We start from the raw sequence: 337,827 nt of genomic DNA on the forward strand, positions 1-337,827 counted from the left end.
TCAAGCCAGGGTTTGGCTGGCGGTGTCAAGCGATGCGGTATAGGTAGTCAAAAGGGCTTCTCCCATGCACTGATTTGAGCGCTAATTATATGATATTTATGGATAATTTCCAAAGTTGATGACATTGGCTCTTCCCTACCGCCAAGAAGTTGTTGGGCAAAAAAGCTCTTGAGGAACTGGGCCGAGTCATGGAGGCGCAGAAGAAGCTGCTCAAGGGTGAGCAACGAGCTGCCTGACACAGCATGGCCTGCTGGCCCGCACCGGGCCGGCAGGCGCTTCTTGTTAAAACCGAAACAGCGATTAAGTAGGGCATGACTTATTGGATTGGGTTTCTTGAATGGCCAGCCATGGTGATGACGGTGCTGGCAGCGTGGTGCATAGGCTCACGTCGCCCAGGAAGGAGGAAGGTCGGCTTCTGCTGTTTTGTTGTCAGCAACGTGCTTTGGAGTGTTTGGGGATGGCAGGCAGAAGCCTGGGCTCTGATCATATTGCAGCTCTGTCTGTGCGCTATGAATCTGCGAGGATGGAGACAAAGCATCCAGTTGCAGAGCTGCGAATGACCTTTTAATGTAAAATCAACGACAGCAACCACAACTCTTCTAGGTTGGCCTCACTATGAGGCGGGGAAGTGTCTACGAAACACAAGGCGATTCACAGAGGCGTTTGAGCGTCGTTCCCAATGCTAGGGAGGAGAAACTTTATAGGTATCCCGGATATCTCGTTAGGTATGGAGATCCAGAAAACCATATCTTGAAATTTTGGGTTGAGGTAAAGCCAACCTGATTTAAGATTATATGTGTAATTTATCTTTTGATGTTGTTAGGGAAGACACTGTATGTTAAGTATAGAGCGGCACTTTCATCCTATAGGTCAGGGTGGTTTTTTTTCTGAGCACCATAAGTTCAGTTCCGGAAAAGAATTCATAATCGTCTATGACTGTGGAGTTGCAAATAATCGAGGTAGTGCAGACGATGTGGTTAGAACTGACCTGCTGGATGGGATTGAAGTTGATGTATTGTTTATATCTCACTTTGATTATGACCATGTTTGTAAGCTGAAGGTTTTAGCTGCGCATGTGGGCAAAATAAAAAATGTATTTATGCCGTTGCTAAGAAAGGATGAAAAAATCCGTCTGACTAACCTGTTCAGAGCATCAGGCTTCAACGTGCTTAATTTGATTAACTCACCTAAAAAATTCTTTGGCAGCGCTACCAAGATTTTCAATGTGGCCCCAAGTGGTCCACGGGAAGGAGAGGGTGATGGCCCTCTAAATGAGGAAGCAGTACCACTCGACTCTCTTTCTCCAATCGAAAGTATACCTAGCGGTTTAAAGATCAGTCTCCCGATTGGTGCAGCTCCACTCGATCATGATTGGGTGTTTATTCCGTACAATTATGAGTCTGCTAATAATTTGGCAGTGCTTGAGGCTGAGCTTACAATGGCCGGTATCAGCACTCACCTGATAAAAACCGAACCTAGATATACTCTGGATAAGGCTATAGTTAATCGTAAGCAAATTAAGGATTTATATAGCAGGCTTCCTGGTGGCATAAATCTTAACTCTATGATTGTGTACTCAGGCCCGGAGAAATGCGAGTCAAGATTAAGGCTGAGGATTAATATGCAAGGTGGTATTGAATTACATAGGCTACCTTATCTGAACTCTCACGCCGGACTGGTTACTCAGATGTTTCCTGTTTGGGGGGCGTACCGTCCGAACAAGAGTGATCTTGTAAGTCTTGATTTCTTCTTCGATTACGAGTTTGAAGATTTGTTCAAGCTGCCGGGTTGCATTTACACTGGAGATGTTGATTTTAACCAGGTTGACATTCCACATGTGTTTAAAGAGGTTTGGGGTCAGGTTGGTACACTGCAAATCCCTCATCACGGTGCAGCGCCGTGCTTCGATGCATCTATACTAAAGGGACGTAGGTTAATTTGCCCTATAGCTGTTGGCACAAAATATATTCAGAACTATGTCCACCCTGCCAAGTCAGTAATCGATGACATCATATTGAACGGGTGTGTGCCGGTTTTTGTTACAGAGCTAAACCCAGAGTTCTTGCAAGTTATTTCGGTATAAGTGTTGTTGGGGCTCCTCTCGCAAAAATTATATTGAAGTGGAATTAAGGTCTTCTGAGCAGTTGGATGCCCCATTCGTGAGAGATGGTGTTTATATCTTGGGGTTGGAGTTTTTGGTTAAATCCTATATGGTTGATAAATAGTTGTGAGAATTGCTTTGCGCTGATTTCGAAGTGCTTGGTTAGAGTGATTATATCTATTATGGTATTATAAGCATAGGATCTATATTTGATTCTGAAATTATTTTTATTAGTGACGCTAGGACGATTGCTCCAGTAGAATCCCAATATTTATTTAGCAAGACCAAAGTCGCGCTAACGGCCGGTAGCAAGGACAGGGTTTTCAGGAGCCAGAAAGTTCTTCTCAGTGAACATCCCTGTTTCTCCACTTGGGTGATAGTTATTCTAAGGAGCTTCTGTAACTTTGGTGGGTATGTTTTTATTTTGTCTTTGAAGTCATCAAATACAACATTGAAGCTGTGTAGCAAGCGATTGGTCTGTAGATTCTGATTGTGCAAAATCGCGAGAAGTACTATCGAGACCACTATCAATCCCATTGTGACGACACCTGCCTCAAATGGTGAGTCACTTTTGTTCAAGGCAATCAAGCCAGCAAATGAGATTGGTAACGCCAACATTTTCCCTGCGATATCTCCAAGCACTCCACTTAGCTTAGTACCGTAGTCAATCTCTGCTTGGGCAAGCTCTCGGCGCACTTTCTCGAAAGAGAAGCTATATACATAGGTTTGTAGGTTGGCTCGGTAATTAGATAGAACCTCACTCCACTCTCTGACCAGTACTAGAAAAAGATACGGATCTGTTTCGTGTTTTTCGATGACACTAGCTATGGCCATTCGAATCATCAATTTTCTTTCAGAAAGATGCGCTCTATTCTCATTTTTCCTATTTAGAATTTCCTCGAGCAAGCTCATGTGGCGAAGCTCGTGACCGAGCAAATTTTCATTCACTTGTGTAGGGAGCAAAAAGGTCTTAGGAGGCTTTGCACCATCCGGTGGGAGAGCAAAAAACAGGTTGTATGAATCTGGGCTACTGTCCCGATCTACTCCAATTGCCAGCATTGAAAGCAGCTCTATCAGACGGCAAATTCGTTTCAGCTCTTTAATTTTTTCCGGTTCTACCGCATCAAAGTCTGCCCAGCTTAATTCGCAGACATAAATGTTCTTTGGGAACAATCCTTTTCCAAGTGAGCTAGTGCGCGATAGCTCTCGTATGTCCGAGTAGAATCTTCCAAGCTCATTCGAGGGGACTCGAAACTCAATTTCAGTTACGCCATCGTTCTCCTCTAGGTGTTGAATTTTTCCATACTCTGCCTGTAAATCCCTACAGGCATGGAGCGCCGCTGTGATTGCGGGCGTCGGGGCCCCCTCAAAGTAAGCTACGCCATCTTTTATAGCTGGCGCACCCATCGCACGGTATAGAGCCACGACATTCGCAAACATTTATCATCCAACCCTAGCCTTCAACTCTTTGTCGATGACATCAATCAGCTCTTGGCTGATGTTCGACAGAATTAGCTTCTTTCTTGCCTCATCGTAATAAACGTCAGCTGCTGGCTCTTTCCCAAGCGCCCCCCGTTCAAACTGGACCGACCAACTGGATGCATCACCCTTGATGCGGGTTTTTTCTTTAAGAGACCTGGGATTGACAGTGAAGTCTTCAGGGACACGATGCTTCTCATCGTTCAGGTAATCCTTCAGTCCCGCGATCTCATCAACGAGCTCGGCAGGTACCTGCTGAGCAGCCGCATGGCAGATTGCGTCGAGTCTGGCGGACTTGCCGTCAGCAAGGCGGTCTTGAAGGTACTTAACTACGGCTTCCTTCGCCTTGTAGGCGTATGGCTTCAGCTCTTTCTTGTCACGGAAGAAGCGACCGACATAGTCGATAGCGTTTTTGGTAGCTCTGCCGGATGCAACGCCCTTGGCACAACCCAGTGCGGAGATGAAATAGTCCGATGCTTGGCTATCCCTTCCTCGGCTGATGAAGCACAGGTAGGTTGAGTCAACCTCTTCTGCTTCTCCATTATTAGCGGCTTGATCCACAGCTGCAGCTTGTGCCGCCAACTCTGTCACATTTAGGAAGCTGCCCAGGTTGATCCTCGCCGCCTGTTGGACAGTTTTCAAATCGACTTCTTGGATTTCTTTCGGAACATAGTTCTCGTCGAGCTGAATGCCTCCTCGCTCTTTGATGCTCGCCACGAGAAAGAAATCATCATTCCCCGATGTGTATTGGGCGCAGAGCACATGGCCTCCAGTTGCCAGCGTACGTGTGCCTGCTTGTTCGACCAATTGGTCCATGGCCAAATGAGTGAGCGCTACAAACTGGTGCTCATCATCACGGGCGTCGATGAACGCACCGAATCGTTCTGGGAACGGCCCTTGACGCCCATCGTTAGCGAACTGCCCGTAGACCACGCTGTTGCCCTCTTTGCCAATGAGGCCATTGATACCGTCGACCAAGAGCTTAAGAGCTGGGTTTTCCGTGCTCAATACGACGTCTTTCTTGACCACGTCGGATACGAACTCGGTATAAGCCAATTTTTTGAAGCTATGGATGATGGCGGTTTTTAGCGTAATCACGGGTCGACTTCCATTTCAGTAGTGTCAAAGTGAGATTACGAAAATCACTCCTCGCTCTGCAAACGCCTTGTTCGTTTCCCTGACCGAAGGAGAAAGCGAGCGTCACTCTTGGGGTACTGTATGTGCATACAGTTAACCTGTCTAGCGGGCTTTTCGCGAAAGCTGGGTCTTCGGTACAGTGCTTTGATTCACAGGTTTGGAGTGGCCCGGGCGCGTTCAAGGGTATAGATATTCAAAGCCAATGCCCCATCGGAGGATGACACCCATGCTGGAAACTGCAGGAACGGCCGCAATTCAGGCGATAGTTAAAGCACTGATTGATCGAATGCTCACCGGTAAGCCCTCCGCACCAGCGGCGCCGGAATCGCAAAGTTACGCTGTGGATGTTGGCCGCCGCATCCGTATTTTGCGGCAGGATCTGCTGGGGCTGAGTATGCGCCAGATGTGTGAGGTGGTTGGTTTGTCTGAGGTATCGCAGCTGGAAGCCTTTGAGGCCGGCGCGCAGGAGTTTCCTTTACAGCTCACGCGCGAGCTGGAAGCGAGGTTCTTCCTTAACCCTGATTTTCTCGACGGCGGCACCGCGTCAGTTTTCAGGTCATTTAGCGTGGACACACCCACCTGTGCCCAGTATTTGGCACAGGGGTTTTCGCCTGTAGTGATCTGCAATCCATCCGAGCGGGGAGATTTGTATAGCTACATTACCTTTGAGCGCGAGGCTGGAGACTATCGACAAATTCACGTAGGCAATCTGTTGTGCTCGTTCAGTTCTAACGGCGGTGGCAGGCTGAACCTTCAGTACCTTATTCATGCCTTGGAAGGCGTGGGGCTTCCAGGCTCAGCGGTCAAGATCTACCGGGTGTCGTCGCGCGCCTGGGAGGCCGCACGATTTGACTGTTACCAATTGAAGACGGCAGATGTTCACCTCCGCAGCTCGGATTGGGAATGCATGGAGATCTGGGGACAGTGGTGCGAGGAGTCCGGAGTCCGTGCTCACAGTTGGCTGATGTGAGTGCTGAAGGCGACCATCTTTACGCTGGTGAGCGTCTAAATTCACCCCCAAAGCTGGTCGCTTCGATAGGCAAAATTCCTATATTTATCAATAGGATAATCGTATAAAACAGTCTTTATTGTTTGTTGCCTCGCTGCAAGAGTGGAATTTTGCTGGCTGTGACAACTTTACCGAATTGTCCGAGGACCCCAGAGCCCTCGGAATACAGGGTCCTGAGATGACAGACTTTATTGTCGGAGATCATCGATCTAGGTTGTCACAAGCCGCTGCGATGACAGGATGTCAGGGCAGCGGCTTTCTTGTTTATAAGGTACATAACTCTCTTACTGATCGTTGTGACAGCTCTCCAGGACTACGAGGTCACCATGACACACACCGGCAAGGACGCAGCGTTGGCTGTCGAACACCAACTGCTCGCGGTCAACGACATCACCCTCAGCATCTACAGCGCTGGTCCTGCTGACGGCCGCCCGCTCTGGCTGCTGCATGGATTTCCCGAATGCTGGTATTCATGGCGACACCAGATTGAGCCGTTGGCGCGCTGTGGCTACCGTGTGCTCGTACCTGAGATGCGCGGTTACGGCCAGAGCAGCGCCCCGAGCGAACCTGAAGCCTATGACCTGATTACCTTGTGCGGTGATATCCAGGCGGCCATGGATGCTTTTGGTCACACCGAGGTCGGGGTGATCAGTCATGACTGGGGAGCGGGGCTGGCCTGGTACCTGGCACTGCTGGAGCCGCAACGGATCAAGGCGCTGGTGACCATGTCGGTGCCTTTCGGAGGGCGCCCCAAGCGCTCCGCTATCGAGATCATGCGCGAGGCGTATGCGGACCGCTTCAACTACATCGTCTATTTCCAGGAAGTCGGTGTTGCCGAATCGGAGCTGGACGCAGACATCTCCCGCAGTCTTCAGCTATTGCTCGGCGGGAAAGGGGAAATGTTCCTGCAGGACAAACCGGCCGACGCCCGCCTGTTCGACGGAATGCCAGAGCCGCACGGCTTGCCCGACTGGTGCACAAAAGAAGAGCTCAGTGTCTACCAGAACACGCTGTCCCGAGGTTTTCGCGGCCCGCTGAACTGGTATCGGAACTTCACTCGCACTTGGCAGCGCACGGAAGCACTGGCCGGCCAGTCAATCGTCCCGCCGACACTTTTCCTGCTGGGCGATCAAGATCCGGTTGGCAAGCTGGAAAGCCACACGCTCAAGCGAATGAACCAAGTGGTTCCCAGGTTGGAACAGCATGTGTTGGAGAACTGTGGTCACTGGATTCAAAACGAGCGACCAGAGGAAGTGAATGCGCTGCTTGAGGACTTCCTTGGTCGTTACTACAAGGCCTGAGCAAAATCAGAATCTGCGCCATCCTGATTGTCACTTTTGGGGATACAGTAAGTCAGTTTAAGGCATATTTTTGCCTTTCAAAATTGACAGTAAAGTTGATTCATCACATCGAGGCAGCAACACCTCAAGGAGAAGAATCATGATCACTGTCCGTAACGCTGAAGAACGTGGCCGCGCCAATCATGGCTGGTTGAAGTCCGCTCATACCTTTTCGTTCGCCGATTACTACGACCCTCAAGAACGCGGTTTTTCCGACCTTCTGGTCATCAACGATGACCGGGTGATCGCCGGCAAAGGCTTCGGCCAGCATCCTCATCGTGACATGGAGATTTTCTCCTATGTCCTCGAAGGCGCCCTCGAGCACAAGGACACCCTGGGCACCGGTTCGGTCATCAAGCCAGGCGATGTGCAGTTGATGAGCGCAGGTAGCGGGGTGGCTCACAGTGAGTTCAACCACAGCAAGGCGCAGCCGGTCCACTTCCTGCAGATCTGGATCGTGCCCAATGTCCGTGGCGCCACTCCCCGTTATCAGCAACAGCATTTCAGCAACGATGAAAAGCGCGGCAAGCTGCGGCTGATCATTTCTCCCGATGGCAAGCAGGGCTCGCTGAAGGTTCGTCAGGACGCACGGGTTTATGCAGGCCTTTTCGACGGCGAAGAGCAAGCGACCCTGACGCTGCCAGGCAACCGCCATGCCTACGTACACGTAGCGCGTGGAAGCATCGAGCTGAACGGCCAACTGCTGCGTGAAGGCGACGGTGTGCGGATGAGAAAGGAGCAGGTGATCGAGCTCTCCAACGGCCGTGATGCCGAGGTGCTGGTGTTCGACCTGCGACCTAACGAACTGCCGCGCATGCCTTGATGGCTGCAACTCGCCCACTGTCCTGCCCCTCTTCGAAGAGGGGCAAGGCTATCGACCTGAACCTCAAGGCCGCAATCATATGAGCACACCAACATCCGGCGCCTGGAGCCCCTTGCGCAACACCACCTTCCGCATGTTGTGGATCGCCACTATCGCTTCCAACATCGGCACCTGGATGCACGAGGTCGGCGCCGGCTGGTTGATGACCACGCTTTCCGCCAATCCCCTGCACGTTGCCCTGATTCAGGTAGCGGGTTCGCTTCCCATGTTTTTCCTGGCGCTACCGGCCGGTGCCGCGGCTGACATCGTGGACAAGCGGCGCTACCTGCTGCTCGTGCAACTGTGGATGTCCGCCGTTGCGGTGACGTTGGCAGGCCTCACACTGCTGGGATTGATGAACGTCCCTCTGCTGCTGGTGCTGACCCTGGCGTTGGGCATCGGTACAGCCCTGATGATGCCGGCCTGGAGTGCCCTTACGCCTGAGCTTGTTGGCAAGCAGGACCTGTCGAATGCGGTTGCCATCTCGAGCGTCGGGATCAACGTCTCCCGTGCAATCGGCCCTGCCTTGGCCGGTGTCGTGGTGAGCCTGGTCGGCCCGTGGCTGACATTCGCACTCAACGCGGTTTCGTTTGCCGGTGTGATCGTGGTGCTGTTCATGTGGAAGCGAGAGGTGAAGGAACCACTGCTCCCTGCCGAGCGCTTCATCGGTGCCATGCGCACCGGGTTGCGCTTCGCCCGGAGTTCCAAGCCGCTCCAGGCTGTACTGGTTCGTGCACTGGCCTTCTTTCTGTTTGCCAGCGCGGGTACCTCATTGCTGCCACTGATCGTGAAGGGCGAGATGCAGGGGACCGCAGCCGACTTCGGGTTGCTGCTCGCCGCAATCGGTATCGGCGCCGTCGGTGGCGCAACGCTGTTGCCGAAACTGCGTGAGCGGGTCAGTCGCGATCGTCTGGTGATGATCGCCAGCCTGGTTTACGCCGTGTTCCTGCTGGTGCTGGCCTCGGTTCGCAATTTCCATGTGCTGATGCCGGCGATGCTGATCAGCGGCGCCGCCTGGATCGCGGTGCTCTCCAATATGCAGGTGGCCGCCCAGACCTCCGTGCCGGCGTGGGTCCGCGCTCGGGCGCTGTCGGTGTACATCCTGGTCTTCTTCGGCTCCATGGCGGGTGGTGGCCTGCTGTGGGGTACCGTCGCCAGCCATGCCTCGATCACCCTGAGCCTGTTGTTGGCGGCGGGCGGTCTTGCCCTGGCGACGCTGGTGACCTGCAAGGTGACGCTGCCTGAAACCGAAGCCGAAGAGCTTGCCCCTTCGCTGCACTGGCCAACACCGATGATCAGCGATGAGCTGGATCAGGAGCGCGGCCCTGTGATGGTCACCGTCGAGTATCACGTCGACCCTGCTCGAGCAGAGGCGTTCACCCAGGCTGCTCGCGACCTGGAAGCCATGCGCAAGCGCAACGGTGCCTTGTCCTGGGGCTTGATGCAGGACAGCTCGGAGCCGACGTTGTGGCAGGAGTTTTTCTTCGAAGAGTCCTGGCTGGAACACCTGCGTCATCACCATCGGGTTACCCGTGGCGAGTTGAAAATCGAAGCGCGGGTGCGCAAATTCCAGACCGAAGGTGTACCGGTGAAAATCCGTCATCTGTTGGCTGAAGCACACAAGCATCAGCGGCCTGGCAGTCATTGAACTGCGGCAGTCCGCGATACAGTCGAACACCAGAAGGGGCCATTGCGGCCCCTTCTTTTTTTGCTGGACGACCCTGTCGCTGACGGTTTGAAGCGGCACTTTCCACTGTCACCAAAATAGGGACAATCTTTCCACTTTCAGCCTAATTGTCTCGATCAATCATCAGCTTCAGAATGGCCCCCATACCGCAGACAACGCCAACGGCCAAGCGCGGGACACCTTTGAAACCCAACGCTTTCAACCCTTCTGAAGAGATCAAGACCATGTCCAAACGTGAACTGCTGAACCCGACCAACTCCGCCCTGATCCTGATCGACCACCAGCCGCAGATGGCTTTCGGCGTCCAGTCGATCGACCGCCAGACCCTGAAGAACAACACCGTTGGCCTGGCCAAGGCGGCGAAAATCTTCGACGTACCGACCATTTACACCTCGGTCGAAACCGAGAGTTTCAGCGGCTACATCTGGCCGGAGCTGTTGGCCGTCAACCCGGGCGCCCAGCCGATCGAGCGCACCTCGATGAACAGCTGGGAAGACGCCAGGTTGGTGGAAGCGGTGAACGCCACCGGTCGCAAGAAACTGATCATGGCGGCCCTGTGGACCGAGGTCTGCCTGACCTTCCCGGCGCTGGAAGCGATGGAAGCCGGCTACGAGGTGTACATCGTCACCGACGCCTCGGGCGGTACCACCCAGGAAGCCCATGACATGTCGGTGCAGCGCATGATCCAGGCCGGCGCAATCCCGGTGACCTGGCAGCAGGTCCTGCTCGAGTACCAGCGCGACTGGGCTCACAAGGACACCTACCAGGCCGTGATGGACCTGGTCCTGGAACACAGCGGTGCCTACGGCATGGGCGTCGATTACGCCTACACCATGGTGCACAAGGCCCCTCAACGTAAGGTGTCCTGACCGCCGGACGTGAACCGCCAGCCTGAGCCGAGTCAGTGCTCAGGCTGATTAGCGATCGAGCCCACAGGAGGTGCCGCCATGAGTCCGGTCGAGAACTTCGCAGTCGATCACCCGCTGGTACTGCTCGGCCTGAACGTGTTCGGCGATCAGATCGGCCTGCCAATTCCGTCCTACCCTTCGCTTGTTCTTGCGGGCGCATTCGCCAGCAAGCATGGATCACCTGATCCCGGCCTCGTGGTCTTGCTGGCGCTGGTGGTTTGCCTCTTTGCTGACAGCGTTTGGTACCTCATGGGCGCCCGCTTCGGTGAGGCCCTGACACGCTGGATTTGCCGAGTCTCTCCGAGGACGGGCACGGCCTTTGTGCAGGGCCGCAAGGCCTATCTGCGGTATGGGCCGGTGGTGCTGGTGTTCGCCAAATTCATCCCCGGAGCGGGAGCGGTCTCCACGCTGCTGGCCGGACAAATGGCCATGCCCAAAGCGCACTTCGTGGCCTACAGCCTTCTGGGCTCGCTGCTCTGGTCCAGTAGTGCGCTCGTGCTCGGGGCCGGCTTCGGCGGACCGATCCTGCACGCCTTCGACACCCTGCAGGATTACCTGGTACTCGGACTGGGATTCATCGGTATCGCCGTGTTGACGCTTGTGGCGTTCAGAGCCGCGCTCTCGGCGTTGAAGCAGGCGATGCGGCGTCCGATCACCAAGTAACGGTTTTTTACCCTCTGCAAACAAGGATTCGTGACATGACTACTTCTGAGGTTCAAGGCAGGCCAAAGACCCTGGCTGATATTTCACTGTCATTGGGCTTGCTGTTTTTAAGGGTGTCGGCCGCTGTGCTGCTGCTCCAGATCCACGGCCTTCCTAAGCTGCTCAACTGGAGTACGGAGCTTCAGCGGATCGAAGATCCATTTGGCCTGGGGGCGAACTTGACGCTGGCAATGGCGGTTTTCGCTGAAGTTATTTGTCCGGTGTTGCTGATCCTGGGGGTGTTCGCCCGACTGGCTTGCCTGCCGGTGCTCGCAGTGCTCGGGGTTGCCCTGGTGGTGGTCCATCCGGAATGGTCCTTGGAACAGGCCCAGTTCGCCTGGCTGTTCACTGTGCTTTATGCGGGACTTGCGATGACCGGTCCAGGCGCCTGGGCTATCAAGGTGCCTGCGTTTTTCCAACGTTTCTGAGAAACAAAAAAGTTCTGGTGTCAAGTCCTTTGTGCAAATCACGCAGGACTTGAAACCGTATATGGGACAGTAGGTTAGCTCTTTTCTCGGCCACTTTGGCGCGGTGTGGCTTCGTGGGCTAGGAGCCACATAGGAGCGTTGGGAGAGAAAGCCACATCGCACTGTGTCGTGCTGGATTGCCGAGGGACGGCGGGCTTGTCTTGTCATCATAGCCCAGGCGGCTCTTGGCGGCATCCAGAATGAAGAACGCGCAGCCTTGGGCTGCGCGTTCGATGGATGTTGCTGGGCAGGCTTCGAGGGCCATCACGTCGGCTTGGACGGCACGCTCCGCGTCGTGGTGCCCTTCCTGAATCCCCGATCCCCCGCCATGAACGCCTCCAGCATGTGCGGGATCAACTTCTCGGCATCGACGGCCTCGCCATACGCCTGCGCGTGCAGCGCGGCGTAGCGGTCGAGGTCGGCTTTCAAGCTGGCCGGGCAGGCAAAGGTCAGCTTGACGCTCTCGGTCTTGGGCAGCGGCCCTAGCCGCAGTTTCTTCGTGTTCATTGGGAAGCTCCCCGGTTGAAGAACAGCGGCTGGCACGGCCGCAGCACCAGATCCCGGTTCACGATGACGCGAACCGGCAGGCCCGGCCTAATGGTCAGCGTCGGCTGGATGTCCATGTTGCGCCGGGTGATCTCCTGACCCACCTGATTGATGCTGTCCTGGGCGCTGTCGCGCCCCGCGATGACGATGCGGTTGCCGTCCTGGCGGTTCTCTGGCGCGGCCAACTCGGCGCCTACGCCCAGCAGCGTCGTCAGCACGGCGCCCGCGACGATGCGATTCCAATGCCAGTCCACGTCGTCTTCCAGGCCGGCGTAGCCGGCTGGATCGGTGCCGACAAGGTTGTCGAGCGTCAGCGAGGACGTATCGGGCAGGATGACCCGGTTCCACACCACCTGCACGCGGCTCTGCCCGTAGCTGACCTGGCTGTTGTATTTACCCAGGATGCGCGACCCCTGCGGGATCAACAGGAACTTGCCCGTGGCCGAGTCATAGACCGGCTCCGTCACCGTGGCGATCACGTCGCCTGGCAAGTCCGACTTGATGCCCGTCACCAGCGCGCCCGCAATCACCGTTCCGGCCATGACCTGATACGGCGAGGCCGGCATTTTCAGGTTTCCGGAATTGCGGGTTTCCATAGAGCCGCCTTTCAGGAACGCCTCTTTCTGGTCTTGCCGGTTTTGCACAGCTGTCGGATCGGCAGGCTGGGGCGCCGCCGAGGCCGGCCCAGCCGCGAGCGGGTCGAAGGCCGCGAGCGTGTTGGCAGCACCAGGCACACCCGGCGGCGCCACCGTGGCCGTGGCGGCGGCCTGGCCCTGGCCGCCCGAGCGGAAAAACACCGACGAAGCCGCTGCGGCTTCCGCCTCCTTGCGCAAGGCGTCGTTGGGATCGTGGCCGGGGGCCGCGTAAGCGGCCACGGCGGACTGCTGCGAGTTCACGATGGCCGGGCCAAGATCGCCCGGCAGTGGCGGCCCCAGCTCGGGCACCTTCGGCGGCAGCTTCGAGTAGTCGGACGGCAGGCCGTCCAGCCCTTCGGACTTCGAGACGCGATCGACGTTGTAAAGCTCGGTCTGCTCGCCCGCGCCGCGCCGGTGCGGTTGCAATGACCAGATCGTGGCCCCGAGCACGGCGACCGACAGGCCGCCGACGAGGACGGCCAGCGTGCGCCGGTTCAACCGGGTCACGGCACGCGGCTGGGCGCGAAGCGCCACCGCCTCGGGCGCGACCTTGCCTGCCTGCCGCGTGGCGAGGTCGGGGGTATCGTCCTGGCTCATGGTCAGTTCCTCCGTGCCACGCCATCCGTGCGCTCGATCCGCACCACGTCGCCCTTGTCACCGCCCAGGCGCAACTCTGCCGCGCCAAACAGGCGATCCACGATGTAGTACGGCGAACGGAAGCGGTAGTTCACCAGTTGCCCGTCGCCTTCCGGCCCGATCACGAACAGCGGCGGCAGTTCGCCTTGCGCGATGCCGGCGGGGAACTGGATATAGACCTTCTGCCCGTCGTCGAAAGCGCGCAGCGGCTTCCACGACGGATTGCTGCCGCCGATCGCGTAGCGAAAGCGCAGGTTCTCCAGCGACAGGCCGCTATCCACCGGCGCGGCGGCGCTGGCCGCTTGCGCCTGGCGCTGCAAGGCCAGCATCCGGTCGCGCGGGTACTCCCAGGACACCGACGCCATCCACGTCTTTTCCGTGGAAGTCAGTTCCAGCAGGTACGTCCTCCGGCTGGTGATGATGACCAGATTGGTCTTGAGGCCCGAGCGGATCGGCTTGACCAGCACGTTGACGCGCAAGTCGGCACCGCTGCCGCTGGACGTGTCGCCCACGATCCAGCGCACGGTATCGCCGGCGGCCACCGTCACCAGCTCCTCGCCCGGCTGCAAGGCAACCATCGTCACCCGGCCCACGGCCGCATAGACCTGATACAGCGCGCCATCGGTGAAGGGCCACACCTGAATCGCGTTGACGTAGCCCTCGCGCGTGGGCGCGACACGCGCCTCGGCATTGGCGCGTGAAACGCGCACCTTCTCGTCGGCCGGCTCGGGCGTGGGCTTGGCGTCCTCGGCCTCGGGTGCCGGCATCAACTGCGCCGGCATCGGCAGCACCTCGGGCACGGCCACAACCTCCACGGGCGCGGGCGGCTCCGGCATCGGCTGGGCCTGCACCGGCACCGGCTCATCGAGCGAGATGGTCGGCGGCGGCTTGCCTTGCGTGGCGCAGCCCGCCAGGGCAACAAGCATCAACGGCAAAGCGTAAAAGCGGAAAGACAGGTTCATGGTTTTGCTCCTTCGGAAGAATCCAGCTCGCGGCTCCAGGAAAGGCCGTTGACGTAGATGCCCAGCGGGTTCTTGCGCAGGCGTTCTTCGGTGCGCGGCGGCTGGAGCACGATGGACACCACGGCCGTCCACCGTTCCAGGCCCGCAGCAGCGCCGTTGACGTAGCGGCGTTCCGTCCAGCGCACGTTGAAAGACGTGTCGCTGGCACGCACGACGCTGGTGATCTGCACCGTCACCGACTCCTTTCCGATGCGCGCGAACGGGTCGTTGACCCGCGCGTAGTCGTTGAGCACGGCCGCGCCTTTGTCGGTCGTGTAGTCGTAGGCGTCCAGCCAGTTCTGGCGGACGACGATGGGGTCGATGGACAGCGAGCGCACCAGCGTCACGAAGCGCGCGATGTGGTGCGCCGTCTGCGCATCGTTGGGCCGGTACGGCGTGGCGGCTTCGCCCACGGCGCGCACCTGGCCCGCGTTGTCCACCTCCACGACGTAGGGCGTGACGATGGATTGCGCCGAGCGCCACACCAGTCCGCCGGCCATCAGCAGCGCGAGCGTGAGGCAGCCGAAGGCCATGAATCGCCAGTTCTTGGCCTGGACGCGGGCCGAGCCGATACGGTCGTCCCACACCTGGCCGGCGGTTTGGTACGGCGTGGCAGGCTGCGGCGTGTCGGCGTAGCGCACCTGCGGTTTCTTGAATCGCATGGTCAGTTCTCCTTGTGAATCGCGTCAGTCGTCGGAGCCGCGCAGGCTCGGGCCTTGCCCGGAGCCGCCGCCGTCGCCACCGCGCAGCGCGTGGGCAGCGGTGGTCGCGGCGTGGGTGAGCTGCTGGCGGCGATGCAGCCGCTTGGCCCAAGCGGGCTGCTCGGGCGCCTGTGCAGCGGCAGCGCCTGCCGGCGCTTCGCTGGTGGCGGCCTGGCCGGCTGACGCGCCAGCGTCGCCGTTCCAGCCCGCGCGGAACGGTGCGGCCATGCGCTGCCCGGCAGCGGAAGCGCGGGATGCGGCAGCGCGTCCGGCAGACTGCGCGCCGGTCTTGGCGACGTTGCCCAAGCCCGCCATCGCGCCTTTGGCACCGCCGCCGGCGGCAGCGGAACCCGCCTGGAACGCCGACTTCGCGCTGCCAGCCGCCGACGTGGCGGCACGCGCGCCGCTGCCGGCCAGCTTGGCGGCAGCCGGGGCCATGCGCGCGCCAGCGGCCACCGCGCCGCCCACGCCCGTCGCGGCAGCACCGACAGCCACTGCCGTTCCGGCCGCGCCGACGGCGGCACCGGCCATCGCGCCCGCGCCGAGCTGGGGCGCGCCGGACACAAGGCCCGTGGCGATGCCGGGGCCGAAGATCCCGAGCGCGAGCAAGGTGAGCGAGGCCAGCATGATGACCAGCGCGTGGTCGATGTTCGGCTCGGCGGGGTGGACTTGGAACTGCGCGAACAGGCCCGAGCCGATGCCGACGATCACAGCCAGCACCAGCACTTTGATGCCAGCGGCCACGACGTTGCCCAGCACCTTCTCGGCGAGAAAGCTGGTCTTGTTCCACAGCGCGAACGGCACCAGCACGAACCCGGCGAGCGTGGTCAGCTTGAACTCGATCAGCGTGATGAAAAGCTGGATCGCCAGCACGAAGAAGCACAGCACCACGACCAGCCACGCGAGGAACATCACCACGATGGGATCGAGATTGGCGAACACCTCGGGGAAGCCCGCCATCTCGCCGATCTGCTCCAGAATCGGCGCCCCGGCGTCGATGCCGGTCTTGGCGAGCCGGCCCGGCTGCAAGAAGTTCTCCATCGTGATGGCCGAGCCGGTGGCGGTGATGCCCAGCCCCGCGAACGAGCGGAACACGATGCTGGCCAGCCAGTTGAAGTTGTTGAGGATGTAGGCGAAGGCACCGACGTAGAGCACCTTGCGCAGCAGCTTGGCGATCACGTCATCGCCTTGGCCGGTGGCGTGGCTCATGGCCCAATACAGCCCGGCGATCGTCATGTCGATGACGATCAGCGTGGCCGTGAGGAACGCCACTTCGCCGCGCAGCAGCCCGAAACCCGAGTCGATGTAGGTGGCGAAGGTGTTGAGGAACTGGTCGATGATGGTCACGTCATTCATGGCGTGCCCTCCGGTTCCTCGAAGCTGGGCGGGATCGGCGGCAGGTCGGCCAGCGTCTGGTATTCATCCGGCCCGGCCTCGCCGGAAAAGAAGCGCCGCCGGAAGGCTTCGGCGGCGGCGCGGCAAGCGTCCTCGCCCGTGGCCTGCCGGTCGGCCGCGCATTGCGCGCGCAATGCCTTGAGCCGCACGCGATCGGCGGCCAGGGCATCGGCGAGGTTGTCGGCCGGCTGCTCGCCGCAAGCGGCCAGCAGCACGGCACCAAGGACGAGGACGCATCGCATGGCGGCCTCCTGTCAGTCGCGGTAGAAGTTGACGGACTGCGGCGTGTACGGCGTGCCTTCCCCGAGGAAGCGCCGCCGCACTTCGCGGGCGCGCTCGGTGGCCGCCGCCTGCCGCGCCAGTTCCAGCGAGGCGGCCCGGTCTTGCGTGATCTGGAGCCGCTGCGACTGGATCGACTGCTTGGCCTGCAAGGCGAGCAACTGGTTCATGGCCTGCATCGCCTGCAACGCGCCTTGCGCCGACTGGCTCTTGCCGACCAGATCGGCCAGCACGCTTTCGTCTTCGCCCAGGTTCTGCGACACCTGCGCCTGCATCTGCATGGTGGTCTGCAAGCCGCCCAGCGTGTTCTTCCACCGCTCCTGGGCGTCGCGGTACATCTGGTCGCCGCTGACGGTGGCGGCGTACTGCTCCGGGTACAGGCGGGCAAACTCCCGATCCAGATTCGTCACGTCGTAGGCCAAGCCTCGGGCCTGGGCGATCAGCCGCTCGGTCGTCGCCAGGTTGGCGCGCAACTGGCCGACCACGCTGGATGGAAGGCTGGCGAGGTTGCGCGCCTGGTTCATCAGCATTTGCGCTTCGTTCTGGAGCTGGCGAATCTGGTTGTTGATCTGCTCCAGCGTGCGGATCGCGGTCATCGTGTTCTGCACGAGGTTGGTGGGGTCGATCACGACCCATTGCGCATGGGCAGTGGCGGTGCAAAGCATGGCCGCGATGGCAGCGGCGACAAGGCGCTTCTTCATGGCAGGATCTCCTGTGGTTGGTCAGCGAGGGAATCCGGCGCGAGGCCGGGGAACGAGGGCAGCAGGTCAGCCGCCCAATCGAGGCCGCGATGGCGCAGCCAGGCACCCGCGAAGCCGGGCGTGCCGGCGTCCAGCAGCACGCGGTCTATGTCGCGCTGGTCTTGCGGCGTGGAAGCGCCCGCGAAGGCCAGCGTCGCCGCCCCCAGGTCGAGGTCGAACAGGCGGTTGCCGAGGCGGGATTGGTAGTAGTAGTCGCGCTTGGGTTGCGCGGTGGCGACGATCTCGATCTGGCGCGAGTTCAACCCGAAGCCCTCGTAGATCGTGCGAATCTGCGGCTCGGTCGCCTGCGGGTTCGGCAGGAAGATGCGGCTTGCGCAGCTCTCGATGATTGCGGGCGCGATGCTCGAATCCTTAATGTCCGCGAGCGACTGCGTGGCGAAGATCACCGACACGTTTTTCTTGCGCAGCGTCTTGAGCCACTGGCGGATGCGCGCGGCAAACACCGGGTCATCCAGGAACAGCCACGCTTCATCGAGGATCAGCATCGTGGGCGCACCGTCAAAGCGTTCGTCAAAGCGCGCAAAGAGGTAATGCAGCACGGCCATGACGGCGGCCTTGCTGTGCATCAGCTCCTCCATCTCGAAACCCTGCACGTCCGCCATGCCCAGCCGGTCGTGGTCGGCATCCAGCAGCTTGCCGTGCGCGCCGCCCAGCACATAGGGCGCGAGCGCCTGGCGCAGCGCGTTCGATTGCAGCAGCACCGACAGGCCGGTCATCGTGCGCTGCTCGACGGGCGCACCGGCCAAGCTGCCCAGCGCCGACCAGATGGCGGCTTTCTCGTCCGGGCCGACTGCTACGCCTTCATGCAGCAAACGGCCTTCGATCCATTCGGCGGCCCAGGTGCGGTAGCCTTCGCGGTCAATGCGGGCGAGCGGCTGGAAGGCGATTTCGCCGTCCGTGCCCAAGTCGTAGTGCTCGCCGCCAAGCCCGAGGATCGTGGCGCGCATCGAACGCCCCATATCGAACGCGAAGATGCGCGAGCCGAGGTAGCGGCGGAACTGCATCGCCAGCGTGGCGAGCAGCACTGACTTGCCCATGCCCGTCGGGCCGGCCACCAGCATGTGGCCCACGTCGCCATCGTGCGTGACCAAGCGAAACGGTGTGGCGCCATCGGTGCGCGTCACGATGAGAGGCGGGCCGTCCAGATGCGCGTTGCGCTCGGGGCCGGCCCACACGGCCGACACCGGCATCATGTGCGCCAGGTTCAGCGTCGAGACGATCGGCTGGCGCACGTTGGCATAGGCGTTGCCGGGGAGCGAGGACAGCCACGCATCCACGGCATTGAGCGTTTCGGAGATGGTCACGAAGCCCCGGCCCTGGATGACGCGCTCCACCATGCGCAGCTTCTCGTCGGCTGCGGCCGGGTCGGCATCGAGCACCGTCACCGTGGCGGTGAGGTAGCCGAAGGCGACTTGATCACTGCCCAGCTCCTGCAACGCGGCATCGGCATCGGTCGCCTTGTTCGAGGCATCCGTGTCCACCAGCGGCGACTCCTGTTGGAAGATCGTTTCGCGCAGCAGCGCGATGACGTTCTTGCGCTTGGCGAACCACTGGCGGCGCAGGCGGGCGAGGTCTTTTTCCGCCTCGGATTTGTCCATGCAGAGGAAGCGCGTACTCCAGCGATACGCAAATCCGAGGCGGTTGAGGTCGTCCAGAATCCCCGGCCAGGTCGAGGTCGGAAAGCCCCGCACCGACACCACGCGCAGGTGCCGGTCGCCCAGCATGGGGGCCAGGCCGCCAACCAGCGGCGAGTCGGCCAGCAGCGCGTCGATGTGGAAAGGCACCTCGGGCACACCGACGCGATAGCGTCGCGTCGAGATGGTCGCGTGCAGGTAGGTCAGGGTCTGCGCGTCATCGAGCCAGGCAATTTCCGGCATGACGCCATCGAGCTGGTCAAAGACCCGATCCGTTTCCGCGACGAAGGCTTGCAGCCGCTCGCGCCAGTCCACGCCATTCGTCGGCGTGTTCTCGTAGAGCATCTTGGCGGCACGAGCGCGCGATTCTTCAGGCGGCAGGTACACCAGCGTCAAGTGATAGCCGCTCTCGAAGTGATGGCCGGTGTCCTCGAAGGCCGAGCGGCGTTCTTCGTCCACCAGCCACGACAGCGCCTCCGGAAACTCTGAGTGCGGGTAGTCCGCGGCGGCGCTGCGTTCGGCCTCGATGAACAGCGCCCAGCCCGATCCCAGCCGGCGCAGCGCATTGTTCAAGCGGGCCGACGTGGCGATCAGCTCGCCTTGCGTGGCACTGTCGAGGTCAGGCCCGCGAAACCGGGCCGTGCGCTGGAAACTGCCGTCCTTGTTCAAGACGACACCCGGCGCGACGAGCCCGGCCCACGGCAGCCAATCGGCGAGCAAGGCCGGGCGCTGGCGGTATTCGGCGAGGTTCAGCATGGCGGCGTCCCCTCACACGTCCAGCAGCGGGCGGTGCTTGATGTGCCGGGCGAACACGGCCATGAACTGCGGATCGACGCGCGCACCCCATACCGCCAGCGAATGGCCGACGATCCAGAGCACCACGCCAGGAATCCACAGTTGCAGGCCCAGCCCGACGGCGGCGGCCAGCGTGCCGTTGGCAATCGCCACGGTGCGCGGTGCGCCGCCCAGCAAGATCGGCTCGGTGAGCGAGCGATGCAAAGGCACCTCGAACCCGGCCGCCAAGCTATCCGGGCCGCTCATACGACAGCCCCGCCCGAGAACGAAAAGAACGACAGGAAGAAGCTCGAAGCCGCGAACGCGATGGACAGGCCGAACACGATCTGGATCAGCTTGCGAAAGCCGCCCGACGTGTCGCCGAAGGCGAGCGCGAGGCCCGTGGCAATGATGATGATGACCGCGACGATGCGCGCCACCGGCCCCTGAATCGACTCCAAGATCGACTGCAACGGGCCTTCCCAGGGCATCGAGGAACCAGCGGCCTGCGCGGTGCCGGCCAGGAACAGCAACAGCGCGGCCAGCAGCAGCCCTCGCCCCGCAGGGCGGGCCAGGCAGCGCAGCCGTGCAAGGCGCAAAGCCGGATTTACGGAAACACGGAAAGCAGGAATGGTCATCTGCGTCATAGCAGTTCTCCAGGTTGGTCAGGGGACGAGGAAGTCGCCGCAGCGGGTGCGGCATCAGGGATCGGCGGCAGCTCGGGAAACGGCGTTTCCAGCGCGTCCACCAGTTGGTAGCCCACGCCGTCGAAGCCGACGATGCGGGCGATGTTCTCGATGCGGCGCTTGCGTCCGCGCCCGGCGATCTGGATCACCACGTTGACCGCCTCGGCGATCAGCGCACGCGGCGGATTCACCGCCACTTCGAGAATCAGTTGCTCCAGGCGCAGCAACGCGCCCAGCGCGGAGCCGGCGTGGATCGTGGCGACGCCGCCGGGGTGGCCGGTGCCCCACACCTTGATGAGATCCAGCGCCTCGGCACCGCGTACCTCGCCGACGACGACGCGATCAGGTCGCAGGCGCATGGACGAGCGCACCAGCTCGGTCATGGACACCACGCCGGAGCGCGTGCGCAGCGGAACGTGGTCGCGGGCCGCGCATTGCAGCTCCACCGTGTCTTCGAGCACCAGCACGCGGTCGCCCGTGGCAGCTATCTCGGCCAGCAGCGCGTTCGCCAAGGTCGTCTTGCCGCTGCTGGTGGCCCCCGCGATCAGGACGTTCTGGCGCTCGCGCACGGCGCGCACCAAAAAGCCCGCCTGGGCGGCGGTCATCATTCCGTCCACGACGTACCGCTCCAGCGGGATCACGCCGATGGCGCGCTTGCGCAGCGCGAAGGCCGGCCCCGGCGCGGCTGGCGGCAGGATGCCCTCGAAGCGTTCACCGGTTTCGGGCAGTTCGGCGGACAGCAGCGGCTGGCCGCGATGCACCTCCGCGCCGACGTGGGCCGCGACCAGGCGGATGATTCGCTCGCCATCGGCTTCGGGCAGCTCCACGCCCATAGGCGCGCGGCCCGACGACAGGCGATCCACCCAAAGGGTGCGGTCAGGGTTGAGCATGATTTCCACCACGTCGGGGTCTTCGAGCGCGGTGGCGATCAGCGGCCCCATTGCCGTGCGCAGCATCTGGATGCGCCGGTCGAGCGACGTGGCACTCATGGATTGGGAAACGGCGCTCATGACGCACGCTCCTGCGCATCGGCGGCTGCCGCCGCGTCCTCCATCCGCACCGAATCGGGATGCAATTCCTCCACCACGTCGCGCACCAGGCTGCGCCCACGCATCAGGTGGCGGCCAAGCTGCTCGGTGAACTGCTCGAAACGCGCCTTGCCCAAGGCGCGGGCCGCCTCTTGGTGCGCCTCGGGAACCGGCGTGCTGACGGTCAGGTAGTAGCGGATGAACAGCGCCAGCGTCTCGATGGCGATGCTCTGGTCGCGCTCCATTCGCTCGGCCTGGCGCGAGAGGCGATCAAGGCGCTTGGCGATGGCCGCCTCGCGCTGGTCGGCCGCGTCCGGCGACAGCCAGGACGCCAAGGCAGCGGCGACGATGCTGGACTTGGACACGCCTTTCTTGGCGGCCAGTTCATCGAGCCGCTGGGCGTGCTCGGGCTGGATAAAGAGGTTCAGGCGATAGTGGCTCATAGCTCGATTCCGTCGTTGGGGTCGAGGGACGCCAGCCGGGCCGTGCGCTGCATGGCCGGATCAAGCTGGCGAGGAAGGGGAAGCGGCAGGTCGTCGTCGTCATCGAGCAGGCCGAGGTCGGCCGCGGGCGCGGCCAGCTCGGGGTCGTAGGCGACGGCCTCAGTTAGCTCGGGCTGACGGCGCGGGCCGCCGTCGTCGGCCGACGCCCGGAAGCCTTCGGCGGCATCGGCCGCAGGCGCGGCAGGCACGGCAGGAATCGCCAGGCCACTCCAGTCGTCGGGGCGCAGTGGCGGCGCGTCGGCGTACCGGCCGTCCGCCAGCTCGGGCGGCGGCAGCACGCGCTGCTTGAAATTGGCGTCGGCGTAGTAGCGCAGCTTCCGGGCCTTGATCGGCGCCATGCTGGACACCATCACTACGGCATCGTCCGGCGGAAGCTGCATCACCTCGCCCGGCGTCAGCAGCGGGCGGGCCGTCTCCTGGCGCGACACCATGAGGTGGCCCAGCCACGGCGCGAGCCGGTGGCCCGCGTAGTTGCGTTGCGCGCGCAGCTCGGTCGCAGTGCCCAGCGTCTCGGAAATGCGCTTGGCGGTGCGTTCGTCGTTGGTGGCGAACGTCACCCTGACGTGGCAGTTGTCGAGAATGGAATGGTTCTGTCCATACGCCTTGTCGATCTGGTTGAGTGACTGCGCGATGAGGAAGCTGCGGATGCCGTAGCCCGCCATGAAGGCCAAGGCTGTCTCGAAGAAGTCGAGCCGCCCCAGGGCCGGGAACTCGTCGAGCATCAGCAGCAGCTTGTGGCGGCGTTCGATGCCGTCGCTGCCGTCCAGCGATTCGGTGAGGCGTCGCCCGATCTGGTTGAGGATCAGGCGGATGAGCGGTTTGGTGCGCGATATGTCCGAAGGCGGCACCACCAGGTACAGCGACACCGGATGCTCGGCCGCGATCAGGTCGGCGATGCGCCAGTCACAGCGCGAGGTGACTTCGGCCACCGTGGGATCGCGGTACAGGCCGAGGAACGACATGGCGGTGCTTAACACGCCGGAACGCTCGTTGTCCGACTTGTTGAGCACTTCACGCGCCGCCGACGCGACTACCGGATGCGGCCCCTCGCCCAAGTGGGGCGTGGTCATCATTCGATGCAAGGTCAGCTCGAACGGGCTGGCCGGGTCGCTGAGGAAGTTGGCGACGCCGCGCAGCGTCTTGTCTTCGCCCGCGTAGAGCACATGCAGGATCGCGCCGACCAGCAGCGCGTGGCTGGTCTTTTCCCAATGGTTGCGCTTCTCCAGCGCGCCTTCGGGATCGACCAGAATGTCCGCGATGTTCTGCACGTCGCGCACTTCATGCGCGCCGCGCCGCACCTCCAGCAGCGGGTTGTAGGCCGCCGACTTCGCATCCGTGGGGTTGAACAGCAGGCAATGCGAGAAGCGCGAGCGCCAGCCTGCGGTGATCTGCCAGTTCTCGCCCTTGATGTCGTGGATGACGGCGGACGCGGGCCAAGAAAGCAGCGTCGGCACCACCAGGCCGACGCCCTTGCCCGAGCGCGTGGGTGCGAACGTCAGGACATGCTCTGGCCCCTCATGGCGCAGGTACTGGCGGTCGTGCTGGCCGAGGAACACGCCCTCTGGCTGCGTGAGGCCCGCCTTGCGAATGTCATGCGCGTTCGCCCAGCGGGCCGATCCGTAGGTCGTGACAAGGCGTGCCTGCCGCGAGCGCCAGACCGACATGGCAATGGCGACGGCCACGGCGACCATGCCACTGCTGCCAGCGATGGCTCCGCCGGTGTCGAAGATTTCCGGGGTATAGGCGCCGTAAGAAAACCACCACTCAAACAGCTTCCACGGGTGATAGATCGGCGTGCCAAGAAGATCGAACCAGGGCGAGCCAAGGCGTACTTGATAGCCAAGGGCTGCTGCTGTCCATTGTGTGGCACCCCACACTCCGGCGATCACGATGCCGAATACCACGGCGATCTGACCGAACAGCACGTTCGTCCCTTGCATGACCTGGCCTCCGATTTCTCCTGCGCCGATTCCTCATGGAAAAAGCGGCACAAGGACGTGCCGGAGGCGTCAGGATCGGTGCCGCGTCAGTGCCGGTCAAAGACCGTTTTAAGCAGAAAGATCGAGCAAAAAGAAAGAATTAGCGCGGTGGCGAGCCAACGAAAAACGTCGCAAGCGCAGGCGCGTTGCGGCGTGTCGGTCAGGAAATCCAATATTCGTGGCGAAGCGGCCACGATCAAAACTTAGGCGGCTCCTTCGGCGGTGTGTAGGGCGTTTCCCCGTCGCCATAGAACCGCTTGCGCGTGGCCTCGGCCACCCGGTTGCACAACACGTCGCCCAGCTTGGGGCGGTCGGTCTTGCACTGCTGGCGCAGTTCCTTGAGCCGTTCGGGGTTGGCCGCCAGCTCTTCCACTGTCGGGATGTTGGCTGCGGAACCGGCGGACTTCTGTGGCCCATCGGACTGGCCGCAGGCAGTCAACACGGCAACCAGCAAGAATGGGATGATCTTCTTCATGGCGTCAGTTCCTCCGGGTGATCGGGATTACGGCCTCGTATGGGCCTGGGGGTTTCCGGCTGTTCGATGGCCTGTGCGCGCTCAATAAACCGCGCCAACTCGTCGGACGGATCTCCGTCCAGCCGCAACAGATAGGTCGTGAGGGGCGACACGCGCGAAGCTAGCGGCCGGGCCACTACACCCGGCTCACGGCTGGCGGCAATGTGTGCACTGCCTGCTAGGCCGAGCGCAAAACCGGCCGAGACTAGGGCCATCATCAGGTCGGTGGACGAAACCCTCTCTGCAATCAGTGGCTCCACATCCGCACGGCGCAACACCCGTTCAACTTGCTTGGCATGGCCCTCACATGCCTGTGGATCGCACAGAACCAGTGGATAGCGAAGCAACTCATCCAAGGGGATGCGCTTGTGGGCCAGAAGCGGATGCCGAGCTGGCACGGCCACCATCAGCGCATCGCTCCATGCGGGCGTGGCGACGATACCGTCGCCCACTTCGTCGGATTGAGCAAACCCTACGTCATACAGATCGCTATGCAGCCCCTTGATCTGTTGCGATAGGGGCACCTCGAAGAACCGGATTTCGACCTCGGGTTCTTCCTGGCGGCAAAGTACGAGCAACGCAGAAAGGCGCGACGGCGTGATGCCGTCGGACAATGCCACGCGCAACTGGCCATGAAAACCGTTTGCTGCCGCTTTCACGCTATCGCGTGCCTGCTCCAAGGCGGAGAGCACGCGGCGCACGTGCTCCAGAAACAGCTCGCCCGCACGGGTCAGCCGAGTGCTGCGCGTGGTGCGGGCAAACAGCATCACGCCCAGTTCTTCTTCCAGTTCCTTGATGGCCCGTGACAGTGGAGACTGCTCGATGTGCAGCCGCTCGGCAGCGCGGGCGAAATGGAGTTCCTCAGCAACCGCAATGAAGCAGCGCAAGTGACGAAGTTCCATAGTCTTGTCCTTCCATGATCCATGTTGATTCGGGGGACGAGATGCACGCCTGCTGTAGCACCAGTCGAGCTGAGGCCAAATATTGAATAAACAATTATACATGTGTTCATATATTAGTCAAAGAAGCCTGCACCGTGCCGTGGTGATGTTCGATTGTGAGGAGATGAATGGTGCAAGCTGCACGAGGGCCAATGGGCATCGTGGAGGCCGCTTGCCAAAATAGTGCGAGCCCCACCGGGGCTCGCGAGATGCGGAAGGTGCTATGCCTTCAGGGGGAAAGCCCGAATCAGGCTGGGTTGATTTCCAGCGCGCCGCGGTTGATCTGGTCGCGCTCCATCGACTCGAACAAGGCACCGAAGTTACCTTCGCCGAAGCCCTCGCGGTAGTTGCCCTTGCGCTCGATGAACTCGAAGAACACCGGGCCGAGCAGCGGCTCGGAGAAGATCGGCCTCACGCTCACGGCCTACCTGAACGTGCGTCTCGAAAAGCACTCCGACTCGCACAAGCGCAATCCCATGGACGTGTTCCGCGCGTCGGTCCAGAAATGGCCGGAGGTCGTGGAATGCCATGCGCTGACCGGCGACATGGACTATCTGCTGCGGGTGGTCGTCAGGAACATGGCTCACTACTCTCGCTTCGTGCTCGACACGCTGCTCAAGCACCCCAGCGTGCAGGACTGCAAGACAAGCTTCGTGCTGGATCGGGTAAAGAGCACCACGGCCTTGCCCTATGAGCATTCGGCCGATTGGTGTAGCGGGGATGCAAATAGCGCTTGACCTTCCAACCGTGGCAAGGACCAGACTTCAAACACCCCAACCCGAAAGGAGTTTTCCATGCAATTCCATCTCGAAGACATGACCTGCGGCGGCTGCGCCCGCACCGTTACGAAAACGATCCAAACGATCGACCCCAACGCCAAGATCGTCACGGACCCGCCGACCCGCCGTGTCGAGGTCCAGACCTCGGCCTCGCAAGAGCAGATCGCCGCGGCCCTGAGCGAAGCTGGCTTCCCGCCGCGCGCGCAGTAACACCGCGTCGTGGCCGGCCTGCACACAGGACGGCCGATGCGAGCACGTGCGCTGCGCCGTACCTGGCGCGGCGCTCAGTGCATCCCAAGGTAGGCGACCTTGGCCCACATCCACAGGGCCATCGCCACCATCATCAGGTTCTCGGTCAGGGACACGAAGCCCAGCGGCACGTTGCTGTCCCCGCCCACACAGGCGCACTTGAGTTCCCGGCGATCGACATAGACCGCCTTGAAAACCGACACGGCCCCGACGGTCCCGATGAACAGCGCCAACGGAATCGACACCCACATCCCCACGCCCGCGACCATCAGGACGCCTGCGATGGCCTCCGCGAACGGGTAGAAATAGGCATACCGAACCCAGCGCTTGGCCAGCAGGTCGTAGTTGAGGAACATCGTCGCGAAGCCGTCCACGTCCTTGAGCTTCTGCAGCGCCAGGAGACACATGGCAAAGGCCACGAACCACTCTGCCGCCTGAATGCTCCAGAGCTGGCCGAAGGCCGCCCAGCTCGCCGCCAGCGCCATCGCGGCCGCCATGGCGAACAGCGCGATCACAGGGGTGTAGGTCACGGCGTTCTTGTCCTTCACGGACATGCCGAAGAATTTGCGCAGGTCGTCGTAGCCGCCCACGCGCCGCCCGTTTATGAAGACCTGGGGCGTGGTCTCGACGCCATGCTCCTTCTTGAACGCATCCGTCTGCTCGCGGCTCGCCAAGTGTTTGTCCTCGACCTCGTAGCCCTTGCGGTTGAGCAGATCGAGCGACTTCAGCCCGTAGGGGCAGGTATGGCCGGGCATGACCATCCGGTAGAGCGTGGCTTGTTTGGGCGCAGACATGCTGGACTTCTCCTGTGGGACTTTTCATGGGCCGGCCGCAGCGCCGACTATCACGGATTGAAGGACTTTGACGACATTTCCAGCCTAACCGGCGGTGGTGCAAGGGGGTGTAGGCATCTGGCTCCCGGGGCGGTCGTCAGGCTGCAACGCCGTCAGTCCTCCGTCTGCCAGAGCAACCCCGCCGCAGGCCGGCGCGCCCGCGGCGGCACGCTGGGTCCTAGTGGTTCTCCTTGGCATGGTTGATCGTGTACTTCGGGATCTCGACGGTCAGGTCCTCGTTCGCCACGATGGCCTGGCAGCTCAGGCGCGATTGCGCCTCTAGCCCCCAGGCCCGGTCAAGCAGGTCGTCCTCGCACTCCTCGACCTCGTTGAGGGAATCGAATCCCTTGCGCACGATGCAGTGGCAGGTCGTGCAGGCACAGCTCATGTCGCAGGCATGTTCGATCTCGATGCCGTTGTCTAGCAGCGCCTCGCAGATCGAGGTGCCGACCGGCACGTTCAGCTCGGCGCCCTCGGGCGCCAGTTCAGGATGGGGCAAGACGGTGATCTTGGGCATGGTCTCTCCCGGCTGCTCAGTGCGCACGCGGCTTCTTTGCCGCTGCGTTGCCACTTGCACGCCGTGGCACGGCGCCGGTGCGCGCTTCGGGCTCGTCGTCGCTGGTATCGAGTTGCTCCAGCGTGTGCAGGATCGGGCAGTCGGGCCGTTCGTCGCCGGCGCAGCACCGGATCAGCGCCTTGAGCGTCTCGGCCATCTCCAACATGCTCGCGATGCGCCGGTCCAGCTCGGAGATGTGCTGCTGCGCCAGGCGCTTGACGTCGGCACTCCGGCGCGACTTGTCGTTCCACAGTCCCAGCAGGTCCGTGATCTCGGCCACCGAGAAGCCGAGGTCGCGCGCACGCCGGATGAAGTGCAGCCGGTGTACGTCGTCCTGGCTATAGGCGCGGTAGCCCGAATCGTTCCGGTCGGCCGGGGGAATCAAGCCGATCTGCTCGTAGTAGCGGATCATCTTGGCCGAGACCTTCGAGGCCTTGGATGCTTCACCGATGTTCATGGTGTTCCTCCTTTCTCAATGAGCGGTATCCGCCGCCAGCGGCGGCTGGAAGCGGCGCAGGCGCAGCGCGTTGCCGAGCACGAACACGCTGGACAGCGCCATCGCTCCGGCCGCGAAGATCGGCGACAGCAGCACACCGTATGCGGGGTATAGGACGCCAGCGGCCACCGGGATCAGGGCCGTGTTGTAGCCAAACGCCCAGAACAGGTTCTGGCGGATGTTGCCGATGGTGGCCTTGGACAGCGCGATGGCGTTGGGCACACCCTGCAGGTTGCCGGACATCAGCACCACGTCGGCCGACTCCACCGCCACGTCGGTGCCGGTGCCGATCGCCAGGCCCACGTCGGCCTCGGCCAGCGCCGGCGCATCGTTGATGCCGTCACCCACGTAGGCGATCTGGCCGTGGGTGGCCTTTAAGCGGCGCACGGCTTCGACCTTGCCCTCGGGCAGCACTTCGGCCACCACCTCGTCGATGCCCAGTTGCTTGGCGATGGCCTGCGCGGTACGCGCGTTGTCGCCAGTGATCATCGCCACCTTCAGGCCGAGCTGGTGCAGCGCGGCAATGGCCGCGGGCGTGCTGGACTTGATCGGATCGGCCACCGCGATGATGGCGGCCAGTCGGCCGTCGATCGCGGCGTACAGCGGCGACTTGCCCTCATTGCCCAGGCGCTCGGCCGTGCGAGCGAAGCCGCTCACGTCCAACCCCAGCTCACGCATGAAGCGATCGGCACCGACCTCGACACGCGCGCCGTCCACGGTGGCGCGCACGCCCATGCCCGTGACCGAATCGAAGTCTGTCATCGTCGGCAGCGCGATGCCACCTTCCACGGCCGACTCGACGATGGCGCGTGCGATCGGATGCTCCGAGCGCGATTCGACAGAGGCGACCTTCGCCAGCACCTGGTTGCGGTCAAAGCCGTCGGCAATCTCCAGGTCGGTCAGGACCGGGCGGCCCTCGGTCAGCGTGCCGGTCTTGTCCACGGCCACCACCTTGGCGTCCTTGAGCAGTTGCAGGGCTTCACCCTTGCGGAACAGTACGCCCATCTCGGCGCCCCGGCCCGTGCCGACCATGATGGAGGTCGGCGTCGCCAGACCCATGGCGCACGGGCAGGCAATGATCAGCACCGCCACGGCATTGACCAGCGCGAAGGACAGCGCGGGCGACGGGCCGAACACCAGCCAGACCAGGAAGGTCAGCACGGCGGCCAGCATGACGGCGGGCACGAACCACAGTGTCACCTTGTCCACCACGGCCTGGATCGGCAGCTTGGAACCTTGCGCCTGCTCGACCATGCGGATGATCTGCGCCAGCATGGTCTGACCGCCCACGGCGGTGGCACGCAGCGTCAGCGCACCCTTCTGGTTGACGGTGCCGCCGACCACGGTGCTGCCTTCCGCCTTTTCGACGGGAATCGGCTCGCCGGTGATCATCGACTCGTCCACGAAGCTGCGGCCCTCGGTCACTTCACCATCGACCGGCACGCGCTCGCCGGGGCGCACTTCCACGATGTCGCCCTGCGCCACGTCGTTGATCGGGATGTCCACGATGCGGCCGTCGCGCAGCACGTGCGCCTCCTTGGCCTGCAGGCCGACCAGGCGCTTGATGGCCTCGGAGGTGCGGCCCTTGGCCCGTGCCTCAAGAAAGCGGCCCAGCAGGATCAGCGCCACGATGACGGCGGCCGCCTCGTAGTACACGTTCACCGTGCCGGCCGGCAGCAGACTGGGCGCGAATGTGGCGACCATCGAATAGCCGAAGGCTGCGGCCGTGCCGACCGCGACCAGCGAGTTCATGTCGGGACCCAGGCGGAACAGCGCCGGGAAGCCCTTCTCGTAGAAGCGCCAGCCCGGAATGGCGAGCACCAGCAGGGTCAGCACGAACTGCAGATACCAACTCTGCTGGATGCCGATGGTGGAAGCCACCCACTCATGCATGCCGGGAATCATGTGCGAGCCCATTTCGAGCACGAACACAGGCAGCGCCAGCACGGCGGCCAGGGTCAGGTCGCGCTTGAGTTCGGCGCGCTCGGCGTCCTTCTTCTCGGCGGCTTCCTCGTCGGCCTGCGCGCCGGTATCCACCGGGTTGGCCTCGTAGCCGACCTTCTCGATGGCCGCGATCAGGTCCGCCACGGCGGCCACGCCGCGCACGGTGGCACGCTCGGTCGCGAGGTTGACCGTGGCCTCGGTGACGCCGGGCACGGCCTTGAGTGCCTTCTCGACGCGGCCCACGCAGGAGGCGCAGGTCATGCCCTCGACCGCCAGTTCGACGGTGCCAGCCGGCACGTCGTAGCCGACCTTCTCGACCGCCTGGATCAACGCGATGCGATCGACAGGACTGGCCAGGCGGATGTCCGCCCGCTCGGTGGCGAGATTGACGGACACGCTGTCCACGCCCGGCACCTTGGCCAGGGCGGCCTCGACTCGGCCGACGCAGCTCGCGCAGGTCATGCCCTCGATGGGTAGGCTGATCGCTGCTGCGGTGGCACGAGCATCACTCGTTATTGGCATGCTCATGGTTGTTTCCCATAGTTGATATTCGACATGGGGGAGCTTAGGGTTTACCATCGTGGGAAGGTCAAGCGCTTTTTTCGGGTACTGTCAGGTTTCAGAAATGGCCCGGCGCACGGGGGAAACGAGGGGCCTTGGTCGCCAGGCTCGCCCTGGTCCCGGGCTGTGCGCGCGCTCAAGCGGTCGCAGCCTCGTTGATCCTGAAGGGCACGAACAGCCGTTCGAGGGTAGGAATTTTTGAGAGATGACTCCACGCAAACCAGCCAGTGCCCCACCGAAGGGCCCAAGCACCGATCTGGCCTCCCTGTCACAGAATGACGTGACCATCCTGGCCGAGACTTTCCGGCTCCTGGGCGATCCGTCGCGGCTCAAGGTCATGCTGTGCTGCATGAAGGGGTCCACGTCGGTAAGCGACATCGCGGAAGCCGTCGAACTCTCGCAGTCGTTGGTCAGCCATCACCTTCGACTGTTGCGTGGAGCCCGTCTGGTCAAGGGCGCGCGCCAGTCCAAGCAGATCTTCTATGAGGTAGCGGACAAGCACGTGAGCCAGGTGCTGCTGGACATGGCCATCCACATCGTTGAGGACAACAGCGACGACTAGCCTTGGTGCGAAACAGCCCTTACCGCGTCCCGTGAGGCCTATCCTTTCGGCCAGATCCGGTGCAAGTCATCCACGACCAGCACGTGATGGTGCCCGCCTTGGTTCGCGTGCTGACGCAAGTGGGGGTGATCCGCCGACAGGTTCGGATGGTCATGGGCCAAGTCCGACGGGTCGCTGGCCGGCCACAGCCGAAGCGCCAGCGCCACGCCAGCTAGGCCGATCAAGGACATGACGACGAACGTCGATTGCAGCCCCATGGCCGCGCCGAAGCGTCCGGCCAGCGGGTAGCAGATGAGCCAGCAGGCGTGCGACAGCGCGAAGTGGGCCGCGAAGATCGCTGGACGGTCCTCGGCGTGGGCCGAGCGGCGCAGAAGACGGCCGGATGGCGTCTGCGCCACGCTGTAGCCAAAGCCGATCACCAGCCACAGCGGCAGCAACAGCGCATAGCTCGGCAGCAGTGCGCCGATCGCCGTGCCCACGACGAGGACAGCGGCGCCGGTGAGCATCGCGGGTCGGTCGGCTACTTTCTCCAGTAGGGACGGCAAGACGAAGGCGGCCACCATCGAGCCGCCTCCGAACGCCGCCAGTGCCCACGCCACCTCGACTTCGCCCAGGCCGAAACGCGCCTTCACGAGCACCACCGTGTTCACGATCACCATCGCGCCGGCCGCCGAGACGGCCAGGCTGATCGCCAGCAGGCCCCGCAGGCGAGGCGTGGCGAGGTAGATGCGCGTGCCGCGCGTCGTTCGCTCCCAGATGCCGCGGCGCGGGCCGGGGACGGACGTGGGCAACCGCACGCTGACCACGAGAGCGGCTGAAACGAGGAAACCGAGCACCGTTCCCGCGAACAGGTTGTGAAAGCTGATGACGGTCAGCAGCGCGGCGGCCAGCATCGGGGAAATCAGGCTTTCCAGGTCGTAGGCCAGCCGGGACAGCGACAGCGCCTTCGTGTAGTCCTCTTCGTCGGGAAGGATGTCCGGGATGGTGGCCTGGAAGGTCGGCGTGAAGCCGGCGGATGCCGCCTGCAGAACGAAGATCAGCAGGTAGATCTGCCAGACCTCGGTGACGAAGGGCAGGCACAGCGCGACGGCCGCTCGCACGAGGTCCAGCGCCACGAGCAGCGAGCGCCGCGGGAGCCGGTCGGCGAAGGCCTGCGCGACCGGCGCGACCCCCGCGTAGGCCAGCATCTTGATGGCCAGCGCCGTCCCGAGCACCGCGCCTGCATCCGCGCCGGCCAGCTCGTAGGCCAGCAGGCCGAGCGCCACCGTCATCAGGCCGGTGCCGACGAGCGCGATCACCTGGGCGGTGAACAGGTGGCGGTAGGTGCGGTTATTCAGGACGGAGAGCATCGGACGGCCTCAGAGCAGTTTGGTCAGCGCCTTCATTTCGGTCAGAACGGAGTCCTCGTCATGGGACAGGCAGTGGTCGATGTGGTCGTGGATCAGGACGCGCTTGGCCGCCGTCACCGCGCTTTCCACCGCCGCGAGCTGGCGGGCGATGTCGAGGCAGGTTTCTCCCCCTTCGATCATCCCGATGACGTGCCGCAGATGCCCCTCGGCGCGCTTGAGCCGCTTCACCAGGTCGGGATGGGTGGTGTGCTTATGCATGTCTTCCATGCTGAAATCATATCCCCCCAGGGGGGATACTGCCACTGGATGTTAGATCAACGGCTGCTTGCCAGGCGGGGGGAATGGTCGCCGAGCCAGGCTAAGGCAATTGCCCGGAGCGGCATCCCGGCCGTGGTGAGACGCGAACACAAATGTGTACAACAATTCACATGAAAACATGTTCATGTGTTATATTTTGAGCCACAGTCAAAGACCCAGTTTCCCGAGGCCCCATGTCCCAATCCCACGCACATGACCATGGTCACGATCACGACCATGATCATGACCACACCCCGACCGTGACCAGCGCCAACGAGCGCAAGGTCCTGCTGTCCTTTTTCCTGATCTTCGGCTTCATGGTCGTGGAGGCCGTCGGAGGCGTGCTGTCGGGCTCGCTGGCCTTGCTGGCCGACGCGGGCCACATGCTGACCGACGCCGCGGCGCTCGCACTGGCCTACGCAGCATTCCGGTTCGGCCGCCGCGCGGCCGACAGCAAGCGCACCTTCGGCTACCTGCGCTTCGAGGTCATCGCCGGTTTCCTGAACGCCGTGACCCTGTTCGCGATCGTCGCTTGGATCGCCTACGAGGCGTGGGAGCGGCTGCAGGCGCCGCCCGTGATCCTGGCCGGCCCGATGATGATCGTCGCCGTGCTCGGCCTGCTGGTGAACGTGCTCGTGCTGTGGATCATGACCCGCGGAGAGACCGATCACGTCAACGTGAAGGGGGCCATCCTGCACGTGATGGGCGACCTGCTCGGCTCGGTCGGCGCCATCGTCGCTGCGATCGTCATCTACCTCACGGGCTGGACGCCGATCGATCCCATCCTGTCGGTCCTGGTCGCGGCGCTGATCCTGCGCAGCGCATGGAAGCTGCTCGCCAAGTCGATCCACATCCTGCTGGAAGGCGCGCCGGAGGATGCTTCGCCGGAGAAGGTGGAGCAAGGCCTGATGGGCGCCGTGCCGGGCCTGGCGGCCGTCAGCCACGTTCACGTGTGGCAGCTCACCTCCGGGCGCACGATGGCCACGCTGCACGTTCGCCCCAACGTGGACGAGGAAGCACGCGCCGTGGTCAAGCGCGTCGAAGCGGTGCTTCGAGAGCAATTCAGCATCGAACACGCCACGGTCGGGATCGACTGGAACTCGGGCACCGACGAGAACGTCTGCAGCTTGCAGCCCACGTCGGAGCGTCAGGACCACAGCGGCCACGATCACAGCGGTCATGACCACAGCGGGCACGACCACAGCGGCCATGATCATGGCAATCACAAGCATGGCGGCGGGCACAGCCACGGCCATGACCACGACCATTCCGCTCCTGGTCACAGGCATTGAGGCCGCGCGAGCCGGCTCGCACTCCACTTGAGGATTTGCATCCATGACGTCCCGCAAAACCACCAGCGCCGACACCGCGCAATGCTCGACCACCAGCCACGACGCGGCGACCGATGCCCTCGCAATGTCGCAAAGTGACGTCGCTGTTCTGGCCGAGACCTTCCGCCTGCTGGGCGACCAATCGCGATTGAAGATCCTGCTGCAGTGCATGCATGGCTCGGTCGCCGTGGGGGACATCGCCGAAGCGCTCGACCTGTCGCAGTCTCTGGTCAGCCATCACCTGCGGCTGCTGCGCGGTGCGCGCCTCGTGCGCGGCGAACGCCAAGCCAAGCACATCTTCTACAGCATCGCGGACCAGCACGTCAGCCAGGTGCTGCAGGACATGGCGGTCCACATTTCCGAGGACAAAGCCGACGACTGACCAGGCCCAAGCACCCAGGCGAATGGCAGGTTGCGAGGCGCCGGTACCCACGCCGCCGGTTAGCCTCAAGGACGTCCTCGATGCGGCCTGGGCGCAACACCCTGAATCGCGGGCCCTGCCTGGGCGCCGGGATGCCGCGCAGGCACAGCAATGGGCGGCGGCAGCTTGGACGCCTGAGCCTCCCGCGCTCGCAATCACCCACAAGACCGACCGGTTCAACCGCACAACGGCACTCGTGAGCTGGATGTCGGAGTGGCCACAGCGACGACGCGGGGTTTTCCCACCACCTTGTCCATGCAGCCTGCCCGCTAGGGCAACCCAAAGGGCTTGACCTTGCCTTCGTTGTAACGCCTAGCCTCCACACAAATTTCTGCAGAGCGCTTCGGAAGGGCCGGAGTCCTGCATCCAAGAAAGGGGCACTTCCATGCGTAAAAAAATCAGAATCGTTGTGGTGGCAGGCGTCATCGCAGCCGTCGGGGGCATAGCGATTGCCGCCCGCGACGCCAAGGACGAGGGCAAGGCCGCGGCGCCCCCGGCGGGCGCGCCGATGGCGCCGCAGGTGCCCGTGGCCGAGGTCATCACCCGCACGGTCGCGCCATCGGCCGAGTACACCGGCTTCCTGGCCGCGCCCAAGACCGTCGAGCTGCGCTCGCGGGTCGGCGGCGCCGTCGATGCTGTGAGCGTCCCCGAGGGCAGCCTGGTGCGCAAGGGACAACTGCTGTTCCAGATCGACCCCCGACCGTTCCAGGTCACGCTCGACACGGCTGCGGCGCAACTGCAACAGGCCGAGGTGCTGGCCAGTCAGGCCCAGGCCGACTTCGACCGCGCCGAGCGCCTGGTGGCGACCGGCGCTGTCGCGCGCAAGACCTACGACGATGCCGTCTCCGCGCGCAGTGCGCGCCAGGCCCAGGTGCAAGCGGCCAAGGCCGCCGTCGCTGCGGCGCGGCTGGATCTGTCCTACGCCCGCGTCACGGCGCCCATCGCCGGGCGCGTTGACCGCGTGCTCGTGACCGAGGGCAACCTGGTCAGCGGCGGTGTCGCCGGCGCGGCCACGCTGCTGACCACGATCGTGTCCATCGACCCGCTGCACGTGTACTTCGACATCGACGAAGCCACGTACCTCAACGTCGTGAGCCGCTCGCGGCCCGCTGCGGGCGCCGGCGGCAAGGCCTCGCTGCCCGTGCAGGTCGGGCTGACCACGGACAAGGGTTTCCCGCACAGGGGCGCGCTCGACTTCGTGGGCAACACCATTGACCGAAGCACCGGCACGATCCGCGCGCGCGCCGTTGTGCCCAACCCGGATGGGCGCATGGCACCCGGCATGTTCGCCCGGGTCAAGCTGTCCACCGGCGCGGCGCGCGAGGCCGTCCTGATCGACGATCAGGCCGTGGGCACCGACCAAGGGCGCAACTACGTGCTGGTCGTGGGCGAGAACAACCAGGCCCAGTACCGGCCCATCGAACTGGGGCCGGTGGTGGACGGGCTGCGCGTCATCAACGGCAGCCTGCAGGCCGGTGAGAAGATCATCATCAAGGGCCTCGTGCGCCCCGGCATGGCGGTCACGCCGCGCATGGTGCCCATGCAGCCGCCCGCGGCACCGGCCGCCGGCGCGGACCCCGCCAAGGCTGACGGCGCGGCCGGCTCGGCGGAGGCCCGCAAATGAATTTCCCCCGCTTCTTCATCAACCGGCCCATCTTCGCCATCGTCCTGTCGGTGCTGATGCTGATCGCGGGCGCGATCAGCTACTTCCAGCTGCCGCTGAGCGAATACCCGCAGGTCACGCCTCCCACGGTGCAGGTCACCGCTAGCTATCCCGGTGCCAACCCGCAAGTGATCGCCGATACCGTGGCATCACCGCTGGAGCAGGCGATCAACGGCGTAGAAGGCATGATGTACATGCAGTCTCAGATGTCCACCGACGGGAAAATGGTGCTCACCGTCTCCTTCGAGCAGCATATCAACGCCGACATTGCGCAGATCCAGGTGCAAAACCGGGTCTCGCGGGCGTTGCCGCGCCTACCGCCTGAAGTTCAGCGCATCGGTGTTGTCACCGAGAAAACGTCGCCGGACGTTCTCATGGTGGTGCATTTGCTTTCGCCTGGAGGTCGATATGATCCGCTGTACGTCTCCAACTACGCCACACTTCATGTGAAGGATGAGCTGGCTCGTACGCCAGGCGTCGGCGATGTCCTAGTCTGGGGCGCCGGGGAGTATTCGATGCGGGTCTGGCTCGAACCCGCCAAGGTCGCTGCTCGTGGGCTGATCGCGAGCGACGTGGTTGCCGCCATCCGCGAGCAGAACATACAGGTTGCCGCTGGTTCGGTTGGTCAGCAGCCGGATGCCTCGGCGGCGTTCCAGGTCACGGTCAACACTCTGGGCCGACTGTCGAGCGAGGAGCAATTCGGCGAGATCGTCGTGAAGACGGGCGCCGACGGCCAGGTAACTCGCCTGCGGGATGTCGCCCGCATCTCGATGGGGGCCGATTCCTACTCTTTGCGCAGCCTGCTCAATGGCGAGCCGGCGGTGGGGATACAGATCATCCAGAGCCCGGGCGCGAACGCGCTGGATGTGTCTAGCGCGGTGCGCGCGGCAATGGACCGACTTCAAGCTAAGTTCCCCGACGGCATTGAGTATAGGATCGCCTACGACCCCACGGTCTTCGTGCGCGCCTCGCTCCAGTCCGTCGCCGTCACGCTGCTGGAGGCCATCTTCCTGGTGGTGATCGTGGTGGTGCTGTTCCTGCAATCCTGGCGCGCGTCGATCATCCCGCTGATCGCCGTGCCGGTCTCGCTGGTCGGCACGTTCGCGGTGATGCACATGTTCGGTTTCTCGCTGAACACACTGTCGCTGTTCGGACTGGTGCTGTCCATCGGCATCGTGGTGGATGACGCCATCGTGGTGGTGGAGAACGTGGAGCGCCACATAGCGCTGGGCGAATCACCCAAGGACGCGGCGCGCAAGGCGATGGATGAAGTGACTGGCCCGATCCTGGCCATCACCTCGGTGCTGGCAGCGGTCTTCATCCCCTCGGCGTTCCTGTCGGGGCTGCAGGGCGAGTTCTATCGCCAGTTCGCGCTAACCATCGCGTTCTCGACCATCCTGTCGGCGATCAACTCGCTTACGCTGTCGCCAGCGCTGGCCGCCATCCTGCTCAAGCCGCACCACGGCGCGGCCAAGCCCGATCGCGTCACGCGCATCATCGACGGCGTGTTCGGCGGCTTCTTCCGCCGCTTCAACCGCTTCTTCGACCGCGCCTCGAATTCCTACGTCGGGGGCGTGCGCCGCGCGGTGCGCGGCAGCGCCATCGTGCTGCTGCTCTACGTCGGCTTCCTGGGCCTGACCTGGCTGGGCTTCCACAAGGTGCCTGCGGGCTTCGTGCCCGCCCAGGACAAGTACTACCTCGTGGGCATCGCCCAGCTTCCGACCGGCGCCTCGCTGGATCGCACCGAGGCGGTCGTCAAGGAGATGACCAAGATCGCACTGGCTGAGCCGGGCGTCGAGAGCGTGGTGGCCTTCCCGGGCCTGTCGGTCAATGGACCGGTGAACCAGCCGAACACCGCGCTGATGTTCGCCATGCTCAAGCCCTTCGATGAGCGCAAGGACCCGTCGCTGTCGGCCTTCGCCATCCAGGGCAAGCTCATGGGCAAGTTCAGCCAGATCCCGGACGGCTTCGTCGGCATCTTCCCGCCGCCGCCGGTGCCGGGCCTGGGTTCTATGGGCGGCTTTAAGCTGCAGATCGAGGACCGGGCGGGCCTGGGTCCCGAGGCGCTTGCACAAGCACAGGGCCAGATCATGGGCAAGGCCATGCAGGCGCCCGAGCTGGCGAACATGCTCGCCAGCTTCCAGACCAATGCGCCGCAGTTGCAGGTGGACATCGACCGGGTGAAGGCCAAGTCGCAGGGCGTGTCGCTGACCGAGGTGTTCGACACCCTGCAGGTCAACCTTGGCTCGCTCTACGTCAACGACTTCAACCGCTTCGGTCGCACCTACCGGGTAATGGCCCAAGCCGATGCGCAGTTCCGCATGCAGGCTGAGGACATAGGCATGCTCAAGGTGCGCAATGCAGCGGGCGACATGATCCCGCTGAGCGCGTTCGCGACCATCGAGCGCAGTTCCGGCCCCGACCGGGTGATGCATTACAACGGCTTCCCCTCGGCGGACATCAGCGGCGGGCCAGCGCCGGGCTACTCATCCGGCCAGGCCACCGCCGCGATTGAGAAGATCGTGAGCGAATCGCTGCCTGACGGTATGACCTACGAATGGACGGACCTGACTTTCCAGGAAAACCGAGTTGGCAATACTGCTATCTATATCTTCGCGCTGGCGGTGCTGCTCGCCTTCCTGTTCCTGGCGGCCCAGTACAACAGTTGGTCGCTGCCGTTCGCTGTGCTGCTGATTGCACCCATGGCGCTGCTCTCGGCGATCGCCGGCGTCTGGCTCTCTGGGGGGGACAACAACATCTTCACGCAGATCGGTTTCGTGGTGCTGATCGGCCTGGCCGCCAAGAACGCGATCCTGATCGTGGAGTTCGCCCGCGCGAAGGAAAGCGAAGGGGCCGATCCGCTGGCAGCCGTGCTCGAAGCCGCGCGCTTGCGGCTGCGCCCGATCCTGATGACGTCGTTCGCCTTCATCGCTGGCGTGGTGCCGCTGGTGCTGGCCAGCGGTGCGGGCGCCGAGATGCGCCACGCCATGGGCATCGCGGTGTTCGCCGGCATGCTGGGCGTGACGGTATTCGGCCTGGTGCTGACGCCGGTGTTCTACGTCGTGGTGCGCAAGCTGGCGCTGCGCCGCGAAGCGCGCCATGCCCGTGTCGGCATGACCGACCAGCACGCATGACGGCCAGGAGGACATACGACATGAAAACATCTTTCGCATTCACACGACCCGCCAGGACGCTGGCGCCGCTCGCCCTCGCGGCGGCGTTGACTGGCTGCTCCATGGCACCGAAGTATGACCGGCCCGCAGCGCCGATCGACACGGCTTATCCCTTGGGCGCGGCCTATGTGGAACCGGCGGCCGCGACGCCCGACGACGCGATCACGGCCGAGATCGGCTGGCGGGACTTCTTCCGCGACCCGCTGCTGCAGCAGTTGATCGGCATTTCACTGGAGAACAACCGCGACATGCGCAAGGCCGCGCTCAACGTGGAGGCGGCTCAGGCGCTGTACCGTATCCAGCGTGCCGAGATGCTGCCGAACCTGGGCGTTTCCGCCCGCGGCGCGTCAGAGCGCGTACCGGCCGACCTCAGCACCACGGGGCAAAGCGACGTGCTCCGGCGCTACGACGTGGCCGGGGTGACGGCCGCCTGGGAACTGGACCTGTGGGGCCGCATCCGCAGCCTCAGCGACCGGGCGCTGGCGTCCTACCTGGCCCTCGACGAGACCCGCATCGCCACGCAGATGAGCCTGGTGTCCGAGGTGGCCAGCGCCTACCTCACGCTGCGTGCCGACCAGGAACTGCTGCGCCTGACGAGCGACACCCTCGCCACGCAGAAGCGCTCCTACGGGCTGACCACCCAACTGGTGGAAGCGGGCAACTCCACGCAGCTCGACCTGCGCCGCGCAGAGATCGCGTTGCGCACCGCCGAGGCCAACCATGCCGCCTACACACGGCAGGCGGCCAAGGACCGCAACGCGCTGGTGCTGCTGTTGGGCCAGCCGCTGACGCCGGAGCTGTCCCGGCAGCTTGACGAGGCCATGGCGCTGCCGGACGACATCGTGCCGACCGGCCTGCCGAGCGGCCTGCCGTCCGAACTGCTCGCGCGCCGGCCGGACATCCGCGCCGCCGAGCAGATGCTGATCGGCGCCAACGCCAACATCGGCGCGGCGCGGGCCGCGTTCTTCCCGACGATCAGCCTTACGGGCTCGGCGGGCACGGCCAGCGCTTCGCTGGACGGCCTGTTCGATTCGGGCTCGCGGGCCTGGAGCTTCCTGCCGCAGATCACGCTGCCCATCTTCCGCGGCGGCGCGCTGCGCGCCAACCTGGACGTGGCGCACGTACAGAAGCGCATCGAGATCGCCAACTACGAGAAGTCCATCCAGGCGGCCTTCGCCGAGGTGGCCGACGGCCTGGCGGGCAAGCGCACGCTCGATGAGCAGATCCGCGCGGAGCAGCTCCTGGTGGCGGCCAGCCAGAAGGCCTACGAGCTGGCCGAGCAGCGCTTCCAGGAGGGCGTGGACGACAACCTCACTGTACTCGACGCGCAGCGCACGCATTACGGCACGCAGCAGACCCTGGTGCGCACGCGCCTGACGCGGCTGAACAACCTCATCCATCTGTACAAGGCGCTGGGCGGCGGCTGGACTGAGCACACGGTGCAATCGGGCGCCACGGCGCAGCAGTCCGCCCGGTCGCCGGGATGAGGGCCGGCGCGCAGCGGTGGCGTCCCCCATCGCTGCGCGCGGAGAGCTGGATGAGGATTGGTGAACTCGCGCGCTTGACCGGCACGCCCCCTGAGAACATCAGGTTCTACGAACGGGAGGGCCTGCTGCCCGCTCCCGAGCGGTCCCGCAACAACTACCGGCGCTATGGCCCGGCCCATGTCGAGCGGCTTTACCTGATTCGCAACTACCGCGCGTCGGGCATCGGCCTGGATGACATGCGCAACTTGCTGGGCTGGACGCATCGCGAGTCCCCGGAACCCGAGCTGCTGACGCAGGCTGTCCGGGACCATCTCGCCTATGTCGAGGAACGCATGGCGCAACTGACCCGGGTGAAAGAGCACCTGCTCGCATTGGAACGGCAGGCTGTTCCTTCTGCCGCTCGGGAGATTTGCGAGGAGCGACCAGGTTGCGGCGGTTCATGAGCATCGCATGGCCGAATCATGGTCGGATAACTGAACATATATTCATGCGTGTAATATTTCCGGCCAGACAAACGAACAAGAAAGACCGCCCATGACCGACCAGAGCATCACGCGCCGAAACATCGGCGTTCTCACCGCCGCGCAGGCGCTCGGTGGCGCCAGCGCGCCCATCGTGATGTCGCTGGGCGGGCTGGTCGGCCAGCAGCTTGCCAAGGACTCGGCCTGGATCACCTTGCCCGTGAGCCTGTTCGGCCTGGGTCTTGCCATCGGCACCTTGCCTGCGGCGTTCATCATGCGGCGCCATGGCCGCCGCAACGGATACGTGGTCGGGGTCGGCTTCGGCGTGGCCTCGGGCCTGATCGCCGCGCTGGGCATCATGCTGGCCTCGTTCTGGATCTTCTGCGCCGGCACCTTCCTGGCGGGCTTCTACGGCGCGTATGTGCAGAGCTACCGCTTCGCAGCCGCCGACACCGCCGAGGACGCGCTCAAGGCCAAGGCGATTTCCTGGGTGATGGTGGGGGGTCTCGCGGGTGCCATCATCGGGCCGCAGTTGGTGATCTTCACGCGCGACGCGGTAGCGGGCACGCCCTACGTCGGCAGCTTCCTCAGCCAGGCGCTGCTGCCGCTGATCGCCCTGCCGATCTTGCTGATGCTGCGCACGCCGCGCCAGACCCCGGCCGAAGCCGCCGCCGACAGCGGCCGCACGGTGCTGCAGCTCCTGGCGATGCCGCGCTACGCGCTGGCCGTGGCCGCGGGCGTGGTGTCCTATGGGGTGATGGCGTTCGTGATGACCGCCGCGCCGGTGGCGATGGTCAACCACGGGCATTCGGTGGACAACGCCGCCCTGGGCATCCAGTGGCACCTGCTGGCGATGTTCGGGCCGAGCTTCTTCACTGGGCGGCTGATGGTGCGCTACGGCAAGGAGCGCGTGACCGCCGTGGGCATGGTGCTGCTCGCCGCCTCCGGGGTGGTGGCCCTGGGCGGGCTCGGCCTGTCCCACTTCTGGGGCTCGCTGGCGCTGCTGGGCATCGGCTGGAACTTCAGCTTCATCGGCGCGACGGCGGTGGTCACCGATTGCCACACCCCGGCCGAGCGCAGCAAGGCGCAGGGCATGAACGATTTCTTCGTCTTCGCCGCCACGGCGGCCGTGTCGTTCCTCGCGGGATCGATCCTGCACAGCTCGGGCTGGCAGGCGGTCAACTGGATGATCTTCCCGGCCCTGGCGCTGATCTTGGTGCCGCTGCTGTGGCAGACCGCGCGAAAGCCGGTGCGGCTAGGTCCGGGCTGATCGGGCCGATGCGGGAGGTGTTCCATCTAGCGGTCGCCTCAGGCGCTACATCACCTGCTTCCACCGCTGCAGCTTCGACAGCGCGTTGTCGTAGGCGGCGGAAGTGAAGGACTGGATCTTGCGCCGAGGGTCTTCATCGGCATCAACGGCGAAATGAGGGGCTTGACCTTCCAACAATGGGAAGCCCTACAGTGACTCCATCAATCTCATTCAAGGAGTTTTTCATGAGAGTCAACAAGTTCAGCCTGTTGTTCATTGCGGGCGCCGTCGTGGTCGCCATCGGCCTGATGGCCGTTCAGAAGAAGGTGGTCCCGTCGGGTGAAGTGATGCAGGCCAATGCGAGCGGAGATCACCAAGGGCACGCGATGCCCTCCAGCGCCTCGGCCAATGACAGCCCTTCCACGACCGCGTATCGCGCCGTGAACGACCAGATGCACGCGGGGATGGGAGCGCAGTTCACTGGCAACGCCGACGTCGATTTCATGCGCGGCATGATCCCGCACCACCAGGGCGCGATCGACATGGCCAAGGTGGCGTTGCAGTACGGCAAGGACCCGGAGGTCCGCAAGTTGGCTGAGGAGGTTATCTCTGCGCAGGAAGGCGAGATCGCCATGATGAATAAGTGGCTTGGAGAACGCGGCCAACAGGCGGCGACCGGCAGCTCGGGCGACGCCTCGACGACCGCCTACCGTGCCGGCAATGACCGCATGCACGCCGACATGATGATTGACTTCAGCGGCGATGCCGATGTGGACTTTATGCGCGGCATGATCCCGCATCACCAGGGCGCGATCGACATGGCCAAGGTGGCGTTGCAGTACGGCAAGGACCCGGAGGTCCGCGAGTTGGCTCAGGAGGTTATCTCTGCGTAGGAAGGAGAGATCGCCATGATGAAGAGCTGGCTTGCCGCTCGGGGAAAGTGAAGGCACGACCATGAACCAAGCCAGCACCCCGCGCATCATCATCTATAGCACTCCAGCCTGCCCGGACTGTCGGGTGCTGAAGGAGTGGCTGTCCCAGCAGAGCATCGTGTTTGAAGAACGCGACCTGACCGACCCGAAGATTTCTGCGGAAGCCAAGTCACGAACCGGCGTGCGCGTGGCTCCGATCACGCTCATCGGTAATGAGGTCTTCTATGGCACCTTTGCGAGCCAGAAGCCGGGGCTGATGAAGGCGCTCGGCCGTTCGACAAGTAGATGAAGGGTCTCAAGAAATACTTGGCCCGCGCTGCCGTCCAAGCTCCCAAGATACGCCGCCACCGCGCACCACGGCGGCGATATGCTGCCCCAGCCGCTGCTCGATCACCGGCCGCCACGGCACCAAGCTGAATCCCATGCCGTCGTCCAGCATCGCGTAGCGCCCGCTGGCGAGCATGACGCTGCGCCGGTAGATGCCAGCCACGCGCTGCCCGTCGGCCACCGGGCGATGCTCCAGGCCGGTTTCAGCGGCAATGCCCTTCGCGGCCTGTGCCAGTTCCCGGTTGCGCAGTGTGCCCAGCAGGTTGCGCGCCAGGATCACGCGCTGCCCGCGCCGCTCGGCCAGCCCCTGTTCGGCCAGGAAGTCGGCGCGCTGTTGCATGGCCTGTTTGGCCTCGCCACCAAAGCCCAGGTCGCCCAGGCCCGAGCCGCCGCCGATCAACTGCTGGTCGAGCCACGTGGCCCCGATCACGCGGGCCTGCCGCTCGATGGGCAAGTGCGATTTCAGCTCCACGGCCACGCCGCCCAGGCGCTGCGCGTCGTACTGGCGGCCACGCTCGGCCAGGTCGTCCGGCACCTTCCATAGCCCTTCGGCAACGCGCTCCACAATGCCGGCCCGACGCAGGGCCTCCAGCCGGCGGATGTGGGCGGCGACGACTTCTTGCGGGTCGCGTCCGGCCTTGGCCCGGCCCTGCCCGATCGCCAGGTGATGGTCAGTGCGGTACAGGCCATCGCTCGCCAGCGCGGCGATGTTCTTGTCGGCTGCGCGCACGTCGGCCGAGCCTTTCACCTCCACCACGGCGCCGCTCGGGTAGTTCGCCAGCTCGTCGCGGGCGTTGAGCGCGACGTAATGGGCCTTGCCGTCCACCCCGTCGATGACCAGATAGCCCCGGTCGCGCAGCTCGTCGGCCAGCCCCTTCGCGGCCACACGGCCGAGGATGGTTCGGCCATCGTCCCCCGGCTCGAACACGGCCAGCTCGCGCGGCTCGCCGCGCATGGCCCGCTGCACGGTGCGGATGATGTCGCCGCGCTCGCCCAGCGCGCGCAATGTCTTTTCCGCATCGGCATGGATGGCCCAGGTGCCGGGCTGCGTCTCGTCGGCCAGGCCCAGGCGCTGCAAGTGTTGCAGGCGGCCGATTAGCATCAGGCGTTGGCGCTGCAAGCGGGGGGCGTTGAACCTTTCGACGCGCACCAGGCCATCGCCGCCGGCCTCGCCTATCTCACGCTTGAGGGTGCGATCCAGGCTCGTCCACCGCTCTTGCTCCACCTCACGCTGCAAGGTCTGCTGGATCTCCAGTTCGGTGCGCGGCCCCAGCCATTCGGTCGCCAGCTCGGCGGCGCGATAGCGGAAGCCATCGGCGATGTAGTCGCCCGCGATGATGAGGTCTTTGCCGGTGTCGTCGCGCCCGCGCACGACGATGTGCGTGTGCGGGTTGTCGGTGTTCCAGTGGTTCACGGCCACCCAATCGAGGCCCGTACCCAGGTCGGCCTCCATGCGGCCCATGAGGTGCCGCGTGTAGGTGCGCAGGTCTTCCAGCTCCGCGCCATCCTCGGGCGAGAGGATGAAGCGGAAATGGTGCCGGTCGTCGGCGCAGCGTTCCTTGAAGGCGTCGAGATCGGCCACGTCTGTCTGCGGCCCGTAGGCTTGGCCCGGCTCGCCGTCGCGGCCCACGCCGTCGCGCTCGATGTAGCGCAGGTGCTTGGCGAGCGACTGCGGGCTGGCCCGCTGGTGGTTCACCAGCAGCGTCTTGATGGTCGCGCGCCGCGACATAGGCGTCAGCTTCGCCCCGGCGAAGCGTGCTGCCGTGTGGCCGCGCCCCAGGCGCGAGCCGGGCCGCTGGCCGGTGCCACTCGCCGATGCCGGACGGCGCACCGTGGACTTGCCGCTGCTGGCTTTGCCCGCCTGTTTGAGCACCTTGGAAACGAAGCTCTGCCCCTGGCCCTTGCCCCGGTTCTTCGGGGCGCTGGGGCGCACGCGGAAATCGTCGTCGCGGCGGTCGGTCATGGCTGCGCTCCCTGCAAGCTCTGGCGTGTCCTGTCGTGCGAAGCACGCGGACATGCCTGCATTGGCGCGACCTTCGCGCCGAACGCGGCACGGCGGCAAAGCCGCTCCGTGCCGCGCCACCCCCATGTGCAGACTGGCTTTCGACGCGGCCCGGTGCCGCGTCCTTTTGTCTTGCCTTCCGCCTTTGCCCCTCGCTGTCGCTCCGGGCGTCGGCGGCCCGGCGGCGCTGTGCTGCTTGCAGCCAGCCCGCCGGCGAACGCGCCGATGGCCGCAGGCCAGGCACGTTCGAGGCAAGACGCCTGCACACTGGACGGCTGCGCCGGAGACAGCGCGAAGTGCGGTGCGAATGCCCCCGCACTGCACGCGCGACGACACGACGACGAACAGTAGAACGAGACGCCCGATGGCACGACAAGATGCACGGCAACGTGCAGCGAGTCGGCCATCATGGGCGCGACTCCAGCCAGACCGGATGCGCGAAGCCGATCACGGCGGATGCGCTGACCGGGCCGAAATACCGGCTGTCGAACGATGCCGGATTGGTCATGCTCAACAGGAACAGCTCGCCCGCTTGGAGACGGCGGCAAAGCTGCAAGGATGGCAGTTGCCGGCCCAGCCGGTCGGCGGGCAGCGCGGCGGCCGCAGGCTCGCCGTCGATGCGTACCTGACCAGCAACGATGCAAACGTGTTGTGGCGCGACCGCACCCACACGTTTGAGCAGCGGCACGCGCGTCGGCAGGTAGCCGCGCTGCGCGGCCAGCATGGCGGACTTGGCGGGCAGCGGCACCAGCACAATGCTGTCCACGGACAACGGACGTGGCAGCGAGGCGGTGCGCGGGTCGAACGGTTCGATGCGATACCAGCCGACCGCCACGCTGTCGGACGGGTTGTAGGTCAGGCGCGGCAGCGGCGACACGAAAGCCGCCCAGGCCAGCGCAGCGAGGCCGACGGCGGCGAAGCCCGCCAGGACGATGCGAGCGCGCAAACGTGCACGGGGCGAGCGAGGACGCGACACGGGGCCGGTCGTGGAAATAGTGGTCATGGGAATGTCCTCCCGGCCAGCCAGGCGGCGTGCCGTTCGATGCTGTATTCGGGCAGCGGCGAGCGCGCCGCAAGCCGGTTGGCGAGCGCGCGCCAGTACGCGGGCGACACGGCGGTGGGCGCGATGCCCAGAGCCTCAATGCCGTCGATGCGTTCGAGCACGGCGCGCACGCTGGCATCGCCTTCGGCGTGCAGCAGCAGGTGTGCGCCCGGCTGCACGGCAGGAATGCGCTGCACCGCATCGAGCGGCGTGGCGGTCTGCATCACCATGAGCTGCCAGCGGATCGTGCCGTAGTCGTTCGCCTGCCAGCGGATGCGGCAGAGCACCGCACCCGGCAGGAACACGGCGCAGCGCCGCCAGCGGTCGAGCTGGAGCGTGCGTGCCGGTTCGCCGAAGCGCAGGTAGAGCTTGAAACGGGCATCGATGTAGGCCAGCGCCACGCGCGTCAGCGGCACGTTGCCGGCCTGGCCGGTGAGTGTCGCAAGCGCGGGCCGCGATGCAGCCGTGGGCGCGTGCGCCGCAGGTAAGGCGGATGTGTTCATGGCGTGTTCTCCCTGCGGTGTTCCGGAAACTCGCGCTCCAGCAGTTCGCGCAGTAGTTCGGCCACGGTCACGCCTCGCGTGAAGGCCGATACCTTGATGCGCGCCCGCATGGCGGGCGTAATGTCGAGCGTCAGGCGAGCCGTGTAGAGGTCGCCTTTGTTGAGTGCATCGGCGTCGCCCTGGCGAATCCACGCCTCGGCGTGAGGATTCGCGGGCGGGCGTGCGCCGATGCCAACGCGCTTACCGCGTGGTGGCTGCTTCGCTGTCATGTCGGCCACCGCAGCAGTTCGTCCACCAGTGCGGTGATTTCGCGTGCGGCGGCACTGTCGGGTGCCGTCTCACGGGCGAGCCGGCCAGCGGCCACGCTGTCGGCGAACACGATGCGCTGATGCACCTCCGAGCGCAGCGCGGGAAGCGGCTGTTCGGCCAGCGATTGCCGTGCCTCGCGGCCGATGATGGTGGTGCTGACGCGCCGGTTGATGACGAAGGCCGCGCGCAGTGCAGGCCGGAACACCTGCGCCTCGCGGATCAGCGCCACCATCTCGGCGCTGGCCCACACGTCATAGGGGCTGGGCTGCACCGGGATCAGCACGCGCTCGGCCGCCAGCAGCGCGGAGCGCGCCAAGGCGGCAATCCTGGGTGGGCCGTCGATGATGACGTGATCGGCCCGCCTGGCCAACTCTGGCGCTTCCTGATGCAGCGTTTCGCGGGCCAAGCCCACGGCGCTGAACAGCCGTGGCAAGCCCTGCTGGCTTCTGCGCTGCGTCCAATCCAGTGATGAGCCCTGCGGATCGGCATCGAGCAGGACGACATGCTGGCCGTGCATCGCCAGTTCGCCCGCGATGTGCGTGGCGAGCGTGGTCTTGCCGACACCGCCTTTCTGGTTGAGCAGAGCGAGGATCATGGCGCGGCCCTCCAGTTTGAAGAACCGGGCTGTTCTTGCCCTGCTGAACGGCGTTTGGTTTTGGGCTGATTTCGCCTTTCAAGCCGCCGTGCTTTTTTCGTTTCGGGAGTTGTCCACCGAAACGGTGCTTCTCTACTAAAAGTTAGAGAATTTAAGTTAGGAATGTTAGAGGCCGGCGAAACCCAATGCTGGCGCGGGTTTTCGGCCAATTTTGTTGCCTGATAGCACGAGGATTTGTTGCCTGATAGCACGAGCCTTCTGTTGCCTGATAGCACGAGTGAATTAACAGGTTTTCCCGCACTTATCCCCGTGCCGTGGGCGGCACGGGCCGGAAGGTCAGCAGCTCGGTTTTCTCGCCGGGCATCCGCTCGATGCCCAGGACGTAGCCGGGCAGCGACTGCCGCGCCACCAGCGTGCGCAGATCGGCGGCGAAGTCGTAGAAACGCGCCACGCTGCCCGACTTGCGGTACAAGTGCTGGAAATCGAATTGCCAGCCGTGCTCCTGCCGGCCTCCATGCTTGCGCACCAGCCGGTACAGCCAGCGTTCGATGCCGCCAGTGAGCCGGAAGTACGTCGGGTCGATGGTCAGTACCAAGGCGGCGTCCACCACGCCCGCGTAGAACCAGTCTGGCAGGATCAACTCTATGCCCAGTGGCGTGCCGCTGGCATCGGCCAGTTCCTTCCACTCGTTGATCCACGAGAATCGGTGCAGCCGCCTTCCCGTGGTTTCGCGGATGGACGTGGCCACTGTGGTCGATTGCAGCCGGTCGAGCGCGGCCTTGAGGCGCTGGTAGTCGCGCAGCGACGTACCGCGCCCGATGAAGCGCAGGATCTCGTAAGGGCGCACCTGCATCAGCCGCGAGGTCGGGATGCCCGCATCGCGGGCTTCCACGATTTGGCTGGCGGCCCAGATCAGGATGTCGGCATCCCAGATTGTTGCGATGCCGTGTTCCCGCGTCCCTTCCACGCAGATGGTGATGCCGCCCGCCCGGAAGTCGATCGGCGCGGTGCGCCGCGACTTCGCCAGCGAGAAGAACGGAAAGGCCATCAAGTCCTGGCTGTCGCGCGGCGCCATGTCGCCCGGCAGCGCGCGGAACAGGTCGAGCTGTTCCCGCTGCTTTGCTGGTCGCTGCCGCAGGGGCAGCGATGGGCTGGACATGGCGATTGCCACCGGCGAGCCAGAGATCAGCGGCCGTCACGGTAGTCGCCCGCATGCCGCTCGGCATATTCCGGGTCGGAAGTCGCCGCGTAGCTGTGCGCATCGGCCCAGGCATCCAGGTCGGACACCGCGTACATGACACGGCGGCCGAACTTGCGAAACTTCGGCCCGCCGCCGATCACGCGCTGTTTCTCCAGCGTGCGCGGCGACAGGCGCAGGTAGTCGGCGGCTTCGTCGTTGGTCAGGTAGCGTTGGGGCTGCGCGGGTGCAGCGACAGCAGCGGCGGCAGGCCGCAAGGGAGCAGGTCGCATGGGAAGTACCTCCATCAAGCCCGGCCACACCACGCGGCCGGATAGAGGCACTTTCAAGAAAGCGAGGCTTCTTGCTAAGGGACGAAATGAAGAGGCTGCAAAACGTCCCCCCTTACTGCGATGCAACTGGCGGAAGCTGCGCCAGGCTGCGATAGCCGCCGCGCATCAACGCCTCGCCACGCCGCACCAGCCGCCGCACGCGGGCACGCAAGGCGCTGTCCTTGTGCCAGTCGGCCGCGACGGCATCAGTGCCGAACAAGCCTTCGGCCACTTCGCGCAAGGACGCGCCCGCCAGGGTGGCGTCGAGCGCCTGCAAGGTGTGCAGTTCCAGCATTGCCGATAGCGACGGACGTGGCCGAACGGTCGCCGCAGGTGCGGCACCGGCGGCTACGGCGATCGTATTCAATTCGCTCGCGATGGCCGCATAGCGTTCGCAAGGCGCGGCGCAGGCCCGGATGGCATAGGCGTAAGCCATGCCGTCGGCCAAGCCTGGCGCGAGCACGAAGCGCAGGCAGCAGCCGGGCCAGCGCGCCATCAGCACCAGGCGCTTGCCGTCATGGATCAGGTGTTTGCGGCCCGGCAGCTTCCAGAACTCAAAACCCAGCGCATCGGGCGGCGGATCTGCATCCGGGTAGAGCTGCACCACGGCATCGTGATCGGGGAACCAGGCCGGATGCGCATCCCGCGAATCCAGGGTGGGATCTTCCAGCAGACGCAGCCCCCAGCGCTCGGCAGCATCCGGTTGGCGACGATGGCGCAGCCAGTCGCGCCGGTAGTCGGGATCGCGGCGCAGATACTCCCAGGCCAGCGCCGGGCCATCCAGGTGCAGAACGTAGAGATAGGCCGCCGTGGCATACCACGGCTCGGCACTGCGATCAGCCATGAGGCAACCTCCCTGTGCTGGGGATGCGTCGCCAAAGCGAAACGGCGTGCTACGAGGCCATCGTCAAAACGTTATGGGTGAAGCGTAAATTGGCAGTGTCAAGACCGATGGACTCCGATGCGTTGCTGAAATCGTCCGAATGCGACGGCGGCAACGCACTCCAATGGCATGCCGCGTCGGCCAGCTTGCCGCAGCCCGCGCCAGGCATCATGACCGTTTCGATCAGGCACGCACCGCTACGGTGCAAGACTGCCGATTCAGACCGAACGGGTCATAGACCAGACCGAAATAGACATAGTGCGCCCCGCTTCGCGGTGGCGCTCAATCGGTGATCGAGCCGTTGTCTTCGGCCAGTCGCAGGTATTCCGACAGCCGCCGCACCGGCTTGAAGTAGCGATCCCGCATCACGGGCTGCTGGCGCGGCCCGACGATGGCGGCCAGGTCGGACAGCTTCACCGTTCCCAGTGCAGGCATGCCAATCCCCAGGTCGATCAAACCGTGGGCGGTATCGCCATCGGCTGGATCGAGTGAGGCCAGCAGCCAGGTGACATGCGCATCCGGGGTGAACAGGCGCACCACGGGCAGTGGATCGGTGTCCTGCCCGGCAGCACGGGCTTGGCCGTTGGCCAGCAGGCGCAAGCGTTCGTCGGCGGTGATGAGCGGGGTCATGGTTTTACTCCCACGGATGCACAAAGCATCAGAGACGCTTTACCGCGTTCCCTCGTAAGCGGGGATGCGCAAGCCCACGCATCCGCAGAAGCGTGGAAGCACGAAGGCACATGCACGGAAGTCAAGAAAGACACGGATCAGGCTCTCCGCTTTTGAAGAAAGCCGCCAATGCGGATTTCAGTAAAGGCACAAAAACAGGTGAGATTGGATGAATGAGTTAAATATAACGTGGTTTTAATTGTGCTGCGAATCGACGCTTCTGTCTATGCAGAAGCGAACCGTCCAGCGCGGCCGACCGGCCGGCTCCACCACCTTCGACGCCGAGCTGGCCCAGGCTTTCGGTGTGGCGGTGCGTGCGCTGCGCACGGAACGCGGCATCGCCCAGGAAACGCTGGCCAACCTGGCCGGCATTGAGCGCTCGCACATGGGCAAGATCGAGCGCGGCGAGCACGCGCCGACCCTGGCGATCATCTTCAAGATCGCCGGTGCTCTGGAGTGCAGCACAGCAGCGCTAATGGCCGAGGCGGAAAACCGACTTTCGGCTTCCGAGACGTAGCGCCTCGTCGCGATGGACGGGGCGCTGCGGCGGTTACGCCGCTTTGGGCTTGCTACGCGACCAGATCAGGTCGTGCGTGCCGTCCCCGTTGTCGATCAGACGGGCATAGACCGTTGCAGGGAAAGAAGGATCGTCCAGGGTCACGGACACGTAGGAGCGTCCTGCCTCGCTGGTCTTTTTCCACGCTGCGCCGATGTCATGGCCAGCCGCTTGCAGGCGGTAGTCGGGTGCGCTTTCGTTGTTACCTTTGTCGTTGGGAACCAGCTTGACCTTGACGTTGAGGGTCAGGGTGCGAAGCGTGCCGGTGAAGCCGTCTTTCTCTGCGGTGAAGGTGCCGATGTTTGCCATGATGAATTTCCTTTCGGTTGAACAGGGTTCGCGCCCATCGCGTCCTGTTGTGATCCGAACGGCGGGGGGACGGGCTGGCTGCACCGCTTGCGGGCGCAACGCAGTGGAGCGCCTGGAAGCGAAAGGAATTTGTCCCGCGAGGAATGCGCGCAGCGCAGGGGAAATTGTTTTCGCTGGAAGGTTGCAGCCATAGAAGCTCGGCCACCGCCAGTATTCATAAACAGACAGAACGCCTTGGGCCGACCCGCTCCGGAAGGAAACATGGCCGGCTCGGCTCCCCGCGTGACGGCGTCACCGGCTTGCGCCCTGACACGGGCAAGGACAACGCCCAGCGACAAGGTGAACGCGTCCCTGACGTAGCAGGCGGCCTCTTGCTTGAGGCGTGGCGTGGAAGCTCCATTGCAAGGCCGGGCGGCGTGTCGGTGAACCGTCCTTCGTGACGTACAAGCGACGAACCGCCAGCGTCGAGGACGGCACGCTTTCATGCAACCTGTGGCAGCAAGCCGGGGCGTAGGCCCACAAGCCCCGATCATTGGTGCGGGGCGCATTCGGAATGTCGTCGGCGCTGTGCGCCGACGCACTGATGGGTTTTGATCGGCTTCGAGGGTTTCCCGCGCACAAGGCTACTTGTGCGCCACCCCTGCGCGGCCTGCCCGAAGGCGGCGCAGGGGCGCTCTGGCTTTGGGCCTTGAACACCGGGCGCGGCTACCGCCGCGCCCGGATTTTTGGCATTCCCCGCGCCCAAGACGGAACGGCTTGGGCGCGGGACTGCTCCCTATTCTTTGGTTTCGATGATCCACCACACGGCACGCGGCAAGGCGCGGTCCGTAATGGGGTGCAGGTCGGTCAGGTCGGCGCGGGCTATCCAGCCGCGAGTCGGGCGGTAACCGCGCACGTCGCTAGCGCCATGCCAGCGGCGGGCGCGTAGCGTGCCGGGGGCATAGGTCGCGGCCATGCGGGGGCGGTTTGCGGGGTGGTGGTTCATGGTGGGTATCCTCGGCATGAAGCGCCCCGGCCGGAACCGGGGCGCTTATCTGCTGTGCAGGGTCACGCGGCCAGTGCCTCGGCCTGCGGCTGCTCATCCGCCACGGCGGCGGCTTCCTCCGGCGCTTCGGCTTCCGTGTCGGTCGCTGCTTCCTGCGCGGCCTGCTGCGGGTCTTCGGTGCGGAAGATGGCGGGCATCCAGCCGGTGCCATCGGCCAGCCGTTCGGCTTCGCTGGCAATGTCGCCTTTCTTCAACTTCGCCAGCCGGGTGACGTGCGCCGGGGCGTACTGCTCCACGGCTTCCAGAATCGCGGCCTTCGGCACATGCTGGAAATAGCCGTCAGCGGTGGGCTTCCACCATGCGGCCATGTCCAAGCCGACAGCCTGCGCCAGTTCCGCGCCGGGTTGGTGCTGTGCAGCGCGGGACGTCACCACGTCCACCGTGACGGCCACGCATACGGCCAGCAGCCGCACCAGTTCATCCTGCGACTTCGCCAGCAGCACGGCGAACAGTTCGGCGCTGTCCTCCGGCAAGCCTTCGCCTGCTACCTGCTGCAACTCGCGCAGCGCCACGGCGGCGGGCGAATCCGGTATGTCCGGGGCGATGCCTTCCAGCCGGTCTTGCGCTTTGAGGCTCACGCCCAGCGGCAACGCATCATGACGGTGGCCGTAGTGGCTTCCCTGCAAGACGGTCTGCACCATGCCATGCACCAACGCGGCCAGCGCCACTTGCGGATGACGGGCGACTTCGATTTGCAGCGCGGCGGTGCGGTGGGCGCTCAACCGCTGCGCCAACTTGTCGGACATGGCGGCGGTCTTGGGCTGCCCCTCGCTGTCTCCGTCCTCGCCTTCGTGGTCGTTCCCGGCATCCTCGCCGCTGAAACCTTGGCGCAGGCGTTCCAGCGTGCGCAGCGCCTTGGCTTCGGCTTCGCGCATCAACCCGCGATGAATCACGGCTTCGCCGCTGCGGTCGATGGTGACGATGGCACCGGCTGCGGCCTTCACGGTCGCACCGTAGTCCTGCAAACCATCTTCCAGCGCCTGCAACTGCTCGCCCAGGGCTTCTCCTTCTTCCTGCAAGGCATCGGCCTTTTCCTCGTCGTCGGCGTCCAGCGCGGTATCCACGGCCTCGGCCAGTTCGTGCAGCTTGGCTTGCAGCTTCTCGATGCGGGCAGCTTCGCGCTTGTTGGGTTCACGGCACTCCCTCGGCGCACGCTGGAAGGCGTGCAGGTCGGCATGGGTCACGCTCGGCGTGGCATCCACCCATGCCCAGCCTTCGGCCTTCACCTCGGCGGCAATGCCTGCCAGCTTGTCTTGCGCCAGCCGTTCCAGCAGCGCGGCATCGGTCAGATACACGCCTGCATCCCCTTCCGCGAACAGGTCGCGGCGAATGCCGCCGCCTGCGGCATCGTAGGTGTCCAGCCCGACGAAACGCACCAGCGGATGGCGGTAGGCGTCAATCTCCCTTTCGGTGAGGCGGTCGCGCAGCGCGGACGGCTGGCGCTGCCACGCCGGCGCGTCATAGAAGGCGCTTTCCTGCGCGGCGTGGTCGTCGGTGATGGCAAGGGCCATCAACTGATCGAGCGTCACGGCTTCGGCACGGTAGTCGGCCAGCAGGCGCGGCGAGACGTTCGCCAGCTTCAAGCGGCGCTGCACCACCAGCGGGGACACGCTGAAATCGGCGGCTATGTCCTCAATGGGGCGGCCTTCGGCCACCAGAGCGGCGAAGGCTTCAAACTGGTCTGCCGGGTGCATGGCTTCACGCTGCACGTTCTCGGTGAGGCTGGCCGTGCGGGCGGTTCCATCGGCCACCAGCAGGCAAGGCACGTCCCATTCCTTGCTGATGCGGCGCTTCTTCGCCAGCAGCTTCAACGCGGCCAGCCTGCGGCCACCGGCCACCACTTCGTAATGCTCGCCATCGGCGGATGCGATCACGATCAGATTTTGCAGCAGGCCGACCCGCTGGATGCTGGCGGCGAGTTCGGGAATGGACATGCGCGGGGTCTTACGCACGTTGCGGCCAGCGGGACGCGATACCAGCCGCGACAGCGGGACAAGAATCAGGTTCTTGGCCGGGTCGGCGGCTTCCAGCGGGATAGCGGCGGCGGTGTTGAGGGCGCGGGCTTCGGTTTGGGTAATGGCGTTCATGGTGATAACTCCTAACGGTTCAGGGATGCAGCAGCGAGGGATGCGGCAAGGGCTGCTGCCTGCCCCTGCCGCGTGGGGAATCAGGCTTTCAACTGGCGCAGGCCATCGGCCAGCATCCAGAGGGCGCGATTGAGGCGCACATCGGAATCAATGCCCTGCACCGGCCGGGTCTGCTGGCGGCGTCCGTTGGCGCTGCGCCCATGCAGTCCGCCTTTGGTCAGGTTTTCTTGGGTGCGGTTGAACACGCTCCACAAGTCCGGGCGGCGGTCGTCGAACCGGCGCGGCATCAGGATTTGCGATTCGGTGATGGGCGCGGGCTTGTTGTCGGTGGGGTCGTACTTGAGAGCCAGCGCGGAACGGGCGAACACCTCGGCTTCGCCTTCGTCCAGCGTGATGGCCTGCATGGATTCGCGGGATTCCAGCGCACGGTCAAAACCGTGCAGCACCTGATAGGCACCTTCGATCACTTGCCCGGCCACGTCGCCCTTATGCGGCACGCGCACATCGGCCACGGTATCGCCGCAAACAAGGCCATTGCTGCACACGAAACGGAACATGCCGGCCAGCATCTGGTAACTGCTGGTGCCGTCATGCGAGTTCAGCAGGATGATTTCGTTGGCTTCGCCTCGGGCGTTGATCTGGCTGGCGTGGCGCAGCCGGATCATGTGCTTGGTGTAGTCGCGCCGGTCTTCGTGGCGGGTGCGGGTCTGCGTCACCATGAAGGGCTGAAACCCTTCCTTGCGCAGTTCGGTCAGCACCGTGGCGGTGGGGATATAGGCGTAACGCTGGGAACGGCTTTCGTGGGGTGCTTCCGCGAAGATGGACGGAGCCACGCGGTGAATCTGGTCATCGGACAGCGGGGAATCGCTGCGCAGTACCGGGGAAAGGGAAGCGAAACGGGATGCAAGCATGGTCTTTCTCCTGACGAAAAGGGTTTGCTGTTCAAACCGCATACCGGATTCCTAGATTCGGAGCCCAGCCTTTCGGCTGTTCTGTGCGGTTGGCACGAGGAACCCGGTTGGCCCTGTTGCCACCGTCTTTCCTGAGTTCATCGCCCGCGACGGTCAGGAGCCCACGGACGTGGGCCGTCAAGGAGAAAAGCGGCAGGTAGGTGCGGCCCGCAGGCGCAGCCGAGGACACGGCCTGGCGCGCCTTGATGGCACGCGGCCACGGGCTACAGTCGCGAGCAAGGTGATGGAGTCAGGAGAGACGGCTGGACATGGCAACGGCCGCCGCGATGTGCAAACCGCACGCAAGCGAAGCGCGCAGGCCCGAAGCTGGAAGCCGGGCCGTAGGCGTCAGGGATGTGGAAGGCTGGCGAATGCCAGTCCCGTCAGGGATGAGCGGACAACGAACCTGGCGCAGCCTGGGCCGCGAAGCGGAGACGCACGCAAAAGCAATGCGCAACACGCAGAACTTGCCAATTTCGCCGATTCTTGCCAAATTGGACTAAAATTCGCCAATCCATGAACTGTTTTGTTGGGCTATAGCGCCATGCCGACTGATAGCGACGAAATTTTTACCATTGAAGAAATGGCCGTCTATTTAAAGGCGGGCAAGCGCACGGTTTACCGCTTGGCGGCAGAAGGAAAAATTCCCGCGTTCAAAGTTGGTGGGACTTGGAGATTCCTGCGTGCGGACATCGAGCACTGGATCAAGCAGCAGTCAACCGGCCAGTCCAAGGACGGTCTCCAAGAAAAATCGCGTAAAGAGGAAGAAAACTAATGCTTGGATTGACTTTACGTGATGAGTTTCGGGGCAAGCGCCTCAAGGGGACGGCCATTGAGCTTTCCAACGACTCGAACACTGGCGCCACTCAGATTGCCGCACAGGCATTCTTGGAGATTACATATCCGACCCACGATCTGCTGAAGGGGATCGAAGCCGTTGGTCCTAACCAAGGGCGGCCGGTGGTCGTGATCGGCGAGCGCGGCCTGGGTAAGTCGCACTTGATGGCAGCGCTCTATCACGCAGTCAATGATCCCGCATCGACGGGCGCTTGGCTTAACTCTTGGTCAAGCACGCTGGGTGATCCCAGCATCGGAAAGATTGCACTACGCGATGGCATGTTGGTCATTGGCGAGAGCTTGCACCGTCAACGCTATAAATTCTTGTGGGACTTGCTGTTCGAGCGCCATCCGCGTGGCGAATTCATAAAGGGCAAGTGGGAAGGCATGGGGTCGGCCAAAACTGACATACCCTCAGACAAGCTCATCATCGAGCTGCTTGAGCATCGGCCCGCGATGCTCCTCCTCGACGAATTCCAGACTTGGTACGACGGCCTGACCAACACCAAGCAGTACCCCTGGAAGCAATGGGCATTCAACTTCATCCAGATCCTGTCGGAGATCGCCAAAGAGCGCCCCGACCTACTGGTGTTGGTTATCTCCGTGCGCAATGGTAGCAGCGATGCTTACCAGCAGGTACACCGCGTCAATCCGGTGGCCATCGACTTCAAGGCGGGAGGCAATGCCGAGCGCATCCAGCAGGATCGGCGGCGGATGCTGTTGCATCGCCTATTCGACAACCGTCTTCAGATTGCAGACGGCACCATCGAATCGCTGGTTGCACAACACGTCTACGAATACTTCCGCCTGCTGGATGTGCCGCCCGCTGAGCAGGATCGCAAGCGCCGTGAATTCACGGAGTCTTGGCCTTACGCACCCCACTTGCTGCGCCTGCTTGAGGAACAGGTGCTGATCGCCACAGATGCGCAAGAAACACGCGACATGATTCGCATCCTGGCCAACCTCTACAAGAGCCGAGGCGAAGCGGTGCCTGTGCTCACTGCTGCTGATTTCCGGCTGGATGACGATGCTTCGGGCATTGGCGCACTGCTGGATTCAGTTTCCAACGAACACCACCGCACGCTGCGCGAAAAAGCGCAACACAACATCATTTCGGTGACCGAGGCGGTGTACGCCCACGCCAACCTTGCCCCTCACCTGCAAGAAATCTTGAGCGCGCTGTGGCTGCGTTCCATCGCCGTCGGCAATCTGGCCGGGGCCGATCCTGCCACGTTGCAGGTGGACATTACCCGCAACAAGCCGGTGGATGGCAATGCCTTTCAGGTCGAACTGGCAACTATTGTCGAAAACAGCTTCAACATCCACCAGGAAGGCCCACGGTTAGTCTTCCGCGAAGAAGAAAACCCTCGCGCCAAGCTGATGGCCTGCGCGCGCAATGACAAGCTATTCACCGATGGTTCCGACCAAGCACAGCTTGCTAGACAGGTTCGCTATGTCATCGGCGGCAGCGAAGATGCTGCTGGTAAGTTCCGCGTGATTGCGCTGCCGAAATCATGGCAGAACGATCCCTGGGCGTCGCTCGACGAAGCCGAGCAGCCGGAGCGCTGGGACGACCGGCTTCCCATTCTAGTGCTGCCCGAAGAACCGGAGAAAATTGACCAGACGCTGGGACGCTGGCTCAAGGATCACCTGCAAAAGCGCCGCAACACCATTCGTTTCTTGTTGCCTCGCGCCGGTTCCACCAATGCCTTTCAGGATCGCGATCTGCTCATCCTTGCCCGTGCCGAAATGAAGGCGCAGGAATGGAGTGGTCAGAACCCCGAATACAAGAAACTCCACAAAGAATTTGAAGGCACGCTGCGCGAGAACCTGAAGAAGCGCTTCGATCGGTTTGCCATCCTGCACCGCTACGACCACCAGAACCCGCAACAATCGCTGCTCAGTGCGGAACATTTGAAAAAGCAAGGTGCACAAATCCCCGAGGGCATCGAGGAAACGCTGACCAACGACCTCTTTGTTCCCGAAGACTTCGAAGACCTCGTGCTTGAAGCCGCCTCTGAGAACGCACCCCTCGGAAAGCTGCTGCGTGAACTGCAAGAGCCTCGTCCTGCGGGCCAGGATTGCATCCCCTGGCTGGGTGAAACCGCGATGAAGGAGCGCATCCTGCGGTTGTGCGCGCGCGGCAAGATCGCCATCAACCTGCGTAATCTGGAGCACCTGCAAACGCAAGCAGGCGAAGATGAGGATACCGCTTGGCGGCGCTTGCGGCCCAAGCTCTCATACACCGGGCGTCAGCTCGATGAAGTGTTCCTGATGGAACCCTCGGCAGTGTCCGCCACCGGCGGCACTACGCCACCCGCGCCGCAGCCGTCCGCTGGCGGCAATGGTGGAATGGGTGGCGATATCTTTGGCAGTGGCACAGCTTCCGCCATCGGTTTACAAGAGCCGCAGCCTGGTACCACATCCACACCAGCTGGCATTTTCGGTGACACGAGCAGCGGCGCCAAACCGCGTATCCCGCTCTCTAATCCACCCACATCGCCGCTCAACCTGATCGGCAAGCTCGAAGGCTGGGGCATCGGCCCAGCTTCTCCTGTCCACGAGGTCCGACTTGCCTCCATTGGCAGTGCAAACGGTCGTCTTGTGGACGCGTTGAAAATTGTTGGCGAAGCCAGCAGTGAAGTCACGATCAAGGTGTCTTCCGCCACCGGTGCGCAAATCAAAGAACTGCTCAAGAAGCTGCCCGATGGCATGACTTTCGAGCTGAGCCTTGAGAAGGAGGACAACTGATGGCGTTGGATGCTCAAATCTTGCGGTGCTTAACCCAGGAAAGCCCGAAAGACGCGTGGCGTATCATTACCGAACGGGCGTTAGAGATCGCCTCCAAACCGCTGGCCGAAGGCAATGCCCCCGGCGAAGTGGTCAAGCGTGACCGCGAAATTGGCGAGCTCGATTTATTCCTTGCCTCTAGCGGCTGGGATCTGTGGCAGACCTTCGGTCAACCCGAAATCAGTGGTGTGGAACGTACCTCAGACCGGCTTGCGCGCTGGTGGAACGAGCCCGGTTATGGCCATAGCGCCGCTCGCGCCGTACTGATTCTTGACGCCCTCTCGTTGCGTGAACTGCCCTGGCTGCTGCAAGGAGCCAAAGAGCGTGGATTCACCCTGCACACAGTGGCCGCTACTGCATCCGAGCTGCCTAGTGAGACCAACCCGTTTGCCCGCGCATTAGGGCTGGCCAGCCGCAGCCAGCTGCAAGCCAACGGCGGCGGCTTGGCGCATAAGCTGCAACCGGCACAGACCGAAACCATCGATCTGCCGTGGAAGGACTGCGCAGGCTTGGTGGGCAACGCCTCGGGCGCGAAAAACTGGGTGTTCTGGCACCATTGGCCAGATGCCAAGCTGCACGATTACGGCGCAGGCCAGGGGCTGGAGCTTCTAACCAAAGATGCCGCGCAGCAACTTACCAGTGACGAATTTTGGGGCCTTGTTGAGCGCCTCGCCACTGGGCGGCGCTTGGTCATCACATCGGATCACGGCTACGCCGCCACTGGCTATTTCCCTGATGCCGATGGCGAGGTTGCAGCTCACCTTAAGCAAACTTTTTCAAGCGGACGCAGCAAGGCGGGGAATGGCGATGTTGGCCCCTTCGTTCCTCCGGTTGCATTGCAAATCGACAGCCCGCACGGCACACACCTGTTGGCGCTGGGCCGCAGAAAGTGGCGAAGTCAAGGCGGCTACCCGACGTTGACGCACGGTGGCCTCACTCTGCTGGAGGTGCTGTCGCCGTTTGTCGAATTGACCAAGTAGGCGGCGCGATATGTCAGCGGCAGAATTACCCGACGATCTCTTCACAGAAATACAGGGCGCTTTCCGCAAAGCGCCTGTGCTCCTTGTGGGGTCTGGATTCTCTTGCGGCTATGGCCTTCCTGGCATGGGGGCTCTGGCAGAGCATCTGGCGAATACCGTTAATGGCGTGCTGACCACAGATGAAGCAAAAAGAGCTTGGGCACAGGCAATTGAGGCGATCAAGGAGAACCTCGAGACAGGGCTGAACAATATTCCGTTGGGCGCTTTGGGCTGGGGTGAAATCGTATCAGCCATACGCAGTGAAACTGCTCGGCTGATTCTTGATAGAACGGCCACCGCTGAATCGAAGGTACTTCAAGAAAAAGCGGATGGTGGACACGCGCCATCACGCCTTCTGAATCGTCTGTTCGATGGCTCGCCGCAGAACGCAGAAGGCATTCACGTCATCACGACCAACTACGACACGTTGTTGGAGCTATTCTGCGATCTGGCAGGACTTCCCATTGATACAGGTTTCACCGGATTTCGCAGACGAAAACCTCGCCCCCGACCAATTTTCGAGAATCAGTACACGCGAATCTGGGTTGCTGAGAAGCGTCAGCAGCAATTCGACCACAGGCTTTGCAAAACCGTTCGCATCTACAAACCTCATGGTTCCATTAGTTGGTTGACCACCGATGAAGGGCCGATGGAGGTTCTTAACGATGCCGCAACAGCAGGTCGGGCGATCGTAGTACCCGGCCCGTCAAAGTACCAAGACGCGCTGGTCAATACCTTGTTCGACGAAATGCGAACCGCGATGAATGCAGCACTCGCCGATGCTCAAGCGTTGTTGTGCATTGGGTTTGGCTTCAATGACGACCATCTGCAAGGCGTCATCAAACGCCGTCTGGCGGCAGGCATGCCCGCAATCATTGTCACGCGCGACTCCACCCCGAACATTGAACAACTGCTTGGCGAACACCCTCACGTGATCGCTGTGTTCAGGAACGGTGACGGGGCGGTTTGCCGCTGGAATGGGAATGCATTGCAGTCTTCAGAGCCAATCTGGCAACTTGATGATTTTCTGAAAAAATTTGTGGAGTGAGGCAAGGATGAGCATTTTCAACTTCACCGACGAGCAGTCACTGGGCGAAGTCCGCAGTGTGGAAACCTCGCGGATCACCGTGCGGGTGACGGACGGTCAACGTCTGCAAAAAGCGCGCGTCGGTCGACTGGTTGCCATCCAGTCGATAGGGGATGAATGGCTGATCGGCATCATCGAAAGAGTGTGGCGACATCCGGTGGAGCTGCCGACGCTACCAGAAGCTGACCCACCAGCGGATATTGCCGGTGTTCCCCAGGAGGAAAACGGCGTGTCGATCAGCTTGGTCGGCACCTATCGCGCTCGGGATGGGCAGCGCAAGGACACCTTCACGCGCGCAGTTTTCATGCTGCCGGAGATCAACCGCCCTGTGTTCCCCATCGAAGAAAAGTCTCTCGAAGAATTCATGGGCATCTTGAGTGCATCGTCCAAGGCGGATGCCGCTGCCCCGCTCAAGGTCGGCACCTACACCCTGGATGGCAAGGCCAGCGCCTATATCGATGGCGACAAGCTTTTTCAGCGCCATGCCGCGTTGCTGGGCAGCACCGGCTCAGGGAAATCCTTCACTGTCGCATCCATCCTAGAGCAGTCCGCGCAACTGCCTCACGCCAATATCGTTGTGCTCGATTTGCATGGCAAGTATTCGAGCATGAAATTCGCGTCGCATTACCGCATCGCTGGTATTGGCGACATTAAAGCCAAGAAAGACGGGGCGATCTTCCTGCCGTTCTGGCTGCTGACCTATGACGAAATGCAATCGGTATTTGTGGATCGCTCAGGGGACAACGCACCCAATCAGGCACTTGCGCTCATGGATTCCGTCATGGTGATGAAGCGCGCAGCTATAGCCGCGCTTGGCAAGCCAGACCTTTTGGAAGGCTTCACCGTTGATACACCAGTACCTTACCGGCTTGCTGATCTTGTCCAATCGCTGGATGACAAAAACGACGAAGCTATTGATACCGGGGAAACCTACGCAAGCGGCCCGCGCAAAGGTCTAGCCAAAACCGAAAAAGGTCCATTGAATGGCAAGCTCTCGCGCTTCCTCATTCGCTTGAAAACCAAGATGAACGATCGCCGTTATGCGTTCATGTACCAGGCGCCGGAGGAATACGAGACTTACGAGGCGCTGCACGATCTCGCAAAAAAACTGCTCGGCACAGGTAACGTCAACGATGGCGTCAATCCTGGCATCAAGATCATCGATTTCTCGGAAGTGCCCTCGGATATCCTGCCGGTAGTGGTGGGCTTGGTCGGGCGGCTGATCTACCAAGTTCAGTTTTGGAGCAGCCCGGGCGAAGACGGTGATGCGCGCCACCCTATTGTCATCGTCTGCGATGAGGCGCATCTCTATCTGCCAAGCAGTGCCGCTTCCACCGGGCCGCTGGAAAAGCGCGCCCTGGAAAATTACGAGCGCATCGCCAAGGAAGGCCGTAAATATGGCGTTGGTCTAATGGTGGTCAGTCAGCGTCCCTCGGATGTCAGCACGACCATTCTTAGCCAATGCAGCAACATCATCAGCCTGCGCCTGGCGAATAAGACTGACCAGGCAGTGGTCAGGCAGCTCCTGCCTGAAAGCCTGGAAGGGTTGATGGAGGTACTGCCGACGCTGGATGTGGGCGAGGCTGTTGTGGTGGGCGACGCCACCTTGCTGCCGACCCGCATCAAGATGTCCAAGCCCAAACACGAACCACGCAGTGCAACGATCCCCTTTTGGTCGCGCTGGGCCACGCCCAAAGCGGAAGTTGATTTGGTTGCCGCGGTAGAAAACATGCGCAGGCAGTCGCGCGCACAAGAAGATTAAGGACGCTTGAATGGCCACCAAAAAAGAACTACTTGCACAGCAAGTCGCCAAAGCCGTCGGGGCGGGCAAGCCCGTCGCGCTGGAAACGGTCGATTTCAACGACCCCAACCGCGCCAAAACCTGCCTGGAGGTGGATTTCCCGATCCTGCCCGTCAATCAAGTGGCGATCATCGAAGGCAACGCGGGCAAGCCGATTTACCAGATGTCAAAGTGGTGGGCGCGGCGGCGCTCCAGCGTGTTTCGTTCGATGTTGATCGCTGCGGCGACCAAGGCCCCCGAAGACAAATCGCACGCGGCCAAACTGGTGTGGGACAACTACTACGCCAACCACCAGAAGAAGGGCGCGTTCAAACACCTGAAGGTGGCGGACATCTTCATGGGCGGCGGCACCACATTGGTGGAAGGCTCGCGCCTAGGCATGCAGATGGTCGGCAACGACCTCAACCCGGTCGCGTGGTTCGTGGTCAAACAAGAACTGGCCAACGTCGATCTGGAGGAAGTGAAGAAGCTTCTCGCCGACATCGAGGCCGAGGTCAAGCCGCAGATCATGCCGTACTACTACTGTGACGGCCCTGAAGGTGAGAAAGGCACGTGGACGCACCTGCCGTCGAACAAGGCAATGCCTGCCGATTTCGACCCGCTCGCCATCCCGCAGGGCGAGCGCAAGGATTACCGTTACGAAGGCCCGGAGGCGATCTATACCTTCTGGGCCAAGCATGGCCCTTGTCAGGTGACGGGTTGCGGCCACCGCACACCGATCATGACCAGCCCGGTGATGGCGGTGAAAACCATTAGCGTGAAGCACTGGGAACATACGTGCAGCAAATGCAGCGGCGAATTTCACGTTGAAGAGGAAGCCGCACGGATGGCGCCGGATGCGCCGCTGTATGTCGCGCCGGATGAACACCCGTTCTCCGTGCTCGACCGTAGAAAGGGTGTGATCTGCCCGCATTGCGGCCATGCGGCAATGGTCAACCTGGGCAAGCCGAAAAAGCCGAACAAAAAGGTCGAGCTAAGCTTGCTGGTACATCCGCAATGGCTGGCAGGCGAAGCCAAGCAGGACGCGAGTGGGCAGCCCTACGGCGGCTCGGCGCAAGACGACGTGGCCGCGACCACGCGGTGGGACAGTGAGCGGGCATCGAAGATTCGACTGCTGGAGGTGCGTGGTGCGCTGCCAGATGAGGTGGCGTGCCCGGAAACGAAGATCACCTTTGCGCCGGAAAGCGGCACGGTGCCGAAAAAATCCCACTACACCTGCGCAGCCTGTGGCACGGTGCAGGATGTGCTGACCACAATCAAGGCGACGGGCAAGACCGGGCCGATGGCTGCCTACGCGGTGCAGGGCTACGCGCCCAAGCGCGATGCGGCTGGCAAACCTTACAGCGGCCGCTTCTTCGCAGCCTACGGCACGGCGCACGCACTGCAATACGACGCAGCGTTCGCTGAATGGGAAGCGCGCAAGGATAAGGACCTCAAGGACTACTGGCCGCGCTCTGAGCTTCCCTATGGCTTCATGACCCATCACCTGCAAGGCGGCGTGCCGAACCACGGCTTCACGCACTGGTGGACGATGTTCAATCCGCGCCAGTTGCTGGTGCATGCTCAACTGCTCAAGGCGATTGTTGAAATCGGAAACTACGACTGGAATGTACGCGAGTTTGTAGTCGGGGCTTTTCAGCAGTATTTGCGGAATCAGAATCTGTTCTGTTTTTGGGACAGCGGCTATGACAAGCTCGTACCGCACATGAGTAACAACAACTATCACCCCAAGAATAATATCGTTGAAAACAGCGTATTCCCGGTGCTGGGTCGTGGCAATTGGGCTTCTTGTATCGATGGGATAAATGAAGGCCGCAAATGGGCGGCTCAACCATGGGATTCGGTGAGCATCGAAGCGCTGAAGCGTGGCGATCCCGTGTTGGCGGACCAGTTGGTCGGAAAAAGCGAAAAGGTCTACCCCGGCGATCCAGTGCTAGATGTGGCCGTGCACCAGGGATCATCTACAGATTTGGCACAGCTTGACAACGGCACTCTTGATCTGGTCATCACCGATCCGCCCTTCGGCGGTTTGCTGCATTACTCGGAATTGTCCGATTTCTTCTACGTATGGCTGCGCCTGGCGCTCAAGGACAAGTACCCGGCGATTTTCGCCGCGGAATACACGCCCAAATCGCTGGAAGCTGTGGCCAACCGTGCTCGCGAACCGGAAGATCCGGATGGCTTCTACCAGCGCCTGCTCACCCAGTGCTGGCGCGAGGCGCATCGCCTCTTGAAGCCCAGCGGCATCCTGGCCTTCACCTTCCACCACAGTGAGGATGAGCCGTGGGTGGCGGTTCTGGAATCGCTGTTCGACGCGGGCTACTACCTCGAAGCAACCTACCCCATTCGCTCCGACGAAACCAAGGGCGAAGGCGAATTCGGCTCCAAGACCATCGAATACGACATCATCCACGTCTGCCGCAAGCGCACCGAAGAACCAAAGCCGGTGAGCTGGGGCCGGATGCGCCGCGAAGTGATGGCCGATGTGCGCCAGTTGCAGGCCATGCTGGAAAACCACGCCAAAGAGGGTCTGCCCGCTGCCGACATCCAGGTCATCCGGCGCGGCAAGGCGCTGGAATATTTTTCTCGCCACTACGGCAAGGTCTATGTAGACGAAGGCCGCACCATCTCCGTCCGCGACGCGCTGGTCGGTATCAACCAGCTCATCGACGAAGACGCCGACAAGGGCAAGGAGCCGCCGCCGGTCAACGCCGAACCGATGACGCGCCAGTTTCTGCGCACCTTTGGCGCGGCCACCGAGATGAAGCGCGACCAGTTGCAGAAGTTTCTGCGCGGCACCATCACCACACCGGATGACTTTGAGCAGCGTGGCTGGTGTAGTGAGGTGAAAAAAGTCTTCACCCGCACTGCGCCGCTGGATTTCGCTCGCGATTGGCAAGGCAAGCACAAGCGCAAGCTCACCTCCGACCTCGATCAGGCGCTGGTGCTGATCGGCGCCTGCGTGGACGGCAGCGGCATCAATGCCTCGGACACACTGACAAACGAAAACTTCAAGCCGCATGTGGCACTGAAGCCGCTGCTGGAATGGCTGCAAAAGAACGGCTCCGATCAGACCACCCGCAACGCGGCGTCGCGCGCGGTGGCGATCTTCTCCACCTGGCAAGCCAGCCAGGCACCCAAGCCGCAGCAGGTTTCGCTGTTCGATGACGATGAGGAGTACACGCAATGAGGCAGGTGCTCGATACGGTATGGCAACGGCGCGGCACCAGCTGGCTGTGGGATGAGGAGGCACGCAACACCGTGTGCGCGGCGGGCGAGGTTTGGAGCCTGCGGCAGTTTTTGCAGGCGGCAGCCCCCAGTGCACAGGGCTGGCCGGATGACCTGCCCAGCAACGGCGGGCAGACGTTGGTGGTGGCCGGGCTGGAGGGCAGCTTAGACTTGCTGGCACCCGATCAAGGCGAAATCTGGCTGGGCGACACGATTAAACGCGCCATCCTGTCATTTCAGGATGAATACGGAGGAGAAGCAGCCTTGATTTTCTGGCTGCCGCAGGGCCAAGGCCGTTTGCGCGTGCAGGCTTCCACCGACGCTGTGAACTGGCTGTGCGAAGCGCCGCATCGGGGTCAACAGCTCGATTTTGGCCGCCTTCTGTGGGGTGAGGCCAACGAGTACCCGCAGGAAATTTTGCTACGCGAGGGCGCGAAAGCCGCCGGCCTATTTCACCTTCGGATTACTTGAGGCCAACGCGTGCAAGCAGACGACTTAGAGGATTTGTTCCAGCCCGGCGAGCGCATCACCCATACTGAATTCGGCCCAGGTGTGGTGCTCGAACCCACGCACGATGGCTATCTGCGCGCGTTCTTCGGCGTGGTTGGCGAGCGCCGCGTGCCGGTTAGTTCGTTACGCCGCGAGCGCACCCGTACCGAGCGCATTCTGCAATCGGTGGCAGGCGGCTCAGACCGGGCACGCAAAGCATGGCTTTCTTACGAGGCGCACGCATTGCCGGTGATGGAAAGCGCCTCGGCGCTGACCTCGGCACGCATTGATCTGCTGCCGCATCAAGTGGTGCTGACGCACCGCATTGCGACTGCTTCACCACGGCGTTACCTGATCGCCGACGAGGTGGGCTTGGGAAAAACCATTGAAGCCGCGCTGATTCTGCGTGAACTGGCCAGCCGGGGCGAGTTGACGCGGGCGCTGATGGTCGTGCCCGCAGGCTTGGTGAACAACTGGCACCGCGAGCTGAACGAGGTGTTCAATCTCGACTTCGAGGTGTTTGGCTCCGAGGGCGACATTACCGATCGCAAGACCAATGCCTTCGCCAAACACGATCGGCTGATTGCCAGCATCGACACATTGAAGCGCCCGGCGCGCATCAAGCGTCTGCTGGACGCGCCTCGGTGGGATCTGGTGGTGTTCGACGAGGCGCATCACCTGACCGCCCACCGCACGGGCGGCAAGGTGCGCAAGACGGAAAACTACAAGCTGGCCGAGGCATTGAAGGATCACGCGCGTGATCTCTTGCTCCTGTCTGCCACGCCGCACCAAGGCAATCACTTCCAGTTCTGGATGCTCGCGCAGCTTTTGAACCCCACGCTGTTTGGCAGTTCCGAGGACATGCTGGAAAACCGTCATCGCCTGAACACGGTGATGTTTCGTCGCACCAAGGCCGATGCCTGCCAACCGGATGGCTCACCGCTGTTTGCACGGCGCTGGGTGCATACCGAATCTTTCCTGATGAATCAGGAAGAGCGGCTGTTTTACGAGAGGCTGCGCGAATACTTGGAAGACGGTTTCGATCTGGCCCGCCGCCAGGGCAACCAGGGACGCGCACTGGGCTTCTTGATGGCGATCTTCCAGAAGATCGCGGCATCGAGCTTTGCCGCCGTGCGTCGCACGCTCAAGCGCCGCCTGTTGATGCTGACGCTGCACGAGGCGCTGCTGCGTGACAAGGAGCTGGACATTGAAGGCCGCGAGCGGCTGACGGAAGAAGCCCGCGAACTGATCCATGCAGAATTTAGGCTGGCGAAGGACAGCGTCGGCCGCAGCGAGGTGGATCGCGTGCTGGCTGACCTCAAGTACCGGCTGGTGAAGAAACTGGATGAAGACGCGCTGGAAATGGCCTCCGATCCTTATGGCAGCGAGTATTCGGCTACGCACGCCGAGGAGGCGGCTTCCGCTGTGGTCGATTTGCATCTGCCCGAGGAGCGGCTGCGCATTGGTGACTTGCTGCGCATCTTCCCGCAGCAGCGCGAGACCAAGGCGCAGAAGCTGCTTGATGGCTTGGGGCATCTATGGCGACAGGACGCTAACGAAAAGATCGTGATCTTCGCCACCTACCTCGGTACGGTCGATCTGATTGCCCGCGAGATTGAACAGGCGTATCCCGGCCAGGGCGTGGTGGTGCTACGTGGCGGCGACCACGGTGCCAAGCTGGCAGCAGAGAAGAAGTTCCGCCTGAAAGACGGGCCGCGTGTGCTGGTGTGTACCGCGGCAGGCCGCGAAGGCTTGAATCTCCAGTTCGCGCGCATTCTGTTCAATTTCGACCTGCCGTGGAACCCGATGGACATGGAACAGCGCATCGGGCGCATCCATCGCTACGGCCAGCGCGACACTGCACAGGTTTACAACCTGGTGCTGTCGGACACCATCGAGGGTCGCATCTTCCTGCTGCTGGATGAGAAGTTGACTGAAATTGCACGCACGGTCGGCAAGGTCGATGATCAGGGCAACGTGGCCGAAGACATGAGGGCGCAGATTCTGGGGCAGCTTTCCGAGCGGTTGAACTACGACCGCCTGTACCAGGAGGCGCTGTCCGATCCCGAACTGAAACGCACCCAGGTGGAGCTGGAAGCGGCGCTGTCCAATTCCCGCGAGGCACGGCAGGTGGTGTTCGACCTGTTTCAAGACCTCGACGGTTTCAGTCTAGATGATTACCAGCCTTTCTCGGATGTGTCATCCAGCCTGGATCGGCTAGTGCATTTCCTGTCAGCGGCAGTGGCAGATCGCCAGCAGAAACTGCTGAAGGTCGATGAGGAGACCTACGACCTTGTAACAGTGGATGGCACGCGCCGTGCGCGTTTCACATTGAGCCGCGACACCGCCACCAGCAGGGACGATCTGGAGCTGATGGGGCTGGATCACCCGGTGGTACAGGAAGAGCTGGGCCGCTGGCGCAGCGTGACGCCCGAAGACATCGGCATTGCGGTGGTCGGGGATGTTGACGAGCCGGTGGTGCTGTCCTTGTGGATGGTGGAGGCGTCTGCGGGCAACGGCGAACGTCGTGTGGTGGTGCAGCCCATCGCAGTCAAGCAGGACGGGGCACGGGTACCGGCGATTGAGCGGCAGTGCGAAAGGTATCTGCAAGCACCGACGATCTCGCCGAGCTTTACACCGGAGCAGCGGCTGGCGCTGTTCGCCCACACCGTGGAGCCGACTCTGCAACGTGAACTGAAGCACAAGGGCGCTGCAAATGGGGACGGTAGCTATTCGGCGGAGCTGATTGGATATGTTGAGATCATTGCTCAGGCGACTTGATGCTGGAAACCGAAGGCGTCACGGATCAGCGCCGAATGGCTGTGATTCGCTACTAAGCAGGAGGGAGCCCGCGAGCCCGACAGCAACAAGCCGGACACACGACTACAGCTTGCCTTCCTTGAGGAAAAGCGTTCCGCGAGATTCAAGCAGACGCCGCGTGTGCTCCAGTTCCTTTTGCAGCAGTTCGGCATCCGGCAATACCGTCCGGTAGTTCGCCGCCATCACCTTGGTCGGCAAGCCATCCAGCGCATACCGCGCCAGGGCATGACCCTTGTCTGCGCACAGGATCAGGCCCACCGGTGGGTTCTCGTCCGGGTAAGCCCAATGCTCCTTGGCATAGTTGCAGTACATGTGCATCTGCCCCACATCGGCATGGGTCAGGCTGCCCAGCTTCAGATCAATGATGACCAGGCAGCGCAGCTTGCGATGGAAGAACAGCAGATCGACCCGATACCAGGTCTGGTCGATGCGCAGCCGACGTTGCCGCCCGACGAAGGTGAAGCCTTCGCCTAGTTCCAGCAGGAAGTCTTCCAGGCGCTGGATCAAGGCCGCTTCCAGGTCGGATTCCGAATACTCGTCCTTGAGGTCGAGGAACTCCAGCACATACGGGTCTTTGATCGCATCATTGGGTGTGACCGCATCCTCGGGTTTGGCCACGGAGCCCTTGACCAGCATCGCCGCCTTGTCCTTGGACAAGGCCGTGCGTTCGTAGAACTGGCTTCCAATCTGTCGATCGAGCTGGCGCACACTCCAGCCACCGCGCAGCGCCTCGGCCTCGTAGAACTGGCGGGCATGGTCATCCTTGACCGACAGCAGCCGGACATAGGCCGACCACGGCAGGGTGAAGACCTGGGCCAGTTCGGAGAGGTCGAATTTCCGAGACACCGTCTCGGAATTTTCGATAGGCAGTCCGTCTCCAGATTTCCGAGACAGTGTCTCGGAAATTGCCTCAAGGGGGTAAGCGGCGAAGAAGCGCCGCATGTTCTCCAGGTTGTCCGGGCTGAAACCACGCCCGAATCGCGCTGTCAGGTCGGCGGACAACCGCGCCATCAACTGCTCGCCGTAACCGGCCCGTCGTCTGCCTTTCTGCTCGGCTTCGACGATCCTGCGGCCAATCTCCCAATAGCTGGCCGTCATCAGCGCATTGACACTGCGCGCCGCTGCCTGGCGCGCCGCATCCAGAAGTTCCACGATGCCGCCGTGGATACCGGCATAGCCGGCAGGTAAGGCAGAAGGTTTCCGCGTCGCCACGGGCATCTTCCTTGTCATTCTGCCACCTCCATAGAGCGGGATGCCCCGGTGATCGCCAGCCGCCGATTCGCCACCAGTTCGGCCGCATCCCGCACCGGCTTGTCCTCGGTATGAACATAGTGCATAAACATCGCCACGGTCTTGTGGCCTGTGAGCTTCATGCCCACCTTGGTCGGCACGCCCGAGTTCGCAATATCGGTCGTCGCCCGGTGGCGGATGCCATGTGTGCCAACGTGCGGCACACCAGCGGCCTTGAGCACGCGCTTCCAGCCGCCGTAGTGTTCGCCGTGTGTCATGTGCCGGGTCGGGTCGTTGGGCGACGGCAGGACGTAGGGGCAGCCGTCCCGGCGCGGTGCGGTAGACAGCAGCCGATAGGCTTCCTCGCTCATGGGCTTGGAGATACCGCCGGTCTTGCTGTCGGGCCAGACGACGCGGCGGTTTTCCAGATCAACCCAGCCCCATTCCAGTGGGCAGATTTCGGAGCGGCGGGCGGCGAATTCGAATTGCAGGCGGATCGCCAGCGGGATGACGTAGTTTTCCAGTCCTTTCGCCTCCAGGTGTTCCAGGTGACGGAAGATCCGCACCAGCTCATCGTCCACGATGAGCCGGGTTTCCCTGCCGGGCGGGTACATCGGGACGTGGCGGCACGGATTCGTGCCGTCAGGGCGTAGCCCCCACACTTCGGCCAGGTTGAACATCTTGCGCAGCACGCCGAAGGTGCGGTTTGCCTCTGCTTGCTTGTAGGCCAGCTTCTTCATCAGCGCGGCCACGTCCGGGCGCTTCACGTCCTGCACCTTCATCCGGCCCATGATCGGGATGATGCAACGGTCGATGACGCCCTGATAGCCGCGCTGCGTGCTGGGCTTGTTGCGCTGCTTGGAGTAGTCCTCCATGAAGGTGTCGCAGAACTCCTTCATGGTCGGCGCCTTGCGGGCGGCGTTCTTGGCAGCGCTGGGATCGCCACCTTTGCGCACCTCGGCCAGCCATTCCTGCGCCATCGTGCGCGCCTGATCGACGGTCAGTTCCCCGTACTGGCCCAAGGCGGGCTTGCGGCGCTCGCCGGCGTTCGTGCGGTACTGGAGCATGAACACTTTGCGGCCTGCTGGGGTGATCTTGCACAGGAAACCCGGCACCACGGTATCCCGCAGTTCGACGGCCTTGTCTTGGGATTGTGCCGCATCGACTGCGGACTTGGTGAGCTTGATTTTCGCCATGATGACTCCTCGGAAAGCCCGGTTTCCAAGAGCCGCATGGGAGCCACGCGAGGGGAAGCCGGGTCAAGTTTCAGAAAGCATCGGCATATGTTGAACTCGCCTAAGTAATTGATAAACCTGCTGTATCGAGCCTCGGCGTAGTCCAGCGAATTGCGATGCTGGAGTCATCGTGAAACAAAAAAGGGCCTCTCAGGTGAGTAGCCCTTTGGAACGCTGTTGTTCCATTTATCTCCTACCGCGAAGTCGACACCTTCAACACCTCGGTATAAATCGCATTCACCGTCTGCCCCACCTTCAGGTTCTTCATCCGCGCCTGAAGACCCGGGTTTTCCACCTTCACCACCGTGCTTTTGCCTTCTGGCGGCAGCAGCGTCACTTCGTGCTTGTCCAGGTCGATCTTGACGATCTTCGAGGTCACCTTCACCTGCCGCACCGCCTCGCCACCCGGGTTGGGATTGTCCTTGGTCGCGCGGATGCTCATGGCTTCGTCGGTGACCTTGGGAGCCCCACCGACCTCGGTATCGAGGACGTAGGCGACCGAACGCGCGACCTCGATATCCACGGTGTCGCCAATCTTCAGGTTGGGCAGGGCCTTGGCCTTGTCCGTCAGTTGCAGGGTAACGGGCTGGTTGTCCGCGTCAGCGATGGTCACCTGGTAGTTGGCAGCATCGACCGCCAGGACCTTGGTCGTGATGTGGCCTTCAATGGCCTTGGCCCCCAGAGGAATATCGGCCGCCTGAACGCTGACCGCCGCAGTGCAAAGAATCGAGCCCAACGCTACCGCACTTGCAAGAGACCGAATGGTTTTCATCGCCTGCCTTCCTTGTGATGGCTGATGGAAATATTTTGTGCGATTTGCACACCGGGCATGAGCATAGTCATTGCGTGGCGAACTGCCTGCCAGGGACGCGATCTGCCGCACAAATGGCGTCGAAACAGACAAGAATGTGTCCTGTCCATACGATCAACTTCCCGCGAAACCCAGTAAATTCGGGGCCCGGACGCCTTTCCGGTGTCTTGCACCGGCAACCCCAAGTTGCCATTCTGCGACTTGCTGAAACGCTCAGCAGAGCGGTTGCAAGCAGATCCCAAAGCCCCGTGAGCCGGTGAGCTCATGGCACGTCGTATCGGAAGCCATCGAATGAATATAAAAAAGAAGCTGACGTGTGCATTCGGCGTCATCGCCGTGATTCCCGTGGCGTTGATTGCCTGTCTGGTCGTGTACAACCTCAATGAACAGGCCCGTGAAGGCTTTGTGGATACTTCGAGCCGGGAAATCCGGCAGATCGACAACACGGTCAATGTGTTCCTCGACGCCATTGCCCAGAACGTGACGCAATGGGCCGACGATCCGCTGATCATCAATGCCAGGGACCTGAAGGTCTACAGCAGCGAGAACGCCCCGAACACGCCGTTGCCCGAGGGTAGCCGCCTGGTACTGGAACACTTTACCCGCTACGCCAAGGCGCATCCGAATACCGCGTTCGTGTCATTTGCACGCAATGACGACGGCAGCTATGTGGCCTGGCCCGATGAGCCAGGGCTGAAGAACTACGAACCGCGCAAGCGTCCCTGGTACCAGTTGGGGATGGCCAACCCTGGCAAGACCATGCGCACCAGCGCCTACCTCTGGGGCAATGAACCGCTGATCTGTACCGTACGCACGGTGCACGGCGCCAACGGCGAAGTGATCGGGGTGATGGGCACCGACGTGTCCCTGGAACAACTGGCCGGCTTCATCGGCAAGACCAAGCTGGGCGACAGCGGCTACCTGATGCTGGTCGAGGACACCGGCGCGGTGCTGGTCGACCCGAGCAATCCAGCCAATGCCTTCAAGCAGCTCAAGGACCTGGGCGGGGATTACGCTCAACTGGCCAGCACCAGCAAGGGCCTGATCGAGGTGGAACTGGGCGGCAAGCGCTACATGGCCAACGTCTGGACCTCGCCGACCCTGGGCTGGCGCTTTATCGGCCTGATCGAGAAGAGCGAAGTGATGGCCGGTGTCACCAGCCTGACCTGGACCATCGTCGCCATCGCCCTGGTCCTGGCGCTGCTGTTCGCGGTGGCCGGTGCGGCCTTTTCCAATCTGATCGTCAACCCGATCAAGGGCGTTGCCGGCAGCCTGGAAGATATCGCCCAGGGCGAAGGTGACCTGACCCGCTCGCTGCAAGTGAAGGGCAACGACGAAACCGCCGCGCTGGCCGGCTGGTTCAACCAGTTCGTCGAGCGCATTCGCTCGCTGGTGCAGCGTATCGGCAATGCGTCCGCCGATTTGCAGAGTGCGTCGGAAACCAACAGCCAGGTCGCCTCGAACATGGGCGATGCCACCGGGCGCCAGCGCCAGGCGGTCGAGCTGGTGTCCACGGCATTCAACGAGATGGTCGCTACCGCCAACGAAGTGGCCAAGTCCTGCAGCCATGCGGCGACGTCCGCGGATGCCGGGCAGCGTCATGTCAGCGCCGGCCAGCAGCAGATCGAGCAAGCCACCACCAGCGTCGCGCGCCTGAGCGAGAACCTGCTGCAAGCCACCGAGGCGATGCAGGAACTGGAGAAGGAAAGCCAGGACATCAACACCATCCTCGGCACCATTCGCTCCATCGCCGAACAGACCAATCTGCTGGCGCTGAACGCTGCCATCGAAGCGGCTCGCGCCGGGGAGCAGGGGCGTGGGTTCGCGGTGGTGGCGGACGAAGTACGGGCGCTGGCCAAGCGCACGGCTGACTCCACCGGTGAGATCGACGGCTTGCTCGGCGGGCTGGCGCGACGCGCGCAGGATGTCACCCAGCAGATGCACAGCAGCCTGGAAATGTCGCAGCAGAGTGTCAGCTCGATCCGCGAGGCGCGGGACAGCTTTGACGATATCCGCAGCTCGGTGGATGCGATCCGTGATCAGAGCAATCAGATCGCCACGGCCGCGGAAGAGCAGCACCAGGTGGCCGAGGACATCAACCAGCACATCATCCAGATCCAGGCGGATGCGCAGTTGATCGAGGAACTGGCCGGGTCGGCGCAGGCGGATTCGCGGCAGTTGAAGGCGTTGTCGCAGGAGTTCAAGAGCCTGGTGTCCCGGTTCAGGACCTGACTTTTCGGTTGTCAGTACCGGCCTCATCGCTGGCAAGCCAGCTCCCACAGGTTCAGCGTCGCCGCGGACACTGTGGGAGCTGGCTTGCCAGCGATGAGACCGGTACAGGCAATACAACTATCAGATCTGCATCGCCATCCCATCCACATTCATCGCCGCCTGGCGCAACGCCTCGGAGCGGGTCGGGTGCGGGTGACAGATCAGCGCGATATCTTCCGCCGACGCAGCGAACTCCATCGCCACGCAGTATTCACCGATCATCTCGCTGACGCTCGGCCCGACAAGATGCACGCCCAGCACTTCATCGGTGTTGGCATCGGCGATGACCTTGGCGAAGCCTTCGGTCTCGTGGTTGATCTTCGCCCGGCTGTTGGCCAGGAACGGGAACTTGCCGACCTTGTAGGCGCGGCCTTCGGCCTTCAACTGCTCTTCGGTCTTGCCCACGGTGGCCAGCTCCGGCTTGGTGTAGATCACCCCGGGAATCAGGCCGTAGTTCACTTCGTGCGGCTTGCCGTGAATCAGCTCGATGCAGGCGATGCCTTCGTCCTCGGCCTTGTGCGCCAGCATTGGCCCGGAGGTCACGTCGCCGATCACCCAGATACCCGGCACGCTGGTGCGATGCCCCTTGTTTTCCAGCATGCCGCGCTTGTCGGTGGCCAGGCCGACGCTTTCCAGGCCCAGGCCCTGGGTATAAGGACGACGACCGATGGCGACCAGCACGTAGTCCGCTTGCAGGGTCTGCGCTTCACCGCCGGCGGCAGGTTCGAGGGTCAGGCTGACACCGTCGGCCGATGGCGTGGCCTGGGTCACCTTGCTGCCCAGCTTGAACGCCATGCCCTGCTTGGCCAGGGAGCGCTGCAGGGTCTTGGCGGTTTCTTCGTCGATACCCGGGCAGATACGGTCGAGGTACTCGATCACCGTCACTTCGGCGCCCAGGCGACGCCACACCGAACCCAGTTCCAGGCCGATCACGCCGGCACCGATCACCACCAGGTGCTTGGGCACTGCCGGCAGCGACAGGGCGCCAGTGGAGTCGATGATGCGCTGGTTGTCGATGGTCACGCCGGGCAGGGGAGTGGGCTCGGAGCCGGTGGCGATGACGATGTCCTTGGCCTGGTACTCGCTGACATTGCCCTGCTCGTCGCTGACCTTGACCTTGCCGACGCCGTCCAGCTTGCCCCAGCCCTTGATCCAGTCGACCTTGTTCTTGCGGAAGAGGAACTCGATGCCCTTGGTCAGGCCGCTGACGCTCTCGTCCTTCTGCTTCATCATCTGCTGCAGGTTCAGGCTTGGCTTGACCTCGATGCCGAGGTGGCCCAGCTCGCCGCTGGCGGCGGCCTCGTACAGCTCCGACGCATGCAGCAGCGCCTTGGAGGGCATGCAGCCGACGTTCAGGCAGGTGCCGCCGAGGGTCGAACGGCCTTCGATGCAGGCCACGCTCAGGCCCAGCTGGCCGGCGCGAATGGCAGCGTTATAGCCGCCTGGGCCGCCGCCGATGATGATGACGTCGTAGCTTTTCATTGTTGTGCTCCCGGATGGTGAATCGAGTGGCGCCAAGATTAATGGCTCGGGTCTTAAGTTGTATACAATTCAAAAGCCTTTCTGTTTCAAGTTCTCCTTGATAGCCCCCGACTATGGTCGCCATAGCCGGAAAGATCCTACGTATGAACTACCCTCATCCGATGACGTCCATCTTATAAATGGGGAGGCTTACTTCATGCTTGCGCAACTCTCGGTTCTGCAAAGCCTGCATCTTCCACTCCGTCTACGCCTGTGGGACGGTCATGAGTTCGATCTGGGCCCGCAACCCCAGGTGACCATCATGCTCAAGGATCCGAGTCTCATTTCCCAGCTGACACACCCGGGGCTGGATGAGTTGGGCGCGGCCTTTGTCGAAGGCAAGCTGGAACTGGAAGGCACCATGCTTGAGGTCATCCGCCTGTGCGATGAGCTCAGCGAGGCGCTGCTCAAGGATGAAGAGGAAGTGCTGCCGGTACGCAGCAAGCATGACAAGGCCACCGACGCGGCGGCGATTTCCTACCACTACGACCTGTCCAACGCGTTCTACCAGCTGTGGCTGGACCGCGACATGGCGTACTCCTGCGCCTACTTCAAGACCCCCGACGACAGCCTCGATCAGGCCCAGCAGAACAAGTTCGACCACCTGTGCCGCAAGCTGCGCCTGCAGCCGGGTGACTACCTGCTGGATGTCGGCTGTGGCTGGGGAGGGCTGGCGCGCTTTGCCGCGCGCGAGTATGGCGCCCGTGTATTCGGCATCACCCTGAGCAAGGAACAGTTGGCGCTGGGGCGTGAACGGGTGGCGGCGGAAGGCTTGGAGAAACAGGTCGACCTGCAGATTCTCGACTACCGCGACCTGCCTCAGGACGGCCGCTTCGACAAGGTGGTCAGCGTCGGCATGTTCGAGCATGTCGGCCACGCCAACCTCGAACTCTACAGCCAGCGCCTGTTCGGCGCGGTGCGCGAGGGTGGCCTGGTGATGAACCATGGGATCACCGCCAAGCATACCGATGGTCGCCCTGTTGGCCGTGGTGCCGGCAACTTCATCGAGCAATATGTCTTCCCCCACGGCGAGCTGCCGCACCTGTCGATGATCAGCGGCTTCCTCAGCGAGGCGGGGCTGGAAGTGGTGGATGTGGAAAGCCTGCGCCTGCACTACGCCAGGACCCTGAAATTCTGGAGCGACAACCTCGAGGGCAATCTCGACAAGGCCGCCACCATGGTCCCGGAAAAGGCCCTGCGCATCTGGCGCCTGTACCTTGCCGGTTGTTCCTATGCCTTCTCCCGTGGCTGGATCAACCTGCACCAGGTCCTCGCCGTCAAACCCAAGGCCGATGGCAGCCATGACCTGCCGCTGACCCGCGAAGACCTTTATCGCTGATCAGAGGATCGGCGAAATCAGGCGCGCGATACGCATCCCCAGCTGTTGCAGGCGATGCGTATCGCGGCTGTCTTCCGCGGTAATCTCCCGGGACTGCTCGAAGTCGCTGAGCAGCATGCTTTCCACCGTGCTGGCGAAGCCCGGGTCGATGGTCACCAGGGTGATCTCGAAGTTGAGGCGGAATGAGCGGTTGTCCAGGTTGGCGCTGCCGATGGCGGCGACATCCTCGTCCACCAGCATGACCTTCTGGTGCAGGAACCCGGGCTGGTAGCGGAACATGCGCACCCCGGCGCGTACGGCCTCGAAGGCAAACAAGCTGGAGGCGGCATAGACGATGCGGTGGTCCGGGCGCGAAGGGATCAGGATCCGCACGTCCACCCCGCGCATCACCGCCAGGCGCAGCGAGGCGAACACCGCCTCGTCGGGGATGAAGTAGGGGCTGGTGATCCACACCCGGCGTTGTGCCGCCTGGATGGCATCGACGAAAAACAGCGAACAGGTTTCCTGCGGGTCGGCCGGACCGCTGGCCAGCACCTGGCAGAGCACTCCGTTATCCGGGTAGGTTTCCGGGAGGATCAGTGGCGGCAGTTTGCGTGCGGCCCAGTACCAGTCTTCGGCGAAGGACTCCTGCAGGCAGGCTAGCACCGGGCCGGTCACCTGCACATGGGTATCCCGCCAGGGCGACAGCAGTGGCTTGGCGCCCAGGTATTCGTCGCCGACGTTATGCCCACCGAGAAAGCCCTGCACCCCATCCACCACGACGATCTTGCGATGGTTGCGGAAGTTGACCTGGAAGCGGTTGAACCAGCCGCGCTTGGTGGCGAAGGCACGGATCTCCACGCCGCCGTCGCGCAGGCTTTGGCTGTAGCGGGCGGGCAGGGCGTGGCTGCCGACGCTATCGTAAAGCACATAGACCTTCACGCCTTCGGCGGCCTTCTTCAGCAGCAGCGCATGCAGCCGGCGACCGAGGTCGTCGTCATGGATGATGAAGAACTGCACCAGCACCGTATCGCGGGCCTGCTCGATGGCCTGGAAGATCGCGTCGAAGGTGGCCTTGCCATTGATGAGCAGGCTGACCCTGTTGTTCGCCAGGCAAGGCATGCGCCCGAGCTTGGGCAGGGCGCGCAGGCCGGCATAGGCGGGCGAGTTGCTGGCGGCCAAGGCCTCCTCGACCCAGGGCCGCCAGTTGAGGTCGGCCATGGCTACGTGCATTTCCTGGTTGGCCTGGCGCCGGGCCTGGATGTAGGCGTCGAAGGTGCGGCTGCCGAAGACCAGGTAGGGGATCAGGGTCAGGTAGGGGATGAACAGCAGCGACAGCGCCCAGGCGATCGAGCCCTGGGCGGTGCGCACGGTGAACACCGCATGCAGCGCGGCGATGGCGCCGATGAAGTGGGTCGCGCCAATCAGGTAGGCGAAGAACTGGGGGCTGTGGTAATCCATACACGTCCTGTGACGTCCGCCAATCAGTCGTCTAACAGAGCATGTTCCGGCCTGGTCTTGCAACCCAACCGGCTTTTCGACGTCTAACCCACAGTCCGGCATCGGGCCGGAGATTTTCAGGAGTTATTGGATGAACATTCGTGTGTCGGCGCTGGCGCTGCTGATTGGCCTGTCGAGTCCCCTGGTTCAGGCGCAGATGCTGCAACCGGGCCTGTGGGAACTGACCACCAGCAATATGCAGGTCGATGGCAAACCGCTGCCGGACATGGAGTTCATGCTCGGCCAGTTGAAGAACCTGCCACCGGAACAGCGGGCGATGATGGAAGGCGTGCTGGCCAAGCAGGGGATCACCGTGGCCGGCAAGGGCGTGCGCTCGTGCCTGACCCCGGAACAGGTGAAGACCGATGACATCCCGCTGCAGGACCCCCAGTCCGGCTGCACCCAGCGCATCACCGACCGCAACGGCAAGACCTGGAACTTCGAGTTCAGTTGTCCCAAGGCCCAGGGCACAGGCCAGGCGCAGTTCCTCAGTGACCGTGAGTTCGTCACCAAGGTGCAGGGCACCTTCAACGCCTCGGGAGTTCAGCAGCAGGGCAGCATGAACACCCGGGCGGTGTGGTTGGGCGCGAACTGCGGCACGGTCAAGCCGCGCACCTAAAACTCGTTCTGCAGCGCCTTGTAGCCCTTCACCAGATCGATGTTGGTATGGGCTACGTCCTCGGAGAACTCCGAGGCGCTGATGCTCACCGGAGGGAACTGGCTCAGGTCGGTGAGCGGGCCGATACGGGTGGTGGAGGGCACGTAGAAGTTTTCCGGCAGGTCGCGGCCATCCACCACCGAGTTGTGCCGGACCACGCTGCCATTGCCGACTACGCAGTTGAACAGCACGCTGTTGAAGCCGATGAACACCCGGTCACCCACCACGCACGGACCATGCACGATGGAGCGGTGGGCGATGGAGCTGAATTCGCCGATGGTCACCGCGGCACCGGACTTGGAATGGATCACCACGCCGTCCTGGATATTCGAGTTGCAGCCGATGGTGATCGGCTGCATCGAGCCGGTGTCATCCACCTCGTCGGCGCGGATCACCGCATAGGGGCCGACGAACACATTCTCGCCAATCACCACCTTGCCACAGATGATCGCGGTGTGATCGATGTAGGCGGACTCGGCAATTACCGGCAGATCGCCGGTCGGGTTCTTGCGGATCATCGAAGGTCTCTCCGTTCGGTTACCAGTTCCACTGGCTTTGGGCGACAGCGTCGTGGGCATGCAGGCTCTCGGCGTGTTCCACACGCAGGCGGAAGCCAGCCACCGCAGGCAGTTGTCGCAATGCCAGGTTCAGGCGCCGCGCGGCGTCCTCGCAGAACATCAGGTTCTGCCCGTTAGCCAGGGCGAACGCCTGTTCATCGGCGCGCTTCACTGCCGTTTGCACGGCGGTGCCCAAGGCGGCTTCGGCCTGATCGATCAATTCCCGAACGGGTAGCTCGTTGCAGTCCTTCTTCAAGCGTATCCGCAGTTTTGCCGTGCTGCGCTGGCTGTGCGGGGTGGCGACGATTCCTTGCGGGCTGCCAAGCCAGCTCAGCACATCTTCATGGCTCAGGCTGCGGTTGCCGAAGTCAGTGAGGAACTGCTGCTGAATCAATTGCCTGGCGAGTGCGGCGGAGCAGGGACAGGTCGAGGAATAGACCACGTCGGCGGATAGTTCCACGTGGAACATTTCGTCGGAGAGCTTCGCTTCGATGACCAGCGGATAGCGTTTGTGGCCGGATTCGGAACTGACCAGGGCTGGCCGCTCAAGCTGCACATCGAAGCGCAGGGTCAGGTAGGCGCAGGTGGACAGCCCTTCATGGCTGTCGAGGAACTGCCGCAACACCCGGCGGATCAATGGCACCGACAGCCCTTCGTCCTTGAAGGCTGCCAGCGCCAGGTACAGTCGCGACATATGGATGCCACGTGAACTGCCGTCGGCCAGATCGACACCGGCATCCGCCATGGCCTGGAGATTGAGTTGATCGAGACGGATCGGCAGGGCGATCCCGCACATGCCGACCCAGTCCAGCGGCAAGGATTGCCCGCTGGCCTGGGCGGCGATATCGGGGAGGGTCAGGGCGGTCATGTTGCGAACCATCGGTAAGAAAGTCGCAATACGTTACATTATAACAATTCGAATGCCAGCACTTTTTCCCATCACCTCACTGGCAGCCGTTCAAGCGGTTGCAGCGCAGGCTGAAGCGCTGACCGCTGGAACTGGAGACGCGGTTGAGGGTGGTCCAGCCCACCTTGCGGCTGTAACCCACCCAGATTTCGCCGTCGCTGGCGATGCCGGTATAGAAATTCAGCAGGCCGTAGCGGCTGTTGGTCTGGGCCCAGCGTCGGTCGCTCGGTGCGTCGTAGCCGCGCAGGTAAATGGTGCTGCCCTGGGTCTGTACGCTGTAGTGGCTGCCCTGGCGATCGGCGCAGGCCAGCAGGTTGGCGCTGCGCGTGCAGTTGGCCAGTTCGACGCGGGGCATGGCCTGGACGCTGCCAGCGGCGCACAGCAGGGTTATCCACAGCCCGCGTTTGAATGACTTCATGAACATCTCTTCACCCTTGAACCCATGGATGGCGGACAGGCGGTTGGCTAAAGCGCATTGTTATAATATAACATTCAATCAAAGCATCGTTCGAATGCACTTTGCCGCCCTGATGAGGAACCGCGCCATGTCCGATCGTCTTCCCGTAACCGTGCTGTCCGGCTTCCTTGGTGCCGGCAAGAGCACGGTGCTCAATCATGTGCTGCGCAACCGCGACAACCTGCGGGTGGCGGTCATCGTCAACGATATGAGCGTGATCAATATCGACGCCACCGAGGTGCAGCGCAATGTCAGCCTCAACCGCACCGAAGAAAAACTGGTGGAGATGAGCAACGGCTGCATTTGCTGCACCCTGCGCGAAGACCTGCTGGAAGAGGTCGGGCGCCTGGCCGCCGAAGGTCGCTTCGATTACCTGCTGATCGAATCCACCGGTATCGCCGAACCGTTGCCGGTGGCCGAGACCTTCACCTTCCAGGATGACCAGGGCCGTAGCCTCGCCGAGATGGCCCGCCTCGACACCATGGTCACGGTGGTCGATGGCCTGAACTTCCTGCGCGACTATCAAGCCGCGGAAAGTCTCGCCTCCCGTGGTGAAACCCTCGGCGAAGATGACGAGCGCTCGATCAGCGACCTGCTGATCGACCAGGTGGAGTTCGCCGACGTCATTCTCCTGAGCAAGATCGACCTGATCAGCAGCCATGAGCGCGAAGAGCTCTCGGCTATCCTCCGCCGCCTCAATGCCCACGCGCGCATCGTGCCGATGGTGATGGGCCAGGTGGACCTCAAGGAGATCCTCGATACTGGCCTGTTCGATTTCGACCGCGCCGCCAGTGCGCCTGGCTGGCTGCAGGAGCTGCGTGGCGAGCATGTACCCGAGACCGAGGAATACGGCATCGCCGCCAGCACCTGGCAGGCCCGCCGGCCGCTGCACCCGCAGCGCTTCTTCGACTTTATCCACAGGCCCTGGGAAAACGGGCGGCTGCTGCGCTCCAAAGGCTTCTTCTGGCTGGCCAGCAAATACCAGGAAGCCGGCAGTTGGTCCCAGGCCGGCGGCATGATGCGCCATGGCTTCGCCGGACGCTGGTGGCGCTTCGTGCCCAAGGCGCACTGGCCGCAGGACCCCGAGAGCACCGCGGCGATCCTCAAGCAGTGGGACCCGGAATGCGGTGACTGCCGCCAGGAGCTGGTGTTTATCGGCCAGCATATCGATGTACCCCGCCTGCACGCGGCGTTGGATGCCTGCCTGCTGAACGATGACGAAATGGCCCTGGGCGCCGCCAACTGGCGGCGCCTGCCGGATCCGTTCGGTGCCTGGCATGACGAAGAGGAGGTGGCCTGATGCAACTGGCCGAGTTGCTGGTACCGGTACGCCAGGCTTTTGGCGAAACACCGGAGGTGCTGACCGAAGCCTTGCAGGATGGGGTCAACCTGGCGGTCTGGCAGCGCCGGTTGCCGGCGCACATCGAGGATTTTGCCCGTTTGCTGCTGTCGCTCAACGAACCGCTGGCCGATGCCCGCACCCTGGAGATCGGCAAGGATGGCGAAGTACCCGCACTGGACGGGATCGCCAGTGCCTATGCCGACCTGCTCGGCTACGAAGGCTTTATCGCCGACCTGAGCTGGCTGATAGGCGCCTACGCCTGCCTGCTCGATGCGCGTCGCGTGGGCTTGCGCCTGCGGGTGCTGGAAGGCGCCATGTGCCCGCGTTTTCATGTGGACCATGTGCCGCTGCGCTTGATCACCACCTACGCCGGCCCGGCCAGCGAATGGCTGGAGGAAGGCGTAATCAATCGCCGCCGGCTGGCGCAGGAGGAGGTCGATCCTGTGCATGTCCAGCGTCTGGCCTGCGGTGATGTGGCCTTGCTCAAGGGCGAGAAATGGCTGGGCAACGAGGGCTCGGGCCTGGTGCATCGCTCGCCCTCGCCGGTCAATGGCGAGCGTCGCCTGATCCTGACCCTTGACTGGCTGGCCTGAGTCCGGAGCATAGTGGCAACGATTCCCCGGCCAGACGATGCCCTATGCTGCAGAACATTCCGACCCATCTGATTGCCGGCCCGCTCGGGGCCGGCAAGACCAGCCTGATCCGCCATCTGCTTACCCAGCGTCCAGCCAACGAGCGCTGGGCCGTGCTGATCAATGAATTCGGCCAGATCGGCCTCGACGCGGCCTTGCTCAGTACCGATGACGACGGGGTGAGCATGGGCGAGGTGGCGGGCGGCTGCCTGTGCTGTGTGAATGGCGCGCCGTTTCAGGTTGGCCTGGGCCGCTTGCTGCGCAAGGCGCGGCCGGATCGGCTGTTTATCGAACCTTCCGGTCTCGGGCATCCGGCCCGGTTGCTGGCGCAATTGCAGTCGGCACCGTGGATTGGCGTGTTGGCGGTGCAGCCGGCGGTGCTGGTGCTGGATGCTCAAGCCATGGCGGCGGGCGTCGAGCTACCGGAGGCCCAGCGCCAGGCACTACCCGACGCGGGTTTGCTGGTTATGAACAAGGCTTCCACTGTGGATGATGAGAAGCGCCTGTGGATAACCTCGCAACTGCCGAACGTGCCGCTGTGCTGGGTCGATCAGGGCCGGATTTCCCTGTCTGAATTGCCAACGGGCGACCCCATGGTCATCGGAAAACCACCTGTGGATAACCTGATTCCCGACGGAAAAGCCCCCCTTTCGGCCCTGTGGACAGATCCGCAACTGCCCTTGTGCAGTTATCAACAGGCGGTGGAAGGCTGGAGCATTGGCTGGCGCTTTCATCCACAGCAACGCCTCGACGGCGCGCTGTTGCAGGCATTCCTTGAAGGATTGGACTGGCGCCGGGCCAAGATGGTTATCCACAGCGCACAAGGCTGGCGCTCGGCCAATGCCGTGACGGGGCAGGCGCTGGCCTGGGAGGACAGTGCCTGGCGGCGGGATTCGCGCATCGAGCTGATTTTCGACAACGCCCAGGATCATGCGGCCCTGGAGCAGGGGATTCTGGCCTGCCGCATGCCTGTGGATCACTGACGCCAGCGGTTGTGCTCCTGGCGCCATTGCTTCATCTCGATCACGTTGTCGCCGTGCACCGGCGTCTTGATCTCGAACGGGTAGGGCGCCAGCTCGATCTGCACGCTGTGGGCGCCGAACTGGGTGACCGTGCCCGGGTGGCGTTGCTCGCCGGTCACGGTGAATTCGAAGTTGTAGATCCGCGCCAGGCGCTTGCGGCCGTTGGCGTCGCGCACGAAGGCGATCTTCTTCAGCGCCACGGCCCCGTCGAGCAATTCGAGGTCGAGCTTGGCGCAATGCTGCTTGACCCGGTCCAGGGCCTTTTCCCGCAATCCGTGGTTGTGCCACAGCCAGGCGCCCGCCGTGGCCAGGACCATCAACACCAGGATGTTTTCGAGGGTAACCATCTACACGTGCTCCAACGAGGTGTGCCAGCTTAACTGCCACCCCGGTCTGTCGTACAGGTGGCATTTGGCGCCATACTGCGCGCCTTGTTTGTCATTCATTGGTTTGGACGTCCCGCATGAAACGCACACCGCACCTGCTTGCGATCCAGTCTCACGTCGTGTTTGGCCACGCCGGCAACAGCGCCGCAGTGTTCCCGATGCAGCGGGTCGGGGTGAATGTCTGGCCACTCAATACCGTGCAGTTCTCCAACCACACTCAGTATGGCCAGTGGAGTGGCGAAGTGCTTGCTCCGGCGCAAATTCCCGCGTTGGTGGAAGGGATTAGCAATATCGGTGAGTTGGGCAATTGCGACGCAGTTCTGTCTGGCTACCTCGGCAGTGCCGAGCAGGGTCGGGCGATCCTCAGCGTGGTGCAGCGGATCAAGCAGGCCAACCCACGGGCGCTGTACCTGTGTGACCCGGTGATGGGGCATCCGGAGAAGGGCTGCATCGTGCCGGCGGAGGTCAGCGAGTTCCTGCTGGAAGAGGCGGTGGCGGCGGCGGATTTGCTGTGTCCGAACCAGCTGGAGCTGGACAGCTTTGCCGGGCGGCGCGCGCAGTCACTGGAAGAGTGCGTGGGCATGGCCCGGGAGTTGCTGGTACGCGGGCCGAAGATGGTGCTGGTGAAGCACCTGGCCTATGCCGGGAAGAATCCCGAGGACTTCGAGATGCTGCTGGTGACTGCCGAAGGGAGTTGGCACCTGCAGCGGCCACTGCTGGCGTTTCCGCGTCAGCCGGTTGGCGTAGGTGACCTGACTGCCGGGCTGTTCCTGGCGCGCTTGCTGCTCGGGGATGAGCCGGTGGCGGCCTTTGAATTCACCGCGGCGGCGGTGCATGAAGTGCTGCTGGAAACCCAGGCCTGCGGTAGCTATGAGCTGGAAGTGGTGCGGTCGCAGGACCGCATCGTGCATCCGCGGTTGCGCTTCGAAGCACACAAACTCTAAGACGACGCGGCCCTCTGTGGGAGCGGGTTCACCCGCGATTACGTCGGTGAATTCACTACCGTAATCGCGGGTGAACCCGCTCCCACAGGGGGCCGCGTCGTGCCGTTAGATCGTGTCGGTCTCGGTCTTCAGTTCCTGGTAGCGCTTCTCCAGCTCCTGGCGGATCAACCGGCGCTGCTTGCCCTGCAGGAAGCGGCGCTTCTCTTCGCTGGTCAGCGGCTGGCGCGGCGGTACCGGCACCGGTTTGCGATCGTCATCCACCGCCACCATGGTGAAGAAGCAGCTGTTGCTGTGGCGCACCGAGCGCTCGCGGATGTTTTCGGTCACCACCTTGATGCCCACCTCCATCGAGGTATTGCCGGTGTAGTTGACCGACGCCAGGAAGGTCACCAGCTCGCCGACATGCACCGGCTCGCGGAACACCACCTGGTCCACCGACAGGGTCACCACATAGCGACCGGCATAGCGGCTGGCGCAGGCATAAGCCACTTCATCGAGGTACTTGAGCAAGGTGCCGCCGTGGACATTGCCGGAGAAGTTGGCCATGTCCGGGGTCATCAGGACGGTCATCGACAGCTGGGCGTTTCCGGGTTCCATAGTGTGCTCACGGTGAGATTGCGCTGAGGCGGGGCGGCGCGGTGCTCGCGCTTCTTCCCCATGGGAATTGCCATCTTGAAACGGGACGCTGACAGCGTGTCGGTGGTCACGTCATTCATGCCATTCGCGGCAAGGAAAGTGCCGATCTGTTTCTGCATATTGCACGGCCATTTTGCGCCGGGTGTCGATGTTAACCTGCGGAAGCGGCCCTGCAATGAGGCCGTTTCCTACATTTAACTCAGAAATTTCCGCAGCCTCATCAGACCTGACGGTCGGGCTGCGCCTTGGTCTTCGTCGTGGAGTAAGGAGCGTCCCGCCGTGCATGCCATCAGCTTTATCCAGGATCTGGCGGTGATCATGCTGGTTGCCGGTGTGGTCACCATTCTTTTCCACCGCCTCAAGCAGCCCGTGGTGCTCGGCTATATCGTCGCCGGCTTCATCATCGGCCCGCACACCCCGCCGTTCGGCCTCATCCACGACGAAGACACGATCAAGACCCTCGCCGAACTCGGGGTGATCTTCCTGATGTTCTGCCTGGGCCTGGAATTCAGCCTTGGCAAATTGTTCAAGGTGGGGGCGACGGCGTTTATCGCGGCGTTCCTGGAAATCGTCCTGATGATCTGGATCGGTTTCGAGATCGGCCGCTGGTTCGGCTGGAGCACCATGGACTCGCTGTTCCTCGGGGCGATCCTGGCGATTTCCTCGACCACCATCATCGTCAAGGCGCTCAATGACCTGAAGATGAAGAACGAGCGCTTCGCCCAACTGATCTTCGGCGTGCTGATCGTCGAGGACATCCTCGGCATCGGCATCATCGCCTTGCTCTCGGGTATCGCCGTCAGCGGCACGGTCAGCTCCGGCGAGGTGTTCTCAACGGTCGGCAAGCTGTCGCTATTCATGATCGTTGCGCTGGTGGTGGGCATCCTCCTGGTACCGCGCTTGCTGGCCTATGTCGCCAAATTCGAAAGCAACGAGATGCTGCTGATCACCGTGCTGGGCCTGTGCTTCGGCTTCTGCCTGCTGGTGGTCAAGCTGGAATACAGCATGGTGCTGGGCGCCTTCCTGATCGGCGCGATCATGGCCGAGTCGCGCCAGTTGATGAAGATCGAGCGGTTGATCGAGCCGGTGCGGGACATGTTCAGCGCGATCTTCTTCGTCGCCATCGGCCTGATGATCGACCCGAACGTGCTGGTGGAGTACATCTGGCCGATCGTGGTGATCACCATCGCCGTGGTGCTGGGCAAGATGCTCTCCTGCGGCATGGGTGCCTTTATCGCCGGCAACGACGGACGCACCTCGCTGCGGGTCGGGATGGGCCTTTCGCAGATCGGCGAATTCTCCTTCATCATCGCCGCCCTGGGCATGACCCTGCAGGTCACCAGCGACTTCCTCTATCCGGTGGCCGTGGCCGTTTCCGCCATTACCACCTTGCTCACCCCGTACCTGATCCGCGCCGCCGATCCGCTGTCGCTGAAGCTGGCGAAGGTGGTGCCGAGCCGTCTGTCGCGGGTGTTGTCGCTGTACGGTGAGTGGCTGCGCAGCATCCAGCCGCAAGGCGAGGGGGCGATGCTGGCGTCGATGATCCGGCGGATCCTTTTGCAGGTCGGGGTCAACCTGGCGCTGGTGGTGGCGATCTTCTTCAGCGGCGGTTACTTCGCCACGCAGATCGGTGCCTACCTGAGTGACTGGATCGCCGATGTCGGCCAGCAGAAGGCGCTGATCTGGGGCCTGGCGCTGTTGCTCTCGCTGCCTTTCCTGATCGCCGCGTACCGCAAGCTCAAGGCGCTGTCGATGCTGCTGGCGGAGATGGGGGTCAAGCCGGAGATGGCCGGACGGCATACCCAGCGGGTCCGCCGGGTGATCGCCGAGGTGATTCCGCTGATCTCGTTGCTGGTGATCTTCCTGCTGCTCTCGGCGCTGTCGGCGAGCATCCTGCCTACCAGCGAGCTGCTGTTGCTGATCGCGGTGGTGGCGGCGGGCGTGGTGGCGCTGCTATGGCGCTGGTTTATCCGGGTACATACCAAGATGCAGATCGCCTTGCTGGAAACCCTGGAGAACCAGAAGGAACATCACCACTGAGGCGTGCAGTTCAGGGGCTTGTGGCGCCACTGCGCCCAGGCCTCGATCCAGCCATCGGCGTGGTCGACGCCCGGTAGCCGGACCACCTCCACGCAATCCGCCGGGCCGAGGCTGCGGCGGTAGTGCTGGTAGAGGATGGGCGGCACGGTGCGGTCTTCGTAACCGATGAAATGCCGCTGGGCCACATGGCGCAGGCGCTCGGCGCGGTCCAGGGGTTCCAGCGAGCCGTTCAGTGGCGTGAGTTTCAGCGACTGCGTCCATTGCCGGGGGCTGAGGTTGCCGGCCAGGGTCTGGACCACGGCGACATCGTTGCGCTGCGCGGCCAACAGCAGGGCCAGGGCGGCGCCACCGGAATAGCCGATCAATTCGAAATCCCGATTGCCGTATTGCTTGCGGATCTGGTTCAGCGCCTGGTCGAGGCTATCGAGTGCGGCCTGGCCGAAGCGCTGGTCGGTCCATACCTGCGGGTTGCAGGCCGGGGCACTGACGAACTGGCAGGGGCGGGCCAGATAGACGCTGGGCTGCGGATCGGTCACGGCCAGGCGGGCCATCAGCAGGGTACGCGGGCTGGGGTCCAGGCTCGGTTGCGACGCGGTGGCCCAGGCGTGGCCGTCGCCTTCCAGGTAGACGCGCAGGCGGGCGCTGGTGGGTTTGACCGACGGAGCGCTTATCGCCAGGGGGAAAGGTCGGGTGGGCTGGATGCTGACCTGATGGGCGTTCTGGCTGCTGAGTTGCTCGAGCTGGGTCATGGGGGACTGGCAGCCGGAAATCAACAACAGGATGATGAGAGCGGAATAGCGCCGCAAACCCTGTGGGAGCTGGCTTGCCAGCGATGAGGCCATCAGTAGCTGCATCAATGTCATTGCCTGGCACACAGGGTGGATAGGCTTCATGTGCGTGCAGGACGAATGTCCGAGGGGATGGAGCGGTTACGACCCGCCACGCACAGGAAGGCGTGGCGATTCTACGAACATTGATGGCTCTAGGCCATTATTTTCAAACAGAAATGATTCAGCTTTCCAGCCAGACATCCCGCGCCCAGTGCCAGACCGACTCCCAGCTTTCCTCGGTGACGATCTCTTCTTCGCCGGACCACAGCACCACGGTGCCATCTTCCTCGACGCAGTAATAGTCATCGCCGTCCTGGCACAGCGGGATCAGGTCGCGCGGTACACCGGCGTCCCAGGCATTGGCCGCCACTTCCGGCAGGTAGGTGTGGGATTGCGGGTCGGTGACGGTGACCGGCTCGAGGCTGCCGTAGACCACGTCGCTGACGGTGAGGAGGAATTCCTTGAAGACGAACGGGATGTTGATGAACAACTGCTCTTCGATCTCTACCAGGGTGTCCTCGTCCGGCAGTTCGAGCGGTACCGGTACCGGCTCGTTGGCTTCACGCAGCTGTTCAATGACTTCTTCCACGGTACGCGTCCTCTCTGTCCTGGCCTTGTGCAAACGTTGCGCGTTATACCCTAGTTGGACGCTGCGCTAAAAGCAAAACCCCGGGCAAGCCCGGGGTTTTTTCTGCAAACGCCTCAAGATCAGCCGTTCTGGCGGATCCCCGCGACCAGCCAAGGCTGGTTCTCGCCCTGGGCGCGTTCCATGTTCCAGCTTTCGCTGAACACTTCGCCCTGGTCGAAACGGGAGGTCTTCGACACACCGCTGAAGGTCAGGGTGGCGATGGTCTTGTCGTGGCGATCGTCGACACCTTCCAGTTGCACATCGAGGTTGTCGATGTAGGTGGACTGGAAGCCATCACCCAGATCGGCGCGCTCACGCTTGAGGAACTCGAGCAGTTGCGGGGTCACGAACTCGGCGATCTTGTCCATTTCGTTGGCATCCCAGTGCTGCTGCAGCGTCTGGAAGTGGTTGCGTGCGGCAGACAGGAAGCTCTGCTCGTTGAACCAGGCCGGCGCATTGATCACCGGGCGGGCAGCAGCGGCAGGCGCGGCGGAACCACCGAAGATCGACGGCTGGGCAGGCTGCTCGTGCGTTTCACGCTGGTAGGCCGGATGGCCAGCGGCGGCCATTTGCGGCTGCTGCTGCTTGCGACGGCGGGCGGCGATGAAGCGGAAGGCCAGGAAGGCGATCAGCGCCATGATCAGGATGTCGAAGATCTGCATGCCTTCGAAGCCATCACCCATCAGCATCGAGGCCAGCAGGCCACCGGCAGCGATGCCGGCCAGTGGGCCGAGCCACTTCGAGGCGCCGCTGGCTGCAGCTGGGGCACGGCCCGGCGCAGTCGGGGTGGCGGCAGGGTTGGCAGGCGTAGCCTGACGGGTCTGGTGCGTCGGAGCGGCGCCCGAACTCTTGCCGCCGCCGAAGCGCTTGGCGTTGGCGTCGAGGCTCATGGTGAGACCGATGCACAGCGCCAGGGCGATGCTGAGAAAACGTTGCATAGAAGGGTATTCCCATTTGTGGATTACACGCGCGCCATGTTGCACAAGTTCTGGAACCCATGACAGCGACAAGATGTTTCTAGCTTTTGCCTGAAGTTTCTGACGGCCTATGTATCGGGCTGTAGGCCTTTCCTTCAGGGGATGAAGGAAAGGCCTGCACCGATGGTCGGAATCGACCTTTTAGAGGGCTTCGAGCTTGGCGTACCCGAGCATCAGCCACTTGCTGCCCTCGGAGAAATTCACCTGGACCCGGGCCTGGGCGCCGGAGCCTTCGAAGTTGAGGATCACGCCCTCGCCGAACACCGCATGCTGGACCCGCTGCCCCAGGTTGAAGGCGGTCTGCGGGATGTTGGCATCGGCGAACAGGCTGTTGACGCTCTGCTTGGCCCCGGCGAAGGGCCGGCTGACGCTGTTGGACAGGCGCACTTCATGCACCAGCCCGGCCGGAATTTCGCGAACGAAGCGCGACACCTTGTTGTAGGTCTCGCTGCCGTACAGGCGGCGGGTTTCCGCGTAGGTCATGACCAACTGCTGCATGGCCCGGGTCACGCCGACGTAGGCCAGGCGGCGTTCCTCTTCGAGACGGCCGGGTTCTTCCAGGCTCATCTTGTGCGGGAACAGGCCCTCTTCCATGCCTACGAGGAACACGTAGGGGAATTCCAGGCCCTTGGCGCTGTGCAGGGTCATCAGCTGGATGCTGTCCTCATGCTCGTCAGCCTGGGCATCGCCGGCTTCCAGCGAGGCATGGCCGAGGAAGGCCGACAGCGCGGACAGCTCGCCGTCTTCCTCGCTCGGCTCGAAGTTGCGTGCGGCGCTGACCAGTTCCTCAAGGTTTTCTACCCGTGCCTGGCCCTTTTCGCCTTTCTCTTCCTGGTGATAGGCGATCAGCCCGGACTGCTCGATGACGGTCTGGGTCATCAGGTGCAGCGGCATGTCGAGGACCTTGGCCGACAGGTTGTCGAGCAGCTCGATGAACGCACCCAGCGCGCTGGCGGCGCGGCCCTTGAGGGCCTTGTTGGCCAGCAACTGGAGCAGGGCTTCCCACATCGACAGCTGGGAATGCCGCGCATGCTCGCGGATGGTCTCGACGGTCTTCTCGCCGATGCCACGCGGCGGTACGTTGATCACCCGCTCCAGCGCCGCGTCGTTGCCGCGGCCTTCGAGCAGGCGCAGGTAGGCCATGGCGTTCTTGATCTCGGCGCGTTCGAAGAAGCGCTGGCCGCCATAGATGCGGTACGGAATGCGCTCGCGCAGCAGGGCTTCTTCAAGCACCCGCGACTGGGCGTTGGAGCGATACAGGATGGCGATATCGCTGCGCGCCAGGCCGGTCTTCAGCGCGCTTTCGATGGTTTCCACCACGTAGCGGGCTTCGTCGTGTTCGTTGAAGGCGGCGTAGAGGTTCAGCGGCTCGCCGTCGCCGCCTTCGGTCCACAGTTCCTTGCCCAGGCGCCCGCTGTTGTTGGCGATCAGGGCGTTGGCGGCCTTGAGGATGCCGGCGGTGGAGCGGTAGTTCTGTTCCAGGCGGATCACTTCGGCGTCGGGGAAGTCGCTGGAGAACTGCTGGATGTTCTCGATTCGCGCACCGCGCCAGCCGTAGATCGACTGGTCGTCGTCGCCCACCACCATCAGGCTGTCGCCACCCTGCGCCAGCAGGCGCAGCCAGGCGTACTGCACGGCGTTGGTGTCCTGGAACTCGTCCACCAGCAGGTGGCGGAAACGCCGCGAATAATGCTGCAGCAGGCCCGGATGGTCGCGCCACAGGTCCAGGGCGCGCAGCAGCAGTTCGGAGAAGTCGATGACGCCGGCACGCTGGCAGGCGGCTTCATAGGCTTCATAAATGCTGCGCATGGTGCCGAGGAACAGGTCGCCGTTGACCTGGATGTGCTGCGGGCGCAGGCCCTCGTCCTTCTGCCCGTTGATGAACCACTGCGCCTGGCGCACCGGCCAGCGCTGCTCGTCGAGCCCGAGGTCGCGGATCACCCGCTTGACCAGGCGGGCCTGGTCGTCGCCGTCGAGGATCTGGAAGTTCTGGTTCAGCCCGGCTTCCTGCCAATGCGCACGCAGCAGGCGGTGCGCCAGGCCGTGGAAGGTGCCCACCCACATGCCCGCCGGGCTGATGCCCAGCAGTTGCTCGATGCGGTGGCGCATCTCGGCGGCGGCCTTGTTGGTGAAGGTCACCGACAGGATCGAGTGCGGCGACGCCTGCTCGACCTGGATCAACCAGGCGATGCGGTGCACCAGCACGCGGGTCTTGCCGGAGCCGGCACCGGCCAGGACCAACTGACGCCCGACCGGCGCGGCTACCGCCTGGCGCTGGGCATCGTTGAGGGAATTCAAAAGGAGAGAGAGGTCATCATGCATCCGCCCATTCTATGGGGGCAACGGATGCCTGGGCAAACCCGCTCGGAAAAAAGACCGGCCGGCGCGACCGCCCGGTCATCGGCTGCAGCCCTTGGCCCGCGTGCTTGAGCGGTCGCCTTGTACCAAGGGAGGAGAATTCGGGGGTGCGAATTTATGACACAGAGCAGTTTGGCACCGGGCGTTGCTTGTGTATGCTCCGTGCACGTTTGTGGCTAACCATTACAAGAACACTGCCCATGACACTCGCATCCGGCCCCGTCGGAGTGCCAATCGAGGCACGCCGCGGCATTCGCAAGCAATTTGCCACACAGCTGGCGGTTGAGCGTACCCGCCTGTTGTACCAAGGCTCGCTGCTGCCTACCTTGTTCATGCTGTTGAACGGCCTGGTCTGTGCCTGGCTGCTGTGGAGCCCGCAGCGCTATCTGCTGGTCAGCGTCTGGGTGGTGTGGCTGATGGCGTTGGTCTCGCTGCGGGTGATCCAGGTCGCGGCCTTCGACGCGGCGATGCCCGATCGACAGGCCAGGCCGCACTGGCGGCGCATGTTCCTGCTGGGCTCGGCGTTCAGCGGGCTGACTCTGGCCAGTGCGGCGATTGCCCTGGTCCCTGTGGATAACTTCGTGCAGCAGGCCTGGGTCTTTGGCCTGCTCGGTGCCGCCGCGCTCTCTGCCAGCGTGGCCTATGCCGTGAGTCTTCCGGCCTTCCTCAGCTTTGTCCTGCCGTGCCTGCTGCCGCCGATCGGCTTTCTGTTCTGGAGCGGTGATGAACAGCAACAGGGCTGGGGCCTGCTTGGCCTCCTATTGCTGGGCGCCTTGCTGGTGGTGGCCTGGCAGGTCAACCGGCTGATCGAGAACAGCCTGCTGCGGCGCTTCCAGAACCAGGCGCTGATCGAGCACCTGCAGGCTGCCCATGCCCGCAGCGAACAGTTGAACAAGGCGCTGGGCGCAGAGGTCGAGCAGCGTCGTGGCGCCGAGGAACAGCTGCGCGAAGCCCAGGCCGGGCTGGAAACCCGGGTTGCCCAGCGCAGCGTCGAGCTGGATGTCGCCAACCAGGCCCTGAGCAAGAGCGAGCAGCGCCTGGCCCTGGCCCTGGAGGCCAGCGAGCTGGGCCTGTGGGACTGGAACCTGCAAACCGACGAAGTCCACCATACCCAGTTGCGCGAGCTGTTCGGCCTCAACCCGGATGCGGTCAAGGCCATGCTCGTGCACCTCAAGCCGCGCCTGCACCCGGACGATGTCCCGGCGCTCAAGCGCACCCTGGTCGAGCACCTCAAGGGCCGGACCGAGGACTACCGCATCGAATACCGTTTCCGCCACAACAACGGCCACTGGTGCTGGATCGAGGACCGCGGCCGCGCCGTGGAACGCGACGAGCAGGGCCGGGTGGTGCGGATGATCGGGACCCGCCGCGATATCAGCGCGCGCCGTGCCCAGGAGGAACAGCAGCGCCTGGCGGCGACGGTGTTCGAGGCGGCCAGCGAAGGCATCGCCATTCTCGGTCCCGGCTATGAACTGCTCGCCTTGAACCAGGCCTTCTGCCGCATGACCGGCTACGGCCGCGACGAGTTGCTTGGCCGTAATGCCCTTGAATTGCCGTGCAGCCTGGATGCGCGGCGGCATTACGGGGCCATCGACCAGGCGTTGGAGCAGAACGGTCGCTGGCAGGGTGAGCTGGTCGAGGCGCGCAAGGACGGGACACTTTATCCACAGTGGTTGCAGCTCAACGGCGTGTTCGACGCCCGCGGCAAGATCAGCAATGTGGTGGGTTTCTTCAGCGATCTGTCGGAGCGTCGCGAATCCGAGGAGCGCCTGCGCTACCTTGCCCATTACGACGAACTGACCGGCCTGGCCAACCGCGCCCTGTTCCGCCTGCGCCTGCTCGAGGCCGGCCAGCGCCTGCGCACCAGCGGGCGCAGCCTGGCGCTGATGCACATCGACCTCGACCGCTTCAAGCTGCTCAACGACAGCCTCGGCCATGAAGTCGCCGACCAGTTGCTCAGGCAGATCGCCATGCGCGTCGGCAATGCCATGCCCGAGGCGGACACCGTGGCGCGGCTGTCCGGCGACGAGTTCGTGGTGCTCTTCGATGGCTACAGCAACCTGTCCAGCCTGGTCCGGGTGGCGACGCGCCTGCTGGAGAAGCTGCGGGTGCCGGTGCGCTTCGACAACCACGAACTGGTGATCAGCGCTTCGGTGGGCATCGCCTTGCTCTCGGACCTGAGTGTCGACCTCAATGTGCTGGTCAACCAGGCCAACATGGCCATGCAGCACGCCAAGCACCTGGGCGGCGACAACTTCCAGTTCTATACCGAGAGCCTGCAGGCCAGCACCCTTGATCGCCTGCAACTGGAAAACCAGCTACGCAAGGCCATCGACGAGGGGCAACTGGAGGTCTACTACCAACCCAAGGTGTGCCTGGCCACAGGGCGCATGGATGCTGCCGAGGCGCTGGTGCGCTGGAACCATCCGACCATGGGCATGGTGCCGCCGGGGGACTTTATCGGGCTGGCGGAAGAGACCGGGCTGATCGCACCCATGGGCGAATTCGTCCTGCGCCAGGCCTGCTGGCAAGCGTGCGAATGGCAGCGCCAGGGGCTGGAGCCGATCCGCGTGTCGGTGAACCTGTCGGTCTACCAGCTACGCCAGGGCAAGCTGGTCAGCCTGGTGCGCCAGGTCCTGGAGGAAAGCGGGCTGGCGCCGCACCTGCTGGAGCTGGAACTGACCGAAAGCCAGTTGCTGGACAGCGTCGAGCGCATCATCGCGACCTTCAAGCAACTGCATGAGCTGGGGGTGAAGCTGGCGATCGACGACTTCGGCACCGGTTATTCCTCGCTCAGTTATCTGAAACGCCTGCCAGTGGACTACGTGAAGATCGACCAGGCCTTTATCCGCGGTCTGAAGGAAGGCAGCGAGGATGCCGCGATTACCCGCGCGATCATCATCATGGCCCACAGCCTGGATTTGATGGTGGTCGCCGAAGGGGTGGAGACCGAGGATCAGTTGCGCTTCCTGCGCGAGCAGGACTGCGATGAGGTCCAGGGCTACCTGATCAGCCGGCCGGTGCAGGCGGATGCACTGGCGCGGCTGTTGAGCGAGCAGACGGTCTGGTAAGGCTCAGCCGTGCCACTCGCGCCCATGCCGGGCCAGCAGGCTATGGGCCTGGTCCGGCCCGTTGGTGCCGGCATGGTAGGGCCGCGGGGTCTGGAAGTGTTCCAGCCAGCCCGTGAGGATCGGGTCGATCCAGGCCCAGGCCGCTTCCACCTCGTCGCGGCGCATGAACAGCGTCGAGTCGCCATCCAGTACATCCAGCAGCAGGCGCTCGTAGGCGTCCCAGCGGCGGGTCTGGCCGAAGACCTGGGCGAGGTTCAGGTTGAGCTCCACCGGCTCCAGGCGCATGCCCTTGCCCGGGGTCTTGGTCATCATCTGCAGGCTGATGCGTTCGTCGGGCTGTAGCTGGATCAGCAACTGGTTGGCCCGGTCGCCCTCGAACAGGCGGTGCGGCACCGGCTTGAACTGGATGACGATCTGCGACGAACGCTTGGCCAGGCGCTTGCCGGTGCGCAGGTAGAACGGCACGCCGGCCCAGCGCCAGTTGTTGATATGGGCTTCGACGGCGACGAAGGTCTCGGTGTCGCTGTCGTTGTCCACATCCTTCTCGAAGTAGTAGGCCGGCACTTCCTGGCCGCCGATCTTGCCGGCGCTGTACTGGCCGCGCACGGTCTTGTCCTGCACGTCCTGGTCGGTGATCGGCTTGAGGGCGCGGAGGATCTTCACCTTCTCGTCGCGCACCGCCTCGGCGTCGAACTGCGCCGGCGGCTCCATGGCCACCAGGCAGAGCAGTTGCAGCAGGTGGTTCTGCAGCATGTCGCGGGTGGCGCCGGCGCGGTCGTAGTAGGCACCGCGGTTCTCGACACCGAGGGTCTCGCACACGCTGATCTGCACATGATCGATCTGGCTGGCGCGCCACACCGGTTCCAGCAGGGCATTGGCGAAGCGCAGGGCCATGAGGTTCTGCACGGTTTCCTTGCCCAGGTAGTGGTCGATGCGGAACACCTGGGATTCCTCGAACACCGCGCCAATGGCGCTGTTGATCGCAGTCGCCGATTCCAGGGAGTGGCCGATGGGCTTTTCCAGGACAATGCGCGATTCGCCGTCCACCAGCCCGGCGATGTTCAGGTGGGTGACGATGGGCACGAACAGGTTGGGCGCCGTCGCCAGGTAGTAGATCCGCGCCAGCCCTCCAGGCTCGCCGAGAAAGTGCGACAGGCGGCCGAAATCGGCGCTCTGCGAGGCGTCCATGGAGAAGTAGTCGAGGCGGGTGGAGAAGCGGTCCCAGGTGTCGTCGTCGAAATCGTTGCGGGCGATCTGGGCGCGGCAGCGGCGCTCTGCAAGCTTTTGAAAACTATTGCGCGGCATCGGGCTGCGGGCCAGGGCGACAATGCGCACCGCCGGGTGCAGGCGACCCTCGCGAAACAGGTGGTAGAGCGCCGGAAGCAGTTTATGCAGGGCCAGATCACCGGTGCCGCCGAAGACCAGAATGTCACAAGGAATAGTCAAACCCACCACACTCCTGTCTCGTTTAGCTGGGCGGTTCGCCGGTCATGTAGTATAACTACAAGATTGCTACAACCGGCCAGCCGATCATAACCGAGTCCAGCCATTGAATCTGTTGCAACACATCGCCCAGTCGCGCCACCTGCTGCGCAAGTCGGAACTCAAGGTTGCCGATCACGTCCTGCTTGACCCTGCGGCGGTCATGCATAGCTCCATGGCTGACCTGGCTCACAGCGTCGGCATCAGCGAACCGACCATCGTGCGTTTCTGCCGGGCCATTGGCTGCTCGGGCTTCCAGGACCTGAAACTCAAGCTGGCGCAAAGCCTGGCCGCTGGTGCCAGTTTTGGCCAGTTCGCGATCCATGAAGACGACTCGGTCGCCGACTACAGCCTGAAGATCTTCGACACCACCCTGCATACCCTGATGGAAGTGCGCGAGCACCTCGATCCGGAGGCCCTGCAGCGCGCCGTGACCGCCATGGCCCAGGCCCAGCGGGTCGAGTTCTATGGGTTCGGTGCGTCGGGTGCGGTGGCGGCGGATGCCCAGCACAAGTTCTTCCGCCTGCTGCTCAGCGCGGCGGCCTATTCCGACCCGCACATGCAGGCGATGTCGGCGGTGACGTTGAAGCCGGGTGATGTGGCGGTGTGCATCTCGCAGTCCGGTCGCTCCAAGGACCTGCTGATCACCGCGAACATCGTGCGTGAAAGCGGCGCCAACCTGATCACCCTGTGCCCGAGCCAGACCCCGCTGGCCGAGCTGTCGACGGTCAACCTGGCCATCGACGTGCATGAAGACACCGAGATCTACACCCCGCTGACCTCGCGGATCGCCCACCTGGTGGTGATCGACGTGCTGGCGATGGGCGTGGCCATGGCCCGTGGGCCGAGCTTGGTCAATCACTTGAAGAGTGTGAAGCGCAGTTTGCGTAGCCTGCGGCTTTCGCCGAAGTCCTTGAAGAACATGGAAGACTGATCGTCATTCTGTGTCGTTCTTGAGGGCCTCATCGCTGGCAAGCCAGCTCCCACAGGTTACGCGATCCCTGTGGGAGCTGGCTTGCCAGCGATGAGGCCCTCGAACATTTCATCACCCTTAACACCCCTGTCACCCTCCCGCCGTCAAACCGTCAACTTCGCGATTCAGTCTGAAACTCCCGTAAGCGTAAGCACTCGATCAGGGAGATATGAAATGGCTCGTGACTTCGATGGCTCGTATCAACCCAGCGCCAAATCCCGCAAGCAGCAGGAAAAAGACCAGCGTCGCATGGAATACCGCCGCGCGATCGAAAGCTATTCCGAACAGCGCCGGCTGCTTCAGGACATCACCGATTTCGGCGATCTGCAAAGCTTCAACGTATGGCAGGTGTCGGCGGCAGAACCCCGGAGAAGCGCTCAACAAGCCCGCTGATCTGTGCACGTTCGCTACGAATGAACGCAAGAAAGGCCAAGGCCACCGGCGATTGCCGCTTGGCCTTGGATTGCACCACGCACCAGCTGCGATACAGCGGCAGTTCCTCCACCGGTAGCTCGCGCAACACCCCGGTGGCCAGTTCCAGGTTCAGCGCATGACGGGTCAGCAGGGCAATGCCCAAACCCGCAATGACGCATTCGCGCTGGGCATCGGCCGAGGCCACTTCCAGCGTCTGGGTGAAGTGCACGCGCTTCTCCTTGAAGTACTCCTCGCAGGCCTTGCGCGTGCCCGAGCCCTGCTCGCGGACCAGCAGGGTATGCGGCTCCAGGTCCTGCAGGCGCAGGCTGTCCAGCCTGCACAGCGGATGATCCGGCGGGGCGACGGCGACAATGGGGTTGTTGAGGAACGGCAGGAACTCCAGGCCCATGTCCTGCGGGACCATGGACATGATGATCAGGTCGTCGCGGTTGTCGGAAAGACGGCGGATCGCCTGGGCCCGGTTGACCACGGTCAGGGTCAGGTTGACCTCCGGATGCAGCTTCTTGAACGCCGCGAACAGGTGCGGCACGAAGTACTTGGCGCTGGACTCCACCGCCAGCTTCAACTGGCCCTGCAGCGAGCCCTGCATGTCGGACAGCTGCATGTCGAGGCTTTCCAGGCGGCCAAAGATGTCGCGGCTGGCGCGCTGCAGGGCTTCGGCGGCCTCGGTCAGGTAAAGCTTTTTGCCGACATATTCGAAAAGCGGCTGGCCGACCAGTTCTTCCAACTGGCGGATCTGTAGACTTACGGCGGGTTGCGTCAGCGCCATCTCCTCTGCCGCCCGGCTGTACGAACGCAAATCACACACTTCATTGAAGATCTGCAATTGACGCAATGTCATACGCATCAATGACTTACGCACGTTATCCCCAGCCCTGTGAAAAACCTTGTTACCGCACTATAAGCAATTGCTAATGGAGCCCCTAATAATTATTGATTTTTGTTTATTCACACACGGCGCTAGGGTGATTGCACGACTGGCCAGGTGATTCTGGTCACGCGCCGACCCGCCAATTCGGGTCGATTGTCCAGCGGCTTTGGGAAGACTCCAGTGATAAAAAAAATCCTGATCGCCAACAGGGGTGAAATCGCAGTCCGGATCGTCCGGGCCTGCGCCGAGATGGGTATCCGCTCGGTGGCGATCTATTCCGACGCCGACCGTCACGCCCTGCACGTCAAGCGCGCCGACGAGGCCCACAGCATCGGTGCCGAGCCCCTGGCCGGCTACCTGAACCCGCGCAAGCTGGTGAACCTCGCTGTGGAAACCGGTTGCGACGCCCTGCACCCCGGCTACGGTTTCCTCTCGGAAAACGCCGAACTGGCGGATATCTGCGCTGAACGTGGGATCAAGTTCATCGGCCCGGCTGCCGAAGTCATTCGCCGCATGGGCGACAAGACCGAAGCTCGCCGCAGCATGATCAAGGCCGGCGTCCCGGTCACCCCGGGCACCGAAGGCAACGTCGCCGATATCCACGAAGCCCTGCAGGAAGGCGATCGCATCGGTTATCCGGTGATGCTCAAGGCCACCTCCGGTGGTGGCGGCCGCGGTATCCGCCGCTGCAACAGCCGCGAGGAGCTGGAACAGGCCTTCCCGCGGGTGATTTCCGAAGCCACCAAGGCCTTTGGTTCGGCGGAAGTCTTCCTGGAAAAATGCATCGTCAACCCCAAGCACATCGAAGCCCAGATCATTGGTGACAGCTTCGGCAACGTGGTGCACCTGTTCGAGCGCGACTGCTCGATCCAGCGCCGCAACCAGAAGCTCATCGAGATCGCCCCGAGCCCGCAGCTCACCCCGGAACAGCGCGCCTACATCGGCGACCTGGCGGTGCGTGCGGCCAAGGCGGTCGGCTATGAAAACGCCGGTACCGTGGAGTTCCTGCTCGCCGAGGGCGAGGTGTACTTCATGGAAATGAACACCCGGGTGCAGGTGGAACACACCATCACCGAGGAAATCACCGGCATCGACATCGTTCGCGAGCAGATCCGCATCGCCTCCGGCCTGCCCCTGTCGGTCAAGCAGGAAGATATCCAGCACCGCGGCTTCGCCCTGCAGTTCCGCATCAACGCCGAAGACCCGAAGAACAACTTCCTCCCGAGCTTCGGCAAGATCACCCGTTACTACGCCCCCGGCGGCCCCGGCGTGCGCACCGACACGGCGATCTACACCGGCTACACCATTCCGCCGTTCTATGACTCCATGTGCCTGAAACTGGTGGTCTGGGCGCTGACCTGGGAAGAAGCCATGGACCGCGGCCTGCGCGCCCTGGACGACATGCGCGTGCAAGGGGTGAAGACCACCGCCGCCTATTACCAGGAAATCCTGCGCAATCCGGAATTCCGCAGTGGCCAGTTCAACACCAGCTTCGTGGAAAGCCATCCGGAACTGACCAACTACTCGATCAAGCGCAAACCCGAAGAGCTGGCGCTCGCCATCGCCGCCGCCATCGCCGCGCATGCAGGCCTTTGAATACAGCTGCAAGCTGCAAGCCACAAGCGATAAGACGAAGCAGATCGGCTTTGTCTTGCAACTTGCAGCTTAAAGCTTGTCGCTAAGAGGAGATAAAAATGTCCAAGAAGATCTTTGTTACTGACACTATCCTGCGCGACGCTCACCAGTCCCTGCTGGCCACCCGCATGCGCACCGAAGACATGCTTCCGATCTGCGACAAGCTCGACAAGGTCGGCTACTGGTCGCTGGAAGTCTGGGGCGGCGCGACCTTTGACGCCTGCGTGCGCTTCCTCAAGGAAGACCCGTGGGAGCGCCTGCGCAAGCTGCGCGCTGCGCTGCCCAACACCCGCCTGCAGATGCTCCTGCGCGGCCAGAACCTGCTGGGCTACCGCCACTACAGCGACGACGTGGTCAAGGCCTTCGTCGCCAAGGCGGCGGTCAACGGCATCGACGTGTTCCGCATTTTCGACGCCATGAACGACGTGCGTAACCTGCGCGTCGCCATCGAAGCGGTCAAGGCCGCCGGCAAGCACGCCCAGGGCACCATCGCCTACACCACCAGCCCGGTGCATACCATCGACGCCTTCGTTGCCCAGGCCAAGCAGATGGAAGCCATGGGTTGCGACTCGGTGGCGATCAAGGACATGGCCGGCCTGCTGACCCCGTTCGCCACCGGCGAGCTGGTCAAGGCGCTGAAGGCCGAGCAATCGCTGCCGGTGTTCATCCACTCCCACGACACCGCCGGCCTGGCCGCGATGTGCCAGCTGAAAGCGGTCGAGAACGGCGCCGACCATATCGACACCGCCATCTCCAGCTTCGCCTGGGGCACCAGCCACCCGGGTACCGAATCGATGGTCGCCGCGCTCAAGGGCAGCGAGTTCGACACCGGCCTGGACCTGGAACTGCTGCAGGAAATCGGCCTGTACTTTTACGCCGTGCGCAAGAAGTACCACCAGTTCGAAAGCGAATTCACCTCGGTGGACACCCGCGTCCAGGTCAACCAGGTGCCAGGCGGCATGATTTCCAACCTGGCCAACCAGCTCAAGGAGCAGGGTGCCCTCAACCGCATGAACGAAGTGCTGGCGGAAATCCCGCGGGTGCGTGAAGACCTCGGCTTCCCGCCGCTGGTCACCCCGACCTCGCAGATCGTCGGCACCCAGGCTTTCTTCAACGTGCTGGCCGGCGAGCGCTACAAGACCATCACCAACGAAGTGAAGCTGTACCTGCAAGGCGGTTACGGCAAGGCCCCGGGCGTGGTCAACGAACAACTGCGGCGCCAGGCCATCGGCAGCGAAGAGGTCATCGACGTGCGTCCGGCCGACCTGCTCAAGCCGGAAATGACCAAGCTGCGTGCCGACATCGGCAGCCTGGCCAAGTCGGAAGAAGACGTGCTGACCTTCGCCATGTTCCCGGACATCGGGCGCAAGTTCCTCGAAGAACGCGAAGCCGGCACCCTGACCCCTGAAGTGCTGCTGCCGATTCCGGAAGCCGGCGCAGTGGCCTCGGCCGGTGGCGAAGGCGTACCGACCGAGTTCGTCATCGACGTCCACGGCGAGACCTACCGCGTCGACATCACCGGTGTTGGCGTCAAGGCCGAAGGCAAGCGTCACTTCTACCTGTCCATCGACGGCATGCCGGAAGAAGTGGTGTTCGAACCGCTCAACGAATTCGTCGGCGGTGGCGGCAGCAAGCGCAAGCAGGCCAGCGAGCCGGGCCATATCAGCACTTCCATGCCGGGCAACATCGTCGATGTGCTGGTCAAGGAAGGTGATGTGGTCAAGGCCGGTCAGGCTGTGCTGATCACCGAAGCGATGAAGATGGAAACCGAAGTGCAATCGCCGATCGCCGGCAAGGTTGCCGCCATCCACATCGCCAAGGGCGACCGCGTGAATCCGGGCGAAATCCTCATCGAGATCGAAGGCTGAGACAGCCTTCGGCGGTAAACGGTTAACCTCATTGGGGAGCGAATTGCTCCCCTTTTTTTATTATCATGATCTGCATTTAAATGCAGTTATGTAGTCTGATTTTTCATTTTTCTGCATTTTAATACAGATATTGGCCGTCTTCGCCTCGCTGAATTGCACTATATTGCAGATCAGCCAGTTCAAGCTGATAGAGGCCGCCATGTACACCTTGACCCTCCAGCTCCACGCCCAAGGCAAATGGCAGGACGCCATGACCTTGAACTTCGCCGAGCCCGGGAAAGGCTTTCTCAGTCCCTGCCAGTACGGTTACATCTCGGCTTATGTGGGTGCCAATCTGGATGCCTACGAAAGCACGTTCGGCAAGGCGGTCAGCGTCAGGTTGCCTGTGGACTTCGAGCTACAGAACGGGAAAAAGGCCCCGGCCTTCCTGCATGACATCGCGCCGTCCGGCGCCGCCAAGCGCTTTCTCCTCAAGCATATGGGCCGGGAAAAGCCGGAGGGCCTGGCTGACGACCTCTTGCTGCTGGCGCGCAGCACCCCGGCACCGATCGGCAACCTGCGCATCAAGGAGTCGATGGAAGGGCTGGATACCACGGCGCCCATGGGTTTCAGCTTCGATGATGTGGTCAGCCGCGATCAGCGCTTTCTTGAGTACGCCTACGAGCAAGGCGCGGCCATTGGCGGCGCGGCGGGCGCGGGTGGCGAGGCGCCAAAGCTGTTGCTGACCGAGGCGGGGGACGGGCAGCTCTATCCGGACGCGGTGCTGAAGGATGACCGGGCTGCCTGCCACTGGTTCGTGAAGTTCGCCCGCAACCAGGCGCTGGACAATGACCAGACCATCCTGCGTGCCGAGTACCTGTACTACAAGGCGCTGCAAACCTTGGGTATCGACACGGTGGCGACGCCCGAGCTGGCGCTGAAGGAGGGCCATAGGCCCAGCCTGTGGATGAAGCGCTTCGACCGCCGGATCGGTGCCGAAGGCGTCGAGCGACTGGCGGTGGAGTCGGTGTATTCGCTGGCTGGAGTCACCGAGCCGGGTAGCCGGATGGACCATCTGGAGGTTATCCAGGCCCTCGCCGGCCTGTGGATAAAAGCCGGGCAGAAGGACCAGGTGCCTGACCTGGTGGCGGAGTACCTGCGCCGCGACCTGATCAACAAGATCCTCGGCAATTCCGACAACCATGGCCGCAACACCGCGATCATCCGCAGCGATGCCCAACTGCGGCTGGCGCCGATCTACGACCTGGCGCCCATGGTGATGGATGCGGAAGGCATCACCCGCACGACCAAATGGGCTTCGCCCGTGGAGCGAGGCGGCGAGGTCGATTGGCGCGCGGCCTGCCAGTTGCTGGCGCCGCTTGTGGACCCGCAACAGGCATTCGAACGTCTGCGCCAGGATGCCCGGGGGTTGATGGCCTTGCCGGATTTGCTGGTGGGCTTGCCGGAGGTGGTCATGAACCACCCGGCCATCGCTTTGAAGAACCTTGAACAACGTATGAAAGGCTGGGGATTGCTATGACGGTTTCGATCGAGATTCGCGCTTTGCTGATCGAAGGCGTATTGCAGGGCATTGCCGATGGCTCGCTGGAACTGGGCCCGGCGGTGCGCAAGTTGCGGGTGGAAGTAGCGAAGCTGCAGCAGACCCAGTTTGCAAGGATGTGCAGGATTTCCGTGCGGACCCTGATCCAGATCGAGCAGGGGGAGGGAAATCCGACGCTCAATTCTTTGAATTCAGTGTTCCGGCCGTTCGGGTTGCAGATGGGGGTTCTGCGGCGGCCTGACAGATTGAGGTGATCTTTAGATCATCGCTGGCAAGCCAGCTCCCACAGGTACGGTGCATGCAGGACCTTGTGGGAGCTGGCTTGCCAGCGATGCAGACGCCGCGGTTATCGCTCGAAGCCTTTGCCGAAATGCCCCTCCAGCCGCGCCTGCACCAACTCCAGCGCCACCGACAGCAACCAGTAGATCAACGCCGCCGTGGTCAGCATCTCCAGGTACCGATAGCTCGAGCGCCCATACGACTGGGCCAGGAACATCACTTCCCACACCCCCATCACCGAGATCAGCGACGAGTCCTTGAGCATCGAGATGAACTGGTTGGCCCCCGGCGGGATGATGGTGCGCATGGCCTGGGGCAGGGTGATGTGCCAGAAGATGGTCGCTGGCTTCATCCCCAGTGCCAGCGCCGCCTGGCGCTGCCCGGGAGCGACGCCGAGGATGCCGGCGCGGAAGATTTCACTGAGGTAGGCGCCATAGTTCAGCGACAGGGCGATGATCCCGGCACTGATCGCCCCAGGTACCAGGCCGATCTGCGGCAGGCCGAGGTAGATCAGCAGGATCTGGATCAGCAGCGGCGTACCGCGGAAGAACGAGGTGTAGAAGCTCGCCACCCCCAGCAGCACCGCGCTGCTGGACAACCGCGCCAGCGCTGCGGCGAAGCCCAGCGCCACCGAGCAGACCATCGAGCACAGGCAGAGGAACAGGGTCAGCGCCGCACCCTGGAGGAAGCCGTTCGGGCCGAGCTTAAAGCCGGCCAGATTAGGAAACTTCTCGAGGATGATCGAAAACTTCAGATCGAAACTCAGGAAGAAACCGACGAAAACCAGCAGCAGGACCAGCCAGGTCAGGTATAGCCGCGTCCGGAAGCCCGGTAGCGGCAGGCCCGCGCGCGAGGCGACGGGCTTGGGCGAGGGTTCGTGGGCACTCATTTGCTGATATCGGCGCCGATCCACTTGTTCGACAGCTTCGTCAGGGTGCCGTCAGCCTTGAGCTGGGCGAAGACCTCGCGGACCTTGGCGTCCCACTCGGCGTCGCCTTTCTCGATGGCCACCGAGTTCGGCTCTTCATACAGCGGCGCACCGGCCAGCTTGAAGCGCTTGTCTTCATTCAGGCGCGGCTGGGCGGTGACCAGGTTGGTGAGGATGGCATCCAGGCGCACGCCGGCACCGAGGCCCAGGTCCTGGAAGGCGACGTTGTCGGTGTCGTACGGGGCGATCTGCACGGCCTCGAACGGGTAGTCGATCTTCTGGTCCTCGGCACCTTCGATCACCAGGTTCTTGTTCAGGTAGCTCTCGTAGCTGGAGGCGCTGGTCAGGCCGACCTTGAGGCCGTTCAGGTCCTTGGCCGCGTGGATGCGCTCGTCCTTGGCGTTGACCACGATCACCGCCGGCGAGGCGTAGTACTCCACCGGGAAGTCGAAGACCTCGGCGCGCGCCTTGCTCGGGGTCATGGAGCAGATGCAGATGTCGTAGCGCCCGCTCCAGCGGCCGGCGGCGATCACGTCCCAGGACGGGGTTTCCAGGCGCAGCTTGACGCCCAGCTTCTCGGCCACGGCCTTGGCCACATCCACATCGAAGCCATCCAGCTGGTTCTGCTCATTGAGGAAGGAGAACGGTGGATAACTTTCCATCAGCACGTTGACCAGTTCCTTGCGGGATTCCACACGGTCCAGGGTGGCGCCGGCGAAGGCTTGGGTGGCAGCGGTCAAGGCCAGCAGGCCCGCGCCCAACAGGGAGGAAAGTTGCATGGGAATCACCGGAAAAAGTTGTAAGACAAAACGTGACAGGTATTAAATAGTTATAAGTAAACGAGAACTAATAAGTTTTATTTCTATTCTTAGAAGCAGGTGTTATATGGGCGAAAAGTCGTTGGTCATTCTCGATGGCGGCATGGGCCGGGAACTGGCGCGCCGTGGGGCGCCGTTCCGCCAGCCGGAGTGGTCGGCGCTCGCATTGAGCGAGGCGCCGGAGGCGGTGGTGGCGGTGCATCGGGCGTATATCGATGCCGGTGCGCAGGTGATCACCAGCAACAGCTACGCCGTGGTGCCATTCCATATTGGTGAGGAGCGCTTCAAGAGCGAAGGTCGCGCCCTGGCCAGTACCGCCGGGCAATTGGCGCGGGCGGCGGCGGATGCCGGGCCGCAGAAAGTTCGGGTCGCAGGTTCGCTGCCGCCGCTGTTCGGTTCCTACCGCCCGGACCTGTACCAGCCCGAGCGGGTTGCCGAAGTGCTGACCCCGTTGGTCGAGGGCCTGTCCGAGCATGTCGACCTGTGGTTGGCGGAAACCCAGAGCGCCATCGCCGAGGTCCGGGCGATCCGCGCTGGTCTGCCGCAGGACGGCAAGCCGTTCTGGGTCTCCTTCACTTTGCAGGACGAGGATGTGGATAACGTGCCGCGCCTGCGTTCCGGCGAGCCGGTCAGCGAAGCGGCCGAAGCCGTGGCGGCGCTGGGCGTGCAGACCCTGCTGTTCAACTGCAGCCAGCCGGAAGTGATCGGCGATGCCATCGATGCGGCCCTGGCGACCTTCCAGCGCCTGGCTGTGGATATCTCCGTCGGCGCCTACGCCAACGCCTTCCCGCCACAGCCGAAGGACGCCACTGCCAACGACGGTCTCGATGAACTGCGCGAAGACCTCGACCCGCCGGGCTACCTGCACTGGACGCAGAACTGGCGCCAACGCGGCGCCAGTCTGCTGGGTGGTTGCTGCGGTATCGGCCCGGAGCATATCGAGCTCCTGGCCAGGCAGCTGAAGTAAGCCCTTACGCTTCGGCGCGGCAGGCTTCCAGCGTCCTAAGCTGACCCTCGGGGCGCTGGTTGTCGGCACTCAACCAGCGCTCGTACGCAGCGGCGATCGCCGGCCATTCATCGTCGGTGATCGAATACCAGGCCGTGTCGCGGTTCTGGTCCTTGACCACCATATGCTTGCGGAACACCCCTTCGTAGGTGAAGCCGAAACGCTCCGCCGCGCGCTTGGAGCGGGCGTTGGCGTTGTTGCACTTCCACTCCAGCCGGCGATTGCCCAGCTCGAACGACAGCTTGCTCAGCAGGTACACCGCCTCGGTGCCCTTGGGCGTGCGCTGCATGGCCGCGCCGAAAGCGATATGCCCGACCTCGATACGGCCCTGGGCCGGCACGATGGACATCAGGCTGAGGATGCCCTGGACCTGCCCGCTGGCCAGGTCGACCACGCTGTAGAACAGCGGATCACGCCCGGCGGCATTGCCTTCCAGCCATTGATCGAACGGCGCGCGCTCGGTGAACGGCCCGTAAGGCAGGTAGTCCCACAGCTTGCCGTCGGATTCGCGGCCCTGCAGCACTTCCCAGAGATCGTCGCCATGCCGGCGCGGATCGAGCTTTTCCAGGCGGATAAAGCGGCCGGTCAACGGCTCGGCGTGCGGCTCCCTGGCCGGATGCCAGTTCAGATTGTTGCTCATCGGTGCACCTCGGCTTACGGAATCTGTTTGCGGAACTGGATGAAACCAGGGCGCTCGGCGACCTGTTCGTACAGGGAAATTGCCGTGGCGTTGGTCTCGTGGGTCAGCCAGTGGACCTTGACGCAACCGGCTTCGGCGGCCTTGGCATAGACATGCTCGATCAGCTGGCGGCCGATGCCCAGGCCGCGCTGGTTGCCGTCGACGTAGAGATCCTGAAGGTAGCAGGAGTTTTCCACAGACCAATTGGAACGATGGTAGATCCAGTGGACCATGCCCACCGCCTCGCCATCGACCCAGGCCAGGGCGGCGTTGGTCGGTTCGGCCGGATCGAGGAAGCGCTGCCAGGTCACGGCGCTGACCGTGTCGGCCAGGGACGTCTGGTAGAAGCGCAGGTACGCCTGCCATAGCGGGTACCAGGCGTCGTGGCTGGCGGCGGTAACCGGGAGAATCTGGACGTTGGGCATGTGACGCATTCCTTCAGGGTTGCTGCATCAGGGCAGCGAGGTTGTTGTCCAGCGGGTCGGCGCTGGCGGCCAGGCCGCTGCGTACGCCCTCGTGATCGATGGCCGAGCGGTTCTGGCTCAGCTTGCGGTTGCATTGCAGGCGCTCGATGGGGATGGCGAAGCCGACGATGGCCTTGAGCATGCCGTCGAGGTAATCGGCGGGCGCGTCGTCCACCGACCAGGGACGCTCGCGGCCCTGCTCGTGGCGGTCGCTGAGGCGACGGACGATCTCCAGCAGCGGCTCGGCTTCGTGGAACACCTCCGGGATGCCCCAGGCATGCACGGCGACGTAGTTCCAGGTCGGCACGGTGCGTGGGTCCTCGGCCTTGCTCGGGTAGAAGCCGGGGCTGACATAGGCATCGGCGCCGGGGAACACCACCAGCACCTCGGCACCGCTTTCCAGCTCGCGCCATTGCGGGTTGCCCCGGGCCAGATGGCCGTAAAGCGTGCCCTTGGCGCCTACCTGCGGATCCAGCAGCAGCGGCACGTGGGTGGCTTGCAGGCTCTGTTCCCCCTGGGTGACCAGTACGGCCAGACGGGTGTTGCCGATGTGTTCGTGCAGGCTGTGCAGGTCGTCGTCTCTGAAGGCGCGGGGTGTATACATGGAGAATTTTCCTTGGCGAATGGCCTCATCCTAGGCAGGCTATTGGTTCAGTGTAAGAGCCATTACAGGCCAATTTTCTGGGTCCAATCGCCATGATCGAGCCGTCCGTTTCCTTGCCTTTCGATCCCACCGGCATCGTCCTCGACCGCCGCCAGGGCCTGACCCGCCAGCTTTACCAGGCCCTGCGCGCCCGGGTCCTGGACGGGCGCCTCGGCAGTGGTACGCGCCTGCCGGCGAGCCGCGACATGGCGGCGATCCTCGGCCTGTCGCGCAACAGCGTGGTGCGTGCCTACGACCAGTTGTACGCCGAAGGCTTTATCGAAAGCCGGGTCGGCGACGGGACTTACGTCAGCCAGCTGCCGAAACTATCCACAAAAGTATCCACAGGGTTATCCCGGGGTTTATCAACAGGGTTATCCACATTTTCGGCGGAAAATACTGGCAATTCATCCAGTAAAGTTATCCACACTGCTCCGATTTTTCGTCTTGAAAACCATCATTTGCCTACACCGCGCAGTGGTCCGCCCCGGGCATTTCGCGTCGGTGTACCGGCGTTCGACCTGTTCCCGTTCGAGGTCTGGGCCAAGCTGCAGGCGGGTTTCTGGCGAAATCCGCCTGCGCAGGTGCTGGGCTATGGCGATCCGGCGGGGGAACCGCTGCTGCGGGAACTCATCGCCGCCTATCTGCGTCGTTCGCGGGGGCTGTCCTGTACGCCTGAGCAAATTGTGATCACCACCGGAGCGCAGCAGGCGATTAGCCTTTGTGCACAGTTGCTGTTGGAGCCGGGGGTGGGGGTGGCTGTGGAAAACCCGGGGTACCGCGCGGCGGGTTGTGCCTTCGGGGTGACGGGGGCCAAGGTGCATGGGGTGGCGGTGGACAGCGAGGGCCTGGACTGCACAGCGCTGGATGCGTTGAAGGGCTGCCGGATGGCCTATGTCACACCGTCGCACCAGTATCCAACCGGGGTGGTGATGAGCTTGGCGCGGCGCCTGGAACTGCTGGCCTGGGCCGAGCGCAATGATGGCTGGATCGTCGAGGACGACTACGACGGCGAGTACCGCTACAGCGGCGCGCCCCTGGCGCCTTTGGCGGCGCTGGACCGCAGCGGGCGGGTGTTGTACGTCGGGACCTTCAGCAAGGTGGCGTTCCCGGCCTTGCGTTTGGGGTACCTGGTGTTGCCCAGGCAGCTGGTGCAGCCGTTTTCCCGGGCGAGGGCGGTGATGGTGCGGCATTCGGAGGCGGGCACGCAGACGGTGATGGCGCAGTTCATGGCCCAGGGGCATTTCCAGCGGCATATCCGGCGCATGCGGCGGGCGGCGTTGAGTCGCAGGAATGCGCTGATGGCGGGCTGGCCTGTGGATATTCCCGGGGTCGGTGGCTTGCCGGAGATGGTGGCGGGGCTGCATGTGAAGGTGGATGTGGATAACCCGGAGCGAGAGCGCTGGTTGGTGGAGAAGGCGCTGGACGTGGGGGTGGAGCTGAATGGGTTGGGGGATTACTGGTTGCCGGAGACTGTGGATAAGACTGCGGGGCTGGTGCTGGGGTTTGCGGCGGTGGGGGAGGCCGGGATTGCCGAGGCTTTGGGCAAGTTGAGGAAGGTGTGGAAGGGGTAAGAATGTGTGGTGTTCTTCAGGGCCCCATCGCTGGCAAGCCAGCTCCCACAGAGTCCGTGTGGGAGCTGGCTTGCCAGCGATGGGGCCATCAGCCGCAATGATGATCTAGGTCCCGGCCTTGATCTTGGTCCAGGCCCGGGTCCGTGCCCTTTCCGCATCCCGACCCAAAGGCTGCAAGGTATACAGCTTGGTCATCGCCTCCGCCGTCGGATACAGGTTCGGGTTGTTGCGGATCGCCGGTGCCACCAATTCCGTCGCATCCTTGTTCGGGTTCGGATACCCGACGAAATCACTGATCGGCGCAATCACCTTGGGCTGCAGCAGGTAGTTGATGAACGCATGGGCATCCTCGGGGTTCGCCGCGCCCTTCGGAATCGCCAGCATGTCGAACCAGATCGGCGCGCCTTCCTTCGGCAAACGCATATCCACCACCACGCCGTTCTTCGCTTCGATCGCCCGGTTGGCCGCCTGCGAGAAGCTGCCCGAATAGCCCACCGCCACGCAGATATCGCCATTGGCGATGTCGGCCATGTACTTCGAGGAGTGGAAGTAGGTGATGTACGGACGGATCTTCAGCATCAGCGCTTCGGCTTTCTTGTAGTCCTCGGGCTTGCTGCTGTTCGGCGACAGGCCCAGGTACTGCAAGGCCAGCGGCATGATTTCCGACGGTGAATCGAGCAGCGCCACGCCGCATTGCTTGAGCTTGGCGATGTTCTCTTCCTTGAAGATCAGGTCCCAGCTGTCCACCGGGGCGTTGTCGCCCAGGGCGGCCTTGATCTTGGCCGGGTTGAAGCCGATCAGCACGGTGCCATACATGTACGGCACGGCGAACTTGTTGCCCGGGTCGTTGGCCTCGATCAGCTTCATCAGGGCCGGGTCCAGGTGCTGCCAGTTCGGCAGCTTGCTGCGGTCCAGCGGCTGGAACACCCCGGCCTCGATCTGCTTGGCCAGGAACACGTTGGACGGCACCACCACGTCATAGCCGGAGTTGCCGGTCAGCAGCTTGGCTTCCAGGGCCTCGTTGGTGTCGAAGATGTCGTAGACCAGCTTGACCTGGCCATCCTTCTGGAAGTCCACCAGGGTCTGCGGGGTGATGTAGTCGAACCAGTTGTAGACCCGCAGGGTACGCTGCTCGGCGACGGCCTGGAGGCTGCCGGCGAGCAGGGTGGTACACAGCAGGGGGGCGAGCAGGCGCTTGAGTCGGGTCATGCTTGGGCTTCCTGTTGGCTGCGTTCGAAACCTTCGAGAACGTTCACGGCATTGATGCCGATTTCTTCCACCGCGTAGCCGCCTTCCATGACGAACAGGGTCGGCTTGCCCAGGCGCGCGATGCGCTCGCCCATGGCCAGGTAATCGGGGCTGTCGAGCTTGAACTGGGAGATCGGGTCGTCCTTGAAGGTGTCGACGCCGAGGGACACGATCACCACGTCCGGGGCGTAGGCGTCGATCCGCGCGCAGGCCTGGTCGAGGGCGGCGCTCCAGGTGGCCCAGTCGCTGCCGGCGGGCAGCGGGTAGTTGACGTTGTAGCCCTCGCCGTCGCCTTCGCCGTGCTCGTCGGCATAGCCGAGGAAGAACGGGAATTCCGCCTGCGGATCACCGTGGATCGAGGCGAAGAACACGTCGCTGCGGGCGTAGAAGATTTCCTGGGTGCCGTTGCCGTGGTGGTAGTCGACATCGAGGATGGCCACGCGCTTATGGCCTTGGTCGAGGAAGGCCTGGGCGGCGATGGCGGCGTTGTTCAGGTAGCAGTAGCCGCCCATCACGTCGCTGGCGGCATGGTGTCCTGGTGGACGGCACAGGGCGAAGGCGCTGTGGGCGCCGGCCTGGATCGCGGCCTGGCCGGTGAGGGCGACTTGCGCGGCACTGTAGGCGGCCTGCCAGGTGCCGGCGGTGATCGGCGCGCCGGCGTCGAAGCTGTAGTAGCCCAGTTCGCCCAGCAGGCTGGTGGGTTTGATCGAGCGCAGGGTGCGGGCCGGCCAGGTGAACGGCAGCAGGTCGCCGTCGCGCTCCAGCTCCGCCCAGCGCGCCCAGGCGCCTTCGAAGAACTTCAGGTAATCGGCACTGTGCACCCGTTGCAGCGGGGCGCGGCCGAAATCGGTGGGGCCGCTGATGGGGCCGATATTGCGCGCCTTGACCCGGTCAAGGACGTGGTCGGCGCGGGACGGCATCTCGAAGCAGGGCTTGAGTTGCCCGTCGATCAGCTCGCAGCGGCCGTGGTGCAGGCGGTGGTCATCGGAATAGATCGTCAGCATTTGTTGTTCTCCGGAGCACTGGCGTTTTTTTCCCGGATGGTGCGGTGCAAAGCGGTGCGGCTGAACGGTGGAAGTGGCCAAAAGGGGATCGATATGGCCAAGGCTGGTGGCCAGGCTTGATTCGGTGGTGCTCCCAATCGCTGGCAAGCCAGCTCCCACAAGGACCGCGCTGCCCTCAAGAACACCACTGAACCTGTGGGAGCTGGCTTGCCAGCGATGAGGCCAGTTCAGGCCCTGAAGTGACTGGGGGCTACCCCACTCCAACGCATGAACGCATGCCTGAAACTCGCCGTCTCACTGAACCCCAGCACTTCCGCAATCCGGTAGATCGGCATCTGCCCTTCACCGAGCAACTGCTTGGCCCGCTCGAAGCGTAGCTCGTCCAGCAATTGCTGGTAGCTGCTGCCCATTTCGCCCAGGTGCCGGCGCAAGGTCCGCGACGAGCAGTTCATCTGCCGCGCCAGCCCTTCCAGCCCCGGCGGCGCGACCAGCTGATCGGCGAGCAACTGGCGAATCCGCCCCAGCCAGGCCTGGCGCCCGGTGAACTCCAGGTTCAACTGCCGGCAACGCTCGCTCATGGTCCCGTGGGTCACCCGGTCCGCCAGTGGCAACGGCTGCTCCAGCCAGGCGCGGTCGAAGGCGAAGGCGTTGTCCTCGGCCTCGAAATGCAAGGGGCAGGTGAAGGTTTCCCCGTACTGCTCGCGGTAATCCGGCTCGCTGTGGATAAAACGCGCCGCGAGCAGCGGCAGCGGCCGGCCCAGCAGGTCGTCGCAGATCACCTTCAACGACACCAGGCAGAACTCCGCATTGAACGCCGCCAGCTCCGGCTCTTCCCGGTAATCGCTGGCGCTGAACCAGATCCGCTCGCCGTCCTCGATCAGGCGCAGGCGGAAAAGTGTTCCCAGCAGCGCGGGGTAGTGCAACGCCAGGCGCAAAGCGTCACCCAAAGTGGCACTGGAGAGCAGGGCATAGCCGAGCATCCCGTAGGACGACACATGCATGCGCCGCCCCAGCTCCAGGCCGATATCCCGGCGCCGGGCCACGGCGTTGGCACACACCAGCATTTCCTGGCGGGTGGTGATGCGCGAGTCGGCGCGGCCCAGGTCGGCGGCGCTGATGCCGCTGCCCTGGAGCAGGGCTTCGTCGCGGAAGGTCTGCAAGACCAGGGAGACCGCGTGCAGGGTCGTCAGGTGGGAGTGCAGCATGCTCGGTTACCGGGCTGATGGACTGTGCGGGAAACGAGCAATTTGCATGCCTTCACGCCAGCTCCAGTTCCACCAGGCGGCGCACGTCCTCGACCGGCAGGCCGCTGCCCAGCAGCCACTGCAATTTGCCGAACGCCGCTTCACGGGTCATGCCGCCACCGGACAGCACGCCCGCTTGGCGCAAGCGGCTCCCCGCCTCGTAGATATCGAACTCGACGCCGCCTTCATGGCACTGGGTGATCGCCACTACCACCAGGTCGCGGGAGTGGGCCTGTTCGAGGGCGTGGATAAAGTCCGGATCGTCGCTCGGCCCGGTGCCGCTGCCGAAGCATTCGAGGATCAGGCCCTGGGCGCCGCTGTGGATAACTGCCCGCAGCAGATCTGCGGAAATCCCCGGTACCAGGGGCAGTACGGCGATATCCGCAGGCTGACGCGGTTGGCGATAGTCCAACGCGGCGGGCAAGGAAGCGGTTCTACTCAACAGGGCATTGCGCTTGAGCGCCACGAAGGGATTGCGCCCGTAGCTGCGCACCTTGGCAGTGCGCAACGGTGGCAACAACTCACCATGGAAGAACAGCTGTACGCCGGCCGGCTGGCCATTGGTCAGTGCTTGCAGGGACCCCGTGAGGTTTTCCCAGGCATCGCTGTCGTCCACCCCGGCGGGCAGCATCGAGCCGGTGAACAGCACGGGCGCGTCCAGCCCGAGCAACTGGAAGCTCATGGCCGCCGCGCTGTAGGCCAGGGTGTCGGTGCCATGCAGCACCAATACCGCATCACAGCCGGCATCCATCGCCTCGATGATCGCCGTGCGCAGGCGCAGCCAATACTGCGGCGTCATGTTGGCGCTGTCGATCAGCGGCGCCATTTCCCGGAAACGCCAGGGCGCCAGGTCCGTCCTTGTGGATAACTCCGCGCGCATGCGCTGCTCGAAGCCGGAAGCGGGGGTCAGGCCGTTGGCACCGGCCTGCATGCCGATGGTGCCGCCGGTGTACAGCACCATGATGCTGCGGGCGGGGCGGGGGGACGCCGGGTTCATGCGCCATTCTCCATGGTCGGTCTTGTTCGTAGCCGGCCACGTTACGCCATCCGGGACAGATCTGTCAGGCATAAAAAAAGGGCCCGGGGTGTAAGCCCTGGGCCCTCAAAGGTGAGAGGTGTCTAGTCCCTCGACCTGGTGAGACGGTTGTTGCGTGGGGTTACGCCTTCAGCGGAACCAGACGCGGAGCGATCATGTTTTCCGGACGCAGGATGTCGTTGAGCATCGCTTCGTCCAGCAGCTGTTCTTCACGCACCAGTTCCAGCACGCCGCGGCCGGTTTCCAGGGCGACGCGGGCGATACGGGTGGCGTTTTCGTAGCCGATGTACGGGTTCAGGGCGGTGACCAGGCCGATCGAGTGCTCGACCAGTTCACGGCAGCGCTGTTCGTTGGCGGTGATGCCGACGATGCAGTGCTCGCGCAGCATGTCCATGGCGCGTTGCAGCAGACGGATGGAGTCGAAGATCTTGTAGGCGATCAGCGGTTCCATGACGTTCAGTTGCAGCTGGCCGCCTTCGGCAGCGATGGTCAGGGCCAGGTCGTTGCCCATGATGGCGAAGGCCACCTGGTTCACGGCTTCCGGGATAACCGGGTTGACCTTGCCTGGCATGATCGAGCTGCCTGGCTGACGCGCTGGCAGGTTGATCTCGTTGATGCCGGTACGCGGGCCGCTGGACAGCAGGCGCAGGTCGTTGCAGATCTTCGACAGCTTGACCGCGGTACGCTTGAGCATGCCGGAGAACAGGACGAAGGCGCCCATGTCCGAGGTGGCTTCGATCAGGTCGGCAGCCGGCACCAGCGGCTGGCCGCTGATGGTGGCCAGGCGCTGTACCGCCAGGGCCTGGTAGCCCGGGTCGGCGTTGATGCCGGTACCGATGGCGGTACCGCCCAGGTTCACTTCGGTCAGCACTTCCGGTGCCAGGGTGCGCAGGCGGTTCAGGTCTTCGGTCAGGGTGGTGGCGAAGGCGCGGAATTCCTGGCCCAGGGTCATCGGGACCGCGTCCTGCAGCTGGGTACGGCCCATCTTCAATACGTGGCTGAATTCTTCACCCTTGGCCGCGAAGGCCTGGATCAGGCTGTCGAGGCTGGCCAGCAGGGCGTCGTGACCGAGCAGCAGACCCAGGCGGATCGCGGTCGGGTAGGCGTCGTTGGTCGACTGCGCCATGTTCACGTCGTTGTTCGGGTGCAGGTACTTGTACTCGCCTTTCTCATGGCCCATGGCTTCCAGGGCGATGTTGGCGATGACTTCGTTGGCGTTCATGTTGGTAGAAGTACCAGCACCGCCTTGAATCATGTCCACGACGAACTGCTCGTGGTAGTCGCCACGGATCAGGCGGGCACAGGCCTCGCTGATGGCGGCATGCTTGGCATCGCTCAGGTGACCCAGCTCACGGTTGGCGTCGGCAGCGGCCTGCTTGACCATGGCCAGGGCCACGACCAGCTTCGGGTAGTGCGACAGCGGAACACCGGACAGATGGAAGTTGTTGGCAGCACGCAGGGTCTGGATGCCGTAGTAGGCGTCAGCAGGGACTTCCAGGGTGCCAAGCAGGTCTTTTTCAATGCGGAACGATGCAGCAGCGGACATGATGAGTATCATCTCGAATTAACCCGGCACATGCCGGAATGGCGCCAATCCTAGGGGCGGAACCCATTTGGCGGCCAATGCTGTTGCACGCTAACCTATGCACAAACGGCATAACGTCTCATGTGACGTTTTGTCGACAGCGAGCGTGTTCCATTTTGGTGCATGCTTTTGGAGAGTTTCCGATGAACCTTGAGAGCAAATGGCTGGAAGACTTCAGTGCGCTGGCCGCCACTCGCAGCTTTTCCCAGGCTGCCGAGCGTCGTTTTGTGACCCAGCCGGCTTTCAGCCGGCGCATTCGCAGCCTGGAGGCGGCACTCGGCCTGACCCTGGTCAACCGCTCGCGCACACCCATCGAGCTGACGGCTGCGGGGCAACTGTTCCTGGTCACTGCCCGCACGGTTGTCGACCAGTTGAGCGAAGTTCTCCGCCATTTGCATCATCTTGAAGGCGGGCAAGGCGAGGTTATCCAGGTTGCGGCGGCGCACTCCCTGGCGCTTGGTTTCTTCCCGCGCTGGATCGCTCAGTTGCGTAACGACGGCCTGAATATCGCCACGCGCCTGGTGGCGACCAACGTCGGCGATGCCGTGCATGCCCTGCGCGAAGGTGGCTGCGACCTGATGCTGGCGTTCTATGACCCGGATGCTGCCTTGCAGATGGATGCGGAGATCTTCCCGTCCCTGCACATGGGGCATACCGAGATGCTGCCAGTATGTGCCGCCGGACCCGACGGCCAGCCCCTGTTCGATCTGGAAGGCGAGGGCAGCGTGCCGTTGCTGGCCTACAGTGCCGGTGCGTTCCTCGGGCGTTCGGTGAACCTGTTGCTGCGCCAGCGCAACCTGCGCTTCACCACGGTCTACGAGACCGCCATGGCCGACAGCCTGAAAAGCATGGCCCTGGAAGGCCTGGGGATCGCCTGGGTGCCGCGGCTGTCGGCGCGGGCCGAGCTGGAGCGGGGCGAACTGGTGATTTGCGGCGGTCCCCAATGGCATGTGCCACTGGAGATCCGCCTTTATCGATGCGCCTTGGTACGCAAGGCCAATGTGCGCTTGCTCTGGCGCAAGCTGGAGTCGGGGCTGCAGGAGTCGGCACCGGTCAGTTCCCCGAGCGCCTGAGGTAGCGGGCGATATTGGCGCGGTTTTCCTCGGAATAGCGGTAGCAGTGCGAACGCAGGTCGAAACGGTCGGGGAACATGTAGGTTTCGCAGAACCAGCCATTGAAGCCGACGCGCGCCGCCTCGTGGGTGGCGCTCAGGGTGTGGCCCAGCTCGTGGCCGGCGGTGGCGTAGGACTGGATCGAGGCGATCGCTGCGTGTCCGGTCTGGTGGGCCATGCCCAGGGTGTCCTCGCTGTGATCCAGGTGCCGGCTGGTCAGCAGCAGGTACTTGTTGTCGATGATGCCGCCGGGTGCGTTCTGTTGCCGACGCCAGGCCCAGACCGCATCGGACCAGGTGGCGAGGGTGGCGGAAGGCAGGGCGCTGCGGTAATCGAGGTCGGTCAGGCCAGGGATATTGCGCTGGAAGCGCAGGTGCACGGGCATGTCGATCACCTCGCGCATTTCCTGCAACCAGGGGTCTAGATAATCCGCCTGCAGTTGCCGGTCGGGCACGTCGGCCAGGTCGTCGTGGGGAAAGACCCACACGGTCAGGCTGCTCTCGGCCGTGACGAAGGCGGCGTGGTACAGCGCGGCGAAAGCCAGGGGCAGGGTGGTGCGAAGTCGTTTGCGCATAAGGTCGTCCTTGATGTTGGGCTGGAATGCGCCTCGACAGTAGTCCCCAAGCCCCGGGCCAAAGCATCTGGAAGCCTCTCAGTGGGCCATCTTCCGACCTTACCAACGGGGCTGGGCGCCTTTGCCCCGACTGCGCTATAATCCCGCGCCTTCGGCCGACCCGGTCGATTCAGAATCCGTATGACGAGCCACGCCGGTCTTCCCGCGTGGCTCGTTGCTTTTGGCGCGTCACAAGACGCTTGCAGGAGAGGCTCGACGATGAGTGCACTGGTTGGCGTGATCATGGGCTCCAAGTCCGATTGGTCCACCCTTAGCCACACCGCCGATATGCTGGAAAAACTCGGCATTCCCTATGAAGTGAAGGTGGTATCCGCCCACCGCACCCCGGACTTGCTGTTCCAGTACGCCGAAGAGGCGGAAGGCCGCGGTATCGAGGTGATCATCGCCGGAGCCGGTGGCGCTGCCCACCTGCCGGGCATGTGCGCCGCCAAGACCCACCTGCCGGTGCTGGGCGTGCCGGTGCAGTCGTCGATGCTCTCGGGTGTCGACTCGCTGCTGTCCATCGTGCAGATGCCGGCGGGTATTCCCGTCGCCACCCTGGCGATCGGCAAGGCCGGTGCGATCAACGCCGCGCTGCTCTCGGCGAGCATCCTCGGCGCCAAGCACCCGCAGTTCCACACTGTGCTGAAGCAGTTCCGCGCAGAGCAGACAGACAGCGTTCTGGACAATCCAGACCCGCGCCAGGCCTGAGGTCGCTGCCATGAAGATCGGTGTAATCGGTGGCGGCCAGCTCGGCCGCATGCTGGCCCTGGCGGGCACTCCGCTGGGCATGAACTTCGCCTTCCTCGACCCGGCGCCGGATGCGTGCGCCGCGCCGCTGGGCGAACACCTGCGTGCCGACTACGGCGACCAGGACCACCTGCGCCAACTGGCCGACGAAGTCGACCTGGTGACCTTCGAGTTCGAAAGCGTGCCGGCCGAGACCGTCGCCTTCCTGTCGCAGTTCGTCCCGGTCTACCCGAGTGCCGAAGCCCTGCGCATTGCTCGCGACCGCTGGTTCGAGAAGAGCATGTTCAAGGACCTGGGCATCCCGACCCCGGCCTTCGCCGATATCCAGTCGCAAGCCGACCTGGACGCCGCCGTGGCCAGCATCGGCCTGCCGGCCGTGCTGAAAACCCGCACCCTGGGTTACGACGGCAAGGGCCAGAAGGTCCTGCGCAGCGCTGCCGACGTGGTCGACACCTTCGCCGAGCTGGGCAGCGTGCCTTGCCTGCTGGAAGGCTTCGTGCCGTTCACCGGTGAAGTGTCGCTGGTCGCCGTGCGTGCCCGTGATGGCGAAACCCGCTTCTACCCGCTGGTGCACAACACCCACGAGAGCGGCATCCTGCGCCTGTCCATCGCCAGCAGCGAGCATCCGCTGCAGGCCCTGGCCGAGGACTATGCCGGTCGCGTGCTGGAGAAGCTGGACTACGTCGGCGTGCTGGCCTTCGAGTTCTTCGAAGTCGATGGCGGCCTGAAGGCCAACGAGATCGCCCCGCGGGTGCACAACTCCGGGCACTGGACCATCGAAGGTGCCGAGTGCAGCCAGTTCGAGAACCACCTGCGCGCCGTGGCCGGCCTGCCGCTGGGTTCGACCGCCAAGGTCGGCGAAAGCGCCATGCTCAACTTCATCGGCGAAGTGCCGGCTGTGGATAAGGTCGTTGCCATCGACGACTGCCATCTGCACCACTACGGCAAGGCCTTCAAGGTCGGGCGCAAGGTTGGCCACGCCACCCTGCGCTGCGCCGACATGGCCACGCTGGAGCGCAAGATCCAGCAGGTCGAAGCCCTGATCGCGGGTTGAACCTCTGCTGATGGCAACCCTCTGATGGCAGGACACCGAAGCGCTGGCTAGGCTTTTGGTGGTGCACTCACTCAGAGGGATTGCCATGGGAATCATCGGAACCATCTTCATCGGCCTGATCGTCGGACTCGTCGCGCGCTTCCTCAAGCCCGGCGACGACAGCATGGGCTGGATCATGACCATTCTGCTCGGCATCGGCGGCTCGCTCGCGGCGACCTACGGTGGCCAGGCCCTGGGCATCTACCAGGCGGGTCAGGCAGCCGGCTTCATCGGCGCGGTGGTGGGCGCGATCGTCCTGCTGGTGATCTACGGCTTGATCAAAAAAAGCTGACGGCACTATAGAATGCTCGGCAACTTCCTACGGTTGCCGAGCATTTTTCATGCGTGCGTTATTCCTTATTCCCCTGCTGCTGTGCAGCACCCTCGCCCGGGCCGAGCTGCCTGAAACCGACTGGCTGGAACTGATGCCCAAGTCGGACCAGAAGGCCCTGGAAGAAATGCCCGAGATCGACCACAACTCCCCGGAAGCCCAGGGCACCTTCACTGCCAAGGGCGGCCTGAAGCAGAGCAAGGGCTTGCCGGCGGTGATGTATTCGACCAAGACCGTGGCGGCGATGAACGGCAAGTCGATCCGCCTGGGTGGCTATCCGGTGCCGCTGGAGGCCGACGCCAAGGGCAACAGCACCTTGTTCTTCCTCGTCCCGTACCCGGGCGCCTGCATCCACGTGCCGCCACCGCCGCCGAACCAGCTGGTGCTGGTGCGCTATCCGAAAGGCGTGAAGCTGGCGGACATCTACACGCCGCTGTGGGTCAGCGGCAAGCTGGAGGTGGAGAAGGTCAGCAATGACCTGGCGGATGCGGCCTATGCCATGGATGCGGCGAAGGTGCGGGTCGTGGAGGATGCAGACCTGTAGTGTTTTCGGGAGCACATTGGCCCCTGTGGGAGCTGGCTTGCCAGCGATTGCTGCAGTGAATTCACCATAGCTATCGCTGGCAAGCCAGCTCCCACAGGTTCAGAGGTGTTCGCTCGATAGGGTCAGGCTCAAAGTGTGACTCGCCCCCGGCGCCAGCTCGATGATGTCATCCCACACATTCGCCGTCTCGATGCACAGCATGCGCTGCCAGCCATCGTCGGCCATGTCCGGCAACTGCGCGGCGCGTTCGATCCAGGGATTCCAGATCACCGCCGAGCGCGAGCCGCTGCTGCTGATGCGGATACGCCGCTCCCACGCTGGATCGACGATGCTCAATTCGGCAGGCGTATCCAGGTAAATCCGGTCGGTCTCGCCGCTGAACGCCAGGTCCGCCTGCTGGGTACGCTGCTCCCAGTCCGCCAGGGTCTCGATATAGTCCCGGCCCTTCACCCCTTCAACCTGCACCGAACGCACATCGCTGACCGCGAAGTAGCTGTGCAGCGCCTGGCTCAGGGTAACCGAAGCGTCGCCCAGGTTGCGGCTGGTGAGGTTCAGGCTCAGGTGTTCACCCATGCGGATCTCGAGGAGCAGCTCGACCTTGTGCGGCCAGCCCGGCAGTTCGCCCTGGGTTTCAGGCAACCCGAACGACAACTGCAGCTCATCGCCACTGCTGTCGATACCCAGCAATTGCCAGTCACGCCCGCGCACCAGCCCGTGGGCCGGAGCTTCACTGCCCTGGAACTGCTGCTGAACGGAAGGGGGATTGCGCTGCAGGTTGCCGAACCACGGCCAGCACACCGGAACACCGGCGCGCACCGACTTGCCGTGCCTGAACAGCGCCTGGTCACTCAGCCAGAGAAGCGGCGGTTCGCCCAGGCGCTGGTAACTCAGCACCTGCGCACCCTGCTGGGCCACCAGCAGCTCGGCGCGGTCGCTGGTGATGCGCCAGCAGTTGAGTTCGCCGTGTTGTTCCGATTCGACCTTGGGTGTGGACATGCGCTGCTCTCGTTGGATGTGCCGTAAGGTCTTCGACCTTGCCAGAACCCGCGAGTTTAGCGCGAGCCCTGGTCAGCGACGAGGCGGGACGGAGCGGGTGCGGCCACTGCCGTCGATGGCGACGAAGACGAACACCGCTTCGGTGACCTTGCGCCATTCGCTGGACAGCGGATCGTCGCTCCACACCTCGACCATCATCTGGATCGAGCTGCGGCCGATTTCCAGGGTCTGGGTATAGAAGGACAGTTGCGCACCGACTGCGACCGGGACCAGGAAGGCCATGCGGTCGATCGCCACGGTGGCGACACGGCCTCCGGCAACGCGGCTGGCCATGGCGGTGCCCGCGAGGTCCATCTGGGCGACCAGCCAGCCGCCGAAGATATCGCCGAAACCGTTGGTTTCGCGGGGAAGTGCGGTGATCTGCAAGGCCAGGTCGCCTTGCGGAATCGGATCTTCTTGTTCGAGTTCAATCATGCCGGGGGTGCCTCTGACCCGTAACGCTTCATTGGTTGACGCAATAACGCCGCAAAAAACGATCCAGCCCACTCACTGCACTGTTTTCGCTTCGAAGGCGGCGGAGGGAAACTCTGCGAAACCGACCAAGTGTACTTGGCAGCGTTTTCGCACAATATCCCACCTTGGACGCAACCGGTTTCGACGAGGGGCCAGTATATAGAGCCTCGCAGACAGCGACGACCATGCAGTCACGATTATCTGCTGGGATTATGTAGATCTGTGTCGCTTTCGGACAATTTGTTATCGTTCGAGGGTCTATCCGGCCTTCGACCAGCCTTGCTGCCCGCTTCTACCTTCCAATAAGAGAAGTCTCAATGACATCGGTTCCCTCCAGCCTCGATCAGCCGGCCCGGCCGCTGACCCGCAACGACTACAAAACCCTGTCGCTGTCCGCCCTCGGCGGTGCGCTGGAGTTCTATGACTTCATCATCTTCGTGTTCTTCGCCACGGTGGTCGGCAAGCTGTTCTTCCCGGCCGACATGCCGGAATGGCTGCGCCTGATGCAGACCTTCGGCATCTTCGCCGCCGGCTACCTGGCGCGGCCGCTGGGCGGCATCGTCATGGCCCACTTCGGCGACCTGCTGGGGCGCAAGAAGATGTTCACCCTGAGCATCTTCATGATGGCCGTGCCGACCCTGATCATGGGCCTGCTGCCGACCTACGCGCAGATCGGCATGGCCGCGCCGATCCTGCTCCTGCTGATGCGGGTTATCCAGGGCGCGGCGATCGGTGGCGAAGTGCCGGGGGCCTGGGTCTTCGTCTCCGAGCACGTGCCGGCGCGCAATACCGGCTTCGCTTGCGGCACCCTGACCGCCGGGCTGACGGCGGGCATCCTTCTCGGCTCGCTGGTCGCTACCCTGATCAACAGCGTTTACACCCCGGAAGAAGTTGCTGATTACGCCTGGCGGATCCCCTTTCTGCTGGGCGGCGTTTTCGGCCTGTTCTCGGTGTACCTGCGCCGCTGGCTGCACGAGACCCCGGTATTCGCCGAACTGCAACAGCGCAAGGCCCTGGCCGAGGAAGTGCCGCTGCGCGCGGTGCTGCGTGACCACCGTGGCGCCATCGTCCTGTCGATGCTGCTGACCTGGCTGCTCTCGGCCGGCATCATCGTGGTCATCCTGATGACCCCCACCGTGCTGCAGACCGTCTACGGTTTCAGCGCCAGCGTGGCCCTGCAGGCCAACAGCCTGGCCATCGTCCTGCTGACCCTGGGCTGCATCGGTGCCGGCAAGCTGGTCGACCGCTTCGGCGCCGGCCGGGTGTTCGTGGCGGGCAGCCTGGCGCTGCTGGTCAGCTCCTGGACCTTCTATCACACCCTCGCCGAGCATAAGGATCTACTGTTCCCGATGTACGCACTGACCGGCCTGTGCGTCGGCATTGTCGGTGCGGTGCCCTTCGTCATGGTCCGCGCGTTCCCGCCGGTGGTGCGCTTCAGCGGCCTGTCGTTCTCCTACAACGTGGCCTACGCCATCTTCGGCGGCCTGACCCCGATGGCGGTCACCGCGCTGCTCAAGTTCAGCCCGATGGCCCCTGCGCTGTATGTGGCCGGGATCTGCGGCATCGGCTTCCTGGTGGGGCTGTATCTGCTGGCGACCAAGCGCTGACGCTTCTTTAATATCCGGCGCCTGAAAAATACAAAGGCCATCCCCGTTTCCGGTGATGGCCTTTAATCTAATTGTCACAATCCAGTCATAGATTAGACACGCGCCCTACAGATACTGGGCCCCGATCCATCTCACCCCCGAATTCCTGCTAGGAGCAAGGCATGAAACTGAAGCGTTTGATGGCGGCCCTGACCTTTGTCGCCGCTGGCGTTGCCACCGCCAATGCGGTCGCCGCTGTTGACCCAGCCATTCCGACCTACACCAAGACCACCGGTGTGTCGGGCAACCTGTCCAGCGTTGGCTCCGATACCCTGGCCAACCTGATGACGCTGTGGGCTGAGGCGTACAAGAAAGAGTACCCGAACGTAAACATTCAGATTCAGGCCGCCGGCTCCTCCACCGCGCCACCCGCGCTGACCGAAGGCACCGCCAACCTGGGCCCGATGAGCCGCAAGATGAAGGACGTCGAGCTGCAGGCCTTCGAGCAGAAGTACGGCTACAAGCCTACCGCCATCCCGGTGGCCGTCGACGCCCTGGCCGTCTTCGTGCACAAGGACAACCCGATCAAAGGCCTGACCATGGCCCAGGTTGACGCGATCTTCTCGTCGACCCGTCTGTGCGGCGGCAAAGCCGACGTGAAAACCTGGGGCGACCTGGGCGTGACCGGCGACCTGGCCAACAAGCCAGTCCAGCTGTTCGGCCGCAACTCGGTATCCGGCACCTACGGCTACTTCAAGGAAGAAGCCCTGTGCAAAGGCGACTTCAAGCCTAACGTCAACGAGCAGCCAGGTTCGGCTTCCGTTGTTCAGTCGATCAGCTCCTCGCTGAACGGCATCGGCTACTCCGGCATCGGCTACAAGACCGCTAGCGTCAAGACCGTAGCCCTGGCCAAGAAAGAAGGCGGCGAGTTCGTTGAAGACAACGAAGCCAACGCCCTGAACGGCACCTACCCGCTGTCGCGCTTCCTGTACGTCTACGTCAACAAGGCCCCGAACAAGCCTCTGGCCCCGCTGGAAGCCGAGTTCGTGAAGCTGGTCCTGTCGCAGGCCGGTCAGCAGGTCGTAGTGAAAGACGGTTATATTCCGCTGCCAGCCAAAGTGGCCGAAAAAGCCCTGGCTGACCTGGGTCTGAGCCACACCGCCGGTGTAGCCAAGAACTAAGCGTGACCTCGTGGGGCCCGGAGGACGCCAGGCCCCACCTGCAAATTTCCAGTCCGCTGCCAGGGATGCCTGTGCGGCGGGCTTTTTTGCGTCACCGCATTGTCATGTTTCTGTCATACGGGACCGCTAGGGTGTGTGCGCATGAATGATCTGGCCAATTCCACAATGACCCCAAATTCCTCCCCGGTGCGGATTGACTTCAATACGCCCGAGCTGCAACGCAAACGCCGCATCCGCGCGCTGAAGGACCGCCTGACCCGCTGGTATGTACTGGTCGGCGGGCTTGCCGTGCTGGCGGCGATTACCCTGATCTTCTTCTACCTGGCCTATGTGGTGGTGCCGCTGTTCCAGGGCGCGAGCCTGACCAGCAAGCCGGCCCTGCAGCCCGCCTGGTTGCAACAGGACGCCGGCAAGCCGCTGATGATCGCCCTGGAAGAGCAGAACCTGGTCGGCATGCGCGTTTCCGACAAGGGCCAGGCCCTGTTCTTCGATACCAAGACCGGCGCCGAGCTCAAGCGCGTCGATCTGCCCCTGCCGCCGGGTGTCCAGGTGACCTCGATCGGTGCCGACCAGCCGGGTAGCCCGCTGATCGTGCTGGGCCTGTCCAATGGTCAGGTGGTGGTGTTCCACCACACCTACAAGATCACCTACCCGGACAACAAGAAGACCATCACCCCCGCCATCGACTTCCCTTATGGCCAGGAGCCCATCGCCCTGGACGAGCAGGGCCGCGCGCTGGAACACGTGAGCCTGAACGCCAACGGCGACACCCTGCTGCTGACCGGTTCCGCCGGCGCACACCTGCAGGTGCTGCAACTGAGCCGTTCGGAAAACATGATGACCGGCGAAGTCACCAACGAGCAGAACCGCATCGAACTGCCGCAGATGACCGAGCCGGTGAAGCAGATCTTCGTCGATCCGCGCCAGCAGTGGCTGTACGTGATCAACGGTCGCGCCCAGGCCGACGTGTTCAACCTGCGCGAGAAGAGCCTCAACGGTCGCTACAAGCTGGCCGAGGACGGCAATGTCGAGATCACCGCGGTGGCCCAGCTGGTCGGCGGCATTTCGCTGATCGTCGGTGACTCCAAGGGCGTCCTGACCCAGTGGTTCATGGCCCGCGACCCGGATGGCGAGCAGCACCTCAAACGCATCCGCGACTTCAAGATGAGCGATTCGCCGATCGTGCAGATCGACGCCGAAGAGCGCCGCAAGGGCTTCATCGCCCTGGACGCCAGCGGCAAGCTCGGTGTGTTCCACAGCACCGCGCACCGTACCCTGCTGATCGAACAGGCCGTTGACGGCCCGGGCATCCTCGCCCTGTCGCCGCGCGCCAACCGCGTGCTGATCGAAGACGGCAACAAACTGCAGCCGCTGAGCCTGAAGAACCCGCACCCGGAAGTCTCCTTCAGTGCCCTGTGGAGCAAGGTCTGGTACGAGAACTACGACGAGCCTAAATATGTCTGGCAGTCGACCGCCTCGAACACCGACTTCGAACCCAAGCTGAGCCTGTCGCCGCTGACCTTCGGTACCCTCAAGGCGGCCTTCTACGCGATGATCCTGGCCGCACCGCTGGCCATCGCCGCCGCCATCTACACCGCCTACTTCATGGCCCCGGGCATGCGCCGCAAGGTCAAGCCGGTGATCGAACTGATGGAAGCGATGCCGACGGTGATCCTCGGCTTCTTCGCCGGCCTGTTCCTTGCGCCGTACCTCGAAGGCCACCTGCCGGGCGTGTTCAGCCTGCTGTTGCTGTTGGCGCTGGGCATCCTGGTCGCCGGCTTCAGCTGGAGCCGCCTGCCGGAGTCGATCCGCCTGCGCGTCCCGGATGGCTGGGAAGCGGCGATCCTGATCCCGGTGATCCTCTTCACCGGCTGGTTCGCCCTGTACATGAGCCCGTTCCTGGAAACCTGGTTCTTCGGCGGCGACATGCGCCTGTGGATCACCAACGACCTGGGCATCACCTACGACCAGCGCAACGCCCTGGTCGTCGGTATCGCCATGGGCTTCGCGGTCATCCCGAACATCTACTCGATCGCCGAGGACGCCGTGTTCAGCGTGCCGCGCAGCCTGACCCTGGGCTCGCTGGCGCTGGGTGCCACGCCGTGGCAGACCTTGACCCGCGTGGTCATCCTGACCGCCAGCCCGGGCATTTTCTCGGCACTGATGATCGGCATGGGCCGCGCCGTGGGCGAGACCATGATCGTGCTGATGGCCACCGGCAACACGCCGGTGATGGAGCTGAACCTGTTCGAGGGCATGCGCACCCTGGCGGCCAACGTCGCGGTGGAGATGCCGGAGTCGGAAGTCGGCGGCAGCCATTACCGCGTGCTGTTCCTGGCGGCGCTGGTGCTGCTGATGTTCACCTTCGTCATGAACACCTTGGCCGAGCTGATTCGCCAGCGTCTGCGCAAGAAATACTCGTCGCTTTGATAGAGAAGGTAGAGATCCGTGAAAAAGGATTCCCTCAACAGCTGGTTCAAGAGCGGCGCACCCGGTGTCTGGATCAGCGGTGGCTCGGTCGCCATCGCGGTCATCATGACCATCGGCCTGCTGGCCGTGATCGCCGTCCGCGGCCTGGGCCACTTCTGGCCCGCTGACCTGGTCCAGGCCAGCTACAACGTGCCGGGCCAGCCCGCGCATGTAGTGGTCGGCGAGGTGGTACAGAAGGAAGAAGTACCCCGTGCCCGTCTGAAAGGTGCCGGCCTGCCGGTGCCGGATGACGGCCCGGAGTTCATGACCCGCGAACTGATCAAGGTGGGTAACCGCGACCTCAACGGCAGCGACTTCACCTGGGTGGTCGGTGAGTGGCTGGTGGACGAGCAGCGCCCGGCTGACCTGATCGCCCTGGAACGCCGCGAGTGGGGCAACTTCTACGGCTACCTGGTCAGCGTCAAGGAAAACGGCAAGGTGGTCGCCGAAGGTCCGGCGGCCTGGGCCGAACTGCAAAGCCGCCTGGCCCGCGCCGACAAGCTGTCCGGCGACCTGCAGACCCTGGAAAAGAAAGATATCGGCGCCATCAACCACGGTCTCGAACGCCTGCGCCTGCACAGCCGCAAGCTGGAGCTGGAAGGCAAGCTGGACGCCGCCGCCCAGGCCGACATCGAATCCGAGCGTGCCGAGCTGAACAACCGCTACAAGGCCATCGAGGACCGCCTGGGCAGCCTGCACCAGGACTTCGCCCGTGATTCCATGGTCGCCCGTGACGGCAACGGTCGCGAAGTCGAGATCAACCTGAGCAAGATCGTCCACGCCTACCAGCCCAACGGCATGGGCCTGTTCACCAAGCTTGGCGTGTACTTCGCCAAGGTCTGGGAATTCCTCAGCGACGATCCGCGTGAAGCCAACACCGAGGGCGGTATCTTCCCGGCCATCTTCGGCACCGTGATGATGACCCTGATCATGGCCGTGATCGTCACCCCGTTCGGCGTGCTGGCGGCGGTCTACCTGCGTGAATACGCCCGTCAGGGCCCGGTCACCCGGCTGATCCGCATCGCCGTGAACAACCTGGCCGGTGTCCCGGCGATCGTCTACGGCGTGTTCGGCCTGGGCTTCTTCGTCTATGTGCTGGGTGGCTCGCTGGACCGGCTGTTCTTCCCCGAAGCGTTGCCGGCACCGACCCTGGGTACCCCGGGCCTGCTCTGGGCTTCGCTGACCCTGGCGCTGCTGGCCGTGCCGGTGGTGATCGTGGCCACCGAGGAAGGCCTGGCGCGGATTCCGCGGACCGTGCGCGAAGGCTCCCTGGCCTTGGGCGCGACCAAGGCCGAGACCCTGTGGAAGATCGTCCTGCCCATGGCCAGCCCGGCGATGATGACCGGCATGATCCTCGCCGTGGCGCGTGCCGCCGGCGAAGTGGCGCCGCTGATGCTGGTGGGTGTGGTGAAGCTGGCGCCGTCGCTGCCGGTGGACGGCAACTACCCGTACCTGCACCTTGACCAGAAGATCATGCACCTGGGCTTCCACATCTACGACGTCGGCTTCCAGAGCCCGAACGTCGAGGCGGCCCGTCCGCTGGTGTACGCCACCGCGCTGCTGCTGGTCCTGGTGATCGCCACCCTGAACCTGTCGGCCGTGTGGATCCGCAACCACCTGCGCGAGAAGTACAAGGCGCTGGACAGCTAAATCAGCCACAAGCGGCAAGCTGCAAGCCTCAAGCTTGGAGCAGTGCCGCTTCTGCCCTTTTCTTGCAGCTTGCAGCTTGAATCTTGCAGCTTCAAATGGAGTAAGCACCATGCAGCATGAATCCCACTCCCACGGCATCGACATGTCCGCCCTGGGTCGCGACAAGCAGAGCCTGCGCCTGGCCGAAGAAACCGTGGCCATCGAAGTGCCGGGCCTGAGCCTGTTCTACGGCGACAAGCAAGCCCTGTTCGACGTCAGCATGAACATCCCGAAACAGCGCGTGACCGCCTTCATCGGCCCGTCCGGCTGCGGCAAGTCGACCCTGCTGCGGACCTTCAACCGCATGAACGACCTGGTCGACGGCTGCCGTGTGGAAGGCGCCATCAACCTGTACGGCAACAACATCTACCGCAAGGGCGAAGACGTCGCCGAGCTGCGTCGCCGGGTCGGCATGGTGTTCCAGAAGCCCAACCCGTTCCCCAAGACCATCTATGAAAACGTGGTCTACGGCCTGCGCATCCAGGGCATCAACAAGAAGCGCGTGCTCGACGAAGCCGTCGAGTGGGCCCTCAAGGGCGCCGCCCTGTGGGACGAAGTGAAGGACCGCCTGCACGACTCGGCCCTGGGCCTGTCCGGTGGTCAGCAGCAGCGTCTGGTCATCGCTCGCACCATCGCCGTCGAGCCGGAAGTGCTGCTCCTCGACGAACCCTGCTCGGCCCTCGACCCGATCTCGACCCTGAAGGTCGAAGAGCTGATCTACGAGTTGAAGTCCAAGTACACCATCGTCATCGTGACCCACAACATGCAGCAGGCGGCACGGGTCTCCGACTACACCGCGTTCATGTACATGGGCAAGCTGGTGGAATTCGGCGACACCGATACCCTGTTCACCAACCCGGCCAAGAAGCAGACCGAAGACTACATCACCGGTCGCTACGGCTAGGTCCGGACGCACGCGCAGGCGGTGCCCGGGACAGACACGAATGACTTGAAGCTTGCGGCCTGGGGCCGGCAGCTTTGCGGAGCGAAAGCATGATCGATAAAGACAGCCTCACCCATCACATCTCCCAGCAGTTCAACGCCGAACTCGAAGAGGTGCGCAGCCATCTCCTGGCCATGGGCGGCCTGGTCGAGAAGCAGGTCAACGACGCCGTCACCGCGCTGATCGAGGCCGACTCCGGCCTGGCCCAGCAGGTGCGTGAGGTCGACGAGCAGATCAACCAGATGGAGCGCAACATCGACGAGGAATGCGTGCGCATCCTCGCCCGCCGCCAGCCGGCCGCTTCCGACCTGCGCCTGATCATCAGCATCTCCAAGTCGGTGATCGACCTGGAGCGCATCGGCGACGAATCGACCAAGATCGCCCGCCGCGCCATCCAGCTGTGCGAGGAAGGCGAGTCGCCGCGGGGCTACGTCGAGGTCCGCCACATCGGCGACCAGGTGCGCAACATGGTGCGTGATGCCCTGGATGCCTTCGCCCGCTTCGACGCCGACCTGGCGCTCTCCGTGGCCCAGTACGACAAGACCATCGACCGCGAATACAAGACCGCCCTGCGCGAACTGGTCACCTACATGATGGAAGATCCGCGCTCGATCTCCCGGGTGCTCAGCGTGATCTGGGCCCTGCGCTCGCTGGAGCGGATCGGCGACCATGCACGCAATATCTCCGAGCTGGTGATCTACCTGGTACGCGGCACCGACGTGCGGCACATGGGCCTCAAGCGCATGAAAGAAGAAGTCCAGGGCGTCGAAAAGGCTAATGTTCCGGCTGAATCTGACGATAAATAAGACTGCCCCGAGAACTGACGCCCGGCTTTTGGCCGGGCGTTTTCGTTTGCGGCAGCGCAAGAGAAGGCACCCGCGAACGAGTGTGTTGTTGTCCCGGCGTGACCGAAGTTTTGGCAAATGGCCATCAGTCAACGTTATGCTAGCCGGGATCTGGAAGGAGTGGCGATGAGTAAAGTCAAAGTTCTTGTTGTGGATGATGCGCCGTTCATCCGTGACCTGGTAAAGAAATGCCTGCGCAACTATTTTCCGGGGATGATCACGGAAGATGCGGTCAACGGGCGCAAGGCCCAGGCCCTGATGGCCAAGGAAGTCTTCGACATGGTCCTGTGCGACTGGGAGATGCCGGAGATGTCCGGTCTCGAGTTGCTCACCTGGTGCCGCCAGCAGGATGCCCTCAAGGCGTTGCCGTTCATCATGGTCACCAGCCGGGGCGACAAGGAGAACGTGGTCCAGGCGATCCATGCCGGCGTTTCGGACTATGTCGGCAAGCCGTTCACCAACGAGCAGTTGCTGACCAAGGTGAAGAAGTCCCTGGCCAAGGTTGGCAAGCTGGACGCCGCCATGGCGGGTGGTCCGGCCCGCTCCTCCACCGGTTTTGCCAACGATTCGCTGTCGGCCCTGACCGGCAATGCACCCAAGGCCGCCACTCCGACGGCTGCCGCACCTGCGGCCAAGCCGCTGATCAATGCGCCGACGCCTCCCGCCCAGCCGGCATCGCCGACCGGTCGGGGCCAGGGCCAGTTGCGTCTGTCCAGCGGCAACCAGCCGTGCATCATCAAGGCCCTGACCCTCAAGGAAGCCTCGCTGGTGGTACGCCGCAGCGAGGCGCTGCCGCAGGTCCTGGAAGGCGCCGTGCTCGACCTGGAGCAGGGCGAGACCTCGGAGGTCGCCCGCCTCAACGGCTACCTGCACTCGGTCGCGGCCATGGAGCCGAAGCCGGACAGTGACTGGCTGCAGCTGATCTTCCGCTTTGTCGACCAGGATGCGCAGAAGCTGGATTACCTGTCGCGGCTGATCGCCCGCGGGACGGCGCAGAAGCAGTACATTCCAAGCGCCTGACTGCTTGGTTACTACTGATGGCCTCATCGCTGGCAAGCCAGCTCCCACAGGGTTTGCGGAGCACTCGGTCCTTGTGGGAGCCAGCGATGAGGCCGGTGAATATGGCCGTCTAGCGGCAAATTGCCACCGCTGATCGCCTGCAACCCTCTCAAGCCGTTTCCACGGCTTCCCGGCCGATTTCCCGCTGCTAGGCTTCGACGACAACCCCAAGAAAGCCCCGTCGTCGGAGGGCCTCCCGTCATGCCCGCTCGCCTGCTGCTGTTCTGTGCATTGCTGCTATCCGCCGGGCCGGCGCTGGCCATGACCATCTACCAACACCGCGATGCCTTTGGCGTGGTGACCTATTCCGATCGCCCGATGCCCGGCGCAAAGCCGTTCCTCTTCCGCGACCGCATGGAAGAGAAGCTCGAGCGCCAGGTCCATCTGCAAGCCACGCCCCATCCCGGCGGCGTGCATTTCTCCGTGTACAACGAGCTGTACGCCCCGGTGGAGGTCGAACTGCGCCTGGAACGCCTGGGCAACGCCCGGGAAGCGGGACCGCGTCTGGTGCGCCGGGTGATCCCTGCACGGGCCACGGTGGCCGTGGCCGCGCTGACGGCGATCCGGCCGGGACAGAAGGTCAGCTACAAGGAAACCCTGCGCACCGCCCTTGGCGACCCCGCCCAGCGTCCCCAGGCCTATCGTTACCCGCTGCCCTGGCGTGGCGGACCGTTCCGCCTGACCCAGGGCCCCAACGGCCGCTTCAGCCACTTCGGCCCGAAAGGCCGCTATGCCATGGATATCGCCATGCCCGAAGGCACGCCGATCATCGCCGCGCGGGCCGGCGTGGTGGTGAAGATCGAGAACCGGCAGAGCGGGCGGGGCACCCAGCCGTCCGGCAACTTCGTAAGGATCCTGCACAACGACGGCACCATGGGCGTGTACCTGCATTTGCAGCGCGGTTCGGTGCTGGTGCGCGAAGGCCAGCAGGTGGCCTATGGCACGCCGCTGGCGCGTTCGGGGAATACCGGGAGGAGCACCGCGCCGCACCTGCATTTCGTGGTGCAGCGCAATGTCGGGCTGGCGGTGGAGTCGATTCCCTACCAGTTCAACCAGGCCATCGGCGGGTTGCCGAACTTTACCGCCGGCAACCCCTGAGGCCGCTCAATCGAGCTTGAGCACCTTGGCCAGGACAATCTTCGGCCCTTTCATCTTCTTGATGATGATGCGCAGGCCTTCGACTTCCAGCACTTCTTCCTCTTCCGGGACCCGCTTGAGGGTCTCGTACACCAGGCCGGCGAGGGTTTCCGCCTCGATATGGTCAAGGTCGATGCCGAGCAGGCGCTCGACCTTGAACAGCGGCGTGTCGCCCCGCACCAGCAGCTTGCCCGGCTGGTAGGCGAGGATGCCGCGCTCGGTCTTGCGGTGTTCGTCCTGGATATCGCCGACCAGCACTTCCAGCACGTCTTCCATGGTCAGGTAGCCGATCACCTTGCCGTCGGCCTCCTCGACCAGGGCGAAGTGCGCGCCACCCTTGCGGAACTGCTCCAGCAACTGCGACAGCGGCATGTGCCGGGACACCCGCTCCAGCGGACGCACCAGCTCGACCAGGTTGAAGGACTCCGGGACATGGTCCAGGGCCGCCAGTTCCAGCAGCAGGTCCTTGATGTGCAGCAGGCCGACGAACTCGCCGCGTTCGGCGTCGTACACCGGATAACGGCTGAACTTGTGGCGGCGGAACATCGCCAGGATCTCTTTCAGCGGCGCGTTGGCGTCGAGGCTGATCATGTCTTCCCGGGAGTTGGCCCAGTCGACCACTTCCAGTTCGCCCATCTCCACTGCCGAGGCCAGCACGCGCATGCCCTGGTCGCTCGGGTCCTGGCCACGGCTGGAGTGCAGGATCAGCTTCAGCTCTTCACGGCTGTAGTGATGCTCGTGATGCGGGCCCGGCTCGCCCTGGCCGGCGATGCGCAGGATGGCGTTGGCGCTGGCGTTGAGCAGGTAGATGGCCGGGTACATCAGCCAGTAGAACAGGTACAGCGGCACGGCGGTCCACAGCGAGAGCAGTTCCGGCTTGCGGATCGCCCAGGATTTCGGCGCCAGCTCGCCGACCACGATGTGCAGGTAGGAAATCACGAAGAAGGCGCTGAAGAACGAAACCGCCTTGATGATCTCCGGCGACTCCACGCCGACCGCAGCCAGCAGCGGCTCCAGCAGGTGGGCGAAGGCCGGCTCGCCGACCCAGCCCAGGCCCAGCGAGGCCAGGGTGATGCCCAGCTGGCAGGCGGACAGGTAGGCGTCTAGCTGGCTGTGCACGGTGCGCAGGATGCTGCCGCGCCAGCCGTGCTGCTCGGCGATCGACTCGACCCGGGTCGAGCGCAGCTTGACCATGGCGAACTCCGCCGCAACGAAGAAGCCGTTGAGCAGGACCAGGAGCAAAGCGAAAAGAATCATGCCGAAATCGGCGAAAAGAGAGGCGAGGCTGATACTGGAAGAAGGTTCCATGATGGAGTTTTACGGGGTTCCGTGTTCTAGAAATAGAAAGAAATAAGTGCCAGCTTGTGCTGGCACGGTCCGCCAATGTAGCGGCTGGGGGCGCAAATGCAAAGTCCGCTGGATCAGTGAGCCTTTTGCGCGATCAACTGGGCGGGAGCGAAGTGGCAGGTGAAGGTGCTGCCATGGCCGGGCACGCTGCTGATCTCCAGGCGTCCGCGGTGGCGCAACAGCACGTGCTTGACGATCGCCAGGCCCAGGCCGGTGCCGCCGGTGTTGGAGGCGCGGCTGGAGTCGACCCGGTAGAAGCGTTCGGTCAGGCGTGGCAGGTGCTTGGCGTCGATGCCGATGCCGGAATCCTGCACGCTCAGGTGCGCGCCCTGTTCGTCGGCCCACCAGCGGATGCGGATATTGCCTTCGTCCTGGGTGTATTTCACCGCGTTGAACACCAGGTTGGAGAAGGCGCTGCGCAATTCCGCCTCGCTGCCCTTGAGACGCAGGCCGGGTTCGGCTTCCAGGCTGATGCGCTGGTTGCGCTGACCGGACAGGGCCTGGGCATCGCTCTTGATCGAGGTCAGCAGGCCGTCGATGGCGACCGGGTGGTTGTCCGAGGGGTAATCGGTGGCTTCCAGCTTGGCTAGCAACAGCAGGTCGTTGAGCAGGGTCTGCATGCGTCCACCCTGTTGGTGCATCTGCTGCAGGGCGCGGACCCAGCGCGGGTTCACCTCCTCGACGTTGTCCAGCAGGGTCTCCAGGTAGCCGGCGATCACGGTCAGTGGCGTGCGCAGCTCGTGGGACACGTTGGCGACGAAGTCCTTGCGCATCTGTTCCAGCTGGTGGATGCGGGTCACGTCGCGCACCAGCATCAGGTGCTCGTTGTTGCCGTAGCGGGTGATGTGGAACTGGATGCGCATGCGGTCGCTGGTCGGCGAGGGGATTTCCAGGGGCTCGACGTAGTTTTCCGCCTCGAAGTATTCCTTGAAGCGCGGATGGCGCACCAGGTTGGTCACCTGCTGGCCGCTGTCCTGTGGGGTCTTGAGGCCCAGCAAGGTCTCGGCGGCGCGGTTCCACCACTCCAGGTTGCCTTCGCTGTCGAGCATGATCACCGCGTCCTTCAGGGCGGCGGTGGATTCCTGGACGCGGTCGATCACCGCCTGCAGGCGCCCCCGCACGCGCTGGTCGCGGCGCTGCAGGTGATAGATGCTGTCGAACACTTCGCCCCACAGGCCATAGCCATCCGGTGGCGGCTCGTCGGGTTTGTGCGCCTGCAGCCAATGGTGCAGGCGCAGCATCTGCTTGAGGGTCCAGCCCAGGTAGACCGCCAGGCCCAAGGCCATGGCCCAGCCGTAGTAACCGCTGACAAGCCCGGCGATCAGGCAGACGCTGATCAGCAAAAGCATGTGGCGAATCAGGGTGCCGTGCCAGTTCTGGTTCAATTGGGATCCTTTCGGATCAGCCTCAAGCTGCAAGCCATAAGCTGCAAGGTTGAAGCTGATCTAGTTTTGCTTTTGCTCTTACTTGAGGCTTATAGCTTGAGGCTTGTGGCTGTTTTCAGCTCTTGGTCGAGAAGCGGTAGCCGGTACCACGGACGGTTTGTACCAGATTCTCGTAGGCATCACCCAGCGCCTTGCGCAGGCGACGGATATGCACGTCGACGGTACGCTCCTCGACATAGACGTTGCCGCCCCAGACCTGGTCCAGCAACTGGCCACGGGTGTAGGCGCGTTCCTGGTGGGTCATGAAGAATTGCAGCAGGCGGTATTCGGTCGGGCCCATCTCGGCGGGTTTGCCGTCGATGGTCACGCGGTGGCTGATCGGGTCGAGCAGCAGGCCGCCGACTTCGATCGGCGCTTCGCCGTCGGTCGGGCCGGCACGGCGCAGCACGGCCTTGAGGCGGGCAACCAGTTCGCGGGGCGAGAACGGCTTGGTGATGTAGTCGTCGGCGCCGACTTCCAGGCCCTGGATCTTGTTGTCTTCCTCACCCTTGGCGGTGAGCATGATGATCGGCACGTCGCTGGTCAGCTCGTCGCGCTTCAGACGGCGGGCCAGCTCGATGCCGGAGGTGCCCGGGAGCATCCAGTCGAGCAGGATCAGGTCCGGCTTGCGGTCGACGATGATGGCGTGCGCCTGCTGGGAGTTCTCGGCCTCCAGGCAGTCATAGCCGGCCATTTCCAAGGCAACGGCGATCATTTCGCGAATGGGCGCTTCGTCGTCGACGATGAGAATATTCCTGCCAACCATGCTTAAACCTCTTCCCAGCTTCAGGTGTCTTGGCCCGCATTAGATAACGGAATTATTGCAGCTGTGTGACAAGTCCGGGGACCTTGCAGCAACATTCTGTTACTGGGCTAGGCTTTAAATCCCGCATTTCAAGAAGAGAACGGTGAATCCAATGACACGACATACGCTGAACTGGATGGCTCTTTGCACTGCCCTGGCACTCCCGGGGGTGGCACTGGCCGCGCCGGCGATGGAGAAGGACGGCATGCTGGTGGACCACGCCGGAATGACGCTTTACACCTTCGACAAGGACAGTGGTGGCAAGTCGATGTGCGCCGGTGAATGTGCCAAGAACTGGCCGCCGCTGATGGCCAAGGCCGGCGACAAGGCCGAGGGCAAGTGGACGCAGATCAAGCGCGACGACGGCAGCATGCAGTGGGCTTACGACGGCAAGCCGCTGTATACCTTCGTCAAGGACAAGGCGGCCGGGGACAAGACCGGTGACGGCATGAAGGATGTGTGGCACGCGGCCAAGCCGTAAGCCTCGAGGGCCTCATCGCCGGCAACGCCGGCTCCCACAGGGACCGCATGCACCGCCGGACCTGTGGGAGCCGGCGTTGCCGGCGATGAGGGCCTCGACAACAATGCAGATCAGCGAGTGGCGTAATCGACCACGATGCTGACAAAGATGATCAATCCCGCCCAATGGTTATGCAGGAACGCCTTGAAGCAGGCCTCCCGCTCCAGCCCGCGGGTCGACCAGTATTCCCAGGCGAAGCACAGCGCCGCGCCCAGCAGCCCCAGATGGAACCAGCCACCCAGGCCGAACTGGTTGCCCGCCAGCAGCAGGCACAGCAGCGACGCACCCTGCAGCGCCAGGATGATGATGCGGTCGGCCTCGCCAAACAGGATCGCGGTGGATTTCACGCCGATCTTCAGGTCATCGTCGCGGTCGACCATCGCGTAGTAGGTGTCATAGCCCACCGTCCACAACAGGTTGGCGATGTACAGCAGCCAGGCGATCGCCGGCAACTCGCCGTTGGCCGCGGTGAACGCCATGGGAATACCCCACGAATACGCCGCCCCCAGCACCACCTGCGGGTAATAGGTGTAGCGCTTCATGAACGGGTAGCAGGCCGCCAGCGCCACCGCGCCGAACGACAGCAGCACGGTCTTCTGGTTGGTGCACAGCACCAGCAGGAAGCTGATGCCCACCAGCAAGGCGAACAGCGCCAGGGCTTCGCGAGCGCTGATCCGACCGGCGGCCAGCGGCCGCTCGGCAGTGCGTTTCACATGACCGTCGACCTTGCGGTCGGCGAAATCGTTGATCGCGCAACCGGCCGCGCGCATCAGCACCACGCCGAACAGGAAGATCAGCACATTGGCCACGCTCGGCGAGCCATTGCCGGCGATCCACACCGCCGACAAGGTCGGCCAGAGCAGCAGGTAGATGCCGATCGGCTTGTCCATGCGGCTCAGCTGGATGAAGTCCCAGGCCCGGGGGTGCAGGCGGTTGAGCGACTTGAGCAGGTTCAGGTACATCAGCGGGCCTCCTTGAACGCTTCGGTGGCGTGCCACAGGCCGGGCAGGAACACTTCGGCCACCAGCAGGCCCAGGGCGCCGCGGTCGAAACGCGAACGGCGGCCCCAGAGACCTTCGTCCGTCTGCCCCTCGGGCAGCCAGGCGGACGGGTAGTGGCAGACCTCTATGGCCTGGCGCACGAAGCCCTGGTCGCAGAACAGCAGTTCGCCCAGCGAGCGGCTGCCCAGCGCTTCCAGGTCCAGCCCGTCATCGAGCAGGGCCTGGCGCCCGGCGACGCTGCGGGCGAACACCCACGGCTCGCCGTGGCCGCGTAAGTACACCTCGCGCACCCAGCCTTGGCTGCCGGGCGCCAGGCCCAGGGCCAGGCACTCGTCGTCACGCAGGGTCTGCCAGCCTTCGGCCAGCGGGGTCACGGAAAAATGGTCGGTGGACAGGCGGATCAGGCGGCGGGTCAGGGAACCCTGGTCGAACAGCCAGTCGAGGATCAGCGCCGGGGTCTGGGCTGCCAGCCGCGCATCATGCGGCGCCCAGTGCACGGCGGAATATTGCGAGGATTCGTTTGGCACGGTAGTCAAGGGGTTACAGGCCAGTGAAGCGGCGAAGCTTAACATGTTTGCCCAACGCGGCTTGCATCCCCAGGCCGGGCTCAGTACAAAGCCCGCTGACGGCCCGATCGCCATTTCCATAAAAGCAGGATCGGGCCAGGCCTGAACCCGAGGAGAAACAGTGATGAAAAAGTGGCAATGCATCGTGTGCGGCCTGATCTATGACGAAGCCGAAGGCTGGCCGGATGACGGCATCGCGCCGGGCACCCGCTGGGAAGATGTCCCGGAAGACTGGCTGTGCCCGGACTGCGGCGTGGGCAAGACCGACTTCGAAATGATCGCCATCGGCTGATCCCGTTTTCAACCCAGACAAGGACTTTCAAGGCATGACCGATCCCGTCGTGATAATCGGCACCGGGCTGGCGGGCTACAACCTCGCCCGCGAATTTCGCAAGCTCGATGGCGAGACGCCGTTGCTGCTGATCACTGCGGATGACGGGCGCTCCTATTCCAAGCCGATGCTGTCCACCGGCTTCGCCAAGAACAAGGACGCCGACGGCCTGAGCATGGCCGAGCCGGGGGCTATGGCCGAGCAGCTCAAGGCCGAGATCCGCACCCACACGCGTATCAGCGGCATCGATCCGGGACACAAGCGCCTGTGGATCGGCGAGGAGCAGGTGCGCTACCGCGACCTGGTGCTGGCCTGGGGCGCGGAAACCGTGCGTGTGCCGATGGAAGGCGATGGTGTCGATGCGGTGTACCCGATCAACGATCTGGAAGACTACGCGCGCTTCCGTGCCGCTGCTGCCGGCAAACGTCGGGTATTGATCCTCGGTGCCGGCCTGATCGGCTGCGAATTCGCCAACGACATGAGCCTGGGCGGCTTCGAGGTGGACGTGGTGGCGCCGTGCGAGCAGGTCATGCCGACCTTGCTTCACCCGGCGGCCGCAGCGGCCGTCCAGGGCGGCCTCGAAGGCCTGGGTGTGCGTTTCCATCTCGGGCCGGTGCTGACCCGCCTGCTGCGGGCGAGCGAAGGGCTTGAGGCGCACCTGTCGGACGGTTCGGTGATTGCCTGCGATCTGGTGGTTTCGGCGGTCGGCCTGCGGCCACGTACTGACCTGGCTGGCGCTGCCGGCCTGCGGATCAACCGTGGAGTGGTGGTGGACCGGCAACTGCGCACGTCCCACGCCAATATCTTCGCCCTGGGCGACTGTGCCGAGGTCGATGGCCTCAATCTGCTTTACGTCATGCCGCTGATGACCAGTGCGCGTGCGTTGGCACAGACCCTGGCGGGCAACCCTTCCGCAGTCGCCTATGGCCCGATGCCGATCACGGTGAAGACCCCGGTCTGTCCACTGGTGGTGTCGCCGCCGCCCCTTGGCAACGAAGGCACCTGGAGCGTGGAAGGCCAGGGCAGCGACCTGAAAGTGCTCTGCCACGATGCTCAGGGCCAGTTGCTCGGCTATGCCCTGACCGGGAGTGCGGTCATGGAGAAACTGGCGCTCAATCGCCAGCTTCCGGCCCTGCTGGCGTAAATACCGGTCGTTCTGTCGGATTTACCCTTCCATTGCCCGCCCAATGGCCGCGTCGAGACTGGCGCGGCCCTTGGCGGCGTGCCATCCTCACTTCCGTCTGCCGCAGACTAGAGCCTGCGGTGCCTTGGGCGCTGCCTTGAAGGGCAGCACGGCATAACAACAAAAATTCCGTCAAAGAGGCTTCACCATGCGTAAATCCGAAATCGCCGCAACCATTTCCGAGAAGGCCGATCTCACCAAGGATCAGGCCGGTCGCGTACTGAATGTCGTCCTGGATGAAATCAGCCATGCGCTGAGCAAAGGCGACAGCGTGACGCTCGTGGGTTTTGGTACCTTCGAAAAACGCCACCGCGGCGCTCGCACCGGCAAGAACCCGCAAACCGGCGAACCGGTGAAAATCAAGGCCAGCAATACCGTGGCGTTCAAGCCAGGCAAGGCCCTCAAGGAAAGCGTCAACTGATGGCGTGATCCATCGAATGCGGTCAAGACGGGCATCCTGGGGATGCCCGTTTTGTTTTGCGGGATCAGTAGCTTTCGTTCACTAAAAGGATAAACTGCGCGCCGGCAGTCACTTTTTCACCGAGGCGCATTCATGAAGTTCCGCTTTCTCCTTTGGGCCATGGGGCTGTTGATGGCCCGGGCCAGTCGCAAGAACCCGGCGTTCCAGCAGCAACTCAAGGACAAGGACCTGGTGTTCCAGTTGCAGACCCTGGACGGCAAGGTCGCCCGTCACTTCGTGGTCAAGGACAGCCGTATCCGCAGCAGCGGCGGTACGCACCCGGCACCGGCCTTTGCCATTGCGTTCAAGGACGCGGCGTTTGGTTTCGAGACGCTGCAGGCGAAGAACAAGCAGCTGGCGTTCATGCAGGGGATTCAGGACAAGACCATCCAGATCAAGGGCAATCCGGCGCTGGTGATCTGGTTCCAGGGGTTGATGAAGTACCTGAAACCGAAGAAGAAGTAAGACTTCTGGTATGGGGTGTGGCTGATGGCCTCATCGCTGGCAAGCCAGCTCCCACAGGGACTGCGTGCACCGCTGAACCTGTGGGAGCTGGCTTGCCAGCGATGAGGCCATCAGCGGCACAGCCAATCAGTGCTGGCTGAACTGCGAAGCCAGCTCGCGCAGCATCACTTCCGCTTCCAGCACCTTGTTCACTACGTCCTCGGCCTTTTCACGGCTGATGCTCAGGCGCTCGAGCAATTCATCCGGAATCGCCTCATCCGGCCCCGAGCCGATGCCCCGGGCGCGCAGCAGGCGCACCGACAGGCATACCAGGTTGGCGAACGGCGAGTGGTCGCCGGCGTAGTGCGGGTCGTTCTGGAAGCGCAGCGCAGTGGCCAGCTCATCCGGCATGTCCCAGAAACGCATCAGCCAGGCGCCGATCTGCTCGCGGCTGATACCCAGCAGGTGCTGCTCGACATAGCTGTGGCAGACATGCGGGTTGACCTCCAGGTGCCGGCAGATCAGCGAGAAGTGCGGCGGGAAGACGTGGGCCAGCAGCAGGTAGCCGAAGTTGTGCAGCAGGCCCGCCAGGTAGGTCAGGCCGGCTTCGGGACGTTCGGCCCGCGGCATGGCCCGGGTCAGCCCCTCGATCACCGCAGCGGTGTAGATCGATTGCTGCCAGTACGGCGTGGTGTGTTGCGGGTGGTCCTTGGGCAGGCTGAGGGTCTTGCCCAGGGCCAGGCCCAGCGCCAGGTTGATCACCAGGTCGAAACCGAGCACGCGGACGATCGCGTCTTCCACCGAGCGGATCTTGCCGGGCGAGGCGTAGTAGGGCGAAGCCGCCCAGCTGACCACCTGGGCCGCCAGCGCCGGGTCGGTCTCGACCACGCCGGTGATGTCGTCGATGGTGGCGTTGGGGTCGACCCGCAGCTTGATGATCTTCTGCGCCGTCTCGGCCAGCGGCGGAATCTCGATGGTCGATTCCAGGCGCTGCTGGATGCGCCGCGCGGTGAACGCCTGGACCGCCTGGGTGATCTCGTCGCGGTCATCCAGCGGACGGTCCAGGTTCGGATGGATCTTGCTCAGCAGCTCGCCGAACTGGCCGGCGCTGGCCTTGCTGAGCATCTTGCGGAAGTCGTCGCGCTCGATTTCCAGGAGCAGCCCGGCTTCACCCGACTGCACCAGCAGGGCGTCCGGCTTGAGCAGGCTGTCTTCGTACAGGCACGGCGAGCTGGTCAGCGCCGGGATGCCGGGCAGGATCTTCAGGCCATGCTTGTCGAGCATGCTCTGCAGGCGCTCCAGCGGCACGGCGGCCAGCTTGCGCCCGGTCAGCTCGGTCAGGCGGCTGAGGTCGAGCAGCTGGCTCTGCGGGAACAGCACCATCAGCGCGCCGACCGTGTCGTCGAGCAGGACGGTCTGAACGCGGGTTTCGGGCGGCAGCTGCGGGTGATCGGCGACTTCGCGGTAGGCGATACCCAGCTTTTCGAGCAGCAGCCGGATAACAGACGGAACCTGTGGGGTTGCAGTATCGAGGGCAACTTCAATCATGGTCTGTATCCAAATTCTTCACAGTGGCGAGATTATAACCAGCTTGACCGGCGGCCTGGATCCAATTCCGCCGAATTCGTCACACCTGGCCGTATTGTTGGCCGTGACGCAGCCAGCGCTCCAGGAGCGGGCTGACGTGGTCGGGCCAGCGTGCCAGCAGGGCCTGGGCTGCGTCGCGCACGGCGGGCAGCAGGTCGGCGTCGCGCATCAGGTCGGCGACCTTGAATTGCAGCAGGCCGGTCTGGCGGGTGCCGAGCATTTCCCCGGGGCCGCGCAGCTCCAGGTCCTTCTCGGCGATGACGAAACCATCATTGGTTTCGCGCATGATCCCCAGGCGTTCGCGGCCGATCTGCGACAGCGGCGGGTGGTAGAGCAGCACGCAGTGGCTCACTGCGCTGCCGCGTCCGACCCGGCCGCGCAACTGGTGCAGCTGGGCCAGGCCCAGGCGCTCGGGGTTTTCGATGATCATCAGGCTGGAATTGGGCACGTCCACGCCCACCTCGATCACCGTCGTGGCCACCAGCAATTGCAGGCGGCCTTCCTTGAATTCAGCCATGACCGCGGCTTTTTCCGCGGCTTTCATGCGGCCGTGGATCAGCCCCACGCGCAGTTCGCCCAAGGCGCTGGAAAGCTCTTCGAAGGTGGTCTCGGCGGCCTGGCAGGTCAGTTCCTCGGACTCTTCGATCAGGGTACACACCCAATAGGCCTGGCGCCCTTCGGCACAGGCGGCGCGGACCCGCTCGACCACTTCGAAGCGCCGGCTGTCGGCGACCAGCACGGTATTCACCGGGGTCCGGCCGGGGGGCAGTTCGTCGAGGATCGAGGTGTCGAGGTCGGCGTAGGCGCTCATCGCCAGGGTCCGCGGGATCGGCGTAGCGGTCATGATCAACTGGTGCGGACAGAAGCGCCCGCCCACGCCTTTCTGGCGCAGGGCCAGGCGTTGCTGCACGCCGAAGCGGTGCTGTTCGTCGATGATCGCCAGGGCGAGATTGTGGAATTTCACCTCTTCCTGGAACAGCGCGTGGGTGCCGACCACCATCGGCGTGCCGGTGGCGATCTGTTCCAGCGCGGCGACGCGGGCCTTGCCCTTGAGCTTGCCGGCCAGCCAGGCGACTTCAATGCCCAGCGGCTCCAGCCAGCGCTTGAAGGTGATGAAGTGCTGCTCGGCGAGAATCTCGGTGGGCGCCATCAGCGCCACCTGGTAACCGGCTTCCAGCGCCTGCAGGGCGGCGAGGGCGGCGACCACGGTCTTGCCGGCGCCGACATCGCCCTGCACCAGGCGCAGCATGGGTTCCTGCTGGCTCAGGTCGTAGGCGATCTCGTTGCCGACGCGCTGCTGCGCGCCAGTGGGCGGGAAGCCCAGGTTGGCGAGGAATTGCCGGGGCAGGTGCCTGGCTTTCGGCAGTACCGGGGCGCGCAGCGAACGCATGCTTTCGCGCAGGCGCTGCTGCGACAGTTGATGGGTCAGCAGTTCTTCGAAGGCCAGGCGGTGCTGGGCCCAGTGCTGGCCTTCGGCGAGCTCGTCGACATCGGCGTCCGCCGGTGGCTGGTGCAGGTAGCGGATGGCTTCGTCCAGCGGGCCGAGCTGATAGTCCCGGGCCAGCTCTTCCGGTAGCCAGTCCGGCAGGCTGCGCGGGCCGAGCATGGTCAGGGTCTGCAGGCTCAGCTGGCGCAGGCGCTGCTGGGTCAGGCCCTCGGTGGTCGGGTAGATCGGCGTCAGGGTCTGGTCCACCGGGGGCGGTGGTTCGTTGCCGTTGAGCACACGGTATTCCGGGTGGTAGATCTCCAGGCCCGAGGCACCGGGCCGCGCTTCGCCGTAGCAGCGCACGTGGGTGCCGCGCTTGAGCGCGTCCTTCTGCGCCATGCTGAAGTGGTAAAAGCGCAGGCTGAGCACGCCGCTGCCGTCACCCATGCGCACCACCAGGCTGCGGCGCTTGCCCATGACCACGTCGGCGCCGCTGACCACACCCTCGATCACCGCGTCCTGGCCCGGGCGCAAGGCGCCGATGGGCACTACGCGGGTGCGGTCCTGATAGCGCAGGGGCAGGTGGAAGAGCACGTCCTGGAGGTTTTCCAGGCCGACCTTGGCCAGTTTCTCGGCAAGGGCTTCGCCTACGCCTTTCAGTGCCGTGACCGACACATGGGACAACTCGGTCATGACAACGACCTACTCGCTCGCGGGCGGCTTGGCCACGGAGCAGAGGCGGATCGAGTCGGCAAGGATCTCGATGGCCTTGGGCCGCGGGAAGCTGGCGCGCCAGGCGATGGCCACGGTGCGGAACGGCGCGGGCGCGCTCAGCGGACGCACGTCGATCACCCCCGGGGCGTAATGATGGCTGTGTACCGCCGACAGCGGCAGGATCGACACGCCCAGGCCCGAGGCGACCATATGGCGGATGGTTTCCAGCGAGCTGGACTCCACCGTGGTGTGCTTGGCGCCGTCGTTGCCCTTGCCCAGGGTCGGGCAGGCTTCCAGGACCTGGTCGCGGAAGCAGTGGCCTTCACCGAGCAGCAGCAGGCTCTTGTCGTTGAGCAGGCCGGCATCGATGGTTTTCTGCTGGGTCCACGGGTGCCCGGCGGGCATCAGCACGTAGAACGGCTCGTCGTAGAGCGGCAGGGTCAGCACGTCGGCTTCGTTGAACGGCAGGGCGATGATCACTGCGTCCAGCTCGCCGTTGCGCAGCTTGTCGCGCAGCACGTGGGTGAAGTTTTCCTCGATGTACAACGGCATCTGCGGGGCGACCCGGTGCAGTTGCGGAATCAGGTGCGGGAACAGGTAGGGACCGACGGTATAGATCGCCCCGACCTTGAGCGGCGCGGTCAGCTGGTTCTTGCCGGCCTGGGCCAGTTCGCGGATACCCTGGGCCTGTTCGAGGACCTTCTGCGCCTGGGCGACGATGCTCTCGCCGACCGGGGTCAGGCGCACCGCGCTCTTGCTGCGCTCGAAGATCAGTACGCCCAGCTCGTCCTCCAGCTTTTTCACGCCCACCGACAGCGTCGGCTGGCTGACATGGCAGCGCTCGGCGGCATGGCCGAAGTGCTGTTCCTGGGCAAGGGTGACGATGTAGCGCAATTCTGTGAGGGTCATAACTGGCGTCCGTGAAGTAGCGGCCCCAGCATAGCGGCTGCAACCGATAGACGCACGTTATCAGACTTGTGCGTGTGCGACAGAAACGATGATTGGCCAAAAACTTTGGGGCCGCGTTGCGGCCCCAGTTTGGCTTAGCGCCGGTTCTTCTCGAGAGAGAAGACGAACGGTGCCTTCAGGTCGATGACGCCGTTGGTCAGGATGTCCTTCGGCGGCGCGGGCAGCGGTTGCGCTCTGCGGATCATTTCCAGGGTCGCGCGGTCCAGCGAGGCACTGCCGGACTTGCCGACCAGCTCGTAAGACACCACGCGGCCTTCGGAGTCGACCACGAAGCGCAGCTGGGTGATACCGGTCTGGCCGCGGCGACGCGCATCTTCCGGATAGCGCTTGAACTTGGCCAGGTGGTTCAGCAGCTCGCTCTGCCAGGTTGCCTTGGCCTGGCTGTTGCTCGGCACGCTCGGCGCCGGAGCAGCCGATTTGGTGGCTGGCGCCGGGCTTGGCGGGGCGTCGGCAACTTCCTGCTCGACCGGTTTCTCCTTCGGCTCTTCCTTCTGCTCAGGCTTGGGCGGTTGTGGCTTGGCCTTCGGCTTGGCAGGCTTGGGAATCGCGATCTTCGGCTTCGGCGCCTCGACCAGCTTCGGCAGCGGCGGTTCTTCCACCGGTGCCGGTGGCTGTGGCGGCGTCACCACCTGGGGCGGTGGTGGCGGTGCCGGCTCCGGCATCGGTGGCATTGCGATCATCATGGCCGCAGGCGGCAATTCGATAGCCTCTGGCCGGGACCAGTTCAGGGTCAGCGCAATGGCGATGGCATGCACCGCCAGCACGAGAAACAGGCTACCGCCATAACGCCCCAGCTTGTACCGGGTCTCGATCATTTCTTCGCTGCCGTCTCAAGCCCGACCAGGCCGACCTTGAGGTAGCCGGCGGCGCGCAGAATGTTCATGACGTCCATCAGATCGCCGTAGTCCACGCCCTTGTCGGCCTGGAAGAAGATCGTGGTTTCCTTGTCGCCCTTGGTCTTGGCATCCAGCATCGGACCCAGTTGGTCGTGCTGCTGGACCAGTTCTTCACCGAGGTAAAGCTTCTGGTCGGCCTTGACGCTGAGGAACACCGGTTTTTCCGGCCTGGGCGCGGGCTTCGCCGTCGAGGCCGGCAGGTCGACCTTGATGTCGACCGTCGCCAGGGGTGCCGCGACCATGAAGATGATCAGCAGCACCAGCATCACGTCGATGAACGGCGTTACGTTGATTTCGTGGTTCTCGGCGAGATCGTCGCCACCTTCATTAAGATGCAGGCCCATGGCTTACCCCACTTTCACCATGTGCGGCTGAGCGGAACGCTCGCCTGGCTGGTGGTCCAGATCGCGGCTGACCAGCAGCAGGACCTGCGCCGAGGCGTCGGAAACCTGGGCCTTGTAGCCGGCGATGGAACGGGCGAAGACGTTGTAGATCACCACGGCCGGGATGGCTGCGACCAGGCCCAGGGCGGTGGCCAGCAGGGCTTCGGCGATACCCGGGGCGACCACGGCGAGGTTGGTGGTCTGGGTCTTGGCGATGCCGATGAAGCTGTTCATGATGCCCCACACGGTGCCGAACAGACCGACGAACGGTGCAGTGGAACCGATGGTGGCGAGGACGCCGGTGCCGCTGGACATGTTGCGGCCGCTGGCGGCTACCAGGCGTTCCAGGCGGAAGCTGACGCGCTCCTTGATACCCTCTTTCTCGCGGGCGTTGGCCGAGAGGTGCATTTCCTCGAGGGCATCGTGGATCAGCACATGGGCCAGGGTGCCCGGCTTGTCGGCCTTGTCGGCGGCGTCCTTGAGCGAAACGGACTTCTTCAGTGCGGCGATCTCACCACGCAGGCGGCGTTTGGCACCCAGCAGCTCGAAGCCTTTGGCGATCCAGATGGTCCAGGTGATGATCGAGGCGATGGCCAGGCCGATCATCACCGCTTTGACCACCACGTCGGCGTTCTGGTACATGCCCCATGGCGACAGGTCGTGGCCCATGCCCAGGGTGGTGTCTTCAGCCAGAGGCTCGCCGTCCGCATTCAGGGGCTCGGCTGCGCCTTCCACTGGCGCTGCGGCCGGATCGACCGGAGCGGCGGCGGCTTGTTCTGCACCTGGAGCGGCAGCTTCTGCGCTCGGGTTCGCTGGAGCGGCGGCTGCGGCAGGTGCTGCCGAAGCTGCCGTTGGCTCTTCAGCCATCGCGGCGGGTGCCAGCAGCAGGCTGAACATCAGCGCTGCGATGGCGCGCAGGGCGCGCGACGTGGTTGGCGAAGCGGAAGGTTGGATGCGTGTCATGCTGGCCGGACCTGATGAAGAAGAATGAGTGGATGCTCTTCAGGGCCTCGAAACAGGCCGAGAACAGAAAAATGGGCGGCCATTATTGCAAGTAATTCTTGTTAGCAGAAGTAATAAAGTAGCTTTTTTTACTTCGATCGCTAGCCGCCTATCGATTTTGCCGGGATAGTTCAGCCTTTGATTACGGGAGTTTCAGCATGTCAGCATCTTCGGTTCTGGTAGTCGGCTGCGGCGATGTCGGGGGCCGACTGGCCACGCAATTGCTGGCGGGCGGCTGGGCAGTGAGTGGTTTGCGGCGCAACGCCAGCGCGGTGCCGGCGGGCGTCACGGCCATTGCTGCTGACCTTGAACAGCGCGAAATTCCGGCAGATTGGCCGACGATCGCCCCCGATTACCTGGTCTATTGCGTTGCGGCGAGCCAGCACGACGAGCCGGGTTATCGCTCGGCCTATGTCGAGGGGCTGCGCAATGTGCTGGTTTGGCTCGCCGAGCGTGGACAGAAGCCGCGGCGCCTGCTGTTCGTCTCCAGCAGCAGCGTGTTCGCGCAGAAGGACGGGGAGTGGATCGACGAAACCGCCGAGACCGTCCCGCAGGAGTACTCCGGGCGGGTGATGCTGGAAGCCGAGCGTCTGGCGCTGGACAGCGGGATTCCGGCCAGTGTCGTGCGGTTGACCGGAATCTACGGACCGGGTCGTGAGTGGCTGCTGAGCCAGGTTCGGCAGGGCTATCGGGTGACGGAAGAGCCGCCGCTGTACGGCAACCGCATCCATGCCGAGGATGCCGCCGGGTTGTTGGCGTTTCTGCTGCGTGCCGATCACGATGGGCGGGCGCTGGATGCCTGCTATATCGGCGTGGATGATGCGCCGGCGCCGTTGGCCGAGGTGGTGGCCTGGCTGCGTGAGTACATGGGGGTTACCGAGTGGTCGGAGCAGCAGCGGGTGCGGCGCACTGGTAGCAAGCGCTGCAGCAATGCCCGCGCCCGGGCGTTGGGCTGGGCCCCGACCTATCCGAGCTACCGCGAGGGCTACGCCGCGATCCTCGAGAGCCAAAAGCCCTAAAGCACGACGCGGACCCCTGTGGGAGCTGGCTTGCCAGCGATAGCTATGGTGAATTCACTACAGCAATCGCTGGCAAGCCAGCTCCCACAGGGTCCGCGTCGCGGGTGTTATTTGCGCTCGAGCAACCAGCGCCGGGCCCCCGGCCGCAGCTCCGGCATTTCATCCGGCCGCGCTTCGTTGACGGCCTGGAAAATCTCCAGCTGCTTGCCGTCACGCTTGAAGATCCACGGGTTGCCTTGCTGATTGCGCTCCAGCCACATGCTGTCGTACTTGCCGGTCATGGTCGCGCAATCGCCGGCCAGGCACAGGGCATAGCGGTCGAGGTTGGGCAGGCCGTCGAGGCTGCCGTTATCCCGGAAACGCACGGTGCCGCCCAGGCCCGGGCCGTCGAGGACGCGCCAGTCGCCTTTCATGTAGGCGCCGTACAGCGCCTTCTCGAAAATCGCGCCCGGCGGAACATCAGGATCGATTTCGTTGGTATTGCGCTGGAAACGCTGCTCCGGCGCCCATTCGCTGCTCGCCTGGACCAGTTCCTTGCCGTCCAGCTCGAGGTTCTCCACCTGGTCGCCTTCCAGCTGCACTTGCCAGTGGTCCTCGTCGATGGCCTTCAGACGGCCCTCGACCAGTTCGAAACCGTTGCTGTAACTGGCCTGGCCCGCGGCAATATTGACCTTCCACTCGAAGTTCGGACCGTTGCGCTCCAGCGCGTAGCGCAGGCCGGTGCCCTTGGAGGCAGCATCGATCGCGGCCTGGTTGATCCAGATGCCGTTGTAGTCTTCGGGTTTGTGGCTGGCGCAGCCGCCCAGCAGTGCGGCAACCAGGGAAAGGGCAAGCGCGTGGCGCATGACGGGGTCCTTCAGGATAAAGATGCGGCGAACCGGACGGCTCGCCGCAGGGGGTATTACTCGAGTACCAGGATAGCGTCCATCTCGACCTGCGAACCGCGTGGCAGGGCGGCAACGCCGATGGCCGCACGGGCAGGGTATGGCTGCTCGAAGTAGCGGCCCATGACCTCGTTGACCTTGGCGAAGTGGCTCAGGTCGGTCAGGAAGATGTTCAGCTTGACGATGTCCTTGAAGGAGCCGCCAGCCGCTTCGGCCACCGCCTTGAGGTTCTCGAACACCTGGACGGTCTGGGCTTCGAAGCCCTCTACCAGCTCCATGGTCTTCGGATCGAGGGGGATCTGGCCCGACATGTAGACGGTGTTGCCAGCCTTGATCGCCTGGGAGTAGGTGCCGATGGCGGCAGGTGCCTTGTCGCTGTTGATGACGGTCTTGGTCATGGTGACTCCTTGCAAGGGAAGGGCTACGCGCGCATGCGGGTGATTCGGATGACCCCCGTCAGCGCACGCAGTTTCTTGATCACGCGGGCCAGGTGCACGCGGTCGTGCACGCTGACCACCAACTGGACGACGCTGATGCGGCCATCACGCTCATCCATGCTGATTTTCTCGATGTTGCCATCGGCGGCGTTGACGCTGCTGGCCAGCAGGGCGATCAGGCCGCGCTGGTGTTCCAGCTCGACGCGCAGTTCGACGTTGAACTCGCCGGTGACGTCCTTGGCCCAGGACAACTGGATGCACTTTTCCGGGTTGTGGCGGATTTCGCTGATGTTCCGGCAGTTCTCCAGGTGCACCACCATGCCCTTGCCCGCCGACAGGTGACCGACGATCGGGTCCCCCGGGATCGGCGTGCAGCACTTGGCGTAGCTCAGCACCAGACCTTCGGTCCCGCGGATCGCCAGCGGGCCTTCCGGGTTCGGCAACTGCTCGCCCTCGGTGGACAGCAGGCGGCGGGCGACCACGTAGGCCATGCGGTTGCCCAGGCCGATGTCTTCCAGCAGGTCTTCGATCAGTTCCAGACGGTACTCGGCGAGCATCGCCTGGATGCGCTCCTGCGGAATCTTGTCGAGGGCGCTGTCGAAACCGTTGAGCACCTTGTTCAGCAGGCGTTCGCCGAGGTTGATCGACTCGGAACGGCGCTGCAGCTTGAGCGCGTGGCGAATGTGCGTGCGTGCCTTGCCGGTGACCACGAAGTTGAGCCAGGCCGGGTTCGGCCGGGCGCCCGGGGCGCTGACGATCTCGACGGTGGAGCCGCTTTGCAGCGGTTCCGACAGCGGCGCCAGGCGGCGGTTGATGCGGCAGGCGATGCAGCTGTTGCCGACGTCGGTGTGCACCGCGTAGGCGAAGTCGACCGCGGTGGAGCCTTTGGGCAGCTCCATGATGCGGCCCTTGGGCGTGAACACGTAGACCTCGTCCGGGAACAGGTCGATCTTCACGCTCTCGATGAACTCGAGGGAGTTGCCCGCACGTTGCTGCAGTTCCAGCACGCCCTTGACCCACTGCCGTGCGCGGGCGTGGGTGCCGCCTTTCGGCTTCTCGTCATCGCTGGACTTGTACAGCCAGTGCGCGGCGATGCCGTTGTTGGCCATCTCTTCCATCTCGCGGGTGCGAATCTGGATCTCGATGGGCACGCCATGCATGCCGAACAGGGTGGTATGCAGCGACTGGTAGCCGTTGGCCTTGGGGATCGCGATGTAGTCCTTGAAGCGCCCGGGCAGCGGCTTGTACAGGTTGTGCACGGCGCCGAGCACGCGGTAGCAGGTGTCGACCTTGTCGACGATGATGCGGAACGCGTAGACATCCATGATCTCGTTGAAGGCGCGGCGCTTTCCGCGCATCTTCTTGTAGATGCCATAGATGTGCTTCTGCCGGCCGCTGACCTCGCCTTCGATACCGTCGACGGCCAGGCAGTGGCTCAGCGACTCCTCGATCTTGTTGACGATTTCCTTGCGGTTGCCACGGGCGCGCTTGACCGCCTGGTAGATGCGCGCCGAGCGCATCGGGTACATCGCCTTGAAGCCCAGGTCCTCGAACTCGATGCGCACGCTGTGCATGCCGAGGCGGTTGGCGATCGGGGCGTAGATCTCGAGGGTTTCCTTGGCGATGCGCCGGCGCTTTTCGCCGGACAGCACTTCCAGGGTGCGCATGTTGTGCAGGCGGTCGGCCAGCTTGACCAGGATCACGCGGATATCCCGGGCCATGGCCATGGCCATCTTCTGGAAGTTTTCCGCCTGGGCCTCGGCCTTGGTCTCGAAGTTCATCTGGGTCAGCTTGCTGACGCCATCGACCAGCTCGGCGACGGTCTCGCCAAACTGCGAACTGAGGGCTTCCTTGGCGATGCCGGTGTCTTCGATCACGTCGTGCAGCATGGCCGCCATCAGGCTCTGATGGTCCATGTGCATGTCGGCGAGGATGCTGGCGACCGCCAGCGGATGCGTGACGTACGCCTCGCCGCTGCGGCGGCGCTGGCCGTCGTGGGCCTGCTCGGCGTAGAAATAGGCCCGGCGGACCAGGTTGACCTGGTCTGGACCCAGATAGGTCGATAGGCGATCGGCGAGGGCGTCTATGCTCGGCAAGATTCGACCTCCTGCCGAGGATAGGGGACCCGCGCCGTACAACGTCGACCAGGCATGGACTTAGACGGCCTCGTTGGCCTCGTCCTCGAAGGTCGGGAAGACCGGGTCTTCGGTGACGATATCTTCGGCGGCGATGAACTCGGGGGTGACGATACCTTCGGCGATTTCACGCAGCGCTACGACGGTAGGCTTGTCGTTTTCCCACGCCACACGTGGCTCTTTGCCGCCGGTCGCCAGTTGACGGGCACGCTTGGTGGACAGCATGACCAGCTCAAAACGGTTATCAACGTGTTCCAGGCAGTCTTCAACGGTTACGCGGGCCATGGTGTTCCTCGAATAGCGAATGCGGTGTTCTGCCCAAAGGTGGGCGAGTGGACTCGGCAGTTTAAAAAATAACCAGCCTTTAGGGAAGCGCTGTTTTCGGCCGCGAGCCCGGAATAGGCTGACGATACCTACTTGTAAGCGTCTATTTCAATAGTCTTCATCTATTGCTCAGATCAATGCATTGCGCAAGCGCGGCGTGAGCTCGTCGAACAGGGTCTGCACCGAGCGCAGGGCCCGGCAATCCGGACGGGTCAGCAGCCACAACTGGGTGTCGCAGCCGGGCAGGGCATCGCTCAGTTGCGAGACGCCGGGCAGGGTATGGGCCATGTAGTCCGGGAGTGCCGCCACGCCCAGCCCGGCGCCGACCATCTGGGCGATCGAGGAGATCCCGCTGCAACGGTAGCGCGGCAGTACGCCGGGAAATTTCTCGCTGCGCCAGACCACGGTGGGGTGGTCCTGCATGGAGTCGTCGGGGGCGATCCACGGCACGCTGGCCGGGTTTTCCTCCAGGCGCGGGCGAAACTCCTCACGGCCACAGATGACGTATGACGCCGATCCCAGGCAACGTCCTACGAGATGCTCCGGCGGGGCGTTGGTCAGGCGCAGGGCCAGGTCGGCATCCCGCCGGCTGAGGTTGGCGAAGGTGTTGGAGGTGGCCAGTTCCAGGGTCAGCGCCGGATAGGCCGGCATGAATTCGGCCAGGGCCGGCAGCAGCAGGCTGTGCAGCACGGCGTCGGTGCAGGTCAGACGCACCGTGCCGCTGACCACCTGCTCGCCATGGGCCAGGGCCACCCGCGCCGCGTCCAGCGCCTGTTCGGCACGCTCGGCCTGCTCGGCCAGGGCCTGGGCGGTGCCGGTGGGGATATAGCCCTTGCGGCTCTTCACGAACAACGCCGTACCCAGCGCCGCCTCCATCCGCCGGATCGAACGGAATACCGTGGAAACGTCGACCTTGAGCAGTTCCGCCGCCTTCGCCAGGGAGCGACCGCGGACCAAGGCGAGAACCAGGGAGAGGTCGGCGTGGCTGATCTGATATTGCATCGGTGCACTCTTCGCTTGCCAAAACGCCAATGTCTGTTTGCGTGGAGGCCATTCTATAGTGCGAACGTGGCCGTCAAGCAAGGTTTGTCGCGCCCGCCGTTTCTTCCGATGGACTACCCGAGAACAAGACCAGCCATCGCCCCCGAATACCCGCGTTACTTCCCTACATTGCTGCCCCTATAAAAATTCCAAAGGATGCCTAGCCATGACGTCGGTCTCCCCGTGCGCCATCCCCGTTGATGAAATGGGCGAATTCCTCAAGGCCCACCCCGAGGTGCAATTCGTCGATCTGCTGATCGCCGACATGAACGGGGTCGTGCGTGGCAAGCGCATCGAGCGGGCGAGCCTGGTCAAGGTCTATGAAAAGGGCATCAACCTGCCTGCCTCGCTGTTCGCCCTGGATATCAACGGCTCCACCGTGGAAAGCACCGGCCTGGGCCTGGATATCGGCGACTCCGACCGCATCTGCTACCCGATTCCCGGCACCCTGAGCTTCGAGCCCTGGCAGAAGCGCCCCACCGCGCAATTGCTGATGACCATGCACGAGCTGGATGGCACGCCGTTTTTCGCCGACCCGCGGGAAGTGCTGCGCGGCGTGGTGGAGAAGTTCGACGCCCTGGGCCTGACCATCTGCGCCGCGTTCGAGCTGGAGTTCTACCTGATCGACCAGGACAACCTCAACGGACGCCCGCAGCCGCCGCGTTCGCCGATTTCCGGCAAGCGCCCGCAATCGACCCAGGTGTACCTGATCGACGACCTCGACGAATACGTCGATTGCCTTCAGGACATGCTCGAAGCCGCCAAGGAGCAGGGCATCCCGGCTGACGCCATCGTCAAGGAAAGCGCCCCGGCACAGTTCGAGGTGAACCTGCACCACGTCGCTGATCCGATGAAGGCCTGCGACTACGCGCTGCTGCTCAAGCGGGTGATCAAGAACATCGCCTACGACCATGAAATGGACTCCACCTTCATGGCCAAGCCCTATCCGGGCCAGGCCGGCAACGGCCTGCACGTGCACATCTCGCTGCTGGACAAGGCCACCGGCAAGAACATCTTCACCAGCGAAGACCCCGAGCAGAGCGAAACCCTGCGCCACGCCATCGGCGGCGTGCTGGAAACCATGCCGGCGTCCATGGCCTTCCTTTGCCCGAACATCAACTCCTACCGCCGCTTCGGCGCCCAGTTCTATGTGCCGAATGCGCCGAGCTGGGGCCTGGACAACCGCACCGTGGCGGTCCGCGTGCCGACCGGCAGCAGCGACGCGGTACGCATCGAGCATCGGGTGGCCGGCGCCGACGCCAACCCTTACCTGATGATGGCCGCGATCCTCGCCGGCATTCACCACGGTCTGACCAACAAGATCGAGCCGGGCGCGCCGATCGAAGGCAATTCCTACGAGCAACTGGAACAGAGCCTGCCGAACAACCTGCGTGATGCCTTGCGCGAGCTGGACGACAGCGAAGTCCTGAACCAGTACATCAGCCCCGACTACATCGATATTTTCGTCGCCTGCAAGGAAAGCGAACTGGCGGAGTTCGAGGTGTCGATTTCCGACCTCGAATACAACTGGTACCTGCACACGGTCTGATGCCCGGAGAACAACAATGACAATCCCGTCTCGCGAACAGTGGGAATCCCTTTATCAGAGCCTGCGCGTCGAGGGCCGTGCCTTCGTCGACGGCGCCTACCGCGATAGCGTCTCCGGTGACCGCTTCGAGTGTGTCAGCCCGGTGGATGGCCGTGTCCTGGCCGCCGTTGCCAGCTGCGATGCCGCCGACGCCGAACTGGCCGTGGCGGCGGCCCGTCGCAGCTTCGACAGCGGCGTCTGGGCCCATCAGGCCCCGGCCCAGCGCAAGCGCGTGCTGATCGCCTTCGCCGATCTGCTGCTGGCCAATGCCCAGGAACTGGCGCTGCTGGAAACCCTGGACATGGGCAAGCCGATTGCCGATTCCCTCAGCATCGATATCCCGGCGGCGGCGAACTCGATTCGCTGGTCGGCCGAGGCCATCGACAAGGTCTACGACGAAGTCGCGCCGACCCCGCACGACCAGCTTGGCTTGGTCACCCGCGAGCCGATTGGCGTGGTCGCGGCCATCGTGCCGTGGAACTTCCCGCTGATGATGGCCTGCTGGAAGCTCGGCCCGGCCCTGGCGACCGGCAACTCGATCATCCTCAAACCGTCGGAAAAATCACCGCTGACCGCCCTCCGTGTCGCCCAGCTGGCGCTGCAAGCCGGTATTCCGGCGGGGGTGTTCAACGTGCTGCCTGGCTACGGCCACACCGTCGGCAAGGCCCTGGCCCTGCATATGGACGTGGATACCCTGGTGTTCACCGGTTCGACCCGGATCGCCAAGCAGTTGATGGTCTATGCCGGCGAATCGAACATGAAGCGCGTGTGGCTGGAGGCGGGGGGCAAGAGCCCGAACATCGTCTTTGCCGATGCGCCTGACCTGAATGCCGCGGCTGAAGCCGCTGCGGCGGCCATTGCCTTCAACCAGGGCGAGGTGTGCATCGCCGGCTCGCGCCTGCTGGTGGAGCGTTCGATCAAGGAGCGTTTCCTGCCGCTGGTGGTGGAAGCGCTCAAGGCCTGGAAACCCGGGCATGCGCTGGATCCCGAGACCCGTGTCGGCGCCCTGGTGGACGGCACCCAGCTGGACACCGTGCTCGGCTACGTCGAGGCCGGCAAGGCCGATGGCGCGACCCTGGTCACCGGTGGCGAGCGTGTGCTGGAGGAGACCTGTGGCGTGTATGTACAGCCGGCGATCTTCGATGGCGTGACCAACGCCATGCGCATTGCCCGTGAGGAAATCTTCGGGCCGGTGCTGTCGGTGATCACCTTCGACACGGCCGAGGAAGCCATCGCCATCGCCAACGACTCGCCGTTCGGCCTGGCGGCGGCGGTGTGGACGGCGGATATCTCCCGCGCCCACCGTAGCGCCCGGGCCCTGCGTGCCGGGAGCGTGTGGATCAACCAGTACGACGGCGGCGACATGACCGCGCCGTTCGGTGGCTTCAAGCAATCGGGCAATGGCCGCGACAAGTCGCTGCATGCGTTCGACAAGTACACCGAACTGAAGGCGACCTGGATCAAGCTCTAAGAGATCTCTGGCGCGGCGCGGACCCTGTGGGAGCTGGCTTGCCAGCGATGGCTTTAGTGAATTCACCATCGCAATCGCTGGCAAGCCAGCTCCCACAGGGGTTCGCGTCGGCTTGGTGAGTCATGTGTTGCTCAAGAGAGGCTGAATCGATGAAAAACCCTTTGATCGGCGTCACCTCATGCCGCCAGATGCTCGGTCACACTGCCTCCCACACCGTGGGCGACAAGTACGTCGAGGCCGCCGCCTTTGCCGGCGTGCCGCTGATCCTGCCGGCGCTCAACGACGCGCTGGACCCGCAGCGCCTGCTGGAGCGCCTCGACGGCATTCTTTTCACCGGTTCGCCTTCTAATGTCGAACCGCATCATTACAATGGCGCCCCCAGCGCGGAAGGCACCCGGCACGACGTTTACCGTGACCGCCTGACCCTGCCGCTGCTGCGCGCGGCCATCGCCGCCGGTGTGCCGGTGTTCTGCGTTTGCCGGGGTTTCCAGGAGCTCAACGTGGCCCTGGGCGGCAGCCTGCACCAGCGGGTCCAGGAGCTGCCCGGCTACCTGGACCACCGCGAGCTGCAGGACGCCCCGCTGGAGGTGCAATACAGCCCGCGTCACCCGGTCACGGTCGAGCCCGATGGGCAATTCCAGCGACTGGGTCTGCCGCACAGCTTCATGGTCAACTCGCTGCACAGTCAGGGCATCGATCGCCTTGCCGATGGCCTGCGCGTCGAAGCACTGGCGCCGGACGGGTTGATCGAAGCGGTTTCCATGGAGGACGCACCCGGCTTCGTGCTCGGGGTGCAATGGCATCCGGAATGGCGTTATGCCGAGAATCCGGTTTCGTTGCGTCTGTTCCAGGCGTTCCGTGCAGCCTGTGAGGCTTATGCCGGTGGCCAGCGCTACCGTGAGGCCAACTTGTAGCGGGCATCCCTGGATGCCCTGAAAAACAATTCCAAAAACGGCGACATCTACTCATGAGCGAATTCGAAGCAAGCCTGTCCGCGGGCACGGCGGGACAGGCTCGCAAGGCCTCCAAGGGGTTGGCCAAGGGCCGCCTCGGCCTGCTCGCCAGCATCGTGCTGGGCATTTCCACCATCGCCCCGGTCTACACCCTGACCGGCGCCCTCGGGCCGACGGTGCGGGAAGTCGGCCAGCACCTGCCGGCGGTGTTCATCGTCGGCTTCCTGCCGATGCTCCTGGTCGCCCTGGGCTACCGCGAGTTGAACGCGGCGGAGCCGGACAGCGGCACGTCCTTCACCTGGTCGGCGCGGGCCTTCGGCCCGATGATCGGCTGGATCGGCGGCTGGGGCCTGGTCACGGCGACCACCATCGTGCTGTCCAACCTCGCCGGGGTGGCGGTGGACTTCTTCTACCTGTTCCTCGGGCAACTCACTGGCAGCCACGAGGTGGCTGCGCTCAGCGACAACCTGCTGGTCAACGTGGTGACCTGCTGCGTATTCATCGCCATGGCGGTGTGGATCTGCTGTCGCGGGATCGGCACGACCATGGCCGTGCAGTACGGCCTGGTGGCCTTGCAACTGGTGGTGCTGGTGGGCTTTGCCATGGCCGCGTTCGGCGGGTCGAGCGAAACCCCGCCGATGGACTTCGATATCAGCTGGTTCAACCCCTTCGGCGTCGAATCGTTCTCGGCCTTCGCTGCCGGCCTGTCGCTGTCGATCTTCATCTTCTGGGGCTGGGACGTGTGCCTGACCATGAGCGAGGAGTCGGTGGGCAGCGATGAAGTCCCCGGCCGCGCCGCGACCCTGACCGTGCTGCTGATCCTCGGCCTGTACCTGGTCACCGCCATCGCCACCCTGCAATTCGCCGGGATCAGCGAGGAAGGCCTGGGCCTGAACAACCCGCGCATCCAGGAAAACGTCTTCGCCCACCTGGCCGGGCCGGTGATGGGGCCGATGGCGATCCTGATGTCCATCGCCGTGCTGGCAAGTACCGCCGCTTCGTTGCAGTCGACCTTCGTCTCCCCGGCGCGCACCTTGCTCGCCATGGGTTACTACGGCGCGGTGCCGGAGCGCTTCGCGCGCATCTGCCCGCGTTCGCAGACCCCGCGCTACGCCACTATCTGCGCCGGCGTCGCCGCCGGGGTGTTCTACGTGACCATGCGTACCCTCAGCGAAAACGTGCTGGCCGACACCATCACCGCCCTGGGCATGATGATCTGCTTCTACTACTCGCTGACCGCCTTCGCCTGCGTCTGGTACTTCCGCCACAGCCTGTTCGACAGCCTGCGCCACTTCTTCATGCGCGGCCTGTGCCCGCTGCTGGGCGGGGCGATTCTCTCGGTGATCTTCGTGCAGACGGCCATCGACAGCGCCTCGCCGGAATTCGGCAGCGGCTCGCATGTGGGCGGGTTGGGGCTGGTGTTCGTGATCGCGATGATCATCCTGCTGCTGGGCATCGTCCTGATGCTGCTGTCGCGTCTGCGCGCGCCGGCGTTCTTCCTGGGCATGACGCTGCGGCGTCACGCGACCGTCCCCAGCCGCCGTTAAGCGGCCGGGGCAGGCGAGGGCTCAAGCCAGCAGTTGCTTGAGCAGCTCGCCGTGGCGCTGCTGCTGACCGTCCCGTTGCAGGCGGTTGGCGCGGAACACCGCTTTCAGGTCTTCCAGGGCGGTGGCGAAGTCGTCGTTGATGATGACGTACTCGTACTCGTCGTAGTGCTCCATCTCGCTGACCGCTTCGCGCATCCGTCCTTCGATGATCTCGTCACTGTCCTGGCCACGGTTGGTCAGGCGCTGGCGCAGGGCCTGCTGGCTCGGCGGCAGGATGAAGATCGAGCGGGTTTCCGGCATCAGCTTGCGCACCTGCTGGGCACCTTGCCAGTCGATTTCCAGGATCAGGTCATGGCCCTGGTCCAGGGTCTGCTGCAGGGCGCTGCGCGAGGTGCCGTAGCAGTTGCCGAAGACTTCGGCCTGCTCGAGGAAGTCGCCCTGGGCATTCAGGCGATCGAACTCGGCGCGGTCGACGAAGTGGTAGTTCACCCCGTCGTGCTCGCCCGGGCGCATGGCGCGGGTGGTGTGCGAGACCGACACGCGGATGTGGTTCAGCTCATCGGTCAGGGCCTTGACCAGGCTGGTCTTGCCGGCGCCGGACGGGGCGGAAATGATGAACAGGGTGCCGCTGCTGTGTTTCATGATGGGGGTGGCCTTACTCGATGTTCTGTACTTGTTCACGCATCTGCTCGATCAGGACCTTGAGGTTCACTGCCGATTGCGTGCTGCGTGGGTCGAAGGCTTTGGAGCCGAGGGTATTGGCTTCGCGGTTGAGTTCCTGCATCAGGAAGTCCAGGCGCCGGCCGGCCGCACCGCCGGACTTGAGCACGCGGCGCACCTCGGTGACGTGGGTGGCGAGGCGGTCGAGTTCTTCGGCGACATCGCTTTTCTGCGCCAGCAGGACCATTTCCTGCTCCAGGCGCTGCGGATCCAGCTCGGCCTTCATGTCGGTGAAGCGGTCGAGGATCTTCTGCCGCTGTGCGGCGAGCATCTGCGGGACCTGGGTACGCAGGGTGGCAACTTCCTGGCTCATGCTGTCGAGACGCTCGTTGATCAGCCGGGCCAGCTCGGCGCCTTCGCGGTTGCGGCCGTTCTTCAATTCGGCCAGGGCGTCTTCGAACAGGCCCAGGGCTTCCTGGTTCAGCGCTTGCGGGTCGGCGGCGTCAGCCACCAGCACGCCAGGCCAGGACAGCACGGCCAGCGGGTTCAGTGGCGCGGGGTTCTTGATCAGGCCGGCGACGGTTTCGGCGGCTTCCACCAATTGGCGGGCGCGCTCCTGGTCCACCTGCAGGGACTTGCTGGCGTTTTCCTCGGTGAAGCGCAGGGTGCATTCCACCTTGCCGCGGGAAATGCCCTGCCGCAGGGCCTCGCGCACTGCGCCTTCGAGGTCGCGGAAGGCTTCCGGCAGGCGCAGGTGGGGTTCGAGGTAGCGATGGTTGACCGAGCGCAATTCCCATATGAGGGTGCCCTGGGTCCCGGCTCGTTCGACACGAGCGAAGGCGGTCATGCTGTGCACCATGGGAAGTACCTCGCAGATAGATGAAGGGGAAAGCCGACAGGCTGCAAAGGCGCAGGATTGTAACGCAGTGCGCTGCCCGGTCCCATCCACTGATGTTACAAACCGCCGGGATTGGGTGGGGTGAATACCGACCGGGGGCTTTGGGTGTCCTCCCGGGCCCTGGCGCTCTATAATGCTCGGCAGTTCGAACCCCCAGTACAGGTATCCCTTATGAAACGTCCAAGTGGTCGCGCCGCCGATCAGCTTCGCTCGATCCGCATCACCCGCAACTACACCAAGCACGCCGAAGGGTCGGTACTGGTCGAGTTCGGCGACACCAAGGTCGTCTGCACGGTCAGCGTCGAGAATGGCGTTCCGCGCTTCCTCAAAGGCCAGGGCCAGGGCTGGCTGACCGCCGAATACGGCATGCTGCCGCGCTCCACCGGCGAACGTAACCAGCGCGAGGCCAGCCGTGGCAAGCAGGGCGGTCGTACGCTGGAGATCCAGCGCCTGATCGGCCGTTCGCTGCGCGCTGCGCTGGACATGAGCAAGCTCGGCGACATCACCCTGTACGTCGACTGCGACGTGATCCAGGCTGACGGCGGTACCCGTACCGCATCGATCACCGGCGCCATGGTTGCCCTGGTCGATGCCCTGCGTGTGGTCAAGAAACGTGGCGGCCTGAAGGGCGGCGATCCGCTCAAGCACATGATCGCTGCCGTATCGGTGGGCATGTACAAAGGCGAAGCGGTCCTCGACCTGGACTACCTGGAAGACTCCGCCGCCGAGACCGACCTGAACGTGGTCATGACCAGCGCTGGCGGCTTCATCGAAGTCCAGGGCACCGCCGAAGGCGCACCGTTCCAGCCTGAAGAGCTGAACGCCATGCTGGCGATCGCGCAGAAAGGCATGGCTGATCTGTTCGAGCTGCAAAAGGCTGCACTGGCCGACTGACTCAACGGATAACCCTGTGGGAGCTGGCTTGCCAGCGATAGCTATGGTGAATTCACTACCGCTATCGCTGGCAAGCCAGCTCCCACAGGGTCCGAGTCAAGGCCCACAAAAAAGCCGACCCCATGAGGTCGGCTTTTTTGCATCTGGCGATCAGATCGTCAGCGTCCAGTCGTAGTCCACGATCAGCGGCGCATGCTGCGAGAAGCGCGGCTGGCGTGGCAGGCGTGCGCTACGTACGAAGCGGCGCAGGCCCGGGGTCAGCAACTGGTAGTCGAAGCGATAGCCCAGGTTGAGCATCTCGGCCTGCTCGTTGTCTGGCCACCAGCTGTACTGGTCGCCTTCACGGCTGACTTCGCGCAGGGCATCGACGTAGCCCATGTTGCCGACAATCTCGTCCATCCACGCACGCTCAGGTGCGAGGAAGCCCGGAGACTGCTGGCTGTCGCGCCAGTTCTTGATGTCGAGCTTCTGCTGCGCCACGTAGAGCGAGCCGCAGTAGATGTATTCACGGCGCTTGCGACGCTGCTTGTCCAGGTACTTGGCGAAGTCGTCCATCAACTTGAACTTCTGGTTCAGGTCTTCGTCGCCGTTCTGCCCGGATGGCAGGAGCAAGGTGGCAATACTGAGTTTGTCGAAATCGGCCTGCAGGTAACGCCCGTAGCGGTCGGCTGTCTCGAAGCCCAGGCCGCTGATGACTGCCTTGGGCTGCAACCGCGAGTAAAGCGCCACGCCGCCTTGGGCGGGTACTTCTGCGTCGCAGGCATAAAGGAAGTAGCCATCTAGCTGAAAAGCCGGGTCGTCGAGTTCAAAGGCCGAGGCGCGGGTATCCTGAAGACAGATGACGTCGGCATTCTGAGCTTGCAGCCAGCTGAGCAACCCACGCTCGACCGCAGCCTGAATGCCATTCACGTTCACACTGATGATCCGCATAAATGGCCCCAAAAATCACGTGCGTGTATGATACCCGAGCTCTACTCAATTAGCTAAATCCGTGGTATCCGGGACTTCTCATGCAGCCGTATCAGCGCGACTTCATTCGTTTTGCCATCGATCGCGGTGTTCTGCGCTTCGGTGAGTTCACCCTCAAATCGGGCCGCACCAGCCCGTATTTCTTCAATGCTGGCCTGTTCAACAGCGGCTCGGCCCTGGCACAACTGGGTCGTTGCTACGCTGCGGCGATCGTCGACAGCAAGATTCCGTTCGACGTGCTGTTCGGCCCGGCCTACAAGGGCATTCCCCTGGCGGCAGCCACTGCGGTGGCCCTGGCCGAGCAACACCAGCTCGACGTGCCATGGTGCTTCAACCGCAAGGAAGCTAAGGACCACGGCGAAGGCGGCAGCCTGGTGGGTGCCCCGCTGGCCGGTGACGTGCTGATCATCGACGACGTGATCACCGCCGGTACCGCGATCCGCGAAGTCATGCAGATCATCCAGGCCCAGGAAGCCCGCGCCGCTGGCGTGCTGATCGCGCTGAACCGCGAAGAGCGCGGCAATGGCGAGCTGTCGGCGATCCAGGAAGTTGAGCGCGACTTCGGCATTCCGGTGGTCAGCATCGTCTCCCTGACCCAGGTCCTCGAGTTCCTCGCCGACGACCCGCAGCTCAAGCAGCACCTGCCGGCGGTGGAAGCCTACCGCGCGCAGTACGGGATCTGAAGTTCCAAGCTACAAGCCTCAAGCTACAAGAAAAAGCAGCTCGCATCGACGCTGCTTTTTTCTTATGGCTTGCCGCTTGAAGCTTGCAGCTCAATCCTTCCCGTAGTTCGGCGAGCGCGGACCGTAGAGGATCCCGCCGTTCTTGTACGGCATCAGCAGGCGTGCGCTGGTGATCCCGGCGATCGGGTAGCCGGCATCGTCCTGGACGCTGCTGATGATCTGGTTCACCGCCGCAGTGATCAGCAGGCCGACCAGGCCGCCACCGCTGTTGTTCTGGTTTTCCTGGCTGGACGCCGTCGCAGCGCCGGTCCACAGGGTTTTGCCGCTGCGCAGGTCGACCAGGCTGGCCTTGGCCGTGACCACGGTCGCGCTGCTGATCACCATGTAGCGGGTGCCATAGTCGCTGACGGTGACGTAGAGCGCCGCGTCCGCACCGAAGATGTCATGCAGCTTGCTGGCCGGCAGTTGATGGATATCGGCCGGCGTGGTCATGCCGTTCTGCTTGAAGGTCTCGTCCACCAGCGCTACCGGCAGCACGTAGTAACCGGCTTCGGCCAGCGGGTAGGTCACGTGCGACAGCATGCTGTAGGTCGCCTTGACGTCCGGCGACTCGTTCAGCGGCGGCAGGATCAGGATCGAACGCGGATTGGCCTGCTTGTATTCCGAGTAGTCGACGGTTTTCTGCTGGTTGGCGCAGCCACCGAACAGGGCCAGGACACAGGCGCCGGCGACCAGCTTGAGGAAACGATTGATCATTTGGTCGCCACTCCCTGACGGGCATTCTTCAGCAGGAAGTCCATGTAGGCGGCGGACTCGGGAAACAGGGCCTTCTCGGTCTGGAACTGCTGGGCCATCTGGTCATCCTTGCCCAGGCTTGAATACAGAAGCCCCAACTGGGCGTGATAGCCCGGCGGTACCGCGCCGTTCTTCGCCTTGATCTTCTGCAGGTCACGCTCCAGCGCTTCGGCCTGCGCCTCTTTCGATTCGCCCTTGAAGTACTGATAGACCTGTGGCTGATAGCTCTCCCACTGGTACAGGGTTTTCGGGCCGGTACAGCCGGACAGCAGGATGCTGCCCAGCGCAATGCCGGCGACAGCGCGCCAGCTCAGGGTTGCCGTGCTCATTACGGATCGTCCTTGTGCGTAAGGTCTTTTAAGGGGTGACAGGTTTCCAGGCGCCGCTTTCCACGGCGTTGACCAGCTTGTTTACCGCTTCGCGCATGGCCAGGTCGAGGACCTTGCCGTTCAGCGTCGAGTCGTAGCTGGCGGTACCGCCGAAGCCGATGACTTCGCGGTTGGAGAGGGCGTATTCACCCGCGCCCTGGCTGGAGTAGACCACTTCGGAGGTGCTGATGTTGACGATGTTCAGCGCCACCTTGGCGTAGGCGATCTGGGTCTTGCCGCGGCCGAGGATGCCGAACAACTGGTGGTCGCCGACTTCCTTGCGACCGAACTCGGTCACGTCGCCGGTCACTACGTAGTCCGCACCTTTCAGGCGTTGGGCCTGGCCCTTGATGCCGGCTTCCCGCTGGATTTCGCTCATGTTGTCGCGATCCAGCACGCTGAAGCGGTTGGTTTCCTGCAGGTGGGTGATGAGGATGGTCTTGGCCTGGCCGCCGAGGCGGTCGACACCGTCGGAGAAGATGCCGCGCATGTAGCTGGAGCGGTTGTCGAACTTGCCCACGGCGATCGGTGCGCGCACGCCGCTGTAGGGGCGGTTGACGCTTTCGACTTGCTGTACGGCGACAGCCCTGGAGGTTTCGGTTGCACAGCCTGTCAGCGACCCGACGACGATGGCGGCAGCCAGCACGAGTCCTTGTGGAGCATATTTCACGCTTGTTTCTCCTGGATAAATCATCGAGTTGCGACTTGCTCGCATTCTGCCAGTAGTATCGGCCTGTGAGCAATTTGCTGAAGTGATGTAGGACAAATCTGAAATGCGGGCACAAAAAAACGGACACACCGGTGAGGCGTGTCCGCTTTGTTTGAAGCTTACTGACGCGGCTTGCGGTTGGTGATCAGGGTGCCGACGCCGCTGTCGGTGAAGATTTCCAGCAGCACGGCATTCGGTACGCGACCGTCGATGATGTGCGAGCTGTGCACGCCACCCTGGACCGCTTCCAGCGCGCAGCGGATCTTCGGCAGCATGCCGCCGTAGATGGTGCCGTCGGCGATCAGGCCGTCGACCTGCTCGGTGCTCAGGCCGGTCAGTACGGTGCCTTGCTTGTCCATCAGGCCGGCGATGTTGGTCAGCAGCATCAGCTTCTCGGCTTTCAGCGCTTCGGCGACCTTGCCGGCCACCAGGTCGGCGTTGATGTTGTACGACTCACCGTTCGGGCCCACGCCGATAGGTGCGATGACCGGGATGAAGTCGCCCTTCACCAGCATGTTCAGCAGGTCGGTGTTGACGCTCACGACTTCGCCGACGTGGCCGATGTCGATGATTTCCGGGGTGGTCATCTCAGGGGTCTGGCGGGTGACGGTGAGCTTTTTCGCGCGGATCAGCTCGGCGTCTTTACCGGTCAGGCCGATGGCGCTGCCGCCATGACGGTTGATCAGGTTGACGATGTCCTTGTTGACCTGGCCGCCGAGGACCATCTCCACCACGTCCATGGTCGCGGCGTCGGTGACGCGCATGCCATCGACGAAACGGCTTTCGATCGACAGGCGGTTGAGCAGGTCACCGATCTGCGGGCCGCCGCCGTGCACGACTACCGGGTTGATGCCGACTGCCTTCATCAGCACCACGTCGCGGGCAAAGCCGGTTTTCAGCTCCTCGCTCTCCATCGCGTTGCCGCCGTACTTGATCACCAGGGTCTTGCCGACAAAGCGTCGGATATAAGGCAGCGCTTCGGACAGTACCTTGGCGACATGGGTAGCGGCATCGCGATCGAGGGTCATGCAGGGCTCCAGTTGGAACAAGTGGTTCGGTCAGAACGGTAGTTGCAGGTCGGGGGCTACGCGCTTGAGCTGCGCGTGGAATATAGCCTTGATTCGCTGCAGTTCGGCGTCATTGTCGGCCTCGAAGCGCAGGACCAGCACCGGGGTGGTGTTGGACGCGCGGACCAGGCCCCAGCCGTGGGGATAATCGACCCGCACACCGTCGATGGTGGTCAGGTCGGCTTGGCCCCAGTCGGCGTCGCGTTGCAGTGCATCAATGATGGCGAATTTACCCTCGTCGGTCACATCAATGTTGATTTCCGGCGTGGAAATATCATTGGGGAAGCCGGCGAACAGGGTTTCGGCGTCGATTTCGGTCTTGCTGAGGATCTCCAGCAGGCGCGCGGCGCTGTAGATGCCGTCGTCGAAGCCGAACCAGCGCTCCTTGATGAAGATGTGCCCGCTCATCTCGCCGGCGAGCAGGGCGCCGGTTTCCTTCATCTTCTTCTTGATCAGCGAGTGGCCGGTCTTCCACATCCGCGCATGGCCGCCGTGTTCGGTGATCAGCGGGGTCAGGCGGCGGGTGCATTTGACGTCGAAGATGATTTCGGCGCCCGGGTTGCGGGCCAGCACGTCCTGGGCGAAGAGCATCAGCAGGCGGTCGGGGTAGACGATGCTGCCGGTGTTGGTCACCACGCCGACACGGTCACCGTCGCCGTCGAAGGCCAGGCCGATATCGGCGCCGGTTTCCTTCACTTTCGCGATCAGATCGACGAGGTTTTCCGGTTTTCCCGGATCCGGGTGGTGGTTGGGGAAGTTGCCGTCCACCTCGCAGAACAGCGGGATGACCTCGCAATCCAGTGCGGCCAGCAGTTGCGGGGCATTGACCCCGGCGGCGCCGTTGCCGCAGTCCACGACCACCTTGAGGCGGCGGGCGAGCTTGATGTCGCCGACGATCTGCTGGTGGTAGCGCGGGAGGATATCGACCTTCTCCACCTTGCCGGTGCCACGGGGCAGGTCTTCGGTCTTGATGCGGGTCAGCAGGGCCTGGATCTGCTCGTTGGCGAGGGTGTCGCCGGCGATGACGATCTTGAAGCCGTTGTAGTCCGACGGGTTGTGGCTGCCGGTGAGCATGACGCCGGACTTGCCGGCCAGCACGTTGGCCGCGTAGTACAGGGCCGGGGTCGGCACCAGGCCGACATCGCTGACCTGGCAACCGGCGTCGGCCAGGCCCTTGATCAGCTGTTCCACCAGCATCGGGCCGGACAGGCGGCCGTCACGGCCAACGGAAACGTTCGGCTCGCCCTGGGCGAGGCTCTGGGCGCCGATGGCGCGGCCGATCCAGTAAGCCGTCTCGGCATGCAGGGTCTTTCCGACCACACCACGGATATCGTAGGCGCGGAAGATGCTGTCAGGCAGTGCGGGGATCAGTTGGGCCATATCGTTCATCACGGGACTCCAGTCTCGAAGGCTTTCGGGCGTATGGAACGCTTGGACGGCCTTTGCGGCGGAGAGTTCGCCCTCGACAGGACGTCGAGGGCGATCAGCGGATCAATGGCTACCGGAGTGACCGAAGCCGCCGGCGCCGCGTTGGGTCTCGTCGAAGGTCTCGACGATATCGAAATGCGCCTGTACCACCGGCACCAGGACCAGTTGCGCGATGCGCTCGCCGACTGCGATGTTGAAGGCGGTCTGGCCACGGTTCCAGCACGAGACCATCAGCTCGCCCTGGTAGTCCGAGTCGATCAGGCCGACCAGGTTGCCGAGGACGATGCCGTGTTTGTGACCCAGGCCCGAGCGCGGCAGGATCATGGCCGCCAGGCCCGGATCGCCGATGTAGATCGACAGGCCGGTGGGGATCAGCAGGGTCTGGCCCGGCTCGAGGACGGTGTCTTCCTTGAGCATGGCGCGCAGGTCGAGGCCGGCCGAGCCCGGGGTGGCGTATTGCGGCAGCGGGAATTCGGCGCCGATGCGTGGATCGAGGATCTTGGCTTGGAGAGCGTGCATGTGAATCAAACCTGGTTGAGGCGTTCGGCAATGAAAGCGATCAGCTGGCGGGCGATCTTGCCCTTGCTGGTCTGCGCGAACAGGGTTTCGTGGAGCTGGCGGTCGATCACGCTGCAGGCGTTTTCCTCGCTGTTGAAGCCAATGCTGGGGTTGGCCACGTCATTGGCGACGATCAGGTCGAGGTTCTTGTCCTTGAGCTTGCGTGCGGCGTAATCGAGCAGGTGTTCGGTCTCGGCGGCGAAGCCGACGCTGAACGGACGGTCCGGACGGGTGGCGATGGTGGCCAGGATGTCCGGGTTGCGCACCATCTGCAGCAGCAGACCGTCGCCGGTTGTAGGGTCTTTCTTGAGTTTTTGCGGGGCGACGACTTCCGGGCGGTAATCCGCGACTGCCGCCGAAGCGATGAACAGGTCGCAGGGAATCGCCGCTTCGCAGGCCGCGAGCATGTCGCGGGCGCTGACCACGTCGATCCGCGTGACCCGGTCCGGGGTCGGCAAGTGCACCGGGCCGGTGACCAGGGTCACCCGGGCGCCGGCTTCTACCGCGGCTTCGGCCAGGGCAAAGCCCATTTTTCCGGAGCTGTGGTTGGTGATGTAGCGCACCGGGTCGATGTTTTCCTGGGTCGGGCCGGCGGTGATCAGTACGTGCTTGCCGGTCAGCGACTCGCGCTTGAAACACTCGGCGGCGCACCAGGCCAGGTCGGTGGCTTCGAGCATGCGCCCCAGGCCCACGTCGCCGCAGGCCTGGCTGCCCGAGGCCGGGCCGAAGACCTGGATCTGGCGTTGCTGCAGGGTGTTCAGGTTGGCCTGGGTGGCCGGATCGCGCCACATGGCCTGGTTCATCGCCGGGGCGACCGCCACGGTGGCGTCGGTGGCGAGCACCAGGGTGGTCAGCAGATCGTCAGCCACGCCCTGGGCGAGACGCGCGATCAGGTCGGCGGTGGCTGGCGCGATCAGCACCAGGTCGGCCCACTTGGCCAGTTCGATATGGCCCATCGCCGCTTCGGCAGCGGGATCCAATAGGTCCATGTGCACGGGGTGCCCGGAGAGCGCTTGCATGGTCAGCGGAGTGATGAATTCGGCTCCGCCACGGGTCATGACCACGCGCACCTGGGCGCCGTGTTCCAGAAGTCGGCGAACCAGCTCGGCGCTCTTGTAGGCAGCAATACCGCCGCCGACGCCGAGAACAATGCGTTTCCGATACAGCCGCTGCATAGGCCTGCCTTTTTCTGATGGAAAGTTGTGCACAACGCTGACGCCTCCCCAGGCCGGATCGCTGTGCAAAAAGTGGCGGCTAATGTAGCACAGCGCTGCCGCCTGCAAGAGCGCCGGGCGCAGTAACGGACGGACAGAGGGATTTGCGATGAGTATCAGGGACTGGCCCGCGGCGGAACGCCCGCGGGAGAAGCTGTTGGAGCGGGGCGCGGCGAACCTGTCGGACGCCGAATTGCTGGCGATCTTCCTACGCATTGGTGTGCGCGGCAAAAGTGCGGTGGACCTGGCCAGGGACCTGCTGCAGCGCTTTGGCGGGTTGCGCGGGCTGCTGGAGGCGGATCAGCGCAGTTTCGCGCAAGGGCAGGGCCTGGGGCCGGCGAAGTTCGCCCAGTTGCAGGCGGTGATGGAGATGGCCCGGCGGCACCTGGGTGAGAGCTTGCAGCGGGGCCCGGCGCTGGAGCGGCCAGAGGCGGTGCGCACCTACCTGAAGGCGCAGATGCGGCATGAGCGCAATGAAGTGTTCGGCTGCCTGTTTCTCGATACCAAGCACCGGCCGCTGGCGTTCGAGATTCTCTTTCGTGGCTCCATCGACAGCGCCACGGTGTATCCGCGCCAGGTGGTCAAGCGATCGCTGGCGCACAACGCCGCGGCGTTGATCCTGTGTCACAACCATCCGTCCGGGAATCCCGAGCCGAGCAAGGCCGACATTCGCCTGACCCATCGGCTGGTGGATGCGCTGGAGTGCATCGAGGTGCGGGTGCTCGATCACTTCATCATTGGCGATGGGGAGCCGCTGTCGATGCTGGAGCAGGGGTGTTTCTTCAGCAATCCGGCCTGAGGTGTTGCTGAGGGCCTCATCGCTGGCAAGCCAGCTCCCACAGGTTTTGCGGCGCACGCGGTCACTGTGGGAGCTGGCTTGCCAGCGATAGGGCCCAACCAGGCACAGGAAATCCCCCGCTACTTCTCGACCTTCACCCCGGCAAAGTCCTGGCGCCCGAACGGATTCACCTGATACCCCTCCACATCCTTGCGCAGCAGCACCGCCGCCGTCGGATGGGCCAGCGGTAACCACAGCGCCTGCTGCTGGATCTGCCCCTGCGCCTGCTGGTACAGGCGGCTGCGCACGCTCTGGTCGGTGGTGGTCTTGCCGGCGCTGATCAGCTGGTCCAGGCGCGGGTCGCAGTAGCGCGCGAAGTTGGTCCCGGATGTGACCGCGGCACAGGAAAACTGCGGGCTGAGGAAGTTGTCCGGGTCGCCGTTGTCGCCGGCCCAGCCCATGAACAGCAAGTCATGCTCGCCCGCCTTGGCCCGGCGGATCAGTTCGCCCCATTCGATCACGCGGATCTCCGCCTTGATCCCGACCTTGACCAGGTCCGCCTGCAACAGCTGCGCGCCGAGGCTCGGGTTGGGGTTGAGCAGGCTGCCGGACGGGCGGGTCCAGATCGTGGTGCTGAAACCATCGGCGAGGCCGGCCTTCTTCAGCAGGTCGCGGGCCTTGTCCTGATTGGTCGGGTAGCCCGGCAGCGATTTGTCGTAGCTCCAGGTATTGGGCGGGAACGGGCCGTTGGCGGGCACCGCAGTCCCTTCGAAGACGGCCTTGAGGTAGCTGTCCTTGTCGAAGGCAAGGTTGATCGCCTGGCGTACTTCCGGTTTATCCAGCGGCGGATGCTGGCTGTTGATGGCGACGAAGGCGGTCATGAAGGCCTCGGTCTTTTCCACCTTCAGGTTGGCGTCCTCGCTCGCTGCGGCGATATCCAGCGGCTTTGGCGACAGGGCGATCTGGCACTCGTTGCGCCGCAATTTCTGCAGGCGCACGTTGGCGTCCGGGGTGATGGCGAAGATTAGCGGATCGACCGCCGGCTTGCCGTCGAAGTAGTCCGGGTTGGCCCGGTACCGCACCACCGCGTCCTTCTGGAAGCGGTTGAAGACGAACGGGCCGGTGCCGATCGGCTGGCTGTTGAGCTTCTCCGGGGTGCCGGCCTTGAGCAACTGGTCGGCGTATTCCGCCGGGTAGATCGAGGCGAAGCCCATGCTCAGGGTGGCGAGGAAGGTGGCATCCGGATGGCTGAGGGTGAAGCGCACCGTCAGCGGATCCGGGGCGTCGATCTGCTTGATCAGCTCGGGCAGTTGCAACGACTGCGCGTGCGGGAAGCCGCTCTGGGCGATCTTGTGCCAGGAGTGCGCCGGGTAGAGCATGCGCTGGAAGCTGAACAGCACGTCGTCGGCGTTCAGCGTGCGGCTTGGCTTGAAGTACGGGGTGGTGTGGAACTTCACCTCGGGGCGCAACTTGAATTCCCAGGTCAGGCCGTCGTCGGACACCGTCCAGCTCTGGGCCAGGCTCGGGACCACCTTGCCGGCCGTCGCGTCGAACTCCACCAGGCGGTTCATCAGCACGTCGGCCGAGGCGTTGGTGGTGGTCAGCGAGTTGTACTGGACCACGTCGAAGCCTTCGGGGCTGGCTTCGGTGCACACGGCGAGGGCGGCGGCCTGGGCCACGGCAGGGCCGAGCAGGGCGGTGAACAACAGGGATAGAACGGCGGGACGCATGGGAACTCCTAGGCTGAACGACGACCCATCTGCCAGTGCAGTCTGGAAAAGTCCTACCCTAGTGCCCCGGATTACAAATGGCCAACACCTTTTTAAACGAATTGCGCGACGAGCGGTAAATCGCCACACAGCCCGTTTACCGCGCCGTACGGGGCTGGCGCTGAATGACCGGGATCACATCTTGTGTTGTTGTGCTCTGGTCTTTCTGGTATAAAGCAGCGCTCTTTTCTAGGGGCCCGGTGTGTAGCATCCTCGGGTGTAGCCGGTAAGACCCCGATGAATCACGGCGCCTGGCGCCAGAAACTGAGAGATTAAGCGGCCAACCCATGCCGGGTTGGGCATGTGGTTTTAGAGGGCTGAGGCATGTCGAGAGTCTGTCAAGTTACTGGTAAGGGTCCAGTAACCGGGAACAACATTTCCCACGCAAACAACAAAACCCGTCGTCGTTTCCTGCCGAACCTGCAGCATCATCGCTTCTGGGTCGAGTCCGAGAAGCGTTTCGTGCGTCTGCGCGTTTCCGCCAAGGGCATGCGTATCATCGACAAGCGCGGCATCGACGCCGTTCTGGTCGACATTCGCCGTAACGGCATCAAGGTCTAAGGGAGAACGTCATGCGTGAACTGATCCGTTTGGTGTCGAGCGCCGGTACTGGCCACTTCTACACCACCGACAAGAACAAGCGCACCACTCCGGACAAGATCGAGATCAAGAAATACGATCCGGTCGTCCGTAAGCACGTGATGTACAAGGAAGCCAAGATCAAGTAATTGGTCTGGTTTTCGAGAAAGGCCCGTATCCCTGGATACGGGCTTTTTTTATGCCTGCGCGAATCCAAACAAAAACGCCCGGTGCCATAGGGCTCCGGGCGTTTTTCGTTGCGGGGCGAGGATCAGCCGAAGCGGACGCCGGTGATCACGCCATTGTCATCAACTTCCACATGGATGCGCGTTTCGTCGATCACCATGCTGTGTGCTTCGTCCGGGCCAACGACACAAGCGCGGCCTGTCAGCTTGGCGATCTCGGCACGGGCAGCTTCGGAATATTTGGTACCGATCAGCTTGCTGACTGCGGCTTTGGCTTCTTCGTTGCTCATTGAAAATGCGATGCTCATGATCTTTCTTCCTTGTTTGAGGTTGTCCGGATGGACGACGCCATGGTCCCCGACGGCGCCTCACCTCGTGCATTACATATCTATCGAATAGCGTGGGCTTGCGTTGCGGCGCCTGTGTTTTTCCCTGCATAAAAAAACCCGGAGCCACTGGCCCCGGGTTTTTGGGCGAGGAGGAATCAGCCGAAGCGGAAGCCGGTGATCACGCCATTGCCGCCTGCCAGGACATGGATACGCGATTCGTCGATTTCCATGGTGGAGGCATCGGTCGGACCGACGACGCGAGCGCGGCCGGTCAGCTTGGTGATCTCGGCCTTGGTGGCTTCGGTGTATTCGCAGCCGATCAGTTTGGCCAGGGCAGCTTTGGCTTCTTCATTGTTCATGGTTTGTCTTCCTTGTTAGTGGTTGTCCGGATGGACCACGCCATGATCCCGAAGCACCCGCCCCGCCATGCGCTACATATCTATTTTTGTTCGAACATCACGTAGATCTTGCGGCACGGCTCCAGCACCTCCCAGGTGCCCTTGAACCCGGCCGGGATCACGAAGCGGTCACCGGCGCGCAGAGTCTTGGCCTGGCCCTGTTCGTCGCGCAGCACCGAAACGCCCTGAACGATCTCGCAGTATTCATGCTCGGTGTAGTTGACCGTCCATTGCCCGAGCGCGCCTTCCCATACCCCCGCCGCAAACTGCCCGCACGGGCTGGAATAGTGGTTGTACACCGCCTGCTCGGGGTCGCCCTTGAGGATCTTTTCGGCGGCGGGACGGTAGCGTTCGGCTTCGGTCAGGACCTGAGCAAAATCAACGATCTGCTGGATATTCATGGCGCGGCTTCACCTGATTGTTAAATAAAATGAACATGGCTAGGCTTTTGGCAGCTTAATGTCAAATATATTGATAATCCGGGCCCCAGTAGTTTAGGGTGTCGGATGCTGTAGAGCGATGACAGCTCCGGCGGAATTTCCTGACAGTGTCGACCACCTCTCGCGCGACGCTGCACATCAACAAGAGGAGTTTGCTATGACCACCCTGACGCGTGCGGATTGGGAACAGCGTGCCCAGCAACTGAAGATCGAAGGCCGCGCCTTCATCAATGGCGAATACACCGCGGCCGTTTCCGGCCAGACCTTCGAATGCATCAGCCCGGTCGACGGTCGCCTGCTGGCGCATATCGCCAGCTGTGACGAGGCCGACGCCCAGCGCGCCGTGGAAAACGCCCGCGCCACCTTCGAGTCCGGTGTCTGGTCGCGCATGGCCCCGGCCAAGCGCAAGGCCACCCTGATCCGCTTCGCCGGCCTGCTCAAGCAGAACGTCGAAGAGCTGGCGCTCCTGGAAACCCTGGACATGGGCAAGCCGATCGGCGACTCCTCGACCATCGACATCCCGGGCGCGGCCAACGCCCTGGCCTGGAACGGCGAAGCCATCGACAAGGTGTACGACGAAGTCGCCGCCACCCCGCATGACCAGCTTGGCCTGGTTACCCGCGAACCCGTAGGCGTTGTCGGCGCGATCGTGCCGTGGAACTTCCCGCTGCTGATGGCCTGCTGGAAACTCGGCCCGGCGCTGGCCACCGGTAACTCCGTAATCCTGAAGCCGTCGGAAAAATCCCCGCTGACTGCCATTCGCATCGCCCAACTGGCTGTGGATGCCGGCATCCCGGCCGGTGTGCTCAATGTCCTTCCTGGCTATGGCCACACCGTGGGCAAGGCCCTGGCCCTGCACATGGACGTCGATACCTTGGTGTTCACCGGTTCGACCAAGATCGCCAAGCAACTGATGGTCTACGCCGGCGAATCGAACATGAAGCGCGTCTGGCTGGAAGCTGGCGGTAAGAGCCCGAACATCGTCTTCGCCGACGCCCCTGACCTCAAGGCCGCCGCCGAAGCCGCTGCCAGCGCCATCGCCTTCAACCAGGGCGAAGTCTGCACCGCCGGCTCGCGCCTGCTGGTGGAGCGTTCGATCAAGGACCAGTTCCTGCCAATGGTTCTGGAAGCCCTGAAAGCCTGGAAACCGGGCAACCCGCTGGACCCGGCGACCACTGTCGGCGCCCTGGTCGACACCCAGCAACTGAACACCGTGCTGGGCTACATCGAGTCCGCCCACACTGACGGCGCCAAGCTGCTGGTCGGCGGCAAGCGCATCCTCGAAGAGACCGGCGGCACCTACGTCGAGCCGACCATCTTCGACGGCGTGTCCAACGCCATGCGCATCGCCAAGGAAGAGATCTTCGGCCCGGTGCTGTCGGTGATCACCTTCGACACCGTCGAGGAAGCCATCGCCATCGCCAACGACACCCCGTACGGCCTGGCCGCTGGCGTGTGGACTTCGAACATCACCAAGGCCCACCAGACCGCCAAGGCCCTGCGTGCCGGCAGCGTCTGGGTCAACCAGTACGACGGCGGCGACATGACCGCACCGTTCGGTGGCTTCAAGCAGTCGGGCAACGGCCGCGACAAGTCGCTGCACGCGCTGGACAAGTACACCGAGCTGAAAGCTACCTGGATCAAGCTGTAAGCCTGTTGGGCGGCTGACAACGCCGCCGCAGCCCGATCCGGTCATGCAGCCGGACCTTGCCGAAAGGCGGGTCCGGCTGTGTCGTCTGTGCTGTACGGAAATGCTTCGAGGGATGTGAGATGCGTTGGGGGACTTATTTCGCCGTCTTGGCGGCCGTGCTCAGTGTCGGCCTGGCGTTGGGGGTCAGCATGCCGCTGGTGTCCTTGCGCCTGGAGGGCTGGGGCTACGGCAGCTTCGCCATTGGCGTGATGGCGGCGATGCCGGCGATCGGCGTATTGCTGGGTGCCAGCCTGGCCAGCCGCCTCGCGGCGCGCTTTGGCACACCGGGGCTGATGCGTCTATGCCTGTGGGCCGGTGCGTTGTCCATCGGGGCGCTGGCGCTGCTGCCCAGCTATCCGGTGTGGCTGGTGCTGCGTTTGCTGATCGGCGTGGTTCTGACCATCGTCTTCATCCTTGGTGAAAGCTGGATCAACCAGCTGGTGGTGGAGCAATGGCGTGGGCGGCTGGTGGCGCTGTATGGCAGCAGCTATGCCCTGAGCCAATTGGCCGGGCCGTTGCTGCTGGGTGTGGTGGGTTCGGGTGACGACCTCGGTTTCTGGATCGGTGTCGGCCTGCTGGTCGTCTCGCCGCTGTTGCTGTTTGGGCGTGGCGGCGCGCCGAGTACCGAGGCGGCCAGCGTGACCTTCTTCGACCTGTTCGGCTTCTGTCGGAGGTTGCCGGTGATCGCGTGGGCCATCGCCCTGTTCGCCGCGTTCGAGGCGATGATCCTGACTTTGCTACCGGTGTACTGCCTGCAACAGGGTTTCAGTGCGGAGGTGGCGCTGTTCATGGTCAGCACCGTGGTGGTCGGGGATGCGGTGCTGCAGTTGCCGATCGGCGCGCTGGCCGACCGCATGTCCCGGCGCACGCTGTTCAGCGGGTGTGCGGTGACGCTGGCGGTGTCCAGCCTGATGATTCCGCTGCTGCTGCAAACCCAGCTGATCTGGCCGTTGTGGGTGCTGTTCGGTGCCAGTGCGGGCGGGTTGTTCACCCTGTCGCTGATCCTGATCGGCGAGCGTTATCGGGATGATGCGCTGGTGCGGGCCAATGCCCATGTGGCGCAGCTGTGGGGTATCGGTTGCCTGATCGGGCCACTGGCGGCGGGGGCGGGGAGCCAATGGGTCAGCGGGCATGCGTTGCCGTGGTTCATGGCCATCGGTGCATTCGTACTCGTATTGCTGGCGCGACGTCCGCAAGCCTTCGAGGAGGCCACAGCCTAAAGCATCTTCTCCAACCCCACCGCCTTGGCGATCCACGCATTGAACCTTCGCCACAATCCCCCAGGCTCGGTGGTCAGCACATGCAGCTGGCCATCGTCCTCGGTCACCCATACCAGCTTCCCTTCGCGCAACTCCACCTGATACGCCACCGCCGGCGCCATCCCCTGGATCGCCAGGTCGCGGGTGTATTGCGCCAGTTCCGGACTGTCCACCAGCACCCCGACCTCGGTGTTCCACAACACCGAACGCGGGTCAAAATTGAACGAGCCGATAAAGGTCTTCTGCCGGTCGAAGACGATGGCCTTGCTGTGCAGACTGGAGTCCGAGGCGCCGCTGAAGCCGTAGCGCGGCTGGCCGGGGTCGCCGGGCTGGCGGCGCAGTTCGAAGAGTTTCACCCCGTGCTCCAGCAGCGCCCGGCGATAGGGCGCATAGCCGCCGTGGACCACTGGCACGTCGGTGGCCTCCAGGGCATTGGTCAGGAGATCGACCCGCACGCCGGCATCGGCGCGGCTGGTCAGGTACAGCAGCCCTTCGTCACGGGGCACGAAGTAGGCAGAAACCAGGATCAGCTCCTTGCGCACGCCGTTCAGCTCCGGCGCCAGTTGCCGGGTCATCAGGAGTTGCGGGTCGGGCTCGTCGTCGGCCAGGACCTTGCTCGGCGCATCCCACAGGGCCTGGCTGTGGGCCCAGATCAGTTCGTTGCGCCAGATGTCCAGGTGCGGCTGGGCCTGATAGGCCATCAGCCGGTCATACAGCGCCTTGCGCTGGGTCCGCGCATCGGCGAGGTAGCGCTCCAGGCGCTGGCGGCTGGCGCGCAGGTCGTCGGCGTCCGGCAGGCTGTAGAGGAAGTCGCCGATGGGCTTGCTCAGGGCGCTGTTCCAGTATTGGTCGAAGCTGTGTCCCAGTTGCTCGGCCACCGGGCCGACGCCAAGCAGGTCGATGTCGGTGAAGTTGAGGTTGGGCTCGGCATCGAAGTAGGCGTCGCCGATATTGCGCCCGCCGACGATGGCCATGCTGTTGTCCACCAGCCACAGCTTGTTGTGCATGCGCCGATGCTGGCGCGAGAGGTTGAACAGGCGGCCCATGGCCCGGGTGACGCCCGTGGCCCGCCCCAGTTGCAATGGGTTGAACACGCGGATCTGGATGTTCGGGTGGGCGGCGAGGGTGGCGATCAGGTCTTCCTGGCCGTCGCTGGTGGTGTCATCGAGGAGGATGCGCACGCGCACGCCACGGTCGGCCGCAGCCAGCAGTTCGTGGACCAGCGCGCGGGTGCTGAGGCCGTCGGCGACGATGTAGTACTGCAGGTCGATGCTGCTCTGCGCATTGCGGATCAGCTCGGCGCGGGCGCGGAAGGCTTCGTTGCTGTTGGGCAGCAGGCGGAAGCCCGAGAGTCCCTCATGAGCCTGCGCCTGGCGCTGTACCGAGCGGCCGAAGGCGGACTGCTCGGCCGGGATTGCCTGGCTGACGTCACGGGGCACGCTGACGCTGGCGCAGCCACTCAGGGCCAGCAGCAGGGTCAGCAGGAAGGGCAGGAGCCGTTGGCTGGTCAAGTCGGAGTTCCGTGGTCGCGGGGCAGTTGAACTGTAGACCGCGTCCGACAGCGAAACGTTACCCGTGCTTCGCTTCTTCTCCCAGCAGACGAATGGCGTTCTCCCCGACCTTGCGCACCGCCGCCTCGATGGTCGGGGTCGGCTGGGCCGCGTAGTTCATGCGCAGGCAGTTGCGGTGCTTGCCCGAGGCGGAAAAGATGCTGCCCATGGCGATCTGTACGCCCTGGTCGAGCAACAGACGATTCAGTTTCAGGGTGTCGCAGGCCTCCGGCAGCTCGACCCAGAGCAGGAAGCTGCCCTGGGGCCGGCTGACCCGGGTGCCTTCGGGGAAGTAGCGGGTCACCCAGTCGATCATCTGGTCGCGCCCGCGCTGGTACTGGCTGCGCATGCGCCGCAGGTGCGGCTGGTAGTGGCCGGCCTCGATGAAGTCGGCGATCGCCAGTTGCGGCTGCGTCGCGGTGCTGCCGGTGCTGATGTACTTCATGTGCAGCACTCGCTCCAGGTAACGACCCGGCGCGACCCAGCCGACCCGCAGGCCCGGGGCCAGGGTCTTGGAGAAGGAACTGCAGAGCAGGACGCGTCCGTCATCGTCGAAGGATTTGATCGTGCGCGGGCGTGGGTAGGTGTAGGCCAGGTCGCCATACACGTCGTCCTCGAGGATCGCCACGTCGAAGCGCTGGGCCAGGCTGAGCAGGGCGCGCTTGCGCGCTTCCGGCATGATGTAGCCGAGCGGGTTGTTGCAGCTCGGCGTCACCTGGATCAGCTTGATCGGCCATTGTTCCAGGGCCAGCTCCAGGGCTTCGAGGCTGATGCCGGTGAGCGGGTCGGTGGGGATTTCCATGGCCTTCATGCCCAGGCCCTTGAGGGTCTGCATGGCGCCGTGGAAGCTCGGCGAGTCCACCGCGACGATGTCCCCCGGCTCGCACACCGCGCGAATGCTGGCCGACAGTGCCTCATGGCAGCCGGTGGTGATCACCAGGTCGGCGGCGTCGATGGTGCAGCCGGAGTCGAGCATCAGCCGCGCCACCTGCTCGCGCAGGGCCTGGGTGCCGCTGATGGTGTCGTAATACAGGCCGGGCATGTCCTGCCGCCGGCTGAGCTGGGCGAGGCTGCGCAGCAAGGGTTTCAGGGTCGGGCTGTTGACGTCGGGCATGCCCCGGCCGAGCTGGACGATGTCCTTGCGCGGGACGCTGCGGATCAGCTCCACCACGTGTTCCCATTGGGAGATATCCACAGGCCGCTGTGCCGGTCGGCCGACTGCCGGCAGGGCGGGCAGGGTGCGGTTTTGCGGGACGAAATAGCCGGATTTCGGGCGCGGTGCGACCAGGCCGTTGTCTTCCAGCAGGCGGTAGGCCTGTTGCACCGTGCTCAGGCTGACCCCGTGCTCCAGGCTCAGGGCGCGGACCGATGGCAGACGGTCCCCGGGACGGTAAAGGCCCTGTTCGATACGGGCACCGAGCAGCTCGGCGAGGTTGACGTACAGGGTCATGCTGCGTACTCCGGGGACAGGCTGTGGGAAATAACCAGTACAGATTTCGGAAAAATACAGCATTCAGAGAGGAAACGTAGAAATCTGTATGAAGAAAATTCTGACAGGTTGAATCTGTAACGAGTTTTCCTACACGCGCATTCTTTCTACACGGTTTACCAACCCTGGAGGAAAGACGCGATGAACGGCCTGAGCGATGTGCGCTTGAAACTGTATGGCAGCGAAGTGGAGCGGGCGCAGCGTGACGCCCGGCTGCGCGGGCCATGGTTTTTGGGCACCCTGCGCTTGTGGCGGCATCGCTGGGAAACGCGGCAGGCCCTGCTGGAACTGACGCCTGCGCAGTTGAAGGATATCGGGTTGAGCAAGGTGGATGCGGTGGAGGAGGGGTTGAAGCCGTTCTGGCGGGAGTGACGTCTTGTGATGTTTTTGATGGCCTCATCGCTGGCAAGCCAGCTCCCACAGGTTCAGCGGCGCCGCAGACACTGTGGGAGCTGGCTTGCCAGCGATGAGGCCATCAGCAACACAGAAGGGCTCAGACCAGCGCCTTGAACCGATGCCACAACATCCCCAACGCCAGCAACGGCGAGCGCAAATGCTTCCCGCCCGGGAAGGTGATATGCGGCACCTGGGCAAACAGATCGAAACGCCCACTCTCCCGCCCGCTGATCGCTTCACCCAGCAAGCGCCCCGCCAGGTGCGTGGCATTCAGGCCATGCCCGGCATAGGCCTGGGCGTAATACACATTGGGCTGCTCGCGCAGGCGGCCGATCTGCGGCAGGCGGTTGGCGCCGATGCCGATCATCCCGCCCCACTGGAAGTCGATGCGCACATCCGCCAGTTGCGGGAACACCTTGAGCATCTTCGGGCGCATGTAGGCGCCGATATCCTGCGGATCCCGACCCGAGTAATGGCAGGCACCGCCGAACAGCAGGCGGCGGTCGGCGGAGAGGCGGAAGTAATCCACCGTCACCCGCTGGTCGCACACCGCCATGTTCTGCGGCAGCAGTTGCCGGGCACGCGCTTCGTCCAGCGGCTCGGTGGCGATGATGTAGCTGCCCGCCGGGAGCACCCTGCCGCCCAGCTCGGGGTTCAGGTCATTGAGGTAGGCGTTGCAGCACAGCACCAGGGTGTTGGCGCGGACCGAGCCCTGGACGGTGTGGACCTTGACCTCGGGTCCGTAGTCGATGCGGGTGACGGCGGACTGTTCGAAAATCCGCACGCCCAGGCCACTGGCGACGGCCGCCTCGCCCAACGCCAGGTTGAGTGGATGCAGGTGGCCCGAGCCCATGTCGATCAGGCCGCCAGCGTACTGGTCCGAACCGATCACGCTGTGCATCTGCTCCGGCGGCACCAGGCGCAGTTCGTGGCGGTAGCCGAGGGCGCGCAGGGCTTCGGCGTCTTCGGCGAAACCTTCATATTCCCGGGGTTTGTTGGCCAGGTCGCAATAGCCCCAGGTCAGGTCGCAGGCAATATTGTGGCGCTCGATCCGCTGGCGGACGATTTCCACCGCTTCCAGGCCCATCAGCTTCATCTGTTGCACGCCTTCGGCACCGATCACCGGCGCGAACTGCTCGAGACCGTGGCCGACCCCGCGAATCAACTGCCCACCATTGCGCCCGCTGGCGCCCCAGCCGACCTTGCGCGCTTCCAGCAGGATCACGCTGAAGCCGCGCTCGGCCAGTTCGATGGCGGTGTTCAGGCCGGAGTAACCGCCGCCGACCACACAGACGTCGCAACGCTGCTCACCGTCCAGCCGCGGGTAGTCCGGCTGTGGGACGCTGCTGGCGGCGTAGTAGGAGGCGGTGTGCATGGGCGTCGTCCTGCGGCAGTGAGAGGTGAAGGCGGGCAGCATAGGCGGTGCTTCCGGGGGCAGGCAACCGTCGGGCAAAATAGCGGCTTTCTTTCCTTTGGCGGTTCCGTTTCATGGCCTGCAACAGTCACAAAATCCGTTTTCTGCGTGAGCAGATTCCGTCCTTCGAGTGCGTGCCGGGCTGTCATGACTGCTGTGGACCGGTGACCACCTCGACCGAGGAAATGGCCCGGCTGCCGCGCAAGAGTGCCGAGGAGCAGGAAGCGGCGCTGGCCGAGCTGAACTGTGTACACCTGGGGCCGCAGGGCTGCACGGTGTATGAGGAGCGGCCGATGATCTGCCGGTTGTTCGGGACTACGCCGCGCCTGCCGTGTCCGCGGGGGCGGGGGCCGGAGGAGATGATCGATCCGGGGGCGGAGCGGTTGGTGCATCAGTTTATTGCGACTACCCGGCAGGTGCTTGTGTGAAGGCTTAGGGCCTCATCGCTGGCAAGCCAGCTCCCACAGTGATCGCGTGCACCGCCGAACCTGTGGGAGCTGGCTTGCCAGCGATGAGGCCCTCAAGATCAATCCGGAATCGGCAGGTTCAAACTTTCCTTCACCTCTTCCATCACGATATAGCTCTTCGACTCCCGCACATGCGGCAGCTTGAGCAGGATGTCCCCCAGCAACTTGCGATACGACGCCATCTCGGAAATCCGTGCCTTCACCAGATAGTCGAAGTCCCCCGAGACCAAATGGCATTCCAGCACATGCGGCAGCTTGAGCACCGCCCGGCGGAACTCCTCGAAGGTGTCCCCCGACTTGTAGTCCAGGCTGATTTCGACGAACACCAGCAGGCTGCCCTTGAGGTGCTGCGGATTGAGCCGGGCGTTGTAGCCCATGATGATGCCTTCGCGCTCCAGGCGGCGGACCCGCTCGGTGCACGGGGTGGTCGACAGGCCGACCTTCTCCCCCAGTTCAGTAAAGGAAATACGCCCGTCGCTCTGCAGTATCCGGAGGATATTGCGGTCGATCTTGTCCAGCTCGCGCTTGCTCTGGTGCTGGGTTCTCATAGTGGATGCCCCTTTGTAAAAGCCGACTTTGCCGAGAATTCTCGCCAAATATAGGTTTTTATATAGTGAAATGCACTGCCTCGAGTTTTTTACACTGCGCCCATTCATGCCATTCACAAAAATTGTGGCGGTGCGCCGCCTCGAGGGATAACAACATGCGCGTTCTGGTACTCGGTAGCGGTGTGATCGGAACCGCCAGTGCCTACTATCTGGCCCGGCAAGGTTTCGAAGTCGTGGTGGTCGACCGTCAGCCGGCGGTGGCCATGGAAACCAGTTTCGCCAACGCCGGCCAGGTGTCGCCAGGTTATGCCTCGCCCTGGGCCGCCCCGGGCGTGCCGCTGAAAGCCATCAAGTGGCTGCTGCAGCGCCACGCTCCGCTGGCGATCAAGGCCACCGGCGATGTCGACCAGTACCTGTGGATGGCGCAGATGCTGCGCAACTGCACCGCCAACCGCTACGCGGTGAATAAGGAGCGCATGGTCCGCCTGTCCGAGTACAGCCGCGACTGCCTCGACGAACTTCGCGCCGAAACCGGCATCGCCTACGAAGGCCGCAGCCTCGGCACCACCCAGCTGTTCCGCACCCAGGCCCAGCTCGACAACGCCGCCAAGGACATCGCCGTCCTCGAACAGGCCGGCGTGCCCTACGAACTGCTGGACCGCGAAGGCATCGCCCGGGTCGAGCCGGCCCTGGCCAATGTGTCCGATATCCTCGCCGGTGCCCTGCGCCTGCCCAACGACCAGACCGGCGACTGCCAGCTGTTCACCACCCGCCTGGCGGAGATGGCGCGCAACCTGGGCGTCGAATTCCGCTTCGGCCAGAACATCCAGCGCCTCGACTTCGCCGGCGACCGCATCAATGGCGTGTGGATCGACGGCAAGCTGGAAACTGCCGACCGCTACGTGCTGGCCCTGGGCAGCTACTCGCCGCAACTGCTCAAGCCGCTGGGCATCAAGGCCCCGGTGTACCCGCTCAAGGGCTACTCGCTGACCGTGCCGATCACCAACCCGGACATGGCCCCGACCTCGACCATTCTTGACGAGACCTACAAGGTCGCCATCACCCGCTTCGACAACCGCATCCGCGTCGGCGGCATGGCCGAGATCGCCGGTTTTGACCTGTCGCTGAACCCGCGTCGGCGCGAAACGCTGGAGATGATCGTCAACGATCTTTATCCTCTGGGCGGCAATCTGCGCGAGGCCGAGTTCTGGACCGGCCTGCGCCCGACCACTCCGGACGGTACGCCGATCGTCGGCGCGACCGCGTTCCGCAACCTGTTCCTCAATACTGGTCATGGCACCCTCGGCTGGACCATGGCATGCGGCTCGGGCCGCCTGCTGGCCGACCTGATGGCGCGCAGAAAGCCGCAGATCAGCGCCGAAGGGCTCGACATTTCCCGTTACGGACACACTCAGGAGACCGCCAAGCATGGCAATCCAGCGCCAGCTCACCAATGACCGCATGAGCCAGATCGTCGCCCACAACGGCACCCTGTACCTCGCGGGCCAGGTGGGCAACGACATGAACGCCGGGATCGAACAGCAGACCCGGGAAACGCTGGGCAATATCGAGCGCTTGCTGGACCTGGCTGGCACCGACAAGACCCGCCTGCTCTCGGTGACCATCTACCTGAAGGACATCGATGCCGATTTCCAGGGCATGAACGCGGTCTGGGACAAGTGGCTGCCCAAGGGCGTCGCCCCGGCCCGGGCCACGGTGCAGAGCAAGCTCTGTGAGCCGGAGATCCTGGTTGAGATGTCGGTAGTCGCCGCTCTCTCGTAACACCCTCTCTTCACCCGGTGCCGTTGCGGTACCGGGCCTTTTTTCAGAACAAGTTATTCACAACCAGACTGCCAGAAGGCTGCCGTCATGCGTCCCGCCCGTGCCCTGATCGACCTCCAAGCCCTGCGTCACAACTACCGCTTCGCTCGCCAGCTGACCGGGGCCCGTGCCCTGGCGGTGATCAAGGCCGATGCCTACGGCCACGGCGCGGTGCGCTGCGCCCTGGCCCTTGAAGCCGAGGCCGACGGCTTTGCCGTGGCCTGCATCGAGGAGGCGCTGGCGCTGCGCGAAGTGGGGATCAAGGCCCCGGTGCTGCTGCTCGAAGGCTTCTTCGAGGCCAGCGAGCTGGAGCTGATCGTCAAACACGACTTCTGGTGCGTGGTGCATTCCCTTTGGCAACTGGAAGCGATCGAGAAGGCCACTCTGGCCAGGCCGATCCAGGTCTGGCTGAAGATGGACACCGGCATGCACCGCGTCGGCCTGCATCCGCGCGACTATCAGACGGCATACCAGCGCCTGCAGGCCAGCGGCAAGGTGTCGAAGATCGTCCTGATGAGCCACTTCGCCCGCGCCGACGAGCTGGACAGCAATGCCAGCAACGAGCAGGTCGCGGTGTTCGAAGCCGCCCGCCAGGGCCTGAAGGCCGAGGTCAGCCTGCGCAATTCGCCTGCGGTGCTGGGCTGGCCGCAGGTGCCGAGCGACTGGGTCCGTCCGGGCATCATGCTGTACGGTGCGACGCCGTTCGAAACCGAACAGGCCGAGGCCGCCCGCCTGCAACCGGTGATGACCCTGGAGTCGAAAGTCATCAGCGTGCGCGAGCTGCCGGCCGGCGAGCCTGTGGGATATGGTGCACGCTTCGTCAGCCCGCGCCCGACCCGGGTCGGTGTGGTCGCCATGGGTTATGCCGACGGTTACCCGCGTCATGCACCCACCGGCACCCCGGTCCTGGTCGCTGGCAAACCTGCGCAACTGATCGGTCGCGTGTCGATGGACATGCTCTGCATCGACCTCACCGACGTCCCGCAAGCCGGGCTCGGCAGCACTGTCGAGCTGTGGGGCAAGAACGTCCTCGCCAGCGACGTCGCGACCCAGGCCGGCAGCATCCCCTACCAGATCTTTTGCAACCTGCGCCGGGTGCCTTTGGTCTATACCGGAGAGTGAGGCCATCACTGACGAACTGCGGGTCGAAGTGTTGTAAATACTGAACGCTGTTGCGATGATGGCGCACATTTCGACCCCCACATTCGTCAGGAGGCTCCAGCATTGGACGTCGGTGAACGACTACAAGCCATTCGCAAGGTCAAGGGCCTCTCCCAGCGAGAGCTGGCCAAGCGTGCGGGCGTGACCAACAGCACCATTTCGATGATCGAGAAGAACAGCGTCAGCCCCTCGATCAGCTCGCTGCGCAAGGTGCTGAGCGGTATTCCGATGTCGATGATGGAGTTCTTTTCCGAAGACCTGCTGCCGGAGAACCCGACGCAGATCGTCTACAAGGCCCACGAACTGCTCGACATTTCGGACGGCGAAGTGACCATGAAGCTGGTCGGCAACGGCCATCCGAGCCGGGCCATCGCCTTCCTCAACGAGATCTACCCGCCGGGCGCCGATACCGGCGAAGAGATGCTCACCCACGACGGCGAAGAGACCGGCATCCTCCTCGAGGGCAAGCTGGAATTGGTGGTCGGCTTCGAAACCTTCATCCTCGAAGCGGGCGACAGCTACTATTTCGAAAGCACCAAGCCACACCGTTTTCGCAACCCCTACGATAAGCCGGCCCGGCTTATCAGCGCGGCCACCCCGGCGAACTTCTGACAGCGAGGGTGGCGCGGCTGATTGTCGCGGATAAACCCCTTTATTTAATGTGGTTGTTCCGGTGAGTCAGGGTTCCCGCTATACTTGCGCCGCCTGCGAAACCGTGGCCGCGGGCGTGACTAGCCACCATGAGGGTGTACGTGTGAATCCAATCAAGAAGATGCTGGCTATACCAGCTACCGTAGTGGCCCTATGGGCAGTCAGTGCCCAGGCTACGACCAATGACGACATCGCCAAGCGCCTCGAACCCGTAGGCCAGGTCTGCGTCCAGGGGCAGGAATGCAAGGGCATGGAAGTGGCTGCTACCGCAGGTGGCGGCGGTGCCAAGACCCCGGACGAAATCATCGCCAAGCATTGCAACGCCTGCCATAGCACCGGCTTGCTGGGCGCGCCGAAGATCGGCGACACCGCGGCCTGGAAAGAGCGCGCCGACCACCAGGGTGGTCTGGACGGCATCCTTGCCAAGGCCATCACCGGCATCAACGCCATGCCGCCGAAAGGCACCTGCGCCGACTGTTCGGATGACGACCTGAAAGGCGCCATCAAGAAGATGTCCGGCCTGTAAGCCTCGCGCTGCACGCCTCGAAGCCCGCCTTGTGCGGGCTTCGTCGTTTCCGGGGGCCGTGCAGTAATTCGCACGCCGCTCCGGTCCAAGCTTTACTCAACGGACCCCACGGAGAGCTCAACGCGTGCGCACCTATTCGATCGAAGCCGCAGTGGACCAGGTACTGGCCCGGCTACCCGCTCATATCCACATGGGCCTGCCGCTGGGCCTGGGCAAGCCCAACCGCTTCGTCAACGCCCTGTATGCCCGGGTGCGCGAGCTGCCGGAGCGGCGCCTGACGATCTATACGGCGCTGTCCCTGGGCCGCCCCGATCTGGGCGACGGCCTGCAGCGACGCTTTCTAGAGCCCTTCGTCGAACGGGTCTTCGCCGACTATCCGGAACTCGACTACCTGCGCGACCTGCGGGCCAGCCGCCTGCCGGCCAATATCCGCGTCGAGCAGTTCTTCATGCAGCCCGGCAGCCTGCTGCACAGCGCGCAGGCGCAGCAGGACTACGTCAGCAGCAACTACAGCCACGCGGCGCGGGACATCAATGCCAAGGGCCTGAACCTGATCGCGCAGATCGTCGCCGAGGATGGCGAACGCCCGGACCACCTGAGCCTGAGCTGCAACCCCGATATCACCCTCGACCTGCTGCCGATGATCGAACGCCGTCGCGCGGCCGGCGAAACCATCCTCCTGCTCGGCCAGGTGCATGCCGAGTTGCCCTACATGCCCGGTGCCTCGGAGCTCAAGCGCGAGGACTTCGACTTGCTGATCGACGAGCCCGAGCGCACTCGGCTGTTTTCCACGCCGAATATGCCGGTCAGCACCCAGGACCATTTCATCGGCGTGCATGCCAGCACCCTGGTGCGCGATGGCGGCACCTTGCAGATCGGCATCGGTGCCATGGGCGATGCCCTGACTGCGGCGCTGCTGGCGCGGCAGGCGGATAACGAGGGTTACCAGGCGCTGCTCGGCGAACTGCACCTGGCGCCCTGGCACGGGCTGATCGAGCGCGAGGGCGGGGTGATGCCCTTCGCCAAGGGGCTTTATGGCTGCAGCGAGATGTTCGTCAACGGCCTGCTGGCGCTGCTCGAAGCCGGGATCATCCGCCGTCCGGTGTATGCCGATGCGGTGCGCCAGCATGCGGCCAACAGCGGTGCGGCGGACACCGACGACGGAGTGCTGGTGCATGGCGGCTTCTTCCTCGGGCCGCAGGCGTTCTACCAGCGCCTGCGCGAGCTGCCGTTGGCCAGTCGCAAGCGCATCGACATGGGCGCGATCAGCTTCATCAACGAGCTGTACGGCCAGGAAATGCTCAAGCGCCTGCAACGCCGCGATGCGCGCTTCATGAACACGGTCTTCACCATGACCCTGATGGGCGCCGGGGTGGCTGACCAACTGGAGGACGGGCGGGTGCTCAGCGGGGTTGGCGGGCAATACAACTTCGTGGTCCAGGGGCATGCGCTGGAGGGTGCGCGCTCGGTGCTGCTCCTGCGCTCGTGGCGCGAGGCGGGTGGGGAGGTGAGTTCGAATATCGTCTGGGAATATGGGCACTGCACCATTCCCCGGCACCTGCGCGATGTGGTGGTGACCGAGTACGGGATTGCCGACCTGCGCGGGCAGACCGATGCCGAGGTGATCGCCCGGTTGCTGGCGATCAGTGATTCGCGCTTCCAGGCGCAGTTGCAGGAGCAGGCGCAGAAGGCCGGCAAGCTGCCGGCGGATTTCGAGCTGGACCAGCGTTACTGCAACAACACCCCTGAGCGCCTGGAAGCCTTGCGCGAGCGGCATGGGCGGCTGTTTCCGGAGTATCCGCTGGGGTGCGACTTCACCGCCGAGGAGCGCGACCTGTTGCGGGCGCTGAACTGGCTGAAGAGCAAGTTCAAGCTGAGCGAGGTGCTGGAGCTGGGCAAGGCAGCGCTGGAGGCGCCACCGGCTGAAGAATGGTCAGCTCAGTTGGCACGGATGGGGCTGGAGAAGCCGGATGGGCTGAAGGAGGAGTTGTATCAGCGGCTGGTGTTGGCGGGGTTGCAGGCTACGGCGCATGGCTTGGCTGTTTGAGTGACTGTCAGGGCCCTATCGCTGGCAAGCCAGCTCCCACAGGTTCGGCGGCGCATACGGTCCCTGTGGGAGCTGGCTTGCCAGCGATGAGGCCCTGAAGAGCACCCCAAAAACCCGAATATTCTTATTTCTTAAAGGTATTTAAATAATTTTTCTTATGCCTTTATAGTCAATCCCCTGCGTACCTGCCGACCAATCGGCGCGCCGCACGAACACGAACCAACACGGCGAAACCGTGAGTTTCTGATCGATGCGCGCTCCATTGGGCGCGCTCTGCGCGGGAGTTAAACATGTCAGCGGCCTCCAACGCCTTGTCGTCCATCGACAGCGCACAGCAGCAACCCTTCGAGATCCGGCCTTTCAACGGCGCAGTCGGCGCCGAGATCATCGGCCTGGACCTGGCACAACCGGTGAACGGCGCAGACTTCGCCAAAATCCACCGGGCCCACCTCGACCACCATGTCCTGGTCTTCCGCGACCAGCGCATCACCCCCGAACAACAGATCGCCTTCAGCCGCCGCTTCGGCGTGCTGCAGATCCATGTGCTCAAGCAGTTCCTGCTGGCCAACCACCCGGAAATCCTCATCGTCTCCAACATCGTCGAGAACGGCCAGAACCTCGGCCTCGGTGATGCCGGCAAGTTCTGGCACTCGGACCTGTCGTACAAGGAACTGCCGAGCCTCGGCTCGATGCTGCACGCCCAGGAGTTGCCCAGCGAAGGCGGCGACACCCTGTTCGCCGATATGCACAAGGCCTGGGAAGGCTTGCCGCATGCCCTGCGCAAGGCCGTCGAAGGCCGCCAGGCGGCGCATTCCTATACCGCGCGCTACAGCGAGACCAAGTTCGAAGGCAACTGGCGCCCGACCCTGAGCGCCGAGCAACTGGCCCAGGTCGCCGAAGTCATCCACCCGGTCGTGCGCACCCACCCGGAGAACGGCCGCAAGGCGCTGTTCGTCAGCGAAGGCTTCACCACCCGCATCGTCGGCCTGCCCGACGACGAAAGCCGGCAGATCCTCGCCGAGCTGTACGCCCACAGCGTGCTGGAGCAGAACATCTACCGCCATCAGTGGCAGCCCCATGACCTGGTGTTCTGGGACAACCGCTCGCTGATCCACCTCGCCACCGGCTGCCCGGCGCACCTGCGTCGCAAGCTCTATCGCACCACCATCCAGGGCGACGCCCCGTTCTGATCCGCCGAGGACTCATCATGCGCAAAACACTCAGCCGCCTCGCGGCCGGCATCGGCCTGAGCGCCAGCCTGGTCGCCGGTAGCCTGGTCGCCCCGGCCACCGCCCAGGCCGAAGGCCAGATCCGCATCGCCGAACAGTTCGGCATCGTTTACCTGCTGCTCAACGTGGTCCGTGACCAGAACCTGATCGAGAAACACGGCAAGGAACAGGGCATCGACATCAAGGTCGACTGGACCCAGCTGTCCGGTGGCGCCGCCACCAACGACGCGCTGCTTTCCGGATCGGTGGATATCGTCGGGGCCGGCGTCGGCCCGCTGCTGACCATCTGGGACCGCACCTACGGCCGCCAGAATGTGAAGGCCGTGGCTTCGCTGGGCAACTTCCCGTACTACCTGCTGAGCAGCAACCCGAACGTCAAGACCATCGCCGATATCACCGAGAAGGACCGCATCGCTCTGCCGGCGGTAGGCGTCTCGGTGCAGTCGCGCTTCCTCCAGTACGCTGCTGCCAGGCAGTGGGGCGACAAGGAATACAACCGACTCGACAAGTACACCCTGGCCGTTCCGCACCCGGACGCCACCGCGGCACTGATCGCTGGCGGCACCGAATTGAACGGGCACTTCTCCAACCCGCCGTTCCAGGAGCAGGCCCTGGCCAACAAGGATGTCCACGTCGTTCTCGACACCTACGAACTGCTCGGCCCCAACTCGCCGACCGTGCTGTTCACCACCGAGAAATTCCGCAAGGACAACCCGAAGACCTACAAGGCCTTCGTCGAGGCCCTGGCCGAGGCGGCGGATTTCGCCCAGAAGGACAAGGCGGCCGCAGCCGACACCTACATCCGCGTGACCAAGGCCAAGATCAGCCGCGACGAGTTGCTGAAGATCATCGACAACCCGAAATACGAGTTCACCGTCACGCCGAAGAACACCTACCCACTGGCGGAGTTCCTCTACCGGGTCGGCGCCATCAAGCACAAACCCGAGTCGTGGAAGGACTACTTCTTCCAGGATGAAACGCCGCTTCAGGGGAGCTGATTTCATGACCGCCCAACTGCAAGGCCACACGGCCAGCAAGCTGAGCCGCGTAGACACCCCACCGCTGTTGCAGGTGGATAACCTCAGCCTGGAGTACCGCACCGCGCAGCGCGTGGTGCGGGCCACCCACCAGGTCAGTTTCGAAGTGGACAAGGGCGATCGCTTCGTCCTGCTCGGGCCTTCGGGCTGCGGCAAGTCCACCTTGCTCAAGGCGGTCGGCGGCTTCATCGAGCCGAGCGAAGGCAGCATCCGCCTGCAAGGCCAGGCGGTGCATGGTCCGGGGCCTGACCGTATCGTGGTGTTCCAGGAGTTCGACCAGTTGCCGCCGTGGAAGACGGTGAAGCAGAACGTCATGTTCCCGCTGCTGGTGTCCGGCACCCTGAAGCGGGCCGAGGCCGAGGAGCGGGCGCTGGAGTACCTGGAGAAGGTCGGCCTGGCCGCTTTCGCCGACGCCTATCCGCACACCCTGTCCGGCGGCATGAAGGCACGGGTGTCCATCGCTCGCGCCCTGGCCATGCAGCCGAAGATCCTGCTGATGGACGAGCCCTTCGCCGCCCTCGACGCCCTGACCCGCCGCAAGATGCAGGAAGAGCTGCTGGCGCTGTGGGAGGAGGTGCGTTTCACCCTGCTGTTCGTCACCCACTCCATCGAGGAAGCCCTGGTGGTGGGTAACCGCATCCTGCTGCTGTCGCCTCATCCGGGGCGTGTGCGGGCCGAGATCCACAGCCATCAATACGACCTGCACAGCCTCGGCGGCGCCGATTTCCAGGCCAGTGCCCGGCGCATCCACAGCCTGCTGTTCGAGGACGGCCAGGCCCCGGCCGTCGATACCGAGCTGGGCTTCACCGATATCCGTATCGCCTACTGACCGGGAGCTTCACCATGACTATCCAATCCTCCCCGCGTCGGGAATATGAAATCGCCCTGCAGCCGTGGGACGGCGTCGCGCTGGAGCGCGAACTGCCGCTGATCCAGCGCCTGTGGCAGCACGGCTGGCTGCGCAAGAGCGTGATCCTGTTGTTGATCGCCGTGCTCTGGGAAGCCGCTGCGCGCTACCAGGGCAACGACCTGCTGCTGCCGACCTTCCTGCAAACCGCCCAGGCCCTGTGGGACGGCATGCTCAGCGGCGAGCTGCCGGCCAAGGTCGGCGTGTCGCTGGTGGTGCTGATCAAGGGCTATGTGCTGGGCATCATCCTGGCCTTCGGCCTGACCAGCCTGGCGGTCTCGACCCAGTTCGGCCGCGACCTGCTCGGCACCCTGACCTCGATGTTCAACCCGCTGCCGGCCATCGCGCTGCTGCCGCTTTCGCTGCTGTGGTTCGGCCTGGGCGAGAACAGTCTGATATTCGTGCTGGTGCACTCGGTGCTGTGGGCGCTGGCGCTGAATACCTACGCCGGTTTCCTCGGGGTCAACGAGACGCTGCGCATGGCCGGGCGCAACTACGGCCTGCGTGGGCTGCGCCTGGTCCTGCATATCCTGGTGCCGGCGGCGCTGCCGTCGATCCTCTCCGGGCTGAAGATCGGCTGGGCCTTCGCCTGGCGCACGCTGATCGCCGCCGAGCTGGTGTTCGGCGCCACCAGCGGCAAGGGCGGGCTGGGCTGGTACATCTTCCAGAACCGCAACGAGCTGTACACCGACAAGGTGTTCGCCGGGCTCGCAGTGGTGATCCTGATCGGCTTGCTGGTGGAGAGCCTGGTGTTCAACGCATTGGAGCGGGTGACCGTGCGCCGCTGGGGCATGCAACGCTAGTCACTCTTCCTGATACGCCGCCGCCGCACTGCTCAGGGTCTGCGAGATCAACTGGCGCAAGGCCGGCGGCTGTTCCACCACCAGCTCGTCGCCCTGGCTCAGCAGCCACCAGCGCAGGCTCCAGCTGTTGCTGACCGTGGCCTGCAGGCGGTGGCCGTCTTCCAGGTCGATCAACTGCATGTCCGGCGACAACGGCGTTTCGCGCATCCGGCGGGCCAGGTTGTCGCTGATCCAGGCATGCAGCTCGATCTTCTCCGCGCTGCCGAACTGCAGGGCGTCGCTGCGCAGGTAGGCGTGCAGGTCGAAGTCGTCCAGGCCCAGGGCCGGCGTATCGAGCACGCTCAACTGGCGGAAGCGGTGCACGGCGAACTGGCGGATATCCTCGTAGGGCTGCGCCGTGGCGATCAGGTAGGCCACCTGGCCGCGCTGGATCAGGGCCAGCGGGTTGAGGATCAGCTCGACGCTACGGTCGTGGTGCGCCGAGTAGTACAGGGCCTGCAACTGCTGCTCGTCGAGCAGGGCCTTCTGCACGGTTTCGAGGATGCTGTCCGAGACCTCCGGCGCGCGCATGTTCATTTCCGGGCGCACGCTGGCGACCTTGTCCAGCCAGCGCGCCGCCTTGTTTTCCGACGACAGGGTTTCCAGCTTCTGCCGGGCATGGGCGAAGCGCGCATCCAGGCCCTTGAGCATGCTCCCGGGCAGCAGCGGACGCACCGCTTCCTCGACCAACGCCAGGCTTAATGCCTCGCTGACACTCAGCCCACGCAACTCTACACAGGCATTCGCTGCCCAATACCAACCATAAGGAATGCTGCGGTCGTTGCGCTCCAGCGGAAAGATCAGCGACAGCTCGTTGAGATCCCTTTCGATACTGCGCTTGCTGATGTTGAAGCCGGCGTCCTTGAGGCGCATCACCAGTTCCGCGCTGGTAATGCCGGGCGAGCGGCTGGGTAGCTGGCGCAGCAGTTCCCATTGACGACTGAGGGTGGCGCGTGTGGTGGCGGAGGGCAAAACGGTGAGTCCTTGTCTAGGCTTGCGGCGAAAGCGGGGTAATCGCCACAGTGTATGGCAATTTGCCATTAATTTATCCAATTCAGGGATGATCCGTTGAATCGCTCCGACGAACGCGTTCGCGACAGGTTTTGTCGTGACGCTGCGCAGAATCACGCCTCGACGCCCAGAAGGAAGCCAAGAAGGAGGGCGGTTCCATGAGGATGAACATGTCAGCTGCCAGCAATATCTATTCGATGCTCGGGCGCCTGTTGCCGGAGCGGGTGGTACCTGCGCCGGGGCGTGCGCATATGCGGCGGCTGTACAGCGGCGTGGGCATGCCGGCGCAGCGTGCGGCGCTGGGGGAGAGCTTCAGCCTGGTCAGCCTGCTGGATGAAGCGCCGGATCTGCAGGCGGTCTATGCCGACCTGCGGGGGCAGGCGCTGGACGGCAGCGTGGCGGCGCTCAACGACTTGGGCTGGATCTGGCTGAATGGTCGCTATTGGCGCGCCGATCCGGTGCTGGCCGGGCATCTGCTGCGCATGGCAGCGTTGCAGGGGAGTGCGGTGGCCTGGTTCAACCTCGGGCAGCAGTATTACTTCGGCAAGGGCGTGGAGATCGCCTATGCCAGTGCGGCCGAGTATTACCGGCATGCCTTCGAGGCGGGGCTGGCGGAAGCGGCGGCGGCGCTGGGGGATCTGTTCGAGGAAGAGGTCTGCGACAGCGACGGCGAGTCCAATCCATGGCAGACGGATGCGCGGCGGGCTTATGAGTGGTTTCTGCGCGGGGCTCAGCGGGGTGATGCGCGTTGCCGGTTCGAGGCGGGGTATCGCTTGTTGCACGGGTTCCAGGTCAATGCCGACAGCCGGGCCGGGGTGTACTGGCTGGAGCTGGCGGCGGTGGCCGGGGTGGTGCAGGCGGCGGAAGAGCTGGCCTTGCATTTCCAGGTGGGGGGTAATGAGCTGCGCTATCTGTTCTGGCGCGATCAGGCGATAGGCTTGGGCAGTCCGCTGGCGTTGGCGATGAAGGTCGAGGATCAGCTTCGCCCCTGAGGGAACACCCTTCTGAAAACCTGCACAAAACCCTGTGGGAGCTGGCTTGCCAGCGATAGGGCCGGCAATGACAAAGATGTTGTCAGGTCTGGCCAAATCGCTGGCAAGCCAGCTCCCACAGGGTTCTTCGGTGTCTGGTGGATTGTCATCTCCCAGACGGCTATTGACGCTCCCCGCACCTTCGACCAATATTGATAGTTAGCAAACTATGAATATTCCCCCATGAAGCTCGAAGCTCTGCAACTGAACACCAGCAGCGGCATGGTCATGGCCAGCCGCAGTTGGCGGCGCATCTGCCAGACCACCCTGGCGCGCTTCGGTATCAGCGAGGCCTGTGCCGTGCCGCTGCTGATGATCCTGCGCCTCGGCGATGGTGTGCATCAGGTCGCGGTGGCCCAGGCGGTCGGGGTGGAAAGCCCGTCCCTGGTGCGCCTGCTCGACCAGCTGTGCAACGCCGGCTACGTCTGCCGCTGCGAAGACCCGGGCGACCGCCGGGCCAAGGCGCTGTCCCTGACCGACCAGGGCCGCGAGCTGGCCGAAGCCATCGAAGGCGAACTGGTGCGCCTGCGCCGCGACGTGCTCAAGGACATCCCCGCCGCCGACCTCGAAGCCGCCCTGCGCGTGGTGAAAGCCTTCGAAGAGGCGGCGCAGCGCTCGCCGGGCCTGCCTCTGTGAAACACTTCTTCAGCTCGATGCCGCCCGCCCGGGACTGGTTCTACGGCGTGCGCACCTTCGCCGCGTCGATGATCGCCCTGTATATCGCCCTGCTGCTGCAACTGCCGCGGCCGTACTGGGCGATGGCAACCGTGTATATCGTCTCCAGCCCCTTCGTCGGCCCGACCAGCTCCAAGGCCCTGTACCGCGCCGTGGGCACCTTGCTGGGGGCTGCCGGCGCGGTGTTCCTGGTGCCCTTGCTGGTACAGGCGCCGGTGCTGCTGACCCTGGCCGTAGCGCTGTGGACCGCGATCCTGCTGTTCCTCTCCCTGCACCTGCGCACCGCTAACAGCTACACCCTGATGCTGGCCGGCTACACCCTGCCGATGATCGCCCTGCCGGTGGTGGACAATCCGCAACTGGTCTTCGATATCGCTTCGTCCCGGGCCCAGGAAATCTGCCTCGGCATCGTCTGCGCGGCGGTGGTCGGTGCATTGTTCTGGCCGCGCCGGTTGACTCCGGTATTCGTCGGCGCCACCGGCAACTGGTTCAGTGGCGCCATCAGCTACTGCGACACCTTCCTCGCCCGCAATGTCGCCGCCGACACCGTGGCCAGCCTGCGCGGCTCGATGGTGGCGACCTTCAACACCCTGGAAATGATGATCGGCCAGCTGTCCCATGAAGGCGCACGGCCGCAGACGGTGAAGAACGCCCGCGAACTGCGCGGCCGGATGATCCACCTGCTGCCGGTGATCGACGCCCTCGACGACGCCTTGCTCGCCCTCGAAGGCCGCGCCCCGGAGCAGGCCGCGCAGCTCAAGGGCCTGCTCGAAGAAGCCCGCGAATGGCTGCAAGGCACCGCGACAGAGGCCCCGGTAGCCCGCTGGGCAGCTCTGCGGGAAAAGCTCGAACGCCTGCAGCCCAGCGTCGCCGACCTCGACCAGCGTCCCGGCCTGCTGCTGTCCAACGCCCTCTATCGCCTCGGCGAGTGGGTCGACCTGTGGCAGGACTGCTGCAGCCTCAAGCACGCCATCGCCAGCGAAGACCTGTCGCCGTGGCGTGCGGTGTACCGGCACTGGCGCCTGGGCCGCCTGACTCCGTTCCTCGACCGCGGCCTGATGCTCTATTCGGTGTTCTCCACCTTCTCGGCGATCGCCGTGGCCACCGGCCTGTGGATCGCCCTCGGCTGGGCCGACGGTGCCAGCGCGGTGATCCTCGCGGCGGTGGCGTGCAGCTTCTTCGCCGCCATGGACGACCCGGCGCCGCAGATCTACCGCTTCTTCTTCTGGACCACCCTGTCGGTAGTGTTCGCCAGCCTCTACCTGTTCCTGGTTCTGCCCAACCTGCACGACTTCCCGATGCTGGTGCTGGCCTTTGCCGTGCCGTTCATCTGCGTCGGCACCCTGACCGTGCAGCCGCAGTTCTACCTCGGCACCTTGCTGACCATCGTCAACACGGCGTCCTTCATCAGTATCCAGGGTGCTTACGACGCGGACTTCCTCGCCTTCGTCAACGCCAATATCGCCGGCCCCGTGGGCCTGCTGTTCGCCTTTATCTGGACCCTGGTGATGCGCCCGTTCGGTGTCGAGCTGGCGGCCCGGCGCCTGACCCGCTTCAGCTGGCGCGACATCGTCGGCATGACCCAGCCGGCGACCCTGGCCGAACACCGCCGCCTCGGCGTGCAGATGCTCGACCGCCTGATGCAGCACCTGCCACGCCTGAGCCAGACCGGCCAGGACAGCGGCGCCGCCCTGCGTGACCTGCGCGTGGGCCTGAACCTCCTGGACCTGCTCGCCTACCTGCCACGGGCGACCCCGGAGCCCCGTGCGGCGCTGGAGAAAGTCATCGAGGAAGTCGGCGGCCACTTCCAGGCCTGCCTCGACGCCGGTGAACGCCAGCATGCCCCGCCCGCGCTGCTGGGCAGCATGGAAAAGGCCCGCCGCGCCCTCAACCTCGACGTCATGGAAGGCTGCGCCGAAGCGCGCCTGCACCTGCTCCACGCCCTCAGCGGCCTGCGCCTGGCGCTGCTGCCAGGGGTCGAAGTGGTGCTGGAACCCGATCCGCAATCGCAACTGCCCTATGGCCTCGACGGAGCACCCCTGTGATCGGTGAACTGGATATCAGCGGGGTGTTCCTGCCCACGCTGCTGGTGATGATGCTGGTCAGCTACCTGCTGTTCCTCGGCATCCACGCGGTGCTCAACCGCCTGCATTTCTACCGCCTGGTCTGGCACCGGGCGTTGTTCAACGTTGCGCTCTACGCCGTGCTGCTTGGCACGCTGGACCACTTTTGCCGAAGCCTGATGCTGCCATGAAAAAACCTTTGTTGACCCTGGGCCGCGTGGTCCTGACGCTGCTGGTAGTGACCCTGGCGACCGTACTGGTCTGGCAGATGGTCCTGTACTACATGTTCGCTCCCTGGACCCGCGACGGGCATATCCGCGCCGACGTGATCCAGATCGCCCCCGACGTCTCCGGCCTGATCCAGGAGGTCGCGGTCCGCGACAACCAGCCGATCAAGCGCGGCGATGTGCTCTTCACCATCGACCAGGACCGCTTCCGCCTGGCCCTGCGCCAGGCCCAGGCAACCCTGGCCGAACGCAAGGAAACCCTGGCCCAGGCGCAGCGCGAGGCCAGGCGCAACAAGGGCCTGGGCAACCTGGTCGCCGCCGAGCAACTGGAAGAGAGCCAGTCGCGCCAGGCCCGCGCCCAGTCGGCGCTGGACGAAGCCCAGGTGGCGGTGGATGCCGCGCAGCTGAACCTCGACCGCTCGGTGATCCGCAGCCCGGTCAATGGCTACCTCAACGACCGTGCGCCGCGGGCCCACGAGTTCGTCAGTGCCGGGCGCCCGGTGCTGGCGGTGGTGGACAGCGAGTCGTACCACGTCGATGGCTATTTCGAGGAAACCAAGCTGTCCGGCATCCATGTCGGCCAGGCCGTGGATATCCGCGTGATGGGTGACAACACCCGCCTGCGCGGCCATGTGCAGAGCATCGTCGCCGGCATCGAGGACCGTGACCGCAGCAGCGGCGCCAACCTGCTGCCCAACGTCAACCCGGCGTTCAGCTGGGTGCGCCTGGCCCAGCGGATTCCGGTACGCATCGCCTTCGACGAAGTGCCGGCGGACTTCCGCCTGATCGCCGGACGCACCGCCACCGTGTCGATCATCGAGGACGCCCGGCCATGAAAAGGCTGTCGTTGCTCGGCCTGAGCCTGATGCTCTCGGCCTGCCAGATGGTCGGGCCGGATTACCACCTGCCGGAGAAGGCTGCGTTCAACCGTAGCGACCTGCAGGGGCAACTGCGCGCCGATGCCGACAGCGTGGTCTCGGCACCGGTGCCCAAGGACTGGTGGCGGCTGTACCGCGATGATCGCCTGGACACCCTGGTCAACCAGGCGCTGGCGGCCAACAGCGAGCTGCGCGTGGCGGCGGCGAACATTGCCCGGGCCCGCGCCCAGGTCGAGGAGGCCGAGGCGCAAGGCGGCTTCAATGGCGGCGTGAAGCTTGGTGCGCAGCGCCTGCAGGAGTCCGGCGAGGCCTTCCTGCTGGCGGACAAGGTGCCGGTGGCGAATATCGGCGAGGCGATCATCAGCGCGTCCTACCAGTTCGACCTGTGGGGCACGCTGAAGCGCGGCGTCGAGGCGGCCCAGGCCAATGCCGACGCGGTGCAGGCGGCGGCGGACACGGCGCGGATCACCGTGGTGGCCGATGTGGTGCGGGCCTACACCCAGGTTTGCGCGGCCAACGAGGAGTATCACATCGCCCGGGAATTGCTGGACCTGCAGGACCAGAGCGTCAGCCTGACCCGGCGCCTGCGCGATGCCGGGCGTGGCGACGAGACCCAGGTGACCCGTACCGAGACCCGTTTCAAATCGCTGCGGGCCGAGCTGCCGCGTTACCAGGCGGCGCGGGATGCGGGTTTGTACACCTTGTCGATGCTGCTGGCCAAACCGGTTGATCAACTGCCGGCCGGCACCGCCGACTGCGCCGAGCTGCCGCATATCGCCCAGCTGTTGCCGGTGGGTGACGGCGCCGCGCTGCTCAAGCGGCGGCCGGATGTGCGCCGGGCCGAGCGCCTGCTCGCGGCGTCCACCGCGACCATTGGCGTGGCCACCGGGCAGCTGTATCCGGATATCAGCATCGGCGCGCAGGTGGGGACCATCGGTATCCTGGAAAACCTCGGCAAGCCGGCGACCAATCGCTGGGGCTTCGGCCCGCTGCTGACCTGGACGGTGCCGACCAATGGCTCGCGGGCGCGGATTCGTGAGGCCGAGGCCAGCACCCAGGCGGCGCTGGCGAACTTCGACGGGGTGGTGTTGAACGCCATTCGCGAGACCCAGACCAGCCTGTCGCAATACAGCGCACTGCTGGACCGGCGCGATGCGCTGGAAGAGGCGGAGCGCTCGGCGAAGCTGGCGGCGGACCAGACGCACCGCTTCTATCAGGCGGGGCGGGCGTCGTTCCTGGCGGACCTGGAGGCGACCCGGACCTATACCGATATGCGGGCTCAGTTGGCTACAGCGAATACCCAGGTGGCGATGGGGCAGATCGGGTTGTTCCTGGCCCTTGGTGGTGGCTGGTAGGCCGCCATCGCTGGCAAGCCAGCTCCCACAGTGTCCGCGGCGCTGCCGAACCCTGTGGGAGCTGGCTTGCCAGCGATGAGGCCCTAAACAACACCACAAATTACCTGGCCTAAACTTTCACTCCTTCAGGCAATCAATCCCTTATCAACCCGCCCAAAGGAGTGCCCCATGGACCTGTCCCACCACGAATTCTCCGCCCTGTTCGAGCAACTCGGCCTGCCTTCCGATGCCACCAGCATCCAGCAATTCCTCACCAGCCACTCCCCGCTGAAGAACGAAATCAAGCTGGTCGACGCGCCATTCTGGAGCGATGCCCAGCGCGCCTTCCTCAAGGCCGAATACATTGCCGATTCCGACTGGATCATGACCATCGATCAACTCAACGTGGCCCTCAGAAATAAACGCTGAGCGGCACCCTATGAGCTTCATTGGCGTTGCTATGCTCAGAAAAAAACAACAAGGGGACAGCGCCAATGAAAGACCCCTATGCCGTTGGCTTCTGGGCTGCCGTGACAGCCCTGGGCCTGCTGACTACCGGTTATTTCTACGGGGTCAGGGACATCCACCAGCTCGAACAGGCCCGCCAGTTCCTTTACGGAGCCGCCGGCCTGATCGCCGCCTTCGCGTTGAGTGCACTGGCGTGGATACGCTGGCAGTTGCTCAAGACGCGCCGGCGGCAACTGGAGCAAGGACGAACGCTGGTGGCGATCTGGAACACCAAGGTCGCCCTGCGCCGTGTCGAGACTGTGTTCGACCGCTATTTCTGGGGCAGCTACTGGCAACCGGGGCGGACCTTCCAGGAAGTCATGGGCGAGCTTGAAGGCACGCCGCTGGAACGCAGCCTCGAAGCGCTGAAGACGCAATGCCAGGAACTCGACCAGGAAACCCACGACCGTCACCGCCACTGGCTGAATAACGCCCGCGAGCTGTCCAGCGTGGCCACGGCCATGGCCCGCGAACGCTACCAGCTTGACCTGTGCGATTCGCAGCAGAGCTCACGCCGCGGCGCAGCCGTGCTCAACCGCGACCTCGAGGTGCTGGTGTACACCTGGTCGGCGCGGTTGCGCAGTTTCGATCATCAGCTCGATGAGCTCGAGGGTGAATACCGCTAGCGTCACTCGCCGCGGATATAACCTTCCAGTTGGCGAATCAGATCGGCCTGCTCGGCGATGGCTTCCTTGACCAGGTCGCCGATCGACAGCAGGCCGAGCAGTTTGCCGTCTTCCACCACCGGCAGGTGACGCAGGTGACTGTTGGTCATCATGGTCATGCAGGTGTCGACGCTCTGGTGCGAGTCGACGGTGATCACCGGCGAACTCATGATCTCGCGCACTTCGGTACCGACCGACGAGCGCCCCTTGAGCACCATCTTGCGCGCATAGTCGCGCTCGCTGACGATGCCCACCACCTCGCCATCCTGGACCACCGGCAGCGCCCCGACATTCTTTTCGGCCATTACCATCAGGGCCTCGAGCACCGTCTGGTGCGGCGCGATGGTGTAGACCTGGTCGTTGTGCTGCGACTTCAACTTCAATAGCTGTGCCACGGTTTTCATTGCGGGCCCTCTGCATGGGGTGGTGTTGGTAGGCAGATACCCTCAAGAATCGTGCAGGACGGACAAAGGGGCAAGGCGGTTTGCGGCATCGACGCTATTGAAAAACGTCATGGCCGCGTGTTTTCCGTCCTGCCCCCGGGTTTTCAGCTCTGTTGCACGATCACCTGGCTGTTCAGGTCCTTGATCAGCACCTCCACCGTCGGCATCAAGTCGCGCAGTTGTTCCGGCGTGCAGGTCGAGCCGTCGTTGCGGAAGTCCATGCGCCGGGTCACCACCACGCTGTTGCCTTCGCGGCGGTAGGCGGCGCTGTAGTCGAGGCTGGCGGTTTTCAGCGATACCGGTTTAGGGGTGGCGATGATCTGCACGTCGGCCGGGAAGTCGAAGCGCGCTTGCTCCTCGCTCACGCTGGAGATGCACAGGAACGGCTGCTTGCGCACTTTTTCGCTGATGAAGCCCTGGGCGTTCTGCGCGATACCGCCGGCAAAGCTGCTCAGGGTCGGCACGCCGATGGGGCCGGGCAGATTGACCAGGTTGCGCAGGTGGCCGCTGATCTGCATCTGGAAACCATGGCCCTGCTTGTCGAGCTTCTTGCCCTCGACCCGGCCGATACCGGAGTGGCCGTAGCTGCTGAGAATGCGCTGCACCAGCATGTCGCGCTCGCCCGGCGCCATGTTGCGCAGGCCGTAGCGGTTCAGCTCGGCGCCCCAGCCTTCGATGACCGAATCACTGCTGAAGTCCGCCTCGCCGTTCTCGGCGATGCTGAAGGTGGTGCGGCTCTTCACCGAGCTGGGCTGGGTTTTCGGCGTGCGGGCGAGGGTGCCCGAGTCGATCAGCACCACCGGCTTGTCCATGTCCGGCAGCGGCAGGAAGCCGGCGGCGATGCCTTTCATGGTCGGGTCCAGGTAGAGGTCGAGCGTAGGGATATAGGTGATGGCGTGGTTGATCACGCCGAGGGTCGGCACCTTGGGCAACTGGTAGGCGTTGCCGAGGTTGATCAGCGCCGGGGTGCTGTGGATATCCACGGCGGCAAGCAGGGCGCCGAGCAGCGCGACGTGGTCCTTGCAGTCACCGTAGCGGTTGTTCAGCACGGTCTCGGCGGCATGCGGCACCACGCCACCCGCGCCGATATAGACGGCGACGAAGCGCACGTTCTTGCGCACCCAGTCGCTCAGCACCAGGGCCTTGGCGCGAGGATCGCTGACCTTGGCGGTCAGGGATTTGGCCAGCTCGGCGATGGCCGGGGTCACTTCGAATTGCGAACGCTCGGCGTAGGCCTTGGCGAAGCTTTCATAGCTGGCGAAGGTCGAGACCGCCAGGTACTGGCCGTAATCCGAGTACGACACCGAACCCAGCTCCATGCGCGGTTGCGCATCGTGCTGGTAGTCCCAGCGCCAGACCTTGCGCCCGGTCCCGGCCTGCGGGCTGGACGCCTTGAAATCATGGGCATCGGCATGCAGTGCCAGGGCAGCGGGCAGGTCGTAGACCACGCTCATCTGCTTCACCGGGTAGATATAGGGGAACACCGTGTCCTCGAACTGGCCGGGGAACAGCGCGGTATTGCGATGGCGCTTGTAGCTCAGCACCAGGCGGTCGCCCACGGCGACCTCGGGGAAGATCACCACCTTGACCAGGCTGTCGAGGAACATCGGCGCATCGGCCGAGGCCTGTTGCTGCTGTTCCTTGATCTGCTCGGCGCTGACCTGGACCTTGCGGCCGTCGGGCTTCTCGGTATACGCCTCGACTACCTCGAGGGTTTCCAGGGTGCGGTTGTAGGGCAGTGATTGCTGGGCGGTGGTCTTGATCGCGCGTTCTTCCTCGATCCGGAAGACCAGCTCATGGCGCAGGTCGTAGCTGCCGTCCGCTTCAACGCGGTACTGGCGGGCGTCCTGTTCCACGGTGACGGAGCGGTCGCGCCCGTCCTCCGCGGCCTGGGCCAGGTTGAGGGTGAACAGGCAGAACAGCAGGCCCAGCCAATGTGCCGGGCGTGAAACGAGCCACTTCATGGAGATCCTTCTTGCAGGCGGGTTTCAGGAGTGATTCGGCAATAATGCGAATCAATACTGCCCCATTGTGCCTCAGCCGACGCTGTTCGCGCCGAGGATCTTGCCGAGAAACTGCCGTGTCCGCTCCTGCTGCGGGTTGGCGAACAATGCCTTGGCCTCGCCCTGTTCGACGATCACCCCCTTGTCGAAGAAGATCACCCGGTTGGCCACGTCGCGGGCGAAGTTCATTTCGTGGGTGACGATGATCATGGTGCGCTGCTCTTTGGCGAGGTCGCGGATGGTCGCCAGCACTTCGCCGACCAGTTCCGGGTCGAGGGCCGAGGTGGGTTCGTCGAAGAGGATTACCTGGGGCTCCATCGCCAGTGCCCGGGCGATGGCCACGCGCTGTTGCTGGCCGCCGGAAAGACGCCGGGGATAGGCGTCTTCCTTGCCCGCGAGGCCGACCTTGGCCAGCAGTGCCCGGCCCAAGGCCGCCGCCTGCTCATGGGGTGTTTTCTTCACGATCAGCGGGCCTTCGATCACGTTCTCCAGCGCGGTGCGGTGGGGGAACAGATTGAAGTTCTGGAAGACGAAACCGACCTGCTGGCGCAGACGGCGGATCAGCCCGCCCTGCTGCTTGAGCGGGCGGCTGGCGTCGATCTCCACGTCGCCGACCTGGATGGTCCCGCCATCGGGGGTTTCCAGGAGGTTGAGGCAGCGCAGGAAGGTGGTCTTGCCCGAGCCGCTGGGGCCGATGATGGCGATCACTTCGCCGGGCTCGACGGTCAGGTCGATGTCCTTGAGCACGGTATTGCCGTTGAACTGCTTGTTCAGGCCTTGCACGCGGATCATCGCTGCGGCTCCTGGTCATGCCGGTTGACCCGGGCCTCCATGCGGTGCTGGAAGTGGGCGAGGATGCTGCAGAGGATCCAGTAGATCACCGCCACGGCCAGGTACATGGTGAAGACCTCGAAGGTCCGCGCCGTGATCAGCTGCGCCTGGCGGAACAGCTCGGGCACCTGGATGGTGGCGGCCAGGGCGGTGTCCTTGACCAGCGAGATGAAGCTGTTGCCCAGCGGCGGCAGGGCCGTGCGCAAGGCTTGCGGCAGGATCGCCCGGCGCATCGCCTGGGTGCGGGTCATGCCGATGCTGGCGGCGGCTTCCCACTGGCCGCGGTCGATGGAAGAGATCGCCGCGCGGAGGATTTCGCAGATATAGGCGGCCATGTTCAACGACAGGCCGATCAGGGACGCCGGGATCGGGTCGAGCTCGATACCGATCTGCGGCATGCCGAAGTAGATGACGAACAGCTGCACCAGCAGCGGCGTACCGCGGAAGAACGACACATAGATCCGCGCCAGCCAGTCCAGCGGGAGGATCTTCGACAGGCGCATCAGGGCCAGGGCAAAGCCCAGGACCAGGCCGAAGAACATCCCGCCGACGCTGAGCAGCACCGTATAGCCAGCGCCCTTCAGCAGGAAGGGCGTGGAGTCGGCAACCAGTTGCAGGCTTTCAGCGATCATTGAGTGACGTCAGCACCGAAGTATTTCTCCGACAGCTTGGCCAGCGTGCCGTCGGCGCGTAGCTTGTCGATGGCCTTGTTGATGGCGTCGAGCAGTTCCGGCTCGCCCTTGCGCAGGGCCACGCCGGACTCCAGGCGCGAGAAGGCGGCGCCGGCCAGTTCAGTGTCCTTGGCCTTCTGCGCGTATTCCAGGGCAGCCAGGCGGTCGATCAGGATCGCGTCGATGCGGCCGTTGCGCAGGTCGGCGAACTTGCTCGGGTCATCCTCGTAGGTACGCACGTCGGCCTGTGGCACGGCCTGTTTCACCCACTGCTCGTAGTTGGTGCCCAGGCCCACGCCGACCTTCTTGCCGGCCAGATCGGCAGCGGCGTTGATCTTCAGGTCGGCGGCCTTCTTCTTCAGGATCAGCGCCTGGATCCCGGACACGGTGTAGGGCTCGGAGAAGTCGTATTTCTTCTTGCGCTCGTCGGAGATGGTGACCTGGTTGACCACCACGTCCAGGCGCTTGGATTCCAGGGCGGCGAGGATGCCGTCCCACTTGGTCGGCTGGACCTTGGCCTTGACCCCCAGCTCCTTGGCCAGGGCTTCCGACAACTCGACCTCGAAGCCGGTGAGCTTGCCGTTCTCGTCGACGAAGCTGAACGGCGGGTAGGTGCCTTCAAGGCCGACGTTGATCACGCCCTTGTCCTTGATGGTCTGCAACTGCTCGCCGGCCACGGCCTGGCCGAGCAGGCTGGCGCCCAGCAGAATGCCCGCGCCGACACCGAGAATGCGTTTGGTGAAAACGGAAATCGTCATGCCCTGTCCCCAGTCTTGTTGTGAAAGTGGTGGTGACTATAAGGGCGCGGTTTATAGGCCTGAAAATAATAAAAAAGAATTCTCCTATAGCTTTCAGGCCTATGCGGCTGCGCCGGTCTCAGCGTTGATAGACATCAGGGTAGGCGAATAATGCCGGCGCCCCGCCCGTGTGTAGAAAAATCAGCGGACCTTCGTCGAAGCGTTGCCGGGCGATCCCGTCCAGCAGCCCGGCCATGGCCTTGCCGGTGTACACCGGATCGAGCAGGACGCCTTCCTGGCTGGCCAGCAGGCGGATCGCGGCGAGGCCGCCCGCATTGGCTTCGCCGTAGCGGGGCGCGTAGTACTCGTCCCACAGATTCACCTTGAAGGCGTTTGGCAACTGTACGCCGAGCAGCTCGGCGGTGCGTTCGGCCAGGGCCTGGACCTTGGGCTTCTGCGCTTCTTCGCTGCGCGACACGGTGATACCGATCACCGGCAGGTCGGGCAGGCGTTCGGCCAATGCCAGGGCCAGGCCGGCGTGGGTGCCGGCGCTGCCGGAGGCGAGGACCACGCCGGCAAAGCGCTGGCCGCTGTGTTCGATCTGCTCGGCCAGCTCCAGGCCGGCGCGCACATAGCCCAGGGCGCCGAGGGCATTGGAGCCGCCGATGGGCACCAGGTAGGGCTTGCGTCCGCTGGCATGCAGGCGCACGGCGAGGGACTGGAGTTGTTCGTCGGCGTTGTCGAGGTTATCGACCAGCTCGACCTTGGTGTCGAACAGTTCCAGGAGGCGGCGGTTGCCGTTTTCCAGGTACTCGGTGGAGTCGGTGCCGGTGGGGTTTTCCAGCAGGGCCACGCAACCGAGGCCGAGGCGGGCGGCGAGGGCGGCGGTCTGGCGCACATGGTTGGACTGGATCGCGCCGGCGGTGACCAGGGTGTCCGCGCCCTTGGCCAGGGCATCGGCGCCGAGGTACTCGAGCTTGCGCAGCTTGTTGCCGCCCATGGCCAAGGGCGTCAGGTCGTCGCGTTTGAGCCAGATATCGCGTTCGGCCCAGGCCGACAGGCGCTGGAGCTTTTCCAGCGGGGTCGGTGCGCTGAGCAGTTCCAGGCGATTGAAGCGGGACAACTGTCGTTCGATCATGGGCTGAGTCGGTTGTAGGAAAATTCGAGCATAGGCAGTGAATGGCTCACGGACAACCGTGATCCCGATCGCTGCGCGCCGCGGACCCTGTGGGAGCTGGCTTGCCAGCGATTGGGCCCACCCCGGTATTCCTGCTTATGCCGGCCATATAGCCAACCGTCATAACAGGGTATTTTTTCCACCCCCCGCCCATGACGTAGAGTGCTGGACAGGAGAGCGGCATTCCCCTACCAGTCCCATGCCGCCGAGCAGGAGTAACAACCGTGAGCGACAACGCGCAATCCGGGTATTGGCAATTGAATTCCATCGTCGGCCAGTTGCGTTCGGCCCGCGATGAGTGGCGCACCCGCAATGGCCGCAGCAGCGGCGAACAGGGCGGACGCGAGCTGCCGTCGCGCGAGGCGGTCAGGCAGATTCTCGAACAACTCTGTGGCGCGCTGTTCCCCATGCGCCTCGGTCCGGTGGACCTGCGCGAGGAAAGCGAAGACTTCTACGTCGGCCACACCCTCGACTCGGCGCTGACCGCGCTGCTGGCCCAGGCCCGCCTGGAACTGCGCTACGCCGCGCGCCATGGCAAGCAGGACGACGCCGGGGTCGACGCCCATGCCCTGCGCCTGATCCAGGAATTCGCCGCAGCCCTGCCGGCCATGCGCGTGCTCCTCGATACCGACGTGCTGGCCGCTTTCCATGGCGACCCGGCGGCGCGCAGTGTCGATGAAGTGCTGCTGTGCTACCCCGGCGTGCTGGCGATCATCCACCACCGCCTCGCCCACCACCTGTACCGCGCCGGGCTGCCGCTGCTGGCGCGGATCAGCTCGGAGCTGGCGCATTCGATCACCGGTATCGACATCCACCCGGGCGCGCAGATCGGCCCGAGCTTCTTTATCGACCACGGTACCGGCGTGGTGATCGGCGAAACCGCGATCATCGGCGAGCGGGTGCGCATCTACCAGCACGTCACTCTCGGCGCCAAGCGCTTCCCCGAGGACGAATGCGGCAAGCTGCAGAAGGGCCATCCGCGGCACCCGATCGTCGAGGACGATGTGGTGATCTACGCGGGGGCGACCATTCTTGGGCGGATCACCATCGGGCAGGGCTCGACCATTGGCGGTAATGTCTGGCTGACCCGGAGCGTGCCGTCCGAGAGCAATATCACCCAGGCCAACCTGCAGTCGGATGAAGGGGCCCAGAAGTAGTTTTTGGGTGGCCTTGAGGGCCCAATCGCTGGCAAGCCAGCTCCCACAGGGTCCGCGGTGCATGCGATCCCTGTGGGAGCTGGCTTGCCAGCGATGAGGCCCTCAAGAACAGCACAAATTTCCCAGTCCAGTAGTCAGCTATAGGTCGCCTCGATCCCCAATCCATGTTTAACTTGAACGCTTGTTCAAATTAAAACGCTGGTCCGCTGCCGGTGTTCAACAGGAGGATCTGCCTTTGCTGAACCCGTTCAACCCCATCGCTGTCCCGTCTTGCGGGGTGTTCCCTCGATGAATACTCCTTCAAAGATCCGCATGAACCCCCCGGTGTTCTACTTCGCCGCCAGTTTCATCCTGCTCTTCGCCCTGATCGTCATCGCCAACCCCCAGGCGGCGGGCGAGTGGTTGATGGCCGCACAGAACTGGGCGGCGCACACCGTCGGCTGGTACTACATGCTGGCCATGACCCTGTACCTGGTGTTCGTGGTGGTCACCGCGCTGTCCGGCTACGGCAAGATCAAGCTCGGCGCCGACCATGACGAGCCCGAATTCAGCTACCTGTCCTGGGCCGGCATGCTGTTCGCCGCCGGGATCAGCATCACCCTGTTCTTCTTCTGCGTCTCCGAACCCCTGACCCACCTGATGCAGCCGCCCCAGGGCGAGGCCGGCACGGTGGAGGCGGGGCGTCAGGCGATGCAGGTGCTGTTCCTGCACTGGGGCCTGCATGGCTGGGGCGTGTTCGCCTTCGTCGGCATGGCCCTGGCCTATTTCGCCTACCGCCACAACCTGCCGCTGGCCCTGCGTTCGGCGCTGTACCCGCTGATCGGCAAGCGCATCAACGGCCCGATCGGCTATGCGGTGGACGGCTTCGGCATCATCGCCACGGTGTTCGGCCTGGGTGCCGACATGGGTTTCGGTGTGCTCCACCTCAACTCCGGGCTGGATTACCTGTTCGGCGTCGCCCACACCCAATGGGTGCAGGTCGCCCTGATTGCCCTGATGATGGGCGCGGCGGTGATGGTGGCAGTGGCCGGGGTGGAGAAGGGCGTGCGGGTGATGTCCGATATCAACCTGTTCCTCGCCTGCGCGCTGCTGCTCTTCGTGCTGTTCGCCGGCCCGACCCAGCACCTGTTCAACACCCTGATCCAGAACCTCGGCGACTACCTCGCCGTGCTGCCGCGCAAGAGCTTCGACGTCTACGCCTACAACCAGTCCAACGACTGGCTGGGCAACTGGACGGTGTTCTACTGGGCCTGGTGGATTGCCTGGGCGCCGTTCGTGGGGCTGTTCATCGCGCGGATTTCCCGTGGTCGGACCATCCGTGAATTCGTCTTCGGCGTGCTGCTGATCCCGCTCGGCTTCACCCTGGCGTGGATGTCGATCTTCGGCAACAGCGCCCTCAGCCAGGTGCTCGACCACGGCATGACCGCGCTGGCCGACTCGGCCATCGAGAACCCGTCGATGACCTTGTACCTGCTGCTGGAAACCTACCCGTGGAGCAAGGTGGTGATCGCCGTCACCGTGTTCATCAGCTTCGTGTTCTTCGTCACCTCGGCCGACTCCGGCACCGTGGTGCTCTCGACGCTGTCGGCCAAGGGCGGCGGCACCGACGAAGACGGGCCGAACTGGCTGCGGGTGTTCTGGGGCGTGATGACGGCGCTGGTCACCAGCGGGTTGTTGTTCGCCGGCAGCATCGACTCGCTGAAGTCGGCGGTGGTGCTCACCTCGCTGCCGTTCTCGGTGATCTTGCTGGCGATGATGTGGGGGCTGCACAAGGCGTTCTACCTGGAATCACAGCGGCAGATCGCGCAGATGCACTCGCTTGCGCCGTTTGCCAGCTCGCGGCGTGGCAAGGGCGGCTGGCGCCAGCGTCTGAGCCAGGCGGTGCACTTCCCGTCGCGGGACGAGGTGTATCGATTTATGGACGACGTGGTGCGTCCGGCGATTGCCGAGGTCACCGAGGTGTATGCGGAGAAGGGGCTGAGTGTCATCACCCAGGAGGACCCGAGTCATGACAATGTCAGTCTGAAGATCGGGCATGGCGAGGAGCAGCCGTTCCTCTATCAGGTGCAGATGCGTGGGTACTTCACCCCGTCGTTCGCCCTGGCTGGGTTGGGTACACAGGAGTTGAAGAACCGTCGCTACTACCGCGCCGAGGTGCATCTGGCCGAGGGTAGCCAGGATTACGATCTGATGGGTTATAGCAAGGAGCAGATCATCAACGACATCCTCGACCAGTACGAGCGGCATTTGCAGTATCTGCATCTGGTGCGCTAGCGGGGCGGTCGCTGGGGGAGCTGGCTTGCCAGCGATGAGGCATGGGGATCTACACATCTTTCGCTCAGGCTCGGATGGCGGGTCAACGCAGGGCCTGTAGGAGCGTGGCTTGCCCGCGAAGGGCCGCAAAGCGGCCCCAAAACCTGCCACGCCGAGCATCTGGGACACTGAGGCCAAACAGGCGCTGAATCCCGAAACCATTCACTAGCCAGCTCGTGCTGGATGGTTTTGGGGCCGCTTTGCGGCCCTTCGCAGGCAAGCCAGCTCCTACAGGGAGCATGCGTTTTCCCGAAATCGGAGTCCTCCCGCCACCTTTCTGAAAATCCGCACACTCTTTCGGAAACGTCTCACAGACGCTGCCGTCTCACCTCTCTAGGCTGCGAACTCCAACCTACACAGGAGTTCGACCATGGCCAATCACAGCTATATGCGCATTACCGGCAAGAAGAGCGGGCTGATTTCTGCGGGCTGCTCCACCCCGGAATCCATCGGTAACCTGTGCCAGGCCGGGCACACCGATCAGATACTCGTGCTGTCGATGACTCACGCGATGACCAGCATCAGCAACGTTTCCAGAGCGGTTCACAATCCCTTTGTTATCCACAAGCTACTGGACAAGGCCAGTCCGCTGTTGGCAAAGGCTTTGACCGACCGGGAAGAAATCGAGTGTGAAATCGATCTCTATCGAAGGGCTGGGTCGTTCGATCAGAAGTACTACACCATTTTGTTGAAAGGCGCGCGGGTCGTAAGTGTCACCCTCGATATCCCTGACGTACTGATGTTCAACGATGCCCAGGCGACCGAGCAACTCGTGTTGCGCTACAGCAGCATCACCTGGATCCACCATATCGCGGCCACCACTAGCTTCGCTTTCTCGGGGCTGGAGGAATGAGCACCCAACTGTCGTCTTACCAGCGTGAAAGAAAGCTGCAGGAACTTCATCAGAGTGCGGCGAACCTGACCCGGTATGCCTGCATGGTGAGTTCTCAGCATATTCAGGATGGGGTGTTGCGGGGGCAGTTTAATCGGGATATGGCTTATTACGTGCGGCAGGTTTTGTCGGATGTAAGGAATGGGAGGTTAAGGGTCGATGACGGTCTGCTCAGAATCCAGACCGAGCACAAGCACATGCAGAAAAGCTCGCAGGATATTGGCAAGCAATTAGCAGGTTTCGTCTCAGGAGGTGTTGTCGCTTTGACCGGCGTAGGAATTTGTTATGGAAGTGCCGGTTTGGCATGCGGTTTTGCTGGTGTACCGATGATTGCCCATGGCACCAATAACATCTATGAGAATGGTGCCAACTTATGGGAAGGCGGGTCGGATGTGGTTGGACCAGTTCGGGCTCTCTATCAGAAAGTCTCAGTTGCCGTCGGGGGAACTGAAAGCCAAGGAAGTATGGCGTATTGGCTGGCTGATTTAGGGTTGGCTGGTTATGGGCTTTTACGTCCTGTCGTGAAACCTGGCGCCTGGAAGCTTTTTTCCAGAATACCAGCTGATCATGTTCCGGCATACAAACTAATGGGGAAAGGAGCGCGTATATTTGAAGGGTATATAGCTTGGATTACGTATTCTTAGATTGCGGAAGAGGCAGAGAAGTGATTACAGGGCTGTTCATCTTTGCTTCGTCCCTGGTTCTATGTTGCGCTTATTGGGCGCGACAAAGATTTTCCGGGCGAAACTATAGAGGGCGGTATTTTGTGCTGTGCGTGGCGTGCAACTTCCCTTTTGGGGTTTTCCATCTGGAAATCATAGCCAATCGCTGCATTATGTTTCTAGGCTGTTTCCCCGGCTTGCATTTTGAGTATCCTGTTTTGAGTTGGTTTGCATTTGTCTGTGTTTTTCTTCATTGCTTCGCTTTTCCTGTAGAAAATGAGCCTAAGCGTTTATTTCGAAAAAAACGAAATTTCTGATAAGGATGACTTTGCCAGGAATCATTAAAATGGGCGTTGTAGATTTAGGGATGGTGGTGCTATTCAGCTTGTGTTGTGTTTTAAGATGGCGAACTTTAAACGTTGAGTGTGATTCGTGGGTCGATGTTGCAGCAGATGTAAATACGCTCGAGCAAACCTATCAAGAGTGAAAGAAATGGTTTTTGTGGATCTTTGTGTGTTGGTTTTGATCAGTCTAAGCTGTGCATTGTTTTTTAAGTTGCGCAGCTTAAAAATAAAATACGAATCGTGGCAATATTGCTTCTTTGGGGTTTTCAATTTTGTGTTTGTATGTGTTTACATGAGATTCGTTGGTCAAGGGTGTATGGTGTTTACCAAGTGTCTTGGTAAAGAGTATGAAAACTATCCTTTGATGGCAGCGGTGGCGTTTGTTGCTGCAATACTACATGCGTGCTCGTTTCCGGTGGAAAGAGAGCCTTGATGCAAGTTGTTGAAAACTTATTTCATGGTGCAATGGGCGGCTGGACAGCCTACCAGGCCTACGAAGTGGCTCAGGAAGCTAAGAAGTGATCGCTCACGTGCTTGTATTTTTCGCGGCCTTAGGTGTGGTTCTCGCATACATTCTTAAATATAGGTTTTCAGGAAGAAATTACAACAAGTTAATTGCGGGCTCTCTTGTTCTCTTCAATGGATTCTGTGTTTTATTTTATATAGATCTTGCCCGGCGTGACTGCATGCTATTTTTTAAATGCTTTCCTGGGCTCATCAAAAATAATTTGATAGTGGAAATAGTAGCGACCGCAGCCATTTTTCTTCACTGCTTTGCCATTCCCACGCAATGGGAGCCTTGCCGGTTATTTAGGATAAGAAGGAAGATTCGGTAGCTTACGTGAGAGCTTTGTCATAGGTCATCCCCATGATGGGATGCGGAGATTTGATTTTTATAAGAAACGGCGGGTTCGGGTTGAAACTTTATAGGGGCGTTGAGTGATTTATCTGGATTTGGCAGTTCTGAGCTTTTTAAGCCTGGCAAGTCTCAGGATGCTGCGGGATTACTATTTTAGCGGGCGGGTAAGCAATGGTAGGCATTTTGGTTTTTGCATTTTAAATTTGGTGGCGTTTGCTATGTATTCAAGTGCTTATGAGATTTCCTGTGGAAAGGGTTCGCCCTGCCCTGGAGAGGTCACCGCAGGAGAAACAATGATGGCACTATTTCCAACATTTCTTCACCTTGTCGCAGGTGTTGATGCATTGAAGGCCACACGATGACGTCCCTTCCATTTTTGCTGCTTGTTCTTTTCAGCCTGATACTGGCTCACTGGCTAAAAAGATTCTATGAGCATTTTCGCTACGCTACATGGAAGTACGTTTTAGCCATTTTTGTGAATATGGCATTCCTCTGCATATATACGAGCGCGGCTGAAACAGGTTGCCTGGTACTCTGGGGGTGTATGGACAGGTGGCGCGACGGGTACCAGATTGTGCAATGGGTGGCTGTTGTCGCAGCAGCAATTCACGGAGTTGCGCTGGGATTTGCGACCTTGTCCAAACGCAAGAACGATTGGTAGTGCTACTCAAGCACTCTCCCGCCCAATCACCTCGCACCCCAACAAATTCAACTGCACCGCCTCCCCCTCGATCACCCCCAACTGCTGCAACACCCGCTCAGCCGCCATCACCCCCATCTGCAACGCCGGCGGCTTCACCGTGGTCAGCCCCGGCATCAGCATCGCCGCGAATGGATAATCCCCAAACCCCATCACCGCACAATCCTCAGGAATCCTGAACCCCGCCCGCTGCCCCGCCAGCAGCGCCCCCGCCGCCAGATTGTCATTGGCAAAGATGATCGCCTCCGGCCGCTGCGCCGATTCCATCAACGCCAGCATCGCCTGCTTCCCCGCCTCGAACGGCGCCAGGTCCGTCTCCGGGGCAAACACCTGCGGTTCGCCCCCCAGCGCCGTCAGCGCCTCGACATACCCATCCCGCCGCTCCAGCGCACTGAAATCCCCCGCCGCACTGTTCTGCACGAAGGCGATCCGCCGGTAACCCTTGTCATGCAGATACCGTGTCGCCGTCACCCCCACCTCATGATGGGAAAACCCGATCTGCACCGGCGCCCGCTCGGGCCGGTAGTCCCAGGTTTCCACCAGCGGGATATCCGCCTCGGCGAGCATCTTTTCCGTGGCCGCGCTGTGGAAGTGACTGGTCAGCACCAGCGCCGCCGGCGACCAGCCGAGAAAGGCGCGCACCGCGTTCTCTTCCTGCTCGGCAGAGAAGTAGCTGGAGGCCAGCAGCAATTGATAGCCATGGCGACTGAGAGTGTCACTGAACCCCTGGATGGTGTCGGCAAAGATCGGCCCGGAGATATTGGGAATGACCATGCCGACGATCCGCCCCCGCGCCGACGCCAGCCCGCCCGCCACCAGGTTCGGCACATAGCCCAGTTCGGCAACCGCTTCGGCGATGCGCTCGCGCCGCTCCGGCGAGACCTGCTCCGGCTGGTTGAAGTAGCGCGACACGGTGATCGCCGACACCCCGGCAGCCCGCGCCACCGCCTGCAGGGTGACGCGACCGGCGCCACGGCGCTTGCGGGGCGGGCTTTTTTCATCGCTCACGGGGGCATGTCCTTAAAAACCAAAACGCATATAAAAGTAATTTTTCAGTATTGGACGATCTATTCGACGCCCGATGATACTGGCGATGTTAGCGCTAACAAAATGGTTTGTCTGCTACTCGCACGAGCGAATGCCCAAGGACCCCGCGCTGACGTTTCATCAGGCGCCGCGGTCAGCGATCGCGGTGGATAGGGCATTCTTCGAGTAGCAAACCATGCACAGCCGCGCCGCGTTTTTCCCCACGACTTCTCCCTTGGCCCAGGCCATCCGCCGTCAACGCCTGACCCTCGGCGCACTTGCGCTGAGCACCTTGCCGATGGCGCCAGTGATGGCGGCCGATACCGCTCCGGCTGCCCAGGGCGATAGCCCGACCCTCAAGGCCGTGACCGTCACCGCCACCCGCCGCGAAGCCTCGCTGCAACAGGTACCGGTCGCGGTCTCGGTGGTGGACGGCGAGCAACTGGAGCGGGAGAACCGCAATAGCGTTGCGAGCATCGTCCAGCAGGTGCCGAGCCTGAATTTCCGTACCGGCGCATCGAACAAGGACACTTCGCTGTTCATTCGCGGTGTCGGCACCATCTCCACCTCCCCGGGCGTCGAGCCGACCGTGGCGACGGTGATCGATGGCGTGGTCTTCGGTCGCCCGGGCCAGTCGACCCTGGACCTGCTGGATATCGAACGCCTCGAAGTCCTGCGCGGCCCGCAGGGCACGCTGTTCGGCAAGAACGCCTCGGCCGGGGTGCTGAACATCACCACCCGCACACCGACGGAAGAAACTCACGGTTTCGTCGAGCAGTCCTACTTCAGCGGCAATGAAAGCCGGACCCGTTTCGGCATCGGCGGTAGCCTGGTTCCTAACACCCTGAAGGGCTCCATCACCACCCTGTTCGGCAGCTACGACGGCAATGTGGATAACAAGGCCAACGGCCAGGAAGTCAACGGCTACAACCGCAAGGGCGTGCGCGGCAAGCTGGTGTTCACGCCCACTGACGACCTCAGTCTGACCCTCGCCGCCGACTACCTGAAATCCCGTGACGACGCCCCCAATGGCGTGGTCAGCAAGTCCCTGCTGCCGGCATTCTCCAGCGCCCTGGCGCCGGTCCGCGCCGACAGCGACAACCGCGATATCGTCAGCGACTACCGCAGCCATGTGGACGACACCAACAAGGGCCTGTCGGCCCAGCTCGACTGGAACCTCGGCGACTACACCCTGACCTCGATCACCGCCTGGCGCGGCTGGGACAACACCCAGTGGCAGGACGGCGATCGCCTGGCGACCATCAGCGCCGCCTTCCCCGGCATCGAGGACAAGGGCGAGCTGGAGTACAACCAGTACTCCCAGGAACTGCGCCTGGCTTCGCCCAAGGGCCAGTTCCTCGAATACGTCGGCGGCCTGTTCTACATGCACGGCAAGGACGAAGAGACCTACCGCCGCACCCTGCGCACCACCACCGCGACCCAGCAGGGCATCGCCGACTACAGCACCACCAACGACAGCTACGCGGTGTTCGGTGAAAGCACCCTCAACTTCACCGAGCGTTTCCGTGGTATCGCCGGTCTGCGCTGGACCCACGACGACCTCGAATACGACCACCGCCGCGTCTCCACCTCGGCAACGGCGGTCAATGGCATCCAGCCGGGTACCAGCAGCTCCGGTTCGGTGGACGAGGACGGCTGGTCCGGGCGTCTCGGCGTGCAGTACGACCTGACCGACGACATCACCAGCTACCTGACCTACTCCCGCGGCTACAAGGGCCCGGCCTACAACGTGTTCTTCAACATGCAGCCGCGGGACACCGAGGCGCTCAAGCCGGAGACCTCCAACAGCTGGGAGGCCGGGCTCAAGGCCAGCCTGTGGAACAACCGCCTGACCAGCAACCTGGCGGTGTTCCACACCGAGTACGACAACTACCAGGCGAACTTCTTCGACAGCGTCGCCGGCCAGGTGGTGACCCGGCTGATCAACGCCGGCAGCGTGAAAAGCGAAGGCGTCGAGCTGGACTTCGCCCTGCAGGCCACCTCGCAACTGAAGTTCTCCGGCGCCGTGGCCTACACCAAGGCGCGTATCGACGAATTCGCCTGCCCGGCGGGCGCGGCGGCCTCGTGCAACGTGAATGGCAAGCCGCTGCCGTACAGCCCGGACTGGAAGAGCTATGTCCGCGCCGACTACAGCATTCCGCTGGATAACGGCCTGGACATCGAGCTGGGCACGGACTTCAGCTGGCAGAGCAAAGTGCAGTACGACATTTCCCAGAATGCCGACACCGTTCAGGGCGCCTATGGCATCTGGAATGCCAGCGTCGCGCTGGCGGACTACAACGAAGGCTGGCGCGTGGCGCTGCTGGCCAAAAACCTTGCGGACAAATCCTACTCACCTCTCCTGGCCACCGGGGGCAACTACATCTACCGCGCCGTGCCGCGGGACGATGAACGTTACTTCGGCATCCAGCTACGCAAGGACTTCTGACATGAGCAAAACCCCACGGCAAATGAGCCTTGGCGCCTTTTTGATGGCAACTGGACATCACGTTGCCGCCTGGCGTCACCCTGAAGTTCCGGCCAATGCCGGACTGGATATCCAGCACTACCGACACCTCGCCCGGGTCGCGGAAGACGCCTGCTTCGACGCGTTGTTCGTGGCCGACAGCGTGGCCGCTGCCGAAGGTGAAATTGCCAGCCGGATGGCCCGTTCCGACCACTTCGAGCCCTTGACGTTGCTCTCGGCGTTGAGCGGGGTCACGGAGCGCATCGGATTGGTGGGTACAGCTACTACAACGTACAACGAGCCATACCATGTAGCACGCAAATTTGCTTCGCTCGATCATCTGTCAGGAGGGCGGGCGGGATGGAACCTGGTAACGTCCGATGCCGCCGCTGAAGCGCTTAATTTCGGCCTCGCCGAGCACGTAGGCCACGCAGAACGCTATGTTCGTGCCCGCGAGTTTCATGAGGTGGTGGTCGGCTTGTGGGACAGTTGGGCCGATGATGCCTTCATTCGAGACAAGAAATCCGGTACGTACTACAAGCCTGATTCAGTACGATTGATCAATCATGAAGGCGAACACTTCAAAGTGCGCGGTCCTTTGAATGTAGCCCGCACCCCTCAAGGCCGCCCGGTGGTGGTTCAGGCCGGTTCGTCGCCGGCCGGGCTGGACCTGGCGGCGCGCACTGCCGATGTGGTGTTCACGGCACAGACCTCGCTGGCGGCGGCCCAGGCCTTCTATGCCGATCTCAAGGGACGGCTGGCGGCCTACGGGCGTGATCGCGACGCGCTGAAGATCATGCCGGGGGTGTTCGTCGTCACCGGCGCCAGCCAGGCCGAAGCCGAGGATAAGTTCGCGGTGTTTCAGGAATTGGTGGAGCCGGAGGTGGGGATCGCCCTGCTCGGGCGGATGCTTGGCAACTTCGACCTGTCGGGTTATCCACAGGACGGTCCGTTGCCGGAACTGCCGCTCACCGACAGCGGCCAGCGCAGCCGCCAGCGCCTGCTCAGCGAACTGGCCGAACGGGAAAACCTCAATCTGGCCCAGCTTGGCCGGCGTATTGCCGGCGGTCGCGGGCATCACAGCCTGATCGGCACGCCGGCGCAGATCGCCGATCAGTTGCAGGAATGGTTCGAGAACGAAGCTGCTGACGGCTTCAATGTGCTGGTCCCGCACCTGCCGGGCGGGCTGGAAGACGTGGCCAACCATGTGGTGCCCGAGCTGCAGCGACGCGGTCTGTTCCGCACCCGCTATGAAGGCACCACCTTGCGCGAACACCTCGGCCTGAGCCGGCCGAACAATCCCTATTTCTCTTGAGGAGCACGCCAATGACCTACGTTGCCGCGGAAAACCGCTACACCGCCATGCCCTACCGCCGCGTCGGACGCAGCGGCCTGGTATTGCCGGCCCTGTCCCTGGGCCTGTGGCACAACTTTGGCGACAGCACGCCGCTGGGCGATCAGCGTGCCTTGCTGCGCACCGCCTTCGACCTGGGCATCAACCACTTCGACCTGGCCAACAACTACGGCCCGCCCTATGGCAGCGCCGAGAGCAACTTCGGTCGCCTGCTGCGCGAGGACTTCAAGGGCTACCGGGATGAACTGATCGTCTCCAGCAAGGCCGGCTGGGACATGTGGCCGGGCCCATACGGACAGGGCGGCGGCTCGCGCAAATACATCCTCGCCAGCCTCGACCAGAGCCTGGCGCGGCTGGGGTTGGACTATGTGGATATCTTTTATTCACACCGCTTCGACCCGGACACCCCGCTGGAAGAAACCGCCAGCGCCCTGGCCACGGCGGTGCAGCAGGGCAAGGCGCTGTACATCGGCATCTCGTCCTACTCCGGCAGCAAGACCCGGGAAATCGCCCGGCTGCTGCAGGAGTGGAAGGTGCCGCTGTTGATTCACCAGCCGGCCTACAACCTGCTCAATCGCTGGGTGGAAAAGGACCTGCTCGAGGTCACCGACGAGCTGGGTGCCGGGGTCATCGCCTTCACGCCGTTGGCGCAAGGCTTGCTGACCGACAAATACCTGAATGGCGTGCCCAAGGATGCGCGGGTCAACAAGCCGGGTGGTGGTTCGTTGCTGCCGTCGCACTTGTCCGAGGCGAACCTGGCGCATGTCCGGGCACTCAACGAGATCGCCAAGGCTCGCGGACAAAGCCTGGCCCAGTTGGCGCTGGCCTGGACGCTGCGTGACACGCGGGTGACCTCGGCGCTGATCGGTGCCAGCCGGCCGGAGCAGATCGTCGAGAACGTCGGTGCGCTGAACAACCTGGTGTTCAGTGCCGAAGAGCTGGCGCTGATCGACCGGCATGCGGTCGAGGGCGGTATCAACCTCTGGGAAAAGCCCTCGTTGGCGGAGTGACGCATGAAGGTGATTGCAATGCTGGGCGCCGGCCTGGCCCTGCTGGGGCTGGCGACGGTGGCGGTGGCTGACCCGCAGCAACTGCGGATCGGCTATCAGAAGGGCTCCATCGCCCTGGTGCTGGCCAAGGAGCATGGGCTGCTGGAAAAGCGCTTCGGGCAGACGAAGGTGCAGTGGATCGAGTTTCCTGCCGGGCCGCAGATGCTGGAGGCACTGAACATCGGCAGCCTGGATGTCGGCTCCACGGGTGATATCCCGCCGCTGTTCGCCCAGGCGGCGGGGGCGGACCTGGTGTACATCGGCGCCGAGCCGGCCAAGCCGTCGGCGGAGGTGATTCTGGTGCGCGAGGACAGCGCGCTGAAGCAGGTGGAGGATCTGAAGGGGCGCAAGGTGGCGCTGCAAAAGGGCTCCAGTTCGCACAACCTGGTGTTGCGGGCGCTGAACAAGGCGGGCCTGGCGTTCAAGGATATCCAGCCGGTGTACCTCAGCCCGGCAGATGCCCGGGCGGCGTTCGAGCACGGCAGCGTGGATGCCTGGGCGGTGTGGGATCCCTATGTCTCGCTGGCCCTCAGTGAAGGGCATAGCCGCAAGCTGGCGGACGGGGAGGGGCTGGGGCTGTCCGGGCCGATCTACACCGCGCGGCGGGCCTATGCAGCGGAGAATGGTGAGTTTATCCACAACCTGCTGGATGAGCTGACGGCAGCGGAAGCCCTGACTCGCAGTGACCGGGAGGAGAGTCTGAAAGTGCTCAGCGCCTCCATGGGGCTGCCGCAAGCGGTGGTCGCCAGTTATGTGGATAACCGGCCGCCGTCACCGGTGTTGCCGATCACTGAGGAGGTGATCGCGGCGCAGCAGGCGACGGCGGATCTGTTCCATGAGAACCGGCTGTTGCCGAAGCGGTTGGATGTGAAGAAGGCTTTGCCCTAAGCCTCTTGGAAAAGCACCGCGTACCTTGTGGGGACGGGTGAACCCGCCACAAGGTCCGCATTCGATCAATCGTGAGTGGACTCTTCCGGTACCAATCGCACCTCCACCCTCTGACCCAAGGCACGGGCTGCACTGGCAAGGGTGGCCAAGGTCATACCTGGGTCGTTCTGGTCCAATGCCCGGTCGACGGCGGTTCGGCTGGTCTGCATGCGCTCGGCCAGGGCTTTCTTGGTCACTTTGCGAAGCTTCATGGCTTCGGCCAGTTGCCAGGCGATGACCCGTTTGAGTGCCGCTGCGGAGACCTCTTCTGCAAGATCCTGCTCTACCAGGAAGTCGTCGAGACTGGAGCCGATGTGCGGGTTCATAGGTTTTTCCTCTCTAGAGATGCTTTGCGCTGCCTGGCAGTATCCAGATCGGCCATTGGAGTTTTCTGGCTCTTTTTGATGAACCCATGGAGCAGAACCATGTGGTTTCCGATGACAGTGAAGAGCACGCGAGCGATCGTATCGATCAGGTTAACCCTCACTTCCCAGAGTCCTTTTTCAAGCTTCCTGACAATCGGCATCCCCATTGGCCAGCCGATTTGAACAGTCTTTATTTCTGTGCCGATCATTCGCTTTTGGTCGCGAGGAAGGTCTGTGAGCCATTCCCGAACTGGTTCGTTGCCAGCATCCGTGCGATAAAAGCTGGCTTCCAACACAAGCTGCTGCTCTGCCATGAGAAGAAGTGTACCTAAAATGGTGCATATTTCAATGAGGCAATTGCATGTGAGCGTATTCGAGGGAGGCCAGCCTTAACCGGCCACTACTTCTTGCTCCAACCCCATCCCCGTCTTGAGAAGAGCAACCGCAACACCAACCTCTCGCGGCCCGCCCGCGCGGATTGCGTCAACCAGCGCGAGGTAATGGTATAGCTTCGTATCCTGTTTCACGGCCATGGGAACAGTTTTTGTAGAGCGGCTCGATTGCCTGTCCGCGCTCAGACCCCTCGGGGTCGGGCCACACATGGAGCAGCTCGCCGGCGCTTTTCAGAGATGTCGACAGGGCAGGGGCGGAGAACGCTGTAGGAATGCCGCGAACAATCGCGCCCGCTTTCACCGGGAAAAAGTATTTCAGTGCATGTTCTGCAATATGGAAGAGGGCGCGACGGTTGACGCTGGGGTGGGATGTCATGAAGTCGTCCATCAACATTCCAGCCTCGCGGCAACGCGCCAATGCGTTGGATACCTCGCTTTTGCTCAGCCCAAGCGAGGCTGAGAGCGAGCGCAGCGTGTACTGATCCGTTGGAGCCGGCGCTTCAACGCTGATCAGTTTGAAAAGAAGCATGATGTCCTGGCTTTTCATGCGAGTCTCTCTGTCCACATTCCATGAAATGTGGACGTTTGTCTCGCGGACGATTTTGCTGGTCAATGTCGGCGATCGATTTCTGCGCGAGAGTGATCAGCCAGCCCCAACAAAAAAGGCCCTGACAACCGTCAGAGCCTCATCCCGCAAGTAACTTAAGACCATCAAAAACACGATAAGTTTCACAGCAAAATCAACAACTTAGAAATATGTGTGACAGTCGTGCTACTCGTCGGATTTCCATTGTCAGCCTCATGCGCGCAACGCAGGATCGCGGCGTCATCCCTTTGAGGCTTTCGTATGAAGTACTCCTCGATTCTTCTGTTGTCCCTCAGCCTGCTCAGTGGCGTTGCCAGCGCAGGCGGCACCACCGAAGCCGGTATTGGCGGCGCATTGGGTGGGGTATTGGGCTCGGTGGTCGGCCAGTCGATCGGTGGCAGCACCGGCTCGGCGATCGGCGCCGGTCTCGGCGGCGCGGCCGGTAGTGCCGTCGGCGCCGACAAACGCAGCCGCGGCGAAGCCGCCATCGGTGGCGCCCTGGGCGCAGCCGGCGGCAACGTGGTGGGCCGCAGCATGGGCGGCAACACCGGCAGCCTGATCGGCGCCGCCGCCGGTGGTGGCGCCGGCGGCGCGCTGGGCAACTACATGGGCAACAAGGCCGACGACGACGATCGCCGCTACCGCGATCGCGGCCGTGGCTACGACCGCCGCTATGTCCACGACCGTGGCCATCACTACGGCCATCGCAAGCACAAGCGTCACTGGCGCCACTGACCCGTCGCCCCGCATTCCGTTCTCCCGGAGGACGGAATGCGGGAAAGCCCCCACACTCCCTGTAACCAATCGCTTATCAAGCTAAACGCCATCACACCTTTGGCTTAAGCCATCCTCCTACGCTTCCCGCCTCCTCCTAATCCACCCCGGAATCCCCCGGTGCACGGCGCCTAAAGCGTTTCAGTCGACATTCCTGTCGGACTGGTCAGCGCACTCCCGTATTGATTTGCCGCGCCACTTTTGTGACTGCCCGGTCGGCTTAAGGGGCGTCCCGATTTTGACGTCAAATCACTATCGCTACCATGCGAAGCCTTCACAGAAGGACGGTGGGCGTAAGGGATGCGAATGCACATAGGAATAGGGATTGGGGTCGTTCTGTGCGTCGCAGGGATGCTTTCCGGACTGCAGTGGCTGAACATCGGCGGGTTGCTGCTGATCGTCGCTGCGGTGCTGTTCCTGGCCCCGCGCAAGGCTGCCGAGCCCGCGCCGCACGAAACCGCGCACAACCTGCCGGTCGAGCCTGAAACCCACGCCCTGGAAAAACTCCTGCCCGCCGTCGTGCCGTCCTGGAGCGACAGCCTGCAACAAAGCCGCCGCCTGCTCGCCGACAATATCGGTGGCCTGCTCGGGCGCTTCAGCGATATCAGCCAGCGCCTCCAGGCCAGCCTCGACCAGAGTGAAGACGTCCTCACCAGCGGTGGCCTCGGCGAGAACCTGCGCCAGGCCAACCAGCGCCTGCTGGGCGTGACCGAAGCCTTCGCCGCCGGCAGCCGCCGCCAGCAGGAATTCCTCGCCACCATCGGCCATCTCGGCGGCTACACCGGCGAGTTGCAGCAGATGGCCCGCCACGTCCAGGAAATCGCCAGCCAGACCAACCTGCTGGCCCTCAACGCCGCCATCGAGGCCGCCCGTGCCGGTGATTTCGGCCGCGGCTTCGCCGTGGTCGCCGACGAAGTGCGAAAGCTCTCGCGGCTCTCCGCAGAGACCGGCCAGTCGATGGACAGCAAGGTTGGCGAGATCAACCAGGCGATCCAGTCCAGCATCGAATCCGCCAACGAACTGAACGCCGAAGAACAGCAGAACCTCGCCCGCCTGGAACAGGTGCTGGGCGAGGTGATCAATGGCCTGGGCAGCAACCTCGACGCACTCGACGCCGCCTCGCGCAACCTTCAGGACAACGCCCGCTCGACCCAGGGCGATATCCATGCCGTCATGGTCGCCCTGCAGTTCCAGGACCGCGCCGACCAGATGCTCGACCACCTTCAGACCGACCTGCAGCAACTGCTCGAAGCCATCGAGCGCCGCGACCAGCGCCTGCACGATGCCCAGGCCTGGCTTGCACGCCTGCGCGAGCGCTTCACCACCAGCGAGGAGCGCGCCGGCCACAGCCAGGCCGCCAGCGCCAGCGACGTCACCTTTTTCTAACTCCCCGAGTGCCCTGCCATGGCCAAGACCATCCTGATCGTCGACGACTCCGCTTCCATGCGCCAACTGGTCAAACTCAGCCTCACCGGTGCCGGTCACCAGGTCATCGAGGCCTGTGACGGCAAGGACGCCCTGACCAAGCTCACCGGACAGAAGATCAACCTGATCATCAGCGACGTGAACATGCCCAACCTCGATGGCATCGGGTTGGTCAAGCAGGTCAAGCAACTGTCCGCGTACCGCTTCACCCCGATCATGATGCTCACCACCGAAAGCGAACAATCGAAGAAAGCCGAAGGCCAGGCCGCCGGGGCCAAGGCCTGGATCGTCAAGCCGTTCCAGCCGCAGCAGCTGCTGGCGGCGGTCGAAAAGCTGATCGGCTGATGGCCACCGTCACGCTGCATCCGGCCAGCGACCTGGCGCCTGCACGGCTGAGCGTGCACGGCGACCTGACCATCTACGAAGCGAGCGACACCCGGCAGACCCTGCTGGCCTTGCTGGCCGAGGATCCGGGCCCGTGGGCCCTGGACCTCGGCGGCCTGGAGGACATCGACAGCGCCGGCCTGCAACTGCTGCTGTCGCTGCAGAAGACCCTGGCGCAGGGCGCGCAGGTGCTCGACCTGTCGCCGCAGGCCCGCGCCCTGGTCGAGTTGCTGCGCCTCGAATCCCTGTATCCGCTCGGCGAGGAATGAGCCATGTTCGATAGCGATCAGTGGATGCAACTGCTGGAAGGCTTCCTCGAGGAAGCCCGCGACCTGCTCAAGGAAGCCGAGGACAACCTGCTGCGCCTGGAACAGGGCAGCGACGATGCCGAGGTGATCAACGCGCTGTTCCGCGCGGTACACACGCTCAAGGGCTCGGCGGGGATCTTCTCCCTGGAACCGCTGGTGTCCCTGGCCCACCAGCTGGAAAACCAGCTGATGGGCGTGCGCGACGGCCAGCGCCAGCTGACCCCGCCGCTGGTGTCGCTGATGTTGCAGTGCATGGACGAGCTCAACGGCATGGTCGAGAGCATCGACCCGCAACACGGCACCCTGGCACCCCATACGCCGCGCCAGAGCGAGCTGCTGCTGGCCCTTGGCGGTGCGGTGGCCGAGAGCGGCGAAGTGGTCACGGAACGTACCGACGACGCTGGCGAGATCAACGAATGGTTCCTGTCGATCCGCTTCGACAACGAACTGCTGCGCAACGGCTTCGAGCCCAGCAGCTTCCTGCGCTACCTGGACCGGCTGGGCCGTATCGAGTCCTTGCAGACCCTCGCCTGGGCGGTGCCGGACCTGCACGGTCTGGACGCCGAAGCCTGCTACCTGGGTTACGAACTGACCCTGCGCAGCGCCGCCAGCCGCGAGGAACTTTTGGATGTGTTCGCCCTGGCCGAAGGCTTCTGCACCCTGCGTCTGCAGATGCAGGAGGAGGCCGCTGAAGCCGGGCCAGCGATCGCCAGCGTCGAAACGCAAACGTTGGCGCCAGCGCCTGCGGTCAGTGCTCCAAGCGCCGCTAACGAGCCGCGCAACGGCAGCAACGGCAGCGCCATGGTCAAGGTCGCCGCACACAAGCTCGACGAGCTGATCAACCTGGTCGGCGAGCTGGTGATCAGCACCGCCGGTGCCCATATGCAATCGCTGCGCAGCGGCTCCACGGCCTGTATCGAGAGCGTCCAGGCGGTGCAGCAGCACGTCGAGCAGATCCGCGAACGCGCCCTCAAGCTGCGCATGGTGGAGATCGGCGAGACCTTCAACCGCTTCCACCGCGTGGTCCGTGATGTCAGCCAGGGGTTGAACAAGCAGATCCAGTTGAGCCTGTCCGGCAGCGAGACCGAACTGGACAAGACCCTCACCGATCGCATCGCCGACCCGCTGGTGCACCTGGTGCGCAACGCCATCGACCACGGTATCGAACCGCCGGAAGAACGCCGCGCCGCCGGCAAGCCGGAGCAGGGCAACCTGCGCCTGAACGCCTGCCACGACTCGGGGATGATCGTTCTTGAAGTGAGCGACGACGGTCGTGGCCTCAATACCGAGCGCATCCGCGAAAAAGCCATCGCTCGTGGCATGCTCGACCCCGACGCGCAGATCAGCGAGCAGGATATCCACCTGCTGATCTTCGAACCGGGCTTTTCCACCGCCGAGGCGGTCTCCAATCTGTCCGGCCGCGGCGTTGGCATGGACGTGGTGCGCAGCGCCATCGACGAACTGCGCGGGATCATCGAGATCGAGTCCGTGCCGGGCCAGGGCTGCACGTTCCGCATCCGCCTGCCGCTGACCCTGGCAATCATCGACGGCTTCCTGGTCAGCGTCGGCGGCGATCACTTCGTGATCCCGCTGGACATGGTCACCGAGTGCATGGAAGAGCGCGCCGACGCCCTCGATGCCAGCGGCCACCTCAGCCTGCGCGGCAAGCCGCTGCCCAGCGTCGACCTGGGTCGGCATTTCGGCCTGCGCGGCGATCCCAAGGCCCGGCGCAACATAGTCGTCGTCAGCCAGGGCCGGCAGCAGGCCGGGCTGATCGTCGAGCACCTGCTGGGCGAACTGCAGACCGTGATCAAGCCCCTCGGGCAGATGTTCCAGCACCTGTCCGGCATCAGCGGCTCGACCATCCTCGGCTCCGGCCAGGTCGCCCTGATCCTCGATATTCCCAGCCTGTTCCGCCAGTTGCAGCAACGTGCGGAAAGCGAACCCCGTTTGGCCACCCCCTTGAATCTGCCTAGCCCGCTCGGAGAGTCACCATGCAAATGATCAGCAACATGAAGATAGGCGTGCGCCTGACCCTGGGCTTTCTGCTGGTGGTGGCGCTGACCGCGATCATCGGCTTCATCGGCATTCGCAACCTCAGCCAGGTCAACGATCTCTCCGACCGCATGTACGACATGGACGTGGTGGGCCTGTCCACCTTGCAGGAAGCCAATATCCAGCTGCTGCTGGCCAACCGTGCGGTGCGTCGCAGCCTGATGGCCAGCACTGTCCTCGACCGTGATGAATCGGCCGCCGTTGCCCGCACCGCCATGGACAAGACCCGTGAGCTGGTCGGCAACGCCCGCCAGTTCTTCCTGACGGCGGATGGCAAGGCCCAGATCGACGCCATCGAGGGCCCGCTGAAGGAGTACATCGCCGCCGCCAACCTGATGCTCGACACCCACCGTCAGTCCGGCGACCTGCAGAGCATGACCGCCGCCATGGAGCTGATGCCGCGCAACACCGCAGCCGCCAACGAAGTAGACCGCCTGCTGGGTATCGCCACGGACGGCAAGCAGGCCCGCGCCAGCGAAGCCAATGCCGACATTACCGCGATCGCTGAAAGCTCGCGTTTCCAGATGATCGTCCTGGTGGTGGTCGCAACGCTGATGGGCATGCTGGTCGGCGTGCTGGTTACCCGCAGCATCACCCGCCCACTGGCGGGCGCCGTACAGGCGGCGGACCGCATGGCTGCCGGCGACCTGAGCCAGGACCTGGTCGTCGATCGCAAGGACGAGACCGGTCGCCTGCTTGGCGCCATGCAGAACATGACCGAACGCCTGCGCAGCATCCTCGGTGACGTACGCAGCTCGGCCGACGCGCTGTCCTCGGCTTCCGAGCAGGTCAGCTCGACTTCGCAGTCCCTGAGCCAGGCGGCCAACGAACAGGCCGCCAGCGTCGAGCAGACCAGCGCCTCGGTGGAAGAAATGTCCGCCTCCATCGCGCAGAACACCGAAAGCGCCAAGATCACCGACGGCATCGCCGGCAAGGCGGCCAACGACGCGGTGCAGGGTGGTGGCGCGGTGGGCGACACGGTGCTGGCGATGAAACAGATCGCCGACAAGATCGGCATCATCGACGACATCGCCTACCAGACCAACCTGCTGGCCCTCAACGCGGCGATCGAAGCGGCCCGTGCCGGCGATCACGGCAAGGGCTTCGCGGTGGTTGCGGCGGAAGTGCGCAAGCTTGCCGAACGCAGCCAGGTGGCGGCCCAGGAGATCGGCCAGGTGGCCTCGAGCAGCGTGCGCCTGGCCGAACAGGCCGGGCAGTTGCTCGGTGAAATCGTCCCGAATATCCAGCGCACCTCCGACCTGGTCCAGGAAATCACCGCGGCTTCGCAGGAGCAAAGCAGCGCTGCCGGGCAGATCAATATCGCCATGGGCCAGATGAACCAGATCACCCAGCAGAACGCCTCCGCCTCCGAGGAACTGGCGGCCACCGCCGAGGAAATGAACGCCCAGGCCAGCCAGCTTCAGGAACTGATCGGCTATTTCCGATTCGAACAGGGCAGCACCGCCGTGCGCAGTCCGCGTGGCGACAGCCTGCCGGCGCCGGTCCGTCCGGGGTCCAAGGCGCTGATCGATGAAGGCCAGTTCGTCAGCTTCACTTGAGCGAGGTGCCCATGAGCCAGCCGCAACGAATCGAGGCGCAAGTCGACGCCATCCAGCACCTGAGCTTTCGCGTGCGCGAGGCCGGGTATGCGCTGCCCATCGCCCTGGTACGCGAGATCATCGAGTACACCGAGCTCACCCGGGTACCGATGATGCCGGCCTATATCCACGGCGTGATCAACCTGCGCGGCAACGTGGTGCCGGTCCTCGACCTGGCCGCGCGCTTCGGCATGAGCCTGACCGAGCCGGGCAAGCGCACCTGCATCGTGATCATCGAGCTGGCCCTGGCCGATGGCCTGCAGCGCATTGGCCTGGTGGTCGACGAGGTCGACGAAGTGCTGGAGATCGAGCCGCGCCAGGTCATGCCGGCGCCGGCCTTCGGCACCGCGATCCGCTCGGACTTCATCGCTGGCATGGCCCAGCAGGCCCAGGAGTTCCTGATCATTCTCAACATGCTGCAAGTGCTGTCGCTGGACGATATCCGTCACCTCAGCCAGGCGGCAAAGGCCCACTGAAATGTCCGCGATGCCCAAGTTGCCGGTGCTCGGTGAACAGAACTTTCGCCAGTTGCAGCAGATGATGCGCGATGCCTCCGGCATCCATTTGTCGAACAACAAGCGCTCGCTGGTGGCCGGGCGCTTGCTCAAGCGCCTGCGCCACCTGCAGATCGACAACTACGACGAGTACCTGGCGTGCCTGGCCTACCCCCAGTACGCCCGCGAGCGGCGCCTGGTGGTGGACCTGCTGACCACCAACGAAACCTACTTCTTCCGCGAATACGCCCACTTCGAGTACCTCGGCCAGTGGCTGAGCAAGCGCGGCGGGCCGCTGCGCCTGTGGAGCGCGGCCTGTTCGTCAGGGGAGGAACCCTACAGCCTGGCGATGACCGCCGCTGAGCATGCGCGCGGCAACGATTGGTCGATCCTCGCCAGCGACCTTAGCCAAAGCATGCTGGAGATCGCCGAGCAGGGCATCTACGACATGGCCCAGGCGCGCTATTTCCCCGAGGGCTGGCTGCATCGCCATTGCCTGTGCGGGATCGAGGACATGCAGGGGCGCATGCGCGTGCAGGCCTGGCTGCGCAACAAGGTGCAACTGCGCGAGATCAACGTGATCCAGCCGATGCCGGAAAGCCTTGGCCAGTTCGATGTGATCTTTCTGCGCAACCTGCTGATCTACTTCGACACCGAGCAGAAGCAGCGCATCGTGCGCAATCTGGTCGAGCGCCTGCGCCCGGGCGGCCTGCTGTTCATCGGCCATGCCGAAAGCATCCACGGCTTCAACCTGCCGCTGCGTCCGGTGCGGCCTTCGGTGTTCGAGCGCTTATGATCGAGCGTTCCACGCCCATCCGTGTATTCATCGTCGACGACTCGGCCCTGGTGCGCCAGGTGCTCGGGCAGTACCTCGGCAATCACCCCGGCATCCAGGTGGTCGGCATGGCCGCCGACCCGCTCTACGCCATCGACAAGATGCGCCGCGACTGGCCCGACGTGCTGGTGCTCGACGTGGAAATGCCGCGCATGGACGGCCTGACCTTCCTGCGCCAGATCATGGCCGAGCGACCCACGCCGACCATCATCTGCTCGACCCTGACCGAGGCCGGCAACGACCTCAATGTCGAGGCCCTGGCCGCTGGCGCAGTCGGTGTTTTCACCAAGGCCAAGCTGGGTCTCAAGCAGAGCCTGGAGAATATCGCCGGCAACCTGGTGCGCTGCATCGAGGAAGCGGCGAAAACCCGGCCAGTGGCCCGCCACGCCTTGCCCGCGACGGAAAAAAAAGACCTCGCGGCCGCCCCGGCGCTGCGCAAAACCACCGATCGAATCGTTACACTTGGCTGCTCGACCGGCGGTACCCAGGCACTGGAGTTCGTCCTGCGGCAATTGCCGCGGGATTGTCCCGGCCTGGTGATCGTTCAACACATGCCGGAGAAGTTCACCGCCGACTTCGCACGCCGTCTCAACGGCCTGTGTCAGATCGAAGTGCGCGAGGCCAGGCACCTGGATCGCGTGCACACCGGGCTCGCCTTGCTGGCGCCCGGTGGCTATCACATGCAGCTCAAGCGCAGCGGTGCGCACTACCTGGTCGAAGTGCTCGACGGCCCCGCCGTCAACCGGCACAAGCCCTCGGTCGATGTCCTGTTTCGTTCCGCCGCCCGCCATGCCGGCAGCAATGCCCTGGGCATCATCATGACCGGCATGGGCGACGACGGAGCCCGTGGCCTGCTGGCCATGCGCGAACAGGGTGCCAGCACCGTGGCCCAGGACGAGGCCAGTTGCGTGGTGTTCGGCATGCCCAAGGAAGCCATTCGCCTCGGCGCGGCCCAGACCATCGAGCCGCTTGCGCGCATGCCGGTGCTGATCAACCAGTTCGGTATCAGTGCGCGCAATGGCTAAGCATTCCCGTATCACCCTCCATTGCCGCCCTGCGCGCGACACAGGCTCGAACCTATGCTTTGCCGTTTACTGATAGCCGACGACTCGCCCCTGTTTCGTGCAGGTTTGCGAGCGTTGCTCGAACAAAAACAAGACTATGCCGTCGTAGGCGAGGCGGGCGACACGGTGACCACCGTGGAGCTGGCCGAAACCCTCAAACCCGACATCATCGTGCTCGACATCGCCCTCGGCACCATGGCCGGTGAAGAGCTGCTGCGCGAGCTGTACCTGCGGGTGCCGGCCTGCACGGTGCTGATGCTGTCGTCGCGCTCGGAGCTGGAGTTCGTCATGCACTGCCTGCAGCAGGGGGCCCATGGTTTCCTGCTGAAAAGTGCGACGGTGCAGGAGCTGGAGCTGGCCTTGCAGTCGTTGCGCGGGGGCGGGCAGTACCTGTCGTCGGCGGTACTGCCGTTGGTGATCGGCCAGGCGGTCAAGCAGAACCGGCGCAAACCCCAGGCCAGTGCAGCGATGCAATTGACGGCGCGGCAGATGGAAATTTTGCGCTTGATCGCCCGGGGTGAATCGACCCGCTCGATTGCCGATGGCCTGGGGCTGAGCGTGAAGACGGTCGAGGCCCATCGCTCGCAGATCATGCACCGCCTGCAGATTCATGATGTGCCGGGGCTGGTGCTGTTCGCGGTGCGTGAAGGGATCATCCGGCTCAACGACTGAGCGCTGTCAGCTCAGTGCAGACAGCGCCGCTTCGAGGTGATGCGGGAAGGTCGCCGGCTGGCCGGTACTGCGTTCGATGAACACCTGCACCACCCGGCCCAGGGCATGCAGTTGCTGGCCGCTCATATCGAACAGCGCCACCTCGTACTCCACGGTACTCCCGGCGAAGCGCTCGACCCGCAGGCCCACCTGCAGCATATCGGTGAAGGCTGCCGATGCGTAGAAATCGCAGGACGAACTCACCACGAACGCCACCACCTCGCCTTCCTGCGGATCGATCTGGCCATGGCTGGCGAGCCAGGCCTGGATCACCGTATCGAAAAAGCCATAGACCGCCGCGCTGGTGATCTGGCCGTTGAGATCGGCGTCCTGCCAGCGGGTGGAGATAAAGCCGGCGTGGGGGAAGTGGGTGATCTGCAGGTCTTCGGACATGGGCGTTTTCCGGAGGGGGAGGGTCGGATGCTGAAGGATTTCGTCATGGATCGCCAGCCTGATACGGACCCTGTGGGATTGGGTGTGGGCTCACCACCGCTATCGCTGGCTTGTCAGCAATAGCAGTGGTGAGTTCACCGACGCAATCGCGGGTAAACCCGCTCCCACAGTTGATCGAGCCGGGCCGGAATTTTGCGAACGCCGCAAAACCCTGTGGGAGCTGGCTTGCCAGCGATAGCGGTGGTGAGTTCACCGGCGCCATCGCGGGTAAACCCGCTCCCACAGTTGACCGAGCCGAGCCGGAATTCTGCGAACGCCGCTGGACCCTGTGGGAGCGGGTTCACCCGCGATTGCAGTAGTGGATTCACCGACGTAATCGCTGGCAAGCCAGCTCCCACAGTTGACCGAGCCGAGCCGGAATTTTGCGAACGCCGCTGGACCCTGTGGGAGCTGGCTTGCCAGCGATAGCGGTGGTGAATTCACCGACGTAATTGCGGGTAAACCCGCCCCCACAGTTGACCGAGCGTCGTTTGGCTCTTGTAGACGCCCACAAAAAAGCCCCGGTTCTTTCGAACCGGGGCTTTTTACGCAGCGCCTGTCAGCTTACAGCTGAGGGCCGGCAGCCTTGATCGCGTCGGAAACTTCGAACTTCTTGAAGTTTTCGATGAACAGCGAGGCCAGGCCTTTCGCTGCTTCGTCGTAGGCAGCCTGGTCAGCCCAGGTGGTGCGCGGGTTCAGCAGTTCGGTATCGACGCCCGGAACGGCCTTCGGCACGTCCAGGTTGATGATGCCCAGGTGCTCGGTCTCGGCGCCGATCAGCGCGCCGCTCTGGATCGCTGCGATCACCGCACGGGTGGTCGGGATGCTGAAGCGCTTGCCGACGCCGTAGCCACCACCGGTCCAGCCAGTGTTGACCAGGTAGACCTTGGAGCCGAAGCCCTTGATGCGCTTGATCAGCAGTTCAGCGTATTCGCCAGCCGGACGCGGGAAGAACGGTGCGCCGAAGCAGGTGGAGAAGGTCGACTTGATGCCGCCGCCCGAACCCATTTCGGTGGAACCGACCAGCGCGGTGTAGCCGGACAGGAAGTGGTAGGCCGCCTGCTCGTTGTTCAGGATCGACACAGGTGGCAGTACGCCGGTCAGGTCGCAGGTCAGGAAGATGACCGCGTTAGGCTCGCCGCCCAGGTTCTTCTCGGAACGCTTCTCGACGTGCTCCAGCGGGTACGCGGCGCGGCTGTTCTGGGTCAGGCTGCCATCGGCGTAGTCGGCGTGCTTGGCGTCGTCCAGGACAACGTTTTCCAGCACTGCGCCGTGCTTGATGGCTTTCCAGATGACCGGCTCGTTCTTCTCCGACAGGTCGATGCACTTGGCGTAGCAGCCGCCTTCGATGTTGAAGACAACGCCTTCGCCCCAGCCGTGCTCGTCGTCACCGATCAGGTAACGGCTTTCGTCAGCCGACAGGGTGGTCTTGCCGGTGCCCGACAGACCGAAGAACAGGGTCACGTCGCCTTCTTCGCCGATGTTGGCAGCGCAGTGCATCGGCAGCACGTCGGCAGCCGGCAGCAGGAAGTTCTGCACCGAGAACATGGCTTTCTTCATTTCGCCGGCATAGCGCATGCCCGCGATCAGGACCTTCTTCTGGGCGAAGTTGAGGATCACGCAACCGTCGGAGTTGGTGCCGTCACGCTCAGGCACGCACTCGAAGTTGGCGACGTTCAGCACTTGCCATTCCTGGCGGCCAGCCGGGTTGTACTGGGCCGGGTTGATGAACAGGCAACGGCCGAACAGGTTCTGCCAGGCAGTCTGGGTGGTCATCTTGACGGCCAGGTAGTGGTCTTCGGCAGCACCTACGTGGACGTGGGAAACGAAGTGTTCCTGGGCGTTGTTGAACGCCTCGACACGGGCCCACAGGGCGTCGAACTTGTCGGCGGGGAATTTGCGGTTGATCGGGCCCCAGGCGATGGCGTCCTGGGTGCTCGGCTCTTCGACGATGAAACGGTCAACTGGCGAACGACCGGTACGGTGACCGGTTTTCACGACCAGCGCGCCAGTGTCGGCCAGCTCGCCTTCACCGCGGGACAGTGCTTCTTTAACCAGCTCGTCGACGCTCAGATCGGTGTACACGGTGTTGTTGGCTTGCGACATGAGATTCCCCATCCGGCCCGGTGGCCGAGTGCTCCAAACGTTTTGTAGTAGATCTCTACGAACAACTACAGCGAAAAAAGTGGCCGGATTATGCCAGAAACGCCCAAAAAAAGTAGGGCCCTCCTGTCAGAACTGCGTCTTAAGCGCATTCGACAGGAGAATTCCCTGAGCAGAAACGTTTCAGTGACGAGTATCTGACGGCGCGTCCACGCCACCACCAGCGAACAGTTGCTCCACATCGGTCGCATCGAAGCGATAGCGCTCGTTGCAGAACTGGCAATCGATCTCCACCTGGCCGCCGTGTTCGGTCACCAGTTGGCGTGCGTCGTCCAGGCCGAGGCTGACCAGGGCGTTGCCGGAACGCTCGCGCGAGCAGCTGCAACGGAACTGCAGCGGCTGGATGTCGAACAGGCGCACGGCGTCTTCGTGGTAGAGGCGGTGCAGCAGGGTTTCGCTGTCCAGTTCGAGCTGTTCGTCGCGGGTCAGGGTGTTGGCGATGGCCTGCACATGGCCCCAACTGTCGGCGCGCTCGTCGGCATCCGGCTGGCGGTCCACCGGCAGTTGCTGCAGGAGCATGCCGCGGGCGCGGGCGCCGTCGGCGCTGAACCAGAAACGGGTGCCCAGCTGCTCGGACATGACGAAGTAGTTGGTGAAGGACTCGGCCAGGTCGGCACCGTCCAGTTCGACGATGCCCTGGTAGCGCTGGCCCTTACGCGGGTCGATGGTCAGCGCCAGCATGCCGTTGGGCATCAGTTCGCGCAGGCCGGCATCGGCGCTGATCGCCTCGCCGTCATAGCGGGCGATGCCGCGGATCTCGCGCTCGCTGGAGCACTCGACCATCAGCAGCGGCACCGGGCCCTCGGAACGCGCCTGGAGAATCAGCAGGCCATCGAACTTGAGGGTGCCTACCAGCAGCGCGGCGGCGGCCATCAGCTCGCCCAGCAGTTGCGCGACCGGCTGCGGGTAGGGGTGCTTTTCCAGCACGCGGGCATAGCTGCTTTCAAGGCTGACGAGTTCACCGCGCACGTCGCGCTCGTCGAAGATGAAACGTTGGGTGAAGTCGGTGTCTGGCAAGTCGCTCATGGGAAATCTGCTGTTTGAAATTGTGACAAAATGATTACAGGGGTTTCGAACCCTGTGGCAGAGCGCCCTGAAGGCGCTCGCGTTGTGATCTGGAGAGGTATCTTATGGACAATCGACCACTGTTCCAAGCGAGGTGGTCATGGGGCCCATTGGCAGCCTGCACGCTGCTACCCATCGCTCTACTGTGTTTCTGGTTATGGCCTTTTGGCCAGATCCTCTGCCTGACTTTCGACGAGTGGCTGTTCCACAGCCTCAACGCACCGCTGGCCGATAGCACCGCCTGGCGCTATATCTGGACCCTCGGCAGCCTGCGTCCCTTCGATATCGTGGTCGGCCTGATCCTGCTGGCCTTGCTGATCCGTGGCAATTGGGTGTTCAAGGCGCACCAGGTGCGCGAAGCCTTCTTCGGCTTTTTCGTCACCCTGCTCCTCTTAGTGGTGGTTCGCGCGCTGTTTTCCAAGTGGGTGGACGCTGCCGGCTGGCAACATCACAGCCCGTCCATGGTGTTCAGCGATGCCATTCGCCTCAGCGATATCTACCCGCACCTGGAGAAGAGCTGGGAACTGAAGGACCGTTCAAGCAAGAGTTTCCCCGGCGACCACGCCTCGGTGCTGCTGGTCTGGGCGCTGTTCATGACCCTGTTCACCCGCGGCCTGTGGCAGAACCTGGTGGTCTGGGGCCTGGCCGTGCTGTTCATGCTGCCGCGCCTGGTGGCGGGGGCGCACTGGGGTCAGGACGACTATATCGGCGGCCTGCTGATGGCCGTGCTGGCCCTGGGTTGGAGCTGCTACACGCCGCTGGCCGCCAGGGCCAGCGCCGCGCTGCTGCGCTGGACGGCGCCGCTGTTCTCCCTGGCGGCCCGCCTGCCGCTGATCCGCCAGTTGAGCGTGGTCAGCCCTCAGTCGTAACTGCCCTGGAACTGATGGATCTGCCGACGCTGCTTCTTGGTCGGCCGACCATCGGTGGTGACGCCCAGCGCGCCCGCCTTGCGCAACTCCGCCGCCTGTTCACGGCGGCGGATACTCTCCTCGGTTTCCTCATACAGCGTCTGTGCCTCCGGCGCGCCCTTGCGCACGATGGACAGCGCCTTGACCACCACGGTCTTCTCGTCGAAACCGGTACGCAGGACGAACTCGTCGCCGATGCGCGGTTCCTTGCCGGGCTTGCAACGTTCGCCACGGCAATGCACCTTGCCGCTCTCGATGGCGGCCTTGGCCAGGGCGCGGGTCTTGTAGAAACGCGCGGCCCAGAGCCATTTGTCCAGACGAACCTTGTCGTCGTCTTCCTGATAAGCCATGACACAGCTCCGATCATTAGCGGTCATGGAACTGTACTACCGTAACTGACGGATGCAAAAAGTCCGCTGCCTGCTTACAGTTCACCGAATTTTCCCGGGTTGCCCATCGTGAAGACATTTGATCATCTGAGCGTTATCGGTTTGCGCGAGTGGGTGGCCTTGCCCGACCTCGGCCTGGCCGGCCTGCGCGCCAAGATCGACACCGGTGCCAGCACCTCCAGCCTGCACGCCACCGAGGTCGAGCCGTTCATGCGCGACGGCGAGCGCTGGGTGCGCTTCAACGCTCACCTGGGCTCGGTGGTGCAGTTGCGCCATCGTCGCTGCGAAGCGCCGCTGGTGGCGATGAAGACCATCAAGAGCTCCAACGGCCACGCCCAGGTGCGTTACGTCATCCGAACGGCACTTGCGCTGGGCGACAGGGTCTGGGAAGTAGAGTTCACCCTGGCCTGTCGCAAGGCCATGCGCTACCGACTCCTTTTAGGTTCCAAAGCCCTGGTGCATGGCCAACTGGTGGTCAACCCGGGGCTGAAATATGTACAGGACAAGCCGGTGTTCCCGGCGACCATTACCCCCTCCACAGGTGCTGCATGAAGATCGCTGTGCTGTCGCGTAACCCGCGTCTGTATTCCACCCGTCGTCTGGTCGAAGCCGGTACGCAACGGGGCCATGAAGTGGTTGTGATCGATACCTTGCGTGCCTACATGAACATCGCCAGCCACAAGCCGCAGATCCACTACCGCGGCAAGCCGCTGGAAGGCTTCGATGCGGTGATTCCGCGCATCGGCGCCTCGGTGACGTTCTATGGCTGCGCCGTGCTGCGCCAGTTCGAGATGATGGGCGTGTATCCGCTCAACGAGTCCGTGGCCATCGCCCGTTCGCGGGACAAGCTGCGCTCGCTGCAACTGCTGTCGCGCCGTGGCATCGGCCTGCCGGTGACCGGCTTCGCCCACTCGCCGGACGACATTCCCGACCTGATCCAGATGGTCAACGGCGCCCCGCTGGTGATCAAGGTGCTGGAAGGCACCCAGGGCATCGGCGTGGTGCTGTGCGAAACGACCAAGGCCGCCGAATCGGTGATCGAGGCGTTCATGGGCCTGAAGCAGAACATCATGGTCCAGGAGTACATCAAGGAAGCCGGCGGCGCCGATATCCGCTGCTTCGTGGTCGGCGACAAGGTCATCGCCTCGATGAAGCGCCAGGCCAAGCCGGGGGAGTTCCGTTCCAACCTGCACCGGGGCGGCACCGCCAGCCTGATCAAGGTCACCCCGGAAGAACGCATGACCGCGATCCGCGCGGCCAAGGTCATGGGCCTGAGCGTCGCGGGCGTGGATATCCTGCGCTCCAACCACGGCCCGCTGGTGATGGAGGTGAACTCGTCACCGGGTCTGGAAGGCATCGAGGTCACCACCGGCAAGGACGTGGCCGGGATGATCATCGAGCATCTGGAAAAAAACGGCGGGCCCAATCAGACCCGCACAAAAGGGAAGGGTTAAACCGCGTCGCGCGGGAGCAGCAGCCCCAGTGGCAGCCGCACCCGCGCTTCGATACCGCCACCGGAACGGTTGCGCAACTCCACGTTGCCGCCATGCTGGGCCGCGATCCGCCGCACGATCGCCAGGCCCAGGCCGGTGCCCTTGCCGCCCCTGGCCTTGTCGCCGCGAATGAACGGGTTGAAGATCGCCTCCAGCTCGGCCGGGTCGATGCCCGCGCCACGGTCCAGCACGCTCAGCACCACGTACGGCGCATTCGCGTCACCCGACACGTAGGCCGCCACTTCCACACCCTTGCCGGCGTGGTTCAGGGCATTGCCGATCAGGTTGTTGAGCAGGCGCTTGATCGAAACACGCCGCAGCGGGAAGGGCGGGATCGGCTCCAGGCACAGGCGCACCTGTTCCTTCGGCTGGTTGAACGGCGCGACCACCTCGCGCACCAGGTCGCTCAGGTCGACTTCCTCGACCGGCTCGTCGCGGCCGTCGCGGATAAAGGCGAGGAACTGGTCGAGGATCGCGTCCATGTCCTCGATATCGCGGACCATGTCGTCGGTCAGGTCGCTCTCGCTGGGCAGCATCGACAAGGACAGGCGCAAGCGCGTCAGCGGCGTGCGCAGGTCGTGGGAGACCCCGGCCAGCATCAGCTCGCGCTCGCGCCCGGCTTGTTCGACGTCCTCGGCCATCTGGTTGAAGGCGCGGTAGACCTCGGTCATCTCGCTCGGGGTATCGCTGATCGGCAGGCGCACGCTGCGGCCCTGGCCCAGTTGCCGGGCGGCGAACACCAGGCGTTTGAGCGGCTGGCTGAGCTGGCGCACGAAGATCCAGGCGGACGCGGTGGACAGCAGGCCGATGGCGAGGAACCAGCCGAGCACGTTCCAGATCTTCTGGCCGCGCAGCGGGTGAGGGTAGAGCGGGACCTTCATCCAGTCATCGCCCAGGCTCGGCGCCCGGACCCAGAGCGCCGGCGGCGAATGCACGCGCAGGCGGACCTCGGTGTCCTCGCCCAGCTCCGCTTGCATCTGCCGCTGGTAGATCTCGCTGTAGGGCCAGTGCTGCTCGCCCTCGGGCACGCCGTTGCCGGTGACGCGGATCAGCCCGGCGGCCTCGGCCACCTTGTCGCGGTTCTCCTCGTCCGTGGCCCAGTAGGCCCGCAGGGTCAGGGCCACGCCGTGACTGTACTGGCGATCGACCAGCACGTCCTCGTTCATCAGCAGGTAGACCAGGGTCAGCGCCTTGGAAAACAGGACGACGATCAGCACCAGCCACAAGGTGCGGGCGAAGAAGCTTTGCGGGAACCACAGCGGCGTTTTCATGGACGACGGCTACACACTAGGCAGGTACGAGCGCGGCTCGCGGGCGTGGCGGGTGTTGTTGCAAGCAAAAGCAGGGCAACCCTGCGGCGGCCCTGCTGGTGATGACTCATTGCGAAACAACTGGATCACTTGCCGGCATTGCCATCCGGCACGAACACGTAGCCCACGCCCCAGACAGTCTGGATATAGCGCGGTTTCGACGGGTCGGGCTCGATCATCCGGCGCAGGCGGGAAATCTGCACGTCGATGGAGCGCTCCAGTGCATCCCACTCGCGGCCACGGGCCAGGTTCATCAGCTTGTCGCGGGTCAGCGGCTCGCGGGCATGCATGACCAGCGCCTTGAGCACGGCGAACTCGCCGGTGGTGAGCATGTGCACTTCGTCACCACGCTTGAGCTCGCGGGTGGCCAGGGACAGCTCGTAGTCGCCGAAGGTGACGGTTTCGTCCTCGCTGCCCGGTGCGCCCGGTACCGGTGGTGCCTGGCGACGCAGTACGGCCTTGACCCGTGCGACCAGTTCGTCCGGGTTGAACGGCTTGGCCAGGTAATCGTCGGCGCCCAGCTCCAGGCCCTTGATCCGGCTCAGCTCGTCGCCCTTGGCGGTGAGCATGATGATCGGGATCTGGTTGTTCGACGCGCGCAGGCGGCGGCAGGCGGAAAGACCGTCCTCGCCCGGCAGCATCAGGTCGAGGACGACCAGGTTGAAGACTTCGCGAGACAGCAGGCGGTCCATCTGTTCCACGTTGGGTACTGCCCGTGCGCGGTAGCCTTTGCTGGTGAAGAAACGCTCGAGAAGGCTGCTCAGGCCCGGGTCGTCGTCGACGATGAGGATTTTTTCGCCGTCGGCGGTTTGTGCAGTGCTGCTCATGGGTAGCTCCTTTAATCTCGGCGCGCATTATGGCTTAGCCGCCATTTGCGGGTGCCGAGCTCATTGTTAGCAGATTTTTCCTCGTGTGCCAGTGGAATGGTCCGTCAGGCTGGCCAGCCGCTATCACCGCAAGCCTTGTGCGCTGGGTATAATGCGCCGCTTTTCACCGAGCGCCGCCTTGCCCCGACGCCTCTGGCGCCGGCCCCCGCGGCCCAAGCATTCACAATTTGTCAGGTGGTTTTATGGACAGCATCAACAGCCGCATCGCCGAAGAACTCGGCGTCCGCCCGCAACAGGTCGAGGCGGCCGTGGCTCTACTTGATGAAGGCTCCACGGTGCCTTTTATCGCCCGTTACCGCAAAGAAGTGACCGGCAGCCTGGATGACACCCAGTTGCGGAACCTCGAAGAGCGCCTGCGCTACCTGCGCGAACTCGACGATCGCCGCGCCAGCATCCTCGCCAGCATCGAGGAGCAGGGCAAGCTGACTCCGGAACTGGCCCGGGAAATCAAGCTCGCCGACACCAAGACCCGCCTCGAAGACCTTTACCTCCCGTACAAGCAGAAGCGCCGCACCAAGGGCCAGATCGCCCTGGAAGCCGGCCTCGGCGAGCTGGCCGACGGTCTGCTGGGTGATCCGCAACTGAACCCTGAAGCCGAAGCCGTGCGTTTTGTCGATGCGGAAAAAGGCGTCGCCGACGTCAAGGCCGCGCTGGAAGGCGCCAAGTACATCCTCATGGAGCGCTTCGCCGAAGACGCTGCCCTGCTGGACAAGCTGCGCAACTTCCTGACCCAGGAAGCCACCCTGTCCGCCCGCCTGGTGGCCGGCAAGGAAGAGGAAGGCGCCAAGTTCCGCGACTACTTCGAACACGATGAACAACTCAAAGGCGTGCCGTCGCACCGCGCCCTGGCGATCTTCCGCGGGCGCAACGAAGGCGTGCTGTCCGCCTCGCTGAAGGTCGGCGAAGAGCTGCCGGGCACCCTGCACCCGTGCGAACTGATGATCGCCGAGCGTTTCGGCCTGGCCAACCAGGGCCGTCCGGCCGACAAATGGCTGGCCGAGGTGGTGCGCTGGACCTGGAAGGTCAAGCTCTACAGCCACCTGGAAACCGACCTGTTCGGCGAGCTGCGCGACAACGCCGAAGGCGAGGCGATCAACGTCTTCGCCCACAACCTGCACGACCTGCTGCTGGCCGCTCCGGCCGGCCCGCGTGCGACCCTGGGCTTCGACCCGGGCCTGCGTACCGGCTGCAAGGTCGCGGTGGTGGATGCCACCGGCAAGCTGCTGGACTACACCACGGTCTACCCGCACGCGCCGAAGAACGACTGGGACCGCACCCTCGCCGTCCTTGCCGCCCTGTGTGCCAAGCACTCGGTGGAACTGGTAGCCATCGGCAACGGCACCGCCAGCCGTGAATCCGACAAGCTGATCGCCGAGCTGGTCAAAAAATATCCAGCGCTGAAAGTCACCAAGGTCATGGTCTCCGAGGCCGGCGCTTCGGTGTACTCCGCGTCCGAACTGGCCGCCCGCGAATTCCCGGACCTGGACGTGTCGATCCGTGGCGCCGTGTCCATCGCCCGTCGCCTGCAGGATCCGCTGGCCGAGCTGGTGAAGATCGATCCGAAATCCATCGGTGTCGGCCAGTACCAGCACGACGTTTCCCAGCTCAAGCTGGCCCGTGGCCTGGACGCCGTGGTCGAGGACTGCGTGAACGCCGTCGGCGTCGACGTCAACACCGCCTCCGTGGCCCTGCTGGCGCGCATTTCCGGCCTCAACGCGACCCTGGCGCAGAACATCGTCAGCCACCGTGACGCCAACGGCGCCTTCAAGACCCGCGCCGCGCTGAAGAAAGTCAGCCGCCTTGGCGAGAAGACCTTCGAACAGGCCGCCGGCTTCCTCCGCGTGATGAACGGCGACAACCCGCTGGACGCCTCGGCGGTCCACCCGGAAGCCTACCCGCTGGTGCAGCGCATCGCCGCCGACACCGACCGTGATATCCGCTCGCTGATCGGCGACAGCGGCTTCCTCAAGCGTCTCGACCCGAAGAAATTCACCGACGAGACCTTCGGCCTGCCGACCGTCACCGACATCCTCCAGGAACTGGACAAGCCGGGCCGCGACCCGCGTCCGGAGTTCAAGACCGCCGAGTTCCAGGAAGGCGTCGAAGACCTCAAGGACCTGGAGCCGGGGATGGTCCTCGAAGGCGTGGTGACCAACGTCACCAACTTCGGTGCCTTCGTCGATATCGGCGTACACCAGGACGGCCTGGTGCACATCTCGGCGCTGTCCGAGAAGTTCATCAAGGACCCGCGCGAAGCGGTCAAGGCCGGTGACGTGGTCAAGGTCAAGGTCATGGAAGTGGACATCCCGCGCAAGCGCGTCGGCCTGTCCATGCGCATGAGCGATACCCCGGGCGAGAAGGTCGAGGGCGCCCGTGGCGGTCGCCAGGGTTCGGGAGGTCGCCAGCAAGGCGCGCCGGCGCGGATCAAGGAAACCCCGCCACCGGCCAACAACGCCATGGCCTCGCTGTTCGCCAACGCCAAGCAGCTGAAGAAGAAGTGATGGACGCGCCTGAAGACATCGTCCAGAGCGCCTTCAGCCAGTTGCTGGGCTGCCGTCTGCAACGCCTTGAAGAAGGCGTTGCCGAGGTGGCCCTGGCCCTGGAGCCGCACCTGCGCAACCGCGGCGGCTTCCTGCATGGCGGAGCGATCTTCAGCCTGGTGGACATCGCCATGGGCCTGGCCTGCTCCAGCAGCCACGGCTTCGACCGGCGCAGTGTCACCCTGGAGTGCAAGATCAACTACGTTCGTGCGGTCAGCGAAGGTGAAGTCCTGTGTATCGCCCGCGTTCTCCACGCGGGAAGACGCACGCTTGTCCTGGACGCCGACGTATTCCAGGGCGACAAACTCGTCGCCAAGGCTCAAGGCACGTTCGCGGCGCTCTAGCCGCAAAAGGCCATCTGCGGTACTTTCGGCAGTGCGCTGGGCGCTGCCGATTCCCTGCGAAAACCAGGCGACAACGCCAGTTCCTCCTGTCCACCCTTGTAGACCGTCATTTCCACCCCCATATCGGGGCGACTGATGTGTGAAGGAATCCATCTTGAGCGAACTTCTCAACCGCCGCCTGAGCCTGCTTGGCCAAGGCGACAACCTCTCCCTGCTCAAGCAGTGCCTGCACGGCATCGAGCGTGAATGCCTGCGCGTGACCGCGGACGGTCGCCTGGCCCAGACACCGCACCCCGAGGCCCTGGGCTCGGCGCTGACCCACGAATCCATCACCACCGACTATTCCGAGTCGCTGCTGGAGTTCATCACCCCGGCGCTGGCCGACCCGGCGCAGACCCTCGAAAGCCTGGAGAACATCCACCGCTTCGCCGTCAGCCAGCTGGGCAGCGAGTACCTGTGGAGCCCGTCGATGCCCTGCCCGCTGCCGGCGGAAGAGGATATCCCGATCGCCTGGTACGGCACCTCGAACATCGGTCAGCTCAAGTACGTCTACCGCAAGGGCCTGGCCCTGCGCTACGGCCGCACCATGCAGTGCATCGCCGGTATCCACTACAATTTCTCGCTGCCGGAATCGCTCTGGACGCTGCTGCGTGACGCCGAAGGCGGCAGCGCTGACGACCGGGACTACCAGTCGTCGGCCTATATCGCCCTGATCCGTAACTTCCGCCGCTACAGCTGGCTGCTGATGTACCTGTTCGGGGCCTCGCCGGCACTGGACGCCGGATTCCTGCGTAGTCGTCCGCACCAGCTCGAGTCGTTCGACGCCGACACCCTGTTCCTGCCCTGGGCCACCAGCCTGCGCATGAGCGACCTGGGCTACCAGAGCAACGCCCAGGCCGGCCTGACCCCGTGCTACAACGACCTCACCAGCTACACCGACAGCCTGCGTCGCGCCGTGGCTACGCCCTACGCGCCGTATGTCGAGGTCGGCACGCACAAGGATGGCGAGTGGGTCCAGCTCAACACCAACATCCTGCAGATCGAGAACGAGTACTACTCGAACATCCGCCCGAAGCGCGTCACCTATACCGGCGAGCGGCCGATCCAGGCCCTGGTGGCCCGGGGCATCCAGTACATCGAAGTACGCTGCCTGGACATCAACCCGTTCCTGCCGACCGGTATCGACCTGCCGCAGGCGCGCTTCCTCGACGCCTTCCTGCTGTTCTGTGCCCTGGAAGACAGCCCGCTGCTGGAAAACGGCGAGTGTGGCCAGTGCACCGACAACTTCCTCAAGGTGGTCAAGGAAGGCCGGCGCCCGGGCCTGGAGCTGCAGCGCAACGGCCAGCCGGTCGAGCTGAAGACCTGGGCGTCCGAACTGCTGGCGCGCATCGCCCCGCTGGCCGAGCTGCTCGACCGCAGCCAGGGCAGCGACGAGCACGCCCGTGCCCTCGCCACCCAGGCGGCCAAGGTCGACGACCCGGCGCTGACCCCGTCGGCCCAGGTCCTCGCCAGCATGACTGCGCACCAGGAAAGCTTCGCCGCCTTCGCCCTGCGCCAGAGCCAGCTGCATGCCGACTACCTGCGCAAGGAGCCGCTGCCGGCTGAAGAGCAGGCGCGTTTCGAAACCCTGGCCCGTGCCTCGCTGGAAGAGCAGGCCCGTCTGGAGCAGCAGGAGGTCGGTGATTTCGACCTGTTCGTTGGCGCTTACCAGGCCAGCATCCTGGCGATCAGCAACTGATATGAGCCGCGGCACCACCCCTCGCAAACCCCGCGCCCGCAGCCAGGCGCGGATCGACTCGATCCTCGACGCGGCCCGCACCCTGCTGGCCAGCGAGGGCGTGGCCAGCCTGTCGATCTACAGCGTCGCCGAGCGCGCGCAGATCCCGCCGTCTTCGGTCTATCACTTCTTCGCCAGCGTTCCGGCCTTGCTCGAAGCGCTGACGGCGGATGTGCACAGCGCCTTCCGTGCCTGCCTTCAGGAGCCTATCGATACCCAGCGCCTGGGTAGCTGGCGGGACCTGTCGCGGCTGGTGGAAACGCGGATGCTGGAGATCTATCAACAGGACGCTGCCGCCCGGCAGTTGATTCTGGCCCAGCATGGCTTGAGCGAAGTGACCCAGGCTGACCGCCAGCACGATATCGAGCTGGGGGACCTGATGCACAAGCTGTTCGAGCAGCATTTCCGCTTGCCGGAGCTGCCCCGTGATGTGGATGTGTTTGCCCTGGCGATGGAGCTGAGCGACCGGGTGTATGCCCGTTCGGTGCAGCTGCACGGGGAGATCACCCCGCGGATGGCGGAGGAGGGGATGCGGGTGTTCGAGGCGTATGTGGGGCTGTATCTGCCGCCGTTCCTGCCCAAAATCTAAAAGCATCGCTGGCAAGCCAGCTCCCACAGGGTCGGCGTACACCGGACCTGTGGGAGCTGGCTTGCCAGCGATTGGGGTTTCACAGTTTCGCGATGGAAACCTCGGTCGATTTCACGAAGGCAATCACCTCGCTGCCGATGGTCAGCTCCAGCTCCTTGACCGAACGGGTGGTGATCACCGAGGTGACGATGCCCGAGGCGGTCTGCACGTCGATTTCCGACAGTACCGGACCTTCCAGGATTTCTTTCACGGTGCCTTTGAACTGGTTACGCACGTTGATCGCTTTGATAGTCATCTGCTTGCTTCCTTCGTAGGTTCTGAGGTCAATGAGCCCAGCGCAGTTGCGTAGGCAAAGGTGCTACGGGTTCGGGCCCGGGCGGGGTGCCAGGGACCGAGAGAACACGGTTGAGTACTTGGGTTTCCAGCGCCGCCAGGCGGTGCGAACCCCGCACCCGCGGTCGCGGCAGGTCCACGTGCAAGTCGAGGCCGATTTCGCCGTCCTCGATCAGGATCACCCGGTCGGCGACCGCTACCGCTTCGCTGACGTCGTGGGTCACCAGCAGCACGGTGAAGCCGTGCTTGCGCCAGAGGTCTTCGATCAGTTGCTGCATTTCGATCCGGGTCAGGGCATCCAGCGCTCCCAGCGGTTCGTCGAGCAGCAGCAGGCGCGGCTGGTGGATCAGGGCGCGGGCCAGGGCCACGCGCTGCTTTTGCCCACCGGACAACGCCGCCGGCCATTCATTGGCGCGGTCGGCCAGGCCCACCGCTTCCAGCGCCTGTTTCGCGCGCTCCTGCCAGTTGCCTTCGAGGCCCAGGCCGACGTTGTCGATCACCCGCTTCCACGGCAGCAGGCGCGCTTCCTGGAACATCAGGCGGGTGTCTTCACGGGCGTCGGCCAGCGGCGCGCTGCCGGCCAGCAATTCACCGCCAGTGGGCTGGTCGAGACCGGCCAGCAGGCGCAGCAGGGTGCTCTTGCCGCAACCACTGCGGCCGACGATGGCGACGAACTGACCGGCCGGGATATGCAGGTCGATATTGCGCAGGACCTTGCGTTGGCCGAAGGTCTTTTCCACCTTCTGTACCGCCAGCGGGATACCACGCAGCAGGCGCGGCGGCTGTTCCTTGAGAACGGTCATGCGCGGTCTCCCTTGCTCACTTGATAGGCCGGGTGCCAGCGCAGCCAGACACGCTCCAGGCCACGGGCAGCGAGGTCGGCGAGCTTGCCGAGCACCGCATAGAGCACGATCGCCAGCACCACCACGTCGGTCTGCAGGAACTCCCGGGCGTTCATCGCCAGGTAGCCGATGCCGGAGTTGGCCGAGATGGTTTCGGCGACGATCAGGGTCAGCCACATGAAGCCAAGGGCAAAGCGCACACCGACCAGGATCGACGGCAGCGCACCTGGCAGGATCACCTGGCGGAACAGGCCGAAGCCGCTGAGGCCGTAGCTGCGCGCCATTTCCACCAGGGCCGGATCGACGTTGCGGATGCCGTGGTAGGTGTTCAGGTAGATCGGGAACAGGGTGCCGAGGGCGACCAGGAAGATCTTCGCCGACTCGTCGATGCCGAACCACAGGATCACCAGCGGGATCAGCGCCAGGTGCGGCACGTTGCGGATCATCTGCACCGAGCTGTCCAGCAGGCGCTCACCCCAGCGCGAAAGACCGGTGATAAAGCCCAGGGCCAGGCCGATGCTGCCACCGATCAGGAAGCCCAGGCCGGCACGCCAGCCACTGATCGCCAGGTGGGTCCAGATTTCGCCGCTGCGCACCAGCTCGACGCCGGCCTCGATCACTGCGCTCGGCGCCGGCAGGATGCGCGTCGACAGCCAACCGGCGCTGACCGCCAGTTGCCAGATCGCCAGCAAGGCCACCGGCAGTGCCCAGGGCGCGAGGCGCTGGACCCAGGAGTTGGAAGAAGAACGACTCATGGCGTGATCCTCAGCGCTGCGCCGCGGCTTTGGGCAGGATGTCGTTGGCCACCATTTCGCCGAACGGGCTGACATAGCCACGCTCCTGCGGCAGGGCCGGACGCTCGACATCCAGGTGCGGGAACAGCAGCTCGGCGACCCGGTACGACTCTTCCAGGTGCGGGTAGCCGGAGAAAATGAAGGTGTCGATGCCCAGCTCGGCGTATTCCTTGACCCGCGCCGCCACGGTCGGGCCATCGCCGACCAGCGCGGTACCGGCGCCGCCACGCACCAGGCCGACGCCGGCCCACAGGTTCGGGCTGACTTCCAGGTTGTCGCGGTTGCCGCCGTGCAGGGCAGCCATGCGTTGCTGGCCGACCGAATCGAAGCGCGCCAGGGAGGCCTGGGCACGGGCGATGGTGTCGTCGTCCAGATGGGAGATCAGGCGCTCGGCGGCTTTCCAGGCTTCGTCGTTGGTTTCGCGGACGATCACGTGCAGGCGGATGCCGAAGCGTACGGTGCGGCCCAGTTTGGCGGCTTTCTCGCGGACTTCCGCGATCTTCTCGGCCACCGCGCTCGGCGGTTCGCCCCAGGTCAGGTACAGCTCGACCTGCTCGGCGGCGAGGTCCTGGGCGGCATCGGACGAACCACCGAAATACAGCGGCGGACGCGGTTGCTGGATCGGCGGATAAAGCAGCTTGGCGCCCTTCACCGTGATGTGCTTGCCGTCGTAGTCGACGGTCTCGCCTTCCAGTACCCGACGCCAGATGCGGGTGAATTCCACCGAGGCCTGGTAACGCTCTTCATGGCTGAGGAACAGGCCGTCGCCGGACAGTTCGTCAGGGTCGCCACCGGTCACCAGGTTAAATAGCGCCCGCCCGCCGGAAAGCCGGTCTAGGGTCGCGGCCTGGCGCGCTGCCACGGTCGGCGAGATGATCCCCGGGCGCAGGGCGACCAGGAACTTCAGGCGCTGGGTCACCGGGATCAGCGACGCGGCCACCAGCCAGGAGTCCTCGCAGGAGCGCCCGGTCGGGATCAGCACGCCGCCGAAGCCAAGACGGTCGGCCGCCTGTGCCACCTGCTGCAGGTAACCGTGATCGACGGCGCGAGCCCCTTCGGCGGTGCCAAGGTAATGGCCGTCGCCATGGGTCGGAAGAAACCAGAAAATGTTGAGGCTCATTGGAGTTGTCTCCTAAGGGTGGCTCAGACCGGGGCGGCGCCCCGGCGCAGGCAAAACGTCAAGGCGCGGTGGCGACCTTGGCCGGTGGCGTCCAGATCACGTCCTTGATGCTCAGCGGCTTGGGAATCAGCTTCAGGGCGGTGAAGGTGTCGGCGATCTTCTGTTGCGCGGCGACCACTTCCGGGGTCAGGAAGCCGGCACCGTAGCCCTGGCGCTTGACCGAGGTCAGGGTGATGTCGGCGGGCAGGCCGAGCAGCGGCGCGACCTGGTCGGTCACTTCCTGCGGGTTGGCCTGGGACCATTCACCGACAGCGCGGACTTCTTCGATCAGCGTGCTGATCACTTCCGGGTGTTTTTGCGTATAGGGCTTGGTCGCCAGGTAGAACTGGTGGTTATCGACGATGCCCTGGCCATCGCGCAGGGTGCGGGCCTGGAGCTGTTGCTCGGCGGCGGCCTGGTACGGGTCCCAGATCACCCAGGCATCGACGCTGCCACGCTCGAAGGCGGCGCGGGCATCGGCGGGCGGCAGGAACACCGGCTGGATATCGCTGTACTTCAGGCCGGCGTCCTCGAGGGCGCGGACCAGCAGGTAATGCACGTTGGAGCCCTTGTTCAGGGCGACCTTCTTGCCCTTCAGTTCCTTGACCGACTGGATCGACGAGCCCTTCGGCACGAGGATCGCTTCGCTGTGCGGGGCTGGTGGCTCGTAGGCGACGTAGAGCAGGTCGGCGCCGGCGGCCTGGGCGAACACGGGTGGGGTTTCGCCGGTCACGCCGAAATCGATGGAGCCGACGTTGAGGCCTTCCAGCAGCTGCGGGCCGCCGGGGAATTCAGTCCATTGCACTTGCACGCCCTGGGCGGCGAGGCGTTTTTCCAGGCTGCCCTTGGCCTTGAGCAGAACCAGGGTGCCGTACTTCTGGTAGCCGATACGCAGGGTCTCGGCCTGGGCTTGGGTGATGGCGCCGAAGGTAACAGCCGCAGCGAACAGAGCGGCCAGACCACGACGCAAAACGACAGTGCGCATAGCGCTCTCCTTTTGCAGTGTTGGGGTTCGGGCTGCACCTGCTTGCCTCGTTGTCGGGCCAGTAAGGTGGGGGTAACGCGATGAAACGGTGGCTAGGGGATCAGATGCTCCAGCGGGCACTGATCAGGCGTTCGTTGAGCAGGCCGGGCGCCAGGGGTTTCGGGCGGCGGGCCAGGGCGCTGTGGAACAGTTCGAGCGATTCGTTCAGGCGCTGCTCCAGGGCGGGCGCCAGGTGCGCCGGGACATGGCCCTGGCCGTAGGTGATCTGGCTGTCGTCGGCGAAGATCCCTTGCAGGGTCTCCTGCGCCTTCAGGGCCGAGAGTACCGGTTTCAGGGCGTAGTCCACCGCCAGCATATGGGCGATGCTGCCGCCGGTAGCGATGGGCAGCACCACCTTGTGATTCAGGGCGCGCTCGGGCAGCAGATCGAGCAGGGTCTTCAGGGCGCCGGCGAAGGACGCCTTGTACACCGGGGTGGCGACGATCAAGCCATCGGCCTGTTCCACCAGTTGCTGGAAATGCTGGACCTGAGGGCTGTCGAAACGGGCATGCAGCAGATCTTCGGCCGGGAAGTCCCGCACCTGGAAAGTCACCACCTCGACGCCCTGGCCTTGCAGCCAGTCGCGTGCGCGTTCGAGCAGCACGCCGGAGCGTGAACGCAGGCTGGGACTTCCACCAATAGAAACGACCAACATTGAATGCGCATCCTTGGAGCTGTTCGAAAGGGCCCGCGAGTTAGGTGGCTCGCTGGAATGGGGTGACATTAACAGGTGGTTGCATATATCTAGAAATCATATTTTTTCATTTGTTTATATGAATTGGAGATATGACTTTGGGCCTGTGGAGAACTCCTGTGGGAGCTGGCTTGCCAGCGATGAGGCCGGCATGGGCAATGATGCTGTCCGGTCGGGCCCTATCGCTGGCAAGCCAGCTCCCACAGGGTTCTCCACAGGTTTCGAGAGGGTGGAATTGCAGGCAAAAAAAAGGGCCGTCGAAACGGCCCGAAAATCCCTGCGATGGCTAAAACAGATTCAACGATTCGGCTGCGGGGTCAGGCGCAGATACGGCTTGACCGCCCGGTAGCCCTTCGGAAAGCGGCGCTTGATCTCTTCCTCGTCCTTCAGCGACGGCACGATCACCACCTCGTCACCGTCCTGCCAGTTGGCCGGGGTCGCCACCTTGTGGCTGTCGGTGAGCTGCAACGAGTCGATCACCCGCAGGATCTCGTGGAAGTTGCGCCCGGTGCTGGCCGGATAGGTGATGGTCAGGCGGATCTTCTTGTTCGGGTCGATCACGAACAGAGAGCGCACAGTGAGGGTGTCGTTGGCATTCGGGTGGATCAGGTCGTACAGGTCGGAGACCTTGCGATCGGCATCGGCCAGGATCGGGAAGTTGACCGTGGTGTCCTGGGTTTCGTTGATGTCCTCGATCCAGCGGTGATGGGAGTCCACCGGGTCCACGGAGAGGGCGATGGCCTTCACGCCGCGCTCGGCGAATTGCCCTTTCAGCTTGGCGGTGAAGCCCAGCTCGGTGGTGCACACCGGGGTGAAGTCGGCCGGGTGCGAGAACAGCACGCCCCAACTGTCACCGAGCCACTCGTGGAAGCGGATCTTGCCGGCGCTGGAATCCTGTTCGAAGTCGGGGGCGATATCGCCGAGTCTGAGGCTCATGGTGCGGGTCCTTGGCTGTTCGTTGATGGTTCAACTGTGCCTGTGGACCGGTGAAATTAAAAAGAATAAATATTGATTTATTTAGATGTAAAACGAATAACAAATAACGGACAAAACAACGCCCGCGCGGCACGAAGCCGGGCGGGCGCTGGGTATCTCGCGGCGGGTTACAGCAGCGGGATGGAGTAGCTGAGGATCAGGCGATTTTCGTCCTGGTCTTTCTGGTTGGCAATGTCAGAGCGCCACATGGCGTTCTTCCACATCACGCCGAAGTTCTTCAGCGGACCTTCCGGTACCACGTAGGCCACGGTGATGTCGCGTTCCCACTCGGTGCGGTCGCCAATGGCTGCGTCGATGTTGTCACCTTTCAGGTAAACCACACCGGCAGTCAGGCCAGCTACGCCGACCTTGGCGAAATCGTAGGAGTAGCGAGCCTGCCAGGTACGCTCACCGGCACGGCCGAACTTCTGGATCTGCATGTCAGTGATGGTGTAGTTGGACGAGCCGTCACCCTGGTTCAGCCAAGGGAAGTCGCTGTCGCCGTTGCTGACCTGGTAGCCGCCACCGAAGGTGTGACCGGCAACGGTATACAGGAACAGGGCGCTATAGAGATCGTTGTCGACTTTGCCCTTGTTGGTGTTGCCGTACCAGCCGGTGGTGTAGTAAGCGGTAGTATCGCCGTTCTTGCCGTCATCGGTGCTGTGGAAGTAGCGGAAGTCGGACTTCAGCACGCCCGGGCCGATAGCCCAGTTGTGTACTGCGCCCAGGAAATGCTGGTTGTAGAAGTCTTCCAGGCCGCCGTAGTAGTACTGCAGCAGCAGATCCTTGGTGACCTTGTAGTCGGCGCCGCCATAGCGGAACTGGTTGCTGAACTTGCCGGTGCGTGCGTTGTTGGCACCCGCGATGGACAGCTCTTCGTTGTTCGAAGAGTTACGGCCCTTGACGTGCTCGATCTGACCGGCAGTCAGCGTCAGGTCCTTGATCTCGTTCGAGACGATCTGGCCGCCTTCGAAGGTTTGTGGAACCAGACGACCGTCGTTGTATGAAATGACCGGGTTCTTCGGCAGCAGGGTGCCGTAGCGCAGTTCGGTCTGGGAAATCTTCACCTTGGCGGTGAGGCCCAGGCTGGAGAAGTCGTTTACGGCGCGGCCGTCGCTATCGGTCGGGAAGACCAGGCCGCCAAGAGCGGAGCTATCGCGGTTGCCGTGACGGCCTTTGCCGGAATCAAGACGAACACCGAGCAGGCCGATCGCGTCAACACCAAAGCCGACGGTGCCTTCGGTGAAGCCCGAGGAGTAATCCAGCTGGAAGCCTTGGCCCCATTCTTCGGTGTAGTTCGGCTGAGTGGCGGAACCACCGTGGTTACGGTTGTCTTGGTTGATATAGAAGTTACGCAGCTTCAACGTAGCCTTGCTGTCTTCGATAAAACCGGCAGCGCCTGCTTGCTGGGCCAGTACCCCAAGGGCCACGGCAAGAGTCAGGGTCGACTTCTTCATAAATGCATTGCTCCTCTCGTTTCTAATTCTTGTGGTTCGTAACGGCTGGGTCTTGTTGCCCGGCTCGCTGTCGATGGGCGATTAGCACCAATGGATGACCATCCAGTCAATCGTAACCAGTCGTTTCAAGACTTTGGTCTAATGCGCCGCGGTGGGGTCGAAGCATAATTACAATTTGATAAATCTAAAAAGAATTATTTGTGTCTTTTTCAGATTTTTTTGACATATCCAACAAAATTTTCACAAACGTTTCAGCACATAAGCTAATGCCAAAAAAGTATTTTTTGACAATTTTTTAGATCATTTAGATTTATGGCCTGTCCCCAGCCCCGGAATTGGCCGTCATGAAACCGTCACGTTCGCTGAAATTATTCACTGCCCTGGCCCTGTCCGGCTTGACCCTGGTCAGCCATGCCGCCGGTCTCACCGTGGGCTACCAGACCGGGATCGACCCGAGCAAGGTGCCCCAGGCCGATGGCGCCTATGAGCAGGCGATCGGTGAGAAGATCGACTGGCGCCGCTTCAACAGCGGCCCGGAAGTGGTCACCGCCATCGCTTCCGGCGACGTGCAGATCGGCAACCTCGGTTCCAGCCCGCTGGCGGCTGCCGCGTCGCGCAAGCTGCCGATCGTGGCCTTTATCGTCTCGGCGCAGATCAACGCCGCCGAGGCGCTGGTGGTGCGCAATGGCAGCGGCATCAACAGCCCGCAGGACCTGATCGGCAAGACCATCGCCACGCCCTTCGTCTCCACCTCCCACTACAGCCTGCTCGGTGCCCTCAAGCATTGGGGGCTGGATACGCGTCAGGTGAAGGTGGTGAACCTGCAGCCTGCAGAAATCGCCGCGGCGTGGAAGCGTGGGGATATCGATGGCGCCTTCGTCTGGTCGCCGGCATTGGGCGAGATCCGCAAGACCGGCAAGACCCTCACCGATGCCGCCGAAGTGGGCGGCTGGGGCGCGCCGACCTTCGAGGTCTGGGTGGCGCGCAAGGACTTCGCCGAGAAGCACCCGGACGTGGTCGCGAAGTTCGCCAGGGTGACCCTGCAATCCTTCGCCGACTACACGGCGAACAAGGCGCAATGGACGGCGGATTCGGTGCCGGTGCAGAAGATCGCCAGGCTCACCGGTTCCAATCCTGCCGATGTGCCTGAATTGCTGGCCGGCTCTGCCTTCCCCGACGCCCAGGCCCAGGCCGGCCTGCTGCAAGCCCAGACCCCGGCGGCAATTGCCGAGACCGCGAAGTTCCTCAAGGAGCAGGGCAAGGTGGAAACGGTGTTGCCGGACTATGCGCCTTTTGTCAGCGCGAAATTCGTCCAGTAAAACGCGGTCCCTGTGGGAGCTGGCTTGCCAGCGATTGCGATGGTGGTATCACTACTGCAATCGCTGGCAAGCCAGCTCCCACAGGGGCCGCGAAACCTTCAGCAGATGGAGGTGATTTCGCTTCTTGCGCTTCAAGACGCACGTCCCACAGGTTAAATTGCCAGCACTTTCCGGCCCGCATCCAGGCCGGGCCTTTCATGAAGAAGGAGCTGCGCGCATGAGTCTCTGGGACGACTTGAAGAAAAAGGCCATCGACGCCAATCCGGAGCTGGCGGCCAAGGCCGCCCAGGCGCTGGACAAGGCGCGGGAGCTGGCGGTGGAAGCCGGGCAGAAGGCCGCGCCGATGCTCAAGGAAGCCAGCGAAAAGGCCACCGCCTACGCCCAGGAAAAGACCCCGGTACTCAAGGCCCAGGCACTCAAGGCCATCGACGATGCCAAGGTGCGCCGCGCCGCCCTCCGCGAGCAGGCCCAGCGCGACAAGGCGGCCCGCGCCGAGATGATCCGCACCATGTACGACATCACCCTCGAACCCGGCGATATCAATTTCATCGAGGAACCCTTCCACCATTTCGAGCGGCAGTTCGGCTTCTTCATGGTCACCGGCGAGGTCCTCGATACCCAGAAGCGCAACCACAACGAACTGCACGCCAGCCACCACCACAGCGGTGGCAGCGGCTATCTGCACAAGGGTTATGGCTCGATCAGCGGCGGTTCGTCATCGATGCAGGTCAGTTCCACCAGCGTGCAGGAGCACGAGTTCTGGATCCGCGACGACGAGGACGGCAAGGAGTCGTGCTTCAAGCTGCACGACTCGTCGCTCAGCCTGCGAGCAGGACAGAGAGTCAGCATGGTGTTCATGCACCCGGCGGACAGCCGCACCGGTAAGATGGTCGCGCTGTATAACCACAACGCCGAGCGCAACTACGTGATCAACGGCCCGCAGCAGCTCAACCGGCTATTCGGTATCTACCTGGAGGAGCCCGGCTTCTTCAACCAGAAGGAAGTCACCGAAACCCGCCAGCGCCTGTTGCAGGCGCTGGACCAGCGGATCGGCCAGCTGGCCCATTACATGGCGCTGCACGGCAAGCACAGCGGGCACCTGATCGAAGGCGGCGAGTAAGCCTCAGCGCACCTCTTCGTACGGCAGGCCGACGTAGTTCTCCGCGATATTCGCCAACCCCACGGTGGAGTTGAGGAAGTACTCGCGATCGGCCTCCTGCATCTTGCGGTCCCAGGCGTCCTTCTCGCCGTCGAAATCGTGCAGCAGGTTGGTCATGAACCAACTGAAACGCTCGCCTTTCCATACCCGGCGCAGGGCCAGCTCGGAGTATTTCTCCAGCAGGTCGCTGCGCCCTTCGCGGTAGACCTTGACCAGGATGCGGTACAGGTAGCAGACGTCCGAGGCCGCCAGGTTCAGGCCCTTGGCCCCGGTCGGCGGAACGATGTGCGCGGCATCGCCGACCAGGAACAGCTTGCCGTACTGCATCGGCTCGACCACGTAGCTGCGCAGCGGGGCGATGCTTTTTTCCAGTGACGGGCCGGTGACCAGGCGTGCGGCGACGTCTTCGGGCAGGCGCGCTTTCAGTTCGTCCCAGAAGCGCTCGTCGCTCCAGTCCTCGACCTTGTCGGTCAGCGGCACTTGCAGGTAGTAGCGGCTGCGGGTCAGGGAGCGCTGGCTGCACAGAGAGAAACCGCGTTCGTGCTGGGCGTAGATCAGCTCTTCGTTGACCGGCGGGGTATCGGACAGCAGGCCGAGCCAGCCGAACGGGTAGACCCGCTCGTATTCGGTGAGCACGCCTGCGGGAATGGTCTTGCGCGAGACGCCGTGGTAGCCGTCGCAGCCGGCGATGTAGTCGCAATCGATGCGCTGGCGCTCGCCGTCTTTCTCGAAGGTGACGTAGGGGCGTTCGCCCTTCACTTCGTGCAGTTGCACATCGCTGGCCGAGTAGATGATCGGCGCGCCGTTGGCGGCCCGGGCGTCCATCAGGTCGCGGGTGACTTCGGTCTGGCCGTAGACCATCACGCTCTTGCCGCCGGTGAGTTCGCTCAGGTGGATTGGCACGCGCTTGCCGTCGAACACCAACTCGACGCCTTCGTGGACCAGGCCCTCGGCGTCCATGCGGGCGCTGACGCCGGCTTCGCGGAGCATGTCGACGGTGCCCTGTTCGAGGACGCCGGCGCGGATGCGGCCGAGGACGTAGTCGGGGGTCTGGCGTTCGATGATGATGTTGTCGATGCCAGCCTTGTGCAGCAGCTGGCCGAGCAGAAGGCCGGACGGACCGGCGCCGATGATGGCGACCTGAGTGTTCATGGCGGTTGTCTCGTGTTTGTTTTTAGGGGTGAGATCGCCTGTATTTTTTGCCGATTAAAAGGGGAAAAGAAGGTGATTTGTCGCGGGTAAATTGCACTTTTGCAAAATCTGTCCGATTATCGACCAGCCTCTCGGGCCTCATCGCTGGCAAGCCAGCTCCCACAGGTATAGCGGTGCACGCGGTCCCTGTGGGAGCTGGCTTGCCAGCGATGAGGCCATCAGCACCAACGAAAAGAGTCCTGATGAAAACCAATCCCCCACCCGTCCCCGTCTTCAAGCTCTACGGCGAAAGCCAGGCCTGGCCGACCCCGGACCTGCTGCATTGCGAGTCCATCCCCAAGCGCAGCAGCCTCTACCACTGGGAGATCAAGCCGCACCGCCACGCCGACCTGTTCCAGCTGCTCTACGTGCAGCACGGCCAGGCGACGGTGGAAGTTGAAGGGCGACGCAGCAAGATCGTCGAACCGTCGATACAGGTCACCCCGCCGCTGTGCGTGCATGGCTTCCAGTTTTCCGAGGATATCGAAGGCTATGTGCTGACCCTCGGCGCGCCGCTAGTGGCGCAACTCGAAGCCCGCCTGGGCGCACCGTTGGCAGTACTGGCCTCCGCCGGCTGCTATGCGCTGGGCGAGGACCGCGCCTTCATCAACACCCTGTTCGAAGCCCTGCTCAAGGAATATGACGGCAGCGCCGCCTCCCGCGACCTGGTGCTGGGCTCGCTGGTCAACGTGCTGATGGTGTGGATAAGTCGCATGCGGCAACAAGGCAAGGTCGCCAGTGGACGGGACGAGCGCAACCGGCAGTTCCTTGGCGGCTTCATCAAGCTGGTGGAGCAGCACTATCGCGAGCACCTGACCGTGGAGACCTTTGCCCACCGCCTGGGCATGTCTGCCGTGCACCTGAACAACCTGTGCCGCCAACTGGCCGGGCAGACCGCGCTGCAGATCATCCACCAGCGCCTGCTGCTGGAGGCGCGGCGCAACCTCGTCTACACCAACATGACCGTGGCCCAGGTCTCGGACGCCCTGGGCTTTGCCGATCCGGCCTATTTCTCGCGGTTCTTCCGGCGCCTGACCGGCCAGTCGCCGAACGGCTTTCGCCGCGGCGGCGACCAGGCGCCGGAATGAGCCGTCAGCAGCCCTTGTCCTGGGACACTTCCTGGGTCGCCTCCTGCAAGGCCGCCGCTACAGCCGCCGCATCATCGGCGGTGTAGACCCGCCCACCGGTGTTCTCCGCGGCACAGTTGGATCCGGTGCTGGCGCTGATATTGACGATGTTGACCCGCAAGCGCGGCTTGCTCAGGGCGATGTTCTCCGACACATGGCAGATGTCGGTGCCGCAGCCGTCGCGACCATCGACGAACATCACGATCACGCCGTCGCGGTTCTGCCCGTCCATTTCCTGCGCGGCGGCTTCCAGGCTCATCCCCAGCGCGGTACCGCCACCGGCCTTGAGCTTGCCGATGCGCTCGATCAGTTCGCCGCGCTGGTTGTGCCCGAATACACCAAGGTCCACGGGTGTGCGGCAGCCGTTGAAGGTCACCAGGCGCATCGCGACCTTGTCGTCGAGGTCGTTGATCACCGAGATCAGCGAACTCTTCGCCACGTCCATCCGCGTGGTGCGCTGGCCCGGCGCGACCGGGATGAAGGATTCGACGATGGGGATCCTGGCCATCACGCTGTAGTACCACGGGTCCTCCGGGCGCTTGACCCGCAGGCGCTCGTCCATCGAGCCGGAGGTGTCCAGCACCACGGTGAATTGCGAGGGCTGGAAGGTCTGGCCTGGCGTGCACATTGCGGTCTGGTCGGACTGCCAGCGCGCCCAGAGCATCGGCCAGCTCAGCCACAGCCAATAGAGCAGGCCCAGCAGCAGGGCGAGCAGCAGCCAGGGCCACAGGCGCCAGCGCCGACGTTCGACCATGACCACCACTGGCGCGGGTTTTGGCTTCGGCGGAGGCGGAGGCGGTGCCGGTGCCTGGACCGGCGGAGGCGGCGGTGCAGGTGCCGGAATCACCGGCTCGGGCTGCCCCCAGCGGACGATCAGCGGCTCGCCGTTGACGCTGTACAGGTTGGCCAGGTCCGGCGCGCCGATCAGGCTTTGCAGGGCCTGCGCCACCTCCGCCTGGCCGCGCTGCTGCAGCGCGCTGGCAAGCTGGCCGACGGCGGCCTGGCGCTCGCCGAAGCGTTGCAGCAAGGCTGCCTGCTGGTCCTTGCCCAGGGCCGCATAGGGCTGCGGCTGGCCTTCCAGCTCCGACCACCATTCCAGTACGCCATCGCGGCCTTGCCGGGGGATCGCATAGAGGTGCGCGATGCTCGGTGGAAAGTGCTTGCGGATGGTCGCCACGCGCTGCACGAGGGCAGCGGCGGCGTCCTGGCTGGCGAGGGTGTCGCGGATAACCCGTTGCATCGTTATTCCTGGCAGTTGCCGCCGCGGGTGACTTCGCGGCTGGCTTGTTCGAGGGCTTTGGCGACCTGCGCCGCGTTGTCGCCGGTGTAGACACGGCCACCGGTCGCTTCGGCGACGCAATTGGCTTCGCTGTTGCGGCTGATGTTCACCAGGTTCACCTTCAGGCGCGGCTGGTGCCGGGCGATGTTCTGCGCCACCTCGCAGACGTTGCGGTCGCAGCCGTCCGGGCCATCGACGAACATCACGATCACGCCGTCGCGATCACGGCCGTTCATCTTGCCGGCGGCGACTTCGAGGCTGGCGGCCAGGGCCGTGCCATCGTCCGCCTTGAGGTTGTGGATCCCGCGGATCAGCGCCGGGCGCTGGCTCGGCACAAACAGGCCATGGTCGACCGGTGCCCGGCAGCCGTCGAAGGTGACCACGCGCATGTCGATGCTCGAATCCAGGTTGTCGATCAGGCGGGTCAGGCCCTGCTTGGCGACGTCGATGCGCACCGGCTCGGCGGTGATCTGCGCGATACGTTGCGGGTCCGGAACGGCCATTTTGTTGAGGACCTTGAAGAACCACTGTTCATCCCGGTCGGAAGCTTCCACGCTGAGGTTCATGGAACCGGAGGTGTCGAGCACCACGGTGAACTCCGGTGGCAGCTCCTGCGCGGGCCGGGTGCAGGCGGGTTTCGCCGCAGGTGCGGGGTCCGGCTTCACGGGGGCAGGGACAGGCTCGGGTACCGGCTCGGGCTTGGGCTCGAGCACCGGTTCTGGCACCGGTTCAGGAGCCGGGGCGCTCACTGCGGGCGGTTCGACCACCGGCGGGACGGGCGCCTCCGGGTGCAGCCAGCGCATCAGCCACGGCCAGGCCAGCCACAGCAGCAATGCCAACAGCAGCAGGGCCAGCAACGGCAGCAGGAACCATGGCAGCCAGAAAACCCGGCGCGGCGGGACCACGGGCGCGGGCGGCGGCACCTCGGCTACCGGTGGTACGGGTGGCGGCGGGGGCGGTGGCTCGCTCCAGCGGGTGACCAGCGGCTGGCCGTTGACGCTGTAGAGGTTCTCCAGCTTCGGCGGGCCGATCTGCCGCTGCACTTGCGCGGCTTCCTGTTCCAGGCCACGGCCACGCAGTTCTCCGACCAGTTGGCGCAAGGCGCCCTGGCGTTGTTCATAGACACCGAGCAGGGCGGCCTGCTGCTCCTGGTTCAGATCGAGGTAGCGCTGCGGCTGCCCTTGCAGCTCGCTCCACCACTCGCGGGTGCCGTCCTGGCCGGTCCGCGGAATGGCGAACAGATGGGCCACGCTGGGCGGGAAATAGCGGGTGATCAGCGCCGTGCCCTGTTCCAGCAATCCTGGGTCGTCCTGCGAGGGACTGGTGTCGCGGATAACCCGCTGCATAGTGGTGTCCTGAAAAAAGAGGTCGGCAGCCGAAGCTGCCGAAGGGGATTACTCGTAGCCCAGGCTCAGTTGCAGGCGGCTGACCTGTTTCTGCAGGGACTTGAGCTCTTCCTGGCGGGCGGCCAGCTGGGCGCTGCTGGCGTTCTTCGCAGGCGCCGCCTTGGCGGCCTGGAGCTGTTTCTCCAGCCCGGCGATCTGCTGCTGAACGTCCTGCTTGTTAGCGTGACGGGCCTTGAGCGTGGTCAGCAGCCCGCTCAGGGATTTCTGCAGCGCGGCCTGCTGGCGTTGCTGGATGGCCAGGTCCTGGCGGGTGCTGGCCTGCATGGCAGTCAGTTCGTCATAGACCTGGTTGAACTGGCGGTTCTGCTCTTGCGCGGCCAGCAGGTCCTGCTCGCTGTTGCGCACGCCTTCGGCATAGCCGCCGCCGTAGTCGCAGTTGAGCTTGCCGATCAGGCTGGTGTCGCTGTTCGAGGCGTTGCATTGCGAGGCCGTGGTGGCGCAGCCGCTCAGGCTGGCCAGGACCACGACGCCGAGAAGCAGACGAAACGTCATGGTCCGCTCCTTAGCCCAGGGTGATAGCCGAGCGCTGGCTGTACAGGCCGTCGACTTCCTGCTGCAGCGAAGCGACCTTGGTGTTCATCTTGGCGATTTCCGCCTCGACCTGCTTCAGCTCGGCTGGCTTGGCGCCGGAGTTACGCTCGGCCAGGGTCACTTTCTGGTATTCGCTGACGTTGGTGTGCATGGTCTTCAGGTCGCGGTTCATCAACTCGAGGTTCTTGTCGATATTGGCCAGGTCCTGCTGGGCCTTGGCCTTGTCCACGGTCTTGGCCTTGATGTTCTTCTGGATATCGGCGATCTGCTGCTTGTCGTCGGCGATCACGCGCTGCAGGGTGTTGCTGCGCTCGGCGAGCTGGGCGTTTTTCTTCTGCACTTCGCCGGTCATCGCGTTCAGCCGCTCGGTGGTGTTCGAGTACTGGGCGCGACGCTGGTCGAGGTAGTAGTTGGCACCCATGGCCACGCCACAGGCGGCTACGCCGGCGACAATGGCGCAGGTCGCCTTGTTGCCCGAGTTGGACAGCACGCAGGCCAGCACGCCGGCACCGGCGGCCAGGGCGCAGGCCTGGTAGCCGGAGGTGCTGAAGAACTTGGCATCATTGCCGGTGGTCAGGCGCGGGTCGGCGGTGCCGCCCTTGTCGTCGGTCAGCGAGCTGCCGGTGCTGGCGCAACCGGTAACGGCCAGGGCGGCGACCAGCATCAGGCTGATCCACGAACTGAAACGGGCGGGTCGGGTGAAGCTCATGGTTGCTCTTCCTTGGGGGCTGGAGTCAGTGGGTCACGGCCTTGCAGCTTTTCAGCCAGGCGTCGGTGTCGATTTTCTGGGTTTTGAGAAACGCCTGCTGGTTGGCCCAGTGGGTGCGCAGGTAAGGCGTCAGTTCCTTGAGGTTCTTGTTGGCGGTCAGCACACCTTCGAGCACCGGCACCTGGGCGGCGATCAGCGGCTGGCCGTACAGCGAGCCGGAGTCCACCAGGGAGCTGGCGTAGTAGCGGCTGAGCTTGTGCAGGCGGTCGTTCTGCTCGTCGAGCTTGGTCTTGCGCATGCCGCAGGTCGGGTCTTCCTCGCCGGTCTTGCAGTTGGCGCTGTAGTTCTTCTGCAGGAAGTCCAGGTAGTGGCCGTCGTCGAGCATCTTGGTGCAGAGGAAGGCGCCCAGGTTGAGGCTGGCGCGGATCGCCTGGTCGCGGGCTTCCTGCTGTTGCTGGTTGCTGGCGCGCAGCTGGTTCTCGACGGTCTTGAGCTGGCCCTTGAGGGCGGCATCGTCGACGCTGGAGGCGAGGTCCTCGAGGGCCTTGACCGTGCCCTTGTCCTTGCTTTCGGCCACCGGCTGGTCGGCGCCGAGGGTGCTCCAGCTCTTCTCGATGGTCTTGACCCGCTCGCGCGAGGTCAGGGTCGGCGACACCAGGGCCAGGCGCAGGCCGTTGGTCTTCTTGCTCACCGCGCCTTCGGCGTCGTAGTACGGCTCTTCATGGCGCGCGGCGGTGCGCAGCTCGCCCTCGGCGGTCAGGTAGTTGCCGCCACGCACCACGAAACCGCCGGCCTGGCCGTGCTGGCGGTCGAGCTTGTTCAGGCGGAAGGGCTCGAACATCATCTCGCTGGCGTTGCCGAGCATGTCGTGCAGGCCCAGCGGGTTGGGCTTGAGCAGGCCGCTCAGTTGCAACTGGCCGTTGGACGATTGCGAGCCGGCGAACCATTCATAGGCGTTCAGGCCCTCGGGCATCGGGTAGCGGCTGTCACGGAATTCGGCGCTGCTGACCTGCAGGCCGCCACGGGCAGCGAACTCCCATTCCACCTCGGTCGGCAGGCGCAGGAAGCCCAGGGCGCCGTCTTCCTTCGGCAGCTTGGCGGCGGCATTGGCGCGCAGCCAGCGGTTGTACTTGTCGGAGGCCTGCAGGGCGTCCAGCCAGCTCACCGAGACGATCGGCAGGCGCTGCTTGTTCGATGGCGTCGGGCAGGTCTCGTCCATCAGCGCGCGGTACTGCAGCTGGGTCATCTCGTACTTGGCCATCAGGAAGTAGCGCGACTTCTCGCCCTTGGCGCTGGTGAAGCTGCCGGCGATGAAGGTCGGCCGGGTCTGCTCGACGTAGCCGTACTCGGCGCTGTCCTGGCCGATGTTGATCGGGTAGTCGTCCAGCGGGCCGGCCACCGGGATCAGCACCTTGCGGAACACCATGGCGCCATCGCAGGGCATGGGCAGGACCACATCGTCGGCGTCGGCCATCGGGTTGTAGAATTTCTCCTCCCAGGTGGCTGCATGCGCAGTCAGCAGGCAGCCCAGGGTCAATGGCGCGAGGGCCAGGCGGGCACAGGTTCTAGAGTTCACGCAGACTCTCCGCAGGTTGTATCCGGATCGCCCGCAGGGCGCCGATCAGGGCGACCAGGCCGGCGACCAGGAACGCCAGAAGCAGGGCCACCAGGCCGTGCCAGACAGTGATATGGCAGATGAAGGTGCCGGTCGCGGCGCTGCTGCCGAGCAATTGGTCAAACAGCAGGCTGCCAAAGTAGTAACAGGCGAGGCCGCCGAGGTAGCCGGTCAGGCTCAGCACCAGCGCCTGCAGCACAACGTACCCGGCCACCGCCGGGCTGGTGAAACCGAGCAGGCGCAGCACCGCGAGGTCGCGGCGCTTGCGGTCGATATTGGCGAGGAAGGCGCCCACCAGCGAGGCGATGCAGCCGATCAGCGCGGCCCCGGCAATCACCCCGAAGATCAGCCCGAGCACATGGTTGATGGCCTTGACGTTGTCGATCTCGGCCAGGCGGCTGGCGGTTTCGATGCGCTGGCCGTTGAGCCATTGTTCGAGGGGCGCGACGCTGTCGATATCCCGGGCGTAGACCCGGGCGCGGGCGTAGCCGACCTTGACCCCGTCCAGCGGCTGGCCGCTGCCGGCGCCCAGTTCGGGCACCAGATAACCGTCGCGGTAGTGCTCCAGCTGCAGCAGCAGGGCGGGGCTGACGAACGCCGCCGGGCGGGCGAAGCGCACGTTGTCGAGGACCGCGCGCACCTGCAATGTGCGCTCACCGCGTTCGTTGACTTCGTTTAGGCGGCGGCTCACCCGCAGGCGGATGCTGTCGCCGGCCTTGGCCTCCAGGCGCTGTGCGGCGCGCTCGCTGAGAATCACCTGGTCGCCTTGCAGCGCGCTCAGTTCGGTGGCGAGCAGCGGGTCGCCGGCCTGGGTGGGAATCACCTCGACGCTGTCGGCGAAGCGGCCACGGGCGCCGAGCAGGTCGGCCTGGGTGTTCAGCGAGCGGGTCTGGCCGATGGCGAAGCCGGTTTCCGGCAGCCCCCGCAGGCCTTGCAGCCAGTCCTCGCCGTAGTGGCCGCTGCTGAGCATCTTCACTTCGAGGTTGCGCGGGTCGCTGAGCAGCTCTTGCTGCAACTGGCTGACCACCCCGTGCTTGAGGCCGAACAGCAACAGCAGCGGCGCGATCACCGCCACCAGCGACGCGGCCATGCACAGCGAGACGTTGCGGTCGTGCCAGAGGTCGGCGAGAGACAACCGGGCGAGCAGGGCGAGGCGCTTAAACGGGTTCAAAGCGTGTCTCCCCGTCAGCGTTGACCGCGCCCAGGCGCGGTAGGCCGAAGTCTTGCACCAGGGCCCAGTCGTGGGAAACCAGCAGGGCGCTCATGCCCAGCTCCGCGACCAGGTTCAGCAGCAGCTCGAACAGGCGCCGGGCGTTGTTAGGGTCCAGCGCGGCGGTCGGTTCGTCGGCCAGCAGCACCGGTGGCTCGTGGGCGATGGCGCGTACGCAGGCAACTCGCTGGCGCTCGCCGATGGACAGGGCCTGGGGCAGCTTGTCCAGCAGCGGTTCGAGGCCGAGGGCGGCCACCGCCTTGTCCACCGCCACGCTGTGCGGCGCCAGGCCCAGCAGGCGGCGGGGCAGCAGGATGTTGTCGCGGACCTTGAGGAACGGCAGCAGCCCGCCGCTCTGCAGGACGAAGCCCAGCTCCCGCGCGCGCAGGGCGGCGAGGGCGGTTTGCTGGTCATCGGCAAGCAATTGCGCCACGTCTTCGCGACCGGCGCCGAGGCAGTAGTGCTCCAGGCGCTCAGGCTTGAGCAGCAGGCCGATGGTTTCGAGCAGGGTGCTCTTGCCGCAGCCGCTCTCGCCGGTAATCGCCAGAATCTGGCCCGGTTGCAGTTGCAGTGCATCCAGGCGCACCGCGTGCGCCTGGGGTCCCTGTCCGCGGACCACTCTCAATCCCTTGATATCGAGCATGAGCGGTCAGGGCATCATTTCCAGTGGCACGGGGTAGACGTTGTCGCGGCTGTCGGCGCCCGGGGCCAGGGCCACCCAGCGGTCGACATCGGCGTTGTAACGCTGGTAGTGGCGCAGCTTGGTGCCCAGGTTGCGGATGAATTTCTCCTGGGCCAGGCCGTCCCAGCCTTTCCAGGTCTCTTCGTCCAGGTTGAGCACTTCGCTGTGGTATGGCAGGTCCTCGAGGTACTCGCCGAGCACGCCGAGGTCGGCCACCTTGGTGGTCGAGCCCTGTTTCAGCTGGTTCGGGTCGGCGCCCATGGTCGCCGCCACGGAACGCAGGCGGGTGAACATCTCGGTGGGCGAGATCATGCCTTCGTTGGCCGCGTCCAGGACCTGCTTGAGCACGTCGCTGAGGTCGCTGAGCTGGGCCTTGGTCAGCAGCACGCGGACATCGGTGGTCGGCACGTTCTGCTTGATCAGGTCACGGTCGCTGATCCACGCCTGGAACACCGGCGGCGCCTGGGTGCCGGTGGTCTTGCCGAGGTAGGCCAGCTGCATGGCGTGGCCGATCAGCGCGGCGTCGTCGAGCATCTTCTGCTCGGCCGGGTCGGCCTTGGCATTGGTCGCGCTGCCGATGGCGTCCTCGCCCATGTAGGCGGAACGCACCTGCTGGGTGATCGCGCTGGCGAGGCTGTCGACCTTCTGCCCGAAGGCATTCACGTCACCGGCATTGACCGGGTAGTACAGCGAGGTGTTGGTGCCGGGGAAGTTCGACAGCACGCGGTACTGGGCTTCGGCGGCGCTGTGGTTCTTCGCCCCACTCGGGGTCTTCAGGTGCAGGGTGTAGAGGGCGACGCCCGGGTTGCTGGCCTCGATCTTCACCTGCTCGGCACCCAGGCCGGTGCTGGACAGCTTGTCGCCGCCGTCGATGGCCCCGGCGTCGGTGATCAGCACCACGTAGCGGGCGCCGAACTGGCTCCAGTCGACCTTGTCGATGGCATGCATCACGCCGGCGTAGGCATCCTCGTCGAAGACGCTGCTGGAGACCTTGGCCTGCTTGAGGTCAGCCACTTTCGCCAGGAAGTCGGCACCGTCCTTCACTGTGTTCGGGTCGGCGTACATCTTGCTGACGTACTCCAGCCCCGGCACCGCCTTGGTGCTGGAACGGAAGGCGACCAGGCCGAACTTCACCTGCTGGCCGAGGTTCTCCTTCTCCACCTGCGCGTAGACCCGCTTGATCGCTTCGCGGGTGCGGTCGATGTACGGGTCCATGGAGATGGTCGAGTCGATGACGAACACCACCGCGGCGCTGAACGCCTTCATCTGGGTCTTGGCGCCGGCCGGGTCCGCCGGATTGGCCTTGGCGGCGCTGGCGGCGTCGGCCTTGCTCACCGAGGCGACATTCAGAATGCGCGTGCGGAAGCCTTCCTCGGTCATCACCTCTTCGCCGCTCAGGACCGGCAGCAGGTAGAAGTTCTTCTGCAGGTCGACGAAGTATTCCGGCTCCTGGGCCAGTACGCCCGGTGCTTCCTTGCCGTTTTTCAGCTGGGCGCGGATCGGTGCCACCTGGCTGACCGGATCCGGCGCGTCGAGGACGCCTTCGAGCTGCTTGCGCTCCTTGAAGAACAGCAGGCGGTCACGGTTGGCCGGGTTGGTGAAGGCCAGGGTCAGTTGCATCTTCCACTCGACGGTGCAGGCGCCCGGCAGCCAGCCGATGGTCTTGCCCTGGGTATCGGGCCCGACGCGCAGCCAGTCATTGCCGTCCACGGCGGAGCGTTCGTAGACGTAGAAGCGGCTGAAGGCCGGTTGCGCGGCCCCGGGTGCGCCGCCAGCCGCGCTGCTGAGTTTGCAGCTCGGGGTGGTCAGGACGCGCTGGAACAGGGTCTTCTTGCCGTCCTGCAGCAGCGGTTTGTCCGCCGCCAGCAGGGCCGGGCTCAGGCTCATGGCCAGGAGGGCGACACCGAGACCGCGCAGGCTCATGGCTTGAGTTCCTCGAAGCGTGCCTTGGCTTCGGCGTTGTTTTCATCGAAGCCGAGGATGGTTTCGTACCAGTAGGCCGCGGTGGCGTTGTCCGGAGCCTTGAAGCACTCGCTTGGCTGCAGGTACTTGGGGTCGTACTCGCGGGCATAGGCGCTGGCGATCTCGATATCGCCGCCCTGCGCGCGGTTGGCGTACAGGCGCTGGGCCACGCCGCAATGGTTGCTGGCCTTGGCCTGCTTGATCACTTCCAGCACCGTGGCGCTGTCCGGCTTGTTCTGGATACAGGCCTGGACGAAGGCCAGTTCAGGCTGGTTCTGCATGCTTTCCAGAGTGCACGGCGTGGCGCCGGCAGGCGCGGGTGCCGGTTCTGGTGCAGGAGTCTCTGCCACGGGAGGCTTCGCTTCCGGCGCAGGTTGATCCTTCTTGTTGAACCACCACCAGGCGGCACCTGCAGCGATCAGGGCCAGCAGCACCAGGATCACCACCGGGATCACCCAGCGATTGGATTTGGCAGGTGGAGGCGGTGGCGGTGGTGGAACCAGGCGCTCGGGCACGATTTCCGGCTCTGGTGTTGGCTCTGGCTCTGGCTCTGGTAGCGGCTCTGGTACTGGCTCCGGCTCTGGTACTGGCGCTGGTGCGGGAACCGGTGCCGGTGCTGGTGCCGGCTCAGGCGCTTTCGGCATCGGCGAGTTGAGGTCCGCCGAAGCGACCAGGGTCGGGTTCAGGCGCACCATGTGCACTTCGGTCAGGCCGGTGGCCGGCTGGTTCACTTCGATACGGAAGTTCGCCGTGCCGCTGGCCTGCAGCAGCGGGTTGATCAGGTTCGGCCCGATGCGGGTCTCGATCGCGCCGCCCTCGGCAGCGGTCATGCCGTCAAGAGGGAACCAATGGGCAACGTCGCTCCAGAGCCCGCCTTCCTGCAGGAACTTCTGGGTCTGGCTGCTTTGCAGGGAGCATTGCAGGCCCTCGCCGGAACCTTCCCAGCCGGTGATCCGCAGCACGCCATGGCCTGGCGTGTTCACGTCCAGCGGCAGCACATCAACTCTGATACCCATTGCACTCAACTCGCTTCAAAAGTGTTGAGCAGGACGGCCAGCTGGCGCCGCTGCTCGGTAGTGATTTCCGGATCGGAGCCGCTCTTGGCGTTCTCCTTGATCAGCCAGGCCAGGCTGGACAGCCAGTCCATGTGGAAGCGCTGCTCCTGATGCGAAGGCGTCTCAGGCAAGTCCGGCAGATCGCCCACGGCCACCTTGCCGTAGAAGTCGAACACCGGGCCCTTGGTACCCAGCATGCGCGTTGGCCGCTGTTCGAGCGGTTTACCCAGCAGGCCGAACCACGACAGGAAATCGCGCATCACCAGTTGCACCTCCAGCACCTGGCGCTGCACCAACTGGTCACGACGAGCACCGCCGATGATGCGCCGGGTCACCGCCGCGTCCAGTTGTTCGAGCAGGGCCGGGCGCCGTGCGGCGCTGACCAGTTCTTCGACCAGGCCGTCCATCAGCTCGCGGGTCATGCGCAGGCTAACCAGGCGCTGGGGCTGGTTGCCGATCTCGCGCATGTGCTTGATCCACGCCTTCAGCGCCGCACGGGCAAAGCGCTGCTCGGCGTTCAGGCGCCTGGCCAGCGGCTTGGCCGCGGGTGCTGAAGCGGGGGCCGGCGCGTCGTCGTCGCCGAAGTCGAAGTCGATCGCCGGTGCCTTGTTGGCCGGCGCGGTGAACGCCGGCTCGGTCTCGCCGGCCTCGTCTTCGTCGTCATCGACGTTGTACACACCGCTCAGGTACAGCTCGCGCAACTGCTCGGTGGGCAATTGCAGGGCGAGAATCACCTCGCTGATGACGTCGGGGTCGGCACCCAGCGGCCTGAGGAGGAGCTTGATCTTCTGCATCTTGCGCGCCAGCAGCGCCTCGAAGTCCTCTTCGCGCCAGGCGTAGAGGCCGTTGTCGAGCAGGCTGGTGCGGCACTCGTGCAGTTGCTCCTCGATGCGCGAAAGCTTGAAACCGATATCGGCGAACGGCGTAAAGCTGGAGGCGAAGCGGCTGATACCGCCGTCATTCATGCCCATCACTGCCGCGAAGGAGGCTTCGGGCTCTTTCACATGGCGCACGATGTCCTTGTACACCTTGAACTCGGCGGTGAGCAGTTCAAGACTCTCGCCGTAATGCCCGGACACGCTGACTTCGTCGCCCTTGTCGTCGAAGTCGATGAATGCTCGGCTATGGCGTGGCTTGCGCACCAGATAGGTGTTGTTGAACGGCTGGCCGGACCAGTCCAGCATCCAGTCCTCAGTGCCAAAACGCTCGACGATGGTCATTTTCATCAGGTTTTCGCACGACTCGATGCGTAGCGGACGGCTCGCCTTTTTCAGCGATTCGTCGATCCAGATGTCCATCATGGTGATCGCCCAGATCAATCCTGGCACCCGCGCCGCACGCTCCTTTGGCGTATGGCCCTGGGTTTTCCCGATCCATTTGCTCAATACCGGGGCCACACTGACCACCTCGGCCTGTCCCTTGGCGCTGGTGCAGATCACCAGCGCGTTCATTTCCTGGGCGTCACTGTAGCGCTCGAACAGGTAGGCCACCTTGCCGCGCACCAGCAGGTTCCAGACCGGGCTGATTTCATCCGGGTTTTGCCCGTTTGACGCGTTGCGGATGTCGCTGAAGGTGTACCGCGCGCGGTAGCCCGGGAAGTCCAGCAAGTCGACCTGGTTCACCACCTCGTCATTGGGCGGGTTGACCAGGCGGAAGGTCATTTCCACGGTCAAGGCGGCCAGTTGGGCAACCGTGATGCCGACAGCGGACTGCACCTTGCCCTCTGTCGACGGCAGGACATTGATCGGCACATCGCGACGGGTTCCGAGCCGATTGAGGATCGTCACCGCCATGATGTTGTATCGTGCCTCTTCCGTGTCCTGGAAAAACGCGGTCAACGGGGCGTACACCTTCTCGGGATGCCCAAGCTTCTGCAGGGCACCGCCCAGCACTTCGTAGAGCTCGGTCAACAACGCCTGCTCGCCCCACAGCGGCGACAGGAGCCTGGCGCGTTGTCGCGTGCTCAAGCGCGGCGCGAGCTTGATGACCCGCGGCCAGTAGAGTTCGTCGAGCACGGCGAGGGGCCTGGTGAAGCTGCCCGAGAGGTATTCCCACAGGCTGACAATGTCATCGCCGTCGACCCCGGGCTGCGGCAGTTCGGCCTCCTGACCTTCGAATTCGCGCAGCAGCGCGTCGATGCGCTGCGGGGTGATCTCGTATTTGGTCAAGTCGTGGTTGAAGTCTTCCCACCAGGTGTTGCCGAGAATCTTGGCCAGCTCGATTTCCCGGAGCATCTTCAGCTCGATCGGGTAGTTGGCATCCGGCGCCGGCTGCGAACGACGGCTGAAGCGGGTGACCACACCGGTCGCCTCGGCGCCACTGCCCGTGGGGTTGATGTGCTCGAGGAAGTTCAGGGTGCGGCCACCGAAGTCGCTCTCCAGAACCCCGGCGCTGTTGGCGGCGAGCGCCGAGATCAGGTACGACTTGCCGGCCTGGGACAAGCCGAAGAAACCGACGCCCATGGGCGTCGACGCCGCGTGGCGGAGGCTCCTGGCCTGGTTGCGAGCCCTGCGCAGGCGCAGGCTCAGGTCATCGGCCTCGGCCTCGACGCTGGCGGCATTGCCGCGTACCTGCTCGATCCACTCCAGTGCCTCGCCGGCGCCCTTGTAAACGGCGCCCCAGGCATTCATCAACTGCTGCTGCTTTGGCGTAAGGTCGCTCATTTTCCTTTGACGTTCCCGCTGTCGAGCCAATAGTCGCTGTCACTCAGGCTTCCGGTTGGCATGGTGTTGAGTGAGAGCTCCAGATCCCGGTCGTAATCGAAATCGGCATCCTGGATGTTCGATTGCAAGTCGCAGATCACCAGCTTGTCGCTGATCAGGCCCTGCTCCAGCAGCAGGTCCGACGGTTCCTCGACTTCCAGGCGAATGCGCAGCACCGGGGTTTCGCCGTTCTTGCCCTGGGCGGTGGAGAAGCTGGCGCTGCCGCGCGGGGTGAAGCGCAGGGTGTACAGCGGCGAGGCCGACCAGCGCTCGGCGGACAGCTGGCGGTAGCCCAGGTGCATGTCGCCGCGCATTTCCAGCCACGGCGTGCCGCGTTGTTCGCCTTCGCCGACGATGGGCAGTTCGATGCGGCCCTTGGACGACTTGAGGTCGTGGTAGACCACATTGCGGTGCGCGATGGTACCTGCTTTGTCGATCGGGCCGAAGTGCTTGATGATCGAGTAGGGCTTGAGCTCGACGGTGCGGAAATAGAAGTTCGGCACGCTGTGCTTCGAGCACAGCAGGCAGATCATCGCGCCCACCGAGGCGGTGCTCTTCGGATCGTCGATCAGGCCGTTGCGGTGGAACGGATACCAGCCGCCGGTGCGGTAGTTCTGCAGCGGCAGGATGCGTCCGGGCGGCAGCGGGATGCACTTGCGGATGAAGGCCTGGATGCCCGGCAGGCGCGATGGCCGGCCGGTGAGCAGGAGCATGTCGCACGGATAGTGGGCGACCACTTCGCACAGCTCGGTCAGGGCCCGGGTAATGTTGATCTGGCCGCCGATGAAGGCGTTGTGAACTTTTGCCAGGTCAAAGGTGATGACGGTCTGCAACAGATCGAGGGTGCCGTCCTGGCCGACTTCGCGACGTACCGCGGCGTGGACGAAGTCCAGCACGCCGTCGTTGACTGCGGCGTCGCCGAGGATCTCGCGCCAGGTCTGGGTGACGGGCGCGTGGACCTGTGCCGGGTCGTACTGCTCGTAGGCCTTGAGCAGGGCCAGGCCCAGCGGCACGAAGACCTGCAGGTTGAGTTGCTGGCGCAGGATCCGCTCCGGCGCGGAGGCATCGCCGTTGCCGCACAGGCGCGACATCAGGGCGTCCGGTTCGCTCACCCCGGCGTCGCCCAGGGCGTTGCGGAACGACGGCAGGACGAACTCCTGGATCACGTCCAGGACGATGTCGTCACCGGCCACCTTGAAGCCATCGCGGAAACGCTGGCTGGGGATGATGTGCCCATGGCCGCCGGTGCCGCCGTTGCTGCCGCGGTCGAAGCGGTAGTCGGTGATCACCAGGTCGGTGGTGCCGCCGCCGATATCGATGGTGGCCAGGGTGATCTGGTCGCGCTCCTGGCGATCCGGGCGGGCGAGAGCTGCGAAGAACTCTTCCGGGTGTCCGTCGAAGTTCTCGTTGATCTCGTTGTACAGGTACACCAGCTGGCCGCAGCTGGCTTCGTCCCAGTCCACGCGGATGCCCGGCAGCGGCGTGCGCGGCACCACGGTCTTGTCCTTGAACGGATTGCTCTCGCCGGCGTGCCAGCCGAGGCTCTTCCATACCAGGCCGACGGCTTCGTACAGGCGGTTGCTGAGGATGCTGCGCTCGGCCTGGGGCATGCCTGGCGGCACGGTCAGGGTGATGCTGTTGAGCTGGCGCGGTACCCGGGCGTGGCCCTGGCGCGAACGCTGGGCCGGGCTGTTGATCTGGGTCAGGGCCTGGGTGACCACCTCGGCGAGCATGAAAGTCATCAGGTTGCTGCGCGAGTAACGCGGGGTGAACACCGGCATGTCGTTCTTCGGCGGCAGGTACAGGGCCTGGCCGAGATCGTTGATCAGGTGCGAGAACGGCGCGGCGGTGGCCAGCGGCTCCTTGTCGGTCTTGACGTAGGCGGTGTTGAAGCGCCAGCCGTGGCCGTAGGGTTTCTCGTCCCACAGGTAGCGTTTCGGGCTGGACAGCCCGGTCGAGCCCTCGGTGCCGCGGCGGCGGCCGGCCAGGCGTCCGGCCTCGGCGCCGACGCGGGCGATGGTCGGCCACTGGAAGGCGTTGTGGCGGCCGCTCTTGACCGAGCAGTGGTCCTTGCCGAAATAGGCCTGGGTAAATTCCACGCGGCTTTCGAAGGCGGTGTCGTAGACCTTTTCCGGCTCGCTCAGGTCGCGCAGTTCCAGCACGTAGTTGTTCTTCAGGCCCGAGCCGGACTGGCCGTGGTCCTCGATGAGAATGCCGCAGGTCCGCGAGTTGCCGACGTCCAGCACCAGGTCCACCGGGATCGGCTTGACCACGCCCTGGGTTTCGTTGGCGATGACCTTGAGCTCGGGGATCTCGACCTGGGGCTTCTCGGTGCTCTGCTCGGCCGGGACCGGGCGGCGCAGCAGGCTCAGCACGTTGAGGTAGTGGGCGATGTGGCGGTTGCCTTGCAGGTCGCGGTCGCGCCGCTCGCGGGTCCACTCGGCGCGAGCCTCGACGTACAGCTCGGCGATCCACTCGCGGATCCATACATGGGTCAGGAACCAGCCGTATTCACGGGCGCTGGTGGCCAGCTTGAAGGCCACGCCGGAGCGCACGTCGTCCTCGTTCGGCGCCAGGTAGGCGGAGCCGGCGACGGTCGGCATGATACGGCTGTCGAAGGCCAGGGTCAGGCGGTGGGTGTTGCCGTCCACATCGGGCTGCGGCAGCTTGACCAGGCGCATCCGCGACCAGTTGTTCGGGCCCTCGTCGAAGCGATTGGGCGGCATGAAACGCAGGAACGGCAGTGGCAGCCAGATGCCGTCGAACAGCTTGAGGCTGTCTTCCATCGGCACGCGGAAATGGTTGTCGTCGGTGGTGTCGAATTCCACCTGGACCACCTTGTCCGGCTCCGGCTCGTAGAAGTCCTTGTACTCGCGGGACCACAGCAGGCGCGTCGGCACCATGCCGTTGTTCAGCTGCACGAACTTGCCGGCCTGTTCGCCATCCGGTCCGAGACGCAGGGCGAAATCCATGAATTGAATGCCGGTATCGCTGACCAGCGTGACCGTTTCTTCGAACTGGGTGATTTCGGGCAACATCGTCTGCGCTTCCGTGTTATTGACCGGCTTGCTTCATCAGCATCGGGAAGGCTTCGGCACCGTAGTTGCCGGAGCAGTCCGCAGCGCTGGTCGCACCCGGCTTGCAGTTCACCTGCGGGAGTTCATAGCTGCTGCCATCGGCACAGGCCGCCTGGCCCGTGCTGTTGATCGACAGTTGGCCCTGGTTCATGGCCGCGGATACCGGCGCCTGGCAGTTCACGCCATCGGAGCGGCGCACCGTGGCCTGGCCCTTGCCGTCCTTGAAGTCGTACTTCAGGCGCAGCGGCTTGCCGGTGCCCACTTCCTGGATGCCGGCACCGGCCCAGTCGCCATTGAGGAAGTCGGCGTTACCGTTGGCCGCGCCTGGCGGGATGCTCAGCATGTTCTGCGCGTTGGCCGGGGGTTGCTTGCCGTCTGGCAGTTCCGGTGGTGCAGGCGGAGCCTGGGTGGGTTCCGGCTGTGGCTCTGGTTGGGGTTCGGACTCCGGCGCAGGGGCTGGTGGCTCGGGGGCAGTGCTGCCGTCCGCCGGTTTCTGCTCGGGCGGGGTCGCGGTGTCGCTGCCAGGCGCAAGCGAGCCGTCCTGTGGCGAGCCACCGGCGCCCGTGCCTGCGGAGCCGTTGCCGGATCCAAGGTTGCCCAGGCCATTGCCGGTGCCGCCCGGCACAGTGACCGAACCGCCGCGCTTGTTCAGGTCGATGTCCTCGTTATTCGTGGTCGGCCAGTCGTTGGTCGGCGGCACCACGACTTCCGGTGTGCAGCGGCGCAAGCCGAACAACAGCAGCAGGAGCAGCAACAGCAGGAGCGGCAGCAGCCACCACCAGCGCCGCCACCAGGGGGTGACGGGCACGACGGGGGGCGGCGGCGGTGCCAGCGGGGCGACCGGAGGCACAGGCGTTGGCGGGGCGACGGGCGGCGCCACGACCGGCTCCGCGGCCTTGGCTACCTTGGGGTACAGGCACAGCAGGGGCTCGCGGGCACGCTCGGCACCGGCATGGATAAAGCCCCAGAAGGTCAGGACCGGGCGACCGTCGACCAGATAGACGAAGTTTTCGTCGGGGAAGGGGATCACGCAGGTCAGCAGCTTGCCGAACACCGTGGTGTCGCCCTGGGCGTTGTTGCGCGACCCGGCCAGCGGCTGGCCGTGAGCATCCAGGCCGAGCAGGTTGTTGCTCAGGTCATTGATGCGGGTTTTCAGCACTTCGAGCTGGGCACGGGCGGGCGCGCGCTCTTCCTCGGTGGCGCTGGTCCACGGGATCACGTCGCCGGGGCGCTCGCTGTACCAATCGAGGGTACTGCCTCGTTCATCACTCTGGGGGATAGCCAGGTGCTCGACCAGGTCCGGATGCTCCGGATACTTGCGCCGAATCGCCTCGCGAATCTGCAAAGCCGCACGATAGACGGGCTGGCCGGTCTCACCCAATGCGGTGAAGTCTTCACTTCGCCCGCTACGCAGCAATACTCCACGCATCCTTGAAGACCTACCTAGTCTCTAATCCGATTCCATCCGGTATCCTGATTTCAATACCGAAAAACCGCGCAACACTAATGGCAAAATGATTTGTGCGTCAAATCATGACACAGCAATTCGTTCGAATTGGCGTCAAAAAGCCGTGGTTTCGGAGGGGAGGCAGACAGAGGGTGCAGTCCACACTGTGGGAGCTGGCAATGCTGGCGACGAGGTCATCAGCCACAAAAAAGGCCTGCTCTTCAAAGCAGGCCCTTTCTCTTATTTGGCAGTGAACGCCGAGTAGCTGTTCATCAGGTTGCGATAGTTGGGAATCCGCTGCGACAGCAGATTGCCCAGCCCTTCGATATCGTTGCGCCAGTCGCGGTGCAGCTCACAGGCTACCGAGAACCAGTTCATCATCTGCGCACCGGCCTGGGTCATGCGGTTCCATGCGGCCTGTTGCACGGTGGTGTTGAAGGTCCCGGACGCATCGGTCACCACGAACACCTCGAAACCTTCAGCCAGCGCCGACAGGGTCGGGAAGGCTACGCAGACATCAGTCACCACACCGGCAATGATCAACTGCTTGCGACCAGTCGCCTTGATCGCCTTGACGAAGTCTTCGTTGTCCCAGGCATTGATCTGGCCCGGACGCGCGATGTACGGCGCGTCAGGGAACATCTCTTTCAGCTCTGGAACAAGCGGACCGTTCGGGCCTTGTTCGAAGCTGGTGGTCAGGATGGTCGGCAGTTCGAAGAACTTCGCCAGGTCGGCCAGCGCCAGCACGTTGTTCTTGAACTCGTTCGGCGAGAAGTCCTGGACCAGGGAGATCAGACCGGTCTGGTGGTCGACCAGGAGAACTACGGCGTCGTCTTTGTTCAGGCGGTTGTAGGTGGCGTTGGTCATGGTGGAAATCCTTTTGTTCGAGAAGTTTGTTTTGGGTGGTTGCCGCTAGGTGTGGCCAGATTAGGGGTTTCTCGAAACGGGATAAATCGGCTGAAAACGGTATGACTGTCTCGCTCTGGTGGACAAAAAGCGAGGCGATGAGCCGTCGATGTGCGTCGCGACAAATGGCGCTATGCTTGCGTCACTTGTCGCATATCAAGGAGTAAGCCATGGTTGCCGCCGACACCTATGCCCGCAAATCCCTCCGTGCCAGCCGCCGGCCCACGGAGTACCTACTGCGCGAAGAGGCCGGCCTGCTCAGTCCGGTCATGGTCTACCGCCTCACCGCCCAGGGTTTCGACCTCAAGGACGTGCAGGCGATGCTGGCGCTGTCCGAGCTGTATTCGACGCGCAAGATCATGAGCCGCATTGTCGGCAAATCGGTCAGGACGCTGCAGCGCCAGGGCAGCAAGCAATCCGCCCATCTGAATGCCCAGCAAAGCGCCGTGGCCTTCCAGTTCGCCCGGGTGCTGGAGCGCGCGATCGAGGTATTCGGTTCGCTAAGCCTGGCGGAGGAATGGCTGGGGCGGCCGTGCAAGTACCTCGACGGCGATGTGCCGCTGGATGTCATCGACAACCCGGTCGGCTTCCAGGCGGTCGAGGATTATCTGGAGCGCATCGAGCACGGGGTCTATCAGTGAATCCGTTGCCGTGGTCTGGCGCCTGGTACGCCTGGCGCCTCGATCGAGAGGTGTACAAGGATTCCTGGGACAGCGGCATCGGCGCGCACAAGCTCGGCGGGCGCTGGAATCCGCCGGGGCGCAAGGTGGTCTACGCCGCGGCGGACCCTTCGACCGCCATTCTCGAAGTGGCGGTGCACCTTGGCTTCGATGCCCTGGATACGGTGCGCCATGTGCTCACCTGCTTCGAGGTGCTGGACCCCGGCCTGATCAAGGTCGTGCAGCCCGAGGACGTGCCCAATCCGGTCTGGCTCAGCAGTGCGGCGGCCTCGCCCAATCAACAGAAATTCGTCGATGCCTTGCTGGCGGAACATGCGTTCGTGCTGATTCCGTCGGCGGTGAGCCGGCATTCGTGGAATCTGCTGGTGAGTTGCGAGTTGGCGGCGGGGAAGTATCGGGTGGTGAGGCAGGAGCGGTTTGGGTTGGATACGCGGTTGGTGAAGGTGTAGTGCCGTGTTTTCCGCGCGAGGAACGCTGTGATCTAATCGCGCGCCCCTGCATCGTCGGTAGACAGGTTGCAGATGCTGTCGGGCGAGCGATGCGACCACGCGAATCAATAAGGAGATTATTTTGCTCAAGGCAATGACCGCTTCCTTCCTGCTGCTCTGCGGCACCCTGGCGTACGCCGCACAACCGGCGGCGCCGTTGAGCCCTGCCGCTGCGCAGGAGATCGCCAACGTGTTCAAGGATCGCTACGAAAGCGACTTCAAGCGGGAGATGAGCAGGACCCACCAGATGGCCTTTCCCACCAAGGAGCAATCGGTCGTCTATTCGAAATACATGAACAAGGCCTTCTCCAGCGCCGGCTACAGCCTCGACGCAACGCTGAATGACTACCTGCACGCTTTGCGCACGCCTGGTGTGATCCTGTTCATGTCGAAGTTGAACCTCGAGACCTACGCAATTTCCCTCAAGTCCGAGGCAGTTGGCGGGGCGTTCATGGAAACCGGGGCGATCTCGCAAAAGACCTTCGACTACGCCAGGGATATCGCCAGGGAAGTACCGATCAGCAATGCCGACTACATTTTTCAGGCAGATCCGGGCTACCGGATCGCGGGTATCGAAGGCCTGCCCCAGGACTACGAGCATCGTGAAGAACGGCTGATCGGCTATGTGAAGCAGGGTTCGGAAATCTGGGATGAGTGGCTGTATTTCGAAAGCGCGTCCCTGCCGGGTGAAGAACACGGCATGGGGCTGGTTGACCTGACCAAGGTCACCCCGGAGGAAATGCAGATCTGGAAAGCGCTGCTGGGCAAGAAGGTCAAACTTGAAGGGACCTACTTCACCGCCCGTGGTATCGAACTGGGCAGTGACAAGGGCACCAAGCGCATCCGGAACCCGAATTTCTTCGATCTGAAGCAGGAACTGGCCTTTAAGGTGCTCTGAACGACGACAGCAACAATAAAAAGGCCTGCTCTTTTCAGAGCAGGCCTTTTGTCTTACTTGGCGGTCAACGCCGAGTAGCTGTTCATCAGGTTGCGATAGTTGGGAATCCGCTGCGACAGCAGGTTGCCCAGACCTTCGATATCGTTGCGCCAGTCGCGGTGCAGCTCACAGGCTACCGAGAACCAGTTCATCATCTGCGCGCCGGCCTGGGTCATGCGGTTCCACGCGGCCTGTTGCACGGTGGTATTGAAGGTGCCGGAAGCGTCGGTCACCACGAACACCTCGAAGCCTTCGGCCAGTGCCGAGAGAGTCGGGAAGGCTACGCACACGTCAGTCACCACACCGGCAATGATCAACTGCTTGCGACCAGTCGCCTTGATCGCCTTGACGAAGTCTTCGTTGTCCCAGGCGTTGATCTGGCCTGGACGCGGGATGTACGGAGCATCCGGGAACATCTCTTTCAGCTCTGGCACCAGCGGACCGTTCGGACCTTGCTCGAAGCTTGTGGTCAGGATGGTTGGCAGTTCGAAGAACTTGGCCAGGTCGGCCAGCGCCAATACGTTGTTCTTGAACTCGTTCGGCGAGAAGTCCTGGACCAGGGAGATCAGACCGGTCTGGTGGTCAACCAGGAGGACTACGGCGTCGTCTTTGTTCAGGCGGTTGTAGGTGGCGTTGGTCATGGTGGAAATCCTTTTGTTCGAGAAGTTTGTTTGGGTGGTTGCCGCTAGGTGTGTCCAGATTAGGGGGTTCTCGAAACGGGATAAATCGGGTGGGAACGGTATGACTGTCTCGTTCAAGTGGACAAATGCTAGGCGAGGACGCTGGAGTCCGTCGGCGGGGACGCACCGGGTGGTGAAGTCGGAGTGGTTTGGGTCGGATATGTGGTTGGGAGGGGTGAGTTATTGGGTGATTACTACCCAAGAAACTACCCAAGAAACTACCCAAGAAACTACCCAAGAAACTACCCAAGAAACTACCCAAGAAACTACCCAAGAAACTACCCAAGAAACTACCCAGGAAATGTAGCGGAAATGACTCCAAGGATGCGGCGCCAGCTCCTACCTCGACCCTGGCCAATCCAGAAAACAAAAAAGGCCCAGGTTTTCACCTGGGCCTTCTCGTATATGGCGCACTCGGCGGGATTCGAACCCACGACCCCTGCCTTCGGAGGGCGAAACGAGGCTCAGTATTTGCGGGGTTATGCCCGTATTCATTGGGCTTTATCGTATGGTTGTGTATGGATATACAGGCCGGTATAGTGCTTTTTGCTGTCACCCTGCTGTCACGGATCTGGAGCGCCATGAAAACCAAGTTCACCGCCAAGCTTCTGGCCACCCTGGCGCCCCAGGAAAAGGCCTACCGAGTGCACGACACCCAGCAGCCAGGCCTGTGCATCCGGGTGCTCCCGTCCGGCCACATGAGCTACATGGTGACCTGGGGCAGGAACAAGACGGCCACTTTGGGCCGGGTGAACGTGGTCACGCTTGAGCAGGCCCGCCGGGAAGCTGCCCGGTACCTGGCTGAGGCTCATGAGCACGGGGAACCCCTGGCGATCACCCAGGCTCGGCTATCCGACGCTATGCCAACGCTGGATACGTTTCTGCGCGACCAGTTCGAGCCCTGGGCGCTGGCGCACCAGCGCGACGGCGACAACAGCGTGCGCGCCATCCGCCACAGCTTCGCCGATCTGCTGGCGCTGCCCATGGACCAGGTCACGCAAAAGCGCATCGAGCAGGTGCGTACCGGCTGGCTGGCTGCAGGCCGCTCACCGGCCACGGCAAACCGCAACGTCACCAGGTTGAAAGGCCTGCTGAGCCGCGCTGTCGAGTGGGGCGTTCTCCCGGAGCACCCGCTGGCGAAGGTGAAGCGGCTCAAGGTCGACGCGCGCGGCAGGGTGCGGTACCTAGACCTGGCCGAGGAGCAGGCACTGCGCAAAGCCCTGGACGAGCGCGAGGAAAGCATTCGGGCCGACCGCGACAGCGCGAACGCCTGGCGCACCGCTCGCAATCGGGAGCTGCTGCCGGATCTGCGCGCCGCCAAGTTCGCCGACCACTTGAAACCACTGGTTCTGCTGTCATTGAATACCGGCATGCGTCGCGGCGAAGTGTTCAACTTGCATTGGCGTGATGTAAACTTTCAAGGGAAGTTTCTCACGGTAGAGGGCGAAACTTCCAAGTCGGGTCAGACCCGCCATATACCGCTGAACAAAGAAGCGCTTGCAGTATTGAAAGCGTGGCGCGGTGACATTGTACGCGTCGGGTTTGTATTCCCGGCGAAGGACGCTGGCCGACTCGACAACGTAAAAAAGAGTTGGGATGGTGTATTGAAGTTGGCCAAAGTTGATAACTTTCGCTGGCACGACCTGCGGCACACATTCGCGTCAAAGTTGGTGATGGCTGGTGTAGCTTTGAATACTGTGCGTGAGCTGTTGGGGCACTCGGACATAGCCATGACCTTGCGCTATGCCCACCTGGCCCCGGACACCAAGGCCGCAGCCGTAGAGCTGATCTAGCAGGCTTCCCACTCAATCTCGGGCGGGTAGTGGCCAAGCTCTATGGTTTGGTCAGCCATCTCATTTAGCCGTGTCCAGTTTTTGCGGATTGCTTTGAAACTTATTCCAGAGTATCTGCTGAAATAGTTTTCAGTAACCCAGTCAAGAGCTTCCGTATATTCGTTATCGGTTGGGAAGATATCGGTGTCTTCGCCTCGAAAAACAGTTTGGGTATGGATGAGCTCCATTAGAACTTGCTCGCGCTGGTTCATTGTGTAAGGCAATAGCATTGCCGTGCGCACAAGCCGTGTAGGTGCATCAACCGAATTAACAATGTGAAGAATGTCTAGAAAGTAAATTTCATGGCGAGGAATTTCTTCTGGAATATCGGTGTTGCTGAAATAATCAATTGACATACGAGCAGTAGCAAAAAGCTCACGCAAAGCTTTTTCTACCTGAGTCGTCAAAGAGCGCTCCTCGATTCTTGAAAGCAGCTCAAGCCCGAACTTCAGCTCTGGCGAAATCCTGAGGGAAAGGGTTTCAGCTTTGACTCTGTTCGGCTGGGCCTTGGCCATCACAATCTCCTGAACTCATTTCCGAAAATCATGGCACACGCCTGGCTCCGTGTCGATACGTGTCAGTCAGTGTGTTCGTATGTCGTGCAGTGTAAGAAAAATGTGGACACTCAGTTTTCGGGTCGGCTAAGGTGTCCACATCTTTCAATACACCTCAGGAGGTGAACATGGAACAAGCGATGCCGGTGCAACCAATGGCTGTAGGCCCTGAGGAGGCTGCACGCCTTACAAGCCACAGCCGGAGCGCGATCTATAGCGCGATCGCGAAAGGAGAGCTGCCGGCCTTCAAATCAGGCAAGCGCCGACTGATCCTGGTGAAGGAACTGGAAGCTTGGATCAACCGCGTAGCGAAGGAGGGCAGCCGGTGAACGATGTGGATTCAGTCCCGGCAGAGGCGGTAATAACGCTGAACCTGGACCAGCGACATCAGATCGCCGATCTGATCGAGGCAGAGAGGGCCATGGCTCGACACTGGTGGACGATGTTGAACGAGATGAGGTGCAGGGGAGAGCTGCCCGATTGGGTGAAAAAGCAGACGGTGGGGAACGGCGTTGACCATGACCGCTGGAGCGTCGCATGCCAAAGCACGAACAGGGCTGTATTCGGGAAGGTCCGGCACATTCGACTCGAGGGTGAGCCGGAATGGGTAAGCGTTCTGCTGGACGACATAGAGTTTGAAGTGACCCGGCGCCAAGCCCCAGTTGACGGGGCTAAAGGCACCACAGGTAACGACCAGTTGCAGGAGAAGGTGCGCCAACACCTCTCCGGCGATATCGCATTGGTGAGCACCAACGAGAGGGACCCATCGTGACAGAACAGCAGACCAAGTACAACGACTGTACAAATAACCACCACTCGGGAGAGGTCCTAGCCCCTGCCGTCCTGGCTGACTTCGAAATGTTCCATCAGAACCAGGCCCGTGACGAGTTCGGGAAGCTTGAGCGCATCATCACCACGATGATTATTCCGGCGCTCGGGCAGCAACATCCGATCTCCAAGCACCTTTACGCCCACCTGGAGAACGTCAAGCTGGGTTCGCAGAACTTTTGCTGGCGCCACCGACACATCGGCTACGCATATGGGGCAACAGAGACAGCGCAAGCGCAAGCTTGACGCCCAGCCCGTATGGCGAGGAAGAAAAAGTACAAGGTCGACTTTGGAGGAGGGCGCGTCCTGGCCCTGCCCTATCGCCTTCTCACGCACCCGGCATTCGACTGTCTGACGCCCAAGGCGGTGACGGTCCTCATCAAGTTGGCCCGTAATTACAACGGACACAACAACGGTGATCTGGCGTGCACAGCGGACATGCTGGCGCAGGGGCGCCCAATGGATGCCAAGACGCTTGCGTCCGCTCTTGAGGAGTTAATTCAGGCAGGGCTCATTGTTCGCACCCGGGAGTACAGAAAGGGGCGTGAGAGGGGTATGGCGCGGTGCGCGCTCTATGCAATCACTTGGGCCGCTATCGATGAATGCCCTGGCAAAGACCTTGAGCGATCGCCGGGTCCGCCAACCTTCAAGTTCATCTGATTTTCGGTGGGATTTTTTCCGGCACCTACTGGGATTTTTTCCCAGTCGGTTGAGTTGGTTTGTCTGGTTGCGTGCGGTTACTGGATAGCGAGGAGCGGCTACTAGGAAAATTTCCCAGTAGTCACCACGGAAACCGGGGCCTCCAGCCGATTGGGTAAACGGAAAAAATCCCAGTCTTATTAAATTACCACCACCGGGGGTATTTCATGGGGGCGGTACTGTTCAAACAAGCCCGCTGCAGCTACGGCTATTCGGGCAAGTGCCAGCGTGCAAATGGTCTGTCATTCCTGGTTGTCGAATTTCTTCCGTGGACCGTGATAGGGATGTGCAGGGAGTGCGCCGTTGAGGTGAAGCCCGACCTGATCTGGCTGGCCAACAAAGCGGCACTGGCCGGCAGTGGCTCAGATCGGGGTGTCGTTCCGGCAAACGAGACGGGGTGCATTTGACGCACGGGGTGCAGTAGCTGCAGGGCGGCATCTAGTGCCGGGGTTGCGGGAGCATTCGGCGAGCCCTCACCGAGGGAACATCGAGCATTCGTCCACCGTGTTGATTTCTACACAGTGTGTAGGAAACGCCACAGTGGATTGCCGAGACAGACCATTTGATCCGACTCGGCTCAGGTGGTCCGAATCGGCAGGCTTGACCGGGGATGAAGAAAGCCTTGTCGCGGCTCGACCCATCATCGATCCGGAAATTCAGGGAATCGGCGCGACCACCCGCCCGGCCTGGGCTGGCGCTGTGTTGCGTGATCCACCGCAGCGGAGGATTTCACGCCTTACCTACGCCTTATTTGGAATCCCGCATAATCCGCTACACCCTGCGCCACTGCTGGCCCCGGCACACCTTAACGAATTCATGAAAATGGAGGATGCGAGCCAGGCGGAAGCGAAGTGGGAGAAGTCACTTCACTACCGTTCGTCGGGAAAATATTCGGCGGATCGTGCCTGTAAATGCCACTGAACAAAACGAGACAGAGCGCGCATCAGGTGGACAGTAAACGTCTGTTTTGACTCGAAAAATGAGCCTATGGTGGGTCTTCGAAAACCCCATCACAGGACCTTTACCTGATGAAACTTCACGAACTGCGCGAGAAGCGCACCGCTGCCGTCGAGGGCATGAGAAAGCTGGTGGACACCGCTTCCGCTGCTGGCCGTGACCTGACCACCGACGAATCCACCCAGTTTGAAACCCTCAAGACCGAGGAGCGTTCGCTGGCCGACCAGATCACTCGCCACGAGCACCTGGCTGATCTGGAGAAGCGCACCGCCGCTCCCGTCGCCACCGACACCCCTGAGCACCTGGAGAAGCGCGTCAGCGTGATCCGCGTGCTGCGTGCGCAGATGGAAGGCCGCCAACTGGACGGCGCCGAGCGCGAGTACACCCAGGAAACTGAACGCCGCACCGGTCGCAAGGCCGAGGGCGCATTCGTTCCGTTCGCCGCCCTGGAGCGCCGCGCCAACACCACCGCAACCGCGCCCGAGCTGGTGGGCACCGACCACCGTGCCGACCTGTACATCGGCCCACTGCGTGAAGCGCTGCTGGCGCGTTCGCTGGGCATCCGCACCCTGACCGGCCTGGTGGGCAATGTGAGCGTGCCGAAGTTCGGCAGCGGTCTGGAAACCGGTTGGGTCACTGAGGGCCAAGCCGTGCCCGAGGGCCAAATGTCGTTCGACGGTGTGACCCTGACGCCCAAACATGTCGGCGGCAAGACCGAAATGTCCCGCCAGCTCCTGCAGCAATCGTCGCCAGGCATCGAGCAACTGGTACGCGAAGACCTGTCGTTCCTGATCGCCCGCCAGATCGACCGCGCCATCATCAACGGCAGCGGCGCTGCTGGTGAACCGCTGGGCGTTCTGAACACCACCGGCATCCAGACTGCCGACATGCCCGCCACTTGGGCCGAGGTGCTGGCGCTGCTGGAGAAGCTGGATGACGTGAACATCACCAACGCCCGCTGGCTGACCACCGCCGCGATCCGCACCATCCTGGGCAGCACCGAAAAGGTGGCCGGGTCTGGCAGTGGCTTCCTGTACGACAACGGCACCCTGGCCAACCTGGCGCTGGCGGCATCGAAGAACGTCCCAGCTGGCAAGCTGATCTTGGGCGACTGGAGCCAGGTCATGCTGGGCGTGTGGTCCGAAGTGGACATTCTGGTGAACCCATACGCCGAGCCTGCCTACAGCCGCGGGGGTGTGCAGGTCCGTGCAATGGCCACTGTCGACACCGCTGTGCGCCATCCCGAAGGTTTCGTAGTTGCTTCGGAGGCGTAACCATGGCTGCCCTGGCGATCGACTACACCCCTAAGACCAAGATCATCCTGTGCGGATTCCTACGCCGCCTGTTTGGTAAGGAGCACCATTTCGTGCTGGACCGTGGCGACCCCAGGGAAGCGGTTAAGGCCATGGATGTCAACCATCCTGGATTCGCCAATGAGTTGGCCAAGGCGCAGAGCCGTGGGCTTCGCTTCGCGATCTTCAAGAACGGCCAGAACATCAAGGAAGACGAACTTGGGTTTGGCGGTGCTCGCGAGCTTCGCTTTGTGCCTGTGATCGAGGGAAGCAAACGCGCCGGCCTGCTGCAGACCATTGTGGGAGTTGCTTTGCTCATCGCTGGGCCTTTCACGGGCGGCGCAACTTATGGTCCTGGGATCGCATTGGTTGCTGGCGGTGTCATCCAGATGCTCAGCCCGCAGGCCAAGGGGCTGGCACAAAGCGGTGCGCCTGAAAACCTTCCGTCCTACGCCTTTGGCAGCGCCAAAAACACTACCGCCAGCGGCTTGCCGGTGCCGATCTGCATCGGCGAGCGGCGCTGGGGCGGCGCGATTATCTCCGCTTCGATCGTTGCAGAGGACAAGGCTTGATGGAACGCCGAGCAGCCGCAAGCCTGGAACGGAAAGGCCGGACGTTGTTCGGCTATGCCGCACGTTTCGGCCAACCAGCGCCCATTGAGGGCTTTACCGAAATCATCCTTCCGGGAGCTTTCAAGCGCTCCCTTGCAGGCCCAGCCGCCGCCAGCATCCGCGCCGTTTACGAGCACGATGATGCAGCCCTATTGGGGCGTGTCGGGGCTGGCACCCTGCGCCTTACTGAGGATGACGTGGGCCTTGCGTTCGAACTGGACCTGCCCGACACCAGCCTGGGTCGTGACCTGTCCGAGCTGGTGAAGCGCGGCGACGTGGCCGGGTGCTCATTCGGCTTCGTGCCGGTGAAGGAGGACTGGCAAGGCGAGTTGCGCAGCCTGCAGGACGTGGACCTGCACGAAATCACCATCACGGCGAATCCGGCCTACCCGACCACCACCGTATCGGTGCGCAGCCGCAAACCAATGCTGGCGCTGGCCAATGCCCGTCGATACCTTGAGTTCCTGGAGTGCATCCGGTGAAAAAGCTGTTCAGCCTGTTCACGCGCTCCAACAACACCCCGGCGTATGATCGGTACTTCGACCAGTTCAGCCAGGCCGGTAACTCGGCAGGGGTAAACATTACGGTACAGACCGCCGAGTCGATCAGTGCCGTATACGCGGCTGTCGCGGCCATCAGCGAGAGCGTGGGCAGCCTGCCGCTGGACGTGTACCGCCGCACCGATGACGGGCGCGATAAGGCCCGTGCCCATCCCCTGTACGCGCTGCTGCACGACGCCCCGAACGAGTGGCAAACCGCCCTGGAATTCCGCGAGCAACTGCAACGCCACATCCTGCTGCGCGGCAATGCCTACGCTCGCATCCGCTGGAGTGGTGCCGGTCGTGTGCAGGCGCTGGAGCCGGTAAACCCGGACAGCGTCTCGATCATGCGTAGCTCGGTCAGCGAGCGCCTGGTCTACGAGTACACCGACCGCCACGGCAAGCTCCAGCGGCTGACCGCCGACGAGATGCTGCACATCCGCTACCACACCGAAGACGGTGTGCTTGGGCGCAGTCCTATCCAGGTGGCCAGGGATACCCTGGGGCTGGCGCTGGCCGAACGCACCCACGGCGCGAAGATGTTCGAGCAGGGCACCAAGCTGTCTGGCGTGATCGAGACAGCACCCGGCACCACCAAGGAGCAAGCCGCGCAGATTCGTGAGAGCTGGGCCGCTGGGCAAGCTGGCGTGAATAACCACGGCAAGACCCCGGTACTGCCCCAGGGTGCGAAGTACAGCGCGGTATCCATGACGCTGGAGGATGCCGAGTGGATCGAGGCCCGGCGCCTGTCGGTCGAGGAAGTGGCCCGTCTGTTCCGTGTACCGCCTGTACTGATCGGTGATCTGCGCGAGGCCAACTACTCCAACGCCGTGGAGCTGGGCCGGTACTTCGTCACTCACACCCTGCGCCGCCACCTGGTCGCATGGGAGCAGGCGATCAATCGCACCCTACTGGGCAGCGGTTTCTTCGCTGAGCACAACGTGGAAGGCCTGCTGCGTGGTGATAGTCTCAACCGTGCGCAGTTCTATCAGCGCGGCATCGAGGACCGATGGCTTTTGCCATCCGAGGTCCGCCGCATGGAAAACCTACCCACCGTCGAAGGTATTGATGATGAGCAAAAAACCAAGGCTCCAGACCCTAAAGCCCCGGATACGGGTGCTGGGAACCCACCTGGAGGAAAGGCAGCGCCAGGCGAAGGAGAAGAAGCGTGAGCAGGGTGAGCCGGTACAAACCCAAGAAGAGGGCGATTCCTCTCGGTAGTGCTGCATGGCAGCGCCTGCGTGCACAGGTGCTGGCCGAGGAACCACTGTGCCGCGACTGTGCGGCCCGTGGCCTGTTCACACCTGCTACTGATGTGGATCACATGGACAACAACGGCGACAACAACGCGCGCACGAATCTGGCGCCCTTGTGCCACTCGTGTCACTCGATCAAGACAGCCGAGGACATGGGAAAGCGCACCACGCGGGGGTGCGATGTGAACGGCATCCCGCTTGACCCAAACCACCATTGGAACAGGGCCAAAAGATCACCAGGAACCGGCGGGACCTAGACCGCCCCCGACCTGCTCTTTCTTCGCTAACTGCCGAAAAAACATGAAGACCACGCCCCGCCGCCCCCGATCTGACAGCGCCAAGGCCGCCGTAGCCGCGAGCCAGGCCGTGGCTGTCGGCCCAATCCAGCCACCGCCGCACATTCGCGTGCGCGATGCTGACAGGCCGTTCTGGGATGCCATCGTGACCGCTCGCCCACGGGACACCTGGACCGACGCCGACCTGGTGCTGGCTGCGAACCTGGCGCGGGCCTATGCCGACATCGAGGCGCTGCAAGACAGCATCGACCGCGACGGCATGCTGGTCGAGGGGAAGGTGAACCCGGCCTGTGAGCTGCTGGACAAGATGACGCGCCGGTCCCTGGCCATCGGGCGCCAGCTCATGGTGGCCACCATCGCCACGGTGGGCAAAGCCCAGGATATCCACAAGGGCGCCGCGCTCGAGCGTGAGGCCCGGCAGCATGTGGATGACGACCTGATCCCGACCCTGAGCACACTGCAATGACCCGCGCCGAAAAGATCATCGCGTTCATCGAGCGCTATTGCGTGACACCCGAAGGCGCGGACGTAGGTAAGCCGCTGTGCCTGGCTGAATTCCAGCGCCAGTTCATCCGCGACGTGTACGACAACCCTGTGGGCACTCGCCGGGCCATCCTCAGCGTGGCCAGGAAGAACGGCAAGTCGGGCCTGATCGCGGGCCTACTGCTGGCGCACCTGGTCGGCCCCGAGGCAAAGCAAAACAGCCAGCTTGTGTCGGGTGCCATGAGCCGCGACCAAGCCGCCCTGGTGTTCAATCTGGCCGCCAAGATGGTGCAGCTATCGCCCGCCCTGTCGAAAATCGTCCGCATCGTACCCAGCGGCAAGCGGCTGCTGGGGCTGAACCTGAACACCGAATTTCGCGCCCTGGCCGCTGATGGCAAGACCGCGCACGGCCTCTCCCCGGTGCTGGCCATCCTGGACGAGATTGGCCAGATACGCGGCCCGCAATCCGACTTCGTGGACGCCATCACCACCAGCCAGGGCGCCCACTCGGCACCGCTGCTGATTGCCATCAGCACCCAGGCAGCCAACGACGCCGACCTGCTGAGCCAGTGGATTGACGACGCCCTGCGCAGCAATGATCCCAAGATCGTGTGCCGCCTGTACGCGGCGGCAGCGGGCTGTGACCTGATGGACGAAGACGGCTGGCGAGCGGCCAACCCGGCCCTGGGCATTTTCCGCTCGGAGACAGACCTGCGGGAGCAGATGCAGCAAGCCGAGCGCATGCCGAGCATGAGCAACACCGCCCGCAACCTGCTGCTTAACCAGCGCGTGATCCTCGACAGCCCATTCATCAGCCCCGACGTGTGGATGGCCTGTGACACCTCGCCTGACCCATTCGAGGGCCTGGTCTATGCGGGCCTCGATCTGTCGGCACGAACCGACCTGACGGCGCTGGTGCTGATCGGCAAGGTGGATGGCGTGTGGCAGGTCCGCCCTTACTTCTGGACGCCTGAGCAAGGCCTGTTCGACCGAGCACAGAAGGACCGCGCCCCATATGACATGTGGGTGCGCCAGGGGTACATCCGCACCACGCCAGGCGCCACGGTTGACCTGGAAGCGGTGGCCCTGGACATGGCCGAGATACTGAGCGACTGCGAGGTGGCGGCGATCGCCTATGACCGCTGGCGCATCGACGTGCTCAAGAAGGAACTGGAACGCCTGGGCCTGGAGCTGCCGCTGGTACCCCACGGGCAGGGTTTCCGCGACATGGCGCCAGCCCTCGACGCCCTGGAGGCTGAGCTGCTGAATGGCCGTATCGCCCACGGTGGCCACCCCGTACTGACCCTGTGCGCTGCCAACGCCGTGGCGGTGAAAGACCCCAGCGGCAACCGCAAGCTGGACAAGAGCCGTCGCACCGGCCGCATCGACGGCCTGCAGGCCCTGGCTATGGCGTTCGGCGCCGCCCAGGTTGCCGAGGCCCCTGCCGATCTCGATACCGAGGTATTTTTCGTATGACCACCGTGACCCTTGAAGAAGCCAAGCTGCACATGCGCGTCGATCACAATGAGGAGGACAGCTACATCCTGGGCCTGGTCGCTGCCGCCGAAACTCACGTCAGCAACTTCCTGGGCGATAGCCTGCCCGATCCGATGCCTGCACCGATCAAGGCCGCTGTACTGCTGCTGGTGGGCGACCTGTACGAGAACCGAGAGCGGCAGGGCGACCGAACCCTGACCGAGAACACCGCGTATGCACTTCTGCTGGCGCCTTACCGCTCCATGGCGGTGTTCTGATGCTTGCCGGCAAGCTGCGTTACCCGGTGACGATCGAAAAGCCGATTGACACTCGCACGCCCAGCGGCGGGGTCATCCGCACCTGGGAGGAAGTGAGTAGGGAGTGGGTCGACATCGAGAGCATCAGCGGGAGCGAGTTTATCGCCGCCCAAGCTGTGCAGGCGCAGACGATCTATCGCATTGTGCTCCGGTACCGGCCCGACCTGATTACTAGCTGGCGCATACGTGAAGGGACGAAGGTGTACGAAATCACCGCCGTGCTGCCAGATGCTCGCCGCCGGCGGATCGAGCTCATGTGCAAGACCGGCAAGCTGTGAGCCGGGTTAAAGGTGGGGTTCCCTCACATTTGAGGACACCCCTGATGCGTCAGGTTTTCGAGCGGCGCTGAATCTAGCGCGTCAGGCACAAAAAAGCCCCGGAATGTCGGGGCTTTTTGCTGTCACGCTGCTGTCACGGCCTTAGCCTGCTGTCAGCGTGAAACCACGGAAGTGGCGGGATTCATGGCGCACTCGGCGGGATTCGAACCCACGACCCCTGCCTTCGGAGGGCAGTACTCTATCCAGCTGAGCTACGAGTGCAACGCGGGCGCCATGATACCCATCTTGGGGTATGACGTCCATCGCCTTGATCTTCGGCCTTTTTCCCCTGCACCCCGGACTATCCATATTCGATAACAGTATTTCACCACCGCTCCTTAGATCGCCTAACCTCTCGTCACAACTTGTTATAACAAGTCACCGAACAAGCGAAGAGAACCATGGCCGAACTGCTCCCCCTGTCCCCGGTACCGCTCTATTCCCAGCTCAAGGAAGTGCTGCGCGAGCGCATTCTTGATGGCACCTACCCGCCGCACAGCCGCATGCCGTCGGAGAGCGAGCTGGGCAAGGCCTTCGAGGTCAGCCGCATCACCGTGCGTCAGGCACTGGGGGATTTGCAGAAGGAGGGGCTGATCTTCAAGATCCATGGCAAGGGCACCTTCGTCGCCAAGCCCAAGGCCTTCCAGAACGTCAGCACCCTGCAGGGCCTGGCCGAGTCGATGACGCAGATGGGCTACGAGGTGATCAACCGCCTGCGCAGCCTGCGCCATGTGCCGGCCAACGCCCTGGTGGCGGCACGCTTGCAGATCGAGGAGGGCGCGCCGGTCACCGAGATCCGCCGCGTGCGCCTGATCAACCGCGAGCCGGTGTCGCTGGAACTGACCTGGCTGCCCCGCGCCGTCGGCGAGAAGCTGGAGAAGGCCGACCTGGTCACCCGCGACATCTTCCTGGTGCTGGAGAACGACTGCGGCATCGCCCTCGGCCATGCCGACCTGGCGATCGATGCGGTGCTGGCCGACAGCGACCTGACCCAGGCCCTGGACGTGGAAGAAGGCTCGCCGATCATGCGCATCGAGCGCCTGACCCACACCGCCGACGGCACGCCGCTGGACTTCGAACACCTCTATTACCGTGGCGACGCCTTCCAGTATCGCCTGCGCATCGACCGCCAGAAGGGGCCCAAGGCATGAGCATCGCGACCCAGGACTACGACATCGTCATCATCGGCGGCGGCACCGCCGGACCCATGGCCGCGATCAAGGCCAAGGAGCAGAACAAGGCCCTGCGCGTGCTGCTGCTGGACAAGGCCAACGTCAAGCGCAGCGGCGCCATCAGCATGGGCATGGACGGCCTGAACAACGCGATCATCCCCGGCCATGCCACGCCCGAGCAGTACACCAAGGAAATCACCGTGGCCAACGACGGCATCGTCAACCAGACGGCCGTCCACGCCTACGCCACTCACGGCTTCGAGACCATCGAGCAACTGGACCGCTGGGGCGTGAAGTTCGAGAAGGACGAGACCGGCGACTACGCGGTGAAGAAGGTCCACCACATGGGCGCCTACGTGCTGCCGATGCCGGAAGGTCACGACATCAAGAAGGTGCTCTACCGCCAGCTCAAGCGCGCCCGGGTAGAGATCAGCAACCGCATGGTCTGCACGCGCATCCTGCTGGATGGCGAAGGCGCCGCCGCCGGGGTGCTCGGTTTCGATTGCCGCAGCGGCGAGTTCCGGGTGATCCGGGCCAAGGCCGTGGTGCTGGCCTGCGGCGCTGCCGGGCGTCTTGGTCTGCCGTCCTCGGGCTACCTGATGGGCACCTACGAGAACCCGACCAATGCCGGCGACGGCTACGCCATGGCCTATCACGCCGGGGCCGAGCTGGCGAACCTGGAATGCTTCCAGATCAACCCGCTGATCAAGGACTACAACGGCCCGGCCTGCGCCTACGTCACCGGTCCGCTGGGCGGCTACACCGCCAACAGCAAGGGCGAGCGCTTTATCGAGTGCGACTACTGGAGCGGCCAGATGATGTGGGAATTTCACCAGGAGCTGGAGGGCGGCAACGGGCCGGTGTTCCTCAAGCTGGATCACCTGGCCGAGGAAACCATCCAGAACATCGAGGAAATCCTGCACAGCAACGAGCGGCCGAGCCGCGGGCAGTTCCATGCCAATCGCGGTACGGATTACCGCCAGCACATGGTCGAGATGCATATCTCCGAGATCGGCTTCTGCTCCGGGCATTCGGCGTCCGGGGTGTGGGTCAACGAGAAGGCCGAGACCAGCGTCAAGGGGTTGTATGCGGCCGGTGACATGGCGGCGGTGCCGCACAACTACATGCTCGGGGCCTTTACCTATGGCTGGTTCGCGGGCGTCAACGCGGCCAGTTATGTCGCCGAGCGGGACTTCGCCGAAGTGGACGTCGAGCAGGTGGAGCGCGAGCGCGAACGGGTCTTTGCGCCGCTGCACCGCGAGCACGGCCTGCCGCCGGCGCAGGTCGAGTACAAGCTGCGGCGCATGGTCAACGACTACCTGCAGCCGCCCAAGGTGACCAAAAAGATGGAGATCGGCCTGGCGCGCTTCGCCGAGATCGAGCGCGACCTGGCGCAGATGAAGGCGCATAACCCGCACGAGCTGATGCGAGCGATGGAAGTGGCGGTGATCCGCGACTGCGCCGAGATGGCGGCCCGGGCCTCGTTGTTCCGCGAGGAGAGCCGCTGGGGGCTGTATCACCACCGGGTGGACTTCCCCGAGCGCAACGATGGCGAGTGGTTCTGCCATTGCCATCTGAAGAAAGGCGAGGACGGCGGGATGACCAGTTTCAAGAAAGCGGTCGAGCCGTACCTGATTGCACTGGATGCGGAGGAGCAGACGGCTTATGAGCGCTTGCGCGTGCGAGTCGATGCCGCCTGATTTTGCAGTGGTCTTGCGGGCCTCATCGCTGGCAAGCCAGCTCCCACAGGGACCGTGGTGCATGCAATACCTGTGGGAGCTGGCTTGCCAGCGATGAGGCCATCAGCCACACCACAAGCTTAATTGTCAGCCACAGATAAAGAGAGCCACAGGCTCCAAGGACACCGTGAAATGGCCTATCAAGCCCAGGACATCTTCTTCCGCAGCAGCGCCCCGGTGACCATCGACGAGGACAAGTGCATCGCCGAGAAAGGCTGCACCGTGTGCGTCGAGGTCTGCCCCATGGACCTGCTGGCGATCAACCCGGCGACCCAGAAAGCCTACATGGCCTTCGACGAGTGCTGGTACTGCATGCCCTGCGAAAAAGACTGCCCCACCGGCGCGGTAAAGGTCGAGATTCCGTACCTGCTGCGCTGATTCAAAAACTCGAGCAATACGCCATCCGGAGAACCACCGGACGCCCAGACCCGACCCCCTCGTTTCCCACCACCCAGCCTGGTGGCGGAGACGATTCCAATACTTAAATGATTCGAGGGGAAACACCATGCGCCTTGCAACAACCGTGGCCGGCCTTGCGCTGGCGATCGCCGGGCTGAATGCCCAGGCCGAGACCATCCGCGTCGCCATCGGCACCCAGGACACCACCATCAACTGCGCCACCGGCGGCCTGCTGATCCGCGAACTGGGCCTGCTCGACAAGTACCTGCCCCACGACGGCAAGTACAAGGACGCCCAGTACCAGATCGAATGGAAGAACTTCACCAGCGGCGCCCCGCTGACCAACGAGATGGTCGCCGGCAAGCTGGACTTCGGCGCCATGGCCGACTTCCCCGGCTCGTTCAACGGCGTCGCGCACCTCGATGCCGGCAAGCGCAGCCTGTTCATCAGCGTGCTGTCCGGCAGCGTGCACGGCAGCGGCAACGGCATCGTGGTGCCAGCCGCCTCCAGCGTGCAGTCGCTGGCCGAGCTGAAGGGCAAGACCATCTCCGTGCCCTTCGCCTCCACCGCCCACGGCATGCTCTTGCGCGCCATCGCCGCCCAGGGCTGGGACCCGCAGAAAGACGTGCGGATCATCGCCCAGGCCCCGGAGATCGCCGGCTCCGCACTGCGCAGCAACCGCATCGAGGCCCACGCCGACTTCGTGCCGTTCGCCGAGCTGTTCCCCAACCGCGGCTTCGCCCGCAAGATCTACGACGGTGCGCAGGCGAATGCGCCGACCTTCCATGGCGCCCTGGTCGATGCCGACTACGCGAAGAAATACCCGGAAGTGGTCACCGCCTACCTGCGCGCCAGCCTCGAAGCCGACCGCCTGATCGCCGCCGAGCCGGAGAAGTACAGCGAGCTGATCGAGAAGGTCACCGGTATCGAGGCCGAGGTGAACTACCTGTTCCACGGCCCGCTCGGCCTACAGACCCGCGACCTGACCTGGAAGCCCGAGTACCGCCAGGCCGTCGCCACCTCCATCGACACCCTCAAGCTGCTGAAGAAGACCGACCGCGGCCTCGACACTGACAAGTTCATCGACGACCAGTACATCCGCGCCGCTTTCAAGCAGGCCGGCCAGGACTACGACGCCGCCCTGAAGAACTACGCGCCGCTGCCGCTCAAGGCCAACGACGCCATGACCGGCAAGCCGATCACCGACTTCAGCCGCCTGGCGCAGATCTGGGTGCGTGGCGAGGACAAGGTCCGTCATTACGCTTCGCCGGAAGCGGCGCTGACCGCCCTGGCCCAACTGGAGCAGGAGGGCAAGGACATCCGCGCCATCTACGCCCAGGCGGCGGACAGCGGGATCAAGCTGCTGGCCAACCAGGCCTGGTTCGTGCGCAACGGCCAGGGCGAGCTGTCCGCCTTCCTGCTCAAGGACCAGGCCGAGCAGTACGCCAAGGCCCATGGTGGCGAGGCCGTGGACTTCGTCGATGCCAGCCGCAAGCTGGTGGCCCAGCGCTGACCGGTCGGCCCCGCAAGGGGCCTGACCCCGGAGACCTTGCATGACGAGCACCTTCAAGCGCTGGCCGGTTCGGCTGCTGTCGCTGCTGGCCTGCCTGCTGTTCTGGCATGTCGCGGCCAGCGCCAAGCTGAACTTCGGCCTGTTCACCTTCACTTATGTCCCCACGCCCAAGGCCGTGCTCGATGCCGCCTGGCAGCTGTTCACCTCCAGCACCCTGGTCGCCCACCTCACCAGCAGCCTGTCGCGGGTCTTCGCCGGCTATCTGCTGGCGGCGGTGCTGGGTGTCGGCCTCGGTTTGCTGATCGGCCGCTCGAAATGGGCCGAGGACACCCTGCTGCCGCCGCTGGAGGTGCTGCGGCCGATCCCGGCGGTGGCGTGGATTCCGCTGGCGATCCTGATGTTCCCGTCGTCCGAGCTGTCGATGGTCTTCATCACCTTCACCGGGGCGCTGTTCCCGGTGCTGCTGAACACCGTGCATGGCGTCGAGGCCGTGGACCCGCGTCTGCTGGCCTCGGCCCGCAGCCTCGGCGCCGGGCGCCTGGCGATCCTGCGTGAAGTGGTCCTGCCCGGCGCGCTGCCGAGCATCTTCACCGGACTTGCCATCGGCATGGGCACTTCGTGGTTCTGTCTGGTGACTGCCGAGATGATCTCCGGGCAGTTCGGCATCGGTTACTACACCTGGGAGTCCTACACCTTGCAGAACTACCCGGACATCATCGTCGGCATGCTCCTGATCGGCGTGCTGGGCATGGGCAGCAGCGCACTGGTCAAGCGCCTTGGCGCGCTGGCCACGCCCTGGTATCGCGTGCGGAGGGCGTCGTGATGAGCAGTTATCAACAGGCCCCGGAGCCGGGGCGGATCGATGCCCGTGGCGTGTCCATTCGTTTGGGGCAGGGCAGCCAGGCCTTCGAGGCGGTGCAGGCGCTGGACTTCGCCATCGAGCCGGGGGAGTTCGTGTGCATTCTCGGGCCGTCCGGGTGCGGTAAGTCCACCTTGCTGGGGGCGTTGGCCGGGCACCTGGTGCCCAGTGGCGGGCAACTGGAGGTGGATGGCCTGCCCGTGGACGGGCCTTCGCCGCAGCGCGGCATGGTCTTCCAGCACCACACCTTGCTGCCGTGGCGAAGCGTGCTGGACAACGTCGCCTTCGGCCTGAAGATGCAGGGCCAGGGCAAGGTCGAACGGCAGCGCCGGGCATTGGAGATGTTGCAGTTGGTGGGCCTCGCCGACTTTTCCGAGCGCTGGCCCAGCCAGTTGTCCGGCGGCATGCAGCAGCGCGCCGAGATTGCCCGGGTGCTGATCAACCGCCCGCGCCTGCTGCTGATGGACGAGCCGTTCGGCGCCCTCGACGCCCAGACCCGTTCGCGCATGCAGGAGCTACTGCTGGATATCTGGACGCGCATTCGTACCACCGTGGTCTTCGTCACCCATGACATCGACGAGGCGCTGTTCCTCGCCGACCGCATCCTGGTGATGAGCCCGCGCCCCGGGCGCTTTATCGAAGACCTGCGCCTGACCTTCCCCCGTCCGCGGCAGGCCAGCCTGCTGACCAGTCCGGAATTCACCCATCTCAAGCGTCACTGCCTGGCCCTGCTGCGCCACGAGGAGGGCCGCGAACTGCCGCGCCTGACCCCGCTGGGCCTGCCGGACACTGACCATCCACCGTTACGGATTGCCCTATGAGCGAAAGAACCAGCGACAACCCCGACATTCTTGAACTGCTGCCGCGTATCAATGATGCCGACGCCGCGGTGCGGCGTATTGCCCTGATCGACCTGGCGGACCTGGAAGAGCCCGATGGCCTGCCCTGGCTGACCGACGCGCTGCTGGTTGATCCGGCGGCCGAGGTGCGGGCCGAGGCGGCGCGTTTGCTGGAAGCGTGGGAAGAGCCCGAGGTGGTGCAGGCGCTGTGTGCCGCGCTGGCGGACAGCGCCGAGCCGGTGCGGCTGGCGGCGGCGCAGAGCCTGAGTGAATTGAAAAGCCTGGAGGCGGGGCAGTTGATCCTGCCGTGGGCCAAGCATGCCGATGCTTTCGTGCGGGCCAGTGCCTTGCGGGCGTTGCGTGAGTTGCGCCTTGAGGACGCGGCGGGGCCGGCCTTGCTGGCGCTGGAGGATCCGGAGGCGGCGGTGCGGCGTGAGGCGGTGGGGATTCTGGGGTGGTTGAAGCATCAGCCTGCGTTGCCGGCACTGGCGCGGCTGGCGGCGGAAGAACCGGATACCGAAGTGCGTCGGGCGGCCATTGGTGCGCTGGGCCTGGGTCGGGACACTGCTGTGCTGGCGGCGCTGACGGCGGCATTGAAGGATGACGCCTGGCAGGTCAGGGAAGAGGCGGCGACCACCTTGGGCAAGGTTGGTCAGGAAGAGACCGGGCCGGCGTTGATCGACGCCTTGCAGGACGGCTATTGGCAGGTTCGCCTGCGTGCGGCCCGCGCGTTGGGGCGTCTGCGTCACCGGCCGGCGTTGGGCGGGCTGGCCGAGCTGCTGGGGCATGGCATCGCCAACCTGCGCAAGGAAGCGGCGCTGGCGCTTGGCGAGCTGGGCGACGCGGCGGCGTTGCCGACGTTGCGTGAGGCCGAAGCGGACAGCGATCCGGAAGTGCGCAAGGCAGTGCGCATCGCCCTGGTCCAGTTGCAGGGCGCGGTCTGATGATCGCCCCGAACGCGGTGCGCAACCGGCGCGAGGCGGGCGAGCTGGTCCTGCAATGGGGCGATGGCGAGCAGGTGATCAGCCATGCGCGGCTGCGGGGGGCGTGCCCGTGTTCGCAATGTCGAGCAGGCAGGCTGGGCGGGCGGATCGACCTGGTCAGCGAGGCGGTGCGGGTGCAGCGGGTGGAAGGGCAGGGCTATGGTGTGCAGTTGGTGTTCAGTGATGGGCATGAGCGGGGGATTTATCCCTGGGCGTACCTGAAGGAACTTGGGTGTTGCTGATGGCCTCATCGCTGGCAAGCCAGCTCCCACAGGGATTTGCATGCGCCGCGGACCCTGTGGGAGCTGGCTTGCCAGCGATAGGGCCAGTGAAGTCACCGCCGGTCGCCTGCCCCTACCACCCATTCCGTCAATCGTTCTTTTTTTCGAACGCCCCCTTGTCCTTTTAACGGGTTGCTCCTAGGATCTCGTTCGAGATTTCAAACGCTCGACGCCTGCGAGTGGAACATTGGCCCGGATCCGGTGCCTCATTTCCTACAGGCAAGCGCCCCGCAGGGTGCTTACTCAACTACCAATAATTCGCGCCGTCCGTGCACGGTGTTCAAGGGAAGTCGACATGCAGCTCAAAGACGCTCAGTTGTTCCGTCAGCAAGCCTTCATCAACGGTGAGTGGCTGGATGCGGACAGCGGCCAGACCATCAAGGTGACCAACCCGGCCACCGGTGAAGTCATCGGTACCGTGCCGAAAATGGGCGCTGCCGAAACCCGCCGTGCCATCGAAGCCGCCGACAAGGCCCTGCCGGCCTGGCGCGCACTGACCGCCAAGGAGCGCGCTGGCAAGCTGCGCCGCTGGTTCGAGCTGATGATCGAGAACCAGGACGACCTGGCTCGCCTGATGACCACCGAGCAAGGCAAGCCACTGGCCGAAGCCAAGGGCGAAATCGCCTACGCCGCTTCCTTCATCGAGTGGTTCGCCGAAGAAGCCAAGCGCGTCTACGGCGACGTCATCCCTGGCCACCAGCCTGACAAGCGCCTGATCGTCATCAAGCAGCCGATCGGTGTTACCGCCGCCATCACCCCGTGGAACTTCCCGGCCGCGATGATCACCCGTAAAGCCGGCCCGGCCCTGGCCGCTGGCTGCACCATGGTGCTCAAGCCTGCTTCGCAGACCCCGTACTCCGCCCTGGCCCTGGTCGAGCTGGCTACCCGTGCCGGCATCCCGGCTGGCGTGCTGAGCGTGATCACCGGCAGCGCCGGCGAAGTCGGTTCCGAACTGACCGGCAACTCCCTGGTGCGCAAGCTGTCCTTCACCGGCTCGACCGAAATCGGTCGCCAGCTGATGGAAGAATGCGCCAAGGACATCAAGAAGGTTTCCCTGGAACTGGGCGGTAACGCGCCATTCATCGTGTTCGACGACGCTGACCTGGACAAGGCAGTGGAAGGCGCGATCATTTCCAAGTACCGCAACAACGGCCAGACCTGCGTCTGCGCCAACCGCATCTACGTGCAGGACGGTGTCTACGACGCCTTCGCCGAGAAGCTGAAAGCCGCGGTCGCCAAGCTGAAGATCGGCAACGGTCTGGAAGAAGGCACCACCACCGGCCCGCTGATCGACGGCAAGGCCGTGGCCAAGGTCCAGGAGCACATCGAAGACGCCGTCTCGAAAGGTGCCAAGGTCCTGTCCGGTGGCAAGCTGATCGAAGGCAACTTCTTCGAGCCGACCATCCTGGTCGACGTACCGAAGACCGCCGCTGTCGCGAAAGAAGAGACCTTCGGCCCGCTGGCGCCGCTGTTCCGCTTCAAGGACGAGGCCGAAGTCATCGCCATGTCCAACGACACCGAATTCGGCCTGGCCTCGTACTTCTACGCCCGCGACATGAGCCGTGTGTTCCGTGTTGCCGAAGCGCTGGAATACGGCATGGTCGGCATCAACACCGGCCTGATCTCCAACGAAGTCGCGCCGTTCGGTGGTATCAAGGCGTCGGGCCTGGGCCGTGAAGGCTCCAAGTACGGCATCGAGGACTACCTGGAAATCAAATACCTGTGCCTCAGCATCTGAGTCGCGGTTAAGGCTTTACCTCTGCCAGCGGGGCGCGAGAGCGACGTCTCGCTGGCCTTTTTTACACAGGAACACCCGGCGGCCCGGGCCACGCCAGCAGTCGATCAACGAATACTGCCTGCCGTGAATACCGGTCGCCACTCTGAACTCGCCGCCTGATCGGCGAACTGAGGACTTTATGAGCAAGACCAACGAATCCCTGATGCAGCGTCGCGTCAACGCCGTTCCACGTGGCGTCGGCCAGATCCACCCGATCTTCGTCGATACCGCGAAGAACTCCACCGTGATCGACGTTGAAGGCCGCGAACTGATCGACTTCGCCGGCGGCATCGCAGTACTGAACACCGGTCACCTGCACCCGAAAGTGGTCGCGGCTGTCCAGGAACAACTGACCAAGGTCAGCCACACCTGCTTCCAGGTCCTGGCCTACGAGCCGTACGTCGAGCTGTGCGAGAAGATCAACGCTCGCGTTCCAGGCGACTTCGCGAAGAAGACCCTGCTGGTCACCACCGGCTCCGAAGCCGTTGAAAACGCCGTCAAGATCGCCCGTGCCGCCACCGGCCGTGCTGGCGTGATCGCCTTCACCGGCGGCTACCACGGCCGTACCATGATGACCCTGGGCCTGACCGGTAAAGTCGTGCCTTACTCCGCAGGCATGGGCCTGATGCCAGGCGGCATCTTCCGCGCCCTGTTCCCGAACGAGCTGCACGGTGTGAGCGTCGACGAGTCGATCGCCTCCATCGAGCGCATCTTCAAGAACGACGCCGAGCCACGTGACATCGCCGCGATCATCATCGAGCCCGTTCAGGGCGAAGGCGGCTTCCTGCCGGCGCCGAAAGAGCTGATGAAGCGTCTGCGCGCCCTGTGCGACCAGCACGGCATCCTCCTGATCGCTGACGAAGTGCAGACTGGCGCTGGCCGTACCGGCACCTTCTTCGCCATGGAACAGATGGGCGTTGCGCCTGACCTGACCACCTTCGCCAAATCCATCGCTGGCGGCTTCCCGCTGGCCGGTGTGTGCGGCAAGGCCGAGTACATGGACGCCATCGCCCCAGGCGGCCTGGGCGGCACCTACGCCGGTTCGCCGATCGCTTGCGCCGCGGCCCTGGCCGTGATCGAAGTGTTCGAGGAAGAGAAACTGCTGGAGCGCAGCCAGGCGGTTGGCGAGCATCTGGTCGCCGGTCTGAAGGCTATCCAGGCCAAGCACCCGATCATCGGTGACGTGCGCGCCCTGGGCTCGATGATCGCCATCGAAGTCTTCGAGAAAGGCACCCACACCCCGAACGCCGCTGCCGTGAACTCGGTAGTCGCCAAGGCGCGTGACAAGGGCCTGATCCTGCTGTCCTGCGGCACCTACGGCAACGTCCTGCGGATCCTGGTTCCGCTGACCGCCGAAGACGCGCTGCTGGACAAAGGCCTGGCAATCATCGAAGAGTGCTTCGCTGAACTCGCCTGATTTGTGATGCGCTAGAGAAAAAACCCGCTTCGGCGGGTTTTTTTTCGTCTCCGTGATGAACTTTGGGCGCTAAGGTTTCTAAGGGTTACAGGAGAGGTGCCGGAAGGTACGCTGGACTGCGTAATAGCCGCAAGGAGAGACCGATGACTGCTGTAGACCTCGCTGCCGCGCCCAAGGTGATGATCGCCGAGGGAGACCCGTGGGTGCGGGACATGTTGACCCAGATGTTGCTCAGTGTGCGCTGCGACGCTGAAGTGAAGGTCTGCGCCAATGGCAACGAAGCGCTGGAAGGCCTGTCCGGCAAGCCCGACCTGATCATCGCCGCCCGCGAACTGCCGGGCCTGGATGGCCTCGACCTGTTGCGCAAGGTGCGCTCGCGGCCGCGTACGCCGGCCTTGCCGTTCATCATCATCAGCAGCCGCAGCGACGTGACCAGCGTGCGCGAGGCCCTGCCGTTGGCGCCGACGGCCTACCTGACCAAGCCGCTGAATCTGGAAGCCCTGCGCCAGCGCCTGGAAGAGCAGTTGCTCAAGGTGGGCGAGTCCATCGCCTGCGAAGTGCCGCCGCTGCGGGCCGGGCTGACCTTGTCGCGGTTTATCGAGGAACATCGGGCCACGGCCGATGGCGGGCCGTTGTTCGCCGATGTGCAGCAGGCGATCAAGCGTGCGCTGAACCCCCAGGGCCTGGATTTGCGGGTGCTGGAGGAGGAGGTGCGTGCCGATCCGCAGATCACTGCGGTGCTGATCGCAGCGGCCAACAGTGCGGCGCTGCACCGTGAAGGCGGCGTGCAGACGCTGTTGCAGGCGCTGAACAAGCTCGGGACCACCCAGAGCATGAACCTGATCCTCGGGCTGGCGCTCAAGCGCAGTGCCAAGCTCAGCGACCCGGTGCTGGCGCGCTATGCCGAGCAGTACTGGAACCTGTCGCTGCGCGCCGCGGAATACGGGCGCAACCTGGCGCAGATGCTGGAGCTGGATTACGAGCGCTGTTACTGCGCCGGATTGCTGCATTGCCTGGGCGACCTGGCGTTGCTGCGTTGCCTGCAGGAATGGCGGCTGGGCGGTGGCGAGCTGGACGAGAACGAGATCGAGGTGGCGCTGGGCAAGGCGGGCGCGGCCTATGGTTCGGCCCTGCGCACACGCTGGCGCCTGCCGCTGGAGCTGCGTGAGCTGATTGCGGCGGTGTATCAGCTGGGTGGTGGGGTGTATTCCCGGGAAGACCTGGTGATGAACCTGGCGGGGCAGATGGCGCGGTTGACGGCGGAGGACGGGCTGGACGAACTGGCGGCCGGGAAGACGGCGCGGCTGCTCAAGGTGGGAAGGGCGGAGCTGGCGCGGTTGCGCAAGGAATAGGATTCTTTATTGATCTTCCGGGCCCTATCGCTGGCAAGCCAGCTCCCACAGGGATTGCATGCGCCGCGGACCTTGTGGGAGCTGGCTTGCCAGCGATAGGGCCCGGAAGAGCAACATCAAATCAGGATCAGCCCAGAACGATCTGGTTCTTCCCTTGCCGCTTCGCCTGATACATCGCCGCATCCGCCCGCGCGAACAGGTCATCCAGCACCCCATCCTCGCCGTTGAGCCCGGTCAGCCCCTGGCTCACGGTAATCCCATAGGTCTGCCCTTCATGACTGAAGCTCAGCCGCTGGATCTCCCGCTGCAAGCGCTGCGCCACCTGCATGGCCATCTCCGGCGGACACCCCGGGAACACCGCGGCAAACTCCTCGCCACCAATCCGTCCGAACAGATCCCCGCGCCGTAGCGCCGCCTTGCCGCTGTCGGCGATCCGCTGCAACACCTGGTCCCCCTCGGGATGCCCGTAGGTGTCGTTGACCTGCTTGAAATCATCGATATCCAGCAACAGGAACGACAACGGCGTGCCCTCCACCCGCGCCCGGTCGAAGGCCTCGCCGGCGCATTCGAAGAAGTGCCGGCGGTTGCTGCTCTGGGTCAGCACGTCGGTGGTGGCCAGGCGCTGCAGCTCGCCTTCGAGCTGCTTCTTGTCGGTGATGTCCTCGGCCATGCCTACCACGATCACCCGCTGGCCTTCGCCCTGCTGGTTGATAAAGCACTTGTCGCTGAGCCAGCGCACCTGGCCGTCGGCGGCAATGATTCGGTATTCGCGGTCTTCCACCGCGCCCTTGACCAGCACCTCGGCCAGGGTGCGCTCGGCGTAGTCGAGGTCGTCGGGGTAGATCGCGTCGCGCCACTGGTTGTAGTCGGCCAGCAACAGGCTGGCGGAGCGACCGAAGATGCGCTCGTAGGCCGGGCTGACATAGAGGACCTGACGGCTCTCCCAATCGAAGGCCCAAAGTACGGCGTTGACACTGTCCAGCAGCGAGCTGAACAGCTGCTCGCGCTCGCTCAGGCGGGCGACTTCGCCCTGGGCGTGCATCAAGGCCAGCAGCGTCTGGGCAGCTTCTGGAGGTGCGGTGAACGGCGGGGTGTTCTTGACCATGTTCGCAGTACTTCTAGTAAGGCGCAGGGAGTGGCCACGGCCCGGCCCGCCAGGCGGGCGACATATCTGGTAAGAACTTGATTTCGGGGGGAAGTTCCGAAACGGGCGCCCCAGAACGGGGCGCACCGATCAGTGGCCGTCAGGCCAGGGCAGGGCGCAGCGAGTAGGTTTTCAGCTGTGCGGCGAACTCGCGCAGGGAGTGGATGCCGCTGGCCTCGGCCTCGTGCACCCAGTCCTTGATGGCCGCGAGCATGTCGTGGCCGTTGGCGCTGGTGCGGGCCCAGATCTGCTGCAGGGCCAGGCGCTTCTCGTAGATCACCTTCAGCGCGTGGCTGTGCTCGAGCATGGTCTGGATGCGCTGGTGATGGCGGTCCTCCAGCAGGCTGGTCTCCCGCGAAAGCAGGCGCTTGGCGCGGCGGAACTGGTGGCGCACCGAGTCGTCGACCCGGGCCAGCTCCTGCTTGACCAGCGGCGCGATCACCAGCTTGCGGTACTGGGCCATGATCTGGAAGCGGTTGTTGAGGATCGCCATGGCGGTGTCCATGTCCAGCTGGCCCTTGCCTTCGACCCGGTGGGCGATCGGCGCGACGCGCTGCACCTTGGCCAGGCGCAGCCAGGTGAACAGCTTGATCCAGGCCCAGCCCATGTCGAACTCCCAGCGCTTGACCGAGAGCTTGGCCGAGTTGGGGTAGGTGTGGTGGTTGTTGTGCAGCTCTTCACCGCCGATCACGATGCCCCAGGGCACGAGATTGGTGGCGGCATCCTTGCATTCGAAGTTGCGATAGCCCACCGCATGGCCCAGGCCGTTGACCACGCCGGCGGCCCAGAACGGAATCCACATCATCTGCACCGCCCAGATGGTGACGCCGATGGTGCCGAACAGCAGCAGGTCGATCAGCGCCATCAGGGCGATACCGCCGAGCTTGTAGCGGCTGTAGAGGTTGCGCTCGATCCAGTCCTCGGGGCAGTTCTTGCCGTAGATGCGCAGGGTTTCCGGGTTCTGCGCCTCGGCGCGGTACAGCTCGGCGCCCTTGCGCAGCACGGTGGACAGGCCCTTGATCACCGGGCTGTGCGGGTCGTCCACGGTTTCGCATTTGGCGTGGTGCTTGCGGTGGATGGCGGTCCATTCGCGGGTGTTCTGCGCCGTGGTCAGCCACAGCCAGAAGCGGAAGAAGTGCTTGAGCCCGGCATTCAGCTCCAGGGAGCGGTGCGCCGAATAGCGGTGCAGATAGACCGTGACCGCGACGATGGTCACGTGGGTCATCAGCAGGGTGACCGCCAGCAGTTGCCAGGCCGACAGGTCGAGTAAACCGTAGTACCACATAGGTGGAAGTGCCCTCTTAGAGCGGTTGAACAGCGATGGTCATTATTACCACCATGTCAAATAAAACCAGTCGGCCTTTTAGATAAGAGGTCAACCGGGAAAACTATCCCTATAATGCCCCATCTTTTGATGTGGGCATCCGAGACGCTATGTCTGTTTCCGCACGAGAAGCCTTGCGCATGGCCGCGCTGTACCTGGGGCTGTCGCTGTTGTGGCTGGTCGTATCTGATCAAATATTAAGCAGTGTTTTCGATGATCCGGTGGAAAGGGCCGGCTGGCAGCTGATCAACGCCTATGTCTGGGCGGGCTGCAGCGCCTTGCTCATCTTTTTCTCGCGAGTACGACTGCTCAACTTCATCGGGGTCGGCGCGCGCCTGCGGCGTGAAGACCGCGAGCGCCTGCGCATGGCCGCCGCCGTGTTCGACAGCACCCTGGAAGGCGTACTGGTCAGCAATGGCGACGGGATCATCGTCCACGTCAACCGCGCCTTCATGAACATCACCGGCTACAGCCGTGACGAGGTTATCGGCCAGCGACCCAACAAGTTCAAGTCCGGACGCCACGACCAGGCCTTCTACCAGACCATGTACGCCACCCTGCACGAGAAAGGCGAGTGGAGCGGTGAAGTGTGGAACCGACGCAAGAGCGGCGAAGTGTACCCGCAATGGCAAACCATATGCGCAATTCGCGACGATAGCGGGCGTTTGACACACTATGTTGCAGTTTTCAGCGATATCAGTGCCATCAAACACACCGAGCGTGAACTGGCCCACCTGGTCCACCATGACCCGCTGACCAACCTGCCCAACCGCCTATTGTTCAACGACCGCGCCGCCCAGGCGCTGGCTGCGGCGCAGGTCAACAAGCGCGGCTGCGCCTTGCTCTTGCTCGACCTCGACCACTTCCAGAACATCAACGACAGCCTGGGCCACAACATTGGCGACCAGTTGCTCAAGGCCGTGGCCGACCGCCTCAAGCTGGTGATCGACCCGGGCGTGACCCTGGCCCGGCTGGGCGGCGACGAATTCGCCATTCTCAGCGAGAACTGTGGCCAGGTCGCGCAAGCGGCGGACCTGGCCCAGTTGATCGTCAATGTGCTGAAAGAGCCCTACGAGCTGGAACATCATCGCCTGTTCAGTACGGTCAGCATCGGCATCAGCCTGTTCCCGGGCGATGCGCAGAGCGCCGAGCAACTGCTGCGCAACGCCGATGCAGCGCTGTTCAAGGCCAAGAGCAATGGCCGCTCCGGCTACGCGCTGTACACCGAAGAACTCACCGCCCATGCCCAGCAGCGGGTGGAGACGGCCAGCGAACTGCGCCGGGCCCTGGAGCAGGACGAGTTGCGGGTCTACTACCAGCCGGTGCACGACCTGTTCAGCGGCAAGATGATCGGCGCCGAGGCCTTGGTGCGCTGGGAGCATCCGCAGCGCGGGATGATCTCGCCGGGGGAATTCATCCCGATTGCCGAGCGCACCGGGCTGATCGCCGATATCGACATGTGGGTGATGCGCCAGGCCTGCCAGCAGATGGTGCGCTGGCTGGGGGAGGGCAAGGTCCTCGACTTCGTCGCCTGCAACGTCTCCAGCCGGCTGTTTGCCCACCGCGAGATGTACAAGCAGGTCGCCCAGGTGCTGGCCGACACCGGGCTGGAGCCGTCGCGGCTGGAGGTCGAGGTGACCGAAAGCGCGGTGATGGACGATCACGAAGTGGCGCTGGAGCAACTTCATCGCCTGCGCGACCTGGGCTTGCGCCTGGCCATCGATGACTTCGGCACCGGCTATTCCTCGCTACTGCGGCTCAAGCGCTTGCCGGTGCAGAAGCTGAAGATCGACCAGGGCTTCGTCGCCGGTTTGCCCGGGGATGACGATGACGTGGCGATTGTCCGGGTGATCATCGCCCTGGCGCGGAGCATGGGCATGGCGATCCATGCCGAGGGCATCGAGCAGTCGGAGCAGGCGCGTTTCCTGCTGGAGCACCAGTGCGACATGGGGCAGGGGTACTGGTATGGGCGGCCGGTGCCGGCTCGGGATCTTAGGTTTTGAGCTTCAAGCTCTAAGCTTCAAGCTGCAAAAAAGGGCAAAGGCAGTCCGGTGCAACGCCGACTGCTTTTTCTTATGACTTAAAGCTTGAAGCTTGAAGCTGTTTTTCAGTTATATAAAAATTCTTAAATAGTATTTTTAAGAATATTCAGCCCCCCCTAAGATTGCTCCCACACCAGGCGCAGTCACCTTCCTACACATGCTGCTCCAGGGCCCCCTCATTTTCAGGAGCACGAGCATGAGCGCATCTCTGCGTAGCGTTGACGGTCAGGACGAAGCCACCATCCTGCGTGAAATCCAGAGCGCCCTGCGCGACCTGCGCTTCGGCGCCGTGGAAATCACCGTGCACAACGCGCAAGTCGTGCAGATCGAACGCAAGGAAAAATTCCGCCTGCAGAACCCGGGCAACAAGCCGAGCTAAGCTCGCGCGTCCCAGGTCTACCTAATTAGAAAAAAGCCAATCGGGAGCTTCACCATGTCTATCCGCCGTTATGCCCTGGCCGCACTCGCCAGTGCTGTTTTTGCCGGTTCCGCCATCGCCAAGGACTACGAGCTGCTGAACGTGTCCTATGACCCTACCCGCGAGCTGTATCAGCAGTACAACGCCGAGTTCATCAAGCACTGGCAACAGGCCAACCCCAGCGACAAGGTGAAGATCCAGCAATCCCACGGTGGCTCGGGCAAACAGGCCCGTGCAGTGATCGACGGCCTGCGCGCCGACGTGGTGACCCTGGCCCTGGCCGGCGACATCGACGAAGTCGCCAAGCTCGGCAAGACCCTGCCGGAGAACTGGCAGACCCGCCTGCCGGACGCCAGCACCCCGTACACCTCGACCATCGTGTTCCTGGTCCGCAAGGGCAACCCGAAAGGCATCAAGGACTGGGGTGACCTGATCAAGAAGGACGTCTCGGTCATCACCCCGAACCCGAAAACCTCCGGCGGCGCCCGCTGGAACTTCCTCGCCGCCTGGGCCTACGGCCTGAAAGCCGGCGGCAGCGAAGCCAAGGCCCAGGAGTACGTGAAGGAGCTGTTCAAGCACGTTCCGGTCCTGGACACCGGTGCCCGCGGCTCGACCATCACCTTCGTCAACAACGGCCAGGGCGACGTCCTGCTGGCCTGGGAAAACGAAGCCTTCCTGGCCCTCAAGGAAGACGGCGGCAACGATAAGTTCGAAATCGTCGTACCATCGCTGTCGATCCTCGCCGAGCCGCCAGTGGCCGTGGTCGACAAGAACGCCGAGAAGAAGGGCAACGAGAAGATCGCCGAGGAATACCTCAAGTACCTGTACAGCCCGGTAGGCCAGAAGATCGCCGCCGACAACTTCTACCGTCCGCGTGACGAGAAGGTCGCTGCCCAGTACGTCAACCAGTTCCCGAAACTCGACCTGGTGACTATCGACAAAGACTTCGGTGGCTGGAAGACTGCCCAGCCCAAGTTCTTCAACGATGGCGGCGTGTTCGACCAGATCTATTCGGCGCAGTGATTTCGCCTGTCTAGAATGCTTGTTTCGTAGCCAGCATGGGCCCGGGCTTTAGTCCCGGGCTTCGTGCGTTCAACCAGGGACCTTTATGTCGCGTCGTATCTCTCCCGTCATACCCGGCTTCGGGCTGACGCTGGGCTACACCTTGGTGTACCTCAGCCTGATTGTGCTCATACCGCTGGGAGCCATGTTCGTCCATGCCTCCCAACTTACCTGGGAGCAGTTCTGGAACATCGTCAGCGCACCGCGAGTCCTCGCCGCGCTGAAGCTGAGTTTCGGCACCGCGTTCCTCGCCGCCATCATCAACGGCCTGATCGGCACCCTGCTGGCCTGGGTGCTGGTGCGCTACACCTTCCCGGGGCGCAAGATCATCGATGCGATGATCGACCTGCCGTTCGCCCTGCCCACCGCCGTTGCCGGTATCGCCCTGACCGCCCTGTACGCCCCTTCGGGCTGGGTCGGCCAGTTCGCCACCGACCTCGGTTTCAAGATCGCCTACACCCCGCTGGGCATCACCCTGGCCCTGACCTTCGTCACCTTGCCGTTCGTGGTGCGCACGGTGCAGCCGGTGCTCGCGGATATCCCCCGTGAAGTCGAAGAAGCGGCCGCCTGCCTCGGCGCGAAGCCGCTGCAGGTGTTCCGCCATGTGCTGATGCCGGCGCTGCTGCCGGCCTGGCTCACCGGTTTCGCCCTGGCCTTTGCCCGTGGCGTGGGCGAGTACGGTTCGGTGATCTTCATCGCCGGCAACATGCCGATGAAGACCGAGATCCTGCCGCTGCTGATCATGGTCAAGCTCGACCAGTACGACTACACCGGCGCCACGGCCATCGGCGTGCTGATGCTGGTGGTTTCCTTCATCCTGCTGCTGCTGATCAACCTGCTGCAGCGGCGCATCGAAACCCCTTGAAGGAGGCCTGAGCATGTCTGCATCCGCAATTGGCGCGGCCGCTTCGGCCAACGCCGCCCGCCGTGGCAGTGCCACTGCCCGGCGCATCCTGATCGGCCTTGGCTGGCTGATCTTCGCCCTGTTCCTGCTGTTGCCGCTGGTGATCGTGGTCTCGCAGGGCCTGAAAATGGGCGTGGGCACCTTCTTCGAAGCGATCTTCGAAGCTGATGCCCTGTCCGCCCTGAAACTGACCCTGATCGCCGTGGCCATCTCGGTGCCGCTGAACCTGGTGTTCGGCGTCAGCGCGGCCTGGTGCGTGAGCAAGTACGACTTCCGCGGCAAGAGCATCCTGGTGACCCTGATCGACCTGCCGTTCTCGGTCTCGCCGGTGATCGCCGGTCTGGTCTACGTGCTGATGTTCGGCGCCCAGGGCTTCTTCGGCCCTTGGCTGCAGGACCACGATATCCAGATCGTCTTCGCCCTGCCGGGCATCGTGCTGGCGACCATCTTCGTCACCGTGCCCTTCGTCGCCCGTGAACTGATCCCGCTGATGCAGGAGCAGGGCACCCAGGAAGAGGAGGCCGCGCGCCTGCTCGGGGCCAACGGCTGGCAGATGTTCTGGCACGTGACCCTGCCGAACATCAAATGGGGCCTGATCTACGGCGTGGTGCTGTGTACCGCGCGGGCGATGGGCGAGTTCGGCGCGGTGTCGGTGGTGTCCGGCCACATCCGCGGCGTGACCAACACCCTGCCGCTGCATGTCGAGATCCTCTACAACGAATACAACCATGTCGCGGCGTTCAGCGTAGCCAGCCTGCTGCTGATCCTGGCGCTCTTCATCCTGCTGCTCAAGCAGTGGAGCGAGAACCGCATTAACCGTCTGCGCCACAGTGCGGCGGAGGAATAATTCATGTCGATCGAAGTTCGTAACGTCAGCAAGCGCTTCAACAGCTTCCAGGCCCTGGACAACATCAACCTGGATATCAACAGCGGCGAGCTGGTGGCCCTGCTCGGCCCGTCCGGCTGCGGCAAGACCACCCTGCTGCGCATCATCGCCGGCCTGGAAACCCCGGATGACGGCAATATCGTCTTCCACGGCGAGGACGTGTCGGGCCACGACGTGCGCGATCGCAACGTCGGTTTCGTGTTCCAGCACTACGCGTTGTTCCGCCATATGAGCGTGTTCGACAACGTCGCCTTCGGCCTGCGCATGAAGCCCAAGGGCGAGCGCCCGAGCGAAAGCAAAATTGCCGAGAAGGTCCATGAACTGCTGAACATGGTGCAACTGGACTGGCTCTCGGATCGCTATCCGGAGCAACTGTCCGGTGGCCAGCGCCAGCGTATCGCCCTGGCCCGCGCCCTGGCGGTGGAGCCCAAGGTGCTGCTGCTGGACGAGCCGTTCGGTGCGCTGGATGCCAAGGTCCGTAAAGAGCTGCGTCGCTGGCTGGCGCGGCTGCACGAGGACATCAACCTGACCTCCGTGTTCGTGACTCACGACCAGGAAGAAGCCATGGAAGTGGCGGACCGCATCGTGGTGATGAACAAGGGCGTGATCGAGCAGATCGGTTCGCCGGGCGAGGTGTACGAGAATCCGGCCAGTGATTTCGTCTATCACTTCCTGGGTGACTCCAACCGCCTGCACCTGAGCGAGAACCATCATGTGCTGTTCCGGCCCCATGAAGTGTCGCTGTCGCGGCATGAAGTGGAAGGGCATCACGTCGCGGAAGTGCGGGATATCCGGCCGCTGGGCGCGACTACCCGGGTGACCCTGAAGGTGGAAGGGCAGAGCGAGCTGATCGAGGCCGAGGTGGTCAAGGACCATGACAGCCTGACCGGGCTGGCCCGGGGTGAGACCTTGTTCTTCAAGCCGAAGGTCTGGCAGAAGGTTGAGAACATCTGAGGCCTTGAGGTCCTCATCGCCGGCAAGCCCGCTGCGATCCCTGTGGGAGCTGGCTTGCCAGCGATAGGGCCCTCAAATTCACTGAAAATCCCTCAGACCGCCACCAACCCCAGATCCATCTCATCCCCCACCCGATCCACCTCCAGCACCCACTCCACCATGGCCTCTGCCAAAGGTGACAAACGCTGCCGAGCCCGGCTGACAATCCCATACCGCGCCTCGTCCACCATCCAACCCTCGACCTTCAGCCGCACCAGCCCCTGCCCCCCATGGCTCACCCCCAGGGCATTCGACCCCAGCAGCACGCCACGCAGGCCCTGGCTATCGGCACACTCGATGGTCGCCGGCAGCTCGGCCAGGCTCGGTTCACCGCCGGGAATCGCCAGCGGCCAGGCTGACAGCTCTTCGACGCCAACGCTCTCCTGCAACGCCAACGGATGCCCGACCCGGCAGGTCAACTGCCAGCTCCGCGCCCTCAGCTTCTGCACGCGATACGCCGAATCGCCTTCGAATGCCCGGCAATCCGCGATGAAGAATTCGACTGCCTCGTCCTGCAAGCTGCAATCGGCCTCGAACAGCACCCGCGCCCGCGGATAGCGCCCGACAAACCCGGCAATCGCCCGTGGCACCAATCCTCCGGCCAGCGCCGGCACGCAGCCAAAGCGCAGCTCCCCGGCTTCCAGGTCATTGAACTGGCGAATCTCGTTGCTCAGCTGATACGCGCCGCTGACCAGCCGCCGCGCATGCTCCAGCACCACCAGGCCTTGCCGGGTCGGTGCCAGGTCCTTGCTCGCCCGGTTCCACCAACTGGCAGCCCACACTCTGCTCCAGCGCCTGGATGCTGCGGCTGAAAGCGGACTGGGACAGCTTCACCGCACCGGCGGCCGCAACGAAGCTGCGGTGTTCGGCAAGGGCGATGAGGTGGCGGAGTTGGCGAAGGTCGATGTGCATGGCGTCACCTTATAAAGGCAATCGCTTATTCGGTAAACATATGTAAAAACATAAATAAATAACCGAAATGCATATGACATCAGTCAGCAAAAGCACCGATTTCCCATGCCTTTGGGGAATATTTTCAATGCAGCAAAGGCATGGCGTTTTGCCCGCTTCGCTGGAGGCCTTGATCTGCGGGGGTTACAGCGCTGTGGATAAATCGTATATAGCGCAAAATTCTATCCATAACTTTAAAGATTACTTTCGGAGATAAGCGTCTGACCCGGATCATTCGGTCAAGCGAGGGCACACCTTCAACCGCCTTCGAAGCATGCACCGAACCCCCAGGAGTTGATCAATGGGTAATGTCCAGACCGCCGCCAGTGCCGTTGATGTGCTGTGGCGCCCGACGCCGGGCGAACTGGTCGACCTCGGCCGGCCGCACCGTTCGCCGCTTGGGCAACAGCGCTTGCAGCGTACGCCGCGCAGTGCTCTGAACCGTCGCGAGAAAGTCCTGCTGGGGGTGTTCGCCCTGGTCCTGCATGGCGCTGCCGCGTACTGGGTGAGCCAGGCGCCGACCCCGGTATTGCCGGTGGTCCCGCCAGAGATTCCACCGATGACCATCGAGTTCTCCCAGCCGGCGCCGCCGGTGGTGGAGCCGCCGCCACCTGTAGTCGAACCACCGCCGCCGGTGGTGGAGCCGCCACCGCCGGTCGAGGACGAGCTGGCCGTGAAGCCGCCGCCGCCCAAGCCGGTACCCAAGCCCAAGCCTGTGCCGAAACCGGTGCCCAAGCCTGCGCCCAAGCCAGTGGAACAACCGCCAGCGCCGACGCCACCGACTCCGGCACCGACTCCGGCAACCCCCGCGCCACCGGCTCCGCCAGCGCCCGCCCCGGTGACCCCGGCCTCGGCCAACGCCGCGTACCTGAAGAACCCGGCGCCGGAATACCCGTCGCTGGCCCAGCGTCGCGGCTGGGAAGGCACGGTGCTGTTGCGGGTCAAGGTGCTCGCCACGGGCAAGCCCGGCGAGATCCAGATCCAGCAGAGCAGTGGGCGCCAGCAACTCGATGACGCCGCACTGGCAGCGGTGAAGCGCTGGAGTTTCGTGCCGGCCAAGCAGGGCGATGTACCCCAGGAAGGCTGGGTGAGCGTGCCCATCGATTTCAAGATTCGCTAACCCAAATTCGCGCAACGACAGAGAGAACACATCATGAGCTTATTGGCCTCCCCCCTTGAATCCATCGAAAGCGCGGTGATCTGGCTGCTGGTCGGTTTCTCCGTGGTCACCTGGGGCCTGGCCCTGGTCAAGACCGTGCAGTTCGTCCGCCTGAAGAACCAGGACAAGCGTTTCCACAAGCAATTCTGGGCCGCCTCCAGCCTCGACTCGGCGGCCGACCTGGCCCACACCCAGCCGGGCTCTGCTGCCCGTGTCGCCCAGGCCGGCTATGCCGCCATCGCCGTTGGCGAGCCGGGCCAGGCGACTGACCTGAGCCATTCGATCAACCACCAGGACCGTCTGGAACGCGCCCTGCGCCAGCAGATCGTGCGTGAGCGCCGCTCGCTGGAAACCGGCCTGGCCGTGGTCGCCAGTATCGGCAGCACCTCGCCCTTCATCGGCCTGTTCGGTACGGTCTGGGGGATCATGGAAGCGCTCAAGGGCATCAGCGCGGCGGGCTCGGCGAGCCTGGAAACCGTGGCCGGGCCGATTGGTGCGGCGCTGGTCGCCACCGGCGTGGGTATCGCCGTCGCGGTCCCGGCGGTGCTGGTTTACAACTACTTCCTGCGTCGCCTCAAGCTCACCGCCGCTGACCTCGACGACTTCGCCCACGACTTCTACAGCCTCGCGCAGAAGAGTGCCTTCCGCGTCATCGCCCACCCTGCGCTGCACAAGGCCAATGCCTCGTCTGGCCAGCCTGTGAAAGAGGCGGTGTGACATGGCCTTTTCGACCCAGGACAGCGACGAAGTTCTCAGCGAGATCAACGTAACGCCGCTGGTGGATGTGATGCTGGTGCTGCTGGTGGTGTTCATCGTCACCGCGCCGCTGCTCACCAACGCCATCCCGATCAACCTACCCAAGACCGAGGCTGTGGCCCCGGTGGAGCAAAAGGATCCGTTGGTGGTCAGCATCGACGGGGCAGGGAAGCTGTTTATCAACAAGGATGAAATCCAGCCGGATCTGCTGGAAACCAACCTGCAGGCGGCGAAAGCCAAGGACCCCGAGGTACGGGTGCAACTGCAGGCGGACGATGGAGTGAATTACGGGGAAGTGGCGCGCGCCATGGCCTCGATCGAACGTGCGGGGATTACCAAGCTGTCGGTGATCACCGCACGCTGAGCAATATGCAACTCAGGCAAACTTGGAGGCCGGTCCTGTGGCAGGGGCTGGTCTTTTTTTGTTTGGAGAAGAGCTGTTTTCTCGGTAGAAGATTTGATTTTGCTTGTTTTTCTGATCAGAAAAACAAGGTGATTTGCAAAATCAAAACCTGTTTATGCTTGTTTTTCTGCGCAGCTAAAGTAGGCTTATTCCAAAATCAGAAGCTTTGCCAGCGGCTTGATGGAGGAAACGGTGGACGGTTCAAACGAGCTGCTGATGCACGGCTTTGCCGATGCGTTGCACGAAGCGAGTGGCATCCTTGTCAGCGATATCCGTTTCGGATCGGCAAAAGGCGATGCCGAACCTGACGCGTCGGCAGTCCTGCAAACGCCCGACGGTCAATGGCAACTGATCTTTTTCATCCGCAAGACCTTCTACCCTCGTGACGCCCGGGAAGCGCTCTGGAAGCTGGAGGGCCACAGGACCCGTGCGCAACATCCTTCGCAAATCGTCCCGATGGTGCTTGCCGAGCATTTGAGCAAGGGCGCGAAGGAAGCGCTGAAGCAACGCGGTGTCGGCTTCTTCGATTCGGCGGGTGCGTTGTTCCTGAAGCATCGCAACTGGTTGATCAATATCGAAGGCAGCAAGCCAAAAGCCAGGGCTGCCCCTCGGGAAGTTGCGTTGTTCAGGGGGGCCCGGGAAATGGTCGTGCACGCCTTGCTGCAGTCGCGCGGTGACTGGTTTCACGGCCTGGATATCGTCGAGCTTTCCAGCACCTCCGGCTATTCGGTTTCAACGGTTCTGCAAGCGCTGGAGCGACTGGAGTGGGTCGAGTCCCAGGGGCAGGGCCGACACCGCCTTCGTCGCCTGAGCCGACCGGGAGAACTGCTGGATGCCTGGGCCCGCGACTGGGCACAGCGCAAGCAGGACAAGACCCGCTGGTATTTCTTCTGCGAGGACCCCAGGCAGCTTGCCGACAAGCTCGGCGCCAGGATGGCCGCCAGCAAAAGCCCGCTTGCGTTCACGGGGGCGATCGCCGCCAACCGCTTGTCTCCGCTGCTCACTCACGTGGATGTCGCCGAACTGGTCGCACCTCGGGATGTGCGGGAAATGGCCGAAGCCATCGGACTCAAGCCAGCGGAAAAAGGAGCCAACGTGGTCCTGATCGAACGTGCCGGCGCAACTCAGTTGTTTCAGGACTATTCACCGACGCAAAGAACGTGGTCCACCAGTCCTTTTATTCAGTACCTTGACCTGCTTGATGGCCGCGGACGCAACGCGGAGCTGGCGGCCCAACTAAGGAGCGAGATACTGATGATCTGAAGTGGCTAGAGAAACCAAGCCAACAACGGCTGCCGGATACAGCACCACACACACCGAGACCTGCGAGCGGGTGCTGGTGACTCTCCTGAGTGCTTTCGGCACGCTGAAAGACACGCTTCGTCTGGTCGGGGGCTTGGTGCCTCGCTACCTGACGCCTGAAAACCCTCCCGATGTCCCGGCTCACTTTGGCACCTCCGATGTGGATGTGGTGCTGAACCTCTCGGTGCTCGCGTCTGGCAACTACGCGTCCCTCTCGGAGCAGTTGAGGCAGAGGGGATTCACCCGGTGGACCAATGAAAAGGGCTGGAGCCAGGCCTGGCGCTGGGAGTACCGGATTTCGCAGCACCATACCGTCCTGGTCGAGTTTCTGCGTGGCGCGACCGAGGAATGCCCGGCAAAGGAAATCGTTGCCCTGGATGGTGAGGAGGTGGCCGCGTTGGCTGTACAGCACATGGAGATCGTCCATGAATGGTACGAGTCCCGGCAGATAGAAGCCGAAATGCTGGGTGGCCGGGGCGTTACGCTGGAGCGGGTTCACTATGCCGATGTGCCGGCCTTCATCATTCTCAAGGCGCTGGCATTCCACAGCCGGGCGGAGCGCAAGGATGCGGGGGATCTGATTCATGTGCTGCGTTATTCCGGTGGTCTGGACGAGGTGGTCCGTCAGTTCATCGTGCGGGCTCGCAGTGGTCTTCATCCCGAGGCGATTCGGGCCTGCCGTGAGGCGCTGAGAGAGCGGTTCTGTGATACGGCCAGAACGGCCGGGCATCTGCTGGTGGGACCAAGATCCTATGCGGAGTTCATCCTGGGGTTCGGTGCTGATGAGGAGGAGCTGGTCCGGGAGGCTCGGTATGCGTCGGGGCTTGTGACCGCGTTTCTGGAGGAGATTGATCGGGAGCTGGGTGTGTTGGATTGAGCGCGAGGTGGCGCAGTCCATCGCGGGCGGCCAAGAGACCTGCACAGATTTCCAAACACAAAGCCGCTGGCCTGCGGCAGCCGCCGGGGATACCGTTTCCCGTCTTCATGGCCGCTGCGCAGGCGAGGCGTGATGGCCTGCCGGGGTTCTATTCCTCCGGTTTTCCACCGCCTGGGCAGTGGCCACCTTTGTCTTTATGGCGGCTGTATGCAGGAGGCCTTCGGGCCTGCCGGGTTTCCCTATTTGTCCGGTTTCCACTCTGCATGCAACCGCCACCTTCCTTGAAGCCGACACGGACCCTGTGGGAGCTGGCTTGCCAGCGATGAGGCCAGCAGGGCCACTGATGTTGTTTGATCTGACGCCATCGCTGGCAAGCCAGCTCCCACAGAGGCCGCATTCCAGACACCTGCAAACATAATGTTTGTGGAACATGGAAATCCTAGGACGTACCCTACGCTATCTGTCGGTCTTTGCTTACTTGCCCACGGAAACCACTCCTTCTAGTCTTCTGCGGTCGCCGAGCAATTGGTGATTTAGGCGTGGAAACCTAAGCGTTGTGAATGTGAGACCGCTTTATGGCGGCTGTGCGCGGGAGGCCTTTGGCCTGCCGGGTTTCTCCATTCGCTCGGTTTTCCACCCCGCGTACAGCTGCCACCCCTTCGTGTGGAAACGGCGAGGTGCAGCCCCATAAACCGCAATGGAGTTACTGCAATGAAAAAACTCGTACCCGATCCACCCCTATCCCCAACCTGCACCCGCCCCTTCGGCGACTGCTCCTCCTCCCACCCGCCACTCTTCTCCGTCAACCCCGGCATCGACCCCCACAGCGTCCTGGTCCACGCCTCGATGTTCCTGCGCTGCGCCTACGAATCCGCCCAGCACTCCCTCGCCCCGGACGCCAACACCAGCGCCTTCCCCTGGTTGACCATGCACGCCGTGGAAGCCGCCAAGGGCCTGGTCGACGCGCTCCTCGAAGGCCATGAAAGCGCCACCTGGCAACAGCCCGAAAGCTGAAACCACAACGGGACCGCACCCCGGTCCCGTTTTCTGTTTGGTTATTAATAAATAGCTTCTTATTCCTTTACGAATATAACCCCAGCGCCAATACTTGCCGCCATGCACGCAAACCGCAGCAGGAGGCAATTCCCCATGCGCAACGAGTCGATCCGTTACCTGATTGTGCCGGGCTGGCAGGGTTCGCCAGACGATCACTGGCAGAGCCATTGGCACGCCACGCTGCCCAACAGCGCCCGTGTCGAGCAGGCCGACTGGCTGACGCCGAAGCGCGGGGATTGGGTCGCGGCGCTGGAAGAGGCGATCGCCGCCGACGATTCCCCGGTGATCCTGATCGCCCATAGCCTGGGCTGCATCACCGTCGCTCATTGGGCCGACCAGGCCAGCCCGGCCTTGCGCCGGCGAGTGCGCGGGGCGCTGCTGGTGGCCCCGGCGGATGTGGAGCGGCCTGCCTGCTCCCCGGCATTGCGCAACTTCGCACCGATCCCCATGGCCCCGTTGCCGTTCCCGAGCCAGGTGGTCACCTCCGACAACGACCCGGCCGTGAGCGCCCCGCGCGCCATGCAACTGGCCCGCGCCTGGGGCGCCGAGGCCGGGGTGCTCGGCGGCGCCGGGCATATCAACGTCAAGTCCGGCCACAAGCGCTGGGAACAGGGCTTCGCCTACCTGTACCGCCTGCAGAGCCGAATGGAACAGGGCGCCCTGCGCCGCGCCTGATTCCCGCACCGCTTTCCCTTACTGCCGTTATCAACGCCCGGGCCAGGAGCCCGGGCGGGAGCTTTGCCATGAAACTCGAAGACACCTTCGGCCAGCCGCTGCTGACCTTCCCCGAACTCGACAAGAGCCCGCTGAGCATCCGCGCCAAGGCGCTGGTGTTCGTCGATCCACGCTCGCGCCAGTTGCGCGAGGAACTGGAAATCCTCGCCCCGCTGGCCTTGCCCGTGCTGATCCGCGGCGAAAGCGGTACCGGCAAGGAACTGCTGGCCCGGCAGATCCACCGCGCCAGCGATCGCGGTGGTCTGTTCGTCTCGGTAAACTGCGGCGCGATCAGCCCGACCTACGCCGATGCCGAACTCTTCGGCTACGCCGTCGGCGCCCACAGCGGCAGTGCCAGCAGCCGCGCCGGCTGGTTCGGCTCGGCCAATGGCGGCACGCTGTATCTCGATGAAATCGCCGACCTGCCGCTGCCGATCCAGATCAAGCTGCTGGCCGCCCTGGAAAACCACGAGGTCTACCGTGTCGGCGCGCAGCAGCCGCATCCGGTGGATGTGCGCCTGGTCGCAGCCTCGAGCATCGACCTGGCCGAAGCGGTTGCAGCAGGGCACTTCCATCCGCGTCTCTACGACTACCTTCACGAAGGCCGCCTCGAACTGCCGGCGCTGCGCGAGCGGGTGGGCGATATCCTGCCGCTGGCCGAGTACTTCGTCGGCATCTACAGCCCCAAGCTCAACCGCCCGGTGCCGCTGCTCAGCGAAGACGCCCAGCGCGTGCTGGAACTGCACGACTGGCCGGGCAATACCCGCGAGCTGGAAAACGTCATTCACTTCGCCCTGCTCCAGGGCAGCGGCGACGAGATCCTGCCGGAACATCTGAACCTGCCGACCCCACTGCACGCATTGGCCCAGCGCCTGGACCGCCTCGCCCAGCTGGGCGACAAACAGGAGCGACACGCCCTGCGCAAACTGCTGGAGCAAACCCTGTTGCGCCTTGCGCAAGTCGCTAGCTAGAGCGTTGCAAGGTGTGCATCGCAAAAAGGCATAAGCAGCTAATCAAAAGATATTGTTCCGGAATAAAAAATCTCGGTATTGTCCGCCTCACGCCGGGCAACACGGGCCCGGCCAACCAACACTGATCGCCGCCCACGAGGCGCGGAATACCAATAAGGACTGCACATGAAAAAGGCTCTGTTGTTCTCTGCCCTGGCCGCCGCGCTGACGGTGGGCGGTTTTGTCCAGGCTGCCGAGAAACTGGTGGTTGCCGCCACCCCGGTACCCCATGCCGAGATTCTCGAGCTGATCAAGCCGACCCTGGCCAAAGAGGGCGTGGACCTGGAAATCAAGGTCTTCACCGACTACGTGCAGCCGAACGTGCAGGTCGACCAGAAGCGCCTGGACGCTAACTACTTCCAGACCCTGCCGTACCTGAAGAACTTCAACGAAGGCAAGGGCACCAACCTGGTGACCGTGATCGGCGTTCACGTCGAGCCGTTCGGTGGCTACTCGAAGAAAGTGAAGAGCCTGGCCGAGCTGAAGGAAGGCGCCACCGTCGCCATCCCGAACGAAGGCAGCAACAGCGGCCGCGCCCTGCTGCTTCTGCAGAAGGCTGGCCTGATCACCCTGAAGGACCCGCAGAACGCCCTGGCGACCCCGAAGGACATCGCCGAGAACCCGAAAAAACTTAAATTCCGCGAGCTGGAATCGGCCATGCTGCCGCGTGTGCTCGACCAGGTCGACCTGGACATGATCAACACCAACTACGCCCTGGAAGCCGGCCTCAACCCGGCGAAAGACGCGCTGGTGATCGAAGGCAGCGACTCGCCGTACGTCAACTTCCTGGTGGCCCGCCCGGACAACAAGGACAGCGACGCCATCCAGAAACTGGCCAAGGCCCTGACCTCGCCCGAGGTGAAGACCTTCATCGAGAAGAAGTACAGCGGTGCGGTACTGCCGGCGTTCTGATTCGCCACAGTACTGTCTGTTACTGAAAGACCGCCGTCGAGGCGGTCTTTCTTTTTCTGCGGCATACCTGATAGTTCTGTCAGTTATGGGCTGGCAAGCGGGGTTATACAATCCGTGGTGTTCCTGCCGGATGCCGGAGAAATAAGCGATGGCCACCCCGAATGACGCCGCACAACCCTCACGTAAGCAATCGGGGCACATTGGCTTTAATGGCGAGCTGCTTGAATGCATTACCGGCCACTACCTGCTCGGCAACGGTTATCGCGCCTACAGCACGTGGCTGATGATCTTTATCCAGCCGGACAGCTGGAGCCCGTTCGGGGCGGGTGGGCTCAATGCCTATGCTTATTGCAAGGGGGATCCGGTCAATGCTGCCGATCCTACCGGTCATATGCCGTTCCCAACTTCGAGGCCGTGGAATTTCCGGTGGACCCAGCCACCTCCCAGCCCTAATCGCAGCAGGCCTGGCAGCCCTTTTATGGCGAACATGCAAGACTTCCCACTGCTCGATAACTTCCCTGAACAACCAGTGATGGCACCTGTGGCGGTTGCCTGGAGTTCGCCGACAGGCCTTGCCCCGGCTCCCGCTTCGCCTTTACGTCCGACGTCTCCTTCGCGCCAGCCTTATTCATCGAGTTCAGAGTTGCCCACTCCTGCGGGACGTGCAGGCCCATCTGGGGTCGTCCGGGCATCTAATCGTCACAACGTTAATTACCGGCGCCTTGAGAGGAAGATTAAACGCATGATTCCCGCTTACGACGCAGAGGGTATCATTCGCCTGTCCAAAGAAGACTCCAGCAGACTTCCCGTTTTAAGGGAGCTGCGCTGGCAATTGCTGCGGCGCCCGGGCGAGCGTAGGCCCGTGTACGCCACAAGGGAGCTAGCTCCGGAAATTAAACAAAGGGAACTCGTGGTGCTGGAAAATCAAGCAGTAAATGAAGGCACTATTGAAAAAGCGCAATTCTATGCAAGATTGCGACACGGTTTTACTGAGGGGAGTCGTAGAAGACTTCGCAAGGATTAGGCTGCCATCGAGAAGAGGTGCAGCAGGGCGGTACTACTGGTGCTCTGATGCGTCGGTCAAGCTGCACCGAGGTAGGGCCGCAATGCGGCCCCACCTTTTTTCATGTCGGGCCTTACCTGACAGATCTGCCAGTTACGGACGAATCCACGCTGTTATACGCTTGGGCCATTCTCCATTTCGGGTGATGGATCGTGACGGTAGAAGAACAGGACACAAGGTATCCGCCCAAGGCCTCACTCGGTTTCAATGGCGAGTTGTTTGAGTCCTGGACCGGTCACTGTCTCTTGGGCAACGGCTATCGCGCTTACAGCCCGGTACTGATGATCTTCATCCAGCCGGACAGCTGGAGCCCGTTCGGGGCGGGTGGGCTCAATGCCTATGCTTATTGCAAGGGGGATCCGGTCAATGCAGCCGATCCGACTGGGCATATGCCGTTCAAGCAATTGCTTCAGTTCGGTCGCGTGAATAGGTTCCCGTCCCCTACCCCCCAAGACCTACCTCCCGTTCTCCCTGTTCTGTCGGAGGCAGATCTCGTTCCAACACTTGGGGGGAGGGTATCGCCTGTTCCTGTATGGCCCCCGGAAAGGTTTTCGCCTCCTCATATCCTGGCTGACACTGCGCCTGCGGTCTCTCAATCAAGTTCAGCGTTGCCCACCTCCGCGAGAAGCGTAGGTCCATCTGGGGTCGTCCTGGGATCTAATACTAGAAACGTCAATTACCCGTACATAGAGACGGAGATTTCACGCATGATTTCCTCCAACGACGCAGCGGGTATCATTGCCCTTGCCAAGCAGCGTTTCAAAAGAATTCCCGTTTTAAGGGAGCTGCACCAGCAATTGCCGCTGACCCCGGACGAGCGTAGGAACGCTTACAGCAGAAGGGGGCAAAGTCCGACCATTCCACAAAAGCATCTCCAGTCGCTGACATATCGAGCGCTACGTGAAGGACTTCAGGAAAAAGCGCAATTCTATGACAGGCTGCGACGCGGTCTTACTGTGAAAATTCCTAAAAAAAGACCTCGAACGAGGTAGTGATTTCATCGAGAAGACGTACAGCGGCGCGGTACTGCCGGCGTTCTGATTCGCCGGACAAGCTGAACCGAGGTGGGGCCGCAATGCGGCCCCACCTTTTTCCTGTCAGGCCATACCTGATAGTTCTGCCAGTTATGGACGCAGCCACGCTGTTATACGCTTGGGCCATTCTCCAGGCAGGTGATGGATCATGACGATGAAAGAACCGGGCACAAGGCATCTGCCCAAGGCTTCACTCGGTTTCAATGGCGAGCTGTTCGAGTCCTGGACCGGTCACTGTCTCTTGGGCAAAGGTTATCGTGCCTACAGCCCGTGGCTGATGATGTTTATCCAGCCGGACAGTTGGAGCCCATTCGGGGCAGGTGGGCTCAACGCCTACGCTTACTGCGAGGGGGACCCTGTCAATCTTGCCGACCCTAGCGGTCACGTGCCGATCTTGCCGGGTATGTGGCGTCAAAGGACGTATCTACCCGCGCCGACTGTGCATGTAGCCCGCCATTCAGGTCCCGGTGTACTTCTCGATCTTTCCAGACGAGCCACTGTCCAGCCCTCGGCTACACAGATCGCATCGCGATCCGACAGGTTGCTGTCTGTACCGGAGCAGCAGGAGCCCATGAACTTGTCTGCGGGACATGAACCCGGCTCCACTACGGGCGCATTGTCGCCTGTGTTCCCACCTGTCCGCGAGCGTTCTCCAGTGGCTCAACCCCGGCGATCTCCTCGGGTCAGCAAATCCCGGGTGCGCCGTGTAACCCAACTTTCGTTGGAAAATGAGAAGAAGTTGAGGCTAGCGATCAAGCAGAGGGACAACGCGGGGGTTGACGTGATAGTCAAGGAGCGCGGTGGCGTAACGTCTTTTCGCAGGATCATGAATGAAATGATGCCGATGCGTAGTCAGCGTCCTCATGGACGGATGCCGGGCGCAGCGTTCCAAAGGGGGGATTACAATGTATTACGGGAATACGGGCTGATAGAGCCTCTCTCGGTCCGGGACCCGAACTTGCGCCAGTTTCTCCAGGGTATTTACCCCTACCTGCGCTAGCCGTTCATGCTGCCAAACGCTTGGACCGTCCAGGTTTACCCGCGATCAAGGTAGTGAATTCACCAGACGTATCGCGGGTGTGCCCGGTCTCGAAGGGGGCGCGGTGAGGGCGCGATTTGAGTGCTATACATATTCGATAACGGTATTTAAAAATTTATTTTTATACCCTTAGAGTCTTTCCTACTGAGGCTACCCGCCTCGCCCCAAGTCAGCAAGCGCCCGTCTACCCCGGGCCGGTCCGGGAAAGACCAGTTCATGACCTTCGATTTCGCGTTCATCCTCAGCACGCTCCCGGCTTTTCTCAAGGCCGTGGGCGTTACCCTGCAGGTGGGCCTGATCGCCATCGCCACCTCGCTGGTGGTGGCGCTGATCAATGCGCCGATCCTGCTTTACCGCATCCCCGTCCTGCACCGCCTGGTCGCCCTCTACGTGGAGCTGGCGCGCAATACCCCGCTGTTGATCCAGCTGTTCTTCGTGTATTTCGCCCTGCCCGCCCTGGGCGTGAAGATTTCCGGTTTCGCTGCCGCCATCATCACCATGACTTTCCTCGGCGGCGCCTACCTCACCGAGGTCCTGCGTGCCGGTGTCGAGGCAGTACCTGCTGCGCAACTGGAATCCGGGCGCTCCATCGGCCTGTCCGAACTGCAACTGCTGCGCCATGTGATCCTGCCCCAGGCCGGCCTGCTGAGCCTGCCGGCGCTGTTCGCCAACTTCATCTTCCTGCTCAAGGAAACCACCGTGGTTTCCGCCGTGGCGGTGCCGGAGATTCTCTACACCACCAAGAGCTACATCGCCCTGTACTACAAGACCTACGAAATGCTCGCGGTGATGACGCTGATCTGCGTGCTGCTGTTTCTCCCGCTGTCGCTGCTGCTGAGCCGCCTGGAACGGAGGCTGCAACATGGCCAGTTCGGGTCTTGAGCTGTTGCTGGTGTCCCTACCGCAACTGGGCAAGGGCGCTGCACAAACCCTGGCGATCTCCGGGCTGGGGATTCTCTTCGCGACCCTCGGCGGCGTGCTCTACGGTGTGCTGGCGACCCTCGGCAAGAGGGGCGTGAACATCGTCCTGCGCATCTACCTGGAACTGTTCCGCGCCATACCGGTGCTCGTGTGGCTGTACCTGCTGTTCTTCGGCCTGCCGATCTTCCTCGGCATCAGCCTGCCGAGTTTCTGGTGCGCGGTGCTGGTGCTGGCGCTGTGGGGTGCCAGCGAGGTGGGCGAGGTGGTGCGTGGCGCGCTGCTGTCGCTGCCCCGTGGTCAGCGCGAGGCGGGCCTGTCCATCGGCCTGTCCGGCTGGCAGCTGTATGGCTACGTCCTGCTGCCCCAGGCCCTGAAGCGCATGACCCCGCCGACCATCAACGTCTACACGCGGATCATCAAGACCAGCTCCCTGGCGGTGCTGATCGGCGTGGTGGACGTGATCAAGGTCGGCCAGCAGATCATCGAGCGCACCTATGAATCGGTGCTGATCTACGGTGCGCTGTTCCTGTTCTTTTTCCTTATCTGTTACCCGCTGTCGGCCGCCTCGCGCGCGCTGGAGCGGCGCTGGACGCACGCATGAGCGCATTGATCGAGTTCAAGGGTTTCAACAAGTTCTTCGGCGATCAGCAGGTGCTCAAGGACATCGACCTGTCGGTGCAGGCCGGCGAAGTGGTGGTGATCCTCGGCCCCAGCGGCTGCGGCAAAAGCACCTTGCTGCGCTGCCTGAACGGCCTGGAAAACGCCCACGGCGGCAGCCTGAAACTGGACGGCCGCGAGTTGCTGGAGGCGAACACCGACTGGCGCGAAGTCCGCCAGCAGGTCGGCATGGTGTTCCAGAGCTACCACCTGTTCGGCCATATGAGCGTGCTCGACAACCTGCTGCTCGGCCCGCTCAAGGTGCAGAAGCGCCCGCGTGCCGAAGCCGTGGCCCAGGCCGAGGCGCTGTTGGTCCGGGTTGGCCTGCTGGACAAGCGGGACGCCTACCCGCGCCAGCTCTCCGGCGGCCAACAGCAACGTATCGCTATCGTCCGCTCGTTGTGCATGAACCCGCGGGTGATGCTGTTCGACGAGGTGACCGCCGCCCTCGATCCGGAAATGGTCAAGGAAGTGCTGCAGGTGATCCAGGGCCTGGCCCGGGACGGCATGACCCTGCTTATCGTCACCCACGAAATGGCCTTCGCCCGCGCGGTGGCCGACCGCATCGTGTTCATGGAAGCCGGCAGGATCCTTGAACAACGTTCCCCCGAGAGCTTCTTTACGAACCCGCAGACCGCACGCGCGCAGCAGTTCCTGGAGAAATTCTCCTATGTCGAAAGCCTGCCCGAGAAACCTCAAAAGGAACTGATATGAAAACTGCCAAGACGTCCAAGCTACTGTTTTCACTGTTTGGTCTGGCCCTGCTGGCCGGCTGCGACAAGGCCGCCGAGGCGCCGAAAACCGCTACCGCCGCCGCGCCGGCCCCGGCCACCGCCAGCTACCTGGACACCATCAAGGCCCGCGACAAGCTGATCGTCGGTGTCTTCACCGACAAGCCGCCGTTCGGCTTCGTCGATGAAACCGGCCGCTATGTCGGCTTCGACACCGATATCGGCCGGGCCTTTGCCAAGTCGCTGCTGGGCGACGAGAACAAGGTGGAATTCGTCGCGGTCGAGCCGGCCAGCCGCATTCCCTTCCTGCAAAGCGACAAGGTCGACCTGATCCTGGCCAACATGACTGTCACCCCGGAGCGCAAGGAAGCGGTGGAATTCACCAACCCCAACCTGCGCGTTGCGGTGCAGGCACTGGTGGCCGATGGCAGCAGCGTGAAGAAGCTCGATGACCTGGCCGACAAGACCACCATCGTCACCACCGGCACCACCGCCGATATCTGGCTGACCAAGAACCACCCGGACTGGAAACTGCTGAAGTTCGAAAAGAACAGCGAGTCGCTGCAGGCCCTGGCCAATGGCCGTGGTGATGCGTATGCGCAGGACAACCTGATCCTGTTCAGCTGGTCCAAGCAGAACCCGGGCTACCGCGTGCTTCCGGAATTCCTCGGCGAAGAAGCACCGATCGCCCCGGCGGTGAAGAAGGGCAACATCGAACTGCGCGACTGGGTCAACGCCGAGCTGGCGCGCCTGGGCGAGGAGAAATTCCTGCACAAGCTGTATGACCAGTACGTGCGCAAGGAGCTTAGCGACGACACCAAGCCGGAAAGCGTGATCGTCGAAGGGGGCAAGTGGCAGGGCTGATACCCGCCGGGGCGTGCCGCTCGTCGAACCTGATAGTTCTGTCAGGTTCGCGGCAGGCCTCGAGTCTTTATCCTGTGGCGTATCTCTTCGCTTCAGGGTGCCGACCATGCCCACGCCGACCGAACAGCCTCGTCCTCATACCCAGCGCAATGCCGGAGGCGGGTGGTCAGGCTTCAATGGCCAACTCCTCGAGTCCCGCACCGGTCACTACCTGCTCGGAAGCGGCTACCGCGCCTATAACCCGGTGCTGATGCACTTCAACAACCCCGACGCGCTGAGCCCTTTTGCCCGGGGTGGGTTGAATGCCTATGCCTATTGCCTGGGGGATCCGGTCAATCTGCTGGATCCTGACGGACGAGCGGGTTGGCTGATGACTCAGTTTCGAAAAATTTTCAGTCCATTTTCCAAGCCCACTCCTCCAAAGCCGTTGCCTTCCGTGCCGTCTTCGGGTGGGACGAATGCCTTGGCGACAACTGGCAATGCTAAACATCCAGTTGCGTCCATGCGGGGCAGAAAACTACCTGAGCCTCCAGATCCACCAGCATCGTCGTCCCGGGGTGTTGATCCTGCGGATGCCGTGGAAGACGGGCCCGTACATCTATCGAGTCAGGGGGTGCGTATTCACCCGAACCCACAGGCAGAGTCCGCACAAGGCGCACGGACGCAGGCGTGGATCGATAGCCGTTTGGTCCCTCGGGAATCAACACGGAGCAAGAGCGCTCGCTTAGGGCAAAACCCTGGCAAGCCCAACAAAAGGAACGTCGATCGTGTAGGTAGTGTCCGCAACGTGATCCGCACGAACGATTCGGAAATGAATCCAGACGGATGGTTATGAGATCAAGCTGATGGACAGACCCGATGGGCATGCTCCTCTGTCGGCGCTTTTACTTTATGCGTCAAAGCGCAGCGGGTATCCCATCCATAAGTTGGCCTCGATGCCGAAAGGCGGGGTGTTTACTCCGCTTTACCGTGAATATTACGTGAAGGGGAAAAGAGTGAGCCGCTCCGACAGTCTTTCCTCGCTTGACGAACTTGCGGCGCTTGCCCAGCGCACCAAGGAAGCACGGAAAAGCAAAGTGCCTGATCCCGGATCCGACAAACCCGTCGAAGAACCGAAAGCGCCTGACGAGCCGCCCGTTACGATGTTTTATCCGACCGATAAGACACCATTCCTGACCACTTCGGACGGCACCAGGTTCTACCAGGCGGGTCTGGTGCTGCATCCGCCCAAGGCGGGCAAGGTGCAACGGCTGCGCAATTTTGCGGTACGCAAAGTCAACCGCGTACTGGGGATTCGCGATGCCTCGCGCTGACTCCATGGGTGCCGGGCCTCGATGCCAATAGCCGATTGAACCAATCATCCCCCGCGGTTGACTGATTTACCTCAAGGCTCTGTAAGAGAGTTCTCATTGTTGCGTGGGCAGTAATCAAAGCCTGATCTACGCTAACAATCGCATTAATCACATTCCCCTCCGAACCGGCCCATGCAAAGGAGCCCGCATGAAGTTGTCGCGTTCTTGTTCGTTGATTTTCCTGGGGCTGGCGCTGGGGTTGACGGGTTGCCGCGACAAACCGGCCGAAGAGCCGCAGCATCCGCGCGTGACGGTGCAGAAGGTCGAGACCGGCGATTTTTCCCCGCGGGTCACCCTCACCGGTGATGTCCAGGCCCAGGTGCATAGCGACCTGTCGTTCCGGGTGGGAGGCAAGATCATTTCCCGCAGCGTCGATGTGGGCGATCACGTTAAGGCCAACCAGGTGCTGGCGCGCCTGGACCCCAAGGACCTGCAAACCAATGTCGATTCGGCCAATGCCGAGGTGCTGGCCGCGCGTGCGCGGGTGACGCAAAGCTCGGCGGCCTTCGTCCGCCAGCAGAAACTCCTGCCCAAGGGCTACACCAGCCAGAGCGAGTACGACTCGGCCCAGGCCGCGCTGCGCAGCAGCCAGAGCGCCCTGAAAGCCGCCGAGGCGCAACTGGCCAACGCCAAGGAACAACTGAGCTACACCGCGCTGGTGGCTGATGCCGCCGGGGTCATCACCGAGCGCCAGGCCGAGGTCGGCCAGGTGGTCCAGGCCACGGTACCGATCTTCAGCCTGGCCCGGGATGGCGGGCGTGATGCGGTGTTCAACGTCTATGAGTCGCTGCTGCTGGCGCCCAACAGCGAGCAGGCGATCACCGTCAGCCTGATCGACGACCCCAAGGTGCAGGCCACCGGGCATGTCCGCGAAATCACCCCGACGGTGTCGGCGCAGAGCGGCACGGTGCAGATCAAGATCGCCCTGGACAAGGTGCCGCCAGGCATGGACCTGGGTTCGGCGGTGAGCGCCACCGGCAATGCCCAGGGCAAGCCGGGCATCGAGCTGCCCTGGTCGGCGCTGACCAAGGAACTGCGTGAGCCGGCGGTGTGGCTGGTAGGGGAGGACAACAAGGTGCACCTGCAGAAAGTCACGGTCAGCCGCTATCTCACCGGCGAAGTGGTGGTCAGCGATGGCCTGGAGGCGGGCCAGCAGGTGGTGGTGCTCGGCACCCAGCTGCTGCACCCGGGGATGCAGGTGGAAATCGTCGACGGGGCCAAGGCGGGGTTGGGTCAATGAAGACATCCGTGATGCTGGCGGGCTGCCTGTTGCTGGTGGCCTGTGGCGGCGAAAAGGAAAAGCCCGAGCCGATCCGGCCGGTGCTGTCGGTGCAAGTGCAGACCCAGGATGCGCTCAACCTCGGGCGTTTCGCCGGGACCATCCAGGCCCGCTATGAAAGCACCCTGGGTTTCCGCGTTGGTGGGCGCATCGCGCGGCGCTGGGTCGATGTCGGGGCCACGGTGAAGCCGGGGGACGTGCTGGCCAGCCTCGACCCCACCGACCAGCGCAACCAGTTGCGCGCCGCCGAAGGCGACCTGGCGAAGATCGAGGCGCAATGGATCAATGCCCAGGCCAACGCGCGGCGCCAGCAGCAGTTGTATGACCGTGGCGTCGGTGCCCAGGCCCAGCTGGATATCGCCCAGACCGACCTGAAAACCACCGGGGCCAGCCGCGAGCAGGCCAGGGCGGCGGTACAGCAGGCCAGGGACCAGCTCGGCTACGCGGAACTGCGCACCGACCACGCCGCCGTGGTCACCGACTGGCAGGCCGAGGCCGGCCAGACCGTGGCGGCGGGGCAGGCGGTGGTCAAGCTGGCGCGGCCGGACATCAAGGAGGCAGTGATCGACCTGCCCACCTACCTCGCCGACGACCTGAAGCAAGGCGTGGAATTCACCGTGATGGCGCAGCTCGACAACAGCATCCGCACCAGCGCCGTGGTGCGCGAAATAGAACCCCAGGCCGATGCCAGCACGCGCACCCGGCGTGCGCGCCTGACCCTGCGCGAGACCCCGGAGGCCTTCCGTCTCGGCACCTCGATCAGCGTCACGCTGAGCACGGCGGTCAGCCCGCGCAGCGAGATCCCGCGCAGTGCCTTGCAGGAAGTCGAGGGTCAGACCCGGGTGTGGATCGTCGACACCCGGCAGAGCGTGGTGAATCCGCGGGAGGTTCAGGTGCTGCAGAAAGGACAGGATTCGGTGTTGCTGGCCTCGGGCGTGGAGCCCGGCGAGCGGGTCGTCACCGCCGGAGTGAACAGCCTCAAGCCGGGGCAGAAGGTCATGGTCGATGAGGAAGGGACGCGATGAAAGGCAGCTTCAACCTCTCCGAGTGGGCCCTGCGCCATCAATCGTTCGTCTGGTACCTGATGTTCGTCGGCCTGCTGATGGGGGTGTTTTCCTACCTCAACCTGGGGCGTGAGGAAGACCCGTCGTTCACCATCAAGACCATGGTCATCCAGACCCGCTGGCCCGGCGCGACCCAGGACGAAACACTGATGCAGGTCACCGACCGCATCGAGAAGAAGCTCGAGGAGCTGGACTCCCTCGACTACGTGAAAAGCTACACCCGGCCCGGCGAGTCGACGGTCTACGTGTACCTGCGCGACACCACCAAGGCCGAGGACATCCCGCAGATCTGGTACCAGGTGCGCAAGAAGGTCCAGGACATCCGCGGCGAGTTCCCCCAGGGCATCCAGGGCCCGGGTTTCAACGATGAGTTCGGTGATGTCTACGGCTCGATCTACGCCTTTACCGCCGACGGCCTGAGCATGCGCGAGCTGCGCGACTATGTGGAGCAGGTCCGCGCCGAGATCCGTACCGTACCCAACCTGGGCAAGATCGAGATGATCGGCACCCAGGACGAAGTGCTCTACCTCAACTTCTCCACCCGCAAGCTGGCGGCCCTGGGCATCGACCAGCGCCAAGTGGTGCAGGCCCTGCAGGCGCAGAACGCGGTGACCCCGGCGGGAGTGATCGAGGCCGGGCCGGAGCGGATTTCCGTGCGCACCACTGGCCAGTTCGCCTCGGAAAAAGACCTGGCCGAGGTCAACCTGCGTCTCGACGACCGCTTCTACCGCCTGGCCGATATCGCCGAGATCAAGCGCGGCTATGTCGATCCGCCGTCGGTGCAGTTCCGCTACAACGGGCACGACGCCATCGGCCTGGCCGTCGGCATGAAGGCCGGCGGCAACATGCAGGTGTTCGGCAAGCTGCTGCAGGAGCGCATGGACCAGTTGATCAGCGAACTGCCGCTGGGCGTTGGCGTGTATACCGTGTCGGACCAGGCAGTGGTGGTGAAGGAGGCGGTCGGCGGCTTCACCAGTGCGCTGTTCGAGGCGGTGGTGATCGTCCTGCTGGTGAGTTTCGTCAGCCTCGGCCTGCGCGCCGGCCTGGTGGTGGCCTGCTCGATTCCGCTGGTGCTGGCGATGGTCTTCGTGTTCATGGAGTACAGCGGCATCACCATGCAGCGGATCTCCCTGGGCGCCCTGATCATCGCCCTCGGTCTGCTGGTGGACGACGCGATGATCACCGTCGAAGTGATGGTCACCCGCCTGGAAATGGGCGAAACCAAAGACCAGGCGGCGACCTTCGCCTATACCTCCACGGCCTTCCCCATGCTTACCGGGACCCTGGTCACCGTGGCCGGGTTCGTGCCCATCGGCCTCAACGCTAGCTCGGCGGGGGAGTACACCTTTACCCTGTTCGCGGTGATCGCGGTGGCGTTGATCGTCTCGTGGATCGTTGCCGTGCTGTTCGCCCCGGTGCTCGGTGTGCACCTGCTCAGTACCAAGCTCAAGAAGCACGAGGAAAAGCCCGGTTGGGTCGGCAACAGCTTCCATGGTGGCCTGCTCTGGTGCATGCGCCACCGCTGGCTGACCATCATTGGCACGGTGCTGATCTTCGCCCTGTCGATCTTCTGCATCCGTTTCGTGCAGAACCAGTTCTTCCCCTCGTCGGACCGGCCGGAATTGCTGGTGGACCTCAACCTGCCGCAGAACGCCTCGATCGCCGAGACGCGCAAGGCCGTGGACCGCCTCGAAGCCACGCTCAAGGACGACCCGGACGTGGTGCACTGGAGTTCCTATATTGGCCAGGGGGCTGTGCGTTTCTACCTGCCGCTCGACCAGCAGTTGCAGAACCCGTACTACGCGCAGCTGGTGGTGGTGAGCAAGGGTCTGGAGTCGCGCGAGGCGCTCAAGGCGCGTTTGCAGAAGCGCTTGCGGGATGACTTCGTCGGGATTGGCAGTAACGTCCAGTCGCTGGAAATGGGCCCGCCGGTGGGGCGGCCGATCCAGTACCGGGTCAGCGGCAAGGACATCGACCTGGTGCGCAAGCATGCCATCGACCTGGCAACCTTGCTCGACAGCAACCCGCATATTGGCGACATGATTTATGACTGGAACGAGCCGGGCAAGGTGCTGCGCATCGACATCGCCCAGGACAAGGCGCGGCAGTTAGGGTTGTCGTCGGAGGATGTGGCCAATGTGATGCAGGCCATCGTCACGGGGGCGCCGGTCACCGAGGTCAACGACAGCATCTACTTGATCGACGTGGTGGCGCGGGCCGAGGACAGCGAGCGAGGGTCGCCGCAGACCTTGCAGAACCTGCAGATCGTCACACCCAGCGGTACGTCGATTCCGTTGCTGGCGTTCGCCACGGTGCGTTACGAATTGGAGCAGCCGCTGGTCTGGCGCCGCGATCGCAAGCCGACCATCACCATCAAGGCCTCGGTGCGTGACGAGATCCAGCCGACCGACCTGGTGGCGCAGCTCAAGCCGAAGATCGACGAGTTCGCCAGCAAGCTGCCGACCGGGTATGAAGTGGCCACGGGCGGTACGGTGGAGGAGAGTGCCAAGGCCCAGGGGCCGATCAGCAAGGTGATCCCGCTGATGCTGTTCCTGATGGCGACCTTCCTGATGATTCAGTTGCACAGTGTGCAGAAGCTGTTCCTGGTCGCGAGTGTCGCGCCGCTGGGCTTGATTGGCGTGGTCCTGGCGCTGGTGCCGACGGGCACGCCGATGGGCTTCGTGGCGATCCTGGGGATTCTTGCGCTGATCGGCATCATCATTCGCAACTCGGTGATCCTGGTGACGCAGATCGACGAATATGAAGCGCAGGGGTATGCGCCGTGGGATGCGGTGGTCGAGGCAACCAACCACCGGCGCCGGCCGATTTTGCTCACGGCGGCGGCGGCCAGCCTGGGGATGATCCCGATTGCCCGGGAAGTGTTCTGGGGGCCGATGGCCTACGCCATGATTGGCGGGATCATCGTGGCCACGTTGCTGACGCTGTTGTTCCTGCCGGCGTTGTATGTGGCGTGGTACAGGATCAAGGAGCCAGCGAAGGCTTGAGTCTTGTATTGCCCTACCGGGCCCTATCGCTGGCAAGCTGAACTGGCCTAATGATCCCGGACACCTCTTAAGGGCGATATGATTCGCCCATTCAGGAGGTTCTATGCAAGAACGGAAGACCTACACCCGCGAGTTTAAGCAACGTGCTGCCAGCATGGTTCTTGA

At 63.5% G+C, this 337,827-nt stretch carries 322 protein-coding genes, 1 tRNA gene and 6 pseudogenes; 183 read left to right on the top strand and 146 right to left on the bottom strand.

Features of this window, described 5'->3' with window-relative positions; genetic code table 11:
• Positions 1 to 128: 128 nt before the first annotated feature.
• The 3 genes and pseudogenes from PSEMO_RS25670 to PSEMO_RS33175 all read left to right on the top strand — a co-directional run.
• Positions 129 to 236 (top strand): annotated as a pseudogene (locus PSEMO_RS25670) (hemerythrin domain-containing protein); the annotation flags it as partial.
• A gap of 75 nt (positions 237 to 311) precedes the next feature.
• On the top strand, positions 312 to 560 hold the full coding sequence (locus PSEMO_RS33925) for a hypothetical protein (RefSeq protein ID WP_075805759.1): 249 nt from the start codon (positions 312 to 314) through the stop codon (positions 558 to 560).
• 275 nt (positions 561 to 835) lie between these two features.
• Positions 836 to 2,083 (top strand): hypothetical protein, encoded by a 1,248-nt coding sequence (locus tag PSEMO_RS33175; protein ID WP_144443621.1) that lies wholly within the window; start codon positions 836 to 838, stop codon positions 2,081 to 2,083.
• Positions 2,084 to 2,281: 198 nt separating this feature from the next.
• Here the strand turns inward: PSEMO_RS33175 and PSEMO_RS25680 are convergent, their stop codons facing one another.
• Positions 2,282 to 3,541: a hypothetical protein gene (locus tag PSEMO_RS25680; RefSeq protein ID WP_075805760.1), complete on the bottom strand. Its 1,260-nt coding sequence runs from the start codon at positions 3,539 to 3,541 to the stop codon at positions 2,282 to 2,284.
• A 3-nt stretch (positions 3,542 to 3,544) separates the two neighbouring features.
• Entirely contained in the window at positions 3,545 to 4,678 is a 1,134-nt protein-coding gene (locus PSEMO_RS25685) for a nucleoid-associated protein (RefSeq protein WP_075805761.1), read from the bottom strand.
• Positions 4,679 to 4,943: 265 nt separating this feature from the next.
• Here PSEMO_RS25685 and PSEMO_RS25690 point away from each other — a divergent pair, with 265 nt between their 5' ends.
• The 7 genes from PSEMO_RS25690 (at position 4,944) to PSEMO_RS25720 (ending at position 11,653) form a co-directional block, all read left to right on the top strand.
• Entirely contained in the window at positions 4,944 to 5,687 is a 744-nt protein-coding gene (locus PSEMO_RS25690) for a hypothetical protein (protein ID WP_075805762.1), read from the top strand.
• A gap of 365 nt (positions 5,688 to 6,052) precedes the next feature.
• Positions 6,053 to 7,027 (top strand): alpha/beta hydrolase, encoded by a 975-nt coding sequence (locus tag PSEMO_RS25695; RefSeq protein WP_178392061.1) that lies wholly within the window; start codon positions 6,053 to 6,055, stop codon positions 7,025 to 7,027.
• Positions 7,028 to 7,166: 139 nt separating this feature from the next.
• Entirely contained in the window at positions 7,167 to 7,889 is a 723-nt protein-coding gene (locus PSEMO_RS25700; RefSeq protein WP_075805763.1) for a pirin family protein, read from the top strand.
• Between the two features lie 79 nt (positions 7,890 to 7,968).
• The gene (locus tag PSEMO_RS25705) at positions 7,969 to 9,576 is read left to right on the top strand and encodes an MFS transporter (protein WP_075805764.1); all 1,608 of its coding nucleotides are present in this window, start codon (positions 7,969 to 7,971) and stop codon (positions 9,574 to 9,576) included.
• A gap of 263 nt (positions 9,577 to 9,839) precedes the next feature.
• Entirely contained in the window at positions 9,840 to 10,484 is a 645-nt protein-coding gene (locus tag PSEMO_RS25710; protein WP_075805765.1) for a hydrolase, read from the top strand.
• A 78-nt stretch (positions 10,485 to 10,562) separates the two neighbouring features.
• Entirely contained in the window at positions 10,563 to 11,186 is a 624-nt protein-coding gene (locus tag PSEMO_RS25715) for a DedA family protein (RefSeq protein ID WP_075805766.1), read from the top strand.
• A 35-nt stretch (positions 11,187 to 11,221) separates the two neighbouring features.
• Entirely contained in the window at positions 11,222 to 11,653 is a 432-nt protein-coding gene (locus PSEMO_RS25720) for a DoxX family protein (protein ID WP_075805767.1), read from the top strand.
• A gap of 303 nt (positions 11,654 to 11,956) precedes the next feature.
• On the opposite strand, the gene PSEMO_RS25725 is transcribed toward PSEMO_RS25720, so the two are convergent.
• From PSEMO_RS25725 to PSEMO_RS25785, 13 genes are read right to left on the bottom strand one after another with little or no spacing between them, the layout of a single operon-like run.
• Positions 11,957 to 12,199 carry a DUF2274 domain-containing protein gene (locus tag PSEMO_RS25725; protein ID WP_008786880.1) on the bottom strand — a complete coding sequence of 81 codons (243 nt, stop codon included), beginning with the start codon at positions 12,197 to 12,199 and terminating at the stop codon, positions 11,957 to 11,959.
• A complete protein-coding gene (locus PSEMO_RS25730) occupies positions 12,196 to 13,470 on the bottom strand; it encodes a TrbI/VirB10 family protein (protein ID WP_008786881.1) in 1,275 nt (424 codons plus the stop codon). Before PSEMO_RS25730 ends, PSEMO_RS25725 begins: the two co-directional genes overlap by 4 nt.
• Before the next feature lie 2 nt (positions 13,471 to 13,472).
• The gene (gene trbG / locus PSEMO_RS25735; protein WP_008786882.1) at positions 13,473 to 14,471 is read right to left on the bottom strand and encodes a P-type conjugative transfer protein TrbG; all 999 of its coding nucleotides are present in this window, start codon (positions 14,469 to 14,471) and stop codon (positions 13,473 to 13,475) included.
• Positions 14,468 to 15,172: a conjugal transfer protein TrbF gene (gene trbF, locus PSEMO_RS25740; protein WP_008786883.1), complete on the bottom strand. Its 705-nt coding sequence runs from the start codon at positions 15,170 to 15,172 to the stop codon at positions 14,468 to 14,470. Before trbF ends, trbG begins: the two co-directional genes overlap by 4 nt.
• Before the next feature lie 24 nt (positions 15,173 to 15,196).
• Entirely contained in the window at positions 15,197 to 16,567 is a 1,371-nt protein-coding gene (trbL, locus tag PSEMO_RS25745) for a P-type conjugative transfer protein TrbL (RefSeq protein WP_021221531.1), read from the bottom strand.
• Positions 16,564 to 16,848: a hypothetical protein gene (locus PSEMO_RS25750; protein WP_008786757.1), complete on the bottom strand. Its 285-nt coding sequence runs from the start codon at positions 16,846 to 16,848 to the stop codon at positions 16,564 to 16,566. The genes trbL and PSEMO_RS25750 overlap by 4 nt, the downstream gene beginning before the upstream one ends.
• A 12-nt stretch (positions 16,849 to 16,860) precedes the next feature.
• Positions 16,861 to 17,586, bottom strand: coding sequence for a P-type conjugative transfer protein TrbJ (trbJ, locus tag PSEMO_RS25755; RefSeq protein ID WP_008786756.1), 726 nt, complete (start codon positions 17,584 to 17,586; stop codon positions 16,861 to 16,863).
• A complete protein-coding gene (gene trbE / locus PSEMO_RS25760; RefSeq protein WP_008786755.1) occupies positions 17,583 to 20,036 on the bottom strand; it encodes a conjugal transfer protein TrbE in 2,454 nt (817 codons plus the stop codon). The genes trbJ and trbE overlap by 4 nt, the downstream gene beginning before the upstream one ends.
• A gap of 12 nt (positions 20,037 to 20,048) precedes the next feature.
• Positions 20,049 to 20,321, bottom strand: a complete 273-nt coding sequence (locus PSEMO_RS25765; RefSeq protein WP_075805768.1) for a VirB3 family type IV secretion system protein — start codon at positions 20,319 to 20,321, stop codon at positions 20,049 to 20,051.
• Positions 20,318 to 20,701 carry a TrbC/VirB2 family protein gene (locus PSEMO_RS25770; RefSeq protein ID WP_008786753.1) on the bottom strand — a complete coding sequence of 128 codons (384 nt, stop codon included), beginning with the start codon at positions 20,699 to 20,701 and terminating at the stop codon, positions 20,318 to 20,320. The genes PSEMO_RS25765 and PSEMO_RS25770 overlap by 4 nt, the downstream gene beginning before the upstream one ends.
• Positions 20,698 to 21,750: a P-type conjugative transfer ATPase TrbB gene (gene trbB / locus PSEMO_RS25775; RefSeq protein ID WP_019396556.1), complete on the bottom strand. Its 1,053-nt coding sequence runs from the start codon at positions 21,748 to 21,750 to the stop codon at positions 20,698 to 20,700. Before trbB ends, PSEMO_RS25770 begins: the two co-directional genes overlap by 4 nt.
• Entirely contained in the window at positions 21,747 to 22,211 is a 465-nt protein-coding gene (locus PSEMO_RS25780; protein WP_008786751.1) for a CopG family transcriptional regulator, read from the bottom strand. Before PSEMO_RS25780 ends, trbB begins: the two co-directional genes overlap by 4 nt.
• The gene (locus PSEMO_RS25785; protein ID WP_019396555.1) at positions 22,208 to 24,211 is read right to left on the bottom strand and encodes a conjugal transfer protein TraG; all 2,004 of its coding nucleotides are present in this window, start codon (positions 24,209 to 24,211) and stop codon (positions 22,208 to 22,210) included. Before PSEMO_RS25785 ends, PSEMO_RS25780 begins: the two co-directional genes overlap by 4 nt.
• Here PSEMO_RS25785 and PSEMO_RS33180 point away from each other — a divergent pair.
• Entirely contained in the window at positions 24,206 to 24,457 is a 252-nt protein-coding gene (locus PSEMO_RS33180; RefSeq protein WP_124014400.1) for a hypothetical protein, read from the top strand. The genes PSEMO_RS25785 and PSEMO_RS33180 overlap by 6 nt on opposite strands.
• Here PSEMO_RS33180 and PSEMO_RS25790 read toward each other — a convergent pair.
• The 3 genes and pseudogenes from PSEMO_RS25790 to PSEMO_RS33185 form a co-directional block, all read right to left on the bottom strand.
• Positions 24,447 to 24,725 carry an EexN family lipoprotein gene (locus PSEMO_RS25790; RefSeq protein WP_008786748.1) on the bottom strand — a complete coding sequence of 93 codons (279 nt, stop codon included), beginning with the start codon at positions 24,723 to 24,725 and terminating at the stop codon, positions 24,447 to 24,449. The two genes, PSEMO_RS33180 and PSEMO_RS25790, sit on opposite strands and share 11 nt — an antisense overlap.
• A complete protein-coding gene (locus tag PSEMO_RS25795; RefSeq protein WP_008786747.1) occupies positions 24,722 to 25,666 on the bottom strand; it encodes a LysR family transcriptional regulator in 945 nt (314 codons plus the stop codon). The genes PSEMO_RS25790 and PSEMO_RS25795 overlap by 4 nt, the downstream gene beginning before the upstream one ends.
• 286 nt (positions 25,667 to 25,952) lie before the next feature.
• Positions 25,953 to 26,111, bottom strand: a pseudogene (locus tag PSEMO_RS33185) (4-hydroxyphenylpyruvate dioxygenase); the annotation flags it as partial.
• Here PSEMO_RS33185 and PSEMO_RS25800 point away from each other — a divergent pair.
• Together PSEMO_RS25800 and PSEMO_RS25805 are read left to right on the top strand one after the other, a co-directional pair.
• A complete protein-coding gene (locus PSEMO_RS25800; protein WP_008786746.1) occupies positions 26,068 to 26,442 on the top strand; it encodes an Lrp/AsnC family transcriptional regulator in 375 nt (124 codons plus the stop codon). The pseudogene PSEMO_RS33185 and the gene PSEMO_RS25800 overlap by 44 nt on opposite strands.
• A gap of 57 nt (positions 26,443 to 26,499) precedes the next feature.
• Complete coding sequence (locus PSEMO_RS25805) at positions 26,500 to 26,694, top strand: heavy-metal-associated domain-containing protein (RefSeq protein WP_003821167.1); 195 nt, start codon at positions 26,500 to 26,502, stop codon at positions 26,692 to 26,694.
• Positions 26,695 to 26,768: 74 nt separating this feature from the next.
• Here PSEMO_RS25805 and PSEMO_RS25810 read toward each other — a convergent pair whose 3' ends face one another.
• The 4 genes from PSEMO_RS25810 to PSEMO_RS25825 all read right to left on the bottom strand — a co-directional run bounded on the left by PSEMO_RS25810 (position 26,769) and on the right by PSEMO_RS25825 (position 31,090).
• The gene (locus PSEMO_RS25810) at positions 26,769 to 27,527 is read right to left on the bottom strand and encodes a MauE/DoxX family redox-associated membrane protein (RefSeq protein ID WP_008786745.1); all 759 of its coding nucleotides are present in this window, start codon (positions 27,525 to 27,527) and stop codon (positions 26,769 to 26,771) included.
• A gap of 217 nt (positions 27,528 to 27,744) precedes the next feature.
• Positions 27,745 to 28,083, bottom strand: a complete 339-nt coding sequence (gene fdx, locus PSEMO_RS25815) for an ISC system 2Fe-2S type ferredoxin (protein ID WP_008786744.1) — start codon at positions 28,081 to 28,083, stop codon at positions 27,745 to 27,747.
• A gap of 16 nt (positions 28,084 to 28,099) precedes the next feature.
• Entirely contained in the window at positions 28,100 to 28,579 is a 480-nt protein-coding gene (cueR, locus tag PSEMO_RS25820) for a Cu(I)-responsive transcriptional regulator (protein ID WP_008786743.1), read from the bottom strand.
• A 15-nt stretch (positions 28,580 to 28,594) separates the two neighbouring features.
• Positions 28,595 to 31,090 carry a heavy metal translocating P-type ATPase gene (locus tag PSEMO_RS25825; RefSeq protein ID WP_008786742.1) on the bottom strand — a complete coding sequence of 832 codons (2,496 nt, stop codon included), beginning with the start codon at positions 31,088 to 31,090 and terminating at the stop codon, positions 28,595 to 28,597.
• Between the two features lie 238 nt (positions 31,091 to 31,328).
• Here PSEMO_RS25825 and PSEMO_RS25830 point away from each other — a divergent pair, with 238 nt between their 5' ends.
• Positions 31,329 to 31,685, top strand: coding sequence for an ArsR/SmtB family transcription factor (locus PSEMO_RS25830; RefSeq protein WP_008786741.1), 357 nt, complete (start codon positions 31,329 to 31,331; stop codon positions 31,683 to 31,685).
• 38 nt (positions 31,686 to 31,723) lie between these two features.
• Here PSEMO_RS25830 and PSEMO_RS25835 read toward each other — a convergent pair whose 3' ends face one another.
• Positions 31,724 to 33,034, bottom strand: coding sequence for an MFS transporter (locus PSEMO_RS25835; protein WP_008786740.1), 1,311 nt, complete (start codon positions 33,032 to 33,034; stop codon positions 31,724 to 31,726).
• Between the two features lie 9 nt (positions 33,035 to 33,043).
• Entirely contained in the window at positions 33,044 to 33,301 is a 258-nt protein-coding gene (locus tag PSEMO_RS25840; RefSeq protein WP_019396551.1) for a metal-sensing transcriptional repressor, read from the bottom strand.
• A gap of 224 nt (positions 33,302 to 33,525) precedes the next feature.
• Here PSEMO_RS25840 and PSEMO_RS25845 point away from each other — a divergent pair, with 224 nt between their 5' ends.
• The 9 genes from PSEMO_RS25845 (at position 33,526) to PSEMO_RS25885 (ending at position 44,337) form a co-directional block, all read left to right on the top strand.
• Positions 33,526 to 34,623 (top strand): cation diffusion facilitator family transporter, encoded by a 1,098-nt coding sequence (locus PSEMO_RS25845; RefSeq protein WP_008786738.1) that lies wholly within the window; start codon positions 33,526 to 33,528, stop codon positions 34,621 to 34,623.
• 43 nt (positions 34,624 to 34,666) lie between these two features.
• Positions 34,667 to 35,044, top strand: coding sequence for an ArsR/SmtB family transcription factor (locus tag PSEMO_RS25850; RefSeq protein ID WP_008786737.1), 378 nt, complete (start codon positions 34,667 to 34,669; stop codon positions 35,042 to 35,044).
• A 424-nt stretch (positions 35,045 to 35,468) separates the two neighbouring features.
• Positions 35,469 to 36,707 carry an efflux RND transporter periplasmic adaptor subunit gene (locus tag PSEMO_RS25855; RefSeq protein WP_021162752.1) on the top strand — a complete coding sequence of 413 codons (1,239 nt, stop codon included), beginning with the start codon at positions 35,469 to 35,471 and terminating at the stop codon, positions 36,705 to 36,707.
• Positions 36,704 to 39,880 carry an efflux RND transporter permease subunit gene (locus PSEMO_RS25860; protein WP_031631131.1) on the top strand — a complete coding sequence of 1,059 codons (3,177 nt, stop codon included), beginning with the start codon at positions 36,704 to 36,706 and terminating at the stop codon, positions 39,878 to 39,880. The genes PSEMO_RS25855 and PSEMO_RS25860 overlap by 4 nt, the downstream gene beginning before the upstream one ends.
• 20 nt (positions 39,881 to 39,900) lie before the next feature.
• Positions 39,901 to 41,406 (top strand): efflux transporter outer membrane subunit, encoded by a 1,506-nt coding sequence (locus tag PSEMO_RS25865; RefSeq protein WP_008786734.1) that lies wholly within the window; start codon positions 39,901 to 39,903, stop codon positions 41,404 to 41,406.
• A gap of 50 nt (positions 41,407 to 41,456) precedes the next feature.
• Positions 41,457 to 41,849, top strand: coding sequence for a MerR family transcriptional regulator (locus PSEMO_RS25870; RefSeq protein ID WP_019396549.1), 393 nt, complete (start codon positions 41,457 to 41,459; stop codon positions 41,847 to 41,849).
• A gap of 91 nt (positions 41,850 to 41,940) precedes the next feature.
• Positions 41,941 to 43,137: an MFS transporter gene (locus tag PSEMO_RS25875; RefSeq protein ID WP_008786732.1), complete on the top strand. Its 1,197-nt coding sequence runs from the start codon at positions 41,941 to 41,943 to the stop codon at positions 43,135 to 43,137.
• Positions 43,138 to 43,361: 224 nt separating this feature from the next.
• Complete coding sequence (gene copM, locus PSEMO_RS25880; RefSeq protein ID WP_049950248.1) at positions 43,362 to 44,009, top strand: CopM family metallochaperone; 648 nt, start codon at positions 43,362 to 43,364, stop codon at positions 44,007 to 44,009.
• Between the two features lie 61 nt (positions 44,010 to 44,070).
• On the top strand, positions 44,071 to 44,337 hold the full coding sequence (locus tag PSEMO_RS25885) for a glutaredoxin family protein (RefSeq protein WP_008786730.1): 267 nt from the start codon (positions 44,071 to 44,073) through the stop codon (positions 44,335 to 44,337).
• A 6-nt stretch (positions 44,338 to 44,343) separates the two neighbouring features.
• On the opposite strand, the gene PSEMO_RS25890 is transcribed toward PSEMO_RS25885, so the two are convergent.
• From PSEMO_RS25890 to PSEMO_RS25940, 9 genes are all read right to left on the bottom strand, one after another.
• Positions 44,344 to 46,338 carry a relaxase/mobilization nuclease domain-containing protein gene (locus PSEMO_RS25890; RefSeq protein ID WP_019396546.1) on the bottom strand — a complete coding sequence of 665 codons (1,995 nt, stop codon included), beginning with the start codon at positions 46,336 to 46,338 and terminating at the stop codon, positions 44,344 to 44,346.
• Between the two features lie 445 nt (positions 46,339 to 46,783).
• The gene (locus tag PSEMO_RS25900) at positions 46,784 to 47,380 is read right to left on the bottom strand and encodes a S26 family signal peptidase (protein ID WP_031631133.1); all 597 of its coding nucleotides are present in this window, start codon (positions 47,378 to 47,380) and stop codon (positions 46,784 to 46,786) included.
• Complete coding sequence (locus PSEMO_RS25905; protein WP_031631134.1) at positions 47,377 to 47,922, bottom strand: DUF2840 domain-containing protein; 546 nt, start codon at positions 47,920 to 47,922, stop codon at positions 47,377 to 47,379. The genes PSEMO_RS25900 and PSEMO_RS25905 overlap by 4 nt, the downstream gene beginning before the upstream one ends.
• Positions 47,919 to 48,191: a hypothetical protein gene (locus PSEMO_RS25910; protein ID WP_031631135.1), complete on the bottom strand. Its 273-nt coding sequence runs from the start codon at positions 48,189 to 48,191 to the stop codon at positions 47,919 to 47,921. The genes PSEMO_RS25905 and PSEMO_RS25910 overlap by 4 nt, the downstream gene beginning before the upstream one ends.
• A complete protein-coding gene (parA, locus tag PSEMO_RS25915) occupies positions 48,188 to 48,826 on the bottom strand; it encodes a ParA family partition ATPase (RefSeq protein WP_031631138.1) in 639 nt (212 codons plus the stop codon). The genes PSEMO_RS25910 and parA overlap by 4 nt, the downstream gene beginning before the upstream one ends.
• 301 nt (positions 48,827 to 49,127) lie before the next feature.
• Positions 49,128 to 49,985 (bottom strand): replication initiator protein A, encoded by an 858-nt coding sequence (locus PSEMO_RS25925; protein WP_031631139.1) that lies wholly within the window; start codon positions 49,983 to 49,985, stop codon positions 49,128 to 49,130.
• Between the two features lie 26 nt (positions 49,986 to 50,011).
• Positions 50,012 to 50,281 carry a helix-turn-helix domain-containing protein gene (locus tag PSEMO_RS25930; RefSeq protein ID WP_444851699.1) on the bottom strand — a complete coding sequence of 90 codons (270 nt, stop codon included), beginning with the start codon at positions 50,279 to 50,281 and terminating at the stop codon, positions 50,012 to 50,014.
• A 127-nt stretch (positions 50,282 to 50,408) separates the two neighbouring features.
• Positions 50,409 to 51,179, bottom strand: coding sequence for a DUF2285 domain-containing protein (locus PSEMO_RS25935; RefSeq protein ID WP_031631142.1), 771 nt, complete (start codon positions 51,177 to 51,179; stop codon positions 50,409 to 50,411).
• A gap of 321 nt (positions 51,180 to 51,500) precedes the next feature.
• Positions 51,501 to 51,848 carry a DUF2958 domain-containing protein gene (locus PSEMO_RS25940; protein ID WP_031631145.1) on the bottom strand — a complete coding sequence of 116 codons (348 nt, stop codon included), beginning with the start codon at positions 51,846 to 51,848 and terminating at the stop codon, positions 51,501 to 51,503.
• 265 nt (positions 51,849 to 52,113) lie between these two features.
• Between PSEMO_RS25940 and PSEMO_RS25945 the strand changes: the two genes are divergently transcribed.
• Entirely contained in the window at positions 52,114 to 52,404 is a 291-nt protein-coding gene (locus tag PSEMO_RS25945; RefSeq protein WP_031631147.1) for a helix-turn-helix domain-containing protein, read from the top strand.
• Between the two features lie 33 nt (positions 52,405 to 52,437).
• Here PSEMO_RS25945 and PSEMO_RS25950 read toward each other — a convergent pair whose 3' ends face one another.
• The 4 genes from PSEMO_RS25950 to PSEMO_RS25970 all read right to left on the bottom strand — a co-directional run bounded on the left by PSEMO_RS25950 (position 52,438) and on the right by PSEMO_RS25970 (position 56,795).
• The gene (locus PSEMO_RS25950; protein WP_031631150.1) at positions 52,438 to 52,752 is read right to left on the bottom strand and encodes a DUF736 domain-containing protein; all 315 of its coding nucleotides are present in this window, start codon (positions 52,750 to 52,752) and stop codon (positions 52,438 to 52,440) included.
• Positions 52,753 to 53,527: 775 nt separating this feature from the next.
• Positions 53,528 to 53,737: a hypothetical protein gene (locus tag PSEMO_RS25960; protein WP_031631151.1), complete on the bottom strand. Its 210-nt coding sequence runs from the start codon at positions 53,735 to 53,737 to the stop codon at positions 53,528 to 53,530.
• Positions 53,738 to 53,799: 62 nt separating this feature from the next.
• Complete coding sequence (locus PSEMO_RS25965; protein ID WP_031631153.1) at positions 53,800 to 55,884, bottom strand: ParB/RepB/Spo0J family partition protein; 2,085 nt, start codon at positions 55,882 to 55,884, stop codon at positions 53,800 to 53,802.
• Positions 55,885 to 55,964: 80 nt separating this feature from the next.
• Positions 55,965 to 56,795, bottom strand: a complete 831-nt coding sequence (locus tag PSEMO_RS25970; protein WP_031631155.1) for a DUF932 domain-containing protein — start codon at positions 56,793 to 56,795, stop codon at positions 55,965 to 55,967.
• 583 nt (positions 56,796 to 57,378) lie between these two features.
• Here PSEMO_RS25970 and PSEMO_RS25975 point away from each other — a divergent pair.
• Genes PSEMO_RS25975 through PSEMO_RS26010 form a run of 8 tightly spaced genes read left to right on the top strand, consistent with a single transcriptional unit; the run spans position 57,379 to position 70,866 of the window.
• Positions 57,379 to 57,609 carry a helix-turn-helix domain-containing protein gene (locus tag PSEMO_RS25975; RefSeq protein ID WP_075806001.1) on the top strand — a complete coding sequence of 77 codons (231 nt, stop codon included), beginning with the start codon at positions 57,379 to 57,381 and terminating at the stop codon, positions 57,607 to 57,609.
• Positions 57,609 to 60,422, top strand: coding sequence for a DUF499 domain-containing protein (locus PSEMO_RS25980; protein ID WP_075805772.1), 2,814 nt, complete (start codon positions 57,609 to 57,611; stop codon positions 60,420 to 60,422). Before PSEMO_RS25975 ends, PSEMO_RS25980 begins: the two co-directional genes overlap by 1 nt.
• Entirely contained in the window at positions 60,422 to 61,441 is a 1,020-nt protein-coding gene (locus tag PSEMO_RS25985; protein ID WP_031631163.1) for a hypothetical protein, read from the top strand. Before PSEMO_RS25980 ends, PSEMO_RS25985 begins: the two co-directional genes overlap by 1 nt.
• Before the next feature lie 10 nt (positions 61,442 to 61,451).
• On the top strand, positions 61,452 to 62,528 hold the full coding sequence (locus tag PSEMO_RS25990; protein ID WP_031631166.1) for an SIR2 family protein: 1,077 nt from the start codon (positions 61,452 to 61,454) through the stop codon (positions 62,526 to 62,528).
• 7 nt (positions 62,529 to 62,535) lie between these two features.
• Positions 62,536 to 64,329, top strand: coding sequence for an ATP-binding protein (locus PSEMO_RS25995; protein ID WP_075805773.1), 1,794 nt, complete (start codon positions 62,536 to 62,538; stop codon positions 64,327 to 64,329).
• Positions 64,330 to 64,339: 10 nt separating this feature from the next.
• On the top strand, positions 64,340 to 67,558 hold the full coding sequence (locus PSEMO_RS26000) for a DUF1156 domain-containing protein (protein WP_031631171.1): 3,219 nt from the start codon (positions 64,340 to 64,342) through the stop codon (positions 67,556 to 67,558).
• Complete coding sequence (locus PSEMO_RS26005; protein WP_031631174.1) at positions 67,555 to 68,067, top strand: hypothetical protein; 513 nt, start codon at positions 67,555 to 67,557, stop codon at positions 68,065 to 68,067. The genes PSEMO_RS26000 and PSEMO_RS26005 overlap by 4 nt, the downstream gene beginning before the upstream one ends.
• 9 nt (positions 68,068 to 68,076) lie before the next feature.
• On the top strand, positions 68,077 to 70,866 hold the full coding sequence (locus tag PSEMO_RS26010; protein ID WP_031631176.1) for a DEAD/DEAH box helicase: 2,790 nt from the start codon (positions 68,077 to 68,079) through the stop codon (positions 70,864 to 70,866).
• A 102-nt stretch (positions 70,867 to 70,968) separates the two neighbouring features.
• Here the strand turns inward: PSEMO_RS26010 and PSEMO_RS26015 are convergent, their stop codons facing one another.
• The 3 genes from PSEMO_RS26015 to PSEMO_RS26025 all read right to left on the bottom strand — a co-directional run bounded on the left by PSEMO_RS26015 (position 70,969) and on the right by PSEMO_RS26025 (position 74,142).
• A complete protein-coding gene (locus tag PSEMO_RS26015; RefSeq protein ID WP_031631178.1) occupies positions 70,969 to 72,135 on the bottom strand; it encodes a PDDEXK nuclease domain-containing protein in 1,167 nt (388 codons plus the stop codon).
• Positions 72,132 to 73,331 (bottom strand): tyrosine-type recombinase/integrase, encoded by a 1,200-nt coding sequence (locus tag PSEMO_RS26020; RefSeq protein WP_031631181.1) that lies wholly within the window; start codon positions 73,329 to 73,331, stop codon positions 72,132 to 72,134. The genes PSEMO_RS26015 and PSEMO_RS26020 overlap by 4 nt, the downstream gene beginning before the upstream one ends.
• Positions 73,332 to 73,563: 232 nt before the next feature.
• Entirely contained in the window at positions 73,564 to 74,142 is a 579-nt protein-coding gene (locus tag PSEMO_RS26025) for a hypothetical protein (RefSeq protein ID WP_075805774.1), read from the bottom strand.
• 330 nt (positions 74,143 to 74,472) lie between these two features.
• Between PSEMO_RS26025 and PSEMO_RS26030 the strand changes: the two genes are divergently transcribed.
• Positions 74,473 to 76,413, top strand: coding sequence for a methyl-accepting chemotaxis protein (locus tag PSEMO_RS26030; RefSeq protein ID WP_075805775.1), 1,941 nt, complete (start codon positions 74,473 to 74,475; stop codon positions 76,411 to 76,413).
• 120 nt (positions 76,414 to 76,533) lie between these two features.
• Here the strand turns inward: PSEMO_RS26030 and lpdA are convergent, their stop codons facing one another.
• On the bottom strand, positions 76,534 to 77,934 hold the full coding sequence (lpdA, locus tag PSEMO_RS26035; RefSeq protein WP_075805776.1) for a dihydrolipoyl dehydrogenase: 1,401 nt from the start codon (positions 77,932 to 77,934) through the stop codon (positions 76,534 to 76,536).
• A gap of 196 nt (positions 77,935 to 78,130) precedes the next feature.
• Here lpdA and cfaB point away from each other — a divergent pair, with 196 nt between their 5' ends.
• A complete protein-coding gene (cfaB, locus tag PSEMO_RS26040; RefSeq protein WP_075805777.1) occupies positions 78,131 to 79,312 on the top strand; it encodes a C17 cyclopropane fatty acid synthase CfaB in 1,182 nt (393 codons plus the stop codon).
• On the opposite strand, the gene cls is transcribed toward cfaB, so the two are convergent.
• Positions 79,313 to 80,752, bottom strand: coding sequence for a cardiolipin synthase (cls, locus tag PSEMO_RS26045; protein ID WP_075805778.1), 1,440 nt, complete (start codon positions 80,750 to 80,752; stop codon positions 79,313 to 79,315).
• A 130-nt stretch (positions 80,753 to 80,882) separates the two neighbouring features.
• On the opposite strand from cls, the gene PSEMO_RS26050 reads away from it, so the two are divergent.
• Positions 80,883 to 81,410 carry a DUF3617 domain-containing protein gene (locus PSEMO_RS26050; protein ID WP_075805779.1) on the top strand — a complete coding sequence of 176 codons (528 nt, stop codon included), beginning with the start codon at positions 80,883 to 80,885 and terminating at the stop codon, positions 81,408 to 81,410.
• On the opposite strand, the gene PSEMO_RS26055 is transcribed toward PSEMO_RS26050, so the two are convergent.
• From PSEMO_RS26055 to PSEMO_RS26065, 3 genes are all read right to left on the bottom strand, one after another.
• Positions 81,407 to 81,967 (bottom strand): gamma carbonic anhydrase family protein, encoded by a 561-nt coding sequence (locus PSEMO_RS26055; protein WP_075805780.1) that lies wholly within the window; start codon positions 81,965 to 81,967, stop codon positions 81,407 to 81,409. The two genes, PSEMO_RS26050 and PSEMO_RS26055, sit on opposite strands and share 4 nt — an antisense overlap.
• Positions 81,968 to 81,986: 19 nt before the next feature.
• Positions 81,987 to 82,874 carry a GTP cyclohydrolase FolE2 gene (folE2, locus tag PSEMO_RS26060; protein WP_075805781.1) on the bottom strand — a complete coding sequence of 296 codons (888 nt, stop codon included), beginning with the start codon at positions 82,872 to 82,874 and terminating at the stop codon, positions 81,987 to 81,989.
• A gap of 76 nt (positions 82,875 to 82,950) precedes the next feature.
• A complete protein-coding gene (locus PSEMO_RS26065; RefSeq protein ID WP_075805782.1) occupies positions 82,951 to 83,331 on the bottom strand; it encodes a glutamine synthetase in 381 nt (126 codons plus the stop codon).
• A gap of 127 nt (positions 83,332 to 83,458) precedes the next feature.
• On the opposite strand from PSEMO_RS26065, the gene zigA reads away from it, so the two are divergent.
• Genes zigA through PSEMO_RS26080 form a run of 3 tightly spaced genes read left to right on the top strand, consistent with a single transcriptional unit; the run spans position 83,459 to position 86,327 of the window.
• The gene (zigA, locus tag PSEMO_RS26070; protein WP_075805783.1) at positions 83,459 to 84,670 is read left to right on the top strand and encodes a zinc metallochaperone GTPase ZigA; all 1,212 of its coding nucleotides are present in this window, start codon (positions 83,459 to 83,461) and stop codon (positions 84,668 to 84,670) included.
• On the top strand, positions 84,670 to 85,305 hold the full coding sequence (locus PSEMO_RS26075; RefSeq protein WP_075805784.1) for a DUF1826 domain-containing protein: 636 nt from the start codon (positions 84,670 to 84,672) through the stop codon (positions 85,303 to 85,305). Before zigA ends, PSEMO_RS26075 begins: the two co-directional genes overlap by 1 nt.
• A 44-nt stretch (positions 85,306 to 85,349) precedes the next feature.
• Positions 85,350 to 86,327 carry a CobW family GTP-binding protein gene (locus tag PSEMO_RS26080; protein ID WP_075805785.1) on the top strand — a complete coding sequence of 326 codons (978 nt, stop codon included), beginning with the start codon at positions 85,350 to 85,352 and terminating at the stop codon, positions 86,325 to 86,327.
• On the opposite strand, the gene PSEMO_RS26085 is transcribed toward PSEMO_RS26080, so the two are convergent.
• Positions 86,321 to 86,713, bottom strand: a complete 393-nt coding sequence (locus PSEMO_RS26085) for a DUF3301 domain-containing protein (protein WP_075805786.1) — start codon at positions 86,711 to 86,713, stop codon at positions 86,321 to 86,323. The genes PSEMO_RS26080 and PSEMO_RS26085 overlap by 7 nt on opposite strands.
• Positions 86,714 to 86,829: 116 nt before the next feature.
• Here PSEMO_RS26085 and pdxY point away from each other — a divergent pair, with 116 nt between their 5' ends.
• Entirely contained in the window at positions 86,830 to 87,696 is an 867-nt protein-coding gene (pdxY, locus tag PSEMO_RS26090) for a pyridoxal kinase PdxY (RefSeq protein ID WP_075805787.1), read from the top strand.
• Between the two features lie 105 nt (positions 87,697 to 87,801).
• Here pdxY and PSEMO_RS26095 read toward each other — a convergent pair whose 3' ends face one another.
• Together PSEMO_RS26095 and PSEMO_RS33615 are read right to left on the bottom strand one after the other, a co-directional pair.
• Positions 87,802 to 88,293 carry an acyl-CoA thioesterase gene (locus PSEMO_RS26095; RefSeq protein ID WP_075805788.1) on the bottom strand — a complete coding sequence of 164 codons (492 nt, stop codon included), beginning with the start codon at positions 88,291 to 88,293 and terminating at the stop codon, positions 87,802 to 87,804.
• Positions 88,263 to 88,451: a hypothetical protein gene (locus PSEMO_RS33615; protein ID WP_178392062.1), complete on the bottom strand. Its 189-nt coding sequence runs from the start codon at positions 88,449 to 88,451 to the stop codon at positions 88,263 to 88,265. Before PSEMO_RS33615 ends, PSEMO_RS26095 begins: the two co-directional genes overlap by 31 nt.
• 160 nt (positions 88,452 to 88,611) lie before the next feature.
• Here PSEMO_RS33615 and PSEMO_RS26100 point away from each other — a divergent pair, with 160 nt between their 5' ends.
• Positions 88,612 to 90,372 carry a cation:proton antiporter gene (locus PSEMO_RS26100; RefSeq protein WP_075805789.1) on the top strand — a complete coding sequence of 587 codons (1,761 nt, stop codon included), beginning with the start codon at positions 88,612 to 88,614 and terminating at the stop codon, positions 90,370 to 90,372.
• Here PSEMO_RS26100 and PSEMO_RS26105 read toward each other — a convergent pair.
• The 4 genes from PSEMO_RS26105 to uvrD all read right to left on the bottom strand — a co-directional run bounded on the left by PSEMO_RS26105 (position 90,363) and on the right by uvrD (position 95,129).
• Entirely contained in the window at positions 90,363 to 91,121 is a 759-nt protein-coding gene (locus tag PSEMO_RS26105) for an alpha/beta hydrolase (RefSeq protein WP_086937279.1), read from the bottom strand. The genes PSEMO_RS26100 and PSEMO_RS26105 overlap by 10 nt on opposite strands.
• Positions 91,122 to 91,383: 262 nt before the next feature.
• Positions 91,384 to 91,791, bottom strand: coding sequence for an SMI1/KNR4 family protein (locus PSEMO_RS26110; RefSeq protein ID WP_075805790.1), 408 nt, complete (start codon positions 91,789 to 91,791; stop codon positions 91,384 to 91,386).
• Positions 91,792 to 91,910: 119 nt separating this feature from the next.
• Complete coding sequence (locus PSEMO_RS26115) at positions 91,911 to 92,768, bottom strand: Tim44 domain-containing protein (RefSeq protein WP_075805791.1); 858 nt, start codon at positions 92,766 to 92,768, stop codon at positions 91,911 to 91,913.
• Positions 92,769 to 92,948: 180 nt separating this feature from the next.
• Positions 92,949 to 95,129, bottom strand: coding sequence for a DNA helicase II (uvrD, locus tag PSEMO_RS26120; protein ID WP_075805792.1), 2,181 nt, complete (start codon positions 95,127 to 95,129; stop codon positions 92,949 to 92,951).
• 236 nt (positions 95,130 to 95,365) lie between these two features.
• Here uvrD and PSEMO_RS26125 point away from each other — a divergent pair, with 236 nt between their 5' ends.
• Entirely contained in the window at positions 95,366 to 98,236 is a 2,871-nt protein-coding gene (locus tag PSEMO_RS26125) for an EAL domain-containing protein (protein ID WP_075805793.1), read from the top strand.
• Positions 98,237 to 98,239: 3 nt separating this feature from the next.
• Here PSEMO_RS26125 and zwf read toward each other — a convergent pair whose 3' ends face one another.
• Positions 98,240 to 99,682 carry a glucose-6-phosphate dehydrogenase gene (gene zwf / locus PSEMO_RS26130; protein ID WP_075805794.1) on the bottom strand — a complete coding sequence of 481 codons (1,443 nt, stop codon included), beginning with the start codon at positions 99,680 to 99,682 and terminating at the stop codon, positions 98,240 to 98,242.
• A gap of 103 nt (positions 99,683 to 99,785) precedes the next feature.
• Between zwf and hexR the strand changes: the two genes are divergently transcribed.
• Positions 99,786 to 100,652, top strand: coding sequence for a transcriptional regulator HexR (gene hexR / locus PSEMO_RS26135; RefSeq protein ID WP_075805795.1), 867 nt, complete (start codon positions 99,786 to 99,788; stop codon positions 100,650 to 100,652).
• 213 nt (positions 100,653 to 100,865) lie between these two features.
• Positions 100,866 to 101,084 (top strand): PA3496 family putative envelope integrity protein, encoded by a 219-nt coding sequence (locus PSEMO_RS26140; protein WP_075805796.1) that lies wholly within the window; start codon positions 100,866 to 100,868, stop codon positions 101,082 to 101,084.
• On the opposite strand, the gene PSEMO_RS26145 is transcribed toward PSEMO_RS26140, so the two are convergent.
• Positions 101,026 to 101,973 carry a LysR family transcriptional regulator gene (locus tag PSEMO_RS26145; RefSeq protein ID WP_178392063.1) on the bottom strand — a complete coding sequence of 316 codons (948 nt, stop codon included), beginning with the start codon at positions 101,971 to 101,973 and terminating at the stop codon, positions 101,026 to 101,028. The two genes, PSEMO_RS26140 and PSEMO_RS26145, sit on opposite strands and share 59 nt — an antisense overlap.
• A gap of 204 nt (positions 101,974 to 102,177) precedes the next feature.
• Between PSEMO_RS26145 and PSEMO_RS26150 the strand changes: the two genes are divergently transcribed.
• From PSEMO_RS26150 to PSEMO_RS26165, 4 genes are all read left to right on the top strand, one after another.
• The gene (locus PSEMO_RS26150) at positions 102,178 to 103,593 is read left to right on the top strand and encodes an acetyl-CoA carboxylase biotin carboxylase subunit (RefSeq protein WP_075805798.1); all 1,416 of its coding nucleotides are present in this window, start codon (positions 102,178 to 102,180) and stop codon (positions 103,591 to 103,593) included.
• Between the two features lie 98 nt (positions 103,594 to 103,691).
• Entirely contained in the window at positions 103,692 to 105,500 is a 1,809-nt protein-coding gene (gene oadA / locus PSEMO_RS26155; RefSeq protein WP_075805799.1) for a sodium-extruding oxaloacetate decarboxylase subunit alpha, read from the top strand.
• A gap of 199 nt (positions 105,501 to 105,699) precedes the next feature.
• Positions 105,700 to 107,019 (top strand): type II toxin-antitoxin system HipA family toxin, encoded by a 1,320-nt coding sequence (locus PSEMO_RS26160; protein ID WP_075806003.1) that lies wholly within the window; start codon positions 105,700 to 105,702, stop codon positions 107,017 to 107,019.
• On the top strand, positions 107,016 to 107,294 hold the full coding sequence (locus PSEMO_RS26165) for a helix-turn-helix domain-containing protein (protein WP_075805800.1): 279 nt from the start codon (positions 107,016 to 107,018) through the stop codon (positions 107,292 to 107,294). Before PSEMO_RS26160 ends, PSEMO_RS26165 begins: the two co-directional genes overlap by 4 nt.
• Positions 107,295 to 107,386: 92 nt before the next feature.
• On the opposite strand, the gene PSEMO_RS26170 is transcribed toward PSEMO_RS26165, so the two are convergent.
• Together PSEMO_RS26170 and PSEMO_RS26175 are read right to left on the bottom strand one after the other, a co-directional pair.
• Positions 107,387 to 108,208 carry an amino acid ABC transporter permease gene (locus tag PSEMO_RS26170; RefSeq protein ID WP_075805801.1) on the bottom strand — a complete coding sequence of 274 codons (822 nt, stop codon included), beginning with the start codon at positions 108,206 to 108,208 and terminating at the stop codon, positions 107,387 to 107,389.
• Complete coding sequence (locus PSEMO_RS26175; protein WP_075805802.1) at positions 108,205 to 109,026, bottom strand: ABC transporter substrate-binding protein; 822 nt, start codon at positions 109,024 to 109,026, stop codon at positions 108,205 to 108,207. The genes PSEMO_RS26170 and PSEMO_RS26175 overlap by 4 nt, the downstream gene beginning before the upstream one ends.
• Positions 109,027 to 109,132: 106 nt before the next feature.
• Between PSEMO_RS26175 and PSEMO_RS26180 the strand changes: the two genes are divergently transcribed.
• On the top strand, positions 109,133 to 110,032 hold the full coding sequence (locus tag PSEMO_RS26180) for a homocysteine S-methyltransferase family protein (protein WP_075805803.1): 900 nt from the start codon (positions 109,133 to 109,135) through the stop codon (positions 110,030 to 110,032).
• 4 nt (positions 110,033 to 110,036) lie between these two features.
• Here PSEMO_RS26180 and PSEMO_RS26185 read toward each other — a convergent pair whose 3' ends face one another.
• The 3 genes from PSEMO_RS26185 to PSEMO_RS26195 are packed head-to-tail and all read right to left on the bottom strand — an operon-like array spanning position 110,037 to position 111,818.
• A complete protein-coding gene (locus PSEMO_RS26185; RefSeq protein WP_075805804.1) occupies positions 110,037 to 110,711 on the bottom strand; it encodes a GNAT family N-acetyltransferase in 675 nt (224 codons plus the stop codon).
• A gap of 14 nt (positions 110,712 to 110,725) precedes the next feature.
• On the bottom strand, positions 110,726 to 111,175 hold the full coding sequence (locus tag PSEMO_RS26190; protein WP_075805805.1) for a GNAT family N-acetyltransferase: 450 nt from the start codon (positions 111,173 to 111,175) through the stop codon (positions 110,726 to 110,728).
• A gap of 13 nt (positions 111,176 to 111,188) precedes the next feature.
• Positions 111,189 to 111,818, bottom strand: coding sequence for an FMN-binding negative transcriptional regulator (locus PSEMO_RS26195; RefSeq protein WP_075805806.1), 630 nt, complete (start codon positions 111,816 to 111,818; stop codon positions 111,189 to 111,191).
• Positions 111,819 to 111,910: 92 nt separating this feature from the next.
• Between PSEMO_RS26195 and pdxR the strand changes: the two genes are divergently transcribed.
• Complete coding sequence (pdxR, locus tag PSEMO_RS26200; RefSeq protein ID WP_075805807.1) at positions 111,911 to 113,431, top strand: MocR-like pyridoxine biosynthesis transcription factor PdxR; 1,521 nt, start codon at positions 111,911 to 111,913, stop codon at positions 113,429 to 113,431.
• 105 nt (positions 113,432 to 113,536) lie between these two features.
• Here the strand turns inward: pdxR and PSEMO_RS26205 are convergent, their stop codons facing one another.
• The 5 genes from PSEMO_RS26205 to aspA all read right to left on the bottom strand — a co-directional run bounded on the left by PSEMO_RS26205 (position 113,537) and on the right by aspA (position 119,509).
• Positions 113,537 to 114,640, bottom strand: coding sequence for a polyamine ABC transporter substrate-binding protein (locus PSEMO_RS26205; RefSeq protein WP_075805808.1), 1,104 nt, complete (start codon positions 114,638 to 114,640; stop codon positions 113,537 to 113,539).
• Complete coding sequence (locus PSEMO_RS26210; RefSeq protein WP_075805809.1) at positions 114,637 to 115,683, bottom strand: histone deacetylase family protein; 1,047 nt, start codon at positions 115,681 to 115,683, stop codon at positions 114,637 to 114,639. Before PSEMO_RS26210 ends, PSEMO_RS26205 begins: the two co-directional genes overlap by 4 nt.
• A gap of 227 nt (positions 115,684 to 115,910) precedes the next feature.
• On the bottom strand, positions 115,911 to 116,888 hold the full coding sequence (locus PSEMO_RS26215; RefSeq protein ID WP_075805810.1) for an AraC family transcriptional regulator: 978 nt from the start codon (positions 116,886 to 116,888) through the stop codon (positions 115,911 to 115,913).
• Positions 116,889 to 116,940: 52 nt separating this feature from the next.
• A complete protein-coding gene (locus tag PSEMO_RS26220) occupies positions 116,941 to 117,924 on the bottom strand; it encodes an asparaginase (protein ID WP_075805811.1) in 984 nt (327 codons plus the stop codon).
• A gap of 160 nt (positions 117,925 to 118,084) precedes the next feature.
• Entirely contained in the window at positions 118,085 to 119,509 is a 1,425-nt protein-coding gene (aspA, locus tag PSEMO_RS26225; protein WP_075805812.1) for an aspartate ammonia-lyase, read from the bottom strand.
• A 182-nt stretch (positions 119,510 to 119,691) separates the two neighbouring features.
• Between aspA and PSEMO_RS26230 the strand changes: the two genes are divergently transcribed.
• Positions 119,692 to 120,621, top strand: a complete 930-nt coding sequence (locus PSEMO_RS26230; protein ID WP_075805813.1) for a LysR substrate-binding domain-containing protein — start codon at positions 119,692 to 119,694, stop codon at positions 120,619 to 120,621.
• On the opposite strand, the gene PSEMO_RS26235 is transcribed toward PSEMO_RS26230, so the two are convergent.
• Positions 120,602 to 121,234, bottom strand: coding sequence for a hypothetical protein (locus PSEMO_RS26235; protein ID WP_075805814.1), 633 nt, complete (start codon positions 121,232 to 121,234; stop codon positions 120,602 to 120,604). The two genes, PSEMO_RS26230 and PSEMO_RS26235, sit on opposite strands and share 20 nt — an antisense overlap.
• A 258-nt stretch (positions 121,235 to 121,492) precedes the next feature.
• Here PSEMO_RS26235 and purE point away from each other — a divergent pair, with 258 nt between their 5' ends.
• The 4 genes from purE to PSEMO_RS26255 all read left to right on the top strand — a co-directional run bounded on the left by purE (position 121,493) and on the right by PSEMO_RS26255 (position 123,991).
• Positions 121,493 to 121,984 (top strand): 5-(carboxyamino)imidazole ribonucleotide mutase, encoded by a 492-nt coding sequence (gene purE / locus PSEMO_RS26240; RefSeq protein ID WP_009402441.1) that lies wholly within the window; start codon positions 121,493 to 121,495, stop codon positions 121,982 to 121,984.
• Positions 121,985 to 121,994: 10 nt separating this feature from the next.
• Positions 121,995 to 123,077: a 5-(carboxyamino)imidazole ribonucleotide synthase gene (locus tag PSEMO_RS26245; RefSeq protein ID WP_075805815.1), complete on the top strand. Its 1,083-nt coding sequence runs from the start codon at positions 121,995 to 121,997 to the stop codon at positions 123,075 to 123,077.
• Positions 123,078 to 123,162: 85 nt separating this feature from the next.
• On the top strand, positions 123,163 to 123,408 hold the full coding sequence (locus PSEMO_RS26250; RefSeq protein ID WP_075805816.1) for a GlsB/YeaQ/YmgE family stress response membrane protein: 246 nt from the start codon (positions 123,163 to 123,165) through the stop codon (positions 123,406 to 123,408).
• A 49-nt stretch (positions 123,409 to 123,457) separates the two neighbouring features.
• Positions 123,458 to 123,991 (top strand): DUF3299 domain-containing protein, encoded by a 534-nt coding sequence (locus tag PSEMO_RS26255; protein ID WP_075805817.1) that lies wholly within the window; start codon positions 123,458 to 123,460, stop codon positions 123,989 to 123,991.
• A gap of 99 nt (positions 123,992 to 124,090) precedes the next feature.
• Here the strand turns inward: PSEMO_RS26255 and PSEMO_RS26260 are convergent, their stop codons facing one another.
• Together PSEMO_RS26260 and PSEMO_RS26265 are read right to left on the bottom strand one after the other, a co-directional pair.
• Positions 124,091 to 124,987 (bottom strand): D-hexose-6-phosphate mutarotase, encoded by an 897-nt coding sequence (locus PSEMO_RS26260; RefSeq protein WP_075805818.1) that lies wholly within the window; start codon positions 124,985 to 124,987, stop codon positions 124,091 to 124,093.
• Between the two features lie 72 nt (positions 124,988 to 125,059).
• The gene (locus PSEMO_RS26265) at positions 125,060 to 125,461 is read right to left on the bottom strand and encodes an acyl-CoA thioesterase (RefSeq protein ID WP_009402429.1); all 402 of its coding nucleotides are present in this window, start codon (positions 125,459 to 125,461) and stop codon (positions 125,060 to 125,062) included.
• A gap of 356 nt (positions 125,462 to 125,817) precedes the next feature.
• On the opposite strand from PSEMO_RS26265, the gene PSEMO_RS26270 reads away from it, so the two are divergent.
• The 8 genes from PSEMO_RS26270 to PSEMO_RS26305 all read left to right on the top strand — a co-directional run bounded on the left by PSEMO_RS26270 (position 125,818) and on the right by PSEMO_RS26305 (position 136,370).
• Positions 125,818 to 127,107, top strand: coding sequence for an MFS transporter (locus tag PSEMO_RS26270; RefSeq protein WP_075805819.1), 1,290 nt, complete (start codon positions 125,818 to 125,820; stop codon positions 127,105 to 127,107).
• 161 nt (positions 127,108 to 127,268) lie between these two features.
• Positions 127,269 to 128,267 (top strand): phosphate ABC transporter substrate-binding protein PstS, encoded by a 999-nt coding sequence (locus PSEMO_RS26275; protein ID WP_075805820.1) that lies wholly within the window; start codon positions 127,269 to 127,271, stop codon positions 128,265 to 128,267.
• Positions 128,268 to 128,408: 141 nt separating this feature from the next.
• Positions 128,409 to 130,697 (top strand): ABC transporter permease subunit, encoded by a 2,289-nt coding sequence (locus PSEMO_RS26280; protein WP_075805821.1) that lies wholly within the window; start codon positions 128,409 to 128,411, stop codon positions 130,695 to 130,697.
• A gap of 18 nt (positions 130,698 to 130,715) precedes the next feature.
• Complete coding sequence (gene pstA / locus PSEMO_RS26285) at positions 130,716 to 132,386, top strand: phosphate ABC transporter permease PstA (protein WP_075805822.1); 1,671 nt, start codon at positions 130,716 to 130,718, stop codon at positions 132,384 to 132,386.
• A gap of 109 nt (positions 132,387 to 132,495) precedes the next feature.
• A complete protein-coding gene (pstB, locus tag PSEMO_RS26290; RefSeq protein ID WP_075805823.1) occupies positions 132,496 to 133,329 on the top strand; it encodes a phosphate ABC transporter ATP-binding protein PstB in 834 nt (277 codons plus the stop codon).
• Between the two features lie 89 nt (positions 133,330 to 133,418).
• Positions 133,419 to 134,174 carry a phosphate signaling complex protein PhoU gene (gene phoU, locus PSEMO_RS26295; protein ID WP_009402408.1) on the top strand — a complete coding sequence of 252 codons (756 nt, stop codon included), beginning with the start codon at positions 133,419 to 133,421 and terminating at the stop codon, positions 134,172 to 134,174.
• Positions 134,175 to 134,339: 165 nt separating this feature from the next.
• Positions 134,340 to 135,233 carry a response regulator gene (locus PSEMO_RS26300; protein ID WP_075805824.1) on the top strand — a complete coding sequence of 298 codons (894 nt, stop codon included), beginning with the start codon at positions 134,340 to 134,342 and terminating at the stop codon, positions 135,231 to 135,233.
• Positions 135,234 to 135,473: 240 nt separating this feature from the next.
• Positions 135,474 to 136,370, top strand: a complete 897-nt coding sequence (locus PSEMO_RS26305; protein ID WP_075805825.1) for a peptidoglycan DD-metalloendopeptidase family protein — start codon at positions 135,474 to 135,476, stop codon at positions 136,368 to 136,370.
• A 6-nt stretch (positions 136,371 to 136,376) separates the two neighbouring features.
• Here the strand turns inward: PSEMO_RS26305 and PSEMO_RS26310 are convergent, their stop codons facing one another.
• From PSEMO_RS26310 to phoB, 3 genes are all read right to left on the bottom strand, one after another.
• Entirely contained in the window at positions 136,377 to 137,717 is a 1,341-nt protein-coding gene (locus PSEMO_RS26310) for a hemolysin family protein (protein WP_075805826.1), read from the bottom strand.
• Positions 137,718 to 137,830: 113 nt separating this feature from the next.
• On the bottom strand, positions 137,831 to 139,141 hold the full coding sequence (gene phoR, locus PSEMO_RS26315) for a phosphate regulon sensor histidine kinase PhoR (protein WP_075805827.1): 1,311 nt from the start codon (positions 139,139 to 139,141) through the stop codon (positions 137,831 to 137,833).
• Positions 139,142 to 139,256: 115 nt separating this feature from the next.
• Positions 139,257 to 139,946 (bottom strand): phosphate regulon transcriptional regulator PhoB, encoded by a 690-nt coding sequence (phoB, locus tag PSEMO_RS26320; RefSeq protein ID WP_075805828.1) that lies wholly within the window; start codon positions 139,944 to 139,946, stop codon positions 139,257 to 139,259.
• A gap of 151 nt (positions 139,947 to 140,097) precedes the next feature.
• Here phoB and PSEMO_RS26325 point away from each other — a divergent pair, with 151 nt between their 5' ends.
• Positions 140,098 to 140,466 (top strand): COG4315 family predicted lipoprotein, encoded by a 369-nt coding sequence (locus PSEMO_RS26325; protein ID WP_075805829.1) that lies wholly within the window; start codon positions 140,098 to 140,100, stop codon positions 140,464 to 140,466.
• Positions 140,467 to 140,576: 110 nt separating this feature from the next.
• Here the strand turns inward: PSEMO_RS26325 and ubiA are convergent, their stop codons facing one another.
• Both ubiA and PSEMO_RS26335 read right to left on the bottom strand, forming a co-directional pair.
• Positions 140,577 to 141,467 (bottom strand): 4-hydroxybenzoate octaprenyltransferase, encoded by an 891-nt coding sequence (ubiA, locus tag PSEMO_RS26330; protein ID WP_075805830.1) that lies wholly within the window; start codon positions 141,465 to 141,467, stop codon positions 140,577 to 140,579.
• A complete protein-coding gene (locus PSEMO_RS26335; protein ID WP_075805831.1) occupies positions 141,467 to 142,078 on the bottom strand; it encodes a chorismate--pyruvate lyase family protein in 612 nt (203 codons plus the stop codon). Before PSEMO_RS26335 ends, ubiA begins: the two co-directional genes overlap by 1 nt.
• A gap of 118 nt (positions 142,079 to 142,196) precedes the next feature.
• Here PSEMO_RS26335 and PSEMO_RS26340 point away from each other — a divergent pair, with 118 nt between their 5' ends.
• The 4 genes from PSEMO_RS26340 (at position 142,197) to PSEMO_RS26355 (ending at position 144,511) form a co-directional block, all read left to right on the top strand.
• Complete coding sequence (locus tag PSEMO_RS26340) at positions 142,197 to 142,364, top strand: rubredoxin (protein ID WP_075805832.1); 168 nt, start codon at positions 142,197 to 142,199, stop codon at positions 142,362 to 142,364.
• A gap of 34 nt (positions 142,365 to 142,398) precedes the next feature.
• Positions 142,399 to 143,547: an NAD(P)/FAD-dependent oxidoreductase gene (locus PSEMO_RS26345; protein WP_075805833.1), complete on the top strand. Its 1,149-nt coding sequence runs from the start codon at positions 142,399 to 142,401 to the stop codon at positions 143,545 to 143,547.
• 187 nt (positions 143,548 to 143,734) lie between these two features.
• Positions 143,735 to 144,007 carry an HU family DNA-binding protein gene (locus PSEMO_RS26350; RefSeq protein WP_075805834.1) on the top strand — a complete coding sequence of 91 codons (273 nt, stop codon included), beginning with the start codon at positions 143,735 to 143,737 and terminating at the stop codon, positions 144,005 to 144,007.
• Between the two features lie 132 nt (positions 144,008 to 144,139).
• Entirely contained in the window at positions 144,140 to 144,511 is a 372-nt protein-coding gene (locus tag PSEMO_RS26355) for a helicase (protein ID WP_075805835.1), read from the top strand.
• 126 nt (positions 144,512 to 144,637) lie between these two features.
• On the opposite strand, the gene PSEMO_RS26360 is transcribed toward PSEMO_RS26355, so the two are convergent.
• The 6 genes from PSEMO_RS26360 to exbB form a co-directional block, all read right to left on the bottom strand.
• A complete protein-coding gene (locus PSEMO_RS26360; RefSeq protein WP_075805836.1) occupies positions 144,638 to 146,038 on the bottom strand; it encodes an aminoacyl-tRNA deacylase and HDOD domain-containing protein in 1,401 nt (466 codons plus the stop codon).
• A gap of 79 nt (positions 146,039 to 146,117) precedes the next feature.
• The gene (gene recG, locus PSEMO_RS26365; RefSeq protein ID WP_075805837.1) at positions 146,118 to 148,196 is read right to left on the bottom strand and encodes an ATP-dependent DNA helicase RecG; all 2,079 of its coding nucleotides are present in this window, start codon (positions 148,194 to 148,196) and stop codon (positions 146,118 to 146,120) included.
• 9 nt (positions 148,197 to 148,205) lie between these two features.
• On the bottom strand, positions 148,206 to 149,126 hold the full coding sequence (locus tag PSEMO_RS26370) for a hydrogen peroxide-inducible genes activator (protein WP_075805838.1): 921 nt from the start codon (positions 149,124 to 149,126) through the stop codon (positions 148,206 to 148,208).
• Between the two features lie 134 nt (positions 149,127 to 149,260).
• Positions 149,261 to 150,001, bottom strand: coding sequence for an energy transducer TonB (locus PSEMO_RS26375; protein WP_075805839.1), 741 nt, complete (start codon positions 149,999 to 150,001; stop codon positions 149,261 to 149,263).
• The gene (gene exbD / locus PSEMO_RS26380) at positions 149,998 to 150,426 is read right to left on the bottom strand and encodes a TonB system transport protein ExbD (protein WP_075805840.1); all 429 of its coding nucleotides are present in this window, start codon (positions 150,424 to 150,426) and stop codon (positions 149,998 to 150,000) included. The genes PSEMO_RS26375 and exbD overlap by 4 nt, the downstream gene beginning before the upstream one ends.
• A 3-nt stretch (positions 150,427 to 150,429) precedes the next feature.
• Positions 150,430 to 151,428: a tonB-system energizer ExbB gene (exbB, locus tag PSEMO_RS26385; RefSeq protein ID WP_075805841.1), complete on the bottom strand. Its 999-nt coding sequence runs from the start codon at positions 151,426 to 151,428 to the stop codon at positions 150,430 to 150,432.
• 197 nt (positions 151,429 to 151,625) lie between these two features.
• On the opposite strand from exbB, the gene PSEMO_RS26390 reads away from it, so the two are divergent.
• Positions 151,626 to 152,486, top strand: coding sequence for an NAD-dependent epimerase/dehydratase family protein (locus PSEMO_RS26390; protein WP_075805842.1), 861 nt, complete (start codon positions 151,626 to 151,628; stop codon positions 152,484 to 152,486).
• Positions 152,487 to 152,593: 107 nt separating this feature from the next.
• Here the strand turns inward: PSEMO_RS26390 and PSEMO_RS26395 are convergent, their stop codons facing one another.
• The 5 genes from PSEMO_RS26395 to PSEMO_RS26415 all read right to left on the bottom strand — a co-directional run bounded on the left by PSEMO_RS26395 (position 152,594) and on the right by PSEMO_RS26415 (position 157,268).
• Positions 152,594 to 153,331, bottom strand: coding sequence for a hypothetical protein (locus tag PSEMO_RS26395; RefSeq protein ID WP_075805843.1), 738 nt, complete (start codon positions 153,329 to 153,331; stop codon positions 152,594 to 152,596).
• A 56-nt stretch (positions 153,332 to 153,387) separates the two neighbouring features.
• Entirely contained in the window at positions 153,388 to 153,768 is a 381-nt protein-coding gene (locus PSEMO_RS26400) for a RidA family protein (RefSeq protein WP_009394407.1), read from the bottom strand.
• Positions 153,769 to 153,791: 23 nt separating this feature from the next.
• Entirely contained in the window at positions 153,792 to 155,903 is a 2,112-nt protein-coding gene (gene spoT, locus PSEMO_RS26405; protein WP_075805844.1) for a bifunctional GTP diphosphokinase/guanosine-3',5'-bis pyrophosphate 3'-pyrophosphohydrolase, read from the bottom strand.
• Between the two features lie 60 nt (positions 155,904 to 155,963).
• Entirely contained in the window at positions 155,964 to 156,227 is a 264-nt protein-coding gene (gene rpoZ, locus PSEMO_RS26410; RefSeq protein WP_075805845.1) for a DNA-directed RNA polymerase subunit omega, read from the bottom strand.
• Positions 156,228 to 156,395: 168 nt separating this feature from the next.
• Complete coding sequence (locus PSEMO_RS26415; RefSeq protein ID WP_075805846.1) at positions 156,396 to 157,268, bottom strand: LysR family transcriptional regulator; 873 nt, start codon at positions 157,266 to 157,268, stop codon at positions 156,396 to 156,398.
• Between the two features lie 205 nt (positions 157,269 to 157,473).
• On the opposite strand from PSEMO_RS26415, the gene PSEMO_RS26420 reads away from it, so the two are divergent.
• From PSEMO_RS26420 to PSEMO_RS26435, 4 genes are all read left to right on the top strand, one after another.
• A complete protein-coding gene (locus PSEMO_RS26420; RefSeq protein WP_075805847.1) occupies positions 157,474 to 158,856 on the top strand; it encodes a glutamine synthetase family protein in 1,383 nt (460 codons plus the stop codon).
• A 16-nt stretch (positions 158,857 to 158,872) separates the two neighbouring features.
• The gene (locus PSEMO_RS26425) at positions 158,873 to 160,366 is read left to right on the top strand and encodes an aldehyde dehydrogenase (RefSeq protein WP_075805848.1); all 1,494 of its coding nucleotides are present in this window, start codon (positions 158,873 to 158,875) and stop codon (positions 160,364 to 160,366) included.
• A 149-nt stretch (positions 160,367 to 160,515) separates the two neighbouring features.
• Positions 160,516 to 161,280 carry a gamma-glutamyl-gamma-aminobutyrate hydrolase family protein gene (locus tag PSEMO_RS26430; RefSeq protein WP_075805849.1) on the top strand — a complete coding sequence of 255 codons (765 nt, stop codon included), beginning with the start codon at positions 160,516 to 160,518 and terminating at the stop codon, positions 161,278 to 161,280.
• A gap of 53 nt (positions 161,281 to 161,333) precedes the next feature.
• The gene (locus tag PSEMO_RS26435; protein ID WP_075805850.1) at positions 161,334 to 162,866 is read left to right on the top strand and encodes an APC family permease; all 1,533 of its coding nucleotides are present in this window, start codon (positions 161,334 to 161,336) and stop codon (positions 162,864 to 162,866) included.
• 21 nt (positions 162,867 to 162,887) lie between these two features.
• Here PSEMO_RS26435 and gmk read toward each other — a convergent pair whose 3' ends face one another.
• Positions 162,888 to 163,508, bottom strand: a complete 621-nt coding sequence (gene gmk / locus PSEMO_RS26440) for a guanylate kinase (protein ID WP_075805851.1) — start codon at positions 163,506 to 163,508, stop codon at positions 162,888 to 162,890.
• A 13-nt stretch (positions 163,509 to 163,521) separates the two neighbouring features.
• On the bottom strand, positions 163,522 to 164,385 hold the full coding sequence (locus PSEMO_RS26445; RefSeq protein ID WP_075805852.1) for a YicC/YloC family endoribonuclease: 864 nt from the start codon (positions 164,383 to 164,385) through the stop codon (positions 163,522 to 163,524).
• Positions 164,386 to 164,595: 210 nt separating this feature from the next.
• Between PSEMO_RS26445 and rph the strand changes: the two genes are divergently transcribed.
• On the top strand, positions 164,596 to 165,318 hold the full coding sequence (gene rph / locus PSEMO_RS26450; RefSeq protein WP_075805853.1) for a ribonuclease PH: 723 nt from the start codon (positions 164,596 to 164,598) through the stop codon (positions 165,316 to 165,318).
• Between the two features lie 150 nt (positions 165,319 to 165,468).
• Here rph and PSEMO_RS26455 read toward each other — a convergent pair whose 3' ends face one another.
• Complete coding sequence (locus PSEMO_RS26455) at positions 165,469 to 166,248, bottom strand: exodeoxyribonuclease III (RefSeq protein WP_075805854.1); 780 nt, start codon at positions 166,246 to 166,248, stop codon at positions 165,469 to 165,471.
• A gap of 80 nt (positions 166,249 to 166,328) precedes the next feature.
• Here PSEMO_RS26455 and pyrE point away from each other — a divergent pair, with 80 nt between their 5' ends.
• Positions 166,329 to 166,970: an orotate phosphoribosyltransferase gene (gene pyrE / locus PSEMO_RS26460; RefSeq protein ID WP_075805855.1), complete on the top strand. Its 642-nt coding sequence runs from the start codon at positions 166,329 to 166,331 to the stop codon at positions 166,968 to 166,970.
• A 90-nt stretch (positions 166,971 to 167,060) separates the two neighbouring features.
• Here pyrE and PSEMO_RS26465 read toward each other — a convergent pair whose 3' ends face one another.
• The 7 genes from PSEMO_RS26465 to coaBC all read right to left on the bottom strand — a co-directional run bounded on the left by PSEMO_RS26465 (position 167,061) and on the right by coaBC (position 173,070).
• Positions 167,061 to 167,726, bottom strand: a complete 666-nt coding sequence (locus PSEMO_RS26465) for a DUF799 domain-containing protein (RefSeq protein WP_075805856.1) — start codon at positions 167,724 to 167,726, stop codon at positions 167,061 to 167,063.
• Entirely contained in the window at positions 167,723 to 168,094 is a 372-nt protein-coding gene (locus tag PSEMO_RS26470; protein ID WP_075805857.1) for a DUF4810 domain-containing protein, read from the bottom strand. The genes PSEMO_RS26465 and PSEMO_RS26470 overlap by 4 nt, the downstream gene beginning before the upstream one ends.
• Before the next feature lie 28 nt (positions 168,095 to 168,122).
• Complete coding sequence (locus PSEMO_RS26475; protein ID WP_075805858.1) at positions 168,123 to 168,803, bottom strand: CsgG/HfaB family protein; 681 nt, start codon at positions 168,801 to 168,803, stop codon at positions 168,123 to 168,125.
• 158 nt (positions 168,804 to 168,961) lie between these two features.
• On the bottom strand, positions 168,962 to 169,870 hold the full coding sequence (argB, locus tag PSEMO_RS26480; RefSeq protein ID WP_075805859.1) for an acetylglutamate kinase: 909 nt from the start codon (positions 169,868 to 169,870) through the stop codon (positions 168,962 to 168,964).
• Between the two features lie 30 nt (positions 169,871 to 169,900).
• Entirely contained in the window at positions 169,901 to 171,298 is a 1,398-nt protein-coding gene (locus tag PSEMO_RS26485; protein ID WP_075805860.1) for a phosphomannomutase/phosphoglucomutase, read from the bottom strand.
• A gap of 102 nt (positions 171,299 to 171,400) precedes the next feature.
• On the bottom strand, positions 171,401 to 171,856 hold the full coding sequence (gene dut / locus PSEMO_RS26490; protein ID WP_064305046.1) for a dUTP diphosphatase: 456 nt from the start codon (positions 171,854 to 171,856) through the stop codon (positions 171,401 to 171,403).
• 5 nt (positions 171,857 to 171,861) lie between these two features.
• Positions 171,862 to 173,070, bottom strand: a complete 1,209-nt coding sequence (gene coaBC, locus PSEMO_RS26495) for a bifunctional phosphopantothenoylcysteine decarboxylase/phosphopantothenate--cysteine ligase CoaBC (RefSeq protein WP_075805861.1) — start codon at positions 173,068 to 173,070, stop codon at positions 171,862 to 171,864.
• A 148-nt stretch (positions 173,071 to 173,218) separates the two neighbouring features.
• Here coaBC and radC point away from each other — a divergent pair, with 148 nt between their 5' ends.
• Positions 173,219 to 173,908 carry a RadC family protein gene (gene radC, locus PSEMO_RS26500; RefSeq protein WP_075805862.1) on the top strand — a complete coding sequence of 230 codons (690 nt, stop codon included), beginning with the start codon at positions 173,219 to 173,221 and terminating at the stop codon, positions 173,906 to 173,908.
• Between the two features lie 119 nt (positions 173,909 to 174,027).
• Here the strand turns inward: radC and PSEMO_RS26505 are convergent, their stop codons facing one another.
• Complete coding sequence (locus PSEMO_RS26505) at positions 174,028 to 175,617, bottom strand: ABC transporter substrate-binding protein (RefSeq protein ID WP_075805863.1); 1,590 nt, start codon at positions 175,615 to 175,617, stop codon at positions 174,028 to 174,030.
• Between the two features lie 363 nt (positions 175,618 to 175,980).
• Here PSEMO_RS26505 and rpmB point away from each other — a divergent pair, with 363 nt between their 5' ends.
• A complete protein-coding gene (gene rpmB / locus PSEMO_RS26510) occupies positions 175,981 to 176,217 on the top strand; it encodes a 50S ribosomal protein L28 (protein ID WP_037058999.1) in 237 nt (78 codons plus the stop codon).
• Between the two features lie 11 nt (positions 176,218 to 176,228).
• The gene (rpmG, locus tag PSEMO_RS26515) at positions 176,229 to 176,384 is read left to right on the top strand and encodes a 50S ribosomal protein L33 (protein ID WP_003242516.1); all 156 of its coding nucleotides are present in this window, start codon (positions 176,229 to 176,231) and stop codon (positions 176,382 to 176,384) included.
• 122 nt (positions 176,385 to 176,506) lie between these two features.
• Here rpmG and PSEMO_RS26520 read toward each other — a convergent pair whose 3' ends face one another.
• The 3 genes from PSEMO_RS26520 to PSEMO_RS26530 all read right to left on the bottom strand — a co-directional run bounded on the left by PSEMO_RS26520 (position 176,507) and on the right by PSEMO_RS26530 (position 177,548).
• On the bottom strand, positions 176,507 to 176,728 hold the full coding sequence (locus tag PSEMO_RS26520) for a hypothetical protein (RefSeq protein ID WP_144443622.1): 222 nt from the start codon (positions 176,726 to 176,728) through the stop codon (positions 176,507 to 176,509).
• Positions 176,729 to 176,904: 176 nt separating this feature from the next.
• Positions 176,905 to 177,108: an I78 family peptidase inhibitor gene (locus PSEMO_RS26525; RefSeq protein ID WP_075805865.1), complete on the bottom strand. Its 204-nt coding sequence runs from the start codon at positions 177,106 to 177,108 to the stop codon at positions 176,905 to 176,907.
• 80 nt (positions 177,109 to 177,188) lie between these two features.
• Positions 177,189 to 177,548 (bottom strand): cupin domain-containing protein, encoded by a 360-nt coding sequence (locus PSEMO_RS26530; protein ID WP_075805866.1) that lies wholly within the window; start codon positions 177,546 to 177,548, stop codon positions 177,189 to 177,191.
• 196 nt (positions 177,549 to 177,744) lie between these two features.
• On the opposite strand from PSEMO_RS26530, the gene PSEMO_RS26535 reads away from it, so the two are divergent.
• Complete coding sequence (locus PSEMO_RS26535; RefSeq protein WP_075805867.1) at positions 177,745 to 179,238, top strand: aldehyde dehydrogenase; 1,494 nt, start codon at positions 177,745 to 177,747, stop codon at positions 179,236 to 179,238.
• 119 nt (positions 179,239 to 179,357) lie between these two features.
• Positions 179,358 to 180,497, top strand: coding sequence for an MFS transporter (locus tag PSEMO_RS26540; RefSeq protein ID WP_075805868.1), 1,140 nt, complete (start codon positions 179,358 to 179,360; stop codon positions 180,495 to 180,497).
• Here PSEMO_RS26540 and PSEMO_RS26545 read toward each other — a convergent pair.
• Positions 180,494 to 182,047: a phospholipase D family protein gene (locus PSEMO_RS26545; RefSeq protein WP_075805869.1), complete on the bottom strand. Its 1,554-nt coding sequence runs from the start codon at positions 182,045 to 182,047 to the stop codon at positions 180,494 to 180,496. The two genes, PSEMO_RS26540 and PSEMO_RS26545, sit on opposite strands and share 4 nt — an antisense overlap.
• Before the next feature lie 58 nt (positions 182,048 to 182,105).
• Positions 182,106 to 183,536, bottom strand: a complete 1,431-nt coding sequence (locus PSEMO_RS26550) for an aminotransferase-like domain-containing protein (RefSeq protein ID WP_086937271.1) — start codon at positions 183,534 to 183,536, stop codon at positions 182,106 to 182,108.
• A gap of 180 nt (positions 183,537 to 183,716) precedes the next feature.
• Between PSEMO_RS26550 and PSEMO_RS26555 the strand changes: the two genes are divergently transcribed.
• On the top strand, positions 183,717 to 183,947 hold the full coding sequence (locus PSEMO_RS26555) for a DUF1127 domain-containing protein (RefSeq protein ID WP_075805871.1): 231 nt from the start codon (positions 183,717 to 183,719) through the stop codon (positions 183,945 to 183,947).
• Between the two features lie 121 nt (positions 183,948 to 184,068).
• Here PSEMO_RS26555 and PSEMO_RS26560 read toward each other — a convergent pair whose 3' ends face one another.
• Complete coding sequence (locus tag PSEMO_RS26560; protein WP_178392064.1) at positions 184,069 to 185,388, bottom strand: NAD(P)/FAD-dependent oxidoreductase; 1,320 nt, start codon at positions 185,386 to 185,388, stop codon at positions 184,069 to 184,071.
• A 71-nt stretch (positions 185,389 to 185,459) separates the two neighbouring features.
• Here PSEMO_RS26560 and PSEMO_RS26565 point away from each other — a divergent pair, with 71 nt between their 5' ends.
• Positions 185,460 to 185,813 (top strand): YkgJ family cysteine cluster protein, encoded by a 354-nt coding sequence (locus PSEMO_RS26565; protein WP_075805873.1) that lies wholly within the window; start codon positions 185,460 to 185,462, stop codon positions 185,811 to 185,813.
• Positions 185,814 to 185,911: 98 nt separating this feature from the next.
• Here the strand turns inward: PSEMO_RS26565 and dadR are convergent, their stop codons facing one another.
• Entirely contained in the window at positions 185,912 to 186,400 is a 489-nt protein-coding gene (gene dadR, locus PSEMO_RS26570) for a transcriptional regulator DadR (protein ID WP_075805874.1), read from the bottom strand.
• 155 nt (positions 186,401 to 186,555) lie between these two features.
• On the opposite strand from dadR, the gene dadA reads away from it, so the two are divergent.
• The 10 genes from dadA (at position 186,556) to PSEMO_RS26620 (ending at position 196,582) form a co-directional block, all read left to right on the top strand.
• Positions 186,556 to 187,857: a D-amino acid dehydrogenase gene (gene dadA, locus PSEMO_RS26575; protein ID WP_075805875.1), complete on the top strand. Its 1,302-nt coding sequence runs from the start codon at positions 186,556 to 186,558 to the stop codon at positions 187,855 to 187,857.
• Entirely contained in the window at positions 187,829 to 188,182 is a 354-nt protein-coding gene (locus tag PSEMO_RS26580; RefSeq protein ID WP_075805876.1) for a RidA family protein, read from the top strand. Before dadA ends, PSEMO_RS26580 begins: the two co-directional genes overlap by 29 nt.
• 87 nt (positions 188,183 to 188,269) lie before the next feature.
• A complete protein-coding gene (gene alr / locus PSEMO_RS26585) occupies positions 188,270 to 189,343 on the top strand; it encodes an alanine racemase (protein ID WP_075805877.1) in 1,074 nt (357 codons plus the stop codon).
• 102 nt (positions 189,344 to 189,445) lie between these two features.
• Positions 189,446 to 189,994 (top strand): cupin domain-containing protein, encoded by a 549-nt coding sequence (locus tag PSEMO_RS26590; RefSeq protein WP_075805878.1) that lies wholly within the window; start codon positions 189,446 to 189,448, stop codon positions 189,992 to 189,994.
• A gap of 160 nt (positions 189,995 to 190,154) precedes the next feature.
• Complete coding sequence (locus PSEMO_RS26595; RefSeq protein ID WP_075806004.1) at positions 190,155 to 190,559, top strand: c-type cytochrome; 405 nt, start codon at positions 190,155 to 190,157, stop codon at positions 190,557 to 190,559.
• A 190-nt stretch (positions 190,560 to 190,749) separates the two neighbouring features.
• Entirely contained in the window at positions 190,750 to 192,606 is a 1,857-nt protein-coding gene (locus PSEMO_RS26600) for an acetyl-CoA hydrolase/transferase C-terminal domain-containing protein (RefSeq protein WP_372239143.1), read from the top strand.
• Positions 192,607 to 192,896: 290 nt separating this feature from the next.
• Positions 192,897 to 193,796, top strand: coding sequence for a TauD/TfdA dioxygenase family protein (locus PSEMO_RS26605; protein ID WP_075805880.1), 900 nt, complete (start codon positions 192,897 to 192,899; stop codon positions 193,794 to 193,796).
• A 17-nt stretch (positions 193,797 to 193,813) separates the two neighbouring features.
• A complete protein-coding gene (locus PSEMO_RS26610; RefSeq protein WP_075805881.1) occupies positions 193,814 to 194,833 on the top strand; it encodes an ABC transporter substrate-binding protein in 1,020 nt (339 codons plus the stop codon).
• 4 nt (positions 194,834 to 194,837) lie between these two features.
• Entirely contained in the window at positions 194,838 to 195,701 is an 864-nt protein-coding gene (locus PSEMO_RS26615; RefSeq protein ID WP_075805882.1) for an ABC transporter ATP-binding protein, read from the top strand.
• A 14-nt stretch (positions 195,702 to 195,715) separates the two neighbouring features.
• Positions 195,716 to 196,582 (top strand): ABC transporter permease, encoded by an 867-nt coding sequence (locus tag PSEMO_RS26620; protein WP_075805883.1) that lies wholly within the window; start codon positions 195,716 to 195,718, stop codon positions 196,580 to 196,582.
• On the opposite strand, the gene PSEMO_RS26625 is transcribed toward PSEMO_RS26620, so the two are convergent.
• A complete protein-coding gene (locus tag PSEMO_RS26625) occupies positions 196,583 to 197,593 on the bottom strand; it encodes a helix-turn-helix transcriptional regulator (RefSeq protein ID WP_075805884.1) in 1,011 nt (336 codons plus the stop codon). It lies immediately after the preceding gene.
• A gap of 209 nt (positions 197,594 to 197,802) precedes the next feature.
• Between PSEMO_RS26625 and PSEMO_RS26630 the strand changes: the two genes are divergently transcribed.
• The 8 genes from PSEMO_RS26630 (at position 197,803) to PSEMO_RS26665 (ending at position 204,973) form a co-directional block, all read left to right on the top strand.
• Positions 197,803 to 198,624, top strand: coding sequence for a tetratricopeptide repeat protein (locus PSEMO_RS26630; protein ID WP_075806005.1), 822 nt, complete (start codon positions 197,803 to 197,805; stop codon positions 198,622 to 198,624).
• 222 nt (positions 198,625 to 198,846) lie between these two features.
• Positions 198,847 to 199,299, top strand: a complete 453-nt coding sequence (locus tag PSEMO_RS26635; RefSeq protein ID WP_075805885.1) for a MarR family winged helix-turn-helix transcriptional regulator — start codon at positions 198,847 to 198,849, stop codon at positions 199,297 to 199,299.
• Positions 199,296 to 201,383: an FUSC family protein gene (locus PSEMO_RS26640; RefSeq protein WP_086937272.1), complete on the top strand. Its 2,088-nt coding sequence runs from the start codon at positions 199,296 to 199,298 to the stop codon at positions 201,381 to 201,383. The genes PSEMO_RS26635 and PSEMO_RS26640 overlap by 4 nt, the downstream gene beginning before the upstream one ends.
• Entirely contained in the window at positions 201,380 to 201,592 is a 213-nt protein-coding gene (locus PSEMO_RS26645; RefSeq protein ID WP_009396566.1) for a DUF1656 domain-containing protein, read from the top strand. The genes PSEMO_RS26640 and PSEMO_RS26645 overlap by 4 nt, the downstream gene beginning before the upstream one ends.
• Positions 201,589 to 202,464 (top strand): efflux RND transporter periplasmic adaptor subunit, encoded by an 876-nt coding sequence (locus PSEMO_RS26650; RefSeq protein ID WP_075805886.1) that lies wholly within the window; start codon positions 201,589 to 201,591, stop codon positions 202,462 to 202,464. The genes PSEMO_RS26645 and PSEMO_RS26650 overlap by 4 nt, the downstream gene beginning before the upstream one ends.
• On the top strand, positions 202,461 to 203,861 hold the full coding sequence (locus PSEMO_RS26655) for an efflux transporter outer membrane subunit (protein WP_075805887.1): 1,401 nt from the start codon (positions 202,461 to 202,463) through the stop codon (positions 203,859 to 203,861). The genes PSEMO_RS26650 and PSEMO_RS26655 overlap by 4 nt, the downstream gene beginning before the upstream one ends.
• Positions 203,862 to 204,029: 168 nt before the next feature.
• Positions 204,030 to 204,269 (top strand): DUF2789 domain-containing protein, encoded by a 240-nt coding sequence (locus tag PSEMO_RS26660; protein ID WP_009396560.1) that lies wholly within the window; start codon positions 204,030 to 204,032, stop codon positions 204,267 to 204,269.
• A 65-nt stretch (positions 204,270 to 204,334) separates the two neighbouring features.
• A complete protein-coding gene (locus PSEMO_RS26665) occupies positions 204,335 to 204,973 on the top strand; it encodes an NADH:ubiquinone oxidoreductase subunit N (RefSeq protein WP_075805888.1) in 639 nt (212 codons plus the stop codon).
• A 2-nt stretch (positions 204,974 to 204,975) separates the two neighbouring features.
• On the opposite strand, the gene PSEMO_RS26670 is transcribed toward PSEMO_RS26665, so the two are convergent.
• The 6 genes from PSEMO_RS26670 to PSEMO_RS26695 all read right to left on the bottom strand — a co-directional run bounded on the left by PSEMO_RS26670 (position 204,976) and on the right by PSEMO_RS26695 (position 210,835).
• Positions 204,976 to 205,416, bottom strand: coding sequence for a CBS domain-containing protein (locus PSEMO_RS26670; RefSeq protein ID WP_075805889.1), 441 nt, complete (start codon positions 205,414 to 205,416; stop codon positions 204,976 to 204,978).
• Positions 205,417 to 205,559: 143 nt separating this feature from the next.
• Entirely contained in the window at positions 205,560 to 207,419 is a 1,860-nt protein-coding gene (locus tag PSEMO_RS26675; protein WP_075805890.1) for a DUF3857 domain-containing transglutaminase family protein, read from the bottom strand.
• Positions 207,420 to 207,491: 72 nt separating this feature from the next.
• Complete coding sequence (gene tcyN / locus PSEMO_RS26680; RefSeq protein WP_075805891.1) at positions 207,492 to 208,250, bottom strand: L-cystine ABC transporter ATP-binding protein TcyN; 759 nt, start codon at positions 208,248 to 208,250, stop codon at positions 207,492 to 207,494.
• Complete coding sequence (gene tcyL, locus PSEMO_RS26685; RefSeq protein ID WP_075805892.1) at positions 208,247 to 208,921, bottom strand: cystine ABC transporter permease; 675 nt, start codon at positions 208,919 to 208,921, stop codon at positions 208,247 to 208,249. The genes tcyN and tcyL overlap by 4 nt, the downstream gene beginning before the upstream one ends.
• Positions 208,918 to 209,718: a cystine ABC transporter substrate-binding protein gene (tcyJ, locus tag PSEMO_RS26690; RefSeq protein WP_075805893.1), complete on the bottom strand. Its 801-nt coding sequence runs from the start codon at positions 209,716 to 209,718 to the stop codon at positions 208,918 to 208,920. The genes tcyL and tcyJ overlap by 4 nt, the downstream gene beginning before the upstream one ends.
• 118 nt (positions 209,719 to 209,836) lie before the next feature.
• Entirely contained in the window at positions 209,837 to 210,835 is a 999-nt protein-coding gene (locus tag PSEMO_RS26695; protein WP_075805894.1) for a D-cysteine desulfhydrase, read from the bottom strand.
• Between the two features lie 263 nt (positions 210,836 to 211,098).
• Between PSEMO_RS26695 and epsC the strand changes: the two genes are divergently transcribed.
• The 5 genes from epsC (at position 211,099) to PSEMO_RS33200 (ending at position 217,463) form a co-directional block, all read left to right on the top strand.
• On the top strand, positions 211,099 to 212,031 hold the full coding sequence (epsC, locus tag PSEMO_RS26700) for a serine O-acetyltransferase EpsC (RefSeq protein WP_075805895.1): 933 nt from the start codon (positions 211,099 to 211,101) through the stop codon (positions 212,029 to 212,031).
• 288 nt (positions 212,032 to 212,319) lie between these two features.
• A complete protein-coding gene (betT, locus tag PSEMO_RS26705) occupies positions 212,320 to 214,305 on the top strand; it encodes a choline transporter BetT (protein ID WP_075805896.1) in 1,986 nt (661 codons plus the stop codon).
• A gap of 409 nt (positions 214,306 to 214,714) precedes the next feature.
• A complete protein-coding gene (locus tag PSEMO_RS26710) occupies positions 214,715 to 215,197 on the top strand; it encodes an Hcp family type VI secretion system effector (RefSeq protein ID WP_075805897.1) in 483 nt (160 codons plus the stop codon).
• A complete protein-coding gene (locus PSEMO_RS26715; protein WP_075805898.1) occupies positions 215,194 to 215,880 on the top strand; it encodes a DUF4225 domain-containing protein in 687 nt (228 codons plus the stop codon). The genes PSEMO_RS26710 and PSEMO_RS26715 overlap by 4 nt, the downstream gene beginning before the upstream one ends.
• Positions 215,881 to 217,181: 1,301 nt before the next feature.
• Complete coding sequence (locus PSEMO_RS33200) at positions 217,182 to 217,463, top strand: hypothetical protein (RefSeq protein WP_144443623.1); 282 nt, start codon at positions 217,182 to 217,184, stop codon at positions 217,461 to 217,463.
• 305 nt (positions 217,464 to 217,768) lie between these two features.
• Here PSEMO_RS33200 and PSEMO_RS26725 read toward each other — a convergent pair whose 3' ends face one another.
• Positions 217,769 to 218,809, bottom strand: a complete 1,041-nt coding sequence (locus PSEMO_RS26725) for a LacI family DNA-binding transcriptional regulator (protein ID WP_075805900.1) — start codon at positions 218,807 to 218,809, stop codon at positions 217,769 to 217,771.
• Between the two features lie 316 nt (positions 218,810 to 219,125).
• Between PSEMO_RS26725 and PSEMO_RS26730 the strand changes: the two genes are divergently transcribed.
• Genes PSEMO_RS26730 through PSEMO_RS26745 form a run of 4 tightly spaced genes read left to right on the top strand, consistent with a single transcriptional unit; the run spans position 219,126 to position 224,585 of the window.
• Positions 219,126 to 221,276: a TonB-dependent receptor gene (locus tag PSEMO_RS26730; protein WP_256721226.1), complete on the top strand. Its 2,151-nt coding sequence runs from the start codon at positions 219,126 to 219,128 to the stop codon at positions 221,274 to 221,276.
• Between the two features lies 1 nt (position 221,277).
• A complete protein-coding gene (locus PSEMO_RS26735; RefSeq protein ID WP_075805902.1) occupies positions 221,278 to 222,609 on the top strand; it encodes an LLM class flavin-dependent oxidoreductase in 1,332 nt (443 codons plus the stop codon).
• 11 nt (positions 222,610 to 222,620) lie between these two features.
• Positions 222,621 to 223,658: an L-glyceraldehyde 3-phosphate reductase gene (gene mgrA, locus PSEMO_RS26740; protein ID WP_075805903.1), complete on the top strand. Its 1,038-nt coding sequence runs from the start codon at positions 222,621 to 222,623 to the stop codon at positions 223,656 to 223,658.
• A gap of 3 nt (positions 223,659 to 223,661) precedes the next feature.
• A complete protein-coding gene (locus PSEMO_RS26745; RefSeq protein ID WP_075805904.1) occupies positions 223,662 to 224,585 on the top strand; it encodes a sulfonate ABC transporter substrate-binding protein in 924 nt (307 codons plus the stop codon).
• A gap of 65 nt (positions 224,586 to 224,650) precedes the next feature.
• Here the strand turns inward: PSEMO_RS26745 and PSEMO_RS26750 are convergent, their stop codons facing one another.
• The 3 genes and pseudogenes from PSEMO_RS26750 to PSEMO_RS26760 all read right to left on the bottom strand — a co-directional run.
• Complete coding sequence (locus PSEMO_RS26750; protein WP_075805905.1) at positions 224,651 to 224,950, bottom strand: XRE family transcriptional regulator; 300 nt, start codon at positions 224,948 to 224,950, stop codon at positions 224,651 to 224,653.
• Positions 224,947 to 225,303 (bottom strand): type II toxin-antitoxin system RelE/ParE family toxin, encoded by a 357-nt coding sequence (locus PSEMO_RS26755; protein ID WP_075805906.1) that lies wholly within the window; start codon positions 225,301 to 225,303, stop codon positions 224,947 to 224,949. Before PSEMO_RS26755 ends, PSEMO_RS26750 begins: the two co-directional genes overlap by 4 nt.
• A 75-nt stretch (positions 225,304 to 225,378) precedes the next feature.
• A pseudogene (locus tag PSEMO_RS26760) lies at positions 225,379 to 225,868 on the bottom strand (MarR family transcriptional regulator); the annotation flags it as partial.
• A gap of 360 nt (positions 225,869 to 226,228) precedes the next feature.
• Between PSEMO_RS26760 and PSEMO_RS26765 the strand changes: the two are divergent.
• The 10 genes from PSEMO_RS26765 to PSEMO_RS26810 all read left to right on the top strand — a co-directional run bounded on the left by PSEMO_RS26765 (position 226,229) and on the right by PSEMO_RS26810 (position 235,576).
• Complete coding sequence (locus PSEMO_RS26765) at positions 226,229 to 226,702, top strand: YMGG-like glycine zipper-containing protein (protein ID WP_075805907.1); 474 nt, start codon at positions 226,229 to 226,231, stop codon at positions 226,700 to 226,702.
• Positions 226,703 to 227,092: 390 nt separating this feature from the next.
• Positions 227,093 to 228,127, top strand: a complete 1,035-nt coding sequence (locus PSEMO_RS26770; RefSeq protein ID WP_081430339.1) for a methyl-accepting chemotaxis protein — start codon at positions 227,093 to 227,095, stop codon at positions 228,125 to 228,127.
• Between the two features lie 18 nt (positions 228,128 to 228,145).
• On the top strand, positions 228,146 to 228,511 hold the full coding sequence (locus PSEMO_RS26775) for a response regulator (protein ID WP_075805909.1): 366 nt from the start codon (positions 228,146 to 228,148) through the stop codon (positions 228,509 to 228,511).
• A complete protein-coding gene (locus PSEMO_RS26780) occupies positions 228,511 to 228,819 on the top strand; it encodes an STAS domain-containing protein (protein WP_075805910.1) in 309 nt (102 codons plus the stop codon). Before PSEMO_RS26775 ends, PSEMO_RS26780 begins: the two co-directional genes overlap by 1 nt.
• A 3-nt stretch (positions 228,820 to 228,822) precedes the next feature.
• On the top strand, positions 228,823 to 230,862 hold the full coding sequence (locus PSEMO_RS26785; RefSeq protein WP_075805911.1) for a chemotaxis protein CheA: 2,040 nt from the start codon (positions 228,823 to 228,825) through the stop codon (positions 230,860 to 230,862).
• A complete protein-coding gene (locus tag PSEMO_RS34500) occupies positions 230,853 to 232,472 on the top strand; it encodes a methyl-accepting chemotaxis protein (protein ID WP_075805912.1) in 1,620 nt (539 codons plus the stop codon). The genes PSEMO_RS26785 and PSEMO_RS34500 overlap by 10 nt, the downstream gene beginning before the upstream one ends.
• An 11-nt stretch (positions 232,473 to 232,483) precedes the next feature.
• The gene (locus PSEMO_RS26795; RefSeq protein ID WP_075805913.1) at positions 232,484 to 232,987 is read left to right on the top strand and encodes a chemotaxis protein CheW; all 504 of its coding nucleotides are present in this window, start codon (positions 232,484 to 232,486) and stop codon (positions 232,985 to 232,987) included.
• Position 232,988: 1 nt separating this feature from the next.
• Complete coding sequence (locus tag PSEMO_RS26800; protein WP_075805914.1) at positions 232,989 to 233,801, top strand: CheR family methyltransferase; 813 nt, start codon at positions 232,989 to 232,991, stop codon at positions 233,799 to 233,801.
• Positions 233,798 to 234,865, top strand: a complete 1,068-nt coding sequence (locus PSEMO_RS26805) for a protein-glutamate methylesterase/protein-glutamine glutaminase (protein ID WP_075805915.1) — start codon at positions 233,798 to 233,800, stop codon at positions 234,863 to 234,865. Before PSEMO_RS26800 ends, PSEMO_RS26805 begins: the two co-directional genes overlap by 4 nt.
• Positions 234,866 to 234,919: 54 nt before the next feature.
• Entirely contained in the window at positions 234,920 to 235,576 is a 657-nt protein-coding gene (locus PSEMO_RS26810) for a response regulator (protein ID WP_075805916.1), read from the top strand.
• 6 nt (positions 235,577 to 235,582) lie between these two features.
• On the opposite strand, the gene PSEMO_RS26815 is transcribed toward PSEMO_RS26810, so the two are convergent.
• From PSEMO_RS26815 to hslO, 3 genes are all read right to left on the bottom strand, one after another.
• Positions 235,583 to 236,008, bottom strand: a complete 426-nt coding sequence (locus PSEMO_RS26815; RefSeq protein ID WP_075805917.1) for an acyl-CoA thioesterase — start codon at positions 236,006 to 236,008, stop codon at positions 235,583 to 235,585.
• A 603-nt stretch (positions 236,009 to 236,611) separates the two neighbouring features.
• On the bottom strand, positions 236,612 to 238,153 hold the full coding sequence (locus PSEMO_RS26825) for a phosphoenolpyruvate carboxykinase (protein WP_075805919.1): 1,542 nt from the start codon (positions 238,151 to 238,153) through the stop codon (positions 236,612 to 236,614).
• Between the two features lie 180 nt (positions 238,154 to 238,333).
• On the bottom strand, positions 238,334 to 239,236 hold the full coding sequence (hslO, locus tag PSEMO_RS26830; protein WP_075805920.1) for an Hsp33 family molecular chaperone HslO: 903 nt from the start codon (positions 239,234 to 239,236) through the stop codon (positions 238,334 to 238,336).
• A 104-nt stretch (positions 239,237 to 239,340) separates the two neighbouring features.
• Between hslO and PSEMO_RS26835 the strand changes: the two genes are divergently transcribed.
• Positions 239,341 to 240,144 carry a phosphatase PAP2 family protein gene (locus tag PSEMO_RS26835; RefSeq protein WP_075805921.1) on the top strand — a complete coding sequence of 268 codons (804 nt, stop codon included), beginning with the start codon at positions 239,341 to 239,343 and terminating at the stop codon, positions 240,142 to 240,144.
• On the opposite strand, the gene PSEMO_RS26840 is transcribed toward PSEMO_RS26835, so the two are convergent.
• Positions 240,135 to 240,533 (bottom strand): RNA-binding S4 domain-containing protein, encoded by a 399-nt coding sequence (locus tag PSEMO_RS26840; RefSeq protein ID WP_075805922.1) that lies wholly within the window; start codon positions 240,531 to 240,533, stop codon positions 240,135 to 240,137. The genes PSEMO_RS26835 and PSEMO_RS26840 overlap by 10 nt on opposite strands.
• 108 nt (positions 240,534 to 240,641) lie before the next feature.
• Here PSEMO_RS26840 and rimB point away from each other — a divergent pair, with 108 nt between their 5' ends.
• Together rimB and rimK are read left to right on the top strand one after the other, a co-directional pair.
• Entirely contained in the window at positions 240,642 to 241,124 is a 483-nt protein-coding gene (rimB, locus tag PSEMO_RS26845; protein ID WP_075806007.1) for a retropepsin-like aspartic endopeptidase RimB, read from the top strand.
• Entirely contained in the window at positions 241,121 to 242,026 is a 906-nt protein-coding gene (gene rimK / locus PSEMO_RS26850; RefSeq protein ID WP_009400116.1) for a 30S ribosomal protein S6--L-glutamate ligase, read from the top strand. Before rimB ends, rimK begins: the two co-directional genes overlap by 4 nt.
• Here the strand turns inward: rimK and PSEMO_RS26855 are convergent.
• Positions 242,023 to 243,336, bottom strand: coding sequence for an ATP-binding protein (locus PSEMO_RS26855; RefSeq protein ID WP_075805923.1), 1,314 nt, complete (start codon positions 243,334 to 243,336; stop codon positions 242,023 to 242,025). The two genes, rimK and PSEMO_RS26855, sit on opposite strands and share 4 nt — an antisense overlap.
• Before the next feature lie 125 nt (positions 243,337 to 243,461).
• Positions 243,462 to 244,202 (bottom strand): osmolarity response regulator transcription factor OmpR, encoded by a 741-nt coding sequence (gene ompR / locus PSEMO_RS26860; protein WP_075805924.1) that lies wholly within the window; start codon positions 244,200 to 244,202, stop codon positions 243,462 to 243,464.
• 242 nt (positions 244,203 to 244,444) lie between these two features.
• Here ompR and PSEMO_RS26865 point away from each other — a divergent pair, with 242 nt between their 5' ends.
• The 4 genes from PSEMO_RS26865 (at position 244,445) to PSEMO_RS26880 (ending at position 249,512) form a co-directional block, all read left to right on the top strand.
• A complete protein-coding gene (locus PSEMO_RS26865) occupies positions 244,445 to 246,763 on the top strand; it encodes a Tex family protein (protein ID WP_075805925.1) in 2,319 nt (772 codons plus the stop codon).
• Positions 246,763 to 247,146 (top strand): PaaI family thioesterase, encoded by a 384-nt coding sequence (locus PSEMO_RS26870; protein WP_075805926.1) that lies wholly within the window; start codon positions 246,763 to 246,765, stop codon positions 247,144 to 247,146. Before PSEMO_RS26865 ends, PSEMO_RS26870 begins: the two co-directional genes overlap by 1 nt.
• Before the next feature lie 154 nt (positions 247,147 to 247,300).
• A complete protein-coding gene (gene gshA, locus PSEMO_RS26875) occupies positions 247,301 to 248,884 on the top strand; it encodes a glutamate--cysteine ligase (RefSeq protein WP_075805927.1) in 1,584 nt (527 codons plus the stop codon).
• Position 248,885: 1 nt separating this feature from the next.
• Positions 248,886 to 249,512: a TetR/AcrR family transcriptional regulator gene (locus PSEMO_RS26880; protein WP_075805928.1), complete on the top strand. Its 627-nt coding sequence runs from the start codon at positions 248,886 to 248,888 to the stop codon at positions 249,510 to 249,512.
• A 79-nt stretch (positions 249,513 to 249,591) separates the two neighbouring features.
• Here the strand turns inward: PSEMO_RS26880 and PSEMO_RS26885 are convergent, their stop codons facing one another.
• The 8 genes from PSEMO_RS26885 to PSEMO_RS26920 all read right to left on the bottom strand — a co-directional run bounded on the left by PSEMO_RS26885 (position 249,592) and on the right by PSEMO_RS26920 (position 256,790).
• Positions 249,592 to 249,807, bottom strand: a complete 216-nt coding sequence (locus tag PSEMO_RS26885; RefSeq protein ID WP_009400132.1) for a TOBE domain-containing protein — start codon at positions 249,805 to 249,807, stop codon at positions 249,592 to 249,594.
• A 28-nt stretch (positions 249,808 to 249,835) separates the two neighbouring features.
• A complete protein-coding gene (gene ssuB, locus PSEMO_RS26890; RefSeq protein ID WP_075805929.1) occupies positions 249,836 to 250,648 on the bottom strand; it encodes an aliphatic sulfonates ABC transporter ATP-binding protein in 813 nt (270 codons plus the stop codon).
• Positions 250,645 to 251,442: an aliphatic sulfonate ABC transporter permease SsuC gene (gene ssuC, locus PSEMO_RS26895; RefSeq protein WP_075805930.1), complete on the bottom strand. Its 798-nt coding sequence runs from the start codon at positions 251,440 to 251,442 to the stop codon at positions 250,645 to 250,647. The genes ssuB and ssuC overlap by 4 nt, the downstream gene beginning before the upstream one ends.
• A 10-nt stretch (positions 251,443 to 251,452) precedes the next feature.
• The gene (gene ssuD / locus PSEMO_RS26900; protein ID WP_075805931.1) at positions 251,453 to 252,601 is read right to left on the bottom strand and encodes an FMNH2-dependent alkanesulfonate monooxygenase; all 1,149 of its coding nucleotides are present in this window, start codon (positions 252,599 to 252,601) and stop codon (positions 251,453 to 251,455) included.
• 58 nt (positions 252,602 to 252,659) lie between these two features.
• Complete coding sequence (locus tag PSEMO_RS26905) at positions 252,660 to 253,625, bottom strand: sulfonate ABC transporter substrate-binding protein (RefSeq protein ID WP_075805932.1); 966 nt, start codon at positions 253,623 to 253,625, stop codon at positions 252,660 to 252,662.
• Between the two features lie 100 nt (positions 253,626 to 253,725).
• Complete coding sequence (gene ssuE / locus PSEMO_RS26910) at positions 253,726 to 254,319, bottom strand: NADPH-dependent FMN reductase (protein WP_075805933.1); 594 nt, start codon at positions 254,317 to 254,319, stop codon at positions 253,726 to 253,728.
• Between the two features lie 336 nt (positions 254,320 to 254,655).
• Positions 254,656 to 255,294 carry a peroxiredoxin gene (locus PSEMO_RS26915; protein ID WP_075805934.1) on the bottom strand — a complete coding sequence of 213 codons (639 nt, stop codon included), beginning with the start codon at positions 255,292 to 255,294 and terminating at the stop codon, positions 254,656 to 254,658.
• A 167-nt stretch (positions 255,295 to 255,461) separates the two neighbouring features.
• A complete protein-coding gene (locus PSEMO_RS26920) occupies positions 255,462 to 256,790 on the bottom strand; it encodes an OprD family porin (RefSeq protein WP_075805935.1) in 1,329 nt (442 codons plus the stop codon).
• A gap of 344 nt (positions 256,791 to 257,134) precedes the next feature.
• On the opposite strand from PSEMO_RS26920, the gene tauA reads away from it, so the two are divergent.
• Entirely contained in the window at positions 257,135 to 258,109 is a 975-nt protein-coding gene (gene tauA, locus PSEMO_RS26925) for a taurine ABC transporter substrate-binding protein (protein ID WP_075805936.1), read from the top strand.
• 217 nt (positions 258,110 to 258,326) lie between these two features.
• Positions 258,327 to 259,229, top strand: a complete 903-nt coding sequence (locus PSEMO_RS26930) for a hypothetical protein (protein ID WP_075805937.1) — start codon at positions 258,327 to 258,329, stop codon at positions 259,227 to 259,229.
• Positions 259,230 to 259,232: 3 nt separating this feature from the next.
• On the opposite strand, the gene pobA is transcribed toward PSEMO_RS26930, so the two are convergent.
• Positions 259,233 to 260,420, bottom strand: coding sequence for a 4-hydroxybenzoate 3-monooxygenase (pobA, locus tag PSEMO_RS26935; protein WP_075805938.1), 1,188 nt, complete (start codon positions 260,418 to 260,420; stop codon positions 259,233 to 259,235).
• Positions 260,421 to 260,662: 242 nt separating this feature from the next.
• On the opposite strand from pobA, the gene PSEMO_RS26940 reads away from it, so the two are divergent.
• Positions 260,663 to 261,547 carry a helix-turn-helix domain-containing protein gene (locus tag PSEMO_RS26940; RefSeq protein WP_075805939.1) on the top strand — a complete coding sequence of 295 codons (885 nt, stop codon included), beginning with the start codon at positions 260,663 to 260,665 and terminating at the stop codon, positions 261,545 to 261,547.
• A 4-nt stretch (positions 261,548 to 261,551) separates the two neighbouring features.
• Here the strand turns inward: PSEMO_RS26940 and PSEMO_RS26945 are convergent, their stop codons facing one another.
• The 13 genes from PSEMO_RS26945 to ycaC (PSEMO_RS27005) all read right to left on the bottom strand — a co-directional run bounded on the left by PSEMO_RS26945 (position 261,552) and on the right by ycaC (PSEMO_RS27005) (position 280,128).
• Positions 261,552 to 262,826, bottom strand: coding sequence for a VWA domain-containing protein (locus tag PSEMO_RS26945; protein ID WP_075805940.1), 1,275 nt, complete (start codon positions 262,824 to 262,826; stop codon positions 261,552 to 261,554).
• Between the two features lie 2 nt (positions 262,827 to 262,828).
• Complete coding sequence (locus tag PSEMO_RS26950) at positions 262,829 to 264,211, bottom strand: VWA domain-containing protein (protein ID WP_075805941.1); 1,383 nt, start codon at positions 264,209 to 264,211, stop codon at positions 262,829 to 262,831.
• Positions 264,212 to 264,259: 48 nt separating this feature from the next.
• The gene (locus PSEMO_RS26955) at positions 264,260 to 264,763 is read right to left on the bottom strand and encodes a hypothetical protein (protein WP_075805942.1); all 504 of its coding nucleotides are present in this window, start codon (positions 264,761 to 264,763) and stop codon (positions 264,260 to 264,262) included.
• Between the two features lie 10 nt (positions 264,764 to 264,773).
• Positions 264,774 to 265,511, bottom strand: coding sequence for a hypothetical protein (locus tag PSEMO_RS26960; protein WP_075805943.1), 738 nt, complete (start codon positions 265,509 to 265,511; stop codon positions 264,774 to 264,776).
• A 25-nt stretch (positions 265,512 to 265,536) separates the two neighbouring features.
• The gene (locus PSEMO_RS26965; protein WP_178392066.1) at positions 265,537 to 267,048 is read right to left on the bottom strand and encodes a formylglycine-generating enzyme family protein; all 1,512 of its coding nucleotides are present in this window, start codon (positions 267,046 to 267,048) and stop codon (positions 265,537 to 265,539) included.
• Between the two features lie 28 nt (positions 267,049 to 267,076).
• Entirely contained in the window at positions 267,077 to 268,297 is a 1,221-nt protein-coding gene (locus PSEMO_RS26970; protein WP_075805945.1) for an ABC transporter permease, read from the bottom strand.
• Complete coding sequence (locus PSEMO_RS26975) at positions 268,284 to 268,979, bottom strand: ABC transporter ATP-binding protein (RefSeq protein WP_075805946.1); 696 nt, start codon at positions 268,977 to 268,979, stop codon at positions 268,284 to 268,286. Before PSEMO_RS26975 ends, PSEMO_RS26970 begins: the two co-directional genes overlap by 14 nt.
• A 6-nt stretch (positions 268,980 to 268,985) precedes the next feature.
• On the bottom strand, positions 268,986 to 270,941 hold the full coding sequence (locus PSEMO_RS26980) for a vWA domain-containing protein (RefSeq protein ID WP_075805947.1): 1,956 nt from the start codon (positions 270,939 to 270,941) through the stop codon (positions 268,986 to 268,988).
• Positions 270,938 to 271,996 (bottom strand): hypothetical protein, encoded by a 1,059-nt coding sequence (locus PSEMO_RS33620; RefSeq protein ID WP_075805948.1) that lies wholly within the window; start codon positions 271,994 to 271,996, stop codon positions 270,938 to 270,940. Before PSEMO_RS33620 ends, PSEMO_RS26980 begins: the two co-directional genes overlap by 4 nt.
• 5 nt (positions 271,997 to 272,001) lie before the next feature.
• Positions 272,002 to 274,698: a virulence factor SrfC family protein gene (locus PSEMO_RS26990; protein WP_075805949.1), complete on the bottom strand. Its 2,697-nt coding sequence runs from the start codon at positions 274,696 to 274,698 to the stop codon at positions 272,002 to 272,004.
• Complete coding sequence (locus tag PSEMO_RS26995; RefSeq protein WP_075805950.1) at positions 274,695 to 277,775, bottom strand: virulence factor SrfB; 3,081 nt, start codon at positions 277,773 to 277,775, stop codon at positions 274,695 to 274,697. The genes PSEMO_RS26990 and PSEMO_RS26995 overlap by 4 nt, the downstream gene beginning before the upstream one ends.
• A gap of 16 nt (positions 277,776 to 277,791) precedes the next feature.
• The gene (locus PSEMO_RS27000; RefSeq protein ID WP_075805951.1) at positions 277,792 to 279,243 is read right to left on the bottom strand and encodes an SrfA family protein; all 1,452 of its coding nucleotides are present in this window, start codon (positions 279,241 to 279,243) and stop codon (positions 277,792 to 277,794) included.
• 258 nt (positions 279,244 to 279,501) lie between these two features.
• Positions 279,502 to 280,128 (bottom strand): isochorismate family cysteine hydrolase YcaC, encoded by a 627-nt coding sequence (ycaC, locus tag PSEMO_RS27005; RefSeq protein WP_075805952.1) that lies wholly within the window; start codon positions 280,126 to 280,128, stop codon positions 279,502 to 279,504.
• Positions 280,129 to 280,337: 209 nt separating this feature from the next.
• Here ycaC (PSEMO_RS27005) and parS point away from each other — a divergent pair, with 209 nt between their 5' ends.
• The 3 genes from parS to PSEMO_RS27020 all read left to right on the top strand — a co-directional run bounded on the left by parS (position 280,338) and on the right by PSEMO_RS27020 (position 282,233).
• Positions 280,338 to 280,808 (top strand): type II RES/Xre toxin-antitoxin system antitoxin, encoded by a 471-nt coding sequence (gene parS / locus PSEMO_RS27010; protein WP_075805953.1) that lies wholly within the window; start codon positions 280,338 to 280,340, stop codon positions 280,806 to 280,808.
• Positions 280,805 to 281,296, top strand: coding sequence for an RES family NAD+ phosphorylase (locus PSEMO_RS27015; protein ID WP_075805954.1), 492 nt, complete (start codon positions 280,805 to 280,807; stop codon positions 281,294 to 281,296). Before parS ends, PSEMO_RS27015 begins: the two co-directional genes overlap by 4 nt.
• A gap of 121 nt (positions 281,297 to 281,417) precedes the next feature.
• Positions 281,418 to 282,233 (top strand): hypothetical protein, encoded by an 816-nt coding sequence (locus PSEMO_RS27020; RefSeq protein ID WP_144443626.1) that lies wholly within the window; start codon positions 281,418 to 281,420, stop codon positions 282,231 to 282,233.
• Positions 282,234 to 282,286: 53 nt separating this feature from the next.
• On the opposite strand, the gene ycaC (PSEMO_RS27025) is transcribed toward PSEMO_RS27020, so the two are convergent.
• Positions 282,287 to 282,913, bottom strand: a complete 627-nt coding sequence (ycaC, locus tag PSEMO_RS27025; protein WP_075805956.1) for an isochorismate family cysteine hydrolase YcaC — start codon at positions 282,911 to 282,913, stop codon at positions 282,287 to 282,289.
• Positions 282,914 to 283,533: 620 nt separating this feature from the next.
• Here ycaC (PSEMO_RS27025) and PSEMO_RS27035 point away from each other — a divergent pair.
• On the top strand, positions 283,534 to 284,745 hold the full coding sequence (locus PSEMO_RS27035; RefSeq protein WP_075806008.1) for a tyrosine-type recombinase/integrase: 1,212 nt from the start codon (positions 283,534 to 283,536) through the stop codon (positions 284,743 to 284,745).
• On the opposite strand, the gene PSEMO_RS27040 is transcribed toward PSEMO_RS27035, so the two are convergent.
• A complete protein-coding gene (locus PSEMO_RS27040; RefSeq protein WP_075805958.1) occupies positions 284,742 to 285,299 on the bottom strand; it encodes a hypothetical protein in 558 nt (185 codons plus the stop codon). The genes PSEMO_RS27035 and PSEMO_RS27040 overlap by 4 nt on opposite strands.
• A gap of 167 nt (positions 285,300 to 285,466) precedes the next feature.
• Between PSEMO_RS27040 and PSEMO_RS27045 the strand changes: the two genes are divergently transcribed.
• The 12 genes from PSEMO_RS27045 to PSEMO_RS27105 all read left to right on the top strand — a co-directional run bounded on the left by PSEMO_RS27045 (position 285,467) and on the right by PSEMO_RS27105 (position 294,370).
• Positions 285,467 to 285,667, top strand: a complete 201-nt coding sequence (locus PSEMO_RS27045; protein ID WP_068576204.1) for a helix-turn-helix domain-containing protein — start codon at positions 285,467 to 285,469, stop codon at positions 285,665 to 285,667.
• The gene (locus PSEMO_RS27050; RefSeq protein ID WP_075805959.1) at positions 285,664 to 286,110 is read left to right on the top strand and encodes a hypothetical protein; all 447 of its coding nucleotides are present in this window, start codon (positions 285,664 to 285,666) and stop codon (positions 286,108 to 286,110) included. The genes PSEMO_RS27045 and PSEMO_RS27050 overlap by 4 nt, the downstream gene beginning before the upstream one ends.
• A complete protein-coding gene (locus tag PSEMO_RS27055; RefSeq protein ID WP_075805960.1) occupies positions 286,107 to 286,412 on the top strand; it encodes a hypothetical protein in 306 nt (101 codons plus the stop codon). The genes PSEMO_RS27050 and PSEMO_RS27055 overlap by 4 nt, the downstream gene beginning before the upstream one ends.
• A gap of 1,481 nt (positions 286,413 to 287,893) precedes the next feature.
• On the top strand, positions 287,894 to 289,096 hold the full coding sequence (locus tag PSEMO_RS27065; RefSeq protein WP_075805961.1) for a phage major capsid protein: 1,203 nt from the start codon (positions 287,894 to 287,896) through the stop codon (positions 289,094 to 289,096).
• A 2-nt stretch (positions 289,097 to 289,098) separates the two neighbouring features.
• Positions 289,099 to 289,686 (top strand): tail assembly protein, encoded by a 588-nt coding sequence (locus PSEMO_RS27070; protein WP_075805962.1) that lies wholly within the window; start codon positions 289,099 to 289,101, stop codon positions 289,684 to 289,686.
• The gene (locus PSEMO_RS27075; protein ID WP_075805963.1) at positions 289,686 to 290,207 is read left to right on the top strand and encodes an HK97 family phage prohead protease; all 522 of its coding nucleotides are present in this window, start codon (positions 289,686 to 289,688) and stop codon (positions 290,205 to 290,207) included. The genes PSEMO_RS27070 and PSEMO_RS27075 overlap by 1 nt, the downstream gene beginning before the upstream one ends.
• The gene (locus PSEMO_RS27080; RefSeq protein ID WP_256721221.1) at positions 290,204 to 291,436 is read left to right on the top strand and encodes a phage portal protein; all 1,233 of its coding nucleotides are present in this window, start codon (positions 290,204 to 290,206) and stop codon (positions 291,434 to 291,436) included. Before PSEMO_RS27075 ends, PSEMO_RS27080 begins: the two co-directional genes overlap by 4 nt.
• A gap of 77 nt (positions 291,437 to 291,513) precedes the next feature.
• Positions 291,514 to 291,777, top strand: a complete 264-nt coding sequence (locus tag PSEMO_RS27085) for an HNH endonuclease signature motif containing protein (RefSeq protein WP_256721227.1) — start codon at positions 291,514 to 291,516, stop codon at positions 291,775 to 291,777.
• Between the two features lie 109 nt (positions 291,778 to 291,886).
• A complete protein-coding gene (locus PSEMO_RS27090; RefSeq protein WP_256721222.1) occupies positions 291,887 to 292,282 on the top strand; it encodes a P27 family phage terminase small subunit in 396 nt (131 codons plus the stop codon).
• A complete protein-coding gene (locus tag PSEMO_RS27095) occupies positions 292,279 to 293,775 on the top strand; it encodes a terminase large subunit (RefSeq protein WP_075805964.1) in 1,497 nt (498 codons plus the stop codon). The genes PSEMO_RS27090 and PSEMO_RS27095 overlap by 4 nt, the downstream gene beginning before the upstream one ends.
• The gene (locus tag PSEMO_RS27100; protein ID WP_075805965.1) at positions 293,772 to 294,053 is read left to right on the top strand and encodes a head-tail connector protein; all 282 of its coding nucleotides are present in this window, start codon (positions 293,772 to 293,774) and stop codon (positions 294,051 to 294,053) included. The genes PSEMO_RS27095 and PSEMO_RS27100 overlap by 4 nt, the downstream gene beginning before the upstream one ends.
• Positions 294,053 to 294,370: a phage head closure protein gene (locus PSEMO_RS27105; RefSeq protein WP_075805966.1), complete on the top strand. Its 318-nt coding sequence runs from the start codon at positions 294,053 to 294,055 to the stop codon at positions 294,368 to 294,370. The genes PSEMO_RS27100 and PSEMO_RS27105 overlap by 1 nt, the downstream gene beginning before the upstream one ends.
• 184 nt (positions 294,371 to 294,554) lie before the next feature.
• On the opposite strand, the gene PSEMO_RS27110 is transcribed toward PSEMO_RS27105, so the two are convergent.
• Positions 294,555 to 294,631 (bottom strand) — tRNA-Arg (locus PSEMO_RS27110).
• Between the two features lie 179 nt (positions 294,632 to 294,810).
• On the opposite strand from PSEMO_RS27110, the gene PSEMO_RS27115 reads away from it, so the two are divergent.
• From PSEMO_RS27115 to PSEMO_RS27165, 11 genes are all read left to right on the top strand, one after another.
• Positions 294,811 to 295,560, top strand: coding sequence for a GntR family transcriptional regulator (locus PSEMO_RS27115; protein ID WP_075805967.1), 750 nt, complete (start codon positions 294,811 to 294,813; stop codon positions 295,558 to 295,560).
• Entirely contained in the window at positions 295,557 to 297,281 is a 1,725-nt protein-coding gene (locus PSEMO_RS27120) for a fumarate reductase/succinate dehydrogenase flavoprotein subunit (protein ID WP_075805968.1), read from the top strand. The genes PSEMO_RS27115 and PSEMO_RS27120 overlap by 4 nt, the downstream gene beginning before the upstream one ends.
• A 171-nt stretch (positions 297,282 to 297,452) precedes the next feature.
• The gene (locus PSEMO_RS27125; RefSeq protein ID WP_009400169.1) at positions 297,453 to 297,698 is read left to right on the top strand and encodes a 4Fe-4S dicluster domain-containing protein; all 246 of its coding nucleotides are present in this window, start codon (positions 297,453 to 297,455) and stop codon (positions 297,696 to 297,698) included.
• 127 nt (positions 297,699 to 297,825) lie between these two features.
• The gene (locus PSEMO_RS27130) at positions 297,826 to 299,232 is read left to right on the top strand and encodes an ABC transporter substrate-binding protein (RefSeq protein WP_075805969.1); all 1,407 of its coding nucleotides are present in this window, start codon (positions 297,826 to 297,828) and stop codon (positions 299,230 to 299,232) included.
• A gap of 40 nt (positions 299,233 to 299,272) precedes the next feature.
• On the top strand, positions 299,273 to 300,055 hold the full coding sequence (locus PSEMO_RS27135) for an ABC transporter permease (protein WP_075805970.1): 783 nt from the start codon (positions 299,273 to 299,275) through the stop codon (positions 300,053 to 300,055).
• A complete protein-coding gene (locus PSEMO_RS27140; protein ID WP_075805971.1) occupies positions 300,055 to 300,912 on the top strand; it encodes an ABC transporter ATP-binding protein in 858 nt (285 codons plus the stop codon). The genes PSEMO_RS27135 and PSEMO_RS27140 overlap by 1 nt, the downstream gene beginning before the upstream one ends.
• Positions 300,909 to 301,874, top strand: a complete 966-nt coding sequence (locus PSEMO_RS27145) for a HEAT repeat domain-containing protein (protein ID WP_075805972.1) — start codon at positions 300,909 to 300,911, stop codon at positions 301,872 to 301,874. The genes PSEMO_RS27140 and PSEMO_RS27145 overlap by 4 nt, the downstream gene beginning before the upstream one ends.
• Positions 301,874 to 302,155, top strand: a complete 282-nt coding sequence (locus PSEMO_RS27150; RefSeq protein ID WP_075805973.1) for a DUF971 domain-containing protein — start codon at positions 301,874 to 301,876, stop codon at positions 302,153 to 302,155. The genes PSEMO_RS27145 and PSEMO_RS27150 overlap by 1 nt, the downstream gene beginning before the upstream one ends.
• Before the next feature lie 334 nt (positions 302,156 to 302,489).
• Positions 302,490 to 303,932: an NADP-dependent succinate-semialdehyde dehydrogenase gene (gene gabD, locus PSEMO_RS27155; RefSeq protein WP_075805974.1), complete on the top strand. Its 1,443-nt coding sequence runs from the start codon at positions 302,490 to 302,492 to the stop codon at positions 303,930 to 303,932.
• Between the two features lie 178 nt (positions 303,933 to 304,110).
• Positions 304,111 to 305,388, top strand: coding sequence for a 4-aminobutyrate--2-oxoglutarate transaminase (gene gabT, locus PSEMO_RS27160; protein WP_075805975.1), 1,278 nt, complete (start codon positions 304,111 to 304,113; stop codon positions 305,386 to 305,388).
• A 143-nt stretch (positions 305,389 to 305,531) separates the two neighbouring features.
• Complete coding sequence (locus PSEMO_RS27165) at positions 305,532 to 306,740, top strand: response regulator (protein WP_075805976.1); 1,209 nt, start codon at positions 305,532 to 305,534, stop codon at positions 306,738 to 306,740.
• A gap of 127 nt (positions 306,741 to 306,867) precedes the next feature.
• Here the strand turns inward: PSEMO_RS27165 and PSEMO_RS27170 are convergent, their stop codons facing one another.
• Positions 306,868 to 307,845, bottom strand: coding sequence for a GGDEF domain-containing protein (locus tag PSEMO_RS27170; protein ID WP_075805977.1), 978 nt, complete (start codon positions 307,843 to 307,845; stop codon positions 306,868 to 306,870).
• A gap of 139 nt (positions 307,846 to 307,984) precedes the next feature.
• Entirely contained in the window at positions 307,985 to 309,169 is a 1,185-nt protein-coding gene (desA, locus tag PSEMO_RS27175) for a delta-9 fatty acid desaturase DesA (RefSeq protein ID WP_075805978.1), read from the bottom strand.
• A 149-nt stretch (positions 309,170 to 309,318) separates the two neighbouring features.
• Between desA and dibA the strand changes: the two genes are divergently transcribed.
• The 6 genes from dibA (at position 309,319) to PSEMO_RS27205 (ending at position 315,474) form a co-directional block, all read left to right on the top strand.
• Positions 309,319 to 311,211 carry a phosphodiesterase DibA gene (dibA, locus tag PSEMO_RS27180; protein ID WP_075805979.1) on the top strand — a complete coding sequence of 631 codons (1,893 nt, stop codon included), beginning with the start codon at positions 309,319 to 309,321 and terminating at the stop codon, positions 311,209 to 311,211.
• Between the two features lie 235 nt (positions 311,212 to 311,446).
• The gene (gene oscA / locus PSEMO_RS27185) at positions 311,447 to 311,629 is read left to right on the top strand and encodes a sulfur starvation response protein OscA (protein ID WP_007941032.1); all 183 of its coding nucleotides are present in this window, start codon (positions 311,447 to 311,449) and stop codon (positions 311,627 to 311,629) included.
• Positions 311,630 to 311,683: 54 nt separating this feature from the next.
• Positions 311,684 to 312,691 carry a sulfate ABC transporter substrate-binding protein gene (locus tag PSEMO_RS27190; RefSeq protein WP_075805980.1) on the top strand — a complete coding sequence of 336 codons (1,008 nt, stop codon included), beginning with the start codon at positions 311,684 to 311,686 and terminating at the stop codon, positions 312,689 to 312,691.
• 85 nt (positions 312,692 to 312,776) lie between these two features.
• Positions 312,777 to 313,595 (top strand): sulfate ABC transporter permease subunit CysT, encoded by an 819-nt coding sequence (gene cysT, locus PSEMO_RS27195; protein ID WP_075805981.1) that lies wholly within the window; start codon positions 312,777 to 312,779, stop codon positions 313,593 to 313,595.
• A 13-nt stretch (positions 313,596 to 313,608) separates the two neighbouring features.
• Entirely contained in the window at positions 313,609 to 314,481 is an 873-nt protein-coding gene (gene cysW / locus PSEMO_RS27200; protein WP_075805982.1) for a sulfate ABC transporter permease subunit CysW, read from the top strand.
• Positions 314,482 to 314,484: 3 nt separating this feature from the next.
• Positions 314,485 to 315,474 (top strand): sulfate/molybdate ABC transporter ATP-binding protein, encoded by a 990-nt coding sequence (locus tag PSEMO_RS27205; RefSeq protein WP_075805983.1) that lies wholly within the window; start codon positions 314,485 to 314,487, stop codon positions 315,472 to 315,474.
• A 92-nt stretch (positions 315,475 to 315,566) separates the two neighbouring features.
• On the opposite strand, the pseudogene PSEMO_RS27210 reads toward PSEMO_RS27205, so the two are convergent.
• Positions 315,567 to 316,425 (bottom strand): annotated as a pseudogene (locus PSEMO_RS27210) (LysR family transcriptional regulator).
• Positions 316,426 to 316,765: 340 nt separating this feature from the next.
• On the opposite strand from PSEMO_RS27210, the gene PSEMO_RS27215 reads away from it, so the two are divergent.
• The 22 genes and pseudogenes from PSEMO_RS27215 (at position 316,766) to PSEMO_RS27310 (ending at position 337,662) form a co-directional block, all read left to right on the top strand.
• Entirely contained in the window at positions 316,766 to 317,584 is an 819-nt protein-coding gene (locus PSEMO_RS27215) for an energy transducer TonB (protein ID WP_075805984.1), read from the top strand.
• A gap of 33 nt (positions 317,585 to 317,617) precedes the next feature.
• Positions 317,618 to 318,340 (top strand): MotA/TolQ/ExbB proton channel family protein, encoded by a 723-nt coding sequence (locus tag PSEMO_RS27220; RefSeq protein ID WP_075805985.1) that lies wholly within the window; start codon positions 317,618 to 317,620, stop codon positions 318,338 to 318,340.
• Between the two features lies 1 nt (position 318,341).
• Positions 318,342 to 318,743: an ExbD/TolR family protein gene (locus PSEMO_RS27225; protein WP_009041659.1), complete on the top strand. Its 402-nt coding sequence runs from the start codon at positions 318,342 to 318,344 to the stop codon at positions 318,741 to 318,743.
• Positions 318,744 to 318,974: 231 nt separating this feature from the next.
• On the top strand, positions 318,975 to 320,045 hold the full coding sequence (locus PSEMO_RS27230) for a type IV toxin-antitoxin system AbiEi family antitoxin (RefSeq protein WP_178392065.1): 1,071 nt from the start codon (positions 318,975 to 318,977) through the stop codon (positions 320,043 to 320,045).
• Position 320,046: 1 nt separating this feature from the next.
• Positions 320,047 to 320,961 carry a hypothetical protein gene (locus tag PSEMO_RS27235; RefSeq protein ID WP_075805987.1) on the top strand — a complete coding sequence of 305 codons (915 nt, stop codon included), beginning with the start codon at positions 320,047 to 320,049 and terminating at the stop codon, positions 320,959 to 320,961.
• Positions 320,962 to 321,672: 711 nt separating this feature from the next.
• Complete coding sequence (locus PSEMO_RS27240) at positions 321,673 to 321,975, top strand: DUF3077 domain-containing protein (RefSeq protein ID WP_075805988.1); 303 nt, start codon at positions 321,673 to 321,675, stop codon at positions 321,973 to 321,975.
• A 135-nt stretch (positions 321,976 to 322,110) separates the two neighbouring features.
• On the top strand, positions 322,111 to 322,692 hold the full coding sequence (locus PSEMO_RS27245; protein ID WP_075805989.1) for an alpha/beta hydrolase: 582 nt from the start codon (positions 322,111 to 322,113) through the stop codon (positions 322,690 to 322,692).
• A gap of 68 nt (positions 322,693 to 322,760) precedes the next feature.
• Positions 322,761 to 323,702 carry a sigma 54-interacting transcriptional regulator gene (locus tag PSEMO_RS27250; RefSeq protein ID WP_075805990.1) on the top strand — a complete coding sequence of 314 codons (942 nt, stop codon included), beginning with the start codon at positions 322,761 to 322,763 and terminating at the stop codon, positions 323,700 to 323,702.
• A gap of 165 nt (positions 323,703 to 323,867) precedes the next feature.
• A complete protein-coding gene (locus PSEMO_RS27255) occupies positions 323,868 to 324,653 on the top strand; it encodes a MetQ/NlpA family ABC transporter substrate-binding protein (RefSeq protein ID WP_075805991.1) in 786 nt (261 codons plus the stop codon).
• 148 nt (positions 324,654 to 324,801) lie between these two features.
• Positions 324,802 to 325,677 carry an RHS repeat-associated core domain-containing protein gene (locus PSEMO_RS33930; RefSeq protein ID WP_081430340.1) on the top strand — a complete coding sequence of 292 codons (876 nt, stop codon included), beginning with the start codon at positions 324,802 to 324,804 and terminating at the stop codon, positions 325,675 to 325,677.
• 221 nt (positions 325,678 to 325,898) lie between these two features.
• Positions 325,899 to 326,106, top strand: a pseudogene (locus PSEMO_RS33935) (RHS repeat-associated core domain-containing protein); the annotation flags it as partial.
• Between the two features lie 317 nt (positions 326,107 to 326,423).
• Positions 326,424 to 326,708 (top strand): hypothetical protein, encoded by a 285-nt coding sequence (locus PSEMO_RS33940; RefSeq protein WP_256721229.1) that lies wholly within the window; start codon positions 326,424 to 326,426, stop codon positions 326,706 to 326,708.
• Between the two features lie 196 nt (positions 326,709 to 326,904).
• Positions 326,905 to 327,750, top strand: coding sequence for an RHS repeat-associated core domain-containing protein (locus PSEMO_RS34425; RefSeq protein WP_256721228.1), 846 nt, complete (start codon positions 326,905 to 326,907; stop codon positions 327,748 to 327,750).
• Between the two features lie 255 nt (positions 327,751 to 328,005).
• Positions 328,006 to 328,671 (top strand): amino acid ABC transporter permease, encoded by a 666-nt coding sequence (locus PSEMO_RS27275; RefSeq protein ID WP_075805993.1) that lies wholly within the window; start codon positions 328,006 to 328,008, stop codon positions 328,669 to 328,671.
• Positions 328,652 to 329,311 (top strand): amino acid ABC transporter permease, encoded by a 660-nt coding sequence (locus PSEMO_RS27280; protein WP_075805994.1) that lies wholly within the window; start codon positions 328,652 to 328,654, stop codon positions 329,309 to 329,311. The genes PSEMO_RS27275 and PSEMO_RS27280 overlap by 20 nt, the downstream gene beginning before the upstream one ends.
• On the top strand, positions 329,308 to 330,081 hold the full coding sequence (locus PSEMO_RS27285; RefSeq protein ID WP_075805995.1) for an amino acid ABC transporter ATP-binding protein: 774 nt from the start codon (positions 329,308 to 329,310) through the stop codon (positions 330,079 to 330,081). The genes PSEMO_RS27280 and PSEMO_RS27285 overlap by 4 nt, the downstream gene beginning before the upstream one ends.
• The gene (locus PSEMO_RS27290) at positions 330,078 to 330,962 is read left to right on the top strand and encodes a transporter substrate-binding domain-containing protein (protein ID WP_075805996.1); all 885 of its coding nucleotides are present in this window, start codon (positions 330,078 to 330,080) and stop codon (positions 330,960 to 330,962) included. The genes PSEMO_RS27285 and PSEMO_RS27290 overlap by 4 nt, the downstream gene beginning before the upstream one ends.
• A 145-nt stretch (positions 330,963 to 331,107) precedes the next feature.
• Positions 331,108 to 331,332 (top strand): annotated as a pseudogene (locus PSEMO_RS32585) (RHS repeat-associated core domain-containing protein); the annotation flags it as partial.
• A gap of 475 nt (positions 331,333 to 331,807) precedes the next feature.
• Positions 331,808 to 332,275 carry a hypothetical protein gene (locus PSEMO_RS33225; RefSeq protein WP_144443628.1) on the top strand — a complete coding sequence of 156 codons (468 nt, stop codon included), beginning with the start codon at positions 331,808 to 331,810 and terminating at the stop codon, positions 332,273 to 332,275.
• Positions 332,276 to 332,462: 187 nt separating this feature from the next.
• On the top strand, positions 332,463 to 333,554 hold the full coding sequence (locus PSEMO_RS27300; protein ID WP_075805997.1) for an efflux RND transporter periplasmic adaptor subunit: 1,092 nt from the start codon (positions 332,463 to 332,465) through the stop codon (positions 333,552 to 333,554).
• Positions 333,551 to 334,618, top strand: coding sequence for an efflux RND transporter periplasmic adaptor subunit (locus PSEMO_RS27305; protein WP_075805998.1), 1,068 nt, complete (start codon positions 333,551 to 333,553; stop codon positions 334,616 to 334,618). The genes PSEMO_RS27300 and PSEMO_RS27305 overlap by 4 nt, the downstream gene beginning before the upstream one ends.
• Complete coding sequence (locus PSEMO_RS27310) at positions 334,615 to 337,662, top strand: efflux RND transporter permease subunit (RefSeq protein ID WP_075805999.1); 3,048 nt, start codon at positions 334,615 to 334,617, stop codon at positions 337,660 to 337,662. Before PSEMO_RS27305 ends, PSEMO_RS27310 begins: the two co-directional genes overlap by 4 nt.
• The last annotated feature ends 165 nt before the right edge of the window (positions 337,663 to 337,827 follow it).

It is taken from the genome of Pseudomonas putida, assembly GCF_001941965.1.
Classification (GTDB): Bacteria; Pseudomonadota; Gammaproteobacteria; order Pseudomonadales; family Pseudomonadaceae; genus Aquipseudomonas; species Aquipseudomonas putida_L.

Excerpts from the sequence above, each read along its gene's own strand:
- PSEMO_RS33925 (WP_075805759.1), top strand. The coding sequence starts at position 312 with ATGACTTATTGGATTGGGTTTCTTGAATGGCCAGCCATGGTGATGACG.
- PSEMO_RS33175 (WP_144443621.1), top strand. The coding sequence starts at position 836 with ATGTTAAGTATAGAGCGGCACTTTCATCCTATAGGTCAGGGTGGTTTT.
- PSEMO_RS25680 (WP_075805760.1), bottom strand. The coding sequence starts at position 3,541 with ATGTTTGCGAATGTCGTGGCTCTATACCGTGCGATGGGTGCGCCAGCT.
- PSEMO_RS25690 (WP_075805762.1), top strand. The coding sequence starts at position 4,944 with ATGCTGGAAACTGCAGGAACGGCCGCAATTCAGGCGATAGTTAAAGCA.
- PSEMO_RS25695 (WP_178392061.1), top strand. The coding sequence starts at position 6,053 with ATGACACACACCGGCAAGGACGCAGCGTTGGCTGTCGAACACCAACTG.
- PSEMO_RS25700 (WP_075805763.1), top strand. The coding sequence starts at position 7,167 with ATGATCACTGTCCGTAACGCTGAAGAACGTGGCCGCGCCAATCATGGC.
- PSEMO_RS25705 (WP_075805764.1), top strand. The coding sequence starts at position 7,969 with ATGAGCACACCAACATCCGGCGCCTGGAGCCCCTTGCGCAACACCACC.
- PSEMO_RS25710 (WP_075805765.1), top strand. The coding sequence starts at position 9,840 with ATGTCCAAACGTGAACTGCTGAACCCGACCAACTCCGCCCTGATCCTG.
- PSEMO_RS25715 (WP_075805766.1), top strand. The coding sequence starts at position 10,563 with ATGAGTCCGGTCGAGAACTTCGCAGTCGATCACCCGCTGGTACTGCTC.
- PSEMO_RS25720 (WP_075805767.1), top strand. The coding sequence starts at position 11,222 with ATGACTACTTCTGAGGTTCAAGGCAGGCCAAAGACCCTGGCTGATATT.
- PSEMO_RS25725 (WP_008786880.1), bottom strand. The coding sequence starts at position 12,199 with ATGAACACGAAGAAACTGCGGCTAGGGCCGCTGCCCAAGACCGAGAGC.
- PSEMO_RS25730 (WP_008786881.1), bottom strand. The coding sequence starts at position 13,470 with ATGAGCCAGGACGATACCCCCGACCTCGCCACGCGGCAGGCAGGCAAG.
- trbG (WP_008786882.1), bottom strand. The coding sequence starts at position 14,471 with ATGAACCTGTCTTTCCGCTTTTACGCTTTGCCGTTGATGCTTGTTGCC.
- trbF (WP_008786883.1), bottom strand. The coding sequence starts at position 15,172 with ATGCGATTCAAGAAACCGCAGGTGCGCTACGCCGACACGCCGCAGCCT.
- trbL (WP_021221531.1), bottom strand. The coding sequence starts at position 16,567 with ATGAATGACGTGACCATCATCGACCAGTTCCTCAACACCTTCGCCACC.
- PSEMO_RS25750 (WP_008786757.1), bottom strand. The coding sequence starts at position 16,848 with ATGCGATGCGTCCTCGTCCTTGGTGCCGTGCTGCTGGCCGCTTGCGGC.
- trbJ (WP_008786756.1), bottom strand. The coding sequence starts at position 17,586 with ATGAAGAAGCGCCTTGTCGCCGCTGCCATCGCGGCCATGCTTTGCACC.
- trbE (WP_008786755.1), bottom strand. The coding sequence starts at position 20,036 with ATGCTGAACCTCGCCGAATACCGCCAGCGCCCGGCCTTGCTCGCCGAT.
- PSEMO_RS25765 (WP_075805768.1), bottom strand. The coding sequence starts at position 20,321 with ATGAGCGGCCCGGATAGCTTGGCGGCCGGGTTCGAGGTGCCTTTGCAT.
- PSEMO_RS25770 (WP_008786753.1), bottom strand. The coding sequence starts at position 20,701 with ATGACGCAGATGACCATTCCTGCTTTCCGTGTTTCCGTAAATCCGGCT.
- trbB (WP_019396556.1), bottom strand. The coding sequence starts at position 21,750 with ATGAGCGCCGTTTCCCAATCCATGAGTGCCACGTCGCTCGACCGGCGC.
- PSEMO_RS25780 (WP_008786751.1), bottom strand. The coding sequence starts at position 22,211 with ATGAGCCACTATCGCCTGAACCTCTTTATCCAGCCCGAGCACGCCCAG.
- PSEMO_RS25785 (WP_019396555.1), bottom strand. The coding sequence starts at position 24,211 with ATGCAAGGGACGAACGTGCTGTTCGGTCAGATCGCCGTGGTATTCGGC.
- PSEMO_RS25790 (WP_008786748.1), bottom strand. The coding sequence starts at position 24,725 with ATGAAGAAGATCATCCCATTCTTGCTGGTTGCCGTGTTGACTGCCTGC.
- PSEMO_RS25795 (WP_008786747.1), bottom strand. The coding sequence starts at position 25,666 with ATGGAACTTCGTCACTTGCGCTGCTTCATTGCGGTTGCTGAGGAACTC.
- PSEMO_RS25800 (WP_008786746.1), top strand. The coding sequence starts at position 26,068 with ATGAACTCGAAGAACACCGGGCCGAGCAGCGGCTCGGAGAAGATCGGC.
- PSEMO_RS25805 (WP_003821167.1), top strand. The coding sequence starts at position 26,500 with ATGCAATTCCATCTCGAAGACATGACCTGCGGCGGCTGCGCCCGCACC.
- PSEMO_RS25810 (WP_008786745.1), bottom strand. The coding sequence starts at position 27,527 with ATGTCTGCGCCCAAACAAGCCACGCTCTACCGGATGGTCATGCCCGGC.
- fdx (WP_008786744.1), bottom strand. The coding sequence starts at position 28,083 with ATGCCCAAGATCACCGTCTTGCCCCATCCTGAACTGGCGCCCGAGGGC.
- cueR (WP_008786743.1), bottom strand. The coding sequence starts at position 28,579 with ATGAACATCGGTGAAGCATCCAAGGCCTCGAAGGTCTCGGCCAAGATG.
- PSEMO_RS25825 (WP_008786742.1), bottom strand. The coding sequence starts at position 31,090 with ATGAGCATGCCAATAACGAGTGATGCTCGTGCCACCGCAGCAGCGATC.
- PSEMO_RS25830 (WP_008786741.1), top strand. The coding sequence starts at position 31,329 with ATGACTCCACGCAAACCAGCCAGTGCCCCACCGAAGGGCCCAAGCACC.
- PSEMO_RS25835 (WP_008786740.1), bottom strand. The coding sequence starts at position 33,034 with ATGCTCTCCGTCCTGAATAACCGCACCTACCGCCACCTGTTCACCGCC.
- PSEMO_RS25840 (WP_019396551.1), bottom strand. The coding sequence starts at position 33,301 with ATGGAAGACATGCATAAGCACACCACCCATCCCGACCTGGTGAAGCGG.
- PSEMO_RS25845 (WP_008786738.1), top strand. The coding sequence starts at position 33,526 with ATGTCCCAATCCCACGCACATGACCATGGTCACGATCACGACCATGAT.
- PSEMO_RS25850 (WP_008786737.1), top strand. The coding sequence starts at position 34,667 with ATGACGTCCCGCAAAACCACCAGCGCCGACACCGCGCAATGCTCGACC.
- PSEMO_RS25855 (WP_021162752.1), top strand. The coding sequence starts at position 35,469 with ATGCGTAAAAAAATCAGAATCGTTGTGGTGGCAGGCGTCATCGCAGCC.
- PSEMO_RS25860 (WP_031631131.1), top strand. The coding sequence starts at position 36,704 with ATGAATTTCCCCCGCTTCTTCATCAACCGGCCCATCTTCGCCATCGTC.
- PSEMO_RS25865 (WP_008786734.1), top strand. The coding sequence starts at position 39,901 with ATGAAAACATCTTTCGCATTCACACGACCCGCCAGGACGCTGGCGCCG.
- PSEMO_RS25870 (WP_019396549.1), top strand. The coding sequence starts at position 41,457 with ATGAGGATTGGTGAACTCGCGCGCTTGACCGGCACGCCCCCTGAGAAC.
- PSEMO_RS25875 (WP_008786732.1), top strand. The coding sequence starts at position 41,941 with ATGACCGACCAGAGCATCACGCGCCGAAACATCGGCGTTCTCACCGCC.
- copM (WP_049950248.1), top strand. The coding sequence starts at position 43,362 with ATGAGAGTCAACAAGTTCAGCCTGTTGTTCATTGCGGGCGCCGTCGTG.
- PSEMO_RS25885 (WP_008786730.1), top strand. The coding sequence starts at position 44,071 with ATGAACCAAGCCAGCACCCCGCGCATCATCATCTATAGCACTCCAGCC.
- PSEMO_RS25890 (WP_019396546.1), bottom strand. The coding sequence starts at position 46,338 with ATGACCGACCGCCGCGACGACGATTTCCGCGTGCGCCCCAGCGCCCCG.
- PSEMO_RS25900 (WP_031631133.1), bottom strand. The coding sequence starts at position 47,380 with ATGACCACTATTTCCACGACCGGCCCCGTGTCGCGTCCTCGCTCGCCC.
- PSEMO_RS25905 (WP_031631134.1), bottom strand. The coding sequence starts at position 47,922 with ATGAACACATCCGCCTTACCTGCGGCGCACGCGCCCACGGCTGCATCG.
- PSEMO_RS25910 (WP_031631135.1), bottom strand. The coding sequence starts at position 48,191 with ATGACAGCGAAGCAGCCACCACGCGGTAAGCGCGTTGGCATCGGCGCA.
- parA (WP_031631138.1), bottom strand. The coding sequence starts at position 48,826 with ATGATCCTCGCTCTGCTCAACCAGAAAGGCGGTGTCGGCAAGACCACG.
- PSEMO_RS25925 (WP_031631139.1), bottom strand. The coding sequence starts at position 49,985 with ATGTCCAGCCCATCGCTGCCCCTGCGGCAGCGACCAGCAAAGCAGCGG.
- PSEMO_RS25935 (WP_031631142.1), bottom strand. The coding sequence starts at position 51,179 with ATGGCTGATCGCAGTGCCGAGCCGTGGTATGCCACGGCGGCCTATCTC.
- PSEMO_RS25940 (WP_031631145.1), bottom strand. The coding sequence starts at position 51,848 with ATGACCCCGCTCATCACCGCCGACGAACGCTTGCGCCTGCTGGCCAAC.
- PSEMO_RS25945 (WP_031631147.1), top strand. The coding sequence starts at position 52,114 with ATGCAGAAGCGAACCGTCCAGCGCGGCCGACCGGCCGGCTCCACCACC.
- PSEMO_RS25950 (WP_031631150.1), bottom strand. The coding sequence starts at position 52,752 with ATGGCAAACATCGGCACCTTCACCGCAGAGAAAGACGGCTTCACCGGC.
- PSEMO_RS25960 (WP_031631151.1), bottom strand. The coding sequence starts at position 53,737 with ATGAACCACCACCCCGCAAACCGCCCCCGCATGGCCGCGACCTATGCC.
- PSEMO_RS25965 (WP_031631153.1), bottom strand. The coding sequence starts at position 55,884 with ATGAACGCCATTACCCAAACCGAAGCCCGCGCCCTCAACACCGCCGCC.
- PSEMO_RS25970 (WP_031631155.1), bottom strand. The coding sequence starts at position 56,795 with ATGCTTGCATCCCGTTTCGCTTCCCTTTCCCCGGTACTGCGCAGCGAT.
- PSEMO_RS25975 (WP_075806001.1), top strand. The coding sequence starts at position 57,379 with ATGCCGACTGATAGCGACGAAATTTTTACCATTGAAGAAATGGCCGTC.
- PSEMO_RS25980 (WP_075805772.1), top strand. The coding sequence starts at position 57,609 with ATGCTTGGATTGACTTTACGTGATGAGTTTCGGGGCAAGCGCCTCAAG.
- PSEMO_RS25985 (WP_031631163.1), top strand. The coding sequence starts at position 60,422 with ATGGCGTTGGATGCTCAAATCTTGCGGTGCTTAACCCAGGAAAGCCCG.
- PSEMO_RS25990 (WP_031631166.1), top strand. The coding sequence starts at position 61,452 with ATGTCAGCGGCAGAATTACCCGACGATCTCTTCACAGAAATACAGGGC.
- PSEMO_RS25995 (WP_075805773.1), top strand. The coding sequence starts at position 62,536 with ATGAGCATTTTCAACTTCACCGACGAGCAGTCACTGGGCGAAGTCCGC.
- PSEMO_RS26000 (WP_031631171.1), top strand. The coding sequence starts at position 64,340 with ATGGCCACCAAAAAAGAACTACTTGCACAGCAAGTCGCCAAAGCCGTC.
- PSEMO_RS26005 (WP_031631174.1), top strand. The coding sequence starts at position 67,555 with ATGAGGCAGGTGCTCGATACGGTATGGCAACGGCGCGGCACCAGCTGG.
- PSEMO_RS26015 (WP_031631178.1), bottom strand. The coding sequence starts at position 72,135 with ATGACAAGGAAGATGCCCGTGGCGACGCGGAAACCTTCTGCCTTACCT.
- PSEMO_RS26020 (WP_031631181.1), bottom strand. The coding sequence starts at position 73,331 with ATGGCGAAAATCAAGCTCACCAAGTCCGCAGTCGATGCGGCACAATCC.
- PSEMO_RS26025 (WP_075805774.1), bottom strand. The coding sequence starts at position 74,142 with ATGAAAACCATTCGGTCTCTTGCAAGTGCGGTAGCGTTGGGCTCGATT.
- PSEMO_RS26030 (WP_075805775.1), top strand. The coding sequence starts at position 74,473 with ATGAATATAAAAAAGAAGCTGACGTGTGCATTCGGCGTCATCGCCGTG.
- lpdA (WP_075805776.1), bottom strand. The coding sequence starts at position 77,934 with ATGAAAAGCTACGACGTCATCATCATCGGCGGCGGCCCAGGCGGCTAT.
- cfaB (WP_075805777.1), top strand. The coding sequence starts at position 78,131 with ATGCTTGCGCAACTCTCGGTTCTGCAAAGCCTGCATCTTCCACTCCGT.
- cls (WP_075805778.1), bottom strand. The coding sequence starts at position 80,752 with ATGGATTACCACAGCCCCCAGTTCTTCGCCTACCTGATTGGCGCGACC.
- PSEMO_RS26050 (WP_075805779.1), top strand. The coding sequence starts at position 80,883 with ATGAACATTCGTGTGTCGGCGCTGGCGCTGCTGATTGGCCTGTCGAGT.
- PSEMO_RS26055 (WP_075805780.1), bottom strand. The coding sequence starts at position 81,967 with ATGATCCGCAAGAACCCGACCGGCGATCTGCCGGTAATTGCCGAGTCC.
- folE2 (WP_075805781.1), bottom strand. The coding sequence starts at position 82,874 with ATGACCGCCCTGACCCTCCCCGATATCGCCGCCCAGGCCAGCGGGCAA.
- PSEMO_RS26065 (WP_075805782.1), bottom strand. The coding sequence starts at position 83,331 with ATGAAGTCATTCAAACGCGGGCTGTGGATAACCCTGCTGTGCGCCGCT.
- zigA (WP_075805783.1), top strand. The coding sequence starts at position 83,459 with ATGTCCGATCGTCTTCCCGTAACCGTGCTGTCCGGCTTCCTTGGTGCC.
- PSEMO_RS26075 (WP_075805784.1), top strand. The coding sequence starts at position 84,670 with ATGCAACTGGCCGAGTTGCTGGTACCGGTACGCCAGGCTTTTGGCGAA.
- PSEMO_RS26080 (WP_075805785.1), top strand. The coding sequence starts at position 85,350 with ATGCTGCAGAACATTCCGACCCATCTGATTGCCGGCCCGCTCGGGGCC.
- PSEMO_RS26085 (WP_075805786.1), bottom strand. The coding sequence starts at position 86,713 with ATGGTTACCCTCGAAAACATCCTGGTGTTGATGGTCCTGGCCACGGCG.
- pdxY (WP_075805787.1), top strand. The coding sequence starts at position 86,830 with ATGAAACGCACACCGCACCTGCTTGCGATCCAGTCTCACGTCGTGTTT.
- PSEMO_RS26095 (WP_075805788.1), bottom strand. The coding sequence starts at position 88,293 with ATGGAACCCGGAAACGCCCAGCTGTCGATGACCGTCCTGATGACCCCG.
- PSEMO_RS33615 (WP_178392062.1), bottom strand. The coding sequence starts at position 88,451 with ATGCAGAAACAGATCGGCACTTTCCTTGCCGCGAATGGCATGAATGAC.
- PSEMO_RS26105 (WP_086937279.1), bottom strand. The coding sequence starts at position 91,121 with ATGACCCAGCTCGAGCAACTCAGCAGCCAGAACGCCCATCAGGTCAGC.
- PSEMO_RS26115 (WP_075805791.1), bottom strand. The coding sequence starts at position 92,768 with ATGCAACGTTTTCTCAGCATCGCCCTGGCGCTGTGCATCGGTCTCACC.
- uvrD (WP_075805792.1), bottom strand. The coding sequence starts at position 95,129 with ATGCATGATGACCTCTCTCTCCTTTTGAATTCCCTCAACGATGCCCAG.
- PSEMO_RS26125 (WP_075805793.1), top strand. The coding sequence starts at position 95,366 with ATGACACTCGCATCCGGCCCCGTCGGAGTGCCAATCGAGGCACGCCGC.
- PSEMO_RS26140 (WP_075805796.1), top strand. The coding sequence starts at position 100,866 with ATGGCTCGTGACTTCGATGGCTCGTATCAACCCAGCGCCAAATCCCGC.
- PSEMO_RS26145 (WP_178392063.1), bottom strand. The coding sequence starts at position 101,973 with ATGCGTATGACATTGCGTCAATTGCAGATCTTCAATGAAGTGTGTGAT.
- oadA (WP_075805799.1), top strand. The coding sequence starts at position 103,692 with ATGTCCAAGAAGATCTTTGTTACTGACACTATCCTGCGCGACGCTCAC.
- PSEMO_RS26160 (WP_075806003.1), top strand. The coding sequence starts at position 105,700 with ATGTACACCTTGACCCTCCAGCTCCACGCCCAAGGCAAATGGCAGGAC.
- PSEMO_RS26165 (WP_075805800.1), top strand. The coding sequence starts at position 107,016 with ATGACGGTTTCGATCGAGATTCGCGCTTTGCTGATCGAAGGCGTATTG.
- PSEMO_RS26170 (WP_075805801.1), bottom strand. The coding sequence starts at position 108,208 with ATGAGTGCCCACGAACCCTCGCCCAAGCCCGTCGCCTCGCGCGCGGGC.
- PSEMO_RS26175 (WP_075805802.1), bottom strand. The coding sequence starts at position 109,026 with ATGCAACTTTCCTCCCTGTTGGGCGCGGGCCTGCTGGCCTTGACCGCT.
- PSEMO_RS26180 (WP_075805803.1), top strand. The coding sequence starts at position 109,133 with ATGGGCGAAAAGTCGTTGGTCATTCTCGATGGCGGCATGGGCCGGGAA.
- PSEMO_RS26185 (WP_075805804.1), bottom strand. The coding sequence starts at position 110,711 with ATGAGCAACAATCTGAACTGGCATCCGGCCAGGGAGCCGCACGCCGAG.
- PSEMO_RS26190 (WP_075805805.1), bottom strand. The coding sequence starts at position 111,175 with ATGCCCAACGTCCAGATTCTCCCGGTTACCGCCGCCAGCCACGACGCC.
- PSEMO_RS26195 (WP_075805806.1), bottom strand. The coding sequence starts at position 111,818 with ATGTATACACCCCGCGCCTTCAGAGACGACGACCTGCACAGCCTGCAC.
- pdxR (WP_075805807.1), top strand. The coding sequence starts at position 111,911 with ATGATCGAGCCGTCCGTTTCCTTGCCTTTCGATCCCACCGGCATCGTC.
- PSEMO_RS26205 (WP_075805808.1), bottom strand. The coding sequence starts at position 114,640 with ATGACCCGACTCAAGCGCCTGCTCGCCCCCCTGCTGTGTACCACCCTG.
- PSEMO_RS26210 (WP_075805809.1), bottom strand. The coding sequence starts at position 115,683 with ATGCTGACGATCTATTCCGATGACCACCGCCTGCACCACGGCCGCTGC.
- PSEMO_RS26215 (WP_075805810.1), bottom strand. The coding sequence starts at position 116,888 with ATGCTGCACTCCCACCTGACGACCCTGCACGCGGTCTCCCTGGTCTTG.
- PSEMO_RS26220 (WP_075805811.1), bottom strand. The coding sequence starts at position 117,924 with ATGAACCCGGCGTCCCCCCGCCCCGCCCGCAGCATCATGGTGCTGTAC.
- aspA (WP_075805812.1), bottom strand. The coding sequence starts at position 119,509 with ATGTCCGCTGCTGCATCGTTCCGCATTGAAAAAGACCTGCTTGGCACC.
- PSEMO_RS26230 (WP_075805813.1), top strand. The coding sequence starts at position 119,692 with ATGAACCTTGAGAGCAAATGGCTGGAAGACTTCAGTGCGCTGGCCGCC.
- PSEMO_RS26235 (WP_075805814.1), bottom strand. The coding sequence starts at position 121,234 with ATGCGCAAACGACTTCGCACCACCCTGCCCCTGGCTTTCGCCGCGCTG.
- purE (WP_009402441.1), top strand. The coding sequence starts at position 121,493 with ATGAGTGCACTGGTTGGCGTGATCATGGGCTCCAAGTCCGATTGGTCC.
- PSEMO_RS26245 (WP_075805815.1), top strand. The coding sequence starts at position 121,995 with ATGAAGATCGGTGTAATCGGTGGCGGCCAGCTCGGCCGCATGCTGGCC.
- PSEMO_RS26250 (WP_075805816.1), top strand. The coding sequence starts at position 123,163 with ATGGGAATCATCGGAACCATCTTCATCGGCCTGATCGTCGGACTCGTC.
- PSEMO_RS26255 (WP_075805817.1), top strand. The coding sequence starts at position 123,458 with ATGCGTGCGTTATTCCTTATTCCCCTGCTGCTGTGCAGCACCCTCGCC.
- PSEMO_RS26260 (WP_075805818.1), bottom strand. The coding sequence starts at position 124,987 with ATGTCCACACCCAAGGTCGAATCGGAACAACACGGCGAACTCAACTGC.
- PSEMO_RS26265 (WP_009402429.1), bottom strand. The coding sequence starts at position 125,461 with ATGATTGAACTCGAACAAGAAGATCCGATTCCGCAAGGCGACCTGGCC.
- PSEMO_RS26270 (WP_075805819.1), top strand. The coding sequence starts at position 125,818 with ATGACATCGGTTCCCTCCAGCCTCGATCAGCCGGCCCGGCCGCTGACC.
- PSEMO_RS26275 (WP_075805820.1), top strand. The coding sequence starts at position 127,269 with ATGAAACTGAAGCGTTTGATGGCGGCCCTGACCTTTGTCGCCGCTGGC.
- PSEMO_RS26280 (WP_075805821.1), top strand. The coding sequence starts at position 128,409 with ATGAATGATCTGGCCAATTCCACAATGACCCCAAATTCCTCCCCGGTG.
- pstB (WP_075805823.1), top strand. The coding sequence starts at position 132,496 with ATGCAGCATGAATCCCACTCCCACGGCATCGACATGTCCGCCCTGGGT.
- phoU (WP_009402408.1), top strand. The coding sequence starts at position 133,419 with ATGATCGATAAAGACAGCCTCACCCATCACATCTCCCAGCAGTTCAAC.
- PSEMO_RS26300 (WP_075805824.1), top strand. The coding sequence starts at position 134,340 with ATGAGTAAAGTCAAAGTTCTTGTTGTGGATGATGCGCCGTTCATCCGT.
- PSEMO_RS26305 (WP_075805825.1), top strand. The coding sequence starts at position 135,474 with ATGCCCGCTCGCCTGCTGCTGTTCTGTGCATTGCTGCTATCCGCCGGG.
- PSEMO_RS26310 (WP_075805826.1), bottom strand. The coding sequence starts at position 137,717 with ATGGAACCTTCTTCCAGTATCAGCCTCGCCTCTCTTTTCGCCGATTTC.
- phoB (WP_075805828.1), bottom strand. The coding sequence starts at position 139,946 with ATGGTTGGCAGGAATATTCTCATCGTCGACGACGAAGCGCCCATTCGC.
- PSEMO_RS26325 (WP_075805829.1), top strand. The coding sequence starts at position 140,098 with ATGACACGACATACGCTGAACTGGATGGCTCTTTGCACTGCCCTGGCA.
- ubiA (WP_075805830.1), bottom strand. The coding sequence starts at position 141,467 with ATGTACCTGAACCTGCTCAAGTCGCTCAACCGCCTGCACCCCCGGGCC.
- PSEMO_RS26335 (WP_075805831.1), bottom strand. The coding sequence starts at position 142,078 with ATGTTAAGCTTCGCCGCTTCACTGGCCTGTAACCCCTTGACTACCGTG.
- PSEMO_RS26340 (WP_075805832.1), top strand. The coding sequence starts at position 142,197 with ATGAAAAAGTGGCAATGCATCGTGTGCGGCCTGATCTATGACGAAGCC.
- PSEMO_RS26345 (WP_075805833.1), top strand. The coding sequence starts at position 142,399 with ATGACCGATCCCGTCGTGATAATCGGCACCGGGCTGGCGGGCTACAAC.
- PSEMO_RS26350 (WP_075805834.1), top strand. The coding sequence starts at position 143,735 with ATGCGTAAATCCGAAATCGCCGCAACCATTTCCGAGAAGGCCGATCTC.
- PSEMO_RS26355 (WP_075805835.1), top strand. The coding sequence starts at position 144,140 with ATGAAGTTCCGCTTTCTCCTTTGGGCCATGGGGCTGTTGATGGCCCGG.
- PSEMO_RS26360 (WP_075805836.1), bottom strand. The coding sequence starts at position 146,038 with ATGATTGAAGTTGCCCTCGATACTGCAACCCCACAGGTTCCGTCTGTT.
- recG (WP_075805837.1), bottom strand. The coding sequence starts at position 148,196 with ATGACCGAGTTGTCCCATGTGTCGGTCACGGCACTGAAAGGCGTAGGC.
- PSEMO_RS26370 (WP_075805838.1), bottom strand. The coding sequence starts at position 149,126 with ATGACCCTCACAGAATTGCGCTACATCGTCACCCTTGCCCAGGAACAG.
- PSEMO_RS26375 (WP_075805839.1), bottom strand. The coding sequence starts at position 150,001 with ATGATCGAGACCCGGTACAAGCTGGGGCGTTATGGCGGTAGCCTGTTT.
- exbD (WP_075805840.1), bottom strand. The coding sequence starts at position 150,426 with ATGGGCCTGCATCTTAATGAAGGTGGCGACGATCTCGCCGAGAACCAC.
- exbB (WP_075805841.1), bottom strand. The coding sequence starts at position 151,428 with ATGACACGCATCCAACCTTCCGCTTCGCCAACCACGTCGCGCGCCCTG.
- PSEMO_RS26390 (WP_075805842.1), top strand. The coding sequence starts at position 151,626 with ATGTCAGCATCTTCGGTTCTGGTAGTCGGCTGCGGCGATGTCGGGGGC.
- PSEMO_RS26395 (WP_075805843.1), bottom strand. The coding sequence starts at position 153,331 with ATGCGCCACGCGCTTGCCCTTTCCCTGGTTGCCGCACTGCTGGGCGGC.
- PSEMO_RS26400 (WP_009394407.1), bottom strand. The coding sequence starts at position 153,768 with ATGACCAAGACCGTCATCAACAGCGACAAGGCACCTGCCGCCATCGGC.
- rpoZ (WP_075805845.1), bottom strand. The coding sequence starts at position 156,227 with ATGGCCCGCGTAACCGTTGAAGACTGCCTGGAACACGTTGATAACCGT.
- PSEMO_RS26415 (WP_075805846.1), bottom strand. The coding sequence starts at position 157,268 with ATGCAATATCAGATCAGCCACGCCGACCTCTCCCTGGTTCTCGCCTTG.
- PSEMO_RS26420 (WP_075805847.1), top strand. The coding sequence starts at position 157,474 with ATGACGTCGGTCTCCCCGTGCGCCATCCCCGTTGATGAAATGGGCGAA.
- PSEMO_RS26425 (WP_075805848.1), top strand. The coding sequence starts at position 158,873 with ATGACAATCCCGTCTCGCGAACAGTGGGAATCCCTTTATCAGAGCCTG.
- PSEMO_RS26430 (WP_075805849.1), top strand. The coding sequence starts at position 160,516 with ATGAAAAACCCTTTGATCGGCGTCACCTCATGCCGCCAGATGCTCGGT.
- PSEMO_RS26435 (WP_075805850.1), top strand. The coding sequence starts at position 161,334 with ATGAGCGAATTCGAAGCAAGCCTGTCCGCGGGCACGGCGGGACAGGCT.
- gmk (WP_075805851.1), bottom strand. The coding sequence starts at position 163,508 with ATGAAACACAGCAGCGGCACCCTGTTCATCATTTCCGCCCCGTCCGGC.
- PSEMO_RS26445 (WP_075805852.1), bottom strand. The coding sequence starts at position 164,385 with ATGGTGCACAGCATGACCGCCTTCGCTCGTGTCGAACGAGCCGGGACC.
- rph (WP_075805853.1), top strand. The coding sequence starts at position 164,596 with ATGAAACGTCCAAGTGGTCGCGCCGCCGATCAGCTTCGCTCGATCCGC.
- PSEMO_RS26455 (WP_075805854.1), bottom strand. The coding sequence starts at position 166,248 with ATGCGGATCATCAGTGTGAACGTGAATGGCATTCAGGCTGCGGTCGAG.
- pyrE (WP_075805855.1), top strand. The coding sequence starts at position 166,329 with ATGCAGCCGTATCAGCGCGACTTCATTCGTTTTGCCATCGATCGCGGT.
- PSEMO_RS26465 (WP_075805856.1), bottom strand. The coding sequence starts at position 167,726 with ATGATCAATCGTTTCCTCAAGCTGGTCGCCGGCGCCTGTGTCCTGGCC.
- PSEMO_RS26470 (WP_075805857.1), bottom strand. The coding sequence starts at position 168,094 with ATGAGCACGGCAACCCTGAGCTGGCGCGCTGTCGCCGGCATTGCGCTG.
- argB (WP_075805859.1), bottom strand. The coding sequence starts at position 169,870 with ATGACCCTCGATCGCGATGCCGCTACCCATGTCGCCAAGGTACTGTCC.
- PSEMO_RS26485 (WP_075805860.1), bottom strand. The coding sequence starts at position 171,298 with ATGAACGATATGGCCCAACTGATCCCCGCACTGCCTGACAGCATCTTC.
- dut (WP_064305046.1), bottom strand. The coding sequence starts at position 171,856 with ATGCACGCTCTCCAAGCCAAGATCCTCGATCCACGCATCGGCGCCGAA.
- coaBC (WP_075805861.1), bottom strand. The coding sequence starts at position 173,070 with ATGCAGCGGCTGTATCGGAAACGCATTGTTCTCGGCGTCGGCGGCGGT.
- radC (WP_075805862.1), top strand. The coding sequence starts at position 173,219 with ATGAGTATCAGGGACTGGCCCGCGGCGGAACGCCCGCGGGAGAAGCTG.
- PSEMO_RS26505 (WP_075805863.1), bottom strand. The coding sequence starts at position 175,617 with ATGCGTCCCGCCGTTCTATCCCTGTTGTTCACCGCCCTGCTCGGCCCT.
- rpmB (WP_037058999.1), top strand. The coding sequence starts at position 175,981 with ATGTCGAGAGTCTGTCAAGTTACTGGTAAGGGTCCAGTAACCGGGAAC.
- rpmG (WP_003242516.1), top strand. The coding sequence starts at position 176,229 with ATGCGTGAACTGATCCGTTTGGTGTCGAGCGCCGGTACTGGCCACTTC.
- PSEMO_RS26520 (WP_144443622.1), bottom strand. The coding sequence starts at position 176,728 with ATGAGCATCGCATTTTCAATGAGCAACGAAGAAGCCAAAGCCGCAGTC.
- PSEMO_RS26525 (WP_075805865.1), bottom strand. The coding sequence starts at position 177,108 with ATGAACAATGAAGAAGCCAAAGCTGCCCTGGCCAAACTGATCGGCTGC.
- PSEMO_RS26530 (WP_075805866.1), bottom strand. The coding sequence starts at position 177,548 with ATGAATATCCAGCAGATCGTTGATTTTGCTCAGGTCCTGACCGAAGCC.
- PSEMO_RS26535 (WP_075805867.1), top strand. The coding sequence starts at position 177,745 with ATGACCACCCTGACGCGTGCGGATTGGGAACAGCGTGCCCAGCAACTG.
- PSEMO_RS26540 (WP_075805868.1), top strand. The coding sequence starts at position 179,358 with ATGCGTTGGGGGACTTATTTCGCCGTCTTGGCGGCCGTGCTCAGTGTC.
- PSEMO_RS26550 (WP_086937271.1), bottom strand. The coding sequence starts at position 183,536 with ATGACCCTGTACGTCAACCTCGCCGAGCTGCTCGGTGCCCGTATCGAA.
- PSEMO_RS26555 (WP_075805871.1), top strand. The coding sequence starts at position 183,717 with ATGAACGGCCTGAGCGATGTGCGCTTGAAACTGTATGGCAGCGAAGTG.
- PSEMO_RS26560 (WP_178392064.1), bottom strand. The coding sequence starts at position 185,388 with ATGCTGCCCGCCTTCACCTCTCACTGCCGCAGGACGACGCCCATGCAC.
- PSEMO_RS26565 (WP_075805873.1), top strand. The coding sequence starts at position 185,460 with ATGGCCTGCAACAGTCACAAAATCCGTTTTCTGCGTGAGCAGATTCCG.
- dadR (WP_075805874.1), bottom strand. The coding sequence starts at position 186,400 with ATGAGAACCCAGCACCAGAGCAAGCGCGAGCTGGACAAGATCGACCGC.
- dadA (WP_075805875.1), top strand. The coding sequence starts at position 186,556 with ATGCGCGTTCTGGTACTCGGTAGCGGTGTGATCGGAACCGCCAGTGCC.
- PSEMO_RS26580 (WP_075805876.1), top strand. The coding sequence starts at position 187,829 with ATGGCAATCCAGCGCCAGCTCACCAATGACCGCATGAGCCAGATCGTC.
- alr (WP_075805877.1), top strand. The coding sequence starts at position 188,270 with ATGCGTCCCGCCCGTGCCCTGATCGACCTCCAAGCCCTGCGTCACAAC.
- PSEMO_RS26595 (WP_075806004.1), top strand. The coding sequence starts at position 190,155 with ATGCTGGCTATACCAGCTACCGTAGTGGCCCTATGGGCAGTCAGTGCC.
- PSEMO_RS26600 (WP_372239143.1), top strand. The coding sequence starts at position 190,750 with ATGGGCCTGCCGCTGGGCCTGGGCAAGCCCAACCGCTTCGTCAACGCC.
- PSEMO_RS26605 (WP_075805880.1), top strand. The coding sequence starts at position 192,897 with ATGTCAGCGGCCTCCAACGCCTTGTCGTCCATCGACAGCGCACAGCAG.
- PSEMO_RS26610 (WP_075805881.1), top strand. The coding sequence starts at position 193,814 with ATGCGCAAAACACTCAGCCGCCTCGCGGCCGGCATCGGCCTGAGCGCC.
- PSEMO_RS26615 (WP_075805882.1), top strand. The coding sequence starts at position 194,838 with ATGACCGCCCAACTGCAAGGCCACACGGCCAGCAAGCTGAGCCGCGTA.
- PSEMO_RS26620 (WP_075805883.1), top strand. The coding sequence starts at position 195,716 with ATGACTATCCAATCCTCCCCGCGTCGGGAATATGAAATCGCCCTGCAG.
- PSEMO_RS26630 (WP_075806005.1), top strand. The coding sequence starts at position 197,803 with ATGTCAGCTGCCAGCAATATCTATTCGATGCTCGGGCGCCTGTTGCCG.
- PSEMO_RS26635 (WP_075805885.1), top strand. The coding sequence starts at position 198,847 with ATGAAGCTCGAAGCTCTGCAACTGAACACCAGCAGCGGCATGGTCATG.
- PSEMO_RS26650 (WP_075805886.1), top strand. The coding sequence starts at position 201,589 with ATGAAAAAACCTTTGTTGACCCTGGGCCGCGTGGTCCTGACGCTGCTG.
- PSEMO_RS26655 (WP_075805887.1), top strand. The coding sequence starts at position 202,461 with ATGAAAAGGCTGTCGTTGCTCGGCCTGAGCCTGATGCTCTCGGCCTGC.
- PSEMO_RS26660 (WP_009396560.1), top strand. The coding sequence starts at position 204,030 with ATGGACCTGTCCCACCACGAATTCTCCGCCCTGTTCGAGCAACTCGGC.
- PSEMO_RS26665 (WP_075805888.1), top strand. The coding sequence starts at position 204,335 with ATGAAAGACCCCTATGCCGTTGGCTTCTGGGCTGCCGTGACAGCCCTG.
- PSEMO_RS26670 (WP_075805889.1), bottom strand. The coding sequence starts at position 205,416 with ATGAAAACCGTGGCACAGCTATTGAAGTTGAAGTCGCAGCACAACGAC.
- PSEMO_RS26675 (WP_075805890.1), bottom strand. The coding sequence starts at position 207,419 with ATGAAGTGGCTCGTTTCACGCCCGGCACATTGGCTGGGCCTGCTGTTC.
- tcyN (WP_075805891.1), bottom strand. The coding sequence starts at position 208,250 with ATGATCCGCGTGCAAGGCCTGAACAAGCAGTTCAACGGCAATACCGTG.
- tcyL (WP_075805892.1), bottom strand. The coding sequence starts at position 208,921 with ATGATCGCTGAAAGCCTGCAACTGGTTGCCGACTCCACGCCCTTCCTG.
- tcyJ (WP_075805893.1), bottom strand. The coding sequence starts at position 209,718 with ATGACGATTTCCGTTTTCACCAAACGCATTCTCGGTGTCGGCGCGGGC.
- PSEMO_RS26695 (WP_075805894.1), bottom strand. The coding sequence starts at position 210,835 with ATGATCGAACGACAGTTGTCCCGCTTCAATCGCCTGGAACTGCTCAGC.
- betT (WP_075805896.1), top strand. The coding sequence starts at position 212,320 with ATGAATACTCCTTCAAAGATCCGCATGAACCCCCCGGTGTTCTACTTC.
- PSEMO_RS26710 (WP_075805897.1), top strand. The coding sequence starts at position 214,715 with ATGGCCAATCACAGCTATATGCGCATTACCGGCAAGAAGAGCGGGCTG.
- PSEMO_RS26715 (WP_075805898.1), top strand. The coding sequence starts at position 215,194 with ATGAGCACCCAACTGTCGTCTTACCAGCGTGAAAGAAAGCTGCAGGAA.
- PSEMO_RS26730 (WP_256721226.1), top strand. The coding sequence starts at position 219,126 with ATGGCGCCAGTGATGGCGGCCGATACCGCTCCGGCTGCCCAGGGCGAT.
- PSEMO_RS26735 (WP_075805902.1), top strand. The coding sequence starts at position 221,278 with ATGAGCAAAACCCCACGGCAAATGAGCCTTGGCGCCTTTTTGATGGCA.
- mgrA (WP_075805903.1), top strand. The coding sequence starts at position 222,621 with ATGACCTACGTTGCCGCGGAAAACCGCTACACCGCCATGCCCTACCGC.
- PSEMO_RS26745 (WP_075805904.1), top strand. The coding sequence starts at position 223,662 with ATGAAGGTGATTGCAATGCTGGGCGCCGGCCTGGCCCTGCTGGGGCTG.
- PSEMO_RS26750 (WP_075805905.1), bottom strand. The coding sequence starts at position 224,950 with ATGAACCCGCACATCGGCTCCAGTCTCGACGACTTCCTGGTAGAGCAG.
- PSEMO_RS26755 (WP_075805906.1), bottom strand. The coding sequence starts at position 225,303 with ATGGCAGAGCAGCAGCTTGTGTTGGAAGCCAGCTTTTATCGCACGGAT.
- PSEMO_RS26765 (WP_075805907.1), top strand. The coding sequence starts at position 226,229 with ATGAAGTACTCCTCGATTCTTCTGTTGTCCCTCAGCCTGCTCAGTGGC.
- PSEMO_RS26770 (WP_081430339.1), top strand. The coding sequence starts at position 227,093 with ATGCTTTCCGGACTGCAGTGGCTGAACATCGGCGGGTTGCTGCTGATC.
- PSEMO_RS26775 (WP_075805909.1), top strand. The coding sequence starts at position 228,146 with ATGGCCAAGACCATCCTGATCGTCGACGACTCCGCTTCCATGCGCCAA.
- PSEMO_RS26780 (WP_075805910.1), top strand. The coding sequence starts at position 228,511 with ATGGCCACCGTCACGCTGCATCCGGCCAGCGACCTGGCGCCTGCACGG.
- PSEMO_RS26785 (WP_075805911.1), top strand. The coding sequence starts at position 228,823 with ATGTTCGATAGCGATCAGTGGATGCAACTGCTGGAAGGCTTCCTCGAG.
- PSEMO_RS34500 (WP_075805912.1), top strand. The coding sequence starts at position 230,853 with ATGCAAATGATCAGCAACATGAAGATAGGCGTGCGCCTGACCCTGGGC.
- PSEMO_RS26795 (WP_075805913.1), top strand. The coding sequence starts at position 232,484 with ATGAGCCAGCCGCAACGAATCGAGGCGCAAGTCGACGCCATCCAGCAC.
- PSEMO_RS26800 (WP_075805914.1), top strand. The coding sequence starts at position 232,989 with ATGTCCGCGATGCCCAAGTTGCCGGTGCTCGGTGAACAGAACTTTCGC.
- PSEMO_RS26805 (WP_075805915.1), top strand. The coding sequence starts at position 233,798 with ATGATCGAGCGTTCCACGCCCATCCGTGTATTCATCGTCGACGACTCG.
- PSEMO_RS26810 (WP_075805916.1), top strand. The coding sequence starts at position 234,920 with ATGCTTTGCCGTTTACTGATAGCCGACGACTCGCCCCTGTTTCGTGCA.
- PSEMO_RS26815 (WP_075805917.1), bottom strand. The coding sequence starts at position 236,008 with ATGTCCGAAGACCTGCAGATCACCCACTTCCCCCACGCCGGCTTTATC.
- PSEMO_RS26825 (WP_075805919.1), bottom strand. The coding sequence starts at position 238,153 with ATGTCGCAAGCCAACAACACCGTGTACACCGATCTGAGCGTCGACGAG.
- hslO (WP_075805920.1), bottom strand. The coding sequence starts at position 239,236 with ATGAGCGACTTGCCAGACACCGACTTCACCCAACGTTTCATCTTCGAC.
- PSEMO_RS26835 (WP_075805921.1), top strand. The coding sequence starts at position 239,341 with ATGGACAATCGACCACTGTTCCAAGCGAGGTGGTCATGGGGCCCATTG.
- PSEMO_RS26840 (WP_075805922.1), bottom strand. The coding sequence starts at position 240,533 with ATGGCTTATCAGGAAGACGACGACAAGGTTCGTCTGGACAAATGGCTC.
- rimK (WP_009400116.1), top strand. The coding sequence starts at position 241,121 with ATGAAGATCGCTGTGCTGTCGCGTAACCCGCGTCTGTATTCCACCCGT.
- PSEMO_RS26855 (WP_075805923.1), bottom strand. The coding sequence starts at position 243,336 with ATGAAAACGCCGCTGTGGTTCCCGCAAAGCTTCTTCGCCCGCACCTTG.
- ompR (WP_075805924.1), bottom strand. The coding sequence starts at position 244,202 with ATGAGCAGCACTGCACAAACCGCCGACGGCGAAAAAATCCTCATCGTC.
- PSEMO_RS26865 (WP_075805925.1), top strand. The coding sequence starts at position 244,445 with ATGGACAGCATCAACAGCCGCATCGCCGAAGAACTCGGCGTCCGCCCG.
- PSEMO_RS26870 (WP_075805926.1), top strand. The coding sequence starts at position 246,763 with ATGGACGCGCCTGAAGACATCGTCCAGAGCGCCTTCAGCCAGTTGCTG.
- PSEMO_RS26880 (WP_075805928.1), top strand. The coding sequence starts at position 248,886 with ATGAGCCGCGGCACCACCCCTCGCAAACCCCGCGCCCGCAGCCAGGCG.
- PSEMO_RS26885 (WP_009400132.1), bottom strand. The coding sequence starts at position 249,807 with ATGACTATCAAAGCGATCAACGTGCGTAACCAGTTCAAAGGCACCGTG.
- ssuB (WP_075805929.1), bottom strand. The coding sequence starts at position 250,648 with ATGACCGTTCTCAAGGAACAGCCGCCGCGCCTGCTGCGTGGTATCCCG.
- ssuC (WP_075805930.1), bottom strand. The coding sequence starts at position 251,442 with ATGAGTCGTTCTTCTTCCAACTCCTGGGTCCAGCGCCTCGCGCCCTGG.
- ssuD (WP_075805931.1), bottom strand. The coding sequence starts at position 252,601 with ATGAGCCTCAACATTTTCTGGTTTCTTCCGACCCATGGCGACGGCCAT.
- PSEMO_RS26905 (WP_075805932.1), bottom strand. The coding sequence starts at position 253,625 with ATGCGCACTGTCGTTTTGCGTCGTGGTCTGGCCGCTCTGTTCGCTGCG.
- ssuE (WP_075805933.1), bottom strand. The coding sequence starts at position 254,319 with ATGTTGGTCGTTTCTATTGGTGGAAGTCCCAGCCTGCGTTCACGCTCC.
- PSEMO_RS26915 (WP_075805934.1), bottom strand. The coding sequence starts at position 255,294 with ATGAGCCTCAGACTCGGCGATATCGCCCCCGACTTCGAACAGGATTCC.
- PSEMO_RS26920 (WP_075805935.1), bottom strand. The coding sequence starts at position 256,790 with ATGAAGAAGTCGACCCTGACTCTTGCCGTGGCCCTTGGGGTACTGGCC.
- tauA (WP_075805936.1), top strand. The coding sequence starts at position 257,135 with ATGAAACCGTCACGTTCGCTGAAATTATTCACTGCCCTGGCCCTGTCC.
- PSEMO_RS26930 (WP_075805937.1), top strand. The coding sequence starts at position 258,327 with ATGAGTCTCTGGGACGACTTGAAGAAAAAGGCCATCGACGCCAATCCG.
- pobA (WP_075805938.1), bottom strand. The coding sequence starts at position 260,420 with ATGAACACTCAGGTCGCCATCATCGGCGCCGGTCCGTCCGGCCTTCTG.
- PSEMO_RS26940 (WP_075805939.1), top strand. The coding sequence starts at position 260,663 with ATGAAAACCAATCCCCCACCCGTCCCCGTCTTCAAGCTCTACGGCGAA.
- PSEMO_RS26945 (WP_075805940.1), bottom strand. The coding sequence starts at position 262,826 with ATGCAACGGGTTATCCGCGACACCCTCGCCAGCCAGGACGCCGCCGCT.
- PSEMO_RS26950 (WP_075805941.1), bottom strand. The coding sequence starts at position 264,211 with ATGCAGCGGGTTATCCGCGACACCAGTCCCTCGCAGGACGACCCAGGA.
- PSEMO_RS26955 (WP_075805942.1), bottom strand. The coding sequence starts at position 264,763 with ATGACGTTTCGTCTGCTTCTCGGCGTCGTGGTCCTGGCCAGCCTGAGC.
- PSEMO_RS26960 (WP_075805943.1), bottom strand. The coding sequence starts at position 265,511 with ATGAGCTTCACCCGACCCGCCCGTTTCAGTTCGTGGATCAGCCTGATG.
- PSEMO_RS26975 (WP_075805946.1), bottom strand. The coding sequence starts at position 268,979 with ATGCTCGATATCAAGGGATTGAGAGTGGTCCGCGGACAGGGACCCCAG.
- PSEMO_RS26980 (WP_075805947.1), bottom strand. The coding sequence starts at position 270,941 with ATGAGCCTGCGCGGTCTCGGTGTCGCCCTCCTGGCCATGAGCCTGAGC.
- PSEMO_RS33620 (WP_075805948.1), bottom strand. The coding sequence starts at position 271,996 with ATGGGTATCAGAGTTGATGTGCTGCCGCTGGACGTGAACACGCCAGGC.
- PSEMO_RS26990 (WP_075805949.1), bottom strand. The coding sequence starts at position 274,698 with ATGAGCGACCTTACGCCAAAGCAGCAGCAGTTGATGAATGCCTGGGGC.
- PSEMO_RS26995 (WP_075805950.1), bottom strand. The coding sequence starts at position 277,775 with ATGTTGCCCGAAATCACCCAGTTCGAAGAAACGGTCACGCTGGTCAGC.
- PSEMO_RS27000 (WP_075805951.1), bottom strand. The coding sequence starts at position 279,243 with ATGCGTGGAGTATTGCTGCGTAGCGGGCGAAGTGAAGACTTCACCGCA.
- ycaC (WP_075805952.1), bottom strand. The coding sequence starts at position 280,128 with ATGACCAACGCCACCTACAACCGCCTGAACAAAGACGACGCCGTAGTT.
- parS (WP_075805953.1), top strand. The coding sequence starts at position 280,338 with ATGGTTGCCGCCGACACCTATGCCCGCAAATCCCTCCGTGCCAGCCGC.
- ycaC (WP_075805956.1), bottom strand. The coding sequence starts at position 282,913 with ATGACCAACGCCACCTACAACCGCCTGAACAAAGACGACGCCGTAGTC.
- PSEMO_RS27035 (WP_075806008.1), top strand. The coding sequence starts at position 283,534 with ATGAAAACCAAGTTCACCGCCAAGCTTCTGGCCACCCTGGCGCCCCAG.
- PSEMO_RS27040 (WP_075805958.1), bottom strand. The coding sequence starts at position 285,299 with ATGGCCAAGGCCCAGCCGAACAGAGTCAAAGCTGAAACCCTTTCCCTC.
- PSEMO_RS27045 (WP_068576204.1), top strand. The coding sequence starts at position 285,467 with ATGGAACAAGCGATGCCGGTGCAACCAATGGCTGTAGGCCCTGAGGAG.
- PSEMO_RS27065 (WP_075805961.1), top strand. The coding sequence starts at position 287,894 with ATGAAACTTCACGAACTGCGCGAGAAGCGCACCGCTGCCGTCGAGGGC.
- PSEMO_RS27070 (WP_075805962.1), top strand. The coding sequence starts at position 289,099 with ATGGCTGCCCTGGCGATCGACTACACCCCTAAGACCAAGATCATCCTG.
- PSEMO_RS27075 (WP_075805963.1), top strand. The coding sequence starts at position 289,686 with ATGGAACGCCGAGCAGCCGCAAGCCTGGAACGGAAAGGCCGGACGTTG.
- PSEMO_RS27095 (WP_075805964.1), top strand. The coding sequence starts at position 292,279 with ATGACCCGCGCCGAAAAGATCATCGCGTTCATCGAGCGCTATTGCGTG.
- PSEMO_RS27100 (WP_075805965.1), top strand. The coding sequence starts at position 293,772 with ATGACCACCGTGACCCTTGAAGAAGCCAAGCTGCACATGCGCGTCGAT.
- PSEMO_RS27105 (WP_075805966.1), top strand. The coding sequence starts at position 294,053 with ATGCTTGCCGGCAAGCTGCGTTACCCGGTGACGATCGAAAAGCCGATT.
- PSEMO_RS27115 (WP_075805967.1), top strand. The coding sequence starts at position 294,811 with ATGGCCGAACTGCTCCCCCTGTCCCCGGTACCGCTCTATTCCCAGCTC.
- PSEMO_RS27120 (WP_075805968.1), top strand. The coding sequence starts at position 295,557 with ATGAGCATCGCGACCCAGGACTACGACATCGTCATCATCGGCGGCGGC.
- PSEMO_RS27125 (WP_009400169.1), top strand. The coding sequence starts at position 297,453 with ATGGCCTATCAAGCCCAGGACATCTTCTTCCGCAGCAGCGCCCCGGTG.
- PSEMO_RS27130 (WP_075805969.1), top strand. The coding sequence starts at position 297,826 with ATGCGCCTTGCAACAACCGTGGCCGGCCTTGCGCTGGCGATCGCCGGG.
- PSEMO_RS27135 (WP_075805970.1), top strand. The coding sequence starts at position 299,273 with ATGACGAGCACCTTCAAGCGCTGGCCGGTTCGGCTGCTGTCGCTGCTG.
- PSEMO_RS27140 (WP_075805971.1), top strand. The coding sequence starts at position 300,055 with ATGAGCAGTTATCAACAGGCCCCGGAGCCGGGGCGGATCGATGCCCGT.
- PSEMO_RS27145 (WP_075805972.1), top strand. The coding sequence starts at position 300,909 with ATGAGCGAAAGAACCAGCGACAACCCCGACATTCTTGAACTGCTGCCG.
- PSEMO_RS27150 (WP_075805973.1), top strand. The coding sequence starts at position 301,874 with ATGATCGCCCCGAACGCGGTGCGCAACCGGCGCGAGGCGGGCGAGCTG.
- gabD (WP_075805974.1), top strand. The coding sequence starts at position 302,490 with ATGCAGCTCAAAGACGCTCAGTTGTTCCGTCAGCAAGCCTTCATCAAC.
- gabT (WP_075805975.1), top strand. The coding sequence starts at position 304,111 with ATGAGCAAGACCAACGAATCCCTGATGCAGCGTCGCGTCAACGCCGTT.
- PSEMO_RS27165 (WP_075805976.1), top strand. The coding sequence starts at position 305,532 with ATGACTGCTGTAGACCTCGCTGCCGCGCCCAAGGTGATGATCGCCGAG.
- PSEMO_RS27170 (WP_075805977.1), bottom strand. The coding sequence starts at position 307,845 with ATGGTCAAGAACACCCCGCCGTTCACCGCACCTCCAGAAGCTGCCCAG.
- desA (WP_075805978.1), bottom strand. The coding sequence starts at position 309,169 with ATGTGGTACTACGGTTTACTCGACCTGTCGGCCTGGCAACTGCTGGCG.
- dibA (WP_075805979.1), top strand. The coding sequence starts at position 309,319 with ATGTCTGTTTCCGCACGAGAAGCCTTGCGCATGGCCGCGCTGTACCTG.
- oscA (WP_007941032.1), top strand. The coding sequence starts at position 311,447 with ATGAGCGCATCTCTGCGTAGCGTTGACGGTCAGGACGAAGCCACCATC.
- PSEMO_RS27190 (WP_075805980.1), top strand. The coding sequence starts at position 311,684 with ATGTCTATCCGCCGTTATGCCCTGGCCGCACTCGCCAGTGCTGTTTTT.
- cysT (WP_075805981.1), top strand. The coding sequence starts at position 312,777 with ATGTCGCGTCGTATCTCTCCCGTCATACCCGGCTTCGGGCTGACGCTG.
- cysW (WP_075805982.1), top strand. The coding sequence starts at position 313,609 with ATGTCTGCATCCGCAATTGGCGCGGCCGCTTCGGCCAACGCCGCCCGC.
- PSEMO_RS27205 (WP_075805983.1), top strand. The coding sequence starts at position 314,485 with ATGTCGATCGAAGTTCGTAACGTCAGCAAGCGCTTCAACAGCTTCCAG.
- PSEMO_RS27215 (WP_075805984.1), top strand. The coding sequence starts at position 316,766 with ATGGGTAATGTCCAGACCGCCGCCAGTGCCGTTGATGTGCTGTGGCGC.
- PSEMO_RS27220 (WP_075805985.1), top strand. The coding sequence starts at position 317,618 with ATGAGCTTATTGGCCTCCCCCCTTGAATCCATCGAAAGCGCGGTGATC.
- PSEMO_RS27225 (WP_009041659.1), top strand. The coding sequence starts at position 318,342 with ATGGCCTTTTCGACCCAGGACAGCGACGAAGTTCTCAGCGAGATCAAC.
- PSEMO_RS27240 (WP_075805988.1), top strand. The coding sequence starts at position 321,673 with ATGAAAAAACTCGTACCCGATCCACCCCTATCCCCAACCTGCACCCGC.
- PSEMO_RS27245 (WP_075805989.1), top strand. The coding sequence starts at position 322,111 with ATGCGCAACGAGTCGATCCGTTACCTGATTGTGCCGGGCTGGCAGGGT.
- PSEMO_RS27250 (WP_075805990.1), top strand. The coding sequence starts at position 322,761 with ATGAAACTCGAAGACACCTTCGGCCAGCCGCTGCTGACCTTCCCCGAA.
- PSEMO_RS27255 (WP_075805991.1), top strand. The coding sequence starts at position 323,868 with ATGAAAAAGGCTCTGTTGTTCTCTGCCCTGGCCGCCGCGCTGACGGTG.
- PSEMO_RS33930 (WP_081430340.1), top strand. The coding sequence starts at position 324,802 with ATGGCCACCCCGAATGACGCCGCACAACCCTCACGTAAGCAATCGGGG.
- PSEMO_RS33940 (WP_256721229.1), top strand. The coding sequence starts at position 326,424 with ATGATTTCCTCCAACGACGCAGCGGGTATCATTGCCCTTGCCAAGCAG.
- PSEMO_RS34425 (WP_256721228.1), top strand. The coding sequence starts at position 326,905 with ATGAAAGAACCGGGCACAAGGCATCTGCCCAAGGCTTCACTCGGTTTC.
- PSEMO_RS27275 (WP_075805993.1), top strand. The coding sequence starts at position 328,006 with ATGACCTTCGATTTCGCGTTCATCCTCAGCACGCTCCCGGCTTTTCTC.
- PSEMO_RS27280 (WP_075805994.1), top strand. The coding sequence starts at position 328,652 with ATGGCCAGTTCGGGTCTTGAGCTGTTGCTGGTGTCCCTACCGCAACTG.
- PSEMO_RS27285 (WP_075805995.1), top strand. The coding sequence starts at position 329,308 with ATGAGCGCATTGATCGAGTTCAAGGGTTTCAACAAGTTCTTCGGCGAT.
- PSEMO_RS27290 (WP_075805996.1), top strand. The coding sequence starts at position 330,078 with ATGAAAACTGCCAAGACGTCCAAGCTACTGTTTTCACTGTTTGGTCTG.
- PSEMO_RS33225 (WP_144443628.1), top strand. The coding sequence starts at position 331,808 with ATGGACAGACCCGATGGGCATGCTCCTCTGTCGGCGCTTTTACTTTAT.
- PSEMO_RS27300 (WP_075805997.1), top strand. The coding sequence starts at position 332,463 with ATGAAGTTGTCGCGTTCTTGTTCGTTGATTTTCCTGGGGCTGGCGCTG.
- PSEMO_RS27305 (WP_075805998.1), top strand. The coding sequence starts at position 333,551 with ATGAAGACATCCGTGATGCTGGCGGGCTGCCTGTTGCTGGTGGCCTGT.
- PSEMO_RS27310 (WP_075805999.1), top strand. The coding sequence starts at position 334,615 with ATGAAAGGCAGCTTCAACCTCTCCGAGTGGGCCCTGCGCCATCAATCG.